Source organism: Chryseobacterium ginsenosidimutans, from assembly GCF_024807225.1.
Lineage (GTDB): Bacteria > Bacteroidota > Bacteroidia > Flavobacteriales > Weeksellaceae > Chryseobacterium > Chryseobacterium ginsenosidimutans.
Map to the genome: position 1 here is coordinate 1,672,477 of NZ_JANUCO010000001.1, position 461,373 is coordinate 2,133,849.

Below are 461,373 nucleotides of genomic sequence, written 5' to 3' on the forward strand. Positions count from 1 at the left end.
TGAGGAATTAATGCCTTTCATTAAAAGTGCAAAAATTGTTAATCATAAGTTGACGCACAAAAATTTAAGCATAGAAATTTTTAATGTTGAGGTTGATTCAGAAATCGTTTGGAAAGATTTTATTGCTAAAAATGATTTCATTGTCATAAATGTTGAAGGTTTCTCACGAAAAATCGTTCCCGAAACCTTTGGAAAATTATATTGAAAACTATCATACGGCGTATCTGATTCTGTAATTGTGAGGTAAAGAATTTTCCATATCGTTTGTCATTCCATAGGAATCTAGGCATTTTTTTTAAATTAAGATTTGAAAATTTTTGCTGAGATTCCTATGGAATGACAAACGTGGTGCTGATTGATTATGATTATTAAAGACTCTTCACTCCATTCAGAATGACAATGACACCGTTCTTTGCTGAGTGAAACGCCTTTGCGAACTTAAAAACAAGTAGTAGTCAAAAAAACTTAGCGACGTTTGCGTTTAAAACAAATATCCACATAAAGTTTAAATAAAATTTAAGTTTATCAAATTCAAACATAAACTCATTGAAATCCTGAAATTTGTCTTCCAATATCTGAAATCTAATTTGTACTTTTGCAAAATGTTTAAAAACGCCATTTTTATTTTTGTAGCCTTACTTTTGGTGTCTTGCGGTAAAGAAGCTTCTCCAAAGCCTTACGGAGAGCTGCGTTTGGAATATCCGACCCCGAAATATCAGAAATTTGAAAACAACTGTAATTATACCTTTGAGTATTCTGATTTTGCAAAAATGACTGATGCCAAAAAACCTTGCTGGTATTATCTGAATTACCCGAAAATGAAAGCGAAAATTTTTGTAACGTATTATCCGATACAGAATGATTTTGCGTCTCACATTCAGGAGGCTGAAAAAATGGTTTACGAACATACGATTAAGGCAAGTGCGATCGATACAAAATCTTTCGAATACCCTGAAAAAAAGGTATACGGAAATTTTTATGAGCTAAAAGGACAAAGTGCTTCCAATCTTCAATTTTACATTACAGACAGCACGAAACACTTTGTGACTGCCTATTTATACTTTAACACAAGACCAAAACCCGATTCTTTGGCTCCCGCAGTGGATTATATCAAGAAAGATATGATGCATTTGCTGGACACATTTGAATGGAAAAAATAATTACTTTTAAAATACTTTGAAAAAAATATGAAACTTTTAGTTGTAGGAAGTGTTGCGTTCGACGCAATCGAAACGCCATTTGGAAAAACGGATAAAATTTTAGGAGGTGCGGCGACTTATATCGGGATCACTTCATCTATTTTGGGTGTTAAATCCGGGATCGTTTCTGTAGTAGGAGGAGATTTTCCGCAAGAACACCTTGATATGTTTACAGATAGAGACATCAATATCGAAGGAATAGAAATCGTAAAAGAAGGAAAAACTTTCTTCTGGTCTGGTAAATACCACAACGATCTTAATACAAGAGACACATTGGCTACTGAAGTGAATGTTTTGGAAAACTTCGATCCGAAAATTCCGGCTTCGATGCAGGATGCGGAGATTTTATTGTTAGGAAATCTTCATCCGGGAGTACAACTTTCAGTTCTTGAAAAAATGAACAACCGTCCGAAATTGGTTATCCTTGATACCATGAATTTCTGGATGGATTCTGCTTTGGATATTTTGATGGATATGATTGCTAAAACAGACGTCATCACAATCAACGACGAAGAAGCAAGACAACTTTCCGGAGAATATTCTTTGGTAAAGGCAGCTAAGAAAATCCATACAATGGGACCTGACTATGTAATTATCAAAAAAGGAGAGCACGGAGCTTTACTTTTCCATGATAACAAAGTATTTGCGATTCCGGCGTTGCCATTGGAAGATGTTTTCGATCCGACGGGAGCTGGAGATACTTTCGCAGGTGGTTTTGCGGCTTATTTGGCTAAAAAAGGGAAATTCGATTTTGAGACCATGAAGTCTGCATTAATCGTAGGTTCGGCAATGGCTTCTTTCACGGTTGAGAAATTCGGGACAGAAAGAATTCAGGAAGTAAATGAATCTGATATGTTCGAAAGATTGAGACAATTTAAAGAATTGACGACTTTCGACGTGGAACTACAATAAATACGTCTTTTTAAGAAATATTTATAATAAAAAATTTAGTGTAATTCATTAAGAATTCTAAATTTGCAACTTGTTTAAAATAGTAAAATGATAAATAAACTTAAGATCACTTTTCTTTTTGGAATTTTCATCATGTTGTTCGCAACGAACACGATGAATGCTCAGCTAAAACAGGGAGATTTAGTGGATGGAATTGCTGCTGTAATCGGTGATGAAATTGTGTTGGAGTCTGACGTGAACGAGCAGATGAATTATGCAAAACAGCAGGGAGCTTCTAACATAGATAAGTGTGAGTTTTTGGAAAACCTTCTGAATAACAAACTTCTTGTATACGAAGCAAAAAAAGATACTTTAATTGAAAACCGTTCTGCACAGATCAAAGAAGGTGCAAATGCAAAATATCAACAGTTACTTTCTCAGTTTCCTGACGAAAAATCGATGTTGACAGCTTATAAGTTCAGAAATGGATACGAAATGAAAAATGCCATCGAGAAAATCGATGCAGATCAATATTACGGACAGGCTAAATATCAGAGAGTTACAGAGAAAGCAGATGTTACACCAAACGAAGTAACTGATTTCTATACCTTATATAAAGCTCAGTTGCCTGAGATTAAAGATGAGGTTTCATTATCTCAGATCATGATGTATCCTAAATTAACGGAAGCTCATAAAGATGATTTGGTTAAGAGGCTTAAAAAAATCAAGAAGGATATTGAAGGTGGAGAAACGTTTGACAGTCAGGCAAGAATTTATTCTGAGGATAAAGGAACGGCTTCAAATGGAGGTTTAATGAAGAATATTTCTAAAGGTCAAATGGTAAAGCCTTTCGAGGCTGCTGCTTTGAACCTTCAGGAAGGAGAAATTTCAGATCCTGTAGAATCAGAATTCGGATATCATATTATTCAACTGGTTAAAAAATCAGGAAAGATCTATGATGCAAGACATATTCTTTTGATGGCAACACCGTCTGATGAGGAAATTAAAACTGCAAAAGTAAAATTAGACAGTATCAGAGGTTTGATCAGTAGCGGAAAGATGACTTTCAAGGACGCAACTTTCAGATATTCTGATGATAAAAAGACAAAATTCAACGCAGGGGTAATTCCTGGTTCGGATGGTTTCTAATAAAATCGAAAGAGAGACTGTTCCCGGAACAATCAGCTACGAATTGGCAGGTTTGAATAAAGGAGACATCACGACAGCTTTTGATGATGTTGATGAGAGAGAAAGAAAAGTTGTAAAAATTATAAAAGTTGAAGACGTAATTCCTGCACACCAAATTACTTTGGAAACAGATTACGACAGAATCAAGCAAATGGCGCTGAACAAAAAGCGAAATGAAATGGTTGAAAAGTTTGTAAATTCGAAACTTCCGATCATATTTATTTCCATCAACGGTCGTTATGACTCGTGTAACTTCAAAGGAAGTTGGAAAAAAGATTCAGTTAAAAAATAATATCAAAACCTTCAGAATTTCTGGAGGTTTTTTTTATGCCCTACATTTCGCGAAAGTTCTTATTTTTGATGTAAACGATTAATGATGGATTTTAATTTTTATAAAAGTAAAGTCGAACAGGCACTTCAAAATGTCCCTAAAAAAGAATTCGAAGATATTGGACTTACATTATCTGTAGAGGAAGTATTGGAATCCATAGCATTGAAAATTTATAAAGCTGAATGGTCAAATGATTTTCAATCTCCATTAAACTCAAAAAGCAGAATATTTTTTTCTGTTTGGGTACATGATAAAACAATTCAAGAAAGAAAATTATACTATAATATTCATGCTTTAAAACTTCGTGAACTGAAAGGTTATAAAATTTCAAGCAGAAATTTCGCCGAAAAATTCAGAACTCAATTTGTCGAACATCAAAAAGACTGGAAAAATGTAAGCGTCAACTTCGGTCCGCTAACTTTAATGGAAGGCTGGATTGATTTAAACTTAGATACAATTCAAAACGATATATCTGATTTAGCTCATAAATTTTTAAAAATAAGTTCTCTTATTGATGATACTTTAAGTGATTTTAAATCTTAATAAACCTTTATTTTAAACGATTTTTACCCATTTTTTATTCAATGAAAACAACAGTTTTTAGTATTTTTACAGCATGAGCAATTTTATAGATTTTAATTCGGCTAAAAAACTTCACGAAATGCAGCAAGGTCAAAATAGAATTACGCAACTATTTAATATACAATATCCTATCATTCAGGCGGGAATGATTTGGCATTCCGGATGGAAGTTGGCTTCGGCGGTTTCCAACTGCGGCGGATTGGGATTAATCGGTTCTGCGAGCATGTATCCCGATATTTTACGCGAAAACATTCAGAAATGTAAAAAGGCTACCGATAAACCTTTTGGTGTAAATGTCGCCTTGCTTTACCCTAATTTAGAAGAAATTATCAATATTATTTTGGAAGAAGGCGTGAAAATTGTTTTTACATCTGCCGGAAGTCCGAAAGCCTACACAGAAACGCTTCAAAAGGAAGGAATAAAAGTGGCTCACGTTGTTTCGTCAACAAAATTTGCAATGAAGTGTGAAGATGCAGGAGTTGATGCCATTGTTGCAGAAGGTTTTGAAGCGGGAGGTCACAACGGAAGAGATGAAACGACAACGTTCTGCCTGATTCCGAATGTGAGAAAACATATCTCAAAACCATTAATCGCAGCGGGTGGAATTGCTTTAGGTTCTCAAATAAAAGCAGCCATGATTCTCGGAGCAGACGGAGTTCAGATCGGTTTCTCGTTTTGCTGCGACTACAGAAGCAAGTGCGCACAATAATTGGAAAAATAAAATTACAGAGCTTCAGGAAGGTGATACTCATTTGACATTGAAGGAATTAGCGCCTGTAAGAATGGTTAAAAATAAATTCTTTAACGAGCTTGAAGAAATCTACAATACCGGAAGAAATAAAGAGTCTCTGATTGCATCTTTAGGTCGCGCAAGAGCAAAAAAAGGAATGTTTGAAGGGGATATGGAAGATGGCGAACTGGAAATCGGACAGGTTTCAGCGTTAATTGATGATGTTTTGCCAGTGGAAACAGTTTTCCAGAATTTGTTAAAAGAATTTGAAGCCGCAAATAATCCAAATTTATAAGTAAGTTTAAGTTGATGGAAGGTAGGATTATCGATGTACAGAGTAAAAAACTTTATATAGAATCCAACAATTCGTTTGAAAATAAGCCGACAATCGTCTTTTTACATGATTCTCTCGGCTGTACTCAACTTTGGAGGGATTTTCCTGCAAAATTGGCTGAAGCGACTGGATGCAACGTTTTAGTGTACGATCGTTTAGGTTATGGAAAGTCTTTTCCAATGCTTACCCACGAAAGAGAAAATAATTATATGGAATCTGAAGCTGATCTTCTCAATGATTTGCTGAATGAATTGAATATAAAAGACGCCATTCTCTTCGGTCACAGCGACGGAGGAACAATTGCGCTAATTACAGCCTCAAAATACCCTGGAAAAGTAAAAGCAACCATTTGTGAAGCCGGACATATTTTCGTGGAAGACGTAACGGTAAAGGGTGTTAAAGATGCATTTGAAGCTTACAAGACAACCGATCTTCCCGAACGTTTGCAAAAATATCACGGTGATAAAGTCGAAATGATGGTAAAAGCATGGACGGAAATCTGGCTCAGCGACCGTTTCAGAAGCTGGAATATCGAATATGTATTAAAGAATATCACAAGTCCGTTATTGTTTATTCAGGGAGAATCCGATGATTACGGAACGTTGGATCAGCTTGAAAAAACAATTTCGCAGGTAGGCGGAATTGTAGAAAAATTCATCATTCCAAATGTTGGACATACACCACACAAAGAAGTTTCCGGTGGTTGTTTTAGAAAAATCTATTGAATTTATAAAGAGCCAACTGTAATTTATCAATATTTAAAATTCCCTTTTTTTGGAGGAGTGATGAAGGAACTTGGTCAAATAAATGACAAAACTCAAAAATATCAATAGGAGCGGACTTTAGTTCGCTTTCATTTTTACACAAAGATCGGCATTAGCCAAAACATAAATCAATCTACAAACGATCAATTTCAAACCGAATATTTTCTCTCGCCCGTACTTCATATTTTTCCCGAAAATCCTCCGTTTTAAAAATATTTTCAAGAGCTAAAAAATGTTTCAGTACATTCTTTCTTCCAGGTTTATAAAGCAAATCCGGATAAATAGAATACTCTTTTCTGATCTTTTTAGTATAATCAATATAAGTTTCTAAATCTTTTCCAAGAATAGAAAGATCAGCATCCAAAAGATAATTGGTGTCACGATCTATAGATTGTTGATGCGCTTTTGTGGCGATAATTTGCTCAGAAATTTTTTCAATACAATCCGAATTCAAATTTAATTTTTGCAGTTTTAATTTAGCAAACTCGGCGCTTTTTTCTTCATTAATCCTTGAAGACGCATCATAAATCACATCATGATAAAAAACGGAAAAAGAAATATGAGTGAAATTTGAGATTTTATCTTTTACCGAATCGATCTCAGAAAACATATTTTCAAGATGTTCCAAATCATGATAATGTCTTTTTTTTTAGAATACTTTTTCTCAATTTCAGACCATAAATTGTCAATAAGATTTTGATCCTGAGAATGTTGGAAACAAATGTGTTGAAATCTTTCTTTTAAATCCATCATGTACGTATTTAAATAAAAAAAGGAACTTAAAAAGTTCCTTGATTTGCTTCCAGATTTGCCTTCAATTCAGCCCAGCCTCCGCCGTTGTAGCCGTCTTGTAAACCCTGTGAATTAAGATATTCTAATGCCTTTCCGCTTCTGTTTCCACTTCTGCAGAATATGATCACTGGTTTTTCGATAGACAGAATTTCATCTTGTCTTTCCTCTACTTCACCAAGAGGGATATTTTTAGCACCTTCGATATTTCCGTCCATTTCAAGCTCCATTGGCTCACGAACGTCAATGAGTTCATAATTTCCTGATTTTATAACTTCTGATAAAGACATAACTATTTTGGTTTTTAATATTAAAAAGTTAAACGAAAATACGCAAAATTTTAATGATAATTTATGCTTTCAATAAGGTTTTTTTGGCGATTAAAACAAAGTATAACCTAAGATCAGAGACATGGTTTGATATTTTGAAGTCCAGTTATTATAATTCTGTAAAATATTTCTGTTTGTCGAGGCACGGAATTCAGCCGAAAATTTATCATTATATTTATATCCGATACCGAATACCAAATTGTTTCCGGAGTTGATATTTAACGTCTGATAATCATACTGTATCTTAGAATTTATTTGAAAATCAAAAACATACGCGGCATTAATGAATACCTTTGATTTGTCATTTAAGAAAAAGTAATGTCTGATTCCAAACGGAACTTCAATCGATTTATAATCTGTACTTCTTGTAGATTTTGCTTCAAAAAACTGTCCGGGATAGACGATAGATTCTGTTTCAGATTTGTAATATTGATAAGTTGGTTCCGCAAAAATAGCCCACTTATTTTTATTGAATGGTAAAATGAATTCCGCTTCCAGTCCGATTCTGAAAGAAACTTCTCTGTCAAACTTCGTGACTTCGTCTGCATAATAATACGATGAACTGATCGTTTTAAGGTTGGAAAAATTAATTCCCGGTCTTATATTTAGGTTAAAAAGATCTTTTTTCTCCGTTACCTGATTATAATTTACGGTATTAGTTCCATTAGAACACGCATTATAGCTCATAAAGACCTTTGTCAAATCATTTGGCTGATATTTTAATTTTTGAATTTGTTTGCCATCAATTCCACAGTTCAGGTTCTCTGTAAGCTGGTTTTTATAATCTTCATTGTAAGTAATCTGTGAATTTGTAAGGTAATACGATTTGTAAACAAGCTGTTTTACATTAGAATCATCCACACTAAAGAACAGTTTCTGGATGTCATTATTTTCATAAAAGAAAAGATCAGCTTTTCCTTCTACCAAGTATTTCAGAAAAACGGTTGCTTCTTTAAATTCAGGCTTTCTTTCTTGTGATATTTTATCCAGAATTTCAGAAGAATAATCGATTAATACTGTTTTTCTAATGTATTTTGATTCCTGATCGACTCCAAATTCCTGAATGTTTTTAATATTTTCTTTTTTGATATCTGAAGAGCTTTCGGTTTTATATTCAAATTCTGTAGGATTATTTTTCCAGTCAAGATTTTTAATTAAAACATCACTTCTTTGTCCGGAATTGTCGATGAAATAACCTTTTTCAAACTTGATTTGAGCATTAAAAAGACAAACGGAAACGAGTCCTGCAAACAGGCTGATTTTTTTCATGGGATAATTTAAAGTTTTATAAGAATTCAGACCTTTTTAAATGATGGTCTTAAAGGGCAGCAAAATTATAAAATAATCTTAATTTTGCAAGGGTAAATCATGAATTCAAGTGCCGAAAAATATTCTCAGTTAATAAAATCCAAAGCAAAAAGTTTCGGATTCCAAAACTGTGGCATTTCGAAAGCAGATTTTTTGGAAGAAGAGGCAAAACCTTTGGAAGCTTGGCTGAAGAATAATTTCCATGGCGAAATGAAATACATGGAAAATTATTTTGATAAAAGACTCGATCCGAGATTATTGGTTGAAGGCTCAAAATCAGTGATTTCCCTTTCTTATAATTATTTTCCGGAAGAAAAAATTTCAACGTTAGAGAATTTTAAGATTTCAAAATATGCCTATGCCGAAGATTATCATGAAGTAATAAAAGATATTCTCCGTGACATGGTTGCCGAATTACAGGAAGAAATCGGTGAATTTGGATTTCGTGTTTTTGTAGATTCTGCACCGGTTTTAGAAAGAAGCTGGGCAAGAAAATCAGGAATTGGATGGGTCGGAAAAAATGCCAATTTAATTACAAAGCAAAACGGGTCGTTCTATTTTTTAGCAGAAATTATCTGTGATTTAGAACTCATTCCGGATCATGAAACGACGGATCATTGCGGAACTTGCAGAAAATGTATCGACGCTTGTCCGACTGAGGCGATTGTTTCAGAAAAATTAATCGACGGAAGCAAATGTATTTCCTACGCAACCATTGAATTAAAAGACGAAATTCCCGATTATTTTAAAGATAAAATGGATGATTGGATGTTCGGTTGCGACGTTTGTCAGGATGTTTGTCCGTGGAACAGATTTTCTGCACCCAATCTTCAAAGTAAATTCAGACCCAATGAAGCATTGAAAAACTTCAAAAAAGGAGAGTGGAAAGAGCTTACGCAAGAATTATTCTCAGAAATTTTCAGAAAATCTCCTGTAAAACGAACCAAATTCGCAGGATTACAGCGAAATATCAAGTTTTTAGAAGATTAATAATCCGATAATTTCAACCATTCCTCAAACGGAATTAAAATATTTTGATAATGGTCTTTGATGTTTTCTAAATGATTGACAAAGAGATTTCCTTTTTTATCTGCATAAAAATTAAAACCTTCCGCATTATCATTGTCGGTCGAAAAATCTGCATCTTTCTGAAAACGATACATTTTGATAAAATAATATGGATTATCCGAATCTGGTCTTCTGATAATTTCAAAAGTAAGCGGTAAACCTTCAGAGAGATTTATTTTGTTGATTTTTGCAGTGTTTTTTTCTAATTTTTTCAGAATATTTTTCTCAAAATCGGTGTAAGAAAATTGATAAGGAACAAATTTTCCATTTTCTTCTTGGGTATCTTTTCTGTGAATTCTTTTATGATTGAGTTTGATTTCTTTGCCGTTTCGATCGAGATATCCGTAGTTTTTAATATTTACTAAAGGTGGATGTTCAGGATCTTTTTCTCTGTCGAAGTAACAACCTTGACAATAATATGTGAAACCAAAATTGAAAGCAGATAAGTAATCATATTTTGCAGGAATTAAAATTTTCCCGGACAGATCTGCAATCCCTACTTTTCCTTCTTTATCAGTAAATCGTATCGAATATTCGTTAGGATAATCAGGTCCATTATCATAAAAATAAGGAGTAAAAAGAAATTTACCTTCCCGGTTTACATAATGAGGTGGCTCATTTCTTTCACTGATATAAATGATTCCATCGGTAATTTCTTCATTATTAGTATAAGAATAATAAGATGAAAAAGGTTTTATAAGGATGTTTCCATTTTCATCGACAATACTGATAATGGTATCTTTTTCGACTTTAAAAAAGAGTTTTTTGGCTTGACCGGACAAAAAAGTGGAGACAAAAACGAAAAATAGAATGAATTTTTTCAAAATAGAGTTGAAATTTTTGGTGATAAATCCTCGTTTGGAATTTTAGGTGTTCCAAAGTAAAGCGGATAAACGACCATTCTTTAAATTTTTAATTTTAAAGAGGTGAAGATTTATTGAAGTAAAATCGTTAAAAAGCCCTTTCTAAAAGAAAAATTGACTTTAAGGAGAGAAAACTCACCAAAAAATCAACGTTTTTTTTGTACTCTTTTGGGAGCTATTTTTACTCTTACTTTAAATCTTTTGTTGGATTTAGCGTTTTTGTGCATATTTATGATTATTTCGTACTTAAATTTAGCGAAAATTCCGATTAAAACAAATACTTTTACGAAAAATTGTAAATTAAATTTTCTTAACCCTAATTAAAAACATATCTGTGAAAAAAATGCTGTTTCTCATTCTCAAAACTATAGGAATCATTGTAGGAATCGTTGTTTTATACGTGGCGATGGGTTATTTACTACCTTTTATCGAAGTTTCTGCTAAAGATGACGGACAAAAGAAGGAAATTCCAATTTATATTTACACCAACGGCGTTCATACCGATATTGTAATGCCTGTGAAAAATGATCTTCAGGATTGGGGAACCAAAATTCCTTTTAATAATACAAAATCTAAAAAGACAGATTACAATTATGTAGGAGTCGGTTGGGGCGATAAAGGTTTTTATCTGGACACGCCAACTTGGGCAGATCTGAAATTCTCAACGGCCTTTAAAGCTGCTTTCTGGCTGAGCGAATCTGCGATGCATTGTTCTTATTACAGAGAAATGAAAGAAGGAGACGACTGTAAAATGATTATGATCAGCAAAAATCAATACAAAAAATTGGTTGAATTTGTAGATCAAAAATTTGATAAAAGTGAAAACGGAAATTATATTTTTATTCCTACCAATGCGGTTTACAGCGATAATGACGCTTTTTACGATGCAAAAGGAAAATACAGCTTCCTCGATACCTGCAACACTTGGGCGAACGATGCTTTAAAATCTGCCGGACAAAAAGCGGCACTTTGGACACCTTCTGATTACGGGATTTTCCTGCATTATAAATAGTTTAAGTGAAAAGTTTAAGTTTAATTTTTACCGTTTTTCTTTTCATTTCGTGTACAACAGAATCGAAAAAGAAAAGTAATGTGAGAGAACAAACTTCTGAAACAATTGCTGAAAAGAAACCTGAAACTGATATAAATAAAACAAAACGTAAAGCCGGAGAAGCCCTGCAATTCTGCAAATCCAAAAACTTTAATACAGATTTTTGTATTCTTATTGATATGAGTCTGCATTCCGGAGTGAAAAGGTTTTTTATTTGGGATTTTAAAGCAAATTCTATTTCAAAACAATATTTGGTCGGTCACGGTTGTGGTTCAAATTCTTGGAGCGAGGACGATTCTAAAGATCAGCCAAAATTCAGCAATGAAGACGGAAGCCATCTTTCGGCTTTGGGGAAATATAAGCTGGAAGGTCGTGGTTACAGCGATTGGGGAATTCATGTGAAATATTTAATGCACGGTTTGGAAGAAAGCAACAACAATGCTTTGAAGAGATTTATCGTTTTTCATTCATGGAATCTGATGAGCGACGATGAAGTTTTTCCAGAAGGTTCGCCGGAAGGTTGGGGTTGTCCTACGATTTCAAATAATGCCATGAAAGAAATTGATCCGATGCTTCAGCAATCGAACAAACCTGTTTTAATGTGGATTTATAACTAAGAATTTGTTTAAACTTTTATTTTTACCACAAAAGAGACAAGAGATTAATAATCATTTATTTAAGTTCATCATTAAACTGTAAATAAGAACACAATAGCTTTTAAAAATCTTTGATTTTTTGTTCTTTTATTACCTTTTGTTTTCTCAATAAATAAAATGATAGCACATCAATAGTATCTTTTGCGGTTAAGTTTTTTGTTTAAACAGCTTTAATTGTAAATTTTACACCATAAATAGATTTTAGATTAAAAATTTTTAGTCTGATTTTTGCATGTAACAAATCCTTCTAATCAATTTAAGCATAATGAAACATCAACTATTCCGCGAACAGCAGTTAAATTGCGATCTAAAAACCGCATGGAAATTCTTTTCCTCTGCAAATAACCTCTCAGAAATTACCCCAAAAGACATGAAATTCATTGTGTTGACGCATTTTGAAAACGATGCGATTTTTGAAGGAATGATCATTGATTATTTCGTTTCGCCGTTATTGGGAATTAAAATGAAATGGAAAACCGAGATTATTCAGGTTGATTTTCAGAAGAGTTTTACCGATTTTCAGAAAAAAGGACCTTACAAATTGTGGCATCACCATCATGAATTTATAGAAAATGAAAACGGTGTTTTGATGAAAGATACAATTGATTATGAATTGCCTTTTGGTTTTTTAGGTGAAATTGCTCATAACCTTTTCATTAAAAGTAAATTAGAACATATTTTTAACTACAGATATAAAATATTGGAAGAACGTTTCAATAAATAATTTTCGCTGATATGCCTAAAATTAAGAATAAAATAAATATTTTCTGGTTTCGCAGAGATTTACGATTGGAAGATAATTCAGGATTAGAATATGCTTTAAAAGGAGGTTTGGAAGTCCTGCCGATTTTTATTTTTGATACAGATATTTTAAATAAACTGGAAAATAAATCCGACAAAAGGGTCGATTATATTCATCAGGCTTTAAACGGAATTCATGAAGAATTGGTAGATAACAAAAGCGGATTGACTATTTTTCAGGGAAATCCTTTGGATGTTTTTGAAAAAATAATTAAGGATTTTGATGTTCAAACTGTTTTTTGCAATGAAGATTACGAGCCTCAAGCGATAAAACGTGATAAGGAAGTTGAAAATTTCCTCAAAAAGAATCAAATTGATTTTAAAAGCTATAAAGATCAGGTGATTTTTGAAAAAGATGAAGTTGTTAAAAAAGATGGAACGCCTTACACGGTTTTCACACCTTATTCGAAAAAATGGAAAGAGGTTTTAAATTCAAATAAAATTGAAAATTTCATAACTAATTTTTCTCATTTTTTACAATATTCCGCACCGAAATTTCCAAGTTTGAAAGATATTGGTTTCGAGAAAACTGAAATTGAATATACAAAACCAACTTTAGAAAAATCAATTATCGAAGACTACGATCAATACAGGGATTTTCCGGCTTTGAATCATACAACACATTTGGGAATTGCGTTGCGTTTTGGGACGATTTCTATCCGAAAATGTGTTCAGTTTGCTTTACAACACAACGAAACCTGGTTGAATGAATTGATTTGGCGTGAATTTTTTATGCAGATTTTATATCATTTTCCGAAAGTCGTTCATTATTCTTTTAAAGAAAAATATGAAAATATACAATGGCGGAATGATGAAAAAGAGTTCAAAATTTGGTGTGAAGGAAAAACCGGCTATCCTATTGTGGATGCAGGAATGCGGGAATTAAACGAAACCGGATTTATGCACAACAGAGTGAGAATGGTGGTTGCAAGCTTTCTTACCAAGCATCTGTTGATCGATTGGCGATGGGGTGAAGCTTATTTTGCAGAAAAATTATTAGATTACGAACTTTCTTCCAACAACGGAAACTGGCAATGGGCGGCAGGTTGCGGTTGTGATGCAGCGCCTTATTTCAGGGTTTTTAATCCTTCTGAGCAGACGAAAAAATTTGATAAAGATCAAAAATATATCAAAAAATGGCTTACTCAAAAAGAGATTACTATTGAACCGATTGTCGATCATGTTTTTGCAAGAAATAGAGCTTTGGAAGTGTATGGTAAAGCTGTAAGTAACAAATAACACTTTAAAATAAGATACAATTACGATTAAAAACCACTCTTTTTGAGTGGTTTTTGTGTTTCAATGATTTTGTGTAAATTTTAATTACTATTTTTTGATGTCTTGTCCAAAAATAAAAGATCGATTGTCATTATAAAAAAGAGCAACTAATAATCAAAATTATGGCAAAGCAATTCTTGAATTCATCTATTATCAGGAAAGTGGCAATGGGACTTTCGGGGTTTTTCCTTATCAGTTTTCTGACGTTGCACGTTTCACTGAATTTCACGTCGGTGATTAGTGAGGATCTCTTTAATCAGATTTCTCATTTTATGGGGTATAATCCTTTTGTTCAGTATATTGGGCAGCCGATTTTGATTGTGGGACTTGTTTTTCATTTTGTGATGGGATTTATTCTTGAAATTCAAAATAGGAGAGCGAGACCGATTAGTTATGCTTATAATGCGAGTTCGGCAAACAGCTCGTGGAGCTCAAGAAATATGATTATTTCCGGAGCGGTGATTCTCGCTTATTTTTGCCTGCATTGGTATGACTTCTGGTTTCAGGAGCTTAATTATAAATTTATAGAGATGAATGTTCCCAATGAAACGAGATATTACGAGGAACTGGTGCACAAATTTCAGAATCCTGTTCGCGTATTTTTGTATTGTTGTGCGTTTGTATTGCTTGGTTTTCACCTGTGGCACGGCTTTTATTCATCAATGCAGTCGGTGGGATTTAACAATAAATATGCAAGAGCCTTTACAAAATTCGGGAAATATTTTGCGATCGTTGTTCCCGCTTGCTTTATTTTTATTGCCTTGTTTCATCATTTTATTAGATGAAATAAATATGATTAAATCAATATTTGAATTATTTATTAAGCCCAATTTTCTTTAAAGCAACACTATTTAAATATATTTCGTCAAAATGAGTAAGCGATTCAACGTCCTTAAATGTTTGTGACATAAAATCGTTTTTGGTAAAAGATAATTCGATCGATTCATCATATGACGCTACAATTCTCACCACAGAATATCCGTTATAAGCAATTTTGAATCCTGTAAAAAGACATTTGTTTTCTGCTTTTTGATAGGATTTGTATTCTTCAAGATATTCATTTTCAGTGATTTTATCTGTTCTCTTATGATTGTGGGGAAGAGATTTCCATGAAGAGTAATTTTTCGGTTCTTTCAAAATATTTCCCATTGAGTCTACCGGAATAAACATTCCCAACGTTAAATGCTTTTTCAACAGATTGGCATAATTGTTCATCAAACTTAATGTCTGAAGATCGGCATATCCTTCATTCGAGTAGTATTCAATAACAAAATCTGTCATCGGAATCAATTTGTGAGAAGCATTGGTCGGCATATTGGTGTTTCTTGACGTAAATTAGATATGAGGTTTTAAAAAGCAACGAAGATAAATAAATTGTTAAAAAGGATGAAACTATTTTTGGCTTCTTTATTATTTATAATGAAAATTAACAAATTCAACGGATGTTAAGATAATCGGTTTAAAGTTAAAAAGGTAGTTATAAAAGGCAAGAAAACTGAGGAAAACCTTACTCTGGATTTTTGATATCAGGAACTTATTTATATAAAATTGTAGGAAAAAATACTAACTTTACAGGGAAAATTGTTAAAAAGTAATAATGGATATTTCCCCATTTCAATACATTATAAGTAATAAAAAAATTGATTTCCCTATTAATCATGGGGAAATCTTTTTTCATCATAATCTAAATATTGTTATTCATTCCTCAAACCGCGAAAATCTTATACTTCATCATGATATCATTTTTTTTGGAGAGTGTTTTGATTACGAAAACGCTTCTTTTACAAATAAAGATATTATTGAAAAGCTTGAAGGTTTAAGTTTAGAGGAAAAAATTGAAAAGGTTAATAAATTAACAGGATTTTTCATTTTTCTTTTTTTCGAAAATAATAATATGTATGTTTTCAATGACGCATCAGGTCAATTGGAAACTTATATTTCTCATTTTGACGATCAATTATATATAAGCGCGCAACCCAATTTTATCAATGATCTTTCCGGGAACAATCAATATCACGAAGATGTACCTCAATATATTATTGATAAAAAAATAAACATTTTTCATAAAACACCTTTTAAATATATCAGTAAGCTGATTTCTAATTTTTATTATGATGTAGCTAATAAAAAGTATATCCGCTTTTATCCGGTAAGCTCTTTACCTTTAATAAATAATCATACTGTTGCAGAAAAAGCCCTTCATATTCTTGAAAACTCCATTAAAAGCATGAGTTTAAGAAGAAGGATCAGTGTTGCAGTGACTGCTGGTTGGGATTCAAGGATTCTATTTGCTGCTTCTGTTAAAAATGTAAAAAATATTGATTATTTTGTTCTAAATCATAATACTGAAGACGGCAGACAAGATGTAAAAATAGCACAACAGATTACGGATCATTTTTCAAAAGAATTGAAAGTGATAGATTACAATCTGTCATCAGTAAATGGTATCGACAATAATAAAAGCACGGTGTGGAAAGATGATGAAAAAGCGCGAAAAATGTCCGGACTTATGAATCTTCACTTTCCCGATCAGTATTTGATTAATGGAAATATCAGCGAGGTTGCCCGTAATTTTTATGATCCATTGCCGAAAAATATTTCAGTAAGTAACATTTGTTACATTTTGGGAATCAAGGATGGATCTTATGAGAAAAATGCCGTCAATGAATGGTTGAAGACAACCAATAATCACATTCATTTATTAGATTCTATTTATTGGGAGCACAAAATGCCAAATTGGGCAGGAAGCTCCAAATCGATTTCCAATATGTACAATATCGTCATTTCGCCCTTTAATAATCGATATTTGTTGAATTTATTACTTTCTACCAAAAGAAAAGATCGTGATAAATATTTTCATAAAATATATGAGAATATCCTAAAAATCGTTGATGAAAACCTGGCAAAAATCCCTCTAAATCCAACGAAAAAGCATGCGCAAATTTCAAGGATGAAAAAACTGCATATCTATCCGATTTACAGGTATTTCTTTTTTAAACTGAGAAAACTGAAGTTTTAAGGAGTTAATTCTTTGTTTAAATTTTATTCAATAATTTTTTTATGACCTTTTTCTTAATTTTCTAAAGTAAAATAAACTTTGTTTATTCTTGTTTTTAACATTAATATTTTCAGTTAATTAAGCTGAATGTAATTAAGAAATCAATAGATTGCTTTTTATTAAGTTTTTTAAGATAAATTGTCTTAATTTCTTAATGTTAAAAATAGATTTAAAATTTAAACAGACTCTTAGTATATTGCGAACAAATAATTACTTGTAAATGTCCAATTTTGAAGTTTTTTACGACTACATTCAAAAATTGTCCGGAGAAATTCTTTCTGAGGATGAAAAATTTATAATTGAAGCTCATATGAAACCCAGGAAGTTCAGGAAAAAACAATATTTTCTGCAAGAAGGCGATGTGTGTAAGTATACAGGATTTATTGTAAAAGGGTCTGCCAAAACTTTTTCTGTGGATGAAGAAGGAAATGAAAATATCCTGAAATTAAGTATCGAGAATTGGTGGCTTGCTGATTTTGAAAGTTTTTATCAGTTAACTCCCAGTCACTACAATATAGAAGCAATGGAGGATCTTGAAGTTTTGCAGGTGACAAATGCGCAGGTTGAAGAGTTTTTTAAACCTATCCCAGCTTTTTCAGTGATGATGGAAGTTATTAAGCAAAATAATGCGATTGCAAATCAAAAAAGGGTTCAAGCCGCAATCAGTTATACAGCTGAAGAACGGTATGCAGATTTTGTCAGCAATTATCCACACTTTCTAATGCGTTTTCCGCAAAACGTAATTGCTTCTTATCTGGGGTTGTCTCCTGAAACCTTGAGTAGATTGAGAAAAAAGATAAATTCAAAATAAAATTTTAATCTTAGAGCCTGTTTAAATTTTATATTACAAATTTGGAGTCCTGTTTGAAAATATGTTTTTATCTTTTTTTGAAAGTGAAAGTTTTTACATTGAAAGACTTAAGATCTTTTCAAACGGAATTCGTTATTCTTTTTAACGCAAAGATTCTATTTACATTACGCATTATTTTAGAAGGCAAAGGCAAATAAAATTTGCTTCGCGAAGCATGAAAACAGCACTTCATCAAATCAACTTGTTGATTCATCTTTGCTCACTTTATACTAAATACTGTTGAATAAATCTTTGCGTTAAAAAATCAGCAGTAAATTTTAAAATGTTTGAATCAAATTTAAATAGACTCTTAATTTCTTCTCTGTTTTTACTTTAATAAATCCCATTTATACCTTCTTTAAAATAATTCTCATTCATTTCAAAGCTTTGAATTGACTTTTGTCAAGTGTATTTAATGATACAGGTCAAGACTACATTTCTTCTGAGGAAATACCTTTGTACAACAATTCAGAACATAATATCTGAATTTTAAAATGTACAATTATGAGCAAATTAAAAAACAAAGTGGCAGTTATCACAGGCGGTAACAGCGGTATAGGTCTTGGTATTGCAGAAGCATTAAAAAATGAAGGTGCTGTAGGTGCAATTGTCGGGAGAAATCAGGAAACTTTAGACAGTGCTTTGACACTTCTTGGAGATAATTTTATTGCGATAAATGCCGATGTAACCAAGGTTGAAGACTTGGAAAGAATATTTAAGACAACATCTGAAAAATTTGGCAATATTGATATTCTTGTCGCCAATGCAGGTGCCGGAACAATAGGAACTGTGGCAAATACCACTGAAGCAGATTATGATAAATTAATGAATTTAAACCTAAAAGCTGTTTATTTCACGGTTCAAAAAGCTTTACCTTATATGAATGATGGAGGTTCTGTTATTCTTATCGGGTCAAATGCAGCACATCGCGCTTATGCTTCTTTCACGCTTTATGGTGCTGCAAAATCTGCTGTCATTTATCTGGCAAAAGGATTTTCCAGTGACCTTTTAGACAGAAAAATCAGAGCTAATGTCATCATACCGGGTACAACGGATACTCCCGCATTTGATAAGTTTATTCCTGCCGAGCAAATAGATGCAGTAAAGCAACAGTTCGCGGAAGTAGTACCAGCTGGGAGAATTGGGAGGCCATCTGATATTGGGAAAGTTGCCGTTTTTCTGGCTTCCGAAGATTCTTCATTTATGCTTGGTGCTGAACTACTTGTTGATGGAGGTATGACTTATTTGGCAAAATAATCTATAGTCATTCGCACAAGAAGATGATTGAGTCTTAATAATCCCGCAAAATAGTATTTCAGATCTCAAATAATGCTAAATAACGATAAAGTTGTTTGGCATTATTTATTGTCTAAGAAAAATCAATTTGAACTATTGAAAATTATTGAGTAATATTTATAAAAATAAAAACCTCCAAAATCATTGATTTCGGAGGTTTTAGTACCCAGTACCAGAATCGAACTGGTACATCTTTCGATACTAGAGTTTGAGTCTAGCGCGTCTACCAATTCCGCCAACTGGGCTTGATGTTTGTTTTAAATTGGTGTGCAAATATATAAACTTTTCTTAATACTCAAAAGCTTTTTGAAGAATTTTTTTTAAAAATTTATCTCCAAACCATCGTAGGCAAGGTGCATTCCGGGCGGAAGTTGTTTATCTTCAATATCATGCAATCCTAAATGATGACTGATATGAGTTAAAAATAATTTTTTAGGTTTTAGCTCTTCAAACAGTTTAATAACATCGGGAAGAATAAAATGCGCAGGATGTGGATCAAACTTCCTAATACAGTTTAAAACTAACACATCCAAATCCTTCAATTTTTCCTTTTCAGTGTCTGAAATAAAACCTGCATCGGTAATGTAAGCAAGATTTTTAAACTTATATCCAAAAACAGAAATTTTAAAATGAATCACTTCAACCGGAGTGATTTCTGTATCTAAAACCGTGAAAGGTTGGTTTTCAATTTCATGTAAATCAAAAGCGGGTGCTCCAGGATATCTTACATCGGCAAAAGCATACGGAAAACGATTTTTCACCTCATTTCCTACTCTTTGGGAACAATAAAGGGGCATATTTTTCCCACTTTTGAAAATCAAAGGTCGCATGTCATCAAGACCGATTACATGATCATTATGTTCGTGGGTAAGCAGAGCGATATCAACTGTATTTTCTTGGTTTACAAGCATTTGTTGCCTGAAATCAGGTCCGCAATCGATAAGGATTTTCCTGTTTTCATCCGTCGTTATCATCACAGAAGATCGCAATCGACTGTCTTTGGGATTTTTTGAAGTACACACTTCGCAAGTGCAGCCAATAACGGGTACACCTTGAGAAGTTCCCGTTCCTAAAAATTTCAACTTCATTTTCTTTTGAGGTTGGTTTAATTTTGGTAAATTTACGAAAAATTTAATGTCCTAATGTATCAGAAACTAACTCCTAAACAAAAAGCATTAACCATTAATCTAGATCCTTCTATTTATGGTACTTTCGCAGAAATTGGAGCAGGGCAGGAAACTGTTCGACACTTTTTTAGAGCAGGAGGGGCTTCGGGTACAATCGCTAAGGCAATGTCGGCTTACGACAAAGATTTTAGTGATGCGATCTACGGAAAAGAAGTAAAAAACAGATACGTTACCCAAAACAGACTTCGAAAAATGCTTCGTTATGAAGTTGCCCTTATCGAAGAAAGAATTTCCAGAGAAAACAACCCAAACAGAAAGTTTTTTTCTTACGCAAATACGGTAACTACAATTAATTTTGATAAAACTGTAAGAGGTCACGGTTGGGTAGGAATTCGTTTTCAGGTAAAAGAAAATGAAGATTACAACGAAATTGTAATTCACGTAAAATTCAAAGAAAATGATGCTACTTTACAGCAGGAAACTTTAGGGAATCTTGGGGTAAATCTTATTTTCGGAGCGTTCCATTATTACGATAATCCGAGAAATCTAGTTGAATCCCTTTACGATGATGTGGCAAAAGACAATCTTGAGATTGATATGATCGATTTCAGTGGTCCTGCATTTGAATATGTAGACAACAGATTGATGTCTTTACAATTAGTAAAACACGGGATGACAGATGCTGTGATTTTCAATTCTGAAGGGAACAACATGCTTCCTGCAGATATTTTGTACAAGAAAAATATTTTCGCAGTAAGAGGAAGTTTCAGACCTGTAACGAAAGTGAATATCGACATGCTGAAAAACGGGATGGATATGTTCATGAAAGATGCCATCTGTACTCAGGAAGAAACGGAAGTTTTGATCGAAATTACCATCTCCAATCTTCGTGCAGACGGAGATATTGATGAAAGGGATTTCCTTGACAGGGTGGATGTTCTTGCGAAATTGGGATATACCGTTATCGTTTCAAATTACTCAGAATATTATCGTTTGATTGATTATTTTGCGTCCTACACAACCGGAGAAATCGGTGTTGCGATGGGTGTAAATAACCTGTTGATGGTATTTGACGAGAAGTATTATAAAGATCTTTCGGGAGGAATTTTGGAAGCATTCGGAAAATTCTTCAGAAACGGAATGAGAGTGTATCTGTATCCTTACAAAGATCCTGAAACTTACGAGTTGCTGAATTCTGATACTTTAAAAGTGGAAGAAAACTTAAAAGAACTTTATAAATATTTCAAACATAACGAGCGTATTGTAGACATTACGAACTACAATCCTGAGTTTTTGGAAATTTATTCAAGAGATATTTTGAAAAAAATAGGCTGCAATATCAAAGGTTGGGAAAATCAGCTTCCGGAAGGTGTTGCCGAAATGATTAAAGAACGTGGAATGTTTGGCTACAAAGGAGAACTTTCCCTAAAACAATTCTCTTAAAACAATATATAATGTCAGAATTAAAGAAAAGACTTTCATCGATTCTTGAAAGTCCTAAACATAATACAGAGGAAAAACTTGAAAAAGTTTGTCACCTTTTGGATCAGGAAATATCTTATTTCAACTGGACGGGTTTCTATTTTAAAAATGGAGATAAAGACGAGCTGAAAGTAGGACCTTACGTTGGAGCGCCGACAGATCATGAAATTATCCCTTACGGAAAAGGAATTTGTGGTCAGGTTGCGGTTTCCAATGAAACGTATATGGTTCCGGATGTTCATCAGGAAAGCAATTATTTAAGCTGTTCAATCGATACAAAAGCCGAAATTGTAGTTCCGATCTTCAAAGAGGGGAAAAATATTGGTCAGATTGATATTGATTCTCATACGGTTGATCCTTTTACAACCGAAGACAGAGAATTACTGGAATGGCTTTGTAATGAGGTTTCAAAGATTTTATAATTAAAAATTTCTAACCACAAAAGTCGCAAGGTAAGTATCGTTTATTAAGAGTGTCATTATTGAAGAACAAAATTTCAGATTTTCTTCTTCATTATTTTTGAGGCTTTTGTGGTTTTAAAATAAGACTCCGGCTCGAAGAGCCGGAGTCTTTTTGTTTGCATTATATCTTCATTATAAATTCAATCATCTGTGGAAATCTGCCAAATCTGTGGGAGATAAAATAATACACTTTTTTGTATTTAAATAAAATCAAATTTCAATCGATTCCACCTCAGAAATCAACTCCTTAAAATAATTCTCACACTTCGCAATATGCGTTCCGTACCAGGAAAACGCTTCACCATCTACGATCATCATTTTTTTATCAGGATAAAACTCCTTTAATTCTTCGATATGTTTTTCTTTAAAAGGAAAAGGCTCAGAAGAAAGCATGATAATATCGGCTTCAGCCAGATCTTCTGTTTGAATTTCAGGATAGCGGGTTTTATCTTTAAAAATATTTTCAAAACCGATTTCTCCAAGAATTTTATGGATAAAAGTGTCGGAACCTATCGTCATATAAGGATTTTTCCAGATTAGGTAAGCGACTTTTATTGGAGATTTAATTTTAGCTTCATTTAAAATTTCATAAATTTTAAGATTGAAATGCTGCGCGCGCTCTTCTTTATGAAAGATTTGACCTAAATTTTTAAGTAAATAATAATTGTCTTCAATATTTTCAACATTCGTGACAATCACTTTAAAATCTTCCATCAAAGCTTCCACCTGTTCTTTGATGTTTTCTTCTTTATTGGCAAGAATTAGATCTGGTTGTAGTGCTTTAATTTTATCAATATTAATATTTTTTGTTCCGCCGATAATGGCAACATTTTTTACTTTTTCTTCAGGATGAATGCAGAATTTTGTGCGTCCGACAATTTCATTTTCCGTTAAACCCAAATCAAATAAAGCCTCAGTAATAGAGGGGACAAGAGAAACAACTTTCATTATAATATTTTAGATGTTGGCTAAAATTACAAAAGTTTACCCGTTAAGAAAATTCCTGCTACAGAAAAATAAATAATAAGTCCGGTTACATCGACTAAAGTGGCTACAAATGGAGCAGAAGAAGTCGCAGGGTCGAGTTTTAATTTTTTAAGAATAAATGGAACCATCGATCCCGAAAGTGTTCCCCAAAGTACGATCATTACTAAAGAAACTCCGACGCTTAGTCCTACAAAAGCCCAGTGAACGCCGTAATCGAAGAATCCTGCTTTATGCCATATCATAATTCTCAGAAAGCCAATAATTCCCAGAATTCCTCCTAGGAAAAGTCCTGTGAAAATCTCCTTTTTCATGACGTACCACCAATCTTTCAGACCGATTTCCTGAAGCGCCATCGCTCGGATAATCAATGTTGCAGCCTGTGAACCGGAATTTCCTCCACTGGAAATAATCAATGGAACAAATAAAGCCAAAACTACTGCTTTCTGAATTTCATCTTCAAAAAATCCCATTGCAGAAGCTGTTAACATTTCCGAGAAGAAAAGGATAATCAGCCACATTCCTCTTTTTTTCACCATTTCGATGAAAGAGGTTTGGGTATAAGGAAGGTCTAGAGCTTCAAGACCCCCAAATTTCTGGATGTCTTCGGTATTTTGCTGTTCAATTTGATCAAGGATATCGTCAATCGTTACAATTCCTACCAAAACTCCGGCTTCTGTAATGATCGGAAGCGCCGCTCTGTCGTATTTTTCGAAATACTGTACAGCATCTTCTTTTGAAGTGGTGGTGGTAATGGCAACGAAATGATTATCAGTGAGATCAGAGATCAAAGTGTCTTCTTCAACCAGTAATAAACTTCCTAGGGCAATATCATCAATCAGTCGGTTTCTTTCGTCTACCACGTATAGGTAATTCATGGTTTCCACCTTGCTTCCGACTTTTTTAATCTGTTGAAGACATCTTTTTACGGTCCATTCTTTACGAATCTGGATGTAATAAGGAGTCATCAATCGGGCAATAGAATCAGAATTGTAGCCCAACAATTTTAGAGCAATTCTTCTTTCCTGTGGATTAAGATGATTGATGGAATATTTAATAAGCTCATCAGGAAAGTCCTCAAACAGGGCAGTTCTGTCATCGGGAGTAATCGCATTTAGAATCTCAGAAACTTCGTCGCTTCCGATACTTCTGATGGTTTCTTCCTGAAAATCGGGATCAAGATGAGAAAAAACATCTGCTTTATATTCTTTCGGAACTTTCAAAAATGCCAAAAGCCTCTCGTCAGCGTGAAGTTCGCTAAGAGTTTCGGCAATATCGGCAGCATTGAAAATAAATTCGTCCTTAGAATTCAAAACGTCATTTTTTTGGATACGCAAAAATAGCCCAAATTTTTAAAACAGACCAACGAACTGAGAAATTTAAGGATTTATTAAAGATTATGAAGATTTTAAAATAAAAGACACTCACAAGAATCTGCGAGTGCCGAAGAATTTCAATTGAGATAGTTGAATGAATTGTTATCAACTAAATTAATAAAAATATTTTATATTATTCACTATTTAATGATTTTAAATTAATGAATTTCAATGAAATGCATAATATTTTGAAAATAAGGGTAGAAAATTGATTGCTTCAATAATGAATTTAAGGTGTATTGATGAGGGATGCCAATATTTAACAAATTCTAATTGTCAAACTTTGAACTTAAAAATAATTTGATTATTCAATTAAAATCCTGCTTCCGTTGATGGTTTAAGTTTTCTTAATTGTTTCAGAATTACTTTTATTGCGCCGTTTGTCCCTATTTTTACAGAGTTTGTGGTAGAACCCAACAGTCGCATATTTTTTCTATAAGTGTCGTAATCTGTTTCTGTCAGGAGGTTTCCTTCGGCATCAAAAAGTTTCATGCTTACAATCACCTGATTAGAAAAAACATATTTCCCGATTCCTACTTTGAAGTATTTTACTTTCGGAACGATGGCAAAATCGGCATCATTATTATCACAATAGTCTGCAATTGTTTTTTTATCAATGCTGTCGAAGGAGATTTGAGTCTCCGTTTTAAGCATTCTGTTTTTTCTTTCGCTTAAATTATCAGAAACCGCACTGAAGAAAGCGGTATTCGTAGGTTCCTTAATTTCCTCAATATCAGGATCTACTTCAGGATTGAAGTATAAGACCTTTTTTATTTTATCGCCGGTATTTTTCTGTGCTTTTAAAGAAGAAATACCTACGAAAAGCAGGGCTGTAAAGGTTGTAAATGTTATAAATTTTCTCATCACTATTTCGAATGCAAAATTACTGCCTTTTAATGGGATAGCATAATTTTTTTAAGAAATATTTAACATTTTTTTCTATCCTTTTTGATAAATGAAATCGATAATGTTTGCAGAATCAAAAATAAGTCGTAATTTTGCAGCCGTTACATAATAATCATTAAACAATATTGGAATGTACTTAACAACAGAAAAAAAGCAGGAAATTTTCTCTAAACACGGGAAATCTGCAACAGACACAGGAAGTGCTGAAGGACAAGTAGCTCTTTTCACTTTCAGAATCAATCACTTATCTCAGCATTTAAAGGCTAACCGTCACGATTTTAACACAGAGAGATCTTTGGTAAAATTGGTAGGTAAGAGAAAAAGTTTACTAGATTACCTTAAAAATAAAGATATCGCAAGATATAGAGCAATTATTGCTGAACTAGGTTTAAGAAAATAATCTACAAAGATTTAAAAGATAAAAAGCAATCTCGCAAGAGGTTGCTTTTTTTTATGATCTGAATCATATTATTTAAAAAGATTACTTTTGTCGACCGTTTGTTTATAACTAATTTTTTTGGATGAAACACTTCTATCTTTTATTCTTTTGTACCTTTTTTCTTGTTCCTGCTCAAAAAAAAGACAGTGTTACTTCTGATCTCGCATTTTCGCTTCAGGGGCAATATGGGAAACTGATTCCTACCAATATTTATATAAAAGGTTTGGAATCCAGATATTTTGCAGGATTCTCTTTTGAAGTCACGAAGCAAACCGACGGGGATAAAATGTGGCAGCAAAAATTTGGAAACCCAAGTTACGGAGCAGGAGTCTATATGCCAGATTTTTTAGAAAATAAAGAATTCGGACATCCTGTGGTAGTGTATGGAGTTTTTCGCGGGGCAATCAAAAAATGGAAAAAAGTAGAATGGCAATACGAATGGGGAGGAGGTTTTGCATTCAACTGGAAACCTTTCAGTGTTGCTGACAATTATTTGAATCCGTCTTTAGGATCATCTACCAGTATTTATATTAATGTAGGAACGCGGCTTCAGTATCAGATCGGGAAACATTTTGATCTGGCTTTGGGTGCAAACTTCAATCATTTTTCTAATGGAGCACTTAAAATGCCAAACAAAGGATTAAATGTCTTTTCTCCAAAACTTTCTTTAACCTACAATCTTGATGAAAGAAATCCTGCAAAAACAGATTCTGTACATAGCCGTTATGATAAATACGGAACTTGGGAAATTGCCGCTTTTGGAGGCGTGAAAAATGTAATGTATAAAGGATACGATGTAGATCTTGCAAAAAGATATGAAGGTTTTTATTTTCCTGCGTATGGCGTGGAAACAGTCTATCATCGACAGATCAGCTTTAAATCTGCTTTTGGTTTGGGAATCGGCATTCATTATGATGGAGAATACAATTATAGCATTCATGCCGAAAATGGTGAACTATATAAGAAGAAAAATTTTAAGAATGAGAAATTACTGCTTAATATTTTCCCTTCTTACCGTTTAATGATCGGTGATTTTTCAGTGAATGTGCAACCGGGATTCTATTTATTTAAACAAAAAAATGAAAGTGATATTCCTTGGTTTCTATCAAAGACTTGGTTTCCAGTATCAGTTGAGCAAAAAACTTTTTGTAAGTGTAGGAATAAGAGCCTATGATTTTCATGTGGCAGACTTTATCGAATGGAAATTGGGCTATGCAATTGGTCGCAAAAAAATTAATTGATTATTAATGAAAACACAAATTGACAAGCATTTCAGTGGTGATTTTGGTTCTTAAGAATGCTTTATCCAAATAATTACATTAAATTTGCAACGAAATTTTAGACGAAATATAATTATTAAAGCATTCAATACGGAGTGCAACACAAAACAATTTATGAGTATACCTCAAGCAATTACAGAGCTGATTACTCTTGCAGACGGCAGAGAAATCACAATTGAAACAGGAAAATTAGCGAAACAAGCTGACGGATCTGTGGTCGTAAAAATGGGCGGAACAATGCTTTTAGCAACTGTTGTCGCAAGTAAAGAAGCAAAAGATGGTGTAGATTTCTTACCATTAACAGTAGATTACAGAGAAAAATTCTACGCAGGAGGTAAAATTCCCGGAAACTTTTTCAGAAGAGAAGCGAGACCATCGGATCAGGAGATCTTAACGATGCGTTTGGTAGACAGAGTTTTGAGACCATTATTCCCTGAAGATTTCCATGCGGAAGTTCAGGTAATGATTGCATTAATTTCTTATGACGGAGAGTCGATTCCTGATGATTTAGCAGGTCTTGCAGCATCTGCAGCAATTGCTATTACCGATATTCCTTTCAACGGACCAATGTCTGAAGTAAGAGTAGTAAGAATCAACGGAGAACTTTCTGTAAACCCTAAATTTGAAGATCTTAAAATTGCTGACCTAGATATTATGGTAGGAGCAACTAAAGATTCTATCGTAATGGTAGAAGGGGAGATGAAGGAAATTTCTGAAGCAGAAATGTTGGAAGCTATCCAATTCGCTCACGTTGAAATTAAAAAACAAGTTGAAGCTCAGGAAAGATTAGCTGAAAAAGTAGGAAAATCATTCCCAAAAAGAGAATACAGCCACGAAAATCACGACGAAGCCATTCGTGAGAAAGTGTGGAAAGAAACTTACGATAAAGTATATGAAGTAGCGAAAACGCCTTCAGGAAAAGAAGAAAGAGGAGAAAAATTCAAAGCTGTTTTGGCAGAATTTTTAGCTCAATATGTAGAAGATGCTGAAGAATTAGAAAGAGTAACGCCTTTCGCTAAAGTATATTACCACGATGTGGAAAAAGAAGCGATGCGTCAGATGATTTTGAATGATAAAATCCGTCTTGATGGTCGTGATCCTGAAACAATTCGCCCAATCTGGAGCGAAATTGATTATTTACCGGGAGCTCACGGTTCTGCTATTTTCACAAGAGGTGAAACGCAATCTTTAACGGCTGTAACTTTAGGTTCAGTAAAAGATGCGAACATGGTAGACAGCGTAATGGTAAATTACGACGAAAGATTCTTCTTACATTATAACTTCCCTCCGTTCTCTACGGGTGAAGCAAGACCTTTAAGAGGGACTTCAAGAAGAGAAGTAGGACATGGAAACTTGGCTCAAAGAGCTTTAGCAAATATGATTCCTGAAGAAAATCCTTACACCATCCGTATCGTTTCTGATATTTTAGAATCAAACGGTTCGTCTTCTATGGCGACAGTTTGTGCAGGAACTTTGGCATTGATGGATGCAGGTATCCAGATTACAAAACCGGTTTCCGGAATTGCAATGGGATTGGTAACTGACGTAAAATCTGGGAAATTCACGGTACTTTCTGATATCTTAGGAGACGAAGATCACTTAGGTGATATGGACTTTAAAGTAACAGGAACTGCAGACGGAATTACAGCTTGTCAGATGGATATCAAAATTCAGGGATTATCTATGGATATTATGGAGAAAGCGCTTCTACAAGCTAGAAACGGAAGACTTCATATCCTTGATAAATTGAATGAAACGATTTCTGCTCCAAGAGAAGATGTGAAACCTCACGCTCCGAAAATGGTAATGATGGAGATCTCTAAAGATTTCATCGGTGCTGTAATCGGACCTGGTGGAAAAATCATTCAGCAGATGCAGAAAGATACTGATACCGTTATCGCAATCGAAGAAGTTGGAGAAATCGGAAGAATCGAAATTTCTGGTGTTAGCAGAGATAAAATCAACGATGCGATCGCAAGAATCAACGAGATTACTTTTGTACCGACTATAGGTGAAATTTACAAAGGGAAAGTAGTGAAAGTAATGGATTTTGGTGCATTCGTAGCTATTGCGAAAGGTACTGAAGGTCTTCTTCACATCTCTGAAATCGAATGGGCTCGTTTAGACAAAGTTCCTTACAACGAAGGGGATGAAGTGGAAGTGAAGTTCATGGGTTACGATGACCGTAAGAAAATGAAACTTTCAAGAAAAGTTTTGTTGCCAAGGCCAGAAAGACCAGCACAAAAACCAAGAGAAGAAGGACAAGGAAGACCAGAAGGACAAAACAGACCTGCAAGACCGGAAGGAAACAGAAGACCTGAAGGTGAAAGACCTGCAGGAGATCAAAACCCTTCATCAGAAGCTTAAGATTATTATAATCAATTATATAAAAACCACCGAATTTCGGTGGTTTTTTTGTTATAGTGAAAATCCTTCGAGAACCTCAGGATGACATCGCTACTACTAATAAGATAAATGATAAAAGAATAGAATCTACAGAAGGAAGAATATAACTTATACATGTAAGAATATCATTTTACAACGCAAAAATATAACTCAACATCGGTAAAATATAAGTTTACATCGTGCCAATATGAAATGATGTTGCAAAAAAATAAAGCTACATCGCAAGAATGTAACTTTACATTGAAAGAATATTAGATGTTCTTATTCTAATATCATTTCAGGGTGCACAAATATTATTTTCGGGTAGTAAACCCGATGGCTGAAACGGTTGTATATTCGGGAGAAGTAGCACCGTAAAGACTTTTCACATATTTTTTTGCGTTTTGAGCGATGGTGTAGAGTCCGGTTCCTTCTGTATATAATATCTTGTCCCTTTCCATGAGCTTGATGTTGAGTTCTGCTTCGGTTTGGTCTACAGTCTGGGTAGCGCTTACTAATGAATCTTTATAGGTATTGAGATTGGCTAATTTCAATTCATCTTCATCGGGCGCGTATGCCGAAACGGTTGTCAATAATTGGATAAGAATACCAAAATTATCGGTTTGCTGTGTGAAAGACTGTCGTGAAGTAGAAACGGTTTTTGGCGTTTCCTTACCTTCTTCAGGTGTTGCGGCAGGTTTCTTTTTTCCGCCCTGAATGGTACGGTTTAAAGATTTTGCCTGATCTAATGTCCCTTGCAGCAATCCCAAAATTTCTAAGCGATTGATAATACGGGTGCAGGTTGCTTTCAGGTTTTCGAAAGCGGTTTGACGCAAAGCGATGGCATTTTTGTTCGCATTTCGTTTATCTTCGACCTCAGTTAATTTGGCGGTAGCTGTATTATAAAGCGTCTGAAGATTTGCCACGGCAAGCTCCGGAACCGGCGGATTGTAAAGGGTGTAAACGGAAATCTGCTGTACGAGTTTTTGTAGGTTAGCCACATTTTTGGCGTGTCCTACTTCGGATGTTGATGACATAAGCATTTGTGTTTTTTAATTGTTTATTCAAATTTAGAAATTATTTTGAATTGAAGTGGTTTTTTGGTGAAATATTTTGAGGATGAGGGGATTATGTTGAGTTTTGGAACGAGAAAACCCTAGCGGGAGGCTAGGGTTTTGTTTGATAATTAAAATATGGAAATCTCAATACTTATTTTCATTAAATTATCTAAGAATATCTAGAAAATCATTATGTTTATTTAGATTTGTGTCGGAATTTTCAAACTCTTGACTTGATTTACGTTTATGTTTTTCTAATGTTTTATAAAAACCTATAAAATTTCTATAGTGGCTTTTATATGATTCGTTTAAATCTTCTTCATTTCTAATTATAAAAAAACCATTTTTATTTGATCCAATTTTTATAGAATCTTTTAAAGGTTTTACTATCCAATATCTAATGTTACTATCAGATAAATCTGTTTTTAAAATACCTAAATCTCTAAACTGTTTAAATATTTCATTAATCTTAATAGGCTTTCTACTATCATAGTTGTTTTCATCTAAAAGATTTAAAAATAATGTTCTTAAAGCATATATATCTTTTATATAGGATTGCGCATAATCTTTTCTATGTCCTTTTCCTAAAACACCTATAGTAGCATATCTTGACAATTCGCTCTCTTTTCTTTTATTTTTTAAAAGATGATCATATTCGTCTCTGTTATCTGTAAAAGAATACAATAAATTATTCTCAATGAAAATTTTATCGGTAAAATTCCAAGGATTTATTGATAATTTGTCTGAGTAATGTCGATTATCAATAAAATTGCTTATAGTAAAATCCATAGTTTCTAAAAGGACTTGATCATTTTTATCGAAGAAAGTATCTAATTTATTTATTACTTGCCTATATAGATTTTGTTCAATTACCCTATCGTTCTCTTTTTCTTCCTCTGTTCTGATTATAGGGTTATTTTCGTATATAATACTTATACATTCCCAATAAAGTCTTTTACTAAATTTAAAATCTTGAGCTTTCAAAATTTCTGATTCGGTATTTTCCAAAGCTATATCTAAAACTGAAATAATATGATTGTTTATATCATTTTTATATGACAATTTATTATAGCTATCCGTTAATGTAATCTCATTAAATTCTTGCAGTTTTGTCATTTTATAGTTTCTTAATAATTAATCTTTCGTTAGGTACTGTTATTTTATTTAGCCCTGTACTGTAAAAATTGTAGGTCTGGTTAATTTCGTGATCAGTGCTTAAAACTTCGTAACTCTCTAATTGAAATTGATATTTTGAAAAATAATCATCTATTTCATTTTTAATAAAATTATCAAATGCATCTTTTTTACACCAAGGATTGTTAGAATGTCCTATTACGTGTAATAAACCATTTTCACCAAGAAGATCGCCTGCTCTGTCAAAGAATTTTTTTGCATCTCCTAACTTTTTAAATCCATATTCAAAAGGATTGCATAAAATGATATTATCAAATTTTCTTTCAAAAGTACTATCATAAAAATTACATACATTATCTAAAAAATGATAATCAACAATATCATCATTATATTCTCTAAAATATGATAACATTTGAGGATATGATAAGTCTGTTAAATAACAACATGGATACTCTCTTTTTCCGAAATCATTTCTTCCAGCACCAAACTCAATATTTAATACGTTAAGATCGTGAGGGAAATTTTCGTGATGTTGAATAGGATTTCCGAATTTGTCTAGTATCGGCATAAATTAAAATATTTTAGCAAATCTAAATAATTATTTATTAAATTAGATAACAAATACTTACAAATTGGATGTAACAAAATTAAAAAATGAATTAGTTATAAAAAATAATATTTTAAAAGATTCAGAAAGTATTATGTATTACCTAAGTCATAATGTTATTTGGGATAACTCGATGATTTCTAGAAAAACAGCAAGTTTTGGAATCCCTTATAACTATTCTGGTATTAATTACGAACAAATAAAAATACCTAATTCATTTAATGAATTAATTAAAATAGTCGAATTATTGAGTGGATTCAAACCAAATAATTGCCTAGTAAATTTTTATCATAATAATGAATCAAAAATGGGGTTTCATTCAGATCAAATTGATATTTTAGAGAAAGATACAAGTATTATAATTTTCTCTTTTGGTTCTCCCCGAGTTTTAAGATTCAAAAATAAGACTAATAAGGATTTAACATACGACATCTTACTAGAAAATAATAGTTTTTTCAGTATGTCGCAAAATATACAATCAGAATGGTTACATTCTATTTTACCAGATGATTTAAAAAGTATTAATATAAGATACAGTATTACTTTTAGAAAAATTCTAGTTTAGAAACTTTTATTAGTTTGAACTTTTTATATCTGATGAAAAAGCAAAAAATCGTAATCCCCCTGTCAAACAATGTCTCTTTACTTTGAGCAAACTATAATTCATCATAATTATTGTATTTCTAAAATTCATTCTTTTTTGTTACATCAATTATGGGATTATCGGCCAATTCAACTTTTAATAATACTTTGCTATTCAAATAATTGTCTTTTGAGGAGTATATATATGTTATCCTTTTTACAAAATATTTGTTCTTATTGAGTTAAGATGTATGTAGTTTATCCCACATAAAACGTAAGCTATATATTTTTCCGCATGATCTCCATATTACAAAAACTGATAGTTTTATTTCTGCTATGGCTTTCTATTATTTTTTAATAAATCAAGCATCAATTCTTTTCTGATTTCAGGCTATGTTTGTATAGCTTCTAAAATTTTTTTACGCGTAAATTTTTTAAAATCTCTTATCAAATATGATAGTTCACCTTTTTTCGATTGCACTATTTCAAAAGCTTTTTTATTTCCTCTTCAAATCTTTTGTTGACTTCTTCAAAAGTCATTGTTTTAAATTGGGAAAAATCACCAAATTCGTTATCAAAATCTTTCATAAGTTGTATTTTAGTAATTAATTTTATATTTAAATATTCCTAAAAACAAATCTAAATCTTGACTGCGCCAAAACTTGACGTCTTATATTTATTTATAAAAGATTAAAAAAATGAAACTCAAATAAAGATTGCCTAGTTCCTCGCAATGACAAAGTACATTATCGGGTTAATTCTTATACAAACTAATCCTTCAATTTTAAAGAACTTTTTATCAAATGTAAACTCAAAAATTATTTATCTTTAAAACAAAAACTTATGAAAAAACTATTGATACTTTCTGTGATCAGTTTCGCTACTTATTCATTTGCTCAGACGGTAAATGATGTTCCTCTCAGAGATATTGATGTAGATTATGTTCAGATTATCGGAACAGGAAGATCGCTGAGTACAAAAGTAAATGTGGAGATTGATTTCGGACAGGAAACAAAATCTATTTCTTTCAAAAACGGGACAAATATTAAAGACGAAAAAGGCAGAAATATGAAGTTTAATTCGATGATGGATGCGCTGAATTTTATGTCTGCGAATGGATTTTCCTTTCAATTTGCGTATACGATGAATGATGAAAAAGATCAAGCGATTTATTATATTTTGAAGAAGAATAAATAATATCAGACAAAAATAAAAACCACCGAAAATATCGGTGGTTTTATCGTTTAGTTTTACTATAAAATTATCCGTTTCCAATTCTCTGCTTCAAATCATCTGCACCGCCTGTTTTTCTTGGCTGTCCGGATTTTCCTGAACCGAAATTATAGGTATAAGAAAGGGTAATTACTCGTGTATCTCTTTCTACGACGAAGTTTTCTACATAACTGTTGAAAGTTGTACGCGCTTTCGGGTTGCTTGTAAAAAAGATGTCATTAAAAGCCAGTTTCAAACTGCTTGTATTTTTGAATTTCTTCTGAGCACCGATGTTCAGATACCAATTGGGCTGCACATCCATATAAGCATAGATTTCTCTTGCCTGATAATTTCCTGTAAGTTCAGCCGTGAAACCGTTTCCTAGCTTGAAAGAATTAATGCTGTTCAGAGAAAATGTGAAATTTCCTTTGTTGTTAATTTGCGTTCCTGAAACATTTCCGGTGTAAGATCCGTAGTAAAAATTGGCGCTGTTGTTCATATCCCACCATTTTGTCATTTTAAAAGGAGCGATAAGATTTAGCCCGAAATAAGAAGCAGAGCTCAAATTTTCATTCGTCTGAACGGTGATATTATTTCCGCCTTCAATCACAGGTTTTATCACGTCTGTAATGTTGTTTGATGTTTTAGAATAGCTCAAAGTCGCAAAATATTTGTTGCCTAAACTATAAGTCAGCTCATAATTCATCGTGGTTTGCGGATTCAGTTCCGGGTTTCCTGCTTTGTAGGTTGTCGGATCAAGATAAAATTTGAAAGGATTCAGTTGATTATAGCTCGGTCTTGTAATTCTTCTGCTGAAATTGATTTCCAGATTGCTTTTATCCGTCACATCATAAGAAAATACGGCACTTGGAAACAATTGGGTGTAATTCTTTTTATTGATCTGATTGGTGGTCATCTGAGTTCCCGTAACGTTCGTATTTTCAACCCTCAACCCAAAATTGGTGCTGAATTTTTTCCATTTTTTAGAAACATTTCCATACGCGGCATTGATGTTTTCTTCGTATATAAAATGATTGGTTTTATCTTTATCAATTTCCGGAGTTCCAGAACTGGCGTCGAAAAATTGTAAATCATTATCTGCTTTTACGAAGCTTGTTTTCACTCCGGCTTCCAGTTTCCAATTATTTTTAAAAGCTTTCGTAAGATCAGATTTTAAGGAGTAAATATTGAGATTTCCACCAATATCGCCTTTCAGAATATCCAATTGATCGAGGTTTCCTGCAATATTGTAATTTCTTGTTTCAAAATTTTGCAAAGAAGTATTTGAATAATTGATGTAGTCAAAATCGGTGGTCAGTTCAGAACCTAAAGAGTCGATTGTATATTTATGATTTACATTAAATGAAGCGTTTTTCCAATGATCTCTGGAACGGTTTTGTGTGGTGAAAGTTCCTGTCGGAAGATAATCTGAACCCAAAATGGTACTCGAATTGTCACCTTTCGGATCAAATCTGTTGCTGATAAAACCTACGGAAAATCCCAATACATTTTTATCGTTCATGTAATAATCCATTCCGACTTTGGCGATGTGGTTGCGGAAATTCATTTTAAGGAAATTGTCTTGGATATAAGCTTTTTCGAAGGTATTATTTGCATCATAAAAATTTCTGTCGAGCATCAGATGATTGAAAAATTCTCTGTAAGCAAAGCTGTAATTCGCAAAAACATTGATGTTTTTATTTCGATGATTGATGCTGAAACTATTATTGTTTTTAACAAATCTTCCTGTTCCCAAAGCGGTGGAAATACTTCCGTTGGTGCCTTTCCGTTGGTCTTTTTTAAGTTTAATATTAATAATAGAAGTTCCTGCAGCATCATATTTTGAAGAAGGATTGGTAATAAATTCTATTTTATCCAGACTTGCAGACGGAATGCCGCGAAGATAATTCGCAAGATCGGTTTCCGCTCATCGGTGTGTTTTTTCCGTCTATCTGCACGAGAAGATTTCCTTTTCCGCGAAGACTGATATTGTCGTTATTGTCAATTTTCACTCCGGGAGCTTTTTCCAGGACTTCAAACGCCGAATTTCCGGTACTTGCAATGCTGTTTTCGACGTTCAGGATCATTTTGCCGTCCTGTCTTTCGATATACGGTTTTGCTTTTGTAATGGTTACTCCTTCAATCACTTTTTCGTTCAATGAAATCGACGGAAGGGTAGTGTTTTCGGTTAATGCAATGTTTTCAGATTTATAAGTTTCTGCTCCGTTTTTATTGATTTTTAATGAATAATTTCCGGAAGTAAGATCGCTAAAATTGAAATTTCCTTTAGAATCCGTAATCTCGGTTTTCACTAATTTGTTCTCAGCATTGAATAAATTAATTTCCATCTGATTTACTTTCTCAGCATCTACTTTCCCCGAAAGAGAAAATTGCTGTGTGTTTTGGGCTTTCAAAAGACCTAGAATTGAAATAACCAAAGCCAAAATGAATAAAAATATCCTTTCCATTGCGTTTATTTTTTAAGGTTAAGACAGTTTTTTGATATTTTAAGTAATGCGGAATTCATGATTTCCAGTTCTTCTTTTGAGACGTCTTTCAGAGCGGTTTTTCTGTTGTCTTCCACAAGAGTCTGTACTTTATGAATGGTTTCTTTTCCGGTTTCCGTGACTTCAAGATTGGTTTTTCTGCGGTCTTCGGGATTGGTATTTCTAATGATATATTCAGATTTTACCAACAAATCTATTATTCTCGTGACAGAAGCATTGTCTTTAAAAACAAGATCGCCGATTTCGTTTTGTGTAATTCCGGGATTTTCTAAAATAGCTTTAATAATGAGCCATTGATCAATCGTGATCGTAAAATCATTCGCTTTTAATTGTCTTTGCGCGTAGTTTCTGTAAGATCTTATCGCCTTATCGATGTTGTAAAATATGATTGAGTCTAACTTTTCCATAGTATTAAGTTTTTATTGATTTAAATATGACTTATCAATTATTGATATATCAATTAATTTGTTGCTGAGATTTTTATTTTGTTACATCTTGAGAAAGAAAAAAATAAAATAAATTGAAATTCAGGGATTTGAATTGTAACAAATTTGTTTTATAAGCTTATATTTCGTATCTTTGCTTACTTATTAAAAGAAATTTCTGTCTTTAACTTCTTGTGATAGTTTAGAACATTTTATTTATTTCCGTTTCAATTTTTTATTTGCCGATTCTTTAAATGAATGGCATTCACATTAATAAAAGCACTCAGAAAACCTTTAATAGTATTTATTAATTATAGCTTTAAGCTAAGAACAATTACCGAAATGGTTGTTAACTTACTGATCGTGAAGGATTAATAAAAAATAAAAAGTAGAAATTAATACAAAGAAATATATGGCGGATTCTTTCTCTAAAAAAGAAAATTTCAAGAAAAAAGTTCAAAAAGCAAAAGAAAAAGCTCTGAAACGTGAAGAACGTAAGACGAGCAATAACAAAGGAAAAGCTCTTGACGAAATGTTTATGTATGTAGACGCAAATGGTCAATTGACTACTACACCACCTGATAACAGTAATGTTGAGGAATTTGACATCAATAATATTCAGTTGGGTGCAGCTCCTATCGAAGCAGAAGAAATAAGAAAAACGGGTATCATCACATTTTTCAGTGAAAAAGGTTACGGGTTTATTACAGAAGATAAAAGCAAGGAAAATGTATTTTTCCACAGCAACAACTGTACAGAACTTGTGAAAAAAGGTAACAAAGTTTCATTCGAAAAAGAAAGATCTCCAAAAGGTTTTTCTGCAGTTGATATTAAGCTTGTAAGATAATTACACAACAATATTTAGATAAAAAGAGCTTCCATCGAAGCTCTTTTATTTTTTTATATCAAAGCTGTTTAGACAAATAAAAACTTAACCGCAAAAGAAGCAAAAGCTATTATTGATGTGATATTATTTACTTATTGAGAAAACAAAAGGTAATAAAAGAGCAAAAATCAAAGATTTTTAAAAACTATTGTGTTCTTATTTTGATGTTTAATAATAAACTTAAATAACCGATGTGTTAATCTTTTTGTCGCTTTTGCGGTAAAGTTCATTAATAAAGTTTCTCTCTTATTTCAATTAAAATTTTAGTTGTTTTCTGCAAATCCGGCTGATCGGGAAGTTGGGAAACAGAATGATAATATTCAATAGATTTTATCAGACTTTCTGCTTTATCCATCACGGCTTCATACGACCAGTTTCCGGCTTTAATATCCAATAATTCATCTCTGTTTTCTACACGGATGTTCAATGAACCGGTTTTAAAAATCTGCTCACATGATTGTAATAAACGAATCGTGTGCATCATATTTTTGCTGTCGTAGTTTTGTCCGTGGTTTTTATTGACGTTGTAACGGTCGTCATTCCGCTCGGAAACCCACTTCCAATATTCACGATAATCTTTGCAATACGTAGAATAGGCGTCGAGATTACAAAACAAATACGCAATAGATTTTTCCTCTTTCGGGACAGACGAAACAGAAACCTGATTCGCTTCTTCATTCTGGATAATCCCTTTATACTTCAAATCTCCCGATTCATCATAGAAAAGCGCAAACATTCCTTTGGTATTGTCGATACTTACCAAACCGCATTTTTTCTGAATTTTCCCGTTTTCTGAAAGCCATTTTTTCAACGGAATCGAACCATTATTTTGTAAAATATAGCAAAAATCAAGAATTGATTTTCTTTCCTTATCAATAGGATTCAGAATTTTTTTGTTGAGTCCTTTCGCTTTTTTAATTTGTGAAATAGCGTAACCCGCAAATGTATCTTTGCATAATTTGGAAAGAAAATCTTCTGGTTTCAACAAATCCATCAACGGATTTTTATACTGAATACAATCTTCAGGACTCACCAAAACTTCCAGAATATTCGGATTGTTTTTCTGTAACAATTCCACAAATCTCCCGATTTCGTAATACGTAATATCATTCGTCTCATTAGAAATCTGCGGAATATAGTTTAACCCAAAAAAATCTTCTTTCGGCAAATAATATACTCCACGAATGTCTGTGTCTGAGTTTTCCGTAGCGAGCCCGAAAGAGCGGCTTCCGGAGATGGATTCGAGGAGGAGGAGGTTTTTATTTTTTAGGGTGTGGATGGTCATTTATATTTATTTTTTCAATTTCAAATCCTTTAAAAAAATCTAATAATTGTTTTTCTTCTTCTTCTTCAGAAACTAATCTAACACAAATCAAATTCTTAATCGTTCTTGAACAAGCAACATAAAAAAGCTTTTGATTTTTTGATTTCTTCATTAAATCATTCTCACCAACATCGTAAATTGATTTGAAATTGTACTTATTCCAAAAATATTCGTCCATCACTACCATTACGTTTTCGATTCCAGAACCTTTAGTTTTGTGCATTGTTATGTAATCTGAAATAATGTTTTCATCTATATAGTTATAATAATTTAAAACTTCAGAAAATTTTAATTTTTCAGAGAATAACTCGTTGTAGAAATTCTTTTTTTTACGATTCTTATCAAACTCAATAAACTCTTCCTCTGAAACTGTCGCATCTTTTTCAAGCATTCTAACTGATGTATTTCCACCAGTAATATATAATGCTTCTAATTGCTTAAACCTCTCATTTGATTTTAAATCTTCAAGAAAAGTGTTTTTATTATGAATATACTGTTTATATGAATCTGATTTGCTTATTAGCTTATTATTGAATGCAAATTCTAGAATCCTATTTATAGATTGAACTGAATTTAGCAATGCATCGAAAAGTCTTTTAATTCTTACTTTATCCCTAACAGATTTTAATTCGAAACCACATTTCTTTAATTTTGCAACTACAAAATTATAGTTCTTATTTTTATATGCGGAACTTAATTCATATAACTCTATTAATTGAATCCTTTCTAATGTTTTTTCAATTTCTTCTTTAACTTCCGTGTATCTGTCATTAAATATTTGATAAAGTATGCTAAAATTTAATTCGGTTGAAATGGATTTATTTGTTAACATTAATTTTTTTACTCCAGGATTATCCGTCGAAATTTGAACTATTAATTTATTAAGAGCGTCGAAGTATTTGTTTTTGTCTTCAACACTACTGAAGACATTTGGCTTCTCACCATAAACCGAATAGTACAATTTTACATTTCCGTTTCTGTCGTCATCCATTTCTAAATCTTTTAGCGCTAACTCTTGTTTTAAACCATCATTTCTAATTGTATTAATAAAATCAATAACTTTATTAGAACATCTAAAATTATCTTCTTTTTCAATTTTAACTAATTTCTTTTCTTTTATTTCTTGTTCTACATCTCCAATTCCATCGTCATAAATTCCTTGCATAGAGTCGCCAAAAAAACCAATTGTTGTTTTATTATTTTTAGGTAGTGAATTTAAAAAAATGTCAACTATCTTTTCATTTGTATCTTGATATTCGTCAATTAATATAAAATCAAATTTATCGCTAACAATTTTTCCTAACAATTCATGATTTTTAAAAAGTAAAGAAGCAATATGTAATAACTCATCATGCCCAAAAGACAATTCTTTAAAATTATTATAACGTGTTTCATTATATCTCACTTTGTTATAATCAATTGATTTAATTGTTTCTAATATTTTTTGATTTAATTTATCAACCTCTGTGTTTAGATCAGTATTAAATTTTTGTGGATCTTTATCATATTCTCTCTTACCTGTAACTTTAGTAGTTTTTTCTCCAGTTGTAGTAAATAATTTCCCGGAGTATTTCCCATATAATTTCTTATACTTTTCATGCTCATTTTTCTTATAATCTTTATCATCTTCACCAGCAACTAATTCATCTCTGACAATTTTTTCAACTTTAAAGATCTCAAAAATTATTTCATGAATATTTTTTTTGTAGTCTTTAACTAAGAGCCTGTTTAAAAAATTAATAAAAAAAAAGAGTAAGGGTAAGAAGTTGAATAAAAATTGTCATTTTAGAGTTGCAAAACAAAAAACTTCAATGTATCCAACAGACTTAACCCAAACTCAGTGGCAATTTATAAAAAAAGCATTAGATTTTGATGACAGAAAACGAAAATATGATTTGATTATCATTTGGAATGCTATTAATTATTTGGTAAAAACAGGCTGCCAATGGAGACTTTTGCCTCATGATTTTCCAAAATGGCAATTGGTTTATTACTATTATTCAAAATGGTCAAATCTGGAGATTTTCGATTTATTATTATCAAAATTAAGAGAGAAAGTACGTCGGGATAGAGGCCAGAAATCGCAGGCAAGTTTAGGAATTATGGACAGCCAGAGTGTTCGTTGGGGAAATAACCGTTCACTCAATGGCTTTGACGGAGCCAAAAAAGTAAAAGGAATCAAAAGACACGTCGTGGTAGATAAAAACGGGTTTTTGTTAGCCGTAATGGTAAGTGTAGCCAATATTCATGACAGTAAAGCGGCATTATTGCTGATGAAAACATTGCGATATTTACTAATTCCGCTTCAGGTAATCTTAGCGGACGGAGGTTACAGAGGGGGTATTATTGAGGAAATAAAAACTAAATTAGGCTATATCATTCAAATCGTTATGCGGAGTGACAAAAAAGAAAAAGGATTTGAGCCACTCCATAAAAGATGGATTGTTGAACGTACTTTTTCATGGTTTGATAATGATAGAAGGCTATGCAGAAATTATGAACTCCTAATGGAAACTTCCGAAAATATGGTCAAATTATCCGCTATAAAATTATTACTTAATAAAATTTAAACAGGCTCTAAGTCATTTAAAAAAGAGTGTATAGTAGATACGACAAAATTATTTTTATCTCCAACTCTTGCTTTTATTTCGTCAATTGCTACATTTGTTAGTGTAATACACACTCCCTTTTTATCAGGATAATTTTCGGTAATGTATTCAAGAATTTGTTTTAACGATTCAGTTTTTCCACTTCCTGCTCCACCTTGCAAAACAAAATTATTAAAGTCTTTTTCATGATCTTGATTATTATCAATAATCTTTTTAATATTTTCTATCGGTTTTAATTTGCTATCCATTCTAATCCTTCTTTAATGTATAATGGTACTTTCCATTCAACTTTATCTATCAACGCTAAATATAATAGTGATGAAGCAAAATCTGATTTCCCACTTGGCTTTAAAATTTTTTGAGTTGAAGAATAAATATCTGTCATTGAATCAACAAGCACTGCTTTATTTTGAATTCCACGAATACCTCTATTTTTATAATGAACTATTTCTTTCAAATTCAATTTGATGAATGAATCTTCAAAGCTTCTAGCATGATATCCTAATTCTTCAATTTGATAAGTAATTTTAATATGGTGTGTATCATCTTGTAGTGTGTTAGATTTTAGTTTCTCGAACCAATTCTCAAATTCAGAAGAACCAATTTCAGGTCTGTTTAAAAACTCTCTGATAGAATAGTTACTTGTGTTCTCTCCTTCCGAAACAGCACAAGCTTCGTAACTTGATTTTGCTTTTTTAGTTTTTGTTGCAGGTTTAGTAATCAGTTTTGTTGAGTCTATGTCTGTAATAATTAGAGTTTTTATTTCTAAGAACTCTAAAAAATGCTTAAATGCTTTTGAATTTGCTCCTACTTCAATTATTGAAATGTTTTGAGATGAAATTTTATTTTTCGGAGGTACAATTAATTCATCATATTGACTAATAAAATATGGTAATAACATTTTTTCTGTAGTTCCTTCGATAAAAATAATTTTTTCAGCGAAGAAAAGTTCAGAAGAATATAGAGTTAAATATTGTTTTAAAAATTTAAAGTATTCTTCTTTACCCTTATATTTAATCTCTAAATCAGTGTAGAAATTTTTAATATTAATATTTCCATCCTTGAACTTAAAGTAACGTAAGTCAGAAAAATTACACTGAGAAACTATGTGTGAAGAATGTGTGGATATAAAAGTTTGTAAGTTAACCTCTTTATTAATCTTCTTTATGATTTCTTGGATTTTTTGACTAAAAACATATTGCATTTGGGGATGAGTATGCGCTTCAGGTTCTTCAATAAATAAAAGATTAATATCTTTCTTTTCATCTAAAAAATACTTTTTCTTGACTTCAATTTGAAGTAATAAATAAAGAATGTTTACATAACCCAAACCGTTTAAATGTTCAGGGAGATTATTGGAACCGTCACCATAAACAATTTTAGAATGATTGGTAAATAATTGTTTAGATTCTAAATCGGAAATTACTCTTAAATCTTTTATATCAAGAAATTTTTTTGCATTTTCTAAAAATGGTTCAAAGTGTGTCCTATACTTTTCATCTAAAGTAGAATCCATTGTAGATATTGCGTCATTAATGTCAAAGAAATCGGCAGATGATTCTTTATGTTCCTTATTAAAATATTGAGTAGTCATTTCTGATAAAGCCCTTTTACCATTTCCTGTTGTTTCAGAACTTGAAACATTCCTTTTTGCATGAATAACTTGAAAATTAATTAATTTTCTGATTGACGAAATATCTTTCTTAACTAATTTATCTCTGTTGGCAACTTCTATGTCAGTTTCATTTTCAAAGACATAAATATATTTATTAATTAAATAATCAGAAATATTCTTTTCAATAAACTTTTCTCTATTTTTTGTTACCTGCAATAAATCTTTAATTAATTTATCTCTATCAATTGAACATTCAAATAGAATTTTAACAACATTTGTAGTAGGGTCTAAATCTAAAATAAAATCAGATATGTTTTCTAAAGAATCTTTTATATCATATTTTATTTCAAGAATCATTTGAATAGATAAATCTTCAATAACTGTATTCTCATCTATTTTGAAAATTTTATCTCTTAATGATGTGGAAAAATCATAGAAATTAAATTTATAATTTTCATTTCGATAAAACTTATCAAAAAGCATTATAAACGATGTTTTTCCACTGTTATTTCTGCCAATCAATAGAGATAATTCTTGTTTTTTATCTTCGTCTAGTAAAAGAGTCGTATCTTTTAGTAATCGAAAATTTTTAATTCTGATTTTGCTTATATACATGGTTTTAGTTTTAAAAATGAAATTTAACAAATATATTCCCAATCCATAAAAAAAGATTACGGCTTCCCGTAACTTTTTAATTTACATCAATATTTCCCTAAAAACCCTCTCCATCTCAACCTTATCCGAATTCCCACCTTTCAAACTCTTCGCTCTTTCCTCATTATCCTTCACCATCTCCTCCAAAACTCCAAAAAGTACCCAATCATTTGAATGGTAATAAGATTCTCCTTTTGTAGCTTTTAAGGCAACAAGATTTTCTATTTTGTTTCTCGTAAAATCATCAACCAAAACCAGTAATTCACTGAATAAAACCGGTGGAACGGTTCCTTTTTCTATGATCCATTTTCCGGTCAATGTTGTTCGAAGGCAGTAGAAATAACTTTTCAATTTTACGTCATCACTTCTGCAGGCTTCCAGATATTTTTTGCTCATGCTCAAATAGTGATAAGAAACCGCTATCGGTGAAAAACATTCATCTGCCAAAGGTTTAAATAAGTCATAAAATCTCTCATTTTTTACATAAACGATAGGAGAGTAGAACCAACTCAACAAAGCCGCATTGGACTTTAACAGGAGATTAAAAGTCTTTCTCAGATCCCATCCGGAGCCATCAAGATCATCTTCGGTCATGAATTCTATGGTTTCATCTTTGTCCCACGGTGAAAGATACCAGTCTTTTTCGTGTCGGTATATGAAACGTATGTCGTAATCGCTGTCAGGCGACGCAAAACCCCAAGCTCGGCTTCCGGATTCTACGGCAAGAAGTATTTCTATATTTCTTTCTCCTTCTATTTCTTTTAATTTTTCTAATATTTTTGGTGTCATTGTTTATTTTTTTATTTGGTTAAACTAAAGGGCGCTAAGTTTTTAAATTCATTGTGTTTTTAAGGCGCAAGACACTTCGACTTTGCTCAGTGTGACAGAGATTTTCGACAAAATATACAGGATGAAATTTTATCAAAGATAAAATCCTTGCGCCTTAAAGCATACAGTTGTTAAATAAATTGCGCCTTTGCGTTTATCCAACAACAAACTATGCTTTTCTAAACTTCTTCTTTTTCTTCCAAGGCGCATTTTTCTGCACATCTCCCGCCATAATACATCCGTAAGGCATCACTTCATCCAACACTTCACAAAGTCCGTATTCTTCAATCTGAGCTCTTACATTTTTGGCACTTTTATAAGCGGTTGGAAGTTCAGAAATATCAATTTCATTCGAGAAAAAACGGATATCCAATCCTTGAGTTTCTTCTTCAAAAACTTCCTCAATGGTTTTATGAGCCAACGATTTTTTATGCTGCGTTCTGCTGAAATTTCTTCCGGCTCCGTGTGGTGCAAAACCTAGATTTCTCTCATTGGTTTTTCCCTGAACGATCAAAACCGGTTCCGACATATTCAACGGAATCAATCTTGGTCCCGTAATATCCGGCATAAATTTATCGTCCAAAGGCGTTGCTCCTTTTGCATGGTAAAATAAATCCCCGTCCTTGAAAACGAAATTATGTTCATTCCAATATCTATCCTGTTTTTCGATTTCCATTTTATGTAAAATCGCGTCGTGAATAGAAGTATGGTTTTCTTTTGTCCATGTTCTTATCAATTGCAACGCTTCCCAATACGATTTTCCTTCTTCGGTTTCATAAGGAATCCATGCGTTTTCTCTTAATGTTTCAGGCGAAATTTCTAGTCTGAATCTGTTTGCGATTTTCATTCCTTTATCATACAAAGCCGCTCCCGGAGCTCTCGATCCATGGTGAGTGACCAACATGGTGTTTCCTGTATTTTTAGAAATTCCGACAAATAAGAAATGGTTTCCGTCACCTTGAGTTCCCATATGAGAACGGGCGATGCTGATTAATTTTTCATCATTTAAAAAATCATTTTCTCTGAAGGCATCCATTAATTCCTGAGACATTTCCATTTGCTCACCTCTCGGTCTTCCTCCGTATCCGAAATGCGTGATTGAATGTGCGGCATCCAAAACGTCTTTCGGATCAGCTTTTCCAAAATCTGTCAACATCACTGAACAACAAATATCTGCGCTATGAAATCCCGGATGAATGGCATTTTTCGCCACAACAACTCCACCAACGGGAATCTGACCAACCGGACCTGTAGGACAAGCATCGGGCATGATTGCTCCATTAATTAAAGTTGGCGTTTTCATCAAAACTTTCATCGTGTTGATTACTTTTTCCACGTTTTCATTTTCACTTTCGTGTTCCGCTCTGATGTTGATGATAAAATCTTTGGGCGTTTCATGAAGCGGAATCAATTCCGGTTGTTTGAATTGTTCTAAATATGCTGTGATTTGATTTTCATCTAATTTATTTTCGTTGATATGTTCAATCGCTTCTTTGAACCATTTTGCCGATCTATATCCTAATTCTATTAAGTTGTTTCCGTTAAATTCCATGTTCTTTCATTTTCTTGATGCAAAGTAATGGGCTTGTTGCGCAATAATTTTGCGTAGATGAAATTATTTTGATTATTTTTGAAAAAAATTAAATAAGATGTTATTTGAACAGTTAGAAAAATCAGCGGAAGAAATTCAGTTTAAAGAAGTAATTGCATTTATTGATGAACATTATGATTTTACTCCAACAAAATTCATCAACGGAAATACTGTAAATGAAGCTGACCAAAATAACGGTTCGTGCAAAGTTTTCAGTTTTGGAAAGCTGAATGATTTGTCTAAAGATGAGGTTTTGAGTCTTTTCGGAGATTTTTACAGAGAAGATGTCTTGAAAAATCCTGCAGGAACGGATCACCAAAATATCAGAAACTTCATAGAGTTCGGTTGGGACGGGATTTCTTTTAAGGGTGAAGCTTTGAAGAGAAAATAATTTTCGTTAGAAACTAAGCTTCAAACTAATCACAATTTTGTCATTCCGTAGGAATCTAGGCGATTAAATTAGTATAAACATTGTCTGGATTCCTACGGAATGACAAAGTGGCTGTTGAAAAATGAAATGTAAATATTAAAAAAACACAACACCATGTCATCCAACAAAAACGCCCTTATCCGCTACAAAACCCTAGATAAATGTCTTAAAAATAAATATCGGCAATACACTTTGGAAGATTTAATTGATGAATGTTCCGAAGCTTTGTTTGAATTTGAAGGAAAGGAATCTTTTGTCAGCAAACGAACGGTACAGCTCGATCTGCAGAATATGCGCAGTGAAAAATTCGGGTATGAAGCGCCGATTGAAGTTTACGAAAGAAAATATTACCGATACAGCGACCCAGATTACAGTATTCATAACATTTCGGTGAATGAAAGTGACCTGAAAGCGATGAATAATGCGGTGCAGATTTTAAAACAATTCAAAGATTTTTCGATGTTTAAGGAAATGAATGGAGTGATTCAAAAACTGGAGGATTCTATTCATGCGACGAGCCAGAAATCGATTATTCATCTGGATAAAAACGAGCAGCTGAAAGGCTTGGAATATATTGATATTCTGTATGATGCGATTTTAAACAAGAAAGTATTAAAGATTGGTTATAAAAGTTTTAAAGCCAGAGAATCCGATTCTTATATTATTCATCCGCAATTGTTGAAGGAGTTTAATAACCGTTGGTTTTTGATATGTTCTAATAAACAATATGTTTACAATTTGGCGTTGGATAGAATGGAAAACATTCAGATCGAAGAAAAGGTTGATTATATTGATATGAATCTCGATGGTGACGAATATTTTAAAGATATTGTTGGCGTGAGTGTTTCTCCGACAATGGCTCCGAGAAATATTGTGTTTTTTGTAGATTCTTACAATGCTCCGTATGTGAAAACGAAGCCTTTACATAACAGTCAAGAAATTGTGAGCGAATCTAATGAAGGAACGATGTTTAAAATCTGTGTTCAGTTAAACTTCGAGCTGGAAAGACTTTTATTGGGTTTCGGCGAGTCTTTGATTGTCCATAAACCACGAAAACTAAGAATAAGGCTTGAAGAAAAATTTAAAGCAGGAATGAAAAATTATGAAAATCTGATTATTCCGGATGAAGATTAATTAATTTATTGATGATTTTTTATCTATCGGCTTAAAAATATTCACTATTATAAAATGGCTTGAAAATTGTAATAATTAATTCATAAAAATAAACATTATGAAATCTAGAATATTAAAAGCCGTAATAGCCATCGTAGCACCTTTGGTTGTTGAATATATCGTCAAGAAAATATCAGAAAAACTGGATAAAAAACAACAGGAAACTGAGCCAAAACAACTTCCTGCATCCAACTAAAGTAGTTAGTTTAAAATTATAGAAAAGAGACTGTTCATTTGTAACAGTCTCTTTTTATGTTTTTTTTGAAGCAAAGATTTATTTTTTTACTGTATATTTTTATGGAGTAAAGAATTGAATGAATAAAATATTTGCGTTAAAAAATTTTAAATATTCCAAAAATCAGACAAAATCATAAATACCATTTTTCCAACCGAGAACTTTAGAAGAATCAGCTTTCAGCCAGTTTTTAAGAACAGTTGCGTAGACTTTCCTGAAATCTTCGGTATAAATTAAATCTCCTTCATTCAGATTAGTTAAATCCGGAAGCGGGTTCAAAAGTCCTTTTTTCTTCAAACCGCCACCGATGAAAAACATTTGATTTGCCGTTCCGTGATCGGTTCCGTTGCTTGCATTTTGGGCAACTCTTCTGCCGAATTCCGAGAAAGTCATTAACAAAATATCCTCAAAAAGTCCGTTGCTTTTCATATCGGCAACGAAAGATTTTACGGCTTCATTGATGTCTCCGAACAATTTTTGCTGTCTTTCATTTTGATTGACGTGCGTATCAAAACTTCCGATAGAAAGGTAATAAACTCTTGTATTAATGTCAGATTTTATAAGAGAAGCAACGGTTTTAAAATCTTTTCCCAACTGAGAATTCGGATAAGTCTGCTCTGTTTTTTTTGATTTACTTTTTTCGAAAATATAATCAGCGTTATTAATCGTAGAACCCAAAGTCTGGTACAAATAAGAAACCGTTTCGTCATCATGATGATGGTCGTACAACGATTTGAAATATTTTTCCTGACTGGTTTGATACAGCCTTTTCGGATCTTTAAAGGCAAATGCTTTATTATTTTCACCTTTTAAAGCTAAACTCAGCATATCATCAACTTCCAAAGCCTGAGTCGGATGGTCGCATTTGTAACATTCTTCATCCAAAAATCTTCCCAACCAGCCGGTTTCCAGATATTCGTCGCTTTTACTTGCAGAATGCCAAATATCCATGCTTCGGAAGTGGGATTTGTCGGGATTGGGATAACCGACATTATTCAAAATTGAAAGTTCGCCGTTATCATGCAGTTTCTTTGAAATAGGAGAGAGCAGGATTGATGCCCGTTTCGTCATTCAGTCGCAAAGAATTTTGGATGGCTATTTTGTTTCTTTCTTTAAAATAGATGTCGTTTCGGGTAGGAATGATCGTGTTCAAACCATCATTTCCGCCTATGAATTGAAGCACAATCAATATTTTTTGATTGGGTTCTAAAGCTTCATCGAATGTCATTGCTTTCAAAAAATTCGGCATCAATAAAGATGCTGTAGCCAATGAACTTATTTTTAGAAAGTCTCTTCTTTTGATTAACATAGAGTTGGGTTTTAGGGTAAAGATTGTAGGTTGCAGGTTAGCTATCGGCTAAAATCTGCGACCTAAAAACTACATTAACTGATATTCTGGTGTTGACATTAGATTAATGACCTTCATTTTCACACTGTTGTCGGAGAAATTTTTCACCGAACTCATATCCAAAGATTTTGAATTCTGAATTAAATAATCTTCAACATTTTTTCCGCTAAATATCTTTTCCACACGAGCCCAATCGATCGTAATATTGGGGTTTTTAAAACTTTTCGTCAATGTATTGGTGTTATTTTTCATTCCCATATCCAGATCATCATCTTCTTTCGGACGATAATCGAGCGGACGTAAACCCGACCAGATCTGAGGAATTTGAAGTCTCAACATTAAAGTGGAGCTATCGATCCACGATTTTCCGTTTGGCCAACCCGCAACATTGGGTGGATACAGCAACATTTGCCCCAATAATTTCTGATAAACGATAAGATTTTCCGGATTTTGAATGTTCATAGGAAGCGTTCTCATCATTCCTGCCATTAATTCAATCGGTGATTTTATTCTGTTGCCAATATTTTTTTGATCATAAAACCATGAGCTTGAAAAAATATCCATCATGAGCTTTTTGATGTCGTAGTTTGATTGGTAAAAACTATCACTTAACTTATTTACAATGACTTCATCTATATTTTCATTAACGAAAAATTTGTAAATTTTAGTGGTAATGAATTTTGCAGTCGCTTTTTGCTCAAGAATAATATTTAAAGCATCAGTTCCTGTAAAACTGCCTGTTTTTCCGAGGAAATTTTTTGTGCCTTCATCATGAAGTTTTTTTCTTTCTACAAAATTTCCTTCTTTATCGTAACCCCACCCTGTAAAAGCTCTTGCGCCTTCTCTGATGTCTTTTTCGGTGTAATTTCCTCGTCCCATCGTGAAAAGTTCCATGACTTCACGGGCGAAATTTTCATTGGGATGGTCTTTTTTATTTTGTTGATTATTTAAAAAGTTCAACATAGCAGGAGCTTGGCTCACTTCAAATAAAAGATCTTTGAAATTTCCCAGCGCATTTTTTCGGATAACATTTAAAATCTGCCTGTTGAATCGCGGATTTACCACTCTCGACGCAAAATGTCCGTGCCAGAAAAACGCCATTTTTTCTCTTAACTGTTCTTTGCTGTTGACCATTTTGTCGAGAAAATTAAGATTCAGTTCTTCATTTTGTTCCCGGTTGATTCGCTGCATTTCCTTCTTCTTTTCAGCCGGAGCTTTGTCATTCATGTAATCAACGGTTTCTGCAATATCGGGCGTATCGTAATTAATGTAAAGAAATGTTTCTTCTTTAAACAAATCATTAATCAACGTTTTGCTATCCTTATTTTTGAGATCTTCAAGCTGGTTGATTCCTGCGCCAAAGCCTGCACGCCAGAGAAGATGCTTATTATTGATGAGTGATGAAGCTGTCATGTTACTACTTTGTTTTTGGATGTTTTTGGTGGAGGAAGGTTAAATTAATAACGGTTAAGAATTGTTAATATTGCCGTTTTCAGTCGGTTTTTGCCGATATATTAGCTTTCAGATTTAAATGGATTCTTTACAATTCTGAATTTATTTAAACATTTATTTAAATTTTAACGAAATTTAATTAATTGATATTCATTATTTTGTGATTTTAATCAATGTTAAAATTAAACAGACGACTTTCCTTGGCACGATTTTTACATCTTCCAGCTTAGTAAAATTAAAAAAATAAGAGTTATGAAAATGTTTAAACAAGCAATTTTATTTGCCGGCATTTTGACTGCAGGAGCATTGAGTGCACAGAGCGCACAGATGAACAATATGATTAAGGTGGGAGCAAATGTAGGTTTAGCAGTTCCATCTGACAACACTTCTATGGCAGTAGGTGTAGATGTGGCATATCAGAACCTTATTACTCCGGGTTTCGGTTTAGGTATTGCAACAGGATATACTCATTATTTTGGTAAAGAAAATAACGGATATGATAATAATGATGTAGGAGTAGTTCCTGTAGGTGCTTTGATTAGAATTTATCCGAAACAGATGGGATTTTATTTCGGAACTGATATCGGTTACGGTTTCCTTGTAGGTGATGATAAAGTAGCAACAAACTCTACACTCGACAGACCGGATGGTGGTTTCTACATCAAACCGGAGATCGGATATCACAACCAAAGCTGGAATTTCTTTGTGCAATATCAGAAAGTTTTTGTAGGAAGCAAAGGCGATTTGCCTAATCAGGACTATAATGTGGGAAACATTGGAGTCGGATTTTCTTACAATATTCCATTAGGGAAGTAGTTAGATTTAAATATAAGCAATTATTAGCCAAACCTTTTCTGTTTTTTGAGAAGGTTTTTTATTTCTAACGAAAATTTACGAAAACTATTATTATATTTGATAAAATTTGAGGTTATGATTTTAAATCCAAAATTTCCACTTTATTTACCGGGAGTAAAAAACGGGAACAATGATAATGTATCTATCATTGGTGCAAACCTTCGCGAAGATATGACAACTTTAGGCTATTTTGTTTCTAGTAACGGAGGTCTTGAGATTAAAATCCAACATAATTATCCTACCAAAGAATATGCTTCTTTTGCAGATATTTTAAAAAAGTTTATTCAGGATAACCAACTGGAGAATGTGAAAAGATTGGGAATGGCAGTTCCCGGACCAGTCATCAACGGGAAAAGTCACCCTGCGAGATTAGGCTGGAGTCTTGATGTAGAAGAATTTAAAAGAGATTTTCAATTTGAAAGAATAGATATGCTTAATGACCAGGAAGCTTCGGCTTACGGTATGGCAATTCTGGAAGATGCAGATCTGGATCCTATCTACACAAGCGGTCACCTTGAAAATGGAAACGTGGCGATCTTAGCACCTGGAAATGGGTTGGGTGAAGCCGGATATTTCTTTGACGGGAAATATTTAAGACCATTTGCAACAGAAGGAGGTCATTCGGAATTTTCTCCGAGAACCAATGTTGAGGTTGAATTCTATCAGTTCTTAAACAACATCTACGGAATTGTAAGTTGGGAGAATGTTTTATCTAAAGGCGGTTTATTCAATATTTACAGATTCTTGAGAGACGTAAAAAGGCATCCTGAACCAGAATGGCTATCGGAAAGACTTACAAACGGAGACTTTCTTCAGGAAATTTATAAGGCAGCCATAGAAGATGATGTACTGATCTGTAAAATTGCATTGGATACCTTCATTGAATTCTTGGCTAGAGAAGCTAATAACCTTACTTTAAAGCTAAAGGCGACAGGAGGTTTATTAATTGCAGGAGATATTCCTCAGGAAATCAGAGAATATATTAATAAAGACAAATTCTACGAAAAATATAAGATCAGCGATAAAATGGAAGAGATGTTGAGAAACATCCCAATCTACCTGATTAAGAATAAAAATACAGCATTGAACGGAGCGGCACTCTATACCGCTTATTATCAAGACTAAAACTTAAACTCCGAAGAAATTCGGAGTTTTTTATTGGATGATATTATTTATAAAAATAATTGTTTTTATTGATGTACATCAATGAAATCTATTAGACAAGTTACTTACATTTGCATCAGTAAATAACAAACAAGTAAATAACTTTTTATTCAATGAAAAAAATATTTTTATTAGCAGTTTTAGCTAGTGGTTTAGCATTCGGACAATCAAAAAAAGTAGTTAGTTCTGATGTTCAGTGGTGGGGATACAAGATTGCAAAATCTGAAGCAAGTTCTCATACAGGTACTGTAAAAGTAAAATCTGGTGATATGGTAATGAAAGGAAACCAATTGGTAGGTGGTTTCTTTCGTTTTAGATATGACCTCTATCACTTCTACAGATCTTACAGGTGAATACCAACAAAAATTAAACGGTCACCTTAAGAATGGAGATTTCTTCGAGGTTGAAAAATTCCCTACTGCAACTTTCAAAATTACTGGAGTAAAGAAAAACAACGATAAAGTGTATACTTCTTTAGTAACAGGAAACCTTACAGTAAAAGGAAAAACTAACGCAATTTCTTTCCCTGCTAAGATTTCTTATGCAAACGGAGCAGTTAGTTTAATGTCAAATAAATTTGCGATCGACAGACAAAAATTCGATGTTGCTTACAAATCTACAATGCAAGATGTTCTTGTGAAAGATGACATGGATTTGCTTGTAAAAGTGACAGCAAAATAATTTAATCAAAAAAAGATTGTTAAAAGTGTAGAAGTTCTACACTTTTTTTTATTTTTGTTGAATTGTAAATAAAAAAGAATGAAAAGATTACTATTGTTTGCTATGGTGTGTGTAAGCATGTCATTTGTTTTTGCTCAGAAAAAAGGAGATAAAGTGGTAAAGGTAACATCATCAGAAGTAAGATGGTGGGGTTACAAGGTTGTAAAAACGGTTGCTTCGTCGCATTCCGGAACAGTAAAGCTGAAAAGTGGGAAATTCACTTTCGATAAAACAGTTTTGGTAGACGGTGAATTCGTGATCGACATGAAGTCTATCATGGCGGGAGACGTTTCTGATGAAGATCAGGTAAAATTAACTGATGACCTTAAAAGCACCAACTTCTTTGAGGTTAAAAAATTCCCTCTTGCGAAATTCCACTTAACTAAAATTATTCCTTTGGCAAACAGTGAGTTCAACTCTACGGTTTACGGAGATATTACGATTAAAGGAGTGAGAAAGACGATCACTTTCCCTGCAAACGTTTATATTACTCAGTTTACAGTAGTGATCGAATCTGCTAAATTCTCTTTAAACAGAAGAGATTTCAAAGTATTCTATCAGTCTTCATTGAAAGATTATTTCATCAAAAACGAAATGGATATTCAGTTCAAGCTTTCAACAGCAGTGTTGGATAACGAAAACAGAACTCCTGCGAAAAAGAAAAAATAAGATTCTCAATCTTTTTTGATAAATTAAAAGAGCAATTTCCCAGTGAAGTTGCTCTTTTTTTGAATAAATTTTAATATCTGCATTTCGTCAAGTAAAATGATTATTAATACATAATCCTCACATTAACATTCAGGGTTTCAAAAACCTTGAAGATTTAAGAATTTTAATGATAACAAATTTACCAACCTATAGATATTTTTGTGAAAACCTAAAGAAAATTACGCAAACGGTAATTTATATTGCGACAGCTTTATAATAGAAATAACAGCAATTTATATACGCCCTCAACACTTTCTAAGTGTTGAGGGCTTTTCTATTAACTAATACGTGTAGTTATTTTACTACATGAACTTCCATTTTCTACTACAAAGAAACTTTTATCGTTGCCGTAGATTTGTATTGTTCAAAAGAGGACAACTAAATAAGAATAAAAAATACGATTAAAAAGTATTAAAAAATTAATTTTATTTGTTAGCAAATTGTTGGCCTAAAAAGATCTGCAGCTGCCAGATCCGGATTCAGGATGTTAGCAAAATTTATTTCCTGACTGAAAAGTAAATTTTTTTCATATTAATATTTTGTGATTTGGTGTTTCAAAGGCTTTCTACGGGAGGCCTTTGATTTTGTATGTATTACTACCGATATAGAGAAAATTCAGATAACAAAAAAATCTCCAAAAACGATAATTAAAAATTTACTAAATACAGTATTTGAAAAGCTACTTTTTTTTATTTTAGTAATATGAAAATTTATGTAGTAAGCGGTCTCGGTGCAGATTTTAAAGTGTTGGAAAAAATTCAGTTTCCGGAACATCATGAAATTGTTTTTATTGATTGGCTGATTCCCGATCAGAATGAAGAATTCGCGCAATATGTAAACAGAATGGCGGAAAAAATTGATGCTTCAGAGCCTTTTTACTTACTAGGGTATTCTTTTGGAGGAATAATGGTTCAGGAAATAAATAAATTAAAACCCGCCGAAAAAATCGTGATCCTCGGAAGTATAAAATCCGACAAAGAAAAATCACGCTTAATAAGAACCGGACAAATCACAAGAATCCCTAAACTATTACCGATACGGCTCTTCAACGAAAGAACTACCAACGTATATTCTGTTGTCAGAAAATTCTTTGACCCGAAAAATCCGAAGGTTTTACAATATTTCATGGTAAGAGATCCTTATTATTTAAAATGGTCTATTGAAAAAATATCCGAATGGAAATTTGATGAAAACCCCGATGTGATCCAGATTTTGGGCGACAGAGATATTGTGTTTCCTATAAAAAACTCCAAGCCGGATTTTGTTATTAAAGGAGGGACACATTTATTTCCTATCATGAAATTTAAAGAATTATCTGGTATTTTGAAGGGGTTGTTGGATTAAAAATTGATTTATTTTAAAATTTAATATAAAATAATAGGGGTTTATTTAAAATAATTATTGTTTTTAAAAATTTATTCTTACTTTTGATGGGGTAAGTTATAAATTTTATGAAAGTAGGATTAAAATGGATTGTCTCATTTTCTACCATCGCATTAGTTGCAGTTGGTGGATTATTCTGGAGTCCCATTGTCGATTTTCCGAATACCGGAGAGTTTTTAAGCGAAGATAAAATTGTAGGAGCAGATGTAGCCTGGATTCTCGCTGCAGCAGGTCTTGTTCTCCTGATGACGCCTGGTTTATCCTTTTTCTACGGCGGAATGGTCGGGAAGAAAAATGTGATTTCTACCATGCTTCAAAGCTTCATTGCTTTAGGAGTAATTTCCATTTTATGGGTTGTGATTGGTTTTTCCCTATCTTTTGGCGATTCTATTGGTTTTACCATCGATGGAGAACATTACGGAATCATCGGAAACCCTTTGAGTTATCCGTTTTTCAGCAGAGTAGGAGTATTGCCGCATAAAGCGATGGCTTCTACGATTCCGTTTATCCTTTTTGCCTTATTTCAGATGAAATTCGCGGTGATTACTCCGGCTTTAATTACGGGTTCATTTGCAGAAAGGGTACGTTTCATCTCTTACCTTTTATTCATGGTGCTTTTCAGCCTTTTCATATACACACCGCTTTGTCATATGGTTTGGCATCCGGATGGGCTTTTAAATAAATATTTCGGAGTTAAAGACTTCGCAGGCGGAACAGTTGTTCACATGAGTGCCGGTTTTGCAGCATTGGCAGGAGCTTTGGTGGTAGGAAACAGAAAAAAGCCACATCATGAACCTTCGAATATTTCTTATGTCATCCTAGGAACAGGAATGCTTTGGTTCGGTTGGTTTGGCTTTAATGCAGGGTCTGCGTTGAGCGCCAATGCAACAGCAGCAATAGCATTTGGAACAACAACGATAGCTTCAGCTTCAGCGATGATGACCTGGATATTTTTTGACAGGATAAACGGTAGAAAAGTTTCCGCTTTGGGAGCTTGTATCGGAGCGGTTGTCGGTTTGGTAGCTATTACTCCCGCATGTGGCTTTGTTTCGATTGCAGAAAGTCTTTTTATCGGTTTTATTGCTGCTATTGTTTCTAATGTAGTAATGAACTGGAAAGCTTTAAAGAAAATCGATGATACGTTGGATGTTTTTGCCTGTCACGGAGTTGGCGGAATTATGGGAATGATTCTGACAGCAATTTTTGCGCATGGCGAAAATGCAAGCCTTCTTCACGGTGGTTTAGAGGTGTTTGCTCATCATATGATCGCCTTGCTTTTGGTTTCCATATTTACTTTTTTCGGGTCATTACTTTTATATAAAATTACCAATAGAATTATCACATTACGGGTTTCGGAAGAGTCTGAGGATTTGGGACTTGACATTTCTCAGCATGAAGAAAGCCTTTGTTAAAAGCAGATATCTACAAGTGTTCATATAGTTTTAATTTAGAAAGCCGGAGTTGATTTTTCATCTCCGGCTTTTGCATTTAGATTTAAGGTGTATCTTTGTCTTTAGGGAAAAATGAAGAATATTCTATTATGGAATCAATATCTGTTTTTGAGATTATTAAGGTAGGAATAGGTCCGTCGAGTTCACATACAATGGGACCGTGGAATGCAGCCTCTGCATTTATCAGAATTATAAAAAGAGAAAGATCAATTGCTGAGGTAAAAGAGGTTTTCCTTGAGTTTTTCGGTTCGCTCGCAAAAACAGGGATCGGTCACGGAACTGATATTGCAGGAATGCTTGGTTTGAATGGTGAAGATTTTAAGACGATCAACACTTCAAAGATTGATGAGAAAATAGAAAAAATAAAAAATACGCAGATTCTTAATCTTGGTGGAGAAAAAGAAATTCCTTTTGTTTACGGACATCATTTGATTTTAAATATGAAAAAATCTCTTGATTTTCATCCCAACGGAATGATCTTTAAAGCTGTTTTTGAAGACGGAAACTGAGCTTATTCAGGATTTTTATTCTGTGGGCGGAGGTTTTATTGCAAGTCAGGAGAAAAATTCTATTGAAAAAGAATGTGTGAGAACACTTTACCCTTGTCATCACGGTTCAGATATTGTAAAATATTGCGAAAGATTCGGCTTTAAAAGGTTTTCAGATTTAATTATAATTAATGAAGAAAGCTGGAGAACGCAGGAAGAAACGAGAAAGGAAGCGCTTTATATTTGGCAGCAAATTAAAGAATGTATTTATAAAGGTGTCAACAAAGAAGGAATTCTTCCCGGTGGTCTGAACGTTACCCGAAGAGCAGCCGGAATGAACAGAAAATTGTTAGGTGATAAAATCTATAAAAATAAAGACCAATGGTTTCAGCAGGTTGTTGAAGCCGAAGAAAACTTTACCAATATCAATAAATGGATTGCCTGTTTCGCATTAGCTGTTAATGAAGAAAATGCAGCTTTTGGAAGAATTATCACAGCTCCCACCAATGGTGCAAGTGGAGTAATTCCCGCGGTTTTAATGTATTCTCAGGCTTTTACAGATTTTACGAGTGAAGATGACATCGTAAGATTTTTGTTGGTAGCAGGCGAAATCGGAACGTTATTCAAAAAAAATGCAACCATCTCTGCAGCAATGGGCGGTTGTCAGGCGGAAATCGGAGTTTCATCGGCAATGGCTGCAGCCGGTCTTACAGAAATTCTTGGCGGAAGTGTCGGTCAGGTTTTAATGGCGGCAGAAATCGCTATGGAGCATCACTTAGGCTTAACTTGTGACCCGATCAAAGGATTGGTTCAGATTCCTTGTATCGAAAGAAATACAATGGGTGCCATAAAGGCAATTACTGCAGCAAATATCGCGTTGGAAAGTGATCCTGCAAAAGCAAAAGTAAGCTTAGATCAGGTAATTCAGACGATGTGGGAAACGGCGCTTTCGATGAGCGACAGATTTAAAGAGACTTCCGAAGGCGGATTGGCGATTGCGGTGAATGTACCGGAATGTTAAAGATATTCATAAAAGAGAAATCCTCAGATCAATAACGACTGAGGATTTTTTATTGAGTATTAAATTCTTTTTTGATAGAAATAAGACTAAAAAATGATTAGAAATAAAAATGTATACTGGTTTTATATTGTAAGCTAAAGCAAACATTTTAAAAATCTCTGTTCATTTTTTAACGCAAAGCTTTAATTCAATAGAGTTAATATTAAGTGAGCAAAGATGAATCAACAAGTTGATTTGATGAAGCGCTGTTTTCATGCTTCGCGAAGCAAATTTTATTTGCCTTTGCCTTCTAAAAATAATGCGGAATGTAAATGTAATCTTTGCGTTAAAAAGAACAATGGATTCTGTTTGAAAAGGTCTTAAGTCTTTCGAGATAAAAAACTTTCACTTTCAGGACAAAAGAAAATAGAACTACTTATCCAGAATTCCCCTAATCTTATTCGCATTAGAAATCAATTCTCCCAAATATTCGTAATTCTCTTTTTCCAAAGCGGCTTTGAACTTTCTTAACTGAGAAATATGCTCATTCAAAACATCCAAAACGTTCTCTTTATTTTGTTTAAAAATCGGAACCCACATTTCAGGATGAGACTTTGCGAGACGAACCGTGCTCGAAAAACCCGAACTCGCCAATTGGAAAATCGTCTCTTCTTCACGCTCCTTTTCTAAAACAGTATTTGCTAAAGCATAAGAGGTTATGTGTGAAATATGTGAAATATAGGCCGTATGAAGATCATGATCTTCCGCATTCATATAAATCAAATGCATGTCTAAACTTTCAACGATTTTTTCTACCAATTGCAAAGCGTCTTCGGCAGATTCTTCTTTATTGCAGATTACGCCCGCTTTCCCTGAAAAACTCTCTGAAATAGCAGATTTCGGACCATTATTTTCTGTTCCCCACATCGGGTGAAAAGCAACAAATCTTGATCTTTTCGGATGATCTGTTACAGCATTTACGATTCCTGCTTTTGTTGATCCTGCATCCATTACGGTTTGGTTTTCTGAAATTAAATCCAAAACAGTCGGCAACAATTTTCTCGCAGCATCCACCGGAATCGCCAAAACTATCAAATCTGAATTTTTAATTCCGTATTCAAGATCAACTTTTGCATCGATTATTTTTAACTCTAATGCTTCATTGAGGTGCTCATTGCTGTTATCAATTCCATAAATAAAATCTGTGATGCCTTTTTGTCTTAATTTTAAAGCAATCGACCCTCCGATCAATCCGACACCTATAATGCTTATTTTCATTTTTTAAATTTTTAAAATAAAAAACCCCGCCCAAGGACGAGGTTTTTGTTCTATATATAAGAAATCCTTATCCCAAATTTGAGTTAAAAATTCCGTAATAATATGCTTTATTGTTTGTAATCACCAAACGAAGGTATGAAATTTTTTTAATTTAAAAATAAGCTCATGAAAATAATGTAAATCGAAATATGAAATTTGATTATAAAAGGTAAATAAATTCAGTGAAAATACGGTTTTCCTAATGGATTGGAATTTTTATTTTTAAGCAGAAAATTTTAAACTTGATTATTAAAATGAAAAATTTTTTTGTTGATTTTGGTTTTGATTCATTTAGCCCAGTTGATTATGAGGAAAATGTAATTGAAAGTACAAAAGATAAATCTAATGACGATTCCCATGGTACAATTAGTGATATTAAAATAAATATAATAAATAGTCAGTACCGATTTGGACCAAGGGTTGAGGTCATTTGGACTATACTTATTTATATATTTTTATCATTAGGAATATTTTGTCGAAGAACAGTCAATTTTCCAGAGCCATTGTCAGGAATTAATACATTTGTTTTTAAATGGGGAATTATTGCTGCCTCTTTTATAATTGGTTTAGCAGTTCTTGCTCCTTTGCTGAGAATAATAAGTAAATTCCATAAAGGAAAACTGTCTTGGCAACACTGCTTAACAGCTTTTTCGATCGGCTTTTTTGGAGATCTTACATTTGAACTTCTTATAAATGGTTTTGTGAATATTTTAAAATAAGTGTAGAAATTTACGTCTGAAATAAAAAGTGAAAAGTGAATTTTGCTTCGCAAATTGTTTTTTTTAATGTGAAATCAATGATCTATTTGCTCAGCAAAACTCACAAAACACTCTTCTAAAAACAAATTTCATTATGGGTTTGAGATAATCAATGTGGAAGGAATGTCCGATAACCACAGGCTTTTTGTGTCGATCAGGTTTTTCCAGCTTTTGCTGCTGATTAACATCAGATCCTGTGCGTTTAGGAATTCTTTTTCGATCTTTTTCTCGTTATATAAAGTGATATGATTGGGTGCAACTTGTTCGATACTTCTGATGAGTTCTTTTACCTCTATATTATTTCTGATCTGTCCTGCAACATCCAGAATAATAATTTGAGAATTGTTATTATTAATCAGCCTTTTCGCATATTCAAGCAGGTAAAAATCACTTAAATTAAATATCGGGACAAAAACTCTATCCGCAGAAGTGAAGCTTTTTTCAACCAAAACACCAACAGGAATGGTCGCTTTATCCAAAACCTGCAACGTCGCATCGTCGAAAGGGGAATTGTTGAAAATATTGCCTTTTCCTTTTACGGTATTTAATAATTTTTCAGGATTAATGATCTTTGTTGTGAATCCTAATAATCTTCCCAGTAAACTACCTTCGTACATCGATTTTCCAAGCATGATTAAAAGAAGGTCGTAATTTCCTTTGTTGGTAATATTGGTAAGGTCATTTTCAACGTCTGTCGAAGCTTTGAAAAGAGTAGTCACTTCAAGCTGAAGTTCATGTGAAGTTTCAATAACATTTTTAAACTGTTCTTTTTCGAAATCATCAATATCAAAGGCGTGAAGTTCGTCTACAGGAGCGATATTCATTGCGGTCACGCTTTTGTTCCCATTCATTTTTTGAGTCAGATTATTCGCAAGTTTTAATAATGTACTTCCAGATTTTGCGGTTTCAAAAGAGACAAGAACTCTGTATTTTGAATCATTATCATCGTCTTCTTCATCTTCTATCATTGATTTTTTTCCTTTAAAAAGATAGTTAATAAGATCTAGACAAGGTCCTGTCATAAAAGTGGTAAATAATGCCATGATGACCAACATTGTAAATAATTCAGGTCCTAAAACTCCTAAATCATACCCAATATTCAATACAATAAGCTCGGTCAATCCTCTTGTATTCATTAATGCACCAATGGTAAGACTGTCTTTCCAGCTTAGTTTTAAAAATTTTGCAGCAAGTGCGCTTCCAACGAATTTTCCGGTAACGGCAGTTAAAATGATGAAACCTCCTATTTTCCAAAGGTGTGGATCATTTAATAATCCGATTTGCGTTCTTAATCCAGTAAAAACAAAGAAAAGCGGAAGTAATAAAACCAAAGCAACATCTTCTATTTTTTCTATAAAAAGATTTCTGAATTTTACATTATCGGGCATGATCGCACCTGCCATAAATGCTCCGAAAAGCGCATGGATTCCGATAACTTCCGTGGCGTATGATGAGATAATCAATATTAAGAAAAATACGGCAACCAATGCTTTGCTGATGAAACCTTTTCCTTTTTGTGATTCTGCAATTCTAATCAGGAAGGGTCTTACCGCTTTGATCATGATGAAAACGTACAGAATTGCCATCAAAATAACGAATACCGATCCTGAAAAAGATCCCGCTTTTACAACCGCAATAACGGCCGCCAAAATACACCACGCTGTAATATCATCTGCAGCAGCGCAGGTTATCACGACGGTTCCTATTTTTGTTTTATGGAGATTTCTCTCCTGAACAATTCTTGCCAATACAGGAAATGCAGTAATACTCATTGCAATTGCGATAAACAGTGCGAATGAACTGAACTGAATTCCGTCCGGAGCAAATTCTTTATAAATAAAATACGAAAGCCCGACTCCCAAAGCAAATGGAATAATAATACTTGCATGACTGATTACTACTGCATCGTGCGCTTTTTTTCTTAAAACACTTAAATCCAGTTCCATTCCCACGATGTACATGAAGAGAATCAGACCTATCTGACTCAGGAATTGTAAGTTGGGAAGAGATTCTTTCGGGAAAATAAAGGCTGAAAGTTCAGGGAAATAAAGTCCGAAAAGGGAAGGTCCTAAAACAATACCTGCAATCATTTCACCGATTACAGAAGGTTGCTTTAGCTTTACACAAATCCATCCGAAAAGTTTCGCCACCATAATAATAGTAACGATCTGAGCAAGAAGAAGTGCTAAAGGATGATGAAGATTCGTCAGAAATGAATCGGCAAAATTCTCCCACATTGTAGAACCTGTAGCTTTGCTGGGAGCAATATTTTCTCCTATTTCCAATGTTTTTCCTTCAATAAAAAACCAATACATCAGACACGAAAAAAACGCGATGGTACTGAAGTAAAAAATGATATTTTTATATTTCCCCAAGTTCATAATTCCAATATTTTCCGCAAAGTTGATAAGAATATAATTACGATAAATATTTTTTTATTCGAAATGTAACAAATGTCACGAATTATGTAATGAAATGTCAGAATTCTTTAGAAGAAGGATAAATGCACGAAAAATTTACTTTCCAAACCTCTCCATGAGCGAATTTTTATAAGATTCTCCGATGTGCAGCTTTAAAAAAGTCTCGTTTTCTGTGGAGATGGTAGTAATAATTTCGTTGGTAGAAAAAACCTTGATAGAAGATAAAGCGATAATCTCCTTTTTATTGACCTGCGCAAAATCTTTTGACGGAAGCATTTCCAGAAGATTTTTAAAATTTAGATTTTTCAGAACGATGTTTGTTCCGTCATTTAGAATAATATCTTTGTCGCGGCTGTCGATTTCTGAGGTTTTGATATAAGCAATCTGATCTGTAAAAATGATGGTTTTACCTATGTTTGTGTTCCATTCGATAATGTCTTTTTTCTGTGGAGTCTGGAGCAATTCCGCAGCTTTTTCAAATGCTTGAGTAAGCCTTTCTTTTTTGATCGGTTTTCTTACGTAATCGACAACATTTAAGTCAAATGCTTCGGCGGCGTATTCTTTGTAAGCAGTTGTGAAGATGATTTTCTTTGAACCGGAAATGAGTTTCTGCAACCTGTAAACCGTTCATTCCGGGCATTTCAATATCTAAAATACAGACATTACAATCTATCTTTTCAATTTCGCTTAAAAATATTTTAGGATCGTTGAATGCTTTTACAACTTCCACATTGTCAATTTGTTCGCAAAGTAATTTTAAATAGCTGATTGCCAGTAATTCATCATCAAGAATAACGCATTTTATCATAGAATTCTGCTAAATTGATTGTTAATTCTGCCGTGAAGATACCGTTTTTTGAACTTTTCTGGAGTGAATAAAAGTTGTTGTAAATCATTTTCAATCGTTGATCGAGAGACTGACTTCCGAAACCGCTTTTCTCTTTTATCAGCATGTTTTTCAAAGAAGCTTTGTTGCTCACTTTCATTGAAAATATACCTCCTTCAAGTTCCAATTGAATAGAAATAAATGAATCTTGTGCCAGAAAATCGGTGTGTTTAAAGGCGTTTTCAATCAAATCAACAGAAATCAACGGAGCAAAAACTTTCTCTTCGTAAATTTCGTCTGACTTATTAATTTTAGATTTAATTCTGAAATCAAAAAGCGGATTAACCTTGATTTTATTAATCTCAATTAAGCTTAAAGCGAAATTTAATTCTTCTTTCGGACTGACGAATTTGTTGTTGCTTTCGTATAAAATATAGTCTAAAACGTTCGCCAATTTATCCAACGACATGTACGTTTGATACGCGTGCGACTGAACGGAATTTAAAATGTTTTTAAACAAATGTGGGTTCAGTTTTGTGCCGATATGTTCTAGCTGAACTTCATTTAATCTTTGCTGGATTATTTTGTTGGATTCGGAAAGTCTTGCATTTTTTATCTTAAATTTCTGATTTTGGCTAAATAAATAAATGCTTACCGTTAAAAAGAAGAAAATAGCAAATACTCCAATGAATATCAGATAATCTTGAATCATGTAGTAATTGCCTTCCATTGGGTTAGAATGTTTTTACTTGTTTCTTTTTAAACGTCTAGTATTAGCGATGTTATGTTGAACTTGCCGAAGCATTTCAGTAGTTTTATACTTAAGCTTAATAATTTTAACCATTAAGAACATGTAAGTTGTTAAGATTAATTAAGAAAATATCTAAGATATTTTGTAAGGCGTTTTGCTTATTATTTGACAAAGTCAAATTCTTAATTGTTCTTTTTTAAATAGATTTCTAAACTTCTTAATGTTTAAAATAATCTTTTATTTCAATTTTTTCAAAGAATTCAACGTTACATTTTCCTCACATTTTTCATAGGTGATTTCGTACGTCGGATTTTTTTCAGGATAAGTCAAAACATAATCAGGACAAGGTTTTTTCTGAGCGTGACTTTTGTCGAAATCTATTTTTCCTTTTGTAATAATGCTGTCTTTCAAGAATTTTTCGTTGATTTTCAACGTATTCATTTCTGTTTTGAAATTTTCAGAATACTTAAAATCTTTAGAAAGTGTTTCGGCAATAACACGGCTGTTTGGAAGATAACCGCTGCAGCTTGCGCCTTTTTTATTTAAGACAAAAAATACAATGGCAAGTCCCGGAACAAGCCCAATTGCAAAAAATTTGAGTTTTTTCATTAGAAAATTAAAAGATTGATATCATGATAAGTAAGTCCGAAACGATCGCAAATGATTTTCTTTGTATGTCTTCCTTTGTACATGTAAAGACTCTGTTTCATTTCATTTTTGCGAACCAGCATGTTTTCGAAACCGCCTTCTTCGTCGTAATTTAAGATGTAAGAAAGAAAGAAATTGGAGATGGCTTTTGTCGTCGTTCTCGGCATTCTTGAGGTAAGATTCGGAAGTCCGCAATGGATTACACCGTGTTTGATGATGTAAGGATCTTCCATGGTTGTCAGCTCGGAAGTTTCAATCACTTTTCCGTTGTCGATGGTAATATCGATGATGACGCTGCCTTTTTTCATTTTCATGACCATTTCTTCGGTCACGATTGGGGTCATATTTAATCTTGGAAGTGCTCCGATTACCACGTCTGCACGTCTCAAGGCTTTGCTTAATTCTTTCGGATCGATGATCGATGTAGGAAACTCTGCTGTCTACCAACGTGTGAAGTCTTCTCAATTTTGAAAGTGAATTGTCGAAAACTCTTACACTTGCTCCTAAACCGATGGCTGCTTTTGTAGCAAACTCACCCACGATTCCTGCTCCTAAAATCACAACTTCTGCAGGTCTTACTCCTGTAATTCCGCCCAACATTAAGCCGTTTGATAAGGCTAATAATTCGGAAGCGTATAAAACGGAAACTGTTCCTGCAATTTCGCCGATTAATCTTACTAAAGCCAGTTGTTTATATTGGTCAACAATGAATTCGAATGCAATGGCATTGACTTTTTTCTCTGCCAGTTTTAAAAAATAATCTTTATCTCTTAAGTTGATCTGAAGCGCCGAAACCAGATAAGTATTCGGTTTCATATAATCGATTTCTTCTTCTGTGGGAGGATTAACTTTTAAAATTAAATCCTGCGCGAAAGCTTCTTTCGGATCGTTCGTAATTTTCGCTCCTGATTCAGAATACAGCAGATCTGAAAAGAATGAGCCTTGTCCGGCTCCTGCTTCTATGATGATTTCATGACCATGCTCTACCAAAACCTGTACTGCATCGGGTGTGATACAAGCTCTTCTTTCATTCAGACAGGTTTCCTTTGGTACTCCTATGCTGAATTGTTTTCCTTTTTTGATGATCTCCAGTTTTTCTTCCTTCGGCATCAGTTCCTCTTCGGTAAAAGGAGTAAAAATATTTGTCGTACTCATCCTTTAAATTAATTAAATTCTTACAGGTCGTTATTTTACAATCGATTTCAAGAGCAAAGATACATAATATTTAGTCGAAAGTGATTTCTCTGTGGTCTCCGGTGTTGATGATGTTCATTTCGTGGAACTTAAGCCCGTAAAGCTCTTCTTCATACACTTCCGGCCATTCGATAATGCAAAGAAAAGCGTTGTCCAAATACTCTTCAATTCCTATATCGTAGACTTCTTCGAGGTTTTTTAAACGGTAAAGATCAAAGTGATATATTTTTCCTTTCGGTGTATTGTATTCATTAACAATGGAATAGGTTGGGGAATTCACTTCATCCGTACTTTCTAAATTTTTAAGCAAAAACTGGGTAAAAGTGGTTTTTCCTGCGCCAAGATTTCCCTTTAATAAAAGAATGTTGTGTTGGAGTTGCGAAATGACTGTCTCGGCTATATTTTGCCAGTCTTCAATATGATGAATTGTGAACTGCATTTTTAAGCAAAGATAATTAATTGCATTAAATTTTCATCAATAAAAAACCGACTGAAGCGCTTCAATCGGTTTTAATGTAAATAATTAATACCTATTTTTTAATCACTTTCTGAACGAAAGTCTTATCGTTATCAAGCGTTATTTTAAGTAGATAAAGCCCTGAATTGAAGCCTTCCAAAGAGATTTCCTGAACCTGACCTCCTTTGCTGATCAGTTGCCCTGAAATATTGTATAATTCAAAAGATTTTACTTTTTCTTCAGAATCAATTTTCACGACAGAAGTTGTAGGATTCGGATAAATTTTAATTTTATCTTTCGAAATTTCATGGGTAGCAAGAATTATATTGTCTTTGATCTCAAAATTATCAAACGAAAGATCATAATCTCCTGCTGTTCTGTTTGCCACAATTTTTACCTGCACAAACTGATTTTGATACGCTGCCAAAGAATAAGTTTTCTTACTATAATTTCCAGTTCCTGCTTCGTTATTCACTGTTCCTATGGTTGTCCATGATGTTCCGAAGTCCGTTGAAATCTGTACATCAAAATTCCCCCAATCTGTTAACGCGGCGTATGGACTGTTAAAATTACTTTGTTTGTAATAGAAACTCAATTCATAGTTGTTTGTTCCCAAAGGTCCTACTGCAATGGTACTGAATGATCCTGTTGAAATACTTCCGTATATATTTTTATACAAATTCGTGGCAGAATTTCCATTTCCTGTTGCTCCTCTTGCTGTTCCTAATGTGAAAGGATTTCCCCCGTTTATCCAGCCTTCTGGGAAACTTGATGTTAAAAATTCTTCTTTCCATGGAGCAGAAGCAGTAGGAATTGTAGTAAATGTTACCGATTTCCACAGGCTTTTCTCTGTTGAAGAACACAATCTTCTGATCCAGAAATAATACGTTCCGTTTGTAAGCTGAGAAAGATTTACTGAGTTTGTTCCTGAAGGTAAAGTCACAAATGCCGCGGTGTTTGCAGGCGGAGTATTTGTTGTAGTCACAATATATTCATATCCGTTTGTAGGCTGTTGATTGCTTGCATTTGTCCAAGAAATGTTCGCTCCGTTATAGCTTACAGAATTTAAAGTAAGGGAAGAAAGTTCTGTACAAGACGGAATCGGTTCCCAAATTACATCGTCGATATACATGTAAGTATAGGTACCTCCATCAACTCTTCTGATCCCTAAATAATTGGCTGAACCAGTATAATTATTTAAATAAACCGTATATTCCTGATACGTTGTTGTAAGCGGAATTGTTTCGATAATTTCTACGTTTGCAGAGGCTGTATTCCCTGTTAATGCTACAATTTGAAGCTTTGTATCGGTAGAAGTTCTTCTTGCTTTGATGCGTAATCTGTGAGTTCCTGCATTTAAATTGGTTAATTCTGGGCTTACAAGAATTACTTTTGTCGCGGCATCCGTCATTGTTGCGCCGTTTCCGTAAAAACTGATGTTGTTCGGTGTCGAAAATGTGTCAGTTGTTGTTAAACTAATTGTCGGAATTGAGCTGTTATTCGATGTTAAAATTTTTCCCCAACAGTTTGGAAGATTTGTTCCTGAAACAGCATCAAAAGTTTCGTACAATGTTGTCGCCGGAACACAAGCTGTAAAGAGACTTGCCGTGTTTGAATAAGCACTTTCACATTGTGTACTCACATTTTTTCCTCTGATAAAATATTGCGTATTCGGCTGAACTCCTGCTATATTTTGAGATACCGTTGAAGTACCAAAAGTAAATGGCGAACCCGCTATCTGATTAGAAAAATTACTGTCTGTCGCTACTTCGATGATCGTATTAATCGGGTTTGCATTTCCGTTTTCGGAAGCCGACCAGTTGATGTTGAAAGAATTAGAGGTAATGTTTGACGTTGTAATTCCGTTCACCGTAATCGGACAGTTTTTAATAGAACTTGTCAAAGGATTTTGCACATTATACAAAGGCCCGTTTGTACAGTTTGAATTTACAGAATAAATGGTATACGTATATTGATTATTTCCTTTAATCCCGTAATTATAATTGTTTTCAAAGGTCGTATTTGTTCCGTAATAGGCGACATAACTGTTTAACGATGAATTTTCACCTGTCACATAAACTGTTCCGTTTACGGGAGCATTTGGAGTCGTTCCGTTTAGATTTCTTAGAATTAAATATTTATCGGAAACGGGAGAACTCGGTGTGAAAGTTCCGTTAATAATAATTCCGGTGTTTGTTAAGTTTAAATTTGAAGGTTGCGAAGCTGGAATTGTACAGGCAGTCGGTGTTGTCCATGTAAACGTCAAGCCTTGAGAAGGAAGAAAGTTGTAATTAGAAGCAATTCCTGATGACGAATTTGTTGACTGATTAGAATTATTCCAGTTGCTGGTTGCATTTCCGGAAGCTGTTCTGCTGTTGTAATCACTGTTTGATGTTCCTCTTAATCCTACTTTTGTATTCGTTGCACTTGGATTTCCTACAGCAGTCATGTTATAAACGTATCTTACAGTTCCATTTTCATGAAGTCTTGCCTGAAAATTCCAGTCATGATAAGCAGAAGAATTCTGAGTAGAAGCATAAGGTCTGAAATGACTCCATTGTACCACAAATTCGCGGTTTGGCGCATTTCCTACAACCGAATAATCAATCGCACTTGAAACTCCGTTAATATTATAAAAAGACGAAAGATCTGCCGCCAAAGGAGAAATTACTCCTGAATAAGCATTTGTTGAACTTATCGGATCTGAAGCCGTTGTAGTCGTTGCTCCGAAACTTATAAATCCGTTGGCATGAACTTTTATTGAATTAAAATTAGTTCCGTTAAAAGGAAATGAAAAAGGAATAACATTATCTAAAGTATATACATTTTCGTCTAAAAATCCCGTTCCCGAAACAGCCGTTGCCGTTACAATATGGGTAGGATTCGAAAGTGGAGTATAAGTTCCCTGGCTTTGTGCAAAAGAGTAGTAGGAAACTATCTGTGCATTTGAAATATTCCAGCTGGACAGAACCAAAGCTCCGATCAGGCTTAACCTATTTCTGGTTAGTTTTTTAAAAAATCGATTTAAAATCATGCTTAGTGGGTATATTTTACAGCACAAACTTATTATTTTTAATTAGAATTAATAAAAACAAAAGTATGATTTAAATCAACCCCTCAAATGTATGATTTTCCGTTTAATAATGAATGTTTAATAGTGTTTGTGAATGAAAATTAAAGTGGGATTAATTTTAAGAAAAATATACTCAAGCAACATTTTTAGTGACGATAAGTTTTTATAGCTAAAACTTGTTTACCCTTTTTATTGGAAGCTTTTTGACTACGTCGAATTGTACTTTTATTATTTCTAAGGAGCTATTTCCCGCTTTCCATTGCAATCTTTTTTTGCAAAAAAGGATTTTCATTACAATCGGGGCTAAGAATTTGCGACTGTTACAAAAAAAATCAAACCTCACAGGTTTCAAAAACCTGTGAGGTTTAAATCCAAAATATTTCTCACCCCATAATTTCAAAAATAATTAAAAATAAAGTCATTTATAATCAAAATTTTATTAAAATTTAAAATTTGAAGTCTGTTTTTCAGCACTAAAATTTACATTAAATGCCTATTTTTGCAACATGATTTCCAAGCAGACCATAGATAAAATATTCTCAACAATCCGGGTAGAGGAGATTGTTGGCGAATATGTGCAGTTGAAAAGGGCAGGGTCTAATTTTAAAGGACTCAGTCCGTTTCATGATGAAAAATCACCAAGTTTTGTAGTTTCACCAAGTAAACAGATCTGGAAAGATTTCTCGACAGGCAAAGGAGGAACGGCGATTTCTTTTTTAATGGAGATCGAAAATTTCACATATCCGGAAGCACTTCGTCACGCTGCGAAAAAGTATGGAATTGAGATTGAAGAAGATCAACGCGAATATTCAGAAGAAGCAAAAAATGCACAGTCTGAAAGAGATTTATTATACAAAATCCATGAAATTGCGAATGAGTATTTCCAAAATTTTCTTTGGGAAGTTGAAGAAGGAAAATCGATTGGATTGTCTTATTTTAAAGAGCGTGAACTTCGGGACGATATTATCAGAAAATTCCAGTTGGGATATTCTCCGGAAAAGAAAAATTCTTTTACCGAATTTGCCATTGAAAAAGGATATTCAAAGGAAATATTAGAAAAATCGGGATTATCAATTTTCCCTGAAAATGCTCCCAACGGAATCGATCGTTTCCGTGAAAGAGTCATGTTCCCGATTCACAGTTTTTCGGGTCGAGTTCTTGGTTTTGGCGCGAGAATTCTTAAAAATAATGTCAAAACGGCGAAATATCTCAACTCGCCGGAAACCGAAATTTATCATAAATCCAATGTTCTTTACGGATTAAACCAAGGAAAACAGGCAATTTCAAGAAAAAATATCTGTCTTTTGGTGGAAGGATATATGGACGTGATTTCGCTTCATATGTCCGGAATTGAAAATGTGGTGGCGAGTTCCGGAACTTCTTTAACAACGGAACAGATCAAGCTAATAAAGAGATTAACGGAAAACGTGACCATACTTTTTGATGGTGACAATGCCGGAATTAAAGCGAGTTTCCGAAGCATAGATATGCTGTTGACGGAAGGAATGAACATTCGTGTTCTTCTGTTTCCGGATGGTGACGATCCCGATTCTTTTGCCAGAAAACATCCGCAGGAATATGTAGAAAAATTCATCGAAAATGAGGCGATGGATTTTATTGATTTTAAAGCTGAAATTCTTTTAAAAGAAGTCGGAAATGACCCGATAAAAAAAGCTGAAGCGATCCGAGATATCGTAAAATCGGTTGGTTTTGTTCAGAATGCTTTAAAAAGAGAGGTTTATCTTAAGCAGGTTTCCAATAAATTCGGATTGTCTGAGCAGAGTTTATTCAACGAACTGGATGTTCAGAGACAGGTAACACAAAATCAGACGCAACACGTTCAGCAGCAGAAGGAAAATGCAGCTCCCGTTAAAATGGAGATTGTGCCTTTGGATGAGGAAAAAGCCGATCCGTTTTTGTTTGAAGTTTTGTTTATGGAGAATAAATTGGTCGATCATATGTTGATGTTTGGCGATATTGTTTTAAAAAGAACGGATGATAATAACGGCGAATATCAAATTACCGTTATTGAAGAGATTTTGCATCATTTTGACGAAGAACAGTACGAGTTTTTAGTAAAAGGAAACGAAATCATCATCAATCAGGTAAAAGAAGGAATTCAGAATGATGAGCTTCGAAGCGGAAACTTTTTTGTAACTTTTATGGACGAACAAATTACCACAAAAGTCGTAGATGCATTGCTTCCTTTGGATGATCTTGAAAACTGGGCTTCCAGAAATATATTTCCGCCAAATTATGGGGATAAAATTGCCGACCAGGTAAAAGGTGATGTCTTGCTACACAAATACAGATATATTGATTATTTAATAAAAGAAACGGCAAGCGAACTGGATAAATACAGCGATTCTGATCAGGTGAAATATTATGAGCTGATCCAGAAAATTACGTTATTAAAACAAGCTTCCATACGACTAAGCGATATCATTGAATATTCTCCTATCAAAGGAATTTATGTGAACCGGAAAAGATAATTACAGACAAACTGTTTAATTATTACCGCTTGTCTGTGACAAAAAGTCCTATAAAATTTTAGGAATAAAAGTTGTAAATTAAACTTCGTAAAATGTAATAATACACAATAGAAATATGGACATTAAAAAAGAATTCAGAGATTTCTCTGTAAAGCATTTAGGAAATAACGGTTTAGTTACCGATCAGTATATGGGAATGTATGGTCCAACAAATCTTACTCCATATATCATGGAAGAAAGAAGATTAAACGTAGCTCAGATGGACGTTTTCTCTCGTTTGATGATGGACAGAATCATTTTCCTGGGAACAGGAATCGACGATCAGGTTGCTAATATTGTGACGGCACAGCTTTTATTCTTAGAAAGTGCAGATCCTTCAAAAGACATCCAGATTTATATCAATTCTCCTGGTGGAAGCGTTTACGCCGGTTTAGGAATTTATGACACGATGCAGATCATTAAGCCTGATGTTGCGACAATCTGTACAGGTATCGCTGCTTCAATGGGGGCAGTTTTATTGGTTGCAGGTGAAAAAGGTAAACGTTCTGCACTTAAGCATTCAAGAGTAATGATTCACCAACCTTCAGGAGGTGCTCAAGGAGTTGCTTCTGACATGGAAATCAACTTGAGAGAGATGTTGAAGCTTAAAAAAGAATTGTATGACATTATTTCAGATCATTCTGGTCAGACTTACGAATGGGTAGAAAAAGCGTCAGACAGAGATTATTGGATGACTTCTACCGAAGCAAAAGAATACGGAATGGTAGACGAAGTTTTACAGAGATCAAAAGAGAAAAAATAATTTTCTTGAAAGAATAATACAAAACGCATCAATTTATTTTGATGCGTTTTTTTGTGCACAAATTTGAATAAAAACTGATAAGCCAAATAGTGGATAAAAAGCCTGCATGTCATTTCGACGAAGGAAAAATATAAATTTAATATTTCTCTCATTTACCCATAGAGTTACAATGATTTCATAATTCAATTTCTACAGAATGAGCCTGAATTTCTACGAAATGATAAAGTGGGTGATCTTGTAATATCGTTGAAAGAATGACAAACGCCATAGCCCGGATTGCAGCGACATCCTTTTTTTGCGAGGGCTTGAAAAAAGCGGTGGCGAAAAAGATATAGCGGAAAGCCGGAAACAGCTCCTTATAAAAAATTAAAATACAATTATCATTGCATTCAAGATAAGTTTACAATCAATAACTACTTTCGCATCCAATAAAAGTAAACATGAAAAAAATCTTGTTGCCTCTACTTGCTTTCATTTCTTTGACGGCATGTAATAATGATGAAAATACGACCAATCAGGATATTAATTATTCTAAACTTCCACAGGAATTTCCTTTTTCAAGCTTAATGACTTTGAATGGAGTGAATATTATTAACGGAGGTTTCGGTTCGGGAGCTACAGCGCATCCAACCAGAAAAGGAGAATTTTATGTCATCACAGACCGTGGTCCGAATGTAGCGTATTCAAACGGAATTAAAATCTTGGTTCCGAATTTTACGCCGACCATTATGCATTTCAAAATCAATGCTGAAGGAAATATTGAAGTTATCAAATATATTAAGCTTAAAAACCCTTCCGGACAACCTATTACAGGTCTTCCAAACCCTGTAGGAATGGGAAGTACGGGGGAAGTTGCTTATGCTGCAGACGGAAGTGTTTTGGGAACAGATAATTACGGATTAGACAGCGAAAGTATTGTGGCTGCAGCAGACGGAACTTTCTGGGTTTCTGATGAATACGGTCCTCACATCGTTCATTACAATGCAGAAGGAGTGGAATTGGAGAGAATCAGTCCGATTGGAGTCAATACAGGGACTAGAAAACTTCCTGCCGTTTTTGCGAAAAGAAGACCCAACCGAGGAATGGAAGGAATGTGTATGACACCGGACGGAAAAATGCTGGTAGGTACAATGCAGTCGACCATGTATGTTCCGTCAAAAGCTTTGGCGACGAATACTACGTTAACGAGAATTGTAACATTTGATCTGGCAACGGGACAAACAAAACAATATTTATATAAACAAGATGGCGGAGCTTCAGATTCTGTTTGCGACATCACGCCAATCAGCAATACTGAGTTTTTAGTCATTGAAAGAGACGGAAATTTCGGTTCTGTTGGCGGACTTAAAAAAGTGTACAGAATCAATCTTGCAGGAGCTTCTGATGTTTCAGGGACAGATTTAACAGCCGTAGACGGAATGAAAATCAACGGAAAAACGCTTGAGCAATCTACTTGGGCTGAGCTAAGTACAGCAGGATTTTCACCTGTTCCTAAAACTTTAGCAGTTGATTTGGTCGCAAAAATTGGTTACGAACACGATAAATTCGAAGGAATTGTTTATTTAGGAAATAATAAACTGGCAGTTTTCAATGATGATGATTTTGGTGTTGCAGACGACGGAAACGGAAACCCGAAAACGAAAATTCTTCCTAAAACCGGGAAGCAAGACAAAGGAACTATGTATATAGTCGATATTCAATAATTAGATTTTGTAAAAAAGGGGCGGCATCAAAGATGCCGCCGCTTTTGTTTTTATATGCTTTTGTTTCCCACAGATTGCACGGATTTGCGCAGATGTTTGAGTTTTATTTTTGAATTTTAAAATTAATTTAAACGCAAAGATTTTATTTTTAAATCTATGATTTTAGTTATCAAAAGGCAAATAAATTTGCTACGCGAAGCTTGAAAATATAGCTTCATCAAATCAACTTGTTGATTATTCTTAGCTCACTTAAAATTAATTATAATTAAATTAAAACTTTGCGTTAAAGAAAATCTGCGAAAATATTTAAACACAATTAGCACAAATGTTTTCACGAATAAAACACAAAAATCTGTGTAAATCCGTGTAATCTGTGGGAAATAGATAAACAAAAAAAGACCGTCAAAATGACGATCTTCATATAAAATATTTTAATTAGGATTAATTAAAACCCTCAATAATTTTAGAAAAATCTTCAAGCTTCAAAGCAGCTCCACCAATCAAACCACCGTCGATATCCGGTTGAGAGAAAATTTCTTTAGCATTATCCGGTTTTACAGAACCTCCGTAAAGGATAGAAACTTCGTCAGCAACTTCCTGTCCGTATTTTGCAGCGATGATGCTTCTGATGTGAGCGTGGATTTCCTGAGCTTGTTCAGGAGTCGCCGTTTCACCTGTTCCGATTGCCCAAACTGGTTCGTAAGCGATAACTACTTTCTTAATTTCTTCTGCAGAAAGCGTGAAAAGAGCAACTTCAGTTTGGTTTTTAACGACTTCAAAATGTTGTCCCGCTTTTCTTTGTTCCAAAGTTTCACCATTACAGTAAACAGGAATTAAGCCTTTATCCAAAGCCAATTTTACTTTTCTGTTGCAGTGAGAATCTGTTTCACCATGGTATTGTCTTCTTTCAGAATGTCCTATCAATGAACCTGTTGCATCGATTGACTCCAACATATCTACAGAAATTTCTCCTGTATAAGCTCCGCTTTCGTGCTCACTCATGTCCTGAGAAAATACTCCGATTTCATCTTTTTCGAAGATATCTTTTGCCATCATTAAGTATAAAGATGGAGGAGCGATCCAAACCTCACAGTTTGTTGCGTTATTATTTTTATAGCTAAGTAATTGAACCATTAATTGTTGAGCGTCAATTACATTTTTGTTCATTTTCCAGTTTCCTGCAACTATTTTTCTTCTCATAGATCTTATTTTAGAAGTTAGAAGCTAGACTTTAGAAGTTAGAAATTGGCTGTTTCTCATACTAATTTCTAACTTCTACTATCTAATTTCTCAATTAATTATATATTCCAAAGGTTTTTCAAAAGCGTATAGAAAGTGTGTTCCTCATCGGTAACAATATTGTCAGCTTTGATTAATGTTTTTGCAAATTGAATGAAACTCACACGCTCTTCTTCCGTAGAATCGTCGAAGAAACAACGCGCATGAAATTCAAAATGACCTTTCCATTCTTCAGGCTGAAGCAAAGCGATCACTTCAAGTTCATTATCCAAATCCACTTTAAAAGGAAATTCATCGGCTAAATATTGCTGAACAAGCATTCCTTCTTCCGGAGCAAATTCTCCGTCTACAGAGGAAAGGATCATTAATAAGTGATAACCGGCGATCGATTTATTTGATTTTTGCATTAAAGTATGTTTAAAGTTTGGTTTAAATTAAAATTTAATTGACTGCATTTAAAAATAACAATTTATCATTACCCATTTCACAATTAACTATTTCACATAGTCTTTTGCAGGTTGTTTGTCTACAATTTTTCCGTTTTGTAAAATTAAAACAAAAGGGTTGTTTCTTGCAATGGTTTTAATGGCAGTTTCCGTCCATCATCGTATTTTTGATGGTTTTGAAAGTATTTGGCAACGTTGAAACTCCGTACACAACATTAGCGCCCTGAGTCTTGACTTTAGCTTCCACTTGCTTCAGTAATTCAGGGGAAACATCTTGCGGTTGATAAGAGAAAACCAGAATCGCTTTTGGAGCATTGATGATGGATTCAGTCACTTCCAATCCTGTAGGATCTTCGATTTTGAATTTTGCGATTTCAGATTTGTAACCTTGTTTTATCAAAACAGATTCATTTTTTCCTTCCTCAATTTTCCACGGCGAACCTTCTGCCCAATATTTTGTTTCTTTAATATAATCGTCCTGATTGATCTTTAAAACTTCTCCTGTTTTCGAATTTTTAAGAGAATAAAACGTTTTGTATTCAGAAGGATTTTTATTGATTTTTTGTTTTTCTGCCTTTAAATCTGTTCCGATTTTATAATCACGGAAGTCAATAAGCGGTTCGTGAACAATTCCATGAGCTCCAACGAAGATCATTCCGATAAAAAATATAGCTAAAAGAATATATTTAAATTTATTTCCGGTTTCTTTTTTACCACTGTAGCTGTACGCATCTTTCTTCTTAAACTCCTTTCTGTAAAGGATAAATATGAAAATTAATCCTATCAAAAGCACAACATCTTTCACGAAACTCTGCCAAGGCGTGAATTTAATAGCATCTCCAAAACATCCGCAATCCGTCACTACATTGAAATAGGCCGAATAAAACGTGAGAAAACCAAAGAAAATACAAAGCGCAATTAATGCAGAAAGAGTGAATTTAAGTTTTAATTTTATTAAAAGCATAAACCCAAGAACAAGCTCTAAAACCACTACGATAATTGAAAAAAGCAGTGCGAACTTTTCCAGAAATGGCATATTGAAAACATTGGGAGCAAAATATTCTTCCATTTTAAAGGAAAAACCAACCAGATCCACCGCTTTTACAAAACCGGAAAGGATGAAAATGATGGCGATAAGGAAACGTAATAAACCTTTTATCATAGCTAAATTGTTTTGGATTCGATGTTGTTTTCTTTTTCGGAGAATTTAATTAAACAAAAAACGGCATAGTTCAGCATATCAAAATAATTGGCATCCAACCCTTCTGAAACGATGGTAACACCTTGGTTATCTTCAATTTGTTTTGTTCTTAATACTTTCTGATAAATTAAATCTGTGATCGAAGAAATTCTCATATCTCTCCAAGCTTCACCGTAATCATGGTTTTTTCTTTCCATTAAAGCCTGTGTTTCGTTAGAATATTTATCATAAAGACTTAAAATCTCTTCTTTATTTTCGTTAAAATCGTTGGAAAAGCCTTTCTCAAGCTGAATCAGTCCGATGATAGAGTAGTTCACGATGGCAATGAATTCGTCTTCTTCACTTTCGTCCACCATTTTTTTGTCGGTCATCTGCAACGTACGGATTCTGTTGACTTTAATGTAAATCTGATCCGTAATCGAACTTGGTCTCAAAACCCTCCATGCTGCACCGTAATCCTGTAATTTTTTACTAAAAAGTTCACGGCATTCACCAATAATATTCTCGAACTGTACTGACGTTTTTGACATAAATTCTCTTAATCTTTCAAATATACGAAATTTTGTGTTTGAGAGTAGAGGGTTTTTGGGTTGGAGGGTCTGAGAGTGGGAGTGTTTGGCTAAATAGAGCTTTAGTTTTGCGTTTTTTCGAATCTTACCATTCTTTTTTGTTTTATTTTTGTAAAATAAATTTCAATTCATAATTCCAATGTCCAATAAAAGCTCATCAAACAAGGCTCATATTTCCTCAAATTTTCCGATTCCAGCACTCTCAAACACTCAAACACTCAAATCCTCAAACTCTCTCAACTGCAACGGAAGACTGGTCGATTTGTCTGTTCCGAAAATCATGGGAATTCTGAATCTTACGCCCGATTCTTTTTCTGACGGCGGAAAATTTAATAATGAAAAATCAGCGTTGAATCATGCGGGAAAATTATTAAAAGAAGGAGCGGAAATCATCGATATTGGACCTCAATCGACACGTCCGAATGCAGAATTTTTGAGTTTTGAAGAAGAGATTAAGAGAATTGGAAATATCATTTCTTTACTTAAAAAAGAGTTTCCGGAAGCTTTAATTTCTCTGGATACTTTTTATGCTGAAACCGTGAAGTTTGGATTTAATGAAGGAATTGATATTATTAATGATATTTCGGGCGGTAATTTTGATGATAAAATGTTTGGTACAGCCGCAGAAACAAAGCTTCCTTATATTTTAATGCATGTAAATCCTTCGTATGAAACGATGCATGATAAAATAAAATTCGCAGATATTACGCTTTCTGTGAATCAGTATTTTTCTGAAAAAACCAATGAATTATTAGAAAAGGGAGTTCATGATATTATTCTTGATCCCGGTTTCGGTTTCGGAAAAACAGTGGAAGATCAGATGAAAATGATCGATGAAGTAAAATATTTAGGATTTGGAAAATCCCCTTTATTGATCGGGATTTCAAGAAAATCTTTTATTTACAAACCGCTTGGGAAATCTGCTTTGGATATTAATGAAGAAACTCAGAAATTACACCTGAAAGTTTTACAACAGGGAGCAAAAATCTTGAGAGTTCATTATGTTGCGGAAGCTAAGAAAACGGTTGATATATTTAAGAGTGGGAGAGTTTTAGAGTAATAGAGTTTGAGTAGAATCGCTATCACTCTTCACGCTAAAACTCTCCAACATTAATTACCGCTCGATAATTTATCCGCAAATTCTTTTGAAAACTCTTTTCTGTCTTCTTCCATTTTCTCTTTTTCTGCAGGAAGAACATAATTGAAAAGAATCTTGTTTTCATTGTCTAAAAAGATGATTTCTTTTTCGTTTCCATCAATCATTTGGGCAAAAATTTCCCACATCGATGTGTCTTTTAATTTTAATAATTCGAAGAACTGTTCTGCTTGTATTTCTATTTTTTGCATATACTATTTTTATTTTTACAATTGCTCATTACCACTATTTAGAATTCTAATAGTTTTAATTTAAACTGAACGGCAAAGTTCTGCATAAAATTCGGAGTTGTATAATATCCGACTCTGTAAAATAATCCTAAATTAAAGTAAGAGGAAAGGAAATTATTCCATTCTAAGCCAACTTCCTGATACAGATGATTCAAAGGTCGGAATCTGAATTGATGGTATTCCGGATGTGTCATATCTCCGATTGTGCCTCTCAAAACAAAGTCGAAACTTGAAATATTCTGCCCAAAACTTTTAAAATAGAAAGGAACTTTGTGGGTAAAATAATAGGCAACAAATCGGTCGCTATAATATTTTCCGCCCTCCAAAGTGGCAAATCCGAGGAATGAGGTAAGGTTAAAATTAAAATCTCTTCTCGGGGAAGCCAATCCGTTCATTGTAAAGTTTTTCCAGATCGGGGCATCTCCGAAAACCATTCCGCCATATAATCTGAATCCTGTCGTTCCGAATCTTGTTTTAAAATTATGAACGAAAAGCGCATCAAATCGGGTATAATTAAAATCTCCACCAAAAGTTTTGTAGCTCTGTTCGTAATTAAAATACAACTCAGGATATTTCTGATCGATCAGAGATTTCCCTTGCGGCGTCATGATATTCGTTGAATTCGGAGAATATTTTAACGTAAATAACGTGTTGAAATTATCAAAAGCAGGACCTCGGTCTCTGAATGAATAATCGAACATGGCTTCCTCAACATTTCTTCTTGCGGCAAAAACCAGCGTCAAACCATTTGTCACATCATTTAAATAAGACATAGAAACACTTTTGAAATGATAATATCGGTCGTTATTTAAGTTATTTCCAAAATTTGCCATCCTCATTTTGAAATTCCAGAGTCTTCGGTAAAATTCTCCGGAGGCCGTCACATCATCAATATAATCAAGCCTGAAAAAGGAGTTTTTATCAAGTGTTGTCTTAATATCCAAACCGATTCCATACTTCAGTTTATCATCTTTAAAACCGTACGCAAAATAATAATCAGGCGAAAAATAAGGATTAAAAGTCTCATTAAGTTTAGCTTTTAAACCTAACCTGAAACCTTCATAAGAGTTGAAATTCGCGATTTCATCCACCGCAAAATCAACTGCTCCGACTCTTATTTGTCCGTTTAATAAACCAGTTAAAACTCTCGCTTTGGTATCAATATTATAAATTTTTCCAAGGCTATCGATGGTGGTGTACGTATTTTTTTCCCTTTCAGATAACGGATCGGTTCGATATTGATCTAATGTTTTTCCGCCGAGGTTTTTTACCGAAAAAGTATATCCTTTAAAGTCTTTCTGATCATTTTCAATCGGAGATTTATAGTCAAAATATTTTGAAGTGAGGAAAGCATAAGTCCCGAAACTCTGTTTATTTTTTTTCTCATGCTTTTCTTCCGGATGCTCCTTGTCGTCTTCTTCCATCGCCATATTGCTCATCTTCAGTTTTACTGTTTCATCTGCTAAAAACCATTTATTATTGAAGAAAATCCATGTACTTGTGATGATTCCGTCGTTTTTATTTTTACTGAAATTTTCGATTTTTTTGATTCCGTAGGTTTCGGTATCAACATAAATCGCTCCATTGTATTTTCTCTTTTTATCAGCTTTTTTATAATTAACTTCCCTGAAACGAATGACGAAATTTTTTCTTCCGTCCATGGTAATCGTATCCGTTAAAAAGAATCGGTAAAGTCCGCGGTTTTCCTGTTTCAGCTGGGCCGGAAGTTTATCTCTGTTGCTTTGCTGAAGGGCAATCATCTCGTAAATCGGCTGTTTCAGTCCGGAAATTCTGTTGTCGAGAATATTAATTTTTTCCCCGTATTTTTTTGAGTATAAAAACTCCTGAGCTCTTTCCCACAGGAACAATTTGCTCTTTGAAAATATTTTTCGGGCTGAAATATTGTTTAACGAATCTTTTTCTCTCTTCTTCTTGAACATTCCGGTTTCTTCGAAGAATTGGTTGAATTGAGTTATGCTGTCTTCATCAATATCCAGAGAGATTTTTTCGTACGATTTATAAGCGTAAGAATCCAGGGTTTTCGGAGAGTTTTCTCTAAATAACTGATTGACTTTTTTTAATATTTCCAGGGCTCTCGGGTCGCTTTTGTCTTCTATCACAACGCCTTCAATAGAAGCAACTTTCGATTGTGAATAACCAAAAATATACGTCCAGAAAAATATAAATAGTAAAACCCTTTTCATGTGAAAAACTGGGTAAAATTACTGATATTTATTGTCTTAGAAAAGTTTTGTTAATTGATATTAATATCATTTTTAATTGGAATTATCTTTCATAATAAAAGAAAAACTCCCGAAATTTTCAAGAGTTTGATAGATATGTTTACAATAATCAAAATTTATTAAAGAATGTTTAATCTGAACTTTATACCAAAATTATCTTTAAATTGTGATGTTTGGTAATATCCCAGTCTGTAGGAGAAGCCAACTCCGAAATTTCTGCCCAAAAACCGGTTCCATATAAATCCGACTTCCTGATAATAATGATCTAAGACTTGGAATTGGAATTGATGATCTGCACTGTTTTTAAAACCTCCAATTGCCGATTGATACTCAAGTTCGATGTTAGAATATTTTGACCCAAAAGTTTTAAACCTAAACGGTAAATATTGTGAAACTTTAAATCCGACAAATTTATCCGCAAAGAAAGTTCCTGAAGGCATCGTCGCAAATCCTAAGTTGGTGGGAGTATTGATCGCAGAAGACCAGTTATCAGAATTTTGATCTCTCTGACCCGCAATTTCAAAATTCTTCCAGATTGGAGCCGTTCCTGAAGATATTCCTCCGAAAAGCTTGATGTTGGTGAAGCCTAATTTTGATCTGAACTGGTGAATAATTAAGGCGTCCAATCGATGATAATCCAAATCTCCGCCTAAGGTTTTGAATCCTTTTTCGTAATTCATAAAAATCTGAGGATAGCCTTTTTCATAGGTGAATTTTCCGCTTGGCGTCATGATATTTTTGTCATTCGGAGCAAATTTTAATGATAATGTTGCACTGGTATTATCAAAACTGTTCCCAAAATTTTTATACTGATAATCGAAAAGTGCCTCTTGTTTTTCTTTATTCACGGCGATTTTCATGCTTAATGAATTGGAAATATCATAAAGAAATGAAGCTCCCCATTTTTGGTTTTTATAGAAAGTGGCATTGTGAAGATCAAGATTAATGTCGTTTACTTTCATCATCATATCCCACATATTATTGCTGAATCTCCCTGCTGCAAAGACATCGTCTACATAATCAACACGGAAAACAGACGTTCTTTTGGAGGATAATTTAACGTCTAAACCTAAACCGTATTTCCAACGATGATCCTTAAAACCATATCCGAAATAACCATAGGGAGAAAATGTTTTGCTGAATTTCTCGTTCAGTTTCACGCCTGCTCCCAAACGTAAACCTTGGTATTTATCATAACTGAAAAATTTAGTAAGATCAAAATCAATCATTTTATAGCGAAGGTTTCCTCGCAATAATTGCGTCAAAGTATTTAATTTTTTCTCAAAATCATGCTTTTGTACAAAACTGTCGATTTTGGTGTAAGTAGCGCTTTCTCTCGTGGTAAGACTGTCGGTTTCTGTATTGCTGAAGCAAGCTTCCGTCGGAGCTTTTCATTTCAAGAGAATAGCCTTTGAAGTCGGATGCTTTCTGCGCTTCATCGAGTTCAAAATCAAAGAAACGATTTTTTACATACAGATAATTTCCAAAGGTTTTCTTATTGTATTTAGGTTTTTCTCCAGGTTTTAAACTATCTTTTTTAGACGTATTAAAGCTTTGGTCGCCCATTTTTAATTTGATATCTTCATAATCTAAAAACCATTTTTTGTTGATGGGTTTCCAGACAGAAACAATATCACCTTCGTTTCTTTTTTTGTTGGCGCTTTCAAACTTTTTTAAGGCAAAATTTTCTGCATCAATATATATTTTCCCGTTGAATTTTCTCGGATTCTGCTTTTTCTTGTCTGTAATTTCTTTGAACTTAATGACGAACGTTTTTCTGCCGTCAAGCTGTAAAGTATCGGAAAGATAAAAGTTGAAAAACTTCCTGTTTTCCGGTCTCAACTGTCTCGGAGTTCTGTCCAGATTGGAAATATTAATCGCCAAAGCTTCATAAATCGGATTTTTAAAACCCGACATTCTGTTGTCGATGATATTGGTTTTTTCACCGAATTTCTGAGAGAATTTGTATTCCGTTGCTTTTTCCCAAAGAAACATTTGGCTTTGCTCAGTCGCACTCAAAAAATCTTCGTTCGTCAGCGAATCTTTTTTTTCACTTTCTTTTTGTTTAAAATCTTTCTGATCAACTTTTGAAAGTGAATCTTTTCTTGTCGCTAAAAAGTTTTTAAAAGTATCAATAGAATCTTTATCTACGTCGATAGAAAATTTGGTGTAAGATTTAAAATTGTAGGAATCCAGAGATTTCGGAGAGTTTTCTTTGGCTCTTTTATTCACTTCATCCAAAATTTTTAATGCTCGCGGATCACTTTTATCTGTAATGACAACCCTGTCGATATTGTCCATTTTTTCAGACAACGGCTTCATCGATACGTCCATCGATTTTTTTACATCAGCCAAAGCATCTTCAAAATTACTGGCAAGAATTTCAACCTTTTTACATTTTGTTTTAAATGACAAAACACCTTCATGATTGGTTTTTCCGAGCAGATTATCGTCACAATAAACGGCAGCATTCTGAATGGGTTGTTTATTATTTTTGTTGAATACTTTCAGTTGCGTCTGACCGAAAAATAATATCGTAAAAAATAAAAATAACGGAGATAAAAGTTTTGTCATTGAGTTTTTTGTTAATAAGACAAAACTATTGATATGAAAGTTACAAAACCTCAAGAAAAAATATAATCTTTTGTTAAAAATAAAAACCATTGTATATGAAAGTTATATAGTGGTTTTTTTGTTGTTTAATTCTCTTATTTTTGAAAAGTGGGATTTATTTAAGATTTTTAAGGCTTTTGAATTTTCTTTTAATAAATAAATTTAACCTGATTATTAATTTTGTAAACGCCCAATAATCCTTTTGAACCTTTATCTACAATCTTTCTTTTATTGGTTGTTAAATCAATTTTATTAATGTTATAATTACAATCCTGAATATATAAAGAATGATCTAGAGGAAATATTTGATTGCAACCGATATGATCTGTTGTATTGAAATTAAATATTGTCTTATTTCTCTTTTTCTCAATATCAAATTCATTTAACAGAGATTCGTTGGTTTGATAGTATATTTTATTTTGATAAAAAACAGGATCAGCGAAAATATTAAATGATGCGTTTTGTTGAAAGAGTAGTTTTCCCGTTTTGGCTTCCAGTAAAATGATTTCGCTTTTTTCATCATTTTCTTTACTTCCTATGAGAATGTATTTTCCTGCAACAGTAAAATTAGATAATGGAGTTGGATTTTCTTTCCTGCTCCAAACATTTTTGCCTGAAGAAATCTCGTAAGCAGATAAAGATGAACAATTAAAATTAGCGACATAAAAATAATTTTCATCAAAACCAACAGGTCGTGGAGCATCATCAACCAGACAATCCTTATCAGAACGAAGTAATAATTCGTACATTACTTTTCCTGTATTTGAGTTGATGGCAACTAAACCATATACATTAATACTTGCGATAATAACATCATTTTTTACGATTTGAAATTCTCTTATTCTGCCTTTAGTAGATGATTTCCAGATGATTTTTTGGGTTTTATAATCAATACAAGTAAATGTATGATTTGATTCTGGGAAATATAATTTGTCTTGATATATTCTTGGCTCAGTAAAGCAATTATCTGTAATTTTTGTTGAGAAAATTGTTTTATTGGTTTTTAAATCTTCTACTTTTATTGCATAGTTATTGTCTTCCCAATAAGAATAGACGAGTAGATTATTTTTAGCATTAATATTTGCAATGAGAGCATGACGTTTGTCGTAATCTATAGTTTTTGCTTCTTTACAAGAAAGTAGAAGTGAGAAAAATAATAAAAACCAAACCTTTGTCATTGTGTTTTTTATAATGATAAACCAATATAAATAAAATATTCCGTTAAAAATAAAAAGCAGCTGTTAAAAAACAACTGCTTTATTATGTTTGATTTAATTATAAAAATTAAATATTCAAAGCCTTCTGATAAGCATTTTCCAAGCCATCAAGATTTTTTCCTCCTGCTGTTGCGAAACCCGGGTTTCCGCCACCGCCGCCTTGGATTTCTTTTGCTAAATCTTTAATGAGTGCTCCAGCCTGATAAATTCCTGCTAAATCATCGGAAACGCCAACAGTAATCATTGGTTTTCCGTCTGCGTCGGACAGAATAACCGTAATGGAAGTCGGAATTTCTCGCTTCAACTGGAAGACAATATCTTTTACCGAACCGGCATCCAAAGAAGTTCTCTTTACTAAAAGTAATTTGTCTCCTTTTTGCTCGTAAGCTCCTTTCCAATCACCAATTTCGCCTTTTGCTTTTTCTTTTTTGAATGCTTCAACTTCCGCTTTTAAGGAAGAATTTTCTTCAATTAATTTTTCGATAGATCTTACAACATCTTTAGATTTTAACAATTGAGAAAGCTCAATGATCTGTTTTTCTAAATTTTTGAAATATTCCTCAGATTTATCTCCTGAAATCGCTTCAATCCTTCTGATTCCCGCTGCTGCAGAACTTTCTGAATTGATTTTGAAATGACCGATCTCGCTGGTGCTTTTCACGTGAGTTCCACCGCAAAGTTCTTTCGAACTTCCAAACTGGATCATTCTAACGTTGTCACCATATTTTTCACCAAATAAAGCCATTGCACCTTTGTCAATCGCTTCTTTGATCGGGATATTTCTGAATTCCTGCAATGCAATGCTTTCTTTGATTTTTGCATTCACTTTTTCTTCAATCAAAGCCAATTCTTCCTCCGTCATTTTATTGAAATGAGAGAAGTCAAAACGAAGATAATCAGGACCAACGTACGAACCTTTCTGTTCAACATGAGTTCCTAAAACATCTCTCAAAGCCTCATGTAACAAGTGAGTTACAGAGTGATTTGCCTGAGAATTTTTTCTGTCGGTTGCATCTACTTTAGCATAAAAAAGTGCTCCTGCATCTTTCGGAAGACCGTTGATTAAAGAAATAATTAATCCGTTTTCCTTTTTAGTTTCTAATACTTCGAAGCTTTCCGTAGCATTTTCAAGGACACCTTTATCACCAACTTGTCCACCACCTTCTGGATAGAAAGGAGAGTTGCTTAATACAACCTGATAAAATTCGCCGTCTTTATTTTCTACTTTTCTGTATCTTGTAATGTAGGTTTCCGCTTCGATTTGGTCGTAACCCACGAATTTTTCTTCTCTTTCTTCTAAGTTTACCCAGTCGTATACTTTTTGTTCAGAATCACCTCTAGAACGGTCTTTTTGCTTTTGCATTTCTTCAGCAAAACCTTGTTCATCAATCGTCAATCCTTTTTCTTCAGCAATGATTCGTGATAAATCTGCAGGAAATCCGTGTGTATCATATAATTCAAAAACCAAATTCCCCGGAACAATCGTTTCTCCTTTGTTTTGGGTGTCTTTGATGATGTTGTTAATTCTAATTAACCCATTTTCGATCTTATTAAGAAAAGATTCTTCCTCACTTTTGATAACTTCTGTTACCAAATTTCCTTGCTTCTCCAACTCAGGGAAGAATGCTCCCATTTGATTCTGAAGAACAGCTACCAACTGATAAAGGAAAGGCTCTTTCATATCTAAGAATCTGTAAGAATAAGAAATTCCTCTTCTTAAAATTCTTCGGATTACGTAACCAGCTCCTCCGTTTGAAGGCAATTGTCCGTCTGCAATCGCAAACGAAACCGCTCTGATGTGATCTACCACCACACGAATTGCAATATCTTTTTCGTCTTCTAAAATTCCTGTATATTTTTTACCTGAAAGTTCTTCAACTTTAGCAATTAAAGGCGTGAAAACATCGGTGTCATAATTGGAAGATTTCCCTTGAAGCGCCATACAAAGACGTTCGAAGCCCATTCCTGTGTCCACGTGTTGAGCAGGAAGTTTTTCCAACGATTTGTCAGCTTTTCTGTTGAATTCCATGAAAACCAGATTCCAGACTTCTACCACTTGAGGATGGTCGTTATTTACCAATTCAAGTCCTGAAACTTTAGCTTTTTCTTCTTCAGATCTTATGTCAATATGAATTTCAGAACACGGTCCACACGGTCCGCTTTCACCCATTTCCCAGAAATTATCTTTCTTATTTCCGTTGATAATTCTGTCTTCAGAAATGTGAGATTTCCAGAAATCATAGGCATCCTGATCTCTTTCAAGATTTTCAGAAGCGTCTCCTTCAAAAATTGTTACGTATAAATTTTCTTTCGGAATTCCGTACACTTCCGTCAATAATTCCCAGGCAAAAGCAATAGCATCTTTCTTAAAATAATCACCAAAAGACCAGTTTCCCAACATTTCAAACATGGTGTGGTGGTAAGTATCTCTACCTACATCATCCAAATCATTATGCTTCCCAGAAACTCTCAGACACTTTTGTGTATCGGCAATTCTTGGGGCGGTAGGCGTTTTGTAGCCTAAGAAAAAATCTTTGAACTGCGTCATTCCAGAGTTGGAAAACATTAAAGTAGGGTCGTCTTTCAGCACAATTGGCGCCGAAGGAACGATAAGGTGGTCTTTACTTTTAAAATAATCTAAAAATTTCTGACGTATCTCTTGTGATGTCATCATGATATATATTGCTTTGCTTTTTACAAATTTTCGATAAGATGCAAATTTAAGATTTTTAGCTGATTTTGGGATAATTAATGTTATGTTTTGAATGATGTTAAATGCAAAGATGTTAAGATAATTTAAATTGATTGATTTTTTCGTGTGCAATGGCGCTTCACTCAGCAATTGTTCGGTATTGTTCGGATCGTCAAACTTGTACGATAATTCATAATTCCTCATTGATAATTTATAGTTTTTCCAGAAGCTATTTTCCAGTTTCTGCACTCGCTATTTTTTTGTGTTTTTCCGTTTAACTTATTATCTTCGCTATAATCTGATATAAAGTCAGATTTAAATAAAAAAAACGAAAAGGATGAAGAATGATGTGATAAAAAACTGGGTAGAACAATACTCCGAACCTCTTTTAAGAAGGGCTGTTTATGTGCTTTCGGACAAGATTGAAGCGGAAGATATCGTTCAGGAAGTTTTTATTTCTGCGTTTTCGTCTTATGATTCTTTTGAAGGGAAAAGTAAACCTTTAACTTGGCTTTATACGATTCTGAATTACAAGGTTGCCGATTTTTACCGGAAAAAATATAAAACCGAACCCGAAATCAGGCTTGATCATTTTTTTGATGAAAATGGATCATGGAGGAATAATGATGTCTTGACTGATTGGGATGCCTCCAACAAAGAATCTGAACTTTTGGATGATGATGATTTTAATAAAACGTTGGAAGAATGTCTTGAAGATTTGCCTTCCAGATGGAAAATTCCTATGAAAATGTATTATCTTGAAGAAAAAAAAGCACCGGAAGTCAGTCAGGAATTAAATATTTCTACGACTAATCTTTGGAAGATTCTGCAAAGAAGTCGAATGCAGCTTAGAGAATGTCTGGATTTTAACTGGTTTGCAAAATCGTAATAAATTAAAAAATGTTGAAAAGACTTATTCATATTATATTTTTACCGTGTAGTGAAGCGACCTTGCTCATGGAAAAAAGAAATGCCGATTCCATTTCTCCAAAAGAGGACTGGAAGCTCTCTATGCACCTGAAAATCTGCAAATGGTGCAGAGCTTACAAAAAGAAACTGGAAATATTGGATGATATTTTAAAAAGAAAGCTTTTTAAAGAAGAAAATATTCAAATTAATGATTCTGAAATTCAGGGTTTTAAAGATAAAGTAATTAAAAAATTAGATATTTAGAAAAGACTTTGTCAGGATTTTGAAATTGTTCCGACTATACTTTTGAAAATAACAAAGTATTAATTCAAAATCTTAAAAAAATGAACGGAACTACAGAACTTAGCAAAAAATTATCAACGTACACATTAGGATATTATATCTCGCTTTTCGGAGCGGCTATTATCTTACTTTGGATCGGAATTTTCAAATTTACGCCCACCGAAGCCGCCGGAATAAAAAACTTGGTAGAAAACCACTTTCTCACTTTTTTCGTATATAATATGGTAAGCGTCCAAGCGGTGTCAAATGCTATCGGAGCGATAGAAATTATCATTGCATTACTTCTCATATTTAGTGTGAAATTTGCATTCTTAAGAAGATACGCAGCAATCGGAATGATCGTGACTTTCCTTACTACTTTGAGTTACTTATTTACAACTCCCGGAATCTGGAAAGTGGTGGACGGAATTCCTATAACAGACTTTTTTATTTTAAAAGATTTAATGCTTTTAGGATTCGGATTAATGATACTTCAAAATGATAAAAAATGAATACAAATAAAAAGATAAAAATGAAAAATATATTAATATTACTCGGAATGATTCTGGGAATAGGAGTATTTGCAAGAAGTTGTGGAGATTCTAAAATGAAATCCACGGAAACTAAAAAAGAAAATGAGACCATTATGGACAGTAAAAATGTAAAAGAAGTTTATTTTGCAGGCGGATGTTTTTGGGGAACAGAGCACTTTTTTCAACAGATTCGCGGTGTTGTAGGTACAGAAGTTGGGTATGCCAACGGAAACAAAAACAACCCTACTTATGAAGAAGTAGTAAGCCATGGAACAGGTTTTGCGGAAACAGTAAAAGTAAAATATGATCCTGAACAGGTGGATCTGAAACTTCTGATAGATTTATATTTTAAAACAATTGATCCTACAAGTCTGAACCAACAAGGAAATGACAGAGGAGATCAATACAGAACGGGGATTTATTCTACAGATAAAGCTACAGAAGCTATTATAAAAGAAGAAGTTCAGAAATTAGCTAAAAATTTCAGTAAGCCGGTTGTCGTAGAAACAATTCCGTTGAAGAATTTCTACAAAGCAGAAGATTATCATCAGGATTATTTGGATAAAAATCCGGGAGGGTATTGTCACATCGAGCCGGGACTTTTTGAAATGGCGAAAAACGCAAACCCGCTTCCTAAAAAAGAGACTAAAGAAATGAAATATAAAAAACAGGATAAAGCAGTTTTAAAAGAAAAACTGACTGCAGAACAATATCGAGTGACGCAGGAAAATGCAACGGAAATGCCTCATAGTAATGCATATGACAAAGAATTTCGTGAAGGAATTTATGTAGATATTACAACAGGTGAACCGTTATTTATCTCAACAGATAAATTCGAATCTGGTTGTGGATGGCCAAGTTTTTCGAAACCTATTTCTAAAAAAGTGGTTGACGAAAAATTAGATAAATCAGCAGGAATGACAAGAGTAGAGGTAAGAAGTAAAACCGGAGATGCCCATTTGGGACACGTTTTCAATGACGGACCGGCGGATAAAGGTGGACTTCGTTACTGTATCAACAGTGCTTCGCTGAAGTTTGTACCAAAAGCTGATATGCAAAAAGAAGGGTACGGAGAATATATTTCTCTGCTAGATAAAAAATAAGTATTAAGTGAGGTGATTGAAAGGACTGTCGAAAGACAGTCTTTTTTTTGTTTTTAAATTATCAATTCGCTGTCATTCAGAACAAAGCAAGAATCTATTTTAATAATGAAATCTTTGCAGTTGAAATCTTTCTTTAATGCTCAACATTGAAATATTTAAAAACAATAAAAAGCCAAAAATGATGTAATATGTTTGATTGGGAACATGATTTATATAAGTTTCAGGTTTAATTAAATTCAAAGTAGCTTCTTTAAAATCGTCCATATAAACTATGCATCCTCCAATTACATCGGAAGCTTTTTCAATCCTATTGGGATCTTTATAAAAATGAATTGCAAAAAAATGATCGGTTTTTCCAACATCAACACCATAAGATTCCTGATTTGCGAGTTTCATGGCGTCTATTAATGCAACAAAATCCGGATAATTGTTTTTATCACCAATTACAAACTCAATTCCGGTTTCTTTTTCATTTCTTGCCTGAAGTTTTTTCAATTCTGAGACATAATATTGTTGGTTTTTAACTGCCGTATTGGGTTCTACAACAATTTTTTTATAATTCCAGTTTCTTAAAGGCTCAAGAGAATATTTATAAGTATCTTTTGTTAACTTGGGAGGAATTCCCAAATCCACAACCGTATATTGAGGGTGAACTCTCTGATTTCCATAATACCAAAACAAAATCGGAATCAACAAAGCACTTATCAATCCCGGAACGTAATAAATTTTCTTCATCAATATTATTTTAACCAGTTTGAATGAAAATTTTAAGCCAAAAAAAGTGATCCGAAACCGAACCACTTAATTTTATAATAAATATGTTTAAACTTTTATTGAAAATTTATAACTCTTTTTTATTGGAAATCATTGTGACAAAAGATTTTCAGCAAGTTTTATCGTTGTGAAATTTTATCACAGATAAAATCCTTGCGTCTTAAAACATTGTTATACATATTATTTTGCGCCTTTGCGATTTCCAACAATCAAATAAAAATTTAAACAGGTTTACTATTTAAATTCTTTATAAAATCTACCAATCTCTTTTTCTCAAAATCCAATACGACCCGAAGATGAAAATCGCACACCAAACCAGACAAGCAATCATACTTTCTGTAGGGTAGTGGAATTCATATTTCATTCCCATCATTTTTGCCATATTCAGTCTCATCATTGGGTTAGGAATAAGGCTCGACATACTTTCTAACGGTAAAAGGTGAGTGACAAAAAAGTCGTTTTGCAATACCTGATTTCTTTGTTCGCCCTGCATTCCGCTTACTTTTGTGTAGACTTCTACGGCAGATAGAATACCTTCACCGATCCAGAAAACAAAAAGAGCAAGAAATACGAAAACAGATTTTCTTAATAAAATAGAAAGAAACATCAGGAAACAGAAGAATGTAAACAGTTTTACAAAGTAATTTCCGATAAAGAAAACCTCTTGAAAGGCCTTTGCAGAATCAGTTACTTTAGAATATTGATATCCCAAAAACATGGTGATCGCAAATACAACGATGGTAGAAACAATAGTGAAAATGCTTATCGTTAATAGTTTTGAAGTGATAAATTCTTTTCTGCTTAATCCGTCGATCGTATTTTGTTTAAACATTCGGTTACTGAATTCCTGCGAAATCGAGAAAACAATGATTAACCCTAAGAAAATCTTCAGTAAAGCAACAATGTATGTTGTGAAATTCCAGATTTCCGGGAAATTGTAAATACCTTCTTCTTTAAGATTGATTTTTCCTCCGAAAATATCAAAATCAATCAATCCAATGAAAAGCAATGCAATAAGAATCGCAAAATAAAGTATCGTGAAAACCTTGAATGGTGTATAATTCAGGTTTTTGTAATATTCTAGTTTTAATAATTTTATCATGATTAGTTCGTGTTTTTTACAAGTTCAAGGAATTGAGATTCTAGAGACAGTTTTTTCTTCGTTAAATGTGATAAGAAAATACCTTTCTCAGCTAGTTTCTGATTCAGAGCTGAAGCCGAAATCGATGCATCATCGCGAATTTGGGCTTTCAAAATATCACCATCCTGTTTTACTGAAGTAAACCATTGAAGTTCTTCTAATGCGCTTAGAAGTAAAGGATTATTATCTGCTTTTAATTCGAAATAGCCATTATTTGCCGTTATTTCGTCCACTCTTCCACAATATAAAGAAGTTCCTTCTTTTAAAACAATTACGTGGCTGCATATTTTCTCGATTTCATCCAAAAGGTGACTCGCGATAATGATCGTAATGCCTTGTTTTGCAATATTATTGATGATTTCACGGATCTGGATAATTCCTTCCGGATCAAGTCCGTTTGTTGGTTCATCAAGAATCATAACTTCAGGATTATTCAGCATTGCAGATGCGATCGCCAAACGTTGTTTCATCCCCAAAGAAAAGGTTTTGAAGGTGTCTTTTTTTCTTTCGAAAAGATTAACGGTTTTCAATACCTCGTCAATTCTTGCATAAGGAGCTCCTTTAATTTCGGCAACGATTTTTAAGTTCGTTTCGGCGCTCAAATAAGGATAGAAATTCGGTTGTTCGATAATTGCCCCGATTTTTTTCAATGTATCGGGATCGGTTCCTTTTTTCCCAAACCAATACCATTCTCCGCTTGTAGGGTTGATTGTTGAAAGCAACATTCCGAAAGTTGTGGATTTTCCGCTTCCGTTCGGTCCCAAAAGTCCGTATACGTTTCCTTTTTCGACGTCAAAAGAGATATTGTCTACAACAACTCTTTTAAATTTTTTCGTCAGATTCTTTACTGATAAAATCTTTTCCATGTAATTTGTTTTACATAGTAGTAGTCCATATAATTTACAAAATGTTACAAATTATATTATAAATCAACAAATTTTAATATTTAAAAATGTTAAATTTGATAGAATTAATCGGTTATTTATGAAGTTAATTGATCTGGCAAAAGAACTGAATGTTTCTGCCGAAGCTCTAAAACAATTTATCCAGGATTTTGATCTTGAATTGGTTCAATGCGTGAGTACAAATTTTGAAATCAAGAAAGATTTTGAAAAGTTTGCCCGTGAAAATATTGATTTTTTAAAGCTGTATGAAAAAGATTTAGATAAGACCAAAACACTCGAACAAATCGCAGAAACCATTAATCAGCCGAAAGAAAAAGTAGAAAAGGCAATTAAGGAAAATAACCCGAATATTTTTGACAACGGATTTTTTAAATCTTCCATTTCAAGCTATGGAATTGATAATAAATTAGGCGGAAATTACCAATTTGTCTATGATTATTTCGGGCATAAAACCAGTCTTCAGAAAAGAGATTTCATTGGCTACAGAGACTTGTTTTTCTATATTTCAAGCGTGTTGGAACCGTTTTTAAATCCGCAGCAAATTAAAGATTGGGGAATTAATAAACCTGCAGGAATTATTTTGTACGGACCTCCCGGAAGCGGAAAAATTTTCTGGGCCAATAAAATTGCGGAAATCATCGGGTATAAATTTAAAGAAGTTAAAAAACATTCTCTCGGAACTTCTTTTGTTGATGGAAATGAAACCAACTTCAATGATTTTTTGATGTCGGTAATGAAAGAAGACAAAGTTTTGATGTTTTTAGATGATTTTGATGAAATTATGATGGCGAGAAAAGCCGAAAATAATGTGGCTTCATGCAATCTCGAAACACAGGAAATTATTCTTCATTATATCTCAAAATTTGAGCAGGAAAACTTGTTGATGATCGGTTCGGCGAATTCTGTGGCAGAAATTGATGAAGAAATTCTGGCTCCCGGAAGATTCGATGTGATGATTCCTGTTTTCCCGCCAAATCATGGGGAAAGATCAGAAATTATCCTGTATTCAATGATCCGAAATCTTGAAGAAGATTCTCTTTTATATAAAATTTTAAGGAATAATAAAGCGGATAAAGTTCCTTTCTGGCACGACGTTTCTTCGCAAATGAAGGTTTTCAGCAATACGATGCTGATTGATTTTACCCAAAGCCTGAAAAAGAGAATCAAAAACCTGTATCAAAAAACGAAAAATGAAAATCTTAAAATCGATAAAACCCTTTTAAACGGAGCTTTGAGAGATGCTAAAGCAAAGCTGACAGAAGAATATCTGGATCAGATTGCAAGATTTTTGGGTGATGTTATTATCAATAATTTTGATCAGTTTCAATATCGGGTTCAAAGTTTAAAAGCCGAATTAGATTCTTACAGAGTTGTGGAAGAACCAAGACGGGAAATCGGTTTTCAGCATAATGAAGAAGAAGGAAAAAGTCAAGGATAAAGAATTATAAGTTATTAATTATAAGTTGATCGTTTCGACTGATAAAATGACAATCAACCATAAACGATCAACGATCAACAAAAAAAGATTACTCATTACTCATGAACAGCGTTTGGGAACTTGAAACATTTTACAGAAAGCGCGATATTATCATTATCGGAGCTGGTTTTACGGGACTTTGGTCGGCAATTTCGATTAAAGAAAAATATCCTGAAAAATCGGTTTTGGTTATTGAAAGAAATTCAGTTCCGTTGGGAGCTTCGACGAGAAATGCAGGTTTTGCTTGTTTTGGAAGTTTAACGGAAATTATTGCTGATTCTGAAAAAATGGGCTGGGAAAAAACGTTGGATTTGGTGAAAATGAGATTCGACGGTTTACAGAAAATTCAAATCTATTTTAAAAATTCAGAAATTGATTTTGAATTAAACGGCGGCTTTGAAATTCTTAATGACGATCAACCTTTACAAAAAATTGATGAGGTAAATGAAAAACTAAAATCAATCACCGGAATTGAAAAAACATACTTTTTAAATCAAGATAAAATCAAAGAATTCGGACTCGGAAAATCTGAATATTTAATTGAAAATCCGTGTGAAGGAAGCTTACATTCCGGGAAATTATTACAGAAGTTATTAGAAAAATGCAATGAATTAAAAGTTGAATTCCTTTTCGGAACAGAAGTGGAAAATATTGTTGAAAATGTAGATGAAATAGAAGTTCAATTATCAGAAAACCTTTCGATTAAATCATCCCAAATTATTCATTGTACAAATGCTTTTGCTTCAAAATTTTTAGAAAAGGAAGAAATAATTCCGGCTCGCGGACAGATCATTTTAACCGAACCGATTGAAGATTTAAAACTAAAAGGAACTTTCCATTATGATGAAGGATTCTATTATTTCAGAAACCTCGGCAACAGAATTTTATTAGGTGGCGGAAGAAATCAGGATTTTAAAACAGAAGAAACAACGGCTTTTGAAACCACCGAATTTCTGCAGAATCATTTGGAAAATTTTTTAAAAGACGTAATTTTGCCCGATCAGAAATTTGAAATTTCCCTTCGCTGGTCAGGAATTATGGCGATGGGTTCAGAAAAAACTCCGATTGTAAAACAACTTTCAGACAAACAATTTTGTGCAGTCAGACTTTCAGGAATGGGCGTTGCACTGGCTCCAAAAATAGGGGAGATTGTTGCGGAAATGATTTTTGTTTAAGCCTCGCAGATTTTACAGATTATACGGATCTTTTAACAGGAATTTAATTTTTTTTGCATTAAAATCTGCGTAATCTGTAAAATTTGCGGGAGATAAAAGAATCTGTGTAAATTCGTGAAATCTGTGGTTATAAAACAAATATCCGTATTTTTGCAAAAAATAAACATTCGTGATCAACAACGACCATATAAAAGACATCCAATCCAGAATTGATGACCTCCATAAATATCTTCAGATCGATAAAAAGAAGATAGAAATTGCCAATGATGATGAAAAAACTGCAGCACCGGAATTTTGGGACAACCCGAAAACAGCAGAAGTATTTTTGAAGCAGCTTCGTTCTAAGAAAAAATGGGTGGAAGCTTATGATGAAATCAACACTCAGTTTGAAGATTTACAAGTTTTGATGGAATTTGCCAAAGAAGATCCGGATTCTGAAAAAGAACTGGACGAAAGTTTCCCTCAATTGGTCGAAAAAATAGAAGATTTAGAGTTTAAAAATATGCTTTCCAATGAAGGCGACGAACTTTCTGCGGTACTTCAAATTACAGCCGGAGCAGGAGGTACTGAAAGTTGTGACTGGGCGGCAATGTTGATGAGAATGTATACGATGTGGTGTGAAAAACAAGGCTATAAAATCCGTGAACTGAATTTTCAGGAAGGTGATGTTGCAGGAGTAAAAACCGTGACGCTGGAAATCGAAGGCGAATTTGCTTTCGGTTATTTGAGGGGTGAAAACGGGGTTCACAGATTGGTAAGAATTTCGCCTTTCGATTCTAATGCAAAACGTCATACGAGTTTCGTTTCGGTGTACGTGTATCCTTTGGTGGACGATACGATTGAGATCAATATCAATCCTGCCGATATTTCATTTGAAACGATGAGGTCTTCCGGAGCGGGAGGTCAGAACGTAAACAAGGTAGAAACGGCGGTTCGTCTTCGTCACGCACCAACAGGAATTATCATTGAAAACTCAGAATCGCGTTCGCAGCTTCAGAATAAAGAAAAAGCGATGCAGTTGCTTCGTTCGAGATTATATGAAATGGAATTGGAAGAACGTCTGAAAGCGCGTACCGAAATCGAAGCCAACAAGATGAAAATCGAGTGGGGAAGCCAGATCAGAAATTACGTGATGCATCCTTATAAACTGGTAAAAGATGTACGTTCCGGGCACGAAACTTCCGATGTAGATGCCGTGATGAACGGAAATCTTACGCCATTCCTGAAAGCGTTTCTGATGGCGGATGGAACGGCAGTTTCGGATGATGATATGGAGTTATAACTCAACTTTAAAATTTCGTTAAAATCACATAATAAATTTCGGATTGACATTTATTAATCCTATTTTTGTTACTTATCAAAATGTATGGGAGATTTCAATAGCTGGAAAGATTTATTAAATCCAGAATTTTATATCGATAATGGTGGATTCTGGTTGATTTTATTCATCATTTTTGCCGAAACAGGTTTGTTTGTAGGCTTTTTTCTTCCGGGAGATTCACTGCTTTTCGTATCAGGGATTTATGCGGTGAAAATTATTTCAGAAACTTTCGGATCTACGGGAAGTGATTTCTTAGACACCACGATTCTAGCTTCTTGTGTTGCGATTGCCGCAATTATTGGTAATGAAGTGGGGTATTATTTCGGGCGCAAAACGGGTCCCGCTTTATACAAGAGAAATGATTCTATGCTTTTCAAGAAAAAGTATCTTTATCAAGCTCATGATTTCTTTGAAAAAAACGGAGCTTTAGCAATTATTATGGCAAGATTTTTACCGGTTGTAAGAACTTTTACACCCATCGTTGCCGGAATTGTGAAGATGGATAAAAAAGAATTCTTAAGAGATAACATCATCGGAGCGGTTTTATGGTCGTTTTTACTGATTTTTGCAGGACATTACCTTGATAAATTATTTATGGATCAGTTCGGTATCGACCTTAAAAAGAAACTGGAACTGATAATCATTGTTATCGTTTTAATAACGACAGTGCCGGTAATTATTAAGTTTTTATTCGGGAAAAAACAAGACTTTTCCAAGTATGAAAATCATGATTTCGACGAAGAAAATAAATAAAACAATTCAATACATTATATTGATAACCTGCTTTTTGAAGCGGGTTATTTTTTTATCTGTCATTTTAAGGAAGATCTATTGCCTGAATTTTGAAATGCTTTTTTGGGCAGCTTAATCCGCCCTCCGTTCCCGCTTTTTTGCCTCCGCTGCGCTGCGGCAAAAAGAGCTCCACTCAGGTCGGGCTGCGAGAGATTCAACGGTAAAATCCTTGTCAAGGCTTTAAGCCTTGACAAGGATCAAAAGCCATATACTAAACATTTATCTAACTTCTGAAATTAATTTTTAATCCAATCCAGAATATTAGGATAAATAATACTGTCTCTTTTCTTTTTACTGAAAAATCTGGGTGCATGACCTGTATTTTTCATGAAAATGAATTTATGGGTAATATGTTGAGCCGTTAAAGCTGAATCTAAAGCCAAACCTTGTTTTGGATTCACCAAAAAATCCTGATTTCCCTGAAACAGCAAAGTCGGAACATTAGAAATATTAGCAATCGGACTTGCCTTTTTAAATTCCTCAGACAAATTCTGACGATGAAACTTCGTGCCGACAACCTTTTGAATCGTTGATGAAGAATATTTTGAGTAAAATGAATGCAGATATTCCCGAGAATAAAAATCTGTCGGTCCGCTTAAAGAAATGATTTTTTTAATATGATCGGGATTCTGATAACCGTACAACAAAGCAAGATGTCCACCTGCGCTTTCGCCCAGAAGAATGTAATTATTGGGTTGAAGTTCCGCTTTTTCAGCCAGTTCATTGAATTTTGTGATGACAGAATTGATGTCTTCCAACTGCTCTCTGTACGTGATTTTCTTTGATGTTGAAACCAGCCTGTAATTCATATTAATACTCGGAATATGATTCTTAAAAAGCATTTTCTGAATCTGAATCATATGTTCTTTTTTCCCTAAAGTCCATGCTCCGCCGTGAACGATCAATACAACCGGAGAATTTTCAGGATAATTTGACGGAAGAAAAACATCCATCTTTTGCCTTTTGTGTTCGCCGTATTTTAAGTTATAGATTTTCTGTTCGTTATCCGTTCCCACCCAAACTTTAAATTTTCGTGTATTACATGAGTTTAAAACCAAGCCAATTAACCCTAAAACAAAGAAATGGTATTGAAGAATCAGCTTTTTCATAGAATAAAAGTAAACAAAAATAATGGTAAAAAATAGTCGCAGAATATGATTTTTATGAGTGTAAGATAAGATAACTCCGATTATTCAATGCCGAAATTCTCAATTATTAGTTACAGATTTAATTTGATATTTTCCTTTTATAATTTTACCTTCTTTTTTGGCGAGATAATACAGTGTTAATCCGATTGATAGTAAAAATATTACTGTGATAATCGAATTTTCAATACCAACGGCTCCTCCTGTAAGTATTTTAGGACCATTAAATTTAGACTGAATAATACTTCCCATATCATCTAATCCCGTAAGATTGGAACCATAAAAAGGTTGAGAAAAATTCCAGCCAAAATGGAAGAAAAAGGGTAACCAAATTCTTTTGGTGTAAACAAACAGCATAGCCATTGTAAATCCCCAAACTAAATCTACAAAACAGCTGAAAAGCGTAGAATTAGGATTGAAGACATGCCAGATTTCCAGTATCATTCCGATGATGATCGCAACATTTGTACCCAACCAATTCTCGAGTTCCCGTACTATCAATCCTCTTATAAACAGATCTTCGATTAAGGCGGCAACCATTAACAAAGTAAATAATTTCAAGGTATAATGAGCCGTTGTTATCCCTATGATCTGATAATATCCTAATAAATATAAAATGATAATAGATAAGGAAATCGTCAAAAATCCACCAATAAAACCGCCAAACATTTCTTTTGGAAAACGCTTTAGAGAAAGTTCGGTAATTTCTCTTTTATCATAAAAACGGAATAAATAATAGTAGGAAGACAGCAGAACAAAAAAAGAAATACAATTTATAATAGGATCTGCAATGCTTTTCTCTGTAATAAAACTGTAAAAAATAGGCTTTGATACAAGATTTTGAATTCCTACAAGAAGAGAAAAACAAATTCCGATTCCTAAAATGATTTTAGTAATGGGAAAATTAATAATTTTTTTTATCATTTGATTTATGTTCGAAATTAATAGATTGGACGAAAAGTATTCCATATTGTTACAAAAAACTTCAATCCGTAACTTTTATTCTTATCAATCATCGGTATAATTGCTAAATTTGAAAATCTTTGGTACAAATAAAGATATAATTAAGAAGTGACTTTTGATAAACCTATCATCTTCATAAACTCTTGAAATTAATGTTTTCTAAAACAATCTAAAAATCGAATTAAATAATTATTTTTGCTCTTTAACAATTATTAAAAAAACATTAAAAATTTATGGCATCTGGTTTTTTTGCGATTTTGGACGATATTGCGGCTTTGATGGATGATGTGGCGGTTACGAGTAAAATAGCAACTCAAAAAACGGCAGGAATTCTGGGCGACGATTTGGCTGTAAATGCTGAAAAAGCAACAGGTTTCCTTTCTTCTAGGGAAATTCCTGTATTGTGGGCGATCACAAAAGGCTCATTCATCAACAAATTGATTATTCTGCCTATTGTTTTTTTACTCAACTGGTTGTATGCTCCGGCAATTAATTATGTATTGATTCTGGGAGGATTGTATCTGGCTTTTGAAGGGGTTGAAAAAATTATAGAGTTTCTTTTTCACCGTGACAAAGAAGGTCATGAAGTGGTAGAAGAAATTGTAGAAGATGAGAAAAGTGCTGAAGACCTAGAAAAAGCAAAGGTGAAATCGGCAATTACTACAGATTTTATTTTATCGATTGAGATTGTAATTATTGCTTTGGGAACGGTATTGGAAGAAAGTCATCCTTTTATTACGCAGATTTTGGTGACTAGTTTGGTTGCATTTATTGCGACTGTAGGCGTTTACGGAATTGTTGCGCTTATTGTAAGAATGGATGATGCAGGATTTAAATTAATCAAAAAAAGCAATGATAAAGGGTTTTTCGGTAAGCTTGGTCATTTATTGGTAAAGGCTTTACCTATTGTTATTAAAGCTTTGGGAGTGATTGGTACAATTGCTTTGATTATGGTTGCCGGTGGTATTTTTGCGCATAGAGTAGAATATTTTCATCATGTGTTACCATCTTGGTCGTCGAATGAAATTCTTACTATTTTAAAAGAAATTATCCTTGGACTTGCAGGCGGATTGGTTGCAGTTGCCCTTTTCACCATGGGAAAAGGAATCATTTCTTTGGCTAAACGTAAATAGAATATTGATAAATAATAAATAAAAATCTCGGTTTCAGGAATTGAAACCGAGATTTTTTATGTTTACTATAAAGTTTTAGAATACATTAATCTTTCCCGTTCATGGCTTTAATCAAACCATTTTTATCGTAGAAAAGTTCTCTTACTTTGATGCTTCTCAGGTTATTTTGTCCACCGGAAGGTTGACTGTCGTGATAAAATAAATACCACTTATTATCGATCTCAACAATGCTGTGATGCGTTGTCCATCCAACAACCGGACTCAAAATTTCACCTTGAAAAGTAAATGGTCCGTAAGGTGTACTACCGATTGCATAAACGATTTTATGCGTATCTCCGGTGGAGTAGGAAAGATAATATTTGCTGTTGTACTTGTGAATCCAGACTCCTTCGAAAAATCTGCGGTCATGATCTCCGGCTTTCAACAGGTTTCCCTTTTCATCCAAAATCTGAATATCTTTCGGCTCTTCTGCAAATTCAAGCATATTTTTACTTAAAAGAGCAATTTTTGGAGACAATGCATTTTCTTCTTTATTTGGTTCTTTGGAGTCTGCTAAAAGCTTATTATTTCTATATTTTTCTAATTGACCGCCTTTTAAGCCACCGAAATAAATATAATATTTGTCATTATCGGCTAAAACCGCAGGATCAATGCTGTAACTTCCTTTAATCGGATTTTTTTCAGATTTGAAAGGACCTTCAGGCTGATTGGAAACTGCGACTCCGATTTTAAAGTTTCCTTCTTTGTCTTTTGCCGGAAAATAAAGATAATATTTACCATTTTTTTCGACGCAGTCAGGAGCCCAAAGTTGTTTTTCCGCCCAAGGAATATCTCCCAGCTTTAATGCAATCCCAAGATCTTTTGCTTTTTCCTGCTGCATATTATCCAATGACAAAACATGATAATCTTTCATATCGTAATGTCCGCCATTCGCAGGATCAATTACTTCTGTTTTAATATCATGAGAAGGATAGATATAGATTTTTTTATTAAAAACATGCACTGAAGGATCTGCAAAATACAAATCGTTAAATAAATATTTCGGACTTTCTTGTGCGTAACCGATTGCACTGAATAATAAAAAGATCACAGAGTATTTCATGGAACGAATTTTCGTAATTATTAGGCTTAACTTTTATTTTGATAGTTGGAAATCGCAAAGGCGCAACATACTATTTATACAATGTTTTAAGACGCAAGGATTTTATCTATGATAAAATTTCTACCGTTTTTATTGTAAAATGTTTGCTGAAAATCTTCGATTTTCTTGCGCCTTAAAAGTGGGATAAAACAAAAAACGTTGCGTCTTGTGATTTCCAACAAAAAGAATCGAAAATTTTCAACAGATTTATTATCTACGAAAATATAATTTTTTTAGTTTAATTGATAATTCATAATGACCAGTCTTACAATAAAATGAACAAAATCCTGTTCTGCCTCATTTCTGTTGATGAGTTGATTTTTGTATTCGTAAGATTCTAAAACTTTTAATAATCTTTTATAGATGTCAAGATCGCCGTCTTTAATTTTAATTTTGACATTCCCGTCTTTTCTTTGGATGATTTGGTCGTCTAAAGTTCTTACTTTAAATACAACCTCACATGATTTCGGCATAAGACCAAAATATCTTTCGACGATATTAACTTTGAAAGCATCAAAATAAATTGTATTGAAAACAAGGTTATTACTAGATTCTGGTGTACGGAGTTGAAGCTTATAGTTCATGAGAAATGTGTAATGAAGAAAATATATATATTCAAATTTAATAAAAAAAGATTATTCTTAACTTAAAAAAGAGACTTTAAAAAAGCCTCTTTTACGATTTTAGTTGAATAAATCTTTCACTTTATCGAAGAAAGTCTTTTCCTTTCCGGAGGGTTCTGCAACCATTTCTCCGCTGGACATCTGTTTTTCGAAGAAGTCTTTTTGTTCTTTCGTAAGCTTTTGTGGCGTCCAAACATTAATGTGAATGAACATGTCACCTTTGCCATAGCTATCGATACTTGGAAGACCTTTCCCTGCCAATCTTAAGATTTTTCCGGATTGAGTTCCTGTGTCAATAGTGATTTTTACTTTTCCACCTACCGTCGGAACTTCTTTTTTTGTTCCTAAAGCCGCTTCTGCGTATGAAATATATAATTCCTGGTGAAGATTATCACCTTCTCTTTTAATTACTTGATCGACTTCTTCTTCCACGATCACCAATAGATCGCCCGGAATTCCGCCAAAAGGAGCATCGTTACCTTTTCCTCGTACATTCAGCTGGATGCCGTCTCTTGCACCTGCAGGAATATTGATCGTGATTTCCTCTTCATCTTTTACCAGACCTTGAGCATTCGCTCCAGCCGGAATTTTATCGGCAACTTTCCCGATTCCCTGACAAGTTCCACAAGTTGTCTGAGTCTGCATTTGACCAAACATCGTGTTCATTACTTTCATTTGAACACCAGAAACCGCCACAAGTAGGACACGTTTTTGAAGTAGCACCTTCTGCCATCTTCATCTTTTTAACTTTGATGGTTTTCTGAGTACCGTTTACCATTTCTTCAAGGTTCAGCCTGATTCTGATTCTTAAATTAGAACCTTTCACTTGCTGACGACCGCCGCCGCCACCAAATCCTCCGAAACCGCCACCGCCGAAAATATCTCCAAACTGGCTGAAAATATCTTCCATGTTCATTCCGCCACCGAAACCGCCGCCGCCGTATCCACCGTTTCCGCTCATTCCTGCATGACCGAACTGGTCGTATCTTGCACGTTTTTGCTCGTCACTTAGAACCTCGTAAGCTTCTGCAGCTTCTTTAAAGCTTTCCTCGGCTTCCTTATCTCCCGGATTTTTATCTGGGTGAAATTTGATCGCCATTTTACGGTATGCTTTCTTTATTTCGTCGGCTGAGGCAGATTTGCTGATCTCAAGAACCTCGTAATAATCTCTTTTTGACATGTCTTTTTATAATTGATTATTGATAAATGAAGCCTGTTGCCTAAAGCTATTGCTCACAGCATTTATCATTTATTAATATTAATTACCGGTAACTACTTTTGCAAAACGGATCACTTTATCACCCAAAGTATATCCTGTTTCGATTACGTCTACGATTTTCCCTTTCAAATCTTCTGATGGAGCAGGAATTTGAGTAATCGCTTCATGGAAATCTACATTAAAACCGTCTCCGGCTCTTACTTCCATTATTTTCAATCCTTTTTCGGTTAATTTATTTTTGAATTTATTGTAAATTAATTCTACCCCTTGTAGATCGGCAGGATTTCCGTTTTTAGCAATCTCTTTAATCGCTCTTTCAAAATCATCTAAAACACCAAGCATAGAAACCATCATATCCTGATTAGCATACTGGAAGAATTCCATTTTTTCTTTTGAAGTTCTCTTTTTATAATTTTCAAACTCAGCGTACAATCTGATGTAACGGTCTTTTTCTTCTGCCAAAAGTTCCTCAGCAGTAGGTTGAGCTGTCACATTTTCTTCAATTGTTGCTTCGTTCTGGATATTTGTATCTTGTTGATTATTGATGCTTTCTTCGTTGATATCCTGATTTTCCATATTTCAATCTTTATTTTCCTTTTTATTGACAAAGATTCTGCCAAAGGAAAAAACCGTGACATTTAGGCAGAAACTAAGGTGAATGGAGAAAAGGAAACGGTCAATTTTTCGGATTTTTTAATTCTTTATTTGATGATCCGCTATTTGATAGTTTTTTTTGGAGCTATTTCCAGCTATCCACTCATACTCCTCGCACAGCCGCATTTTCCTTCGCTTGCTGTGGGGTAACCGTTTCTATCTGGGCTAGGAAATAATGCTGTTGAAATATTGTTGAAATTTAGTTCGTTGAGAGGAGCGATAGTAGGTTTATACTGAGTTTGTCGAAGTAAAGCAATCTTTTAAATTAAGAAATAAATTCACATTCTTATTATCCATCAAGTTTGTCATTCCAGAGGAATCTAGGCTCGTTTTGTAGAGATTGAATTGTGAAAATCATTGTTGAGATTCCTACGGAATGATCTGTGTTAATATGCAAGTTATTTAGCAGAAATCTGTCTGATATTTTTCTTTGCTTTTTCCAATGGCAAATATCTGTTTTATCAGTTTGTTGGCGATGGCTATTTTTATAACACGCTCGGGTTTGCCTTTTGCTTTTAGACGTTCATACATTTCCTTACATTTGGCATTCCATCTTTTTGCACTCCAACTACATAAATAAAGCAGTTTTCTGATTTGAGCATTACCCATTTTGCAGATATGGCCTCTTCCTTTTACGCTTGTTCCGCTTTGATAGATCCTGGGACTGAATCCCACAAAGGCAATCAGCTGCTTGTAATGTTCGAATTTCTCAAAATTGTCTGTAATCAGACACATCATCATCGCTGTTTGTTTTCCTACTCCCGGAATAGTCTGTAGATTTTCCATCGTTTCAGAATATTCCTCCATCGAGAGTCTGTCCATTTCCTTCTCCAGTTTTAATATCTTATTTTCCAAATATTTGATGGAATTATTGATCTCCATTCTCAAAAATTTGTCCAAAAATCCACTAGAACCAAAGGCTTCCAACTGTCTTTGATTCTGATGAACCTGTTTTATGAGCATTTCTTTCCGACTATACAATTGGCGGAGTTTATTGGCGTTTTCACTCGCCGGATTCCACTTCCTCAATTCATATTTTTCTGCATATTCCGCAATGGTCTGGGCATCTTTCTTGTCCGTTTTTGCCCGATAAAGATTGGTCTGGGAAAATCGCTTGATCACCAAAGGATTCATCACAGATATCTGCATTCCCATTTTGGATAAAAACTCTGCCAAAGGAAGATAGTAACTTCCCGAAGCTTCCATTACAACCCAGTCTTCCGGCTTTATAAGTTTTAATAATTTCTTAAATCCTGAAACATTGTTCTCAAAAACGTAATGCTTCCAGATTTTATTTTCTAAAAAACCCACATCAAATGTTTGTTTACTAATGTCAATTCCTATAAATTTACACATACAATATTTTTTACCGAGAAGAAATACTACATTAGCTTATCTATCCTGAATGCAGGCTTTATAACCTAATGATCTGTTCAAGCTTTTGTAGCAAAGGGTAAAGGAACTTACATTCCGTTCTGTCTGTGAGACTAATGACAATTTGTAGCTTTTTTCTTTACCCTAACTTCTCTTTGTTTATTCATTAAAGTTATTACTTTGCAAACATAGGATGACAAACTTTGCGGTTGTTTCGAAATGTTGAGAGAACGACAAAAATCCTAGCCCCGATTGTAGAGAAAATCCTTTTTTGAAAAAAAAGATTGCAACGGAAAGCGGGAAATAGCTCCAAAAAAATGAGTAATTTCTAATGGGTAATAATTGAGATTGCTAAAAATTATTAATTTCCAAAAAACGTCTGATACAACAAATAAAGGTTTAGAATAATGATAACAAAAGAAATAATCCAAACAGATATTTTCATGATCGGTTTGTTGACAAATTCTCCCATTTTTGCTTTATCGCTCGTAAACATCACCAACGGAACAACCGCAAAACTCAATTGCATCGATAGAATAACCTGGCTCAACACCAATAATTCTGTCGTGCCTTCTTCACCATAAAGAATAGCAACAATTAAAGCAGGAATCACGGCAATTAATCTTGTAATTAAACGTCTTAGCCAAGGTTTTAATCTGATGTTTAAGAAGCCTTCCATTACGATTTGTCCGGCAAGAGTTCCTGTTAATGTAGAATTTTGACCGGATGCCAATAAAGCAATCGCAAAAACAATACTTGCCATCGACGCGCCCAAAATTGGCGTTAACATTTTATACGCATCGTGAATGTCTGCAACGTGTTTATTTCCGGTTACATGGAAAGTAGCTGCAGCGAGAATTAAAATGGCAGCATTAATAAAAAATGCCAACATCAGAGAAACCGTACTGTCTAACGTCGCGAACTTTATGGCTTCTTTTTTACCTTCTCTGTCGCGATCGTAATCTCTCGTCTGAACGATACTGCTGTGTAAATATAAGTTATGAGGCATCACCGTTGCGCCTAAAATCCCAATCGCAATATAAAGCATCGCAGGATTCTGAATAACTTCTTTTTGTGGAACTAACCCACCTAAAAGCTCATTGATGGCAGGTTGGGAAATAATTAATTCATAAACGAAACAGGCAAGAATAATGAAAATAAGACCACCGACAATACTTTCGATCCAGCGGAAACCTTTTGACTGAAGCAAAAGAATAAATAAAACATCAACCGTAGTAATTACAATTCCCCAAGTCAACGGAATATGGAAAAGTAAGTTTAAAGCGATCGCAGAACCGATGACTTCAGCAAGATCGCAGGCTGCAATGGCAATTTCACAGAAAACCCAAAGCATAAAATTGGTTTTCGGACCAAAATGATCTCTACAAGCCTGAGCCAAATCTCTTTCTGCAACAACGCCCAATTTTACAGACAAATGCTGTAAAACCATAGCAAAAATATTCGAAATCAAAATCACGGAAAGTAGAGTATACCCGAATTGTGCACCTCCGGCAATATCCGTCGCCCAGTTTCCGGGATCCATATATCCTACGGCAACCATTAATCCGGGACCTGCAAAAGCCAGATATTTTCTCCAGAAACTACCATTTTTCGGAACTTTTACAGAAGCATAAACTTCTGATAAAGAGTGTGATGTTTTATCTTTTCGCCAAGCGGATTTTAAATTCAGATTCATAAATGTTAGAAATGACTAACAAATGTAATTAAATAAATGAAATTAAGAAAATTATAGATGAAAAAATCCCGGAAAATATTTTCCGGGATTTCATTATTGTATGTTTTAAGATTATTTTGCGAATCTTACAGACATTTTTCTGTCAATTGCTCTTTCATCATTAGATGCTTTAGCATCAACTGTTGCAAACTCGCTTCCATATCCGTCAGCTCCGGCAACTTGCGAACCTACACCTTGCTTGTCTAACCAAGTTTTGATGAAGTTTGCTCTTTCAGCAGACAATTTTAAGTTTTTAGCTTCATCACCTGTTTTATCAGTATATCCTCCGATTTTTACTTTCGCTTCAGGATAGGCTTTTAAAATAGCGACTAAATTCTGTAATTGTCCTTCAGAACCTGCTTCCAGTTCATTAGAACTATTAATTTTAAAATTTACATGGTCAAAGTTATACCAAGTAGTTTTCAAAGCGGCATCGTCTTTAGCATTTTTATAACCGTCGGATTTTAAGAAAGTGATCATTTGATCTTCCATTCCGCCTTTGTAACCTTTTAATGCAACTCCATTTAAGTCAATATTTTCATCAACTTGTGAAACTGTTGCTAGAACAGTTGGTCTAGTTACATTGGCTGTGTCTGTCACCACTTGCCCTGAATCCGTCATTGTTGTCGTAGTGGTCGTTTGCTTTTTCTCATATTGCTTCCAAAGGAAATATCCTGCAGCAATTAAAAGCAAAAGCGGAAGCAACCATTTCCAGATCGAACCTCCGCCTTCATTATTTTTTTCAGGAAAAGTTCCTGTAGATGTTGTACTTCTCGTAACCTCAATTTTGGGTTCTTCCGAAGGAGTTGTTTTTATCGTGTCGTTGTCGTTATCAAACTTGTATCCTTTAGCCCAATCTCCGATATTTAAAGTTGCTAAAGAAAGTCCTGCAGGTAATAATGTAGAAACAATTCCTTTTTGGTCACTCAATAAATTTGAAATTCCGGATTTGTCTAAATTATTATCAGTAGCATATTTTCCTATCGATCCTACCGTAGCTCCTGTCACCAAATTCAATAAAGAACTTGAAGAATTGTTGCTGATTCCTGCGTAAGAGGCGATGGTATTTACTAATCCACTCAGCTTGTCGCCAAAAATTGAAGACAATAGCGTAGAAATAATCGAATTATTAGAAGAAACCTCCTAATAAATTCCCTAAAATTCCACTCGATGAGGCATTCGTAATGGCATCCAAAACACCCGGATTATCAGAATTGTTTGCCAATCCGCCTAAAACAGCAGGTAACAAACCACTGATTGCTTTTGAAATTCCTGATTCACTTTCGCCAAGCTGTGATGAAGCTTGAGATACTAAAGCGGGACCTAATTGTCCTTTAATTAAATCAATAACGTTTAAAGACATAATATATTATTTTGAGATTAATGTGAGATAAATTTAATCAAAAATCTGTCCAAATGTATCAATTCAAAAAAAAATCTTTAAAAATCACATGGATTTTTAAAGATTCAATAATTTATTATGTTAAGTTTTAATATGCTTTTGCGAATAAAACTCGTCTCTTAGATGGTTTTCCTGAGATTAAAGAAACACCTTCTTCGATATCATCATCCGAAGGAATACATCTGATTGTTGCTTTGGTTTCTTCCTTAATCTGCTCTTCTTCTTCTTCCGTTCCGTCCCAATGTGCATAGATGAATCCACCTTTTTCTTCTAAAACTTTTTTAAACTCTTCATAAGTGTCAACTTTTGAGATGTTGTCTTTTCTGAAATTGACAGCTTTAGTATACAGATCTTGTTGAATCGTTTTTAATAATTCTTCGATGTAAGAATCTAAACCGTCAATAGAGCGAACTTCTTTTGTTAAATTATCTCTCCTTGCGATCTCCACAGATTTGTTTTCTAAATCTCTTGGTCCCATCGCGATTCTTAAAGGAACACCTTTCAGTTCGTATTCAGCAAACTTCCAGCCCGGTTTGTTATGAGTATCGTTATCAAATTTCACAGAAATTCCTTTAGCTCTCAATTTAGCCTGAATATCTAACGCGACTTCACTGATCTGCTCCAATTGCTCTTCTCCTTTGAAAATAGGAACAATCACCACCTGAATTGGCGCCAAAGTAGGAGGCAGTACCAATCCGAAATCATCTGAGTGAGTCATAATTAAAGCTCCCATCAAACGGGTTGAAGTTCCCCAAGATGTCGCCCAAGCGTGCTCGATTTTACCTTCTTTGTTCGTGAATTTTACATCAAAAGCTTTCGCGAAATTCTGTCCTAAGAAGTGAGAAGTTCCTGCCTGTAATGCTTTTCCGTCCTGCATTAATGCTTCGATACAATATGTTTCGTCAGCTCCTGCAAATCTTTCAGATGGTGTTTTTACCCCTTGAACAACTGGCATTGCCATAAAGTTTTCTGCAAAATCTGCATATACTTTGTTCATTTTTTCAGCTTCTTCTACTGCTTCATCTTTTGTAGCGTGAGCTGTGTGACCTTCCTGCCATAAGAAACTCTGCTGTTCTTAAGAATAAACGGGTTCTCATTTCCCAACGTACAACGTTTGCCCACTGGTTAATTAATATAGGTAAATCTCTGTAAGATTGAATCCAGTTTTTATACGTACTCCAGATAATTGCTTCTGATGTTGGACGAACGATTAGCTCTTCTTCCAATTTTGCATCCGGATCAACGATTAATTTTGAAGGATTATTAGGATCGGTTTTTAATCTGTAATGGGTAACAACAGCACATTCTTTTGCAAAGCCCGCAGCATTTTTTTCTTCAGCCTCAAACAAGCTTTTGGGTACAAAAAGCGGAAAATAAGCATTAACGTGACCCGTCTCTTTGAATTTTTTATCCATTTCATCACGCATTTTTTCCCAGATTGCATAGCCATATGGTTTGATAACCATGCATCCTCTTACTCCTGAGTTTTCAGCTAAATCGGCTTTTACAACCAACTCATTATACCATTTGCTGTAATCTTCGCTTCTTGAGGTTAATTTTGCCATTATTTTTTTTTATTTTTTTAACTTTTTGCTATTATTGTTATCTAAAAAATAAAATCTATTTTTGATAGATTTTATTACCCGTGTTTTGGTACATTTTTGGTACAGATTGCAAATATAATTTAAATTAAAAATCTTTACGTTATCATGAAAAGAAATATACATAAAAATTTGCTTGGTATGTTAAAGTCTAAAGGGATTTTAGCAATATCTGGCGGATTATTACTTGTGTCTTGCGGCGCTCAAATGGGCGGATACAGCGAGACAGATGGCGTTTACTACGACCCTAATAAAGATACGCTTCCTGAGGGAGTGATCATCAATGATAGAGGAAACAGGGTGGGAGAGAACTACGATTACTATCAAGACGATTCAAACGTTGTTCAAAACGCTGAAGACAATTCCAGAGAAGGCAGATATGATGCCTGGAATGATTATGCTTGGAATGCAAATTCTACAGCAACTGATTCCGACTGGGGAAATTATGCCGGAAACCAAACTAATTACTACGACAACTCTTGGGGTTGGGGCGGTTATTACGGCGGCTATAACCCATATTGGGGTTACGGTGGTGGCTACGGCGGCTACGGTTGGGGTCTTGGACTTTCATGGGGTGGCTCATGGGGTTGGGGCGGCGGCTGGAATATGGGTTGGGGATATTCACCTTACTGGGGAGGATATAATCCATATTGGGGCTACGGTGGCGGCTATTATGGCTACGGTTATCCTTATTGGGGATACGGAGGCTATTATGGCGGCGGATATTGGGGTGGTAATCATTACAATTACAGAAGAAGCGGAGCCAACGGAAGAGGATTTAATTCTTACAACGGAGGATTTGCCAACAAATATGGTTTGAATTCAGGAGGTTTCAGAAGAAACAGTACCAATTCTGGTGGATTCCGAAATGGAAATACTACGAATGGCGGTTTCAGAGGATCTAACAACGGTGGTTTCAGACAAGGAAATTCTAATGGAGGTTTCAGAAATCAAAACGGAACAAGACCTCAAGGTGGATTCCGTAACCAAGGAAGTCAGCCAAGACCAAACAATAATTATCCACAACAATCTCAGCCGAGAAATGACGGAGGTTTCAGAAACAACAGCGGAAGCTACAACAACTCCAATAGTGGAGGTGGCTTCAGATCTGGAGGCGGTGGCTTCGGTGGAGGAAACAGCGGCGGCGGTGGATTTAGATCCGGCGGCGGTGGAGGCGGCGGCTTCAGAGGTGGTAGATAATTTTCAAATTAATAACTATTCAAAAAAATAATGTTAAAAAAATCTTTAGCAATAATGAGTATTTCTGCAGCATTTTTTGCGCAGGCTCAAGATGTTTCTGTGATAAGAAATACTATAGATGTTTATTCTAATGCTCCCAATGTAGGTTCTGCCAAGTTTAATGCAATGGGAGGTTCCAACGGAGCTTTGGGAGGAGATGCCAATTCTTTATTGACTAACCCTGCAGGTTTGGGGGTAGCAATTTCAGGAGAGGTTTCAGGAACATTGTTGATTTCAAATAATAAGAATACATCTTCGTATGCAGGATCGTCTACGGGATATACGATTAACAAAGGAGATCTTGGAAATCTTAGTGGAGTAATGACTTTCCAGCTAATGACTGAAAGTGCTTGGAAATTTGTTAATATTGGGATAAATTACTCGAATCAGTCTATTGAAAATTACGTTGAAACTCCAGGAAACAGTAATCTTGTTTACGATTTTGACGCAACCAACAGTTCTTCTTTCGGGAGGCATGCATATGACAGATACGGATATTTATCTAAAACGAGTGTAGGTGTTGGAGCGAATTATAACAATAATTTATACATCGGTGCGGGATTAAATTTCCTTAATTCATCAATTGATCAGTCGGATACGGCTATCTTCAATTCTTTGTCTGGTGGAGGTTCAGAGACTTTCAGCAAGCAAAATACACCTTTTTATGAAAGAGGAAACGGTTTCTCCGCTTCATTAGGAGTTATCGGGAAATTAAGTCCTAACTTTAGAGTGGGAGGAGCATTAGAAACTCCGACTTTTTGGAACATCGACAGAAGCTACAACTTCTACAATGATCCTATTTATGGAGATGATTATGCAACTGAAAACAGAAAGCTGACTTCTCCGCTTAAAGCGACTGTGAGTGCGGCTTTCATTGCCAGCAAAAGCTTCTCTTTAAATGTTGACTATACCCTTGGATTAACAAAACCTAAGTATAAAGTCTACGGAGATGCAGAAACTGAACTGAATGATTTCTTTAAAGACAATGCTAAAAATTTATCAGAAGTAAAAGTAGGAGCAGAGTATAGAATTAAGCAATTCAGATTGAGAGGTGGTTATTCTTATGCTTCAAGTCCTTTTGATGCTTTATCAATTAGCAGATATGCCAATAACGGAGATGTAGAAGATAACCAATCTTACAACAACTTAATTTTAAGTGACAGAAATGCTTTATCATTCGGTGTTGGATATGATTTCAAGTCATTCTATATAGATGCATCTTATCAAAATATAACTTCAAAATACAGCAACCCGTTATTATATGGTGTGGTTGACGGTAATTATGAAGCAGGATATTATTCACCCACACGTCTGATCTCAAGCGATGCTTATGTAGTTTCAGATGTGAAGAATATCAGAAACAACTTCTTTCTTACAGTGGGCTGGAAATTCTAATTTTCCCCAATGTGAAATGAGTGATTAAATGAAGGCTCCGAATTAATTTTAATTCGGAGCTTTTATTTTTTATGATTTTAAAGTAAGATTTTGTTTAAATTTTCTTAATCTAAATAAACGAAGTTTATTCTATATAAATAGTAAGAATTTATACTTAAAAAGCTTAAAATCTTAGAGCCTGTTTAAATTTGATTCAAAAATTTTAAAAAAAACACTCCTAATTTTTTTTAACGCAAAGCTTTAATTCAATATTACTTAATTGAAGTGAGCAAAGATGAATCAACAAGTTGATTTGATGAAGTGTTGTTTTCACGCTTCGCGAAGCAAATTTATTTGCCTTTGCCTTCTAAAATAATGCGGAGTCTAAATATAATCTTTGCGTTAAAAAGAATAACAAATTCCTTTTGAAAGAGACCTTAAGTGTTTTGATACAACTTTCAGTTTCAAGAAAATATAAAAATCATATTTCAAACAAGAGTTACAAAAGTTTATGATATAAAATTTAAACAGGCTCTTAATGTTAAAAATTATCTTTAATACGAAAGTTTTAAAAAGACTCTACACATTAATGATGATGTCCCACAGGAGAATGGCTGTGGAAAAGATGCATAATTAATGCTAAAGAAACGCCTAAAATCACCAACCCGATTTTTACCCAGTCGATATTGTGATTCTTGTTGCTTTCAAAAATAATCACAGAAGAAATGTGTAAGAAAATTCCTCCGACAATCGCCAGAAAATAAGGCTGTAAGTCAGGATTGAAATAATTACCCAACAACATTCCCATTGGTGAAGCCAAAGCAAATAAAGCTACAATTAATAAAGAAGGATAAGAGTTTGATTTTGAGCCTTCCTTTCTGTTAAATAAAAACGCTCCCAAAATAAACGAAATCGGAAGGTTGTGAAATACAATCCCCAAAAGATACGGTGAAAGCTCATGTTCTTCATTTGCCAAAGGAATTCCTTCGATAAATGCGTGAATGAAAAGTCCCACCATTAAAGCAGCAGGAAGAATATTGTGCTCGCTGTGATGATGAAAGTGTCCGTGTTCGAAACCTTTAGTCAAAGCTTCTAAAATCATTTGAAGTAAAACTCCGCCAATGACGAAAATTCCCAGATTACTGCCGATTTCGGAAGTATAAACCTGCGGAAATACCTCATTAAGACAAATCGTAATCAGAAATCCGGCACTTAGAATCAATAAATTTTTCGCCAGCTTTTCTTTTTTACCGAAATGTTTCCCCAGAAATACTCCTGTAATGACACTTAAGATCAGTAAAAGTACTGTTATCATTATTTTTTCTTAAATAAATTAATGCAACGAAGAGCAGTTTCTCTATTAAACTCATTTAATTGATAATCTCCCCAGATTTTCACCCTTTCAAAACCACAATCTGTTGCATAAGAATTAATGGCTTCCAAGGTATGAAGTTTTACTTTTTCAAAGAAATGGTAAGCTTTTCCGTCGGCTTCGAATTGAATGTCCTTTACGATATGCCTTCCTTCGATTTTTTTGCAGATCTTAAATTCGATATCACCTCTTTTCACAAAAGATTCAGGAACGATATTTTTTCTTACATATTCTTCATTAAGATAATCCAGAACAAAAAATCCTCCCGGTTTTAAAGCATTGAAAACCGATTGAAAAACTTTTTTATCATCATTTTCATTATCGAAATATCCAAAACTTGTAAACAAATTGAAAACAGCATCCATAGGATCAGCGTCAATCGGGTTTCTCATGTCATGAACATCGAAAAGTAACGTTTGATTTTCAAACTGTTTGTCGAATTCTATACTCTGTCTTGAAAGATCAAGACCTAAAACGTCATACCCTAATTTATTAAGAAAAACAGAATGTCTTCCTTTTCCGCAAGCAAGGTCGATAATTTTAGAGTTCGGCGGAAGCTGCAAATCTGCAGTCAGTTTTGTAATGAAGTTTTCCGCTTCTGTATAGTCTCTGTTGTTATAAAGTAAATGATAATAAGGGGTATCAAACCAAGATTCAAACCATTCCATGGTGCAAAAATAGTGTTTTTTGATTGATAGTTCATCGTTGTTAGTCGATGGTTTTTATCAGTTATAGTGATTTCTATCAACTATAAACTGACAACCAACAACTAAAATTGTTATTTTTGCATTATGAACATAGAAAATATACAAATTCAGATAAAAACATTCTTCGGATTAGAACAAATTTTGGCTGAAGAGATCAAAAAATTGGGCGGAAGAAATGTTGAAGTTAAAAATAGGGCGGTAAATTGTGAAGGCGATTTGGGCTTTTTGTATAAAATCAATTATTCTGCAAGAACGGCTTTAAAAATTTTAGTTCCGATTCATGAGTTCAAAGCATTCAATCAACATCAGTTTTACGACAAACTTTTTAAGATGGAATGGGAGCAGTTCATGGATGTTGACCAGTCTTTTGCGATTGATGCAACGGTGAATTCTGAAACTTTCAAACATTCACAATTCGTGACGTTGAAAATGAAAGACGCTATTGTTGATTATTTTCAGGATAAATTTAAAAGACGTCCGAATGTAGAGACTAAATATCCGGACATCAAATTCCACCTTCATATCGACAGAGAATTGGTGACCATATCTTTGGATTCTTCGGGTGATGCTTTGTTTAAAAGAGGCTACAGAAGAGAGCAGGGTGAAGCACCGATCAACGAGGTTTTGGCAAGCGGAATGCTTCAATTGGCAGGTTGGGACGGAAAAGGGAATTTCCTTGATCCAATGTGCGGTTCGGGAACAATTTTGATCGAAGCAGCGATGATTGCTCTTGATCTTCCTGCACAGACTTTCAGAAGAGGATTTGCTTTCCAGAACTGGAAAAATTATGATGCTGATTTATTTAAAACAATTAGAGAAGTCAGAATCAATCGTGTAAGAGAATTTACCGGGAAAATTGTTGGGTACGATATCGACGGAAAAATGCTGAATGCTGCAAGAGCGAATATCGAAGCTGCAGAAATGGAAGACGTAATCGAAGTAACAAGACAAGATTTCTTTGATTCTAAAAAGGAACTTTTCCCGTTATTAATGGTTTTCAACCCACCTTACGACGAGAGAATTTCTATTAACGATGACGATTTTTATAAGAAAATAGGAGATACCTTCAAAACGCATTATCCAAATACTTTGGCTTGGCTAATTTCATCTGACTTGGAAGCGGTGAAGAAAATAGGTCTTCGTCCGTCAAGAAAAATCAAACTTTTCAACGGAAAACTGGAAACGAGATTCCTACAGTATGAAATGTACGAGGGAACGAAGAAACTTCATAAATTAGAAGAAAAATAATATTGAAACCTTCCTTTTTACGGAAGGTTTTTTATTTTTGTTAAAACTGAATTTATGTCTTGGAATGCTTTTGATTTTATAGACCTTATTCTTGATTTAATAGATTTTGTATTTACTGGATCTAAAAGAAGAAAGAAATAAAATAGACTATTCAAATGAAAGTCTCTTTTTTATTTTATCTCACCAACGACGGCGCAAAACCATACTGCTTTTTAAAAGCAAAAGAAAAATGCGAAAGATCTTCAAAACCGACTTCCATAAAAACATCTGATGGTTTTTTATTCTTTTCAATTAAATGATAATAAGCCAATTCCAAACGTTTTTGGGTAAGCCAACGTTGAGGTGTCGTCTGAAAAATTTTCCTGAAATCTCTGTTAAAAGTGGATAAACTTCTCCCCGTCAAATATCCGAATCTTTCCAGAGACATATTAAACATATAATTTTTCTCCATAAAATTAATGAGATCAATTTTTCCGGGCTCATCAAAATCAGCAAGAAGGGAATCTATATTTTTATCAATTTCCCTTAAAATACTGATGGCTTCGGTGATTTTTAAAGCGGCAATGTTTTCCGGAAAAGAATCTTTCATATCAAAATAGGGAATCAATGAAGCAAGACAGCTTTCCAATAACGGATGTTTGTCGAAACTGCGAATTTTTACTTCTTCACGAATGTGTTGGTTCTTAATTTCAATATGGGAATAAAAATCTTTCAAAAATTCTTTCGTAAGATGCATCACAACGGCTTTATGCGGAAGTCCGTCTTTTGGATAATTAATGATCGTCGCCAAATGATTTCTCGGAATCAGAAAAATATCACCGGCTTTAAAAAGATAAGATTTATCAGCCTGAATAATTTTCGTTTCTCCGGAAATAAACCAAACCAGCATATGAAATTCAAAAACCGTTTCTGTCTTGAAAAGTTTGTCATCATACGTTGAAAGTTTGATGTCGGGCGTGATATATTTAAAATGAAAATCCATTTTTAACTTATTTTCAGGAATAAATGTAGTCAAAACAAATTACTCTGCGGTAAATTTTATACCGATCATTTCTTCGCTCAATTTCCAAAGTCTTTCCGCATTTTCGTGATCGATAGAATAAGACTGAACTCCTCTGATTGTCGAAGGTTCATCATATCTGTGCTCGATTTGTCCGTTATCGATTTCTGCAATATCACAGTTTTCACAATAAACACCGCCGATATTTTCAAGAAGCGGACTTGTTGCGCACCAAACCGTTGTCGCAGTACCTTGCGGAATGGTTTTTAATTTGGCTTCCACTTCAGGTTTTATTTTTCCATTTTCGTCGTGAGTTCCCATCTGAATATACAGATCAATCGGTTCTTCTCTTCCTAAATCTGTCCCATAAACAGAACCCGGATGCAGAGAATAAGCTCTCACATTGAATTTTTTTGCCCTTTCGTCCAAAGCAACTGCAAATAAATTACTCGCTGTTTTCGATTGTCCGTAACCCAATAAAGTCTGATATTCTCTGTTTTCAAAATTCGGATCTTCAAAATCGAAAGGCGACATCTGATGTCCGTAAGAAGACACATTAATGATTCTCGCTCCGTCAGTTTTTTTCAAAGCTTCCCATAATTTTGCGGTAAGGTGAAACTGTCCCAAATAATTGGTTGCCAATTGTGATTCAATTCCGCGGCTGTCTCTTCGCAATGGAACCCACATGATTCCTGCGTTGTTGATTAATAAATCTAATTTTCTGCCGGAAGAAATGAATTTTTCAGCAAAAGCATCAATGGATTTAGGATCAATTAAATCCAGTTTTTCAATTTCGATATTTTCAATTCCGTCAAGATTTTTCTTTGCTTTTTCAAGATCTCTCGCTGGAACGATCACAGTTGCACCCGCAGAAGCAAGAATTTTTGTCGTTTCTAAGCCAATTCCGGCATAACCACCTGTTACGATTGCAATTTTCCCCGAAAGATCAATTCCGTTAATTACATCTTGAGCGGTTGATTGTGCATTAAATCCTGAATTAATCGGTTGTTGTAAATTATTAAGTCTCATTTTTAAATTGTTTTAAAATTTTGTTGAGACAAAGTTATGATGGGAATAAGTTTTAGATTTTGTTTAAAATGTCAATTTGTTTTGTTTAAAGTTTCATTTTGAATTAATCATCAATTTTACAAAGCCAAACATGTAGTATTAGCGTTGTCATCCTGAGGCTCTCGAAGGATTTTGCGATAAGGCTTCGAGAACCTCAGCCTGACAGAGCGTATAGTTTTGACCTATTGAATTTTATAAAATCAAACATGTAGTATTAGCATTGTCATCCTGAGGCTCTCGAAGGATCTATTTATTAGGAGTTCTTCTTTTAGAAAGATTAGGTAGCTTTTCCCACTCATCATTAATAATGGCTTCTTTCTTTTTTCTACTCCAGCCTTTTACTTGTTTTTCAAAAGCTATTGCCTGATTAATATCATTAAATTCTGTATGAAAAACTAATTGAACTGGTCTTCTTGTATAGGTATAAGAATCGGGATTGATACCTTGTTCGTGATATTGTAATCTTTGCTCAATATTGTTTGTAACGCCTGTGTAATAGGAATTGTCGGAACATTTAAGAATGTAAACGTAGTATTGTTTCATGTTGTGCTTTTTGTACTTTTAAAAATAGTGATTTTTTTGAAATAGGGCTTCGAGAACCTCAGCCTGACAGAACGTATAGTTTTGACCTATTGAATTTTATAAAATCAAACATGTAGTATTAGCATTGTCATCCTGAAGCTCTCGAAGGATTTCGTAATAGGGCTTCGAGAACCTCAGCCTGACAGAATGTAAATAAAAACTGACATTCAAAATATTATTTTATTATTCTTTCCGTTTAATTATAGCAAACAAGTTTGCGCATTCATCCGTGAATAAGTAATTTTGAAAAATTTTCAGATTTGAAACCTACAATTTCCATCATCGTTGCTATTTTTAATCGTAAAGACGAACTTTTCGAACTCCTTACTTCTCTCACTGCACAGACAGATAAAGAGTTTGAAATCATTATTGTGGATGATGGTTCTTTAATTGATTTAAAGCCTACAATTGCGAAATTTGAAGATTTTTTAAGTATAAAATATTTCCGAAAAGATAATTCTGGACCGGGTCTTTCGAGAAATTACGGAGCCAAAAGAGCCTCCAACGAATGGCTGGTTTTTGTAGACAGCGACGTGATTGTAGAGAAAGATTATATCGAAAATATCAAAAAAAGCATTGTGGAAATTCCATGTGATGCTTTTGGTGGTGCAGATAAAGCGCATAAAGGTTTCAATTTGATGCAGAAAGCGATTTCTTATTCCATGACCTCAGTTTTTACAACGGGCGGAATTAGAGGAAATAAAAAAGCGGTTTCAAAATTCCAGCCCAGAAGTTTTAATATGGGAGTGAAAAAAGAGGTTTTCGAAAAAGTTGGCGGATTTTCTGAAATGAGAATAGGAGAGGATCCGGATTTATCGATGACACTTTGGGAAAATGGCTTTACGACAGCTTTCTTTGATACGATTGCAGTCTATCACAAACGTAGGGTTGATTTCGGAAAGTTTTCAAAACAAGTCTATCAATTCGGTTGTGCAAGACCGATTCTTAACCAGAGACATCCGAATTATGTGAAAATCTCATTTGCCTTTCCTACCTTATTTATGTTAGGTTATATATTAGGATTTTTGGAGTATTTTATTTTAGGGCGAGGTATTATTCTGGCGTTTTACGGATTATACACTTTCATGGTATTATTTCATGCGCTAATTGTTACCAAAAATATAAGTATTGCCGGAATGGCGGTAATTTCCACATACATTCAAATGTTTTCTTATGGTTACGGTTTCTTAAAATCATGGATCTTACTAAATATTTTCAAAATGAAACCCGAAGATGCTTTCCCGAAGCATTTTCATAAAAATTAATTTGGAAAACTTTAACCACAAAAGACTTTAGAAGTAATAATTTTTATTTTTCCGGTGACAAAGGCTAATTGCGTTGTTAGCTGAGTGAAACGCCCTTGCGAACGAAAATATTTTCAACTTTAATTTAAAAAAACTTTGCGAGCATAGCGTTTAAAAGATGCATGAAATTTTTATCCCAAACTACGGTTAAAAAAAATAAAGCTGTCGAATTAACAACAGCTTTATAAACAAAATAATTAGAATATAGAGATCGCTTCATGGCTGAGAACGCCTGTTTTTAGCATGCATTCCTTCATTTTTTCGTAGGTTCGTTCGATATCATGATCCAGACCGATGGAGAATCTGATTAATCCATCGGAAATTCCCATTGCTTCTCGCTCTTCTTCAGGTATTTCAGATGAAGTTGAGCTTCCTGAGCATGAGAATAATGTTTTATAAAATCCTAAACTTACCGCCAGATAACCCAAATTTTCCTGTTGCATCATTTCCATCAATTCGTTGGCTTTATCGGTAGTTCCGGCGTCTAATGTTAATAATCCTCCGAATCCGTATTCTTCATGCATCATGCTTTTCATTAATTCGTGGTTTTTGTGGGATTTTAATCCTGGATAGCAAACTCTTAATCCGTCTTTCTCGAATCTCTCTGCCAAATACATGGCGTTGTGGCTGTGCTGTTTCATTCTGATGTGAAGTGTTCTCAGGTTTTTCAGAATACTTGCCGAACGGAAACTATCCATTGTCGGTCCCAACAACATACAAGCTCCTGAGTTTACATTTTTGGTGTCATTAATGAATTCCTGAGTTCCACAGTACACTCCTCCTACAGTATCGCTGCTTCCGTTGATGAATTTCGTTAAAGAATGAATCACAACATCTGCTCCCAATAAAGTTGGCGAAATAGAAAGTGGTGAGAAAGTATTGTCAACAATCAGTTTTAAGTTGTGCTTTTTACAGATTTCCGACAACTTTCTCAAATCCGCAACCTCCAAAAGAGGATTGCTTACACTTTCGCAATATATAATTTTTGTGTTTTCCTGTATTGAGTTTTCGATAGACTCAAAATTGTTGATATCCAGAAAAGTCGTTTCAATATTAAATGGCGGGAGAAAATTTTTCATGAAAGCATACGTTCCGCCGTAAATTGTTCTGCTGGAAATAATATGATCTCCACTTTTACAAAGCTGCATCAAAACGGAAGTGATAGCGCCCATTCCTGAAGCGGTAACGTTGGCTGTTTCAGTGTTTTCCAGTTTTGCCAATGCCTGTGAAAGGTACAGATTCATTGGTGAAGAATGTCTCGAATACAGATAACATCCGTCTGCATTGCCTTCAAAGGTATCAAACATTGTTTTTGCAGAAAGAAAAGTATAAGTAGAACTGTCTGAAATAGATGGATTTACTCCACCAAATTCACCAAAATATTGTAAATCCTGGATTTCGTTTGCAGCATTAAAGTCTTTCATATAACTTAGATTTTTGTCTGCTAAATTTGAATTAATTCCAGAATTATTACAACATAAATTTAATTTATTAGAATATAAATCTATTTAACTTTAATTTTATAGAAATAAAGTTTATTATATTTGAAAATCTTAAACTTTTAACAAAAATTTATCTATGACCTTCGACGAAATCGATAAAAAACTGCTTTTATTTTTACAGGAAGATTCAAAACAAACCACCAAAGAGCTGTCTTATAAGCTTGGATTGTCTGTTACTGCCGTTTATGAGCGCATCCGGAAAATGGAAAATACAGGGGTAATTTCTAAATATGTTGCGATTCTTGACCGACATAAAATCAACAAAGATTTTATTGTGTTGTGTCATGTGAAATTAACGCAGCATAAAAAAGAATACGTTCTTCAGTTTGAAAAAGAAGTGATGAATTTACAGGAAGTCACAGAATGTTTTCACGTAAGCGGAGATTACGATTATATCTTAAAAATCGGGGTGAAAGACATGGAAGATTATCGAAATTTTATGTTGTCGAAACTCACAACTTTACAGCATATTGCAAGTACTCACAGTTCTTTTATGATCTCTGAGGTGAAAAATACGACGGCAATTGTTTTGTAAATTTCATTTTCTTAGAGCCTGTTTAAATTTAATTCAAACATTTTAAAAACCATTACTAACTTTTTAACGCAAAGATTTAATTCAATAGTAATTTAATTGAAGTGAGCAAAGATGAATCAACAAGTTGATTTGATGAAGCGCTGTTTTCACGCCTTGCGAAGCAAATTTTATTTGTCTTTGCTTCCTAAAATAATACGAAATATAAATATAATCTTTGCGTTAAAAATAATAGTGAATTCCATTTGAAAAAAGCTTAGGTCTTTTGATACAAAACTTTTATTCTCAAGAAAACATAAAAACTATATTTCAACGGGATTACAAAAATTTGTAAGAAAATTTTAAACACGCTCTTAATGTTTAAATCGCACTAAAAATAAACAAATATTACATCAAAACTCCATTTTTAGAAGCAATCGGATCAGGAAGATCAGTTTCTCCTGTCATTTGTAAAAGATCGATTTCAATACTTCTGCAAATAGAAAGTATCGGAATATCGAACATCAATCCGGCAAACGGATTTTCGGAATAATCTCCCACCAATTCCATAATAATATAAATCCAGCCAATCGTGATGCAAAACGGAATGGAAGTCCAGATTCCCCAATCGCCCAATTTTGCAAATTCGCTCACCAAACCTAAGGGAAGCAGCATAATAAAAAGAACATTAAAAACAAATGCAGTACTTGCAAACTGTCTTGGAGACGGGAATTTTTTAATTCTTTCAGCCTGTCCCTGAAAACCGTAGAATTCATTTAAACAAGTCTGCAATTGAGTTTGATTAAAATCTGAAATAGCTTTATGATTTTTTAATTCATTCACATCTTTTGCCTGTTGTGAGATCAGGTAAGTGGCAAAGTTTTTATAGTGAGACTGGAGTTCAGCTTCTTCTTCGGATAAATATTTATTAAGAAAAATCGACGTTCTCCCATAATCCGGAAATCCAGCTTTGATAAGTCTGTGGCGTCGTTGATTGATATTATGGTGCGAATGTTCTTCTTCGGCACTAATGTGCTCCCATTCTGTGGGAACCAAAAGCTGTTCACGGAAAGCATACAACCATGCAATGTGGCGATAAACAATTTTTTTTCTTCGGTCTTCCAGATCAAAAGTTCCCACTTCTTCATTTTCTGTGTTAAAAGCATATACCATCGAAGCAAATGATCGGCTTGAATTCACAATTCCGCCCCAGATTTTTCTGGCTTCCCAAAGTCTGTCGTAAGCCTGATTGTTTTTAAAACCAACCAAAAACGCTTCTGCAGTACCAATCAACGCAACAGGAAACCCACGGAATAATCATCCATTCCCAATGAAAAAAGTGAAATAAAACGGCAATTAATGTGCACCAAATGGAGATCCAGATCAGATGAATTCCTGATAGATTAAGAACCTGTCTGTAATTGACGTATTTTGTAGTGATCATGAGTGTTCCTGAAAATTTAATCCAAGGTATTAAAAATTAACAAGCAGACACAAAAAAAACCTCTAAAATATTTTAGAGGTCTTATTATATTTTTATCTGAATTAATATTTCAGCATTTCTTCAATTTTCTTCGCAAGCTTTTCAGCATTTGGAAGCATTTCTTTTTCGAGAATTAAGTTGATCGGAACAGCCGGAGTATCTAAAGATCCCATTGTTTCAACCGGAGCGTCTAGATATTTGAAGCAATTCTTAGAAATTCTGTGTGCAAAGGCTTCTGCGAATGAATTGTTTAACTGTTCTTCCGTTAAAACGATACATTTTCCATGAGCTTTTACTCTTTCGAAAACCAATTCTTCATCCAAAGGAATTAAAGTTCTCAAATCGATTACTTCCACTCTTCCGTTAAAGCTTTTTGCTGCTTCTTTCGCCCAGTAAACGCCCATTCCGTAAGTTACCACCAATAAAGTTCTGCCTTTTTCAGTCTCCTCTTTATCAGCTTCGATAATTACTTTTCCTTTTCCGAAAGGTAAAATATAATCTTCTGCCGGTTCGATCGTTTTTGCATCTTCAGTTCCTGGAACTTTGCTCCAATAAAGACCTTTATGCTCCAACATTACCACCGGATTCGGATCGTAATAAGCTGCTTTTAATAATCCTTTAAAATCTGCTGCATTGCTTGGATAAGCGATTTTAATTCCTTTAATATTCGCTAAAATACTTTCAACACTTCCGCTGTGGTAAGGACCACCACCTCCGTAAGCTCCAATCGGAACACGGATGATATTGCTAACTGGGAATTTACCCTGAGTTAAATAACTCGATTTTGAAATTTCCGTAATCAACTGATTGATTCCCGGATAAATATAATCTGCAAACTGAACCTCAACAATCGGTTTCAGACCAACTGCACTCATTCCCGTCGTAGAACCAATAATATAGGCTTCCTGAATCGCTGTATTGAAAACTCTCTTGCTTCCGAATTTCTTTCCTAAAGTTACCGTTTCACGGAAAACTCCACCGATTCTTTCCCCAACATCTTGTCCGTACAATAAAGCTTCAGGATGTTTCCACATAATCTCCTGAATGGCGTGAATCGCAGCGTCAACCATCACGATTTTTTCACCACCTTCCGGTTCACGAGTTCCCACTTCTTCCGTAATAGGAGTCGGAGCAAAAATATGCTGCATCACTGTTTCAGGCTTCGGATCTTCTGCTTTTTGAGCTCTTTCGAAAGCTTCTTCAACTTCAAGACGCGCTTTTTTAGTAATTTGTTTTAATAATTCTTCATCAACTCCCGCATCAAGCAATTGATTTCTAAGGATTTCTCCCGGATCTTTTGCTCTGTGTTTCGTTAAATCTTCTTCGTCTCTGTAAAATTCTCTTCTTACTCCTGAAGTGTGGTGACCGATCAACACTGTTTTTGCACAGACAACCAAAGGTTTTCTTTCATTTCGTACGAAATCAACCGCTTTTTTCATCACTTCAAAACTTTCAACGAAATCTGTTCCGTCTACTCTCATTCTGCTTAAACCAGTGAAACCAGCCACAAAATCGTAAGCGTCACAAGTTCTTGCTTCTTCTTTCGTTACAGAAATTCCCCATTCATTATCCTGAACCAGGAAAATAATTGGAAGTTGATGCAGCGCGGAAAACTGAAGTGCTTCACTCACTTCACCTTCCGTTACCGAATTGTCTCCAAGACTGCAAATGACAACAGGATTGTTTTCAAACTGCTGTAAATTAAAATCCTGAATATATTTTATCCCTTGCGCAACTCCCGCGGTCGGAATGGTCTGCATTCCTGTTGCCGAGCTCTGATGAATGATTTTTGGTTTGTCTTCATCTCTGCTTGAAGGGTGAGAATAATAAGATCTACCTCCGGAAAAAGGATCGTCAGCTTTTGCCAATAACTGCAGCATCAATTGATAAGGTTCGAAACCAATGCCCAAAAGAATACTTTCGTCTCTGTAATAAGGAGAAACCCAGTCTTCTTTTTTTAACTGATAAGCCGTTGCTAATTGAATGGCTTCATGACCTCTTGATGTACTATGAACATATTTGGTAACATTTCTGTTTTCCTCGTAAATGTCTGCCATAGCTTTTGCAAGCATCATGTGGTTATAAGCCTTAAGCAAAATGTCCTGTGAAACTTTCTCGTGAAGTGTATTTTCCATAGAAAGCAAAGATAAACAAAAAAACAAAATACTAACAATTGTTAGTGTTTTTGGGGTAATTGAATGATTTTCATTGAGTTTTAATTGATATTTCTTGGTTAAAGTTAATTGATGATCGCCCAATATATATACCATGATTGGGAATGATTTATAAAACTAATTTCAAAAGACAAAAAATTGAAGTAACTTTACATTCTCTTTTAATTAAAAGCTGAAAAAAGTTACATGTATTTAGTTTTTGACACAGAAACCACGGGTTTACCAAAGAATTTCAACGCTCCGCTTTCAGACTCAGACAACTGGCCAAGAATGGTACAGATTGCGTGGCAGTTGCATAATGATGACGGAACTTTAATAGAAAATCAGGATTATATTATAAAACCTGAAGGGTACGATATTCCCTTTAATGCTGCAAGAATTCACGGGATTACAACGAAAATTGCGAATGATGAAGGTCGTGATCTTGAAGAAATTTTAAATGAATTTGCTAAAGTTTTAGACAGAGTAAGAGTTGTTTCCGGACACAATGTTGAGTTTGATTACAATATTGTAGGAGCAGAATTTTACCGAAAAAATATACAGGATAATCTCCAGGAAAAGCCAAAAGCCGACACCATGATTTTGGGTACGGATTATTGTAAGCTTGGAGGCGGTCGAGGCGGAAGATACAAATCTCCGAAACTTGAAGAATTATACGAAAAATTATACGGTCATAAGTTTGATGAAGCGCACAACGCGGCAGCCGATGTAAATGCAACGGCTCAGGTTTTCTTCGAAATGATGAGAATCGGGGTGATTCCTGCTGAGGTTTTGAAAACTTCGGAAGATCAGCTTGCCTATTTCAAAACGCTTCATCCTGATCCGATAAAACCTTTCGGAATTGTTATCAGAAGGCAGGTTGCAGATTTTAACAACAAGAAAAAACAATCTGATGTCGGAAGTATTGATGATATCGATCTTGGAAGATATTTCAATTTTGACAATCACAGTGTTTTCTCGACTTTGAGTGCGACTTCGAGCATTAATGATCTTATTAAAAAAGCTTCAGATGATAATTTCCCTGCTGTCGGAATGGTGGATTTGGGAAATATGATGGGAGCTTTTAAATTCGTTTCCGCGGTTGAAGGTGAAAATGGAGACCGTGCGAAAAAGCATAAAGAGTATGTAGCTAAAAAACAGGAAGCAGAAGAAAACGGAACGGAATTCAATGAAGAAGAACCGGTTTCAGAACCTTTGATTCCTGTTGTGGGTTGTGAATTTTATATTTCAGACCGTTACGAGCAGAAGCAGTTTACGAAAGACGATCCCGACAGAAGAACACAGGTTGTTTTGCTGGCGAAAGATTTTAACGGATATAAAAATTTAGCAAAACTTTCAAGTATCGGTTTCTTAAAAGGATTCTATTTCGGAGTTCCGAGGATCAGTCGTGAAGTGATTGCTGAATATAAAGAAGGTCTTATCGCTTTAACTTCCGGGATTCTTGGAGATATTCCGGATGCGATTTTAAATACGGGTGAACAAAAAGGGGAGGAGCTTTTCAAATGGTGGAAAGATACTTTTGAAGATGATTTTTATGTTCAGATTCAAAACCACAATCTTCCTGAAGAAGAGCATTTAAATGATGTTTTGTTACACTTTGCAGATAAATATGATGTTAAAATTTTAGCACAGAACGAGACTTTTTATTCCAATAAAGACGATTCTAATATTCAGGATATTGTAAGCTGTATCAAAGATGGTGAAAAACTGACAACACCTGTCGGAAAAGGCTTTGGAAAAAGAAGAGGTTTGGCGACAGGAGAATATTTCATGAAAAATGCTCATGAGATCAAAGAAACTTTTCTTTCTTATCCGGATGCGTTTGATGCGTATGAAGAATTTACGGCAAAATTCAAACCTTATACTTTAAAAAGAGACGTTCTCCTTCCAAAATTCGATATTCCTGAAGAATTTATTCATGCAGAAGATGAGATTGATGGCGGAAAACGTGGTGAGATGGCCTATCTAACTCACTTAACTTATGAAGGAGCAAGAAAAAGATATGCCGAAACAGGAATTACAGATGAAATTAAGGAACGTCTTGATTTTGAGCTGGAAGTAGTTGCTAATACAGGGTATCCCGGTTACTTTTTGATTGTTCAGGATTTTTGTAATGAAGCCAGAAAAATGGGAGTTTGGGTGGGTCCCGGTCGTGGTTCTGCAGCGGGTTCTGCCGTAGCATATTGTACCGGAATTACCAATGTTGACCCCATTAAATACGATCTCCTTTTTGAGAGATTCCTGAATCCTGAAAGGGTTTCCATGCCCGATATTGATATTGACTTTGATGATGAGGGTCGTGATAAAATTATCAAATGGGTGGTTGAAAAATACGGTAAAAATCAGGTAGCGCAGATTATCACGTACTCAGTTTTGGGTGGAAAATCAGCGATTAAAGATGCGGGAAGAGTATTAGATTTACCGATTCCGGATACGATTAATATTACTAAATTGATTCCTCCAAGTCCGGGAATGAATATTGCGAAAGCTTTAGCAAAATATGATAAATTAAAACCTGAAGATCAAATGCTCGTCGATGAGATGAGATATGTTCTGAATACTCCGGGAGATCAGCGCCACGACGTGCTTTCGAGTGCCAAAAAGATGGAAGGCTGTATCAGAAATACCGGAATTCACGCTTGTGGAGTTATTATTACGCCGGAAGATGTGAGTAATCTGGTTCCGGTGACAATCGCAGCGAAAGATGCAGATATTTTGGTATCGCAGTTTGACAACTCGGTGGCAGAAAGTGCGGGTCTTCTGAAGATGGACTTTTTGGGTCTTAGAACTTTGACGATCATTAAAGATGCTTTAAAATTGGTTAAAGCAAGACATAATGTTGATATCGATCCGGATACGATTCCGCTTGATGATACAAAAACCTACCAGTTATTTAAAGAAGGAAGAACGGTTGGGATTTTCCAGTATGAAAGTCCGGGAATGCAAAAGTACATGAGAGAGCTTAAGCCGACGGTTTTTGCCGATCTTATTGCCATGAACGCCCTTTACAGACCGGGTCCGATTAAATATATTCCAAACTTTATTAATAGAAAACACGGGATCGAGGAAATTGTTTACGATTTGCCGGAAACCGAAGAATATTTAAAGGAAACCTACGGAATTACCGTTTATCAGGAGCAGGTAATGCTTTTATCCCAAAAACTGGCAAACTTTACAAAAGGTGAAGCCGATACGCTGAGAAAGGCGATGGGTAAAAAGCAAATCGACGTTCTGAATAAAATGTACCCGAAATTCATTGAAGGCGGAAGAAAAAATAATCTTAACGAAGAAAGATTAGAAAAAATCTGGAACGACTGGAAAGCCTTTGCAGAATATGCCTTCAACAAATCTCACTCGACTTGTTATGCCTTAATTGCTTATCATACAGCGTATTTGAAGGCGAATTATCCCGCAGAATATATGGCGAGTGTAATGAGCAACAACATTAACAATACGGAATCTATCACCATGTTCATGGAAGATTGCAAAAGTATCGGTGTTGATGTTTTGGGTCCCGATGTAAATGAATCTCATTACAAATTTTCGGTAAACGAAAAAGGGCAGATTCGTTTTGGGTTGGGCGCGATTAAAGGAATTGGGGAAGGACCGAGTGAGGCGATTACGAAAGAACGAACGAACGGAAGATTTAAAAATATTTATGATTTCTTTGAGAGAATTATGCCTTCTCAAATGAATAAAAGGGTGTCTGAAAGTTTAGTATTGGCGGGAGCTTTCGACGAATTGGACTCTTTCCACAGAGGTCAGTATTTTGATATTGATATGGCAGGAAGAACGAATCTGGAACGACTGATAAGATACGGACAAAGCTTCCAGGAAAGTAAAAATGAGATGGAACATTCTCTTTTTGCAGATTTTGCGGAAGAAGTTCAGATCGAGCAACCCAAATTGCCGCCTTGTCCGGAATGGCCAAACATGCATAAATTAAATAAAGAAAAAGAAATCATCGGTTTCTATCTTTCTGCGCATCCGCTTGATGAATTTAAATTTCAGTATCAGTTTATGCAGGGACAGCTTTCTAAAAATGCCGTTTTGGAAAAGGATCAGGATGAAAAAATTGTGACCGATGAGGTTCCGATTTTGGAGAAAGATTCTGTGGATGAAGTGGCAGATTTGATTGAAATTGTTTCAGATGATCTTGAAGTTGGTGAAGAAGAAATCATTGAAGAAGTAAAGAAAAAAGCAGAACCGAAAGGAGTTTTCCACTTTTTGAATCTTGATGAGGTTGATGCATATAAAGAACAGGCTTTTGCGAATAAGCAGGAAGAATTGTTCGAAGAAAAGAAAAAAGACTGGAAAACGCTGCAGAAAGAAAGAGAAAATGGCGGCGGCGGAAAAGAGTACACTGTGGCAGGTTTGATTACGGAATATGTGGTGAAAGATGGTTTCAGAAGTGGTGAAAAGGTCGCTTTTGTTACATTGGAAGATTATTCCGGGTCGTATTCTTTCAGGTTGGGAGATCGGGATTATATGAAGTTGAAGGAAAAGCTTGAAGTTCAGCGATTTGTTATTTTAAAAATAAAATTTGCTCAGGTAAAAGACGGGCGTGTTTTTGTGAATGTAAATGAGGTGATTGAGCTTCAGGAAGCGTTTGAGAGGTTTGCAAAAAGTATTTCTTTGGTGATGGATGTGATGGATTTCAGACCGGAAGATTTAACTTTCTTCAGAACGGTTCTGGAAAGAAATCAGGGAAATCAAAAGCTGAAATTTTATATTAAAAATGTGGATGAAGATGCTAAAACTGAACATTTGGAAGTGCAATCTCTGAAACATTCGGTGAATTTGAATGGTGATTTGATTAAAGAAATTCAATTGCTCAATAAATATGAGTTTTATCTGAATTAAAAAAAATATTTTTTTAAAATATAGGAAGTGACTTTTTTAAGTCACTTTTTTTTGTTTGGATGGTAAATGACTGAAAATGAGGGTCTTGATTATTTAAGTTCGTTTATGTTTATTTGTGTTTGTTTTAAATCAAATGCTTGTTTAGTAATTGTTAATGATTTAAAGGTTTTTAAGACTTTTTATTTAAAGATTTAAGACATTTTTTGATTTGTAATGCAAATATTTAGTAATTTCACCCTCTAATTTTAATTTAACTAAGTATGAAAAAAGCTTATCTTTGGCTCTTATTGATTTGCAGTTTTGCAACAATGAAAGCACAAACCACGTATTATTCGAAGGCTTCGGCCACGGATTTTACAGCTGTGGGCAGTTGGGGTACTGCCACAGATGGTACAGGTACCTCCCCAACCAGCATTAGCAATGCTGATAATTTTGTTATACAAAATGCTTCAGCAATGACGCTTCCCGGTAATGCTTCAGTCAGACAGCTTACCATTACTTCTGGAAGTTTAACTGTTGCAGCAAATACCCTTACGGTGAGTAAAGTGGGAACATTTGATTCAACTTTGAGTACTGTAGGTGGAACTCTGAATGTTTCAGGGGGGAATATTGTTGTAAATGGTAACTTTAATTTAGGAACGGGAGGTAAACTGAACCAAAGCGGAGGAACAATTTCAGTAGATGGAAACAATGCTGGCTCTGCAACAGGAAGTGTTGCTTCGGGTACATTTATTGTAAGTTTTGCTCCAACAGCTAACACGGATGTTAATCTTACAGGAGGAATGTTTACTATTGTTGATCCGCATTATACAACTACTTACACTTTTCAAGTAACAGCTCCTACAGCTGGAGCAATTTCAGCTACAGGAACACATACGTTTAAATTTGGCGATGGAATCTCTACAGATAATGGAGGGACGAATGGTTTTAATTTTTATGGTTGGAATGGTACAGGTATCTTTAAATTTAAAAATGTTATTTTAGAAACAGTTACTGGAGGTACAAATAGATTTCTTTTCATGAATGGTACATATTTTAATACTGTCATTAATGGAGATTTAACTATTAACTCTGGTGCAGAATTTAGAAACTCAGGTAGTAGTGCTACAACTGGAGCTAGCTATTTCTCAGGGAATATTATAAATAATGGAACCTTTACAAGTTTAGGAACTGTATTTTTTGCAGATGCCACGTCTGCTACATCTACATCCTTAACTGTTTCTCCATCAACGAATGCTCAAACTGTTTCAGGGAGTGGTGTTTTTAGAAACTTAACTACTGGTCCAACAGCTAACTTTACAAGTATAAATGTCAACAATACTTCTTCAACAGGAGTAACATTTGGTGATGCAAATTCTTTGTTAAACGGAACAAATACAGGTACTGCATCAGGAACACTAACTTTTACAAATGGTCTTGTAAACACGGGGGCTAATACATTTGTATTGGGTGTTAGCGGTACAACTGTGGGTACACTAACGTATACTGCGGGTGGTTTTGCCTCTGGCTCTACATTTAGTCGATGGTTTGGAACAACAGGATCAGGAACGACAATAGCTGCAGCAACTATACCTACAGCAGGTGCAGGTACTTATCCTTTTGTGACAGGAAGTGCAGGTTTTTACAATGCTAATCATTTTCATAGAGCTACAGCAGCCCTAACTACGGCGGGGCAAATGGCAGTTAAGTTTAACGGTGTTACCGGTACTTCTGCAATAGCCCCTCTAACTGAAGGTTCATTAACCTATGATAGACAAACGAACGCTAATTGGGTAGTAACTACTTCTGCGGGATATACTTCCTCTGCTACTCATGCTTTTGCAGTTCAGGGTCAGGGAACTTATACGGCTGTTAGTGCAAATGTTGCAATATTAAACAATGGAGCGTTGGTAGGAACTGCTCAGGCAGGTACAAACCAGCCTATGGGACAAAGAACTGCAGTACCTGTTGCAAATATAGCAGCTACTTATACATTAGCTTCGATTGCATCAGAAGCTCCTATAGAATCGGCTCAATCTGGTCCTTGGGAAAGTACAAGTACATGGGTAGGAGGAGTAGTGCCAAGTTGTGCAAATGCATCTATTTTATCAGGTCATACGGTAACTGTAAGTGCTGCAACAACAGCAACGCCTAACAATATTATTATTAATACAGGAGGTACTTTATCTGCAACAGGAGGATCTCTTACGGTAGGTTGTACTAATAAAAATAATTATATTAATAACAACGGTACGTTATCGGTATCTGGAGGAAACTTAGTAGTAAATGGTAACATTAATAATGTATCAGGTTCTACTTTTGCTCAAACGGGTGGAAATATTAATGTTGATGGAAACGATGCAGGAGCTACAGCAACAAGTGTAGCTTCGGGTACAAACATAGTGAATATAGCTACTGGAAATGTAACACTTACTGGTGGAACTATGACTTTGGTAGATCCTCACGCAGCTAATAGTACGACTTCATACGCATTCTCCTATTCTGGTGGAACTGCCATTGATAATACGGTAGGCTGGACTTTAAAGTTTGGTGACGGATCTTCTGCCGATGCAGGAGGAACTACTGCAACTGCTTCAGCTGCGGGAGGGTTTATTTGGAACAATGCAGGAAGCAAAATATATTTTGACAATGTAATAATAGATGGAGCTTCAGGTACAAATAGATATGTATCAAATTCTTCCACAACGATTGGTATTAATACATTAACTATTAATGCAAATGGAGAATTTAGAATGCCAACATCCGGAATAAGTATTGCAGGTAATTTTACCAATAATGGTACATTTACACATACTGCTTCCACGTTGAATTTCCAAAATTTCAAAAATGCAACTGCTTCAGCTTCTACTACACCTCAGACTGTTTCAGGATCTGGTGTATTTAGAAATAATATTGTTACAGCAAGTTCTACTGCCAATTTTACTTCAGTGGCAATTAATAATAGTTCTTCAACTGGTGTTACTTTTGCCAATGCAAACTCATTATTGAGCGGGGCAAATACAGGAACGGTTTCAGGAACTTTAACGATGACAACAGGTTTTGTAAATACAGGTGCTAATACTTTTGTTTTAGGTATTTCAGCTGCTTCCAACGGAACTTTATCTTATGCTGCAGGTGGTTTTGCTACAGGTAGTACTTTTGCAAGATGGTGGCCGACAACAACAGGTGGAGCGACTATTGCTGCAAGTACAACGCCATCAGGAGCGGGAACAGGAGTTTATCCTTTTGCTACAGGAACATCAACAGCTTTTGTTGCAAGAAATCTTTACTTGAACCAAACAACAGCCGCGACTACTGGTGGTAAAATAGCCGTTCAGTATAATGATGTTGCAGGAACAAATGTTGTAAGCATTGTAGACGGAGCTTACACTGTAGATACACAAGCAAAATCTAATTGGGTTGTTTCTCAATCAGGGATTACAGGAACATCTGCTTATAGTATGGCTATAAACGGACAAAGTATTTATGGTGCTGCTAATGGAAATAGTAGAATAACTTTAGCATCAGCTCCAGCTTTAGGAACACACCAAACAGGAACAACGTATGTAAATGCACAAAGAACAGCTGTCCCATTAGCTAATTTGGGTAATACTTACTATTTAGGTATTGCAGCTTCGGATATTCCTTTTGTATCTGTAGTAAATGGCGATTGGGGTTCTGGTGCTACTTGGAACAAAGGAACAGTACCTGCTTGTACGGATATAGTTCAAATTGCAACGGGCACTACAGTAACCGTAAACTCAGCAGGAAGTGTTTCTAAAAATGTTACTATAAATACAGGAGGAACATTGGTAAATGCTTCTGGAGATCTAACAGTAGGTTGTACATTGAATAATAATTTCCTTACAAATAACGGGACATTGACTGTTTCTGGTGGTATTTTGAACATTAATGGAAACTTATTAAATAATTCAACTTCTACATTCAACCAGTCTGGTGGAGATATTAATATTGATGGTAATGCTGCTGGTGTAGCTGCAAATAGTGTGGCTACTGGAACTACTATAGCAAGATTTAATAGTAATTTAGTGAATTTAACAGGAGGTAATTTAACTATAGTTGATCCTCACGTTGGAACTTCAACTTCTGATTATTCATTAGGTTTCAACAATGCTTCTTATGCAAATGCAACTGTAGCGCATACGCTTAAAATTGGAAATGGTATATCTACAGATGTAACAACCAATACGGGAGGTTTCATTCTTGATCCTTATTTGTCTTCTGCAAGATTAAATTTTGGAAATATAATAGTGAATGGAGCATCTGCTACAGGAAATAGATTTATAACATTACCGGAAGGAATAGGTATGTTGGGTGATTTAACCATTAATGCTAATTCTGAGATTAGATTTACAGGATTGTATCTTAATACTATAGGTGGTAATCTAATTAATAATGGAATTTTGGTTTCTAATGTAGTGAATCTAGCTTTAGCTAAGCCAAATGCGACTTCTGTTGCCATAGATCCTAATCCAAATGCACAAAGCATTTCTGGAACGGGTGTATTTAGTAATGCAGTTGCTAGTCCTTCAGCTAATTTAGCAAACCTTATAGTTAATAATTCGAATGCAATAGGGGTAACTTTAAATGTGCCTATTTCGGTAAGCGGTACATTAACTTTAACCCAAGGTTTTGTAAATACCACAAATACTAATTTATTGACATTAGGAACGGCAACGGCAGCAGGTACATTATCTGGAGGTAGTGCAACTGCTTATGTAAAAGGTCCTTTTGCGAGAACAATTGCAAATGCAAATGCTGCTACTAGTTATATATTATATCCTGTAGGTAAAACGGCGTATGCTCCAATTTCATTGGCACCAGCAACTACTGCGATAGCTAATATGAAAGCAGAGGCATTTGATACTAACTCAGGAACAACATCTACTACGATCCAAAATTTATCTGCGACAAGAAGATGGGAAGCGCCTTTAGTATCTGGTACGTTCTCAACAATTAATGTAAGATTAGGAGATAATGCAATTACAAATGTTAATTTCCCGGTAATTGCACCAACTGCAAGTGGAATGTATGATAGTTTATTTGGTACTACGGGTACTTATGCCGCTGGTACACCAAATACTACACAGTCTACTACAGCATTGGCAACTGCTAATTATACAGGTTTTCTATCTTATGCAGAAATAGCTGCTGTACTTGGTACGAGCGAAACGGTATCTACTAAAGGAATAAAAGTATATCCAAACCCATTTGCTGATGTATTAAATATTTCAGATGTGAAAGATGTAAAATCAATTTCAATTGTTGATATCGCGGGAAGATTAGTAAAAACTATAGAAAAACCAAGTTCAACACTTCATTTAGGAGAATTGAACTCAGGTATGTACATAATTATTTTAAATATGAATGACGGTTCTAAGCAAACAGTCAAAGCAATTAAAAAATAATCAATTTTAACCTTTAATTAGAATAGCGGCCAATTTTGGTCGCTATTTTTTTTGTTATGTTATGAATAGTTAATTTTTTTAAGCAAGCTTTTATTAAGTATTAAAATCAGGAATAAATCCTCTAATATTGATAAATTTTTAAATTATTGATTATTAATTTCTTGCGTTTTTATATTTAATTATTATTTTTTCAATAAAAAGTGAATTTTCATGTGTTTTTTTTAAATAAAATTGATTTAAAGCCTGTTTGATTCTTTGTATTTGTGATATTTTAGGATTTTTATGAAAATTGATTTGTAAATTTATAACCCTAATTTTATTTAACTAACAATGAAAAAACTTTTACTAGCGTGTATGATGGCTCTCGGAATAGGAGCATCAGCGCAAATTTCTTACACCTACGGGTGGGATTCTTCCGGCTTAGGCTCTTGGACGACAACTGGTTCTGGGACTTTCAGCAGAAGTACTACAACACCTTGTAACGGAGCAGGAAGTGTAAGGGCAAATAATTATTATGCCGCATCTTCTTACCTTGTTTCACCAGCACTTACAGGAACCAACGGAGGCGATCTTACGGTTGGTTTTTCTTATAAAGTCACGCAGTATTCTGCTAATACAACAGGAGCGGCTTCTGCAGATTTTGGAGTGATTAATTTGCAATGGTCAACCTCTGCTTCCGGTCCTTGGACGAATGCCTATACAATCGACAGCAGCACCCATGTTGTTTCTGCATCTTGTGCTACTAAAACAGCTACTATTTCCGGTTTGCCTGCATCTGGGAATGTTTATCTTAGATTAGAAGCCAAATCTGGATTATCTACTTCAGATAACTATGTTTATTTTGATGATGTAACTGTTTCTCAGGGTGCAGCGCCTTCATGTCTGCCGCCTTCAGTTCCTACAGCATCAAATATTACTTTAGCTTCAGCTGATGTTTCTTGGATGGCACCAACTTCGGTACCGGGTTCAGGATATGAATATTACTTATCAACATCTAATACAAGCCCGACTTCAGCAACGCCCGCAACGGGAACTTCTGCTGCGACAACTAAAAGCTTAAGCGGTTTAACGGGGAATACTTTATATTATATTTGGGTAAGATCTGTTTGTTCTACAACAGATAAAAGTGCTTGGTCTCAAGCAGGAAGCTTTGTTACAGGATATTGTTTACCAACAGGAGGAACAGGTTCTACTTCTTATTATCTGAAAACCATTAGCACAACCGGAGCTCTTACCAATTTGTCGTATTCGGCAAATTCTTATTTAGCTTATGTGAATAATTCTGCAACTACTTTCTCAAGTTATCCGGGAGGTACATTTAATTATTCTCTGGCAAACTCTAACTCATCGACATGTTATTTCTATATCTGGGTAGATTGGAATAACGATTTAGATTTTGAAGATGCAGGAGAAGCTATATTGGCAACAACTACTTATTCTGCAACAAATTCGGGAACAATTACAATTCCTGCTGGTCAGGCTTTAGGTTCTTACAGAGTAAGAATTGGTGAGTCGGAATCTGGAGCGATTACAAGCTGTGGTCCTTCTGCATATGGAAATTATGTAGATTATACACTTAGTATAGTTGCAGCTCCTACCTGTATAGCTCCTTCCGCAGGTACAATTGCTAATATTACAACAAGTGGAGCAGATGTTTCATGGACGGCACCTGCAACAGCACCTGCAAATGGTTATGATCTTTATTACAGTACAAGCAGCACGGCGCCTACTTCTACAAGTACTCCTAATTATGCAAATATTAGCGGAACTACTAAAACATTGTCGGGGCTTACATCATCTACATCATATTATGTTTGGATAAGATCAAGCTGTACAGCTACTGATAAAAGTGCTTGGGCAGGTCCATACCTGTTCTCAACAAGTATTACAAATGATAATTGTGGTTCTCCGGTGCCTTTAACAATAGGAGCTTCATTTGCTTCAAATGCAATCGTCGCTACAAATATTGGTTCTACGATAGACGAAACACCGTTGTCTTGCCAGACAAATGCTAACAATAATGTTTGGTATTCGGTGGTTGTTCCGCCTTCAGGAAACCTTACTATTGAAACTAAAGCTGTTGCAGGTTCTACATATACGGATTCGGTTATTAACGCGTTTTCGGGAAGTTGTGGTGCATTAACAGGAGTAGGTTGTGACGATGATAGCGGAGATGATGCTTTTTCTAAATTAGTTTTAACAGGGCAAACTCCGGGAGCTACATTATTAGTAAGTGTTTGGAGATGGAGTAATAGCAGTGTATTTGATGGTCAATTCCAAGTTTCTGCTTATGACTCAAGTCTTTTAGCAACAAACGAAGTAAAAGATGCTAAAAATAATATCAAAGTTTATCCAAACCCATTCTCGGATGTTATTACTATTTCTGATATTAAAAATGTTAAAAATGTTTTCGTATCTGATATTTCAGGAAGATTGGTGAAAACAATAGCAAATCCTTCTTCATCTCTTCAGTTAGGAGAGCTTAAACAGGGAATGTATCTATTAACTTTAGAAATGAAAGACGGTTCTAAGCAAACGATAAAAACAATCAAAAAGTAATTTTTAATACCTATTATAGATAATTATAGCGGCTAATTTATTAGTCGCTATTTTTTTTATTAAAAAATAAATTATTAATGCTCATATTTAATTTTTATTACTAATTTAGTAACTCAATCAGCAAAATATATTAGTTTATGACAAAATTTCTACTCTCATGCTTATTATTCATAAGCATGGCTCTTTCTGCTCAAATAAATTTGGGTACAGGAAGCACAGATGTTGGAGCGGCTCCAATTAGTACGTATTACGGATATTCGTATGTGCAACAGATTTTTACAAAACAGGAAATCAATGCCAATGCCGCAGGAAACATTACCGGACTCAAATTCTACATCGATCCGGCTATGTCTATCGCAAACTCTTCACAGTGGGTCGTATATCTCGGACTTACCACAAAAACATCATTCACAACAGATTCAGACTGGGTTCCTCTTGCACAGTTAACGCAGGTTTTTTCGGGAACTGTCACCAATGCCAACGGAGTAATCGAGGTTACTTTTGCAACCCCTTTTCCTTATGACAATACGTCTAATTTAGTAGTTGCCGCAGAAGAAAACTCGGCAGGTTATGATGATAATGACTACGATGAAGCGATGTATGTGTATTCTGGGGCGCAAAATTCTAGCCTTTATTACAAAAATGACTATACAGATCCGGATCCTGCATCACCACCACCAACGGATGGGAATTTAGTGAATTACAAATCGGTAATTACTATTGAAGGTCTTGCGCCCAACCCTATTCCTGCTTGTCCGTTGATTACATATCCAAGTAATAATGCGACATTTGTTCCTTTAACTTCAACACTTAACTGGAACAATTCTTCTGGCGCTACAGGTTATAAAGTTTCCATAGGAACCACTTCCGGTGGAACGGATGTAGCCAATCAGGTAGCCGTCACTACAAATAGTTTTACCCCTTCAACACCATTTGCTCCGGGCGTAATCCTTTATCTTAAAGTAATAGCAGTCGGTCCCGGAGGTGAATCTGCAGGATGTACCGAAATAATGTTTACAACCGCACCGCCGCCGCCAACAAACGATGAATGCGCAACAGCAACGGGCTTAACAGTAAACCCCGATCTGAATTGCGGAACCGTAACTTCAGGATACACCATCGGAGCTACAGATTCAGGAACAGTTCCGGATCCTTGTTATGGAAATCCGGATGATGATGTCTGGTTTAAGTTTGTGGCAACAGCAACGACTCATAAAATTTCTCTGTTAAATATACAGGCTGTAGGAACTTATACCGGTGATACGGATACTTACTTCCAGGTTTTCAGTGGTGGATGTGGAGCGTTATCAAGTGTTCTGTGTTCAGATCCTGAATCTAGTTTAGTAACAGGTCTTACAGTAGGAGAAACTTATTGGATAAGAGTATATAGCTATAATGACATAGGAAGCCATCAGAGTTTTGATATCTGTGTAGGAACATTACCGCCGCCGCCTGCAAATGACGAATGTTTCGGTGCATTGGCTGCAACGGTTATTCCATATACTTATGTGCAAAATGACGGTGGAGGAGCTACCAATAACGCAGGAATGATTACCTCTTGCAGCGATGAAATGAACGACGGAACATGGTTCAGCTTTATAGGAGACGGTGATACATTTAATATCACGGTAACAATGCCTGCAGGAAGCGATTTTGATCCTCAGATAGGAGTTTACAGCGGACTTTGCTCTAGTTTATCATGTGAAAATACAGTTGATAACGCAGGACAAGGACAAACTGAAACCATTTCTATTCCTACACTTTCAGGAAATACGTATTATGTAAACGTTGGTAATTACAGTGGATGGTCTGATGAACTGGAAGGAACATTCACCATTAATATCAACAAAAATACGTTAGGAACTGCTGATGTTAAAGCCAATAAAAACAATATCAAGCTATATCCGAATCCTTTCACGGATGTATTGAATATTTCAGATGCAACCAATGTAAAATCGGTTTCTGTTTCTGATGTTTCCGGAAGATTGGTAAGAGTGATCGATAATCCTGGTTCTACGCTTCATTTAGGAGAATTAAAACAAGGCATGTATTTAATGAGTCTTACCATGAAAGATGGTTCTAAACAGACGATTAAGACCATTAAAAAATAATTTATATTATTAAAACATTAGAGACGATCAGTTTTTGGTCGTCTCTTTTTTTTGAAGGTAGTTTAAATGTAATTCAAACGTTTTAAAATTATATGGAATAAAAATATAATCTTTGCGTCAAAAATAATAGTGAATTCCATTTGAAAGAAGCCTAAGTCTTTCGATACAAAACTTTTATTCTCAAGAAAACAGAAAAACTATATTTCAAACGGGATTACAAAAATTTGTAATGTGAATTGTAAACAGGCTCTAAAAGCAAAAAGACGGTAAAATTTACCGTCTTTCTTATTGCAAAGTTTTAATTTTATTTGTTTGGAACAGGTTGTAGGTCTCCCGTAGTCATATGTTCAAAAACAGTCGGGAAAAACATGGCGAGGATAAAATAGATGATAATCATTAATACAACTAAAGCAAAAAGTATAATGACTAAACTGTTCGGCTTATTTTTCTTTTGTGGTTCCATGATATTGTGGTATTTGGTTAATAGATTACATTACTATTTACTACTAAGCTAATTTCTTGCCACATTGTTTACAAAACCTTGCATCGTCATCAATATCCTCATTTCCGCAGCGTTCGCAGATCTTTTCTAGGTTTTGTCTTTTGTTTCTCATTTCGGCAGTTACAATTCCCGTAGGAACAGCAATAATAGAATAACCGGCCAACATTAAAATAACAGCAAAGAATTTCCCCATCGGTGTAATCGGGGAAACATCACCATAACCCACCGTTGTCACCGTGACAACCGCCCAGTAAATTGCCTGCGGAATGGTTTCAAATCCCTTTCTTCCGCCTTCTACCATAAACATCAGCGAACCGACGATCACAGAGAAAATAATTAAAAATAAAAGGAAAATATAGATCTTTCTCGAACTGTTTTTTAAAGCTCTTACAATGACAGTACCATCATTCATAAAATCCAGAAGATTAAAAACCCTGAAAACTCTTAACATTCTCAGCATTCTGAAGATCAGGAAATATTTTGTCACCGGAAAAATAAAGCTCAGGAAAAAAGGAACAAGCGCCAAAAAATCAATAATTCCGAAAAAACTGAAAATGTAATGCTTTTTATTTTTAATAACAGCAATTCTCGACCCGTATTCTGCTGTAAAAAATAAGGAAATTACCCATTCTGAAATAATGAAAGTATAATGAAATCTTTTGTCTAGTTTAGGCACACTTTCCATCATGATGATAAAAGTGCTGATGAGAATTAAGGATAATAAAACAATATCGAACAGCTTTCCGAGCTTGGTGTCGGATCTGTAAATGATTCGGTAAAGATGTCTTTTCCAGAGCGAGTCTCCCGGAACAAGGTTGTGCTCTTTTTCCATTTTTAATGTTTTTCTAAAATTAATAAATTATCCCTACTTTCGTGACAAACATACAGAATAAAATGACAATAAGTAAAGTAATTGCAAAAATAGAAGAGCGTATTCCGTTGCAGCAGGCAGAAGATTTTGATAATGTAGGATTGTTGTGCGGAGTTCCTTCGCGAGATGTTTCGGGGATTCTTGTATGTCACGATGCTCTGGAAAACGTTGTAGATGAAGCGATTGCTAAAAATTGTAATTTGATCGTATGTTTTCATCCGATTATTTTTTCAGGGTTAAAATCTTTAACAGGAAAAAATTATGTGGAAAGAGCAGTTTTAAAAGCAATTGAAAATAAAATTGCCATTTACGCGATTCATACCGCTTTTGATAATGACTTTTTTGGAGTAAATCAGGGAATTTGTAATCAATTAGGATTAAAAAATTTAAAAATTCTTCAGCCTAAAAAAAATAATTTAAAACAGTTAACGGTTTTTGTACCGAAAGAATATTCTGAAAAGGTAAAAGAAGCACTTTTCAATGCAGGAGCAGGAAATATTGGCTTTTACGACGAATGCAGCTTTACCGTTAACGGAAACGGAACTTTCAGACCGATTGAAGGTTCAAATCCTTTTTCAGGACAACAACATATCAGAGAAAATGCCGATGAAGATATGATTTCCGTTATTTTTGAAGATTATAAACAGGGACAAATTGTAAATGCCATGAAAACCGCACATCCTTATGAAGAAGTCGCGCATCAGATTTACAGTCTGGATAATACAAATCATCATACAGGATTGGGAATGTACGGCGATTTTGAAGAACCGATGGAGGAAATAGATTTTCTGAAATTTGTGAAAGAAAAATTCAATCTGGAAATGATAAGACATTCTGATTTTAATGGTAAAAAAATTAAAAGAGTAGGCGTTTTGGGAGGCTCCGGTGCAAGCGGAATACGATCTGCAATCTCCAAAAAATGTGATGCTTACCTTACGGGAGACGTCAAATATCACGATTTTTTCTTGGCAGAATCTAAAATGCTGATTTGTGATATAGGGCATTTTGAATCAGAACAATTTGTGACTCAACAATTATTTGAAATTTTGTCACAAAAATTTAGTACATTTGCAATCTCAAAATCTATTGAGAAAACAAACCCGGTAAATTATTTCATTTAAAATATGGCAAAAACCAACGATATTTCAGTTGAAGAGAAGTTAAGAGCTTTATACGATTTGCAGATCATTGATTCTAGATTGGACGAAATCCGAAATACAAGAGGAGAGTTGCCAATCGAAGTAGAGGATCTTGAGATTGAAATCGAAGGTCTTGAAAAGAGAGCTGAAAAGTTCCATGCAGATATCAAAGATCAGGACGATCAGATTAAAACGAAGCATGAAGTAATCAACCATGCAAAAGGTTTAATTGAAAAATACAAATCTCAGCAAGATAGTGTAAGAAACAATAAAGAGTTTGAAGCATTAAGCAAAGAGATTGAATATCAGGAACTTGAAATTCAACTTTCTGATAAGAGAATCAAAGAATTCGGTGCTAAAATTGCTCACAAAAATGAGACTTTAGATGAGTTGAACACAAAAATCAGCGATCTTAAGAACCACCTGAAATTCAAAAAAGAAGAATTAGAAGATCTTGTTTCTGAAACTAAAAAAGAAGAAGAATATTTATTAGAGAAATCTAAAGAATATTCTGCTAAAATCGACGAAAGATTATTAGGTTCTTACAACAGAATCAGAACAAACTCTCCAAACGGTCTTGCAGTAGTAGGATTGGAAAGAGGAGCTCCAAAAGGATCTTTCTTCACAATTCCGCCTCAAAAGCAAATGGAAATTGCTCAGAGAAAGAAAATTATTATCGATGAGCATTCAGGGAAAATCCTTGTTGACGACGAGTTGGTAATGGAAGAAAACGAAAGAATGAATTCTGTGATTAAATTCTAATTTAATTACGATTTTAAAATATAAAAGCTGTTTCAATTTTGAAGCAGCTTTTTTTTGTGCTTTATTGAATGGTAATTTAAACACAAATAAGCACGAATATTTTCACGAATGGAAACAAATATTTTTTCACAAATTGGATGAATGTTTTTACACAGAAGACATTAATATTTTCGCACAAATAACACAAATTTTGTCACATCAATAGGAGCGGGCTTCAGCCCGTTTAATAATTATAAACAAAGAAAAAGGCTTTAGCCAAAACATAAAATAACCATCCACTTGAATCTCAGCAATGCAAAATTCCAATAGATTCTTCACTTCATTTCGTTTCATTCTGAATGACAAAAACGACGTTTTACAATTTGTGTTATTTGTGAAAAAATATTCGTGCACATTTGTGTTTAAATTAATTTTAAAAACAAAAAAACCGCTTCAACAGAAGCGGTTATATTTTATTCATGATGCTCATACATCGTATTGTAGAGATCGATAAACTTCTCTTTAATGGCTTTTCTTTTAAGCTTTAAAGTTGGGGTTAACAATCCTGCATCGATGCTCCAGACTTCCGGTGTCAATTCAATTTTCTTGATTTGTTCCCAGTTTCCAAGATGTTCGTTGATGTCATCAATTTCTTTTTTAATTCTGTCTTTTAATTCTGCGCTTTTTGCAATTTCCTGTGGAGTTGAACCGATATTTAAATTGTTTCTCATTGCCCAGCTTTTTGCAAACTCAAAATCCGGTTGTACCAATGCAGTCGGCATTTTTTCGCCGTCACCTACAACCATAATCTGCTCGATAAATTTTGAAGCTTTTGCTAAATTTTCAATCGTTTGAGGCGCAATATATTTTCCTCCGGAAGTTTTGAACATTTCTTTTTTACGATCTGTGATTTGCAAAAATCCATCCGTATCAATATGTCCGATGTCTCCGGTTTCTGAAATATCCGTCGTTGGTAAAAGCTTCTTTTGTCATTTCGTCATTTTTGAAATAACCTTTGAAAATAGAAGGTCCTTTTACCGTAATTTCGCCATCTTCCTGAATTTTCACCTGTAAATTGTCTAGCGGTAAACCAACGGTTCCGATTTTCATCTTCCCAAAAGCATTCACAGAAATTACCGGTGAAGTTTCCGTTAATCCGTAACCTTCTAAAACTGGAATTCCCGCGTTTTGGAACATTAAATTTAATCTTGTAGACAAAGCAGCAGAACCCGAAACTAAAGTGATAATTTCGCCTCCTAAGCCTTCTCTCCACTTTTTAAATACCAATTTATCGGCAATAATTTCCTTTAATCCAGAAGGTTTTGAAACGGTTTTCTTTTTAGAAATTAAATCTAATGCCCAAAAGAATATTTTTTGTTTTAAACCCCCTGCAGATGAACCTGTAGCATAAATTTTATCATACACTTTTTCAACCAGTCGAGGGACAACGCTCATGTAATGTGGCTTCACTTCTTTTACGTTTTCACCCATTTTATCAATGCTTTCCGCGAAATAGATCGAAAAACCATTATATTGGAAAAGGTAAAAAAGCATTCTTTCAAAAATATGACAGATAGGAAGGAAGCTCAGTACTCTTGTATCTTTATAATCAAGGCTTTTCTTCCTCGGAATTCTTGGAATTGAGCCCAGAATATTAGAGACAATATTATGATGCGTCAACATTACCCCTTTTGGTTTTCCGGTGGTTCCGGAGGTGTAAATAATCGTTGCTAAATCTTCAGAATTAATGGCGTTCGAAAGATCTTCCACTTCAATTTGGGTAGAATCGTCTTCTCCAAGATCAAGAATTTCTTTCCAGTTGGGAGCGCCGCTGATATTGTCGAAAGTAAAAATTCCCTGTAATGAAGGGATATTATGTTTTACTTTTACCACTTTATTCAAAAGATCTTTATCGGAGACAAAACAGTATTTAATTTCGGCATTCGTGAAGATAAATTCGTAGTCTTCGGGAGAAATATTGGGATAAACAGGTACCGAAACCACACCGATCTGGGAAAGACCAAGATCCATAATTGCCCATTCTGTACGGGAATTGGTAGTAATCAAAGCAATTTTATCACCCGGCTTTATTCCAAGTTTTAAAAGACCTCTTGAAATCTTATTGGCTTCATTGATAAACTCTTGCGTTGAAGTTTTTTTCCATTCACCATGGTATTTTGTCACAAACATATCCGATTTGGGATATGTTTCTAAAGCGTGGTGAGGTATATCAAATAATCTTTTGATTGTCATGATTTTTATAGTAATTGTTAAAGGAATTTAAATATAAGCATTTTTTTTAATTATGGAAATTAGAAGTGATTAATTAGAAATTAATAAAATGTGTGCCATAATATATTTAATAATTCAAAGTTATTTTATATATAATGAATATTTAAAAATTGGGTTAATTGCTTGATTTACTCCTAATTGATGAATCTATTTTCAGATATGCTCAAAAAGTGTAAATTAGCGACCATCTAATTATTCAATTTTTATGGACTTTAATTTATCAGAAGAACAGCTGATGATTCAGCAGGCAGCAAGGGATTTTGCACAAAACGAGCTATTACCGGAGGTTATCGAAAGAGACCGCGACCAGAAATTCCCTACTGAGCAAGTAAAGAAAATGGGAGAAATGGGACTTTTGGGAATGATGGTAGACCCGAAATACGGTGGTGCAGGAATGGATAGTATTTCTTACGTCTTGGCAATGGAAGAGATTGCAAAGGTTGATGCTTCTGCCGCTGTTGTTATGTCTGTAAATAATTCATTGGTATGTGCAGGACTTGAAAAATTCGCTTCCGAAGAGCAAAAAGTGAAATATCTTACACCTCTTGCAAGCGGACAGGTAATCGGAGCTTTTGCTTTGTCTGAGCCTGAAGCAGGTTTCTGATGCCACTTCTCAGAAAACGACAGCAGAAGATAAGGGAGACTATTATCTTTTAAACGGTATCAAAAACTGGATCACAAACGGGGGTACTGCATCTTACTACATCGTAATTGCACAAACCGATCCTGAGAAAAAGCATAAAGGAATCAACGCATTTATCGTTGAAAGAGGTTGGGAAGGTTTTGAAATCGGACCAAAAGAAGACAAATTGGGAATCAGAGGAAGTGATACGCATTCTTTGATGTTCAATAACGTAAAAGTACCGAAAGAAAACAGAATCGGTGAAGACGGTTTCGGATTCAATTTTGCGATGGCAGTATTAAACGGAGGGAGAATCGGTATCGCTTCTCAGGCATTGGGTATTGCTTCAGGAGCTTACGAATTGGCTTTGAAATATGCTAAAACAAGAAAAGCTTTCAAAACAGAAATTATTCATCACCAAGCGATCGCTTTCAAATTGGCAGATATGGCAACTCAGATCACGGCTGCAAGAATGCTTTGTTATAAAGCGGCTGTTGAAAAAGATGCCGGAAAAGATATTTCTGAAATCGGAGCTATGGCAAAATTATATTCTTCGCAAGTTGCAATGGATACTACCATTGAAGCAGTACAAATCCACGGTGGATACGGATATGTGAAAGAATATCATGTAGAAAGAATGATGAGAGATGCAAAAATCACTCAGATCTATGAAGGAACTTCTGAAATTCAGAGGATCGTAATCTCAAGAAGCATTGCAAAGTAATTGCTTAATTATAATGAAATAGTAAAAGGCTTCCAATTTGGGAGCCTTTTTACTTTCACACGAACCACAAAATATTAATAATATGTTTGTCTTACTTTTTAGATTGAATTTTTTAGTAAGAGTTAAATCTTCATTTAATAATTAAGTAAATTTATAAATAAGAATTTTTTGGAAAACAGAAATTAGATTAAAATAATATTAAAATAAAAAATCCATCACTTGGATGGATTTGAAAATTTAGTTAGAATCGTTGTTTGTTGTATTTTTACCTCTTCTTTTATAAAAGTAATACCCAACACCAAGAATTAGAAATAATGGCCACAGCGGAAGGATAAACAGTAAAATAGAGGTGATAACTTCCCAACCTGAAGAAATTGCGGCGAAAGATTTGTCACCAAAGGTTTTTGGTTCGTTATTTTCCGAATAACCGTCTGCTTTTCCGTACAATGTAATGTCGACTTCACACATGGTGTTTTGCATAATATCCTGCCCGGAAAGCTCAATACTTTTATTTTCCACTTTTCCAAGATTGTAGCTTAGATCTTCCATCAAATAATCAAATTTTTGAATCGGAACTCTTACTTTTAAATACGCTATTTTCTTTTCGTCGTTATTTAACGAAATATTTTCACTTCTGATAAAACCGTCATATTTCGAAACTTCTTGTTTTACAATTTCTTTTGCGGTTTCGGCATCATCAACGGTTAGTTCTAGAATTCCGGTTTTTACTAATTTATTTTTCGGAACATTCAGTTCGTAATTTTCTTTCTTTGGCTTGTCTTTATAAACGATTTTTGTTTCCTTAATGACTTTTGGAGCCGGAACATTCACCACTATTTTTTCTTCTCTTTTAGCCGAATCTTTTTTCGTTTCAAGCTTAACCGATGATATTTTTTCAGATAAAGAATCGACGATTTTTGAAGTATTTGCGATTTTATCTTTTACGTCATTTCCTGTCTTTTCAAATTCTTTAATTTTTACATTGGCAGAATCAAGAGCTGCACTTGCTTTATCATTTACGTCATTTATTTTTTCAGAGGCAACGGAAACTGCGCTGTCTGCTGCATTTGCAGCGTTTTCCAATTTAGATCCTGCAGCTTCTCCTTTTTTACACATGATGAACGTGCTTGATACAGCAACGAGTAAGATGAACTTTTTCATAATATTAATTTTTTTCGTTGAAGTAAAATTAGGAGTGAAATTTTTGTAACGATTGTAAATGGATAATTTATTAGATGTAAATTATTAAGATGTTGTTTTTTAATGTTTTGTAAAATGGATTTGGAGTGTTTTACAAAGAATTTTCAGAATGATAAAATATATTAAATGTTTATTTGAATCTAACTTCTTTATTATTTTAAATCTTTTTTGTTGGAAAATCGCAAAGACGTAAAGTATTCTATTAATTTAATTGCGCCTTTTGCGATTTTCCAACGATTAAATTCAAAACAAACAAAAAAAATCCGCAGAAAAACTCCCACGGATTAATATATTTAAAGCTAATTATTTCTAAATCTAATTAAGCATTCTGAAATTCACTAATAAAATGCAGTTTCACATTCGGGAATTTCTCCTGTGTCATGTGAATTGTAAATGATGAATCTGCCAAGAAAACCAATTGATTGTATTTGTCTCTTGCCAAAAATCTCTGCTTTAATCTTGCAAATTCTTTGTATTCATCAGACTTTTCATCGGCTTCAACCCAACAAGCTTTGTGCATGGAAAGTGGTTCGTATGTACATTTTGCACCATATTCATGCTCCAGACGATATTGGATAACTTCATATTGAAGCGCACCAACAGTTTCCGATGATTTTTCTGTTGTTCATTTCAAGCGTAAATAACTGAGCAACACCTTCATCCATCAACTGATCGATTCCTTTTGCCAATTGTTTTGCCTTTAACGGATCGTTATTGTTAATATATCTGAAATGTTCCGGAGAGAAGCTAGGAACGCCTTTAAAGCTTAGTTTTTCACCGCCAGTTAATGTATCACCAATTCTGAAACTTCCCGTGTCATGAAGACCTACAATATCTCCCGGAAAACTTTCGTCCACCACTTCTTTTTTATCTGCGAAAAATGCGTTTGGAGAAGAGAATTTCATTTTCTTACCTTCTCTTACCAACAGATAATTTTCGTTTCTTTTGAAAACTCCTGAAACAATTTTCACGAAAGCCAAACGGTCTCTGTGTTTCGGATCCATATTCGCGTGGATTTTGAAAACAAATCCTGTAAAAGTAGTTTCTTCAGGCTTTACCAAACGGGTATCGCTTTCTTTTGGCTGCGGCATTGGAGCAATATCGATGAAGGCATTCAGTAATTCACGAACTCCAAAATTATTTAAAGCTGAACCAAAGAAAACAGGCTGTAAATCACCTTTCATATAATCTTCACGATTAAATTCAGGATAAACCGATTGAACGAGATCAAGCTCTTCTCTTAAGTTTTTTGCAGCTTTTTCACCGATAACTTCATCGATGGAAGGATCATTAATATCATCAAACTTAATCGCTTCACCTACTTTCTGCTTTTTCTCTTCTAAAAATAACTGAATATTGTCTTCCCAGATATTGTAAATTCCCTGAAAATCTGCTCCCATACCGATTGGCAAAGAAAGCGGACAAACCGTTAATCCTAATTTCTGCTCAACTTCATCCAATAGATCGAAAGCATCTTTACCTTCACGGTCAAGCTTATTAATGAAAACCAACATCGGGATGTTTCTCATTCTACAAACCTGTACCAATTTTTCAGTCTGTTCCTCGACCCCTTTTGCAACATCGATGACAACGATTACAGAGTCAACTGCCGTTAAAGTTCTGTACGTATCTTCTGCAAAATCTTTGTGACCCGGAGTATCCAGAATATTGATTTTGTGGTCTCTGTATTCAAAAGCCAACACGGAAGTCGCCACAGAGATCCCTCTCTGACGTTCAATTTCCATGAAATCGGAGGTTGCTCCTTTTTTTATTTTATTAGATTTTACCGCACCCGCTTCCTGAATTGCCCCTCCGAAAAGTAGCAACTTCTCAGTAAGAGTGGTTTTTCCGGCATCGGGGTGAGAGATAATTCCGAAGGTTTTTCTTTTCTCTATTTCTTTGATTAAGTCTGACATATCGTATATTGAAGTTGCAAAAATCGTGAATTTTGTCGAATCCTGAAAATTTGATTTTTAAAGTTTTATTTAAACACAAATAACACTAATTATTAACACAATTAAATTTGTGGAAATTTGTGAAAACATTTGTGTGATTAGTGTTTTATTTTAAACTTGATTTTCGTTTTAGCAAAAAAGCCAATCCCAGTCCCACAAAAACCAGTGCCGCACTGAAAGGGAAAATATATTTCATTCCGCAAATATCGGCTACAGCGCCAATTAATGGTCCTGCAACACCAAGAGAAAGATCGATGAAAAGTCCATAACCTGCCAATGCAGAACCCTGACTGGAAGGGGAAACACTTTTAATGGCAACCACTCCCAATGCAGGAAAAATTAATGAAAATCCTAAACCGGTAACTCCCGCGCCAAGAAGTGCCATTTGTGAAGTGGTAGCAAAAGCAATAATTAAAAGTCCGATGGTTTCTACCAAAAGACAGGCAATCGCTACTTTTATTCCGCCATAATTATTGATGACATTACTGAAAACCAATCTTCCGGCAACAAATAATCCTCCGAAAACACTTAAACATAACGCGCCATTATTCCAGTGAAAATAATTATAATACAAAGTAATAAAGGTGGAAATACAGGCAAAACCAAGTCCTCCCAAAGCAAGACAAATTCCGAAAGGAGCAACTTTTCCCAAGACTTTCCAGAAAGACTGAGAATCTTGAGGATTGGTATTGGTTTTATTTTCTTTGGTTTTAGCATAAAGAAATCCCAAAATTCCCAAAATGATGGAAAGAATTCCAATGCCATACAAACTGAATTTTTGTTCGATGATAATTCCCAGAGAAGCTCCGATTGCTAATGCTCCGTAACAGGCTACACCATTATAAGAAATGATTTTTGCAGTATGTTTTTCACCAAGAGCCATAATCGCCCAGTTGATAGGACTTGCGCCGATCATTCCCTCTGCACAACCTGTGAGTAAACGTGTAACCACAAGAAATGAAAGACTGAGAAATGGGGAGAATTTAAAATAATAAGCGATAATTAAAAAAATACCTGTCAAAGAAAAGCTTATCATACTGAATAAAACAGCGGGTTTCGGACCTTTTCCATCAATTATTTTTCCGGAATATGCCCTCAGAAAAAATGTGGAAACATATTGTAAGCTGATTACCAATCCGGCAACCACCAACCCAAAACCTAAACTTTTATTGATAAAAATCGGAAGAACAGACAGAGACAATCCTATGATGAAATATCCTACGAAAGTAAAAGATACATAACTAATCAAGGATAAATTCACATTCTCTGACCGATTTACTAAACTATCCATGTTGAAAAAAATTAAGCTGCAAAGATACTCCAGAAAAATATCTTATCAGAATAATCCGGCTACTAAAAAGGTAATATTTATCATTCAAAATACCAATAATCATGTATCGTTCCATAAAATCAGTATCTTTGTTTTCTTAATTTTTTACATAAAAAACATGGTAAACAGCAGATATCCTCAGTTTAAATTCACATGGATCGGAGGTCTTGTTTTATTGGCGGGATTATTTGTAGGGATGATGTTTGTATCTTTTCTTATCACATTTTCCAAGATTATTTTTGAACAAAATATAGCACTGAAAGATTGGTTTCTGATGTTGTCTAATGCCATTGTATTCCTTTCTGCGATTGCGGCTTTTGATTTCATTATCGTGAGAAGGACAACGGGTAAAAAACTTAATTTTAATTTTTCCCCCACGAATTTCAATACCTATCTGTTAGTTTTTCCTTTAATGCTCGGAATGATGTTTATTTCTGAGTTTATTACTGCACAAATTCCTACAACAGGACCTGTTTTTGGTGATTTGTATGAATATTTTAATGATTTAATGGCGCAATTAACGGATGATCCTATCATCATGATTATCACAGCGGTAATTATGGCGCCTATTTTTGAGGAAACTATTTTCAGGGGAATTATCCAGAAAGGATTGATGAATAATGGAGTAGAACCTTGGAAAGCAATTGTTTTTTCATCCATTGTTTTCGGATTGGTGCATGGAAATCCTTGGCAGTTTGTCGGTGCCGTTTTGTTGGGCTGTGTTTTAGGATTGGTGTATTACAAAACAAAATCTTTACTGCTTCCGATGTTGCTGCATGGTTTTAACAATTTGTGCTCGACATTATTGGTAACGTATACTAAAAACGAAAGCTTCGCAGACGCTTTCAAAATCCCGGAATGGACTTTATTATTAATAGGAATAATAATATTTTCTTTATTCTATTACCTGTTTGTGAAGAAAAATAAAATACATTATTTAGAAATTTAATTAAACACAAAACTCACAAATATTTTCACAAATTAACACTAATCCCATTTGTGATTATTTGTGAAAAATTAGTGTTATTAGTGTTTAGATAGAATAAAATTTAAAAATGAAATTGGATATGGAATTATTGGTGGCAACCCACAACGTACATAAAAAAGAAGAAATTCAGCAGATTTTAGGAAGCGAATTTGTTGTAAAAAGTCTTACTGATTATGAGATTCATGAAGAAATTGTAGAAGATGGAGATTCTTTCAACGCAAATGCTTTAATTAAGGCTAAATATTGCTTCGAAAAAACAGGAATCCCTAGTTTGGGCGATGACAGCGGTTTGGTGGTAGAATCTTTGGACGGAAGACCCGGAATTTTTTCTGCACGTTATGCAGGAGATCACGATTTTACAAAAAATATCGAAAAAGTGTTGAGCGAAATGGAAGGTGTAGAAAACAGAAAAGCTTATTTCATCACCGTTTTATGTTATTACGACGAAAACGGAGCGCAATATTTTGACGGAAGAGTTCACGGAAATTTATTGACAGAAAATAAAGGTTTCAAAGGTTTCGGTTATGATCCGATCTTCGTTCCTGAAGGGTATGAAAAGACTTTTGCCGAAATGAATCCTGAAGATAAAAACAAAATAAGTCACAGAAAACAGGCGTTGGATTTGTTTTTAGATTTTTTAAAAGTGAAAGAATGATGTAAATTAAGACTGAAATTTAGATAAATGAAGTCTGAAAAGTGGCATCAACTTAAAATTTTTAAGAGTCACTTTCCACATAATTTTAATCTAGTCTAAACCTTAGTCTTAACCTAAATCCGTACATTTGTCTTTATAATAAACTATTGATTTGAGTACTTATTTAACGATATTAGGTTTTAACTCAGCGATTCCTACGATCAATTCTTCTCCGACTGCACAGTTTTTAGAAATAGAAGAGAGATCTTTTCTGATCGATTGTGGAGAAGGAACTCAGGTTCAGTTGAGAAAAGCAAAAGCAAAATTTTCAAGGATAAATCATATTTTTATTTCGCATCTTCATGGGGATCATTGTTTTGGTTTACCGGGGCTCATTGCGTCTTTCAGATTGTTGGGTAGAGATACTCCGCTTCATGTTTACGGCCCGAAAGGGATTAAAAATATGCTGGAAACGATCTTTAAAATTACCGAAACGCATCGTGGTTTTGAGGTGGTTTATCATGAACTGGATAAAAATTATTCCGAAAAAATTTACGAAGATAATAGAGTAGAAGTGTATACGATTCCTTTGGATCACAGGATTTACTGCAACGGTTATTTATTTAAAGAAAAACCGAAAGACAGAAACCTGAATATGAAGGAAATTGCAAAATACAGCGAGATAGAAAGTTGTGATTATCATAATATTAAGGCAGGGAAAGATTTTGTTTTAAGTGACGGATATGTTCTTAAAAATGAGATTCTTACTCTTGATCCGGTTCCTCCTATTTCGTATGCATTTTGCAGTGATACAAGATATTTGGAAAGCGTAATTCCTATTATTAAAAATGTAACAGTTTTATATCATGAATCGACATTTTTACATGATCTGAAGGAAATGGCTGATTATACAGGTCATACAACGGCTTTGGAAGCGGCGACAATTGCCCAGAAAGCTCAAGTCGGGAAGCTTATTCTGGGACATTTTTCCAATAGATATGGGGATTTAACGGTGTTTACAGACGAAGCAAGAACGATTTTTCCGAATTCATATTTACCGAAGGCTCTAGAGCCAGTGAAAATTTAAAAAAAAATGAAGTTGAAATTTGAAGAATTAAAAATCTTCTTAGATGAAAAGGCCGATCAATACAATCATCCGGAGTTTATAGAAAATGATCCGCTGCAGATTCCGCATCGTTTTTCTATGAGACAGGATATTGAAATTGTGGGTTTTTTGACTGCGACAATTTCGTGGGGAAACAGAAAGGCAATCGTAAAATCGGCAGAGAAAATGCTCGATATTATGGGGAATTCTCCTTATGATTTTGTGTTGAATTATTCTGAAAAAGATCTAAAGGAAATTCAGGATAAAAGTATTCACAGAACCTTTAACGGAGAAGATTTTACCTATTTTATTAAACAGTTTAACAGAATTTATAAAGAAAATGAAAGTCTGGAAAATTTGTTTCAAGTAAATGATTCGGAAACTAATTTTTCTCATGCGATCGAACGATTCAGAAGTCAGTTTTTAGGCACTGAAAAGCACAGAACTCACAAACATGTAAGCTCGCCTTACAAGAATTCTTCTACGAAAAGAATTATCATGTTTCTTCGCTGGATGGTACGTAAAGACAAGCGTGGCGTAGATTTTGGGATTTGGGAAAACATAGATCAGAAGCATCTTTCGATTCCGTTGGATGTGCATACAGGAAATATTTCAAGAAAACTGGGATTGATTTCAAGAACTCAAAATGACTGGAAAACGGTGGAAGAACTCGATCTTGTTATTCGGAAATTTGATGAAAAAGATCCTGCAAAATACGATTTTGCCCTGTTTGGATTGGGAGTGACGAAAGAATTATTATAAAAAAAACAAAATGAAAAAAAACGAAGAAAAAATTGAAGTTTTAGAGAAAATTGAGATTTTAGAAAAAATCGCCAATGGAATTACTTGGTGGATAGGCTCTATCCCGTCGTTGATTGCACATACTTTGTTTTTTATGATTTCATTTCTGTTGCCTTTGCTTCATATTGTGGAATTTGATAAAATGCTGTTGATTCTTACAACAGTGGTTTCTCTGGAAGCAATTTATCTGGCAATTTTCATCCAGATGTCCGTGAATAAAAGTCATGAAAAAATTGAAGATATTCAGGAAGATATTGAAGATATTCAGGAAGATATCGAAGAGATTAGCGAGGATATTGAGGAAATTAGTGAAGATATCGAGGAAATCAACGAGGATATTGAGGATATTCAGGAGGATATCGAAGAAATTAATGAAGACGAAGACGACGAAGATCATAGTGAAAGAGCAAAAAATGTAATGCTGAAAAGCAATGTAAGCTCAAATAAAAATGAAATAAAATCTTTAAAAGATAAAATCGAAGAACTGCAAAATAAAATTGAAGAGCTTAAAAAAGAATAAGCAACAAGGAATAATTTTATTTTGATAGATAAAAAGACATTTAAGAGACTGATAATTTTTATCAGTCTTTTTTCATTCTTTAGATATATTATCTTCTATTTATCAAGATAGCAAATAATTTAAATTTATGATAACAATAACGCTTTTTTTATCCATATTTAAATTAAAAAAGTAGTATTTTTGAACAAACAACAACAAAATGTTAAATTATAGACTAAAAAACTACCTTTTATCTTTACTTACATTGGCTGTTTCTACCTCAGTATTTTCTCAAAGAAAAGCACCTAAGAATGTTGTAACTTCGGTTAACAATAAAGCTGGTGTTTTTATAGATGTAAATGCTGCAGGATATGCACCTTCTACTTACAGTGCAGAGCAGCTTGTGAAAGATATTCTTATCAACGGAGGGTCGACTTGTTCGGTTCCCAATGTGACGAATGTAACGGTTACTCCTAATCAGCCGACAACTAATAATGACAGGTTTTGGGGATATTTCCATAAAGGAACTACTAATTTTCCTTTTACAGACGGTATTGTCTTAACTACAGGCTTCGCCAGACAAGCAGGAAATGTTGCATCGAGTGCAAGCACAAATGTTACAGGTGCAGGAATGAATGATCCCGATCTGGTAGCGGCAGTTCCTATCACCACTCCTGGTGATAATTACAACGATAATGTAATGTTGGAGTTCGATTTTGTACCCAACTCTAATCAGGTGAAGTTTAATTATCTTTTTGCTTCTGAAGAATATACAGGGAGTTACCCGTGTCAATATTCTGATGCATTTGCTTTGTTAATCAAACCAGTTTCAGGAGGACCTTATGTAAATGTAGCGGTTTTACCCGGAACAGCAGGACCTGTGAGTATGACTAATATTCACCCTCTTATTTCCGGAGGTGGAGGATGTCCTGCGATCAACGAAATCTATTTTGCAGGATATAATTCTGCGTCTAATATTGTAACAAATTACGAAGGAAGAACAGTTCCTTTAACAGCAACTGCTACTGTTACACCAGGAGTGGCTTATCATTTTAAAATGATCTTGTCCGATTACAGAGATACCGGTTTTGATTCTGCCGTATTCATTGAAGGAGGATCTTTCGATATAGGGATTAAAATTGTAGACGGAAACGGAGTCGTTTTACCAAGTATCCTTAATATATGTGATAATATTCCACAAACTTTGGTTGCTCAGGTTTCTGCTATACCGGGGATGACCTATCAATGGTATAAGGATGGGGCAATTATCAATGGAGCTACCACTGGTACTTACGTTGCCACTTCACCCGGAGTTTATGAAGTGAAGGTTTCTGTTCCGGGAAATAACTGTCCCGGATCTGCAACGATAACGATTGTCGGAGGAACAACACCTCCTGCACAAAATGCAACGTTGAAATTGTGTACGACACCATCTCTTGCAACATTTAATATAAATACGGCAACACCGTTGATTACCCCTTCAACCACAGCGATTGTGCATTATTATGTGAATCAGTCTGATGCGGTTGCGCAAAATACCAATTATCTTAGTGCTGCAGCTTTAAGCAATTATCCGGGAACAGACGGACAGGTTTTATACGTTGTTGTTTCAAACGGAAGTTTCTGTAGCAAAATGGTTACTTTAACATTGAATAAAGAAGCAACACCTATCGCTCAGCTTACCGCTACAAAAGTGAGAATCTGCGCAGGCGAATCTACCACTTTAACGGCTGCGAATGGAGTAACTTATCAATGGACGAATTTATCTGGTACCGGAGCTACACAAGTAGTTTCTCCTACTCAGACAACAACCTATTCGGTATATGCAATTGGTGCACAGGGATGTAAATCTTTACAGCCTGCATCTATTATAGTTGAGGTGGTTCCTGCAATTGTTTCAAACCTTTCAGGAGGAATGATTTGTCAGGGCGATGTCATTACTTTAGACGCCGGAGCAGGACCGAATTATCATTATACATGGAGTACAGGCGATACAACACAGACTATTTCTGTAGGAACACCGGGAACTTATTCTGTGACAATTAATAACGGAGTTTGTACTAAAGAATTTACAACGAAAGTTATCCAGGCGATTATTCCGGAAATTATTAATGTAAATTATAGTGAAAACGGAACAATGGTGCTTACAGCAAGCAACCCAAGCAACGGACCGCTGGAATATTCAATTGATAATGGTCTTACTTGGCAGAATTCAAATACATTTACGAATGTTCCTAGAAATATTATTGTTTCTATCAGAGTAAGAGTGAAGAAAACAAGCTGTGTAGGATTCCTGGAATATTTCACTTTTGTAATGCAGAATGTAATTACTCCAAACGGAGATAATATTAATGATATGATTGATTTCAGAGGAGTGAATAAATATAAAGACTTTAAGGCATCTATCTTCGACCGTTATGGGAAAGAAGTTTACAAAGCAAGTAGCTTACAGCCTTATTGGGACGGGTATTTCCAAGGGAAACGTCTTTCCACTTCATCTTACTGGTATCAGGTAAGCTTTGAAGATCCTGCAAGCAAAAAACCGGCACTGAAAACGGGCTGGATATTGCTGAAAAACTTTGAGTAATATTTTAAGTTATATATAAAGAAAGACCGACAATTTGTTGGTCTTTTTTTCGTTTTTAAACCAATTGAAAATAGTATTTTTAAAATTAATGTAATTGCATTGGTGATAATGTAATTGATATTGAATTGAAATTCAATCAAAAAAAATAGTATTTTTGTTTAAAATAATATAAAATGTTAAATAGGAGGACAAGAAATTTATTTTTGGCTTTATTTTTAGTTTTTGTGGGATGCTTTGTTTTTGCTCAGGACAGACAGAGCAAAGGCGTTGTCAAAAAACCTACCGCTGCCAGTATGAAAGCGGGAGTTTTTATTGATGTAAATGCTGCAGGCTATCCGGAAACAAACTACAGTATAACGCAATTAGTAAAAGATGTACTTATCAGTGGCGGATCTGCATGTTCTGCTGCCAATGTAAGTAATGTCGTTGTTTCTCCTAATTTAGCGGTGAGTGACCAAAACAGAAGTTGGGGATACTTTAATAAAGCAACCACCAATTTTCCTTTCGCTAAAGGTATCGTCCTTACAACCGGATATGCGAGAAAAACAGGAAACACTTTTCAAGGGACTTTAAGTGATGCTCTTCCTACGACGGGAGATGCAGATTTAGCAACAGCTTTAGGTGTTAGTAATGCAAACTTAAGAGATGCAACCTATATAGAATTTGATTTTGTACCTGCTTCTACAAAAGTTACGTTCAGATATTTATTCGCCTCCAAAGAATATCAAAGTAATTTTACCTGCAGTATTTCTGATGGTTTTGCATTGTTATTAAAAAAATCTACGGATCCTACTTATACCAATCTTGCTGTTCTTCCGGGAGGAGCAGGACCTGTAAGTGTTACGAATATTATCCCTGCAAGCTTACCTTGCGGACCAAAGAATGTGCAGTATTTCGCAGGGATTAATAATCCTCAGGTTGAAACAAACTTTGATGGCCGTACAACTCCTTTGACGGCAACGGCAACGGTAACTCCGGGAGTGACGTATCATTTTAAAATGGTTTTGGCAGATTATCAGGATTCAAATTTTGACTCTGCTGTTTTTCTGGAAGCCGGATCTTTTGATATCGGTGTTCAGATGTTAGATCCTGCAGGAGTGGCGCTTCCTTCATCTATTAATGTTTGTGATAATGCACCTCAGACTTTTACAGCATCAGTTCAGGGAGGTGGAGCAACATATCAGTGGTTATTGGGAGGGAATCCAATTCCGGGAGCTACCAATGCTTCTTATACAGCAACAGCACCGGGAGTTTACACTGTTCAGGTATTTTTACCGGGAAATACATGTCCGGGAACGGCTTCGATAACCATTGTCGGCGGAACTTCCCCTACAGTACAGAATACAACACTTACTTCCTGTTATACACAGGGAAATGCAACATTTAATTTAACATCAGCGCAAGCAACAATAAGTGCAACTCCGGGAGCTACATTTTCTTATTATGTTAATCAGGCAGATGCTTTGGCAGGAAACGGGAATACCATTGGTACACCTACAGCCTTTCAAAGTGCAGGGCAAACAGTTTATGTGTTGGTGAAAAACGGATTTTGTTCAAAAGTTGCCGAATTACAATTAATAAAAGCTCCTCAAATAACAGCTACTATTGCACCTCCGGGTATTTTAACCTGTACCAACTCACAGATCACATTGAATGCTTCGACTTCTGTTTTCCCTGCGGGAGCTACATTCAACTGGACAACGACAGGAGGAAACATTGTTTCAGGTGCAAATACATTAAATCCGGTTGTGAATTTAGCCGGAGTTTATACTTTAACGATTTCAAATATTTATCAGCCCGGAAATTTAACATGTACTGGTACAGCAAGCGTAACAGTTACAGGAGACAGTGCTCCGCCAACTACCGGTTTAACAGCTTCAAAAACATTGATATGTTCAGGAGAGACGGTAACGTTAACAGCTTCTGGTGGGGTAACCTATAATTGGGTTGGTTTACCGGGAACGGGAAATACTCAGACAGTTTCACCAACAGCTACGACTACTTATACCGTAACAGCGGTAGGAGCAAACGGTTGTGTTTCTGCAAATCCTGCTACAATTACGATCCAGGTATCTCAGCCGATTACTGTACAGAATGCTACTTTGTTTAAATGTTATCAGACAGGAGGTATTAATTATAATTTAACGGAAGCTCAACCTCAGATTACTTCCGCAGCAGGGGTTACTTTTGCCTATTATGTGAATGTTGCTGATGCCAATGCAGGAAATGCAAATACAATCGCAACTCCGGCATCTTTTAACAGTGCGGGAGGTCAGACAATTTTTGTTTTGGTGGTAAGTGGAGGATGTAGATATGTGGTCACATTACAATTGTTATCCACACCGCAGACCACTTTAACTATCGATCCGCCACAGCAGATTACCTGTACAACGGCTCAGATTACATTAAATGCCGCTGCATCGGTAATTCCTGCAGGTTCTACAATTGCTTGGACAACAGTAGGTGGAAATATTGTTTCTGGTGCTACTACTTTGACTCCGGTTGTAAATGCCGGTGGAGTGTATACTTTAACGGTAACTAATGTTAACCAACCAGGAAATTTAAACTGTAACTATACATTAGCAGTTACAGTGACTCAAAATACAGCACCTCCGGTAGCAACGGTAACTTCTACTTTTGCACAGATCTGTCCGGGAGAGTCTGTTACTTTAACGGCTGCAGGTGGGGCTACTTACAATTGGGTAGGTCTTCCAGGAAACGGAAATACTCAGGTGGTTTCCCCTGCAACTACAACTACATATACTGTTTTTGCGGTAGGAGCTAACGGATGTATTTCTGCGAACCCTGCTACAATTACCATCGTTGTAGGTCCTCCGGTAGCGATTTTAGCAGCTTCAAAATCTAAAATTTGTGTTGGAGAATCTGTTACATTAACAGCATCGGGCGGTATTACTTACGAATGGGTAGGATTACCGGGAAATGGAAATACTCAGCTCGTATCACCTACGACTACGACTACATATTCTGTTTTTGCTTTGGGTGGAAACGGATGTAAAGTAGCTAATCCTACTTCAATTACAATTGAAGTAGTACCCGCAATTGTATCAACATTACAGGATGTATATGCTTGTGCCGGAGATTTTGGAATTTTAGACGCTGGTTCAGGACCGAATTATACCTATGTATGGAGTACAGGTGCAACGACACAGACAATCTCAGTAAATACACCTGGACCATATTCTGTGACAATCAGTAACGGAACTTGTTCTAAGGTATTTAGTGCTCAATTAATCAATCCTACACTGCCTCAGTTTACGAATGTTACTTATGAAAATCATGTCTTAACATTATCAACGACAAACCCAGCAGGCGGAATTTTAGAATATTCTATTGATGGCGGTATTACTTGGCAGAATTCAAATATTTTCTATAATATTTTGGATAATAACAATTACAATATGATGGTGAGAGTAAAAGATGCAAAATGTAGTACCACATTATCTTTTTTCACGTTTGTTGTAATTAATGCAATTACTCCGAATTCTGACGGTAAAAATGATACGGTTGACTTTACAGGAATTAGTAAGTATAATAATTTTGCTGCTTCAATCTTTGACAGATATGGTCAGGAAATGTTTAAAGCCACTAAAAATGATACTGTTTGGAACGGTATGTTACGAGGAAGTCTCGCTATTCCAACCGCCACTTATTGGTATCGCGTACAGTGGGAAAATCCGGCAAGTAAGAAACTTGAGCTTCGTAGCGGATGGATTTTGTTAAAAAACAGGAATTAAAAGATATTTAAATTAGAACCTCTCAATTTGAGAGGTTTTTTTTGCTTTTTTTGTATAAAAAAGCCAAATATGTGTATGGTATTTATAAAAAAAAATTAAATTTGTTGAAACAAAATTATTATGAAGAGATATCTACTATTGTTTTCCTTATTCGTAGCCTCGTCCTCGAGTCTCTTTTATTCACAAAATACTCCACGAAAACTTCAAAAAGAAAAAGCATCCGCTTTAACAATGAAGGCAGGTGCGTTTATTGATGTTAATGATGCAACATATCCAGCGTCGGCTTATGATCCTTTACAATTGATTAAAGATGTTTTAATATCATCAGGTACCAATTCATGTGTGACACCAAACGTATCTAACGTTCAGGTAAGCCCGAATTTGCCGGCAACCAGTGCGAACAGATCTTGGGGATATTTTCATAGAGGAACAACTGCTTTTCCTTTTAAAGACGGGATTGTTTTAGCTACAGGTTATGTAAACAAGGCTGGAAACAGCTATATTGGTACAACCTTGGGAGATGCTTTGCAATCAGGAAGTGATCCTGATCTTGTAGCAGCTACAAACCCTTCAGGAAATCTTAATGATGCTGTTATTTTAGAATTTGACTTTGTACCCACTTCTAGTCAGGTAAAATTTAATTATTTATTTGCTTCTGAAGAATATACAGGGTCATTCCCTTGTAGTTTCTCCGATGCTTTTGCTTTATTGTTAAAACCAACTGCAGGAGGTCCTTATGTAAATATGGCAATTGTGCCGACTCCGGGAACAGGACCTGTAAGTGTTACCAATATTCACCCTCAAAATAGTTTTACCGGTACAAATATGGGATGTGGTGCACCGAACGTAGCTTTTTTCGGGGGATATAATACGGCTAATATTGAAACCAATTTTAATGGTAGAACAGTTCCTTTAACGGCTACAGCAACAGTAACTCCGGGTCAGTCTTACCACTTCAAAATGGTTTTAGGTGACGCTTTAGATACAAGTTATGACTCTGCAGTATTCTTAGAAGGTGGATCTTTCAACATCGGTGTTGAATTATTAGATCCTTCAGGAGGTACTTTACCGGAAGAAATTAATGTTTGTGACAATGTACCTCAGGTAATTACAGCTTCTGTAAGCGATCCTATCATGACGTATCAGTGGTTCTTCAACGGAGTTGCGGTTCCGGGTGCTACAACACCTACAATCACAGCGACTCAACCGGGTAACTATGAAATTCAGGTATCTTTCCCAGGAAATCCTTGTCCGGGTAAAGCGAATATAAAAATTAACGGAGGTACAACACCTTCGGCAGTTGATGCTTCATTATTGCTTTGTACAACTCCGGATATCACTTGGTTTGACTTAACCGATGCGATGCCGTCAATCAGTACAACACCGGGAGCAGTTTTCCATTTTTATGTAAATCAGGCAGACGCAATTGCTCAAAATGCTAATTATATCCAGGATGTTTTACATTATAATGGTACGGACGGTCAGATTCTTTACGTTGTAGTTTCAAATGGAGGTTTCTGTAGTAAGACAGTTAAATTAACCTTATCAAAAGAAGCTACCCCTACCGTAAGTGTTGTGGCATCAAAAATAAAAATATGTCCTGGAGATACAGTTGATCTTACAGCTACAGGAGGTGCAACGTATGAATGGGGGAACTTCCCGGGTACCGGAAACACTCAATCTGCTACAATATACAATACAACAACGTTTTCAGTATATGCAATAGGAGTAAAAGGATGTAAATCTTTACAACCTGCTAAAATTACCGTTGAAGTTGTTCCTGAGCTTACTTCTCCGTTAAGAGACGTAGAAATGTGTCAGGGAGACAGAGTGACTCTTGATGCAGGAGCAGGACCAAATTATACGTATTTATGGAGTACTGGTGCAATAACGCAAACGATCAATGTAGATCAGTGGGGAATCTATACAGTAGTTGTTAAAAACGGATTTTGTGAAAGAACGTTCACATCTCATGTAATCGCTGCAGCTTCTCCTTTTGTTTCTAATATTGATTATAGCAGCAATACATTAACGATCACCGCTGAAGTTCCAATGATTAATAATATTCCGCAAACAGCAGAGTTTTCTATTGACGGAGGTATTTCTTGGCAACAGTCGAATGTATTTACAGGTCTTCAGAATAATACTACGTATCAAATTCAGGTAAGAACTGTGGGAACTCATTGCGTTGGAGCATTAGAATTCTTTACATTGCATATTTCGAATATTATTACTCCAAACCAAGATGGTATCAATGATACTTTAGATCTTACAGCTCTTGGAAACTTTAATAACTTTACAGGGTCTATCTATGACAGATATGGTTCTGAGATGTTCAGATTCACGAAGCAGAATCCTATTTGGGACGGAACTGTAGGAGGTAAAAAATTACCGACTGCAACGTACTGGTACAAGTTCAACTTCCTGTATCCGAAATCAAAAACAAATATGAGCCAATCTGGTTGGATCATGCTTAAAAACCGAGAATAATAACATAATAGATAATGCAAAAAAAGCCTTTCAAAGAAATTTGAAAGGCTTTTTTATTTTCTTAAACTTTTCTTTTAACACAAAAGTGACAAAAGAATAACACATTAAATATTTTAAGTTTATCATTAAACTACAAATAAGAACACATTAGTTTTTAAAAATATTTGATTTTTATTCTTTTGTAAAATATTGTTTTTTAATGAATTAAATTTTAACGTCAATAATAACTTTTGCTTCTTTTGCGGTTAAATTTTTATCAGACTAAATCTTTTCTTTACTAAAAATTATTGGTTCTCTTTCCAGAGCTGTGTAAACGAAATAAAATCAGAAACACTCAATTCTTCCGCTCTTTTATCCATAAAATCATGTTCTTTCAAGGCTTCCGGAATATTTAAAATCTTCAAAGCGTTCGAAAGTTTTTTTCTTCTTTGGTTGAAACCTGCTTTCACGATTTGTTTAAACAAAACCTCATTTCCTGCCAATCCTTCTTTTGGGTTTCTGGTAAGTCTGATAACTCCAGATTTTACTTTTGGAGGAGGATTGAATACATTTTCATGCACTGTGAACATATAGGAGGTGTCATAATACGCCTGAATCAAAACAGATAGGATTCCGTAGCTTTTTGTCCTCGGAACGGCAGCAGTCCTCTCTGCAACCTCTTTTTGAAACATCCCAACCATTTCAGGAATCAGCTCATAATGATCCACGATCTGAAACAGAATCTGTGAAGAAATATTATAAGGGAAATTTCCGATAATAGCGATCTGTTCACCATTGGTAAAGTTAAAGTCCTGTTTCAAAAAATCACCGACAAAAGTTTCTTCCGTTACTTTAGAATAATTGTTTTTAAGGTACTCGATTGATTCTTTATCAATCTCTGCAAGATAAATGTTCTGGTCTTTTTCCAGAAGGTATTTGGTAAGAACGCCCATTCCCGGACCTACTTCCATAACTTTGTGATAGCCTTCAAAACTAAGACCATCAACAATGTTTTTTGCGATATTTTCATCGGTCAAAAAGTGTTGACCAAGATGCTTTTTTGCTTTTACACTCAATGTTTTTTATGATTTAATTAACAGTGATTTTCTCTTTTTCGTTCCCAAATTTCGGAAGATTTTTTCTATTTTAGCCAAAAATTTTAATATTAATGGCTAAATCTGTAGATGAGTTTAATAAGAAAAGGCTTAGGTCTAGCAATATTACAGTAGTAATTAGTATTGCCTTAGTGTTATTTTTGTTAGGATTAATGGGGCTTATTTTAATTAATGCTCAAAAATATTCCGACTATATCAAAGAACAGCTTGTGGTAAATGCTTATTTTGATGAAAACTACGACGCTAAAGATTCTGTAAAAATTGCAAAAATGGAAGCTGAAGTCTACCAAGAGATTCAGACATTGGCTCCTGTGAAAAAAGCAACTTACATTACCCGAGAAATGGCTTCACAAGAGGCTAAAAAAAGTATGGGAATCGATACTGATGCACTTTTTGAAGAAAATATTTTCCCTTCATCTATAGAAATCGCTCTGAAACCGGAATACGTAGATCCTGCAAAAATTGATGGTGCCATCAAGGTAATTAAAGCGGTTCCGGGAATTATTGATGTAAAGAACGACAGCACTTTAATGGTGGATGTTTACAATAACCTTACTCGAATTCTTAAATGGATTTTAGGTTTTTCTATACTATTTTTAATCTTAGCGATTGTATTAATCAACAATTCAATCCGTCTGAAAATATTCTCTAAGAGATTTATTATCAAAACCATGCAGTTGGTGGGAGCAAAAAGAAGATTTATCTTAAAACCTTTCATCATTGAAGCGGTTATTTTGGGAGCTATCGGTTCCGGGATCGGTCTTTTAGCCTTATTCGGAGTTTGGTATTATTTCACAAGCCAGATAGGATCTGCGTTTGTACAGGATAATAACCAGTATTTCTGGTTGGTTTTACTGATACTTGGAGTAGGTGTTTTCATTACGGTTTTAAGTACGGTGATTGCCACATGGAGATTCCTAAGATCAAACGTTGACGACTTATATTACTCTTAAAAATGAGCAAAAAAACAAATAAATTTTCCGCCGAAAATTTCGGAAAAGAAACAAGTGAAGTTCCTCAGGAAAACACTTTTTACTTCGGAAAGCAAAACTTTAAGTGGATGCTTATCGGTTTAGCATTTATCGTAGGTGGTTTCCTTCTAATGATGGGGCACGATGCGAATACAGTAGACGGAAAATTTGATCCGAACTCCTGGAACGAAGACATTTTTTCTTTCCGCAGAATCAGAATTGCGCCGTTTTTTGTCGTAATTGGCTTTGCAATTGAAATTTATGCGATTTTAAAAAGAAAATAATTAATAAATTTTTATTTAGAGATTAAAAGATTCGGAAATTTAGAACGTTGTGTCTAAGTCTCTAAATTTCTTAATCTCTAAATTTTTGTATACATACTATGGATTTAATCAAAGCAATCATCATTGCCATTATCGAAGGATTAACGGAATATCTTCCGATTTCTTCCACTGCACACATGGGTTTTACCGCAAACTTAATGGGATTGGAGGAAACCGAATTTTTAAAAATGTTTCAGGTTTCCATACAGTTTGGAGCCATTCTTTCGGTGGTCGTGGCATACTGGAAAAAATTCTTTGATTTAAAAAATTTACAATTTTATTTTAAATTAGGTTTTGCAGTAATTCCTGCGTTGGTTTTAGGATATTTATTGGATGATAAAATAGAAGCGGTTTTAGGTAATCAGATTGCTATTTCGTCGGTTTTAGTGATTGGTGGTGTGGTTTTATTGTTTGCAGATAAATGGTTTAAAAATCCGAAAATCGATGATGAAAAAGGAATTACCATAAAAAAAGCAGTAGCAATCGGGTTTTGGCAATGTCTTGCCATGATGCCCGGAACAAGTAGAAGTGCTGCTTCAATCATCGGCGGAATGGCGCAAGGTCTTACCAGAAAAGCTGCTGCAGAATTCTCATTCTTTTTGGCTGTTCCCACAATGTTGGCTGTGACGGTTTATTCTGTTTTCGTGAAAACTTGGGGAAAAGAAACGGCAACTCCACAGAAAGGGTATGAAATGATTATGGCATCGCAAGATCATATCACCATTTTTATCGTAGGAAATGTTGTGGCATTTATCGTTGCATTAATCGCAATCAAAGCATTCATCGGAGTTTTAAATAAATATGGATTCAAACCTTGGGGTTGGTACCGTATTTTTGTAGGACTGGCTTTGTTGATTTATTTCTATTGGTTTAAATAATTCATAAGCAAAGATTTCAAAATTACTCATTATCAATTACTCATCACCCATAATAAAATGACTACTGAAGACTTACAATCAGGACACATATTTTTATTAGACAAACCTTTGGATTGGACTTCTTTTCAGGCAGTCAATAAAATGAAATACAAACTCAAAAGAGAGTTTAATCTACCCAAAAAATTCAAAATAGGTCACGCAGGAACGCTTGATCCGAGAGCAACCGGACTTTTAATCGTCTGTTGTGGAAAATTCACCAAGAAAATCCCTGAAATTCAGGATGCCCCGAAAGAATACTGGACGGAAATAAAAATTGGTGTACAAACAGAATCTTACGACACCGAAAAGCCTGAAATTCTTCAAAAGGACTTTTCGCATATCACGGAAGAACAGATTAAAAATGCTTTGGAAAAATTCTTGGGTGAAATAGATCAGACTCCGCCGGTGTTTTCTGCCATTAAAATTGATGGAAAAAGAGCGTATGATTTGGCTAGAAAAGGAGAAGAGGTTGAAATGAAATCCAGAAAAACAACGATTCTCTATATTGAAGATGTCAAGATTGATCTTCCTTTAATAAGTTTTACGGTAGGCTGCTCAAAAGGAACTTACATTCGCAGTCTGGCTCACGATATTGGACAGGAATTGGTAGTAGGAGCATATTTAACACAATTAAGAAGAACAAAAATCGGTGACTATAAAATTGAAGACGCAACATCTGATTTTTTGGAAAATGATTTTAGATTTGTAACTGAAGAATGAAAAAAACAATACTAATTCTGAGTTTATTTTTTTGTTTTAAAGCTTTTTCACAGCAAAAAGAGAAAAAACAGAAAATGGATTTTTATTTTAATCCATCTTTAAATGTTGGATTGAATTTGTCTAAAGAAAAAGAAATCCCGAATAACACGCAATATATTCAGGCAAAAACACCCAATAAAATCACTTACGGAATCACTGCGGTTGGAGGTTACAATTTTCTTCCTAACTTTGCACTCGGAACCGGTCTGAAATATAGCTTTATCGAAGACAATTATCATTTACTATATTGGGTAATCCAGCCGAAATTTATTTTCGCTCCGGGAGATCAGCCTTTTTATATTGATGTTAATTATGGAAAGCAGATCAACAATTCTGTAGTCTCAGATTCTGAATTTTGGGGAGCGAGATTGGGAATACAGGTTTCATATTCGAAAAGACTAAGCCAGGAAGGCGGAATATTTTTCGAAGGATATAAACTAGGAAATTCTAATCCGTTTTTCATTGGATTGAGCTATGGAATTACGATTTTCAGTAATAAAAATTATACAGGTTACGGAGAAGATTAATGGAAAAAACACGTATCAATAAATATTTATCAGAAGTTGGATACTGCTCGAGAAGAGCGGCAGATAAGCTTTTGGAGGAAGGCAGAATAAAAATAAACGGAGTAATTCCTGAAATGGGAACGAAAGTTTCCGATGAAGATGTGATTGAAGTTGACGGTAAGGCAATTCGCGAACCTGAGGAGGAAGATAAGGTATATATCGCCTTCAACAAACCTGTCGGAATCGTTTGTACGACCGATACAAAAAGAGAGAAAAATAACATCATCGATTATATCAACCATCCGAAAAGGATTTTCCCGATCGGAAGACTCGATAAACCGAGTGAAGGATTGATTCTTTTAACCAATGATGGTGATATTGTGAATAAAATTCTAAGATCACGAAATAATCACGGGAAAGAATATATCGTAAGAGTTGACAAACCATTTACGCCAAAGTTTTTGGATAAAATGCGAAACGGAGTTCCGATTTTGGATACGGTCACTAAAAAATGTGAAGTAGAAAGAATCGACGATATGAACTTCAGAATCGTTCTAACACAAGGTTTGAACCGACAGATCCGTAGAATGTGCGAATATCTTGGGTATGAAGTAAAAAAATTGAAACGTATTCGCGTCCTGAATATTAAACTAGATCTTCCGATCGGAAAATGGAGAGATCTCACGGAAGATGAGCTTTTAAATTTGAATAAACTTCTTGAAGGATCGAGTAAAACTTTTAACTAATTATTTAGTTGAAGGAAAACTTGTGATTTTAAAACTTAATAAATGCTTCGACGGAGCTCAGCATGACATTTCTAATACTAACTGTTTTTATTAGCGATTAATTTGTAGCGATGTCATGGTGAAGTTCTCGAAGCATTCGTCATTTATAACTCATCATTATTTTAGGTAAAGTCTCATCCTCGTCTCATATTCCGGCTTCACTTTCAATAATTTCCAGATTTTCCGTTCCTCTTTTTCGCTTATTCTGTAAAAGATAATTTTATCCGCAGAATATTTAAAATAAGGATGGTTTTTAAGCCATTCTTCCGGAGCATCGACTAATGTATATTTCGGAACATTTGAAGTGTTTAATTGTGCAGTGGCGAGTAATTTTTTCACCAATTCCACATCAATATTATAAGTTGTCAGGATTTGCTCTTTATTGACGAATCCGCCCAATTTTTTCCTGAAACCAATCATCGAACCTGCCGCTTTTTCATCGAAACCAAATTCTATAAGCTGTTTAAAAGTTACCGAATTAAGATCTACTTTTGAAAAATCTGTTTCCTGTTGTTGCTTTATTTCAACTTTCTGAGCGTCATTATTTTGGGCAATAGCTGATGAATTCATTTTTATAAAAGGTCTCATTTCTTCAAACTTTTCCGCCGAAATCACAAAACATCTTTGAATATCTTCTAAACTTTTAAAGCTGCCTTTTAAATTCCGATCTCGAAAATTGACGATGGTCTGTGCTTGCTTTTCGGAAAAACCAAAAGATTTCCAACCTTCAAGATCCAATGTATTCGGATCAAAAGCATGATATTGAACTTTGGTTTTTTCAGACTTAAAATTTTTCGCATAACTATTGAAATTGGGAGGTGTTTTTTCCGGTAAAATCAAATAAGGATTAATTTTTTGGAAATTTTCGTCATTAATGATAAAACATTCCTTGAATTTTTCTTTGCTTACAAAACTGCCGCCCAAATAACTTTTATATTTTAAAATCGCTCCGGCCTGTCTTTCACTGAAACCCATTTTTATCCAGTCATTAACAGAATAATGATCAGGATTAAATTTCCCTGAAATAGTGATTGATTTCTTTTCATAGTTTTTAAAACCGACAGATTTAGCTTCCTTATTCGTTTCCGGCAATAAAATGTATGATTCCAATACACTGAATTTCTCCTCCGAAACAGCAAAACATTTTTTGAACTGTTCTTTTGAAGAAAACTTTCCGCCTACAACTTTTTTATAATTAAGTATCGTTGCCGTTTGTTTTTCGGTAAAGCCCAGATTTTCCCATTGTTTTTTATCCAAATCATTCGGATCAAACTCTGTGAGATGCAAAGGAACAGAATGTGCCGATATAAATTTCACATCAGAAAAGTCTTCTTTTTCCTTGCTGGTATATTTTTGAAATGTAAAAAGAATAATCAGCATCATTCCCATGAATGCCAATTTTTGATAGTAATTTTTTTTCATCACTGTAAACTTAATAATTTTATTAAGTATTAGCAATGAGTAAGTTGCGATTGTATTATTTTAGAATATGAATTCCAGTTTTTCGATTAAAAAAATAAATTAAAATAAAAATTATGGAGAATTATTTTAATTATTCTGTGTCTTTTTCTCCCAAAGAATCCTTCAGTTTCAGTAATTCAGCCTTTACAAATTCCAGTCGATCAATTAAGGTAACAGTTTCAGAAATTTTACTGTTTGTCGTAAGTGCAATTCGCGCTCCGTCCAACGTATAGCCCTTTTCTTTCACCAAATGATAGATCATCTGTAGATTTTTAATGTCTTCCGGAGTGAAGTATCGGTTGCCTTTTTTATTCTTTTTTGGCTTAATGATGGGGAATTCCTGTTCCCAATAACGTATTAATGAAGTGTTTACATCAAATGCTTTCGCCACTTCTCCTATCGAATAATACAGTTTATCGGGTAAATTTATTTTCATTTTTAGAATCCTAATCTTCAAAGATAAATATTTTTTAATTTGCCTCAAAAATACATCGCGTAAAAGTTGAGTTTTTGCTTTGTAAATCAAGGATAAATGTCATTTTTAATTAAGAGCCTGTTTAAATTTTATTAAGTAATAATTTTATAGCGGATAATTTGACCATATTTTCGGAAGTTTCCATTAGGAGTTCATAATTTCTGCATAGCCTTCTATCATTATCAAACCATGAAAAAGTACGTTCAACAATCCATCTTTTATGGAGTGGCTCAAATCCTTTTTCTTTTTTGTCACTCCGCATAACGATTTGAATGATATAGCCTAATTTAGTTTTTATTTCCTCAATAATACCCCCTCTGTAACCTCCGTCCGCTAAGATTACCTGAAGCGGAATTAGTAAATATCGCAATGTTTTCATCAGCAATAATGCCGCTTTACTGTCATGAATATTGGCTACACTTACCATTACGGCTAACAAAAACCCGTTTTTATCTACCACGACGTGTCTTTTGATTCCTTTTACTTTTTTGGCTCCGTCAAAGCCATTGAGTGAACGGTTATTTCCCCAACGAACACTCTGGCTGTCCATAATTCCTAAACTTGCCTGCGATTTCTGGCCTCTATCCCGACGTACTTTCTCTCTTAATTTTGATAATAATAAATCGAAAATCTCCAGATTTGACCATTTTGAATAATAGTAATAAACCAATTGCCATTTTGGAAAATCATGAGGCAAAAGTCTCCATTGGCAGCCTGTTTTTACCAAATAATTAATAGCATTCCAAATGATAATCAAATCATATTTTCGTTTTCTGTCATCAAAATCTAATGCTTTTTTTATAAATTGCCACTGAGTTTGGGTTAAGTCTGTTGGATACATTGAAGTTTTTTGTTTTGCAACTCTAAAATGACAATTTTTATTCAACTTCTTACCCTTACTCTTTTTTTTTATTAATTTTTTAAACAGGCTCTAAGAGAAAAATATTTTTGTTTTCATTACATTTGGTTTAAAATAAAAACTAACGTGGATTCTATTTCGGTACTTAATATTGATCTTTTTCAAAAGGGTAAAAATACCTCCGATTTTTATTTCAGTACGGTTCAGAATCACTTAATTGTCGGTCACAGACATCTCGAAAAAGCGCATCGCCACGACTTTTATGCCAGCATTCTTTTCACAAAAGGAAGCGGTGTTCATGAGATCGATTTTCAGAAATATGATGTTTCTGCGGGAAGCTTGTTTTTTATGTCTCCCGGACAAATTCACAGTTGGGAACTTTCGAAGGATATTGAAGGCTATCTTTTCTTCTGTCTGCAAGATTTTTATGAAATGCATTATGTGAATCAGAAATTGAGGAATTTCCCTTTTTTCGGTTCTGTTAATTTTCCTCGCAAACTTCAGCTGAATAAAGATGAATTGAAGGAAAATATCACTTTAATGCAGCAATTACAGAAAGAATATCAATCTCAGAACGTTATGAAAGATGGTTTGATGCTGTCTTTAATGTCTCAGATTTTTATCCTTTCTACAAGACAGTTTTCCAAAGATTTTGATACGCTGGCTTCATCGGCAAGTCTTTCTTATTTTAAACATTATCAGGAATTTGAAACCGTTGTAGAGCAATATTTTACAAACGAAAAATCGATTACTTTTTACGCTTCTTTATTAAATATTACGTCAAAACACTTAAACAGAATTACTCAAACGGTGGTTCATAAAACCGCTACCGATGTGATCACAGAAAGGGTAATTTTAGAAGCGAAAAGAATGTTGATGTATCTTGATGAAAGTCTTGGGGAAATCGCTTTCCGATTGGGTTACGAAGAATATTCTTATTTCGTGAGAGTCTTTCGAAAAACTTCAGGAATGACTCCCACGCAATTCATTAAAATGTATAAATCATAGTAAATTTTACAGCGGTAACTGGAAAGGTCCTTCAAAAACGGTGTCAAAAGAATCTATCAATTTTCCTTTTTCGTCAAAAACTCCGATGGTCATATTTTGTTTTGAGAACTTAATGTCTTTTTCAGGGAAAGTGATGTTGATATTTCCCTTTAAGATCTGGTCTCCTTTCAAAGTAATTTTATCCGAGCCGAAGAAATCAATTTCCGCGTGTTTAGGACTTATAACTTTGATGCTTAATTTTTTTTGCTCGTTAGATTTATTTAAAAGCGTGTAAATAAAAGTATTCGTTATTTTTTTATCTCTAATGAAAAAAGTTGATCCTGCAGGTTTAATGAATTTTGCTTCCATGGAACCTCTGTCGTACATCAAAAATCCCAGAAAACCGATTAATAAAGCCAGAAAAAGAGTAGTAACCTTCATTCTTGAAGTGAATTTGAATTTCTCCTGATTTTCAATTTCCGCTTCTGTGGCATAACGGATCAAACCTTTTGGAAGTCCGACTTTCTCCATTACTTCGTCACAGGCATCGATACAAGCAGTACAATTTACGCATTCCAGTTGTTGTCCGTTTCTGATATCAATTCCGGTAGGACAAACGACAACGCATTGATGACAATCGATACAATCGCCTTTTCCGACGTCTTTTCGGTCTTCGCCATTTCTCCATTTTGAACGGTTTTCACCTCTTTTAAAATCATAATACACATTGATGGTCTGTTTATCGATTAAAACTCCCTGAAGCCTTCCGTACGGACAAACAAGCGTACAAACCTGCTCACGAAGCCATGCGAAAGTAAAATAGAAAGCTATGGCAAACCCCACCATTCCTAAGAATTGCAAAGAATGATCGACCGGTCCTTCCATTATTATTTTAAAAACATCTTCATAACCTATGATGTACATGAACATGAAATTGGTAATAATCACCGAAATCAAAACAAAAATTGACCATTTCGTCACTTTTTTTGTGATTTTTTCGCTGTTCCATTCCTGTCGGTCGAGTTTCATTTGTCTGTTTCGGTCGCCTTCGATCCAATATTCAACTTTTCTGAAAACATTTTCCATAAAAATCGTCTGCGGACAAAGCCAGCCACAGAATATTCTTCCGAAAACTACGGTAAACAGCATGACAAAAATAACGGAAGTCACCGCTCCCAAAGCCAAAATAAAAAAATCCTGTAAGTAAAATGGTTGTCCGAAAATGAAGAACTTTCTATCAATAACATTAAACAACAAAAAGGGATTATGATTGATTTTTACGAAAGGCAATCCGAAGAATAAAAGCAGTAGAAAATTACTTGTATAATTTCTGTAATTGGTGTATTTTCCTTTTGGTTTTCGGGGATAGACCCATTTTCGGTTTCCCGTTTCATCCATTGTTCCTACCGAATTCCTGAAATCATCGTAATCTATTTCCGGAACCTGAAAATTGTCGGATTGTATGCTCATCGCCTTAGAGTTTTAATTGAAATTGTAAATAGAGAACTTTCGATTTGAAATAAATTCTCATTTAATTATTTGAGCTAAAATGTTTTTATGATTTTAAACTAAGCAAAGCTCCGAATTAAAGATTTTCATTACTAATATTATCTACTTCTGAAATGATACAATTCGGACATTTTTAAATTTCATCTTTAATTACTCAAAATGAGAAAATAATGTTTGAATTTAATACACAAATCGTAAATTGTAAGCTTTAAAAATAATGTGGTATGAAAAATATCTTGAGAATAGGCTTGATTGGTTTGGTTTTCGCATTAGTAAATTGTAAATCAGTAAATTATAGCAAAATGTTTTATGATGGAGTACAACCGGAGAGGATTTCGGATAAATTTAGTTTTACGGAAGGCCCGTCTTCGGATAGAGAAGGAAACGTCTATTTTACAGATCAACCGAATGATAAAATTTATTATTGGGACTGGAAAACGAATAAAATTGTCGAGTTTTTAAATAAAACGGGTCGCGCCAACGGAACGCATTTCGATAAAGATGATAATCTGATTACGTGTTCGGACGATAATGGTGAAATATGGAAGATCTCAAAGGACAAAAAAGTTCAGGTTTTACTGAAAGATTTTGAAGGAAAAAGATTTAACGGACCAAATGATGTCTGGAATGATGAATTTGGCGGAATGTACTTCACAGATCCTTTGTATGAAAGAGATTACTGGAAAAACTTTAAACAAGAAATTCCCAATAAAAGTTTGTATTACAGAAATAAAGAAGGGAAAATTTCAAAGCTTGAAACCTTCACGCAGCCAAATGGAATTGTAGGAAGTGAGAAGTTTAAAAAATTATACGTTTCGGATATTGACGCCGGGAAAACGTATGTTTATAATATTCTTGGCGAAGGAAAATTATCTGAAAAGAAACTTTTCTGCGAAATGGGTTCAGACGGAATGACGCTTGATAAACACGGAAATCTCTATTTAACGGGAAAAGGTGTCCATATTTTCAATCGTGACGGAAAAAAGATGTATCATATTCCGATTGAGGAAGAATGGACTTCTAATGTAACTTTCGGAGGAAAAAATAACGAAACTTTGTTTATTACCGCTTCGAAATCGGTGTATACGTTGCCGACAAAGGTGAAAGGTGTGAGATGATTTTAATTTTATTTAAACACAAATTGCACAATTTTTTTCACGAATAAGCACAAAGCTTAATATTTATTTTTAAGTTTTGGCTAAAACCAATATTGATTTTCTTTTAATGAAAAAACGGGCTAAAGCCCGTTCCTATTGATATAATCTCGTGTTTATTCATGAAAAATATTTGTGTTTAAATTAATAAGCAACTTCCATTTTCACTTTTTTACCTTTTAATTTTTCATTGCTCAATTTATTCAACAAAGCATTCACTTTCTTTCTAGAAACTGCAACGTACGAAGTCGTATCTTTTACTTCGATCAAACCAAGCTCTTCTTTTTGAAGTTCACCTTTCTTAATTAAATATCCTACAATATCCACTTTATTGACCTTATCTTTTTTTCCTGCACTGATGTAGATGGTCTGGAAATAAGGTTTTTCGGGAATTGTATTGAAACCTTCAACACTTTCTTCCGGAGTATCGTTTTTAATGAATGGGAAATTTTCTTCCGCAGTCATAATTAAATAAGCAAAACCTTTTGCATTCATTCTCGCCGTACGACCGTTTCTGTGAATAAAAGCGTCTTCTTTATAAGGCAATTGATAATGAACGATCGATTCAACTTCAGGAACGTCTAAACCTCTTGAAGCAAGATCAGTTGTAATTAAAATTCTTGCAGAATCGTTTTTGAATTTCAGTAAAGCACGTTCTCTTTCGTCCTGTTCCATACCGCCATGGAAGGTTTCTCTATCGATCCCTTTTTCACGTAAAAGCTCAGAAATACGGTCAACCGCTTCTCTGTGATTACAGAAAATAAGCGTTCTTTTGTTACCGATTTTACAGATAAGATTAAATAAAGTATCCAACTTTTCTTCAGAAATCGTCATTACTTTTTTTAACTGAATATCGGGTTTTGATTCACCTAATTTTAAAAAATCAACAATTTTTTCATTTTTCAATCCCGTAAACTCCGGAATTTCATCCATTGCTGTTGCAGAAGTAAGAATTCTTTGCGAAAGATTTTTTAAAGAATTAGAAATGAACTCCATATCTTTATGAAAACCCAGTTCCAGCGCTTTATCAAATTCATCCAATACCAACGTCTGAATCGTTTTCGGATCGAAATTATTATTTCTTAAATGGTAAACAATTCTTCCCGGCGTTCCGATTAAGACAGACGGAGCTTGAACTAAATTATTAACTTCAATCTTTTTATCGTGACCACCATAACAAACGGAAACCTTAAAATCTGTTCCCATCGATTTGAAAACCTGCTCAATCTGTAATGCCAATTCTCTTGAAGGGATTAAGATCAAAGTCTGAATTCCCGAAGCATCTTTTTTTAGATTTCTCAAAACTGGAAACAAAAAAGCAAGCGTTTTTCCTGAACCGGTAGGAGAGAGCAAAACAACGTCTTGGTTGCTTTGAGTATTTTTATATGTAGATTTCTGCATCTGATTCATATCCTGAATCTGCAGTTTTTGATATATTGATTCTAATTCCATTTTGCAAAGGTAAGGTGATTTTGTTTTCTATTGAAATTCCAATCAATATTTATTTGATTTACGGTAAACCGTAATTATCTTGGGTCTATTGATAATAGATTTGGGTTATTAAATTTTATTAATGATTTAAAAAATAATAACCAGCCATGAAATTATACCAAACCCTCGAAACCCAGCTTAAAAAAGAACCCAATTATGTATCCGACAATAATGAGCTTAAAAAATGGGTGGTACTCAATAAAGCTCAAAATTTTGATGAAGAACTGATAGAGTTGTTATTAGACGATTCCGATTTAAAAGAAAAATTTTTCATTAAGGTAAAAGATACTTTGATATTCAAACAAAATCTTTTCATCCAATTTCTTGAACAGAAAAATTATCTCAACGACAGTTACACTCAATTTAAAAATAAAGTCGGTCTGTCAATTGATGGCAAATATCTGAAACAGCGCAACGAGGTAGCTTTGGTTTGGCCTTTTAAAGACTGCGTTTTAGAAGGTGGACAAAGCCGTGAAGAAGACAAAAGAGAAGAAATTTTCTTTAATGAAACTTTGGCGCAGGACGAGATTACCGAATTGCTTGATCCAAAAGTTTTTACCAATGCCAAGTTATTTGATAAAGATGGTGAAAAAAGTTTTAATCAATTTAATAGAAATGAAAACGGAACTATTACTGATAATCTGATTATCAAAGGAAATAATCTTCTCGCATTGCATTCTCTAAGGAAAGAATTTGCCGGAAAAGTAAAGCTTATTTATATTGATCCTCCATATAATACGGGAAATGATGGTTTTAAATATAATGATAGCTTTAATCATTCTACTTGGCTGACTTTTATGAGGAATAGACTTTCCATAGCAAAGGAATTATTAAGTAAAGATGGGGTTATTTTTGTACAATGTGATGATAATGAGCAAGCTTATCTTAAAATTTTAATGGATGAAATTTTTAAGAGAGAAAATTTTATATCTTCAGTTGTATGGCAACGTTCATATTCTCCGATAAATTTGAAAAAACATTTTTCTGACAATCACGATACAATTCATTGTTACACCAAAAAGCTAAAATGTTTAAATAATTTTACTATTTCAAGAAACGAAAAAGCAACAGAAAGATATAAAAACCCAGATAATGACCCAAGAGGATCCTGGATGAGTAGTGATATTTCAGTTGGACCACCTATAGAAAAAAATATCTATCCAATTATCAATACTAAAGGTGAAAGTATTTATCCACCTAAAGGAAGGTCTTGGTCTTTTTCAAAGGAAAGGATGGAAGAACTTCTAAAAGATAATAGAATTTATTTCCCCATAAGTGGAAATAGTGTTCCTAGATTTAAAAGATTTCTAACAGATGTAAAAAATGGAATTGTTCCAATGAGTTTATGGACATATCAAGAAGTTGGTCATACTCAAGATGCAAAAAGAGAGATTAAAGATTTATTTGATGGGGAAGTTGCATTTGAAAGTCCTAAACCTGAGAAACTAATGCATAGATTTATTGAGATAGCAACAAGTGAAGGAGAGATTGTTTTAGATTTCCATTTAGGAAGCGGAACAACTGCCACAACAGCACATAAAATGAATCGTCAATATATAGGAATTGAACAGATGAATTATATAGAAACCGTATCTGTTGAACGGTTAAAAAAAGTAATCGATGGCGAACAAGGTGGCATTTCCAAATCAGTAAACTGGCAAGGCGGTGGTTCATTCATTTACTTCGAGCTCAAAAAATACAACCAAACCTTTATTGAGAAAATAGAAGAAGCTCAGGATTCTGAAAATCTCTTGAAAATTTGGGAAGAAATGAAAACCAAATCCTTTCTTAATTATAATGTTGATATCAAAAAGCAAGAGCAACATTTCGAAGATTTTAAAGCATTACATCTAAAAGAACAAAAACAGCATCTTTGCGAACTGCTCAACAAAAATCAGTTGTATGTGAATCTTTCTTCACTTAACGACAAAAATTTTGAGTGTACATCGGAAGAAAAGAAAGTAACAAAAGATTTTTACCAAATAAAAAAATAACAAATGGCATTTCTATACGATACACTTTTACAGGAATTCGGAAAAAGAGCCATCTCTCAGATTTCAATTCCCACACACATTTCAGATAATTTGAAATTTAGTCAAAGACCTTATCAGCAAGAAGCTTTTCAGCGTTTTATTCTCTGTCATTCGGAAAATTTTGCAGGGAAACCAAATAAACCGCTTCATTTACTGTACAATATGGCAACAGGAAGCGGAAAAACGTTGGTAATGGCGGGTTTGATGCTTCATTTGTATGAAAAAGGATACCGAAATTTTCTATTTTTTGTGAACAGCAATAATATCATTCAAAAAACGAAAGACAATTTTCTCAATTCTCAAACATCTAAATATCTGTTTAATGATAAAGTTGTCATCAACGGAAAAGAAGTTTTATTAAAAGAGATTGATAATTTTGACGAAGCCGATCAAGAGAATATCAATATCAAATTTACAACGATCCAACAGTTGCATATTGATTTGAATAATACCAAAGAAAACAGCGTCACGTACGAAGATTTTACAGATAAAAAAATAATAATGATTGCCGATGAAGCGCATCATTTAAGCAGTGGTACAAAAGCGGGAAATCTTTTTGGAAGTTGGGAGGAAACAGTTTTGAAGATCCTTCATCAGAATTTTGATAATATTTTGTTGGAATTTACGGCAACTTTGGATTATGAAAGTCGAGAAATTATCAATAAGTATAAAGATAAAGTAATTTATAAATATGATCTTTCACAGTTCAGGACAGATAAATTTTCCAAAGAAATCAATCTTGTACGTTCGTCGTATGACGAGAAAGAACGTATCATTCAGGCGTTGATTCTTAATTTGTACCGTCAGGAATTGGCAACGATTAACAATATTAATTTAAAACCCGTTATTCTTTTTAAAGCAAAGAAAACAATTAAGGAATCGGAACAAAATAAGGAAAATTTCCACAAACTGATTGATGATTTATCTGAAACGATGGTCGAAAAGATAAAGAAAACTTCTACCGTTTCCATTGTGCAGAAGGCTTTTCAGTTTTTTGAAGCCAAAAATATTTCGTTGAATGAGATTGCAAAACGTATTCATATCAATTTCCGGGAAGAAAATTGTCTGAGCGCCAATAATGATTCTGAGGCAGAGAAAAATCAGATTTTGCTCAACACGTTGGAAGATGAAAACAACCCGATTCGCGCTGTATTTGCGGTTCAGAAACTCAATGAAGGTTGGGATGTTCTTAATTTGTTTGATATTGTAAGATTATATGAAGACCGCGACGGAAAAGACGGAAACCCAGGTAAAACAACACTTTCTGAGGCGCAATTGATTGGTCGTGGAGCAAGATATTATCCTTTTGCGCTGGAAGAAGGTGAAGATAAATTTGTCAGAAAATACGATGATGACATTTCAAATGATTTAAAAATTCTGGAAGAACTTTATTATCATACAAAAGAAGACAGCCGTTATATTTCAGAACTGAAAAAAGCTTTGATAGAAACGGGAATTTATGAAGATGAGGCTAATTTAGAAACTAAAAAACTTACTTTAAAGTCAACATTTAAAAATTCTGAATTATATAAAAAAGGGTATGTTTTTTCTAATAAAAAGCTTCTCAAAAATTTTGATAAAGTAAAATCGTTTATCGATTTGGGAGTTACTAAAACCAATTATCGGCATCATCTTTCTTCAGGTTCTGGGAGAGTTTCCAGTGTGTTTTTTGAATTGGAAAGTCCGGTTTCTTTTGATAAAGCTATAAAGTCTAAAGACGTTGAAGTTAAAAATATCCCGAAACATGTTATCACATATGCATTAAGCCAGAATCCGTTTTATTATTTTGATAGTCTTTCACGGTACTTTCCGAATATTTCGTCGCTTTCAGATTTTATTGAGGATGAAAATTATTTGGGAAATTTAGAAATTACTTTCCTCGGTAATTATAGTCGTCTTCAGGAAATTTCACACTTTGATTATCTTCAGGCGCTAAACGGTTTATTGCAAAATATAGAAACGGATATTAAAAATAATTCTACTGAATATGAAGGCTCAGAATATTACTCACAACCTATTCGCGAAGTTTTCAGGGATAAAGAAATCAGAGTGAATAAATTAAGCGAAAGAGCAAAAAGTCAATCCGAAACGAGTGATAAATTCAGAGTTAATTTAGACAAGGAAGATTGGTTTTCTTTCAACGATAATTTTGGAACTATTGAAGAAAAGGCATTTGTTTCATTATTTTCTAGACGTTTTGAAGGTTTCAGCCACAAGTTTGAAAATATTCATCTCATTCGGAATGAAAGAGAAATTAAAATTTTTGATAAATATGGTCGGGCATTTGAACCGGATTTTTTACTGTTTTGCAGTGAACGAGCCAATAAGCAATTAACTTTTCAGGTATTTATCGAACCGAAAGGGGCTCATTTAATAGGATATGACAAATGGAAAGAAGACTTTTTGAAAGTCATAGGAAACGAAAAAAAATCTATCAAAATTTATACAGATACCTACAAAATTACAGCAGTTCCTTTCTATAATTACGGTAATGAAAACGAGTTTAAGAGGGTTTTAGAAAGTATATTTGAAATTTAAGATTATTGTATTTAATTTAAATAAATTCCGTATCTTTGCACCACTTTTTGTGGGTAAGGTTTGAAAAGGTAAATTGTTATAAATTAATTACTTCCGTATTTTTTAAATCCACATTTATTCAAACCATTAAAAAAGAAGGAATACAAATTTTATTAGAAAATGTCAAAAGAGACAAATTCAGCAGAGGTTATTTTAAACCAAAACGTAGCACCAGAACAATTTGACTGGGATTCTTTCGAATCAGGTCTTGATGCAGATGCTAGAAAAGAAAAAAGTGATTTAGAGGAAATCTACAACGGATCTCTTAGCAGTTTAAACGATAACGACGTTATCACTGGTAAAGTTGTAAGATTAACTGATAAAGAAGCTATCGTAGACATCGACTTCAAATCAGAAGGTGTTATTTCTCTTAACGAATTCCGTTACAACCCAGGCCTAAAAGTAGGTGACGATGTGGAAGTAATGGTAGACAGAAGAGAAGACAAAACAGGACAGTTACAGTTATCTCACAGAAAAGCTAGAACGCTTAAAGCTTGGGATAGAGTAAACGAACTTCACGAAACTGGAGAAATCGTTAACGGTTTTGTTAAGTCTAGAACTAAAGGAGGTATGATCGTTGACGTACACGGAATCGAAGCATTCTTACCAGGTTCTCAAATTGATGTTAAGCCAATTAAAGATTACGATCAGTTCGTAGGAAAAACTATGGAGTTCAAAGTTGTGAAAATCAACCCTGAGTTCAAAAATGTAGTTGTATCTCACAAAGCATTGATCGAAGCAGATATCGAAGGTCAGAAAAAAGAAATCATCGCTCAGCTTGAAAAAGGTCAGGTTCTTGAAGGTACTGTTAAGAATATTACTTCTTACGGTGTATTCATTGACTTAGGAGGTGTTGATGGATTGATCCACATTACAGACCTTTCTTGGTCTAGAGTGAACCACCCATCTGAAATTCTTGAGGACGGACAGACTGTAAAAGTTGTTATCCTTGATTTTGATGACGAGAAAACAAGAATCCAGTTAGGTATGAAGCAATTAGAAGCTCATCCTTGGGATGCTCTTTCTGCTGACATGAAAGTTGGTGACAGAGTAAAAGGGAAAGTAGTAGTTCTTGCTGACTATGGTGCATTCGTAGAAATCGCTCCAGGTGTAGAAGGATTAATTCACGTTTCTGAAATGTCTTGGTCTACTCACTTAAGATCTGCAGGAGATTTCGTGAAAGTAGGTGATGAAGTAGAAGCTGAAGTACTTACTTTAGATAGAGAAGACAGAAAAATCTCTCTTGGTATCAAGCAATTAAGCAAAGATCCATGGGAAAATATCGAAACTAAGTATCCGGTAGGATCTAAGCATGTAGGAACTGTAAGAAACTTTACTAACTTCGGAGTATTCGTAGAGTTAGAAGAAGGTATCGACGGTTTGATCTACATCTCTGATCTTTCTTGGACTAAGAAAATCAAGCATCCATCTGAGTTCTGTGCAGTTGGTGATAAATTAGATGTTGTAGTTCTAGAATTAGACATCCAAGCTAGAAGATTATCTCTAGGTCACAAACAATTAACAGACAATCCTTGGGATGCATTCGAAACTAAATATGCTGAAGGAACTATCCACGCTGGTAAAGCGGTAGAAGTACACGATAAAGGTGCTTCTGTACAGTTCGAAGATGCTGAAGTTGAAGCTTTCTGCCCTTCAAGATTATTAGAGAAAGAAGATGGATCTAAAATCAAAAAAGGTGAAGATGCTCAATTCAAAGTAATTGAATTCAACAAAGAATTCAAGAGAGTAGTAGTTTCTCACACAGGTATCTTCAGAGACGAAGAGAAGAAAAATGTAAGAGATAACTCTAACAACAACAGATCTAATAATAATACATCGTCTTCTTCAAACAACGAAGAAAGATCAACTCTTGGTGATATCGATGCATTAGCAGAATTGAAAAGAAAAATGGAAGAAGGTAAATAATCCTTAATTCATTTTATAATATTAAGCCACTCTTTTGGAGTGGCTTTTTTTGTTTTTAAATCTAATTTATATCTAAAAAGAGTCAAATATATTTTAAAACTCTCTTTCATTGCTTATGTATACGATAAACTTGATTTATCTTTAAATAAAATTAAATAAAACATTAATTTTTTGTTAAATATTTGTAGATTAGCGGCTTTATTAGTGTATATGAAAAAAGTAGCTTTACCCCTTTTATTTGCAGTATCTGCAATTTTTCCTTCCATTGTGTTTGGACAAGATAATGAGAAGTTAATTAAAGATTATATTTCTCAAAATAAGATTAGAGAATATAAAAAGTCTGATCTTACCAACTTTATTATTGGTAATACCGATGAATCTAAATCATTGAATGGGAATGTTGTAAAATTCCAACAGACTTATAACGGACTTCCGGTATACAACGCAGAAGGAACTGTGCTTGTAAGGGATAATAAAATTATTTATTATTCGGATAGTTTTTTAAAAGATTATAGTTCTGCAGTTTCGAATACTGCAACGGTAAGTAAAACGGCGGCACTTCAAAAAATTTCGCAGAATCTGCAAAAACAACAAGTTGAATCTTATCCTATACTTGGTTTCTCTGATGTAGAGCCTCAGAATGGGAAGGCTGCTAAACAGAGATTGGTTTATGTTGAGGATGCAGGAACTTTGAAATTAGCTTATCAGTTCTCACTTCCTGAGCCAAATTCTCCAAGTTATTGGGATATTTTGGTTGATGCTACAAATGGAAATATAATCAGCAAGCTAGATCTGAATTTATCATGTAATTTCCATAATGATGCTTTTTCTCATGATCATACGCATTTTCAAAATAATTTCGTAGGACCTTTAAATAGTGTTGCTAATCAGAGCGCAAATTTCTTAGCTCCGGATAATGCTTCATATAATATTTTTCCTTTACCATTGGAAGCACCTACTTTTGGATCAAGAGCAACTGTAAACAATCCTTGGATTCTTACTGCTTCACCGGAAGGATGGCATTATGACGGAACAACTCGTTATACAATTACAAGAGGAAATAACGTACATGCTTATGAAGATACTGCAGGATCTAATCTTGTAGGTTTTTCTCCAGATGGGGGGGCTTCAAGAAATTTTAATTTTCCATTTAGTATTAATGCAGATCCATTTACTAACCAAAATGCTGCTATTACAAATTTATTTTACATAAACAATAAAGTTCATGATATTTTCTATGTGTTTGGTTTTACACCGGCAGCAAGAAATTTCCAAGCAACAAATTTTGGACTAGGAGGTGCTGGAAATGATTATGTTCTTGCAGAAGCTCAAGATGGTGGAGGTACCAATAATGCAAATTTTGCTAGCCCTTCAGATGGTAGTAAACCAAGAATGCAAATGTACCTTTGGTCAACTGTAAACAGACAATTTTTTTATAATGCGCCAACAGCAGCTGTTCCTCGCCAACCGGCAAATGGAACCGCACTATTTGGTAATCCGTTAGATGCTACAGGAGTTACAGGAAATGTTCAGCTTTCTTCAGTTTTAGATGGATGTACAGCTTTACCTGGAGGTTCACTTACGGGGAAAATAGGTTTGGTAGAAAGAGGAACTTGTGCTTTTACTGTAAAGACTAAAAATTTACAGGATGCAGGAGCAACCGCTGCTATTATTTATAACAATACAGCCAATGGAAATACAATCGGAAACATGTCTGGTACGGATGCTACTATTACAATTCCGTCGGTATTAATTGGTAATACAGAAGGAGAATATATTAAAAGTCAACTTTCAGCAAATACAACTGTAAATGTTACTTTAAAAGATGATCCTGCTACAAGTATTACTCCTGATGGAAGTTTTGATAATGGTATTGTTATCCATGAATATGGCCATGGAATTTCAAATAGACTGACAGGTACAGGATCTGGCTGTTTAAGTTCTACAGCAGATAAAGAGCAAATGGGAGAAGGTTGGTCTGATTTTTTTGCTATTATGCTAACAAATAAAGCGGGAGATAATGCGTCTGTTGCTAGAGGAACAGGTACTTATGCTCTTGGTCAACCAATCACAGGAAGCGGAATTAGACCTGCCAAATATTCACCGGATTTTACAATTAACGACTATACCTATACAGATACAAATGGCATGGAATATAATAATGGAACGGCAATTGTTCCAGACGTGCATTCTATTGGTTTTGTATGGGCAACCATGTTATGGGATCTTCATTGGCAGTATGTTGCTAAATACGGATATGCTTCTGATGTAACTTCAAATACAACAAACGGTAGCTCACGAGTTTTACAATTGGTAACAGACGCTTTGAAACTTCAGGTTTGTAATCCAACGTTTGTAGATGGTAGAAATGCAATTTTGCAAGCAGAAACTGGCAACGACAGGAGGTGCTGACAGATGTATGATCTGGAGAACGTTTGCAAAAAGAGGGTTGGGAGTAAATGCTTCTGCTGGATCTAAAACAAATATCAATGATCAGGTTCAGGATCTTACAGTACCTGCAGATTGTGTACTGGCAACGGATGAGGTAAAAGCTGTTAAAAATAACATTTCAATTTATCCAAACCCTGCTAAGAATGAATTCTTCATTAATTTCCCAAGCAATACTTTAGGAAAAGTAAGTGTTGAGATTTATGATATGTCTGGAAAATTAGTATCTTCAGAAGATAAAATTTCTCCTGATGCTAAGAAATCAATTTCTACAGATAGATTAATCAACGGAACGTATATGGTGAAAGTAAAAGGTATCGGTATCGATGCTGCATCAAAGGTTATTGTTAAAAAATAACAAATAATTAATTTAAAATATAATGATAATGACTGTTCTTAATAGAATGGTCATTATTGTTTTAAAATATATTTTAAAAAAAGTTTTTGATTGAATAATATTTGTAAATTAGCACCTTTATTAATCAATATGAAAAAGAGAACTCTACCCCTTATGTTTGCTGCTTTAGCAGTTTTCTCATCTTCAAGTTTATTTTCTCAAAATAACGAGAAGTTAATTAAAGATTATATATCTCAAAATAAAATTAGAGAATATAAAAAAGCTGATCTTACTAATTTTAGTATTGATGTGAGTGACCATTCTGAAAGTATGAATGGAGATGTTGTGAAAATACAACAATTGTATAAAGGTATTCCTGTTTATGGATCTTTAGGTTCAGTTTTGATAAAAAACAATCAGGTAGTATTCTATAATGATACTTTTGAAAAGGATTATCAGAATGTTGATGCAAATGTTCCTTCAATTACAAAAGAAGCTGCTTTTGGATTTGCTTCGAAAGGAACAAATATTGAAGATCCTAGTAAAATTACAATCTTGAATTTTCATGATGCAGACACAAAAAATATGCTATTTGCCAAACAGCAATTGGTATATGTGAAAAAAGATCAAAATCTTGTTTTGTGTTATGAATTTACTTTTCCTGAAAAGAAAACACCAAATTATTGGAATATTTTAGTGAATGCAACTACTGGAGAAATTGTTGAGAAAAATAACCTTAACCTTAGTTGTAATTTTGTTGAGCATCCATTTGGACATTCTGATGAAAATAGTTTAGCGATATTCCCATTAGGAAAAGAAAATTATCAACAAGAAAACGTTAAAACAAGTTTATTACTTTCTCCGGATAATGCATCATATAATGTATTTCCTTTTCCGATAGAAGCTCCAACATTTGGATCAAGAGCTGTAATTACAAACCCTTGGAATCTTACCGCTTCACCTGAAGGATGGCATTCTGATGGGACGAATCATTACACAAATGCTCAAGGTAATAATGTTTTTGCTTATCAGGACTTAGATGATTTCGATTCTTTTTCAGGAGTAACTGCAGAAGGAGGTGCTTCAAGAAATTTCAATTTTCCATATACTGCAGGAGCACTTGCTTTAACTAATCAAGATGCATCAATTACAAACTTATTTTATGCAAATAATATGGTGCATGATATTTTTTACAAGTTTGGTTTCACTCCTGTAGCAAGAAACTTTCAGAAAAATAATTTTAATTTAGGAGGTGCAGGAAATGATTTTGTAAATGCTGAAGCACAAGATGGTGGAGGTACTGCTGTAACTGCTACTGTGCAAAACTATAACAATGCAAATTTTGCAACACCGCAAGATGGTGGTAGTGGGAGAATGCAAATGTATTTATGGGTAAATGATGCTCAAAAATTATTTTATAATGCACCAGCTTCAGCTACAACTAGAACTCCGGTTACTTTTACTGCTCAATTTGGTCAACAGATAACAGGTGTACCGGTTACAGGACAGGTAAAATTATCACCAGTTCTAGACGCTTGTACAGCTCTTCCTGCAGGATCTTTAACAGGTTTTATCGGTTTAGCAGAAAGAGGAACTTGTGATTTTGTTACAAAAGTTGAAAACATGCAAAATGCTGGAGCGACTGGAGCAATTATATATAATGCTGTTAGTTCTGCTGCTCCAGGAAATATGGGAGGAACTAATTTGAACATTTATATCATGTCTGAGCTGATAGATAATGCTGAAGGGGAATATATTAAGACTCAATTAGCAAATAATGTTCCTGTAAATGTTTCAATGAGCTATAGCACAAAACAAGACGGTAGTTTTGATAATGGAGTTATGATTCATGAATATGGTCATGGGATTTCTAATAGATTAACAGGAAATGGATATACTTGTTTACAATATACTCAAAGTAAAGAGCAAATGGGAGAAGGATGGTCCGATTTCTTTGCGTTAATGCTTACCAATAAAGCGGGTGATAATGCCTCTGTAGCTAGAGGTATGGGTACTTATGTATCAGGAGAAGGTATTTCTGGGGATGGTATCAGACCTGCAAAATATTCACCAGATTTTACAATTAATGACTTTACTTATGGTGATACAAACGGAATGGAATTCTTAAACGGTTCTACTATGGTTCCTGATGTTCACTCAATCGGTTTTGTGTGGGCAACCATGTTATGGGATCTTCATTGGCAGTATGTTGCTAAATATGGTTATGCTTCTGATGTAACTTCAAATACAACAAACGGTAGCTCAAGAGTATTACAATTGGTAACAGACGCATTAAAACTTCAGGCTTGTAGTCCAACGTTTGTAGATGGTAGAAATGCAATTTTACAAGCAGAATTAGCAACTACAGGAGGTGCTGACAGATGTATGATCTGGAGAACTTTTGCAAAAAGAGGGTTGGGAGTAAATGCTTCTGCTGGATCTAAAACGAATATCAATGATCAGGTTCAGGATCTTACAGTACCTGCAGATTGTGTACTGGCAACGGATGAAGTAAAAGCTGTTAAAAATAACATTTCAATTTATCCAAACCCTGCTAAGAACGAATTCTTCATTAATTTCCCAAGCAATACGTTAGGAAAAGTAAGTGTTGAGATTTACGATATGTCTGGAAAATTAGTATCTTCAGAAGATAAAATTTCTCCTGATGCTAAGAAATCAATTTCTACAGATAGATTAATCAACGGAACTTATATGGTGAAAGTAAAAGGTATCGGTATCGATGCCGCATCTAAAGTTATCGTTAAAAAATAATTTAAATAATTACTTATATTTTATAAATCGGCGTAAGCAAAGCTTGCGCCGATTTTATTTATCTATCATTTTAGGCTTCCCGATTATTTTAATTAATAAGTTGTAACTTTGCGGGCTGTTCAAAAAATGAATTATGGAGAAGAAAAATATACTAAAAGGAGTTTTATTTGTAGGAATCGGGGCAAGTATATATGGTATGTTGGCGACTTTTGTTAAACTCGCTTATCAGGAAGGTTATACAACTTCAGAAGTGACGACCTCTCAATTTATTTTGGGGTTGCTAGGTCTTTTAATTTTGAATTTTATTCAGACGATTACTTCAAAAAAGACGTTGCCTTCACCCACTGCAAAAGAAGTCAGAAATCTAATGATAGCGGGAACTTCGCTTGGCTGTACGAGTCTTTTTTATTATATTTCGGTTCAGTATATTAATGTTTCGATTGCCATTGTATTATTGATGCAGTCGGTTTGGTTTAGTGTTGTGGTAGAAAGTTTTTTGACAAAAAAATTACCCAATGCAAGAAAAATAATCTCTGTAGTTATCGTTTTAATCGGAACAGTTTTAGCAACAAATTTAATCAATACAGAAATTCAGCTAGACTTTAAAGGGATTTTCTGGGGACTATTGGCTGCGGCTTCCTATACTTTAACAATGTTTACATCCAACACTTTAGCGACACATTTACCCGTTTTCAGGAAAAGTATTATCATGCTTTGTGGCGGTTCAATTGTTATTTTTGTATTCTTATTTTTTGCTCAGATTGGTCCGCTTCACTTTGGTGGTTTAAAGTCAATTTATCTAAATTTTACTGATAATACAGAACATATTCACTCTTTCCGATATTCAATTTTGTGGAAATATGGTTTTGTTTTGGCGTTGTTTGGAACAGTGATTCCGCCGATTTTATTTAATATTGGTTTTCCGAATGCAGGTTTAGGATTAGGAAGTATCGTTTCGTCTTTGGAACTTCCGGTTTCCGTGACGATGGCTTTCGTTTTATTGGGCGAAGAAGTGATTGCCGTTCAATGGTTGGGAATTGTTTTAATTCTTTTCGCTATTGTTTTAATGAATTTACCATCGCAGAAAAACTACAAATCAGTAGAAATATCTTAAAAAAATTATAATTAATACATAGAAACCGTTTCTTTTGAAGCGGTTTTTTTATTTTTAATACTAAATAAAATTTTATGAAGAATTTTAAAAATGCTGTTACAGTTTTAATGTTTTCAATTGCGTCAAATTTTACGTTTGGTCAGGTGAAACCTTTGGATGCAGAACTTACCAATTATCAATATCCTTACGAGGTTCATTTTCTCAATTTTAAATCTCAAAATAACGATTTGAAAATGGCGTATATGGACGTAAAACCAAAAGCCTCAAACGGAAAAGTAATCATGCTTCTTCATGGTAAAAATTTTAATGGAGCATATTGGGAAAAAACGGCAAAAGATCTTTCAGATAAAGGATTCAGAGTGATTATTCCGGATCAGATTGGGTTTGGGAAATCTTCAAAGCCTCAAAGTTATCAGTTTTCATTTTCACAATTGGCGGAAAATACGAAAGCCATTTTGGATGAATTAAAAATAGATAAAACTATAGTTTTAGGTCATTCAATGGGAGGAATGGTTGCGACGAGATTTACATTATTATATCCTGAAAAAGTCGAAAAATTAATTCTGGAAAACCCGATTGGACTGGAAGATTATAAAACTTTTGCTTCTTATCAAACAATCGATCAGGCGTATCAATCGGAATTAAAAAATACCGCAGAATCTTATAAAAATTATCAACTTAAATTTTATTATGATAACAAATGGAAAGCAGAATATCAACCTTGGTTAGATTTAATTGCAGGCTGGACTTTGCATCCTGATTATCCGAAAGTAGCTTGGGATGCAGCTTTAACATCGGATATGATCTACAATCAACCGGTTTGTTATGAGTTTAAAAATATTAAAACGCCGACATTGTTAATTATCGGAACGAGAGACAGAAACTGCGATAGGAAAGGACAGAGCTCCAAAAGAACTTCAGTCAAAAATGGGGCAATATCAGGAATTAGGAAAAAAAACGCAACAGCAGATTTCAGGTTCAAAGTTAGTTGAAATTGAAAATGTAGGACATCTTCCGCATATTGAAGTGTATGATAAATTTTGGAATGCCTTGTATGATTTTATAAAGTAGGAAGGTGGAAGCTGGATGCTGGAAGTTTATAGAATTGAGAATATATATTGTTGTACACAATATTTATCAGAGATCGGATTGGGAAAATCCTTGTTTAGATTTCTTTGGAATGGCGAACTTTGTGGTTATTTCAAAATGTTGAAACACCGACAAAAATCCTAGCCCTGATTGCAGTGAAAATCCTTTTTTGAAAAAAAAGATTGCAACGGAAAGCAGGAAATAGCTCCTGAAAAAATTATTAATGATGAATTGTTAATGATAATAAGAGTAAAAACCCCGAAATAAAAAGAGACCGCTAAAATTAGCAGTCTCTTTTCGTATGTATTGTTGTCTGAATTATTTCTTCTTGTAAGAAGCATCTTTAATTCTAGCTTTCTTACCTCTAAGATCTCTGAAGTAATAGATTCTAGATCTTCTAACTTTACCTTTTCTGTCAAGCTCAATTTTTTGAAGAGCAGGCATGTTGATAGGGAAAACTCTTTCTACACCTACATCACCAGACATTTTTCTGATAGTGAAAGTTTTTGTAGAACCAGTACCTCTTAATTGGATAACTGTTCCTTTGAAGAACTGAGTTCTTGTTTTTTGACCTTCCTTAATTTCGTAATAAACAGTGATTGTATCACCCGCTTTGAATTCAGGGAATTCTTTTTTTGTAATGTACTTGTCTTGTACGTACTTTAATAAATCCATTTTTAATAAAATAAAATGTTAAGGCTAAGCAACTTACACGCACTTCGTCAGAGGTTGAATAACAGGTTGCAAATATAAGAAATAGTTTTTAAATATTCCAAATAATTAATCATTAAAAAGTATAAATATTTCGATGAAATTTTGCTTAAAAATTAACAGTTCCTTTAAGTTCCCATCAGACTGAGTTTATATAGGAACTCTACTTTTGCACGATGGTAAAAGCTTGAATCAATGCTTTTTAAATGATTGACACACAATTTAAAACATACACACACTTAAACGAACTACAATGAAACATTACGTATTTTTTTTCTTTTTCGTCGTCCAGATGGCATTTGGGCAGGCTTTATTTCCCTATTTGCAAAATCCGACACCGAGTTCGATGATTGTCAACTGGAAAACATCTTCGAATAACGAAACAACCGTTATCTACGGAACAACTCCGACCAATTTGAACGTTACTTTTACAGGAACGACCAACATTTTTTCAGATACAGGATATAATAACAACTATTATTATCACACGGCAAAAATCGCCAATTTACAGCCCAATACAAAGTATTATTATAAGATAAAAACAGGCGCGAGCGAATCTGCAGTTTATAATTTCAGGACGCTTCCTTTGCCGGGACAACCTGTTACGGCAAATGGAAAAATCCGTTTTCTGATCATGGGAGACAACCAAATTAAGGCTGAACCGAGATATGATACTTTAACGTTAAATGCCTATAAAAAATTAAAAGAAAAATTTGGAGCGACTTCAGATCCTTCCGATAACGTTGCTTTGACGTTTATGGTTGGAGATCAGGTAGATGTAGGAACTTTGGATCATTATGAAAATGTTCATTTTAAAAAGAATATTCAATTATCACCTTATCTTCCTATCCAAACCACGGTTGGAAACCACGAAACGTACGGAACATTGGGAATGAATTCTTACTACGCTCATTTCTATATTGATGAAATTAAATATAAAAACATCTCTTCAGGAAATGAAAATTATTACGCTCAACAAGCTGGAAACGTTTTGTTTATAAGCTTAAGCTCCGAACATACAGGAGCTGCTCAAATGACTTGGCTTCAGCAGATTTTAAATGAAGCAAACAATGACTCTACGGTAGATTGGATCATTTCTTTAAGTCACAGACCTTATCAGGCGGAGCAATATGTCGGAGATATTTCGACTTGGGTAAGAAATAATGCAGTTCCGCTTTTAACGACTTCCAATAAATATTTAATGCACGTTGGAGCGCATCACCACTTGTATCACAGAGGTCAGTTGAAGGAAAGCCCGAATTATCAGATTATTTCCGGTGGAACGGCTTGGGATCAATATTGGGGAATGTCTACGGAACAAGATTTTGATGATGTTCAGAAAACATTGACCGATTGGACGTATCAAATTGTTGAAGTCGACGTTAATACAGGAAAAGTTGATGTAGAATGTTACTCAATCGGAGGAGTTCATCACAGAAAATATAACGAATTGGTTGATAGTTTCCACCGTTATAAAAATCAGCCGAAACCTGCGAAACCATCTATCTCAAATACTTTTCCGGCTCCCGTTACTTTACCTTTAACATTAAATGGAAGTACATTTTCAAGTACAAACGGAGAGTTATTAAATACAACACAGTTTTTAATCAGTAAAGCTGCCGATTTTTCTGTTATTGAAAAGGAATTTTACAGAGACTTTGAAGACTGGTTCGGAAAAGAAGGAACAGGAACTCCGGATTATACCAAAAACCAGAATGCGAATGTAGATATTACAAAAGCTACTATTGCCTCAAATTCAATTACAAACGGAAATTATTACGTTAAAGTTCGTTACAGAGACAGAAATTTAGAATGGAGCGATTGGAGCGATGTTAAACAATTTACGGTAACAGGAAGTGTAGTTTCAAATCCTACTTTTACCTTAAATAAAACAGAATATACCCAAAACGAACCGATTACAGCGACTTTCACAGATGGTCCCGGAAACAATCAGGATTGGGTAGGAATTTATAAAAAAGGTCAGAATCCTGCTTCCATCGCTTCTCAAGCGTATGTGTATACCAACGGACAAACGGCAGGAACAGCCAATTTTCCTAATGGTATTGCTAATAAAGGTCAATATTTTGCAGGATTTTTCGCGAACAATGGCTACACGGAAATTACAGCAAGAAAAAATTTCTATGTAGGACCAAAAGTTGTATTATCAACCACTGCAGATACTTATCCTGTTGGCGGAACGGTGACGGTAAATTTCAGTAACGGACCTAATTTAGTAAAAGACTGGATCGGTATTTACAAAATGGGTCACACTCCCGGAAATGTAAACTCCACACAATGGAGTTATGTGACGACACCTGCAGGAACGCTTAATTTTACAGGTCTTGCGAAAGGGTATTATTATGCTCAGTATTTCTTGGAAGACGGTTATACAACGGTTGGAGAAAAGGTTTTCTTTAAAGTCGGAGACATTGTTACGGAACTTTGGACGAACAAACCGGTCTATACTTTAGGTGAAAATATTACGGCTTCTTGGACGGATTCTCCGGGAATTATTAAAGACTGGTTGGGAATTTATCCTCAAAGTGTTACCATTCCGGATGATAATTTTGTTTCTTATACGTATTTCGACGGAGTGACTCAAGGCACGAAAACAATTCAGGGAACAGCAGTTCCTGCGACTCCGGGGAATTATTATATGGTAATGTTTACAAACGATTCTTACACCGAGGTTTCAAATAGAGTTCAGTTTCAGGTTACAGGAGCCACTTTAGGAACAGGAGAAGTGAAAAGCACAGAAAAGAATGTCGTTTTATATCCAAATCCAACAAAACCGGGTGAACCGACGTTCATAAAAAGTGATTATCCGATTGAAAAAATCGAACTGCTTTCAGCCAACGGAGATCTATTGTATGAATCTAAAAACATCAATAATCAACGTTTTTCTATGGTTAACGAAAATCTTCCGAAAGGGGTGTATTTCGTGAAAGTTCACACAAGAAAATTATTTACTATAAAATTGATTATTCAGTAAAATTTAAATTCATATTAAAGAAGAGTCCTGAAAGGACGATTTAAAAGAGGATTGGATAAAGTCCAATTAAATATAATTAGGTAATAAAATCGGGGAAAATTAAAACTTTCCCCGATTTTTATATCATGTCAGTTTCAGGTTAATCATCAGTTGATTTCAACGCCCAAGCAATCAAAGGAGCTTGCATAAAAAGTCTTGCCAATCTTTGATTATCTGTATTTAATCCAAAAGAATCTCTTCTGTTTTTATATTGAGCAATATTTCCGGGAAGTACCGCTGCGAAAAACCCGGCTACAACTTGCCCCATTGTTTTTCTGTACTTTTTGGGAGTTGCGATGACAACCGTTCCCAATACTATTTCAGCAATTCCCGAATATACAACGGTATCATCTTTTTTCAAAGGAACCCATTCCGGAACCTGCGCCTGAAATTCTTTTCTCGCAAAAGTTAAATGACCAATTCCTGCTGTAATAAGAAATGCACCGAGAGCAATTCTTGAGATGTCTTTCGTTTCCATAATAATAAATTTTGTGGTGATGTTGATGATAATTAAACCAAAATCAGACCACTATAAATTGTTTTTTCCATGGAAATATACCTTATGCAAAAGGGAGAGTTAATGTGATAAAAGATTTTCAGCAGTATTTTACTAGTAAACAGTAGAAATTTTATCGTAGATAAAATCTTTGCGCCTTAAAAACATTGTTATAAATTTTATATTGCGCCTTTGCGATTTCCAATTGTCAAAATAAAAGGTTAAAAATATTTATCGATAAGGATTAACCTTTTTCTTTAAAAATCGATCAATTCCAAAAGTTTTATAGCCGTATAACGAAAACATTCCTAATAACATAATGTATAAAACCTGTGGCAAATAAAAGAAATACGTTAACCAAATATACATTTCCATTGGCTTTTTCCCGACTTTCGGATCAATAGGAATCAATTCTGCGGGAATAGAGTGGATGTCTTTAGTAATAAGCGCAATCAGCATGACAACAATCAAAGCAAAAGAACTAAGTCTTGTGAAAAGTCCTATTATTAAAAACAGTCCCCAAATCATTTCATTAGCAGCAACGAAATTGGCGGTCAGTTGCGGATTTAAAAATCCAAGGTCAGTAATGGTTTTTAACATATAACCTTGAAAAACAGGATGGAACAGTTTGTTGAATCCGGTTATAAAGAAAAATAAACCGATACTCAATCTGCAGAGCACATAAAAGATGTCTCCAATTTTGTTGAAATTTTCTTGTTTCATTTGTACAGTAATTATGAGGGATAATTATTTTTACAATATGTTATTTTTATTATGTGAAATATTTAACATAATGTATTTATTGTTCCCAAAAATATAAAAAGTTTGCGTAAGATTCAAAAAAATTCTGAACTTCGGATATATGAGAAAAATTATTAAATTTAGCCAACAGAAAAATCGAATATTTCATGATAGATAAAAGAGTAAAAAATGCAAAGGAAGCCATCGAAGGAATTAATGATGGGATGACGTTGATGTTGGGCGGATTCGGACTTTGCGGAATTCCTGAAAACTCAATTAATGCTTTGGTAGAGAGTGATGTAAAGGATTTGACTTGTATTTCAAACAACGCAGGAGTTGATGATTTCGGGTTGGGATTATTGCTTCATAAAAGACAAATCAAGAAGATGATCTCTTCTTATGTCGGAGAAAATGCCGAGTTCGAAAGACAGATGCTTTCCGGAGAATTGGAAGTTGAGCTTACTCCACAGGGAACTTTGGCAGAAAAATGCAGAGCTGCACAGGCGGGAATTCCTGCTTTTTACACGCCTGCAGGTTTCGGAACTGAAGTTGCGGAAGGTAAAGAAGTAAAAGATTTCGACGGAAAACCGCATATTCTGGAACACGCTTACAAAGCAGAATTTTCTATCGTTAAAGCTTGGAAAGGCGATCACGCAGGAAATCTTATTTTCAAAGGATCGGCAAGAAATTTCAATCATCCGATGGCGGGAGCGGCAAAAATTACCATCGCAGAAGTGGAAGAATTGGTAGCACCGGGAGAATTAGATCCAAACGAAATTCACATTCCGGGAATTATGATTCAAAGAATTTTTCAGGGTGAGAAATTTGAGAAAAGAATTGAACAAAGAACGGTTAGAACGAAAGAATAATTCTTTTTTGATCGGGAATATCAAAAGCTTTTTAACATATTAGAACACTTAAGAAAATTTAAAAACTTTGAAAATAATTAAGATCACATAAGAAGAAAATCAAAGATTTTCAAAAACTAAAGTGTTAAACCTTTTTCAATTAAAAAATAAAACAAAAGCGCTGAAATATTTTCAGCGCTTTATTTATGTTGTTATGATTCCGGTGAAATAAGCATTTTTCTTTCCCCGATTTGCTGTCTCCACATGGCGTAATACAACCCTTTTTCGGCAATCAAATTATCGTGAGATCCCATTTCAATGACTTGTCCGCGTTCCAAAACATAAATTCTGTCTGCATGCATAATCGTACTTAAACGGTGCGCAATAAGAACCGTAATCTGCTCTTTTTCTTTGGAAATATCTTTTATCGTAGATGTAATTTCTTCTTCCGTAATACTGTCCAAAGCAGAAGTGGCTTCATCAAAAATCAATAAATGAGGCTTTCTTAAAAGCGCTCTTGCAATGGCAATTCTTTGTTTTTCACCACCACTTAATTTCAGTCCGCCTTCACCGATTACGGTTTCGATGCCTTTTTCGGCTCTTTCCAACAACGCGGTACAACTTGATTTCTGCAAAGCAATTTCTAGATCAACTTCTGTCGCATCAGGATTTACAAAAAGAAGGTTTTCTTTGATGGTTCCTGCAAAAAGCTGCGTGTCTTGGGTTACAAAACCGATTTGATTTCTCAGTTCATCAAAATCAAATTCTTTTCCGTTGATAGAATTGTAAAAAATATTTCCTTCCTGCGGTCTGTACAATCCAACGAGTAATTTTACCAACGTACTTTTCCCGGAACCACTTGGTCCGACAAAAGCGATGGTTTCGCCGTTTTTAACATCAAAAGAGATATTATTTAATGCTTTATATTGAGCAGATTGATGTTTAAAAGAAACATGTTTGAATTCCAGTTCTTCAATCGCACCGATTTGTTTGGGATGAAGCGGTTTTTCTTCCACATTTTTTTTCATTAAATTATCAAAATTAAAAAGAGAAGCTTCTGCTTCACGGTAAGAAATGATGATATTCCCGATTTCCTGCATCGGTCCGAAAATAAAGAATCCATAAAACATCAGCGATAAATATTGTCCCGGAGTCACGATGTTTTTAAAAATTAACAACAGCAAAGTCATCGTGATCATCTGCTGAAGAAAATTCACCATCGTTCCCTGAATAAAACTTAAAGAACGGATACTTTTTACTTTTCTAAGTTCAAGTCCAAGAATTTTGTACGTGTTATTGTTCAAACGGATCACTTCCTGATTGGTTAATCCTAAACTTTTAACGATTTCAATATTTCTTAAACTTTCCGTGGTACTTCCAGCCAAAGCCGTAGTTTCTGAAACGATATTTTTTTGAATGCCTTTGATTCTTTTACTCAATAAATTAGTAATAAATGCAATCAGGAAAATTCCGCAAATATAAACAGGCATAATCGACCAATGCAAACGAATCGCGTACACGGAAACGAAAATAATGCTCACCAAAATTCCGAAGAAAATATTAATAAAATTGGTGATAAATTTTACGGTATCTTCTCTTACTTTCGTTAAAATAGATAAAGTTTCACCACTTCTTTGGTCTTCAAATTCCTGATAAGGCAACGCCATGGAATGTCTTAAACCGTCTGTAAATATTTTCGCACCAAACTTTTGAGTGATAACGCTTACTACATAATCCTGAAAGGCTTTCGCAATTCGGCTTATCATCGCTGTTCCGATTAATAATGCTAAAAAATAAAATACGCCATGATAAATTCCTTCTCCGTATAAATATTGGTCAATATTTCTGGGTAACAGTTTTTCTTTATCAAAAAAATTGGGATGCGTAACCAGTTTATCGAGGATATTACCGGTAATTGCCGGAGCAAATAAAGAAAAAACCTGATTAATGGTTGCCAGAAATAAAGAAAAGGCAATCAGTAATTTGTAAGGTTTAAGATATTTTAATAATACTTTCATTTCTAATAAATAATGGTGCAAAATTAACAATATTATTTTGACTAACAGTGTTAATAATTTTTATGATGATCTGTAATTCTTTAGAATTGAAGAAATCTTTGTGTTAAAAATAATATTATTATCCTTGTCAAGGTTTTAAACCTTGACAAGGATATTTTCTGAAGACTTTGCTAAAACAGCATTATAATTAAAAGCAAATATTCAAAGTAATTTTGAATAACAAAGACCTTTTGTATTCAAGTGAAAATATTTAAATTGCAGGCTAAGTTTTTAATATGCTCACAAAAGAACAAATTGCTAAAAGAATTTCAAAAGAACTGAAAGACCGTTACTACGTAAACCTTGGAATAGGTATTCCTACTTTGGTCGCTAACTACGTTCCAGAAGGGATTTCCGTAGAATTTCAGAGTGAAAACGGAGTGTTGGGAATGGGGCCTTTCCCTTTCGAAGGCGAAGAAGATGCAGACATCATCAATGCAGGAAAACAGACGATCACGATTTTAGAAGGGGGTTCATTCTTCGATTCTGCTTTCAGTTTCGGGATGATCAGAGGTCAGAAAGTAGATCTTACGATTCTTGGAGCAATGGAAGTTTCAGAAAACGGAGACATCGCCAACTGGAAAATCCCAGGAAAAATGGTAAAAGGAATGGGTGGCGCCATGGATTTGGTAGCTTCTGCAGAAAATATTATCGTGGCAATGATGCACGTAAATAAAGCGGGAGAAAGCAAAATCTTAAAAAAATGTACACTTCCTTTAACGGGTGTAAACTGTGTGAAAAGAGTAGTAACCGAATTAGCAGTTTTAGACATAACTCCGGCTGGTTTCAAGCTTGTTGAAAGAGCTCCGGGAGTTTCAGTAGAACATATTATAAAATCTACAGAAGCAGATCTGATTATTGACGGAGAGATTCCTGAAATGCAGTTTTAAATAAAACAAAAACCTTGTCATCGACAAGGTTTTTTTATGCGTAATTTAATCGGCATAGGAAATGTTTCAAGACAAAAGAAATTTACTTCCCGTCTTGTGCCCCAAAAACCTTCTGCAAAATACTCGTCGTTCTCATCGCAGGAGAATTTCGGATTCCGCTTTCTTTATCTGCAACCATTTTGAAAACCCCGTTGATGGTTTCATTCGTCACATATTCGTTAAGATCGGTTGTTACAGCTTGTCCTGTCAATGTATTATATTTTGAAATAATACTTTTCCATAATGTATCGGCGCCTACTTTTCCTAAAGAAGCCTTTACTTTTGGTTGAAAAGCAGTAAACAACTGACTCTGAGTTTTCCCCTGTAAATAACTTGTTGCCGCATTATCAGTTCCTAACAAAATATTTTTAGCATCCGTAATCGTCATGGAAGTAATCGCTTTTGTAAAGATCGGAGCAGCTTCCGTTACGGCATCTTCCGCGGCTCTGTTTAATAATTTAACTCCTTGATCGGCCAAACTTCCTAAACCAACTGAACGTAAAGTAGTGTCGATTTTCTTTAATTTTTCCGGCATTAAGATTTTTACCGCTTCATTTTTCAGGAAACCGTCGGTTACACCCAGTTTTTTCACACCTTCGGTTACACCTAGACTTAATGCTTCTTTTAAACCTGAAGAAATCTGTGTCGAAGTAAGACTTCCAAGATTGATAGGAGAAGTTGTCGTTGATGTTTTTGGAGTGGTGGTAGAAGTTGTTGTATTGGTTGTGGTTTTAGGATTATTAAGGTCGATTCCTGTTTTATCCTTTACCGTAGATTTTATGACATCTAAAATTTGTGCCTGTGTGGAAATTGAAAATAATAATCCACCAACTAATAAAATTGTTTTTCTCATCGTCTATTTTTCTACAAAATTAGATGTTTTGTTGTTGAATAAGTTAAATCATTCAATAAAATTTTCAGAAAATAAGTATATTCGCCTAAATCTTAAACTAATAAAATGAAGCGTTTCTTACTGGTATTTTCGTTATTAATTTCAGCATTTTTTTGCACACAAACCAAGCTGAATTTAATTCCTTATCCGCAAAAAGTTGAATTAAAAATAGGGAATTTTGAGATAAATAAGAATACACTTTTTGTTGGAGACAAAAAATCTAATGAATACAAATATTTTATTGACAATTTTAAGAAAATCTATCCAAATGATTTATCTAAAAACATAAATAAGATAAAACCAAATTTTATTTCTCTACTATTAAATAAAGATTTAAAAATTGATACTAAACGAGAGTTTAATTCCAATTACATTTTAAATATTAGCGATGAAATGATTGTGGTTATTGGAAAAAACTCCGAAGGTCTTTTTCAAGGCATCCAAACTCTTCTACAATTAATAAAAACTTCAAAGGACGGAAAAATTCCCGCTCTCGAAATCCAGGATTCTCCAAAATTCGCTTGGCGAGGAATGCACCTAGATGTTTGTCGTCATTTTTTCACCGTTGATGAAGTAAAACAATATATCGATTATCTTGCAATGTATAAATTGAATACTTTTCATTGGCATTTAACAGACGATCAGGGTTGGAGAATTGAAATTAAAAAATACCCGAAGCTGACAGAAGTTGGTGCAAAACGTAAAGAATCGATGATCGGAGCTTATGTTGACAATATCTTCGACGGAAAACCTTACGGACCCTATTTTTACACACAAGAACAAATAAAAGAAGTTGTAAAATACGCTCAAGATCGCCATATCACGGTAGTTCCGGAAATCGAAATGCCCGGTCACGCATTGGCTGCTTTAACAGCTTATCCAGAATTGGCTTGTACAAAAGGACCTTTCGAACCTGCTACAAAATGGGGCGTTTTCGATGATGTTTTTTGTCCGAAAGATGAAACTTTTACGTTTTTAGAAAATGTTTTAGATGAAGTGATGGCGCTTTTTCCATCGCAATATATTCACATCGGTGGTGATGAATGTCCGAAAACAAGATGGAAGGAATGCGCTCATTGTCAAGAATTAATCAAGAAAAATAATTTGAAAGATGAACATGGATTGCAAAGTTATTTCATCCACCGAATTGAAAAATATGTAAATTCTAAAGGAAGAAAAATCATCGGTTGGGACGAGATTTTAGAAGGCGGATTAGCGCCAAATGCAGCCGTAATGAGCTGGACAGGTGTAAATGGGGGAATTGAAGCCGCAAAATCAAAACATTTTGCCGTAATGACTCCCGGTTCTTATTGCTATTTCGATCATTATCAGGGAGATCCTGCAACTGAACCCAATGCTTTTGGCGGTTTTACGCCTTTGGATAAAGTGTATTCTTACAATCCGATTCCTTCCGAACTGAATGCTGAACAAGCAAAATATATTTTAGGAGTTCAGGCGAATTTATGGACAGAATATATTCTTGATTTTAAACAGGTTCAATACATGATTTTCCCAAGATTATTTGCTCTTTCCGAAGTGGGTTGGGGAACTTCTGATCCTAAAAATTATAAAGAATTTGAAGAAAGAGTCATCAATCAGTTCAAAGTGTTGGATAAAATGAATGTGAATTATGCAAAAAGCATTTACAACGTTTCCGGAAAGGTAATTCCCAATAATAACGGAGTTTCTTACGAGCTTTCAACTTCACAGAATCCAAACGGAATTCGATATACTTTAGACGAAACAGAGCCAAATGCTGATTCTCAAACCTATCAAAATCCGATTCCGGTTTCAAAATCAATGACGATAAAATCAGCTTATTTTGAAAACGGACAATTAAAAAGTGCCGTTTCTTCTCAACAATTTACAACGTCAAAAACTACTGGAAAAACTATTACATTAGAACAGCAACCGAGTGAAAATTATTCTTTTGGCGGAGCTTTCACTTTAGTTGACGGAATTGTTGGGAACGTAAAACAATTGGGCAAAACGTGGCTTGGTTTTCAGGGAAAAGATGTTATCGCAACAATTGATTTTGGAACTAAAACTCAATTTTCAGAAGTCTATTTTAACACGTTGGAAAATAAAGGAAGCTGGATTCACAGGGCAAAATCTGCACAGATTTTTGTTTCTGATGATAACACAGATTTCAAAATGATCAAAGAAATCGGAAAAGATGAAATTCAAAATTCAAATGGGAAAATTAAATTAAATGTAGGAAGTCAAAATTCAAAATATATTAAAATAAAAATAGAAAACGCAGGAATTATTCCGGCTGGAAATCCGGGAGCAGATTCAAAAGCTTGGCTTTTCGTTGATGAAATCGGAGCAAATTAAACAACCTTTATCTACACCATAATTCCTAGAACCTTATACCTAAAAAATATGAACTCAAGAAGAAAATTTCTAAAAAATACAGCATTGGCTTCTTCAGCATTATTGTTGAATCCATTGGATTTAATTGCTAAAGATCTGCCTGAAACCCCCAATAAAATTGTTAATAAACCCATCGTTCTTTCCACCTGGAATTTCGGTTTAAAAGCCAACGAAGAAGCCTGGACGATTTTAGGAAAAGGAGGAAAAGCTTTGGATGCCGTTGAAAAGGGTGTTCGTTTAGTAGAAAATGACCCGACTGAAAGAAGTGTTGGTTACGGTGGTCGTCCCGACAGAGACGGTAGAGTGACGTTGGATGCCTGTATTATGGATGAAAATTATAATATCGGTTCGGTTGCGGCTTTAGAAAATATCAAAAATCCGATTTCTGTTGCGAGAGCGGTAATGGAAAAAACGCCGCACGTTATGTTGGTGGGTGATGGAGCTTTGCAATTTGCCATTTCTCAAGGTTTTAAAAAAGAAAATATCTTAACTGCCGAATCCGAAAAAGAATGGAAAGAGTGGCTGAAAGACAGTAAATATCAACCCATCGTAAACATTGAAAATCACGACACCATCGGAATGATCGCATTGGATGCACAAGGAAATCTTTCCGGAGCTTGTACGACCAGTGGAATGGCTTTCAAAATGCACGGAAGAGTAGGAGATTCACCGATTATTGGAGCGGGTTTATTCGTTGATAATGAGGTAGGTGCAGCCACGGCAACGGGTCACGGTGAAGAAGTAATCAGAACGGTTGGAACTCATCTTGTGGTCGAATTAATGCGACAAGGTAGAAACCCTCAACAGGCTTGTAAAGAAGCAGTTGAAAGAATCGTGCAGATTACCAAGAAAAGAAATAAGAATTTAAAAGACATTCAGGTTGGCTTCATCGCGTTGAATAAAAAGGGAGAATATGGTTCGTATTGTATTCAAGACGGATTTAATTTTGCGGTTTATGATCAAAAAGGAAACCGTTTGGAAACGCCAGAGTTTGCTTTGAAACCTTAATTTCAACATCAATAGGAACGGGCATGTCATCCTGAGCTTATCGAAGGAAGCCCGTTTTCAAAATTTTAAACAATCAATTGGCTTTAGCCAAAACTAAAATTTTAGGTTAAAAATTTTAATTAAAATGTCAAAAATAGAAATAGCCTGCTTCAATCCTGAATCCGCAATCATCGCTTTTGAAAACGGAGCCGACAGAATAGAATTATGCGACGGATTAAGCGAAGGCGGAACAACTCCAGACTTCGAAACAGCAAAACAATTAAGAGAAAAAATAGACATTCCGATTTTTGTGATGATTCGTCCACGAGGTGGTGATTTTACGTATTCTGATGCCGAATTTGAGCAAATGAAATCTGAATTAATTCAATTAAAATCTTTAAATGTTGACGGTTTTGTTTTCGGAATTTTAGATGAAAATGAAGAAGTGAATATTGAACAAAATAAAGCGTTGGTTGAATTGGCAAAGCCTTATCAATGTACTTTTCACCGCGCTTTTGACAGAGCGAAAGATCTGGAAAATTCTTTAGAAAAAGTCATTGAATGTGGTTTTAAAACCATTCTTACTTCAGGTCAGAAACCCAATGTTTCAGAAGGCAAGGAAAACCTTAAAAAACTGGTTGAATTGTCCGACGGAAGAATAGAAATTCTTGTTGGAGGCGGACTTCGATCTACAAATATTCAGGAGCTCAGAGAATTTACAAAAGCTGAATATTTTCATTCTTCTGCGATTACTGATGGCGGTACTTTTGCTATTGCGGATGAGGTTGTTGCTTTGAAGAATAAATGATATTGAAAATTTTAGACGCAAAGTTTTTAATATAAAAACTGCATATTTTTAAGGAGCAAAGAATTGCGACAAAGTCGCTTATTAAGCTTGAATGGAACTTACGCTTAATCAAAATCAATTTATTGATTCCTCTTTGCTCCTTAAAGTATGAGATTAATAGAATCAAACTTTGCGTTAAAAAACAGAAATAAAACACAAACACAAATGACAGAAAACGAATTATCCTATAAAATTATAGGATCAGCCTTAGAAGTTCACAGAAATTTAGGAGTAGGTTTATTAGAAAATGCATATGAACAAGCTTTGGCATATGAGTTGAAAAAATCAGGATTTAATGTAAAACAACAGTTATATCTACCCTTAAAATATAAAGAGGTGAATATTGAAAATGCTTACAAGATTGATTTGCTTGTTGAAAATAAAGTTGTAATTGAAATAAAGTCAACATTGGATGTTCACCCAATTTTTCATTCTCAACTATTGACTTATTTAAAATTGACAAACCTAAAGCTTGGACTTCTCATTAATTTTAATACACCACTTATCAAAGACGGAATTCACAGAATTGTAAATAACTTATAGATGAACAAAATGATCCTTTTTGCTTTCCTTTTCATCCAAACTCTGATTTTTGCACAATTTTCGGAGCGAAATTTATCTTCTGAAAATTGGAAATTCAAAAACTCCAAAGATAAAAATTGGCTCACCGCCACGGTGCCGGGAACTGTTCATTTGGATTTGATGAATAACAAAATTATTCCCGATCCTTACAAAGATGAAAACGAAAAGAAAGTTCAATGGATAGAAAATGAAGATTGGGATTATCAGACTTCATTTACAATTTCAGCGAAGGAATTGGAAAATCAAAATATCGATTTGGTTTTTAATGGATTAGATACGTTTTCGGAAATTTATCTGAATGGAAAACTGTTGAGAAAAACAGATAATATGTTCAGGAAATGGGAAATTCCGGTTAAGCAAAATTTGAAAATTGGAGATAATTTGTTGCAAATTAAATTCAAATCTTCGGTAAATGTCGGAAAAGAATTAGCAAAAAAAGTTCCTTTTACAATGCCTGAATCTCCGAGAAGTTTTGTGAGAAAAGCGCAGTATCAATTCGGATGGGATTGGGGACCGAGACTGGTTACTGCCGGAATTTGGAAAGATGTAAAGCTAAATTTTTGGAATAGTGCGAAAATCCAAAATATTAAAATCGAGCAAAATAGTGTAACAAAACAAAAAGCAGAATTAAATATTCAAACTGAAATTTTTGCTCAAATTGAAGGGAAATATTCTATTTCAATCAACAACAAAAAAGAAAATATTCAATTAAAAAAAGGAAAAAATACAATTCAAATTCCTTTTATAATTAACAATCCAAAACTTTGGCAGCCGAATGGATGGGGCGATCCGAATTTATATGATATTAAAATTTCTCTGCAAAAAGAGTCAAATATTTTAGCTGATAAAATAGAAAGAATTGGTTTAAGAACAATCGAATTAATTCAGGAAAAAGACGCAAAAGGAAAGTCTTTCTACTTTAAAGTCAACGGAAATCCGATGTATGTAAAAGGAACAAACTGGATTCCTTCTGACAGTTTTACACCAAGAATTACGAAAGAAAAATATCAGAAACTCATCAAAGATTCCAAAGAAGCGAACATGAATATGATTCGTGTTTGGGGTGGCGGAATTTACGAAGACGATGAATTCTACAAAACCTGCGATGAAAACGGAATTTTGGTTTGGCAGGATTTTATGTTTGCCGGAAGTTTTTATCCGTCCGATGAGAAGTTTTTAAACAACGTAAAAGAAGAGGTGAAAAATCAGGTCAACCGACTTCAAAATCATCCGTCGATTGCTTTGTGGTGCGGAAATAACGAAATTGATGAAGCGATTGTCAATTGGGGGTATCAGAAGCAATTTAATTATTCAAAAGAAGATTCTCTGCAGGTTTGGAAAGATTATAAGAAGGTTTTTCATGAAGTTATTCCCAACGCAATCGATGAAGTTGCGGCGAAAGATAAATCGACTTACTGGCCGAGTTTCACCGTCAATCGGATGGGGTCACCAAGAAAGTTTAACGGAAGGAGATTCTCATTATTGGGGAGTTTGGTGGGGCGAATTTCCATTTGAAATTTATAACGAAAAAGTAGGAAGATTCATGTCTGAATATGGTTTTCAGGGAATGCCGAGTCTGGAAGCTGTAAAATCTATGTTTTCGGAGAAACCGGATTTAAGTTTAGAAAATCCAGCGATAAAAGCTCACGAAAAAAACGCCCGTGGTTTTCATATTATTGATGGATATATGAATCGCGATTATGCCGTTCCGACCGATTTTGTGAAATACAATTATGTTTCGCAGTTGCTTCAGGCTCGCGGAATACAGATTGCGATTGAAGCGCATCGTCGTGCAAAACCTTACAATATGGGAACGTTGTACTGGCAGTTAAATGATTGTTGGCCGGTTATTTCATGGTCTTCAATTGATTATTTAGGAAACTGGAAAGCGTTGCATTATCAGATTAAAAGAAGCTTTCAAAATCAAGTTATTTTGACAGAAGAAAAAGATGGGATTTTAAATTTTTATGCAATTAATGATGATTTGAAAAAGTTTGATGATGTTTATGTTGAAATGAAAGTTGTGAAATTTAACGGCGAAATACTGAATGAAATTTCAACTGTTCCGGACGGGAAAATTCTAAAAGGAATTGTACAATTTGATCCGATTGAAATTGAAAATTTAATTCAAGATTCAAATAAAAATAAGGTCTTTTTGAAATTAAGTTTAAAAGATAGGAATGAGAAAATCATCGCAGAAAGTATTTATTTCTTCACAAAACCAAAAGATTTAAAACTCACAAAACCCAATCTCAAAATTAAGAAAATCTCTTCTACAGAAATCGAAATTTCAACCGATGTCTTGGCAAAAGATGTTTATTTAATGGGAAATACGCATTTCAGTGATAACTTTTTTGATTTGCTTCCAAAAAATTCAAAAAGAATCACACTTTCAAAACCTTTGGAAAAGGTTGAGACGATGAGTTTGTGGGATACGATGAATTAGCACATTAAACCTTGAAGGTTTTTCTAAAAAAAGAACCTTAAATTTGCAAAATACTTTTCAAGAATTATGGTAAATTTTGTTCTGATCGCAGTGTGTATTATCGCAGGAATGGTTTTCAAGGCAACAAAATCGATCCATCCCGATGCGCACAAAGGCATCAATACCTGGATTCTTTATTTGGCACTTCCGGCGGTTTCGTTCAAATATCTACCGAAAGTTCATTGGACGACAGAAATGCTTTTCCCGATTGTCGCTACTTTTTTGACGTCGGTTTTCTGCTTTTTCTTCATGATGTTTTACAGCAAAAGCAAAGGATATTCAAGGCGTTCGAGAAGTACATTGGAGTTGGTAAGTGGTTACAGCAACACTTCATTCATCGGGTTTCCGCTGATTTTGGCTTTTTATGGTGAAAGTCTTTTAAGTATCGCCATCATTTGTGATCAAACAATGTTTTTCTCCCTTTCAACATTAGGAATTATCGCCGCTTTAAAAGGCGGAAGTAAATCAGGAAAAATAAGTGCAACATTTATTTTAAAAAGACTCATCACTTTTCCGCCGCTTGTTGGGTGTATCGCCGCTTTGGTTTTATCTCAATTTATAGACTTCACTTTAGCAGAACCATTTTTCGATAAACTCGCTGCAACAGTAAGTCCATTGGCTTTATTTTCAGTCGGATTGCAACTGAAATTCAATGGCTGGAAAAAACTCATTCCTCAAATGTCCGTTTCGATGTTGTATAAACTGATTCTCGCTCCCGCAATAACATTAGGACTTGCATTTTTATTAGGAATAAAAGGAAACATCGCCAAAATTACCATTTTCGAATCTGCAATGCCGACAGTTTCTTACTTCAAGCATCATAGCCGAACAATTTCGATTAAACACAAAACTCACGAATTTAACCATCGGATTCAGCATCATCATTGGACTTTTTACTTCCGCATTTTGGTATCAAATTATTGAATTTATATTTTAATTTAACTCAAAATCATAAAGAATAATAGAATCTATATTGTCCTGCCATTGCTCTACATGCGAAGAATTACTTGCAGATGGCAAAATGGAAGTTGGATGATATTGAGTGTCTCCTTTTAATCTTATTTTGGCTTTAAATTTCATGTTCTTTCCTGTTTTTTGAATTGTAAGTAAGGCATAAACAGAAGAAGTCATCATTTTAGCTTCAGAAAATGTAAATTCAATACTGTTATCTTTAATATCGTCTTTTTTGAAATTTTTCATCATATCAAAAAGATCTATTTTTTCTGTTATATTTTCTTCTTTGACTATTTCAAAGTTGATGATTTTATCATTTTTGAATTGTGGTTTAAGTAAGATTTTTTCACCAATAGGAATCGTAATTTCTCCCTTGTTTAAAGAGATTTTTTCCTGAGCTTGAACAATAATGATAAGAAATAAAGATAATAATGCAAAGATTTTTTTCATGGTTAGTTGTATTAAATTGAAAAATCAAGTTGACATAAGAACGATAAAAATAGAAAATATTGCAGTTCTCTAAAGAAAAATCTAATTTTACACTTTAAATATTTCCTTTGCAGTACGCTCAAATAGTTTTACCGTTAAATTTAAAAGGTTCTTTCACCTACAAAGTTCCTGACGAAATTATGTCCGAAATTCAGGTCGGAATGAGGGTTTTGGTTCCGTTTGGGGGTAAGAAAATTTATACGGGAATTGTTTTTGAACTTCATAACAATGAGCCGATAGAGTTTGTAGCGAAAGAAGTGATCAGTATGTTGGATGATAAACCGATCGTTCCGCAAGAGCAGATTAACTTTTGGAACTGGCTTTCAGATTACTATTTATGTGGTTTGGGTGAGATTTATCGTTTTGCATTTCCTTCTTCCTTGAAACTGGAAAGTGAAACGTATTTAAAATTAAAGCCAAATATCACGGTTGATTTTGAAAATCTGGATGTCAACGAAATGTATCTTATTCAGGCATTGGAAGTTCGACAGTTGATTAATCTAACTGATATCGAAGCTTTCGTTCCGAAAAAAGATATCATTAAGACCATCAACTCATTAATTGATTTGCAATACATCGAAATTGATGAGAAAATTGCAGAAAAATATAAAGCAAAAGAAGTTGCTTACGTAAAAATTAATGATGAGGTTTTAAAAACTCAGAATCTTACGGAAATCCTTTTAACATTAAAAAGAGCTCAGAAACAGAAAGACCTTTTCCTTCATATTTTAGAGAAACAGACCGAAAATCCTGATTTACACATCAAAAAATCAGAACTTTTTGAAGACGGATATTTTGGGAGTTCGCATTTTAAATCTTTGGCAGATAAAAATCTTGTTGAAGAATATTATATGCAGAAAGACAGGATCGAAAGCTATGAAGGGGAAATTGAAGAAATTGAAGAACTTTCTGAAGCTCAAAAAGCGGCGAAAACCGAAGTGGATGAAGCTTTTGAAGAAGGAAAAAATGTGTTGCTTCACGGTGTAACTTCATCAGGAAAAACGCATATTTATTTAGAAAAGATAGAAGAATGCATTCAAGAAGGGAAAAATGTTTTGTTTTTGCTTCCTGAAATTTCTTTAACGAAGCAGATTACCCAAAGATTAGAAAAAAAATACGGCAGACAAATTGGCTTTTATCACCAGAAACTCACGGATTTTGAACGTGTAGAAGTCTGGAGAAGAATCAAGCAAAATGATATTAAAATCCTTATCGGAACGCGGAATGCTTTGTTTCTGCCTTACCAGAATTTAGGATTGATTATTGTGGATGAAGAGCATGATTCTGCCTATAAACCAAGGGAGGTTTCGCCTTATTTCAATGCAAAAGATGCTGCGTTGGTTTTTGGGAATTTTTACAAAGCGAATGTTATTTTAGGTTCTGCAACACCTTCAGTGGAAAGCTATTACAATGCCCGAAAAGAAAAAATGAAATATGTTTTTCTCGAAGAACGTTTCGGAAATGTGAATCTTCCTGAATATGAACTGATTAATTTTAAAGAAGCTCAGGATTCTAAAAAAGTATCCGGGAATTTCTCTTTGCATTTAATTGATGAAATTAAGAAGACGTTAGACGAAAAAAATCAAGCTATTGTTCTTCACAACCGCCGTGGTTACGCCAATGTGGTGGAATGTGAAACGTGTGGTTATGTAAATTACTGTTCCAATTGTGACGTGGTGATGACCTATCACAAAGCCGCGAATGAAATGAAGTGCCATTATTGTGGTCAAAGAGCTTCAAAACCGAAAACCTGTCCGAAATGTTATTCTGAAAAACTGAATGAAAGAGGAGTAGGAGTAGAGCAGATTCATGAAGAAGTTGTGAAATTATTTCCTGATAATGAAGTAGATAGAATGGATGTAGATTCTATGCGAAAGAAATTTGCCTACGAAAAATTATACGAAAAAATTGAAGATCGGGAAACAGATATTGTGGTCGGAACTCAGATGATTTCCAAAGGCTTGGATTTTGATCATATCGAACTGGTGGCGATTCCAAAAGCGGATTCTATGCTGTATGTTCAGGATTTCAGGGCAGAAGAAAGAGCGTATCAATTGATTACGCAGGTTTCCGGAAGAGCAGGAAGAGTTTCGGGAAAAGGGAAAATTTTAATTCAAACTTTTAATCCGGATCATTCTGTTTTTCAGTTGATTAAAATGAATAATCCTGCAAAGGTTTACAAATATATTTTAACGGAGCGTCAGAAATTCCATTATCCGCCTTTCACAAAACTGATTATGATTGAGCTGAAACACATAAAAGAGGACAAAGTGAATCGCGCGTCTCAGTTTCTAGGTTCAATTTTAAGAAAATATCTTCCTGATGATTGTGTTTTGGGACCTGAAAAAGCTCAGATTGCGAGACTTAATAATTTATATCAATTTCAGATTATGCTGAAGCTTCCGAGAGGCAAAAAGTATGAAGAATATAAGAGGCTGGTTTTAATAAGTCTAAAAGAATTCGAAGAAATTACTGCTTACCAAAGCATTAAAAAAGAGGTTTTCGTAGATTTTTAACAATTTTTAACAAACTTTATAGAGTTTTTATAACAGTCTACCGAACTACTATACAACAATATTTTCTACATTTGGTCGTTGATTATATGTTTGGATATTTAACTTTCAATTTAACCAATTGATTTTTAAGGCATCCAAATTGTAACAAAAACAAAAATAGATGGTAAATTTCAGAAGATATATTTCAAGCGTTGCGGTACTGGCTTCAGGTTTTTTCCTTGCACAGTCTCCCGTTTCTACCGTTCTATATTCTCCGGCTTATGACAATCAAAAAAATAGTTTAAACCTGCCTTCTCCTATCACGTCGATGGTAGAGAAAGCTATTTTGTCGCCTAAAGAGCTTGTAGACATTAATGTAAACACGATGATGACCGACCCGGTTCTGAAAAATGCAACCTGGGGATTTGTAGTGTACGACCCGAAAACGAAGAAGGTAATCTCTTCGTATAATGAAAATACTCCATTGGTTCCGGCTTCTACCACGAAGTTATTAACCACAGAAACAGCAATGAATCTGTTAGGTGAAAACTATCGTTGGAACACCCAGCTGGAATACTCCGGAAGTGTTGATGAAAATGGAATTTTAAACGGAAATCTTTATATTGTAGGAAGCGGTGACCCGTCTTTGGGCACAAACAAAGCAGGAGCTTGGTCTTACAGAGATATCGTTTCAGATTTCAAAGAAGGACTTTCTCGTGAGGGAATCAAAAAAGTAAATGGTGATATTATTATTCAGACAGCGCTTTTCAAAGGTAACATTTCGAAGCTTCCGGAAAATGTTGTTTGGTTAGAGAACAATAACTACTACTTGCCGGCTGGATCTACGTATGAGATTAATCCTGCAAATGAAAAACTTATTGTAAAGAAAGGAAACGGTTTATCCGTAGACAAAAAATTCTTTTATGTTTCTCCGTATAACAAACAAATGGTTTATGCCGACAAATATGAAGGTGATGGCGTTTTAACAACAAAATTACCCGATGCTCCGGCTTACCTTGCCAATTCTTTCAGAACGACTTTGGTAAAAAGCGGAATTGCCGTAACCGGAAAAGTAATCCCTAAAATGACGGATGCAACTCCTGAAAGCAGAAAATTGGTTTCAGCGTACAAATCTCCTACGTTGGGTGATATTATTTTTTATACCAATCAACACAGTGACAACGGTTTGGCAGAAGCTTTATTGAAAACGGTTGGTTTCCAGAATTTGGGTGATCAGACAACGGAATCAGGAAGGAAAGTGGTTACGGAACATTTGAAAAACGAAGGTTTCGATATGATTGGTTTAAATTATATGGACGGAAGCGGGCTTTCAAGAAGCAATAACGTAACTCCGATTGCTCAGGCTAAGTTTTTAACTTCTTTAATGGACGAAAAATATTACAAAACTTATTTGACTTCATTACCGGTTGGCGGACAATCCGGAACATTGAAAAGAATGTTTAACGGTCTTGGAAACGGACAGGTTTTTGCGAAAACAGGAACTTTAAATAAAGTGAAAACATTGGCAGGATATATGAAAACCAACTCAGGAAAGACTTTAGTTTTTTCTTTAATGGTTAACAATTATTCGGGATCTGTAGATATGGTGAAGAAAAGAATGGAGAAAATCCTGGAGCCTGCATTAGATTTATAGAATTATTAAAATTTAATTAAGATAAAAGCCTTTTAATCAATGATTAGAAGGTTTTTTTATATCTTTGATATAATTTAAATTAAGTATGAAAAAAATTTACTTTTTACTTTTGAGCGTTTTTGTTTTTCAGCAAATGTATGCTCAGAATGATAATATTGAAAGAAAAGGTTTGATTGATAAGGAAATGAAATCTTTTGCCAATAAAATGGCAGTAGGAAACAACAATCCGAATACGTTGAACTACGATCTTCAGTATCAGAGAATGAATGCGACGATAGATCCTGCGGTGAGAAGTATTTCTGGGTCTGTTACATCTCATTTCAAGCCTAATCAAAGTATGAGCAGTATTTATTTTGATCTGGATAATCAGATGACGGTTTCACAGGTTCAGTATCATGGGAATACACTCGTTTTTCAACAGCTTGCGGCGACGAAAGAACTTAAAATTAATTTTCAGTCTGCACTTCCTGCCAATGTTTTGGATTCTTTGACGGTGACGTATTCTGGAGTTCCACCAACGGCAAACAATTCTTTTTTTAATGGAACACAAGGCGGAACAGCTGTTTTATCTACTTTAAATGAACCTTACGGAGCACAAGACTGGTTTCCGACAAAGCAAAGTTTAAATGATAAAATTGAAAGGTTTGATATGAAAATTACCACGCCTTCTCAATACAGCGTTGCTTCAAACGGGAAATTTATGTCTGAAACCACTCTTCCGGGCAGCCAAAAGCTGACTTTCTGGAGAACTCAATATCCTACTGCAGCTTATCTTATTGCACTTTCTGTTACTAACTATGTTAAGCTTACCGATACAATGGGGAATCCTCCTTTTCCTTTTATCAATTATGTTTTCCCTGCAACGTCTACCAATACAACAAGTATGAGTAATATCGACTGGACAAAAACAGTCATGAATACTTTTGAAACCTATTTCGGATCTTATCCTTTCAGAAATGAAAAATACGGACATATGGAGTTTCAGGCAGGTGGCGGAATGGAGCATCAGACGATGTCTTCATTGGGATCTTGGGGTAGAGGATTGATTGCGCATGAGCTTGCTCACCAATGGTTTGGTGATAAAGTAACTTGTGGAGCTTGGAATGATATCTGGTTGAATGAAGGTTTTGCAACTTTCGGGGAACATCTGGCTAATGAAAAATTGCTGATGACCAATACCGAGTTTTTAAATTATCTTTTGACTCAAAAAAATTATGTTACAGGCGCTCCGGAGGGAAGTGTTTATGTTGCAGACGCTAATTTAACGAATGTTGGAACTATTTTTAGTGGAAGATTAACGTATTCTAAAGGTGGATATGTTTTAAGAATGCTGAAATGGATTTTAGGAGATACCGTTTTTTATCAAGCACTTAAGGATTATCATGCAAGACCGGCTCTGGCTTATAATTATGTAAGAACTCAGGATTTTAATGCGTCTTTATTAACGTCCACAGGAACAGATTTTACTGGTTTTTTCAATGACTGGATTTATGGAGAAGGATATCCTATTTACGACATCAGATGGAAGCAAGTCGGGAATACAGTTACTTTTAAAGCGGCGCAAACACAAAGTCATCCATCTGTAAGCTTTTACGAAATGCCTTTGCCGATTAAAGTAAACGGAACAGCAGGGCAGGTTGCTTATTTTGCTTTGAATAATACCACGAACAATCAGTATTTTGTACAAACGGTAGCTTTTCCGGTGGCAAGTGTAGAATTTAATTATGAGTATCAGATTTTAGAAAGAAATTCAACCGTTGCTCAGGATAATACATTGAGCACTTCAGAATTTAATAAGGATGAATTTGCTCTGTATCCTAATCCTGCAAAGAGCGAGATCAATATTAAAGGAATCGATAAATCGACAGATTTTACCATTTATTTCACAGATGGAAAATTGGTAAGAAAAGGAATTTATCAGCCTGAAAAATCAATTAATATTTCAGAGCTCGTTCCGGGAACTTATATATTTAAGATAAAAGATAAAAATGTAAAGTTTTTAAAGAAATAAAATGAAACCTTCAGAAATGAAGGTTTTTTCTTTTTTATGCCCCGAAAATCGTTATTATGTTAAATAGCTATAGAAATAATTCTATTTTTCATTATTTTTTGTTAATAAAAGTTAAATCGTATTATTTTTTTTGTAACTTGTTGATTGATTAATGATTAAAAAATAGTACCATGAAAAAACTTTTATTTTCTTTAGCGACTTTTATGTCTATTGGTGTACTTTCAGTGAGTGCACAAACTACAAAAATTTCTTTTGAAACTTCAGAAGGTTACACATTAGGAAGTTTGGGAGGTCAGCAAGGCTGGACAGCTTGGGGAGGAATTCCTTCTACAAATCCCACGGTTGCAAATGCCAATGCGACAGATGGTGTAAATTCATTTACAATGTTAAGTGAAGGAGATGTTTTCGATTTTTGTGGAGTCGAAAAAAACATTTCAAGTCTGGTTACCAGTAATGATGTGGAAATTTCGTTTGATTATAGATTTGATGATGTCGACGGTTCAGATTATGAAATTGCGGTTTATAATGATGGAGTAGATTATTATTATACAGCAGCTCTAAGAGTAGATTATGCGACGGGAACATTGGAGTACAGAACGGGAACAGCATTTGCTAATGGTCCTGTTTTAAATCCGAACCAATGGTATAATATAAAAATTGGTATCAAAAAATCCACAAATACATTACAATATTTCTTAAATGGAACTCAAATTTACACAGGAAATTTAGGGACGTATAAAAATGCACAAATTATTGACTTTTTATACGATGATTACGGAACCGGTTTTAAGGTTGATAATGTTCAGGTGACAAATCTTACTGTGTTGGCAACAGATGAGGTTTCCAAAAATGAAACGGTCACTATCTCTCCAAATCCTACAACCGACAAATTGAATATTGCAACAGAAGGAAAGATAAGTTCAATTTCTATTTTTGATGTCAAAGGAAGTTTGATAAGAACTCTTTCAAATCCGGATAAAACAATTAATGTTTCAGATTTGAATACAGGAAATTATTTGATAAAAGTAAAAACAGATAGATCTGAGTTTACAAAGAAATTCATTAAAAAATAATTTCTTCCGATAAATTTTTAAAACCTTCAGAATTTCTGAAGGTTTTTCGTTTAAATAAAGGTTAATTAAAGATAGGATAATAAAAATACATAGATCGTTCTGCTGAAATGATTAAATAAACTAATTCCATAATAAGTCAATTTTAAGATTAATATTTATATTTAAATCTGAAAGTTTTTTTGTCTTTTAATGGCTCTGTTGGCTTTTCGTTTTGCCTTCCTCACTTTGAAATTGAACCATTTTTCTTTGAATACATTTCGCATCAGATTATCAAAATGTCTTATCAATACAAGATTTTTAAAGCCTCGCCATTTTTCTAATGCACTTGAAGGCAAAGCTCTTATGGATACAGAATAGCCTTCCGTTTCATATTGAATATAATGCCACCATCCGGAAGGAATATAAAGCGTTTCACCCGGTTTTATAACAGCTTCATAACCGTTTAAATATTTCAAGCCGGGAAATTCCTCATAATCCGGTTTCTTTGATGTTGGTAATGCTGTGAAAATTGTAAGGAAGCTTATACATTAAATCAGATTGTTCCCAGGGAAAAAGCCAAATTCTCTTAATCCCTTGAAATTGATTGATAAAAACGTGAGACATATCGATATCAACATGATTTCTTGTAATTGAACCTTCACCACCGAAAAACATAAAAGGAAGCCACTTTATAATTTTCCCTTTCGTAACGTCGTTGTAATGAATATCGTTTTTAAGTTCGGGCTTGATGCTTAATAAATTAAATAAGAAAAGACGATGCTCGGTAGGAGAGGAAATGATGAGGTCAAGATATTTCGAGAAAGTGCTTTGTCCGATCGGTTTGCTGGCAACTCTGTCCAGAGATTCGATCTCGCTTCCGTAGATATTCACTTTATGTTCTCCGGCGATTTCTTTAAAATAATCATAACTCCATTTTTTGAAAGCAGGACTTTCAGGATCTACAAAATCTTTTAAAATAACGGGTTTTGCGGGTTTCAGATAAGTATTGAGAAAGTCTTCTGACGATATATTTTTAATTTTTTGTACTGGCGATAATCTCATTTTTCTGATTTTAAAGGAACAAATATAATAATTAGTCTACTTAATTTATAGACTATTGATGAAAAATATTAAAATTTTATTTAAAGATTTAGAATAAAAGTGATAAAAGAGCATACTTTACCGTGATTTTACTAAATTAGCGCATCAAAAATTTTATCTAAAATGATCTCTAAAAAGTATCTTGAAAATTTACAGAACGAACTACAAAATATTGATAACGACGGGCTTTACAAAAGAGAAAGGATTATCACTTCTCAGCAAAGTGCGGAAATCGAAGCCAACGGAAAAAAGCTGTTGAACTTCTGTGCCAACAATTATTTGGGATTATCGAACAATCCGGAGGTGATGAAAGCGTCTCAGGACATGATTGAATCTCACGGCTACGGAATGTCTTCTGTACGTTTTATCTGCGGAACTCAGGATATTCACAAAGAATTGGAACAAAAAATCGCTGACTTTTTAGGTCTTGAAGACACCATTCTTTACGCAGCTTGTTTTGATGCAAACGGAGGTGTTTTTGAACCTTTGTTTACGGAAGAAGATGCTATTATTTCTGATGAATTGAATCACGCTTCAATTATCGACGGAGTTCGTCTTTGTAAGGCGGCAAGATACCGTTACAAAAACAATAATATGGCAGATTTGGAAGCTCAGTTAATCGCTGCTTCTGAAAAAAATCACCGTTTCAAAATTATCGTTACAGATGGAGTTTTCTCAATGGACGGAATCGTTGCAGACTTAAAAGGAGTTTGTGATTTAGCCGATAAATATGATGCTTTGGTAATGGTTGACGATTCTCACGCAACTGGTTTCATCGGAAAAACAGGTCGTGGAACTCACGAAGCAAATGAAGTGATGGGTAGAGTAGACATCATTACTTCTACGCTAGGAAAGGCTCTTGGTGGTGCTTTGGGAGGATTTACTTCTGGTAAAAAAGAGATCATCGATATGTTGAGACAGCGTTCTCGTCCTTATTTATTCTCAAACTCATTGGCTCCCGGAATCGTAGGTGCAGCTTTGAAAGTGTTGGATATGATTTCAGACGATACTTCTCTTCGTGATAAAGTAATGGAAAATGCAGAATATTTCAGAGCAGAAATGAAATCTAAAGGTTTCGATATTCCTGATGGAGACGCTGCAATCGTTCCTGTAATGCTTTACGACGCACCTTTAGCTCAAAAAATGGCTGAAAAGCTGATGGATGAAGGAATTTACGTTATCGGATTCTTCTATCCTGTTGTACCAAAAGGAAAAGCGAGAATCAGAGTTCAGCTTTCTGCGGCGCATACAAGAGCACATTTGGACAAGGCAATTGCCGGTTTCGAAAAAGTAGGAAAAGAATTAGGAGTAATTTCTTAATTATAAAAATTTAAAAATCAGGTTTATGAAAAAAATATTGCTGATCATTGGTTTTGTTTGTTTTCAAAGTTTTTTTGCACAAAATATTATGGATTTCGATCTTAAAAATGTTGAGCTGCAAGGAATGCAACCTGTAAAAGTAAATCAGGAAATGAAATCAGTCGGGATTTCCAAGATACCTTTTGTAACGGATAATCCCGATGTTATTTCCAAAATTGCAGATCCGGATATCGCTCCTAAGATTAAGAAAATCTATGGTTTTACTTATGATAATCCCAAAGATGAATTGCATGACGGAGGTGTTTTTGTTTATCAATTTACTACTAAAAAAGATTTGGATAATTATGTTGCTAAGAATTTCGAGCAGTCTAATTATAGGGTCTTGGTGAAAGATCTATTCTATATCCGCATTTGGAGTGATTACGGCTATCAAATAAAAGGTAAAGAAACAAGCGAAGATCATTTAAATAAACTGGAGAAATATTATACCAAATTAGGAGCAAAGAGAATTCAATTAAAACCTGATGAATCTATTATTAGCACTGTCCAGTAATTTATAATGAAAAATAAATTCACGTTTTTGATCTGTACTCTTCTTTTGGTTTCATGTAAAACTAAAATGAATCAGTACGTAAAAAATCAGGATGACGTGAGTAAAAGAGATGGTAAATGGAAAGAAGAGTATTCTTCGGATGAAGGAACTCTGATTGCTGTCGGGAGATATAAAAAGGGAGAGAAAATAAGGGTTTGGAAAACTTTTTTGAAGGATAAAATGTATCAGAAAGATAAAATTCGAAAAAATATTACTAAAACCAAAAAATATTTTCCCAACGGAAAGATCATGGAAAAAGGTCAAAGTAAACTTGAAATTTCAAAGAATGAACGTCATTGGTTTTATTTCGGAGACTGGAAATTTTACAATAATAAAGGAGAAATTCTATATACTAAGAAATATCTTAACGGAACCAAAATCGACAGTATCTCTTTTAATAATTAATTAATACATGCTTTACACCATAATAAAAGCTTTACATATTATCTTCATGGTAAGCTATTTTGCGGGGATTTTTTATCTCGTGAGAATTTTTGTTTACTATAAAGATACCGACGAATTTCCGGAAGAGAAAAAGAAAATCCTTAGAGAACAATACACTTTCATGGCTCGCCGACTTTGGAATATCATCACGGTTCCGGCGGGAATTATCATGACCGTTTGCGGATTGACAATGATTTTTCTGAATTTCGGATTAATGAAAACACCTTGGTTTCATTTGAAACTCACGTTCCTTATAGGTCTCGCGATCTACCATTACTGGTGCTGGAAAAAAGTCTTACAACTAAAAGAACTCAACGGAAATACCCTCGAAACTGCCAATATAAAACTAAGACAGGCGAATGAAATTGCAACCTTCATTTTGTTTCTGGTTGTCTTTACAGTGATCTTAAAATCTCAGGTTATTGACTATTGGTGGCAATTAATTACAGGATTTTTCGTTTTGGTATTTTTAATTATGATGACCGTTAAACTGGTTAATAAAAACAAGAAAAAGTAATGATTTGGTTGATGGTTTTTGGTTTATAGTTGATGGATATGAAAGTTTTTTCAGATCTAACAACAATTAACGATCAACTGACAACTACTAACAATCAACATTTGACAATAAAAACTATGATTGCAATTTTAAAAAAAGAACTTTGGAGTTACTTTGGGAACTGGAGCGCATGGGTTATCATTGCGGCTTTCAGTCTGATTATGACTCTGTTTCTATTTTTTTTCGAAAATGATTCTAATATTTTCGACATCGGGATAGCTTCTTTGCAAAGTTATTTCGTTCTGGTTCCTTGGTTATTAATGTTCATTATTCCTGCGCTTTCGATGAAAACGTTTGCGGAAGAACAACAAACGGGAACATTAAACTGGCTGTTCTCTCAACCTTTAAAAGTTTCAGACCTTATATTCGGGAAGTTCCTTTCTGTTTGGGTTGTTGGGATTTTATGTTTAATTCCTTCATTGATTTACCTTTATACAGTCTATGTTTTGGGTGTTCCTGCAGGAAATATTGACTTGGGAATGACTTTCGGAAGTTATATTGGTTTAGTTATTTTGATTGCCGCTTTTTCAGGAGTCGGAATTTTAGCTTCTTCGCTTTCTCAAAATCAGATTATGGCTTATTTGTTAGGCGTTTTCATGTGTTTCATCATGTATTTCGGGATTGAGCAATTGGCAAGTTATAAATTGTTGGGAGGTGCAGATTTCATTTTGCAGAATATTGGTTTTTATCAGCATTTTATGGGCTTCACGAGAGGTCTTATTGATTTTAAGGATGTTGCTTATTTTGCTTTAGTTATAGGTGTCACACTCGTTTTGTCTAATCATTTTATCAATAAAAAGAAGTAGAATTATGAAGAAGATACAATTTAAATCTCCGGTAGGAATTTTACTTTTCGTAGTGTTGCCATTGGCAATTATTCTGGCAGTTTCCGGAATCAGATTAGACTTAACCAAAGAAAAAAGATACACGCTTTCCGACAGTACAATTAAAGTACTGGAATCGGTTAAAAAGCCGATCAATATTGATGTTTATCTGGAAGGAGATTTTCCTGCCGATTTCAAACAGCTTCAAAGTGAAACAAAATTCATGCTGGAGAATTTCAGAAAGGTGAATCCAAATGTTGATTTTAAGTTCATTGATCCTATTAAAACGAAAATTCCGAAAGACAGCTTATTGGCAAGAGGAATTTATCCTTCTGTGTTAGATGACCAAAAAAGCGGAAAAACTTCACAGATTGAAATTTATCCTTACGCTCTTATTAAAAACGGCAGAAACAAAGTGACAGTGCCGCTTATCGTGGAACAGAACTATGTTGATAATGCTGAATTGCTTAATAAATCCATTGAAAATTTAGAATATAATTTAATTTCTAAACTTAAAATTGCAACCAACGAACATTTCAAAAAAGTTGGAGTTTTGGTGAATCAGGATGAATTGAGTCCGGGAGAATTTCAGGGATTCATGAATCTTGCACTGGAAAATTACGATGCAGGACCGATTATTCCTAAAAATCAAAAGGAATTAAGTTTAGCCGATATTCCGATGCTGAAACAAATGAGCGCTTTGGTGATTGCAAAACCACGAAAAGCGTTTACAGATCAGGAAAAAGTAGTGTTGGATCAATACATCATGAACGGCGGAAAAACGCTTTGGATGATCGACGCGGTAAATGCCGAAATGGATACGTTGATGAGATCTGAAAAACTGATGCCTTTCCCGATAGACCTTAATTTGACGGACTTCTTTTTTAACTATGGCTTAAGAATCAATCCGGCTTTGGTAAAAGATGTGAAGAAATATGCCAAGTTGAAATTCGTTGCAGGTGAAGTTGCCGGAAATGCACAATATTCTACGCAGCCATGGCCTTATTTTCCTTTGGGAATTGCTGAAAATGATAATCCGATCACGAAAAATATTAACCCTGTTAAATTTGAATTCCCGACTTCTATTGATACCCTGGGAAGAAAAAATATTAGAACATCGGTACTTTTTGAATCCAGTGAAAGAACTTTGCTGAAACAGGTTCCAAATTATGTAAGCTTAGAGGAAATCAACAGTGTTGACAGTCTTGGACAAATGGAAAAACCAAGTACGCCAAAGATTTTTGCAGTGGCGTTGCAAGGGAAATTCACTTCGGCGTATGCTTCAAGAATTGAAAGAAAATCGTATCCCGGTTTTAAAGCCTCAAGTCCTGAAAATAAAATGATCGTCATTGCAGACGGTGACATTGCAAGAAATAAAGTAGTAAAAGGAAAACCGCTTCCTTTAGGAATGGACGTTCTTACACAGGAACGTTTCGGAAACGAACAGTTCTTAAAAAATGCGCTGGATTATCTGTTGGACGACAGCAATCTGATGGAATTAAGAAACCGTAATATCGAAGAAAGACTTCTAGACCGATATCTGATTGGTGAAGAAAGAAATTACTGGCAATGGTTTAATTTGTTGCTTCCTTTAGTGATTATTGGTATTTTGGGAGGCTTGTTCTTCTGGTTGAGGAAGAAGAAGTTTGGATAATATAAAATAAAAAAGAGAAGTTTTTGGCTTCTCTTTTTTGTTATTTAAAGTTATTGTCTTTCTGAGATTTTAATAGGATTTTGTCTTGTATCAAAAATATCACTGATTTCAACTCGGTTCTTTTCTTCATTAAACCAATAAATGATTTTATAATTTTTATAAATCAGATATCTGAAATTTTCTTTTCTTGATAAAAGAAGTTCTTCTTTTTGTCCAATTTCTTTTTGAAGATCCAGTGTATTTGTCTTTTCAACAATTCCTGTAACGAGGTTTTTTGCAATTTTAGGATTGGCTTTTAATTTATAATAATCAAAAATATTCCTTAATTGTAGCTTAGCAAAATCTGTCCAGAATATTTTTATTGCCATTGTTTGATTTCTGAAAGTAAATCATTTGAGTTTGTAACTCTATCGTTTTTTGAATCTTCTAATGACTGATCAATTCTTAAATTTAATTCTTCAATTGAAAAAGGTTTAGTGTGGTCTTCTTTTTCTAATTTTGAAAAAATATATTCTTCAATTTTTTCAAAGAAACTCTCATCCTGAAGTTGAGCAAGATAAGTGATTAAATTTAATTTTCTGGTTTGAATATCCATGACTGATATATTTGAATCAAAATTACAAATTAAATTTTAAAGATGAATTTCTCACTTAATAGTATTTCAGAATTTTTGAAATATGGTTTCTAATCTCTATCTTCATCTTTAATTCGATCATATTCGCCATAAGTATCAACTTCTTGTGCATGAATTCTTATTGTATTTATATTTGAGACTATTCCTTTTTCTAGATAAAAATTTTCTAAATCATCAATTGAAATCCATCTACTTCCAGCAATATTATTAATAAATAATTCTTCAAAGATGCTCCCTTTAATACTTTTATCTTTAATTAATTGTTTAGTTATTTTACCTTCTTTATTTAAGAGGATTAAAGCTTGGCATAGTGGAACATGGTAGCCGGAAGTAATTAATTTACTGTCATTTGCTTGAAGTTTAGAAGTTGGTCTTAAAAAAGCAGAACAATATGGGAATCGATACTCACTTCGTGAGTCTTCAGAGCCCTTGCAATAATTAGAATCACAAATATTAGTTTTCATTTTTAATAATTGAGCTTTCATATTACTAGATGAAGATGCATAAAGTACATTATTATCCCATGTCTTGTATTGCATGTGGGCAAATCTGACAATTTCCAAACGCATGTCAAAATGTTCATAAATTAAATCAACCCCTAAAATAGCCTCATCTTTATCGGGATGTAGTAATCGTAATCGAAGAACTTTGTCTTTAGTTATTTGGTAGTCTTTAAAATTGTCTGTTTCATAAATTGGTTTTCCAAAAAAATCATCTCTAGATCTTAAGTAAAAATCATGATTTAAACTTTTATGTTCCGATTGTTTTCTAGGGTTAAAGTATTCTTTTGCGGCTATTAGTCCAAATTTCCTTTTTCTTAAGTAAGTATTATTTTCTTTCTTGGTCTTTAAAATTAATTCTAGTTCGTCAAGTTCTTTTTGTATTAAATCTGTTGGATTAATGATATTTTCTTCTGAACTTAAGCCTTCTGCTTTTTCCTTATAGTATTTTACAATTTCATTTTCATTTTTTGAAATAAGTAGATTTATAATTGAGTCGTATAAGTTTTTATCCAAATCATGAATAATACCAAATGCAAATTCATAAGTTATTGATAAAGATGAATTTTTAGCAAGAGTAATAGATTCTCTAATTGCATTTACAGCTTGAAATGCATTATTTCTTCTTTCCTCCTCTGGAATTTCTTCATTGGAAAAATAGTCATGTTTTCTTATATCCATTTTGTGGTATAGTTTTTTTCAAATATATTTAAAATTAATCAAAAAACTATTTAACATGAAAAAGGGAAACCGTAAAGTTCCCCATACTCAATTAAACAACCTCCTAAATTCCCCCGGCGACTGCTTAGTCTTCTGCTTAAACAACTTACTAAAAGACTGCGGATGCTCAAATCCCAATTCATAAGCAATTTCACTCACAGAAAGATGAGTTGTACTCAGACGTTCTTTCGCAGAATCAATCAATCTATTCTGGATATGCTGTTGCGTGTTTTGTTGGGTATGAAGACGTAGTAAAGTTCCCAGATAATTGGGAGAAATATTCATTTCTTCGGCGATGGTTTTCACGGAAGGAATTCCATTTTCTACCAGATTTCCGTTTTCAAAATATTGGGAGAGAACCTGCTCAAACCTTTCCAGCAATTCATGACTCGATTTTTTTCGCGTAAAAAACTGTCGCTCATAAAACCTTTCGGAATAAATAAGCAGCCTTTCAATCTGCGCAACAATCAATTCTTGTGTGAATTTATCAATATTAGACTGATATTCAGATTCAACATTTTGAAGAATGTCGAGAATGATTTTTTCTTCTTTATCGGAAAGGAAAAGTGCCTCGGTAACAGTATATTTAAAAAAGTCGTAAGATTTTATCTTTTTTGCCAGTGGAGTATTCCAAAAGAAATCGGGGTGAATGACCAATAACCAGCCGGTCGGTTTCTGCTTTAATTTCCGGTTTTATTTCAAGTTTCAAAAACTGAAGCGGAGAAACAAAACACAAAACCCCTGAATCAAAATCATATTCCTGCTGCCCGTAATTGAACTTAGCATTGACATTCCGTTTCAAGCCGATCGAATAAAAATTCTGTATCCATTTCAGTTCGCTGTCGTCCGTAGGATAATTGACCTTACTGTAATCTATCAGGCTGATCAACGGATGTTCCGGATTCGGAAGATTACAAAAAGCATGAAATTCAGAAATAGAATTAAAACGAAATGTCTGTTTCATAATAGCTAAGTTATTTAATTAATTTGAAATTTGAATTAGACAGTTTAGTATTAGCACTGTCATCCTGAGGCTCTCGAAGGATCTTCACAATTCGTTTTGAAAAAGACTTTGAGAACCTCATAACAAAGTAGGAATTAGAACTAAATAGCAGTTGAAACCGTCAAACTTTCCCACTTCTGAGCATCTCCTTTAATGATATCAATCTTATGATCCAAAAACTCATGCGTCCCACTTCCCAATAACAAATGTACCGGCGGATTTTCCTCTTTGCTAATCCGGATCAAGACTTCTGCACCTTTTTCAGGATCATTGGGTTGATTTCCATTCATTTCGTCAAGATGAGCTTGTTGAGAATTTCTTGCTGCTTCGTAATCCGGAATAGCATTTTCAGGTGTTTTTACAGAATCTTTACTTAAAAAATCGGTGCGGAAATATCCTGGATAAACAACCGTTGCTTTCACTCCGAAATCTTTAATTTCTTCTGCCAGAGATTCTGTAAGTCCGGCAACTGCAAATTTTGTAGCGCAGTAAATTCCCCAACCCGGAAAATTTGCATTGTAACCTCCAACCGAAGAAATATTGAAAATATGTCCTGATTTTTGTTGACGAAGATAAGGCATTGCGTTTCTGATGACGTTCAATGTTCCAAAAACATTAATGTCGAAATTCGCTCTGGCTTCTTTGTCGGAAAGTTCTTCCAATGTTCCGATTTGTCCGTAACCTGCATTGTTGACGATCACATCAAGCTGTCCGAAATGATCAATACTTTTTGAAATTGCTGATTTTACATCCTCATTATCCGTTAAATTAACTTCAAGCGGTAAAAATGTTTCAGATGTTTCTCCGATTTCAGAGATTAATGATTGAGAATTTCTCGTTGTAGCAACGACACGATAATTGTTTTCTAATAATTTTTTAACTAAAGCTAATCCCAATCCTTTTGAAGCTCCTGTCACGAACCATACTTTTTTTGTTTCCATTTTTTAACTATTTTTTTGTTTTAAATGATGGTACAAAGATGGAAAGTTGTGAAACGGAAAAAGTAGCTCAATCAACAAATGATGTATTCAAATCGTGAATGAATTTTTAATTATTAACAATGGTTTTCAAATATCAAAGCAAAAAGAGAAACCCGAAAGCCTCTCTTTTGTATCTTTAATGAATCAATATCAAGGTTTTATCTTTACAATCTTATTTTCTCGTATGACAACAACTTCACTGTTATTCCTTCTTTTAAAATCGAGCATTTTTTCATAAGCTTTCTCAAGCCCTTGTAAAATTTTAATTTTTCTTTCGTTTTTATCTTCTTGTGTCATAATAATTTTTTAATTCATTAAATTTTTCGTGATGATGAACAATTATATCTTCATTAATATTCTTTTCTGCAATTTCTTATCCCGAACTGAGACCAAAATAGATTTTTAGTTCAATTAAAAATCTTCCATCAGTATAAATTTAAGATTTATTTTGATTAAATATAATCTTTATTAAAACTCAAAAAGAGAAACCCGAAAGCCTCTCTTTATTAATTTTAAATATCATTTTTACCAAGGACTAATCCCAGTTTCATCCTCAATATCATTACTAAAATATAGTCCGGTTGGTCCGTTTTCGTCTGTTAAAGTATGTTTGATAATAAACGATGCTGCACTTTCTACAGAAACCAGGTCCGCTGTGATGATTGAAATCTGTTGCGGTATAACCCGGATCGATCACATTTACTTTGAAGGGCAATTCTCTTAGTTCATAAGCCAAAACGATTGTATAAGCGTTCAAAGCTGACTTTGATGGTCCGTAAGCTGCGGCTTTTACATGGTAATATTTCCAGGTCGGATCGCTGTGCAAGGTTAAAGATCCAAGTCCTGAAGTTATATTGCTGATTCTCGGACTGTCCGATTTTTTAAGCAAATCTAAAAAAGCCTGTGTAACACTGATCACTCCGAAGAAATTAGTAGCGAAAACCTCCTGAATATCTTTAACAGAAGTTTCAACTGCTGTTTGAGGATTTACACCGAGAATTCCTGCATTATTAATCAGAATATCGAGTTTTCCCTGTTCGTTTTCAACGATGTTTTTTGCTTTTTCAATAGATTCAGGATTGGTAACGTCAATTTCAATAGCTTTGATATTTTGGAATCCTTTTTCCGTTGATTCTTTTACGACAGTTTCACCGTTTTCAAGATTACGGCTTCCTAAATAAACGAACAATCCCTGTTCGGAAAGTTGTTTTGCTGTTTCAAGACCAATACTTCTGTTGGCTCCTGTAATTAATACTGTTTTCATTTTTTTGTTTAATTGATGATGTAAAATTCCGTCAATTAAATAGGATAACATTTGCCATTTGGTAAAAAGAGAATTTTTTTTGTAGTTGGAAGTTGGAAGTTGGAAGTTGGAAGTTGGAAGTTGGGAGATGGAAGCTCGAAGCTGTTGAGAATAAAGGATGTTTGGTTTTCATTGTCTTCCAGCCTCCATCTTCTAACTTCCAGCCTACTTAACATTCTTCCTGATTCTGCTTAATGAAGGTTGCGTAACTCCCAAATAAGAAGCAACATACGAAAGCGGAATGCGGTTAACAGCAGTAGGATATATTTCCAGAAATTTCAGATAGCGTGTTGTCGCATCTTCCGAAACCAGCGGACTTCTTCTTTCTACTTTCTGCATTAAAGCTCTTGAGATTATTTTATGAACAATCGCATCGAATCCGACGATCGTTTGTAAAAGTTCCAGCCAGTCTTTTCTTTGAAAAACAATGAGCTTACAATCTGTCACCGCCTGAACATAAGCGCTTGAGCAAATTTGATTATCAAAACTTTCCAAATCTACAACCAGATTATTTTCTTCAATGAAATATTTTGTGATTTCCTCGCTTTTATTGTTGTAGTAACAAACCCGAAGAATTCCGTCGACAACAAACCCGACCTGTTTCGCAATTTTTCCTGCCTCAGAAAAATACTCCTCTTTTGGAATATCCATTTCTGTTGCCTTACTTGCAATGAAATCCATCTGTTGCTGGTTGAGGTTTCCGAATCTTAATATAAAATCGAATAGTTCTTTCATAAATGCAAGTTAGCTAAAGTATTTTTTTTGGCATTTGTCATTTGGTAAAAAAGCTGAAAGGTTTATTATTTTAAAATTACCTTATTCTTTTTGATTTTATCTTTCTTTCTGAAAAGCAGTTTAACTTTCCTATAAATAAAAACAGGAAGTTTGAAAAAGATTAATTCAAATAAAATTTCTGCTATAATTTCAAGAATCATAATTATTAAACGTCTTTTATAAAATCCTCATATTCATAATAAAACCTTTCAAAACTATCCATTTTCTCTATAAAAAATTCGAAAATTTCCTGCCATGTATTTTTATTGAAAATAGAAACTCCGTGTTTTTCAGTCCAGATTTTTGCGATCACTTTTCCGTTTTCTAGGGTAAAAAATTCTTCTTTTTGAAAATCTCCTATAAAATCTTTCAGAATATCTTCCAACGACCAGATCTTTTCATAATAAGCATTTCGGAAAATTTCATCTTTCATTTCTATATCCAAAGAAACTTCCGCTTTTTTATTGTCTGCATTGAATTTAAATGAAAAATCTTTCACTTTTGTGTCATACAAAATCCATTTTCTGGGAAAAGACTTTCCAAAAGCCGTCCAAAATTCCTTTTTTAATTGCTGTGCTTCCTGTTTACTGAACATGGAACAAAAATAGGGATTTTGGCTGGAAAATGGAAGTGAGAAAATGGAAGCCAATAATGTGGTTTAAAGGCTTCCAGCGCCCATCTTCCAACTTCCATACTCAACATTATACATATCAAACTATTTTCTTACTTTTGTTGTAATGCTGTCTAAAAAATCTCAATATGCTTTTAAGGCGCTGTCATATCTTGTAGAAAGAAGGAATGACGGACCAATTCTTATTTCTGAAATCGCGGAACGCAAGAAAATTCCTTTAAAATTTTTAGAAAATATCTTGCTTGAATTAAAAAAAGCAGACATTCTTGATAGTAAAAAAGGAAAAGGCGGAGGATATTTTTTCAAAGAAAATCCTGAAAATGTAAAACTTGCCAAAATTATCCGTTTAGTGAATGGACCGATTGCGCTTCTTCCTTGTGTAAGCTTGAATTTTTACGAAAAATGTGACGATTGCAACGAGGATCACTGCAGTTTACATGATGTATTGATAGAAGTTCGTGATGCTTCCCTTAAGATATTAGAAGAAAAAACGTTACTGGATTTGATCGATTGATCTGATCCTTTTTTTTGAATAAGTAGTCTACTTGTTTGGTAGGATAATTATTTTATCTGATATTTGCAGTACTTCAAATGAACAAATTATGATTTCAAAAGAAGATGCAGATACACTGAAGCAACTTTCAGCAGAGGAGGGACTGAAATTTATCTCATCAAAATTCTCGGATGGAGTTGTTTTCTCCACGTCGCTTGGTCAGGAAGATCAGGTGATTACCGATATCATTTTCAAAAATCAATTGCCGATAAAAGTTTTCACGTTAGACACAGGAAGACTTTTCTATGAGCATTACGACTTACTTTCACAAAATAATTCAAGATATAAAATTAAAACGGAAGTCTATTTTCCGGAAGCTTCTGATGTAGAAAAATATGTGAATGAAAAAGGCATTAATGCTTTCTATCATTCAGTGGAGAACAGGAAGGAATGTTGTTTTATCCGAAAAGTTAAACCTTTAAACAGAGCATTGGAAAATGCAAAAATCTGGATTACAGGTTTACGTTCCGAACAATCCGAAAACCGAGAAAATATGCCGATCATCGAGTGGGATGAAGACCGAAAATTATACAAATACAATCCGTTAATTCACTGGACTTACCAAGATGTTTTAGATTATTTAGAACAAAATAAAGTTCAGGAATTGTCTTTACACAAAAAAGGTTTCATCAGTGTCGGTTGTCAACCTTGTACAAGAGCAATCGAAGAAGGAGAAAATCCTCGCGCCGGACGTTGGTCGTGGGAAAGTTCACAAAAAGAATGCGGTCTGCATACGCATTAATTCAAAAAATTTAAACTAAAAATGAGTACATATAAACTAGACTATCTGGAACAGTTGGAGGCCGAAAGTATCTATATTATGAGGGAAATTGCGGCTCAGTTTGAAAAACCTGCGTTGCTTTTCAGTGGCGGAAAAGATTCTATAACATTGGTTCATTTAGCGAAGAAAGCTTTTGCTCCGATGAAGATTCCGTTTCCGTTGGTGCATATTGATACGGGACATAATTTTCCGGAAGCATTGCAGTTCAGAGATTATTTAGCAGAAAATATAGGTGCAGAATTGATTGTAAGAAAGGTTGAAGATACAATTAAGGCTAAAAATTTAACGGAACCCAAAGGAAAATTTGCTTCGAGAAACTGGTTGCAAACCCATACTTTATTAGATACGATCGAAGAATTTCAGTTTGATGCCTGTATTGGCGGAGCGAGAAGAGATGAGGAAAAAGCCAGAGCGAAAGAACGTTTTTTCTCTGTTCGTGATGAGTTCGGGCAATGGGATCCGAAATTACAACGTCCCGAATTGTGGAATATCTACAACGGAAGAATCAACAAAGGTGAAAATGTAAGAGTTTTCCCGATCTCCAACTGGACGGAACTCGATGTCTGGAATTATATCAAAAAAGAAAATATACAACTTCCTCCGATTTATTTTGCTCATGATCGTGATGTGATTGAGTTTGACGGACAATTAATTGCCGTTTCTGATTTTATTCAAATTGATGAAAATGATGAGATTGTGAATAAAAGAGTTCGCTACAGAAACCGTCGGAGACATGACTTGCACTGCAGCCGTTGAAAGTTCTGCGGAAACATTGGATGAGGTTGTGAGTGAAATTACTGCTTCCCGAATTTCCGAACGTGGCGAAACAAGAATTGATGATAAAGTGACGGAAGCCGCAATGGAAGACAGGAAGAAAGGAGGATATTTTTAGGCTGGAAGTTGGATGAAGGAAGCTTGAAGTTTATAGAATTCAGTTTCAACCTTTACCTTAATCTCAACCTTAATTAAATTATTCATTACCAATTACTCATTACTAATAAATATGGACATATTAAGATTTATAACGGCGGGAAGTGTAGACGATGGGAAAAGTACCCTGATCGGAAGGCTTTTGTACGACAGTAAAAATATATTGATCGACCAGCTTGAAGCGTTGGAAAAGCAATCGAAAAATAAAAACGAAAATGGAGTAGACCTTGCGATTTTAACGGATGGTTTACGAGCAGAAAGAGAGCAGGGAATTACGATTGACGTGGCTTACCGATATTTTTCGACGCCGAAAAGAAAATTCATTATTGCAGATGCGCCGGGACATATTCAGTATACTCGAAATATGATTACAGGTGCTTCCAATTCGCAATTGATTGTTATTCTGATCGATGCGAGACAAGGCGTGATCGAACAAACCAGAAGGCATTCGATTATTGCTTCTTTATTGAAGATGAAAAATGTGGTGGTTGCGATCAATAAAATGGATTTGGTGGAGTATTCTGAGGAGGTTTATAACGATATTAAGGCTCAATATCAATTGGTTGCGAAGAAATTAGGATTAGAAAATATTCATTATTTCCCGATTTCTGCTTTTCATGGTGATAATATTGTCGATCGATCTGAAAATATGGCTTGGTACGAAGGTTCTACTTTGTTGGATTTCCTTGAGAATATTGAAATTAATTCATCCAAAAACTTTGAAAGTCCAAGATTTCAGGTGCAATATGTAATTCGTCCGCAAACCGATGAACTGCATGATTACAGAGGTTACGCGGGAGAAGTGATTTCGGGAGTTTATAAAAAAGGCGATGAAATTACCGTTCTTCCACAAAATATTCAGACTAAAATTTCAAAGATAGAAACGGGCGGAAAAGAAGTGGATTCTGTTTTCGCGAATCAGCCCGCTGTCATTCATATTGAAGATGATATTGATATCAGTCGAGGTGATTTTTTAGTTAAAACCGATCATCTTCCGAAGGTTGAAAATGAAATTGAAGCGGTCGTTTGCTGGCTTGATAAAAAGGAATTAAATGAAGGGAATAAATATTTTATTCAACATAAAAGCAAGGTTTTAAAAGCTATTGTAAAGGAAATCGATTATAAAATTGATGTCAATACATTAGAAAAAACGCCAATTTCTGAAAGTGTAAAATTAAATGAAGTTGTAAAAGTTCGTTTAAAAATAGCTTCACCACTGGTTTTTGACAGTTTTGAAGAGAGCAATGCAACGGGAAATGCTGTTTTGATCGACGAGACAAGCAACTCAACTGTTGGAGCTGTAATGATTTTATAATTTAATAAATATTTTTTTGAACCATCAAGATTTAAGAAATTAAGCTTATTTAAGAATATCAAATTTTTAACTATTTAATTGCTCTTTATTGTTCAAATGACACTTCAGGAAAACTTAATAACATGGTAATTACAAGAAAAGTTCAGATAAGATTAAATGTGTTTTTGGTCACCATCGCTATACTTTTTATCGCGGTCTTTTCGATGTACGAAATTGGCTATCTCGATGAGCTTTTAAACGTTTTAGCGAAAGATAATTACATTTTTTATTGGATGATGTTGGTCGGAGTTTTCGCTGAAATCGTCGCGGGATCAATGGGAATGGGATATGGTGTGATTTGCACAACGACACTTTTATTCCTGGGAATTCCTCCGCATGCGGTAAGTGCAAGTATTCATTCTGCGGAAAGTTTTACGACGGCAGCCGGAAGTATCAGTCATATCAAATTGAAAAATGTAAGTAAAAGCTTGGTGAAAAAACTGGCAATTCCTGCCATTTTCGGAGCGATTATCGGAGCGGTTTCACTGACTTATCTGGGCGAATATTATTCTAAAATTACGAAAACCATTATTTCTTTTTATACGTTATACCTTGGAATTCAGATTTTGTCGGATGCTTTTAAGGAAAGACAGAGTAAAAAATTAAAGAGGAAAACGAATTTAACGAGATTGGGTGCCATTGGCGGTTTCATCGATGCGTTTGCAGGCGGCGGATGGGGACCGTTGGTAACAGGAACTTTAATTAAAAATTCCTTCACTCCAAGATTTGCAGTCGGAAGTTCTACAGTTGCGAAATTTATTTTAACCTTAACGGCAGCAATTACTTTCTTTTTTACATTAGGAATCCAACATTGGAGTATCATTTTAGGGCTTTTGATCGGCGGAATTATTACCGCACCATTTTCTGCAATGCTTACGGCAAAACTTCCTGTGAAAAGTATGTTTATAGTAATCGGAACTTTGGTGATCATTATGAGTTCAATAACAATCTATAAATCTGTTTTTTAATGATAATTTCTCTTAAATGTGGAAAAATAAGATGAGTAAAAACACTTTCGGTTTTGAAAATATTCTACTTTTACATCATTAAAAAAATAACAATGAATTTACATGTAGTTGCGCTTTTCAAGTTTAATGAAAATTACTTGATGGAAGCGGTGGAACTTTTTCAGGCTTTGGTAAGAGAAACCAGAAAGGAAGAAGGCTGTCTGCAATATGATCTTATCGAAGATAAAGACAATAAAGGAACTTTTTTCATGGTAGAATTGTGGGAAAGCGAGGAACATCTGAACCGTCACAACGGACAAGATCATTTGTTGGATTTCAGAAGAGATGTTTCAAAAATGCTTGAAAGCTCGACTCAGGTTTTTAAAGGATTTAAAACGTTGTAGGTTTTTAGGCTGGATGTTGGAAGCTGGGAGAGGGAAGTTCTTGCGAACGTTTAATCTATCATCTAAATTTTACATAAAAAATATAAAAGGCTGTTCAAGATTATGAGCAGCCTTTTATTAGAAAAAATAGAAAGTATTAAAATTTATTTTTGTGAATCATGAATTGGTTTGTTGATTTATTCACTATTCATTTGTACCTATTTTACAATCAGTTTCTTAGTTTCTGTGCTTCCTCCGAAAGTAATTTTTACTAAATAATTTCCTGAAGAAAGGTGAGAAAGATTGAGATCCTGCTTATAGAAACCTGTCTGATTCGTTAATTCTGTAGTGTATACTTTTTTACCTGAGAGATCGTAAACTTCTACATTACCTTTGCTGTTTACTTTTTCTTTAACATCAAATAAAACGGTTACCTGTTTGTCAGCCGTTGTCGGATTTGGATAAATTCCGAAAGAAGCTTTCTTGTTGGCGATATCTGTAGTTCCTAAAAATGACGTGATATTTTTGTATTTGAAGTACATATTTCCTGTCGAAGCACCACCATTTTGAGTGAAATACATTCTATAATACTCAGATCCTTGTTTAATATAATAAACTACATCGCTGTAAATTCCCGTTGTAGGTTTCCAGGAATGACCGATTGTGGTAAGATTATTAGAAAATGCTGCCGTAGCGGGAAGAATTGCTGTTGTCGTCTCCTGAGTTTCAGGTTGTACTTTTGCCACAGAAACGTTCGGACTTTGGATGGCTCCGGATAATCTGTACATCATAATATTCATATAAAAAGTCCAGTATCTTGTGAACATCAGATCCCAGTTTGCTTTTGGTGGTTCTAAGTTGGCAACTTTATCTCCTGTTGTGAAAGAGAAGTAATTGAAAAACGCATCATCAGTACCGTTTGCAAGAGTTTTTGTCTGCGTAGCATCCCAAGTTGTACCGTTCCATTTTGCATATTTGAATGTGTAACCACCAAAATAATCAGTGATCATAAATTTATAATACGTGTTTGTATTTAAATATTTTAAAACAAAGATCACTTTTCCTTCAACGTGGTGGTTTCCTACATTATATTCTCCCCATCCGTAGGTTGCAGTACCTTGTTCGAAAGCTCCATCCTGTAGAGAAGTTGTCTGATCCGGGTTATACAAAGGGCTTCCCCAAGATGCGATATTTGCAATATTGATATTATCCCATTCTGTAGGAACAGTTGAAGCCTGATAAACTTCAATATTCTGACCGTCATTTACCCTTGATCCAAAATTCATGCTCGAATTTCTGTAGAATGCTATATCCCATGAATCTGCAGGTTGTGAAACGACGTTATTCGCACTAAAATCAAAGAACACACGATTTTGATAGTTTGCCCCTGTTGTAAGGTTTACTGTAGTATATCCGTTGGCATCTACCTGAGATAAAACAGTTTGCTGTACACCAAAAGCAAGCATTGTAGCAAAAAGTAATTTTGTTTTCATAATATCTTAATGTTATATTTCTTTATTTAGAATGATTCCACAAAACTATGTATTTATTTTTAACTATTCTAAATAAAAACATGACATTTGTCGTGTTTTACTTTTATTTTTACTTGAAAAGTGTGTCGTGATGCTGTTTAAGAGTAATTATTAAATTTTATTCATAAAAAAAGCTGATCTATGAAAATCATAAATCAGCCTTTTAAATGGTAAGTTAGGTCTAATAAATCTTACTTTTTAATGAATTTTGATTTCACTACCGAACCTTCAGCAGTTTCAATAATGATATAATAAACGCCAGTTTGAAGAGCGCTGATGTCGAATGTTCGTCCAGATAATTTTCCTCCGGCAACTTTTTGAGCTCCTGCAGAATAAATCTGGATGTTTTTAGGATCTTTTTTAGCTACGAATTGTAGCGTTGTATTGTCGGAATTAACAGCAAACTGAACTTCTTCTTTAGATCTTACGTTATCTGAAACAGCAAGAACAGCTGTAGTACTATATACAACATCATCAATATCAACAGCAGTATGCGGAGCAGGAACAGCATTTACTGTTCTGAATACTAAATAACTTGAAGATGAACTAGGTACTGTAACTGTAATTGTCTGGAAAGTATCTGTTGTAAGCATTGTCGCAGTTCCCAATCCTACGAAAGTAGTCATATCTGTAGGGCTTGACGCCAAACCAACCTGAATACTCACCGGTGCAGATGCCGAGTTTTTACGAGCTTTGAAAGAAATGCTTGTATTTCCTGTTGGAGCTACGATTTGAGGGGATACCAAATATTGAGGCGTATTCATATTAGCACCGGAATAAGATTGGATGTACTTATTACCTGCTGTAACAGCATCATCAAATACAATCATCATTGGACCAGGATTTCCCGTTGCAGTAGGAAGTACTACCGACCATTGGCTTTGTGGAAATGTTGTATTTCCAGATGTGAAGCTATTAAAATTTTCGTTGATTGCAGCTACTTGTGCATTAGCTGTAATAGCCGTAAGCATTAGAGTTCCAAGAAGTAGTCTTAATTTCATAACGTTATTTTTATTTAGAATTATTCCACAAAAATAAGTAATTATTTTTAATTGTTCTAAATAAAGCGCTATATTTGTCGAAAATTTTTGCGTCTATGAAGAAGAAAGTGCTTTCCATTCTATCTTTATCCACTATTCTATGGGTGAATGCACAGGAAAATGATTCTCTTAAACAGAAGAAAATAGAGGAGGTTGTCATCACAGGGCAATATATGCAGCAATCTATCAATAAATCTATTTATAAAGTTGAAGTAATTGATGCTGAACAAATTAAAAACATGGCAGTAACTACTGTAGCCGAAGTTCTTAATCAAAATCTTAATATTTTAATTGAGCCCAATTCCGGAACAGGTGATTCTGATGCCAGTATTATGGGACTAAGTGGGGCTTATACGAAAATTCTTATCGATAATATTCCTGTAGTAAACGATAGAGGAGCTGGAAACCAAGTAGATCTTAGCAAAATCAATGTAAATAATATTGAGCGTATTGAGATTGTAAAAGGTGCGATGGGTGTTGAATATGGTAATAATGCTGTTGCTGGTGTTATAAATATTATCACTAAGAAAAGTTATTCCAAAAAGATCAATGCTTCGGTTTCATTACAGGAGGAAACTATAGGAAAAGATTATGATTGGTTTAAAAAAGGAAACGGGCGCCACGTTCAGTCTTTGAATTTAGGATATAAGATCAATGATAACTGGTCTGTGACTGCAGATATTAATCATAATGATTTTCAGGGTTACAAAGGCAAATATAATGGTTATAAATATTTCACGGAAGGAAATGACGGAAATAGAGGCTACGAATGGTTACCAAAAGATCAGCTATCTACCAACGCAGCAGTTCGTTATTCTAAAAATAATACATCTTTCTTCTATAAAATCAATTATTTGAGTGAAGAAGTTAATTTCTATAATCCAATCATAGAAGATTTGCCTTTAGGAGGAGGAAACAGAACTTACATTTCTAAGGACAAAGATTATTTTACGAATAGATGGATTCACCAGTTTAATATTCAGACAAAATTGGGAAGAATAAATTACAATGGTGATTTTTCTTATCAGACACAGAAAAGAGAGCTTCAGGATTATGTCTATGATGTTCCAAACAGACAGGAGATTTCAAGAGCAGACAAATCGACATATTACGATTCTAAAATACTTTATTCACGAGGAATGTTCAGTAATTTTCTTGATAATGAAAAGATTAATTTCCAAGTTGGATATGAATTAGACAGAACCAGTGGTTTTGCCAATGCTTCTACATTTCAAAGTGTATCAGAACGTCCCGATGTGAATAAAGCAATTTTTAATTATTCAAATTTCGTTTCTGCAGAATGGAAAGTGACAGATATATTTTCATTACGTCCGGGAGTAAGATTGGCATTAAGCGATAAATTTGATAGCCAGTATAATTATTCATTAACGACAAGAGTAAGCACTTCTGAAAATTCAGATCTTCGTGCAGTTTTCGGATCTTCAAACAGATTCCCGACTTACGAAGAACTTTACACCTATGTTGTTGATAACAACCACGATATCAGAGGTAATGAGAACCTAAAACCTGAAACAGGATATTCATTAGGTTTATTTTGGGATTATAAAACAACAACCGCGAATTCTTGGAAATTCAATTTCAGTGCATCAGGAATGTATCTTGATGTGAAAGACAGAATTCAGGATGTTATTATCAGTAGCAGTCCATTAAAATATACATATTTAAATATCGATAAATACAAATCGCTTTTATTTGGTGCAGGAGTTACCGCAAGAAAAGACAATTTCTCTTTAAATGCAGGAGTCTCAGTAATGGGAATTTCTCAGGTTCTTAATGCTGCCGGAATTGTTTCTCCGGATGATTATAATTTCTATACTGAAGCCAATTTTTCAGCGAATTATACCTTACCGAAAGTAAAAACATTATTTGCCCTTTATTATAAATATACCGGGGTAAGAAAGCAATATACTCAGGAAGTTACCGCAAATGTTGCTGCAGAGCCAAAATTCTTTTTAGGAGAAGTAGGAGACTTTAACATGATGAACTTTACCGTGACACAGCCATTCTTTAACAATCATGTAGAATTAAGCTTAGGTATTAAAAATATTTTCGATGTATCAAGTGTGAGAAACTCAATAGCTTCGGGAAATGCACATAATGCAGCTCCGGATAATCAGAATCTTTTCTATGGAAGAAGTTATTTCGCACGATTAAATTATAATTTTTAAAATTTTAAAAATGAAAAAAATACTATTTGGTCTTTTAGTAGGAGCATCTTTTATTTCTCAGTCATGTATTAATGATAATGAAGATCCTGTTGCAGTGTTTCCTGTGGAAGGTGCAATCGTAAGTCCCTTTGTTGGTGGTGCTACAGAGCCAAACCAGGTTTGGTTTGATCTGAGTGAAGGAAAGGAAATTCTTACGAAAAGAACAGATTGGGATCTTGCATTATATTCTGGAAGTGCTTTTAAGGTAGTTTTAAATTCATCGATTATGATGGCTGCAGGAAAAATTCCTAGTGCTACAGATATAGATCTGGTTACAGATGCAAGTGTCGCAACTTTGAAAAATCAGGTTCAGGTGGCTAATTTTAACCCTTCTAACGAAGTTTATATTGATGATGTTAATGGAAATTTCCCTTCTGGATATACTGCCATTGAAGAAATAAAAGCAAACGATTCTGAAAACGCAGTCTATCTGGTAAACATGGGTAAAGAAATTTATACAGGTACAGTTCCGGTAGGTTCTGTTTCCACAGGTGGCGACAGCAGAGGTTGGATGAAAGTACAGATTATAAGATCAAGCGATGGATATAAAGTGAAATATGCAGAGCTTACTTCAAACACTCATAAAGAAATAAATATTACTAAAAATACAGCTTACAACTATAACTTTGTTAGCTTAAAAAACAATAAAGAAGTATTTATTCAGCCGGAAAAAAAGAAATGGGATCTTTGTTTTACCGTTTTCACTAATATTATTACAGGAGCGGGAAGCTACATCTATGCAGATTTTGTTACCCATAATAATGTAGGTGGAGTTGGAGCATACGAAGTGGTTGTTACTTCAGGATCTGGTGTTGAAGCATATAATAATTTTAAATCTTCAGATATCGATCAGTCTAAATTTATTTACAATGATCACAGAATAATCGGTGCAAACTGGAGAAATCCTGTAGGAACAAACGGATTGGAAGTCTACGGAGATCGTTTCTATGTGATTAAAGATTCCGATGGATATTACTTTAAGGTAAGATTCACAAGACTTACAAAAAGTGATACGGGAGAAAGAGGAAACCCTCAGTTCGAATACAAACCTTTGTAAAAAATCAGTAATTATTAGTACTATTTGAAATTTGAGTTAAAAATCAAATATTACTTTAATTAAAAAAATAAATCAAATAATAGTATATCATGAAAAAATTCATTCTTGCGGCTTCTGTGCTTATGGCGGTGTATTCTTGTAAAAAAGAAGAAGGTGCTAAAACAGAAAATAAAACGGAAGTTAGCTCAGAAACACCAAAATCTAATAATAAAATCGTTACTCTTAATGGCGGAATTACAGAAATCGTAGCTGCTTTAGGTCACGAAAAAGAAATCGTAGGAACAGACGTTACAAGTACATATCCTGCCTCTTTGAAAGCTACGGCTAAAGATTTGGGTCACATGAGATCAATGACGATTGAGCCGATCATGGCGGTTTCTCCGACTTTGATTTTAGCTTCTGATAAAGATATCAACCCAGAATTAATGGGGAAAATCAAGGCTTCAGGAATCAAAACTGAAACTTTCAAGCAAGAATTTACCGTTGACGGAACTAAAAAATTAATTGCAGACGTAGCAAAAGCGATCGGAAATACAGATTATCAGAAATTGAACGATAAAATCGATGCAGATTTAAAACAAATCCAGCCTATCGCGAAAAAGCCAAAAGTATTGTTCATCTACGCCAGAGGAAATATGTTGATGGTTTCAGGTACAAAAACTCCGATGGATGCATTAATCGGTCTTGCAGGAGGAGAAAATGCGGTAAAAGATTTTGAAGATTTCAAACCATTAACTCCGGAAGCGGTGGTAAAAGCAAATCCTGATGTATTATTCTTCTTCACAAGCGGATTAGAAGGTGCAGGTGGAAACGAAGGAGCACTTAAAATGCCGGGTGTTTCTCAGACAAACGCCGGTAAAAATAAGAAGATCATCGCGATGGACGGAGGTTTAATTTCCGGTTTCGGACCAAGATTAGGAGAGGCTGCAGTAGGATTAAACAAACTTTTAGTTGAAAGCACAAAGTAAATTATACTTTTACATTACAATGAGCGCCATACTGCTTGTCATTATAGCAGTATGGTCTCTTAATACAGGGGTTTACGACTTTGGAGGTAAATCTGCGTTTGAAGTGTTGGGAAAAGTAATCAGAGGAGATTCAGGTTTATCATTAAGTGATAAATATGTAGTTTGGGACGTAAGAGCAGCCAGAATTATCATGGCGATTCTTATCGGAAGCATGCTTGCCGTTTCAGGAACAGGTTTGCAGGGATTGTTTAAAAACCCTTTAGCCACGGGAGATTTAATAGGATTAACATCGGGAGCGACTTTACTTGCCGCCATTGCGATCGTTTTAGGAGGGCATTTCAAGCAATATCTTCCTGAAGCCGTACAATTTTCGTTGGTAGGTATTTCTGCTTTTATCGGTTCTTTGTTATCCATGCTTTTGGTGTATAGAATTTCTACGAGCGGAGGAAAAACGAATGTTGTCATGATGTTGTTGAGCGGAGTGGCAATTACTGCAATCGGTTTCTCTATCACAGGTTTTTTAATTTATATTTCTAAAGACGATCAGTTGAGAGATTTAACTTTCTGGAATTTAGGAAGTCTAGCTGCTGCAACTTGGACGAAGAATATTATTTTAGGAATCGTTTTACTCATTTCTTATATCATTTTGTTACCAAAAGGTAAGGCATTGAATGCGATGATGTTAGGTGAAAAAGATGCACAGCATTTAGGAATTAATGTGGAAAGGTTGAAGAAACAAATCATCATTCTTACCGCTTTAATGGTAGGAACAACGGTGGCTTTTTCAGGAACGATTGGTTTTGTAGGTCTTATTGTCCCTTATATTTTAAGACTTTTATTTAAATCAAATTATACCTTTATTTTACCACTATCAGCGGTTTTTGGGAGCATTTTGCTGTTAACGGCAGATACATTCAGCAGAAGTATTGTAGAACCTTCAGAATTGCCGATCGGTATTTTAACGGCGTTAATGGGAGGTCCTATTTTCATCGCTATTTTAGTTAAATTCAAAAAAAGTTTGTAATGATAAAGGCACACCAGATCAGTTATAAACATAAAGAATTTCATATTCTTGACGCCGTGGATGTTTCTTTGGAATACGGCGAGTTTCTAGCAATCGTTGGTCCGAATGGAGCAGGAAAATCTAGTCTTCTGAGCGTTTTGGCGAATGAAGTAAAATCTAGACAGAAAGTTTTATTTAAAGATAAAAACATCGGAGATTGGGAAGTAAGAGAATTGTCGAAACACAAGGCGAAATTTTCCCAGCACAACAGCAATGATATTCCTCTTGAGGTGAAAGATGTCGTGATGATGGGGCGTTACCCGTATTTTGACGCTCAGCCGAGACAGGAAGACCATGAAGCGATGAATAATATGATGTATGAAACGGATGTTTATCATTTAAAAGACAGAGAATACAATACGTTGTCGGGCGGTGAAAAACAACGGGTACATCTTTCCAGAGTGATGGCGCAATTACAGAACGAAATTTCCCATAAACTCGTTTTTCTCGATGAACCTTTGAATAATTTGGATGTAAAACATCAATATAAAGCGTTAGAAATCATTAAAAATTTCACTAAAAAAGCTAATTCGGCGATTGTTGTTCTCCATGATTTGAATTTGGCAGCGCAGTTTGCAGACAAAATTTTATTAATGAAATCAGGAAGGGTTTCTTCTTATGGAACGCCGGAAGAAGTTTTTACCTCAGAAAATATAACCGAAGCGTACAACTTTCCGTGTACGATTTGCGACCATCCAATTACTAATAACCCAATGATTATTTTCGGATAATATGGAAAACGAAAACTTAAAAATATTAGCGCAGAATCTTGCCAATCCTCAAGGTGAAAAAGGGATTGAAATCGGCGAAATGATGAATGCCACCAACATCGGAATGACGCTGGAAAGCATTAAAACTCTTTTAATAGAAGACGATGAAACCGTTCTTGAAATAGGACATGGAAACGCAGGTCACGTTAAAAGTATTTTAAATAAAGCTCAAAATATACAATATACAGGAATTGATATTTCTGAAACAATGCATAATGAAGCCAAAAGATTAAATGAAGAATTTAAAAATCAGGCTGAATTTGTTTTGTATGAAGGATTAAAACTTCCTTTTGAAGATAAAAAATTCGATAAAATATTTACCGTGAACACCGTTTATTTTTGGAAAGAACCCATTGATTATTTAAATGAAATTTACAGGGTTTTAAAAGACAACGGAACTTTTGTTCTCACTTTCGGGCAAAGAGATTTCATGGAAAAACTGCCTTTCACAAAATTCGATTTTACCTTATATAATACGGATGAAATGGAAGAAACAGTTTCCAAAAGTCATTTTACAAGAATGAAAATCTCCGAAAAAGAAGAGCAGGTAAAAAGTAAAACAGGAGACGAAACAATAACAAGAAATTATACAGTTTTAACCATAAAAAAATAAAATAATGAGCACATTAGTAAACGATTTGAAGGAAAAATGGGAAGCTCTGAAAGCTGAAAACCCACATTTAAGAATCAGAAATGCAGCTGTAGAGCTTGGTGTAAGCGAAGCTGAATTATTAGCAACAAACGTAGGCAACGGCGTAACGGTTTTAAAGCCCGAATTTAAAGATATTTTAACTGAAGCAGAACAATTAGGAAAAGTAATGGCTCTTACGCGCAACGACGAGTGTGTTCACGAGAGAAAAGGGACTTATCTGAACGGGGATTTCAGCAGTCCTCACGCACAGCTTTTCGTAGGGGAAGATATCGATTTGAGGATTTTCCTTAACCATTGGAAATTCGCTTTCGGAGTAGTGGAAGGTGACAAAAAGAGTCTTCAGTTCTTCGGAAAAGACGGTTTGGCGCTTCACAAAATTTATTTAACAAAAGACAGTACCGAAGCTGCTTTCGATGCTATTGTTGAGAAATTTAAAGCAGAAGAACAAAATCACACGTTAGAATTAGAAACGGTAGCTCCAAAAGCTGAAGAAAAAGCTGATTCTGAAATCGATGTTGAAGGTTTCCAAAAAGCTTGGACAGAATTGAAAGATACGCACGATTTCTTTATGATGACAAGAAAATTCGGGGTAAGCAGAACACAGGCTTTAAGATTGGCTCCCGAAGGATTCACCAAAAAAATCGATACTGCAAAAGTGGTAAACGTTTTGGAAGATGCTTCTGAAAAAGGACTTCCTATCATGGTTTTTGTTGGAAACAGAGGGATTATCCAGATTCACACAGGTGAAGTGAAGAAAACGCTTTGGCATCAACAATGGTTCAATGTGATGGATCCTGATTTCAATTTACACCTTGATGTAACGAAAATCGCTGAAGCTTGGATCGTGAAAAAACCTACTGAAGACGGCGAAGTTACGGCTATCGAAGTATTCAATAATGAAGGAGATTTTATCGTTCAGTTCTTCGGAAAAAGAAAACCCGGAATTCCTGAGTTACAAGAATGGAAAAACCTTGTAGCTGAGTTAGAAAAATAAATAGTTAGATGATTTTATGAGGCCGTTTTGTTTTTTGCAGGGCGGCTTTTTTCTTAAGGTAAAATTGTAAATTTGGTTACCACAAAAGTCATAAGCATTTCCATTTATTCGCTTAGTTTGTCATCCCGTAGGGATCTAAGCAAAATTATTAGAGAGTAAACTGGAAAGATTCGTGTCTAGATCCTTACGGGATGACAAAAATGCTGGTTGCTAAAACGATAAAAAAATAAAAATGAAAAATATTTTCATAGCCCTATTATTGATAAGTTTCGGTGCTATCAATGCTCAAGACTTCAAAGCCTATCAATTTTATGATAAAAAAGGAAAGGAAATAAAGACTGAAAAATTAGTCAAAGAACTGGCGGATTATGATGTTGTTTTCTTTGGCGAAAATCATAACAGTTCGATTAATCATTGGCTTCAGCTGAAGATTACGGAAGCTTTGTTTGAAAAGAAAAACGGACAGCTTATTTTGGGTGCTGAAATGTTTGAAAGAGATAATCAGTCTCAGTTGAATCAATATGTAAGCGGAAAATTCGATGCTAAAACGTTGAAAGATTCAGCACGTTTATGGAATAATTATGCGACAGATTACAAACCGTTGGTTGATTTTGCTAAAGACAAAAAACTGAATTTCATCGCCACCAATATTCCAAGAAAATATGCTTCCCAAACGGCAAAAGAAGGCTTAGAATCTTTGAATAACTTAAGTGAAAAAGAAAAAGCTTATATCGCTCAATTACCAATCAAAGTTACTTTAGATACGCCCGGTTATCCTGAAATGAAAGCGATGATGGGTGAACATGCGGAAGGAACAAAAGTGATGAATTTTATTTCGGCTCAGGCGACAAAAGACGCAACAATGGCGGAATCTATTTTGAAAAATATGCAAGCCGGAAAGACATTCATTCATTACAATGGCAATTACCACAGCAAAGAATTCGGCGGAATCTATTGGTACATTAAACAGAAAAATCCAAACCTGAAAATGGCAGTAATCTCTGTTTTTGAATCCGAAAACCCGGAATTGAAAGTTCCTGAAAAAGACTATATTCCAACAGATTTTAACTTGATTATTCCGGCAGATATGACGAAGACGTATTAGTTAATTTAAAATAGAACTTAAATTTAATCAATAGGAACGGGTTTTAGCCCGTTTTTTAGTGTGAAAAATCTAATGGGTTTTAACCAAAACTTAAACACAATCTTTATCTTTGTTTAACACTCAACAAAAATGAAAAATTTATCCTTCTTATTCCTACTTTTCATCGGTTTAATTAATGCTCAGAAATTAACTCCAACAGAAATATCCATCATCAACCAAGGTGATAAAAATTCTGCGTTACCGATTTATCAGACAACCGATGACAATCAACATAAAACATTATTAAGTCTTTCCACAGAAATTGATCCGCTTGATAAAAACACGGCAATTTTGGTCAACAGAATGAAAGAATCTCTCACGGCAACCGACGGTGGAGTTGGAATTGCGGCGCCACAAGTGGGAATCAACAGAAAAATTGTTTGGGTTCAGCGTTTTGATAAAGCCGGAGAACCGTTGGAATATTTTATCAATCCTGTCATTGTCTGGAGATCGGAGTTACAGAATCTTGGTCCGGAAGGTGATTTGTCGATCCCTGATTTCAGAGATCAATTTTACAGAAGTAAGGTTATTCAACTGGAATATGTTGATTTGAAAGGGCAGAAATTTTCAGAAATAGTGGAAGGTTTCACAGCCGTTATTTTCCAACACGAAATCGATCATCTTTTCGGGATTTTAATTTCAGATAAAAAAGAAAAAGAGAAGAATGATGCGTATCAACCTGTTGATGCATTTAAGAAAAGTGATTCTGTGACGAGATAATGAATGATATTTCTAAATTTGAATTTCGATTTATATGTTTTGAGGCGTCCACATTTTCAGGAATTTAAATTTTTTCGGGTATTCCTCTCGCGGACAAAATGCTAAAACAACTTCTTTATTATCGAGTGAAGATTCTGTCAATACAACAAAATCAGTCTCATTTTTAAAGTTATTAAATTCAGTTTCGTCGACTATACAAACGACTTTTTTAAATATTCCATTCATCCATTGTATCATATTCTCGTTACGTTCGTAGGTTTTGTAACAAGCTAAGGAAGCATGTGCAGTTATTACCGGAAACCAGTTTATCCGGAATGTCATTCTTTACAATAATATACATTTTCATGTGGAATGTTTTTTTAATGTTGCTTACAAAAGTGATTTTGTGATGAGGTAACAGGTTTATTAATCGGATTTTATTCAGCAGTTTTCTTTAATATTGCAGATGTTTTGGCTTCAATGTCTCCATTATATTTTAAATTAGAAGCTTTCTTATCGGTTAATATTTGATAAAAAATACAGGCGTTTAAAAAAGATCCGTATTTATTGGGGTGAATTTCATCTTCATAAAGTTCAATTTCAGGGTGTTTTGTAAGAACTTCAAAAACTTTGCTTCCATTATCAGATTTTATTAAATTATTTTCTTTAGCAATTAACTGATAAGCTTCATTAATTATTTCAACCTCATTTTCTAAACTTTTAATAACAGGTGAACAACATTGATCTTTTTGGATAGACTCATCAATAAAATAATTTGGATAGCAATATTGTTGAGGATAGGTGTTTTTAGATGCCCAAGTATTGAAAAGTATAAACTTACATTCTGGGTTTGAAACCAGTTTTTTAATATCTGCAATAGCTTTATTTACTTTCAATTCACGATTTTCCGGAATTAAAACATCCACTGTTCCTGTCTGCAGAATAATGAAATCCCACTTTTTTTCTAAGATTTTTTTTTCTGTCTCTGTAATTTCGCCGGCTTCTTTTTGTCTTGTATTAATTCCGTCTTCTGTTCTTGATGTGATGATTTCCGATAAATGACCGGACAAAGATTGACCCGGAAATGTACTTTGTTCGATTTTTATATTAGGATTTGTTTCATCAACCATTTTCTGAACAGTTTGTGGCATATCATGAAAATAAGTTAAACTGTTCCCAATAAATAAGACATTAATTTCATCTGCTTTTTTTTGAGATTTGCAGTATATCGTATTTAATATTACTACGATTAAAAGAATATTTTTCATAAAAAAGATAATATTAGTTTACAAAATACATTGTAAATGTGTGGTAACCAAAAATATGAAATTATTCATTATATAGGGAAATTAATACTTCCTGATTTGCACACAAGAAGCATTTTTAATTTTAATTTTTTTACCTGCTTTTTTCAATAAACCCGTCTCAGAATTTCGTTTAAAAACAACCACATCACCACTTACAGCATTTGTTGCAATCAAGAATTTTCCGGTAGGATCGAGAGCAAAAACTCTCGGATGTTTTCCTTTTGTGGATTGATAACCGATTATTTTTAATTTTCCATCATTTTGAATTGAAAATATAGCAATATTATTTTCTTTTCCGCGATTGGACGCGTACAAAAACTTTCCGTCGGGCGAAATATGAACATCCGAACTTTCAAAATCGTCTTTATATTTTTCGGAATGCGTGTTGATCCTTTGTAGATTATTTAATTTTCCGTTTTCATAAGAATAAATGCTTACCGCTCCTCCCATTTCTTCAATACAATAGGCAAATTTTCCGTTGGGATGAAAAGTAAAATGTCGCGGTCCGCTTCCTAAAGTTGTCGGAGTAAAAGGAATTTCTGCAGTTTTTAAAGGCTCTTTACTTTCACTATTAAATTGATAACTCCGAATTTTATCCGCTCCCAAATCAGGCATAAAAATATACTTAAAATCAGGCGAAAAAACCGTAGAATGAATATGAGAACGATCCTGTCTGTCTGGGTTTACGCTTCCTTCCGAAAATTGAAAATTCTGAACATAAGGGTCAATTTTTCCGTTTTCTAAAATCGGATAAACGGAAACACTTCCTTCCGTATAATTTCCATTAACCAACCATTTTCCACTTTGATGAACGGTGAGGTAAACCGGATTTTCACCACCACTTTTTTGACTGTTAATGAAAGTCAACGATTTATTTTCAGGGTTAAATTCAAAACTGCTTACTTTTCCGCCGTTCTGGGTTTTACTTTCCGTGCAGGCAAAAACATATCTTCCGTTTGGAGATAAAGTGAGAAATGAAGGATTTAAAATACCTGTGAAAGTCGTAATTTTAGATAAATTTCCGCTAATGGTATCTAATTCATAAACATAAATCCCTTCCGTATTTTTATCTCGATTAAATGAACCGAAAAAAGCGTACGTATTTTGTGAATAGAAATTGATGCAGGTACAGATTGTAATGAATAAGGTTAAAAGATTTTTCAATTTGTTTTGATGAAATTAGAATATTAAACTTTTTATTTGAAGCTATTTCCCGCTTTCCGCACTCGCTATTTTGTAGGGTTTCGGCGGCAAAGCCGCCGAAACCCTACAAAATGAGCTCAAACAATTGCTCCAATCGCGGCTAGGAATTTGCGACTGTTACAAAAAAATTAAACCTCATAGGTTTTTAAAACCTATGAGGTTTATATCCCTAATATTTGTCATCCTGAAAGGATCTAGGCGCGAATCTTACCGAACTATTTTCTAATACTATCCTTAGATCCTTCCAGGATGACAAACTTATTTATAAAATTAATTGCTCTGCTATTTTATTTGCTTTTTCATAAGTAATCCAGTCAACTATTCGTACAGGTAAATCATTGCAGATAAATACAACTGAAAAAGTAGAATCAGACCAGGAATAATGATAGCGAAGATTATATTTTGTTCTTTCTATTTTAAAATCCTCAACATCTATTTTCTGAATTTCAGTTCTGTAATACGTTTTTGGTTTATTGAATAGTTTATATTTTTTAGTAACAATAATTTTCTCAGCATCATATTCCAAAACTGTTTTTCCGAACGTGTTCCACAGCCAGAAATAAAGGATAAGAATAAAAAAAGCTAAAAAAGGAACTACACTAAAAGCATAATGAAATAATGAAAACCAAAATGAATTTTCCTGTAAAGCCAAAAGCGGAAGAAGAAAAAATATAATAAAACTGGCAAGTAATAATCCGAATCCGAAAACGATTGTTACAAACCAGCTTGATTTATATTTGACTTTAATAATTTCCATTATTTAATCACCAATTCCGCTTCAAAAACATCAGCAAAATGCTTTCTGATCTTCGCTTTAATATCCTCCATTTCTTCGGGAGTCAGGTCTCTTTCCAGCTCTCTTTTGATAGAAGTTACTTGCTTATCTTTAATTCCACATGGAATAATGTATTCAAAATAACGCATATCAGTATTCACATTTAATGCAAAACCGTGTAAAGTTACCCAACGAGAAGCTTTTACGCCCATCGCACAGATTTTTCTCGCGTAAGGTTTTCCCACATCCAGCCAAACTCCGGTTTCTCCGGGAGAACGTTCGCCCTTCAAGCCGTAATCTGCAATGGTTCTGATGATTACTTCTTCCAGATTTCTCATGTATTTATGAATATCTGTAAAGAAATTTTCAAGGTCCAACACAGGATAACCAACAATTTGTCCGTATCCATGATAGGTAATATCTCCGCCGCGGTTTACTTTTACGAAAGTGGCGTCGATTTCTTTTAACTTGTCGATTCCGGCAAGCATATTTTCTTCGTGTCCGCTTTTTCCCAACGTATAAACGTGAGGATGTTCCACTAAAATAAAATGATTGGGCGTTGTAATATGTTGTTCGTCAGAGAGATCGCGGTTTTTCACTTTGATGTCGATAATATCTTTCATCAGCTTTTCCTGATAATCCCAAGCGGGTTGATATTCTTTTATACCTAGATCTTCAAATTCTACTACTTTATTTTGATGTGTGTTCATACCATTTTTTGATAGACAAATTTAGTGATTTTTACGCTTTTATGGAATGTATAAAATCTATGGCTTCTTTCTTCCAATCTCTATTTTGTAGTAGAATATTCACAAAGGCAGTTCCGATGATTCCGCCGTCTGCTTTTTCTGTGACATTCTCGAAATCTTCTTTTGATTTAATTCCAAAACCGATCATCACAGGATTTTGGAGTGGAAGAGAAGCCAATTTTGAAAGATAGCTTTCATTTTTCAACACGGTATTTTCATTTCCTGTTGTGGATGAGGAACTTACAGCGTATAAAAACCCTGAACTTAAAGAATCTAAATATAAAATTCTTTCATCTGAGGTTTCGGGTGTTACCAAAAAGGTGAAATTAAGATTGTATTTTTCTAAAATTTTCCGGTAATTTTTTTCGAATTCAATAGGAGGTAAATCGGGAATAATTAATCCGGAAACTCCGCTTTCAGAACACGCGGTACAGAAATTTTCAAATCCAAAGCTTAAAACAGGATTAATATATCCCATCAAAATCACCGGAATTTTGAGTTCGTTTTTAATGGTTTTTAGTTGAGAAAATAACTTTTCAATGGTCATTCCGTTTTTCAGAGCCAATTCATGGGCTTTTTGAATAACGGGACCGTCCGCAACAGGATCAGAATACGGCATTCCGATTTCCAGCATATCTGCTCCGGAATCCTGAATTAATTTTATAATATCGGCTGTATCTTCCAACTGGGGAATTCCTGCCGTGAAGTATATGTTGAGTTTTTTTTGAAGTGGGGAGCTCGAAGCTTGAAGTTTGAAGTTTTCTGAATTCATAATTTAATAAGTTTAAGTTGACCAATTTTATCTTTAACGGAATTAAACTTCCATCTTCTGCCTTCCATCCTCCAGTACTTTCAAATACGTTTCCATATCCTTATCACCGCGACCGCTTAAACAAATAACGACAATATCATTTTCATTAAATTTCTTTTTATCTAAAACCGCCAAAGCATGAGAACTTTCCAACGCGGGGATAATTCCTTCCAATTTTGTTAATTCAAAAGCCGACTTCAATGCTTCATCATCATTAATACTGAAAAATTCAGCACGGTTTTCTTTAAATAAATTGGCATGAAAAGGCCCGATTCCCGGATAATCTAATCCTGCAGAAATCGAGTGTGGTTCGATAACCTGACCGTCTTTTGTCTGCATAACCAAGCTTTTGCTTCCGTGTAAAACGCCCAAGGTTCCCAAGAAAGTTGTCGCTGCCGATTTCCCTGAATCAATCCCATAACCTCCGGCTTCAGCGGCGATGATCTTTACGTTTTCTTCATTCACAAAATGATAGAAAGTTCCTGCTGCATTGCTTCCGCCACCAACGCAAGCGATCACATAATCAGGGTTTTGTCTTCCGATTTGTTCGAAAAGTTGTTCTTTAATTTCTTTTGAAATAATGCTCTGAAATCTCGCCACCAAATCGGGAAAAGGATGCGGACCGACCACACTTCCAATTACATAATGTGTGGTGACAGGATTGTTGATCCAGTCTCTTAATGCTTCATTTACAGCATCTTTCAATGTTTTTGAACCTGAAATTGCAGGAACAACTGTCGCACCCAACATTTTCATTCTCGCTACATTCGGAGCCTGTCTCTGAATATCGATTTCGCCCATGTAAACGATACATTCCAACCCTAATAAAGCGCAGGCTGTAGCGGTTGCAACGCCATGTTGTCCAGCTCCGGTTTCTGCAATAATTCTTGTTTTTCCGAGACGTTTTGCCAATAAAACCTGCCCCAAAGCATTGTTGATTTTATGAGCTCCGGTGTGATTGAGATCTTCTCTTTTTAAATAAATCTGAGTATTGTATTTTTGACTTAAGTTTTTAGCAAAATATAAAGGTGTAGCGCGTCCAACGTAATTTTTCAGTAAATCCTGATATTCCTGTTGAAAATCTTCAGATTCAATGATTTCAAGATAGTTTTTTTGCAGTTCTTCTACATTCGGATATAGCATTTCGGGGATAAATGCACCGCCGAATTCTCCGTAATATCCGTTTTCATCGGGATTTTTATAATTCATTTTGTAATTTATTTATAAATGAAAGGTTATAATCAAATTGTTGTTTACTGATTTGTTTGTATTCAAATAATAACTGAACTTTCGTTGTAAGATCGAGCAAAATATTTACATCTAATTTGGAATAATACATTGTAACAGCAATTTCCAGATTATCAATTAAAAAATAGGAATCAAATTTCTCATACAAACAAAAAATCTTGCAATAGACGATCCCGAAATCATATTTTACATTTGCTTTTACGTTGTTTTCAAGCAATTTATCTGCAATTACCACCAAATGATAGCTGTTCCACAAATGGATGGTTTTGAAAAAATATTCAACATCTTTCTCGTTAAAATTTTTAATGATATTGATGAAATCACTTAATAAACCTCCAAGATACCAATATTCGATATTGCTGTCATTTTGAGAGACAAGCTGCTGTAATTCCTCTACTTTTTTGTTTTTAAACCTCGATGGAAAGAAAGCCTTGCGAACAGATTTTCTTATCGATCCCAGGTTCAGTCTTTTGAGTTTTAAAAGTTTAAGTTTTCTCGAATAATATTTTTTCAATGTTTTGTTTTTTTATGTTTTTGCAAATCTTCAAAGAATTCCTTTCGGATTTTTCACTTTATATAATTCTTTAAATCCTTCAATTTGCTTTAAATTTTTAACTCCCGGTTCGGTTTCAAATTTTGAATTAATATCTATTGCAAAAGGTTTTTGGTTTAAAATATTCATATTTTCGATATTTTCTTCTGAAATTCCGCCACTTAAAAAATAGGGAAGAGGAATTTTTATTTCGTTTAAGAGATTCCAGTCAAATTGTTTTCCTGTTCCTCCGAAAGCTGTTGAATCGGTATCGAATAGTAAATAGTTGATCGTTGTTGGTTGCTGGTTGATTGTTTTTTGAATCTGTTCCGATTTTTCGGTTCCAATTCTTATCACCTTAATAATTCGAATTTCAGGATGTATTTTTTTTCTTAATTCAATAATGAAATTTTCATCTTCATCACCATGAAGCTGGATGAAATTCAGATTGGCTTTTTGGCTTATTTCAATAATTTTATCTAAACTTTCATTCACGAAAACTCCAACTTTTCCATGATGTTCAACTTTTGAAATATCTTCCAATGTCAAATGATTCAAAACATATCTTGGCGACTTTTCATAGAAAATAAAACCAAGAAAGTCCGTATTCATAGAAATTAATTGATGAATTTGGTCTAATCTTGTTAAACCACAGACTTTGAGATTTAGTTGTTGTATTTTCATTGTTACATTGATAAACTTTTATATTGCTACTGTGGAAACAAATTCTTCAAATTTTTTTCCGGGATTTTCATTTTTCATAAAATATTCTCCCATTAAAAATCCGTCAAAACCTTTTTCCTTCAGAAAATTAAAATCTTCCACATGATAAATTCCGCTTTCTGCAACGGATAAAACATCTTTTGGGAGCTGATTTTTCAAATTCACGGAATGTTGCAAATCAACTTTAAAATCTTTTAAATTTCTATTATTAATTCCCACCAGATCAATTTCTGAATTGAAATGTTCAAGCTCTTTTTCGGTATGAATTTCGAGTAAAACTTCCATTCCCAAATGATGTGAAAGTTCTGTAAACTCCTGAACCTGATTGGGCGAAAGACACGCTGCAATTAACAAAACAACATCAGCTCCGATGCTTTTTGCTTCATAAAACTGATATTCATCAATCATAAAATCCTTTCGAAGAATCGGAATATTGATGTGATTTCTTACATTTAAAATATCTTCAAAATTTCCTCCGAAAAAATCTTTATCCGTTAAAATTGAAATTCCACTTGCTCCAAAATTTTCGTAAACTGAAACAACTTCTAAAGGCGAAATTTTATCATTAATAATTCCTTTGGATGGAGATTGTCTTTTAAATTCAGCGATAATTCCGCTTTTATTTTTTATATTTTCTTTTAACGAAACTGTTTTTCTTTCAAAGAATTCAGAACCTTTCAATTCCTGAACAGAAACTGTTGATTTTGAGATTGAAACTTCTTCTTTTTTTCTTTGTATGATTGTATCTAAAATATTCATGACTATTATTCTAAAAGCAATTCCAGACTTCTCAACGCTTTTCCTCCATGCAAACTTTCCTGAGCCAGCAAAAGACAATCGTCATAACTGCCGAATTTATCAGTGTGATATAGCGCAACGGAAGCATTTGCCAAGACCACAGAATTTTGCTGTTCCGTGCCTTTTCCATGAAGAATATTTCTGAAAATTTTTGCCGTTTCATGGGGTGTTTCGCCAGCTTTTATGCTTTCATGAGTAATAGAATCAAAACCGAGATCTTCCGTTGAATAAACTTCTTCACCCTTTTTTGTGATGATTTTACTGTCGTGCGTCAAACTTATCTCGTCATAACCATCCATTCCGTGAACGAGAATAAAATGGCGGTCATCTTTTTGCAATAAATACTGATAAATCCTTGCAATTTCAAGATTGTAAACTCCTATCATCGAGAATTTTGGTTTTGCCGGATTCACGAGTGGTCCAAGCAAATTGAAAAAAGTTCTGAGACCCAAAGATTTCCTCAACGTACCGACAGACTGCAAAGCCGGATGGAAGTAAGGCGCATGCAAAAAACAAATATTGGCTTTTTCCAGATCATCTTCCAGCCTCTCTGAATTAATTTTAAATTCATACCCCAATTCCTCCAGAACATTTGACGATCCTGTAATGGTTGAAGCCCCATAATTTCCGTGTTTTGTTACTTTTTGTCCGGCTCCGGCAACGACAAAACTTGCCAATGTTGAAATATTGATCGTGTTTTTTCCATCACCGCCGGTTCCTACAATATCGATAGCGTCACTTGCGTCTAAACTCATCGGAACTGCCATTTGCAGAAGTGCTTCGCGGAAACCTTCCAGTTCTTTTAAGGTGATATTTCGCATCAGAAAAACGGTCATAAAAGCCGTAACTTCTGTAGAATTAAATTTATTTTGAGCAATCTCAATCATAATCGCTTTTGCTTCCGATTTTGATAACGTATGATGATTGAAAAGATATTCTAAGATTTCTTTCATTTGTGAAAATTTTAAAGATTTAATTAATTCAGAAAGAAGTTTTTAATAATAGTTTCTCCTTGTGGAGTTAAAATACTTTCAGGATGAAACTGAACACCATGAACATCATAAATTTTATGCTGCAACGCCATGATCATTCCGTCTTTATCTACTGCTGTGATTTCCAGTTCTTCAGGGAAATCTTCGCGATTCACAACCCAACTGTGATATCTTCCGACTTCCATTCCGCTTGATAGGTTTTTGAAAATTTTAGTATCATTTTTTACAAAATCAGCGGAAGTTGCAACCCCATGAAAAATCTCCGAAAGATTGATTAAACTTCCACCAAAAGCTTCCGCAATGGCTTGCTGACCGAGACAAACGCCCAAAATACTTTTCGTAGGAGCATATTTTTTAATTAATTCTAACAGAATCCCGGCTTCTTCAGGAATTCCGGGACCCGGTGAAAGGACAATTTTATCGTATTTATCGACTTCTTCTAAAGTGATTTCGTCATTTTTCACGACATCAACTTTTATATCCAAAACTCTTTCAATAATCTGGACTAAGTTGTAAGTGAAACTATCGTAATTATCGAAAACCAGTACCTTGGTTGATGGTTGATTGTTTTTAGTTGATTGATTTATAGTGCTTTTCATTTTATTTTTGTCTGTAATAATTAATAAATCCGCTTAGTAACTTTTTACAAAGTATTATTTGATTTAGGGTGGTGGTAAATTTTTCTTCGGTTAAATAATTTTGGTCTGATGATAAATAAATTTGAGTTTCTAATTCATAAAGAGAAACCTCTTGCAATAAATAAAAAATGTATTGTTTCTTTTGAAGTATTTCTTCCACAGCCTTCTGCTATATTTGAAGGGACGGAAACAGCACATCTTCTGATCTGGTTTGTAAGTCCAAATATTTCGTCTTTAGGATAATTTTTGGTTGAATCATAAACAAGATTAGTAAGCTTTCTCGATTCCCGCCAAACATCCAGATTTATATATTCCATATTTTGTGTTTTTATTATTTCTATCAACTATAAACCAATCACCATCAACTAATAGCTATCAACCAACTTCTCCGCCTTTTCTACCGCCTTTTTCAATGCATTCAGCTTATTATTCACTTCTTCCAATTCGCTTTCCGGATTGGATTTTGCAACTAATCCGGCTCCGGCTTGATAGTATAAAGTGTTGTTTTTACTTAAAAAAGTTCGGATCATAATTGCCTGATTGCAGTCTCCATTTAATCCGATAATTCCGATACAGCCGCCATAATATCCACGGGAATCTTTTTCGTATTTATTAATTAATTGTAATGCTTTATGTTTCGGTGCACCGCTTAAAGTTCCTTGCGGGAATGTCGCGGCAACCATTTCGTAAGGATTTGTTTTTTCAGGTAAATCGGCGGTAACTTCGCTCACCATGTGAATAACGTGAGAAAAAAGTTGGATTTCCTTTAATTTTGTAACCGTTACATTTTTACCCAGTTTTCCTAAGTCATTTCTGGCTAAATCGACCAACATGGTGTGTTCAGCATTTTCTTTTGCATCATTTTTTAATTCTTCAATAGACTGTAAATCAGTTTCAAAATGTCCTGTTCTTTTGAAAGTTCCTGCAATAGGATGCATGGTTGCTTTGTTTCCTTTAATAATTAATTGACTTTCAGGACTTGAGCCAAATAATTTGTAATTTCCGTAGTCGAAGTAAAAAAGATAAGGAGAAGGATTAATATTTCTCAAAGCACGATAAACATTGAATTCGTCACCTTTAAATTTCTGTTCGAATCTTCTGCTTAAGACCATCTGAAATACATCTCCTCTCATGCAGTGTTTTTGTGCTGTTTTTACCAGCTCTATATATTCTTCATCGGTAATATTGGAGGTTTCTTTTCCGTTTTTCTGGAAAGGATAAATGACGGAATTTTGGTTTTTAATCAAACTTTCCAATAAATAAAGTTCAGATTTTACACCTTCGAGCTGGTTTTCAATAATGTGCATTTCATCGTTATAATGATTTATGGCGATAACATATTGATATAATCTGTAACGAAGAATCGGGATTTCAACTTCCGGACTTTGAGCTTTAAAAACAATGTTTTCAAAAAACTGTACGGCTTCAAAACTTGTATATCCGAAAAGACTTTGGGCAGTTTGTTCTACAGGATCGGTTGTCTTTTCACATTCAAAAATGTTAGAAAAATCTTGGAAAACATCAGCTATTTTATGTTCAATAATAAACTGTTTGATAGGTTCTTTTCGGGGCAGTTTTATTTCAAACTCATTTAAATTTTTAATTTCGATTCCGGCAACAGCGTTGATGGCGATAAAAGAAAAATTATTGTCGATATTTTTTGAATCCGAACTTTCCAGAAGGATAGTATCCCGGAACTTGTCCCGAATCTGCAGATAAATATTCATCGGAGTCTGAAGATCTCCCAATGTTTTTTTGGAAACGGTTTTTATTTTTATTTTTTTACTGAACATTTGCAGTGTATTTTAATTTGATTTAAACAAAAAAGACTTCAACGGCATCCGTCAAAGTCTTTATATATTTTTATTATTCTTGTTGTAGATAAATTAGCAACACGACAATAACCTCAGACCCGACGAAGAGTTTGAAAGCCACCACCAATTATTGTTACTGTTATTAAACATATGGCAAATGTAAATATTTTTTTTAATACAAAATGCAAAAATTACGAAAATAAAAAAACTTAAAATTCAGATTCTGAATTCATTCTTTAGTCATGCTTATTATATGATTATTTGCTTCTTCTAAATTTCCTTCCTTAATAATAACGATTAAAAGCATTTCCTATCTTTTAAAAGCAATATTTTTTATATTTTTGTCAGCAAATTAGAAAACAATGAAAAAAGTATTTGCAATAGCATTTATCGGAGGTTTATTAGTAGTTAACTGCACAAAAAAGCCTAATCATGATTTACAGGACAGCAACACGATGTTACCTGAACCGGATGCTCCAACTGTAGTAGATTCTACGGCTAAAAAAACGGATACACCTGCTGCAACTCCTGCACCAGCAACTGAAGCTCCTAAAACAGATTCTGCAGCGGCTAAAAAATAATGAAAAAACTATTTTTAACAGGATGTTTAGGTCTACTAATTTTTTCCTGTTCTAAAAAAGAAAATACGCCGATTGACGCCAATTCTTCTGAAACTACAACAATTTCAGAGTCTGCAAAAAATAATCTTTCCGGAGATCAGATTATGGAAACCATGGATTGTTCTGCCTGTCACTCGGCAAATGAGAAAATGATAGGACCTTCTTATCAGGAAATCGCAGAAAAATATTCTGATAAAGATATTGAATTGCTGGCTTCCAAAATCATAGAAGGCGGAAGTGGAGTTTGGGGAAATGTTCCGATGGCTGCTCATCCTCAAGTATCAAAAGAAGATGCTAAAAAAATGGTGGAATATATTTTGACACTAAAGAAAAAATAAAATATGTCCACCGAAAAATCCAGTCTGCACACAAGAAATTTACATCGTAATCCGTATGATTTTGATCTGCTTATTTCTTGTGTGCCAGAACTGAAAGAATATGTTTTTACCAATGCTTATCAAACGGTAACGATTAATTTCAGTATTCCAAAAGCTGTAAAATTACTTAATAAAGCTTTATTGTTACATTTTTATAAGGTTCAGAATTGGGATATTCCTGATGCAAATCTTTGTCCTCCAATTCCCGGAAGAGCAGATTATGTGCATTATATTGCAGATTTATTGGCTGAACAACAGAAAGAAATTCCAAAAGGATTGTCTGTGAATGGCTTGGATATTGGAACAGGAGCCAATCTTGTGTATCCTTTAATTGCCCACCAATCGTATGGCTGGAAAATGTCGGGAACAGATATTAATAAGGATTCTCTGGAAAATGCCCAACAGATTTTAGATAATAATCCTGATCTGTCATCTGCAATTCAATTAAAGCAACAGGCAAATCCTGATCATATATTTAAGAATATGATTGATCCGAAAGATCGATTTGCATTCTCGATGTGCAATCCTCCTTTTCACGATTCTGAGGAATCTGCTGTAAAAGGAAATCTTAGAAAAACAAAAAACCTTAACAAATCAAAAGTTCAAAAACCGCTGCTCAACTTTGGCGGACAACAATCTGAACTGTGGTGTGAAGGCGGTGAATTGGCTTTTATCACAAAAATGATGAACGAAAGTGTTTTGTATTCATCACAGGTTCTTTGGTTTACATGTTTGGTTTCAAAAAAAGATAATTTGTTTAAACTTACCACACTTTTAAAGAAACTCAACGCAGTAGAAGTCAAAACGATCGATATGGCTCAAGGTCAGAAAATAAGCAGAATCTTAGCCTGGACTTTTATTCCTCAACGAAATCGTAAAGATTGGTTCTCATAATTTTGGCTTTAATTATCCTCTTGAATTGAATTTTATATGAAATAATTTATATTTCTGAGAAAAGCCATTGACCATCAATTCAAAAATCACTAATTTTGCACGTTATTTTAAATAAATACAATGCAATTATCAGAACAAGAAATCATTAGACGAGAAAAGCTGAACAAGCTTGTTGAAATGGGAATCAACGCATTCCCTGCAGATGAATACGTAATTACAGATACTACAGAATCTATAAAACAGGATTTCGCTGATAATAAACAGGTAAAGATTGCAGGTAGATTAATGTCTAGAAGAATTCAGGGGAAAGCTTCTTTTGCTGAATTACAGGACTCTACAGGCAGAATTCAGGTATATTTTAATAGAGATGAAATCTGTACAGGTGAAGACAAAACTTTGTATAATGAAGTTTATAAACACCTTTTAGATATAGGAGATATTATTGGTATTGAAGGAGAATTATTCACAACTCAGGTTGGTGAAAAAACAGTTTTGGTGAAAAATTTTACGATTCTGACAAAATCTTTAAGACCACTTCCTCAACCTAGAACGGATGAAAATGGAGTAGTACACGACGGTTTCACAGATCCGGAACTAAGATACAGACAACGTTATGTAGATTTATTGGTGAATCCTCACGTAAAAGAAGTTTTTGTAAAAAGAACAAAATTGTTCAATGCCATGAGAACTTTCTTCAATGATGCAGGATATTTTGAAGTTGAAACGCCTGTTTTGCAATCGATTCCGGGAGGAGCTGCTGCAAGACCGTTTATTACGCATCACAATGCTTTAGATATTCCGTTATATTTAAGAATTGCTAACGAATTATATCTGAAAAGATTGATCGTTGGTGGATTCGACGGTGTTTATGAGTTCTCGAAAAACTTCAGAAATGAAGGAATGGACAGAACACATAATCCTGAATTTACCGTAATGGAGATCTATGTAGCTTACAAAGACTACAACTGGATGATGGATTTCACTGAGAAATTGTTGGAATTCTGTGCCATTCAGGTAAATGGAACGTCAAATGCCAAATTTGGTGATCAGGAAATCAGTTTCAAAGCACCTTTCGCGAGAGTTTCTATGACAGAAGCTATTTTGAAGTATACAGGTTTCGATATTACAGGAAAAACTGAACAGGAATTGTTCGATTTTGCTAAATCTATCGGTATCGACGTAAACGAAACGATGGGTAAAGGAAAATTAATCGATGAGATTTTCGGTGAAAAATGTGAAGGAAACTTCATTCAGCCGACTTTCATTACAGATTATCCTGTTGAAATGTCTCCTCTTACCAAGAAACACAGAAGCAAAGAAGGTCTTACTGAACGTTTTGAATTAATGGTTTGTGGTAAAGAAATTGCCAATGCTTATTCTGAGCTTAATGACCCGATCGATCAGAGAGAACGTTTTGAAGATCAGCTGAAATTATCTGAAAAAGGTGATGATGAAGCGGGGCAATTTATTGATGAAGATTTCTTAAGAGCTCTTGAATACGGAATGCCACCAACTTCAGGAATGGGAATCGGAATGGACAGATTAATTATGTTCTTAACGGATAATGCATCGATTCAGGAAGTGTTATTCTTCCCTCAAATGAAGCCTGAGAAAATTGTTCCTCAAATAGAATTAGGAGAAGATGAAAATATAATTCTGGATATTCTTAATTCTCAGGAAGAAGCGTTTTCTTTAGCTGAAGTGAAAGAAAAAAGTAAATTATCCGGTAAAAAATGGGATAAAGCTTCTAAAACTTTAACGAAGAATAATCTAGTGAAAGTAGAGAAAATTGATGAGAATGTTTGGATGAAGTTAGCTTAATCAAGATAATATATAAAATAAGAATCCTCCGTTAGTGGAGGATTTTTTATTGCATCACTTTTACATATCTCCGTTTATATTCCTCATCATAACAATAATAAGAAAATATTCCTGCGATTTTTTCTAATCCGGAATCTCCTTCTTGTTGAAATAATGAAATTTCTTCTTCATTGAGTTTTATCCAGACTTGCCAAATTCCGTGCATTCCGCAGGTTACTTCTAATAAAAATGTATCGTGATTATCTTTGAAAAGTTGATAGATGTAAGGTTTAAATATAATTAATTCAAAGTCTTTTAAGTCGTATTCTTTATTTGAATCCATTGTAAGAGCCTGTTTGAAATATTATTTTTTTGAGAGTAAAAGTTTTGTATCGTTGATTTCGAATGGAATCTGTAATTCTTTTTAACGCAAAGATTAAATTTACATTCCGCATTATTTTTAGAAGGCAAAAGGCAAAAATTGGCTTCATGAAGCATGAAAACAGCGCTTCATCAAATCAACTTGTTGATTCCTCTTTGTTCACTTCATATTAAGTAACATTGAATTAAATCTTTGCGTTAAAAAATCAGCTTTAAAAAAAATGAATCAAATTTAAACAGATTTTAAAAATTAATTAAAATTACCTTCTCTGCTTGCTAAACGAAGCCATTAAATAAAACAAAAACGGGAGAATAAACAAAGATCCCAACATTAAAGCCCATCCCAAAGCAGAAATGGTTTTCGGAGCAGCGACATGTTCTAATAACGATAAATGTTGTCCGTTTGCAAATAAAATAATATTCGGATTATGTTGATACGTTGCAGCTATTAAGATCATAATCACCTGGAAACCTGCCAACGCTCTTACTGGAAGCAGTTTTCTGGTATGCATGGCACGTAAAATAAGCAATAGAGCAATCGTTGCGAAAAATGTAGCCATAATTCCCAAAGGTTTTGAGAAAACCCACTTTAAAAGCGGAATATCAGACAAGTAAGCCGTTGAAAAAACCAATAAACCTGTGATGACCACGAAAATCATGGTCTGTTTTGATTTTTTAATCATTAAACCTAATTGCAATCGGTCGGTGGTTTCTCTTAAAGCAAATACTGAAGCCACATAAGCACAAATGGAAACCGTGAATAATCCAACGGTAACGCCAAACCAATTCAGCCAGCTGAAAATATATAAGTCTAAAAAGCTGGTCGCATCCGGATTGATAGAGTGTGAAACGGTTGCAGCAGCGATTAGTCCTAAGAAAAAAGGAGTCAATAAACTCGAAAAATAAAATATCTGCGTATACACTTTTTGCCAATCATCTTTCACCGCATCATAATGTCTGAAAGTAAAAGCAGTTCCTCTTGCAATAATCCCAACAAGCATTAAAACCAATGGAATATGAAGATACGTTGAAAGTGTCGTATAAATTTCGGGAAAACCGACGAAAAGAATTACAATCGCGATAATCAGCCACATATGATTGGCTTCCCAAACAGGCGCGATCGATTCGTACATGATTTCCTGTGTTTTGTGTCTTGCTCTTTTTTTGGTGAAAAGTTCTACAATTCCTGCTCCGAAATCGGCACCTCCCAAAATCACGTAAAGACAAATCGACAGCCAAAGAAAGCCTATAACTACGTAAATCATGATTTTTTGTTTTTAGAATTAAACTCAATATCGGTAGGATCATAAAGTTTAGGAACCATCTGTATCTGCCTTTTCAAAAGAAAAATAATAATTAATGATAACGAAACGAAAATCGCAGTAAAAAAGTAAAACGAATACTGAATTCCCGGCATCGGAGTTACGGCATCGGCAGTTCTCATAATTCCGTAGATAATCCACGGTTGTCGACCAACTTCAGTGACTGTCCAACCCGCTTCCAAAGCAATATATCCGAAAGGTGTTGCGATTAAAAAAGTCTTTAAAAGCCAGTTTTTTTTCAGCCATTCTTTCTTGAAAAATGTTGCATATAAATAAATCATTCCGATAATAATCATCACCACGCCAAAGAAAATCATGGTTTGAAAAGCGTAATGTACAACCGAAACAGGTGGCCATTCATCTTTCGGAAAATCCTTTAAACCTTTTACTTCAGCATTAAAATCATTGGCAACCAAAAAACTTAGAACTTTCGGAATTTTTACAGCATATTTTATTTCTTCTTTTTTCTCATCAGGAATTCCGCCAATGACGAAAGATGCTCCTTTTTCTGTTTCAAAATGAGCTTCCATTGCAGCTAATTTTATAGGTTGTCTTTTGGCAACAGATTTTGCAGCGACATCACCACTCAAAGGAGCTCCAAAAGCTCCGATCAGGGCAAATCCGGCTGCTATTTTGAATGCTTTTGTATGAAATTCCACATTCTTTTTTTTCATAATTAAAAAAGCGTGAACTCCCGCAACAGCAAATCCCGTCGCACAAAAAGCCGCAACCGTCATATGTAAAGCCTGCGGAAACCAAGCTTCATTCAACATGGCTTTAATAGGATCTATATTTACATATTGTCCGTTTATATAATCAAATCCGGCAGGAGAATTCATCCATGCATTGGCTGCAACAACGAGAATTCCGGAGGCTAAACCACTTAAACCTACCAAAAATCCACAAAACCAGTGAAACCATTTGTTGAATTTTTCCCAACCATACAGGAAAAATCCGATGGCGATGGCTTCTATAAAAAATGCTGTTCCTTCCAATGAAAAAGGCATCCCGAAAATAGGACCTGCATGTTTCATAAAGTTGGGCCAGAGAAGTCCGAGTTCGAAGGAAAGCATCGTTCCGGAAACGGCTCCGACAGCAAAAAGTATCGCTACACCTTTGCTCCAGGCTTTGGTAAGACCTTTGTAAACTTCGTTATTTGTTTTTAAGTATTTCCAGTGGGCAAAAGCCATTAAGAAAGGCATTACCATACCGACACACGAGAAAATGATGTGAAAACCGAGGGACATTGCCATTTGGGCACGAGCTGCAAGGAAATCGTCCATAAAATATCAATTTTTGTGTAATAAAGGTAAGCATAAATTAAGAAGATCGAACATGACTTAAAACAGTTATGGTTAAAAAAATACACTTTAACTTTGATCTTTTTTAAAATAATCCACTTCTTGCAAATGTTGAAAAATCCGTCGTTTTTTGACATCCTATAACTTTCATATCTCGAAAAAAATCACGATATTTGTAGGTATTTGCATTAGGCAAATTATTAATTTTTATATGAGTCAAAAACAATATACAGCTAGTAGTATCCAAGCCTTAGAAGGGATGGAGCACGTACGATTAAGACCATCTATGTACATTGGTGATGTAGGAGTGAGAGGTCTCCATCATTTGGTTTATGAAGTAGTAGACAATTCTATTGATGAAGCTTTAGCAGGATACTGTGATACAATTAAAGTGACAATTCATAAGGGTGAAAGTATTTCGGTAAAAGATAACGGAAGAGGTATTCCTGTAGATTTTCACGAGAAAGAGCAAAAATCTGCTTTAGAGGTTGTAATGACCAAAATTGGTGCCGGTGGAAAATTTGATAAAGATTCTTACAAAGTTTCAGGAGGTCTTCACGGAGTTGGAGTTTCTTGTGTGAATGCACTTTCAACTTTATTGGTTGCTACCGTAAGTCTTAATGGTAAATTATATCAACAAAAATATTCAGAAGGAAAAGCATTGGCAGATGTTGCTGAGATAGGGACTACCGATGAAAGAGGAACAGACGTTTTCTTCCAGCCGGATGGTACGATTTTCCAGGAGCTTGTTTATAATTATGACACTCTTGCTACAAGATTGCGTGAGCTTGCCTTTCTTAATAAAGGAATTACGATTACTCTTATCGATGAGAGAGAAACCCAACGAAGACGGATCTTTCCCGGCAGAAATTTTTCATTCTGAAGGTGGATTAAAAGAATTCGTAGAATATATAGATGGAAACCGTGAATCTATTATGGAGCACGTGATTTTCATGGAAGCAGAAAGAGATGATATTCCGGTTGAGGTGGCGATGCGTTATAACACGTCATTCAGCGAAAATCTTCACTCTTATGTTAATAATATTAATACGCATGAAGGAGGAACTCACTTAGCAGGTTTCAGACGTGCTTTGACGAGAACTTTGAAAAAATATGCCGATGATTTGGGGATTCCTGCTAAAGAAAAAGTAGAAATTACCGGGGATGACTTCCGTGAAGGATTAACGGCCGTGATTTCTGTAAAAGTAATGGAACCTCAGTTTGAAGGACAAACCAAAACGAAATTAGGAAACTCTGAAGTTTCGGGTGCTGTAGATAAAATTGTAGGGGAAATGTTGACCAATTTCTTGGAAGAAAATCCTAACGAAGCAAAAATTATCGTTCAGAAAGTAGTTTTGGCAGCAAAAGCTAGACAGGCAGCGAAAAAAGCTCGTGAAATGGTACAGAGAAAATCTCCGATGGGAGGTTCTGGACTTCCGGGAAAATTGTCTGACTGTTCATCAAAAAATCCGGCAGAATCTGAACTGTTCTTAGTAGAGGGAGATTCCGCAGGTGGAACGGCAAAACAAGGTCGTGACAGATTTTTCCAGGCTATTCTTCCGTTAAGAGGTAAAATTTTGAACGTAGAGAAATCGATGCTTCACAAAGTTTACGATAACGAAGAAATTAAAAATATTTATACGGCTCTTGGTGTTTCTGTAGGCACAGAAGAAGACAGCAAAGCATTGAATATGGCTAAGTTAAGATACCACAAAGTAGTAATCATGACCGATGCTGATATTGATGGTTTCTCACATTTCTACGTTGATTCTTACATTCTTCTTTAGATTTATGAAAGAATTGATCGAGAATGGATACATTTATATCGCTCAACCGCCTTTGTATTTATTGAAGAAAGGAAACAAAAAAGTATATGCCTACAACGAGAAAGAGCGTGAAGAATTTACTTTAGAAATGTCTCCGGACGGAAAGGGAGTTGAGGTTCAGCGTTATAAAGGTCTTGGAGAGATGAATCCTGAACAGCTTTGGGAAACAACGCTAAATCCTGAACATAGAATTTTAAAGCAGGTAACGATTGATAATGCTGTAGAAGCAGACAGTGTTTTCTCAATGTTGATGGGAGATGAGGTTCCGCCAAGAAGAGAATTTATCGAAAAGAATGCAAAATATGCTAAGATCGATGCCTAATTGATTTTAGTTTAAATAAATATAAAGACTTCAGAAATGGAGTCTTTTTTCTTTTTATTAATGTGAAGTCTTTTTAATACAATAAAAAATACTTTCACCAGTTATTAGATTTCATTATTTTTGCTAAATTATTATAACCATGATGAAAATACTTTGTATTGGAGCGCTTTCGATGGCCTCACTATATTTTGCACAGAGCTTCCCGGCTTCTGCGATTCCCGAAAATTTAAAGAAAAATGCGGATGCAGTTATCAGAAAAGATTTTACGACCATTCAGATCAATAAAATTGATGATATAAAATACCAGTTTTACACCGTAACGACGGTCCTTACAAAAGATGGAGATTCGGATGCGCTGGTTTATATTCCTTATGAAAAAGGAAACAGCATTTCTGATGTGAAAGTGAATATTTATGATGAAGCAGGGAAAAAGATAAAATCATATTCAAAGTCTGATTTTGGAGATTTTGCTAATAATAATCAAGGAACTTTTTATTCGGATAACAGAGTGATGGCTTTGTCGTATACACCGACGCAATATCCTTATACCGTTGAGTTTTCTTATCAGATTGGTGATGAGAATACGGTTTTCCTGCCAGATTTTGTGCCGTTTAAAGGAACGAATGTCTCTTTGGAAGAAGCTCAGATGAAAATCATCAACAAATCAGGAATTGAACTTAAAACCAAAACATATCCTTCAAAATACAATTACACTTCTGTCATAGAAAGTGATAATGCGGGTGAAAAAAATTATACTTACAAAAATGTTCCAGCGATTGATGATGCATTTTTGTTGCCGCAACCTGTAAAAATTTTACCAAAAGTAAGTTTTGCCTTAACAAAATTTAATCTGGAAGGAAAACAGGGAAATATGACCAACTGGAGTGACTTCGGAACTTGGTATTACAACAGCATTTTACAGCCTGTTTCATTGTCGACACCCGCGATTAAAGCGGAAGTTGCAGGTCTTAATTTACAGGGAACAACGGAAGAAAAGGTTAAAAAACTGTATCAGTACATGCAGGCAAAAACGAGATATATTTTTGTGGCGTTGGGAATTGGCGGTTGGCAACCGATGCTTCCGGATGAGGTTCAGAAGAAGGGGTATGGAGATTGTAAAGGTCTTTCGAATTATATGAAAACTTTGTTGGATGAAGCCGGAATTCCTTCGTATTATTCGGTGATAAACTCCAGTTCGTCGCCGGTTTCTTTTGATAAAGATTTTCCGAAAATGGGTGGAAATCATGTGATTTTAATGGTTCCGACAGAAAAAGGAAATATTTGGTTGGAAAATACGTCGCAGCAGATTGCTTTTAATCATTTAAGCTACAGCACGACAGAAAGAAACGTACTTTCCATCAGAAAAAATGGAATTGAATTAATTGATACTCCAATTTACACAGCAGACCAAAGTAAGGAAAAACAATCTCTTAAAATTAAGCTTAACGAAGATAACAGTATTTCAGGAGAAGGTAATTTTTCTTATACCGGAATTCAGTATGACAACAATATGGTTTTGACCACGATGTCGCCGAAAGAAAGAAATGAAGCTATAAAAAACCTTTTGGATGTTTTACATTTTGAGAAAATCGAGATGAAAAATTTCCTGAATGATAAAGATAATGCGGTTGCAAAATTCGATCTTGATTTTAAAGCAAACAATTATTCTAAAAACGCAGGAAGTAGCATGATTTTCAGAGCGGTTCCGATTTATTCTAATACGATTTATAAAACTGATGAAAACAGGGAATTACCTTTTGAACTGAGACAGTCTTTTGAAGACGAATACGAAATCAGTTTTGCGATTCCTAAAAATTATAAAATAGAAGAACTTCCTGAGAATGTGAATATGACTTCAGAATTTGGAACTTATAAATTAAATTTTGTAAAAAATGGCGAAGAATTAAAGGTAAGCAGAGTCATCAAAATCAATAAAGGGCTTTATCCAAAAGAAAAATATAACGATTACGTTAATTTCAGAAAAAAAACTATAAACATCGACAATTCAAAAATTTTAATTTCTAAAATTTAACATGAAAAAACTAATACTAATCGCTTTTTGTTCAATGAATTTTATTTTTATTGAAGGACAAAAACATGAATTCCTTGAACCTCCAAAATTTAATGACGCAGATTTATCAAAACAAAAATCGGCTTTAGATGAAAATGCACCGGCGGAAATTTTATATAAATCTTTACATTTCAATATCGAATACAGCACCGGAAATCTTATTAAAACAGCTTTTTACAGAGTCAAAATTTATGATAAAGACAAGGCTGAAGACTGGTTGAATCTTGAAATTCCTCTTTATCAGAATGGAAGCGATCATGAGACGGTTTCCCGTATGAAAGCTTTTACCTATAATCTGGAAAATGGAGTTTCTGTTGCTACCAAAGTTGATAAAAGCTCGAAATATAAAAGTAAGGAAAGTAAGAACTATTCCATTACAAAATTTGCTTTCCCTAATGTGAAAAATGGTTCCATAATCGAATATCAGTACGAAGTAACTTCACCGTTTTTATTCATCATTCCTGAAATTATGATTGAATCGGATACGCCTTCTTTATACACGGAATATGTTTTAGACAGTCCTTCAAATATCGCTTACAACGTAAATTATACAGGTTTTCTGAATCCGAAATACAGAGAAGTAGACGAAAGAACAATGTTTGGGATGAATTACAGAACCTACAGATTTGCCTATGAAAATTTAAAAGGTTTTAAGACTGAAAGATTTATTAATAATGATAAAAATTACAGGACAAAAATAAGTGCAGAGCTGCATTCTACGAATTTCAGAGAGGTTAAACTATATTCTTCGTCTTGGGAACAGGTTAAACAAAGGCTTTATGAAAATGAAGATTTTGGAGGAGAATTGAAGAAAACAAAACTGGCAAAAGAAAATATGCCTGCAAATATTTCCGGAATTACCGACGAACTAGAAAAGGCAAATGCTGTTTTTAATTATGTTAAAAATACCTTCACGTGGAACAAAGATCGAGGGATTTACGTAGAAGACGGTATCAAAAAAATGCTTGAAACGAAAACCGGAAATGCGGCAGAAATCAATCTTTTTCTTGTGATGATGCTTCGTGAAGCGGGGATAAAGGCAGATCCGCTTGCGATTTCTACGGTAAGCAACGGACTGATTAATATCGCATCCCCCAATGTTTCGAATATGAATTTTGTGATTGCGGCGATTCAGACAAAAGATGGTTTCCACTTGTATGATGCGACTTCTAAGCAATCTTCGATGGATCAGTTGCCTCCGAGAGACTGGAATCAGTTTGGAATTTTAATTAATAAAGAGAAAGTTCAGCAATTGACGATGAACAATGGGAAAACGAGTTTTACGTATCTTACGGCAGAAGCAAAAATTAATGCTGACGGAAGTATTTCGGGAGATTATTCCGACAGAGATACAGGAACTTATGCCATGTTCGCAAAAGAAAGCTACGATGATAATGCTGATAAATATAAGAAGCAGTACAAAGAGAATTTTTCTATAGATTTTACAAATATTGATTCTAAAGTGCTTGAAACCGGTGATTTTGAAAGCAAAATGAAGTTTTCTTCAGATAACCTGATCGATAAAATAGGGAAGAAAATGATTATTAATCCGATGTTGTTTTTAAATAAAAATTCCAATGAATTTGATCAGACGGAAGCAAGAAAATATATGATTGATTTTACTTCGCCATTCACAAGAATTAAAAAAATTGTCCTTGAAATTCCTGAAGGCTATACGATTGAAGAAATGCCTAAAAACAAGAAAATCGTAACGGATGATAAAGAAATTGCGTATAGTTATATTGCTGAGCAAAAAGGTAATAAACTTGAAGTAATCTCTACAACTACGGTGAAGAGCCCAACTTATGTGAAAGAATATTATCCTGCATTTAAACAAATTTGGGGCGTTGCTTCGAAGCAGGAAAATCAGGTAATAAGCTTGGTGAAAAAGTAAGAATTACGGCATTTTTTCAAAATAATTTTAAAACCATTCATCTTTTGAATGGTTTTTGCATATAAGAAGGAAAACAAATTTATGAAAAATACAGTTGCTGTTTTGGCACTTTCTTCTTTCTTTATTTTTTCGGCTTGTAAAAAATCTGATAACAAGATGATTACTGATAAAAAAGAAATCACCAAACCGGAAAAATTTATCATTGATTCGGTGAAAGTAAATGATTCTCTTAAAATTAATAATTTTTTACAGGTTAAATATTCATCAAAAATATTGGTTTTTCCTACCATTAAAGACAAGAAATTGTTAGACAGTATTTATTTCGGAGATAAAAATATTCAGGATTTTTCTCAAAACGGAATTCAGGCATTGCTTGAAAAAAACAAAAATGAATATTTCAATACGATTAAAAAAGATTCAAAAGACTGGATCGCAGATCTTACCCATCCCGAAAATTGGTATTCTGATGCAGGAATGAATGTAAAATCAAACATAAATGATTATCTGCATATAGAATACATTTGGGGTTTCTTATGAAGGTGGAGCACATGATAATTACGGTTTTTCAGAAAGAGTTTTTGATATTAAAAACAATAAAAAAATAGAACTAAAAGATATCACTTCAATGCCGAAAAGTAAATTGGAAGCTTTGTTAATGAAAAATATTGATAAAATAAACAGCGGAACAACAGACGATAAAGGAAAAGTAAACAATGCCGAAATGCTTTTGGTAGAGGTAATTCCGGCAACGAAAAATTTCTATTTTGATGATAAAAACCTTTATTTCCATTACAGTCCTTACGAAATTACTGCTTTTGCAGCGGGAGATATTACCATTCCGATTTCTTGGGAAGAACTAAAAACAACTCTTAATCCTGAGTTTAAAAAAAGAATGAGTATTAATTATTAAATAGAAAGCTTCCATATTGGAGGCTTTTTTCAGTAGTTGGAACGTTTTTTGAGATTTATAAGCAACACCTAATAACACAGAATTGATGAAAAGGCTTCATTTCATATGGATAATCACACTGCTTGCAATAATTTTTGCATGTAAAGAGATAGGATCCAAAAAAGAAAATTCTACACCCGATGCATATACAAAACTTATTATAGATTCTGTAATAAAGGAGGATTCTACAAAATTGTCAGATTCTGTCATGGTAAAATATTCTTCAAAACTTCTTTTATTTCCTAATTTTGAAAATAAAAAACTTCTTAAACAGATCTATGCAGACAAAAATATTACAAATTTTTCTAAAGAAGGATTACAGAAATTTTTAACGGACGAAAAGAAGAATTTATACAACCAACTTAGAAAATCGCAAAAATATTCTGATACAAAACGTAAGCAACAATGGGAATATACTTCTCAAATGAATCTTAAGATGAATAAAAATGATTATCTGTATATTCAATATTATTATAATCAGTTTGAAGGCGAAAGTAAAGATCAATATCGATATCAGGAAAAGGTTTTTGATCTTATAAATAACAAAAAACTGCAGCTTTCTGACATTTTATCGATCTCAAAAGAGGATCTTTCTGAGCTTTTAAAAGCAAATTTAGAAAAAACAACGATGATGCAGCAGATGAAAAAATATGATGAGAAAGGGTATGCAGCTTTATCAAAAGTATCAATTCCGATGACGGGAAACTTTTATTTTGACGATAATAACCTCTATTTTCATTACAATATGAACGAAATCGGTAAAAATTTTGACATTGGAGATATTGTCATTCCGATTTCCTGGGAAGATCTAAAAGCGAATCTAAAAACAGATTTTAAAGAAAGAATGAAAATTAACTAATAATAATGCTTCCAAATCAGGAAGCATTTTTTATTTTTGTAGCAATGGAAAAAGTAGCCTTTATCATCAATCCTTTTTCGGCAAAAAAAAATTATCAGCCGTTTCTTAATGAACTGAAAGCTAAGGTGAAAGATCCTCTGTATTACATTTCAGAATCTATTGCAGGAACAGACGAGTTTATTTTGAAGCATTTCAATGAGATAGATATTTTTGTGGCAATTGGAGGCGACGGAACAATTTCAACCATTGCTAAAAATTTGATTAATACAGAAAAAATTCTCGCTATTTTTCCGGCAGGTTCAGGGAATGGTTTTTCCAACGAGACCCAATTCGGGAAAAATCTGGATGAATTACTGGAAAAAATCAAGGTCAAAAATTCCAGAAAGATCGATACTTTCACCGTGAATGACCGACTTTCTATCAACGTTTCCGGAACCGGATTTGATGGAAAAGTGGTGAAAGAATTCGAAAAAACCGACCGCGGATTCAAAAATTATATCAAAGTTTCCCTGAAAACGTTTTTCAATTACAAACCCATTAAGGTTAAATTTTTTGACGAACAATATCAACAATACAACGGAAAATACCTAATGTTGAATATTGCGAACACCCGCCAATTCGGGAACAACGCATACATCGCTCCCAATGCGAGTAAAAGCGATGGTCTTGTTGATATGGTTTTGGTGAAAAAATTTCCGTTGACGTATTCTGCGCTTTTTGCATTCAGAATGTTCACGAAAAAACTGAAGGATGACGATTACGTGACGTATCTTCCCGTTTCAGAAATCGAATTTAAAGTCAACACCAAAAATTGGCATCTCGACGGCGAATTCAATAAAATAAAATCTCCGATTCACGTCAAAGTACAACCTGCAAGCTTGAATATTTTGATATGAGTCATTGATAATATTGAAGTTAGCCTGTGAGTGTGTCGAAGTAAAGCCATCTCAAAAAATAATTTACAGTTTGTCATTTCGACAAAGGAGAAATCCACAACCATTAATAATTCATCATTAATAATTAATAATTAATAATTTTTTCAGGAGCTATTTCCCGCTTTCCATTGCAATCTTTTTTTTCAAAAAAGGATTTTCACTCAATCGGGGCTAGGATTTCAGGGATAGTTTTAACAATCTGTTTTTTACGACCATTTTGTCATCCCGTAGGGATCTAGGCATCGCATCTTGAAAAATTATTTTGTATTATTTGCTTAGATCCCTACGGGATGACAATCTTTATGGGAAAGATCAAATTTCCAATTTCTTCTCAACCTCATTCGGATGATCCAGACAATATTGCAATTGGTTTTTATCCAATTGTTTTTCCCAGTTTGCTACTACAACAGTTGCCACAGAATTTCCGATAACATTGGTTAAAGCACGGCATTCACTCATAAATTTATCAATTCCTAAGATCAAAGTCATTCCCGCAATCGGAATTTCGGGAACAACAGCTAAAGTTGCAGCCAACGTTACGAAGCCAGCTCCGGTAACTCCGGCTGCACCTTTCGAGCTCAACATTGCCACTAAAAGCAGCATCAATTGCTTCTCAATCGGAAGATGAATATTCAACGCCTGAGCAATAAATAAGGAAGCCAAAGTCATATAAATATTGGTTCCGTCAAGATTAAAAGAATATCCTGTAGGAACAACCAAACCGACAATTGTTCTTGAACAACCTGCTTTTTCAAGCTTTTCCATAATTCCCGGAAGTGCAGATTCTGAAGAGCTTGTTCCTAAAACCAAAAGAAGCTCTTCTTTCAGATAATACATTAATTTAAAAATATTGAAACCGTTGTACCAAGCAACCGCTCCTAAAACTACAACCACAAAAAGGGCAGAAGTAATATAAAAGGTTCCCACCAAAAATATCAGATTTAAAATAGAATGAAGTCCGTATTTTCCGATAGTAAAAGCCATTGCGCCAAAAGCACCGATCGGAGCGAGTTTCATCAGCATATGCACAATTTTGAAAATCGGAGTAGAAAGATCCTGTAGAAATTCGGTTACTTTATGGCTTTTTTCTTTTGTCAGAACCAAGGCAACTCCCATCAGAATAGCAACTAAAAGCACCTGCAGAATATTTTCCCCAACCAGCGGACTAAACAAAGTTTCGGGAATAACATTCATCATAAAACCCGTCAATGTTGTTTCGTGAGCCTTTTGCTGATATTGCGAAACGTCCCCGGAAAGTGTTGCAGGATCAATGTTTAACCCATGTCCGGGTTGTAAAATATTTCCGACGATCAATCCGATAATTAAAGCCAATGTTGAAAAAGTAATGAAATAAATCATCGCTTTTACGGCAATTCTTCCCACTTTTTTCAGATCGGTCATGTGTGCAATTCCCAAAGTCAGTGTTATGAAAATTACCGGAGCAATGATCATTTTTACCAATTTGATGAATCCGTCACCGAGAGGTTTCATTTTTTCGCCCAGTTCAGGATAGAAATTTCCTAAGAAAATTCCTGCAATAATTGCTATAATAACCTGAAAATAAAGTTGCTGATAGAATTTTTTCGCTTTCAATAGAATATCGGATTTTAAAGGCGAAAATTAATAAAATTTGCTCTAAAATATGATAAAAGTCATAAGAAGTTTCGGCTGAAACCTTCAAGGTCTTTAAAACCTTGAAGGTTTAGATATAGAAATTATTCCACCGCAACAGAATCGTCACCGCGACCATCCGCAACCGCGTGAATATTTCCGTTTTCACCAATTAAAATCATTTCTGTTCTTCCGATCTGATTCCATTTTTCTGTTTTATAACCTAATTTTTCTAAATCTTTTATAGTAGTTTCAGGAAAATTCTTCTCAAAAGCGACACTTTCTGGAAGCCATTGATGGTGGAATTTTGGGGAATTGACGGAAATATTTGTATTTAATTTAAAATCAACAACATCTACAATCGATTGATAAACAGAGGTCGGAATCGTAGTTCCTCCCGGAGTTCCGACAATCATATAAGGTTTTCCGTTTTTCAGAACAATCGTCGGAGTCATCGATGAAAGCATTCTTTTATTAGGCTGAATGGCGTTTGCTTCTCCGCCGACAGCTCCAAACATATTGGGAACACCCGGTTTTATGGAGAAATCATCCATTTCATTATTTAGAAAAAATCCGGCTCCTGACACGACGACTTTACTGCCGTATAAACCATTTAAAGTAGTGGTAACGGCTGCTGCATTTCCCTCTTTATCGATTACGGAAATATGAGTAGTTTCCGTAGATTCTTTAGGTTGTTTAATGATTTTTCCAACTTCTGAACTTGGAGTTGCTTTATTAAAACTGAAACTTTTCCATCTGTTTTTCAAATATTCATCAGAAATTAAATACGATGTTTTGTCTTTAATAAAATCCGGATCGCCCATATATTCGGCTCTGTCGGCAAAAGCTCTTCTTTCGGCTTCCACCATAATTTGAACTGCTTTTGTAGAATTCTGCTGATATTTTTCAAGATTTTCATAACCCGCCATTTTCAACATCTGAGCCAGAAGAATTCCGCCGCTTGAAGGTAAAGGCATAGAAACAACATTATTTCCTTTATAATCAAATTCAAGGGCTTTTCTTTCGGCAACTTTATAGTTTTTAAGATCTTCTAGCGTGATAATTCCGTTTCCTTTCTTCATTTCTGAAACTAAATATTCGGCGGTTTTTCCTTCATAAAATCCTTTTAAACCTTGTTTTTGAATTAATTTCAAGGTTTCTGCCAATTCTTTCTGAACCAAAATATCTCCCATTTTCCAAGGAGTTTCTTTTACGAAAACGATGGATGATTTATTATGTTGCTGAAAATATTCTTTGTTTGCATTTAATAAACTCGCTTCCTGTTCGGTAATAGAAAAACCTTTTTCGGCTAAATCAATCGCAGGTTGAATTAATTGATTCATAGGAAGTTTGCAATATTTCAACGTTGCAAAAAATCCGGCAACACTTCCCGGAATTCCGACAGCTAATCTTCCGTTTTGAGATAAATCGGTGTTTGCTTTTCCGTTTTTATCAATGTACATGTCGTGAGTTGCCTTGTTTGGCGCAGTTTCACGATAATCTAATGTGAATTTTTCACCGTTATTTTTTACCCCAACCAAAAATCCGCCACCGCCAATATTTCCGGCTTGAGGATAGACAACTGCTAAAGCATATTGTGTTGCTACAATAGCATCGTAGGCATTTCCACCCATTTTCAGGACTTTTGCACCGGCTTCACTGGCAAGAGGATGCGCAGAAACGACAACGCCTTTGTTTTTTACCTTAACTTCTTTTACAATATTAAAATCAGTGTATTGTGCTGAAAATGTGTGAGAAAATAAAATAAGTGAAATAATAATCTTTTTCATTTGTAAATTTTATAACCTAATTTACAATTTTGTTTTAAGATAGGGTTTAAAATATTTATTTTTGCTTCCGATCAACTAATAAAAAAGAAAAATGGAATCCCACACGGAAAGAATACTTATTACAGGTGCTTTAGGACAGATCGGTACCGAACTTACAAACAGACTTGTTGAGATCCACGGAGCAGATAATGTTGTTGCTTCAGGGCTTGACAGATGGCAAAAGGGAATCACTGCAGCCGGACATTACGAGAGAATGGACGTTACGAATACGCAATTGGTAAGACAGGTGATCAAAGATTATGAGATCACAACGGTGTATCATTTGGCTTCATTATTGTCGGGAACTTCAGAAAAGCAGCCAATTTTTGCATGGAAATTGAATCTTGAACCTCTTCTTCATTTTTGCGAATTGGCGAAAGAAGGTCTTCTTCAAAAGATTTTCTGGCCGAGTTCAATCGCAGTTTTCGGGAAAGGAATTCCAAAGGAAAATGTGGAACAGGATGTCGTTTTGAATCCGACAACGGTGTACGGAATTTCGAAAATGGCTGGTGAAAAATGGTGCGAATATTATTTCGACAAGTATGGAGTAGATGTAAGAAGTATAAGATATCCGGGATTGATTTCATGGAAAACTCCAGCAGGTGGCGGAACTACAGATTACGCTGTTGAGATTTTTTACGAAGCCATTGAAGAAGGAAAATATACAAGTTTTATTTCTGAAAATACAGGAATGCCGATGTTGTATATGGACGACGCAATCAATGCAACTTTGAAATTAATGGAAGCTCCGAAGGAAAGTTTGACAGTGCGTTCGTCTTATAATTTGGGTGGAATGTCTTTCACTCCGAAAGAATTGGCAGAAGAAATTAAGAAAGAAATTCCAGGATTTGAGATCGATTACAAACCGGATTTCAGACAGCAGATTGCAGATTCTTGGCCGGCTTCCATCAACGATTCTGTGGCGAAAAAAGACTGGGGGTTAACGTATGATTTCGGAATTTCTGAAATGTCAAAAGACATGATCAAGAATCTTAAAGTAAAATTGGGTAAAAATTAATTTATCTAAAGTTTAACTTTAATTAAAATATATTTTAACATCTGATTTTTAATTTATTATAAATTTTATCTAAAACTTAATTTAAATGGTATTATTCACTTTTAACATCGTAAATATTGAAGCTGACACGAAAAATGGCGTTCAGATTTCCGATGAAGAAAGATTGAAAATTTCACATGATAATACAAAAGCTATTCTTAGGATTTTAGATATTCATGATGTTAAAGCAAGCTTTTTTGTGGAGATTTCGCTCGCTCAAAAGCTTCAAAATTTAATAAAAGCAATTTCATCCAAAGGGCATGAAATTGCTTTTTACAATAAGAATTCCAGTCTTCAGGAAATTGAAGAAGCGAAGAAATTTACAGAGGAATTTTTAGAAAAACAAATCAGAGGAATTCGCCAGAAAGATTTAAAACTGCCGCAGGAAGATTTAAAATTATTGGAATTTAATTATGTTTCCAACATCGATAATGCGGATATTTTTTTTCCTTTTAAGCGCTTAAAAAGAGATACGCAAATCACCGAAGAAAACGGATTGAGTATTGTCCCGGAAAGTATTTCTCCTTACAGCCAATTGCCTTATAATGATTTTGTGTTTCAGGTTTTGCCGATGAGATATTATAAGAGTATGATTTTTGAAACGTTAAAGAAAGATGATTTTGTTTTGATTTATCTGAACTCCTGGCAATTTACAGATTTCAATAAATATCCATTTGAAATGCCTTTTTACCGAAGATTAAATTTAGGCAGAAAAATGGAGGACAAATTAGATGCCCTCCTTACTTGGATCAACGAGAAGGAGATGGCTACTTCCCGTATGAAAGATTATATTTTTTGAGTCTTTTTCTTTGACTGAATTTTTTCTCCCACAGATTTCACGGATTTACAGAGATGTTTGTGCTTAATTTGTGAAAACATTAACGTATTTATGCTTGAAAAATTAATTTAAACGCAAAGATTTAATTATTTAAGCCGTTGATTTCAGATAGCAAAGGCAAATAAATTTGCTTCGCGAAGCTGAAACAGGAGCTTAATCAAATCAACATGTTGATTCATCTTTGCTCCCCTAAATATATATTTTCAAAATAAAATCTTTGCGTTTAAAAATTCTCCAAAATTTTTTAGATTAAACATATACTTGTGTTATTCGTGCAAAAAATTAGTGTTATTTGTGTTTAAAGCTAAGCCAATTCAAAAAGCGTAATTTCCGGTAAAACACCGACTCTTCCCGGATATCCCAAAACACCGAAACCTCTGTTTACATACAGCATTTTTCCTTCGCTTTCATATAAATCTGCCCATTTTGGATATTTGTATTGTACGGGCGACCATTTTATATTTTTAAGATCCAAACCGAACTGCATTCCGTGTGTGTGTCCCGAAAGTGTTAAATGAATGTCTGTCGGATGCTTTTTTACCACGTAATCAAAATGAGTAGGGTCGTGGCTCATTAAAATTTTTGTAGCATCTTTTGGAACGTCTTTCAAAGCATCATCCAGTCTTCCGAATTGTGGGAAAGGCTTCAATCCCCAGTTTTCTACACCGAGAATGTATAGTTTTTCACCGTTTTTCTCGATGATTCTATGTTCGTTTCGAAGCATATCAAAACCTGCCTGTCTTTCGTATTCGATTAATGTATCAAGATTTTTCTTTTTTTCATCCAATGAAGTCCAGCTTACGTAATCTCCGTAATCGTGGTTTCCAAGAACTGCTAATTTCCCGTCTTTTGCTTTAATTTTTGAAAATAAAGAAATAAAAGGCTTGAATTCATCTGCCACATTATTCACCATATCTCCTGTAAATAAAACAAGATCAGGATTTTGTTCATTAATTAAGTTGATCGCGTGTTCCAATTTACCCGGGTCGCTGAAACTTCCACTGTGAACGTCTGAAATCTGTACGATTTTGTATCCTTTGAAGCTTTTGGGAAGATTAGCAAAGTTTATTCTTACTCTTCTCACTTTGTGGCGGTATTTTCCAAACGTAATTCCGTCGATGAAAAGGGCGGAAAGAAACTCCTCCTAAACCTAATCCTATTAAGCTTAAAAATTTCCTTCTTTCCGGGAAAAAGTTTTCTGTAGGGCGTGTTAATCCGATTAAATAGCTTCCTGTTCTGAAAATATCATCAATCAATAAAAATAAAACGATGAAAACTTTAGGCAAAACAAATACAACAAACAATGAGATCATTATTTGCGCTCTCATGGTACTTCTGTCTGACTTTTGAAAATGAGAGACTTCGTAGGCGAAAATCCCATAAACAGTTAAAGACACGATCCAATAACCGAGTCTTATCCAGAAATTATCTGTTAACGTTCTTACTGCCTGATAAATGTAAACTTCTAAAAACAAGAAGATTGCAGCAATAATTAAAAAATTTCTTTGCATAATCGAGTGTAAAAAAAGCACAAAGAATAGTTTCCCTGTGCTTTTTTATATTTTAAATTAAATATTATATTAAGGAAATCTATAAACGATCGCATTGATGTTCATTCCGGCACCTACCGAAGTCATCACAATGTTACCTTTTTCTTTAAACGTTTGACCGTTCATTTTTCCTTTAATTATTAAATCAAACATGGTAGGAATTGTTGCAACCGACGAATTTCCAAACATTTGGATCGTCATCGGAGAGATGGCATGGTCGTAATCTTTCACGTCATATAGCCTGTGAAGTCTGTCGATCATAGCATAATCCATCTTGGCATTTGCCTGGTGAATTAATATTTTGTCGATGTCATCAATAGAAAGTCCGGCATCATCAATCGTTTCTTTAATAGCAACAGGAACATTTTTAAGAGCGTACTCATAAATTTTTCTTCCCAGCATTCTGATAAATGGCTTGTCTCTGTCAACTTCCTTGTTTAAAGAAGGGCCACTTACAAGATATTCCAATTCAGGACCGTTGTCACAGATTGTATTGTGAGCGATGATTCCTACATTTTCTTCGTCGGTAGCTTTTACCACAACTGCACCGGCTCCGTCTGCAAAAATCATTTTGTTTCTGTCGAAAGGGTCTGTCACTCTGCTTAAAGTTTCGCTACCTACCACAAGAATTGTTTTAGCAACTTGAGCTTTAATTAAATGATCTGCCAAAATCATTGCTTCTACCCATCCCGGACATCCAAAAATCATATCGTATGTGATACATTTCCTGTTTTTTATACCCAAATGGTTCTTCACTCTCGCTGCCATATTCGGCATAAAGTTCACAAGTCCACCTTTATTTACCTCTCCAAAATTACTTGCATAGATAATATAATCTATTTCTTCAGCTTCAATTTTTGCATCTTCGATAGCCACTTTTGCAGCTTCATAACCTATTTTGGAGTTCGAAAGATCGTCTTCAATATATCTGCGTTCCTCAATTTCTGTAATTTCTACAAATTTTGATATGATTTCTTCAGTAGGTTTTTCAATTTTTTCACCTTCATCCGTATAGAATTCAGAATCTAAAAAATAATCTCTACCAATAATTCTATTAGGAATATAAGATCCAGAACCAATAATGATCGTATTCGGCATTCGTTTAAATGATTTTTTTAAAGACGCAAAGTTAATAATTAATATTAATAACAAAGAATTAAAAATATTATTAAATTTGCAAAAATTGTACTTTACAATCCTATGAAAAACAATCCATCCTTAAAAGGCTTACTTATTGCAGTTGTGGCGTTTATCGTTGCCTTTGGGATCTACTTCCTTTTTTTAGCGAAAAAGAACTCTTATGTTGTAGATAATCCTACTCCCAATACGTTTTACTATAAAATTAATAACGGTTCGGAAGGAACAATTGCGGGAGGGCAAACCGTTCCGATAGACCTGAATAAGGGGAAAAACTCGATTAAAGTTTTCGATCAAAATAAAAAATTACTGTTCGATTCTGCGTTTGAAGTAAACAAAATCCGTGGTTTAATTAATATTGCCCATCAAGATTATTACGTTAATGATCAATATTATGGGTACAATCTTAAAAAAGATTCATTACTTTTGGCACTTGATAAGACTGTGATCGACGGAAAAGCATATTATGGAGGTGCAAGACGCTTCAATAAATTATTTACTGATGATTTTTATTACAATGTGGATGAAGATTACGATAAAGTGATCAAAAACATTCAGCAGATAGAATCGAGATCAAAAATCTTCAGAAAGCAGGATTACCTTAATTATTATAAAGAATATTACAAGTTTTAAGTTTTGACAAAAGATATCAACCAAGTGACTCCCTACAATTCGGAGGCTACAAAGAAGAGCCAGGTAGAGGATATGTTCGACAATATTGCACCAAAATACGATCTTTTGAATCGTGTTTTATCCCTAAAAATTGATGTTTTATGGAGGAATACTTTGGTGAAATGGATGAAAAATGATAATCCGCAGGAAGTGCTGGATGTGGCTACTGGAACGGGAGATCTGGCAATTACGATTGAAAAAGGAACAGGTTCAAAAGTAATTGGTTTAGATTTATCGCAACAAATGTTAAATGTTGGCGTTATTAAAATAAAAAAACTTAAATTAGACGGCAAAATTTCCATGCAAAAAGGGGATGCAGAAAATTTACCTTTCGAGGACAATAGATTCGATGCTGTTTCCGTTGCATTTGGAGTAAGGAATTTTGAAAACCTTACCAAAGGTTTGGCAGAATTAAGAAGAGTAGTGAAAGATAACAAGAGTGTTTACATACTGGAGTTTTCAAAAGTTGAGGGGTTTCTAGGACCATTTTATATGTTTTATTTCAGAAATATATTACCTGCCATCGGCAGATTGGTTTCCAAAGATAACAGGGCGTATACATACCTTCCGGATTCTGTAAATGCTTTCCCTTTCGGGGAAAAAATGAGACAAATTCTTTTAGATACAGGATTTAAAAAAGTTGAATATAAAAAACTTAGTTTAGGGATAGCCACAATTTATAAAGCAACAAAGTAACCTATGAATAAATTTTTATTAAGAGCACTGGTTTTAGCCTCAGTAAATGTTGCAGTTTTAGCAAACGCGCAATTCAGAACCCGTAACAGAATGGATAAGTTGGAAGACTTTGACGAGCAAAAATTCAGTTGGGGTTTTTATCTGAATGGTAATAAACTAGACTACCGTATCGTTTTGAATCCTAGATATGGTATGAATAATAATCAAAATCTTGTTACTTCTAAAGAAAGTTACAGTTTCGGTGCCGGTTTAATCGCCAAATGGAGACTGAATGACTTTTTAGATCTAAGATTAGAAACCAGGGTTACAATTTGGTCAGAGACAATTGACCTTTAATACACAATCAAACGACCAGTACGCTGCCGGAAGTTTGACGAATGATCCTTTTATTCCGATCCCGTTAACGGAAAAAGACAGAGTAAGAGAGATTAAAACAACGTTGGTGGATGTTCCCGTATTGTTGGAATTCCATGGAAACAGATGGTACAACTCAAGACCTTACATTGCAGCGGGGGTAAACTACATCGTAAACCTTCAGTCGAATTCAGATTCTACGGATGACAATATGCAGCAGGTTTTCAGATCTACAACGCATAATTTTGCTTGGTCTGCTGAAATGGGTGTTCAGTTTTACTTTAGTAAATTTAAATTGACTCCGGCAATCAGAGGTACGTTTATCATGAACAACGAAATCGTTGCCGATAATGCAACTACACCACCTTACTGGACGTCTGCAATGTCTACTTTACAGACAAGAGCAGTATTCTTCGTATTGAAATTCGAATAAGAAAAGATCTTAAAAATATAGAAAGGAGGTGCAAAAGCATCTCCTTTTTTGTTGCACTATCAAAATATAGAGCTTTTTATTTTTGTTAGTATTAATATTTTGTTATTTTTGCTAATAGTTAGAATATATAAAACCTGAAATGCTTCAAGATTTAGAAAACAATTTTTCAGAATTAGAGAAAAAGATTTTACTATTACAAAAGAATTATAAAAATCTTACTGAAAAGTTCTCAGAATTAAATATTGAACATGAAGACCTGAAGAAGAGATACGACGAGGAAAGGAAAAAAGGTCAGGTATTAGCAGAAGAACAAAAAAATATAAAACTTTATTCAGCAATATCAGGAAATCCTGAACACAACAGATTGATGAAAAATCATATCAACAGATTGGTAAAGGAAATAGATTTCTGTATTGCACAGCTTCAAAACAGTGGATTATAATGGAGGTAAGAAGAATAACCATCAACATTGCAGGAAGGGTGTATCCGCTGAATGTACCGGCAGCAGAGGAAGAAACTCTGCGTAAGGTAGGGAAGCAGATTGAAAGTATGATTAAAGATTTTGAACAAAACTTCGATGTGAGAGACAAGCAAGATGCTTTGGCAATGTGTGCCCTGAAATTGGGAACGAATGCCGAAGTGGTGTCTATGAACTACGATAAAACAATAAATTCAACCAACGAAAGATTAATGCAAATCAATCAATCGTTGAACGAAACAGGGAAATAGATTTTTTCCCACAAGACTGCCTACAATAATTCTAACACATTAAGGTAAACTCAACACTAAACAATTAATGTTCGAAAGTCTTTTCAATGGCGTGCTGCATTGCGCAGATTACAGAGAGAAGAAATCAGATCAAATCGTGGAGATCAGGAGTTTACTCTAAATCACTGGATTATTGTAGGTTTTTTTATTTTAAATATATGAAGACAATTAAAACTCAATATAGATTATGACAATAACAGCCATTATAGTCGGCGTGATCTGCCTTGTAATTGGTGCGGTGATAGGAATTCTTTTTTCTAAAAGCTCACTTAATACCAAGGGTACATTTATTATAGATGATGCAAAAAAGAATGCCGAAAACCTTATAGAAAAAGCTAACGTACAAGCCGAATCCATAAAGAAAGAAAAAAACCTTCAGGCTAAAGAAAAGTTCTTGGAACTGAAATCTCAGCATGATGCAGATATCCAGTCTCGTGAAAGGAAAATGCAGGAGATTGAAAAAAGAACGAAAGACAAAGAACACAAGTTGAATGACGAGCTTAGCAAGACAGGAAAACTTGAAAAAGATTTAGATAAGCAGATTGCTGATTATTCTAAAAAAACCGAAATTTTAGAAAGAAAACAACAGGAATTAGATGTTGCAACCGCAAAAAAAGTTGAGATTCTTGAGAAAATTTCTAATTATTCTGCAGAAGAAGCAAAAGCTGAATTGGTAGAATCTTTAAAGGCAGAAGCAAAAACCAGAGCTCAGGCGCATGTTCAGAGTATCATGGAAGAAGCTCAGTTGAATGCTAAAGGTGAAGCGAGAAAAATCGTTATTCAAACCATTCAAAGAATCGGAACTGAACAGGCGATTGAAAACTCAGTATCAGTATTTAATATTGAATCTGATGAAGTAAAAGGTAGAATTATCGGTAGAGAAGGTAGAAACATCCGTGCTTTGGAAGCGATAACTGGTGTAGAAATCATTGTTGATGATACTCCGGAAGCTATTCTTCTTTCATGTTTCGATCCTGTAAGAAGAGAGATCGCAAGATTATCACTTCACAGATTGGTTACAGACGGTAGAATTCACCCTGCAAGAATCGAAGAAGTTGTAGAAAAAACAAGAAAACAAATCGAGGAGGAGATCATTGAAGTGGGTAAAAGAACGATCATTGATTTAGGAATCCACGGTTTACACCCAGAATTGATTAAAATCGTAGGTAGAATGAAATACCGTTCTTCTTACGGACAAAACTTACTACAGCACTCAAGAGAAGTGGCGAATATCGCTGCAACAATGGCTGCTGAATTAGGTTTAAACGTAAAATTAGCGAAAAGAGCAGGTCTATTACACGATATCGGTAAAGTTCCTGAGCAGGAATCTGAACTTCCTCACGCTTTATTAGGAATGCAATGGGCAGAAAAATATGGTGAAAACGCAGAGGTTGTGAATGCAATCGGAGCTCACCACGACGAAGTTGAAATGACTTCATTATTGTCTCCGATCATTCAGGTTGCCGATGCAATTTCGGGAGCAAGACCGGGAGCAAGAAGACAGGTGTTAGAATCTTACATCCAAAGATTGAAAGATCTTGAATCTGCAGCATTAAGCTTTGAAGGAGTTTCTTCAGCGTATGCAATCCAAGCGGGTAGAGAATTGAGAGTAATGGTAGAAAGCGGAAAAGTAAATGACGAAGTAGCTTCTCAGCTATCTTATGATATTTCTGAAAAAATCCAGAACGAATTAACGTATCCTGGACAAGTAAAAGTAACAGTAATCAGAGAAACGAGAGCTGTGAATATTGCGAGATAATAATCGAAAAAAGATATTTAATAAAAACCTTTCAAGAAATTGGAAGGTTTTTTATTTTTAGCAAAATTTAAAAATCCAAAATGCAAGAACTTTCTTTGTCCTCAAAAATGAGACTTATCTTTTCTATTCCCGTTGTCATTGCTGCTTTAGGCTACTTTGTAGATATCTACGACCTGCTTTTGTTCGGTATTGTAAGAATTCCCAGTCTGAAGGCTTTAGGCTTAAATCCTGATGTCGACGGAACTTTTATTCTTAACTGTCAAATGGTCGGTTTGCTGATTGGCGGGATTTTCTGGGGTGTTTTCGGAGATAAAAAAGGACGGTTATCTGTTTTATTCGGTTCGATCCTTGTTTATTCTTTGGCAAATATCGCTTGCGGATTTTTACCCTATTTTCCAAAAGAGCATTTGGTGTATCAATATGCGGGGTTAAGGTTCATTGCAGGAATTGGTCTTGCCGGAGAACTCGGAGCAGGAATTACCCTTGTTTCTGAGAGTTTACCGAAGAATCTAAGAGCCATCGGAACTTCTGTTGTAGCCGGATTTGGATTAATGGGCGCTGTTGTCGCTCAATTAACCGTACAATTAGCGGGAGGTTGGAATATTTCCTATATTATCGGTGGCATTTTAGGGATTTTACTTTTATTTTTAAGAATCAGTGTGGCAGAATCCGGGATTTATAAAAATATTGAACATCAATCGGTTTCAAAAGGAAATTTCCTCTCATTTTTTACCAATAAAGATCGTTTAATAAGATATTTAAAATGTATTGCCGTCGGATTACCGACTTGGTACTGCATCGGGATTTTGGCGGTTTTAGCCAATCAGTTTGCTCCCGAAATGGGAATCGAAAGTCTTAATCCCGGAAAAGCAATTATGTGGGCGTATGTCGGTATTTCTGTCGGAGATTTTACCAGCGGATTTATTTCTCATCTCTTAAAATCCCGTAAAATGGCGATTTTCTATATGTTGGCTTTCACGATTATTGGCGTTGCGATCATGCTTTTCGGAAATACGAATACGGAAACAAAATATTATATTTTCTGCGTCTGGCTTGGTTTGGGAACAGGATATTGGGCGATGTTCGTGACGTTGGCTGCAGAACAGTTCGGGACAAATATCAGAAATACAGCAACGACAACTGTCCCGAATATGGTTCGTGGATTGGTTCCGGTAATGATTTTTGGTTTTGATTTTTTTAAGACTAATTTTTCAGTGATTATCAGTGCTGCAATTGTCGGAATTATCGTGTTTGGTTTAGCATTTTATTCATCTCTTACCATTTCCGAGACCCATGATAAAGATCTTGAATTTATAGAATAATTATAAGTGTTTAAGAAATATTTAAGTAAGACTTTGCGTTATAGTAGTAACTAAGTTCAGTATAGTAAACAAATTATGAAATTTAATATTAAATTATGCGTTGAATAATTAATATTTGTTTAACTTTGAAATGTAACAAAAACTAAATTATAATCTCAAAACCAAATCACATGCAGAATTTTTTGAAAAATGCTACAAAATTAAAAAAAGCCGATCTTAAAAACATTACGGGAGGTGTAAGCGGAACTCCGGATCTTTCACTTTGCGGATGCGATTGCGCGGGAGCTGTTACAGGTCCTAAATATTGCGGTCAGTACATGGCTTGTCCACAAGTTTACACTTGCGATCAGTCGGCGGTATAAAAAATTATTTCAACTTGAAATAAACATTTCCACATTTAATACGCAAAAACCTTTTGATTTATCAGAAGGTTTTTGTTATTACTATAAAGCATGAAAATCTCTTGATTTGTAAAAAAAGCAAATGAACTTTATTTAAGCTTATATATTTTGTCATAAATGCTTTTTGTGAAAACGATATCAAAAAGAAGAAAATATGACGTTATAAAAATCATTAAAAACAGGATTTTTATCTCTCACCGAAAATCCTTATTTTTGCATATCTAAAAGTAAAAGAAAGAATGAATTCCTACAAAAATCCATTGGAAGAGCGCTATTCGAGCGAAGAAATGTTATTTAACTTTTCACATAATAACAAATTTCAAAATTGGAGAAAACTTTGGATTGCCCTTGCTGAAATTGAAAAAGATTTAGGTCTTGACATCACAGATGAGCAAATCGCTGAGTTGAAAGCCAATGCTGAAAATATTGATTATGATAAAGCTGCAGAATATGAGAAAAAATTTCGTCATGATGTAATGGCTCACGTTCACGCATATGGTGATGTGGCGCCTTCTGCAAAAGGAATTATTCACTTGGGAGCAACTTCGGCATTTGTAGGAGATAATACAGATTTAATTCAAATCCGTGACGGACTTTTAATTATTAAGAAAAAGTTGGTTAACGTAATGAAAAATCTTTCTGATTTTGCTATTCAATACAAAGATTTACCAACTCTAGGATTTACACATTTCCAACCGGCTCAGTTAACCACAGTTGGAAAAAGAGCGACACTTTGGTTACAAAGTTTAGTTTTAGACATCGAAGAGCTTGATTTCTTCTTAGAAACATTGAGATTCCGTGGTGTAAAAGGAACTACAGGAACTGCAGCAAGTTTCTTAGAGCTTTTCAACGGCGATTATTCTAAAGTAAAACATTTAGATAAAGAGCTTTCAAAAAGATTCGGTTTTGAGAAAGTTTTCGGAGTTTCCGGACAAACTTACGATAGAAAAATCGATGCAAAAGTTGTGGCTTTATTAGGAAATATTGCTCAATCTGCACATAAATTTACCAACGATTTACGTCTTCTTCAAAATTTGAAAGAAGTTGAAGAACCGTTCGAAAAAAACCAAATCGGTTCATCTGCAATGGCTTACAAGCGTAATCCAATGAGAAGCGAAAGAATCGGAGCACTAGCAAAATTTGTCATGTCTTTAACGACAAGTTCTGCAATGGTGGCTTCAACGCAATGGTTTGAAAGGACATTGGACGATTCTGCAAACAAGAGATTAACAATTCCACAGGCGTTTTTAGCAATTGATGCGATTCTATTAATCTGGAACAACATCATGAACGGAATCGTGGTGTATCCAAACAGAATCAACAAACATATTATGGAAGAACTTCCATTTATGGCGACAGAATACATCATCATGGAAGAAGTGAAAGCTGGTGGCGACCGTCAGGAAATTCACGAAATTATCAGAGTTCATTCTATGGAAGCTTCTAAACAGGTAAAAGAAGAAGGAAAAGAAAACGATTTGATCGAAAGAATTCTAAATGACCATTCTCTGAAATTAGACAAATCAAAATTAAAAGAAGTTCTTGATCCTAAAAACTTTATCGGTTTTGCACCAATTCAGACGGAAGAATTCATCGCAAATGAAGTTCAGCCCATTATTGATGCCAACAAAGATCTGATAGGTTTGGAGGCTGATCTTAAAGTATAAATCAGATGCAGTCTTTTCGGCTGCATTTTTTACTTTGTTAAAATTGAAATCTTTGACAAAGTTTTGTGGTGATTGATTTTTTTATGGCAGCTTTATCCGCCTTCCGCTCCCGCTTTTTGCCTACACTTCGTTTCGGCAAAAGAGCTCCGCTCAAGTCGGGCTGCGAAGGTTTGTCGTTAAAATAAATTTCAATTAAAAATTAAAAATAAATCTAATAAATATCTGACATCTAATGTCTAATAACAAAAGAATTTTCGTAGAAAAAAGAGGTATTTTCGATGTAGAAAGTCCAAAAATTTTTGATGAAGTAAAAGCGGTTGTTCCATCAATCCAAAGCGTAAAGGTGTATAACGTTTACGATATTTTTGGGTTAAATGATGGTGAATTCGAAAAGGTTGTGAACAGCACTTTCGTAGATCCTGTTACTGATATTTTGCACGAGGAAGATCCTGCAAAAGGAATCTGTTTTGCAATGGAGTTTTTGCCGGGACAATACGATCAGCGTGCAGATTCTGCGCAACAATGTATCGCTTTGCTCACTGGAAATGAGAAGTCTAAAGTAAGAAGCGGTAAATTGATTGAATTTGAAGGTGTTTCCGAAGCTGATTTAGCAAAAATAAAAGACCTTTTAATCAATAAAGTAGAATCTCAACAAAAAGATTTATCAGTTTTTGATTTTCCTGCGGATGAAATTCCTTCCAAGGTTTTAATTCACGAAAATTTCATCAATTTTGATGATGCTCAGCTTGAAGATTTCTTTAACAATCACGGGTTTGCTTTAGGCTTGGATGATTTAAAGTTCATTCAGGAATATTTTAAAACTGAAAAAAGAAATCCTACAGAAACTGAACTTAAGGTTTTAGACACGTATTGGAGTGACCATTGTCGTCACACAACGTTTGAAACAGAGTTGTCAAATATTGAGTTTGAAGGACAGTTTAAACATACATTGGAAACCATTTTCAATGATTATATTGAAAAAAGAAAATTCTTAGGACGCGAATTAAAACCAATTTCTTTAATGGATTTGGCGACAGTTTGCGGAAGATATTTCCATAAAACAGGTAATTTGGATAACTTGGTGGTTTCTGACGAGATCAACGCTTGTACTATCCAAATCGAAGCTGAATATGACGGTAAAAAAGAGCCGTGGTATTTATTATTCAAAAATGAAACCCACAATCACCCGACAGAGATTGAACCTTTTGGTGGTGCTTCAACGTGTTTAGGTGGTGCGATCAGAGATCCTTTGTCCGGACGTTCTTACGTTTTTCAGGCGATGAGATTAACGGGTGCTGCTGATGTTTTAGAACCTGTTGATAAAACGTTACCGGGTAAATTACCTCAAAAAACAATCACAAAACAGGCGGCAAACGGATATTCTTCTTACGGTAACCAAATCGGTTTGGCGACTACAATGGTTTCTGAAATCTACGACGAAGGCTACAAAGCAAAAAGAATGGAAGTTGGTTTCGTTACCGGAGCTGTTCCTGTGGATTGGGTAAGACGTGAGAAGCCTGAAGCTGGTGATTCTATTATCATTTTAGGTGGTGCAACGGGTCGTGACGGTGTTGGTGGAGCAAGCGGAAGTTCAAAAGAACAGGACGAAACTTCGATTCATACAATGAGTTCTGAAGTACAGAAAGGAAATGCCGTTGAAGAACGTAAAATCCAGAGATTATTCAGAAATCCTGAAGTGACGAGATTGATTAAAAAATCTAATGACTTCGGAGCTGGAGGTGTTTCTGTAGCAATCGGTGAAATCGCTGATTCTTTGGAAGTTAATTTAGATGTTTTACCTTTAAAATATGAAGGTTTGAACGGAACCGAGCTTGCTATTTCTGAATCTCAGGAAAGAATGGCGGTTGTGGTTGAACCAAAAGATAAAGAGCAGTTCATCAAGTTCTGTGAAGCTGAAAATATTGTAGCTGTTGAGGTGGCGAAAGTGACAGATTCAGGAAGAATGCAGATGTTCTGGAAAGGTGATAAAATTGTAGATCTTTCAAGAGAATTTTTAGATACAAACGGTTGTTCTAAAAGTCAGGAAGTTAAAATTACTCACCTTAATGAAGTTAAAGAAGAAACTCAATCATTTAATGAAGAGAATTTCTTAAAAATATTAGGTGATAAAAACGTTGCTTCTCAAAAAGGTTTGTTGGAAATGTTTGATTCTTCTATCGGTGCTACTACGGTTGCGATGCCTTTAGGTGGAAAATATCAGCAGACTTTGATGGAAGGAAGCGTTCAGACGTTACCGATCATCGGAGCAAAAAATATTGAAACAGTTTCTTTGGCAAGTTGGGGATTTGATGCAGAGATTTCTAAGCAGAATTCTTTACTGGGAGCTTCTTATGCAGTCGTTGAAAGTGTTGCTAAAATCGTTGCGATGGGTGGCGATTATAAAAATATCAGATTCAGTTTCCAGGAATATTTTGAGAAATTAGGTCAGAATCCGGAAAAATGGGGCAAACCTTTGGCTTCTCTTTTGGGAGCTTATGATGCACAAGTTAATTTCGGTTTGGCTGCAATTGGAGGAAAAGACTCAATGAGTGGAACGTATCAGGATTTGAATGTTCCGCCAACCTTGATTTCTTTCGCTTGTGCGAATGGACAAAAGTCAACGATTATCTCTCCTGAATTTAAAAACGAAGGAAATAAAGTTTATTTCTTCAATCATATCGCTCAGGAAAACGGACTTCCAAATTATGATGCTTTAAAAGCAGTTTTTGAATTAATTTTTGAAAATATTAAGACTGGAAAAATCGTTTCTGTAAAAACGATTAAAGAAGGTGGAGTTGCAGTTGCTTTAGCAAAAATGAGCTTTGGAAACAGATTAGGTGCTGAAATTACAGTTGATGAAAACGTTTTATTAACTAAAAATATCGGTAGCTTAATTATTGAATCTAAAGAAGAATTAAGTTCTACTAATCTTCAATTGATCGGAGAAGTAAAAGATTCTGGTATGCTGAAAATAAACAATCTCGAATCTCGAATCTCGAAACTCGAATCTGCAAACACCTCTACGTTTGAAAATCTTTTCCCGACAGTTGAAAAAGAAAAAATAACGGTTGAAATCGATGAGAAATTAAACTCGATCAATCCAAGAAATATCATCATTAAAAAACACGGAATCGCTCAGCCAAAAGTATTCGCTCCGGTTTTCCCGGGAACAAACTGCGAGTATGATACGCTGAATGCTTTCGCAAAAGAAGGTGCAATTGTAAGCAGTTTGCCTTTAATCAATATCAATCACCAATTGCTGGATGAAAGTATTGATGCGTGGGTGGAAGAAATTAAAACTTCTCAGATTTTGGCATTTTCAGGAGGTTTCTCTGCGGGTGATGAACCGGATGGTTCTGCAAAATTCATCGTAAATGTGTTGAAAAACGAGAAGATGAAAAATGCCGTTCACGAATTGTTGGACAGAGACGGAATGATTATCGGAATCTGTAACGGTTTCCAGGCTTTGGTAAAATCTGGATTGTTGCCTTACGGAAGAATCAAAGATTTAGATGAAAATTCTCCTACTTTGGCTCACAATGCGATCAGAAGACACATTTCTCAGATGGTCAACGTGAAAGTATTAAACGATGAATCGCCTTGGTTAAAAGGAATGAAAGGACAAGTGTTCACGATTCCGATTTCTCATGGTGAAGGTCGTTTTATGGCTTCAGAAGAGGAAATTCAGAAGTTGTACGAAAACGGACAGATTGCAACGCAATACTTAGATTTAGATGGAAACATCGCTCACGGAATGCCGTTCAATCCAAATAATTCATTGTTCGGAATTGAAGGAATTACAAGTCCGTGTGGTAAAATCTACGGTAGAATGGGACACCCGGAACGTTTTGCAGAAGGGTTGATGAAAAACATTCCAACTGCGAATTATCACAATATATTTAAAAATGGAGTGGAATACTTCAAATAAAAATAAAAAGAAAATGACTGTCATTAATGGCAGTCATTTTTCAAATCTGGAAGGTTTCTATGAAGAAATTTCCCAACTTTTCATGAAAGATGAAGATTGGAAAGTCGGGACTTTGGATGGCTTCGATGATATTTTGTACGGTGGTTTTGGGGTGTTTGAAGACAATGAAGAAATTGAAATTATTTGGAAAGATTCTCAGAAATCAAAAGAAGATTTAGGCTTTAATTTAACCAAAGAATTTTACGAAAATAAAATCAGACAAGGAAAACCTTTCAACGTAGAATTAATTCAACAAAAACTGGATGAATTAATTGACGGAAACGGACAAACCTTATTTGAAATTTTAATTGAAATTATAGAATCGCATAAAAATATTACATTAACTTTGGAGTGATTTTTAAACACAAATAGCCCTAATTTTTTCACAAATAACACAAATATCTGTGCAAATCCGTGAAATCTGTGGGATAAAAAACAGGTTTAAATCAATTAGGAAACTGACATGTCATGTTAAGCTTGTCGAAGCATCTTGTAATTCTTAAAATCTTAATTATTCAATTAATTTTATATAAAAACCAATCTATCAATGCCCAATTTATTTTCCTACGGAACTTTACAAAAAGAGCAGGTTCAGATCGAAACCTTCGGAAGACTTTTACAAGGAGAAAAAAATGTTCTTACAGGTTATAAACTTGAAATGTTAGAAATCACCGATCCTGAAGTGTTGAGAAAAAGCAATCAAAAATATCATCCGATTTTAGTATTTTCAGGAAATATTGAGGATGAAGTAGAAGGCATTTTATTTAATGTGTCTGACGAAGAAATTCTTCAGGCTGATGAATATGAAGTGGATGATTATAAAAGAATTGAAACAACTTTTAAGTCTGGAAAATCCGGATTTATATATGTAAGAAAATAGTTTTAATCTCATATAAAAAAAAGAGTCTGTCAACAATTGTCGACAGACTCTTTTTTTAGACACAATTTTTAGTTTTATTGTACAAAAATCCATAAATCGCCACCAATCATATAAGCCTTTGCGGCAAAATCGTAAGGTGTACCTCCCGCTGTAGTACCACTTCCTGTCAACACATCGGGAATACCTGTACAAGGCTGATGAATTCCTATAGATCCACCCATTCCGGGTATAGATTGACTAGGATTATTGGGTTCTCTAAGTTGAAATTTCATATAAGTCCAACGTTGATTATCTGCTATACTTTGAGGGATTTGGTTAGGTAAAAGATAGCTTCCATTATACCACGAATCAATGGGATAAGGATGTCCTGATGAAGTATCGGACGATGTATATGTTGCATATTTTGTCTCTCCTCCAGGAGGTAAAGGTATCGAAGGACCTAAAGCCTGGAAATCAGGATAACAGGTATTTGGATCCATCGTGAAAAGTGTATAATGGAGATCTAAGCTGTGATTATAATCAAAGTTTATAATGTGTACATTTTCCTCACCCGTGACTGGATTGTTTTGAGCAAAAGAAAATGTTCCTAAACTTAAGCCAATAATGATGGTTAATATTTTTTTCATGATTATTTAAATTTTGAATTTTGATTAATTTGGTCAAGTTTTGCGTTGTAGATTTTTACCGCCCATGTTAGGATTTTATCGCGATCTCCTTCAGTTGTTTTTGAGATTTCTTTTTCTTTTACTCCCGTTGATTTTATTAATTCTATTGCTGAAGGAATAAGGATATCCTTACGTCTGTCACTTAATTCAAGAGATTTTCGGTTTTTCATCTCTTCCGGAGTCTCGCGGTTTTCAGGACTTTCTAAGCTTTTGATAGATTTTTCAAAATTCAGAACTTCTTCACTTTTTGTGGTGCTCATCGGATTGATTGTCGATGATTCGGTAGTGCACGAAATGAATCCTGCCAGTAAAATGGCATAGAGTAATTTGATTTTCATATTATTAATTTGTTGATTGTAAAACAAATATATAGAAAATTATTATATCATAATGTAGTGATAAATATTTTTTAAATATAAATGTTGAATTTGTGGTATTTTTTACTTAAAAAAAACTCTATTTAATGTAATTTTTGAATGGAAATTTTAGAATAATGATATTTCGGAAACATATTTCCAATACACCAAAATCCCTACGACAACCGACAAAATCGCCATCAAAATAACAGCTCCTGCAGCAATATCTTTAATAAAACCAATCCTTTTATCAAATTCAGGTTGAATGATGTCACAGATCTTTTCAATCGCGGTATTGAAAATTTCGGCACTTAAAACCCCAAAAGAAACCATTAAAACTAAAATGGTATCAATCGTTGAAAGTTTTAAATAAAAAATAAGAAAGAGATTAACAAAAAACGCCAAAAGCTCAAGCTGAAAATTTCTTTCACTTTTAATCATCAGGAAAACACCTCGGAAAGCATTAAAAAAACTCTTATGAATGGGTGGTTTTCGCATTGTGAAAAGATTATTTACAAATATAATTATTTGCTTGAAGAAAATCCCTATCTTTAGTCCATTATGATATTTTCGGATGTCAGAAAAAATGGAGTGGAAGTGGTTACAAAATTCTTTTGATCGTTTTGTTAATAACTCTCAGGATTATTCTTTTCCATCTATTTACTATTTATTATATTTGTAAAAATTTATTTTTAAATCTATGAAATTTATTATTTCAAGTGGTGAACTGCAGAAGGCTTTGCAAACTGTAAGTGGCGTAATATCAAGCTCTCAATCGAGACCGATTTTAGAAAACTATCTTTTTGAATTAGACGGAAACATTGTTACCATTACAGCATCCGATGGGGAGACGACTCTTGTGACGACTCTTGATGTGAAGTCTGATGATTCAGGGAAATTTGCTGTTCCGGCTAAGATTTTTCAGGATTTTATCAAGACTTACGGAGAACAGCCTTTAACATTGGCGGTGAAAGATAATGCGGAAGGAACGGGAAGTCAGCTTGAGATTTTAGATGAAAAAGATAACTTTGCGGTGGCATTAGACAACGCAGATGATTATCCGGATTTGCCGGAATTTGACGCTTCTCAAAGTGTTACAATGCCTGCAGGAGTTTTATCTGAAGCTCTTACCAATACGCTTTTTGCAACAAGTAACGATTCTCTTCGTCCGGTAATGACAGGAGTTTTGTTCCAGTTTGGAGAAAATGAAACCAACTTTGTTTCTACAGATTCTCACAGATTGGTGGTGTACAAAAGAATGGATTTGATGAACGCCGAACCGATGGAATTCATCATGCCTAAAAAACCTTTGAATATTTTCAAAAATATTTTAGCAAGTTCAAATGAAGACGTTAAGATCGACTTCAACGAGAATATGGCTAAATTTACTTTTGGTAAACATATCTGGATCTGTAGATTGATCGACGGAAAATATCCAAACTATACAGCGGTAATCCCTAAGGAAAACCCGAATGTATTGACAATCAACAGGAATCTTTTATTAGGAGCAATTAAAAGAGCTTCTATCATGTCTAATAAATCTACTAATCAAGTACGATTTAAGCTGTCTGCAAATATTCTTCACCTTCATGCGGAAGATACGGAATATGCAAACAAAGCAGACATGCAGATTCCTTGTGACTATAACGGAGAAGACATCAACATCGGGTTTAGCTCTAAATTCTTAACGGAAATGTTGACAATTCTTGGGTCAGACGATATCACAATGAAAATGTCTCAGCCAAACAGACCGGGAATTATTGAACCTCTTGATGGTCTTGAAGAAAACGAAAATATCTTAATGTTATCAATGCCTGTAATAGGATTGTAATATTAATTTAGATAAATATAGTAAAGAGGTTTTGATTTTTCAAAATCTCTTTTGCTTTTCATTAAAAATTCTTTTGCAGCTTCATCTGTGAAATCGGAGGGGAGAAAAATCCACTCAATCCAAGAAAAAGATTTTAATAAAACTATTTGTTTTAAGAGAGTTAAAAATTTCTGTATTTCTCAAAAAAACACGACATTTGTAGCGCGAAAAATTCAAGTAAAATTTTCAAAATAGATTAAATGAAAATATCAAACAACTGGCTTAAAGACTATATCAAAACAGAATTAAAAACTGAAAGAATCGGTGAGTTTCTTACAGATATAGGTCTTGAGGTTGAAGGGATAGAAAAATTTGAAAGCATAAAGGGCAGCCTGGAAGGAATTGTTGTAGGTAAGGTTTTGACTTGCGAAAAACATCCGAATGCAGACAAATTGAAAAAAACAACGGTAGATGTAGGAAACGGAAAGGTATTGAACATCGTTTGTGGAGCTCCCAATGTAGAAGCCGGACAAACTGTTCCTGTAGCTGTTGTTGGAACTAAAATCTATGATAAAACCGGAAACTTTTTTGAAATCAAAGAAGCAAAAATCAGAAGTGAGATTTCTCAGGGGATGATTTGCGCTGAAGATGAGCTTGGTCTAAGTGATGATCACGGCGGAATCATGGTTTTGGATGAAGAAAAGTATGAGGTTGGAAAAAATTTCGCTGATTATTTTGAGCTGACTAACGATGAGGTTTTGGAAATCGGATTAACGCCAAACAGAACCGACGCAATGTCTCATTACGGTGTTGCAAGAGATTTGTACGCTTATCTTTTAACAAACAAGCAAAAATCTGAGTTTGAAAAAGTGTCTTCTGTTGTTTTGAATAACGAAGGTTCTCATGATTTCAAATTAGAGGTTGAAGACGCAGAGCTTTGCCCAAGATACATCGGAGCGGTGATTGAAGATGTGAAAGTGGCAGATTCTCCGGCTTGGCTGAAAGACAGATTGAAAGCAATCGGATTAAGTCCGATTAATAATGTTGTAGATATTACCAACTATATTCTTCATGGTTTCGGACAGCCGCTTCACGCTTTTGATGCAGATAAAATTGCAGACAAAACTGTGAAAGTAGGAACCGTAAAAGAAGGAACAAAATTCACGACTTTGGATGGTGTTGAAAGAACTTTGAACGGTTCTGAGATCATGATTAAAGACGGAAAAGATAACCCGATGTGTATTGCCGGAGTTTTCGGTGGTGCAAATTCTGGAGTTTCTGCAGAAACAAAAACTATTTTCCTGGAAAGTGCTTATTTCAATCCGGTTGCGGTAAGAAAAGGAGCGAAATTCCATGGATTGAATACGGATGCTTCTTTCAGATTCGAAAGAGGTGTTGACCCGAATATTACAAGAACAGCAATTACTCACGCCATTAAAATGATTCAGGAATTGGCTGAAGGGAAGTTGGTAGGAGAGCTGTTGGAAGAATATCCGAAGAAAATCGAAGACAATTATGTGATCATCAGATTCTCAAAAATCGAACAGATTTTAGGAACAAAAATTCACAGAGAGAAAGTAAAGGAAATTTTAAAGGCGTTGGAAATTCAGGTTTTAAATGAAATTCAAAACGGTTTGGAAATCTCTGTTCCGGCTTACAGAGCGGATGTAACGAGAGAAATTGACGTTATTGAAGAGATCTTAAGAATCTACGGATACAATAAAATTGATGCTCCACAAAAGATTTCGTTTACGCCAGTAAAATTGAGCGCTCAAGATCAGGATGAATTAGAAAACAACTGGGCAAGAACTTTACAAAGCCTTGGTTTCAACGAAGTGATGAACAATTCATTAACTTCTGTAAAAGATGAAACGGATGCTGTAAAATTATTAAATCCTTTAAGCAACGATTTAGCATTCATGAGAAAGTCTTTATTAGAAGGGCTTTTACAAAATGCAATCTATAATATCAACAGAAAAAATCAGGATATTAAATTCTTCGAATTCGGAAAAATTTATCATAAAAAAGAAAAATACGAGGAAAGAAAGCAATTGGCGATCCTTGTTTCCGGAAGAGAAGTTGCAGAAAACTGGTTACAGCCAAAATCTGCTACAAGTTTCTATAATTTAAAGGCTTACGTTAAAGTTATATTAGAGAAATTAGCAATCGATTATAAAGAAATGGCTTTATCTGACGAGAGATTCTCTGATGCTCTGGCTTATGAAGCAGACGGAAAAGTCTTGGTAAGAATCGGAAAAGTGGCTCCTCAGATGTTGAAAGATTTTGACATCGATCAGGATTGTTTCTACGCAGAAATCGAGTTGGAATACGCTCAGGAATTGCGTTCTAAAAACGAACTGAAATTCAAGGATATTCCTAAATTCAACAAAATCAGAAGAGATTTGGCATTGTTGATCGATAAGAGTGTGAATTACGAAGATCTTTATCAGACAGCTAAAAAGAATAAATCTCCTTACATTAAGAATATCAATTTATTTGATGTTTATGAAGGGAAAAATCTTCCTGAAGGTAAGAAGTCTTATGCCATGAGTTTTGAGCTTTTAAATGAAGAAAAAACATTGGAAGAGAAAGAAATTACAGCAGTAATGGATTCTTTGGTTAAATCTTTCCAGAAAGAATTCAACGCTGAATTGAGAGGATAAAAATTTAATTTTTTTGAACATACAATATAAACGGGCACTTGCCCGTTTTTTTGTTATAAAAACGATAACCCTCTCAATATGAAACTATTTGCATCGCTTGCTTTTCTGTTAGTAAGCATTTCCCTGTATTCACAATCCGATCAATTATCCGATAAAAAGCTTGTTCAATATTTTAGTGATATCAATAAAGCTGAAAATAAGATCACAGAAAATGATTTTCAGGCGGCTGAAACCTTTTATAGAAAGGCTTTTGCGGGCTATAAAGAACCTCAAGCCAAAGATATCTATAACAGTATGCAAGTCAGTTTAAAATTGAAAAACCATGATGAAGCTTTCCTGCGTTATCAGGCTTTGAAATGTCTTGAATATCAATTTGAACCTCAGTTTTATGATGAAAATTTTTCGTTTTATAAAGCGGAAACGCCCATAAAATGTAATGTAAAATTAGATTCCGGTTATAAAAATACATTAGATTCATTATTTACGATCGATCAGTATTACCGGAAATTGTCGGGAGGTGATAATGTAAAATATCAGAAAGAGATTACGAAAAGCGACAGTCTTATTTCAACAAAACTTTTAAAGCTAATCAGACAAAAAGGTTTCCCCAATGAATACAACATCGGATTGGCTTCAAATGATAAAAGTTTTTTCCATCAATTTTATTTGATTATATCGCATCAGTTGGCAAAAAATACGATCGGTCCGCAAAGAATTAATTTTTCCAAAGAAATCATCAAAGGATTGAATAAAGGTAAAATTGCTCCCGATTATGCTGCTTTTTTATTGGATGTAAACAATGGAACAAATAGTTATTCCTCTTCTTATTTTGAGATCAATCAATTTATTACAGAAAAAACTGAAGATAAAAGCTTTAATCAGATAGAAAAATCTTTGCAACATGCAGACTGCTGCTATGTACATGAATGGTTTTCGCCCGAAAAAAGAGATAAGAAAGCTAAAAAAATGGTTGACGAAATCAACGGAAGAAGGACAAAAATAGGAATGAGTATTTTGGATGATAATCTTAAAAAGAAAATATACAGCTTAAGCAATAAAGACTTTGAACTTGCCGAAGCAGGAGTAACAGAACACTATCTTAAAGACCCTTCAGAGGTGGAAATGCTGAAGAAAAATTTAATTAAAATTAAATAATATCGATGAAATATAGGCATAAAAATGACGATTAAATAATAATAAAATCTCCTGAAAACCGTTCAGATAATATAATTTCCGTAAATTTGATTTTAACTAAAAAGAAAAAAATGAAAAATCTTTTTTTAAGTGTATGTACAGCAGTAGTTTTGGTTTCTTGTGGAGCGATGGGTTCTTCTGCTTCAAAAGTAGGTAAAGCACAGCCTTCTCTTGCAGGTACAAAATGGGCATTGGCCGATAATGTGAAAGGGAAAATTCCTACATTGAATATTGAAGGTGAAAAAATAAGCGGAAATGCAGGATGCAACAATTACTTCGGGACAGCTTCAGTAGATACTTCTACGGGTAATTTTGCTGCCGGACAAATGGGTTCTACGAGAATGGCTTGCGATAATATGAGTGTGGAAAAAAACTTTATGGATATGGTAGGGAAAGCTAATAAATATGTAGTGAACGGAAATGTTCTGGAATTGTACAAAGACAATCTTTTATTATTGAAATTCAATAAAGCTGAATAAAACAAAAGGAACTCAATTGAGTTCCTTTTTTATGTTTAGAGTGTTATTAATCTTCCTCTTCTTCGTCGTACTTAGCCAACTCTTCATCACACCATTTAAACGCAGCTTCTACCACTTTTGTAGCCTCGTCTGCCATAGTTTCTTCATCATCACCTTCCAAATCATCTAACCACTCAACTTCTTCTTCCTCAACGTTTAAGATAAATCTTGGGTATTCTGTATGAACTACGAATAGATCTTCTGGAAATTCCGAATTATCTGCTAATAAAAACTTTGGTAATTTCATTTTTCTAATGTTTTAACTTTGAATCAAAGATAATAAAATTATTGATATTTGTTCTTGTCGATCTTAATTTTTTGTAAAACTTTATGCCTTGTTAATGTAGTTTTTTGTAAAGTATCTTTCGGCTTGAAAGTCAGGTGAATATCAGGATTTATGGTACTTGTCAACTCAGCGACTTGTACCTTGTCAAGATCTTCTGTGGTTTCCAGATAAAACTGTAACGGAACTTTGTCGAGCTTCTCAGATTGTAGAAATTGTTTCATCTCTTTTCTGTTTTCAAGATAGTTTCCTTTGGAAAGCCAAGTGAAAAGCATTCCCGACAGAATACTTAAAAATCCTATTGAATAAACTTTAAGACCAAATAGTTGGAATAGTTTCCTGAAATAAATCAACCAAATAGGAAGGCTGAAAGGCGCCATCAATCTGTAATCTATCGCATTGACAGGATAAACATATTGTACAAAATAAGAGCAAATAATACCTGAAATACTTAAAAAAACAAAGAAAAACTCTGTTTCTGATAGTTTATATTTCACAAAAAGATAAATAATTAAAAGAATATTTAAAAAGCCGATTCCGTAAATCGCGTAATTAATCATTCCTCCACCCGGATTTGCAATATGAATGAATGGATTAAACGTTGTACATAATCCCTGAAACAACTCAACCAATAATTTCGAAGTCGGATATAAACCTATTGTTAAAGCATCTTTTACATAATTTTCATTAAAATAATCGATGAATAATAATTTATATAAAACCACAAAAATACCACCAATAATTCCGGAAATGATAAAGGTTTTAGAATATTTTCTCTTCCAGAAAACCAATCCGAAAAGTCCGGTTCCGCCAATAATAAAAAGCGAACTGTATCTGATGTTATACAATGCTATTAAGCTTAATGAAAGATAAAAAATAGCTTTTCCTTTTTCTAATTTTCCGGTAATAATTAATGATGAAACATATAAAAATAATATGACAAAAGGCAAGATTAAAGCCTCACTCATGGTATAAGAAAAGATCGAAAGAAAACTAAATAAGGCACATAAAAGGATAGATTCTTTAAAGAAAAACTTCTTTTTCCATGTAAAGAAAATAATGAAAAGAAACGCTGAAATTCCCACAACTTTGCTGCCCCAAAATTCATCAAAACCGAAAAAAGTAAAAAACTTAATGCTTAAAGGATATCCTAAAGGCGTAGTCGTATTATCGATCGTCGGAAAAACGTGCGCAAACCTCATGTATCGGATAGAATCCGGATTGGTGCGTCCTTTTTCATTGAGTAAAAAACGCAAAATGGTCATCACTAAAGTAATGATGACCAATGATATCTGAATATATTTTTCTTTAAATTTTATCAAGGTTGAAGTTATTAGATTACAGATTGTAGGTTTAGAGCCTAAATTTATAACTTCTAACTCAACTTAAAAATTATTTTGAAAACATTTTAGCAACTTTTTCTGCTTTTTTGCCATCAGAGTAGTCGTAGAAACCTTCTCCGGATTTTACGCCTAATTTTCCTGCCATTACCATGTTTACCAACAATGGATTCGGCGCATATTTAGGATTTTTGAAACCTTCGTACATTACATTTAAGATCGCTAAACAAACATCCAGACCGATAAAATCTGCCAATTGAAGCGGTCCCATCGGATGAGCCATTCCCAATTTCATTACCGTATCGATTTCCTCAACACCTGCAACACCGTTGTAAAGCGTCTCGATCGATTCGTTAATCATCGGCATTAAGATTCTGTTGGCCACAAAACCAGGGTAATCATTCACTTCTACAGGCACTTTTCCTAATGTTTTGCTCATTTCGTAAATGGAGTCAAAAGTTTCTTTAGAAGTAGAGTAGCCTTTGATGATTTCAACCAGTTTCATGATCGGAACCGGATTCATAAAGTGCATTCCGATTACTTTATCAGCTCTTTTTGTAGAGGCTGCAATTTTAGTAATAGAAATTGATGAAGTATTCGTTGCCAAAATACAGTTTTCAGGAGCAAACTGATCCATCTGACCGAAGATTTTCAACTTCAGTTCCTGATTTTCTGTAGCTGCTTCCACGATAAGATCAGCGTTTCCAACAGCATCCTGAAGCGCCGTAAAAGTCGTGATATTTCCTAAAGTTTCAGCTTTTTGTTCTTCCGAAAGGTTTCCCTTTGCAATTATTCTGTCAAGATTGGTAGTAATGGTTTTCAGACCTCTGTCTAAAGCTTCCTGTGATACATCTACCAAATTCACTTTAAACCCGCTTTGTGCGAAAGTATGTGCAATACCATTTCCCATGGTTTCCTGCTCCGATAACTACAATGTTTTGAATCATTTTTCCTTATTTAATTTTAATTATTTATTATTGATAAGCGTTAAATTTCTTGCGTTAGAAAGATCGGCTTTTTTTACCATTTGGGTTTCATCAAAAGTTATATTTCCGTCTCTGTTGGGCTTTCTCATTTTGTTTTGACTATTCACGGCAGCTCTTAAACCTTTCATAAATTTAACTTTCTGTTTTTTTGAAAATCCGTCGGTTCCGATGTAGATATTAAACTCGCCTTCTCTTCCCAAACCGCTTTGTCTGTAGGTTTCGAAGCTTTTTATTTTATTCTTTTTCTGAAATTGGGTTATATAATCCATCACCGGCTTATCCGATGGAGTTCCGCAGCAAATGCTGTGATAGCCAACTTGCAGATAGTTTTCACTTTTTTGAGCAAAGAATAATACTGAGCTGAATAATGCTATTGTTACTATTATTTTTTTCATTTTTAATGGTTTTAAAATTAAGCTTTAAATTTTACTTATTAAAATAATCCCAGACCGTCTTTGAAATGTCCGAAATCATCTTGCAGTTCACAACATCCGTTTCCGTTGAGTTACTGACAAATACAGCTATTGCATAATGCTTGCCATTTGGTAACGTGACGATGGCAATTTCGTTTTCTGCGCCCGTTAAACCTGCATCATTTTTCCCAGAAGATCCCGTTTTTCTTGCAACAGGCGTATCTTTTGGAAGTTGTTCAACCAATTTATTTTTTCCTGTAGAAGTTGACAACATCACTTTCATTAAATAATCCGTCGATTTTTTTGACAATAATTTTTTGTCATAAAACTTTTTCAGAACATCAACGGCTGCAGTCATTGTACTGTAATTTTCATATTGAGCTTTCCAGTCTTTGTGCATTGCCGCTTCATTGTATTTAATCTGAAAACCTTTAACACCTTTAGAATCCATGAATTTCTGAACGGTTTTTGTTCCGCCCAATAATTTCAGCATGATGTCGCAACCGTTGTTATCGCTTTTTGCCACGGTAAGTTCGAGAATTTCACTTAACGGAACTTCAACACCTCCGTTTGGATATTTATCTCGAAGAGGAGACCACGTGTTTTCCAGCAAATTCGATTGATCCAGCAAAATTTTCTGGTCTAACGAAAGTTTTCCTTTATCCACATAATCCAAAATCGCTGCTGCAATATGAAACTTGAAAACACTTTGCATCGGCAATTTTTTATCTGCATTTTTATTGTATTTAAAGCCATTTTCAAAGCCCAAAACAGAAACTCCGACTGTTGCTTTTTTATCTTTAATAATGGAATTGATTTTTTGTTCTAAAGCTGATTGTTGCGCGAAAGTAAACGCCGAAATCAAAAGAAATAATAGTCCGATTTTTTTCATAATATTTTGTTGAATGATCTGGTTAAAATAAAAGTCAAAAAAATAAATCCCTCTTAGAAACTAAAAGGGATTTGCAATTTAAGATTTTTTCTTATTTCACTTCAAAATAATTCAGGTTAACGCCGTCATTTTCGAAATAGATTCTGATTTTGTTTTCTCCTTTTTTAAGGTTAATTCCTTTTGCAGAAGCGGTTTTCCAAGTTTCATTTCCGGCTGTTGAACTTAATGAAACGATTGCCAATTGCTTTCCTGAAGCATCTTCAATCCTGATTTTTGCATCGTTGCTGCTTGCATATTTGATGTCAAAAGTATAGGCTTTATCGGCTTTTGAATTGATGGTATATTGAATCCATTCTCCGCTTTCCGTTTTTCCGACGTAATATTGGTTGTCTTTTGATTTATAAATATCAACACCATCATTTCTCAGTTGATTTCCTGAGTTCCATTCAGATCTTTTTGCCGCGTCGCTTACCCAAAGATTGATGAAATCTTTGTCTAAATAAGCCGAACCCATTCTTCCCAAATCATAATCTGTCGCGGAGATTTTTCCCGGAGCCAGAAGATTTTTGAAAGGTTTTGTAGAAACCGTCTGTCGTTTGTCTGAACATCGCATCAATAATGTCATTTTTTATTTCAGTATTGCTGAATTTATAATTGTCTGCGATTTGCATTAATGCTTTTTTTGCAAACTCTTTTGAAGGTTTTTCACCGCCGTTTTTCCAGTAATCTAATAATTTTTGATATTCAGGAGTGATTTTTACGTTGGTAATTCCTGCAATATTGTCGATTTTTTTCATGGGCCAGAAAGCGTAGCCGATATTATGTTTATCCAAAAGCTGAATCAGCTCTGTAAACCAAACGTTAGAATTTTCCCCAGTTTCTCCCAACCAAATCGGGATATTATTTTTTTCTCTTAAATCTAAAGCAAATTTCAGCGTTTCATCATTATTATAGTTCCAGTATTTATGGAAACTAAAAACCATATTGTTATCCCAAAGTGGCGTTAAACCGTTGTAATTATTTCCCCATCCGTTTCCTTCGATAATAATAATGTGTTTTTTATCAACCGTACGAATCGCTTCTGTAATGTCTTTCTGCAATTTCCAAAGTGGAGCATTCGACATTTCATCTGTTCCGTTCGGATTTTTTCCTGTGAAATTAATGTTCGGCTCGTTAATCAAATCATAACCTCCAATCCAAGGTTCATCTTTATATCTTTCAGCTAATTTTTTCCAGAGAGCGATTGTTTTTTTCTGATTTTCTTCGCTTTCCCAAAGTGATTTTTTAGTTTTATCGTTATCGGAAATATTCACGTCATTGCCTTGTCCACCCGGAGCTGCGTGAAGATCTAAAATCAGATACATTTTATTGTCAGCGCACCATTTCAAAAGATCATCGGTCATTTTAAAACCTTCTTCCAGCCAAGTATTTTGTCCTTTTTTAGATTCTTTTTCAATCGGTAACGTGTACAAATTATAATGCATCGGAAGCCTGATCGAATTGAATCCTGCCTTTTTCAAAAAGTCAATATCCTGTTTTGTGATACCGTTTTTTAAGTAAGCTTTGTAGAATTCATTCATTCCGTCTTCACTGACCAACTCTGCAATTTTTTCTTTGATTTTGTATTGCGGACCGGCAAAATCAGCGGTTTTCAGCATATATCCTTCCTGCAACATCCATCCTCCTAAACCGAGACCTCTTAATTGGATATTTTCACCTTTATCGTTTACAATTTTCTGACCGTTTGTTTTTAAAAGTTGTGATGTCCCAAATTGAGACAATAAAAAAGCGGATAATAGGATGACTCTTTTCATAGTAGTTTAATTATTTAAATATTATGGGGTTGTTTTAAGAATTATCGTTTAAAGTATTCACAAATATATTTAAAAATTATTGAATAGAAATTAAAAATATGAATTGTAATTAAAAACTGAATGAGGAGTTCATTTCGTAGAAATATGTATTGTTAAAAGATAAAAAATATTGTTGAGAAAGCGGTTTAAATTTTGGTTAAAGCCAATTGAGGATATTAAACGAAAAAACGGGCAAAAGCCCGTTCCTATTGATATAACTGTTGTGTTATTTGTGAAATATTCGTGTTTAAAAAAACAAAAATTAAGAAATCAATTTCATAATCTCCAAAGCCACTTTTAAAGCTTCCGTTCCGTCTTCAAGAGAAACTTCAACATGTTTATCTTCGATAATAGAATCTGCAAAAGCATTTAATTCATCCAAAATCGCATTATTAGGCTGAATATTTGGATATTCAAATAAAATCTGATTTTTTTCTCCATCGGCATTTTCAATGATCATATCAAATGGAGTAGGGTTTTCAGGGGCATCTTTCATGCGGATAACTTCTGCCTTTTTCTCAAGGAAATCAACGGAAATATAAGCGTCTTTCTGGAAAAAACGGCTTTTTCTCATTCCTTTCATCGAAATTCTGGAAGTTGTAAGATTGGCAACACATCCGTTTTCAAACTCGATTCTGGCATTGGTGATATCCGGAGTTTTACTTACCACACAAACACCGCTTGCATGAATGTTTTTAACTTTAGACTTTACAACGCTCAGTAAAATATCCAAATCGTGAATCATTAAATCCAACACAACAGAAACGTCTGTTCCGCGAGGATTAAATTCCGCCAATCTGTGAATCTCAATAAACATCGGATTTTTAATGAAATCTTTTGTCGCCATAAAAGCTGGATTATATCTTTCAACATGTCCAACTTGCGCTTTAATGCCTTTTTCCTGACATTTTTGTAGAATTTCTTCTGCCTGTTCAAGAGTTTGGGTTACCGGTTTTTCGATGAAAAAATGAAGCCCTTTTTCAATAGCTTTTAACGCATAATCGTAATGATAAAGGGTAGGAGTCACAATATCCAACATCTCGATCTGATCAAGCAGTTCATCAAAATTCTCAAAATATTTATAGCCTAATTCGGCTTCCAATTTTCTCCCGTTTTCTACATCTTTATCGTGGAAACCTACAAATTCATATTTATCCGACTGGTTCAAAAGTCGCAAATGTATCTTTCCCAAATGTCCGGCACCTACCAAACCTGCTTTTAACATGCTGTATTTAATTTTTGTAAATATAATAATTTTAAAGATTCGGAAACAGATGATAGTTTTTAGGTTGATAAATAATAATTGTTTTTTTACTTTTGTAAATTACACCTAATAACTATTAATGATGCAGGACTCGTTTGTACATAAAGGAAAAAGAAAAAACTTGGTTGATTATCTTCGAAACAAAATCGGGATTTCGGATGAACATGTACTTTCGGCAATGAATGAAGTTCCGAGACATCTTTTCATAGAAAGTATTTTTGAGGATTTCGCTTATGAAGACCGTGCTTTTCCGATTTTGGCGCATCAGACGATTTCGCATCCTTCAACCGTTGCCGAACAATCTGAATTGTTGCAGGTAAAGCAAGGCGAAAAAATTCTTGAAATAGGAACGGGTTGCGGTTATCAGACTGCAGTTTTATTAGCCATGAAAGCTTTGGTGTATACCGTTGAAAGACAAAAAGATCTGTTTGATTTCTCAAAGAAAAAACTTCGTGAAATGCATCTTTATCCTAAGTTTCAGAGTTTTGGAGACGGTTTTGCAGGACTTCCGACTTTTGCTCCTTTCGACAAAATTATCGTGACTTGCGGTGCATCGGTCTTACCTACAGAATTATTAAAACAATTAAAAGTTGGGGGGAAAATGGTGATTCCTTTAGGTCCTACTGATGAGCAGGTTTTGTTCAGATTCACAAAAATTTCTCCTACAGAATTTGAAAAAGAGGAATTCGGAGCTTATAAATTCGTACCAATGTTGGGAAATACAAATCAATAAGAGCTGTCAAGATAATAAAGATTAGCAAAAGACATACTTTTTAAAGCACAAAAACAATCAGATATTTATGTTTGATTGTTTTTTTTTAATCTATTCATTTAGTTTTCAAGATAGGAAATGGGTATTTTAAGCAGTTGCAATAAGTAGGGCAGGATAGTAATTGATATTTTATCACATAAATGTGAACTAATAAATTTTATGAGCTGCTTAAAAAAATTAATTGAATTTATAATTTAATAGTTCATATTATGGTGAATTATATATTTGATTGTAAATTTATAATTAATTTTAGAAAATTTATTAAATATTTATTATTTATAACTGTTTTATATTGTTAAATGTATAATGGAAAGGTTTGATTATTGTATTATTTATTTCGTAATCCAAAAATAAGATTCCATTATGAAAACAAAAATTTTTATCGTATTTCTTTCTTGCATGATTAACCCGTTATTTTGCCAGATAGGAATAAACACTCCAACTCCAACAGCAATGCTTGATGTAAATGGTAACTTAAAAGTCAGGGATGTTTCAGTCGTTACCAGCTTGCCCGGTCATATGTTAATGGCTGTTGATTTGGCGAGTTCTGAAGTCGTTAAAATAGATCCTGAAGCAGCGTTAGCAAATGCATTTGCTTATTCAGCAAAAAAAGCAGGAAGTATTTCCTTACTTGATTTAGCTTTAGCTCCAGCTCCAACTTGGAAGCTAGTTAATTTTCTTGCAGCAGACAAAACTACAGGGGATTCATCATTGTTTACAGAAAGCGATTATTCGTATATAGTACCATCAACCGGTGTCTACTCAGTGGGGTTTTACTTTCGGTATGGTAGCGGTTTGCAGCAATCTGTGTTGACGGGCGGTCCCGGTATCGGGGTTCTTAAAAAGACAGGTAGTACTGTTACTGCTTTGGATACCCGACTATTTAGTGGTCTCAATTTAGGTGTTGTGGCGATTACAATATCAGAATCTTCTATCAATTCTCTTTATAGATTGGAAGCCGGTGATAAGCTTTATTTTGGGCTTACAAATGGGGGAGTGTTAACTACTTCTCTATTGAGTTCAAGCAATGCCTCTTTTTTTGTGCATAAAGTCTCTAATTAGGGAATTATTTATTGCTATTTATAAGTAGAAATTAATCCATTGCACTAAATTTGTGTGATGGATTAATTTTGTAAAACAAGTAATAGAGGCAGTCGACGAAAGGGAAAGCGAAATCATTAAAGGCTAAGTTCCACTTTTGTAAATTTTTTAGTCGGAAAAATAAAGGAAAAAATAAAAAGCTCTCCAAATAAAGGAGAACTTTGATTTCGATTTCAAAAAATTTAAATAGTGTCTTTTTGATAGCCAATATTAAGAATTTAACAAATTATCCCATAATATGAAAACCTCCGTCAACATGGCGAATTTCTCCGGTAATTCTCGTTTCTTTTCTGAAAAGATGAACTATTTCATGCGCTAAATCTTCCGGCTGAGCATTTCCAAGCGGACTTATCTGATTGGCTTTTTCCACATCTTCAGCGTTTAAAGTTGCATTTCCGGCTTTGCTTCCCATATAAGGCGAGAAACGGATTGCATTGGCGCGAATACCGTATTTTCTTCCCAATTCATGGGCGATTTCCAGTGTTAATCTTTCCAAAGCAGCTTTTGCAATACTGATATTAATATAGGGAAAAGAAGATACTTTTTCCGATGCAATGTAACTCAGGGAAACAATGGAAGCGCCATTTTGAAGAACATTATTCGAAAGTAAAGCCCTTGACAAGGAAATCAGCGAAAATGCAGAAACATTCATGGTTTCATTAAATTCTTCTACCGTCACTTCCAACATTGGTTTTACAGACTTTTGTCTGATCGTTTTGTCCATGGCAATCGCATGAAGAAAACCATTAAGCTTAATATCTTTTTGATGAAGATCTTTTGCAAGAAAATCCAGACTTTCCGACAATGTCACATCTAAAGGAGCGGTATAAACATCGTTTCCCAACACTTTTTGACAGGCAGTCTGAAAGTCATTATAGTTTTTATTAAGAAAATCCTGAGCTTTTTCAGAAATATTTTTGTGAAAAGGAGTGACTCCTAATCCAGCACAAACTACATTTCCGTTATTTTCAAGGATTTTTTCGGCAGTCTTCATGGCAAGGGAATTTTCATCCGCAATACCTGTTATAAGAAATGTCTGATCTTTCAGCATATTTTTCTGTATTATTTTGAAATAAGTATTAATTTTTAAGCTTTATAAAGCGCTGTTCCCCAAGTCCATCCGGAACCTACGGCTGCAAATAAAAGGATGTTTCCGGGTTGTATTTTTCCACTTTTATAGGTTTCGTCCAGAACGATAGGGATGGTTCCACCGGAAGTATTGGCATATTTATCCATATTGGTCATTACTTTTTCGAATGGGATATTCACTTTTCTGGCAGTTTCCTGTAGAATTCTTATACTCGGCTGATGCGGAATAACCCAATCAACATCTTCAGCAGAAAGCTTATTGGCTTCCAGAATTTCTGTTATTGTTTCAGGCAAAACTTTGGTTGCCGTATTGAAAACTTCCTTCCCGTTCATTTGAAAATAATGCAGCTTTTGTTTCAGTGTTTCTTCGGAAGCAGGCATTTCTGAACCTCCTGCAGGAATATTGAAATGGTATTTTCCACGGCCGTCTGCATGGAGTTTAAAATCAAAAAAACCTTTATCTTCGGTAGTTGCAGAAAGCAAAATCGCTCCCGCTCCATCTCCGAAGAATACAGAATCTTTTCGTTCCCAATCTGTAATCGTAGAAAAAGTATCCGCACCGATAATCAAGACATTTTGATACATTCCGGTTTCTATGAACTGGCAACCGATGGCAATGCCATACAAACCTCCTGAGCAAACTGCAGAAATATCAAATGCAACAGCTTGGTAAGCTTCCATTTTTTCCTGAACAAAACATGCGGTAGATGGCGCTTGTCTGTCCGGAGTGGATGTTGCAACGATAATCAAATCAATATCTTTTGGGCTTACATTAGCTTCTTTTAAGGCTTCCAAACCTGCTTTATAAGCCAGATCACTGGTAACTTCACCTTCTGCAATTCTACGTTCTTTAATTCCTAAATTTTTATAAATCCATTCATCGGAAGAGCCAATCGCTTCAAAAAAGTCGTTTTTTAAAATTTTTGGCGGTACATAAGAACCCGTACCTTTTATAAAGGCATTTTTTTTAAGTGTCATGTTTTGTGATATTTTTATCAATTTGGTGAAACGTTTAATTTTTATATAAAAACAGAACAAATCTAATGATAATTATATTACATAAATGACCGTGTTTTAAATATTTTTAATTTATTTTATAGTTATCTAGTAAAGAATAGATATCTTTTGATGACATTTTTAAAGGATTTCGGAATGAAAATTGTATCGATTTTTACATTCTCATTTGTCTTTGTTTATCAGAGCTTATGAGATATGTTTAAACTTTTATTTTTACCACAAAAGTTACAAAAGAATAACACATTAGATATTTTAAGATTATTCTTTTATCAACTTTTGTTTTCTCAAGAAGTAAAATTTAAACATCAATAATAGCTTTTGATACTTTTATGGTTAAGTTTTTATTAACTTAAACAGATTCATGGAAAAAATAATTTCTAAATAATAAAGCGCAGAACCTCTCTTTTAAAAGTAGTGAGGTTTTTTATTTCAAATAACTAATAAAAAGATAACAATGAGAGTATTCGTAAATAAAAGAATTCCTGAGATCGGAATTCACATGCTGGAAGATGCAGGATTGGAAGTTTTTATTCCCGAACATGAAAGCCTGTCACATGATGAATGGCTGAGTTACTGTAAGAGTAATGACGTGATTTTAAGCGTTGGAGGTGAGTTTAAATATGATACAGATTTTTTCAACGAATGCCCAAATATCAAAGCGATTGCTTTGTATTCTGTCGGTTTCGATCATGTTGATATCAAAGAAGCTAATCAAAGAAATATCCCGATCGGAAATACGCCGGATGTTTTAAGTAAGGCAACTTCCGACGTTGCCTTTTTATTAATGCAATCGGTTGCAAGAAGAGCAAGCTATAATTTTGAGAAAGTAAAAGCGGGAAATTGGGGCGATTTTGATCCGTTGCACGCTTTAGGACAGGGATTGTATGGGAAGACATTGGGAATTTTCGGATTGGGAAGAATCGGTTTTGAAATGGCGAAAAAATCCAAGGCTGCTTTTGATATGAATATTATTTATCATAATCGTCATCAAAATGAAGAAGCCGAAAAAGAACTGGATGCGAAATATGTTTCTTTCGAGGAATTGATTGCGCAGTCTGATGTGTTGAGTATTCATGCTAATTTTAAACCGGAACAGAAAGAACTTTTCAACAGGTCGGTTTTTGAAAAGATGAAAGAAAATGCAATTTTCATTAATACGGCAAGAGGTGGTTTTCAGAATCAGAAAGACTTGTACGATGCGCTTGCCGAAAGAAAAATATGGGGAGCCGGACTGGATGTTACGAATCCTGAACCGATGTATAAAGATGATCCTATTTTGGAACTTTCGAGTGTTTGTGTACTTCCGCACATCGGTTCTGCAACGATTGAAGCGAGAAATGGGATGGCAAAACTGGCTGCCGAAAACTTAATTGCTTTTTCGAAAGGTGAAAAAATGCCGACTTGCGCCAATCCTGAAATTTATTCTTAAAAATATAAGACACTTGGAATTATTTTTGTTTACATTTATTCAACACTAAATAATAATATTATGGTACCTGAAAATAATCCTCAAGAGCAAGACCGAAAATTGGAACAGATGGATTACAATCCGAATGAAGATATTTTTACAAGAGAAAAGCATATTCCGCTGGATGGTGACGGAAATCCGATTGAGGATGAAGATTTTGATGATGATAAAATCGACAAAGGTCTCGATATTCCGGGAGTTGACGATGATGATGAAATGGAGGAAGTTGGAAGTGAAGATGAGGAAAACAATTACTGGAGTCTCAGTGATAATAATGATGACCATGAAGAGGAAAACGACGATGTTTTAACATAGAATTTATTCGACCCTATATACAAACCTTACTTTAACCGGTAAGGTTTTTTTGTTGCTACTTACAATTTAAATTGAGATATAACAATTCCATAGAAATTTTAAATATTAATTTAACATACATAAATGTTTATCACTGAAAATTATATAATTAAAAGTGGTAAATTTATCATTAGTTAGTGATTAATTCCGAAACTTATGGTAAAATGTATACAAATTATAGTTATTTTCATCAGTGTTTTCGGGCTTTCACAAGTTCCCGGAAACGTGAAAGTGAAAGACGCTGCAGGAAACGAAAACTTCAATGTTACCTGTACGAATGATCTTAATGCGAATGGCTGTATAGCTCTTCACGTAGAATATCCGGTGCTGAAACAGACGACAGGATATGAAGTTACTTCTGAAACGTACAGCCCTCCGATTGCGATGAATCAGGGAACTGCACTCAATGCCAATTACGACGATCTTTTTGCGGTGAAACTGGATTTACCTTTTAATTTTTGCTTTTATAATCAGTATTTTGATGCGCTTGTTGTAGGTTCAAACGGAATGGTGACTTTTGATCTGAGCCAGTTGGGAAATATCAATTATCCTAATGTTCAATGGCAAAACCCGAGTACAAATCTTCCTAAAAATGCCATTTTTGGCGTGTATCATGACATCGTTTTTTCGGCGGGTGATTCTTCGGAAATCTATTATTCAACAATTGGAACGACTCCCAATAGAAAATTTATAATTAATTTTTTTGATGGAAGAGTTGCAGGTTGTACAGACCGTTCTTCCTCTCAAATTGTTTTACACGAAACTACCAATGTGATTGAAGTTTTTGTAGATAAAAAATTAACGCCTTGTCCGACAAGAAAGTTTGAAAATGCCTTGATCGGAGTCATCAACAACGACGGAACACAGGGCGTTTCTCCCGCAAACCGAAACACTGGAGTTTGGCAGGCTTTGCAGGAAGGGTGGAGATTTAATCCGCTTGGAAATGTGATTCAGCCGGAAGTTACCTGGACGAATTCTGCGGGGCAAACCGTGGCAACAGGAATTCAGGCAACAATTTGTCCGACACAAAATGATGTTTTTACAGCCAATGTTAAGTTTAATATCTGCGGAAACAGTAATCTTATTTTAACGGATGATTTCCCGCTGACTTTCGATCCAACTTATCCTGCAGCAAAAAATTACACCCAGGATTTCTGTGGAAATTCTCCCGTAAATTTGACTTTGAATAGTTTTCAGGGAAATGTAACCTCCCAAAATCCGGCAAATTTCAATTTTAGTTTTCATACAAGTTTACAGAATGCACAAAATAATATCAATACTTTACCTAATAATTTTACATTAAATGCAAACACGGTTTTATATGTAAGAATCCAGAATCCGAATGTTCCGGCGTGTTATAGAGTTGCTGTTTTAACATTAAATTTTCTTACAAAAAGCTTACTTAAAAACACCATTGAACTTTGCGATACCAATAACGATGGAGTAGAAGCGAATTATAATGTAAGTCTTTTAAGCCCAGAACTTTTCGCGGCAGGAACTACCGGAATTTCTTATTTCAACTCTCAATCTGATGCTCAGAATAATGTAAATGCAATGACGACGGCAAATATTACGACGAGTACCAATATTTGGGTAAGGCTTGTAGAAGGCAGCTGTACCTATATTTTAGGACCGGTTCATTTCCAGTTCAGACCGGGCGTGAATCTTAATTCGCCGATTAATTTTCCGTTTTCAATTTGTGATATTAATGCAGATAATCAGGAAGCATTTGATTTTCCGTTAATGATAGGTCCGTTAATTACAACGCAAACAGGCGCTGTTTTTACGGCTTATGAAACTTATAATGAAGCTTTTACAGGTTCGGGAGCGGTTTTAAGCTCAATTAAAGAAGGAACGTATACGATTTATATACGAGTGCAGATTCCGAATGGCTGTTTTGCAATTGCAACAGTAAATATGAATGTCACTTTCACAAAAATTACGGTGACTGAAAAGAACGAATATATCTGTTTTAATGGAACGGATGATATTAGTATTAATTTAAATACGCTCTCAAACGGAATGTTGGTTTCTCCGGCAACCGTTCCTGTCATTGGGTTTTATTCAAGCTATGCAGATGCTACTTTTGAAACAAACCCGATAAGCCCGAATCAGATGATCACGACGAACGGAAATCTTGTAGCGCAGACTTATTTTGTGCGATTTGAAATTTCAAATGACTGTTATACGATAAGAGCTATCAATGTAAATTTGGTTCATCCTGTAGCAGTTCAGTCTAGTTTTACGATTTGTGATTTTAATAATGATAATCTGGAAAATGTACAATTGTCTCAATTTTCATCAGCCATTATCGGAAACCAAAATGCAACGACAACTTTCTATCTGAACGTCGCCGATGCAGCAAGTGGAAATAACCCGATCAATACGATTGCGCTTACCGGAACGCAGCAGGTTTTTGTTAAAATTACATCATATAATTGTCAGCAGATTTATCCGGTAACTATTAGTTTAACATCAACTCCGGCGGTGAATTCTCCGGTAACGATTACGCTAAATAATATTTGTGATAATAATAATGACGGAACTGAAATTTATAATCTTACTCAGGCTCAGTCACAGATTTATACAGGCTCAAATGTGAGTTTTACTTATTATTTAAACTATGATTCTGCAACACATACTTTTTCCAACCCAATAACAAATCCGACTGTTTTTGTGGTTACAGGAGGAAGTGCAACGGTTTTTGTTAAGGTTAAATTTAATAACGGTGAATGTTTTTCAGCGGTTCAATTAAATATTCAAATGACATTTTTACCGCCTGTTGTTTTGCACAGCGCAACATTGAATAAATGTGATGAAGATTTTAATTTAAGTGAAACTTTTCAGCTGAATGATGCGGTTTCGCAGTTGTTTATTCCTTCACAAAATACATATCCGTTGTCGAATATGACGATCTCCTATTACAATACGGCAGCGGAAGCGAATGCGGGAAATCCGGCGAATCAGCTTGGAAACACGATTACGACAAGCATTTCTTCGATTCAGGTTTGGGCGAGATTTCAGTCGCAGACAACGGGTTGTTATTCTGTGGCGCAGATTCAGTTGAATACGTATTTTCCTCCAAAAGCAATCAATTCTAGCATTACGGTTTGTGACGATAATTTAGATGGAAGTTATGAGGTTAATTTATTGAACTATACCAATTTAATGGTTGATATTCCGAATCCTGCCAATGTATTTACATTTTATCTGACGCAGCAAGATGCTCAAAACGGAGTCAATCCAATTGCCAATCCGGCTAATTTTATAGCGAGTCCTTTTCCTGCGCAAATTTGGTTTAAAGTTCAAAATTCTCCGGGTTGTACCGATATTGCCATGATCAGTTTTGTGTTGGGAAATAAGCTGACTTTACAAAACCCGGGACCTTTCCAGCTCGAAGCTTGTGATATCGGAAATAATGGAACGGAGAATATAAATTTAACACAGTTTGAAGCGCAGATCTACACCGGAGCGAATGTTACTTTTACTTATTATCCGTCTTTGGCAGATCTTAATGCAGGTACAAATTCAATTACAACGCCTTCAAATTTTGTTTATAATCAAAGTTCAGTTTCTAATATTGTTTATGTAAAAGTAAGTGTTCCCGGTTTCTGTCCGAATGTTGCGGAAATTCATTTATCATTGAAGAAAACACCGATTTTTGATATTCCGACACTTTATTTCTGCCCGGAAGGTTCACTGGATTACACGGTTCATATCGAAGGGTATACAATTGTAAGTTATGTCTGGACAAATCCTGCAGGACAGGTAATTTCTACCACAGATACGATCACAGGAATTACAACCGTCGGAACTTATACCTTAACGGTCACAGAGAGCAACGGATGTTCTTACACTGAAACTTTTGAAATAAAACATTATGAAGTTCCTGTAATCCAAAACCTTGAATTTAACGGAAATAATGTCACTGTTCATGCGACAGGTTCAAAACCGATGCTCTATTCAATCGACGGAATTGCTTGGCAGGCTATCAATACTTTCTACAATCTGCCAACAGGAATCGTCACTTTCTACGTGAAATTTGCAGACAGTGATTGTATTGTAAAACAGCAAAGTGTAGTGCTTGATATTAAAAACGCCATCACGCCAAACGGAGACGGAATGAATGACCATTGGACGGTAAAAAATCTTCAGGTTTTTGGAGGGAAAATGTCTAATGTTAAAATTTTCGACCGTTATCAGGCTTTGATTTTTGAACAAAGCTCAAGTACAGAATTTTTCTGGGACGGAACATTGAAAGGAAGAGCCATTCCGACCTCCAGTTATTGGTATGTAATCACCCTTCCGGACGGAAGATCTTTCACAGGCTGGATTCTTGTGAAGAATAATAATTAAAATAACTCAATTTAATTTTTAACAAAGCCTCATTGAATTTTCAGTGAGGGTTTTTATGGTAAGAAATTTTATATTTAAACAATATTTATCAAAACAAAAAACAAGATCTGGAATAATACAGAGATTTTTTAATAGGATCTTTCAAAAGAAAATAGTAAATATTCCGTTTAATTCTTAAATTTGGCTAATGCGAAAGAATCTTTATCTCATCATTATATCATTTTCTCTTATTAGTTGCTATACTTATCAGGTTAAAAAACCAAAGGATACAGCGACCGACAATAAGCAGGAATTTAAAAATAATGCAGCTATTGTTAATAATACTTCTATGCAAATGAAAAGTATAACAGCTGAATCCCCACAACCCAACTCACAACAAACGCCTATCCCGATCAATATTCAGGAGAAACTTACGCCTAACAAAAATGTAAAAATTGACGTTGATGGTAAGACCTATAAAGTAATAGTTGACAAGTGGGAAAGCGACAGTCTGGTTGCACACTCAATACATAATCCTAAAAAAATTCTGAAATTCCATAAGAACCAGATCAATGGCGAGAAAATTGCGGAAAAACGCTTTTCACAACCGATAGCCGATATTATTACTGTTGTTGCTTATGCCGGAATTGGGGTTTTAATCTACTCTCTTATCCGCTAATTTTGTTAAAACTTTTCCCATAATCGCTGTTTCATTTTATGAAAAAAATATGTACAAAATACCTGTTTTTTGTATTTATCCTTCCTGTTTTGGCAATAATTATATTGTATTTCTTTTCTACAGAAAGTGAAATGGGATCGTATGGAGTTAATGAAACGATAAATTTTGGTGGAGTTGATATTGAAGGAGTTTTTGGAAACCCTATCTACAACTTTTCTATTTTTATTTTGACTTATCCAATCTATTTCCTGAGCTATTTCATTATTTTTTTGCTCCGGCGAATTACGGATTTCCATTATTCTGTCATACATTTTATCATGTTTATGATCAATTTTATTTTGCTTTGTGTGAATGCTGAAAATAGATTTCTAATTCCTTTATCAGTAATTTGCTTCATATTTTTTATTTTGAATATCTTTAAAACCACAAAAATCTATCAACTATAAATAACGATCAATAATAAATGACTTTTCAGGAACAGATACAACAGGGCATTCCAAGCCAGTTACCGCAGCCGAAACCGTACGAAACCAATATCAATCACGCTCCGAAACGTAAAGATATTTTAGGAGAGGAAGAGAAAAAATTAGCGTTAAAGAATGCTTTACGTTATTTTGAACCTCAGTTTCATGCAGAATTATTGCCGGAATTTAGAGAAGAATTAGAAAAATACGGCAGAATTTATATGTATCGTTTTCGTCCCGATTATGAGATGAAAGCCAGAGATATTGCTGAATATCCCGGGAAATCTGAGCAGGCAAAAGCAATTATGTTGATGATTCAAAATAATCTGGATTATGCTGTTGCGCAACATCCTCACGAATTGATTACTTATGGTGGAAATGGTGCTGTTTTTTCCAACTGGGCTCAATATCTTCTGACGATGAAATATCTGTCTGAAATGACGGATGAACAGACGTTGACAATGTATTCCGGTCATCCGATGGGATTATTTCCTTCTCATAAAGACGCGCCAAGAGTTGTTGTAACGAACGGTATGGTAATTCCGAACTATTCTAAACCTGATGATTGGGAAAAATTCAATGCGTTGGGTGTTTCTCAGTACGGACAAATGACGGCGGGAAGTTATATGTACATCGGTCCGCAAGGAATTGTTCATGGAACGACGATTACGGTTTTAAATGCTTTTAGAAAAATTAATAAAGATCCAAAAGGTGGACTTTTCGTGACTTCAGGTCTTGGTGGAATGTCGGGAGCTCAACCAAAAGCAGGAAATATTGCGGGTTGTGTTACCGTTATTGCAGAAGTAAATCCGAAAATTACTAAAATCCGTCATGATCAAGGTTGGGTGAATGAAATCCATGAAAACCTTGATGAATTGGTAGAAAGAGTAAGAAAAGCTCAGGAAAACAAAGAAACTGTTTCGTTGGCTTATCTTGGAAATATCGTTGAGGTTTGGGAGAAATTTGATCAGGAAAATTTAAGAATCGATATCGGTTCAGATCAGACTTCGCTTCACAATCCTTGGGCAGGAGGATATTATCCTGTCGGACAAAGTTTTGAGGAATCTAATACAATGATGGCAGAAAACCCTGAATTATTCAAAGAAAAAGTTCAGGAAACATTGAGAAAACACGCTGCAGCCATCAATAAACATACAGAAAAAGGAACCTATTTCTTCGATTACGGAAACGCATTTCTATTGGAAGCGTCAAGAGCCGGAGCCGATGTAATGTCTGATAATCCGACGTTGGGAAGAGAATTTAAATTCCCGAGTTATGTTCAGGATATTATGGGACCGATGTGTTTCGATTATGGTTTCGGACCGTTCCGTTGGGTTTGTACAAGCGGAAAACCTGAAGATTTACAAAAAACAGATGAAATTGCGTGCAGAGTTTTAGAAGAAATTCAGCAAAATTCTCCTGAAGAAATCCAACAGCAAATGAAGGATAATATTCAGTGGATCAAAGGAGCACAGGAAAATAAATTGGTGGTCGGTTCACAGGCAAGAATTTTGTACGCCGATGCAGAAGGAAGAATGAAAATTGCAGAAGCTTTCAACAAAGCTATTAAAAACGGTGAAATAGGAGCAGTCGTTTTGGGTAGAGATCACCACGATGTTTCGGGGACTGATTCACCGTACAGAGAGACTTCCAACATTTATGACGGTTCGAGATTTACGGCAGATATGGCGATTCACAATGTGATTGGTGACAGTTTCCGTGGTGCAACCTGGGTTTCCATTCACAATGGTGGCGGCGTTGGTTGGGGCGAAGTGATCAACGGTGGTTTCGGAATGTTACTTGACGGAAGCGATGATGCCGACAGAAGATTAAAATCGATGCTTTTCTGGGATGTGAATAACGGAATTTCAAGACGAAGCTGGGCAAGAAATGAAGGTGCTGTTTTTGCTATTAAAAGAGCAATGGAAGCCGAACCTAATCTGAAAGTGACGCTTCCGAATTTTGTGGATGAGAGTTTGTTTTAAAACTTTTTAGATATTGAAAAACCTGCTGTAAGGCAGGTTTTTTCTTTTTATGATAGCGCGGATTTATAATCCGTGCTTTATTTTGTTTGCTCACGGATTACAAATCCGCGAGATCGGTTTTTTTTTATTGTTATTATAGTGAGGAAAATATCGTCTTTTTACGCTGGTGCGAGCATCTTGCTCGTATCTTATCTCTTAGAGCACAAGCTTGGAAGCTTGCGCTAGCGGGGGAATGAAAATTAAACTCCAAAACAGGATAATTATTTTTCATGTAAATAAATTCAAATATTTTATTAAATTTTACTTATAGTTTTTATTTTTCAGAACTTTCGATAATATCTTACTATATTCTTTTTCAAAATCAACAATATTTCCGTCATCATCCATACCATTGTAAATTACATATCCAAAATCATAAATCGTATCTTTTTTAATCTGATAAAACGAAGTCCAGTTTCTTCCAGACATTACTTCATTATCGATTAAATTGTATTGTGACAAGTAACGTGGATTTTTAATCTGATTAAAATTTTTAACCTTCGTCAGTTTGTCATTTTTAAGATCTACCAAATATAAATAATATGTCCAGTTGCTTCTAACGTCAGAAATATTCTGGATGAGAATGTCTTTGATTTTATCACCGTTAAAATCCCGAAATTCATAAGCTCCGACATGAGATTCAATAGAATCGCGCAAAAGTTCCTTATACTTTCCGTTTATTTTTTTACTAAAGATAAAGACCGTGTTTCTATCACTCTCTTCATAGTTTGCTTCCCATGAAAAATGTTTTAAAACAATTTTATAATTTTTATTTTGATATATAGAATCGCAAATTATTTCCTGTTCAAAAATTGAATCTTGTACAATAATATCTTTCTTTACAATTGCGGGAGTATCTATTTTTAGGGATGTAATCTTTCTTATTTCCTGATGTTTGTGACAGGAAATCATTAAAGCTAAACTTAAAAAAGCAATTGTTTTTTTCATTTAATATAGTTCTGATAAATTTACAAAGTAATGATGAGTGAGTGAAGATTTGTTTTAAAACTTTTTAGATATTGAAAACCTGCTGTGAGGCAGGTTTTTTGTTTTTATGATAGCGCGGATTTATAATCCGTGCTTTATTTTGTTTGCTCACGGATTACAAATCCGCGAGATCGGTTTTTTTTATTGTTATTATAGTGAGAAAATATCGTCTTTTTACGCTGGTGCGATTATCTTGCTCGTACCTTATCTTTTAGAGCACAAGCTTGGAAGCTTGCGCTAGCGGAGGAATCTTCCATACTTTTTTCTAGCGATGACAAACGTTATGGAAATAATTCTTGTTGATGAATATTACCATTAAAAGTGATATTTTTGAAATTATAAATAAATCAAATGAAAAAACTAGGAATCATCGGTTGCGGCTGGTTGGGAACTCATATTGCAGAAAGAGTATCCGATCGATATGAAATTTTTGCAACCACCACCTCCGAATCTAAAATAGAAGCACTAACCTCAAAAGGCTATCACACAATATTGGTCGATTTTCCGGATGAGGTATCAGAAGAAATGACGGAGTGGGACGTTGCTTCACAGTTGGATTCCATCATTATTACCGTTCCGTTTTCAGGGATCAGAGGAGCGCAGATTTCAATGAAAGACAGACAGGAAACTCTATTGAAATTTCTAGGAGATTATAAAGGTCAGTTGTTTCTGATGAGTTCAACCGGAGTTTATCCTGAAGTTGAAAAAGACTTTACAGAAGATGATCAATCTGCTGAAAATGTTGACAGCGAAAACTTTATATTAAATGTATTTCCTCAAACCAATATTTTGAGATTGGCAGGATTAATGGGCGATCAGCGATTGTTGAAGAATTATAATATTTCCAATCTGGATCTCTTGGTGAATCATATTCATTACGCGGATATTTGCTCGGTGGTTGAAAAAATGCTGGACAATCAGTCTCAATCCAAAGTGTATAATGTGGTCGCTCCGGTTCATCCGAATAAAGAAGAGGTGATTAATGCTCAGAAAGATCTGCCATATTCGGGAGATCGAAAGACAACAGGAAGAACAATATCGCCGTCAAAATTAATGTCAGAGTTGGATTTTGAATTTCAATATCCTGATCCGAGATATTTTCATCTTGAGAATGTTCCGAGATAAAATATTTCAGATATCATAAAACCTGCTGTATGGCAGGTTTTTATATTTTATCTGTTCATTAATATATTTTCAATCGACTGAAGGATTTCCCTTTCTATATTTTCTTCATCGAGAGTTTCAAGGGTGTAAGTTTGTTCCTTCATAGCGGCAGTTTCCTATTCCGTTTTGGAAAATAGTATCCTGATGAATTCCGATTCTTTTTAAATTCTTGTCGGCAACAAACATGATATGGGGAAACTTATCGTTTGCGTAAAAATTAGAATCAATATTTCTTGAAATCTGAAGTTTTATATTGGTTTGAGAATTGAAGCCCAATCCGTTTTTATTTTCTTCGTTAAATGCTACTTTACAGCCAAATCCATTTTCTCGCAGCATTCTTCTGAATTCCTGCATTTTTGGTTCGATGAGGTTTTTGCATACCGTTTTAAAACCTTCAATAAACAAATCTTCTTCGCTTTTCTTCTTTTCCAGGCTTTCTTTCAATTTTTGTTCTTCCGTTTTTAAATTTGAAAACAGAGAATTCAATTTATTGATATTTTCTTCCTTCACTTTGTCAAAATTTTTTCAAATATAGATAAATTATAAAAAATATTGGTGTGAAGTCTAACGGTAGATTTATAATTTATTTCTGATTTAAAATTAAATTTACAATGCTTTCCAACCTTTTTCAAAAATAAAGCATCTTTACTATAAAGAGATTACTATGAAAATCACTATTCCAAAACCATGTCATGAAAACTGGGGAACGATGACGCCAGAAGAAAAAGGGAGATTTTGTTCTGTCTGTGCTAAAACAGTCAGAGATTTTACTATTGCTTCCGATGAAGAAATTATAGATGTTTTTTCGAATACTTCAGAGAATATTTGTGGTAATTTTAATCAATCACAACTCAATCGAGATTTAAGATATTCTTATATCAATTCACTTTTTTCGAAATTTGCCGTCGGTTTTATGCTGACAACAGGAGGAATTGTTTCTGTGAATGCACAACAAAATATAACAAATGATACTTTAAAAGCAGAAGAAGTAAAAGAAGTTGTGATCATGGGATTTAGTAAACGAACTACTCAAACAATGATGGTTGGATCAACTACTGTTGTATCGGAAAAAGAGTTAATTAAAGCTCAGGAAAATAAAATACAAGAAATTCAGGGGAAATTTCCGGGATTGAATATCAATCAAATTCCAAAAGACGGATCCGGGAGTCGGCAAATGACGATTGGTGGAGCCAATTCAAGCGCAAGTACTCATTCGAATCCGTTGATCGTAGTTAATAAAAAAATTATGAGCTTAAAAGAGTTACAGGAATTAGATCCCAAATCTATAAAAACAATGAATCTTTTGAAAGGTACTTCTGCAACGGCAATTTATGGAGAAGATGGCAAAAATGGAGTAATTTTGGTGACCACGAAAAAGGGTAAAAAAGTAAAAAAACTCCGATAATAATCAGAGGTTTTAAATTTATTCTAAAAGATAGCAACTTAATTTTTCACTGCTTTAATCGCTGCTTCATAATTAGGCTCATGCGAAATATCGGCAACCTGTTCTTCATAAACAATTTTTCCTGAAGGATCGATCACGACAACCGCTCTGCTCAAAAGACCTTTCATCACAGAATCTGTAATTTCTACGCCATACGTTTTTCCAAAATCAGAACGGAAATCCGAAAGCATTACTACATTTTTTATCCCTTCTGCGCCACAAAATCTCTTCTGAGCAAAAGGCAAATCTTTAGAAATACAAAGAACAACCGTGTTCGCAATATTGGCAGCATCTTCGTTGAAATGGCGTACAGAAGCCGAACAAACACCCGTATCTACACTTGGGAAGATGTTTAGAATCAAGAATTTTCCTTTATAAGATTCAAGAGTCTGGTCTTTCATCGTTACGTCTGTAAGCGTGAACTTTGGTGCTGCTTTGTTTACTGATGGCAGTTTGGCGTAAGTATGTACCGCTTTTCCGCCCATCAAAACAGTGTTGGCTGTTTTAGAATTTTGAGCGAAACTCAAGGCTGAGAAAAATAACAACGTGCTTAAAATTAATTTTGAATACATGAATTTTTATTTTAAACAAAATTATTCTTTTTTCTAGTCTCTAAGATTAATTTTAATTCAAAAACCTATTAAATAGAACAAATCTATTAATGTGCTCTTTTTAAAACCAATTTTTACGGCTACCTTTATTCTATTCAAATTTTACACTAACACTATTAAAAAAATAAAAGATTTATGGATTCAGCAAACACAGCATCATTTCATGAAATATTTAAATCTGAAAATGAAATTCCCGAAGAATATAAAGTTCCCGAAATTCACCAGAAAGTTTATCTCTTAAACGGAGAATTGGTAGAGTGGAGTGGTGATGTACAAAATATCTATTCACCGGTTTGCATTCCTACAGAAAACGGATTGCAGAGAAAACTGTTGGGAAGCATCCCGAATATCGGTCCGAAAGAAGCGATGGATGTGTTGGAAGCTTGTGTAAAAGCCTATGACAACGGATTGGGAGAATGGCCGACAATGTCTGTGGAAGGTCGTATAAAATGTATGGAGAAATTTGTTTTTCTAATGATTCAGCAGCGTGATTTGGTGATTAGATTATTGATGTGGGAAATCGGAAAAACATTGGCAGATTCTACGAAAGAATTCGACAGAACGGTAGATTATATCAATCAGACCATCGACGCATTGAAGGATTTAGACAGAGAATCTTCACGTTTCCAACAGGCGGAAGGTACAATTGCACAAATCAGAAGAGCTCCGCTTGGTGTTGTTTTGAGTATGGGACCTTTCAATTATCCTTTAAACGAAATTTTCACAACGTTGATTCCTGCTTTGATTATGGGAAATACCATTTTGTTTAAACTTCCTAAACATGGCGTTTTAGCGCATTATCCTTTATTAAATGCTTTCAAAGAAGCCTTCCCGAAAGGAACGGTAAATACATTATACGGAAAAGGTTCTGAAATCATCACACCGATCATGGAAAGCGGAAAAGTGAATGTTTTGGCGTTCATCGGTTCAAGTAAAGTGGCGAATGGATTGAAAAAACTTCACCCTAAAGTTAATCGTTTAAGGGCTATTTTAAGTTTAGATGCAAAAAATGCTGCTATTGTTACGAAAAATGCAAACTTAGATGTTGCAGTAAGCGAATGTATTTTAGGATCACTTTCTTTTAACGGACAACGTTGTACAGCATTAAAATTGATATTCGTACAAAAAGATGTTGCAGAAGAATTTACTCAAAAATTAACGGCTGCAGTTTCTGCAATGAAAGGTGGACTTCCTTGGGAGAAAGACGTGAAAATCACCCCACTTCCGGAAGTAAATAAACCTCCGTATTTGAAAGAATGTATTGATGATGCTTTGGCAAAAGGAGCAAAAGTTCTTAATGGGAATGGCGGATTTACAGAAGAATCTTTCGTTTTTCCTGCGGTTGTTTATCCTGTAAACAGCGATATGAAATTGTATCATGAAGAGCAGTTTGGTCCCATAATTCCTGTTGTTCCGTTTGATGATATTGAAGAGCCGATCGATTATCAAGTGAATGCAGATCATGGAATGCAGGTAAGTATTTTCAGTGAAGATCCGCTGGAAGTTTCAAAATTGATTGATCCGTTTGTGAATCTGGTAAGCCGTGTAAACATCAATTGTCAGTCTCAGAGAGGTCCTGATGTTTTCCCTTTTACAGGAAGAAAAGACAGTGCAGAAGGTACACTTTCTGTCTTTGATGCGCTTCGTTCGTTCTCAATTCGTTCTTTGGTGGCTGCAAAATTAACGGAATCCAACAAGAATTTATTAAATGCAATTGTAAGAGATCACGACTCAAATTTCCTGAGCACAGATTATCTTTTCTAGTTTAAATTTTTTATTTAAATATATAAATCCTCAGCGAATTTCGATTTGTTGGGGATTTTTTGTTTAGTTATATTTAGAGTTTGTTTAAATTTAATTCAAACAATTAGAAAGGCAATACTGATTTTTTAACGCAAAGCTTTAATTCAATATTAATTTAATGTAAGTGAGCAAATTTTATTTGCCTTTGCTTTCTAAAATAAAGCGGGATGTAAAAATATCTTTGCGTTAAAAATAATAACGGATTCCATTTGAAAGAAGCTTTAAGTCTTTCGATACAAAAATTTGTAATGTAAAATTTAAACAGGCTCTAAATTTTTAAGAAAAAACTGTAACATATTCTTTAAGCAGATACTAACTTCATAGAGAGTAAGAAACCATGGCCTCATTAGAACAAGAATTTTTAGAAAAAATTGAAAAACATAAAGGAATCATTTTCAAGATTTCTAAAATGTATATGGATGAAAAAGACGATCGCGACGATCTTTTTCAGGAGATCACGTATCAGGTCTGGAAAGCTTATCCGAAGTTTAAAGGAGAAAGCGAATTTTCAACCTGGCTGTACAGAATTGCGCTGAACACGGCCATTATTTTCCTTAAAAACGAAAAAAGAAGAAGCTTTATCGCTAATGAAGATTTTTCTAACTATAAAATTATTCAGGAAGAATTTGACAGCGAAAAAGAAGAAAAACTAAGTGCGATGTATAAGGCTATTCATCAGCTAAACCCAATTGATAAAGCTTTTATTTTCTATTATCTGGAAGATTTTTCCGGAAAAGAAATTGCCGACCAAATGGGGATTTCCGAAGGGAATGTAAGAGTGAAAATGAATCGCGCCAAAAACAAACTGAAAGATATTTTAAATTCTAAATAATCGGGTTGCGAGATTCAGGATTCGAGCTTATCCTGTATTGCGTAACTCTCATTAAATAATCCGTAAAAAATAACCCATATGAATATAGATGAACTAAAAAATGCATGGAACGAAGACGATTTTTTTGAAGAAACGCCTGAAATCAGCATTGAACAGAGTAATAAAATCAATCTTCCGTTGGAAAAAATGCGTAAAAATATGCGCATGGAATTTTGGTCAACCGTCGGTATTTTTGTATTTGCTTTCGCTGTGATTGCTTTATCTCCGGGACCTTTTAAGTTTAAATTTTATCTTACCATTCTTATTGCTTCGATGGTTTTTGTAACTTTTTTCTTTTTCAGTCAGTTCTTTAAATTATATAAAAATATGACAGACCCGATGATGAAAACATATGATGGTTTGAAGGATTTACTGGAGCAGTTTAATCTGAATAAACAATATTATCTTTCATTTTACCTTGCTTTTGTACCGTTTTTGGTCTGCGAATTAATAATCGTTCTGGAATTTATTCCACGTCCGATTCCTTTATCAGATGTAAAGGTTGCAAGTATTCTTATAGGAACAATGATAGTAGTAATGCCTGGTTTGTTTTTATTTGGAAAGTGGTGGTTTAAAAGTTTTTATGGTAAATACATCACACAGATCGAAAATCTTTTAATAGAATTGAAAAAATAAGGAGGTTTCGGCGGGCTGAAAGCCCGCCGAAACCCTTTAATTATAAAAATTTACACCTTTTTCAAATTCAGAATACTTTTCGCGGAATCTGACGCGATAACCAATCCTGCTCCCATCATAATAATATCTTTGATAACCAATCTTCCCGCTCCTGAAAGTAAAGGGAATCCATGTTCGGAACCTCCCAGATCAGGAACCCAGACTTCGGGTGTGGTAATAAGAAATGAAAGAGTAACAAAAGACATTATTGCCGTTAAAATTCCACTGACGACACCAATTTTCGGATAGAAAATGCCTAATAAAACTGAAATTCCGATCAGGACAATTGCAGTTCCCAATCCGAGGGAAAAACTATAGGTTTCCGTTCGCTTCATGCCATTTTACATTTTCCGGAATTACTTCACCTTCTTTGTTTTTGTGAAGTTTGTAATTATCTGCATCCGAAACGTTTTTATTCAACATGAAACTCATAAAAGGGGAGTTTGCGACAAAAGGAATAATTCCTTCCGCTTCGTAATGAAAGGCTTTCAGACCGCCGATCCAAGCCATGACAATAAAAATACTTATTCTTAAAAAATGAATGAAATTTTTCTGTGAGTTTGCTAAGAGTTCTAACATGATTTATTTTTTGACAAAGTTATGCCGAACCGAAAGCCAATGAAATGGACATTTATGGATGTTATTTGTACAAATCTGCCACGATCGAAATTCCTGCTTCTTTTCTGAATTGCGTTGGCGAAATTCCTACATATTTTTTGAAATATTTACTGAAGTGGAATTCATCATTAAAATTGAGTTCTACCGCTATTTCTTTAATCGATTTTCTTGTGAGGTGAATCTGCTTTTTCGCTTCCAGAATTACTCTTTCCTGAATAATCTGAGAAGGCGTTTTATTGAATTTTGATTTAATTTTTTTGCTTAAAGTATTGGACGTTACATGAAGCAAATCAGCATAAAAAGACAGGTTTTTCTCTGAAAGAAAATGCTCTTCTACCAAATTTTGAAAAGATTTGAGTTCGGTAAAATCATCTTTAATTAATTCTTTATCAGGAAGTATTTTATTCTTTTCACGACTTGAAATCGCTAAAATTAATTGAAGATATGACTGTAAAACAGAACCCGAAAAATCTTCATTATGATTTACTTCCTGAATTTTTGAAAAGTAATTTAAAATCTCCAGATAAACTTCTTCACTCAACGAAAAATGAGGAAAAAGATAAATATTGTTGAAAAGCAAACCGTTGCATGCAACTTCTTTTTTATGAAATTCTATACAATAAAAATCGCTGTGGAAATTTAAAACATCAACTTCAATTTGAGTTTCGCTTACAATCTGAATATTCTGAAAAGGGGAAGAGAAAAATACAGTTTTTCCGGTAAAGTCATATTCTACAAAATCAACGATGATTTTCCCGTTTCCGTTAAACAGAAAAATATGATACATCGAATCACTGAATATATTTTTGAAATACGCAGAACTCTCTTTCTGGACGGAAAAAAATGTACTTTTCATAGGATAAAAATACCTAATTTTCTTTTATGATTTTCTTAAAATTGATGATGAGGTTTCAATCTATTGAATATAATAAGCGGGAAATTCTCTCAAAATTGAATACAAATCTCTCCATTCAAAATAATTCGGACTTACACTGCTGACATTTTCACAACCTCGATCTTCAAATAACTTCTTCGTCCGCGTTACATGAAAATATTGTGAAACAACAATAATGCTGTTGAATTTTAGTTTAGATCTTAATTTTAATGTATTTTCTACTGTTAATCTTGTGTTATTTCCAAAATTATCAACGATAATCAAAGAATCAGGAATACCTTTTGATGCCAAAAATTCTTTCATTTTATCACCTTCATAGAAACCTTCTTTTCCCAATCCGCCGCTTACCAGAAGCTTTTTTACGCGATGGTTTTTGTAGAGATCTAGTCCGCTTTCAAGACGTTTTTCCAGTCTTTTTGATAAAGTTCCGTCTTCGTTTACTTTACTTCCTAGAATGACTGCGAGATCAGCATTTTTACCTTGATCAGAAATGCCGTCAATGGTGATATATAAAGAATGAATAATAAACCATGAAATGAATATAAAAGCAACAATTTTAAACAGTTTTTTTGCCATAAACAATGATACAATTTATTTCTTACTGTTCTTCTTTTCTTTCTCAATTTCCTTTATAATCCAATCCATCTCAGGATCTTTTTTATCGATAACATCCTGCATCGTTTCTGGCACTGTAACATCCGGAAGTACCCCTTTTTTCGTGTTTGTAAAAGTAATATTTGGCTGTACCAAAAGCAATCCGATGGGTAGATCTATTTTAGAATTCGGGAGCGTCTGATAAGAATAAAATCCGGCAACAGTTCCGTCATTCGCACCGCCGGTTTCTTCACCGACAAGAATGGCTCTTTTATCGTTTTTAAGTTTGGCAGTGATAATTGAAGACGCAGAAAAGCTTGAACCATTAATCAAAACAAAAATTTTTCCGTTGAAAGCATCTTTATTGGGTTTCGATTTTTTATCAGGTTTTACTTTATAATAAAATTTTCTGTCTTTTTCGTAGGTGCTGAAAGTTTGGGCAAAGAAAAAAGTAGGATACGTCAGTGTTTTAAAAACATATTGAAAAGGGTTGCTTTTTCTGAAATAATTGGTTTTCAATGGAGTTGTTTTCGAATTTACCTGCGAAGGTTTTATCAAAACATAAGGATCTGCACTCAAATAAGAATACAGATTATTGATTTCATCCAGAGAAACCTCCGTAATTATTTCTGATATCGATGATTAAATAAGACGATTTTCCTTCTTTAATCTTTTTAAAAGTTTCTCTGTAAAATTTTTCAGAATAGTCGCTCGAAAAACTTTTCACTTTTATATAGGCAATCGTACTGTCTTTATCCAGAAATTTGAAATTCCTGTTGTAAGAATCACTGAAAGCAATATAATCGTTTATTTTTTTCTCCTGCGTTCGTTTTTTATTTTCTTTATCTTGCTTAAGGTCATTTTCAGATTTTGATTCTCTGGTTAATTGGTAGGTCTTTTTTTCTCCATTATATATAGTTTCGAGAGTGGCTCGATCTTCATACCCTTTTTCGGCAACATAATAATTAAAGAAGAGATCTTTCAGAAAATAAGGTTGAAAAGTCGTGTTAAAACCATCACTGCTAATCAATTTTTTATATCTTTTTATATAATCGGAAACCGGAATTTTATCAATGGTTAAAATTTCAGTTCCAGGCTTAATATTTTCGATGGAATCTTTGTTTTGAATAATAAAAAGTTGATCGTTTTTAACATAATATTCAAAACGGCTGAACATTCCTTTTTTATTTTCTAATGTTTTAATCTCTTTTTTTGTAATTCTTTTGGATGGAATTCTCAACGAAAGATGTCCCTCCCGAATCTCTGAAATCACAGGCTGCAGCTTAAAATAAAACTGAAGCGGCGTAAGCGATTCATTGATCGTGCTTTTAATGCTGTCGAATTTACGATCCAGATCTTGCTTTGAGATATACCAATACAGCTGCGGATGCATTTCTTTCAGCTTTGCGTAAGCGAAATCCACATCTTCCTTCAGTTTTTCCGGCGGAATACAGGCTGTCTGTTGCTCATTATGTCTTCTCACTGATCCACAAGAAGTTATGATGATAAGCAAAAACAAGATAAAAGAACTCTTCTGCACTTTTTGTTTTTTGAATTTCAAAATTAAAAAGTTTATTAATTAAATTAAAAGAAATTATTAAAATTCATCATAATTTTTAATTAAAAATAAAGGTTTATCATTTTTAAATCGTCTTATCATTTAATATCATACATTTGATATTTACTTTTAAGAAATGATATATACAATTATTACAATCGTAGTTTTAATAATTTTATTATACTTCATCATTACCGGTCAGGAAGTTTTCGGAGCAGAAGCGAAGGGAAAAAGACTGGAAAGAATGCTGCAATCGAAGCATTATAAAGATAAACAATTCCAGAATTTAAGCTATACACCGTCATTGGCGGAAGGTTACAGCATGCCGAAAGTGATGTATGATTTCTTTTTCAAAAAGAAAGATCCGCTTTTAAAACCATTAAAAAATATCCCTTCAGTTCATACAGATTTAAAAAACATTCCGAAAGATCAGAACGTTTTCGTTTGGTTAGGGCATTCATCATATTATATTCAGACGGATGGAATTTCTTTTTTGATTGATCCGGTTTTGAGTTTATATGGTTCTCCGTTTAAATTTTTCAATAAAGCTTTCACCGGAGCAGATATTTTTAAACCTGAAGATATTCCGAATCTCGATTATCTGATAATTACTCACGATCATTATGATCACTTAGATTATCCAACGGTAAAAGCTATTAAAGACAGAGTAAAAAAGGTCATTTTACCTTTAGGAGTCGGCGCACATTTGGAAAGATGGGGCTATAAACCCGAACAATTAATTGAAGAAGAGTGGGGAACTGAAGTTGTTTTAAAGAATAATATTAAAATTATTTTTACTCCTGCAAGACATTTTTCGGGCAGAAAAGTGAAAAGAAACGTCACACTTTGGACGTCTTACGTACTGGAAACTCCTACCAAAAAGTTATTTTTAGGAGGTGATAGCGGTTATGACACTCATTTTAAAATGATTGGTGAAAAATACGGTCCATTTGATTATGCAATCATCGAAAACGGACAATACAACAAAGCCTGGAAATACATTCATGCGCTGCCGGAAGATGTTGTTCAGGCGAGTATTGATGTGAATGCGAAGAATATTATTCCTGTTCATTCCTCAAAATTCGCATTGGCTCTTCATGCCTGGAATGAACCGTTGGAGAAAGTAACAAAGCTCGGAAAAGATAAAAATCTACATATTTTAACCCCGTTAATCGGCGAACCCGTTGACCTGAATAAATCAGACAACCAGTTCAAAATCTGGTGGGAAGATTAAACTAAGCGTGCCAAATATCTTTATATCTCGAAGGATGATTTTCAAATTGCTGTCTCACAAAATCACATTCAGGATCTACCAATAAGTCTTTTTCTTCGGCATAACGCACCAATTCATCAAGAAGCATTTTGGCATAACCTTTCCCTTCACGATCTTCGTCAAGCTTGGTATAATAGACAATCAACAGTCTGCCATCAATTTTTATGGACATATAACCCGTCTTTTTTTCATCAATTAATATCTGCAATTCGTCTTGATAGGGAGATACTTCAAATTTTATATTTTCCATAATTATTGAGATTTTGGTGAGTAAAAAATATTTTCTGAGAATCTTTCTCCTTTTAAAATTACAAATTAAAAATGATAATGAATAAAATTTTAAAGACTTTTAAAACGAATTCGCAAAAATTAAGAATCTTATAACTTTTTAATCTGCATACAGGATTTTACAAATCAGAAAAACTTTTATCATTAAGATTTTCAAACCTTCTATTTTTTGCTTCCCCAATTTTTTGTTTTGTATAAATACTGTTATTTCCTGAAAATAAATAAGATACAACACAGGCAATAGCTATATAAATTCCGGATTCTACGCCAAATAGCTCGATTCCCATCAACATGCAGGCAAGTGGAGTATTCGTCGCTCCGGCAAAAACCGCCACAAATCCCATTCCCGCTAATAAACCAAACGGCAGCGGAATAAATAATGATAAAGCACTTCCCAAAGTCGCGCCAATAAAAAACAAAGGCGTCACTTCACCACCTTTGAATCCTGCGGCAAGTGTGACAAGTGTAAAGATCATTTTTAAAGCAAAATCGTACAGAGGAAGCTGTTTTTCAAAAGACTCCAGAATTGTTGGAATTCCCAGACCGATATATCTTGTTGTTCCCATCGCAAAAACGGAAGCTGCAACAATGATTCCGCCAATTACAGGACGAAACGGAGGATATTTTATTTTAGATTTAAAAACAGAACTCACCCAATGAATCAGTTTACTGAAAGCTGCGGCACAGATTCCAAAAGTAATTCCTGCCAAAATACTGTATAAAATGGGCAAAAATTCAAGTTTAGGAATAAAATCGATATGATAATGAGTATGTTTTACATTCCAGAGATTCGTTGCCCAATCCGCTAAAATTGCAGCGGTAAAAGCCGGAAAAATGGCATTATAACGAATTCTTCCGATAAGAAAAACTTCCAATCCGAAAACAGCTCCGGCTAAAGGTGTTCCGAAAACAGAACCAAAACCTGCGGCAATCGCAGAAATGAGTACTATTTTTCTGTCGTTTTTATCTAATTTAAAAGGCTTTGTCAGTTGATCCGCAATCGCTCCCGCCATTTGAAGCGCCGTTCCTTCACGACCTGCAGAACCTCCGAAAAAGTGAGTGATAATGGTTCCTACATAAACAAAAGGTGCCATTTTAAACGGAATAATTTCCTTTGGATCATGAATGTTTTCAAGCAACAAATTATTTCCTGCTTCAACATCTTTTCCGAAATAATAATATAAAAGTCCCACCAAAAAGCCTGCAACGGGAAGAAAAGCGATCAGCCAAAGATGATTTTCCCTGAAATTAGTTGCCCATTCCAACGATTGTAAAAATCCTGCAGAAGCCGTTCCTACTAAAGTTCCAATGATTAAACTTATGCAAAGCCACTTAAAAATATAAGGTAAAGCCGGATATTTTCTAAAGAAAAATCTTGTGTGAAATTTTATTTTTCTGCTTAAATCTTGTTGAAATTTAGACATAACTTACCTGATTAATTACTGTTAATAATCTCCTAATCAGGCGTCATCAGCTTTTGAAAAGCGGTTGGGTAAGGAAGAACACCATTTCCTTTTGTGTTGCAAAGATAAATATTATTTTAAAAAGAAACTATTTTCCGAAATATACTTTTTGCTGATTTTTATACTTTCAAAAATATCCTTATCGCTGGAATCCTGTTCCAGAAACCAATGTTCAAGACCTGCTTTTTCTTTGGCTTCAAAAATTCTTTTAAAATCAATCGTTCCGTTTCCGATTTCGGCAAAATCTTTTGTTTCGGATTTCATGTCTTTTACATGCCACAACGGAAATCTTTTGGGATATTTTTCAAAATAAAGTATTGGATCTAAACCTGCTTTTGAAATCCAGTATAAATCCAATTCCATTTTAACTAAATCTTGTGAAGAATTTTCTAAGATAAAATCATAAATATTCTTTGTTTCATCGAATTTTTCAAATTCAAAATCATGGTTGTGATACGCAAACTGAATTCCAGATTTTTTTGTTATTTCTCCTGATTTATTAAGTAATTCAGGGAGTTTCTTGTAATTTTCAATAGTTCGTTCTTCAGGAAAAAGATAAGAGCAAACCATATATTTTGAACCGATAAAGTGTAAATCTTCAACGGATTTTTCCCAATCGTTTAATAAAGTTCCTTTTTCGTTGTGAAGAATTCCGGTGGTGTGATGCGAACTGATGACTTTTAAACCGACATTTTTTAGAATAGTTTGAAATTCATTTCGTGTCTTTCCAAAGAAATTTCCGTTGTAACCGTAGATTTCAAGTTGTGTAAAACCCAAATTCGCCAGATTTTCCAGAGCTTTTTCCAGGTTTTCTGAAACCGCATCGCGAATGGTATATAATTGAATAGCCAATGTTTTTTTATTGCTTTTAAAATTAGAAATCCCGCAAGAATACAAGCCTAAAAATCTCAATGAAGAAAGCTTGATAAAGTCTTTTCTCTGCATTTTATAAAAACGGTTTCATCTCATTTTCAATCTGCGTTCGCAGTTCCATCAGGCGTTTTGCGTATTGTTCCTGCTGCTTTTCTTCTTCGGTAGTGGGAATCCATTTGGGAACGGGAAGTTTTTTGCCATTTTCATCCACTGCCACGAAAACGATGATACAATGGGTTTTCTTATCAAAAGTTGGCTGCTTCAGGTTTCTTGAAAAAACATTGATCGAAATATGCATACTCGACGAACCTGTAAAAATCACCTGAGCTTCTACTTTTACAATTTCCCCGATCTTTATCGGCTCATAAAAACGGATTCCGCCAACGTAAACAGTTACGGAATAATTCCCGCTCCAGGTCGTCGCACAAGCATAACCAGCCTGATCGATCCATTTCATTACGCTTCCACCATGCACATTTCCTCCATAATTAACATCCGAAGGTTCTGAAATAAACTGAAAAGTAATAGGTTTGTTCTCCATTTATAAAAAAATTTGATTGAATAAAGGTATTTAATAATTTTTAATATCCCCGATTAAATCTTACTTTTACCGATTGAACTTTTTCTTAAGTTTAATTTTAACAAAATAAACAGATTAAAAAATATATGAAGAAAGTATTTTATCTTAATACATGCGACACTTGCAGAAAAATTTTAGGGCAATTCAGTCTTAAAGGTTGGGAACTTCGCGAAATTAAAAAAGAACCCATCACCAAAGAGGAATTGGAAGAAATGCATAAACATGCAGGATCTTACGAAGCTTTGTTCAGTAAAAAATCTACTCAGATCAAATTAAGAGAATTGGATATAAAAACGTTGGGAGAAAGCGATTTTAAAGAATTATTGCTGGATCATTACACCTTCTTAAAACGTCCGGTTTTCCTTACTGACAAAGAAATTTTTATAGGAAATGATAAAGCGACTCTTCAGAGCCTGAGAGATTTTTTCAGGGCAGATTAATTTTCTTTAAAGTTTCAAAATTGATTTAATATTATTTTAATGTGCTTTGAAATTTAAATTTTTACTATTCATATGCGTAGTTTTGGGTGTTAATTTTAATGCACAAAATAAAATGAGTCTGAAAAAGGCTCAAGATGTAAATGTTTTAGATACATTAAATTATCTCAAAACTTTTGAAGCTCATAAAAAAGAATATGTAGGTAAACAGTTTTCTTATTTATTGGGGAAAATGACTAAAATTCAACCTCAAACGGTTTGGATAATCCCAAATTCTCTGGACAGTACGATTGTACAAAAATCTCTGTTCAGATTTTATGATATGAATTATCCGATTATGAATGAAACTAAAATGATGATTACCTGGGAAATAGCACTGCCTTATAAAACAGCGAGTTTCAATAACAGAAGAAATAAATTTTACTTTTCTGAATCTGAAAAACGGTTTTATGGAAACAGGATTGTAAAAAATATTTTAGTTTATCGTTAAAAACAAAAAACCGCAGAACAATCTGCGGTTTTCTTATGAATATCTTTTTCCGATTATACAAAAGGAGCTTTCACCACTTTTGCAGGAATATTTTTATTTCTTACCTGAATAAAGATTTCAGAACCTAATTTGAAAAGAGGTTTGTCAACATAAGCAAGACCTAAACCTACCTTTTTCATTGGAGACTGAGTTCCTGAAGTTACTTTTCCGATTACGTTTCCTTCTGCGTCTACAACAGGATAATCGTGTCTTGGTACTCCTTTATCCGTCAATTCAAAAGCAACCAGTTTTCTTGTAACACCTTCTTCTTTTTGTTTTGCGAAAGTATCTTTAGAAAGGAAATCTTTGTCAAATTTCGTGATCCATCCCAATCCTGCTTCAATTGGTGAAGTAGTGTCATCAATGTCCATTCCGTACAGACAGAATCCTTTTTCTAGTCTTAAAGTATCTCTTGCAGCCAATCCGCAAGGAATAATTCCTTCTTCTTTACCTGCTTCGATAATAGCATCCCAAAGTTTTTCTGCAGATTCGTTGTTGAAATAAATTTCAAAACCGCCGCTTCCTGTATAACCTGTGTTTGAGATAATAATATCGCTAACTCCTGCAACAGAACCCACTGTGAAGTGGTAATAAGGAATTTCAGAAAGGTTAGTTTCCGTTAATTTCTGAAGAATTTCAGTAGCTTTCGGACCTTGAACAGCCAATAACGACATTTCGTCTGAAGCATTTGTCATTTTAGCACCGAAAGTATTGTATTTTGAAATATGATTCCAGTCTTTCTCGATGTTTGAAGCATTTACAACCACGAAATACTTATCGTCTTCCATTTTGTAAACAATAAGGTCATCCACGATTCCTCCATCTTCGTTTGGAAGACAAGAATACTGTGCTTTTCCGTTTTCAAGCGCGTCTACATTGTTTGTGGTAACGAATTGTAAAAGTTCTTTAGAACCTGCACCTTCAATGAAAAACTGTCCCATGTGAGAAACGTCGAACAAACCTGCTTTTTCTCTTACTGCAAAATGTTCTTCCGTTACTCCGGAATATTGTACAGGCATTTCAAAACCTGCGAAAGGTACGATTTTAGCTCCCAAAGAAACGTGCTTGTCGTACAATGCTGTTTTCTTCATATTTAAATTTTATTTCTATTTCTTTATTTTAAAACTTTCAAAAGCTTCGTTGAAAAGCTTCATATAATTTCCATTCCAGTATTTTTGTGAACAATTGATTGAAATAAGGAACATATCTTTATCTTTCTGCAAAACTTTTGTAATCCAGACCAGTTTTTCTTTTTCATCAAAATATTCGTAAAAATATTCTGTATATCCTTTTTTGCCGCTTTTACTTTTTATTTTCTTTTCGTCGTCAGAAGATTTGTAAAGAGCAAGGATGAATTTTTTGGTTTCTGCTTTTGGAAGATTAAGGTCGTGATATTCCGAGATCGTAATCGCTCCGATTTCGTTGCCCGGGAAAATATTCACGATATCGCTGTCGTTGGTTACTTTCCAGCCTTCCGGAAGCGAGATAGAGTAGTTGTTGCTCTCATAAACCTTTGTCGGAACCGATTGAGCAATTACAACAGATGCTGCAAAAAAAGAGAATGCTACAATTATTTTCTTCATCAACTTAAAAATGGTGTTTGTATTCTTCTAAAATGATTTTGAACCATTCTGTAAAATGTTCCGGCTGCTCGATCATTTCTCTGTCAAGATCTTCCATGGAAATATATCGTACATCTTCCACTTCTTCTTTATTTAAATGGAATTCATCTTCAAAATTTCCTACAAAAACATGGTCGAGTTCATGCTCCCAAAGTCCGTTTCCAACATCTGCTTTATAAATAAAATCGAATTTTTCTGAAAGCTCAGCTTCAATTCCCAATTCCTCTTTTACTCTGCGTTTTGCACCTTCAAGATACGTTTCTTCAATTCTTGGATGAGAACAGACGGCGTTTGTCCATTTCAGAGGAGAATGATATTTTTCAGAAGCTCTTTTCTGCAACAGCATTTCGCCTTTGCTATTAAATAAAAATACAGAAAAAGCACGATGCAATAAGCCGTTAACGTGGGCTTGCTGCTTCTCCATTAAACCTAAAACTTCGTCTTGAGAATTTACTAAAACTACGAATTCTTCCATTTCTACAAATGTAAGTTTAATAAATGTATTTTGGAAATTTTTGGTAAAACATCATATTTATTGAGATAAAAATTACTTTTTTTACTCCCACAGATTGCACAGATTTACATAGATAATTATGATAACTTTTAGTAACATCACTTAAAAAAACGCAGACATCTGTGTAAATCTGTGTGATCTGTGGGAAAAACTATTTAGCTAAAATCTTCCCGATTTTAATATAAAGCAGCGACAAACCAGTAAAGAAAGCCGTAATCCAGAGAGAATTAATTAAAACTTTCGTTAAACCAAAACTTCCCACATCTACAAACGGATAAGGATAAAACCCCGAAAAGCTTCCCCGAATCAATATAAGAACGAGATAAAGGATAGGAAATATTGTCCATTTCAGAATCTGACTGTATTTCAAGCCTGCTTTATTTTCGAACAAATACCAAAAAATAATCGTGAGAACGGGCATTACGCTATGAAGCAATTCATCAATGAGTCTTTGAAAACCTGTTGGCTGCCATGTTCCACGAAGAATAATCTGATAAATAAAGCCTACAACGGTAATATAAACTGTTATCGCCGTCAAAACTCCTGATTTTTGATTTGGATTCTTTTTAAAAGCTAAAATGGAGAAATAAACAGTGACAATTATATTAGTAAGAATAGTGAAATAGGTGAAAAACCTAAGATTAGCTTCCAAAACAGAAGTTGTTCTATTTTCTATGGTTAAATAATATTGACCAATCAAAGCAAACCATCCGATCAGACAAAAAATGAAGGCTATTGTTTTTTTCATGGCTTAATAATCTTGTGATAATCAAATATAAAATAAAAAAGTGATTTTACATTTTGTAGATAATTTTGATGAACTTAGGGTTTATTAAATTTTATAGTACAAATTTTTGTAATCTTGTTTGAAATATGGTTTTATATTTTCTTGAAAGTGAAAGTTTTTGTATAGAAAGACTTTGGATCTCTACTAAAACAGAATCCGCTATTCTTTTAAACGCAAAGATTATAATTACATTCCGAATTATTTTAGAATGCAAAGGCAAATAAATTTGCTTCGCGAAGCGTGAAAACAACGCTTCATCAAATCAACTTGTTGATTTATCTTTGCTCACTTCATATTAAGCACTATTGAATTAAATCTTTGCGTTAAAAATTAGTAGTGATTTTAAAATTTCAAGCATAATTACAGAAACACAAGCTATTAACTGATTTTATTCATTAAACAATAGCTTATCCAACGGAAATTTAATATAAACTAAGTTTCACGGGTTGGTTTGGGGTAAAAACCGTAACTTTGCAATTCAAATTTTTAGGATGCAATTAGAGTACATAGAACACATTAGTCCGATTCTAAAGGACGGCGTAAAAAACTATCTTATTGATATTGATGGAACGATCACGGAAGACGTTCCCAACGAAGAACCTGAAAGAATGGTAACTTGTGAGCCTTTTCCGGATGCCTTGGAAACAATCAACAAATGGTATGACGAAGGACACCAAATCTGTTTCTTTACTTCAAGAACAGAAAATCTGAAGCAGATCACGATGGATTGGCTAGATAAACACGGTTTCAAATATCACAGTGTTTTGTGTGGAAAGCCAAGAGGTGGAAATTACCACTGGATCGACAATCATTTGGTGAGAGCGACAAGATACAAAGGTAAATTTACAGATCTTGTTGAAAAACAGGTAACTATTGAGGTTTTCAAAGAAGAGGAATAAAAATTTATTGTAAAGATTAAACGATTAAATTATCAATAGTGATTCTTGAAACGTTTAGTATTATAATTATTAAATCTATAAAAAGTTTTATGAAAGTTTTAGCAAACGATGGCTTGGATCAGTCTGGTATTGACGCATTGATTGAGAAAGGTTTTGAGGTGATTACTACAAAAGTTCCGCAGGAATCTTTAGTAGATTATATTAATGAGCACAAGATCCGTGCAATATTGGTGCGCAGTGCGACACAGGTAAGAAAGGATATTATTGATAATTGTCCGTCTATCGAGATCATCGGAAGAGGTGGAGTAGGAATGGATAATATCGATGTAGAGTATGCAAGAGAAAAGGGTCTTCATGTGATCAATACGCCTTCTGCTTCTTCGGAATCGGTTGCTGAATTGGTTTTTGCACACTTATTCTCCGGAGCAAGATTTTTGCAGGATTCAAACAGGAAAATGCCTTTAGTAGGCGATACAGAATTTGCAGGCTTGAAAAAAGCATACACTGCAGGTATCGAACTGAAAGGAAAAACCATCGGTATTGTTGGGATGGGAAGAATCGGTCAGGAAGTAGCAAAAATCGCTTTAGGACTTGGTATGAGAGTGATTGCAGCAGATAACAATATCGGGAAAGCAACCATCAAAGTTACTTTTTACAACAAGCAGTTTATTAATGTAGACATTGAAACAGAGCCGCTTCAGGATGTTTTACAGCATTCGGATTTCATTACGCTTCACGTTCCGGCTCAGAAAGACGGGTACATGATTGGTAAAAATGAATTTGAAATGATGAAAGACGGTGTAGCGATTGTAAACTGTTCGAGAGGTGGAGTAATCGATGAAACCGCTTTAATTGAAGCATTGGATTCAGGGAAAGTGAAGTTTGCAGGTCTTGATGTTTTCATCAATGAACCAACACCTTCAAAAGAAATTCTTACCCATTCAAAAATCTCTTTAACGCCTCACACAGGAGCATCAACTCTGGAAGCTCAAGACAGAATTGGTCTTTCTTTGGCAGAGCAGATTTCTAGTATTTTACAGATTCAATAATTAATTTTATTGTTAAAATATAAAAAGCACTTCAATTTGAAGTGCTTTTGTTTTTTATAAACTGTTTTTACTTTTAAGTAAATCTCGGATTTCCATTAATAATTTTTGGTCTTCCGTTGGTCCTGCAGGAGCAGCTTCTTCCGGTTTTTTATTAAGACTGTTGATCCCTTTAATTAATAAAAATAAAACAAAAGCCACAATAAGAAAGCTAATGACCGATGATAAAAAATTACCATATTTTACACCATTCCAGGAAAGTTCTGCAATGTTTTTTACATTCGCTTTTTCCAACGCTGGGTTTAGAAGAAGCGGAGTGATGATATCGTCCACAAATGACTTTACAATGGCACTGAAGGCAGCTCCAATGATGACACCGACTGCAAGATCAATGACATTACCTTTGAAAGCAAAATCTTTAAATTCTTTTACAAATCCCATAGTTTATATTTTTTTAAGTATTATATCACAAAAGTAGGGTTTAAGATACAAAAAAAATTATATTTTCCCCATTTTCTGGATTAAAAATAAGTGAATTATTGTAAAATGTAAATATTTAATCTTTTTATAAAGTTTGGTTGATTTTATTTCAATACCGTTTGAAATTTCTTTTGTAAATTGCTGTTAGTACAATAAAAAGCCACTTCAAGTATGAAAATTTTCACAGCAGAACAGATTCGCAATTGTGATGAGTATACTATAAAAAATGAACCTATTTCATCTATACAATTAATGGAAAGAGCCGCAGAGTCTAGCGTTGACTGGATTTTTGAGAACTGTAAAAATCATAGAAATTTTGTGATTTTCTGCGGAAGCGGAAATAACGGAGGCGATGGTTTTGCAATTGCCAGAATGTTATATTTAAAAGGTTTTGATGTAGATGTCTTCACCAATTTAAAAGCAAAATTTTCACCTGATGCCAATAATAATTTTAAAGATTTAAAAGAAATTTCAGGAATATCGGTTAAAGAATTTAAAGATGCCAAAGAGTATCGTTTTGATAACAGAACAGTAGTTATTGATGCACTTTTTGGAACAGGATTATCAAAAAATTTGGAAGGAGAATTGAAAGATTTAGTTGAATTTTTAAACCTGAAAAATAATATTAAAATTTCCATAGACCTTCCTACAGGTCTTTTTGCCGATAAAATTTCTTCGCCGGATTCTACGATTTTTAAAGCCGATTATACGTTGAGTTTCCAATTCTGGAAAAGAACGTTCCTTCACCCGGAATCGGGAAAATATACTGGGAAAGTTCGGATTTTAGATATAAATTTAAGTTCAGATTATATTTCGGAAACAGCAACGAATGATTTTGTTATTGATGATGATATTATTAAAAATATTTTCAAAATCAGAGATGAATTTTCACATAAAGGAACGTATGGAAAAGTGACAATCGTCGGAGGAAGTTATGGTAAAATCGGTGCGGCTGTTCTTGCCACAAAATCAGCATTGAAAACCGGTGCGGGTCTTACTTTTACGCTTGCTCCAAAATGTGGCTATGAAACCTTGCAGACTTCCAATCCTGAAGCCATGTTTATTGAAGGCGGAACAGATTTTGTGAATGATTTTGAAGTGAATGAAAACTCGGTTTATGGCATTGGTCCAGGTTTAGGAACCAACGAAGAAACAGCAAAAAATTTCCTGAAATTTTTAAAAGATTATTCAAAACCGTTGATTTTAGATGCAGATGCACTCAACATTATTTCGCAGGATAAAAAGAATTTAAAATTAATTCCCGCAAAATCAATTATCACCCCACATCCGAAAGAATTTGAAAGACTATTCGGAGCAACAGAAAACTCTTTCGAAAGAGTAGAATTAGCAAAAAATAATGCAAAAGAACTTGGTATTTATATTGTTTTAAAAGATCATCATACACAAGTTGTAACTCCGCAAGGACAGGTTTTTTATAATATTACAGGCAATTCCGGATTAGCGAAAGGCGGAAGCGGAGATGTTTTGACGGGAGTTTTAACCTCATTTTTAGCTCAAAATTATTCTGAAGAAGAAAGTGCCATTTTAGGAGTTTGGTTTCATGGAAAAGCCGCAGAATTTGCATCAGAAAAACACTCTAAAGAATCAATGCTTCCGAGAGATGTTATTGATGAATTCGGAAATGTTTTTCTGGAATTAAATGCAAAGCTGGAAAGAGCTTTATGATATAGAATAAAAAGAAAATAAGGTAAATAAAAAGGAAGTCTGCAATTATACAGACTTCCTTTTTTATATTTTACGGTTAAAATTCCGTTTTAAATTTCAACTTTTGTTAAAAATTATTCGGGTTTTTCGTTTTCAGCCTGAGTAATTTTGAACTTTTTAGAAATAATCATGATAACAACTCCGGCAAGCATGAAAGGAATTGATAAAACCTGTCCTGTATTTAATCCTCCGATATGGATAAATTCATCTCCTTGTGGTTCTTTCAAGAATTCTACAAAGAATCTGATTGCCCAAAGAATGATGAAAAATAATCCGAATAACCATCCTTGCTGATATTTTTTGTTGGTTTTTTTGTATAAAATCCATAATAAAACAAATAGACAAACGTATCCGAAAGCTTCAAATAATTGTGCAGGATAACGAGGAATCGTTACACCATATTCGCTGCTTTGCTGTGGGAAAAGTAAGGCAAAAGGTGAATTTGGATCAACAGGCTTACCGATAATTTCAGAATTAAAAAAGTTACCCATTCTTACAAAAGCACCGCCTAAAGAAACTACAATTCCTAATCTGTCATATACCCAAAACGGATTTTTCTTGATGATTTTAAATGAATAATATAAGGTTGTAAAAATCAAAGCGATTGTTGCTCCGTGACTTGCCAATCCTGAAAATCCTGTGAATTTAAAGCCGTTTTTAGTACTTATCGGTAAAAATACACTCCAGAAATCTTCTTTAAAAAGTTCGGGTTGATAGAAAATGACGTGTCCCATTCTTGCTCCAAGAATCGTCCCGACCAACGTCCATGTAAAAAGAGGCTCTAAATATTTCTGATTAACATTATCGATTTTGAAAATTCTGTTCATTAAAACATATCCGAAACCGAACGCGAAAATGAACATTAAGCTATAAAAATGCAAGGTAACAGGTCCTAATTGAATTCCTTTTGAAGGATCCCAGATTTTGAAAGACGTTTCCAGACTTACATTATCTGTATCTGCAAGAGGTTTGTTCGATTTTACTGCATATTTAAAATGTTCAATATTATCTTTGGTTGCAGCCGTTTCAATCAGTTTGAAATTTTTGTCTAAAAACTGATATTTTGCATCTTTAAGTTTAGTTAAAGTCAATGCACTGAAATTAAAATAGGCAGGTTCGAAATTTGATTCGTTCAGAATGATTAGCACGTTTCCGTCTACTTTTCTGTCAGGAAATACATTCAGATCTCCCAATTCTGTTGTGGCGTAGATTTTTACAGGAATATCTGTGGAGTTTACTTTTAAAGTTCCGTCAGACATTCCGTTCGGATAATTTTGCGCAAAAAGACATTGGGTAATGAACGCGAAGATTACGAGATAGATTCTGAAAAAAATATTACTCATTTCTATTTTTTTAGTAGTTTGATTATTTAAAATTTACTTTTTCGGGGGAACGGGATCATAGCCGCTTCCTCCCCAAGGATGACATTTTGAAATTCTTTTTATACCCAGCCAAAACCCTTTAAAAACACCGTGTACCTGCAATGCTTTTACCATATAATGCGAACAGGTTGGTTCATACCGACAGTTTTTGGGAAGTAAAGGCGAAATAAACCATTGGTAAAATCTGATGAGTATTACCAAAGGAAAAGTGACTATTTTGTTGAGTGTAAGTTTCAAAACAATGCAAAAATAGGGTAAAAAATTGAAAATTAGTTTAAATTTGTTAGAAGTTTCCGGACAGCAAACAGGCGTTCGTCGGAGAAATTCCGGTGTTGGTCGATTTGTGGATTTTATAGGTTTGCAATCGTGAAAATTATAGCTGTTCTGAAAACTTTTTTCATACAAATACTTTAAATCAAATCTAAAAATCTTGAACCAAAATATTCCATTAGCTGAAAAATTAAGACCGAAAACTTTAGATGAAGTTCTGGGGCAGGAACATCTGACCGGAGAAAAGGGGACGATCAGGAAAATGTTGGAGAATAATTCGTTGAATTCTCTGATTTTCTGGGGACCACCGGGAACGGGGAAAACAACATTAGCGGAAATTATTTCTGAAAAATCGGGAAGAAAATTTTATAAGCTTTCTGCTGTTTCTTCGGGAGTGAAAGACGTTCGTGATGTGATAGAAGATGCTAAAAAGCAGAACCTTTTTTCAGGAAAATCGCCGATTCTTTTTATTGATGAAATTCACCGTTTTAATAAATCGCAACAGGATTCTCTACTTCATGCGGTAGAAAAAGGCTGGATTGTTTTAATTGGAGCGACAACGGAAAATCCGAGTTTTGAGGTGGTTTCGGCTTTGCTTTCCAGAAGTCAGGTGTATGTTTTGAAGGCTTTAAGCTATGAAAAACTGGAAGAATTGGTTGATATCTCTTCAGAAAGTTTTAATAAAGATGAAAATACAGATTTTAAAATTCTTGAAAAAGAAGCGTTCATTCAATATTCCGGAGGTGATGCAAGAAAGCTGATCAATTCTGTGGAGTTGGTTTTAAATCAATATAAAAACTCTGCAAAAACAGAAATCAAAAATGAAGATGTTCTGGAGGTTTTACAGGAAACAATGGCGCTTTATGATAAAAACGGCGAACAGCATTACGATATTATTTCGGCTTTCATCAAATCTATGCGTGGAAGCGATCCGAATGGTGCGGTATATTGGTTGGCGAGAATGATTGCCGGTGGTGAAGATATTAAATTCATTGCGAGAAGAATGTTGATTTTGGCGGCGGAAGATATTGGGTTGGCCAATCCGAATGCTTTGGTGGTTGCGAATAATTGTTTTCAAGCGGTGAATGTGATCGGAAATCCTGAAGCGAGGATTATTTTGAGTGAAGCGGCTGTTTATCTTGCGGTTTCTCCGAAAAGTAATTCTGCGTATATGGCGATAAATGATGCGCTGGCTTTGGTGAAAAAAACAGGAAATCTGCCGGTTCCTCTGCATTTAAGAAACGCTCCGACAAAGCTGATGAAAGATCTGGATTATGGGAAAGAATATAAATATGCACATTCCTACGAAGGAAATTTTGTAAACCAAAGTTTTCTTCCGGAAGAAATTGAGGATGTAAAATTGTATGAACCCGGAAATAACTCTACAGAAAAGAAAATCTACGAAGAACTAAAGAAAAAATGGAACAATAAATACTAAAAAAAGGATACTCAAACGAGTATCCTTTTCATTTAAATATGATCTGAGAAATTACTTTTTTGTAATAATTGATACGGCTTTGCTGCCTTTGTTATCAATAACTTCCGTGTTTCCTAAGATATCTCCGAATACTAAAGTATCAGTATTTGTAAATTCATATCCGTCGATGAAAACAGGAGTGTTTTTTGCAAGTCCATATTGTGCATTAAGCTCAGACAAAGGAAGTCTGTCTAAAACACCTTGACCGCTTTTCAATTTGTATTCTACCAAACCGTTTTCAGCAATATAACCGAATTTTTTCAGGTTTTGAGGAAGAGTGGCAGCTTTATAAGTTTGTGTACTCTGAATTCTGCTTTTGTAAGCATTAAACATATCTACCGTTCCAACAATATCATTGGCAACTGCAAATTTTGTAGCTGTGTTCTTCTGTGCAAACAAAGTCGCAGAAGACAATAGTAAAAAAGAGTAGAGTAATTTTTTCATAATGTTTAGGAATAAGTAACTGTTAAAAACTTGATAAATATAGTTATTTTTTATAAAATGTGAATAAAATTTTACATTAAATTACATAATAATTACAAATAAAGTCTTTTATTAGGATTCTGAATTATGTATTTGTTGGTTTTCATCTTTATTTTCAACAAGATTTTTAATAATTTTCTTTACTCTCTGGAACAAAAATGAACTTAGTAATAAGATGATTCCCAATATAATGAAGGCAATAATTCTTGATACATTGTCCATTTTCCAGACATCATAAAGGTATAATTTTAAGATCATGATAAATATTAATGCAAAACCAATTTTGTTGTATTCTGAAACATCGCTTTTTAATCCTTTATAAATGAAAATGCTCGCAAGAATTGTCCAAATAATTGGCAGATATAACAAAGTAAAATGTTGTCCAAGTTTTCCTATTTCTGAAATTTGACTGGCATTAATCAATAAATATAAATGATACAATTCGTTGCTTACAGCTGTAACAAAAGCGATTGCGATGAACCAGAATGAAAATTTTATGTTGAAGAAATCAGATTTAGGTAAAATATTCAACATGATATAAATGAAAGGAATCCAATATAGAAGGTATAATCCATAAAAGCTAAACTGAACTTTTTTCAATAAAATTTGAGAAATAATTCCGGAACCTGAAATTAAAGTATCAATAATGATTAAAGATAAAAACAAGTATAAAAGGGCGGTTTCCAGTATTTTATTAATCTCCAGTTTCTTTCTGAACAATAATATCATAAAAATATAATACAGACTGAAAATTGTGGCAACACTGAAAATCACAATCCAAGGTTTTTCGGAAATGTGATATAGGATTTCGAGTAAAAGGGCAATATAAATTACGGCATAACTTACCACCGTAAAGACATTTTCAAAGAAATCGGTATTTCTATTTTCTGTGTCGGAAAGTTTTCTTAATAGAATTAAATTAACGAAAGTTGTAATTACCGTTACCAGACTCGTCAAAAATACCGGATTAAAAACTATAGTGAGATTTTTTGCATCAAGATATTCCGTCCAAGTCATGAGCTGCGCCAAAATTACCAAAGGAAACAAGACATAGAAAGCTATTTTAAAAATATTGAGATTATTGGTTTTTTTCCAGATAAATAGAAGCAACGTCGCTTCAATCGCCCAAACACTGGTAATTAAATGGGTTTTAAACTGTAAAGCAACGGCAACCGTGATTAAACTGATCGTAATCCCAGTAAAAACAGAATAATTGATACCAAAACTCTTTTTTGAATATTCTCTGTAAAGCAATCCTAAATTAACCAAAGCAAAGCCAATCGGGAAAATAATAACCGGTTCGTATTGTAATGTATTAAAAATATAAACCAAACCGATGATACTGGTGAAATTTATTAAGACAAGCATTAAAATATCAAAAGAAGGTAAAATGCCTTTTTTAAAATAATGTTGTAAAGCAAACGAATAGAAAATAATATAACTGGCAATATAAAAATAGACATTCAGGATTTCTGTTTTTTCGGCCGTCCAGAAAAAAAGATAAATCGTAGTAAAAATAAAAGAAACCCAGCCGACGCTTTTCCAATTTTTTAAGAATACTACAGCCAACATTCCAATGTTTAAAACGGTAAGATAAGTGAAGAGGAAAGGGTAATTGCTTTGTCCTGTACTGATAATTAACGGAGCTAAAAATCCACCAAATAAAGAGAAAATAATTAATATTTCACTTTTATAATAATAGGAAAGCGCGATAGAAAGTAAAGTAATTAGACAGGTAATTGAAAAGGCAATATTCTGCGAAAACAAATGATATTCCCGAAAGGCAATGGTAATCGTAAAGTACAAAACAGCAATTCCGCCGCCCGTAATAATGGATGCAAAAACCGAATAGTTTTTCCTTAAAAAATTACCGGTTACAATAATTGCGGCTCCCACCAGAAATCCGATTCCTACTCTTGGTGTTTCCCCGATCCAGTTTTTGTCGAGTGCGTATTTTACAAAATATCCGATTCCTAAAACAAGGGTAAAAATCCCGATGATCGCTAAAGCATTTTGCTTAAAAAAATCAAAAACAGGGAGAAGCCAATCTTTTTCTTCTTTGGCTGGAGTATCATTATCTAATTCAGGATCATTTATATTGAAATGCTCATCTTGGATTATTGGTGAAACAGTTGAAGTTGGTATCGTTTGTTCTTCTTTTATTTCTGAAACCTTTTCTTGATTAGCAAATTTCTTATTAAGCTCAGAAATCTCTTTTTCTAACTTCTTAACTTTACTATTTAGATTGTTAAACAAAATAGCGAATATTACTACTAAAAAGATCAGTGGGTAAATCATTTTTTACTTTTTGATAAATCAAATATAATCAAATGTTTCCCTATAAACGAATTAATCCATCATACAACGTACGATGGATTAATTCTGTAGAGTGATTAAACTACTATATAAAAATTTCTTAATTCGATACTTTATAAATGTAGAAAGAACTTGTACTTGATCCTATTAGACCAACATTAAGAAGAGAAGATCCTGTAAGTCCAAAAGAGATTTTATCTCCAGCTTGTAATGGATAAAGTGAATCAACTGTTGCTTCAGAGATTGTTAAGCTTAATAAAATAAGATTCGCACCGCTGAATGGTCTGTTGTCAATAATCGTTGCTACACCCGCTCTCGTTCTTACGATTCCTACTCCCGGTGAGTTTGATAAGATTGCAGCCTGAAGTCCTGTTCCATAACGGAAAGTAAATCCAATAGCGTAAGTTCCGTTTGAAGGAATTGTATAGGTGTTATCAGTATCAGAAAACAGGGCAGCGCTACCTACAGTTCTTTCTGCAGCCAAAAAGTTTACCCCTTGGAATCCTGCAGGAAAAATCCCTAGATTTAATAAGCTTATACCTGCTGTTTTTTTTGCGCTGTAAACAGTTGTATTTACTCCGTTGTTAATAACATAACTAGCAAGAAGTTGCGGGTCTACCTGAGAAACTTGGTTATCTCCTCCTGTATTTTGGTTCAATGCCAAAATTTGGTATCCAGGTAAAGTAGCTACGGTAGGAGTTTGTCTGATTTTAGCAGTTCCGTTAATGTCTAAAGTCGCTGAAGGGGTAGTAGTATTAATACCCACTTGAGCGGAGATCGAGATAGACATAATGGCCAAAAATGCGCTACAAATTTTAGTTTTCATGTTTAAAAATTTAAATTAGTTAATGGTTTATCCTCAGTTAGTTTCGTGTCAAAGATACATCAAATATCAAGCATAATAAAATTTTATCTTTAAATAATTTTTAATATTAGATAATTATATATGCTAATAATGTAATTATAAAATTATTTTATTTAAGTAAAATTTTTAAACCCCCTTGTGTTATAGGTTTTTAAGATAATGCTAATATGATATATCTTTATATTGATTAACTAATTGATGGATTATAGTTTGTAATAAAATTAAAACTTTTTTCCCATAAAAAGCAAATTTCATCCTCATTAATTTTAAAAAAAATATAAAAAAGAGAGGGAATATGAACAGAATCTTAACTTTTTAAAAGGAATTCTTTGTAATTTCCGAGAAAATCAACTTGTGCATGCAGCGTTTTTAATTCCTCCAAGGCATTTTGATGTAAAACAGAATCCCATTTTCCGACAACGTTGATGAAGAAGAAGTAATTCCCCAATCCGGTTTTCAATGTTCTGGATTCTATTTTGCTAAGGTTCATTTTTCGCCATGCAAAAACCGACAACACCTGATGAAGTCCTCCCGCATGATCTTCAGGAAGAGTAATTAACATTCCCGATTTTTCCCCTAAAATTATTAAATCACTATTTTCATAAATATTCTGATGCTTCGAAATAATAATAAAGCGCGTATGATTTTGTTCAAAATCCTGAATATTTCTATGAATAATTTTCAACCCATACAAATTAGCCGCAAACTGATTCGCAACTGCTGCCAGATTTCTGTCCGGATTTTCAGAGACGTGTTTTGCCGCCGCTGCTGTAGAAGAATAATCCTGCTTCTGAATTTCCTTAAATTGTTGATCCAAAAAATGAAAACTTTGTGCTAAAGCTTGTGGATGCGAGTAAATTTTCTCAATATTTTCAATATCACAATCTGCATGTACCATCAAATGGTGAGCGATGGGCATCACAGCTTCAGCTTCAATCTTGATCTGAGACGTTTTATACAAATAATCCAGCGTCATAGAAACCGTTCCTTCAATAGAATTTTCTAATGGAACAACAGCTTTTTCTACTTCTCCGTTTTCTACCGCCCTAAAGCAATCTAAAATATTAGCTTGTGGCAACAATTCTTCATTCGTGAAAAGCTGAGTCGCAGCAAGTTGTGTAAAACTCGCTTGCGGACCCAAATAAGCAATCTTCATTATATTTTATTTTTTTAATTTGATTAAAGAGTTGTTGAAGTTTTTATAGGAACATAAATGCGCTTGAACTTATAAAAATATAGCCACAAAAGTAACAAAATCTATTTTTAACCTTTTTAAGTTCGCTTATTGTAAAAAAAAGTAAAAATTTAAAGAAGATGAAAAAATCAAATATTTTTTAAAAATTGTATACTTTTTTTGAGTAAACGGATCAACTTAAAATAATTTATATACTAATTTTTTGTATCTTTATCTGGTTAGGATAATAGTTTAAAAGTAGAACACAGATTAGTAACTTAAGAGACTGAGCGCTATAACTTAGACTCTGATTTTTGAAGCCTTATTTGCTCCAGTTTTCTTCAATTAACTTCATCAGATAATCCGGACATTTTACCACTTTTTTTGTTTTTGCATCCAAAAAGAAAAGGGTAGTGGAAGCTTCCGTAATTTTAATATTTTCTTCATTAAAAATTTCATATTCGAATTCAATTCTTACTCCTGGAATTTTTTTTACGAAAGTATGAATTTCTAATTTTTCATCATAAAAAGCTGGTCGCAAATACTTAATTTTATAGTCCGAAACGGGGAGCCAAATTCCTTGATTTTCAATCTCATTATATGATATTCCGATGCTTCTAAAAAGCTCAACTCTGGCAATTTCAAAGTACTGTGCGTAGTTGCCGTAGTAGACGTATTTCATGGGATCTGTTTCTGCGTAACGTACTCGTAATGAGTGTTTTGTGTGTATCATTTTTATTACTCTATTATACATACAAATATATTTTTTAATAATCAATAACTGTAGAATTTTTTTTTAAAATAAAAAATGAGACCTTTGTCCTCCTTCTGAAAAACGGTAAAAACTAAAGAATCAATCAGGGCTTAATTATGGATGGAAATTTAATGTTGATATGGCAGAAATGCCTTCAGTTCATGCGCGATAATTTGAATGCTGCTGAAGACAATTCTGATCTGAAAAAACTTGAAAAATCTTTCGATTTACTATTCGACAAGGTGCAACCAATTTCGTTGGTTGACAACAACCTTACGTTGATGGTACCGAGTGATTTTTACAAGGAATATATAGAGGACAATTACCTGTCCTTACTTTCTGCTGCCCTGAAGAAAAATATAGGTAAAGGAGTGAAATTATGGTATTCTGTAATGGAAAATAAACCTACCGGTTTAGAAAAACCCGTTACCATGAATATGAAAGGGAAAAGTGTTCCCACTCCGAGAGTGCAGGAAACGATGCCGCAAGGTTTTTCGTCTAATATTGTGAACCCGTTTGTGGTTCCGGGAATCAAAAAGGTAAATATTGATTCTAATTTGAAATCAGATTTCTCTTTTGACAATTATGTGGAAGGAGAAAGCAATAAATTTGCTGCAACAGTAGCAAGATCGATTGCTAAAAGACCGGGTGCGACGGCTTTCAACCCATTATTTTTATATGGAGGTTATGGTGTTGGAAAAACTCACTTAGGACAAGCCGTAGGTTTGGAAGTGAAAAGCCAGTTTCCGGATAAAGTAGTTCTTTATTTGTCTTCCGAAAAATTCATTCAGCAATTTATTTCGGCAGCAAAAGCTCATAAACAAACGGAATTTGCAAATTTCTATCAGATGGTTGATGTTTTAATCATTGATGATATCCAGTTCTTGTCTGGAAAATCTGCAACTCAGGACAGTTTCTTCCATATTTTTGATCATTTGCATCAAAACGGAAAGCAGATTATCCTTACTTCTGATAAGGCTCCTGCAGATATCATGGATATTCAGGACAGGATTGTTTCGCGTTTCAAATGGGGACTTTCTGCAGAAATTAAATCTCCGGATGTACAGACTCGTAAGAAAATCATCATCGATAAATTAAGCAGAGACGGAATCGTTTTGACGGATGATATGCTTGATTTCCTTGCTATTGAAACAAAAACAAACGTAAGAGAGCTTATCGGAGTTATTAATTCTGTGATTGCATATTCTACGGTTTATAAGACAGATCTAAGTCTGGAATTGTTGAAAGATACGATCAGTAAGATCGCTGCAAACCAGAAAAAAATCATCAATATTCCTTATATTCAGGATGTTGTGTGTGATTATTTCGGTATCAAAAAAGAGCAGCTTTTATCTAAAACAAGAAAAAGAGAAATCGCTCTTCCAAGACAATTGGCAATGTATTTTTCAAAAGAACTTACAAATGCTACTTTCACTAAAATTGGTGAAGAAATGGGAGGGAAAGACCACTCAACGGTAATGTACGCTTGCGACACCATCAAGGATGTTTCTAAGATCGACAAAGAAGTGAAGAAGTACGTGAAGGAATTGGGTGAGAGAATTAAACAATAAGAAATAATTTAATTTAAATATAGAAAATGGAGAATAATTTTATTCTTCATTTTTTGTTTAGTTTTGTTGATTAAAGAAGATTATTCATTCAATTTTAAATCAGAAACAATGAAAATATTAATGGTTTGTTTGGGAAATATTTGCAGAAGTCCTTTAGCAGAAGGAATTATGAAAACAAAAGTCCCTGAAAACTTTTTTGTAGATTCAGCCGGAACCATTTCTATGCACGAAGGAAAACATCCGGATAAAAGATCGATAAAAACAGCCGCAAATCACAATATTGATATTTCAAAACAAAGATCAAGACCTATTACAACAGCAGATTTTGAGATTTTTGATAAAATTTATTGTATGGATATCGATGTGATGGCAGATGTGGTTTCAAAAACCAACAACGAAGAACAGAGACAGAAAGTTTCTTTATTCATGGAGGTTTTGGGCGATCATAAAAATGCAGAAGTTCCGGATCCTTATTGGGGCGGAATGGAAGAATTTGAAAATGTTTTTCAGCTTTTGGAAAAAGGCTGCAGCAAAATTGCCGAACAGATCTTACCATAATCTTCATTTGTTTTTAACTAAATTTCAAACTTCATAAATATAATAAAAATGCTTTTTTTACTTCCAGCTTATTTATCCGAAAATACTTCTATCACGCATTTTTCGCCTGTTATCAAAGAGTACATCATGCAAACGGATTACTTTTTTGTGGAAAATGAAAAGACCGCAAGAAAGGTCGTTAAATTTTTCGCTCCCGAGAAGAAACAGTCAGATTTGAAGCTTTTCCTTTTGGATAAATACACAGAAAATGCAGATATAAAAGAAGCTCAGGACAGAATGCTTAATGGGCAAGATTTCGGATTGCTTTCTGAAGCCGGACTTCCGTGCATCGCCGATCCCGGAAACCTGATTGTAAAATGGTGTCACGAAAAAAACATCAGAGTTATCCCTATTTCAGGACCTTCATCGATTATTTTAGCATTAATTTCAAGTGGTTTCAACGGGCAGGAATTTACTTTCAACGGATATTTGCCAATTGAAAAAGGGGAAAAGAAAAAACAGATTTTACGCTTAGAAAGTATGGTTCAGAATACCGGATATTCCCAGATTTTCATGGAAACGCCTTACAGAAACAATGCGCTTTTTGAAGATTTAACGAAGTCTTTATCTCCAAATACAAAGTTGTGTATTGCCGCAAATATCAACGATCCGGAGCATGAATTCATCAAAACAAAAACCATCAAAGAGTGGCAAAAACAAAAACCGGAACTTCATAAAATCCCGGCTGTATTTGTTTTGGGTAAATAGTTTCTCATTAGGTTTTTTAGCAAAGCAATCTTTAACAAAAAATAACCAATAAGTTTGTCATTCCGCAGGAATCTATGCTGCTTAAATAAAAAATTGTTGCTTAGATTCCTACGGAATGACAAATATTGTGAATAGATTTATTTTTAACAGAATCAGTAATTCTAAAAACTACTTTTTCTTCCTATTTCTCCATTTTTTCCAAAGCAAAACAACAACGGGAATCAATAAAAAGAACGGCCAAAGCGAAATAACACCAAGGAAAAAAGCAACAAAACTATTCCAGCCTTCCGTTACAGAATCTCCGAAACGGCTTCCAAAACCTATTGTTGAAGTGGCTGAACTTCTCACTTTTTCTTTATATAAACTTAAATTCAAAGTGCTGTAATTCACTCTGTCATCAATAAAACGAAGTCTGCCTTCTGAAACATCAATTTCATCTTCCAGTTCACGGATATTTTCCTGAATTTCCAGAATGTCTTTTGTCGTTTTCGCACTTTTAAGCATATCGCGATATTTTTCAAGATAGATTTTCTTGTTTCCTAATTTGATAGAAACGTCGGTATATTCTTCTGTCACGTCATCTGAAGAAATATTTTTCGACAAAACTGATCCCATTCCATCAGAAAAAGAATTCACCAAAACATCAAAATTTTTATGCGGAACTCTGATGGTAATATCCAGATTTTCATTTCTGTCTGTATTCTGAAACTCTTCTTTCTGAACGTAAGCTTTGTTGTTTTTTATAATTTCATCGACTTGATTATGAGCTTTTTTAATATCTCCAACCTGAATTCTCATGTCCCCGTTTTTGATAATTTTTTTGGAGATTGTATTCGTATTTGCCAAAGTTACTTCTGAAAGAGAATTTGGAGAAGGGAATACGATAGCTGCATCAACCTTGTCTTCCTGCGGAGCCATCATTGCCATTTCTTTAGGAGATTCATTGGCAATTGTTTTATTTTTTTTGCAATTTATAAGAAATAAACAAAGTAATGGTATAAATAGTTTTCTCATGAATAAGTTTTGCTGAATCTTATCAAAAACTATGCTTAAAGTTGATATTTAATTATAAATTTTTAATAAATGATGATATTTTTTGTAAATACTTTATTTAATGCTATCTTAAGCCACAAAAATCAAATTAATTTATATTTTTATTGAATGAAAAAAAGTCTTTTAGCAATTATATTTTTTCCATTTTTGATGTACGCTCAGGAAATTCCGAAACTGACGAACGAAATGGCGATTAAATTATCCGAAAAACCGCTTCACTGCATCAATCAGGAATATCCGAACAAAACCGCGCATATCATCAATACAGCAAACGAAGTTCCGTTAACTCCAAAAGACCTGCATCCAAGTTTTTATGGTTGTTTTGATTGGCACAGCTCTGTTCATGGGCATTGGATGCTGGTTCGATTGCTAAAGACAAAACCCGATTTGTCAATTGCAAAAAACATTGAAAAAATTCTTGAGAATTCGTTTCAAAAGGAAAAGCTTCAGACCGAGGCAGATTATTTTACAAAATATCAGTTAACCACAACGTTTGAAAGGACTTATGGTTGGGCTTGGTTGCTAAAACTGGATGAAGAATTACTAACTTGGGACAATCCGAAAGCGAAAATATGGCATGAAAATTTAAAACCTTTAACGGATAAAATTTTAGCTTCATGGAAAACGTACCTTCCAAAACAAACGTACCCAAACAGAACTGGAGTTCATCCGAATACGGCTTTTGCAATGGTTTTTGCACTCGATTGGGCAAGAGCAAATCATGATAAAGAGTTTGAAAATCAATTGGTAGAAAGGGCAAAATATTTTTATCTAAATAATACTAAAACACCCGCTTATCTTGAACCCGATGGTTCCGATTTCTTTTCGCCGAGTTTAGAAATTGCAGATTTGATGCGAAGAGTTCTTCCTCAAAAAGAATTTGTAAAGTGGTTCAATAATTTCTATGAAAAGCGAAGTTTAGAGAATATTGAAAAGATTCCTGTTGTAAGTGATTTGAGCGATTATCAAACAGTTCATTTGGTCGGATTATCGTTTACGAAAGCTTGGTGTATGAAAGGAATTGCAAAGTCACTTCCTGATAATCATCCCTTAAAAAAGGATTTTCAGAAAACCGCAACTGTATTTTTAAATAACGGACTTCCCTTACTTTTCCAGGGAAATTACGGTGGCGATCATTGGTTAGCAAGTTTTGCAGTCTATGCTTTGGAAGATTAAAAAGGCTTGAAGATGGAAGATAGAGGCATGAAGTTTTCTCACTCTGCATAAACTTCCCTCTTCCCGCATCCATACTTCCATACCCAAACTATCTAATACTTGATTCCCAGTTTTTTAAGAATAAAGCTTAAAAGCCAGATGGGTCCTATTAAAAGAAATTGTAAATCTTTTAAGAAAGAGGGTTTTTTACCTTCAATTTTGTGCCCTACAAACTGTAAAATCCATGTAATTACAAAAACTGCTAAGAAAAAGATCCATGATTTTCTTGTGAATGTTACATTAACTAATGATACAAAATGTTCCATTAATAGCATAACGAAAAACATAATTAACGCGATTCTCCATGATAATCGGAAATAAAAAATGGTGACTAAAGTGATGGCGATAAAACTTGCAATGCTCAGAAAACCATAGTATTTCAGATACATATTTGGGGTCGGAATATATGAGATAAAACCTAAAATTGTCCAGAAAATCAAAGGTACACAGATCCAGTGAATGAATTTGTTGGTTGCGTTTCTGTGACTTTCGCTGTATTCTGCAAATAATAAATCGATCTTTCTCATAATGACAAATTGTAAAATACTAAAATAATAAATTTTTGCAATCGCTGGATATATTGGTTAAATTTGTGTTATGTCTGTCTTAGAAAAATTCGGGGTTGAGATTTTTACACATTATAATCTTTTCGAGAGAGTAGCTGTCGGAAAGCCTTTTCGTCTTGATAATCCGGCGTTTATCTTTGTTAAAAGCGGGAAATTAATCCTTCGCCAACATTTCAGTGATCTTGAAATTTCTGAGAATATGTTTATGGTAACAGATCCGCAAACGGTGTATGAAATTGTTTCCGTAAGCGATGATTTTCAGTCGAGAATGGTGGCTTATAAAAGAGAATTTATTACTGCTTTATCATTGAGGTTCAATAAATTAATAAGCTATCGTTACTTTAGACAGCAGATGAATCGCGGTGTTCCTTTTGAACCGGAAGAAATGGAAGTGGTTTGGAAAAGCGTGAATTTTCTTAAATATATTTTAGACCGGGAAACAGAAGTTTTGTACAAAAAAGAAGTGGTAGAACATCTTTTTTCTGTTTTTTGTTATCAAATGGTTGGGATTATTTCGAAGGAAGACAATAGCTCAGTGAATCAGATGTCGAGACAAGAAGAAATTGTTTTTCTTTTTTTGACAGATCTTGCGCAACTTTACCATATCAATCGCACCGTTGAGTTCTACGCCGAGCGACAACGGATTACAACCAGACATCTTTCTTCGGTGATCAAGACGGTTACGGGAAAGTCGGCGAGTCAGATCATTGCTTCCATTGTTGTTAATGAAGCGAAAATGCTTTTAAACTCCTCCAATAAGCCTGTTTCAGAGGTTTCGAATGCGCTTGGTTTCAGCGATCAATACTCATTTTCTCACTTTTTTAAGAAACATTTAGGAATCAGTCCAACTCAATACAGGAATTGATCTGAAAATCGAGATCCTACATTTGAACATCTTTTTCCAATTCTGAATCATTTGATTGAGTTTTGTGCTATCATAACTTTGCATCTGTAAAACAAGGTAAAATGGTACACAATATAAAAGCAGCAATATCACTCGTGATCGCTTTATTTCCGGCGCTGTTTTTTTCACAACAAATAAGAGAGATGACAGCGAAGGAGATCGCCGAACTGGCGGTTCAGAATCATCGACAATTAAAAGTTTCAGCACAAAATATTGATATTGCTAAACAGAATATTAATGTTACAAAGCTTCAAAAACTGCCTACAATTACAGCTTCTATGAGCCAATTTTATTTGGGAGATGTCCTTGCGATCGACAAAGATTTTTCAAATTCTACCAATATTCCGATGCCTCATTACGGAAGTTCTTACGCTGTACAGGCGACTCAATTGATTTTCAAAGGAGGTTTGGTGAATAAATCGATCGAAATGGCCGGACTCCGTGAACAGCTATCAAAATTAGATTTTGAAAAAAATGTACAAGACGTGAAATTCTTGGTGATTTCAAGTTATCTGGATGTTTATAAAATTTTAAATCAGGAATCTGTCTTTCAAAACAACAAAAAACTGGCTCTGGAAAGATTAAAAAATATTCAAAAATTTTATCAGCAGGGAATGGTGACGCGAAATGAAGTAATTCGTGGTGAATTGGCAATCAAAAACTTAGATCAGGGAATTTTGACGTTGATGAATAATAAGAAAATTCTTAATTATAATTTAAGTACAGCTTTGAGTTTACCTCTTGATACTGAGATTATTCCGATTGAAGAGTTAACCAACAAAGAATCCGGAATCGGCATGGATTATTATATTGATCTTGCTCACAGCAGCAATCCACAAATGAAATCAGCCAAAACAAATATCGATGTTGCCGATAAAAATATTGAGATCATTAAAACCGATAAAGCACCTACTGTAGCCGGATTTGGAGGTTACAGCTTACAAAGACCGATTACCAATAGAAATCCTGTTGTGGATATGTACGCAGGAGGTTGGCAAACGGGTGTTTCTTTAAGCTATAATATTGATAATCTGTTTAAAACAAAGCAAAGAGTAAAGCTTGGTGAGTTACAAAAAACACAGGCAAACGACGCAATGATTCTTGTTGAAGATAATATCAATATGGGAGTAAATGCGGCTTATGTAAAGTATCAGGAATCTATTCAACAAGCTGATATTCTGAATGATGCTAAAAGATTAGCCGAAGAAAACTACAAGATTACAGAAGCTAAGTACTTGAACCAATTAGCGGTACAGGCGGAAATGATCGACGCACAGAATCAAAAATTACAGTCGGAATTAGATTATGCCAATGCCGAAATCAATGTCTTGTATCAATATTATAATCTTCTGAAATCTACAGGAACTCTTTAATTTTTAAAAACTAAAAAACAATGGAAAACAAGGAACAAACTCCTCAAAATATACAGTCAACTCCCGCAACATCAAGCGCTGAAACAAAGAAAAAGGAAACCAAAAAGAATAAATTAAAAGCCATTATATCAAATATTGTTGTTTTTCTGATCATCGGTTTTGGGTTGTATTGGTTGGTTCGTCAATATTTTCATATCGGAGATAAAACGTATACGGAAGCCGCTCAGGTTGAGGAATTTATCAATCCGATCAACACGCGAGTTTCGGCTTATATCAAAGAAATTAAATTCATTGAACATCAAAACGTTAAAAAAGGAGATACGTTGGTAATTTTAGATGATCGTGAAATTTTAACACAAATCGGTCAGGCTGAGGCGGCTTATCAAAATGCTTTGGCTCAACGTGTGGCAACCGGTTCTTCCGTAAACACCGTTTCTAATAACGTCAATGTAATGGAATCTAATATTGCAGGAGCAAGAGCAAGATTGTGGAATGCCGAACAGAATTTAAACCGATATAAAAATCTTCTGGCTTCGGAAGCCGTGACAAGACAGCAATACGATCAGATAAAAACTGAATATGATGCGCAAAAAGCGGCTTACGAAATGTTGGTTAATCAAAAACAATCCGCCAATCTTTCTACGACAGAAGTAAAAAGTAAATTCGGAATTATCGATGCTGAAATAAAAAGAACAAAATCTGCGTTGGATATGGCAAAAATCAATCTTTCGTATACTGTAATTACGGCGCCTTATGACGGTGTGATGGGAAGAAGAGCTATTTCTGAAGGGCAGTTAATTCAACCCGGACAACAAGTGGCAACCATTGTTCTGAACGGACAAAAATGGGTAACTGCCAACTTTTTGGAAAGCCAAATGCCAAATATAAAAATCAGTGAAAAAATGATGATGACAGCAGATGCATTGGGTGGACAAAAATTTGAGGGTGTTGTAACGGCAGTTTCTGCGGCAACAGGTTCAAGATATTCTAATGTTCCGACGGATAATTCTACGGGTAACTTTATCAAAGTTCAGCAAAGAATCCCTGTGAGAATCGAGTTTACAGCTTCCAACAAAAAAGAAGATATTGCTAAACTGAGCGCAGGTATGAATATGAACATTCAGATTAATAAGTAGATTTTTGGAGGGAAGCTGGATGCAGGAAGAAGGAAGTTTATGCGGTGCAAAAGGACTTCCAGCTTCCATCTCCAAACTTCCAACCCTCAACATCTAAATTCTAAATCATGTACAACAAAGGATTATTTCACGATTGGGTACCAAAACCTATACAACTTTTATTAATTACTTTATTAATGGCTGTTGTGATGCCTCTTGGCGGGGTTTATACAGGAAACATCAGTTATATGGTTGGTGGAACGGGCGCACTTTCGGAATACTATGTTTTTGCAAATTATGCGACTACGATTGGGATGGGAGCATGTATGCCGATTGTTCTCAGACTGAAAATGAGATTCAAAATACGAAATAAAATTACCACGGTATTAGTTCTTTTAGGAATCTTAAATTACATAAGCGCAACAACGTTGGAACCGACCGTAATCATTGCATCAGCTTTGTTAATGGGGTTTTTAAAGATGATGGTCGCGATAGAATTATTTTTACCGGTGATGGCAATGATCGGAAACCGAGGAATGTTTTATGGCATTTTTTATACCTTTATCTTAATGATGAATCAGATTGCGGGATATTATGCGGTGGAAGTTTCAATTCTGTATAATTGGCAACAATTTTTTATTATCATTTCTATTTTGTGCTTTATTTTAGCCTTAATTCAATGGATTTTTATGCATAATAAATACTTTGCGCTGAAAGTTCCATTGTATTATATCGATTGGTTAAGTATTATATTTTTCGTTTCGACTTTTATGTTTTCGGCGTATATTTTTTCTTTCGGAAAACAACAGGATTGGTTGAATTCAAGCAAAATTATCAATGCAAGTATTGCGGCTTTTGTGAGTTTTGCATTGTTGGTTGTTCGTCAGATTCATTTGAAAAGACCCTATTTATCCTTTAAAATACTTTCAAAAAGCAATGTTTTAAACGGTGTGTTTATGCTGCTTTGTCTGGGAATGTTTGTGGGAACGATTTCGATTCAGAATATTTATGCAGTCGGAGTGTTGGGATACGATCAGTTGACAAATGCGAAATTAAGTGTACTCATGATTCCCGGAATTATTTTGGCGGGTTTCGTCGCTGTCATTTGGTTTAAAAAAGATATTCCGTTAAAAATTTACATCTTCTTGGGATTTTCCGCGATGTTGGGATATTCAATCATCATGTATTTTTCGATGGTGCTGGAATTCAATTATGAAAACTGGTATTTACCCCTATTTTTAAAAGGTTACGGAATGGCTGCTTTATTCATCGGAGTTTGGTATTACACCTTAGACAAGCTTGAATTAAATGATATGTTGGCTGCAATCGGATTGTTTTTGGTATGGCGAACTTTCTGGACCGTCGGTTTCTTTTCAGCCCTGTTTTCATGGTTTCAATACCAGTTTCAGATCGAAAGTTTAGGAGATTTGGCGGTTTATATGGATGGTTTGACGGTGAGTCCGCAAAATGTAGCTTCCAATCTGAAAACCATTCAGCTTAATGCCATTATCGCTTCCAATAAAAAGATTTTCGGATATATTATTTGGGCAGGTTTTGCGATTTTGGTATATGTTATGACGCATCATTTTGGAGCAGAACGTTTCAAATATGGCAGATTTATAAGAGTTTTGCGCGGAAAATCAGCCATTGCAAAAAGAAGAGTAAAAGAAAACAAACAGTTCGCAGAAGAACTAAAGGATGCTGCAGGTTCTGTGATGTAAAGATACCTTGTTTTTCATGATGAAGCCCTGTTCTTTTCGGCTGAGACAGGGCTTTGTCTTTTTAGAATTTTATTCAAATTGTAGTTTTTTAAGAGCTATTTGATTGCATCGAAAAGGTATTTATTTTTTTTATTTGAAGCTTTTTCCCGCTCTCCGCACTCGCTATTTTTTGTAAGTTTCGGCGGCGCGGCAAAGCCGCGCCGCCGAAACTTACAAAAAATGAGCTCAAACAAATGCTGCGATCGGGGCTAGAATATTTGGTATTTTATCAAACGATCACAATCATCACAGTATTTGTCATTGCGAGGAACGAAGCAATCTCATCAAAATTACACGCACTTTGCCCTTCCTCAGGAATCTCAACGATGTCATTTAAACTTAGTTTGGATAACTGAATGAATATTTTCTAAGCTTTTTAACTTAAGATTAAATAACTACAAACATTTCATAGTGCTATTCGTGAAAAAATTTGTGTCATTTGTGTTTTAAAAAACAATCCAAAAACCTTTATCTTTACAGTTCTTAAAAACGACTATGAAAGATTTAATGGGTAAGGCGATCTGGGATTATTTTCAAAACGAAAATCCTGAAGATTTGCAGACTGAAACTTCAATTTCCGAATTGGATGAGCTTCCTGTAGAATACCTTTTCCGAGATTTCGAAGAAATGAATGAGATCGAACAAAAAGCCCTAGAATTATCTCAAGGAAAAGTTTTGGACATTGGATCCGGAGCGGGTTCGCATTCTTTGTATCTTCAAAATGACATGAATTTGGATGTTTTAGCGTTGGATATTTCACCAAAATCTGTTGAAGTTGCGAAATTAAGAGGCGTTCAAAAAACAATCTGCAAAAATATCCTTGATTTTTCAGGAGATACTTTTGACACGATCTTACTTTTAATGAACGGAACAGGAATTTTCGAAAGCCTTACAAAAATTGATATTTACCTTAAAAAATTACATTCATTACTACACGAAAACGGACAGGTTTTAATTGATAGTACCGATATTTTATATATGTTCGATCGTGATGAAGACGGTGGAGTTTATATTCCTGCAAACGGATATTACGGTGAACTGGATTATACCGTTCATTATAAAGGCGAGTCGGAAGATCCGATAAAATGGCTCTATCTTGATTTTGATACGTTAAAAAATGCTGCTGAAAATAACGGTTTTGGGATCGAAAAAATAATGCAAGATGAAGATTGTTATTTAGCAAAACTGACTAAAAAATAAATGGATTTTGTCATTGCGAGGAGCGAAGCCATTTTGTTAAAATATTAAAACATGAAGTCAACCACAAAGTTTGTCATTCCGCAGGAATCTAAGCAAATTTATTAGAATTGAGTTTGGAAGATTCGTGCTTAGATCCCTCCGGGATGACAAACTAAATGAATAATAGTAATTCAGGAAAAATAGAAGTAAGCAAACGAGGTTGCTTCGTCCCTTTGCTCCTCGTAATGACAAGAAAACAAAAAAGACGTACCATTTGTACGTCTTTTCTTTATCTAAAATATTGAAAATTATCCAATCTCAATACCGTTTTCTACCGTTTCATCAGGAGTTACAAAACATAACTTTCCATCTGCTTTTGTAGTTAATAGCAACATTCCCTGAGATTCAATTCCTCTGATTTTTCTTGGAGCAAGATTTAATAAAATCATCACTTGTTTTCCGATAACTTCTTCCGGAGTGAAACTTTCTGCGATTCCTGAAACGACAGTTCTTATGTCTACACCTGTGTCAACTTTAAGTTTCAACAGTTTATCAGCTTTTTCTACTTTTTCAGCTTCTAAAATGGTAGCCGTTCTAAGATCGATTTTCGTAAAATCATCAAAAGAGATTTCGTCCTTCATAGGATTTGCGTTAGGATTTGTCTTTTTATTGTTTTGTTTTGTATTTTCTAATTTTTGAATTTGAGCTTCTATTACGCTATCCTCAATTTTATTGAATAATAAAGGTGCGTTTTCAATTTCGTGTCCAGCTTCAATTTGGATTTTGGAATTTTGGATGTCACTCCAATTCTTTTTCTCAATATTAAAATAACCAAATAATTTTTCAGCAGTAAATGGCATAAATGGTTCACATAATTGAGCGACAACTGCTGCAATTTGTGCTCCAACAAACATTGTTTGACCTGCTGTATCGCGGTTTTCACTTATTGTTTTCCAAGGAGCTGCATTTTGAAGATATAAGTTACCATAATCTACTAAAGCCATAAATGCATTTAAAGCATTTCTAAACTCATATTTCTCTAAATAATTTTGAACATCATTTAAAGCTGTATTTATCGCATTTTTACTTTCTTCATCCAAAATCCCATTTGGTACTTTTCCTTCAAAGTTTTTATTAGTGAAAGAAATTACTCTATTAATAAAGTTTCCAAATTTATTTACTAACTCGGAATTGTTTTTCGTCTGAAAATCCTTCCAAGTAAAATTATTATCTTTTGTTTCCGGAGCAGAAGACAATAAAGAATATCTCAAGACATCTTGCTGTCCTGGGAAATCTTCAACATATTCATGTGCCCAAACCGCCCAGTTTCTTGAGGTAGAAATTTTATCGTTTTCAAGATTCAGGAATTCGAAAGCAGGAACGTTTGTAGGCATAATGTAATCTCCGTGAGCCTTCATCATTGCAGGGAAAATGATACAGTGGAAGACAATATTATCTTTTCCTATAAAATGAACTAAGTCACTTTCTTCGCTTTGCCAGTAATCTTTCCAGTCTTTTCCGTTTTTCTCAGCCCATTCTTTGGTGAAAGAAATATATCCGATCGGTGCATCAAACCATACGTAAAGCACTTTCCCTTCTGCATTCGGAAGCGGAACAGGAACTCCCCAGTTCAGATCTCTGGTCATTGCACGAGGTTTTAAACCATCATTCAACCAAGATTTAACCTGTCCGTAAACGTTCGGTTTCCAGTCGTCTTTATGACCTTCAATGATCCATTCGTTAAGGAAATCTTCGTATTCATTTAATGGTAAATACCAGTTTTTTGTTTCTTTTAAAATAGGAACATTTCCGCTCAACATCGATTTCGGATTGATCAATTCTGACGGAGAAAGGGTAGAAACCGCATCTTTCGCACTGATCTCCGTAAGCGTTTTCGTTACCGCAATTCGGGCAAGTTCCTACGATGTATCTGTCGGCTAAAAATTCATTAGCCTGCTCATCAAAATACTGCTCAGAAACCTCTTCCGTGAATTTTCCTTTATCATGAAGGGTTCTGAAGAAATCCTGACTCGTTTGATAATGTTTTTTAGAAGTAGTTCTTGAATATTCATCAAAAGAAATTCCCAAATCTGAAAAAGACTTTTTGATAACCTCATGATATTGATCTACAATATGTTGTGGAGTAACTCCTTCTTTTTTGGCTCTTATGGTAATAGGAATTCCGTGCTCATCCGAACCACAGATAAAAGCTACCTCTTTTCCTGATCTTCTCTGAAATCTTGCGTAAACATCCGCAGGAATATAGACACCCGCCAAATGCCCTATATGAACCGGTCCGTTTGCATAAGGCAAAGCTGCCGTAATCATCTTTCTGTTTGACATTTATAGTAAAGTTTTAACTGCAAAGATAAGGAATATCTCTCGAAAACCTGTATTTCTCCTGTTTTTAAAAATCCTTAAATGTTAATGAAGTTAATGGAATGTTACATTTAGTTAAACTAATGTTTAACTTTTTGTTAATTGTAGTAGGTTGTTATGTTTCGCATAATTTAACATAAATTATTGATAAACAATTTATTAGTTTAAAATACTCGTTTAATGTACATAAATTTATCCGAATTTATAATAATATTATGATAATTATAATTTTTTTATAAATTGCAAAGCTGGCTTATTGCTAAATTCTTTATTAAAAAACTATAAAAAGACGATATTTTGAAAAATTTTACAACGGTACTAAAAATTGCACCCGCATTTTTATTGGCTGGTACAATGATACACGCGCAAACGAAAGACTCTGCAACAAAGGAGAAAAAGATAGAAGAAGTTGTGCTGATTGGGTATGGGAAGCAGAAGAAATCGGATGTGACAGGATCGATAACTTCGGTAAGTGCAAAAGATTTCAATGGTGGTGCAACTTCTGCAGGACAATTAATTCAGGGAAAAACTCCGGGTGTACAGATTACTAATAATAGCGGTGCTCCAGGATCGGGAACTGCCATAAGAATCAGGGGTACAGCATCTTTGAATGGTAATAACTCACCATTGATCGTAATTGACGGGGTGCCACAAGATTTTGTGGGGGTAAACGGAGCTTCGGATCCCTTATCATTAATTAATCCAAACGATATTGAGACATTTGATATCTTAAAGGATGCTTCTGCCACAGCGATCTATGGTAACCGTGCTACAAACGGGGTTATTTTGATTACAACAAAAAAAGGGAGCTCAGGTAGGTTCAGAGTGAATTTTTCAAGTGTGGCTTCTGTTTCCAGTAAAATGGGGAATGTAGATGTTCTTAGTGCCGATGAATTCAGGGATTTTGTTAATACGTATGCTTCTGCTGCTTACAAAGCAAAATTAGGAACAGCAAATACCAATTGGCAAGATCTAATTTATCAGGATGCTTGGGGAACAGATAATAATGTTGCTTTTTCCGGAGGAATTAAAGGTTTACCTTACAGATTATCAGTTGGATATAATGAGCAGAATGGTATTGTAAGAACAAACTCTTTTAAAAGAACTTCTGTTGGTTTAAATCTAAATCCCAAGTTTTTTGATAATCATTTATCTGTGAATGTAAGTGCAAAAGGAACGTTTACAGATAATAGATTTGCAGATGCGGGAGTTATTAAATCTGCCACTTATTTTGACCCGACTCAATCGGTATATTCTGGCAATTCAAATTACGGAGGATATTATGAATGGTTACTAAATGGAGGATTAAATGTAAATTCTAATGCCAATCCGTTAGCTTCTTTAATGGCTATTCATGATGTATCATCGGTAACAAGAGGTTTGGGTAATGTGCAATTAGATTATAAATTTCATTTTCTTCCCGATTTGCATTTTAACGTAAATGCGGGATATGATTATACGAAAAGTGATGGACTCAAGACAATTGATGCAAGATATAAAGCCGGATTTAATGATCAAGGGAGTGCTAACAGTTATAGTATGGAGAAGAAAAATAAATTGTTAGAGACTTATTTTAATTATGTTAAAAATATTTCTGCAATTAATACAGGAGTAGATATTACTGCGGGTTATTCTTATCAGGATTTTAAAACTGTTATTCCTGGTTCTGTTAGTTACAAAGGAAATGCTCCGACACAAGTAGGAAATGATTTTGAATCTCAAAATACATTAATATCATTCTATGGAAGAGCAATTTTTACAATTGCTGATAAATATATCATTTCTGGATCGTTAAGAAGAGACGGTTCTTCAAGATTTTTCAACGGAACAAAGGATAACGTATGGGGTAATTTCCCGGGAGTGTCAGTTGCATGGAAACTAAGTGAAGAAAGCTTTATTAAAAGTATTTCTTCGATAAGTACATTGAAACTAAGGGCAGGTTGGGGTAGAACTGGTCAACAGGAACTTCCGGGCTTAGACGGAAACAGACCGAATAATTATCCTGCATATGCCGCTTACAACCCAAGTGGTCCGGGAGCAGGTTATCAGTTTGGTAATGCGTATTATTTCATGTACCGTCCTAATATTTATAATCCTTATCTTACTTGGGAAACTACGACAACGAAAAATATTGGGCTAGATTATGGATTTATGAAAAACAGAATATTAGGCTCTATTGATGTATTTCAAAAAGATACTAAAAACCTGTTAGTCGTTGCTCCTATTGCAGCAGGAGATTTGAGTAATCAAAATCTCTTGAATGTAGGAAACATGAAAAACAAAGGAATTGAAGGCAGTATCACTGTAATCCCTGTAAAAAATGACAAAACAACTTGGGAGCTGAATTTTAATGCAACACACTACAAACCGGAAGTGACAAAACTTTTGGATAGAGCTGATGCAGCATTTAACATCCCTGTTGGAGGTATTGAAGGAGGTTCCGGAAACACGATTCAGGCTCATGCTGTAGGATATTCTCCTAATGCTTTTTGGGTGTATCAGCAAGTGTATGATACAAACGGAAAGCCTGTAGACGGAGTGTATGTCGACAGAAACGGAGACGGTAAAATAGATACTTCTGATAAATACTATTATAAATCTACAACACCGGATGCCATTTTAGGATTTTCTACAAAATTATCTGTGAAAGATTGGGATTTTGGATTAAGTGCAAGAGCAATTCTGGGTAATTATGTTTACAATAATGCTGCTGCTAATAGTTCATTACAATCTGCGTCTACCAACGAATATTTACAAAATGTTCACGCAACAGCACCTGTTTATCAGTTTCAGGTTCCGCAGTATTTTTCTGATTTATATGTTGAAAATGCATCTTTCCTGAGATTGGATAATGTAAATATAGGCTACAATTTTGGAGAAATTTTCACTAAAGGAAGTAACTTAAAAGTGTATGCAATGGCTCAGAATGTTTTTGTGATTACAAAATATTCAGGGATTGATCCTGAAGTTTTTGGAGGAATTGATAATGGATATTATCAAATGCCAAGAATTTATTCATTAGGTTTTAATTTTCAATTTTAATTAGTAGTAAGATGATATCAAATAAATTAACAAGAAATATAATTTTAACAGCCAGTATTGTAGGGTTGTTATCTGTGACATCGTGTATAAATGATCTTGAAAAAGAGCCTATTACAGATGTGACTTCTACAAGTATTTTTACAGATTTTAAAAACTATCCCAATGCTTTGGCAAAGCTCTATGGCGGTTTGGCAATGGGAGGTCAGGTAAGTGGTGACGGAGGAAATTATCCCGATAGTGATATTAACGGAATCAATGGTGGGTTTTCTCAATATACGAGACTAATGTACACCATGCAGGTAATTTCTACAGACGAAGCTGTTATCGGCTGGAACGACGGAAACCTGCATACAATCCACAAAATGACTTGGGATTCTTCCAACGAATTTATTGCAGCTTTATACTACAGAATTTACACAGAAATTGCTTTTTGTAATGAATTTCTTAGAAATGTAACCGATGAAAAACTAGCATCTAATGGTATTTCAGGAGATAATTTAACCGAAGCTAAATATATGCGTGCAGAAGCAAGATTTCTAAGGGCTCAATCTTATTCTCATGCTTTAGACCTTTTCGGAAATGTACCTTTTGTGGATGAAAATTATCTTCCGGGATCTGTGAATCCGCCTCAAAGAATTGAAAGAGCAGCGTTGTTCAACTATGTTGAGCAAGAACTTTTAGCTTGTTCAAATGATTTAAGAGATCCAAAAGCGAGCGCCTATGGTAGAGCAGATAAAGCGGCTGCATGGTCATTATTGGCAAGATTATATTTAAATGCAAGTGTATATTCAGGGACACAAAGAAATAATGACGTTATTACTTATTGTAATAAGATTATTGGTGCAGGATATTCATTAAAACCAACTTATGGCTCTTTATTCTTAGCAGATAATAACGTGAATAACCCTGAAGCGATTTTCACAATTAACTTTGATGGACTTAATACGCAGACAAACGGCGGAACAACCTATTTAGTCCATGCTTCAATTGGAGGAACGATGCCTGCTGCGGATTTCGGAGTTAATGGCGGATGGAGTGGTATTAGAACTACAAAAGCTTTTGTAAATAAATTTCCGACAACCGGAACGGATAAAAGAGGAAATTTCTATACAAGCGGACAAAATCTTGAGATCAATGATTTAGGTTCATTTAATGACGGATATGCTTTTATTAAATTTAAAAATGTTAAAAGTGATGGAACTCCCGGTTCAAACAATAACTGGGTAGAAGCAGATATTCCTTTATACCGTTTGGCAGATATTTATTTAATGTACGCAGAAGCAACTCTTAGAGGCGGAAACGGAAATCTGGCAACAGCCATTACCTATGTAAATAATTTAAGAGAAAGAGCTTACGGAAATACAAGCGGAAATGTGAGTACAATAAATTTAGATTTTATCTTAGACGAAAGGTCAAGAGAATTGTCTTGGGAAATGACGAGAAGAACAGATTTAATCAGATTTGGGAAATACACTACAGGAGACTATTTATGGCCTTGGAAAGGAAATGTAAAAGATGGTAAAGCGGTAGAAAGTTATAGAAATCTCTATCCGATTCCTGCAAAAGATATTGTGGCAAATTCTAATCTGGTACAAAATACCGGATATTAATATCTAAAAACACTATTATAATGAAACAATTATTTAAAATACTTACAATAGCGATTATTGCTTTTTTAGTAGTTTCTTGTGATAAAAACGAAGATTTGGCTATTTTAGGAGACGGTACAACTCCTACTTTAAAAACAGGTACAATATCGATTGTATTACTAAAAGATAATGCTGCCGCTGAAGCGATTATATTTGATTGGACGAATCCTCAATTTCAATCTCAGGTAGCCTTGAAAAACACACTTCAGTTTGCAAAAGCGGGAACAAATTTTCAGGGAGCAAGCGAATCAATTATTACGGCAAACGATCTTAAATCTACATATTTAGTTGCAGATTTTAATAAATTGATGATAGATGCAGGAATCATACCTGGAATCGCAACTGATATTGATATCAGAATGAAATCCGAAGTTGGGAATGTGGTATTGTATTCCAATACGATTAAGGTTACTGTTACTCCATATTTAACGGCGTTCCCGTCATTTTACATTGTTGGTGAAGCTTCAGCCGTAGGCTGGAATGCAGGTGTTGCACAAATGTTGTATAAAAAAGACAATCTTTCTACAATTTATACTTATTTGGAAAACGGAAAACCTTTCAGGTTTTTAGGTCAGCAAGATTGGGGACCTACTAATTACAGTTTGGATGCTACAGGAATGAACGCCGGAAACAAATATTTTAAAACGTGGTCTACCAATTTAGCAGCTGCAACTCCTGAAAATATTCAGTTTAATGGCACTTCAGGAATGTATAAAATAGTTATAGATGCAGATGCGACAATGAAGTCAATTACGGTTTCGGCTTCTCCCATCAATAACTGGAATCCTGCAAATTTGTACATCGTAGGAACGGTTAATGGATGGAATGTTGCAACGGCAATTCCGATGACTAATTTAGGAGGTGGGAAATTTGAATACACAACAGCTCTTCCCGCTGCTTCTGAATTTAAATTTTTAGGTCAGCAAAGTTGGGGAGATCTCGACTGGGGAAATATTACAGCTGACGGAAACACCGGATTTGTCGGACCGAAAGGAAGTAACGGAAATATAAAATTTGATGGAACTGGAGGAAGTTATAAAATTTCAATAGACCTTAAATTAGGAGTCTATAAAATTCAGCCATTATAATAAAATAAATTGAATTTACTTAGCAAAGTGTTGCTTTTCGGCAGCACTTTCTTTATTTTTAAAGTTTATAAATTGTCTATATGAAGAAAATTACAGTTGGAGCGCTTTTGTTCTCGATGATGTTTGTTGGTGTAAATGCGCAATCTTTAAAATCGCCGGACGGGAAGTTTGAAATGAACTTTCAGCTGAAGCAGGGAGTTCCTTATTATAATTTAAAATATAATGGAGGAACAGTGGTGGAAGATTCCAAATTAGGATTGAGATTATTCAAAGATACTTCTATAAAATTCGCTTCAGAAATTGCGAAACCTGAAGATGCAAAATTTGATCTTAACAACGGTTTTACAAAAACTGATGAAAAAAGAGATTCCAAAAACGAAACTTGGCAACCGGTTCTTGGTGAAAAGAAAAATTACATAAATAATTACAACGAATTGGCGGTTACGCTTAATCAGGCGTCGGCTGACAGAAGTATTGTCATAAAATTCAGATTGTTTAATGATGGATTGGGATTCAGATATGAATTTCCACAGCAGAAAAATCTGAACTATTTCACGATTCGTGAAGAGGATTCTGAAATCGATTTCCCGACAGATATGAAAGCTTGGTGGATGGTTGCAGATTACGATTCTCAGGAATACCAATATCAGGAAACAAAAATCTCTGAAATTCCTGCAAGATGGGATAAAGCTTTTGATGCAAATGCGTCTCAGTCTTTGGTTAAAAATGCGGTTCAATCTCCATTAATGCTGAAAAAAGAAGGAAAAGATCCTTTATATGTTAATGTTGCGGAAGCGGCGGTTTTAGATTATCCGGCTTCACATTTGGAAGTTGATGCTCAGAATTTTAAATTTAAAACTCACCTTACTGCCGACAGACAGGGTGCAAAAGGATATATTCAAACACCTTCTGTTACACCGTGGAGAACGATTATTGTTTCGCCAAAAGCGGAAGAAGTGATGGCTTCAAAAATGATTTTTAATCTTAATGAACCTACAAAATATACCGATACTTCTTACATTCACCCTACAAAATATATGGGAGTTTGGTGGGAAATGATTATTGGAAAATCTCAATGGGCATACGCGCAACCTGAATCAAATGTTCATATTGGAATAACAGATTTTTCAAAATTAACTCCCACAGGAAAGCACGCTGCAAACAATACGAAAGTTAAAGAATATATCGATTTCGCCGCAGAAAACGGCTTCAAAGGCTTATTAATTGAAGGCTGGAATATCGGTTGGGAAGACTGGTTCGGTCATTCAAAAGAATTTGTTTTCGATTTCATCACGCCTTATCCGGATTTTGATATTAAAATGTTGAATGAATATGCTCATTCTAAAGGAATTAAGTTAATCATGCACCACGAAACTTCCGGTTCTGCAACGAACTATGAAAGATGGGCAGATAAAGCATTCCAGTTGATGAATAAATACGGTTATGATGCGGTAAAAACAGGCTATGTTGGAGATATTATTCCAAGAGGAGAGCACCATTATTCTCAATGGACGATCAATCATTTCTACAGAATTGCAGAGAAAGCAAACGAGTACAAAATCATGGTCAATTCTCACGAATCGGTTCGTCCGACAGGAGAAAGTCGTACCTATCCAAACTACATTTCCGCAGAAGCAGCTCGTGGAACGGAATATGAAGCTTTCGGAGGAAATAATCCCGATCATCAGACAATTTTACCATTTACAAGATGGATGGGCGGTTCGATGGATTATACACCGGGAATTTTCCAGACAAAATTAGACTACTATTTCCCTGGAGATAAGCGTTTTGTGAAAACTACGTTGGTGAAACAATTGGCGTTGTATGTAACGATGTATATGCCTCTTCAAATGGCGGCAGATTTACCTGAAAATTACAAAAAACATATGGATGCTTTCCAGTTTATCAAAGATGTAGCGGCAGATTGGGATGATACGAAAATCTTATCGGCAGAAACCGGGAGATTATGTAGTCACAGCGAGAAAGGCAAAAGGTACAGAAAACTGGTTTGTTGGGGGAATTACAGATGAAAACAAACGCGATTATACGGTAGATTTTTCATTCTTAAACAAAGGTCAGAAATATGAAGCAACAATCTATGAAGACGGAAAAGATGCCGATTATATCAACAATCCTCAAAGCTATAACATCTACAAAAAACAGATTACAAGCAAATCAAAAATTGATTTTAAAATGGTAAGAAGTGGCGGATTTGCCGTTTCAATTAAACCGATAAATTAATTTTGCATTATCAATACGAGTGGGCATGTCATCCTGAGCTGGTTGAAGGAAGCCCACTTTTATGATAAAAATAAAATACGGCTCTAGCCAAAACCTATAAACCTTACAGATAAATACCTCTGTAAGGTTTTTAAATCACAAAAAAATTACAAATGAAAAAAATATACACCATTATTGCCCTTTCAACGGCAGTGATCGCTTTTTCACAGATTCAAAAAGTAGAGCCTGCTTTTTGGTGGAAAGGAATGAAAAATCCCGAGCTTCAGATTTTAGTGTATGGAAAAGATATTGCTAAAAATGAAATCGAACTTTCAGACGGAATCAAGGTAAAAGACATTCAGAAAGTTGAAAACCCGAACTACGTTTTTCTTACGGTAAACACAAACGAAATCAACGTTCCGAAGTTTAAAATTACTATTAAAAACGGCAAAAAAAATATTGATTCTTATACCTATGAATTAAAACAAAGAAATCCAAATTCTGCAAACAGAGAATCTTTTACTTCAAAAGATGTGATGTATTTAATCATGCCGGATCGTTTTGCCAACGGTGATGAAAAGAACGATTCAATGCCGAATTTGACTGAAAAAGCAAACCGAAATTTACCAAACGGTCGTCACGGCGGAGATTTACGAGGAATCATTAATAATTTAGATTATATTCAAAATTTAGGAGCAACTTCAGTTTGGTTAACGCCCGTGAATGAAGACAACGAAAAAGTGTATTCTTATCACGGTTACGCGCAAACAGATTTATATAAAATCGACGGTCGCTACGGAACTAATGAAGAATACCGCGAGCTTTCACAAAAATTAAACAAAAGAAACATGAAACTGGTGATGGATTACGTCACCAATCACTGGGGAATTTCGCATTGGATGATCAAAGATTTGCCGACAAAAGACTGGATTCACTGGTTTAATGATGGTGAAAACGGTTTTAAACGTTCCAATTATAAAACGACAACTCAGTTCGATACCAACGCGTCCGAAATAGATAAGAAAGTAGCTTTAGATGGGTGGTTTGATACAACAATGCCCGATATTAATCAAAAAAATCCTTTGGTTTTAAAATATGTAACGCAAAATGCAATTTGGTGGATAGAATACGCCGAATTAGGCGGTTTTCGTGTAGATACGTATCCTTACAACGATAAAGAAGCGATGGCAAAATGGGCAAAAGCAATCACCGATGAGTATCCGAGATTCAATATTGTAGGAGAAACTTGGTTGAGTACTGCAGGACAAATTTCAGCTTGGCAAAAGGATTCAAAGACGGGTGAAGCTGCGAATTACAACTCGAATCTTCCTTCCGTAATGGATTTTATGCTGTACGGAGATTTGCCTAAAGCATTAAAAGAAAATGAAAGTTGGGACACCGGAATGAACAGAATTTACAACAGTTTCAGTAGTGATTTTCTTTATCCCGACATCAATAATATCTTGGTTTTCTTTGAAAATCACGACACAGAAAGATGGAACGAAATTTTTAATGATGATCCGAAAGCGTACAAATTAGGATTAACATTAATCTCAACCGTTCGTGGAATTCCACAAATTTATTACGGTTCAGAAGTCGGAATGAGAGGTGATAAAAATAAAGGCGGCGATGCAGATATTCGAAGAGATTTTCCGGGTGGCTGGAAATCGGATCAACAAAACGCTTTACATCCTTCAACTCAAACTCCTGAGCAAAAGGAATTTTATCAATTCACTCAAAAATTATTAAACTGGAGGAAAGGAAAAGAAGTCATTCACACCGGGAAAACTAAAAATTTCGTTCCTCAGAATAATGTTTTTGTGTATTTTAGATACAACGAAAAAGAAAGCGTGATGGTTGTTTTAAATAATAATGAAAAAGAGCAAACGGTAGATGTAAAACATTTTGCAGAATCTCTAAACGGATTTTCAAAAGGCAAAGAAATAATTTCAGGAAAAGAAATTTCTCTACAAAACAATTTTACAATACCTGCAAAAACCTCAATGATTATTGAATTAAAATAAACTTAAACATATCTCATATTCTCTTCTCTTTGAACTTTGCTGAGTGAAACGCCTTTGCGAACGAAAAATATTCAGTAAGAGTTTAAAAAAAACTTAGCGAACTTAGCGTTAAAATAGAATTGAAATTAAAAAACATTCAAAATTTAAACATGAAAAAAACAACAATATTCTTCACATTCATACTATGTTTCCTGAGTTTCACAACCATTTTATCTCAGTCAAAATTTGAAAAAGAAAAAATAGAAATTGGCAAAATGCTCGACGGTTTCAACATCGCTGCGGCAAAAGCTGATTTCAATGCCTATTTTAATTATTACGCTGACGAATCTACTTTTATCGGAACAGATGCTACTGAAGTTTGGGATAAAAAAGAGTTCATGATTTGGGGAAAACCTCACTTCGATAAAAAGAAAACATGGAATTTCACTTCATTAAAAAGAAATATCTATTTCAGCAAAGACGGGAAATTAGCTTGGTTCGACGAATTATTAGACACTCAAATGAAAATCTGCCGCGGTTCAGGAGTTGTTGAAAAAATCAACGGAGCTTGGAAAGTGAAGCAGTATGTTCTTTCAATGACAATTCCGAACGATGTGTCGGATAAAGTGGTGGCTGAAAAAACAACAATCGAAGATATTTTAATCGAAAAATTAAAAACCAAATAATGAAACCTAAGCACCACAGTTCACTTTCAATAAGAAAAAAGCCCAATCTTTCTATGGCTCAAATCATCAATATGAGCATGGGATTTTTGGGAATTCAGATGGCTTTTGGGTTGCAAAACGGAAATGCGAGCAGAATCTTGGCAAATTTCGGGGCAGATGTTCACGAATTGTCATGGTTTTGGTTGGTAGCGCCGATTACAGGGTTAATTGTTCAGCCGATTATCGGTCATATGGGCGACAATACTTGGAGTCCGCTTGGTCGAAGAAAACCTTACTTTTTAATTGGTGCGGTTTTATGTGCGATCGGTTTGGTTATGCTTCCGAATGCAGCTTCTGCAACGCAAATGATGGCGGCAAATGTTCTATTATTGGCGGTGATTTTCCTTGCCATGATGGACGCTTCAATTAATGTGGCGATGGAGCCTTTTCGTGCTTTGGTGGGAGATATGCTTCCAAAACATCAGGCAACGATAGGATTTTCTGTTCAGACTATTTTAATCGGAATTGGTGCAGTTATTGGTTCAGAATTACCGAATTGGCTGACAAAAATGGGGATTTCCAATGAAGCCCCCAATGGTTTTGTGGCAGATAATGTTATTTATGCTTTTTACATCGGTGCGGCAGTTTTAATTGTGTCGATTTTATATACAATTATTACAACTAAAGAATATTCACCGGAAGAATTTGCCTCATTTGAAGGCGGAAAACCAATCGTAGAAGAGGTATCGAAATTCTCAGATATTTTTAAAGATTTTAAAAATGCGCCTATTCAAATGAAAAAATTGGGAATCGTACAGTTTTTCTCTTGGTTTGCTTTGTTTACGATGTGGGTTTTTACGACGAGTGCTTTGGCGACTCACCATTTCGGACTTTCACCTGATGATACGCATTCTGCGGAGTTTAATAAAGCAGGCGATTTAACGGGACATTTATTTGGAAGATACAATTTATACGCCATTTTCTTTGCGTTTGCGCTGACTCCGATTGCGAAATTTATTGGTAAAAAACAAACTCATGCATTAGCTTTAACTTGTGGCGGATTGGGCTTAATTTCGATGTATTTTATTAAAGATACCGACAATCTCTGGATTTCCATGGTCGGATTAGGTTTTGCATGGGCAAGTATTTTGGCGATGCCTTATGCGATGTTAATTGACTCGATTCCGCAAAAGAAAATGGGAGTTTATATGGGGATTTTCAATTTTTTTATTGTAATTCCTCAAATCATTAACGGACTTTTCGGAGGTCCGATTGTAAGCAATGTTTTTGGAAATTATGCTATTGATTATGTCGTTGTAGGTGGTGTTTGTATGTTGTTGGGCGCCATTCTTACGATGATTTTCATTAAATCAGAAGACGAAACGCCCAAAGAGATTGAAGAAGAAATTCAACAGGTACATTTTTAGTTAATTATGAATTAAGAATTAAGAATTAAGAATTATGAATTATGAATTATGAATTATGAATTATGAATTATGAATTATGAATTATGAATTATGAATTATGAATTATGAATTATGAATTATGAATTATATTTTTGATAATCTCAAAATTCTACAATAATTATATCAAGAGGAGCGGGCTTTAGTCCGCTTTGTCATGTAATTCAAACAAAGGCTTTAGCCAAAATTTAAAATAATAATCTGAATTGTACATTCAGAAGATAAATCTAATTTCTAGCATCTAAAATCTAATATCTATTTATACAATCTATTGAAATTTAATTTTTTATTAAGCTCGTCGTAACTTTTAATCTCTAATTTAGATTGATTAAATTTTTAAAATGTACGACATCATCATTATAGGAAGCGGAGCAGGAGGTGCCACAATGGCTTATCGATTAGCAGATAGCGGGAAAAAAATTCTCATTGTGGAAAGAGGAGATTATGTTCCTGTAGAAAAAGAAAATTGGGATTCTGTGGAAGTTTTCGAGAAAAACAGATATACAACGACCGATTTGTGGCTTGACAAACATGATAAACCGTTTCGCCCCGGAATGCATTACAATGTCGGCGGGAACACCAAATTTTACGGTGCAGCTTTATTTCGTTTAAGAGAAGAAGATTTTAAGGAAATCAAGCATTATGGAGGAGTTTCTCCAGCTTGGCCCATCCAATATCAGGATTTAAAGGAGTATTATCTAGAAGCAGAAAAACTGTTTCATGTTCATGGTAAAAGAAGTTCAGATCCTACAGAACCTTTTGATTCCGAGCCTTATCCAAACCCGCCGTTGCCGCACGAAGCAAGAATTCAGGAAGTTGTGGATGAATTATTTAATTATGGATGGCATCCATTTAATTTACCGATTGGCGTTAATTTTAAACCTCACGAAACCGCAAATGCACCTTATACTTTAGATCGTTTCGATGGTTTTCCCGATGCCGCCGAAAGAAAAGGTGATGCGCATCTTTGTTCACTGACAAAAGCGTTGGAATATTCGAATGTTGAATTGATGGTCAATACAAAGGTATTAAGATTAAATACAAACGAAGACGGAAGTAAAATCACCGAAATTGTTGTCGAACAAAACGGAGAAACGAAAACATTAACTTCTGATTTAGTTATACTTTCTGCAGGAGCAATCAATTCTGCAGCTCTTCTTTTGGAAAGTAAAAGTGAAAAATTCCCCAACGGACTTGCCAATTCTTCAGATCAGGTCGGTCGAAATTATATGTTTCATCAAAATACCGCATTGGTCGCGCTATACACAGAAACCCAATCATACGAAATTTGGAAAAACATTCGGAATTAATGATTTTTACCACGCCAATAAAGGTTATGAATTTCCCTTGGGACACATTCAAATGCTGGGAAAATCAGATGAACATCAGATTAAAGCCGACAGTCCGATTCCTGCTCCCGGTTTTACGTTTGAATTAATGGCAAAACACGCCGTAGATTTTTGGCTGACTTCAGAAGATTTGCCCGATCCCGAAAATAGAGTGACTGTTGAAAACGGACAAATTAAAATCACTTACAGTTCAAACAATGAAAAAGGGCATGAATTGTTGAAAGCAGAATTAATCAAAGCCCTGAAAGCTTCCGGTAAGTTTGAAAGCTTTTTATTTAAAGGAATTTATTTCAGTAAAGGAATGGATATCGCTTCACCCGCTCATCAAAACGGAACGACAAAGATGGGATTGGATCCTGAAACTTCAGTTGTCGATACCAATTGCAAAGCTCATGATTTAGAAAACCTTTACATTGTTGATGGCGGATTTTTCGTGTCAAGTGGAGCTGTAAATCCAGCTTTGACAATCATTGCAATGGCGTTGAGAGTAGGAGATCATCTTAAAAATACTGTTCTGAAATCATGAATTCCAGAATAGTCCAGATCGTTATCATCTTTTTATTGGCTTTCTTTACGGGAGTTAATTTTGTCGTGTTTCCCGCTTTGGGAACGGCTTTTACGGATGCTTCACTTTTTGGACTTTCATCATCACAGTTTGGGAATTTATTCATTCCGCAGGTGATTTGTATTATCATTTCATGTTTGGGAGCGCCTTTTTTGGTGAATAAAGTAGGTCCGAAAATCGTTTTGATAAGCGGATTATTATTAATGATTACTTCAACAGGAATGTTGTGGATGCTTCAGTTTTTTATGAATGATACATCTTTACTTTTTCCGATATTAATGATTTTGGTCGCGTTCACAGGCTCAGGTTTTGGACTTTCCATTACCACTTTAAATCCTTTAGCAGCAAGTTTATTTGAAAATAATAAATCGTCCGCAATTTTAATATTACAATTTTTGGTGGGTTTGGGAACTTCAACTTCTCCAATGATGATGAACGTCATTGGAAATGTAAAAAACTGGATGTACGTTCCTGTAAGTATCTTTATTTTAGTTTCAATAATTTTTATCCTGTTTTTATTTTTAAAATTGGAGAAAGGAACATTTTTCAAACTTCCCAACCATTTTAAAATTCCTTCTAAATTATGGATTTTCTTTATCGCCATCGTGTTGTATGGCTTTATTGAAGGAACTTTCGGAAGTTTTGGAGCGATAATTCTCAAAAATCAAGGATTGGATAATAACAAAGCAAGTCTGGGATTATCATTATTCTGGGGCGGAATTGCTTTAAACCGTCTGCTTTTCGGGATTTTCTCAAAAAATAACGATCTCTCTTACCTATTTCTTTTCTCTCCTTTAATTGTGGCAGGATTACTTTTATCATTAATACTATTTCCAAACGTAAGTCTCATTGTATTAATGATGTTCCTGATCGGATTTTTCATGGGAAGCATATTTCCGGGATCTATCGGTTGGGGAACAGTAGAATTTCCCACATTATCTGTTTTGGTGTCCGGATTTTTAATGGCAGCCAACCAAATTGGGACAGGAATAATTACCAATGTTTTAGGGAATTTCTCCAATGAAACAACAATTATTTTTCAATTTTTAATCATTTGTATGATTCTCATTTGTGTTCTGCTTTTCTATTTAAAACGAAATTCTAAAATTAAAGAAGCCTTTTAAAATAACAAAAGCGGATCAATTCAAATCCGCTTTTTAATTTACTATAATCAGATTGGCATTAGCCAAAAACTTAATAATCTTAACAACTTAATGTAGTCTTAATGGTTAAATTTCATTATTAATTTCAATTAAACCAATTCTTCAATTTGCGCCACCGTTTTCGCTAAATTTTCGTCTTTCAATTGAGGAATCATCAATCCTTGAGCTTGGAAAACTTCCACATCAGTAATCCCGATGAAAGCGAATAACGTTTTTAGATAATGCTCCATATTTTCGATCAGTCCGTTTTCATAAACGCCACCTACTGCAAAATTTAAATATAATTTTTTGCCCTGTATAAGACCTTTTGGAGTTCCGTCAGCATAAGAAAATGTTTTTCCGCCAACGGCAATACTGTCGATCCAAGATTTTAATGTTGATGGAAAAGTGAAGTTGTAAAAAGGAACACCAATTACAATAATATCAGCTTCCTCAATCTGTTTCAATGATTCTTCCGAATATTTTCCAGCTTCTTTTTCTTGCTCATTTTTGTCTTTGTCCGGAACTCTTGAAGCACTGAAATGGTGAATTTCTAAATGCGGAATCGGGTTCGCTGCCAAATCACGGGTAACCACTTTGCTGTCAGGATTTTTTTCTAATAATTGATTGATAACGGCTTGAGACAGCTTGTTGCTCACAGAATTTTCTCCGCTGATACTGGTTTGAATATTTAAAATGTTTGCCATTTTGTTTTAAATTTTTTGTTTTTATTACTTACAAAATTATTGTAAATTTACTTTCCAAAGTATAGTAGTTACCTAAAGGAAAGTGAAAAAATGGAAAAACAACATAGTCATAAAGATTGTATGCAGGCTTTAAAACCTGTTCGTGATACCTTAGATGTCATCAATGGGAAATGGAAACTGCAGATTATCATCTCTTTAAATGCAGGAAATAAACGTTTTACAGAGATTGAGAGAAGCATCCCGAAATTGACTTCAAAGGTGCTCGCTAAAGAATTAAAAGAACTCGAGCAAAACAATCTGGTCGAAAGAGTAGTCAAAGATACCTATCCCGTTTCCATTGAATATTTACCGACGGAACACACAAAAACACTTTTCCCTGTTGTGGAATCCTTAAAAGATTGGGGTGAAAACCACCGCAAACATATTTTCGGAAATCCTGCAGAAATCGAAAAAATTAATGAAATTAAATAAATAAACGGTTTTAATTGATGTTAGTATTAGCGATGTCATCCTGAGCGCGAAGCAGTCGAAGGATCTAAGACATTAATAATTCATCATTAAAAATTTATAATTTTTTTCGGAGCTTTTCCCGCTTTCCGCTGTATCTTTTTTGTTACGGCTTCCGCTTCGCTCCAGCCGCAACAAAAAAGGATGTCGCTTCAATCAGGGCTAGGTTTTTGTCGTTATCATTACTATTTGTCATTACGAGAAACGAAACGATCTTAAAAAAATAACACATTCATTACCATCCACTTTGTCATCCCGTAGGGATCTCAACAAAATTTCTAGAGAATAGTATGGAAAGATTCGTGCCTAGATCCCTACGAGATAACAGACTGAATGTAAAAACTTATAAATATAGATTCTTCACTCCACTCTGAATGACAAACACATCGTCTTTTGCTGAGTGAAACGCCTTTGCGAACGAAAAATATTCTCAATATTAATAAAAAACATTTGCGCCCTTCGCGTTTAAAAAAAGCATCCAAAAAACTCCTTACGTTTCTTACCTTACATCAACATTTCCCCAACCTGCAAGCTGTACATTTGTACCATAAATAATCAGAATATGAAAACAGTATATCATAAAGCAGATACAAGAGGTCACGCCAATCACGGTTGGTTGAATTCTTACCATACATTCAGTTTTGCCAATTATCAAAATCAGGAAAGAACACATTTCGGAGTATTGAGAGTATTGAATGACGACACCGTTTCACAAGGAATGGGTTTCGGAACGCACCCTCACAAAAACATGGAGATCATTTCAATCCCATTAGAAGGTGATTTGGAACATAAAGATTCGATGGGAACGACTGCTGTTATCAAAAAAGGAGAAATTCAGGTGATGAGCGCTGGAACAGGCGTAATGCACAGCGAATACAACAAAAATAAAGATGAATCGGTAAAATTTTTACAAATCTGGGTTTTCCCAAAAGAAGAAAATGTAGAACCGAGATACGACCAGAAAAGTATTAAAGAAGGCGAAAAGATCAACGGATTCCAACAGATTTTATCTCCGAACAAAAACGATGATGGCGTTTGGATTCATCAGGATGCATGGTTTAATATCGCTAATTTCACTCAGGGAAACGGTAAAAATTACACGCTCAACAAAAAAGGAAACGGGGTTTACGCTTTTGTATTAAAAGGAAGCGCAAAAGTTGGCGACAGAGTTTTAAGCGACAGAGACGGATTAGGAATTTGGGATACTCAAAGCTTTAATATCGAAGCGGTTGAAGATACAGAAATCCTTTTAATGGAAGTCCCAATGGAATTACCATCCTATTTAAGATAAGCAATAAATATTTCGCTTAGTTATGTAAAACGCCTTTGAGAACTAAAAAAAGCGATTGTCAATAAAAAAATCTTTGCGATCTTTGCATCAAGAATTTAAAATAAAAATACTTTAAAACAGATAATATAAAATGAAAATTTTAGCAATAGCAGGAACAAATTCCGAAAACTCAATGAATAAGCATTTGGTAACTTATGCATCATCAATCTTCGAAAATGCAGAAGTAGAAGTAGTAGATTTAAATCCTTTCGAAATGCCGATTTATAAGCACGAAAGAGAAGTTACAGGCGGAATTCCTCAGGAAGCAAAAGATTTTGCTGCAAAAATAGACGGTGCCAATTTACTATTGGTTTCTTTACCGGAACACAACGGAACGTATTCAACGGCATTCAAAAATGTGTTCGATTGGGTATCAAGAATTAAAGACAGAGCAGTTTGGAACGAAGTTCCGATGTTGTTGATGGCTGCATCTCCCGGAGGTAGAGGTGGAGCAGGAGTTTTGGAAGCTGCAACGAAGCGTTTTCCTCTTCACGGTGGAAATATTGTAGAAACTTTTTCACTGCCTTTCTTTAATGATAATTTTGACAAAGCGGCTCAAAAGATCTCTAACGAAGAAAAAGACAGCGAGTTAAGAGAAAAAATTCAGAAGATTTCGGCTATTGAATCGATCCTTGAAAAATAGGTTTGAATATTAATATAAAATTAATATCTTTGCAAAAAGAAAAAAGATGAAAATTCAGACCACTTTTAAAGAATGTTTCTCAAAGAAAGGGAATATTGTGGACTCTGAAATTCTGAGATAAAATACTGGCCGATAATCTACCTAGATTGTCGGCTTTTTTGTTTTCTAAAATTGATATAAAAAGTATATAAATAAAAGACAAAAAGACATCGGACGTCAGATACCAGACTAATGGTCTGAAATCTGAAATCTAACATCTAATATCTAAATAAAACATGAGCAACACGTACAAATCAGCAGGAGTAGACAAAGAAGAAGGATACAAAACCGTTGACAAGATCAAGAAAGCGGTTGGGGAAACTCACAACTCCAATGTATTGAATCATTTGGGAAGTTTTGGAGCTTTCTATGAAATCGGAGGATACAAAAATCCTGTTTTGGTTTCAGGAACAGACGGAGTGGGAACGAAGCTGAAAGTAGCTTTAGACTCAAAAAAATACGACTCTATCGGAGTAGACTGTTTCGCAATGTGTGCCAATGATATCCTTTGTCACGGCGCAAAACCATTGTTCTTTTTAGATTATTTGGCTTGTGGAAAATTAGATTCTGAGATCGCTGCAGAAATCGTTTTAGGAATGGTGGAAGCTTGTAAAGACAACAACTGCGCATTAATCGGTGGTGAAACTGCTGAAATGCCGGGAATGTACAAGCCGGGAGATTATGATGTTGCAGGATTCTGTGTAGGAATTGTTGAAAAAGATCAGATTATCGACGGTTCCAAAATCAAGCCGGGTGATAAAATTATCGCGCTGCCAAGTTCAGGATTCCACTCAAACGGGTTCTCTTTGGTAAGAAAAGTATTCCCTGATTTCAACGAAGAGTTCGAAGGAAAACCTTTGTACGAGACACTTTTAGTTCCTACAAGATTATATTATAAAGATATTCACAGAGTAATCGAAGAAGTTCAGGTTGCCGGTATTGCTCACATTACAGGAGGCGGTCTTTACGAAAATATCCCAAGAATTATTGGTGACGGATTATGTGCTTTAATCGATGCTTCAAAAATCAAAATTCCAAGTATCATGTCGGAATTGGAAAAAAGAGGTGGGGTAGCTCATGAAGAAATGTTCGGAACATTCAATATGGGTGTCGGAATGATCGTTGTTGTAGATGCAGGACACGCAGAAAAAGTATTACACCTTCTTGATGATGCTTATGAGATCGGAGAAATCACGGAAGGAAGCGAAAAAATAGATTTAAAATTCTAAAAAGACACCAGATTTAAGATATCAGACACCAGACTTTAGTCTAAAATCTAGTATCTAATATCTAACATCTTAAATTAATGAAAAACTTAGTAATACTCGTTTCAGGTTCAGGAACCAATCTTCAGAGAATTATCGATACCATTGAAAGCGGAGAAATCCAGAATGCAAAAGTATCCTTGGTTGTCGCAGACAGAGAATGTTTCGGATTGGAGAGAGCAAAAAATCATAACATAGAAAGTGTTCTGATTCCGAGAGGAAAAAACTTCAGCAGCGAATTGAGTAAAATCATCCCAGAAAATACAGATTTAATCATATTGGCAGGATTTTTATCAATCTTAAAACCTGAGTTTTGTGAAAACTGGAATGGTAAAATTATCAATATCCATCCAGCTTTGCTTCCAAAATACGGAGGAAAAGGAATGTGGGGACATCATGTTCACAATGCTGTGATTGAAGCTAAAGAAAAAGAAAGTGGAGCAACCGTACATTTTGTAACTTCAGGAATTGATGAAGGAGAAGCCATTCTTCAAAAATCATTCGAAGTGACAGAAAACGACACTCCAGAAACGGTAGCAGAAAAAGTTCATGTAATTGAATATGAAATTTTCCCGATCGCTATCAACAAAGTTTTAGGAAACTAAAAAAGATATTCACTCAAAAAAATAATAGTATGCGATTTCTTACCTTGATTTTAATGGCTTTTATGATATTCTCCTGTAAGCCAAATACAGAAAAAGATGTTGTTTCTACTAAAGATTTTTTTAATTACGGTGATTCAATTGAAGCAGGAGGAGTGAAAATGATTCCGATTACAACGCCGGTTGGAAATTTTAAGGTTTGGACGAAACGTTTTGGAAACAATCCAAAAATAAAAATCTTATTATTACACGGCGGCCCTGCAATGACTCACGAATACATGGAATGTTTTGAAACATTTTTTGGAAGAGAAGGTTTCGAATTTTATGAATACGATCAATTGGGTTCTTATTACAGCGATCAGCCAAAAGACGAAAGTCTTTGGACAACCGCTCGTTTTGTGGAAGAAGTGGAGCAGGTTCGTAAAGCAATTGGTGCAGACCAGTCTAATTTTTATGTTTTAGGAAATTCTTGGGGCGGAATCTTAGCAATGGAATATGCCTTAAAATACCAAAAAAACTTAAAAGGTCTGTTGGTTTCCAATATGGTGGCAAGTGCACCGGAATACGGAAAATATGCAGAAGAAGTTCTCGGAAAACAAATGAAGCCGGAAGTATTGGCGGAAATCAAAGCTTTGGAAGCAAAAAAAGATTTCGGAAACCCACGTTATATGGAACTGCTTATTCCTAATTTTTATCACGAACATATTTGCCGTTTGCAGGAATGGCCGGATGCGCTTAACCGCTCGCTAAAACATTCAAATGGAGAAGTTTATACTTTGATGCAGGGACCGAGCGAGTTTGGAATAAGCGGACGTCTTGCCAATTGGGATATAAAAAATCGTTTAAAGGAAATCACTGTTCCTACATTAATGATTGGAGCAAAATATGATACAATGGATCCAAAAGCAATGGAAGAACAAAGCAAATTGGTGAAAAACGGAAGCTATCTTTATTGTCCAAACGGAAGCCATTTAGCAATGTGGGACGATCAAAAAGTTTATATGAACGGAGTGATCAAATTTATTAATGAGGTAAATTCCGGAAAATAATTAAATAAAAAAAAGGTTTCGACTCTACTCAACTGAGAACGAAACTTAATAGCAAATTTTGTCATTCCGTAGGAATCTAAGCATAGTTAAAGTGCTTTCAGACAAAAGAGCATAAAGATAAAATAGTTAGTATTAGAAATGTCATGCTAAACTCGTCGAAGCATTCATTTAATTAAAATTAAAAAACACATTTAGATTTTAAAATATTTCGAAAAAAAGGAAAAATCTAAGTAAAATAAAGTAAAATCGGAGGTGAAAGACCCGATTTACAGTTTGAAATAGCTGTAAAAAGTAAAAAATCGAAAGTAAAATGAGTAAAAAGAGAGTTTTAATCAGTGTTTCTGACAAAAGCGGATTAATCGAATTCGCACAGTTTTTGGAAGCCCAAAACTATGAATTAATTTCTACAGGAGGGACGTTCAAACACTTGAAAGACGCTGGTTTAAATCCAATTCAGATTGATGAGGTGACCAATTTCCCTGAAATGTTAGACGGAAGAGTGAAGACATTGCACCCGAAAGTTCACGGTGGTTTGTTGGCGGTTTCGTTCAAACGAAGAGCACATGAAAACAGTTCAGGAACACGGAATTGGTCTGATTGACATGGTGATCGTGAATCTTTACCCTTTCTTTGAAAATGTAAACAAAAACATTTCTCTTCACGAAAAGGTAGAATTTATCGACATCGGAGGTCCTTCAATGCTTCGTTCTGCAGCTAAAAACTTTGATTCTGTGACGGTAATTACTGATGTTGAAGACTACACAACAGTGAAAATCGAAATGGAACAAAACGGTGACACGTACATCGAAACCCGTAAAAAACTGGCAGGAAAAGTATTCAACCTTACTTCTGCGTATGACGGTGCTATTTCAAGAATGCTTTTGGAAGAGGATTATCCTACTTATCTTAATGCATCTTACAAAAAAGTTTCTGATCTGAGATATGGTGAAAACCCTCATCAGACAGCAGCTTATTATGTTTCTACTTTCGAAAACGGAGCAATGAAAGATTTCGAACAATTGGGAGGTAAAGAATTGTCTTTCAATAATCTTCGTGATATGGATCTTTGTTGGAAAGTAGTGACTGAATTTAAAGAAGAAATGGCTTGTTGTGCTGTGAAGCATTCTACACCTTGTGGAGTGGCGATCGGAACTTCAGCGTTGGAAACATATCAGAAGACTTTCGAGTGTGATCCTGTTTCTATCTTTGGTGGAATTGTTGCCATGAACTACAAAATCGATGCAGCAACAGCTGAAGAATTAAACAAAACTTTCCTTGAAATCGTAATGGCTCCTGAATTTGATGAAGAAGCGTTGGAGGTTTTAAGAAAAAAGAAAAATTTAAGAATCATAAAAATCGTAAACCCAGTTTCAGACAAACAGACTTGGGTAAAGGTTGATGGCGGAATTTTAGTTCAGGACAACGACAGTATTTTCTCTGATGATATTAAAGTAGTAACTGAAACGCAGCCGACAGAAGAGCAGAAAAAAGCTTTACTTTTCTCTCAAAGAGTAGTAAAATATGTGAAATCTAACGCTATCGTTGTTTCAAACGGGATTCAGGCTTTCGGAATCGGAGGTGGACAAGTAAACAGAATCTGGGCAACTCAACAGGCAATTGAAAGAGCAAAAGAAAAATTCACAGGAGATTTAGTATTGGCTTCTGATGCGTTTTTTCCTTTCCGTGATGTGGTAGATTTCTGCGCTCAGGAGGGTATTACAGCGATTATTCAGCCTGGAGGAAGTGTAAAAGACCAAGACAGCATCGAAGCAGCAAATGAGCACAAGATTCCGATGATGTTTACTGGGATTAGACATTTTTTCCATTAATTAAAATAGAATTAAAAAATAATTTGAGATTGTATTTTTAGCATTCAAAATTATATATTTGTAAAATAGACTTGTTAATTAAATAAAATATGAGAATATTAATCATAGGTGAAGGTGGAAGAGAGTCAGCTTTGGCTGCAAAGCTTCAGAATGACTCCAGAGTTTCTAAAATGTTTTTTGCAAACGGAAACGCAACTACCGATGTAATAGGGAAAAATGTTCATTTATCGGAGATTAAAGAACTTAGAGATTTTGCTATTAAAGAAAAGGTAGACTTAACTATCGTAGGTCCTGAAGCACCGCTTGTTGCTGGTTTGAAGGATGAATTTAAGAAGCACGACCTTAAGGTTTTTGGCCCTAATCAAAAAGTAGCCAGCTTGGAAGGAAGTAAGGCTTTCTCTAAGAAATTCATGCAGACCTATGATATCAAAACGGCAAAAGCCATGGTTTTTGATTCCTATAATGATGCTAAAGAGTATGTTCAGACTCAGGAGTTTCCTTTGGTAGTCAAAGCAAGTGGTTTGGCAGGCGGAAAAGGTGTTGTTATTTGCGATACTTTGGAAGAAGCTGAAGCTACGATCCATGATTTTATGATCAGAAGAATCTATGGTGATGCCGGAATTCGTTTAGTTATCGAAGAATTTTTAGAAGGTTTTGAAGCTTCAATTATCGCTTTCTCAAACGGTGAAAAGATTTTCCCTTGTGTTGCTGCTAAAGATTATAAAAAAGCAGGAAATGGTGATACAGGACCAAATACAGGAGGTATGGGTTCAGTAGCGCCAAGTCCGGAATTTACAGCAGAACATCAGGCAGATTTCGAAAAAAATATCTTAGAACCTACTATTGCAGGTCTTAAAGGCGAAGGTTTCAGCTTTAAAGGAATCATTTTCTTCGGATTAATGGTGACGAAAAACGGAACTTATCTTTTAGAATACAATATGAGATTCGGAGATCCTGAAACTCAGGTGTTGATGGCTTTAATGGAAAACAATCTTCTTGATGTAATCAACGATTGTATGGACGGAAAAGAAATCGAGCTTAAGTTTAAAGACGAAAAAGCAGTTTGTCTGGTGATGTGTTCAGGAGGGTATCCAAGAAACATCGAGACTGGTTTTGAGATCGTAGGCGAAGATAAAGTAAAGCACAGCAAACTTTTGTATGCAGGAGCAGTGAAAAAAGGTGACAAAGTAGTTTCAAACGGTGGTAGAGTTCTAAACATCGTCGCTACGGGAGCAACTTACGAAGATGCCCGCAAGAAAGTTTACGAAGATGCAAGTCACGTACATTTCGATTACGGCTTCTACAGAGAAGACATCGGAAAGTTTTAAAATAAAATCACGAAAAAAGATTTGGATCAGTTTCCAAGTCTTTTTTTGTAAAGAAGTTGAAATTTAGACGTTAGATATAAGATTCCAGATTTCAGACTAAAAGTCTGATGTCTGATATCTAAAATCTGATGTCATTTAAAAACAAATTAATTCAAAAATGAACAACGGTATTATCATATTAGATTTCGGATCACAGTACAATCAGCTTATCGGAAGAAGAATCCGTGAGATGGGTGTATATTCTGAAATTTTACCTTTCAATACACCATTAGAAACGATTTTAGAAAAACAGCCGAGAGGAATTATCCTTTCTGGTGGACCAAGTTCTGTAAATGCAGAAAATGCTCATTTAGTTAAAAAAGAATTATACGAGCAGGGAATTCCTGTGTTGGGAATTTGCTACGGAATGCAGTTGACAGCACACCTTTTGGGCGGAAAAGTTCATAAAGGCGTAAAAGGAGAGTATGGAAAAGCTCATTTAGATATCATTAAAGAAAGTTCTTTATTAAAAGGGGTTACAAACAATTCTATTGTTTGGATGAGCCACTTTGACGAAGTTGGAGAATTGCCTGCCGGTTTTGAATTAAATGCAAAATCTGGTGTAATTGCTTCAATTTCAAATGAAGATAAAAAAATATATTGTGTACAGTTTCACCCTGAAGTTTCTCACACAGAAGAAGGAGGAAAAATGTTGGAGAATTTCGTTTTCGGAATTTGTGACGCCGAGAAAAATTGGAAACTGACCAATTATATCGAAAAAACAGTTGCAGAAATCAAAGAAAGAGTAGGAGACAATAAAGTAATTCTAGGTCTTTCAGGTGGTGTAGATTCTTCTGTAGCAGCAGTTTTAATTCACAAAGCAATCGGCGATCAGTTGCAGTGTATCTTTGTTGATACCGGTTTATTGAGAAAAGATGAAGACGTAAAAGTAATGGAAAATTACGGCGAGCATTTTAATATGAACATTAAATTGGTTGATGCTTCTGAAAGATTTTTATCAAAACTAGCAGGAGTTGATGATCCGGAAGCCAAAAGAAAAATCATCGGAAACGAATTTATCCACGTTTTCGACGAAGAATCTCATAAAATTGAAGGGGCAAAATTCTTAGCGCAAGGAACAATTTATCCTGATGTTATTGAAAGTCAGTCTGTAAACGGACCTTCTGCAGTTATCAAATCTCACCACAATGTTGGCGGACTTCCGGAAGAAATGGAGTTTGAATTGCTTGAGCCTTTAAGAGAATTATTCAAAGACGAAGTAAGAAAAGTGGGTGAAGAATTGGGTATTCCTCACCATTTGGTACACAGACATCCTTTCCCTGGTCCTGGTTTGGGTATCAGAATTTTAGGAGCTGTAGACGCTGAAAAAGTGAAAATCCTTCAGGAAGCGGACGATATTTTCATCGAAGAATTGTATAAAAACGATTTGTACGAGAAAGTTTCTCAGGCTTTCGTAGTCTTACTTCCTGTAAAATCTGTAGGAGTGATGGGTGACGAAAGAACGTACGAATATACAGCGGTAGTTCGTTCTGCAAACACCATCGACTTCATGACGGCAACGTGGAGCAGACTTCCTTATGAGTTTTTAGATACTGTTTCAAGTAGAATTATCAACGAAGTGAGAGGAATCAACAGAGTAGCTTACGATATTTCAAGCAAACCACCTGCAACCATCGAGTGGGAATAATCTTGACTTGAATTTTAAATATAAATCCTGCCTTTTGGTGGGATTTTTCGTTCATAAACTTGTTCGAGTTTTATTTGAAGCTTTTTGACTACGTCGAATTGTATTTTTATTGTTTTTTATGAGCTATTTCCTGCTTTCCGCTGTATCTTTTTGGTTACGGTTTCCGCTTCGCTCCAACTGCAACCAAAAAGGATGTCGCTACAATCAGGGCTAGGATCGCAGTTGGTGATTTAAATATTTGAAAATATCCACAATATTTGTCATCCCGTAGGGATCTAAGCATAGTATTAGAAAATAGGATGGAAAGATTCGAGTCTAGATCCCTGCGGGATGACAAACGTTGTGGGAATAAATTGAGAATAAAAATGAAAAGTTTAAACTGCTTCGTTATTCATTTTTCCATATAATTAAACTTCTTGAAAACTTTTATCAATTATTTTTCCCTAAATTTAAGTAAAATTAAGTCAAATGCAAATAGAAACGAGAACCCTGACTGTTCAGGATTATGATGGTTTGGTAGAAACGATGAGGCGGGCTTATCCACAAATGTCGGAATACGTCTGGTCGAAAAAAAGCATCGAAAAACTAACCAAAATGTTTCCCAAAGGTCAAATCTGTATAACGGTAGACGGAAAACTGGCGGCTGTTGCGCTTTCCATTATTGTGAATTATGATGAATTTGGAGACGAACATACCTACAGCGATATCACGGGAAATTATACTTTTAACACCCATTTATCAACCGGAAATGTATTATACGGAATTGAAGTTTTTGTCGATCCCGAATTTCGTGAACTGAGATTGGGAAGAAGATTATATGACGCACGAAAAGAGCTTTGTGAATTATTAAATCTGAGATCCATCATTTTGGGAGGAAGAATCCCGAATTACCATAAACACAGCGAATTATCACCAAGAGAATACATCCGAAGAGTAAGAGATAAAGAGCTTTACGATCCGGTTTTATCTTTTCAGTTGTCTAATAACTTTTTGCCCATCAGGGTTTTAAAGAAATATTTACCTGAAGATGAATCTTCCAAAGAAAATGCCGTTTTGCTTCAATGGAATAACATCTATTACAGTAAAAAACCAAATACGATGCAGGACAGTATCGTCCGTTTGGGCTTGGTTCAGTGGCAGATGAGACATTTCAAAGATATCGACGCTTTCTACGAACAGGTGGAGTTTTTTGTAGATGTAATGGGGGATTACAAAGCAGATTTTGTACTTTTCCCTGAATTATTCAATACCCCTTTATTGGCGCCATTTAACAAGCTTTCGGAGCGAGACAGCATGATTGAGCTGGCGAAATTAACGGAAGAAATTAAGATGAAAATTTCAGATTTGGCGATCAGTTACAACGTTAATATCATTTCCGGAAGCATGCCGGTTTTTGAAAATAATGATTTGTATAATGTAAGCTATCTTCTTCATAGAGACGGAAGAGTGGATGAATACAGAAAAATACACATCACGCCGAACGAAAAAAGATACTACGGAATGAAAGGCGGAAACGAGATCAAGGTTTTCGATACCGATTGCGGAAAAATAGGTCTTGTCATTTGCTATGATGTCGAGTTTCCGGAACTTCCGAGAATTTTGGCAGATCAGGGAATGAAAATTCTTTTTGTACCTTATCTTACGGATACTCAGAATGCTTACATGAGAGTTCGCCATTGCGCAGCAGCAAGAGCGATTGAAAACGAATGTTATGTTGCTATTGCAGGTTGTGTAGGAAATCTTCCGGGAGTTAATAATATGGATATTCAGTTTGGTCAGGCTGCGGTTTTCACGCCTTCAGATTTTGCGTTTCCATCGAATGCCGTGAAAGGTGAAGCTACTCCAAACACGGAAATGACCTTGATTGTCGATGTAGATCTAAATTTATTGAAAGATCTTCATCATCATGGTTCAGTTCAGGTGATGAAAGACAGAAGAACAGACTTGTACGAAACTTATTTAAAATAGAAAAACGGAATGCAGCTTTGCATTCCGTTTTATTTTGCTCTTTTTTAACTTAAATATTAAGCTAATTGCGGACAAAGTACGGCAGGACAGATTAATCCCGGACATCTTGGTCTTCCGTCGTCCGGACAGCATTTGTTTGAACAGTTTTTAATAAGTCCTGCTCCTGAAATACTTTTCATTTGCGCTCTTGAGATTTTCTTTAAATTTTTCATTTTAATAATTTTTGTAGTTTAGTTTTAATGCTTGATGACTATAAAGTTAAAAATATTTTATAAAACAACTGATTTTAAGAAATAAACTTTTTTTAACCACTACTTTTAATGGAAAACAACCCTTGTCAAGGTTTAAACCTTGACAAGGCTCTTTTACGGCGTATTCGAACGATAAAAGAATAATCTTACATCATTACGTTAACACCAAATAATATTGTTTTTCTCCTTTTAGCTTTCGTTTTATAAAATCGATCTGAAATTATAAAATATCATCTTGTTGAGATTTGAGATTAACAATTTCATTAACCAATAAAGGAATTATATTTCTTGCCATCGCAATAAAGTCCTGATCTTCTGGCTTAATTTTTAAAAACTCAATGTCATAATCTCTATTTTCACCTTCACCTGTCATAATAAAATGAGAGCCAGATATAAAATCTCTTCCTTCAATATAGGATTTCCAAGGAGCTTTTGTAGCTTTGTTACATATTTCTAATATATTTTTTAATTCTGAATCGGTCATATTTATTTTAACAAAATTAGCTATGAAATTATATGTTTTAATTTAAAATAACGATTTAATAGGAATAATTTTTGAATTAAATTGCACTTACATTTCAAGATATGTTTGACAAACAACACAGAAAGCTCAAAAGATCCGCAAGGCTGATTTCCGTATTAAGTAAATATGGTTTTAAAGACATGTTGGCGAGAATGAACAGCGGAAATAAACAGGTAGAAATTCCCAATAACTCGGATGAAATTGTTTCAAAAGGAACGGTTTATGAAAGAATCCGGTTGGTTTTGGAAGAATTGGGACCTACTTTTGTCAAGCTTGGCCAGACTTTCAGCAACAGGGAAGATCTTCTTCCGCCGGAAACTGATTCAGGAACTGCAGAAATTACAGGATAAAGTGGACATGGTAGAAATGAATGTTGAGGAAATCATGGAAAATGAATTTGATATTTCCATTAAAGAGCATTTTATTGATATTCAGAAAGATCCGTTGGCGACAGCTTCGATTGCGCAGGTTTACAAAGCTACTTTACTTAATGGAAATGAGGTGATTTTAAAGATTAAAAAACCTGATGTTCAGACGGTGATTGAAGATGATTTATTATTAATTAAAGATCTTGAAAAACTGGTTTCATCATACTCAGAAATAGGAGAGAAGCTGAATCTGAAACAGGCGATTTCCACTTTTGAAAAGTCTTTGCTGGAAGAGGTTTCCTTGATTAATGAAAAGGAAAATATCCTGCAATTCAGAAGAAATTTTAAGAATAACAAAGAAACATACGTTCCGAATGTTTATCCAGAATTTTGCAACAATAACGTTCTCTGTATGGAATTTATTGATGGAATTAAAGTCATTGATAAACCTTCATTGTTAGAAAATAACATCGATCCTGTAAACGTTTCTGAGGTTGGTTTAAGGCTTTTCGTGTCGCAGATTTTAGATTATGGTTTCTTTCATGCAGATCCTCACGCGGGAAATATTTTAGTTCAAAAAGACGGGAAAGTAGTTTTTATTGATTTTGGAGCGGTAGGAAAAATTCCACCAAATGATAAAGAAGTCCTTGAAAATTTAATTATAAGTTTCGTTGCCAAAAATCCCCACAAAATTGTACGATATCTTAAAAAGATGGCAATCAGCTACCAGATTCCTGATGAAAGAAGATTTGAAAACGATGTAGAAGATATTCTAAATTTCGTTCACAGCACTTCATTAAAGGAGATTGATCCTCATTTGATTATCAATAAAATGAAAGATGTTTTAAAAGATAACCGACTCAATATGCCGGATTATTTTTATCTTTTATTTAAAGGAATTGGCTTGATAGAAGGAGTCGGACGAACCATAAATCCGGATTTGGATATCGTGAAAAGTCTCAGTCCTTACACGAAAAAAATTCTGACCAGAAAGATCAATCCAAAGAATCTTTTAAAAACCGGGATGGACAGAATGCTGACTTTCACAGATAACGTCGATGAAATTCCGAAAGAATTGCGTTCTGTTTTGCAAAAATTGGACGAAAATAAATTCACCGTTTCCAGTGAAATTAAGAATATTGAAAAGACGAATCAAATTATAAAATCCAGTATTGTTAATTTGATTTTAGCAATGATTTTAGGGGCAAATATTATTGCAACCGCCATCGTTTTTGTTTCTGAAGCTGGACCGAGAATTGGCGAAATGTCTTTGGTTGCAGTGTTGGGATTTATTTTTTCGGTATTATTGGTGATTATACTTTTATTGAGAATTACGAGAAAATGATTTATTTGTAGAGATTTCACAAAGAAAAAATAAACACAGAGTTTGTCGTTCCGTAGGAATATCTGCAACGTTATTAAGACTTCGCCGAGATTCCTACGGAATGATAAAAGCAATAAAAAATATAAAAATAACCGTGAAAATATTAATTTTATTAACTGTTACATGTTGCAGTTCTTTATTATTTGCTCAGGAAAAAGAAGGGATTTTAGGAGATTTCAATGGCGACGGAAAGAAAGAATACGCTTATGTAAAAGTGAATGATTGCAATGATGACTGTTATGGAAAGTGTGAATCCATCATTTATTTTAGTGATAAAAGCATCAAATCATTTACAATTTCTCCCGCAAACAACGGAACATTATACAATGTAAAAGATTTAAATAACGACGGAAAAGACGATATCGGTTTTTATCCCAATTGGTGTACGAGTTGTTGGCACCCGCTTTACGTTTATACTTTTAAAAATAATAATTGGAAACCATTGGTATCACCGATTTCTACGCATTGCTCGCAATGGGAAGATGAAAAATTCCCGATTAAAAAAGATCCGAAAAAGAAAGGGTACGTCATTATTACAACGAGCGTTTGGAAAGATGATGATATTAAAGTCATTAGTAAAAGCGTGAAAATTAATTGATTATCAATTCGATATCATTGAAAAATCTTTGTGTGCTTTGCGTTTAAAAAAAAGCAGACATCCCAAATTTTAGAGTCTGTTTAAATTTAATTCAGACATTTCAAAAAGCAGTGCTAATTTTTAACGCAAAGATTTAATTGAATAGTACTTATTATGAAGTGAGCAAAGATGAATCAACAAGTTGATTTGATGAAGCGCTGTTTTCACGCTTTGCGAAGCAAATTTTATTTGCCTTTGCTTTCTAAAATAATGCAGAATGTAAATATAATCTTTGCGTTAAAAATAATAGGGTATTCTATTTGAAAGAAGCTTAAGTCTTTCGATACAAAACTTTTATTCTCAAAAAAAATATAAAAACTATATTTAAAACAGGGTTACAAAAATTTGTAATATAAAATTTAAGCAGGCTATTTTTACGATTTATAGAATTTTAATGCTTCGACAGGCTAAGCATGACATCGCTACAAATAAGCCGTTCAAGAAAAATAAGTATTAGAATTGTCATTTTGAGTCTATCGAAACATCTTATTTTTAAACTCAAAATTCCAAATAGTAAGCCTGAAAACGGGCTATTCCAAAGTATCTTTAACTTAGATTTCACAAATAAATTAATTGCCTATCTTTGCAAAATGGAAAAACTCACTTTTGCAGATTTTGACCTTCCGGTTAAAGTTCTTGATGTTTTAGCGGATTTGGAATTGTTCGAACCTACACCGATTCAGGAAAAGAGTATCGGACCGATTCTTTCTGGAAGAGATGTCATGGGAATCGCACAAACTGGAACCGGGAAAACATTGGCTTATCTTCTGCCTGTTCTTAAAACTTGGAAATACAATAAAACAGGAAATCCTACTGTTTTGATTTTGGTTCCTACAAGAGAATTGGTGGTTCAGGTATCGGAAATTGTTGAGAAATTAACGGAAAATATTACTGCAAGAGTTATCGGAATTTACGGAGGAAAAAACATCAATACGCAGAAACTGTTGTTTAATAACGGTTGCGATATTTTGGTGGGAACTCCCGGAAGAGTAATGGATTTGGCTATTGATAATGCTATTTCCCTGAAAGAAGTTCAGAAACTGATCATTGATGAGTTTGATGAAATGCTTAATTTAGGTTTCAGACCACAGTTGACGCACATTTTTGAAATGATGAAGGATAAAAGACAGAATATTCTTTTCTCTGCAACCATGACAGATGCGGTAGACGAAATGCTGGATCAGTATTTTGCGGGTCCTATTGAAATTTCATTGGCAAAATCTGGAACTCCACTTGAAAAAATCGAACAGACGGCTTATAAAGTAGAGAATTTTAATACGAAAATTAATTTACTTGAGAACTTGTTGAAAAACAACGAAGACATGTCTAAAGTGTTGATTTTTAATAATAATAAGAAACATGCAGATTTATTATTAACAAAAATTGAAGAGCTTTTTCCTGGGCAGTTTGACGTAATTCACTCTAATAAATCTCAAAACTACAGATTGAGAGCGATGAAAAGCTTTGAAAATGAAGAGATTAGAGGTTTGATAACGACGGACGTTATGGCGAGAGGTCTTGATATTTCGAATATTACCCACGTTATCAACTTTGAAACACCTGAAGTTCCTGAGCAATATATTCACAGGATCGGTAGAACGGGTAGAGCGGATAAAGACGGTAAAGCAGTTACTTTTGTTACGAAAAAAGAAGAAACTTTGATTCTCGACATCGAGTTGTTGATGGATAAAGATCTAAAATATATCGATTTCCCTGAAGAAGTGAAAATTAATCCTAAAAAGATTGCTTCCGAAGAAGATCTGATCGTCATGAAAAACCCTGCACAGGTAAAACTGAATGACGGTGGAGGAGCTTTCCATGAGAAAAAAGATAAAAATAAGAAGGAAAACTGGGGTGGACCTTCAAAAAGAAAAGCACCGAAAAAATTCGGAGCCAACAGAGCTCAGCAAAAAGCAATTTCTAAGTCTAAAAGAAAGAAATAAAATAAAAAAACTCCCGATTTGGGAGTTTTTTGTTTATTCAAAACGAATTTTATTTTTTTGTAAAATTTCTTTGAATTTGTCGGTTTTGCCCGCTTCTTTCATTTTTGTATGAATATACTGAATGATAGTTTCTGCATCGGTTTCTGTAAGGTGATTTCTGATCAACATAAATATTATAAGCTTTTGCCATATAATCTAAAGCTTTTTCATTGTCTTTCAGATATTCGTAATACACCTGCCCAATTCCATAATATACTTCTGCATCACCAGAATGTACTTTGTCAAGATTCAAATATGCATCGATTGCCTTCTGATATTCTTTCTTATAAATATATGCCATAGCAATATTTTGAAGAGACATTTTACCTTTAGGATCTATTTCAAGAGATTTTTTATAAGCATTTATTGCATTGTCATATTCTCCGATTCGTCTGTAGCATACTCCCATATTGTCCCATGCGTAAGTGAATTTCGGATCTTTTTCTACTGCAGATTTATAGTTTTTAATTGCCTCCTTCCAATCTTCTTTTTTAGAAGCATCAATGGCTTTATTATAAAAATCAATAGCTTCTGGATTTTTAGACATCAAATCGCTCTTACTTTCTGCTGCATTTACAAGATCTTTAAGCCTTGAACAATTTTGCATTAAATGAGTTTCAATTTCATAATAAGCTCGTTTATAATCGTCAGATTCTGGATTGGAGTTAATAGTGATATTAACTTTTTTATCCTTAATCGTTCCGTTTTCAATGTCTGCATTTGTTTTGGCTAAACTTTTACTCATTTCGTAAACAAGTACTTTTTTATCAATACAAGCACTGATTTCTTTATTTATAGAATCCTTAATTTTATTGTATCCGTTGATGGAATCAATACATTTACATGTGCTTTCAGACAATTCTTGAAGAACCTTTTCAGCTGTTGGTAATTTGTCTTTTGCTTTCTGACTAAAGAATAATGAACAAATGAAAATAGGAATTAAAATGGTTATTCGTTTTTTTATCATGGTTAAAAATTTATTTCATGTAACGATTCATCACAGAAGTCCAGAGTTGATAACCTTCCGGAGTCATATGAAGCATGTCTTCCACGAAAAGATCTTTTCTTACATTTCCGTTAGAATCCTGCATCACTTTTGTAATATCGATGAATTCTGAGTTTTTCTCTTTTTTCATGAAAGCTGCAATTTGTTTGTTGGCTTCTTTCATTTGTGGCCAAAGCGTTTCGCGACTCGGAGAATATTTGATAGAGATATAATCGACTTCAATTTTTGGAAACTTCTGGCGGATTTTTTTATAAAAAGTTTTAAACCTGTCAACCACAACCTCCGCTTTTAATTGATGGTTATCTGCAAAATCATTCTCACCACAATAAACGATGATTTGCTTTGGCTGATAAGGATTTAAAAGATCATTAGCGTAATAATTAAGATCCGTAAGTCTTGAACCTCCAAAACCTCTGTTGATAATTTTTTTATCAGGGAAATAACTGGCAACATCAGTCCATTTTGTAAAAGACGAACTTCCGACCAACAGAATAGCATCCTTTGGTGGCGCAGTTTCCTGATCTAATTTTTTGAAATTCTGAATGTCCTGCCAAAACATCGGCTCTTTTTCCTGTGAAAAGAAAAGGGCAAAAGTCAGCAATAAAAATGCCGATAACATCTTCTTCATTGTTTTAATAATTTTTTTAGTGAATATTAAAATTTTTCTTTTTCATAAAAAACTCCCGAATTTCTCGGGAGTTTATTTTTTATCTTTTATAAGAAACGTATTCTGCGTCTACAACCGTATCACCATTTTGATCGATATTGTCATACATTTGCTTTATCCTCATTTCCGAGCTCGTAAGAATTACGATTCTGTACTTTCTTGGGCTGTCGTTTACATACTTAATCGTTAAATCCTTTGTCTCAGTATCGTAATCGTATGTACCTTCGATTTTAGAATTTACTTGACAGTCTGCTCCAACTCCTCCATAAGTTGTATATGAAGTATAATAGTCAGTTCTGAATTCTAGATTGTTTTTAACAGAACATCCTGTAGGTGTATCTGTAGAAATTACCGTTTTATCGTCTTTTCCGGAAATAACTTCTCTTTTACTGATCTTCCAATCCCCTTTCATCATATCCACTTCATAACCCTGAATGTCATCATCTGAACAAGAAGTAAGCGCTAACGCTGAAAAGGCAAATAAAAGTAATTGTTTTTTCATTTTCACAAATTTAAGAATATGCTAAAATATAAATAAATTTGAAATATTTATAATGAAATTCAACTTTTTTAAACGAATGTTTGTAGAAAAAGTAATTTGGGATGGAAGTTAGAAGAAAGATGTGGGAAGTTTACTGTCTGTAAATATTATTTTTAGCACTACAAAAATAAACTTCCATCATCTAACCTCAAGCTTCCAGCTTTATTAATAACTCATTTCCACAATTTTATAAGCATCTTGCGGAGTCAGTTTTTTGTATTCTCCAAGACCCAGCCAGTTTCTTTCTGTAAAGGCTTTTTCCACTCTTTCTGCAGTTCCGTTGAAGTCTTCTGTATATTCTGAAAGTTTGGTCTGAATATGTAAGCTATGGAAAAATTCTTCTAACTTTTTGATTCCCAGTTCTGCTTTTTCTTCCACTGAACCCTCCGTAATTCCCCAAACTCTTTCTGCGTATTGAGCTAATTTTCCTTTTTTAGCCTCAAAATTATAACGGTAATGAGACGGCGCAATAATAGCCAATGTTCTTGCATGGTCGATTCCAAAATAAGCCGTCAGTTCGTGTCCCATTGCGTGAACAGCCCAATCGGTAATAACTCCTTTCTGGATTAAACCATTTAAAGCCATCGTACAACACCACATAAAGTTTCCGGCTGCATCATAATTAAAATCATCCGCCAAAACCTTCGGAGCCGTTTCCTGTAAGCTGATTAAAATACTTTCAGCAATTCTTTCCTGCAAATCTGCAGAAGAAGGCGCTGTCATATATTGCTCCAAAACGTGGGTATAAGCATCTGTCAAGCCATTGATAATCTGTCTTTGCGGAATTGATCTTACCACTTCAGGATCCAAAACCGAAAATTGTGGGAAAAGTCCGGGGCCGCCTGAAGCCAGTTTTTCGTTGGTTTCTCTTCTTGAAATTACATATCCCGAATTCATCTCAGAACCCGTCGCAGGCAATGTTAAAACACTTCCGAAAGGCATTCCTTCGCCTTCAAAAGTTCTTACCGGTTTTGTAAGGATTTCCCAAGGTTGACCATCATAATTTGCTGCTGCAGAAAGGAATTTTGTCCCGTCGATAACAGAACCACCACCAACTGCCAAAAGGAAAGTGATATTTTTTTCTTTAATAAAGCTTAAAGCATTGATCAATACTTCATATTCAGGATTCGCAGGAACGCCACCAAATTCGAATAATTCATGATCTTTCAAGGCTTCCTTTACCTGATCGTAAACGCCGTTGTTTTTGATGCTTCCGCCACCGTAGATCATTAAAACTTTAGCATCTTGTGGGATTTCTTTAGAAATTTTTGCGATTTCACCTTTCCCGAAAAGTATTTTTGTTGGATTTTTAAACTCGAAATTAAGCATTGTTCTTAAATTTTTTGTAGACCAAATTTACGCAATGCAAAGTGAAAATTGAGTTAAGAAAGTTTTAAAATTATAATGATTGCATTTAATTAAAACTATTGAAATTTAATATATTTATAGTTAACCGATACATTGTCATACAGAACCAAAGAAAGTGTAGGGAAGAATCTCAATTTAATTTTCTTAACTACTTAATTAAAGCTTAATGGTTTAAATTAAAAATATTAGATTCTTCATCATAAAGACAGAGGTAAAATTAGTAAGTTCCATTATTTTTAGCTTCCAGTTTCCCAGTTTTTCTATTGATTTTAATTAAAAAAGACTCTTTAATTTCAGAATTTATTTTAAGTTTTAAAAGATAGAGCGAAACATATTTGTCCTCAATTTTATAAGAACTTCCCTGTTTATTTGCCGAATCAACGGTGTAACCAAAAGTATTTGCAATTAAAATAGCTTCCGGAAGATTATCAACAAATCCGATAAAATCTCTCAGTTGTTGTTCTGTAGAAAAATATTTTGACTTGCTGTTTTCACAAGCAATCAGGTATGAAAAACAGTTTTCGTCCAAACATTTTTGAAAAAAGCCTTTCTCCGGAGCCGGATCATTGATCGTCATAGATTTCGGCATCTGACTTTCGTAGATAATGGCTTTGTCGGGATCGGAATTATTACGAAGGACAGACCAATAATCATATTTTTTGTCGGGAACGATGAAAGGATAAAGGAGTTCGGTATTGTCTAATATTTCCGGGATTTTTTTGAAATCGGAGGAAATAGTTTTCTGACTGAAAACTAAGCCTGATAATAACAATAAAGCCGGAAATAATAATTTCATTCTGTTGTTTTTGCAAATGTAGCAAAGTAAAATTTATTGGAATATGATTTTATACGATCCATTTTCCTCTTTTACGTCTATACCAACACCCGTAAAAGTTAATTTATTGATCTGAAAACCATCACAACCTCCTTTAAATTCGGATGACTGTATTGAAAACTTAAAAATTTTAAGATTGGAATAGAAAGTATAATTTTTTGTTCCATTATAAGCACCTACATTTTCTAAAATAACCATATTGTCGCTTGTTTTAGTCAGTTGCACTCCAACATTATTTTCGTCTTGGATGGAATAGGTCGTAATCGTTCCATTCGCGATAAGGTTTTCATCATTGACATCAACAAATTTAAAAGAAATAGGTTGAGGAGCATTATAGCAGTCGTCACCACAGCCTGTGAAAACAAAAGCCATTAAAAGGAATAGAAATATATTTTTCATAGAATACAGATTTGATTGGCGTGAAATGTAAAATTAATGATTAAAGTGCAGGATTCAAAATTATTATAAGCCTGAATTGTTGTAACGAGTTCTGAATATTTTCAAAACCTGTGCAAGTTGATAGTCTGTAATATCAAAATCATCAATTTGTATTTCTGTTTTTTCGTCGTTATGAAAAAAGTATAAATAATTACTTTCAATTACAGGTTGTTGCCTTGAGTCGGGATTATTAGTATGTTTAACAGTGATTTTTTCAAGTTGTATTTCACTCCACAAATATCTCGGATTACTCTTTATCTTAATTCCTTTTTCATTGATGGATATAATAATTTTAGACATATTTTTTATCTCTAAAATTATTTTCAGTACAAGGAAAATGAGTAATCCGGATATTAAAATTATTGTTCCAATAAATATTGCAGTAGAATCAAAATGATCAATGGCAAGTTTAAGTATGAAACTTCCTACAATGATGAAAACACAATAACTGCAAATCATAAAAAGCCTTGTAGATATTGAATATTTAATGGAAACTTCTTCGGGAATAGTATTTTCGTCATATAGGATCTTATGTCTTTTGTAGATATTGTATTCTTCGCAAATAGAAATTATACTTACCAATGTTCCTATGAAAAAAATAATTGAAAGAGGAAAAGCAATTTAAAAAAATAAATTCCAATGAATAAAGCTATAATTCCAAAAATGACGGAGAAAATAATTCCAATCTTCATTTGTATTTTAATTTTTGTGAAGATACATTTTAAACTTAATTTACAGAAGATTTTATAGAAAACATTTCGATTCCACGGATATTCTGAACCTCTCCAAACAGTAGCTTTTAGGCAAATGATAAGAGTTTGAATTAAAAATATTAAGCTAAAAACAGAGTGAATAGAATTGCCTTTTTTTCTAAAAATTATCGTAAACTTTTCATTAGGTAAAAATAATAACAAAATCGTTTTAGTACTCTCTATCTTTTTATTTCTGTATTATTATTGTTATCAAAATCAGCACTTATAAGTTCTCTTGCATAAGAATTGACGCTTTTATATTTTTCGAAAAGTATATGCTTTATGGCTTCGGGAATTTCCTTTGATTTAATAAAATTATATACAAGTTCGGCTCTTATTGATCTTAATTCAAATAAAACAAGCTTGTAGGTATTTTTTTTGTTGTCAACTTGAAATAAAGTGTCAATTGCAGTTACCGCAGTTGTTAAAGCTCCAAGAATTAAAATATTTGTTGTTAAATCTAAGTCTTTAATTTTCATTATCCCGGAAAAAACGGTAATAGTTCCGGCAAAAGCAATTTGAATTATCCGGATAAAATAAAACATCCAAGTATAACTTCTGGCTTTTCTTTCAATTCTGTTAATTTCCTTTTGTATCTGCAGATAAAAAGGGTCGGTTATAGAGTCTTCTTTCATGGTAAAATTAGTTTTACATAAAATTATATAATTAATTTCAAGAAAATATATTAAATGTTTAATTAATTTTTAAACTAAATTCCATTTGAATTCCACCCAAAATCCCCTACATTTGTTATATGATACACGACCAACGCGCAGAAAAATTCAGGCAAATCGTGGAAAATAAGTTCCAGATTTACAATTCATTATTTATGAGCCTGCCTTATGATAAAATGACGAATATCGGGATGTTGCTTCCTTTTCTTTGTGAAGAAAGCAAGATCGGTTACGAAGCCGGAAAAACACCTGAAGAAATCGTTGAAGAATTCTTTAAAAATCATACCGATTTACAGACTGAAGAGCAGAAAACCGAACTGCTTTTTAAAATTATACAATATATTGAAAGACAGGTGGTTTTGTTTGATAGTATCGAAGATGCTGCCTTTCCGAAAATTCATTCCGAAAGCGATAACGGAACGGTAACCAATATGTACGAACGCTCATTACAGGATCATAAATTGGAAAAAATTCGTGAAAAATTAAAGGATTTTGCAGTAAAAATTGTTTTTACGGCTCACCCGACTCAGTTTTATCCGAATTCGGTGCAGAGAATCCTTCATGATCTTAGAAACGCGATTACGACAGATTCTATCACCAATATCGATATGTTGTTACAGCAATTAGGGAAAACACCGTTTGTGAACAAGGAAAAGCCAACTCCGATCGATGAAGCTTTGAGCATCATTTATTATCTGAGATATGTCTATTATGACACGATCGGCGAACTTTTTACAAAGATAAAAACGACTTTTGGGAACGAGCATTTTCATCTGCATGAAGACTTGATACAACTTGGTTTTTGGCCGGGAGGAGACCGCGACGGAAATCCTTTTGTAACCGCGGATGTTACGAAAAGAGTGGCAGAAGAACTTCATTCTGCGATTTTAAAGGCTTATTATAACAATCTTAAATCCGTAAGAAGAAGACTAAGTTTCCGCGGAGTTTCTGATGTGTTGACAAAATTAAGCAATGAATTATATGCTGCTATTTTCAGAAATGAAAAAATCACGGCAGATGATATTATTAAAAGACTTAATGAAGCTGAGGAAATTGTGGTTACTCAGCACAATTCTTTGTTTTTAAACTTACTGACAGATTTCAGAGACCGTGTGAAAATTTTCGGAACACACTTTGCGACGTTGGATGTTCGACAAGACAGTAGAATTCATCAACAGGTTATTGATGAGGTTTTTGCTAAAGTTTTTGGAAATATTGAAGCAACCCAAGAAGATAAATTTAATCAATTAATTCAAATTTCAGAAAAAGTAAATCCTGATGATTTTGAAGATATTGTAAAAGATACTTTACTCACGGTTTCTCAAGTCTCAGAAATTCAGGAACTGAATGGGTTGAGAGGAATGAACCGTTATATTATTTCTAATTCCGATGCGGTAAAAGATGTGATGAATGTGTATGCATTTTTCAAGGTTTGTGGTTATCAGCATGAGGAAATTAATATGGATATTGTTCCGCTTTTCGAGACAATGGAAGGTCTTTCCAACGCTGAAAATGTGATGAATGAATTGTATCAAAACCCAATCTACAAAAAGCATTTAGCGAAAAGGGGAAATCAGCAAACGATCATGCTTGGTTTCTCAGATGGAACGAAAGATGGAGGTTATCTGAAGGCGAACTGGGAAATTTACAAAGCAAAAGAAGTTTTAACGAAGCTTTCTGAGGAAAATGAAATTAAAGTTGTCTTTTTCGACGGACGAGGTGGCCCACCTGCAAGAGGTGGTGGAAAAACCCACGATTTCTACGCTTCACAAGGAAAAACAATTGCCAATAATAAAATCGAATTAACGATTCAAGGACAAACAATTACAAGTATTTTCGGGAATAAAGAACAGGCAAAATATAATTTCGAACAACTTTTAACAGCCGGAGTTGAGAATGATGTTTTCAAAAATGCTAAAAAAGATTTAACGGAAAAAGAAAGAGCTTTAATTATCGAATTGGCGGATATAAGTTATCAGAAATATTCAGATTTAAAGGCGCATCCGATGTTTGTTCCGTACTTGCAGGAAATGAGTACGCTGGAATATTACGGAAAAACCAATATCGGAAGCCGTCCGTCAAAAAGAGGGGGCGGAAGTGAGCTTAAATTCGAGGATTTAAGAGCCATTCCGTTTGTGGGTTCTTGGGCGCAGCTGAAGCAGAATGTTCCCGGATTTTTCGGTTTCGGTTTTGCCATGGAAGAAATGAAAAAACAGGGGAGATTTGATGAAGTAAGAGAGCTATACAAAGGTTCAGACTTCTTTAAAACATTGGTTTTGAACTCAATGATGAGTATGAATAAATCTTATTTCCCATTAACTTATTATATTAAAAACAATCCGAAATTCGGTGAATTCTGGAATGTACTTTTCGACGAATTTAATCTTTCAAAAAATATTATGCTTGAATTAACAGGCTTTAAAATGTTGCAGGAAGAAGATCCGCTTTCGAGAAAGTCGGTTAAAATTCGTGAGAGAATTGTATTGCCGTTGTTGAGCATTCAGCAATATGCGTTAATGAAAATCCAGAAAGGAGAAGGAAATAAAGAAGCGTACGGAAAGTTGGTGACGCGTTCTCTGTTTGGAAATATTAATGCGAGCAGGAATTCGGCTTAAATTAAACTTTGAACCATTAGATTTATTTAAGGAGTTAAGATTATTAAACTTTAAATTTAAGAAATGCTGAGCTTGTTGAAGCATCTATAAACATAAAAAAACCTCTCAACTCGAGAGGTTTTTATTTATTCTTTTATAAATTTTTCATAATAAATCTTATCCTTCGTCTGGATTTTCAGGTAATAAACTCCTTTCGCAAAGTCCTCAACTTTCACAGATTTTTGATTATTCACTTTCGTAATTAATCTTCCTAAATTATCGTAAACTTCCAATGAAAGAACGTCGCTTTCAGAAGCGATATTCAGAATATTTTTAACGGGATTCGGGAAAATGGCGATATTATTTTTCTTGACTAATTCTGAAGTATTCAAAACATTATTGTAAAAATTTCCGAAATTAAGAATTCCAAATCCCATTTGATCGGTGTGATTAGGATAAAGTGATGCTGTTTCTCTTAATCGGTTTCTCATCAAATCCCGGTTCATGGTAGAGAAAGCCTGAATCAGACAGGCAACTCCTCCCGCTGCAATTGGCGTTGCAATCGATGTTCCGCTTACAGAAATCGTTGAATTATTATTGGAAACGCTTGTTGCAGCTGTTCCTCTTGCACTTGCATCCGGTTTTGTCGCTCCCACGGAATTCGGTCCGTATGAAGAAAAATTAGATGAAACTCCCGCAGAATCTACAGATCCGATCGTGAAAACTTTCGTATTATCACCCGGCGTCAATAAATAATGCCACGGTTGCACTCCTGAATTTCCGGCAGCAAATAAGGTGAAAATTCCTTTATTAACGGCGATTTCTGCTCCTCTTGCGATGAAAGATGTTGTTCCGTTAAGATTAGCGTACGTATAACTATATTTCGGATCGTCGAAAGTAGCGTAACCTAAAGAGGTTGTAATCATGTCAACGCCTTTTCTGTCGGCTTCTTCCGCAGCTTCGATCCAGTATAATTCTTCTTCCGGAATTTCGACGGTAGCATTTTCACTTCGGTAAAGATAAAAATCGGCATCCGGCGCAGATCCTACAAAAGTATCCTGAACATATCCTCCGATTGCTCCCAAAATTGCAGAGCCGTGGTTGTTGAGAGTCGTATTGTAAATATCGGTGCTTTTTGTTACAAAATCATAACCACCTTTGATATGTCCGTTTGTCCATAATCTTGAATAGGCAGAACCTGTATTTACAAAAGGAAATCCTGTGTCAATCACAGCAATGGTAACTCCTGTTCCTGTATAACCCGCCAAATGAAGCGGACGAAGATTGATCTGATCAATCTGTTCAGAACCTGCTCCGTAATCGAATGTTGTTAAAGTTTTATTGGTAGAATTTGTTGGATTTTCCCACTTGTTCTGATGGCTTATTTTCGTTCCTCCCGAAGAATTTTTAGCAAAACTTTCAACAGACTGCACATAAGTCTGCGTCTGGAGCGTTGCAATCTGAGCCGGAGTTGCATTTACAGCGGCACCGTTTAGCCATTTAGAATAATCTGTAACGGTGAATCCTAAGCTTTGAAGATTCGTAATATAAGATTGTTCGATGGGAGCGTCCTGATCATTCAGAGCAATTCCTAATGAAGTTCTGCGGTTAAGGGACTTTTGAGACAGCTCAGACAAAGGGTTTGCGTAAAATGCAGCCTTGTTTGGTTTGTCTTTAAAAAATACAAAAACAAGCGATGTCTGTGCAAAACTCACAGAGTAACCTGCTAAGAAACAAAAGAGTAAAGTTTTTTTCATGTATTTATTTTCTATAAAGATAAAACAAAATCAATAAAATTTTTGATAGGATGTTAAATTCCTTATTTTTACAAAAATATTTATTTATGAAAAAGATTCAAATGGTTGACTTACAAAGTCAGTATTACAAAATAAAGAATGAAGTAGATAATGCAGTTTTAAATGTAATGGATTCAGCGGCTTTTATCAACGGCCCGGAAGTAAAGTCATTCCAGAATGAATTAGAGTCTTATTTAGACGTAAAACATGTTATTCCTTGTGCCAATGGTACCGATGCACTTCAGATTGCTTTAATGGCACTTGATCTGAAGGAAGGAGACGAAATCATCACCGCAGATTTTACCTTTGCAGCAACAGTGGAAGTTATTCATTTATTGAAGCTTACATCTGTTTTGGTAGATGTAGATTATGATACGTTTACGATTTCGACAGAAGCAATTAAAAAAGCGATCACTCCAAAAACAAAAGCGATTATTCCGGTACATATTTTCGGACAGTGTGCGAATATGGAAGAAATTTTAAAGATTGCAGAAGAGCATAATTTATTTGTAATTGAAGATAATGCACAGGCAATCGGTGCAGAATATACATTCTCAGACGGAACTGTAAAACAGGCAGGAACAATGTCTACGGTAGGTACAACGTCTTTCTTTCCATCGAAAAATTTAGGTTGCTACGGAGACGGAGGAGCGATTTTTACCAATAATGATGAATTGGCGCACCGTTTAAGAGGAATCGTAAACCACGGAATGTACGAAAGATATTATCATGATGAGGTGGGTGTCAACTCAAGATTGGACAGTATTCAGGCTGCGGTGTTGAGAAAAAAATTACCTCAGTTGGATAATTATAATGAAGCAAGAAAAAAGGCTGCTGATTATTATGATGAAGCTTTTGCAGGAAATGAGAATATTTTAACACCAAAAAGAGCAGAAAATTCTACGCATGTTTTCCACCAATATACGTTGAGAATCTTGAACGGAAAACGTAATGAATTACAGAAATTTTTAACGGAAAAAGAAATTCCTGCCATGATTTATTATCCTGTAGCTTTGAGAAAGCAAAAAGCATATTATCAGGAAAGTAATGATGCAGATTTTGTATACACAGATAAGCTTCTGGATCAGGTGATTTCTCTTCCTATGCACACGGAATTGGATGATGAGCAGTTGAAGTATATTACGGATGCTGTGTTGGAATTTATGGGGTAAATTTAAATGAAGAAAAGAATTTTTGAATACAAGGCAGTTTATTACTTAGCTCTTATAGCTAGTTTTTTATTATTGTTTTTTTCATTTAAGGCTGTAATGTCATTGTTTAATGATTATAACATATTAAAATTATTATTCGTTCCTTCGGCACTAATTCTTAATTTATTTACATTTATCAACTTAATAGGAAAATATAAAAGAGCTATTTTATTTCTTAATATTACCTTGTGTTTATTTATTTTTTTAACCGGAAGAGCTACAATAACTGATATTTTAACTCAGGGTTTATCTCTGGAATATGATTCTTATAAATATTTATTATCATTCTTAGTAGTTTTAATAATTACTAATAAATATAAAGTAAGAAGAGTTGAACCCGATAATGAAATAGATGACATAGGAAAACACAATGATTAAAAAAACAATTACTAAAAAATGGCAATACTCGTAACGGGAGGTTTAGGATATATTGGTTCGCACACGGTTGTAGAACTTTTAAATAACGATTTTGAAGTTGTTATTGTAGACGATTTATCTCATTCAGAAAGATTTATTTTAAATAATATAGTAGAAATTACAGGGAAAAAGCCTGTTTTTTATCCATTTGATTTAAAGAGAAAAGAACTTCTGACGCAGGTTTTCGATGCACATCAGATTGATGGATGTATCAATTTTGCTGCGTTTAAAGCAGTGGGTGAAAGTCAGGTAAAACCGGTTGATTATTATGAGAATAATTTATTTTCATTAATTAATATTTTGCAGGAATTTAAAGAAAGAGAGATTTCAAATTTCATTTTCAGTTCATCTTGCACAGTTTACGGACAGGCAGATACAATGCCGATTGATGAAAATACGCCTCTAAAAATGCCCGAAAGTGTTTACGGAAAGACAAAACAGATGGGTGAGGAGATCTTAATTGATTTTGCAAAAGCTTATCACCGAAAGATTTCGTTATTAAGATATTTTAATCCGATTGGAGCGCATCCATCAGCAAAAATTGGGGAATTGCCGATTGGGGTTCCGAATAATTTAGTACCTTACGTCATGCAAACTGCGGCAGGAATCCGTGAAAAGCTAAGTATTTGGGGTGATGATTATCCTACAGAAGACGGAACGGCTGTTCGTGATTATATTTACGTTGTAGATCTTGCGAAAGCCCATGTTGCAGCTTTGAAAAAATTAATGGAAAGTAATTCCGATGAAACTGAGGTTAATATTTATAATCTTGGAACAGGAAAAGGTTCTTCGGTTTTAGAAGTGGTAAAAGCTTTTGAAACGGCAAATAATGTAGAAGTTCCTTACCAGATCTGCGATAGGAGAGAAGGTGATATTACCATTGCTTATGCCAATGTCGACAAAGCTGAAAAAGAGCTTAACTGGAAGTCGGAAACTTCACTGGAAGACGCTCTGAGAACGGTTTGGCAATGGCAAAAATATTTAGAAACAAGAGACATTTAAAAAAATTAAGTCCAAAAAAGAATTTATTAATATGAAAACACAAAGAATAGGCATTACGTTTTCGTCATTCGATTTATTACATGCCGGTCACATCAAAATGCTGGAGGAAGCTAAAACGATTTGTGATTACCTTATTGTGGGTCTGCAGATCGATCCTTCTCATGATCGACCTAACAAAAATAAACCTACTCAAACTATTGTAGAAAGATATATTCAGTTGAAAGCCGTGAATGCTGTAGACGAGATTATTCCTTATTATACGGAAGAAGATCTGGAAGATATTTTGAAATCTTTTGTAATTGATGTAAGAATTATCGGAGACGATTATCTGGACAGAGATTTCACAGGAAAAACATACTGCGAAGAGAAAGGCATCGAGATCTACTACAACAAAAGAGATCACAGGTTTTCCTCGAGTGATTTGAGAAAAAGGATTTACGAAGCAGAAAAAGGTAAAATTTCAAGAACTGAAACTGAAACAGTAAAATAAAAAAATCCCGAAAGTAATTTTCGGGATTTTTGTTTGTATATAAGAAGGATTACATTGGTCCTCCTTGTTGATCATCTCCTGTTGCATTGGAGTTGATATCTTTTTTCTTCTTAACCTGTTCTACTTTTTCTCCTTGCTTGAATCTGTATGTTAAAGAAACTGAGAATTGTCTTGGTTGCCATTGGTTGTAAGATTCTCTAATACCTGTAGCAAGATAATTAACACTTCTCATAGAACGTGTATTAAATATATCCTGCATGTTGAAAGAAATTGTTCCATCTCCGTTCCAGATTGTTTTGGATGCCCCAAGATTTAAAGCATACATTGCTTTCCTGTCTTGACTTGCTGTATTTTGCGCTCCTCTGTAAAAACCTTGTAATTGGAAACTGAATGTTTTATCTACTTTCAAAGTAGCATTTAATCTTGCTCTGGTAGATAAACCATCACCTGCATAAGATTGAGTTCTGATAATGTCATTTCCTTTTACGTCAATTGTTTTATAAGAATATTCTCCAGTTGTTTTATATCCGAATAAACTAAAGCTACCCATTAATTTTAACCAAGGAAATACATCAGCAGTTCCATTGAAATCCAAACCATATTGCTCATTAGTTCCTAAATTAATAGGAGTTGTATAATAAATATTTGTTCTTTCATCCTCCTGATATGCAACTATTTTGCTATCATCTGTGGTTTTTCTATAAAAAAGAGTAGGGTTTAATGTAAATTTCTTTTTAGAAATACTATATCCAAACTCAAATGAATCTACGTAAGATGGATTAAGATCCACATTTCCTAAGAATAAGTTTTGATTATCTGTAATAGAGAAATAAGGGATCAGGAACCAAGAACGAGGTCTGTCAATTCTTCTTGAATAATTCAATAAGAACTGATTGTCTTTTCCTAAATCATAACTTAAATACACACTTGGGAATAAGTTGTTATAATTTTTATTATTGTCAATAGTTGTTCCTTCAAGGTTTCTGTAATCTACTTTCACATTAGAAAGCTCGTCTCTAACTCCTAATTGATAACCCAATTTTCCTATTTTACTACGGAACTGTGCGTAGAAAGCATTAAATAATTCATCATAGTTTGTAACGTTAGTGAATTTATTTAAAGGAGCAAACGGAATGTTTAAACCATCTGCTTCATTAGCGGTGTTATCATAGAAATTAGTATTTCTATCAATTCTGTATCCCGCTTCCAATTTAGAATTTTCACCAAGAGGAAGTTCATAATCTACTTTTCCGATTACAGATTTAGTAAGTGAATATTGAGCATTATTACTCAATGTATAGGTCATTTGTGGAAGAATATTTACGATGTTTCCGGTAGGATCTCTTTGAAGTAAATAGTCAGATTCCTGATAAATGTCTGTCGCATTATCACTTTTATTACTTTGAAGACTTAATGAAACAGATAAATTCTGTCCTTTATCATCAAATTTATGATCCCATCCAAAATCTCCCTGAAAAGCTAAGTTAGTGTTATTACCATTACTTGTTCTTAAAGTGTAAGGATTAGGAAAAGGAGGGAAATTATAAAGATAATTGTAATTAATCTTTCCATCTGTTTCGTTATCAAACGTTCTGATGGTTCCAGATAAATTTATAGAGTTTTTGTCGTCAATATCATATACAAAACCTGCTGTGGCATTATAGTTTTTAGAATAATTTTTATTCTTGGTTTCCTGGTCAGATCTTAATAATTGAAAAATTTCATTTCTGTCATAGTTCATATTACTGTTTCTGTTGGTCGTTGTAGATTCATTGTATCCACCGCCGCCATTCACGAACCAAGTCCATTTATCTTTTCTCCAGCTTAGATTAGCATTCAACATTGTTTTAGGTTGATAACCTAAAGTTCCGACAACACTACCATTGAATCCAACTTTCTTGCTTTTCTTTAAAATGATATTTAAAATACCAGAAGTTCCGCTTGCTTCGAATTTTGAAGATGGGTTTGTAATTACTTCAATTCTTTCAATCTGATCAGCCGGAATACTCTGAAGAGCGTTACTTCCTTCCGAAATACCAAGAAGGGCAGAAGGTTTACCGTTAATTAAAAACTTAACATTCGAGCTCCCTCTCATAGAAACCGTACCATCTGTATCAACTTCTACGGAAGGAACATTTTGAAGAACATCTTGTAAATTACCACCTTTACTGATAATATCCTGAGAAGGATCATACGTTCTTTTATCCAGTTCTACTTTATACGGTTTTGTAGAAGGTGCAGTGATGACAACTCCCTGAATGTCTCCCGTTTTTATATTGGTAGCACTTTTTTCAGGTTCGATAGATAAAGCACCGATATTTCCGGCAGCTGTAATCTGTTTGTTGATCACACTTTTCTGGTAATCGATTGCTTCTACAGTAATATCATAAGCTCCGGGAGCAAGATCTAATTTGTATTGACCTTTTTCGTCGGTAAGTGTAGCATCGCTGAATAATTTATTTGCCTTGTTACTGAACGTAACCGAAGCATAAGGTACAGGCTGATTGTTCTTATTAACAACCGACCCGGAAATACCTACTTTGTCCTGCGCAAAAGCAAATGCCGCGGCTGAAAGTACAAAAGTAAGCCCTAAGGTTTTTTTTGTAAAAATGTTAATGATTTCCGTCTGATTCATAAGGAATTTTTTTATGTAAAATCGTGAAAGATTCTTCTTAATATTGCGAAATTGTTAATTGGGTTAATTCCGAAATACCAAGGGTAATTTATTATTTATAATGTATATGTCGCTTTAAAAAGCTAAATGTTAATTGTTGAATTGTTAAAATAAAGTTAAATATATTTTCTATTTTATATTTTTAGAATTCAGCCAGTCCTGATAGGCTTTTGCATTGATGGCGTGCTGTTCTGCACTTGCCGTAAACTTGTGATACCCGAATCTTGCAGGATCTGCGCACATAAAGATATAATCGTTCTTTTCGGCATCTAAAACGGCATCTACAGAGTTTTTGTCAACCACACAGATCGGTCCGGGAGGAATACCTTTGTTCGCATACGTATTGTAAGGCGATGGAGTAGGTAAATACTTGTAAAGAACTCTTTTGATTTGTTGTTTAAAATTGGTCTGCTTATTAATGGCATAAATTACCGTCGGGTCAGATTGAAGTTTCATATCTTTTCTGTAACGGTTCAGGTATAATCCTGCAATGGTTTTCATTTCATCTTTTTTTCCGCCGGATTCTTTATAAACAATAGAAGCCAAAGCGTAGATCTGATCTCTCGTTAAGCCAGATTGCTGCTCTTTCGCTTTTCTTTCGCTGTTCCAGAATTCATTGTACTGGTCATCAAATTTTTTGAAAAACTCTTTGGGAGTTACCGTCCAGAAAAAATTATAAGTATCGATGAAGAAATATTTTTTAAGATCTTCAGCATTATTGTAGCCTTTCTCAATCGCAATGGTATTAAGATCGTTCACAAATTGTAAAGAATCAAGTTCTGTTTTTTTAGAAACCTTACCGATCATCTGATACATATCTCCAAAATCACCAATTCTAAAGCTGTTTTCGCTTTGATTTCCGGCTTTTATCATATTCACCAATTTGGAGTTTCCCGATCCTTTCTGGAAATGATAACGCCCCGCTTTGAAGTTTTTTTCAAGATCTTTTTCTTTGGCAACCGCTTCGAAAGATTCTTTATTGTCAACATATTTTGCTGCAGAATCAAGGATTTGTTTAAAATTCGCATTATGAGGAATCAAAACATATCCATCTTTTCCGATGTTGTTTCCGTAATATTTTTTATAAAATCTAAAACCAAAAAATCCGCCTACTACAAATACAAGTAAGATGATAATGAGAATAGCTTTTTTCATTTAAATGTCGATTAAAAGTTTTTTTTGTTTTTTAAATAAGATCTACTTTACCTCTAAAAACCTGTTTCGCAGGACCTTCAAGCCAAATATTCTGGAATGAGTTTCCGCTTTTTTCAGCATAAACTTTAAGATTTCCCCCTAAAGTTTTTACTTTGACAGAGATTAGATTGTTATTTTGTAAAAAAGTTAAAGCCGAAGCCGTAACTCCTGTTCCACAACTGAAAGTTTCGTCCTCAACGCCTCGTTCATAGGTTCTTACGAAGATTTCATCCTCCGTAATTTTTTCCACAAAGTTCACATTGATTCCTTTTTCTGCATAATTTTCAGAATTTCTGATGCCGTTTCCTTCTGCAAAAACATTATAATTCACCAAATCTTCAACATATTTTACATAATGCGGCGAACCTGTATTCATCACAGAATCTTTTCCATCATTAGAAATGGTCTCTACATCGATCATTTTTAACTTCACGATTCCGTTGTGGATTTCTGCATCATGTTCACCGTCAATCGCGATGAACTTACATTTATTCTCAAAAATATCGAGGAAAAAAGCAAAGGCAACCAGACATCTTCCTCCATTTCCGCACATTGTACTTTCTCCGCCGTCAGAATTGTAATACACCATTTTAAAATCGTACTTATCGTCATTTTCCAATAAAATAAGACCATCCGCGCCGATTCCGAAACGTCTGTCGCACAATTTTTCGATGATATCTTTTTCTTTAGGAAACTGAAGATCGCGATTATCAATCATTACAAAATCGTTTCCTGTCCCTTGATATTTATAAAATTCCATATTTTTTGATGTAATATTTTGTCTAAAATTGAACATGCAAAATTACTACAATTAAAACAAAAAACGAACAGTGTGAGCTGTTCGTTTCCTTATTTATAATCGTTTTATCTAAATCCGCCTCCGTTGGTTCTCGTTGGTTGAGGAGCTGTTTGCTGAGGTTGCGGTGAACTCTGCTGAGGTTGCGGAGAGCTGTTTCTAAAACCACCGCTGTTCGAGTTACTATTGTTGGTTGAAGAATTATTCCTAAACCCACCGTTTGAATTATTATTGTTAGAATTATTATTGCTTGATGAATTATTTCTAAAACCTCCGTTATTATTCTGAGGTCTTGGTGTATTTTGTGGTTGGTTGTTGAAACCGTTATTGGGTCTCTGTCCACTGTTTTGACCATTGTTTGGTCTGAATCCACCATTCGAAGTTCCGTCATTTACACTACCTCTGAAACCGTTGTTGGGTCTTTGTGAAGTTGTTTGCCCGTTTCCGCCAGATCTTCTCTCAACATACACTTTTCTTCTGGTGTTGTTGTAGTTCTGATAATAATAAGGAGAACCGTTATCATAGTAATAACTCATGTTATTTCTGTAATAATATCCGTCATTTCCCCAATATCCTCCATTTCCGTAATATCCTTGAGGTGCATAATAATATCCGTTGTCATAAGAAGGATTTCCATATGAATCTGCATAAGGATCGGAATACACAGTACAAGCAGTCAAACTACTGATTGCTATAATACCAAATGCTATTTTTAATAAATTTTTCATGACTTTTATAAACTTTTTTTCTTAAAACTTTTTTTCCAACTGACGTATCCTTGTATCGCCATTATAGTAAATACCAAATATTGAACCGAAGTGATTCCTAGGCCTTTATAAATCATCATGGGCATGCAAATAAAATCTCCAATGATCCAGAAAATCCAGTTCTCAATGCGTCTTTTCGCCATAAACCACATGCCGACTAAAAATATCGAAGTGGTTATCACATCCAGCCAATTTCCCCAATCCAGATGATACAGACCGAGATTGGTACCGTCCATAGAAAACTGATTATCAATATAAGGTTTGTAATAATAAATGACAGTTACCAGAATCAGACTTAATAAAAAAAGCAGGATTCCATAAATCCATTCTTTCTTTGAAGCCCACGTTACATCCACATGAATATGATCTTCAGAGCTTTTTGCCCACAAAATCCATCCGTACACACTCATTACGGTATAATAAACGTTAATCATGCAATCTCCAAGCAATCCGAAGTTGAAAAGAATGTAAACGTATATTAAGGTAGAAACAATTCCGGTAGGATAGAGCCAGATATTTTTTTTAATGGAAAAATAAACACTCAGAATTCCGACGATCGCAGCGAACGATTCTAAGAAAATCTGGAACGTTGTGTAGCTTTCGTAGGGCTTTACGAAAAGATCGTATAAATTCATGACCTCAAAAATAAACAAAAAAAGAGAGATTTGAAAATGATGTAATAAATATGGAAATCAGATTTTTATATTTTTAAATTTAAAATTTTTAATTAAAGTTTATTAATAAAGGTTAATGTTTCTAATTTTTTTATATTTTCGTAAATCTTTAATAAATAATAAAATATGTCTAAAATTTGGACCAAAAAACCAATGAGTGCTTTTGAGAATGATATGAAAAGCAGTCAGCTCAAACGAGTACTTGGTAAATGGAGTCTTACAGCTATCGGAATCGGAGCTATTATCGGTGGAGGAATTTTTGTACTTACAGGTACCGGAGCGTATTATCACGCAGGACCTGCATTAGCTCTTTCTTTCATCATCGCTGGAATTGCCTGTGTATTTGCAGCATTATGTTATTCAGAATTTGCATCAATTTTACCGGTAGAGGGTTCTGCTTATGCGTATGCATACGGAACAGTGGGCGAAATTTTCGCTTGGATTATCGGATGGGGATTGATCCTCGAATATGCAATGGGATCTATGACTGTGGCTGTATCCTGGTCCGGATATTTTAATAAGCTACTAAAAATGTTTGGTCTGCATTTGCCGGATTATCTTACTTCAGATCCTGCAAGTTACACAGGAGAAGGTTTTTCAATGAATTTACCTGCTTTTTTAATCGTTTTATTTGTAATTTCTATTTTGATCAAAGGAACGAAAGAAGCTGCTAAAGCGAACAACATTATTGTAATTATGAAGGTTTCGGCGGTGTTATTTGTAATTATTGCCGGTGTATTCTTTATTAATACAGCCAACTGGGATCCGTTTATTCCTGCAGCTACAATGGTTAAGGAAGGTGAAAATCTGAAAGAAGCGTACGGAATTCAGGGAGTTGTTTCCGGAGCCGCGGCGATATTCTTTGCTTACGTAGGATTTGATGCAGTTTCTACCCAAGCCGGTGAAGCAATTAATCCTAAAAAAGACGTACCGTTTGCGATCATTGTATCACTTTTGGTATGTACAGGATTGTATATTTTAGTATCATTAGTTCTTACAGGAATGATGAATTATCAGGATTTTAATCCTCAAGGAAAATATCCGGATGCAATTAAAGCTCCTGTAGCGTATGCATTTGAAATTGCTGGTCAAGGTTGGGCTGGTTACATTATTACAATTGCTGCAACGGTAGGTTTAATCTCTGTATTAATGGTAATGATTATGGGACAGTCTAGAATTTTCTTGGGTATGTCTAAAGACGGATTAATTCCTAAAATGTTCAGTGATGTACATCCGGTAAGAAAAACTCCTGCCAAAAGTTTAATGCTTTTAGGTATTGTTATTGCAACGATCGCTTCTCTTACTCCAATCAGCAAATTAGCGGATATGACGAGTTTCGGAACTTTGTTTGCCTTTACAATGGTTTGTGTAGCGGTTTGGATTTTAAGAAAAAAAGAACCGAATATGCCAAGAACATTTAAAGTTCCTGCGTTGCCAGTTATTGCAACATTGGGAATTTGTATCAATGTTTATTTGATCTGGAACCTAAGTCATGAGGCGAAATATCTTTCATTAGCTTGGCTTGCTCTGGGCGTGATTATTTATTTCTCATACAGTCTTAGAAACAGTAAACTTCACAAAGTGGGTTACGGAGAAACTTTCAAGGCAGAACAAGAGCCTTTAGATAAAACAGATTTAGATTTATAATTTAAATATAAATTCAAAAAAATCCACAGAGAGGTCTGTGGATTTTTTATTTTTGTCAGTATGAAAAAGATGTTACCACTTTTATTTTCCTTCTTAGGGATATTTTCCTTTTCTCAGAAGATCGAAAGCCTTGAAACCATATTTAATGATAAGATAAGTATAAGAGCTCTCGAAATCTACGATAATAAAGTCTGGTACAGCGGAACAGACTCTAAGTTTGGTTTTGTTGATTTAAAAAATTCTAAAAATCAGAAACAGATTAAATTATCTGATGAAAAACTTCAGTTTCGGACATTAGCACAAGATGAAAATTCTTTTTATGCTGTGAATATTGAAAGTCCTGCTCATTTTTTTACAATTGATAAAAAAAGTTTAAAGTACCAAAATGGTTTTTCTGACGTGAGTAAAGCTGCATTTTATGACGCCTTTCATTTTGTTAATAATAAATTGGCTTTTGCATTTAGTGATACCGATGATAATAGACTAAAATTAACAATGTACAAAAATGGGGAATGGAGCTTTTTTTCAAATAATATAAAATTAAATGAAGGTGAAGCCGCATTTGCAGCAAGCAATACAAATATTGCTTCATCAAAAAAATATTTGTGGGTTGCAACCGGAGGGAAATCTTCAAGAATTTTAAGGTTAAATTTTAAGACTAATAAATTTGAGATTTTCAATACACCTTTTATCCAAGGAGAATCTTCGCAAGGAATGTATTCTATTGATTTTTTAGATGATAAATTCGGGGTTGCTGTTGGAGGAGATTATACCAAACAGGATGCAAACATCAACAATATCGCAACCACGAATGACGGGGGTGAAACTTGGCAGATTCAGGCTTCCGGACAAAACGCGGGATATACAACTTGCGTAAAAATTAAGCCGAATTCTAAGGGAAAAGAAATGATTTCTGTAGGAGATCAACACATCAGTTATTCCTCAGATTTTGGGAAAACTTGGACAAAGATTTCCGAGGAGAGAGGATTTTTTGTTTGTGAATGGGTTAATGAAAATACTGTTGTTTTTGCAGGAAAAGATAGGATTTCTCTAATGAAGTTGAAATTTTAAATCCTCATCATAGAACTTATCATTCCGAATAAGATCAATTAAAATTTTCTTCAAGTTAATTTTGTCTAAATTTTCCATATGAAAAACCTGAAAATATTTTTTCTTTTCTTAATTCCGGCTTTATTTTATACTCAGAAGATTCGTGTTTTCATTCTTGCGGGGCAATCCAATATGAATGGTTTCGGGTATAATAAAGACCTTCCGGATGATTTGAAAAGTATGAAAGATGTTTATATTTTTCAGGGAAATTCTGTTCCGGACGGAGATTTGAACGGCGGAACAGGAAAATGGGACGTTCTGAAACCCGGAAACGGAACAGGTTTTAAAACCGACGGAAAAACAAATACGCTTTCAGACAGATTCGGTTTGGAAATGTCTTTTGCTAAAAAAATGAAAGAACTTTTCCCCAACGATAAAATTGCGCTGATAAAATATGCGAGAGAAGGAACTTCCATCGACAGTGTGGCGAGAGGAAATTTCGGTTGTTGGGATTCTGATTTCAACGGAGCAAACGGATTGAATCAGTATGACAATTTTTTAAAAACCGTAAAAAATGCGTTATCAGAAACAGATATCGACAAAGACGGAAAAAAAGATACCCTCGTTCCTTCCGGAATTCTTTGGATGCAGGGAGAAGGCGATGCAAGCTATACCGAAGAAATTGCCAATACCTATTACGATCATTTGAAAACTTTAATGAATCAGATGAGAGCGACTTTATTATCGGATGATCTTCCTGTTGTGATCGGAAAAATTTCAGATTCAGGAAAAGATCCGTCGGGTCGGGTTTGGAAAATGGGTGAGTTGGTACAGTATGCACAGGAGAAATTTGTGAAGAATGATAAAAGTGCAGCGATTGTCCGTTCAACTAAAAATTACGGTTATGGCAATGATCCGTGGCATTATAACAGTGCGGGTTACATCGATTTGGGGCAAAAATTTGCGGAAGAGGTATTTAGACTCATTATAAATTTCGAAAAAAGACCCTAATATATTTCATGATTCAAAATCCATAAGATATATTTAATTTTGCATTATGAATTTTAATTGAGAAGTTCATACTTAAAATTTAAAACGAAAATGAATTCTTTAATAGATAAATATAATATTCCAGGACCTCGTTACACTTCTTATCCTACAGTTCCTTATTGGGACGAAAGTTCTTTTTCTCCAGAATTGTGGAAGCAGAGTGTGATCAGGACTTTTAAGGAGACGAATGGAGAGGAAGGAATTTCTATCTATATTCACCTGCCTTTTTGCGAAGCGTTGTGTACGTTTTGCGCGTGTCATAAGCGTATTACGAAACAACACAGCGTAGAAATTCCGTATCTGGAAAGTGTGTTGAAAGAATGGCAGTTGTATCTTCAGTTATTTGATGAAAAGCCGAAATTGAAAGAACTTCACTTAGGGGGAGGAACTCCGACGTTCTTTTCTCCGAAAAATTTAAAAACTTTATTGGAAGGAATTTTTGAAACAGTTGAAATTGCAGATCATCAGGAATTTTCTTTTGAAGGGCATCCAAATAATACATCCAGAGAACATCTTCAGACTTTGTATGATTTAGGGTTCAGAAGAGTGAGTTTTGGAGTTCAGGATTACGATCCGAAAGTTCAGAAAGCGATCAATAGAATTCAGCCTTTTGAAAAGGTAAAAGAAGTGACGGAATGGGCAAAAGAGATTGGTTACAGAGGAATCAGTCATGATTTGGTTTTCGGACTTCCGCACCAAAGTTGGGAAGCGATGGAAAATACCATCCGCAAAACAATGGAATTAAAACCTGATCGTTTGGCGTTTTATTCTTACGCTCACGTTCCGTGGGTAAAAGGGGTAGGACAAAGAGGTTTTGATGAAAATGACCTTCCAAGTGGTGAAGAAAAGCGCCGTTTGTATGAAGATGGTAAAAAATTATTGGAAGATTTAGGATATATCGAAGTTGGAATGGATCATTTTTCTCTGGAGCATGATGATTTGTACCAATCTTTAATTCAAAAAAAATTACACAGAAATTTCATGGGCTACACTTCAAGCAAAACCCAATTGATGGTTGGTTTGGGGATGTCTGCAATTTCAGATTCTTGGTATGCTTTTGCACAAAATATAAAAACAGTGGAAGAGTACCAGAAAATGGTTGAAGAAGGCGAAATTCCTGTGGTAAAAGGTCATATTTTAAATGATGAAGATCTTACGGTAAGAAGACATATTCTGAATTTAATGTGTCAGTTGGAAACTACTTTTGACGTTAATAATTCTTTCCCTGAACTGGAAAACGCATTCGAAATGCTGAAAGAAATGGAAAAAGACGAATTGGTAGAAATCCACGATCACCAAATAAAAATTACAGAAAAAGGAAGAGCATTTACAAGAAATGTAGCGATGGTTTTCGATCTTCGAATGATGAGAAATAAACCGGAAACGAGAATTTTCTCAATGACGATCTAATCTATGAGCAGGAAAGTTCTTTTGATTGTACTTTATCTGTATGCGCTGATTTTTAGTGTTTTAAAAACGATAAGGTTTCCCAATGATTGGTCGGAAGCACATTGGATGCTCGATTACAGATTTGGATTTATCAAAAGAGGACTTGCCGGAGAAATTTTTGGCTGGCTTTTTCAGAAAAATGAATTTTCTATTTTAATTCTTTCTGCAGGAATATTGTCTCTGTTATATATTCTGATTTTCAAAATTGCGATCAAGGAAATTTTTAAACAAGAAAACAGTTTTTATAGGATATTATTTTTTCTGATCTTTTTCTTGTCACAATACATTATATTTTCTGCACACTTGATTGGATATATGGATCATGTTGTCTTTTTAATGACGATTTTGGTTATTTATTTAATTAAAAAAAAGAAGATATTTTTATCGTCAATTATTGTTACGATCAGCATTTTCATTCATGAAATTTCTTTTTTTCTGATGATGCCTATAAGTTGTTTTGCTTTGATTATTACCGAAATTCCAAGCGAAAAATTTTCATTTAAAAGTGTTTTTTCGGTGAATTTTTTAAAGAGCCTGAGTTCGTTTTTAGTATTACCTTTTCTGGCAACGATTTCAGTTTCTGCGTATCAGGAAATCAATGGTGAAAATTATTTTTCTACGATTTTTAATTATTTAAAGCAAATTCCTTTTATTTCCGAAAAAGTAGCAGATTCCGTATCTTCTGCTTATACAAAAAGTTTCAGTTATTATTTTAAAGAAGAAAGCGGAAGTTTTATCCAAAGATTGTTCATTTCCAAAGGAACGATATTATATGGAATTCCAATTCTTTTTTCGTTATGGATGATTTTTAAAGAATTTAAATTAAAACAAAATTTTCAGTTGTTTCTTTTATTGGCGATCGTTTCATTTGTGCCATTATTGCTTCATGCAGTCGCTTATGATACCTACAGAATCTGGTCTTTCCCTTTTATGATTTTATTTTTAGGTTTTTGGATATTGAGTTCGAAATTTACTATAAAAAAAGAAGAAGAGAGAAAATTATCAACTTTAGAAATTATATTTTTTATTATTTCGTTTTTATTGATTGCTTTAATTCCAAATAATCTGTTTGATAATGAGGTTGAAAGATTTTCTTTCATTGCGAGATTAATAATAATTGTACCGCTATTCTTAATTTTATACTTTTTGAAAAAGCCCCAATCAAAAATGACTGAGGCTTAAAAAACTGTTTGAAAATATATTTTATTTAATAATTAATTTTTTGCTGTACGCTTTAAGATCACCTGAATTTAGGGTGATAAAATAAGCTCCTGCAGGAATTCCCGAAATATCAACGCTGTTATCGTTTCCGATTTTTGCTTGTGTTAAAACCTTTCTACCTTCAAAATTGATGATGTCAACAGTAACGTTTTTGTCTTTTAAACCTTCAATAAAAACTTTTTTTGAAGCCGGATTTGGATATACTTTTATTTGAACGGAAAGATCATTTTCCTGAGTTCCCAACGTCGTTGTTGTCACTTTGAAAATTTTGCCGTTATTGACTGCTGCAACAAATAATTCGTTTAGATTATTCACTCCGAATGTTGAAAAATTATTCCCCGAAAACGCTGAAGTCCAAGTGATTGAATCATCGGGATTCAAACTTCCGATTTGGGTAGAACAATAATCTGCGAAAATATATCTTCCCTGTAAAACAGGAAATTGGGTGCCTCTGTAAATATAACCTCCTGTAATCGAGCATTTTCCTCCTGAATGATTATAGGCTGCAATCGGGAAAGTCATGGTAGCTTGTGCGGCACAACCTGACGTGTTGTAAGTATTGTTTCCTTCATAACATCGCCATCCGTAGTTGATTCCCGCCTGTGTTAAAGGCATTCTGTTGATTTCTTCAATCTGTCCTTGTCCAACATCTGCGATCATCACATTTCCGGAAGTGGTATCAAAATTAAATTTCCAGGCGTTTCTCAATCCGTAAGCCCAGACTTCATCGGCTCCGTCGACTCCCACAAAAGGATTTCCCGGAGGAATATTGTAAGGTCCGGTAGAATTGATGTCAAGTCTTAATAATTTCCCCAAAAGGGAATTTTTGTTTTGGGCATTATTGTTCGGATCGCCGCTGCTTCCACCGTCACCTGTAACAACCCACAAATAACCATCCGGAGCAAAGTGAATGCTTCCACCATTGTGATTATCAAACGGTTTTGCCTGATTTAAAATAATTTTTTCAGTGGTCGCATCAGCAACATCGGGATTTGAGCTTACAGTGTATCTTGCCACAGTGATGTCACCGTCTAAGTCGTTGTAATACACAAAAAAATACCCGTTTGTAGAGTATTGTGGGTGAAAAGCAAGACCTAAAAGTCCTCTTTCGCCACCGTAAGTGATTTTTGAGCCGATGTTTAAAAAATTAGTAGAGTTTACTGTTCCATTGGGTTGTACGATTTTAATGATTCCGTTTTGTTGAACGACGAACATTCTGCTGTCATTCACATTTACAATTTCGACAGGGGCGGTAAATCCTGTAGCAAATTCTTCCAGATTAATGCTTTGGGCATTCATAATGAAGGAAGAAAAAATACTTGCGCAAAAAAGTAGTTTTTTCATAATATTTTGATATTTAGTGTCTTAAACTGAATGAAAATTTCATACCAATCAAGATTTGAAATATTCATTACGATATCATCAAAAAATTATTAAATCTTAAATAAAAATAAGATGACCGATATATCTGAAAATAAACGATTTCTGTTGTTAATAATTCATAAAATTCAATAAAATGATTATATTTGCCGACTTAATTTAACGTAGTTATAACAAAATGCAAGGAAAAGGACTTATTACAATTGTTGCTATTGTACTAGGGTTGATTTGCTTAAACGAGCTATTACCAACATGGTACGCCAGCAAAATTGAAAAGCAGGCAACTGCTATTGCAGGAGACAATCCGGAGAAGTATCAGAAAGAAATTGCAAAACTTTCTAAGGATACACTGAATCTAGGATTCACAAAACTTTATTACACTAAAGCCAAAGACAAGGAAATGAAACTTGGTCTTGACTTGAAAGGAGGGATCAACGTTCTTTTGGAGATCAACCAGAGAGACTTGGTGAATGATTTAACAAATTATTCTACAAACCCGATTCTTATCGAGGCTTTAAACAAAACCGATGAAGTTCAGAAGAATTCTACAAAATCTTACATCGACAATTTCTTCGTGCAATTCGAAGCGATTAACAGTGCTAAAGGTACAAACCTTAAGTTGGCAGATCCGGAACTTTTCGGAAACACTACACTTACAGAGGTGAAATACAACACTCCTGATGATCAGGTGAAAAGTATTGTTAAAAGAAAAATCGATGCATCTGTAGGAACAGCTTTTGAGGTGATCAGAACCAGAATCGATAAAATGGGTGCTGTGCAGCCAAACGTTCAGAGAGTACCGGGTACTGCAAGAATTTCTGTGGAAATGCCGGGTATGAAGGACATCGATAAGGTGAAGAAAATGCTTCAGACTTCTGCAAAACTTCAATTCTGGGAAGTACAACAAGTTCCTGAAATGGCACCCTATTTCCAGACTTTAACGTCTATGGTTGCTGTAAAAGGTGATTCTATGGGAGTTGCGAAGAACGTAAACTTCATGAATCTTTTACACATTGACAAATTAAGAACAAACGGTGTTGCGAATGTAAAACTTTCTGATACTGCTGCTGTAAACAAGATCTTGAACAGCAAAGTAGGTCAGTCTTTACGCCCGTCTAACATTAAATATACCCAATTCATGTGGGGTTACAAGCCTGAAGCTACCGATGCTGAAAGTTTAGTATTGTATGCAATCAGAGGTAACATCAACCAAAAAGCTCCTGTAGACGGTGCTGTTGAAACTGCTAATATCAGCTATGATGAGTTGAGCAGAGTAGTAGTAGACATGCAGATGGATTCTAAAGGTGCTAAAGAATGGAAAACTTTAACTGAGAAAAACGTTGGTAAGCCCGTTGCGGTAACATTGGACGGAAGAGTGTATACTGCTCCGAACGTTGTAAATGCAATTCCTAACGGTAGAACTCAAATCTCTGGTAACTTCTCTCAGGAAGAAGCTAAAGAATTGGTAGACGTTTTAGGTGCTGGTAAATTACCTGCAGGTGCAAAAGTGGTTCAGGCTACTGTTGTAGGACCTTCATTAGGACAAGAGTCTATTGATGCAGGGGTAATGTCATTCGGTATCGCATTCTTACTAATTATCGTTTATATCATTTTCTATTACGGTGGTGCAGGTGTGTACGCTGTAATCGCGATGATTATCAACTTATTCTACATCTTCGGAATTATGGATTCTGTTGATGCCACTCTTACCCTTCCTGGTATCGCGGGTATCGTTCTTACAATGGCGATGGCGGTAGATACAAACGTAATTATTTACGAAAGAAACCAAGGAAGAATTATTTGCAGGAAAAAGTATTTTAGAAGCTTATAAAGATGGTTTCAAACATGCCTTAAGTGCGATTGTGGATGGTCACTTAACGACGTTATTAACGGCGGGAGTACTTTTCCTTTTCGGAACAGGACCAATTAAAGGTTTCGCATTAACGTTGGGAATAGGTATCTTGATGACGTTCTTTACTTCGGTATTGATTTCAAGAGCGATGATTTTCTCTAGATTAAACAAAGGAAAACACCTTTCTGTTTGGACGGCTGCTACGAAAAATCTTTTCAGAAATACTTGGATCGATTTTATCGGAAAAAGAAAATATGCTTACATCATTTCTGCTGTTCTTACGGTAATTTCTATTGCATCTATTGCAATCAACGGATTCAAATACGGTATCGATTTTACAGGAGGTAGAAATTATGTAGTAAGATTTGATAAAGCAGTTAATGCTGAAGATATCGAAGGTAAATTGGTGACAATTTTCAAAACTGAAGACGGTAAAAACTCTTCTGTTGAAGCTAAAACTTTCGGAAACGACAGCCAATTGAAAATCTCAACAGATTACCTTATCGATGACGAATCTCTGCAAGCTGACCAGACTGTTGAGCAGAAATTATACGAAGGTTTAAAAACAAGTCTTCCTGCAAACACCACAGTAAGAGATTTCAAAGCTCCTGAAAAAGGTCACGTAGGAATCATTTCTTCTGAAAAAGTAGGACCTACTGTTGCAGACGATATCAAAACTCACGGTATTCTTGCTGTAGTTGCAGCTTTAGGAGGTATCTTTATCTATATCTTAATCAGATTTAGAAAATGGCAGTTCTCTCTTGGTGCTGTTGCAGCGTTGTTCCACGATGCGGTTATTATTTTGGGAGCGTATTCATTGCTTCACAAATTCATGCCGTTCAACATGGAAATCAACCAGGATTTCGTTGCTGCGATCTTGACGGTATTAGGTTACTCGATCAATGACACGGTAATTATCTTCGACAGAATTAGAGAGTATTTAAGAGAGAAGAAATCATTAACATTAGCAGGATTATTTGATGACTCTATTTCCAGTACATTGGGTAGAACGTTCAACACGTCATTTACTACAATTATGGTAATTTTAGCGATCTTCATTTTCGGTGGAGATAACTTAAGAGGATTCATGTTTGCGATGTTAATAGGTATCGGATTCGGTACGTATTCATCAATCTTCGTCGCATCGGCTATTGCCTATGACTTCCTGAAAACAGGGAAAGAAGATGAAGTACATGGTAAAACAACTTCCAACAAAGAAGTTCTTGCTTCAAAATAATTTATACTACAATAAATAAGAAAAAGAGCCTTTCAATTTTGAAAGGCTCTTTTTATGTTTAAAAATTTAAAAACTTTACAGCCATAAGCTAACAACCAACAACCAACAACCATCAACTATCAACCATCAACTAATTACCACTATTTAGAATGATTATTTTTCCCGATTTGATTATTTTTGCATCACTATGGAAAACTCGAGGAAAAAAGCGGCTATTGGTTTTATATTTATCACTCTTTTAATAGACGTGATAGGATTGGGAATTATTATTCCTGTAATCCCGAAGCTTATTGAAGAACTCATTCATGGCAGCGTTAATGAAGCCGCTAAATATGGAGGCTGGCTTGGTTTTGCCTATGCTTTTACGCAGTTTGTATTTTCTCCAGTAATAGGAAATTTAAGCGACAAATATGGTCGTCGACCAATTATTTTGATTTCTCTTTTCGGTTTTGCCGTAGATTATATTTTTCTTGCTTTAGCACCAACTATCTGGCTTTTATTTGTAGGAAGAGTGATTGCAGGAATTACAGGAGCCAGTTTTACCACTGCAAGTGCTTATATTGCTGATATTTCTACAGACAGCGATCGCTCGAAGAATTTTGGGATGATCGGAGCTGCTTTTGGATTAGGATTTATCATTGGTCCTTTGTTGGGAGGAGTTTTGGGGCATTTTGGTCCAAGAGTACCGTTTTATGCGGCTGCAGTTTTATGTCTTTTAAATTTTATGTACGGATATTTTATCCTTCCGGAAAGTCTTGATAAAGATAAAAGAAGAGAGTTTGATTGGAAAAGAGCCAATCCCATCGGTTCATTTAAATTTTTGTTTAAACATCCCGAGCTTTCAGGATTGGTAGTAACATTGTTTTTGGTATATATTGCAGGTCACGCCGTTCAGTCAAACTGGAGCTATTTTACAATGGCAGAATTTAAATGGACGTCCGTTACGGTAGGAATATCATTGGGAGTCGTAGGATTGCTGGTTGCATTGGTTCAGGGAGTTCTGATTAGATGGACAGCGCCAAAGTTGGGTGAACATAAAAGTATCTATATCGGTCTTGCGATGTATGCAATCGGGATGTTGTTGTTTTCGTTTGCCACAGAAGGTTGGATGATGTTTGCGATTCTTGTTCCGTATTGTCTGGGCGGAATTTGCGGACCCTCACTTCAATCGGTGATTACAAAAGGAGTTGCGGCAAATGAACAGGGCGAATTGCAGGGTGCATTAACAGGTTTAATGAGTATCACAGCGACAATAGGACCTCCTTTGATGGCAAATTTATTTTATCATTTCAGTGAGAAGAATACGAGTTTCAGATTTCCCGGGGCGCCATTCTTTTTAGCGTTTATTTTAATGTCTGTAAGTGTGGTGATTACCTATTTGAATTTTCAAAAAAAGGAATTAAAAAAGAAAAAATTTAGAATAATAAAATGACAGATCATATTTTTGGTTTGTTCTTTTTGTTTAAAATAAGAGCTGTTTACATTTGATTCAAACTTTTAAAAATCACTGCTCATTTTTTGACGCAAAGTTTTAATTCAATAGTATTTAATAGTAGGTAAGCAAAGATGAATCAACAAGTTGATTTGATGAAGCGTTGTTTTCAAGCTTCGCGAAGCAAATTTCATTTGCCTTTGCCTTCTAAAAATAATGTGGGATGTAAATATAATCTTTGCGTTAAAAAGAATAATAGATTCTGTTTGAAAAGATCTTAAGTCTTTCAATGTAAAAACTTTCACTTTCAAAAAAATAGATTTTCAAACAGGTTACAAAATTTATAATATAAAATTTAAAAAGTCTCTAAATTTCTAAAAGTATTTTAATAAGTGTCATATTGAGCTTATGATTCTTTTTAATCCTTAAGAAACACCCAATTAATTTAAAACTTAATATTTTATTAAAAATCAATATTTCATATACAGTTTCATATATCTTTCGTAATTTTACAAAATGGAATTAAGCATTGGAGAAATGGCATTGATCGCAGTGGCGATCGTTGTATTATTCGGACCGGATAAACTTCCTCAGATTGCACGTGACTTAGGCGCAGGTGTAAGAAAAATGCGTGGAGCGGTGGAAGACATCAAAACGGAAATCATGAAAGAAACAGATAACCCTATTTCTGAGATCAAACGTGAGATTGAAAAAGTAAAAGATGCCGCAAAAGATTTTAATCCTATGAAAGATATCGAGAAAGATATGTTGATAGAATCTAAACCGGCAGATGAGCCTTCCGCACCAAAACCTTCTGAAGACGAAACGTATCAGGGACCTGTAAGCAGATAAGATGGAGGAGATTATTCAGGAAGACAGGAAGCTGTTTTTGTTTCTCAATAACTTGGGAGATACGCCTTTCGATCAGTTTTGGATATTGATTTCCAGTACCTGGATCTGGGTTCCGCTTTATATTATTTTCTGTTATTTTCTATATAAAAATTATAAACTAAGATCTTTAGTTTTTATTTTGATATTTGTTGCGATCGGTGTTACGGTTTCAGATCAGGTGGCAAGTATTTTCAAGCATGGTGTTGAAAGACTAAGACCTTGTCACGACCCTTTATTAGAGCATCACATGAGAGTTGTGAAGTGTGGCGGTCAATTCGGTTTTTATTCTGCACATGCCTCTAATACCTTCTTTTTAGCAACTTATTTAACTATTTTATTAAAAGGTAAGCTTAAATGGTTTCCTTATGTTATATTTGTATGGGCTGCAGTGGTAGCATACAGCCGCATATATTTAGGTGTGCATTTCCCGGTAGATATTTTGGTGGGGGCGTTTGTTGGAACTTTATTGGGAGTGATTTTTGGTGCACTCGCAAAAAAAGTAATCAATAAACAAAATATAACTTCATGAAACACTCTTTATTATCTCTGGCATTCGCCTTTTCTTCATTAAATTTTTATGCTCAAGACAAAAAAATTGCTGAAGACTGTTTTCAAAAAGCAGACTATAAATGCGCAGAAGAGCAATATTCAAAATTAGCTCAAACTGAAAAAATTCAAAAATTACAGTCCGAATACTATAATAATTTGGGAACCTCCCAAAGGAGATTAGGAAAAACAACTATGGCTTTCAAATCTTATGAATCGGCGTTGAAAGCGAATCCGATGTCGGCGGCGGTTTATGCCAATTTAGGTTCTATTCACGGGCAAAAAGGGAATAAACAGGCAGCTATAACGTATCTTAATCAAGGTCTTCAATTAGAACCTGAAAATGCAGATATGTATCTTACGCGCGCTAAAGTTTATGAAAATTTGGGCAAAAAAGATTTAGCTGCGAAAGATTTAAATCAGATTTTAACTTTTGCTCCGGATAATATTTACGCAAGAACGGGTTTAGCCAATCTTAAAAAGAATAACGGCGATCTGGAAGGCGCTTTAAAAGATTATAATCAATTGATTTCCGAAAAGCCGGAATCTCTTTTGTACAGCGGAAGAGGAGATGTTTATTTTAAATTAAAGAAAAATAAAGAAGCACTTGCCGATGTAAACAAAGCGATCACTATCGATCCGAAATTCGCTCAGGCTCACGTAAACAAAGCATTAATCTTATTTGAAACCGCAAAACTCAAAGAAGCATGTGCAAGTCTGGATAAAGCAGTGAGTTTGGGATACGAAAAACCTTTGTTGTTTGAGTATTACAAAAAATGTGAAATTAAATAACTTTTTTAGAAAATTAAGATAAAACATTAATCATCATCATAAGATTTTCAGAGAAAATCATTTAAAAACAATATAAATTATTCATGTTAAACGTTGTTCTTGTAGAACCCGAAATACCAAATAACACAGGAAATATCGGAAGATTATGTGTAGGAACAGAAAGTAAATTACACTTAATTCATCCCTTTGGATTTGTCATTGATGATAAAAACCTTAAACGTTCAGGATTGGATTATTGGGTGCATCTCGATGTTACCGAATATGAAAATGTGGATGAATGGATAAAAATAATTCCGGATATGTCGCGTGTTTTCCTGATGAGTTCGCATGCTCAGAAATCTTATCTGGAAACAGATTTTCAGGACGGTGATTGGTTGGTTTTCGGAAAAGAAAGTGTTGGCTTGAGCAAAGACGTTTTAGACCGTTTTGAAAATCATTTAACCATTCCGATGTCTAAGCTGATCCGAAGTTTTAATATTGCCAATTCCGTTGCTTTTGTGGTGGGGGAAGCAAAAAGACAGATTAATGTAAAAAGTAAAGAATAATGTTAATCGTTATGATAAGGTTTTCCCTGTAAAATCTGGTCAGCGCGATACAATTGTTCAACGATAAATAACCGGATCATCTGGTGCGTAAATGTCATTTTAGATAATGACATTTTTTCGTTGGCTCTGGTGTAGATTTCCTCAGAAAATCCGTACGCTCCACCGATCAGAAGATGAATTTTTTTCACTGAAGAATTCATCCAGCTGTCTATTTTTTGTGCAAATTCTCTGCTGGTAAACTGCTTTCCTTTTTCGTCCAGAATCATGACAAGATCAGTTCTGTCGATGTGATTCATAAATAGTTTTGTCTCTTCTTTTTTCAGAAGATCAGGAGACAGATTTTTTGCATTTTTTACGTCAGGAATCTCGATAATTTCAAAATTCCAGTGTTTGGGAAGGCGTTTCAGGTAGTAATTAATTAAAGAAGTGATTTCTTTATCGTCCGTTTTACCAATACAAAGCAAATTAATCTGCATTTTCTGTCTTTACATATTTTAAGCGTCAAAGATATTCATAAATTAGAGAAAGTCATAATCTGTGGAGATTTTAGAATGATTATAGAGGCTGTTTAAATTTTCATTATTTTTTTTAACACCAAGATTATATTTACATTCCGCATTATCTTGAAATCAAAGGCAATAAAATTTGCTTCGCGAAGCTTGAAAACAGTACTTCATCAAATCAATTTGTTGATTCATCTTTGCTCTCTTCATAATAAATAGTATTAAATTAAAGCTTTGCGTCAAAAAACAAGCAGTGTGTTTGAATCAATTTAAACAAACGCTAAGTTTAAAAAAATCATTACTTTTGTGATAACATCGATCATATGAATGCAAAAATCCCTTCTTGTATTTTTTTATGTTTATCATTGATTTCTTATAGCCAGGAAATTAATGACGATCAGATGAAAAAATATATCGAAGAGGATAAAAATAAAATTTCAGTCGTTACCGGATTGAGCTACCTTCACAATACTTTTGGCTTATTATATCAGGATAAAATTTTTCGGTTAAGACCGAATGATGCTTTTTATACCGAATTTTTCCTGCGATACCGTTGGTTGGATATCAGTTTTTCTTTTGCTCCGAAACTGACGAGAATCAACAATGATGATCCGGAAAAAGGCAAATCAAAATATTTTAATTTCGGATTTAATTTTTTTCTAAGTCCAAAACTCAGACAGTATATTTATTTTAGTGAAGTGAAAGGTTTGTATTTTCAGGATACCAAAGAATTCATGCGTTTGTTGTATGGAAATGACTATAATCAGGAAGGTTATCTGCAGTTTCCGGATGCAAAATACCGTTCTTTTAAAGGAGAAACGAGCTATTTGTGGTTGGGAAATAAAACGGATTACAGAAGCTTCAACAATATGAGTTATCAACCGCTGAAAGATGTTTTTGTATTGAGTACAGGTTTATTTTACCAGTATAATATTCTCAGTGACCTTAATAAAACAATTTATCAGGGCGAAATTTTTAATGAAACTCAGGATGATTCGCCTTCAAAAGATATCAGAATTGCTTTAAGATAGGGTGGAGGAGTGCAGAAAAAGATTAAAAATAATTGGTATGCGATCGTGGAAGTTTATCCCGAATTTTATTATTCAAAATTGATAGATGAAGATTTTCATGAGTTTAATGTCGGTGTATATTCCAACGCAAGAATAGGATATGATAACGGAAAATGGTTTTTTGGAGGCGGTACTCAACTGAACTGGATCAACAGCTCCAATGAGAATTTTTATTCAACAACGCAATGGCTGTTCAGAGTAGGAGTTGGTTTCCGATTTAATTCTCCTACATTTGCAAACAGAAACTTTGATAAAATAGATAATATCTTAAAGTAAAAATGGATATAAAGCTTCCTAAATTTATCTTGAAAGTTCAAGAATTCTTTGATGATATACATATTCCTGTATTGGGAATTTCGCTTTGGCAGATGTTTCAGATCTACATCAGAGGGATTTTTAAAGGAAAATTAGGTCGTAAAGCCGCTGCCATTTCGTGGAGTTTTACCATTAGTCTCTTTCCTTTTCTTCTTTTCCTTTTGTCGGTTTTGCCTTATATGCCACACTACGACAAGCTGCAGTTCTATATTTTTGAAGTGTTGATTCATAATGTTTTCCCTGCAAAAATGGAAAATGACGTAAGAGGCTATATTGAAAACAATATTATTCCTAATATGAAGGGAATCAGTAACTTAACAATCGTTTTAGCACTCGTTTTTGCCACCAACGGAACATTTTCTTTAATCAATGGATTTAATGAAAATACGGATGAAAAAATGACCGATGTCAAAGAATTTATCCTTTCGTTTTTTATTACCATCGGGTTTATTACCATTGTATTTTTAGCACTTTTTGGAGTCTATTATTCTGAAGTTGTTTTGAAATTATTTACTCCGGTTTATGATATTTCCTGGCTCGTGAACAACCTTTCGAAAATCATTGGATTCGTCTCTTTTCCGGTGTTTTATTTTATATTGTTAACTCTTTTTTATTGGTTGGGAACAGTGCGAATTGCAAGATTCCGTCAGGCGATTCCGGGTGCGATTTTAACGACGGTCTTATTTGTGGTGACGACTTACGGTTTTGCGATTTATGTCAAAAATATTGCCCGATACAACGTTCTTTACGGATCGATCGGAAGTATGATTCTTCTGATGGTTTGGGTAAATGTAAACGTTTATCTCCTTCTTTTCGGCAACGAACTGAATATGGCACTCCGAAAACTGAGGATTGAAAAACTTTTATCTGACGAACTTAAAAAAGAAGCAAAAGGCTATCAATCAAAAAGTTCCGAACCCAATCTGGAAAGCGATGATGATCACAAATGGAAATTTAATAATGAAGATAAAAAACATTAATCTTCCTCCTTCATCATTTGATTTTTAGAAGTGATACTCAAAATTACAAAACCTAAAACGGCTGCCAAAAATGAAGCAATTAAAATGGCAAATTTGGCTTCATCCTGAATTTTAATTTCGTCTTTAAAAGAAAGCAATGCGATAAAAATCGACATCGTAAAACCAATTCCTGCCAAACATCCTACTCCGAACATTTGTGTCCACGAACTATTTTGTGGTAATGAGCTTATTTTTAATTTAATAGCGAGTAAAGAGAATACATTAATTCCAATTAGTTTTCCTAAGACCAAACCTCCGATAATTCCCAATCCCAGCGTACTTGTCAACCCTGAAATCATCCCATTGGTAAAAGTAATATTGGTATTGGTTAACGCAAAAATCGGCATGATTAAAAAGTTGACCGGAAAATGGAGTTTATGTTCCAGTTTTTCCAATGGTGAAATTTCAACATGCAAAACGTTGGTAGGAATTGAAAATGCCAGTAAAACTCCCGCAATTGTAGCATGAATCCCCGAGTGATGAAGGAAATACCATAAAAATAATCCAGGAATGATATAGAAAATAATTTTCGTTACTTTTAAGAAATTTAATAAAAATAATAAACCGGTAACCGCAAAAGATAGTAATAAATACACCCAATGAATCTGATCTGTGTAAAATATAGCGATCACTAAAATAGCTCCCAAATCATCAACAATTGCCAATGCGGCAAGGAAAAGTTTAATAGAATTAGGGATTTTTTTCCCTAGCATGGAAATGATGGCTAAAGAAAACGCAATATCCGTCGCCATCGGAATTCCCCAACCGTTTCCATATTTCGTTCCAAAATTGAAAATAGTGAAAATAATTGCCGGAACCACCATTCCGCCAATCGCCGCAAAAATAGGAAGCGACGCATTTTTGAAAGATGAAAGTTCACCTTCCACCATTTCTCTTTTAATCTCTAATCCTACCAAAAGGAAGAAAACAGCCATAAAACCATCATTAATCCAGATGCTTATGGGATATTTCAGATGGAATATCTCGGTTCCGATCTCATTATCTAAAAATTGCTGAAAATTTTCCGATAGAGAAGAATTAGCAATTAATAAAGATAATAAAACACAGAAAATCAGAAGGATTCCTGAAGATTGATTGCTGTGTAAAAATTTTTTAAAATAAAGTGTTAAATTCATGTTTTAAGATTGTATTCTCACCACTCTTGAAACGCCGCTGATGTCTTTAAGTTTTTTAAATGTCTGTTCCAACTGGCTTTTATTTTTTACCTCAAGAATAATATTTCCTGTAAAAATTCCGTCGTTTGATTCAATCGACATACTTTTCATATCCATTCCCATCGATCCGCTGATGACGGTGGTAATATCATTAATCATTCCCATTCTGTCAAGCCCTTCAATCTCGATTTTTACTCTGTTTTTGAAGCTTTCCGCATTCACCCATTTTGCAGGGATTACTCTGTAATCGTATTGCGCACGAAGGTTGATCGCGTTCGGACAATTGTCGCTGTGAACTTTAATTCCGTCTGAAATAGTGATGAAACCGAAAATTTTATCTCCCGGAATTACCGTACAACACTTCGCATAGCTGTAATTCAGTTTTTCCTCATCTTTTCCGAAGACGATCATATCGAGATTCTGCTCTTTCGGTTCTATATAAGCCGTATTTTTCGTCGGAGATTTTCTGAATCTCGAAAGTAAATTATTAAATACGTTTTTGCTTTCAAGATATTTTCTTAAACTACTCGCATCCAGTTCATTACTTTGGAATTTTAAGAATAATTCTTGTGAGCTTTTAAGGTTAAAGAATTTTTGAAGTTTATTGATTTCTTCATCATTAAAATTAATTTTTGCATGACGAAGTTTTCTCTGAAGAATCTCTTTTCCGTCTTCTACCAGTTGATTTTTCTGGGAATTTAAATAACTTTTAATCTTCGATTTGGCTTTTGAAGTAACGACAAATTCCAGCCAGTCAGATTTTGGTTTTTGATTTTGAGAAGAAAGGATATCGATCTGATCCCCATTTTGAAGAACATAAGAAATCGGAACCAATTTACCATTGATTTTGGCACCTAAACACTTCATTCCCAAATCGGAGTGAACAGAAAAGGCGAAATCGAGAGCCGTTGCATTGGTCGGTAAAATTTTAATTTCCCCTTTTGGTGTAAATACGAAAACTTCTTTTGAGTATAAATTAAGTTTAATATTATCCAACAATTCAGACGTAGAAAGGTCTTGCTGTTGTTCCAGAACATCACGAATTTCTGTTACCCAGTTTTCAAAATTTTTATCGTCAGAACTCTGTTTGTAGCCTTCTTTGTATTTGTAGTGCGCTGCAACCCCTTTTTCTGCAATTTCGTCCATTCTTTCGGAACGGATTTGTACTTCGATCCATTTTCGATCCGGACCAAGAACGGTTAAATGTAGACTTTCATAGCCTGTAGAACGCGGTTGAGTGATCCAGTCACGCATTCTGGATGGGTTACTGTGGTAAACATCCGTTACGATCGAATAAATTTTCCAGGCAAGGAATTTTTCATTCTTCGCATCAGATTTATAGATGATTCTGATCGCGTAATTGTCGAAAACTTCTTCGAAAGAAACGCCTTGTTTCAGCATTTTTCTGTAAATCGAAGAAATGGCTTTCGCGCGACCTTTAATTTTAAAGTTTAATCCTTCCTCGTCTAATTTCTCGGAAACTTCTTTTTTAAACTCTTCAATATATCTTTCACGGTTTTCTTTAGCGAGTTCTAGTTTTTCCGTGATTTCGTTGTAAATATCCGGATTATTGTATTTTAAAGATAAATCTTCAAGCTCAGATTTGATATTGTACAAACCCAAACGGTGCGCCATTGGAGAATAAATGTAAACCGTTTCCGAAGCAATTTTTTTCTGCTTATCAGGAGCCATACTTTCCAGCGTACGCATATTGTGAAGACGGTCTGCAATTTTAATTAAAATAACCCTAAAGTCCTCAGAAAGAGTAAGTAACAGCTTTCTGTAGTTTTCAGACTGTACAGAAATATTCTGGTGGTTCATGATGGAAATTTTCGTTAATCCATTCACGATGTTGGCTATTTTTTCACCAAAAATCTTCTTTAGATCTTCATAAGTATAATCTGAATCTTCAATAACATCATGCAAAAGCGCACACGCAATAGAATTTGCACCCAAACCAATCTCCGTTGCTACAATTTTGGCAACAGCAATGGGATGGTAAATGTATGGTTCACCAGATTTTCTTCTTTGATCTTTGTGGGCGTCTAATGCAATATCAAAAGCCTTTCGGATAAGTTTATTATTTTCCTCATCCAAAGTCCGGTATGTATTAGAGATCAGATCTTTATATCTTGCAAGGATCTCCTTGTTTTCCTGTTCTAAGTCGTAACTCATTTGTGTAAAAGCCTATATTTAGACGAAAATACGAAATTTTTAGGACTTTTCAAATAGTAAAAAATCCGTAGAGGGTTCTACGGATTTCGGTTATTAATTTTTATTCTCAAATTTGTTTTAAAATTTCACTTCAGAATCCATTCCCGCTGTAGAGGCTTTTATCCTTACATCAGGACTGTTGTGGATTTCTGCTTTGCATCTTGCATCAATATAACTTTTTAGATTATCATAATGGGCTTGTTCAATGCTCATATTCTCAAACATAAATGTTTTTAAAACAGAATTTTGGTTAAAAACATTTTGTGCATTATCCGTTTGGTTATTATCTTTTACAGAAACACTTGCCAAATATTGAGCGTTGTGTTTTCCGTTATCAAGATATACAATGTAATCTGAATTTTCGAAACCTGAACTTTCAAGATCGGCTTCTAATTTTTTATAATCGCTGTTTAGTTCAAATAATCCAGCTAATATATTTGACATAAGCAATAGTTTTAATTTGTATCTAAAGATAATAAATAAATTCCGAATATGTTGATATTATTTTAAAAAATATGTTAATTTAATATTTTATCTATAAAATTTAGTTAAAATTGTTGAGGATGTCTATTAAGTGTATGTTTGATTTTTTTTATAAAATGTAAGTTTTGGCTAAGCCAATTATTGGTATTAAATGAAAAAAACGGGCTTCCTTCCACAAGTTCAGGATGACATGCCCGTTCCTATTGATCTTGATATTTAGAATATCTTTAATCTAATCGCTCATTTTTAATTTCCTCAACAATTTCAGGATTCAAAAGAGTAGAGATATCTCCGAAATTACTGAAATCTCCTTCCGCAATTTTTCTCAGAATTCTACGCATAATTTTTCCTGAACGTGTTTTAGGAAGTCCGGAAACAAACTGAATCTTATCCAATTTTGCAATCGGTCCGATTTGATCTGAAATCAATTGATTGATCTCTTTTACCAAATTTTCCTGCTTTCTGTCTGCTCCGGAATCTTTTAAAATAACAAATCCATACAAAGCATTTCCTTTGATATCGTGAGGATAACCAACAATCGCAGATTCGGCTACAGCAGGATGTTCGTTGATGCTGTCTTCAATAGGAGCCGTTCCCAAATTGTGTCCTGAAACGATAATCACATCATCCACACGACCCGTAATTCTGTAATATCCGACTTCATCTCTCAAAGCGCCGTCACCAGTGAAATATTTCCCTGGAAAAGCTGAGAAATAGGTCTCTTTATATCTTTGGTGATCGCCCCAGATTGTTCTTGCGATTCCCGGCCACGGAAAACGGATACAAAGATTTCCTGTCACTTGATTTCCTGAGATTTCATTGCGTTTATCATCCATCAAAACAGGCTGAATTCCCGGTAAAGGAAGCGTAGCGTAAGTCGGTTTTGTAGGAGTCACAAAAGGAAGTGGCGAAATCATAATTCCTCCCGTTTCAGTCTGCCACCAAGTATCTACAATCGGGCATTTTTTCTTTCCGACATGATCGTTAAACCAATGCCAAGCTTCATCATTAATAGGTTCACCAACCGAACCAATCACTTTTAATGTGCTTAAATCATGCTTATCAACCCATTCTGCACTTTCTTTCGCTAATGAACGAATGGCAGTTGGAGCAGTATAGAATTGAGTAACTTTATGTTTTTCAATAACTTCCCAGAATCTGTCTGGTTCAGGATACGTCGGGACGCCTTCAAAAATTACGGTTGTTGCACCGTTTAAAAGTGGTCCATAAAGAATGTACGAATGCCCTGTAATCCAGCCAATATCGGCAGTACACCAATAAACATCGTTTTCTTTATAATTAAATACATTTTTAAAAGTATAAGCCGTATACACCATATAACCGGCAGAAGTGTGAAGCATTCCTTTCGGTTTTCCTGTAGATCCGGAAGTGTACAGAATAAAAAGCGGATCTTCTGCATCCATAATAATGGTCACGAAATCCTGAGAAGCTTTTTCATACAAATCAGCCATCCAATGATCTCTTCCTTCCTTCATTTTGATTTCGTTGTGCGTTCTTTTTACTACTAAAACATTATCAACAGTCGGAGTTTTTTCCAGTGCTTCATCAACGATACTTTTTAGATCTAAAACCTTGCTTCCTCTGTAACTTCCGTCTGAAGTAATTACCATTTTAGCTTCACAATCATTCACTCTTGAAGCAACGGCAGAAGCGGAAAATCCAGCGAAAATAACAGAATGAACAGCACCTAATTTTGCACAAGCCAACATCGTAATCGCCAATTCTGGAATCATCGGAAGGTAGATGCAGACTCTGTCGCCTTTTTCGATGCCCATGTCTTTTAAAACATTGGCGGTTTTGTTGACTCTTGTGTATAATTCGTTGTAAGAAATATGTTGTGCTTCCTCTTTTGGATCATTCGGTTCCCAGATGATAGCGGTTTTTTCGCCTCTTACGGAAAGATGCCTGTCTAAGCAGTTTTTGGTGATATTTAATTTTGCATTTTTAAACCAAACGATTTTGGCTTCGGTCATATCATATTTTACGACCTTGCTCCATCTTTGGTACCACACAAAGTTTTGATCGGCAATCTTGTCCCAGAATTTTTTGGGATTTTTGATCGATTTTTTATATTCTTCAAAATAATGCGGTAAATCTTCTATCTGATAATTTCTCATATCCCTTTCGTTTTTGAAGTTTGAATTTTTGTTATTTAAATTTATGTTTAATTTCTTGTTTAAGCCCTATATTCCTCGATTTTTTGCTGAATTTCTTCAATGATTTTTTCATCATCAATCGTCGACGGAATCTGAAATTCTTTTCCGTCTAACAAGGTTCTGATCAGTTTTCTTAAAATTTTTCCGGAACGTGTTTTAGGTAAACGTTTTACGGTCATTACGTTTTTAAGACAGGCAACTGCACCTATTTTTTCACGAACCATTTTTACAATATCTTTTTCTAAATTTTTCTCGGAAATAGTCGAGCCATTCTTTAAAACCACCGAGGCAAAAGGAATTTGTCCTTTTAATTCATCATCAATTCCTACAACTGCACATTCTGCAACATCGGGATGTGAGGAAACGATTTCTTCCATTTCAGAAGTCGAAAGTCGGTGTCCTGCAACATTAATCACGTCATCAACTCTTCCTGTAATGAAAATGTAGCCGTCCTCATCTTTTATCGCGCCATCTCCGGAGAAATAATAGCCTTTGTATTGTGATAAATAACTGTCTTGAAATCTGTTATTATCATTCCAAATTCCGAGCAAAGCTCCCGGTGGAAGCGGAAGTTTTATAATTAAATATCCTTCCTGGTGCGCATCGAGTTCGTAGCCATTTTCATCAAAAATTTTAATATCATATCCCGGAATCGGTTTTCCGGCAGAAGCTCTTTTTATCTTATAATTTTCATCAAAAGTCATTAAACCCAACATCGGCCAACCCGATTCTGTCTGCCACCAATGGTCGATCGCAGGAACTCCAATATGTTCTGCAAACCAATCCAACGTCGAAACATCGCATCTTTCGCCCGCTAAAAACTGCTTTTTGAAGTGGCTTAAATCATATTTTTTGACCAATTCTCCGTTCGGATCTTCTTTTTTAATGGCACGAATCGCTGTCGGAGCGGTAAACATCGCAGAAACTTTATACTCAGAAATAATCCTCCAAAACGTTCCTGCATCTGGTGTCATAATGGGTTTTCCTTCAAAAATAATCGTCGTATTTCTATTAATTAACGGTCCGTACACCGAAAAACTATGACCGACTGCCCAGCCAAAATCAGACGCTGCCCAAAACGTTTCTCCCTGTTCAATCCCATAAATATATTTCATAGAAAATTTCAAAGCAGTGGCATAACCTCCTGTATCACGGGTAATTCCTTTCGGTTTTCCTGTAGTTCCGGATGTGTACAATAAATAGAGTGGGTGAGTCGACTCCACCGAAATGCAATCAACGGGTTCTGATTTTTGAACAAGATCTTCGTAATCAATCAATCCATCGAACATTTCATGTTGATTATCAATTAATTTTCTGTTGAAAACGATAATGTTTTCGACTTTATCCTGAGCCAGTTCAATTGCTTTTTCAACTAATGGTAAATACGGAATTCTCTTCGCGATTTCCACTCCGGCTGTTGCTGTAATTAACGCTTTTGGTTTGCAATCGTCGATTCTCACGACCAATTCATTGGGAGCAAAACCTCCGAAAACCACATTGTGAATCACGCCAATTCTCGCACAAGCCAACATTGCAAAAAGTGTCTGCGGAATCATCGGCATATAAATAACGGCTGTATCTCCTTTTTTTAAGCCTAAAGACACCAGACCTCCCGCTAATTTTGAAATTTCTTCTTTCGCTTGATTGAAAGTGTAGGTTTTCTTCTGATTGGTTACCGGAGAATCGTAAACAATCGCAATTTGCTCTCCGAAACCGTCTTCAATGTGTTTGTCGATACACAAATAGCACATATTCAGCTTCCCGTCGGAAAACCATTGGGTATACTCATTTTCGTCTTTCGAAATAATCTGTGTGGGAAATTCAAACCAGTCGATTTCCTGAGTCTGTTCTTTCCAGAAATTCTCTTTATCTTCTATGCTTCTTTTAAAAAGTGTATCTATATCCATACTAATTTTTGTGTCTTGCATTTGGTTTTTGTGCATTTTGTCATTTCGACGAAGGAGAAATCTATTTAATCGTAATAGATTCTTCACTCCGCTTTGCCTCGTTCTGAATGACAAACTAAATGCTATATTTTGGATCTTTTATCAAAACATTTCCTCAATCTGCTGCATCAGTTTTTTTATCGAATAAGGTTTTGTAACATACGCATCAGCTCCCATTTCCAACCCTTTTTCAATGTCTTTCGGATTGTTTTTGGCACTCAGGAAAATGACTTTTGTGTCTTTTAGTTTTTTGTCTTGTTTAATGATTTCCAGTGTGCTGAAACCGTCAAGATTCGGCATCATAATATCGAGTAAAATGACATCCGGAACCATGGTTTTTAGAAATTCCAAGACTTCGGTTCCGTCTCTTGCGATGAATACGTCGTAGCCGTTTTTCTTGAAACTGTATTCCAGTGACATTAATATTTTGTGCTCATCATCTGCAATAACTATCTTTTTCATAAGGTGTCTTAAATATGTTCAACTTCATTTTTATTCTCTTTTATTTTTTCGGGAAGGGTAATGGTGAAAGTTACGCCTAATCCGCTGTTTTCCGCTTTTATCGTTCCGCCTTGCGCTTCTACAATTTTCTTTGAAATTGCCAATCCTAGTCCGCTTCCTGTCGGTTTTAGAATGTTTTGATTTTTAGACTGGTAAAATTTATCAAAAATCATTTCCAGATCTTCTTCGGGAATATGTTTTCCGGTGTTGAAAATTTTAATGATTAATTGGTTCTCTTTTTCAGATAATTTAGCCTGAATCGTTCCCTGTTCATCAGTGAATTTTAAAGCATTTCCTAAAATATTCTGAAACAACTGAATCATCCTCGCTTCGTCATATTCAAACAAAAATTGATTCAGAAGATTGACCTCACTTAAATGAATATTCTTTTGTTGAATCAAATGCAGCAATGGATTTAATGCTTTTTTATACGTTTCAATAATATTATTTTCCTGAATATTTAAAGCAATTTCACCATGTTGAAGTTTATCCAAGTACAAAATGTCGTTGATGATTTCGCTTAATCTGTCCGATTCTGTGATGATGTTATTTAAAAATTCTCTTTTGATATCTAAAGGAATATCGTCGTCATCTGCCAGAATTTCTCCCGCCGAACGAATTGCGGTGATCGGAGTTCTCAATTCATGGGCGACGGAATCCAGAAAATCATCTTTTTGATGGTCTTTAATGATTAGACTCTCGTTGGCTTTTCTCAGATCATTCGACAGTTTTTGCAGTTCTACTGATTGTTCCGTCAGCTTTTTATTAAGCGTAATATTTTCTTTGGATTCTTCTAAAATATTTAAAACTTCCTTTAAAGATATTTTATCTTCTTTCGTGACGCCTTCAATTAAAATTTTTGCAGAAGCCGTCCCGATTCTTCCTGCCAAAAGGTTTTCGGAGAATTTGATAAATCTTGAATCGGCTGTTTCTGTTTGAGAATCAATATTATATTTGAGATTAAAAATACGTAATGCCTGTTCGGTTTTTGTTTTGCCTAAAAAACGTTCCAAAATGTTCTTAATGTCTGAGACATAAGCTGTTCCGCGCCAGATAAAAGCGTTTTCGTGATTTTGAATGTATTTATCGATATCTACATATAATTCGGCGAAGTTTCTTTCACGATAATTTCCTTTTACACTGACAGAAATTATGGCAAATAAACCTGTATTCACCAACATCGACCAGAAGAAAATCTGCGGAATTCTTCCCAAAAAAGAAATTTTAAAGAAATCAAAAGAGTTATATGTTTCTCGTAAAATCCCCTTAAGTTCTTGATTGTAAGAAAAATAATATTGCGGAATGATTAACCCGAAATAACAGATGACCAATCCTGCCAATAATCCAATGACGGCGCCTTTATAAGTTCCTCTTCTCCAGAATATGGCTCCGAAAAAAGCAGGTGCTAATTGTCCGATCACGACAAAGGAAATCAATCCAACTGAATCCAGCGAGGTTTTAAGAATGAAATATTTATAAAAGGTAAATGCCATGATAATCAATGCGAAAATGCTGAATTTCCTGATATTAGTGATATTTCTGGTGTTCTGAACTTCATTTTCAGATTTAAATTTTCCTAATAAACCGTACGGAATAATCAAATTGTTGGAAAGCATGATGGATAAAGTAATTGCAGAAATGATAATCATTGAAATACACGAGCTTAAACCTCCCAGAAAAACGAAAACGGTAATCCATGTATTCCCAAAATGTTGCGGAATTAAAATAGAGTAGAACTCAGGATTTACATTTTGTCCATTAAAAATAAGTCTTCCTCCCCACGCAATCGGAAAGATAAATATAGTGAAAATCAATAAGTAAAGCGGAAAAAACCAGATCGCAGTTTTGATGTGTTTTTCCTGTCTGTTTTCAACAATTGCCGTGTGAAACTGTCTTGGAAGAATACAAATTGCTGTTCCCGAAATCAGACAAAGAACCATCCAGTTCATTGCACCTTCAGTCCCGTTGAATGTATTTTTTTGTTTAAAATCTTCAAATTTGCTTGCCTTTTCATAAATATCTGAAAATCCATCAAAAACGAAATAAATAACGAAGATTCCTAAAATGATGATGAAAAAAAGTTTTAGAAAACTTTCCAAAGCGATTGCTGAAATAATTCCCAAACGTTTTTCTGAAGCATCGACATATTTTGTGCCGTAATACGAAGCAAATAACGCAATTAATACAACTACAAACGTTGCATTATCCGTCAATATATCTTTTGACATTGGCGTTTCTGTCACCAAGTGAAAAGTCTCTGAAATGGCCTTAATCTGTAAGCCGATGTAAGGAACAATCGCCAGAAGACAGACAATCGTAATGATCGCGCTGAAGCTTCGGCTGTTACCATATCTCAACGAAATAAAATCTGCAACACTGCTTATTTTATTCACTCTTGCGATTCTTACAATTCGGGTATTAATGTAGATCCATGCAGGAATTACCATAATGGGACCGATGTAGATTGGGAGATAATTGAGTCCGCTTGTCGCTGCAACTCCGATGCTTCCGTAGTACGTCCAAGCTGTGCAGTACACCGCGAGAGACAGGGCATAAATGTAGGGATTGTTGATCCAAAGCTTGCTCTTTTTCTTCTCCGCCAAATGAGCGACTAAGAACAAAAGTGCCAGATAAAACAAAACCACAAAAAATAATGCGAAACTACTCATCATATTTTTTTACGATTACAAAAGAGATAATGATGGAAGCCATCCAGACAGCGAAAATATAAATCAGAATCATCGGGTAGCCAAAAACTTCTTTTTCACTGTTAAACAACAATGAAACAGGAATGCTGAATGCAATCAGAAGTCCGATGCTCAGGATGATTAGCTTTTGTTCGTGCCTTTTTTTCATAATGATATAAAAGATAATTGACGGACAGATGCATCCGCCAATTATCACTAACATATTTTATTTAAACTTTGTCGTCAGAATATTCTCCCGTTAAAGAATAGTAGCCGAAAATTGCCATTCCGCCTGAGATAATCGGCATCAATACAAACAGAATGATGATCCCGAAAACAAGGTCTTCCTGCTTTCCTGAGGTGATTTTCGGAATTCCTAAAACGGTTGTCCCGAAATAGCCTACAACCAAAGCAACTGCAATCCAAAGAATGCCTAATATTTTTTTTAGTCCGTTCATTTTAGTAGTTTTAAAATTAATAAAAATTTAAGTGATTGAATGCTTAATCGTGAATATTATTGTTCTTATTTTTAAGATAAAATAATCCGATCAATAAACACACTGCGGCAACTCCAATCGGATACCAAAGTCCCTCGAGATACCATGTTGCATGTCCTGCTTCTTTTCCTGTGGTTACCAAATAGGTTGCAACTGCCGGAAGTAATCCTCCAAAGACTCCGTTTCCGATGTGATAAGGCAGAGACATCGATGTATAACGGATTCTCACCGGGAACATTTCGACAAGGAAAGCGGCAATCGGACCATAAACCATCGTTACAAATATCACCTGAATGAACACTAAAAATACCAGATACCATTTTGTATGGTCTTCTAATTTTATGGTTTGAGAAACTTTCGGTTCTTCTGCTTTTCCGTCTTTCATTACCGGACCGGTTGGAGACCAGTGAACCACGCTGTCTTTTTTAATTAAAGTTCCGTCTGTGTACAATGTTTCTTTGTGGAAAGTCACCAAACTGTCAGTCGCAATATCTTTATGAATTTTTGCGGTTCTTTTTTCTGTAATTCCGTTGGCTGCGACAGTTTTATTCTCAAGACTAACACTTTTAAACATAGAGTCATAAATCGGTCTGTATGCTAAAATGGCGACGAGCATTCCCGTCATCATTACTGCTTTTCGTCCGATTTTATCAGAAAGCCAGCCGAAAAATACAAAGAACGGGGTTCCCATTAATAGAGCAGTTGCCATTAATTTATCGACCTGTGCAGATTCTACATTCATTACTTTTTGAAGGAAACTCATGGCGTAGAATTGTCCTGTGTACCAAATTACTCCTTGTCCCATCGCGGCTCCGAATAATGCTAATAAAACAAATTTGAAGTTGAATTTATTCCCGAAACTTTCTTTTAAAGGATTTTTTGAAGTTTTCCCTTCACTTTTAGCCTTTGCAAAAAGCGGAGATTCTTTCATGTTTTTTCTGATGATATAAGAAACGCCCACCATTAAAATAGAGATCCAGAAAGGAACTCTCCATCCCCAATTATCAAATTCGTCTGCTGAAAGTGTACTTTTTGTAATTAAAATGACGATTAATGAAATGAAAAGTCCTGCTGTAGCCGTCGTTTGAATCCACGAAGTCCAATAACCTCTTCTGTGGGGTTGTGCATATTCTGCAACATAAGTCGCTGCTCCGCCATATTCGCCGCCTAAAGCTAATCCTTGTAATAATCTTAATATTAAAACTAAAACCGGCGCCATAAACCCGATGGTTTCATAACTTGGAATACAACCGATGAGAAATGTTGAGAATCCCATAATTAATAAAGTCACCAAAAACGTATATTTTCTTCCGATAATATCTCCCAATCTTCCAAAGAATAGGGCTCCGAAAGGTCTTACCACAAATCCGGCGGCAAAAGTTGCTAATGTAGATAAAAATGCTGCGGTAGGATTATCTGATGGGAAAAATTTGGTTGCTAAAACGATGGCTAAACTTCCAAAAATATAGAAGTCGTACCATTCTATTAATGTGCCGAGTGATGAAGCAGTGATGACGCTCCAGATGGTGCGGTTTTTCTGCTTTTCGGTCATATTTTCGTAGGCATCGTGATGATTTTCGCTCATATTGTTTGATTTAATGTTAGTTTAAATTGATATTGAGTTTTCTAGTTTGTTTTGAATTATTTAAAATCGCAAAGACGCAAGGAAGTTTTTAGATGTTTTATATTGTAAGGCGCAAAGATTTTATCGGAGATAAAATTTATAAAGTATATTTCTCTGAAAATCTTTGATTTTCTTGCGCCTTAAAAACATTAAGTTTTAAAAAGCTTTGCGTCTTTGCGATTTTAAACAAAATCTAATCGATTTTTAATTTTCTTAAAGTTTACATTTTATAAATAAATCTGGAATTGCACAATGAATTCCCCTTTTGATGAAGGGCTTTCCGTCGGACTTGTATACACCGGTCTTGTTGAATATTGTGTAGTTATTTTTGCGTGATGACCGTCTATAAACCAGTTCGCTCCGACATCAAATTGCGATGAAGATTTCTCAAATGCTTCAAAACTTTTGTGCGTATACGCTGCAAATGGCTGAATTCTGATTTTCGGTTTTTCTGACTGACTCGGTAATAATAAACCGGCTTGAGCGTAGATAATATTCCCTGTTCCGATGGTTGGCTGTAGATTTCCTGCTCCTGCGATGGCTTTGTTGCCGATGAAATTAGGGTCAGATGAAGCGATGTTCATGATGCCTAAATTTCTGATATAATTCGGACCGAATTGATAGTTGTAATATCCTGCATACGCCGAAACAGCCATTTTATTTTTAGCATTTCCCAGCGGAATATCTGCAAAAGCATCGACTGCAACGAGTGTAATATCATGTTTTTCTACAGTTGAATTAACGGAAGTTCTCGTTCCGTCTTTTTGGTGATAAAATCCGGCTCCCAAGTTGAAAACTTTCTTCGTTCCCAAATAAGAACCCACTTTGAAAGGAAGCGTATTCGATTCTTCATCTAAAAATTGATATTCAACGTAACCTGCTTTTGAAAAGTTCGGATTTCCGTTGTTATCGACTGCGACGGCTTTTGCGGGATCTGTGACATTTACCGGAACGAGATCTGTTGCAAAAGGTTTGTTTAAACTAAAACGATATTCTAGTTTCCCGTACTTCCCTTTGGCGAACATTCCCAATTGTCTTGCGAACTGGTCGGAATTATCAATCAAAGGCCAAGTGAAAATAGGAGAATCAACCGTTAAAAAATTCAATGTAGAACCCATGGTCATACGCGAAAGTCCCATATAATAATGCAATCCGGCTCCTAAAGATAAACTGAATTTTCCTGCTTCTCCGGGTAAAATAACGGCATATTCATTCCATGCATCATGAAAAAACATCTGTGGTTTTTTGCCGTTTCCGTAACCTCCCGTTCCTGTAGTTCCCGAACCGCCTCCGTTGATAAATGTCTGATTATTAATTCCAAAATGCGCAAGAATCATATATCTTTTGGAGATCTGAGCATAGGCCAAAACCCGCAATCTACGGTTTCCTAAGCTCCAAGAATTGTCGGTTGGTTCTCCGCCGACCATACTTCCGGGATTCATTTGCGTGTTTCGTAACCAAAACTGATCCCATAAAATAAATCTGACGTATTTATCGCCTTGTTGATTAATGTTAATTTTTAGCCCATTTCCATAGTCGGGAGAGCCTTGTGAATATAAAGAATTACTGATTAAAGCTAATCCAATAAATGTGAGTATTTTCTTCATAAATTATCAATTTGTGGCTTGGTTTTTTGTGAAAGCCAAATTGTAATTAATAATTTAGTTATAAAAATTTAATATATATTAATGGTAATACTATAGTTATGAATTTTAAATGATGAATTATGAGTTCTAAAAATATTGATTTTTAATTATTTTTAAAATTTAAATATTTGATTTATAGGAATTTGTTTAAAATTACTAATAACTGATAATTAGAAGCTTATTTTTTGAAGCGCTCCCATTTTATCAGCATATACTTATCAGCAAACTGAGTAATAATTAACCCTGAATTTTTAATGTTTTCTTCTTTGGCGATGTATTCGATCAGTTCGTTTTGCTTTAATATTTTATAAACAGGATGGAATTCGGAATGAGGAGGTCTTATGATATTGTATTTCTTAATCCACGAACTTATCGTAACATGAGAAACGCCGATAATTCTTTCTATTTCTCGGTAACTAAGACCTTCAAGATAGAGTTGCAGTGCTTTTGTTACGTAGTAATCGTCAATTTGCTTTCCAAGTTTTTTAACGGTAAAATAATAGTTACAATCCTTACAATGGAAACGTTGTTTTTCATTAATAATTCCGCTTTTTACAATTGTATTGCTGTGGCATTTCGGACAGTGAGTTTCCATAACTATATCTTTTTAGCAAATATATAATAATTTAGCAAAATATTAATTTAATGTAAAGATAATTTTACCTGTATATTTATTTTAAACAAAAATAATATCTTTTTTATTTGGTTTTTTAAGATGTTATGCTTTAAATTTGCCAAAAAATTCAGATAAATAAATGGAAATAGAAGTTTCCTCATCCATACATTTAAAGTATGTGAGTGAAATACAGCAGGAAATGTATGATTCTGCACAGCGAAGAGGGACGGGCATTGCAAAACGGTCTATCGAATATCTAAGTAAAAAGATTTCGGATGGTAATGCTGTGGTTGCCACTGAAAACGGAGAATGGGTAGGTTTCTGCTATATAGAGACTTGGTCACATGGTCAGTTTGTGGCAAACTCAGGGTTAATCGTTTCTCCAAAATTCAGGGAAAGAGGAGCTGCAACTTTAATTAAGGATAAAGTTTTCCAATTATCCAGAGATAAATATCCGACTGCAAAAGTTTTTGGATTAACGACAGGTCTTGCGGTAATGAAAATCAACAGTGATTTGGGTTACAAACCTGTAATTTATTCTGAATTAACGCAGGATGAAGAATTCTGGAACGGTTGCAAAAGCTGTGTGAATTATGAAATTTTAATAAAAAAAGAACGCAAAAACTGCCTTTGCACGGCAATGCTTTTCGTTCCCGACAATAATAAAGTAAATGGTGTTGAGAATTATCAACCCGAAAATCAATATCAAAATGAGCAAGAAAGTAATCTTAGCGTTTAGCGGAGGTCTCGATACCTCTTACTGTGCCAAATATTTGAGTGAAACACTTGGATATGAAGTATATGCAGTGACTGTAAATACCGGAGGTTTTTCTAAAGAAGAGGAAAAAGAGCTGGAGAAAAAAGCCTTTAATCTTGGGGTGAAAGAATACAGGTGCGTTGATGCTCAGGAAGATTATTACAATTCTTGTGTAAAGTATTTGATCTTTGGTAATGTCTTGAAAAATAATACGTATCCTCTTTCTGTAAGCGCTGAACGTACAATTCAGGCACAGGAAATTGCAAAATATGCCATTGAAATTGATGCTGATGCGATTGCTCACGGAAGTACGGGAGCAGGAAACGATCAGGTTCGTTTCGACTTGATTTTTCAGGTAATGTGCCCAAATGTAGAAATTATTACGCCAATTCGTGATATGTCTTTATCTCGTGAAGAAGAAATCGAGTTTTTGAAAAGCCACGGCTACGAAATGGAATTTGAAAAAGCACAATATTCTGTAAATAAAGGACTTTGGGGAACTTCAGTTGGCGGAAAAGAGACTTTGACTTCAAGAAATTATCTTCCCGAAGATGCTTTTCCTTCTCAAATTAAAGAAACTCA

At 34.5% G+C, this 461,373-nt stretch carries 396 protein-coding genes, 1 tRNA gene, 21 pseudogenes and 1 riboswitch (2 of these 419 cut by a window edge); of the genes and pseudogenes, 225 read left to right on the plus strand and 193 right to left on the minus strand.

Translation table 11 applies throughout. From position 1 onward, the window contains the following. The 7 genes and pseudogenes from mutY to J3D55_RS08095 all read left to right on the plus strand — a co-directional run. A pseudogene (gene mutY, locus J3D55_RS08065) lies at positions 1-236 on the plus strand (A/G-specific adenine glycosylase) (it extends 809 nt beyond the left edge of the window). A 366-nt stretch (positions 237-602) separates the two neighbouring features. After that, positions 603-1,160 (plus strand): gliding motility lipoprotein GldD, encoded by a 558-nt coding sequence (gene gldD / locus J3D55_RS08070; protein ID WP_259130222.1) that lies wholly within the window; start codon positions 603-605, stop codon positions 1,158-1,160. Positions 1,161-1,187: 27 nt separating this feature from the next. After that, positions 1,188-2,111: a PfkB family carbohydrate kinase gene (locus J3D55_RS08075; RefSeq protein WP_259130224.1), complete on the plus strand. Its 924-nt coding sequence runs from the start codon at positions 1,188-1,190 to the stop codon at positions 2,109-2,111. Positions 2,112-2,198: 87 nt separating this feature from the next. After that, positions 2,199-3,570: pseudogene (locus tag J3D55_RS08080) on the plus strand (peptidylprolyl isomerase). Positions 3,571-3,654: 84 nt separating this feature from the next. Beyond that, positions 3,655-4,152, plus strand: a complete 498-nt coding sequence (locus tag J3D55_RS08085; protein WP_259130225.1) for a hypothetical protein — start codon at positions 3,655-3,657, stop codon at positions 4,150-4,152. A gap of 118 nt (positions 4,153-4,270) precedes the next feature. Beyond that, positions 4,271-5,216: pseudogene (locus tag J3D55_RS08090) on the plus strand (NAD(P)H-dependent flavin oxidoreductase). A gap of 14 nt (positions 5,217-5,230) precedes the next feature. After that, entirely contained in the window at positions 5,231-5,980 is a 750-nt protein-coding gene (locus J3D55_RS08095) for an alpha/beta fold hydrolase (RefSeq protein ID WP_259130227.1), read from the plus strand. Between the two features lie 172 nt (positions 5,981-6,152). Here the strand turns inward: J3D55_RS08095 and J3D55_RS08100 are convergent, their stop codons facing one another. From J3D55_RS08100 to J3D55_RS08110, 3 genes are all read right to left on the minus strand, one after another. Then, positions 6,153-6,647, minus strand: a complete 495-nt coding sequence (locus J3D55_RS08100; RefSeq protein WP_259130230.1) for an HD domain-containing protein — start codon at positions 6,645-6,647, stop codon at positions 6,153-6,155. A gap of 151 nt (positions 6,648-6,798) precedes the next feature. Then, positions 6,799-7,098 carry a rhodanese-like domain-containing protein gene (locus tag J3D55_RS08105; protein WP_259130232.1) on the minus strand — a complete coding sequence of 100 codons (300 nt, stop codon included), beginning with the start codon at positions 7,096-7,098 and terminating at the stop codon, positions 6,799-6,801. Between the two features lie 90 nt (positions 7,099-7,188). Continuing rightward, positions 7,189-8,406, minus strand: a complete 1,218-nt coding sequence (locus J3D55_RS08110) for a porin family protein (RefSeq protein WP_259130234.1) — start codon at positions 8,404-8,406, stop codon at positions 7,189-7,191. A gap of 99 nt (positions 8,407-8,505) precedes the next feature. Between J3D55_RS08110 and queG the strand changes: the two genes are divergently transcribed. Continuing rightward, on the plus strand, positions 8,506-9,435 hold the full coding sequence (gene queG, locus J3D55_RS08115) for a tRNA epoxyqueuosine(34) reductase QueG (RefSeq protein ID WP_259130236.1): 930 nt from the start codon (positions 8,506-8,508) through the stop codon (positions 9,433-9,435). On the opposite strand, the gene J3D55_RS08120 is transcribed toward queG, so the two are convergent. Next, complete coding sequence (locus tag J3D55_RS08120; RefSeq protein WP_259130238.1) at positions 9,432-10,337, minus strand: WG repeat-containing protein; 906 nt, start codon at positions 10,335-10,337, stop codon at positions 9,432-9,434. The two genes, queG and J3D55_RS08120, sit on opposite strands and share 4 nt — an antisense overlap. 373 nt (positions 10,338-10,710) lie before the next feature. Between J3D55_RS08120 and J3D55_RS08125 the strand changes: the two genes are divergently transcribed. The 5 genes from J3D55_RS08125 (at position 10,711) to J3D55_RS08145 (ending at position 14,947) form a co-directional block, all read left to right on the plus strand. After that, positions 10,711-11,388, plus strand: coding sequence for a TIGR02117 family protein (locus tag J3D55_RS08125; protein ID WP_259130239.1), 678 nt, complete (start codon positions 10,711-10,713; stop codon positions 11,386-11,388). A 5-nt stretch (positions 11,389-11,393) separates the two neighbouring features. After that, complete coding sequence (locus tag J3D55_RS08130; protein WP_259130240.1) at positions 11,394-12,044, plus strand: murein L,D-transpeptidase catalytic domain-containing protein; 651 nt, start codon at positions 11,394-11,396, stop codon at positions 12,042-12,044. A gap of 304 nt (positions 12,045-12,348) precedes the next feature. After that, on the plus strand, positions 12,349-12,807 hold the full coding sequence (locus J3D55_RS08135; RefSeq protein WP_259130242.1) for an SRPBCC family protein: 459 nt from the start codon (positions 12,349-12,351) through the stop codon (positions 12,805-12,807). Positions 12,808-12,827: 20 nt separating this feature from the next. Continuing rightward, positions 12,828-14,123, plus strand: a complete 1,296-nt coding sequence (locus J3D55_RS08140) for a cryptochrome/photolyase family protein (RefSeq protein ID WP_259135052.1) — start codon at positions 12,828-12,830, stop codon at positions 14,121-14,123. 161 nt (positions 14,124-14,284) lie between these two features. Beyond that, entirely contained in the window at positions 14,285-14,947 is a 663-nt protein-coding gene (locus tag J3D55_RS08145; protein WP_259130244.1) for a succinate dehydrogenase cytochrome b subunit, read from the plus strand. 28 nt (positions 14,948-14,975) lie between these two features. Here J3D55_RS08145 and J3D55_RS08150 read toward each other — a convergent pair whose 3' ends face one another. After that, positions 14,976-15,476: a hypothetical protein gene (locus J3D55_RS08150; RefSeq protein ID WP_259130245.1), complete on the minus strand. Its 501-nt coding sequence runs from the start codon at positions 15,474-15,476 to the stop codon at positions 14,976-14,978. A gap of 283 nt (positions 15,477-15,759) precedes the next feature. On the opposite strand from J3D55_RS08150, the gene J3D55_RS08155 reads away from it, so the two are divergent. The 3 genes from J3D55_RS08155 to J3D55_RS08165 all read left to right on the plus strand — a co-directional run bounded on the left by J3D55_RS08155 (position 15,760) and on the right by J3D55_RS08165 (position 19,327). Continuing rightward, a complete protein-coding gene (locus J3D55_RS08155) occupies positions 15,760-17,181 on the plus strand; it encodes a hypothetical protein (RefSeq protein WP_259130246.1) in 1,422 nt (473 codons plus the stop codon). A gap of 259 nt (positions 17,182-17,440) precedes the next feature. After that, positions 17,441-18,031: a Crp/Fnr family transcriptional regulator gene (locus tag J3D55_RS08160; protein WP_259130248.1), complete on the plus strand. Its 591-nt coding sequence runs from the start codon at positions 17,441-17,443 to the stop codon at positions 18,029-18,031. A 543-nt stretch (positions 18,032-18,574) separates the two neighbouring features. Then, positions 18,575-19,327, plus strand: coding sequence for an SDR family NAD(P)-dependent oxidoreductase (locus J3D55_RS08165; RefSeq protein WP_259130250.1), 753 nt, complete (start codon positions 18,575-18,577; stop codon positions 19,325-19,327). 202 nt (positions 19,328-19,529) lie between these two features. Here the strand turns inward: J3D55_RS08165 and J3D55_RS08170 are convergent. Further along, positions 19,530-19,611: transfer RNA gene (locus tag J3D55_RS08170), tRNA-Leu, on the minus strand. Between the two features lie 75 nt (positions 19,612-19,686). Then, entirely contained in the window at positions 19,687-20,454 is a 768-nt protein-coding gene (locus J3D55_RS08175; RefSeq protein WP_259130252.1) for an MBL fold metallo-hydrolase, read from the minus strand. A gap of 54 nt (positions 20,455-20,508) precedes the next feature. Between J3D55_RS08175 and J3D55_RS08180 the strand changes: the two genes are divergently transcribed. Both J3D55_RS08180 and J3D55_RS08185 read left to right on the plus strand, forming a co-directional pair. Further along, positions 20,509-21,936, plus strand: coding sequence for a TonB-dependent receptor (locus tag J3D55_RS08180; protein ID WP_259130253.1), 1,428 nt, complete (start codon positions 20,509-20,511; stop codon positions 21,934-21,936). A gap of 11 nt (positions 21,937-21,947) precedes the next feature. Beyond that, positions 21,948-22,397: an XrtF-associated fRMsr-like GAF protein gene (locus J3D55_RS08185; RefSeq protein WP_259130254.1), complete on the plus strand. Its 450-nt coding sequence runs from the start codon at positions 21,948-21,950 to the stop codon at positions 22,395-22,397. Between the two features lie 249 nt (positions 22,398-22,646). Here the strand turns inward: J3D55_RS08185 and J3D55_RS08190 are convergent, their stop codons facing one another. From J3D55_RS08190 to J3D55_RS08200, 3 genes are all read right to left on the minus strand, one after another. Then, positions 22,647-23,384: an ABC transporter substrate-binding protein gene (locus J3D55_RS08190; protein ID WP_259130257.1), complete on the minus strand. Its 738-nt coding sequence runs from the start codon at positions 23,382-23,384 to the stop codon at positions 22,647-22,649. A gap of 26 nt (positions 23,385-23,410) precedes the next feature. Next, complete coding sequence (gene mgtE / locus J3D55_RS08195; RefSeq protein ID WP_259130258.1) at positions 23,411-24,733, minus strand: magnesium transporter; 1,323 nt, start codon at positions 24,731-24,733, stop codon at positions 23,411-23,413. 375 nt (positions 24,734-25,108) lie between these two features. Beyond that, positions 25,109-25,660 carry a pyruvate decarboxylase gene (locus J3D55_RS08200; protein ID WP_259130260.1) on the minus strand — a complete coding sequence of 184 codons (552 nt, stop codon included), beginning with the start codon at positions 25,658-25,660 and terminating at the stop codon, positions 25,109-25,111. 172 nt (positions 25,661-25,832) lie between these two features. On the opposite strand from J3D55_RS08200, the gene rpsO reads away from it, so the two are divergent. From rpsO to J3D55_RS08215, 4 genes and pseudogenes are all read left to right on the plus strand, one after another. Next, a complete protein-coding gene (gene rpsO / locus J3D55_RS08205; protein WP_073334059.1) occupies positions 25,833-26,102 on the plus strand; it encodes a 30S ribosomal protein S15 in 270 nt (89 codons plus the stop codon). Between the two features lie 121 nt (positions 26,103-26,223). Beyond that, a pseudogene (locus tag J3D55_RS08210) lies at positions 26,224-27,189 on the plus strand (acyloxyacyl hydrolase); the annotation flags it as partial. A 31-nt stretch (positions 27,190-27,220) separates the two neighbouring features. Continuing rightward, positions 27,221-27,382 (plus strand): hypothetical protein, encoded by a 162-nt coding sequence (locus J3D55_RS22700; RefSeq protein ID WP_510185681.1) that lies wholly within the window; start codon positions 27,221-27,223, stop codon positions 27,380-27,382. 153 nt (positions 27,383-27,535) lie between these two features. Next, complete coding sequence (locus J3D55_RS08215; protein ID WP_259130268.1) at positions 27,536-29,788, plus strand: polyribonucleotide nucleotidyltransferase; 2,253 nt, start codon at positions 27,536-27,538, stop codon at positions 29,786-29,788. A 332-nt stretch (positions 29,789-30,120) separates the two neighbouring features. Here the strand turns inward: J3D55_RS08215 and J3D55_RS08220 are convergent, their stop codons facing one another. The 3 genes from J3D55_RS08220 to J3D55_RS08230 form a co-directional block, all read right to left on the minus strand. Next, positions 30,121-30,843, minus strand: coding sequence for a hypothetical protein (locus J3D55_RS08220; protein ID WP_259130269.1), 723 nt, complete (start codon positions 30,841-30,843; stop codon positions 30,121-30,123). 186 nt (positions 30,844-31,029) lie between these two features. Next, a complete protein-coding gene (locus J3D55_RS08225; protein ID WP_259130270.1) occupies positions 31,030-31,980 on the minus strand; it encodes a hypothetical protein in 951 nt (316 codons plus the stop codon). 1 nt (position 31,981) lies between these two features. Next, positions 31,982-32,566, minus strand: coding sequence for a class I SAM-dependent methyltransferase (locus J3D55_RS08230; RefSeq protein WP_259130272.1), 585 nt, complete (start codon positions 32,564-32,566; stop codon positions 31,982-31,984). Positions 32,567-32,630: 64 nt separating this feature from the next. Between J3D55_RS08230 and J3D55_RS08235 the strand changes: the two genes are divergently transcribed. Together J3D55_RS08235 and J3D55_RS08240 are read left to right on the plus strand one after the other, a co-directional pair. Then, the gene (locus J3D55_RS08235) at positions 32,631-33,170 is read left to right on the plus strand and encodes an alpha-ketoglutarate-dependent dioxygenase AlkB (protein ID WP_259130274.1); all 540 of its coding nucleotides are present in this window, start codon (positions 32,631-32,633) and stop codon (positions 33,168-33,170) included. Positions 33,171-34,030: 860 nt separating this feature from the next. Continuing rightward, positions 34,031-34,384 (plus strand): hypothetical protein, encoded by a 354-nt coding sequence (locus tag J3D55_RS08240; RefSeq protein WP_259130275.1) that lies wholly within the window; start codon positions 34,031-34,033, stop codon positions 34,382-34,384. A 64-nt stretch (positions 34,385-34,448) separates the two neighbouring features. Here the strand turns inward: J3D55_RS08240 and J3D55_RS08245 are convergent, their stop codons facing one another. The 3 genes from J3D55_RS08245 to J3D55_RS08255 all read right to left on the minus strand — a co-directional run bounded on the left by J3D55_RS08245 (position 34,449) and on the right by J3D55_RS08255 (position 37,313). Continuing rightward, positions 34,449-36,155, minus strand: a complete 1,707-nt coding sequence (locus J3D55_RS08245; protein WP_259130277.1) for an outer membrane beta-barrel family protein — start codon at positions 36,153-36,155, stop codon at positions 34,449-34,451. A 115-nt stretch (positions 36,156-36,270) separates the two neighbouring features. Next, positions 36,271-36,867 carry a carboxypeptidase-like regulatory domain-containing protein gene (locus J3D55_RS08250; RefSeq protein ID WP_259130279.1) on the minus strand — a complete coding sequence of 199 codons (597 nt, stop codon included), beginning with the start codon at positions 36,865-36,867 and terminating at the stop codon, positions 36,271-36,273. 5 nt (positions 36,868-36,872) lie between these two features. Next, positions 36,873-37,313 (minus strand): MarR family winged helix-turn-helix transcriptional regulator, encoded by a 441-nt coding sequence (locus J3D55_RS08255; protein WP_259130282.1) that lies wholly within the window; start codon positions 37,311-37,313, stop codon positions 36,873-36,875. Positions 37,314-37,743: 430 nt separating this feature from the next. On the opposite strand from J3D55_RS08255, the gene J3D55_RS08260 reads away from it, so the two are divergent. After that, positions 37,744-38,178 carry a cold shock domain-containing protein gene (locus J3D55_RS08260; RefSeq protein ID WP_259130284.1) on the plus strand — a complete coding sequence of 145 codons (435 nt, stop codon included), beginning with the start codon at positions 37,744-37,746 and terminating at the stop codon, positions 38,176-38,178. Between the two features lie 268 nt (positions 38,179-38,446). On the opposite strand, the gene J3D55_RS08265 is transcribed toward J3D55_RS08260, so the two are convergent. Both J3D55_RS08265 and J3D55_RS08270 read right to left on the minus strand, forming a co-directional pair. Beyond that, positions 38,447-39,502: a nucleotidyltransferase domain-containing protein gene (locus tag J3D55_RS08265; RefSeq protein WP_259130285.1), complete on the minus strand. Its 1,056-nt coding sequence runs from the start codon at positions 39,500-39,502 to the stop codon at positions 38,447-38,449. Next, positions 39,477-41,282: a UvrD-helicase domain-containing protein gene (locus J3D55_RS08270; protein ID WP_310467496.1), complete on the minus strand. Its 1,806-nt coding sequence runs from the start codon at positions 41,280-41,282 to the stop codon at positions 39,477-39,479. Before J3D55_RS08270 ends, J3D55_RS08265 begins: the two co-directional genes overlap by 26 nt. 70 nt (positions 41,283-41,352) lie before the next feature. Between J3D55_RS08270 and J3D55_RS08275 the strand changes: the two genes are divergently transcribed. Continuing rightward, positions 41,353-42,111, plus strand: a complete 759-nt coding sequence (locus J3D55_RS08275) for an IS5 family transposase (protein ID WP_259127825.1) — start codon at positions 41,353-41,355, stop codon at positions 42,109-42,111. On the opposite strand, the gene J3D55_RS08280 is transcribed toward J3D55_RS08275, so the two are convergent. From J3D55_RS08280 to J3D55_RS08295, 4 genes are all read right to left on the minus strand, one after another. Beyond that, the gene (locus J3D55_RS08280; protein WP_259130287.1) at positions 42,108-42,398 is read right to left on the minus strand and encodes an AAA family ATPase; all 291 of its coding nucleotides are present in this window, start codon (positions 42,396-42,398) and stop codon (positions 42,108-42,110) included. The genes J3D55_RS08275 and J3D55_RS08280 overlap by 4 nt on opposite strands. Then, positions 42,383-44,380 carry an ATP-dependent nuclease gene (locus J3D55_RS08285; protein ID WP_259130289.1) on the minus strand — a complete coding sequence of 666 codons (1,998 nt, stop codon included), beginning with the start codon at positions 44,378-44,380 and terminating at the stop codon, positions 42,383-42,385. Before J3D55_RS08285 ends, J3D55_RS08280 begins: the two co-directional genes overlap by 16 nt. An 81-nt stretch (positions 44,381-44,461) precedes the next feature. Then, positions 44,462-45,208: a nucleotidyltransferase domain-containing protein gene (locus J3D55_RS08290; RefSeq protein WP_259130291.1), complete on the minus strand. Its 747-nt coding sequence runs from the start codon at positions 45,206-45,208 to the stop codon at positions 44,462-44,464. A 208-nt stretch (positions 45,209-45,416) separates the two neighbouring features. Beyond that, positions 45,417-46,799: an RtcB family protein gene (locus J3D55_RS08295; protein ID WP_259130294.1), complete on the minus strand. Its 1,383-nt coding sequence runs from the start codon at positions 46,797-46,799 to the stop codon at positions 45,417-45,419. 97 nt (positions 46,800-46,896) lie between these two features. Between J3D55_RS08295 and J3D55_RS08300 the strand changes: the two genes are divergently transcribed. The 3 genes from J3D55_RS08300 to J3D55_RS08310 all read left to right on the plus strand — a co-directional run bounded on the left by J3D55_RS08300 (position 46,897) and on the right by J3D55_RS08310 (position 48,637). Beyond that, positions 46,897-47,229, plus strand: a complete 333-nt coding sequence (locus tag J3D55_RS08300; RefSeq protein ID WP_259130295.1) for a HopJ type III effector protein — start codon at positions 46,897-46,899, stop codon at positions 47,227-47,229. 153 nt (positions 47,230-47,382) lie between these two features. Then, positions 47,383-48,402, plus strand: a complete 1,020-nt coding sequence (locus tag J3D55_RS08305; protein ID WP_259130297.1) for a helix-turn-helix transcriptional regulator — start codon at positions 47,383-47,385, stop codon at positions 48,400-48,402. A 97-nt stretch (positions 48,403-48,499) separates the two neighbouring features. Then, complete coding sequence (locus tag J3D55_RS08310) at positions 48,500-48,637, plus strand: hypothetical protein (RefSeq protein ID WP_259130298.1); 138 nt, start codon at positions 48,500-48,502, stop codon at positions 48,635-48,637. A 162-nt stretch (positions 48,638-48,799) separates the two neighbouring features. Here the strand turns inward: J3D55_RS08310 and J3D55_RS08315 are convergent, their stop codons facing one another. The 3 genes from J3D55_RS08315 to J3D55_RS08325 all read right to left on the minus strand — a co-directional run bounded on the left by J3D55_RS08315 (position 48,800) and on the right by J3D55_RS08325 (position 51,437). Continuing rightward, positions 48,800-49,747: a DUF1501 domain-containing protein gene (locus J3D55_RS08315; protein WP_259130300.1), complete on the minus strand. Its 948-nt coding sequence runs from the start codon at positions 49,745-49,747 to the stop codon at positions 48,800-48,802. Further along, positions 49,695-49,985 carry a DUF1501 domain-containing protein gene (locus J3D55_RS08320; protein WP_259130302.1) on the minus strand — a complete coding sequence of 97 codons (291 nt, stop codon included), beginning with the start codon at positions 49,983-49,985 and terminating at the stop codon, positions 49,695-49,697. The genes J3D55_RS08315 and J3D55_RS08320 overlap by 53 nt, the downstream gene beginning before the upstream one ends. Positions 49,986-50,054: 69 nt before the next feature. Further along, positions 50,055-51,437 carry a DUF1800 domain-containing protein gene (locus J3D55_RS08325; RefSeq protein WP_259130304.1) on the minus strand — a complete coding sequence of 461 codons (1,383 nt, stop codon included), beginning with the start codon at positions 51,435-51,437 and terminating at the stop codon, positions 50,055-50,057. A gap of 291 nt (positions 51,438-51,728) precedes the next feature. On the opposite strand from J3D55_RS08325, the gene J3D55_RS08330 reads away from it, so the two are divergent. The 8 genes and pseudogenes from J3D55_RS08330 to J3D55_RS08365 all read left to right on the plus strand — a co-directional run bounded on the left by J3D55_RS08330 (position 51,729) and on the right by J3D55_RS08365 (position 59,266). Continuing rightward, the gene (locus J3D55_RS08330) at positions 51,729-52,292 is read left to right on the plus strand and encodes a hypothetical protein (protein WP_259130306.1); all 564 of its coding nucleotides are present in this window, start codon (positions 51,729-51,731) and stop codon (positions 52,290-52,292) included. Positions 52,293-52,406: 114 nt separating this feature from the next. Then, complete coding sequence (locus J3D55_RS08335; RefSeq protein ID WP_259130307.1) at positions 52,407-53,456, plus strand: glucokinase; 1,050 nt, start codon at positions 52,407-52,409, stop codon at positions 53,454-53,456. A gap of 152 nt (positions 53,457-53,608) precedes the next feature. After that, positions 53,609-53,848, plus strand: coding sequence for a hypothetical protein (locus tag J3D55_RS08340; protein WP_259130308.1), 240 nt, complete (start codon positions 53,609-53,611; stop codon positions 53,846-53,848). Further along, complete coding sequence (locus J3D55_RS08345) at positions 53,814-54,176, plus strand: YceI family protein (protein ID WP_259130309.1); 363 nt, start codon at positions 53,814-53,816, stop codon at positions 54,174-54,176. The genes J3D55_RS08340 and J3D55_RS08345 overlap by 35 nt, the downstream gene beginning before the upstream one ends. A 78-nt stretch (positions 54,177-54,254) precedes the next feature. Then, entirely contained in the window at positions 54,255-54,884 is a 630-nt protein-coding gene (locus J3D55_RS08350) for a YceI family protein (protein WP_259130310.1), read from the plus strand. 741 nt (positions 54,885-55,625) lie between these two features. Further along, a complete protein-coding gene (locus tag J3D55_RS08355) occupies positions 55,626-56,267 on the plus strand; it encodes an alpha/beta hydrolase (RefSeq protein WP_259130311.1) in 642 nt (213 codons plus the stop codon). A gap of 107 nt (positions 56,268-56,374) precedes the next feature. Beyond that, complete coding sequence (locus J3D55_RS08360) at positions 56,375-57,718, plus strand: ammonium transporter (protein ID WP_259130312.1); 1,344 nt, start codon at positions 56,375-56,377, stop codon at positions 57,716-57,718. Between the two features lie 128 nt (positions 57,719-57,846). Continuing rightward, positions 57,847-59,266 (plus strand): annotated as a pseudogene (locus J3D55_RS08365) (L-serine ammonia-lyase). Positions 59,267-59,677: 411 nt separating this feature from the next. Here J3D55_RS08365 and J3D55_RS08370 read toward each other — a convergent pair. Continuing rightward, entirely contained in the window at positions 59,678-60,523 is an 846-nt protein-coding gene (locus tag J3D55_RS08370; RefSeq protein ID WP_259130314.1) for a prephenate dehydrogenase, read from the minus strand. 293 nt (positions 60,524-60,816) lie between these two features. On the opposite strand from J3D55_RS08370, the gene J3D55_RS08375 reads away from it, so the two are divergent. Further along, complete coding sequence (locus tag J3D55_RS08375; protein ID WP_259130316.1) at positions 60,817-61,281, plus strand: hypothetical protein; 465 nt, start codon at positions 60,817-60,819, stop codon at positions 61,279-61,281. A gap of 131 nt (positions 61,282-61,412) precedes the next feature. Here J3D55_RS08375 and J3D55_RS08380 read toward each other — a convergent pair whose 3' ends face one another. The 8 genes and pseudogenes from J3D55_RS08380 to J3D55_RS08415 all read right to left on the minus strand — a co-directional run bounded on the left by J3D55_RS08380 (position 61,413) and on the right by J3D55_RS08415 (position 70,650). Continuing rightward, a complete protein-coding gene (locus J3D55_RS08380; RefSeq protein ID WP_374759470.1) occupies positions 61,413-63,701 on the minus strand; it encodes a cation:proton antiporter in 2,289 nt (762 codons plus the stop codon). Positions 63,702-63,836: 135 nt separating this feature from the next. Further along, entirely contained in the window at positions 63,837-64,355 is a 519-nt protein-coding gene (locus J3D55_RS08385) for a LytR/AlgR family response regulator transcription factor (RefSeq protein WP_259130318.1), read from the minus strand. Continuing rightward, positions 64,279-64,548: a LytR/AlgR family response regulator transcription factor gene (locus tag J3D55_RS08390; RefSeq protein ID WP_259130319.1), complete on the minus strand. Its 270-nt coding sequence runs from the start codon at positions 64,546-64,548 to the stop codon at positions 64,279-64,281. Before J3D55_RS08390 ends, J3D55_RS08385 begins: the two co-directional genes overlap by 77 nt. Next, positions 64,526-65,296 (minus strand): histidine kinase, encoded by a 771-nt coding sequence (locus tag J3D55_RS08395; protein WP_259130321.1) that lies wholly within the window; start codon positions 65,294-65,296, stop codon positions 64,526-64,528. The genes J3D55_RS08390 and J3D55_RS08395 overlap by 23 nt, the downstream gene beginning before the upstream one ends. Before the next feature lie 258 nt (positions 65,297-65,554). Further along, complete coding sequence (locus tag J3D55_RS08400) at positions 65,555-65,926, minus strand: hypothetical protein (RefSeq protein ID WP_259130323.1); 372 nt, start codon at positions 65,924-65,926, stop codon at positions 65,555-65,557. Further along, positions 65,926-67,120, minus strand: a pseudogene (locus tag J3D55_RS08405) (alanine dehydrogenase). The gene J3D55_RS08400 and the pseudogene J3D55_RS08405 overlap by 1 nt, the downstream one beginning before the upstream one ends. A 70-nt stretch (positions 67,121-67,190) precedes the next feature. Continuing rightward, positions 67,191-67,598, minus strand: coding sequence for a tRNA (adenosine(37)-N6)-threonylcarbamoyltransferase complex ATPase subunit type 1 TsaE (gene tsaE, locus J3D55_RS08410; RefSeq protein WP_259130325.1), 408 nt, complete (start codon positions 67,596-67,598; stop codon positions 67,191-67,193). Positions 67,599-67,689: 91 nt separating this feature from the next. Beyond that, positions 67,690-70,650 carry an NIDO-like domain-containing protein gene (locus J3D55_RS08415; protein ID WP_259130327.1) on the minus strand — a complete coding sequence of 987 codons (2,961 nt, stop codon included), beginning with the start codon at positions 70,648-70,650 and terminating at the stop codon, positions 67,690-67,692. 545 nt (positions 70,651-71,195) lie between these two features. Between J3D55_RS08415 and dnaG the strand changes: the two genes are divergently transcribed. The 3 genes from dnaG to J3D55_RS08430 all read left to right on the plus strand — a co-directional run bounded on the left by dnaG (position 71,196) and on the right by J3D55_RS08430 (position 75,686). After that, positions 71,196-73,181, plus strand: a complete 1,986-nt coding sequence (gene dnaG / locus J3D55_RS08420; protein WP_259130328.1) for a DNA primase — start codon at positions 71,196-71,198, stop codon at positions 73,179-73,181. 115 nt (positions 73,182-73,296) lie between these two features. Next, a complete protein-coding gene (gene clpP / locus J3D55_RS08425; protein WP_259130331.1) occupies positions 73,297-73,983 on the plus strand; it encodes an ATP-dependent Clp endopeptidase proteolytic subunit ClpP in 687 nt (228 codons plus the stop codon). Between the two features lie 440 nt (positions 73,984-74,423). Beyond that, complete coding sequence (locus J3D55_RS08430; protein ID WP_259130332.1) at positions 74,424-75,686, plus strand: esterase-like activity of phytase family protein; 1,263 nt, start codon at positions 74,424-74,426, stop codon at positions 75,684-75,686. 441 nt (positions 75,687-76,127) lie between these two features. Here J3D55_RS08430 and tpiA read toward each other — a convergent pair whose 3' ends face one another. The 4 genes and pseudogenes from tpiA to J3D55_RS08450 form a co-directional block, all read right to left on the minus strand. Further along, positions 76,128-76,886: a triose-phosphate isomerase gene (gene tpiA / locus J3D55_RS08435; protein WP_259130335.1), complete on the minus strand. Its 759-nt coding sequence runs from the start codon at positions 76,884-76,886 to the stop codon at positions 76,128-76,130. A gap of 98 nt (positions 76,887-76,984) precedes the next feature. Then, positions 76,985-77,332 carry a tellurite resistance TerB family protein gene (locus tag J3D55_RS08440; RefSeq protein WP_259130337.1) on the minus strand — a complete coding sequence of 116 codons (348 nt, stop codon included), beginning with the start codon at positions 77,330-77,332 and terminating at the stop codon, positions 76,985-76,987. Between the two features lie 87 nt (positions 77,333-77,419). Next, positions 77,420-78,533, minus strand: a pseudogene (locus J3D55_RS08445) (BT_3928 family protein). Positions 78,534-78,535: 2 nt separating this feature from the next. Then, positions 78,536-79,102 carry a DUF1599 domain-containing protein gene (locus J3D55_RS08450; protein WP_259130338.1) on the minus strand — a complete coding sequence of 189 codons (567 nt, stop codon included), beginning with the start codon at positions 79,100-79,102 and terminating at the stop codon, positions 78,536-78,538. Between the two features lie 319 nt (positions 79,103-79,421). Between J3D55_RS08450 and folP the strand changes: the two genes are divergently transcribed. Continuing rightward, the gene (gene folP, locus J3D55_RS08455) at positions 79,422-80,201 is read left to right on the plus strand and encodes a dihydropteroate synthase (protein ID WP_259135059.1); all 780 of its coding nucleotides are present in this window, start codon (positions 79,422-79,424) and stop codon (positions 80,199-80,201) included. 50 nt (positions 80,202-80,251) lie between these two features. Here folP and J3D55_RS08460 read toward each other — a convergent pair whose 3' ends face one another. The 6 genes from J3D55_RS08460 to alaS form a co-directional block, all read right to left on the minus strand. Beyond that, positions 80,252-80,488, minus strand: coding sequence for a hypothetical protein (locus J3D55_RS08460; protein WP_259130341.1), 237 nt, complete (start codon positions 80,486-80,488; stop codon positions 80,252-80,254). A gap of 38 nt (positions 80,489-80,526) precedes the next feature. Further along, the gene (locus J3D55_RS08465; RefSeq protein ID WP_259130342.1) at positions 80,527-82,731 is read right to left on the minus strand and encodes a hypothetical protein; all 2,205 of its coding nucleotides are present in this window, start codon (positions 82,729-82,731) and stop codon (positions 80,527-80,529) included. Positions 82,732-82,889: 158 nt separating this feature from the next. Continuing rightward, positions 82,890-84,035 carry a hypothetical protein gene (locus tag J3D55_RS08470; protein ID WP_510185682.1) on the minus strand — a complete coding sequence of 382 codons (1,146 nt, stop codon included), beginning with the start codon at positions 84,033-84,035 and terminating at the stop codon, positions 82,890-82,892. A gap of 22 nt (positions 84,036-84,057) precedes the next feature. Then, the gene (locus tag J3D55_RS08475) at positions 84,058-85,344 is read right to left on the minus strand and encodes a hypothetical protein (RefSeq protein WP_259130345.1); all 1,287 of its coding nucleotides are present in this window, start codon (positions 85,342-85,344) and stop codon (positions 84,058-84,060) included. Positions 85,345-85,532: 188 nt separating this feature from the next. After that, complete coding sequence (locus J3D55_RS08480; protein ID WP_259130346.1) at positions 85,533-86,561, minus strand: outer membrane protein assembly factor BamB family protein; 1,029 nt, start codon at positions 86,559-86,561, stop codon at positions 85,533-85,535. Positions 86,562-86,667: 106 nt separating this feature from the next. Then, positions 86,668-89,271 (minus strand): alanine--tRNA ligase, encoded by a 2,604-nt coding sequence (alaS, locus tag J3D55_RS08485; RefSeq protein ID WP_259135063.1) that lies wholly within the window; start codon positions 89,269-89,271, stop codon positions 86,668-86,670. A 358-nt stretch (positions 89,272-89,629) separates the two neighbouring features. On the opposite strand from alaS, the gene J3D55_RS08490 reads away from it, so the two are divergent. The 4 genes from J3D55_RS08490 to msrB all read left to right on the plus strand — a co-directional run bounded on the left by J3D55_RS08490 (position 89,630) and on the right by msrB (position 92,119). Beyond that, complete coding sequence (locus J3D55_RS08490; protein WP_259130348.1) at positions 89,630-90,181, plus strand: sigma-70 family RNA polymerase sigma factor; 552 nt, start codon at positions 89,630-89,632, stop codon at positions 90,179-90,181. A gap of 11 nt (positions 90,182-90,192) precedes the next feature. Beyond that, positions 90,193-90,465, plus strand: coding sequence for a hypothetical protein (locus J3D55_RS08495; RefSeq protein WP_259130350.1), 273 nt, complete (start codon positions 90,193-90,195; stop codon positions 90,463-90,465). Between the two features lie 80 nt (positions 90,466-90,545). Then, positions 90,546-90,995 carry a DUF417 family protein gene (locus tag J3D55_RS08500; protein WP_259130353.1) on the plus strand — a complete coding sequence of 150 codons (450 nt, stop codon included), beginning with the start codon at positions 90,546-90,548 and terminating at the stop codon, positions 90,993-90,995. Positions 90,996-91,015: 20 nt separating this feature from the next. Continuing rightward, entirely contained in the window at positions 91,016-92,119 is a 1,104-nt protein-coding gene (gene msrB / locus J3D55_RS08505; protein WP_259130356.1) for a peptide-methionine (R)-S-oxide reductase MsrB, read from the plus strand. 99 nt (positions 92,120-92,218) lie between these two features. On the opposite strand, the gene J3D55_RS08510 is transcribed toward msrB, so the two are convergent. The 3 genes from J3D55_RS08510 to J3D55_RS08520 all read right to left on the minus strand — a co-directional run bounded on the left by J3D55_RS08510 (position 92,219) and on the right by J3D55_RS08520 (position 94,900). After that, positions 92,219-92,854, minus strand: coding sequence for a hypothetical protein (locus tag J3D55_RS08510; RefSeq protein ID WP_259130358.1), 636 nt, complete (start codon positions 92,852-92,854; stop codon positions 92,219-92,221). Positions 92,855-93,149: 295 nt separating this feature from the next. Further along, on the minus strand, positions 93,150-93,995 hold the full coding sequence (locus J3D55_RS08515; RefSeq protein ID WP_259130360.1) for an ABC transporter permease: 846 nt from the start codon (positions 93,993-93,995) through the stop codon (positions 93,150-93,152). A gap of 2 nt (positions 93,996-93,997) precedes the next feature. Next, positions 93,998-94,900 (minus strand): ABC transporter ATP-binding protein, encoded by a 903-nt coding sequence (locus J3D55_RS08520; RefSeq protein ID WP_259130361.1) that lies wholly within the window; start codon positions 94,898-94,900, stop codon positions 93,998-94,000. A 118-nt stretch (positions 94,901-95,018) separates the two neighbouring features. On the opposite strand from J3D55_RS08520, the gene J3D55_RS08525 reads away from it, so the two are divergent. From J3D55_RS08525 to J3D55_RS08540, 4 genes are all read left to right on the plus strand, one after another. Beyond that, positions 95,019-96,377 carry an ATP-binding protein gene (locus tag J3D55_RS08525; RefSeq protein WP_259130363.1) on the plus strand — a complete coding sequence of 453 codons (1,359 nt, stop codon included), beginning with the start codon at positions 95,019-95,021 and terminating at the stop codon, positions 96,375-96,377. 101 nt (positions 96,378-96,478) lie between these two features. Beyond that, positions 96,479-97,591 carry an NAD(P)/FAD-dependent oxidoreductase gene (locus J3D55_RS08530; RefSeq protein WP_259130365.1) on the plus strand — a complete coding sequence of 371 codons (1,113 nt, stop codon included), beginning with the start codon at positions 96,479-96,481 and terminating at the stop codon, positions 97,589-97,591. Positions 97,592-97,760: 169 nt separating this feature from the next. Further along, positions 97,761-98,873, plus strand: coding sequence for a peptide chain release factor 2 (prfB, locus tag J3D55_RS08535; RefSeq protein ID WP_259130367.1), 1,113 nt, complete (start codon positions 97,761-97,763; stop codon positions 98,871-98,873). 84 nt (positions 98,874-98,957) lie between these two features. After that, the gene (locus J3D55_RS08540; protein ID WP_259130368.1) at positions 98,958-99,665 is read left to right on the plus strand and encodes a DedA family protein; all 708 of its coding nucleotides are present in this window, start codon (positions 98,958-98,960) and stop codon (positions 99,663-99,665) included. Between the two features lie 275 nt (positions 99,666-99,940). Here the strand turns inward: J3D55_RS08540 and J3D55_RS08545 are convergent, their stop codons facing one another. Together J3D55_RS08545 and J3D55_RS08550 are read right to left on the minus strand one after the other, a co-directional pair. Beyond that, positions 99,941-100,813, minus strand: a complete 873-nt coding sequence (locus J3D55_RS08545; RefSeq protein ID WP_259130370.1) for an alpha/beta hydrolase — start codon at positions 100,811-100,813, stop codon at positions 99,941-99,943. A gap of 99 nt (positions 100,814-100,912) precedes the next feature. After that, positions 100,913-101,773, minus strand: coding sequence for a CPBP family intramembrane glutamic endopeptidase (locus tag J3D55_RS08550; RefSeq protein ID WP_259130372.1), 861 nt, complete (start codon positions 101,771-101,773; stop codon positions 100,913-100,915). A 272-nt stretch (positions 101,774-102,045) separates the two neighbouring features. Between J3D55_RS08550 and J3D55_RS08555 the strand changes: the two genes are divergently transcribed. Further along, positions 102,046-102,945, plus strand: coding sequence for a DUF808 family protein (locus J3D55_RS08555; protein WP_259130375.1), 900 nt, complete (start codon positions 102,046-102,048; stop codon positions 102,943-102,945). Positions 102,946-103,030: 85 nt separating this feature from the next. On the opposite strand, the gene J3D55_RS08560 is transcribed toward J3D55_RS08555, so the two are convergent. From J3D55_RS08560 to proS, 9 genes and pseudogenes are all read right to left on the minus strand, one after another. Further along, the gene (locus J3D55_RS08560) at positions 103,031-104,047 is read right to left on the minus strand and encodes a glycoside hydrolase family 43 protein (protein ID WP_259130378.1); all 1,017 of its coding nucleotides are present in this window, start codon (positions 104,045-104,047) and stop codon (positions 103,031-103,033) included. A gap of 272 nt (positions 104,048-104,319) precedes the next feature. Beyond that, positions 104,320-104,670, minus strand: a complete 351-nt coding sequence (locus J3D55_RS08565) for a prevent-host-death protein (protein ID WP_259130382.1) — start codon at positions 104,668-104,670, stop codon at positions 104,320-104,322. 99 nt (positions 104,671-104,769) lie between these two features. Next, positions 104,770-105,889: pseudogene (gene dnaJ / locus J3D55_RS08570) on the minus strand (molecular chaperone DnaJ). A gap of 78 nt (positions 105,890-105,967) precedes the next feature. Continuing rightward, positions 105,968-106,504 carry a nucleotide exchange factor GrpE gene (locus J3D55_RS08575; RefSeq protein WP_259130385.1) on the minus strand — a complete coding sequence of 179 codons (537 nt, stop codon included), beginning with the start codon at positions 106,502-106,504 and terminating at the stop codon, positions 105,968-105,970. A 480-nt stretch (positions 106,505-106,984) separates the two neighbouring features. Then, on the minus strand, positions 106,985-107,938 hold the full coding sequence (locus J3D55_RS08580; protein ID WP_259130207.1) for an IS110 family RNA-guided transposase: 954 nt from the start codon (positions 107,936-107,938) through the stop codon (positions 106,985-106,987). A 379-nt stretch (positions 107,939-108,317) separates the two neighbouring features. Continuing rightward, positions 108,318-109,652 carry an Nramp family divalent metal transporter gene (locus J3D55_RS08585; RefSeq protein ID WP_259130386.1) on the minus strand — a complete coding sequence of 445 codons (1,335 nt, stop codon included), beginning with the start codon at positions 109,650-109,652 and terminating at the stop codon, positions 108,318-108,320. Between the two features lie 111 nt (positions 109,653-109,763). Beyond that, entirely contained in the window at positions 109,764-110,798 is a 1,035-nt protein-coding gene (locus J3D55_RS08590) for an OmpA family protein (RefSeq protein WP_259130388.1), read from the minus strand. A 22-nt stretch (positions 110,799-110,820) separates the two neighbouring features. Further along, positions 110,821-111,054, minus strand: a complete 234-nt coding sequence (locus tag J3D55_RS08595) for a DUF937 domain-containing protein (protein WP_259130390.1) — start codon at positions 111,052-111,054, stop codon at positions 110,821-110,823. 127 nt (positions 111,055-111,181) lie between these two features. After that, positions 111,182-112,658, minus strand: a pseudogene (gene proS, locus J3D55_RS08600) (proline--tRNA ligase). A 177-nt stretch (positions 112,659-112,835) separates the two neighbouring features. Here proS and J3D55_RS08605 point away from each other — a divergent pair. Together J3D55_RS08605 and J3D55_RS08610 are read left to right on the plus strand one after the other, a co-directional pair. After that, the gene (locus tag J3D55_RS08605; protein WP_259130391.1) at positions 112,836-113,894 is read left to right on the plus strand and encodes a prolyl-tRNA synthetase; all 1,059 of its coding nucleotides are present in this window, start codon (positions 112,836-112,838) and stop codon (positions 113,892-113,894) included. Between the two features lie 54 nt (positions 113,895-113,948). After that, complete coding sequence (locus J3D55_RS08610; protein WP_259130394.1) at positions 113,949-115,328, plus strand: OmpP1/FadL family transporter; 1,380 nt, start codon at positions 113,949-113,951, stop codon at positions 115,326-115,328. Positions 115,329-115,893: 565 nt separating this feature from the next. Here the strand turns inward: J3D55_RS08610 and J3D55_RS08615 are convergent. Continuing rightward, positions 115,894-116,619 (minus strand): ZIP family metal transporter, encoded by a 726-nt coding sequence (locus J3D55_RS08615; protein WP_259135065.1) that lies wholly within the window; start codon positions 116,617-116,619, stop codon positions 115,894-115,896. A 2-nt stretch (positions 116,620-116,621) separates the two neighbouring features. Next, positions 116,622-117,347 (minus strand): SAM-dependent methyltransferase, encoded by a 726-nt coding sequence (locus J3D55_RS08620; RefSeq protein ID WP_310466875.1) that lies wholly within the window; start codon positions 117,345-117,347, stop codon positions 116,622-116,624. 123 nt (positions 117,348-117,470) lie between these two features. Between J3D55_RS08620 and J3D55_RS08625 the strand changes: the two genes are divergently transcribed. After that, positions 117,471-118,634, plus strand: coding sequence for a THUMP domain-containing class I SAM-dependent RNA methyltransferase (locus J3D55_RS08625; RefSeq protein ID WP_259130395.1), 1,164 nt, complete (start codon positions 117,471-117,473; stop codon positions 118,632-118,634). Between the two features lie 175 nt (positions 118,635-118,809). Here J3D55_RS08625 and J3D55_RS08630 read toward each other — a convergent pair whose 3' ends face one another. The 3 genes from J3D55_RS08630 to J3D55_RS08640 all read right to left on the minus strand — a co-directional run bounded on the left by J3D55_RS08630 (position 118,810) and on the right by J3D55_RS08640 (position 121,245). Continuing rightward, entirely contained in the window at positions 118,810-119,616 is an 807-nt protein-coding gene (locus J3D55_RS08630; protein ID WP_259130397.1) for a helix-turn-helix domain-containing protein, read from the minus strand. 39 nt (positions 119,617-119,655) lie between these two features. Beyond that, positions 119,656-120,663: an SDR family NAD(P)-dependent oxidoreductase gene (locus J3D55_RS08635; protein ID WP_259130398.1), complete on the minus strand. Its 1,008-nt coding sequence runs from the start codon at positions 120,661-120,663 to the stop codon at positions 119,656-119,658. 285 nt (positions 120,664-120,948) lie between these two features. Continuing rightward, complete coding sequence (locus tag J3D55_RS08640; RefSeq protein ID WP_259130399.1) at positions 120,949-121,245, minus strand: GIY-YIG nuclease family protein; 297 nt, start codon at positions 121,243-121,245, stop codon at positions 120,949-120,951. 299 nt (positions 121,246-121,544) lie between these two features. Here J3D55_RS08640 and J3D55_RS08645 point away from each other — a divergent pair, with 299 nt between their 5' ends. After that, positions 121,545-122,549, plus strand: a complete 1,005-nt coding sequence (locus tag J3D55_RS08645; protein WP_259130400.1) for a glycosyltransferase family 2 protein — start codon at positions 121,545-121,547, stop codon at positions 122,547-122,549. Between the two features lie 236 nt (positions 122,550-122,785). On the opposite strand, the gene J3D55_RS08650 is transcribed toward J3D55_RS08645, so the two are convergent. After that, entirely contained in the window at positions 122,786-124,012 is a 1,227-nt protein-coding gene (locus J3D55_RS08650) for an aminotransferase class I/II-fold pyridoxal phosphate-dependent enzyme (protein ID WP_259130401.1), read from the minus strand. A 154-nt stretch (positions 124,013-124,166) separates the two neighbouring features. On the opposite strand from J3D55_RS08650, the gene J3D55_RS08655 reads away from it, so the two are divergent. Beyond that, positions 124,167-124,625, plus strand: coding sequence for an Lrp/AsnC family transcriptional regulator (locus J3D55_RS08655; RefSeq protein ID WP_259130402.1), 459 nt, complete (start codon positions 124,167-124,169; stop codon positions 124,623-124,625). Positions 124,626-125,009: 384 nt separating this feature from the next. Here J3D55_RS08655 and J3D55_RS08660 read toward each other — a convergent pair whose 3' ends face one another. From J3D55_RS08660 to J3D55_RS08670, 3 genes are all read right to left on the minus strand, one after another. Continuing rightward, complete coding sequence (locus J3D55_RS08660; protein ID WP_259130403.1) at positions 125,010-125,894, minus strand: bestrophin family protein; 885 nt, start codon at positions 125,892-125,894, stop codon at positions 125,010-125,012. Then, on the minus strand, positions 125,857-126,045 hold the full coding sequence (locus J3D55_RS08665; RefSeq protein WP_259130405.1) for a hypothetical protein: 189 nt from the start codon (positions 126,043-126,045) through the stop codon (positions 125,857-125,859). The genes J3D55_RS08660 and J3D55_RS08665 overlap by 38 nt, the downstream gene beginning before the upstream one ends. A gap of 101 nt (positions 126,046-126,146) precedes the next feature. After that, positions 126,147-128,219, minus strand: coding sequence for an alpha-ketoacid dehydrogenase subunit alpha/beta (locus J3D55_RS08670; protein ID WP_259130406.1), 2,073 nt, complete (start codon positions 128,217-128,219; stop codon positions 126,147-126,149). Positions 128,220-128,444: 225 nt separating this feature from the next. Between J3D55_RS08670 and dnaE the strand changes: the two genes are divergently transcribed. From dnaE to J3D55_RS08690, 4 genes are all read left to right on the plus strand, one after another. Then, on the plus strand, positions 128,445-133,121 hold the full coding sequence (gene dnaE, locus J3D55_RS08675; protein WP_259130407.1) for a DNA polymerase III subunit alpha: 4,677 nt from the start codon (positions 128,445-128,447) through the stop codon (positions 133,119-133,121). Between the two features lie 260 nt (positions 133,122-133,381). Then, positions 133,382-138,529, plus strand: coding sequence for a T9SS type A sorting domain-containing protein (locus tag J3D55_RS08680; RefSeq protein WP_259130408.1), 5,148 nt, complete (start codon positions 133,382-133,384; stop codon positions 138,527-138,529). Between the two features lie 330 nt (positions 138,530-138,859). After that, positions 138,860-141,088, plus strand: coding sequence for a GEVED domain-containing protein (locus tag J3D55_RS08685; protein WP_259130409.1), 2,229 nt, complete (start codon positions 138,860-138,862; stop codon positions 141,086-141,088). Positions 141,089-141,225: 137 nt separating this feature from the next. Further along, positions 141,226-143,199: a T9SS type A sorting domain-containing protein gene (locus tag J3D55_RS08690; RefSeq protein ID WP_259130411.1), complete on the plus strand. Its 1,974-nt coding sequence runs from the start codon at positions 141,226-141,228 to the stop codon at positions 143,197-143,199. Positions 143,200-143,503: 304 nt separating this feature from the next. Here J3D55_RS08690 and J3D55_RS08695 read toward each other — a convergent pair whose 3' ends face one another. Together J3D55_RS08695 and J3D55_RS08700 are read right to left on the minus strand one after the other, a co-directional pair. Further along, on the minus strand, positions 143,504-143,662 hold the full coding sequence (locus J3D55_RS08695; RefSeq protein ID WP_259130413.1) for a hypothetical protein: 159 nt from the start codon (positions 143,660-143,662) through the stop codon (positions 143,504-143,506). Between the two features lie 43 nt (positions 143,663-143,705). Next, positions 143,706-144,533 (minus strand): ion transporter, encoded by an 828-nt coding sequence (locus tag J3D55_RS08700; protein WP_259130414.1) that lies wholly within the window; start codon positions 144,531-144,533, stop codon positions 143,706-143,708. A gap of 62 nt (positions 144,534-144,595) precedes the next feature. On the opposite strand from J3D55_RS08700, the gene J3D55_RS08705 reads away from it, so the two are divergent. Both J3D55_RS08705 and J3D55_RS08710 read left to right on the plus strand, forming a co-directional pair. Further along, positions 144,596-145,693 (plus strand): Nif3-like dinuclear metal center hexameric protein, encoded by a 1,098-nt coding sequence (locus J3D55_RS08705; protein WP_259130415.1) that lies wholly within the window; start codon positions 144,596-144,598, stop codon positions 145,691-145,693. Positions 145,694-145,696: 3 nt separating this feature from the next. Continuing rightward, a complete protein-coding gene (locus tag J3D55_RS08710) occupies positions 145,697-146,473 on the plus strand; it encodes a zinc ribbon domain-containing protein (protein WP_259130418.1) in 777 nt (258 codons plus the stop codon). A gap of 452 nt (positions 146,474-146,925) precedes the next feature. On the opposite strand, the pseudogene J3D55_RS08720 reads toward J3D55_RS08710, so the two are convergent. Next, positions 146,926-148,705: pseudogene (locus J3D55_RS08720) on the minus strand (AMP-dependent synthetase/ligase). A 244-nt stretch (positions 148,706-148,949) separates the two neighbouring features. Here J3D55_RS08720 and J3D55_RS08725 point away from each other — a divergent pair. Further along, a pseudogene (locus tag J3D55_RS08725) lies at positions 148,950-150,090 on the plus strand (acyl-CoA dehydrogenase). Between the two features lie 237 nt (positions 150,091-150,327). On the opposite strand, the gene J3D55_RS08730 reads toward J3D55_RS08725, so the two are convergent. The 3 genes and pseudogenes from J3D55_RS08730 to J3D55_RS08740 form a co-directional block, all read right to left on the minus strand. Then, a complete protein-coding gene (locus tag J3D55_RS08730) occupies positions 150,328-151,251 on the minus strand; it encodes a DUF4349 domain-containing protein (RefSeq protein WP_259130422.1) in 924 nt (307 codons plus the stop codon). A gap of 358 nt (positions 151,252-151,609) precedes the next feature. After that, a pseudogene (locus J3D55_RS08735) lies at positions 151,610-153,206 on the minus strand (peptide chain release factor 3). A gap of 145 nt (positions 153,207-153,351) precedes the next feature. Continuing rightward, a complete protein-coding gene (locus J3D55_RS08740) occupies positions 153,352-154,536 on the minus strand; it encodes an MFS transporter (protein WP_259130424.1) in 1,185 nt (394 codons plus the stop codon). A gap of 157 nt (positions 154,537-154,693) precedes the next feature. On the opposite strand from J3D55_RS08740, the gene J3D55_RS08745 reads away from it, so the two are divergent. The 8 genes from J3D55_RS08745 (at position 154,694) to J3D55_RS08780 (ending at position 167,434) form a co-directional block, all read left to right on the plus strand. Further along, complete coding sequence (locus J3D55_RS08745; protein WP_259130425.1) at positions 154,694-155,524, plus strand: CPBP family intramembrane glutamic endopeptidase; 831 nt, start codon at positions 154,694-154,696, stop codon at positions 155,522-155,524. 106 nt (positions 155,525-155,630) lie between these two features. Then, entirely contained in the window at positions 155,631-156,218 is a 588-nt protein-coding gene (rdgB, locus tag J3D55_RS08750; RefSeq protein ID WP_374759472.1) for an RdgB/HAM1 family non-canonical purine NTP pyrophosphatase, read from the plus strand. 151 nt (positions 156,219-156,369) lie between these two features. Further along, positions 156,370-157,284, plus strand: a complete 915-nt coding sequence (locus tag J3D55_RS08755; RefSeq protein WP_259130427.1) for a ribonuclease Z — start codon at positions 156,370-156,372, stop codon at positions 157,282-157,284. Positions 157,285-157,290: 6 nt separating this feature from the next. Next, a complete protein-coding gene (locus tag J3D55_RS08760; protein ID WP_374759473.1) occupies positions 157,291-158,064 on the plus strand; it encodes a TIGR02757 family protein in 774 nt (257 codons plus the stop codon). Positions 158,065-158,074: 10 nt separating this feature from the next. Further along, positions 158,075-158,623 (plus strand): DUF1003 domain-containing protein, encoded by a 549-nt coding sequence (locus J3D55_RS08765; protein WP_259130428.1) that lies wholly within the window; start codon positions 158,075-158,077, stop codon positions 158,621-158,623. Between the two features lie 199 nt (positions 158,624-158,822). Further along, positions 158,823-161,189 carry a choice-of-anchor L domain-containing protein gene (locus J3D55_RS08770; protein ID WP_259130429.1) on the plus strand — a complete coding sequence of 789 codons (2,367 nt, stop codon included), beginning with the start codon at positions 158,823-158,825 and terminating at the stop codon, positions 161,187-161,189. 173 nt (positions 161,190-161,362) lie between these two features. Next, on the plus strand, positions 161,363-164,944 hold the full coding sequence (locus J3D55_RS08775; protein WP_259130430.1) for a choice-of-anchor L domain-containing protein: 3,582 nt from the start codon (positions 161,363-161,365) through the stop codon (positions 164,942-164,944). A 120-nt stretch (positions 164,945-165,064) separates the two neighbouring features. Next, on the plus strand, positions 165,065-167,434 hold the full coding sequence (locus J3D55_RS08780; protein ID WP_259130431.1) for a choice-of-anchor L domain-containing protein: 2,370 nt from the start codon (positions 165,065-165,067) through the stop codon (positions 167,432-167,434). Between the two features lie 284 nt (positions 167,435-167,718). Here the strand turns inward: J3D55_RS08780 and rsmA are convergent, their stop codons facing one another. Continuing rightward, entirely contained in the window at positions 167,719-168,489 is a 771-nt protein-coding gene (rsmA, locus tag J3D55_RS08785; protein ID WP_259130432.1) for a 16S rRNA (adenine(1518)-N(6)/adenine(1519)-N(6))-dimethyltransferase RsmA, read from the minus strand. A gap of 92 nt (positions 168,490-168,581) precedes the next feature. On the opposite strand from rsmA, the gene J3D55_RS08790 reads away from it, so the two are divergent. From J3D55_RS08790 to rluF, 6 genes are all read left to right on the plus strand, one after another. Next, a complete protein-coding gene (locus J3D55_RS08790; protein ID WP_259130433.1) occupies positions 168,582-169,481 on the plus strand; it encodes a cell division protein FtsX in 900 nt (299 codons plus the stop codon). 2 nt (positions 169,482-169,483) lie between these two features. Beyond that, positions 169,484-169,783, plus strand: coding sequence for a DUF3098 domain-containing protein (locus J3D55_RS08795; protein WP_259130435.1), 300 nt, complete (start codon positions 169,484-169,486; stop codon positions 169,781-169,783). A gap of 98 nt (positions 169,784-169,881) precedes the next feature. Continuing rightward, positions 169,882-170,700, plus strand: coding sequence for an undecaprenyl-diphosphate phosphatase (locus J3D55_RS08800; protein WP_259130436.1), 819 nt, complete (start codon positions 169,882-169,884; stop codon positions 170,698-170,700). A 57-nt stretch (positions 170,701-170,757) separates the two neighbouring features. Next, entirely contained in the window at positions 170,758-171,459 is a 702-nt protein-coding gene (truB, locus tag J3D55_RS08805; RefSeq protein WP_259130438.1) for a tRNA pseudouridine(55) synthase TruB, read from the plus strand. Between the two features lie 74 nt (positions 171,460-171,533). Continuing rightward, positions 171,534-172,025: a hypothetical protein gene (locus J3D55_RS08810; protein ID WP_259130439.1), complete on the plus strand. Its 492-nt coding sequence runs from the start codon at positions 171,534-171,536 to the stop codon at positions 172,023-172,025. After that, positions 172,025-172,750: a 23S rRNA pseudouridine(2604) synthase RluF gene (gene rluF / locus J3D55_RS08815; RefSeq protein WP_259130440.1), complete on the plus strand. Its 726-nt coding sequence runs from the start codon at positions 172,025-172,027 to the stop codon at positions 172,748-172,750. Before J3D55_RS08810 ends, rluF begins: the two co-directional genes overlap by 1 nt. 156 nt (positions 172,751-172,906) lie before the next feature. Here rluF and J3D55_RS08820 read toward each other — a convergent pair whose 3' ends face one another. From J3D55_RS08820 to J3D55_RS08830, 3 genes are all read right to left on the minus strand, one after another. After that, entirely contained in the window at positions 172,907-174,211 is a 1,305-nt protein-coding gene (locus J3D55_RS08820; protein ID WP_259130441.1) for a ComEA family DNA-binding protein, read from the minus strand. 130 nt (positions 174,212-174,341) lie between these two features. Next, a complete protein-coding gene (locus J3D55_RS08825) occupies positions 174,342-174,686 on the minus strand; it encodes a MerR family transcriptional regulator (protein ID WP_047398092.1) in 345 nt (114 codons plus the stop codon). Positions 174,687-174,807: 121 nt separating this feature from the next. Continuing rightward, positions 174,808-175,566, minus strand: a complete 759-nt coding sequence (locus J3D55_RS08830) for an IS5 family transposase (protein WP_259127825.1) — start codon at positions 175,564-175,566, stop codon at positions 174,808-174,810. Positions 175,567-175,710: 144 nt separating this feature from the next. Here J3D55_RS08830 and J3D55_RS08835 point away from each other — a divergent pair, with 144 nt between their 5' ends. Beyond that, positions 175,711-176,592, plus strand: coding sequence for an AraC family transcriptional regulator (locus J3D55_RS08835; protein ID WP_259130445.1), 882 nt, complete (start codon positions 175,711-175,713; stop codon positions 176,590-176,592). 6 nt (positions 176,593-176,598) lie between these two features. On the opposite strand, the gene ccoG is transcribed toward J3D55_RS08835, so the two are convergent. Beyond that, positions 176,599-178,041, minus strand: a complete 1,443-nt coding sequence (gene ccoG, locus J3D55_RS08840) for a cytochrome c oxidase accessory protein CcoG (protein ID WP_259130447.1) — start codon at positions 178,039-178,041, stop codon at positions 176,599-176,601. Between the two features lie 263 nt (positions 178,042-178,304). Here ccoG and J3D55_RS08845 point away from each other — a divergent pair, with 263 nt between their 5' ends. Beyond that, positions 178,305-179,198, plus strand: coding sequence for an SMP-30/gluconolactonase/LRE family protein (locus J3D55_RS08845; RefSeq protein ID WP_259130449.1), 894 nt, complete (start codon positions 178,305-178,307; stop codon positions 179,196-179,198). A 180-nt stretch (positions 179,199-179,378) separates the two neighbouring features. On the opposite strand, the gene J3D55_RS08850 is transcribed toward J3D55_RS08845, so the two are convergent. Beyond that, positions 179,379-180,686 (minus strand): DEAD/DEAH box helicase, encoded by a 1,308-nt coding sequence (locus tag J3D55_RS08850; protein ID WP_259130451.1) that lies wholly within the window; start codon positions 180,684-180,686, stop codon positions 179,379-179,381. 146 nt (positions 180,687-180,832) lie between these two features. Between J3D55_RS08850 and J3D55_RS08855 the strand changes: the two genes are divergently transcribed. From J3D55_RS08855 to J3D55_RS08890, 8 genes and pseudogenes are all read left to right on the plus strand, one after another. After that, entirely contained in the window at positions 180,833-182,719 is a 1,887-nt protein-coding gene (locus J3D55_RS08855; protein WP_259130453.1) for a DNA methyltransferase, read from the plus strand. 3 nt (positions 182,720-182,722) lie between these two features. Then, complete coding sequence (locus J3D55_RS08860; RefSeq protein ID WP_259130456.1) at positions 182,723-185,296, plus strand: DEAD/DEAH box helicase family protein; 2,574 nt, start codon at positions 182,723-182,725, stop codon at positions 185,294-185,296. Positions 185,297-185,455: 159 nt separating this feature from the next. Then, the gene (gene rpsA, locus J3D55_RS08865) at positions 185,456-187,261 is read left to right on the plus strand and encodes a 30S ribosomal protein S1 (protein ID WP_259130458.1); all 1,806 of its coding nucleotides are present in this window, start codon (positions 185,456-185,458) and stop codon (positions 187,259-187,261) included. Between the two features lie 171 nt (positions 187,262-187,432). After that, the gene (locus J3D55_RS08870; RefSeq protein WP_259130460.1) at positions 187,433-189,673 is read left to right on the plus strand and encodes a T9SS-dependent M36 family metallopeptidase; all 2,241 of its coding nucleotides are present in this window, start codon (positions 187,433-187,435) and stop codon (positions 189,671-189,673) included. Then, positions 189,630-190,067 carry a T9SS type A sorting domain-containing protein gene (locus J3D55_RS08875; protein WP_259130463.1) on the plus strand — a complete coding sequence of 146 codons (438 nt, stop codon included), beginning with the start codon at positions 189,630-189,632 and terminating at the stop codon, positions 190,065-190,067. The genes J3D55_RS08870 and J3D55_RS08875 overlap by 44 nt, the downstream gene beginning before the upstream one ends. A 129-nt stretch (positions 190,068-190,196) precedes the next feature. Further along, the gene (locus tag J3D55_RS08880; protein ID WP_259130465.1) at positions 190,197-192,818 is read left to right on the plus strand and encodes a T9SS-dependent M36 family metallopeptidase; all 2,622 of its coding nucleotides are present in this window, start codon (positions 190,197-190,199) and stop codon (positions 192,816-192,818) included. 133 nt (positions 192,819-192,951) lie between these two features. Next, positions 192,952-193,932, plus strand: coding sequence for an EamA family transporter (locus J3D55_RS08885; protein WP_259130467.1), 981 nt, complete (start codon positions 192,952-192,954; stop codon positions 193,930-193,932). A 74-nt stretch (positions 193,933-194,006) separates the two neighbouring features. After that, positions 194,007-195,003 (plus strand): annotated as a pseudogene (locus J3D55_RS08890) (alpha/beta fold hydrolase). Positions 195,004-195,339: 336 nt separating this feature from the next. On the opposite strand, the gene rplS reads toward J3D55_RS08890, so the two are convergent. Then, positions 195,340-195,696, minus strand: coding sequence for a 50S ribosomal protein L19 (gene rplS, locus J3D55_RS08895; RefSeq protein WP_047398112.1), 357 nt, complete (start codon positions 195,694-195,696; stop codon positions 195,340-195,342). Between the two features lie 289 nt (positions 195,697-195,985). Between rplS and J3D55_RS08900 the strand changes: the two genes are divergently transcribed. Next, entirely contained in the window at positions 195,986-198,724 is a 2,739-nt protein-coding gene (locus J3D55_RS08900; protein WP_259130470.1) for a fibronectin type III domain-containing protein, read from the plus strand. A 139-nt stretch (positions 198,725-198,863) separates the two neighbouring features. On the opposite strand, the gene J3D55_RS08905 is transcribed toward J3D55_RS08900, so the two are convergent. Both J3D55_RS08905 and J3D55_RS08910 read right to left on the minus strand, forming a co-directional pair. Then, a complete protein-coding gene (locus J3D55_RS08905; protein WP_259130471.1) occupies positions 198,864-199,241 on the minus strand; it encodes a DoxX family protein in 378 nt (125 codons plus the stop codon). A 249-nt stretch (positions 199,242-199,490) separates the two neighbouring features. Then, on the minus strand, positions 199,491-199,982 hold the full coding sequence (locus tag J3D55_RS08910) for a DoxX family protein (RefSeq protein ID WP_259130472.1): 492 nt from the start codon (positions 199,980-199,982) through the stop codon (positions 199,491-199,493). A gap of 185 nt (positions 199,983-200,167) precedes the next feature. Here J3D55_RS08910 and J3D55_RS08915 point away from each other — a divergent pair, with 185 nt between their 5' ends. Next, a complete protein-coding gene (locus J3D55_RS08915; protein WP_259130473.1) occupies positions 200,168-200,869 on the plus strand; it encodes a CoA transferase subunit A in 702 nt (233 codons plus the stop codon). 191 nt (positions 200,870-201,060) lie between these two features. On the opposite strand, the gene J3D55_RS08920 is transcribed toward J3D55_RS08915, so the two are convergent. Then, entirely contained in the window at positions 201,061-202,866 is a 1,806-nt protein-coding gene (locus J3D55_RS08920) for an ABC transporter ATP-binding protein (RefSeq protein ID WP_259130474.1), read from the minus strand. Positions 202,867-203,141: 275 nt separating this feature from the next. Between J3D55_RS08920 and J3D55_RS08925 the strand changes: the two genes are divergently transcribed. Next, positions 203,142-203,795, plus strand: a complete 654-nt coding sequence (locus J3D55_RS08925) for a CoA transferase subunit B (RefSeq protein ID WP_259130475.1) — start codon at positions 203,142-203,144, stop codon at positions 203,793-203,795. Between the two features lie 82 nt (positions 203,796-203,877). On the opposite strand, the gene J3D55_RS08930 is transcribed toward J3D55_RS08925, so the two are convergent. Continuing rightward, on the minus strand, positions 203,878-204,687 hold the full coding sequence (locus J3D55_RS08930; protein ID WP_259130476.1) for a DUF4197 domain-containing protein: 810 nt from the start codon (positions 204,685-204,687) through the stop codon (positions 203,878-203,880). 105 nt (positions 204,688-204,792) lie between these two features. Here J3D55_RS08930 and J3D55_RS08935 point away from each other — a divergent pair, with 105 nt between their 5' ends. The 7 genes from J3D55_RS08935 to J3D55_RS08960 all read left to right on the plus strand — a co-directional run bounded on the left by J3D55_RS08935 (position 204,793) and on the right by J3D55_RS08960 (position 212,927). Continuing rightward, a complete protein-coding gene (locus J3D55_RS08935; RefSeq protein ID WP_259130478.1) occupies positions 204,793-207,063 on the plus strand; it encodes a glycoside hydrolase family 20 protein in 2,271 nt (756 codons plus the stop codon). Positions 207,064-207,111: 48 nt separating this feature from the next. Beyond that, a complete protein-coding gene (locus tag J3D55_RS08940; protein WP_259130479.1) occupies positions 207,112-208,110 on the plus strand; it encodes an isoaspartyl peptidase/L-asparaginase family protein in 999 nt (332 codons plus the stop codon). 124 nt (positions 208,111-208,234) lie between these two features. Then, entirely contained in the window at positions 208,235-208,897 is a 663-nt protein-coding gene (locus J3D55_RS08945; RefSeq protein ID WP_259130480.1) for a copper homeostasis protein CutC, read from the plus strand. 204 nt (positions 208,898-209,101) lie between these two features. Next, the gene (locus tag J3D55_RS08950) at positions 209,102-209,479 is read left to right on the plus strand and encodes a GxxExxY protein (protein ID WP_259130481.1); all 378 of its coding nucleotides are present in this window, start codon (positions 209,102-209,104) and stop codon (positions 209,477-209,479) included. Then, entirely contained in the window at positions 209,480-211,033 is a 1,554-nt protein-coding gene (locus J3D55_RS22305) for a glycoside hydrolase family 2 protein (RefSeq protein WP_310466876.1), read from the plus strand. It begins immediately after the preceding gene. Between the two features lie 28 nt (positions 211,034-211,061). Then, positions 211,062-211,964, plus strand: coding sequence for a glycoside hydrolase family 2 protein (locus J3D55_RS22310; protein ID WP_310466877.1), 903 nt, complete (start codon positions 211,062-211,064; stop codon positions 211,962-211,964). A gap of 66 nt (positions 211,965-212,030) precedes the next feature. After that, complete coding sequence (locus J3D55_RS08960; RefSeq protein WP_259130482.1) at positions 212,031-212,927, plus strand: AEC family transporter; 897 nt, start codon at positions 212,031-212,033, stop codon at positions 212,925-212,927. A 9-nt stretch (positions 212,928-212,936) separates the two neighbouring features. Here J3D55_RS08960 and J3D55_RS08965 read toward each other — a convergent pair whose 3' ends face one another. After that, entirely contained in the window at positions 212,937-213,407 is a 471-nt protein-coding gene (locus J3D55_RS08965; RefSeq protein WP_259130483.1) for a hypothetical protein, read from the minus strand. Between the two features lie 107 nt (positions 213,408-213,514). On the opposite strand from J3D55_RS08965, the gene priA reads away from it, so the two are divergent. The 4 genes from priA (at position 213,515) to J3D55_RS08985 (ending at position 220,679) form a co-directional block, all read left to right on the plus strand. Further along, positions 213,515-215,962 carry a replication restart helicase PriA gene (priA, locus tag J3D55_RS08970; RefSeq protein ID WP_259130484.1) on the plus strand — a complete coding sequence of 816 codons (2,448 nt, stop codon included), beginning with the start codon at positions 213,515-213,517 and terminating at the stop codon, positions 215,960-215,962. Between the two features lie 160 nt (positions 215,963-216,122). Then, a complete protein-coding gene (dacB, locus tag J3D55_RS08975; protein WP_259130485.1) occupies positions 216,123-217,595 on the plus strand; it encodes a D-alanyl-D-alanine carboxypeptidase/D-alanyl-D-alanine endopeptidase in 1,473 nt (490 codons plus the stop codon). A gap of 85 nt (positions 217,596-217,680) precedes the next feature. Continuing rightward, entirely contained in the window at positions 217,681-219,606 is a 1,926-nt protein-coding gene (locus J3D55_RS08980; RefSeq protein ID WP_259130486.1) for a M1 family metallopeptidase, read from the plus strand. A 170-nt stretch (positions 219,607-219,776) separates the two neighbouring features. Next, positions 219,777-220,679 (plus strand): T9SS type A sorting domain-containing protein, encoded by a 903-nt coding sequence (locus J3D55_RS08985; protein ID WP_259130487.1) that lies wholly within the window; start codon positions 219,777-219,779, stop codon positions 220,677-220,679. A gap of 161 nt (positions 220,680-220,840) precedes the next feature. On the opposite strand, the gene J3D55_RS08990 is transcribed toward J3D55_RS08985, so the two are convergent. Together J3D55_RS08990 and J3D55_RS08995 are read right to left on the minus strand one after the other, a co-directional pair. Then, on the minus strand, positions 220,841-221,134 hold the full coding sequence (locus J3D55_RS08990) for a cupin-like domain-containing protein (RefSeq protein ID WP_259130489.1): 294 nt from the start codon (positions 221,132-221,134) through the stop codon (positions 220,841-220,843). Positions 221,135-221,147: 13 nt separating this feature from the next. Then, a complete protein-coding gene (locus tag J3D55_RS08995; protein ID WP_259130490.1) occupies positions 221,148-221,720 on the minus strand; it encodes a cupin-like domain-containing protein in 573 nt (190 codons plus the stop codon). A gap of 162 nt (positions 221,721-221,882) precedes the next feature. Between J3D55_RS08995 and kbl the strand changes: the two genes are divergently transcribed. The 6 genes from kbl (at position 221,883) to gldG (ending at position 227,149) form a co-directional block, all read left to right on the plus strand. Further along, complete coding sequence (gene kbl / locus J3D55_RS09000) at positions 221,883-223,079, plus strand: glycine C-acetyltransferase (RefSeq protein WP_259130492.1); 1,197 nt, start codon at positions 221,883-221,885, stop codon at positions 223,077-223,079. 25 nt (positions 223,080-223,104) lie between these two features. Continuing rightward, positions 223,105-223,632, plus strand: coding sequence for a hypothetical protein (locus J3D55_RS09005; protein WP_259130493.1), 528 nt, complete (start codon positions 223,105-223,107; stop codon positions 223,630-223,632). Between the two features lie 66 nt (positions 223,633-223,698). Beyond that, positions 223,699-224,076: a hypothetical protein gene (locus J3D55_RS09010; RefSeq protein ID WP_259130494.1), complete on the plus strand. Its 378-nt coding sequence runs from the start codon at positions 223,699-223,701 to the stop codon at positions 224,074-224,076. A 7-nt stretch (positions 224,077-224,083) separates the two neighbouring features. Further along, positions 224,084-224,632, plus strand: coding sequence for a CopD family protein (locus J3D55_RS09015; RefSeq protein WP_259130495.1), 549 nt, complete (start codon positions 224,084-224,086; stop codon positions 224,630-224,632). A 116-nt stretch (positions 224,633-224,748) separates the two neighbouring features. After that, the gene (locus J3D55_RS09020; protein ID WP_259130496.1) at positions 224,749-225,477 is read left to right on the plus strand and encodes an ABC transporter permease; all 729 of its coding nucleotides are present in this window, start codon (positions 224,749-224,751) and stop codon (positions 225,475-225,477) included. A gap of 4 nt (positions 225,478-225,481) precedes the next feature. Then, positions 225,482-227,149, plus strand: a complete 1,668-nt coding sequence (gene gldG, locus J3D55_RS09025) for a gliding motility-associated ABC transporter substrate-binding protein GldG (protein ID WP_259130497.1) — start codon at positions 225,482-225,484, stop codon at positions 227,147-227,149. Positions 227,150-227,199: 50 nt separating this feature from the next. On the opposite strand, the gene J3D55_RS09030 is transcribed toward gldG, so the two are convergent. The 10 genes from J3D55_RS09030 to J3D55_RS09070 all read right to left on the minus strand — a co-directional run bounded on the left by J3D55_RS09030 (position 227,200) and on the right by J3D55_RS09070 (position 233,658). Then, positions 227,200-227,517 (minus strand): type II toxin-antitoxin system RelE/ParE family toxin, encoded by a 318-nt coding sequence (locus tag J3D55_RS09030; protein WP_259130498.1) that lies wholly within the window; start codon positions 227,515-227,517, stop codon positions 227,200-227,202. Beyond that, the gene (locus tag J3D55_RS09035) at positions 227,508-227,744 is read right to left on the minus strand and encodes a hypothetical protein (RefSeq protein ID WP_259130499.1); all 237 of its coding nucleotides are present in this window, start codon (positions 227,742-227,744) and stop codon (positions 227,508-227,510) included. The genes J3D55_RS09030 and J3D55_RS09035 overlap by 10 nt, the downstream gene beginning before the upstream one ends. Positions 227,745-227,833: 89 nt before the next feature. After that, a complete protein-coding gene (locus J3D55_RS09040) occupies positions 227,834-228,964 on the minus strand; it encodes a hypothetical protein (RefSeq protein WP_259130500.1) in 1,131 nt (376 codons plus the stop codon). An 87-nt stretch (positions 228,965-229,051) separates the two neighbouring features. Further along, a complete protein-coding gene (locus J3D55_RS09045) occupies positions 229,052-229,660 on the minus strand; it encodes a helix-turn-helix domain-containing protein (RefSeq protein WP_310466878.1) in 609 nt (202 codons plus the stop codon). Beyond that, positions 229,590-229,967: a hypothetical protein gene (locus J3D55_RS22315; protein ID WP_310466879.1), complete on the minus strand. Its 378-nt coding sequence runs from the start codon at positions 229,965-229,967 to the stop codon at positions 229,590-229,592. The genes J3D55_RS09045 and J3D55_RS22315 overlap by 71 nt, the downstream gene beginning before the upstream one ends. 140 nt (positions 229,968-230,107) lie before the next feature. Next, a complete protein-coding gene (locus J3D55_RS09050) occupies positions 230,108-230,947 on the minus strand; it encodes an SDR family NAD(P)-dependent oxidoreductase (protein WP_259130501.1) in 840 nt (279 codons plus the stop codon). A gap of 189 nt (positions 230,948-231,136) precedes the next feature. After that, positions 231,137-231,283 (minus strand): hypothetical protein, encoded by a 147-nt coding sequence (locus tag J3D55_RS09055; RefSeq protein ID WP_259130502.1) that lies wholly within the window; start codon positions 231,281-231,283, stop codon positions 231,137-231,139. Positions 231,284-231,551: 268 nt separating this feature from the next. Next, positions 231,552-232,250 (minus strand): SDR family NAD(P)-dependent oxidoreductase, encoded by a 699-nt coding sequence (locus tag J3D55_RS09060; RefSeq protein WP_310466880.1) that lies wholly within the window; start codon positions 232,248-232,250, stop codon positions 231,552-231,554. A 204-nt stretch (positions 232,251-232,454) separates the two neighbouring features. Beyond that, complete coding sequence (locus tag J3D55_RS09065) at positions 232,455-233,024, minus strand: Crp/Fnr family transcriptional regulator (protein ID WP_259130503.1); 570 nt, start codon at positions 233,022-233,024, stop codon at positions 232,455-232,457. Positions 233,025-233,229: 205 nt separating this feature from the next. Next, entirely contained in the window at positions 233,230-233,658 is a 429-nt protein-coding gene (locus tag J3D55_RS09070) for a DUF4268 domain-containing protein (protein ID WP_259130504.1), read from the minus strand. A gap of 142 nt (positions 233,659-233,800) precedes the next feature. On the opposite strand from J3D55_RS09070, the gene J3D55_RS09075 reads away from it, so the two are divergent. From J3D55_RS09075 to J3D55_RS09100, 6 genes and pseudogenes are all read left to right on the plus strand, one after another. Continuing rightward, positions 233,801-234,208: an RrF2 family transcriptional regulator gene (locus J3D55_RS09075; RefSeq protein WP_047398206.1), complete on the plus strand. Its 408-nt coding sequence runs from the start codon at positions 233,801-233,803 to the stop codon at positions 234,206-234,208. A gap of 88 nt (positions 234,209-234,296) precedes the next feature. Beyond that, positions 234,297-234,989 (plus strand): phosphoadenylyl-sulfate reductase, encoded by a 693-nt coding sequence (locus tag J3D55_RS09080; protein WP_259130505.1) that lies wholly within the window; start codon positions 234,297-234,299, stop codon positions 234,987-234,989. A gap of 21 nt (positions 234,990-235,010) precedes the next feature. Further along, a pseudogene (gene cysD, locus J3D55_RS09085) lies at positions 235,011-235,920 on the plus strand (sulfate adenylyltransferase subunit CysD). Positions 235,921-236,031: 111 nt separating this feature from the next. Beyond that, positions 236,032-237,273, plus strand: a complete 1,242-nt coding sequence (locus J3D55_RS09090; RefSeq protein ID WP_259130506.1) for a sulfate adenylyltransferase subunit 1 — start codon at positions 236,032-236,034, stop codon at positions 237,271-237,273. Between the two features lie 122 nt (positions 237,274-237,395). Continuing rightward, positions 237,396-238,280, plus strand: a complete 885-nt coding sequence (locus tag J3D55_RS09095) for a sulfite exporter TauE/SafE family protein (protein WP_259130507.1) — start codon at positions 237,396-237,398, stop codon at positions 238,278-238,280. Between the two features lie 92 nt (positions 238,281-238,372). Next, positions 238,373-238,663, plus strand: a complete 291-nt coding sequence (locus J3D55_RS09100; protein ID WP_259130508.1) for a putative quinol monooxygenase — start codon at positions 238,373-238,375, stop codon at positions 238,661-238,663. 197 nt (positions 238,664-238,860) lie between these two features. Here J3D55_RS09100 and J3D55_RS09105 read toward each other — a convergent pair whose 3' ends face one another. Continuing rightward, positions 238,861-240,135, minus strand: coding sequence for a T9SS type A sorting domain-containing protein (locus J3D55_RS09105; protein ID WP_259130509.1), 1,275 nt, complete (start codon positions 240,133-240,135; stop codon positions 238,861-238,863). Positions 240,136-240,365: 230 nt separating this feature from the next. Beyond that, positions 240,366-241,175, minus strand: a complete 810-nt coding sequence (locus tag J3D55_RS09110) for a T9SS type A sorting domain-containing protein (protein WP_259130510.1) — start codon at positions 241,173-241,175, stop codon at positions 240,366-240,368. Between the two features lie 95 nt (positions 241,176-241,270). Here J3D55_RS09110 and J3D55_RS09115 point away from each other — a divergent pair, with 95 nt between their 5' ends. The 9 genes from J3D55_RS09115 (at position 241,271) to J3D55_RS09155 (ending at position 250,810) form a co-directional block, all read left to right on the plus strand. Continuing rightward, the gene (locus J3D55_RS09115) at positions 241,271-243,403 is read left to right on the plus strand and encodes a TonB-dependent receptor plug domain-containing protein (protein WP_259130511.1); all 2,133 of its coding nucleotides are present in this window, start codon (positions 241,271-241,273) and stop codon (positions 243,401-243,403) included. A gap of 10 nt (positions 243,404-243,413) precedes the next feature. Beyond that, the gene (locus J3D55_RS09120) at positions 243,414-244,499 is read left to right on the plus strand and encodes an HmuY family protein (protein ID WP_259130512.1); all 1,086 of its coding nucleotides are present in this window, start codon (positions 243,414-243,416) and stop codon (positions 244,497-244,499) included. Between the two features lie 89 nt (positions 244,500-244,588). Further along, the gene (locus J3D55_RS09125) at positions 244,589-245,467 is read left to right on the plus strand and encodes a heme/hemin ABC transporter substrate-binding protein (RefSeq protein WP_259130513.1); all 879 of its coding nucleotides are present in this window, start codon (positions 244,589-244,591) and stop codon (positions 245,465-245,467) included. After that, entirely contained in the window at positions 245,451-246,491 is a 1,041-nt protein-coding gene (locus J3D55_RS09130; protein ID WP_259130514.1) for a FecCD family ABC transporter permease, read from the plus strand. The genes J3D55_RS09125 and J3D55_RS09130 overlap by 17 nt, the downstream gene beginning before the upstream one ends. Further along, positions 246,491-247,261 carry a heme ABC transporter ATP-binding protein gene (locus J3D55_RS09135; protein WP_259130515.1) on the plus strand — a complete coding sequence of 257 codons (771 nt, stop codon included), beginning with the start codon at positions 246,491-246,493 and terminating at the stop codon, positions 247,259-247,261. Before J3D55_RS09130 ends, J3D55_RS09135 begins: the two co-directional genes overlap by 1 nt. Position 247,262: 1 nt before the next feature. Further along, positions 247,263-247,913, plus strand: a complete 651-nt coding sequence (locus J3D55_RS09140) for a class I SAM-dependent methyltransferase (protein WP_259130516.1) — start codon at positions 247,263-247,265, stop codon at positions 247,911-247,913. A 4-nt stretch (positions 247,914-247,917) separates the two neighbouring features. Further along, on the plus strand, positions 247,918-248,946 hold the full coding sequence (locus J3D55_RS09145) for a hemin-degrading factor (protein ID WP_259130517.1): 1,029 nt from the start codon (positions 247,918-247,920) through the stop codon (positions 248,944-248,946). Between the two features lie 232 nt (positions 248,947-249,178). Next, positions 249,179-250,051 (plus strand): ChaN family lipoprotein, encoded by an 873-nt coding sequence (locus tag J3D55_RS09150; protein ID WP_259130518.1) that lies wholly within the window; start codon positions 249,179-249,181, stop codon positions 250,049-250,051. Positions 250,052-250,180: 129 nt separating this feature from the next. After that, positions 250,181-250,810, plus strand: coding sequence for a peptide deformylase (locus tag J3D55_RS09155; RefSeq protein WP_259130519.1), 630 nt, complete (start codon positions 250,181-250,183; stop codon positions 250,808-250,810). A 30-nt stretch (positions 250,811-250,840) separates the two neighbouring features. Here J3D55_RS09155 and J3D55_RS09160 read toward each other — a convergent pair whose 3' ends face one another. The 15 genes from J3D55_RS09160 to J3D55_RS09230 form a co-directional block, all read right to left on the minus strand. Then, on the minus strand, positions 250,841-251,131 hold the full coding sequence (locus tag J3D55_RS09160) for an aminoacyl-tRNA hydrolase (protein ID WP_259130520.1): 291 nt from the start codon (positions 251,129-251,131) through the stop codon (positions 250,841-250,843). Between the two features lie 95 nt (positions 251,132-251,226). Next, complete coding sequence (locus J3D55_RS09165) at positions 251,227-252,057, minus strand: SGNH/GDSL hydrolase family protein (protein ID WP_259130521.1); 831 nt, start codon at positions 252,055-252,057, stop codon at positions 251,227-251,229. A gap of 81 nt (positions 252,058-252,138) precedes the next feature. Beyond that, the gene (locus J3D55_RS09170; RefSeq protein WP_259130522.1) at positions 252,139-253,260 is read right to left on the minus strand and encodes a lactonase family protein; all 1,122 of its coding nucleotides are present in this window, start codon (positions 253,258-253,260) and stop codon (positions 252,139-252,141) included. A 301-nt stretch (positions 253,261-253,561) separates the two neighbouring features. Then, entirely contained in the window at positions 253,562-254,056 is a 495-nt protein-coding gene (locus tag J3D55_RS09175; RefSeq protein ID WP_259130523.1) for a hypothetical protein, read from the minus strand. Then, entirely contained in the window at positions 254,056-254,784 is a 729-nt protein-coding gene (gene lipB, locus J3D55_RS09180; protein ID WP_259130524.1) for a lipoyl(octanoyl) transferase LipB, read from the minus strand. The genes J3D55_RS09175 and lipB overlap by 1 nt, the downstream gene beginning before the upstream one ends. A 31-nt stretch (positions 254,785-254,815) precedes the next feature. After that, positions 254,816-255,595, minus strand: a complete 780-nt coding sequence (trpA, locus tag J3D55_RS09185) for a tryptophan synthase subunit alpha (protein ID WP_259130525.1) — start codon at positions 255,593-255,595, stop codon at positions 254,816-254,818. 42 nt (positions 255,596-255,637) lie between these two features. After that, a complete protein-coding gene (trpB, locus tag J3D55_RS09190) occupies positions 255,638-256,843 on the minus strand; it encodes a tryptophan synthase subunit beta (protein WP_259130526.1) in 1,206 nt (401 codons plus the stop codon). Continuing rightward, entirely contained in the window at positions 256,833-257,396 is a 564-nt protein-coding gene (locus J3D55_RS09195) for a hypothetical protein (RefSeq protein WP_259130527.1), read from the minus strand. The genes trpB and J3D55_RS09195 overlap by 11 nt, the downstream gene beginning before the upstream one ends. Positions 257,397-257,426: 30 nt before the next feature. Beyond that, positions 257,427-258,026 (minus strand): phosphoribosylanthranilate isomerase, encoded by a 600-nt coding sequence (locus tag J3D55_RS09200; RefSeq protein ID WP_374759474.1) that lies wholly within the window; start codon positions 258,024-258,026, stop codon positions 257,427-257,429. Between the two features lie 90 nt (positions 258,027-258,116). Continuing rightward, on the minus strand, positions 258,117-258,896 hold the full coding sequence (gene trpC, locus J3D55_RS09205) for an indole-3-glycerol phosphate synthase TrpC (protein ID WP_259130530.1): 780 nt from the start codon (positions 258,894-258,896) through the stop codon (positions 258,117-258,119). Between the two features lie 5 nt (positions 258,897-258,901). Further along, positions 258,902-259,888: an anthranilate phosphoribosyltransferase gene (trpD, locus tag J3D55_RS09210; RefSeq protein ID WP_259130532.1), complete on the minus strand. Its 987-nt coding sequence runs from the start codon at positions 259,886-259,888 to the stop codon at positions 258,902-258,904. 23 nt (positions 259,889-259,911) lie between these two features. After that, on the minus strand, positions 259,912-260,526 hold the full coding sequence (locus J3D55_RS09215) for an anthranilate synthase component II (protein WP_259130533.1): 615 nt from the start codon (positions 260,524-260,526) through the stop codon (positions 259,912-259,914). 1 nt (position 260,527) lies between these two features. Beyond that, complete coding sequence (locus tag J3D55_RS09220; protein WP_259130534.1) at positions 260,528-260,725, minus strand: four helix bundle protein; 198 nt, start codon at positions 260,723-260,725, stop codon at positions 260,528-260,530. Then, the gene (locus J3D55_RS09225) at positions 260,661-260,882 is read right to left on the minus strand and encodes a four helix bundle protein (RefSeq protein WP_259130535.1); all 222 of its coding nucleotides are present in this window, start codon (positions 260,880-260,882) and stop codon (positions 260,661-260,663) included. Before J3D55_RS09225 ends, J3D55_RS09220 begins: the two co-directional genes overlap by 65 nt. Before the next feature lie 48 nt (positions 260,883-260,930). Continuing rightward, positions 260,931-262,358, minus strand: coding sequence for an anthranilate synthase component I family protein (locus J3D55_RS09230; protein ID WP_259130536.1), 1,428 nt, complete (start codon positions 262,356-262,358; stop codon positions 260,931-260,933). Positions 262,359-262,741: 383 nt separating this feature from the next. Here J3D55_RS09230 and J3D55_RS09235 point away from each other — a divergent pair, with 383 nt between their 5' ends. The 4 genes from J3D55_RS09235 (at position 262,742) to lysS (ending at position 266,091) form a co-directional block, all read left to right on the plus strand. Further along, positions 262,742-262,960, plus strand: coding sequence for a hypothetical protein (locus J3D55_RS09235; RefSeq protein ID WP_259130537.1), 219 nt, complete (start codon positions 262,742-262,744; stop codon positions 262,958-262,960). Beyond that, positions 262,960-263,337 carry a c-type cytochrome gene (locus tag J3D55_RS09240; RefSeq protein ID WP_259130538.1) on the plus strand — a complete coding sequence of 126 codons (378 nt, stop codon included), beginning with the start codon at positions 262,960-262,962 and terminating at the stop codon, positions 263,335-263,337. Before J3D55_RS09235 ends, J3D55_RS09240 begins: the two co-directional genes overlap by 1 nt. A gap of 3 nt (positions 263,338-263,340) precedes the next feature. After that, positions 263,341-264,270 carry a 23S rRNA (adenine(1618)-N(6))-methyltransferase RlmF gene (rlmF, locus tag J3D55_RS09245; protein WP_259130539.1) on the plus strand — a complete coding sequence of 310 codons (930 nt, stop codon included), beginning with the start codon at positions 263,341-263,343 and terminating at the stop codon, positions 264,268-264,270. 120 nt (positions 264,271-264,390) lie between these two features. Next, on the plus strand, positions 264,391-266,091 hold the full coding sequence (lysS, locus tag J3D55_RS09250) for a lysine--tRNA ligase (protein ID WP_259130541.1): 1,701 nt from the start codon (positions 264,391-264,393) through the stop codon (positions 266,089-266,091). Between the two features lie 46 nt (positions 266,092-266,137). On the opposite strand, the gene J3D55_RS09255 is transcribed toward lysS, so the two are convergent. The 3 genes from J3D55_RS09255 to J3D55_RS09265 all read right to left on the minus strand — a co-directional run bounded on the left by J3D55_RS09255 (position 266,138) and on the right by J3D55_RS09265 (position 269,056). Next, positions 266,138-266,413, minus strand: a complete 276-nt coding sequence (locus J3D55_RS09255) for a hypothetical protein (RefSeq protein WP_259130543.1) — start codon at positions 266,411-266,413, stop codon at positions 266,138-266,140. A 298-nt stretch (positions 266,414-266,711) separates the two neighbouring features. Beyond that, positions 266,712-267,716 carry a cytochrome d ubiquinol oxidase subunit II gene (locus tag J3D55_RS09260; RefSeq protein ID WP_259130544.1) on the minus strand — a complete coding sequence of 335 codons (1,005 nt, stop codon included), beginning with the start codon at positions 267,714-267,716 and terminating at the stop codon, positions 266,712-266,714. Further along, positions 267,713-269,056, minus strand: coding sequence for a cytochrome ubiquinol oxidase subunit I (locus tag J3D55_RS09265; protein ID WP_259130546.1), 1,344 nt, complete (start codon positions 269,054-269,056; stop codon positions 267,713-267,715). Before J3D55_RS09265 ends, J3D55_RS09260 begins: the two co-directional genes overlap by 4 nt. 229 nt (positions 269,057-269,285) lie before the next feature. Between J3D55_RS09265 and gyrB the strand changes: the two are divergent. The 7 genes and pseudogenes from gyrB (at position 269,286) to J3D55_RS09300 (ending at position 277,891) form a co-directional block, all read left to right on the plus strand. Next, positions 269,286-271,222 (plus strand): annotated as a pseudogene (gene gyrB / locus J3D55_RS09270) (DNA topoisomerase (ATP-hydrolyzing) subunit B). 139 nt (positions 271,223-271,361) lie between these two features. Further along, entirely contained in the window at positions 271,362-273,254 is a 1,893-nt protein-coding gene (locus J3D55_RS09275) for a DUF3858 domain-containing protein (protein ID WP_259130548.1), read from the plus strand. A 1-nt stretch (position 273,255) separates the two neighbouring features. Continuing rightward, positions 273,256-275,187: a transglutaminase-like domain-containing protein gene (locus J3D55_RS09280; protein WP_259130550.1), complete on the plus strand. Its 1,932-nt coding sequence runs from the start codon at positions 273,256-273,258 to the stop codon at positions 275,185-275,187. An 81-nt stretch (positions 275,188-275,268) separates the two neighbouring features. Next, complete coding sequence (locus J3D55_RS09285; protein ID WP_259130551.1) at positions 275,269-275,724, plus strand: hypothetical protein; 456 nt, start codon at positions 275,269-275,271, stop codon at positions 275,722-275,724. A gap of 88 nt (positions 275,725-275,812) precedes the next feature. Then, a complete protein-coding gene (locus tag J3D55_RS09290) occupies positions 275,813-276,097 on the plus strand; it encodes an RsiV family protein (RefSeq protein ID WP_259130552.1) in 285 nt (94 codons plus the stop codon). Between the two features lie 85 nt (positions 276,098-276,182). Next, positions 276,183-276,995, plus strand: coding sequence for a DUF3298 domain-containing protein (locus J3D55_RS09295; RefSeq protein ID WP_259130555.1), 813 nt, complete (start codon positions 276,183-276,185; stop codon positions 276,993-276,995). A 5-nt stretch (positions 276,996-277,000) separates the two neighbouring features. Next, entirely contained in the window at positions 277,001-277,891 is an 891-nt protein-coding gene (locus J3D55_RS09300; RefSeq protein WP_374759475.1) for a diacylglycerol/lipid kinase family protein, read from the plus strand. Between the two features lie 351 nt (positions 277,892-278,242). On the opposite strand, the gene J3D55_RS09305 is transcribed toward J3D55_RS09300, so the two are convergent. Further along, positions 278,243-279,523, minus strand: coding sequence for a dicarboxylate/amino acid:cation symporter (locus tag J3D55_RS09305; RefSeq protein ID WP_259130556.1), 1,281 nt, complete (start codon positions 279,521-279,523; stop codon positions 278,243-278,245). Positions 279,524-279,645: 122 nt separating this feature from the next. Further along, positions 279,646-281,331, minus strand: a complete 1,686-nt coding sequence (gene ggt, locus J3D55_RS09310; protein ID WP_259130558.1) for a gamma-glutamyltransferase — start codon at positions 281,329-281,331, stop codon at positions 279,646-279,648. Between the two features lie 91 nt (positions 281,332-281,422). Here ggt and J3D55_RS09315 point away from each other — a divergent pair, with 91 nt between their 5' ends. Continuing rightward, entirely contained in the window at positions 281,423-282,388 is a 966-nt protein-coding gene (locus J3D55_RS09315) for an NAD-dependent epimerase/dehydratase family protein (RefSeq protein ID WP_259130559.1), read from the plus strand. A gap of 85 nt (positions 282,389-282,473) precedes the next feature. Next, positions 282,474-283,226: a polysaccharide deacetylase family protein gene (locus J3D55_RS09320; RefSeq protein ID WP_259130560.1), complete on the plus strand. Its 753-nt coding sequence runs from the start codon at positions 282,474-282,476 to the stop codon at positions 283,224-283,226. A 343-nt stretch (positions 283,227-283,569) separates the two neighbouring features. Here the strand turns inward: J3D55_RS09320 and J3D55_RS09325 are convergent. Together J3D55_RS09325 and J3D55_RS09330 are read right to left on the minus strand one after the other, a co-directional pair. Beyond that, positions 283,570-284,776: pseudogene (locus J3D55_RS09325) on the minus strand (metallophosphoesterase). 69 nt (positions 284,777-284,845) lie between these two features. Then, positions 284,846-285,913, minus strand: a complete 1,068-nt coding sequence (locus J3D55_RS09330; protein ID WP_259130562.1) for a 3-oxoacyl-ACP synthase III family protein — start codon at positions 285,911-285,913, stop codon at positions 284,846-284,848. A 102-nt stretch (positions 285,914-286,015) separates the two neighbouring features. Between J3D55_RS09330 and J3D55_RS09335 the strand changes: the two genes are divergently transcribed. The 13 genes from J3D55_RS09335 (at position 286,016) to J3D55_RS09390 (ending at position 298,871) form a co-directional block, all read left to right on the plus strand. Next, the gene (locus J3D55_RS09335; protein ID WP_259130563.1) at positions 286,016-286,585 is read left to right on the plus strand and encodes a FixH family protein; all 570 of its coding nucleotides are present in this window, start codon (positions 286,016-286,018) and stop codon (positions 286,583-286,585) included. A 3-nt stretch (positions 286,586-286,588) separates the two neighbouring features. Continuing rightward, positions 286,589-287,320 (plus strand): bifunctional demethylmenaquinone methyltransferase/2-methoxy-6-polyprenyl-1,4-benzoquinol methylase UbiE, encoded by a 732-nt coding sequence (gene ubiE, locus J3D55_RS09340; protein WP_259130564.1) that lies wholly within the window; start codon positions 286,589-286,591, stop codon positions 287,318-287,320. A gap of 3 nt (positions 287,321-287,323) precedes the next feature. Continuing rightward, a complete protein-coding gene (locus tag J3D55_RS22320; protein WP_310466881.1) occupies positions 287,324-287,656 on the plus strand; it encodes a hypothetical protein in 333 nt (110 codons plus the stop codon). Then, positions 287,646-288,107, plus strand: a complete 462-nt coding sequence (porT, locus tag J3D55_RS22325; RefSeq protein WP_310466882.1) for a type IX secretion/gliding motility protein PorT/SprT — start codon at positions 287,646-287,648, stop codon at positions 288,105-288,107. The genes J3D55_RS22320 and porT overlap by 11 nt, the downstream gene beginning before the upstream one ends. Positions 288,108-288,246: 139 nt before the next feature. Next, complete coding sequence (locus tag J3D55_RS09350) at positions 288,247-288,549, plus strand: hypothetical protein (RefSeq protein WP_259130566.1); 303 nt, start codon at positions 288,247-288,249, stop codon at positions 288,547-288,549. Continuing rightward, on the plus strand, positions 288,549-288,836 hold the full coding sequence (locus tag J3D55_RS09355) for a cell division protein ZapA (RefSeq protein WP_259130568.1): 288 nt from the start codon (positions 288,549-288,551) through the stop codon (positions 288,834-288,836). Before J3D55_RS09350 ends, J3D55_RS09355 begins: the two co-directional genes overlap by 1 nt. Before the next feature lie 226 nt (positions 288,837-289,062). After that, positions 289,063-290,634 carry a ribonuclease Y gene (rny, locus tag J3D55_RS09360; RefSeq protein WP_259130569.1) on the plus strand — a complete coding sequence of 524 codons (1,572 nt, stop codon included), beginning with the start codon at positions 289,063-289,065 and terminating at the stop codon, positions 290,632-290,634. Positions 290,635-290,714: 80 nt separating this feature from the next. Further along, entirely contained in the window at positions 290,715-291,956 is a 1,242-nt protein-coding gene (locus J3D55_RS09365) for an MFS transporter (RefSeq protein ID WP_310466883.1), read from the plus strand. A gap of 170 nt (positions 291,957-292,126) precedes the next feature. Continuing rightward, the gene (locus tag J3D55_RS09370) at positions 292,127-292,318 is read left to right on the plus strand and encodes a hypothetical protein (protein ID WP_259130573.1); all 192 of its coding nucleotides are present in this window, start codon (positions 292,127-292,129) and stop codon (positions 292,316-292,318) included. 278 nt (positions 292,319-292,596) lie between these two features. Continuing rightward, positions 292,597-294,024 (plus strand): adenylosuccinate lyase, encoded by a 1,428-nt coding sequence (purB, locus tag J3D55_RS09375; protein WP_259130575.1) that lies wholly within the window; start codon positions 292,597-292,599, stop codon positions 294,022-294,024. A 232-nt stretch (positions 294,025-294,256) separates the two neighbouring features. Next, positions 294,257-297,952 (plus strand): phosphoribosylformylglycinamidine synthase, encoded by a 3,696-nt coding sequence (locus J3D55_RS09380; RefSeq protein ID WP_259130577.1) that lies wholly within the window; start codon positions 294,257-294,259, stop codon positions 297,950-297,952. Then, entirely contained in the window at positions 297,930-298,346 is a 417-nt protein-coding gene (locus J3D55_RS09385; protein ID WP_259130578.1) for a barstar family protein, read from the plus strand. Before J3D55_RS09380 ends, J3D55_RS09385 begins: the two co-directional genes overlap by 23 nt. A gap of 192 nt (positions 298,347-298,538) precedes the next feature. Continuing rightward, positions 298,539-298,871, plus strand: a complete 333-nt coding sequence (locus J3D55_RS09390; RefSeq protein ID WP_259130579.1) for a gamma-glutamylcyclotransferase family protein — start codon at positions 298,539-298,541, stop codon at positions 298,869-298,871. A gap of 74 nt (positions 298,872-298,945) precedes the next feature. On the opposite strand, the gene J3D55_RS09395 is transcribed toward J3D55_RS09390, so the two are convergent. From J3D55_RS09395 to J3D55_RS09405, 3 genes are all read right to left on the minus strand, one after another. Continuing rightward, a complete protein-coding gene (locus J3D55_RS09395) occupies positions 298,946-299,497 on the minus strand; it encodes a hypothetical protein (protein WP_259130581.1) in 552 nt (183 codons plus the stop codon). 2 nt (positions 299,498-299,499) lie between these two features. Further along, the gene (locus J3D55_RS09400) at positions 299,500-299,874 is read right to left on the minus strand and encodes a hypothetical protein (RefSeq protein WP_259130582.1); all 375 of its coding nucleotides are present in this window, start codon (positions 299,872-299,874) and stop codon (positions 299,500-299,502) included. Positions 299,875-300,021: 147 nt separating this feature from the next. Beyond that, positions 300,022-300,390, minus strand: a complete 369-nt coding sequence (locus tag J3D55_RS09405; protein WP_259130583.1) for a diacylglycerol kinase family protein — start codon at positions 300,388-300,390, stop codon at positions 300,022-300,024. 202 nt (positions 300,391-300,592) lie between these two features. Here J3D55_RS09405 and dnaN point away from each other — a divergent pair, with 202 nt between their 5' ends. From dnaN to J3D55_RS09425, 4 genes are all read left to right on the plus strand, one after another. Further along, positions 300,593-301,723 carry a DNA polymerase III subunit beta gene (gene dnaN, locus J3D55_RS09410; protein WP_259130585.1) on the plus strand — a complete coding sequence of 377 codons (1,131 nt, stop codon included), beginning with the start codon at positions 300,593-300,595 and terminating at the stop codon, positions 301,721-301,723. A 239-nt stretch (positions 301,724-301,962) separates the two neighbouring features. Next, a complete protein-coding gene (gene pheT / locus J3D55_RS09415) occupies positions 301,963-304,365 on the plus strand; it encodes a phenylalanine--tRNA ligase subunit beta (RefSeq protein ID WP_259130586.1) in 2,403 nt (800 codons plus the stop codon). A 78-nt stretch (positions 304,366-304,443) separates the two neighbouring features. After that, positions 304,444-305,520, plus strand: coding sequence for a hypothetical protein (locus tag J3D55_RS09420; RefSeq protein ID WP_259130588.1), 1,077 nt, complete (start codon positions 304,444-304,446; stop codon positions 305,518-305,520). A gap of 110 nt (positions 305,521-305,630) precedes the next feature. Next, positions 305,631-306,038 (plus strand): META domain-containing protein, encoded by a 408-nt coding sequence (locus tag J3D55_RS09425; RefSeq protein ID WP_259130590.1) that lies wholly within the window; start codon positions 305,631-305,633, stop codon positions 306,036-306,038. A 46-nt stretch (positions 306,039-306,084) separates the two neighbouring features. On the opposite strand, the gene J3D55_RS09430 is transcribed toward J3D55_RS09425, so the two are convergent. The 8 genes and pseudogenes from J3D55_RS09430 to J3D55_RS09465 all read right to left on the minus strand — a co-directional run bounded on the left by J3D55_RS09430 (position 306,085) and on the right by J3D55_RS09465 (position 313,069). Further along, the gene (locus J3D55_RS09430) at positions 306,085-306,324 is read right to left on the minus strand and encodes a DUF8828 family protein (protein ID WP_002977986.1); all 240 of its coding nucleotides are present in this window, start codon (positions 306,322-306,324) and stop codon (positions 306,085-306,087) included. Positions 306,325-306,362: 38 nt separating this feature from the next. After that, positions 306,363-307,682 carry a hypothetical protein gene (locus J3D55_RS09435; RefSeq protein ID WP_259130592.1) on the minus strand — a complete coding sequence of 440 codons (1,320 nt, stop codon included), beginning with the start codon at positions 307,680-307,682 and terminating at the stop codon, positions 306,363-306,365. Positions 307,683-307,752: 70 nt separating this feature from the next. Further along, positions 307,753-308,644, minus strand: a pseudogene (locus J3D55_RS09440) (3-hydroxybutyryl-CoA dehydrogenase). 23 nt (positions 308,645-308,667) lie between these two features. After that, the gene (locus J3D55_RS09445) at positions 308,668-309,081 is read right to left on the minus strand and encodes a hypothetical protein (protein WP_259130593.1); all 414 of its coding nucleotides are present in this window, start codon (positions 309,079-309,081) and stop codon (positions 308,668-308,670) included. Positions 309,082-309,112: 31 nt separating this feature from the next. Further along, complete coding sequence (gene bla-A, locus J3D55_RS09450; protein ID WP_259130594.1) at positions 309,113-309,991, minus strand: CGA/CIA family class A beta-lactamase; 879 nt, start codon at positions 309,989-309,991, stop codon at positions 309,113-309,115. A gap of 91 nt (positions 309,992-310,082) precedes the next feature. Beyond that, positions 310,083-310,604 carry a carbohydrate-binding protein gene (locus tag J3D55_RS09455; protein ID WP_259130595.1) on the minus strand — a complete coding sequence of 174 codons (522 nt, stop codon included), beginning with the start codon at positions 310,602-310,604 and terminating at the stop codon, positions 310,083-310,085. Further along, positions 310,516-311,805 (minus strand): glycoside hydrolase family 5 protein, encoded by a 1,290-nt coding sequence (locus J3D55_RS09460; protein ID WP_259130597.1) that lies wholly within the window; start codon positions 311,803-311,805, stop codon positions 310,516-310,518. The genes J3D55_RS09455 and J3D55_RS09460 overlap by 89 nt, the downstream gene beginning before the upstream one ends. A 301-nt stretch (positions 311,806-312,106) precedes the next feature. Next, positions 312,107-313,069: a Gfo/Idh/MocA family protein gene (locus tag J3D55_RS09465; protein WP_259130598.1), complete on the minus strand. Its 963-nt coding sequence runs from the start codon at positions 313,067-313,069 to the stop codon at positions 312,107-312,109. Positions 313,070-313,190: 121 nt separating this feature from the next. Between J3D55_RS09465 and J3D55_RS09470 the strand changes: the two genes are divergently transcribed. Together J3D55_RS09470 and J3D55_RS09475 are read left to right on the plus strand one after the other, a co-directional pair. Further along, the gene (locus J3D55_RS09470; protein ID WP_259135075.1) at positions 313,191-313,841 is read left to right on the plus strand and encodes a protein-L-isoaspartate(D-aspartate) O-methyltransferase; all 651 of its coding nucleotides are present in this window, start codon (positions 313,191-313,193) and stop codon (positions 313,839-313,841) included. A gap of 402 nt (positions 313,842-314,243) precedes the next feature. Continuing rightward, positions 314,244-314,942: a hypothetical protein gene (locus tag J3D55_RS09475; RefSeq protein ID WP_259130600.1), complete on the plus strand. Its 699-nt coding sequence runs from the start codon at positions 314,244-314,246 to the stop codon at positions 314,940-314,942. A gap of 265 nt (positions 314,943-315,207) precedes the next feature. Here J3D55_RS09475 and J3D55_RS09480 read toward each other — a convergent pair whose 3' ends face one another. Continuing rightward, the gene (locus J3D55_RS09480) at positions 315,208-316,032 is read right to left on the minus strand and encodes an SDR family oxidoreductase (protein WP_259130601.1); all 825 of its coding nucleotides are present in this window, start codon (positions 316,030-316,032) and stop codon (positions 315,208-315,210) included. 35 nt (positions 316,033-316,067) lie between these two features. Beyond that, positions 316,068-317,048: a 3-oxoacyl-ACP synthase III family protein gene (locus J3D55_RS09485; protein WP_259130602.1), complete on the minus strand. Its 981-nt coding sequence runs from the start codon at positions 317,046-317,048 to the stop codon at positions 316,068-316,070. Between the two features lie 493 nt (positions 317,049-317,541). Here J3D55_RS09485 and J3D55_RS09490 point away from each other — a divergent pair, with 493 nt between their 5' ends. The 5 genes from J3D55_RS09490 (at position 317,542) to hutU (ending at position 326,372) form a co-directional block, all read left to right on the plus strand. Beyond that, positions 317,542-318,516: a 2-hydroxyacid dehydrogenase gene (locus J3D55_RS09490; RefSeq protein ID WP_259130604.1), complete on the plus strand. Its 975-nt coding sequence runs from the start codon at positions 317,542-317,544 to the stop codon at positions 318,514-318,516. Between the two features lie 60 nt (positions 318,517-318,576). After that, positions 318,577-318,870 (plus strand): hypothetical protein, encoded by a 294-nt coding sequence (locus J3D55_RS09495; protein WP_259130605.1) that lies wholly within the window; start codon positions 318,577-318,579, stop codon positions 318,868-318,870. A gap of 195 nt (positions 318,871-319,065) precedes the next feature. Next, the gene (locus J3D55_RS09500; RefSeq protein WP_259130607.1) at positions 319,066-323,265 is read left to right on the plus strand and encodes an FIDD domain-containing protein; all 4,200 of its coding nucleotides are present in this window, start codon (positions 319,066-319,068) and stop codon (positions 323,263-323,265) included. 187 nt (positions 323,266-323,452) lie between these two features. Then, positions 323,453-323,923, plus strand: coding sequence for a hypothetical protein (locus J3D55_RS09505; protein ID WP_259130608.1), 471 nt, complete (start codon positions 323,453-323,455; stop codon positions 323,921-323,923). Positions 323,924-324,386: 463 nt separating this feature from the next. Then, entirely contained in the window at positions 324,387-326,372 is a 1,986-nt protein-coding gene (gene hutU, locus J3D55_RS09510) for a urocanate hydratase (protein ID WP_259130609.1), read from the plus strand. Between the two features lie 300 nt (positions 326,373-326,672). Here hutU and J3D55_RS09515 read toward each other — a convergent pair whose 3' ends face one another. Next, positions 326,673-327,359 carry an XAC2610-related protein gene (locus J3D55_RS09515; RefSeq protein ID WP_259130610.1) on the minus strand — a complete coding sequence of 229 codons (687 nt, stop codon included), beginning with the start codon at positions 327,357-327,359 and terminating at the stop codon, positions 326,673-326,675. A 390-nt stretch (positions 327,360-327,749) separates the two neighbouring features. Between J3D55_RS09515 and J3D55_RS09520 the strand changes: the two genes are divergently transcribed. After that, positions 327,750-328,523, plus strand: a complete 774-nt coding sequence (locus tag J3D55_RS09520; RefSeq protein WP_259130612.1) for a Rossmann-fold NAD(P)-binding domain-containing protein — start codon at positions 327,750-327,752, stop codon at positions 328,521-328,523. Between the two features lie 117 nt (positions 328,524-328,640). Here the strand turns inward: J3D55_RS09520 and J3D55_RS09525 are convergent, their stop codons facing one another. Beyond that, a complete protein-coding gene (locus J3D55_RS09525; protein WP_259130613.1) occupies positions 328,641-329,072 on the minus strand; it encodes a hypothetical protein in 432 nt (143 codons plus the stop codon). A gap of 154 nt (positions 329,073-329,226) precedes the next feature. On the opposite strand from J3D55_RS09525, the gene J3D55_RS09530 reads away from it, so the two are divergent. Next, complete coding sequence (locus J3D55_RS09530; protein WP_259130615.1) at positions 329,227-329,967, plus strand: TonB-dependent receptor plug domain-containing protein; 741 nt, start codon at positions 329,227-329,229, stop codon at positions 329,965-329,967. Positions 329,968-330,005: 38 nt separating this feature from the next. On the opposite strand, the gene tpx is transcribed toward J3D55_RS09530, so the two are convergent. After that, the gene (gene tpx / locus J3D55_RS09535; protein ID WP_259130617.1) at positions 330,006-330,578 is read right to left on the minus strand and encodes a thiol peroxidase; all 573 of its coding nucleotides are present in this window, start codon (positions 330,576-330,578) and stop codon (positions 330,006-330,008) included. Between the two features lie 174 nt (positions 330,579-330,752). On the opposite strand from tpx, the gene J3D55_RS09540 reads away from it, so the two are divergent. The 3 genes from J3D55_RS09540 (at position 330,753) to J3D55_RS09550 (ending at position 333,927) form a co-directional block, all read left to right on the plus strand. Next, positions 330,753-332,381, plus strand: coding sequence for an NADP-dependent glyceraldehyde-3-phosphate dehydrogenase (locus J3D55_RS09540; protein ID WP_259130619.1), 1,629 nt, complete (start codon positions 330,753-330,755; stop codon positions 332,379-332,381). A 376-nt stretch (positions 332,382-332,757) separates the two neighbouring features. Next, the gene (locus J3D55_RS09545) at positions 332,758-333,252 is read left to right on the plus strand and encodes an RNA polymerase sigma factor (protein ID WP_259130620.1); all 495 of its coding nucleotides are present in this window, start codon (positions 332,758-332,760) and stop codon (positions 333,250-333,252) included. Between the two features lie 78 nt (positions 333,253-333,330). After that, complete coding sequence (locus J3D55_RS09550) at positions 333,331-333,927, plus strand: hypothetical protein (protein ID WP_259130622.1); 597 nt, start codon at positions 333,331-333,333, stop codon at positions 333,925-333,927. Between the two features lie 50 nt (positions 333,928-333,977). Here the strand turns inward: J3D55_RS09550 and J3D55_RS09555 are convergent. From J3D55_RS09555 to J3D55_RS09575, 5 genes and pseudogenes are all read right to left on the minus strand, one after another. After that, positions 333,978-334,545: pseudogene (locus J3D55_RS09555) on the minus strand (DUF417 family protein). Positions 334,546-334,606: 61 nt separating this feature from the next. Then, entirely contained in the window at positions 334,607-335,440 is an 834-nt protein-coding gene (locus J3D55_RS09560; RefSeq protein WP_259130624.1) for a helix-turn-helix domain-containing protein, read from the minus strand. Positions 335,441-335,500: 60 nt separating this feature from the next. Beyond that, complete coding sequence (locus J3D55_RS09565) at positions 335,501-336,055, minus strand: YdcF family protein (RefSeq protein ID WP_259130625.1); 555 nt, start codon at positions 336,053-336,055, stop codon at positions 335,501-335,503. 15 nt (positions 336,056-336,070) lie between these two features. Beyond that, on the minus strand, positions 336,071-336,652 hold the full coding sequence (locus J3D55_RS09570) for a S41 family peptidase (protein WP_259130627.1): 582 nt from the start codon (positions 336,650-336,652) through the stop codon (positions 336,071-336,073). Positions 336,653-336,674: 22 nt separating this feature from the next. Next, entirely contained in the window at positions 336,675-337,613 is a 939-nt protein-coding gene (locus J3D55_RS09575; protein ID WP_259130629.1) for a S41 family peptidase, read from the minus strand. Positions 337,614-337,767: 154 nt separating this feature from the next. Between J3D55_RS09575 and J3D55_RS09580 the strand changes: the two genes are divergently transcribed. Next, positions 337,768-338,865: an MBL fold metallo-hydrolase gene (locus tag J3D55_RS09580; protein ID WP_259130630.1), complete on the plus strand. Its 1,098-nt coding sequence runs from the start codon at positions 337,768-337,770 to the stop codon at positions 338,863-338,865. Between the two features lies 1 nt (position 338,866). Here the strand turns inward: J3D55_RS09580 and J3D55_RS09585 are convergent, their stop codons facing one another. The 4 genes from J3D55_RS09585 to J3D55_RS09600 form a co-directional block, all read right to left on the minus strand. Beyond that, a complete protein-coding gene (locus J3D55_RS09585) occupies positions 338,867-339,154 on the minus strand; it encodes a GNAT family N-acetyltransferase (RefSeq protein ID WP_259130632.1) in 288 nt (95 codons plus the stop codon). 157 nt (positions 339,155-339,311) lie between these two features. Then, entirely contained in the window at positions 339,312-340,616 is a 1,305-nt protein-coding gene (locus J3D55_RS09590; RefSeq protein WP_259130633.1) for a voltage-gated chloride channel family protein, read from the minus strand. Positions 340,617-340,646: 30 nt separating this feature from the next. Next, positions 340,647-340,714: riboswitch (Fluoride riboswitch) on the minus strand. Positions 340,715-340,727: 13 nt separating this feature from the next. Next, a complete protein-coding gene (locus tag J3D55_RS09595) occupies positions 340,728-341,600 on the minus strand; it encodes a sugar phosphate isomerase/epimerase family protein (protein WP_259130635.1) in 873 nt (290 codons plus the stop codon). Between the two features lies 1 nt (position 341,601). After that, positions 341,602-342,069: an acyl-CoA thioesterase gene (locus J3D55_RS09600; RefSeq protein ID WP_259130636.1), complete on the minus strand. Its 468-nt coding sequence runs from the start codon at positions 342,067-342,069 to the stop codon at positions 341,602-341,604. A gap of 125 nt (positions 342,070-342,194) precedes the next feature. On the opposite strand from J3D55_RS09600, the gene J3D55_RS09605 reads away from it, so the two are divergent. Beyond that, a complete protein-coding gene (locus J3D55_RS09605) occupies positions 342,195-342,548 on the plus strand; it encodes an arsenate reductase family protein (protein ID WP_259130638.1) in 354 nt (117 codons plus the stop codon). A 112-nt stretch (positions 342,549-342,660) separates the two neighbouring features. Further along, positions 342,661-343,035, plus strand: coding sequence for a hypothetical protein (locus tag J3D55_RS09610; RefSeq protein ID WP_259130640.1), 375 nt, complete (start codon positions 342,661-342,663; stop codon positions 343,033-343,035). A gap of 53 nt (positions 343,036-343,088) precedes the next feature. Here J3D55_RS09610 and gcvT read toward each other — a convergent pair whose 3' ends face one another. The 4 genes from gcvT to J3D55_RS09630 all read right to left on the minus strand — a co-directional run bounded on the left by gcvT (position 343,089) and on the right by J3D55_RS09630 (position 345,958). Further along, complete coding sequence (gene gcvT, locus J3D55_RS09615) at positions 343,089-344,165, minus strand: glycine cleavage system aminomethyltransferase GcvT (protein WP_259130642.1); 1,077 nt, start codon at positions 344,163-344,165, stop codon at positions 343,089-343,091. A 15-nt stretch (positions 344,166-344,180) separates the two neighbouring features. Continuing rightward, positions 344,181-344,657, minus strand: coding sequence for a hypothetical protein (locus tag J3D55_RS09620; RefSeq protein ID WP_259130644.1), 477 nt, complete (start codon positions 344,655-344,657; stop codon positions 344,181-344,183). 4 nt (positions 344,658-344,661) lie between these two features. Then, the gene (idi, locus tag J3D55_RS09625) at positions 344,662-345,171 is read right to left on the minus strand and encodes an isopentenyl-diphosphate Delta-isomerase (RefSeq protein ID WP_259130646.1); all 510 of its coding nucleotides are present in this window, start codon (positions 345,169-345,171) and stop codon (positions 344,662-344,664) included. A gap of 190 nt (positions 345,172-345,361) precedes the next feature. Then, positions 345,362-345,958, minus strand: a complete 597-nt coding sequence (locus tag J3D55_RS09630; protein WP_259130648.1) for a Pr6Pr family membrane protein — start codon at positions 345,956-345,958, stop codon at positions 345,362-345,364. Positions 345,959-346,488: 530 nt separating this feature from the next. On the opposite strand from J3D55_RS09630, the gene J3D55_RS09635 reads away from it, so the two are divergent. Further along, positions 346,489-346,896: an LNS2 domain-containing protein gene (locus J3D55_RS09635; RefSeq protein WP_259130649.1), complete on the plus strand. Its 408-nt coding sequence runs from the start codon at positions 346,489-346,491 to the stop codon at positions 346,894-346,896. Between the two features lie 89 nt (positions 346,897-346,985). Further along, positions 346,986-347,945 (plus strand): D-2-hydroxyacid dehydrogenase, encoded by a 960-nt coding sequence (locus J3D55_RS09640; RefSeq protein ID WP_259130651.1) that lies wholly within the window; start codon positions 346,986-346,988, stop codon positions 347,943-347,945. 54 nt (positions 347,946-347,999) lie between these two features. Here J3D55_RS09640 and mscL read toward each other — a convergent pair whose 3' ends face one another. Continuing rightward, positions 348,000-348,383, minus strand: a complete 384-nt coding sequence (mscL, locus tag J3D55_RS09645) for a large conductance mechanosensitive channel protein MscL (protein ID WP_259130653.1) — start codon at positions 348,381-348,383, stop codon at positions 348,000-348,002. A gap of 210 nt (positions 348,384-348,593) precedes the next feature. On the opposite strand from mscL, the gene J3D55_RS09650 reads away from it, so the two are divergent. Then, a complete protein-coding gene (locus J3D55_RS09650; RefSeq protein WP_259130654.1) occupies positions 348,594-350,108 on the plus strand; it encodes an NAD(P)H-hydrate dehydratase in 1,515 nt (504 codons plus the stop codon). A 113-nt stretch (positions 350,109-350,221) separates the two neighbouring features. On the opposite strand, the gene lgt is transcribed toward J3D55_RS09650, so the two are convergent. Next, a complete protein-coding gene (gene lgt, locus J3D55_RS09655) occupies positions 350,222-351,088 on the minus strand; it encodes a prolipoprotein diacylglyceryl transferase (RefSeq protein ID WP_374759519.1) in 867 nt (288 codons plus the stop codon). 435 nt (positions 351,089-351,523) lie between these two features. Continuing rightward, positions 351,524-351,730, minus strand: coding sequence for a membrane protein insertion efficiency factor YidD (gene yidD / locus J3D55_RS09660; RefSeq protein WP_374759478.1), 207 nt, complete (start codon positions 351,728-351,730; stop codon positions 351,524-351,526). Positions 351,731-351,959: 229 nt separating this feature from the next. Here yidD and J3D55_RS09665 point away from each other — a divergent pair, with 229 nt between their 5' ends. After that, a complete protein-coding gene (locus J3D55_RS09665; protein ID WP_259130657.1) occupies positions 351,960-353,237 on the plus strand; it encodes a replication-associated recombination protein A in 1,278 nt (425 codons plus the stop codon). Between the two features lie 51 nt (positions 353,238-353,288). Here J3D55_RS09665 and J3D55_RS09670 read toward each other — a convergent pair whose 3' ends face one another. The 5 genes from J3D55_RS09670 to J3D55_RS09690 form a co-directional block, all read right to left on the minus strand. Further along, on the minus strand, positions 353,289-353,720 hold the full coding sequence (locus J3D55_RS09670) for a hypothetical protein (RefSeq protein ID WP_259130658.1): 432 nt from the start codon (positions 353,718-353,720) through the stop codon (positions 353,289-353,291). Positions 353,721-353,831: 111 nt separating this feature from the next. Then, positions 353,832-356,057: a DUF2339 domain-containing protein gene (locus J3D55_RS09675; protein ID WP_259130659.1), complete on the minus strand. Its 2,226-nt coding sequence runs from the start codon at positions 356,055-356,057 to the stop codon at positions 353,832-353,834. Positions 356,058-356,175: 118 nt separating this feature from the next. Beyond that, the gene (locus tag J3D55_RS09680; protein ID WP_259130661.1) at positions 356,176-356,901 is read right to left on the minus strand and encodes a hypothetical protein; all 726 of its coding nucleotides are present in this window, start codon (positions 356,899-356,901) and stop codon (positions 356,176-356,178) included. Between the two features lie 346 nt (positions 356,902-357,247). Further along, the gene (gene pheA / locus J3D55_RS09685; RefSeq protein WP_259130662.1) at positions 357,248-358,096 is read right to left on the minus strand and encodes a prephenate dehydratase; all 849 of its coding nucleotides are present in this window, start codon (positions 358,094-358,096) and stop codon (positions 357,248-357,250) included. Between the two features lie 340 nt (positions 358,097-358,436). Continuing rightward, the gene (locus tag J3D55_RS09690) at positions 358,437-358,847 is read right to left on the minus strand and encodes an acyl-CoA thioesterase (protein WP_259130663.1); all 411 of its coding nucleotides are present in this window, start codon (positions 358,845-358,847) and stop codon (positions 358,437-358,439) included. Positions 358,848-358,984: 137 nt separating this feature from the next. Here J3D55_RS09690 and dnaA point away from each other — a divergent pair, with 137 nt between their 5' ends. The 3 genes from dnaA to J3D55_RS09705 all read left to right on the plus strand — a co-directional run bounded on the left by dnaA (position 358,985) and on the right by J3D55_RS09705 (position 361,744). Next, the gene (dnaA, locus tag J3D55_RS09695) at positions 358,985-360,439 is read left to right on the plus strand and encodes a chromosomal replication initiator protein DnaA (protein ID WP_259130665.1); all 1,455 of its coding nucleotides are present in this window, start codon (positions 358,985-358,987) and stop codon (positions 360,437-360,439) included. Between the two features lie 108 nt (positions 360,440-360,547). Then, the gene (locus J3D55_RS09700; RefSeq protein WP_259130667.1) at positions 360,548-360,997 is read left to right on the plus strand and encodes a low molecular weight protein-tyrosine-phosphatase; all 450 of its coding nucleotides are present in this window, start codon (positions 360,548-360,550) and stop codon (positions 360,995-360,997) included. 48 nt (positions 360,998-361,045) lie between these two features. Continuing rightward, entirely contained in the window at positions 361,046-361,744 is a 699-nt protein-coding gene (locus tag J3D55_RS09705) for an SAM-dependent methyltransferase (protein ID WP_259130668.1), read from the plus strand. Between the two features lie 168 nt (positions 361,745-361,912). Here J3D55_RS09705 and J3D55_RS09710 read toward each other — a convergent pair whose 3' ends face one another. After that, on the minus strand, positions 361,913-362,758 hold the full coding sequence (locus J3D55_RS09710) for a DUF4349 domain-containing protein (protein WP_259130669.1): 846 nt from the start codon (positions 362,756-362,758) through the stop codon (positions 361,913-361,915). Positions 362,759-362,905: 147 nt separating this feature from the next. Between J3D55_RS09710 and J3D55_RS09715 the strand changes: the two genes are divergently transcribed. Next, positions 362,906-363,973, plus strand: coding sequence for a DUF2891 domain-containing protein (locus J3D55_RS09715; protein WP_259130670.1), 1,068 nt, complete (start codon positions 362,906-362,908; stop codon positions 363,971-363,973). A gap of 92 nt (positions 363,974-364,065) precedes the next feature. Here the strand turns inward: J3D55_RS09715 and J3D55_RS09720 are convergent, their stop codons facing one another. Continuing rightward, positions 364,066-364,539 carry an Mpo1 family 2-hydroxy fatty acid dioxygenase gene (locus tag J3D55_RS09720; protein WP_259130672.1) on the minus strand — a complete coding sequence of 158 codons (474 nt, stop codon included), beginning with the start codon at positions 364,537-364,539 and terminating at the stop codon, positions 364,066-364,068. 70 nt (positions 364,540-364,609) lie between these two features. Between J3D55_RS09720 and J3D55_RS09725 the strand changes: the two genes are divergently transcribed. From J3D55_RS09725 to J3D55_RS09745, 5 genes are all read left to right on the plus strand, one after another. Then, positions 364,610-365,443 carry a helix-turn-helix domain-containing protein gene (locus J3D55_RS09725; protein WP_259130674.1) on the plus strand — a complete coding sequence of 278 codons (834 nt, stop codon included), beginning with the start codon at positions 364,610-364,612 and terminating at the stop codon, positions 365,441-365,443. A gap of 101 nt (positions 365,444-365,544) precedes the next feature. Continuing rightward, positions 365,545-366,855 (plus strand): TolC family protein, encoded by a 1,311-nt coding sequence (locus J3D55_RS09730; protein ID WP_259130675.1) that lies wholly within the window; start codon positions 365,545-365,547, stop codon positions 366,853-366,855. A gap of 20 nt (positions 366,856-366,875) precedes the next feature. Continuing rightward, positions 366,876-367,991: an HlyD family secretion protein gene (locus tag J3D55_RS09735; RefSeq protein ID WP_259130676.1), complete on the plus strand. Its 1,116-nt coding sequence runs from the start codon at positions 366,876-366,878 to the stop codon at positions 367,989-367,991. Positions 367,992-368,098: 107 nt separating this feature from the next. Further along, complete coding sequence (locus tag J3D55_RS09740; RefSeq protein WP_259130677.1) at positions 368,099-369,691, plus strand: MFS transporter; 1,593 nt, start codon at positions 368,099-368,101, stop codon at positions 369,689-369,691. Between the two features lie 534 nt (positions 369,692-370,225). Beyond that, the gene (locus J3D55_RS09745; RefSeq protein ID WP_259130678.1) at positions 370,226-370,930 is read left to right on the plus strand and encodes a class I SAM-dependent methyltransferase; all 705 of its coding nucleotides are present in this window, start codon (positions 370,226-370,228) and stop codon (positions 370,928-370,930) included. A 287-nt stretch (positions 370,931-371,217) separates the two neighbouring features. Here J3D55_RS09745 and metG read toward each other — a convergent pair whose 3' ends face one another. Together metG and J3D55_RS09755 are read right to left on the minus strand one after the other, a co-directional pair. Beyond that, positions 371,218-372,747, minus strand: coding sequence for a methionine--tRNA ligase (metG, locus tag J3D55_RS09750; RefSeq protein ID WP_259130679.1), 1,530 nt, complete (start codon positions 372,745-372,747; stop codon positions 371,218-371,220). Beyond that, entirely contained in the window at positions 372,668-373,252 is a 585-nt protein-coding gene (locus J3D55_RS09755; RefSeq protein WP_259130680.1) for a class I tRNA ligase family protein, read from the minus strand. The genes metG and J3D55_RS09755 overlap by 80 nt, the downstream gene beginning before the upstream one ends. Positions 373,253-373,585: 333 nt before the next feature. Here J3D55_RS09755 and J3D55_RS09760 point away from each other — a divergent pair, with 333 nt between their 5' ends. The 10 genes and pseudogenes from J3D55_RS09760 (at position 373,586) to J3D55_RS09805 (ending at position 388,456) form a co-directional block, all read left to right on the plus strand. Then, entirely contained in the window at positions 373,586-376,330 is a 2,745-nt protein-coding gene (locus tag J3D55_RS09760) for a SusC/RagA family TonB-linked outer membrane protein (RefSeq protein WP_259130681.1), read from the plus strand. A gap of 11 nt (positions 376,331-376,341) precedes the next feature. Further along, complete coding sequence (locus J3D55_RS09765; protein ID WP_259130682.1) at positions 376,342-377,940, plus strand: RagB/SusD family nutrient uptake outer membrane protein; 1,599 nt, start codon at positions 376,342-376,344, stop codon at positions 377,938-377,940. Between the two features lie 20 nt (positions 377,941-377,960). Further along, positions 377,961-379,067, plus strand: a complete 1,107-nt coding sequence (locus J3D55_RS09770) for a SusE domain-containing protein (protein WP_259130683.1) — start codon at positions 377,961-377,963, stop codon at positions 379,065-379,067. An 80-nt stretch (positions 379,068-379,147) separates the two neighbouring features. Then, positions 379,148-381,308: pseudogene (locus tag J3D55_RS09775) on the plus strand (glycoside hydrolase family 97 protein). 152 nt (positions 381,309-381,460) lie between these two features. Further along, positions 381,461-383,311, plus strand: coding sequence for a glycoside hydrolase family 13 protein (locus tag J3D55_RS09780; protein ID WP_259130685.1), 1,851 nt, complete (start codon positions 381,461-381,463; stop codon positions 383,309-383,311). 149 nt (positions 383,312-383,460) lie between these two features. Beyond that, positions 383,461-383,976: a nuclear transport factor 2 family protein gene (locus J3D55_RS09785; RefSeq protein WP_259130687.1), complete on the plus strand. Its 516-nt coding sequence runs from the start codon at positions 383,461-383,463 to the stop codon at positions 383,974-383,976. Beyond that, positions 383,976-385,382, plus strand: coding sequence for an MFS transporter (locus J3D55_RS09790; protein ID WP_259130688.1), 1,407 nt, complete (start codon positions 383,976-383,978; stop codon positions 385,380-385,382). The genes J3D55_RS09785 and J3D55_RS09790 overlap by 1 nt, the downstream gene beginning before the upstream one ends. Positions 385,383-385,759: 377 nt before the next feature. Then, positions 385,760-386,728: an FAD-binding protein gene (locus J3D55_RS09795; RefSeq protein ID WP_259130689.1), complete on the plus strand. Its 969-nt coding sequence runs from the start codon at positions 385,760-385,762 to the stop codon at positions 386,726-386,728. A 52-nt stretch (positions 386,729-386,780) separates the two neighbouring features. After that, a complete protein-coding gene (locus tag J3D55_RS09800; protein ID WP_259130690.1) occupies positions 386,781-387,293 on the plus strand; it encodes a GMC family oxidoreductase in 513 nt (170 codons plus the stop codon). Beyond that, on the plus strand, positions 387,290-388,456 hold the full coding sequence (locus tag J3D55_RS09805; RefSeq protein ID WP_259130693.1) for an MFS transporter: 1,167 nt from the start codon (positions 387,290-387,292) through the stop codon (positions 388,454-388,456). The genes J3D55_RS09800 and J3D55_RS09805 overlap by 4 nt, the downstream gene beginning before the upstream one ends. A 128-nt stretch (positions 388,457-388,584) precedes the next feature. Here J3D55_RS09805 and J3D55_RS09810 read toward each other — a convergent pair whose 3' ends face one another. After that, on the minus strand, positions 388,585-389,181 hold the full coding sequence (locus J3D55_RS09810; protein ID WP_259130694.1) for an FMN-dependent NADH-azoreductase: 597 nt from the start codon (positions 389,179-389,181) through the stop codon (positions 388,585-388,587). 90 nt (positions 389,182-389,271) lie between these two features. Between J3D55_RS09810 and J3D55_RS09815 the strand changes: the two genes are divergently transcribed. The 10 genes and pseudogenes from J3D55_RS09815 to J3D55_RS09860 all read left to right on the plus strand — a co-directional run bounded on the left by J3D55_RS09815 (position 389,272) and on the right by J3D55_RS09860 (position 401,428). Beyond that, positions 389,272-389,652, plus strand: coding sequence for a winged helix-turn-helix transcriptional regulator (locus tag J3D55_RS09815; RefSeq protein WP_259130697.1), 381 nt, complete (start codon positions 389,272-389,274; stop codon positions 389,650-389,652). A 598-nt stretch (positions 389,653-390,250) separates the two neighbouring features. Next, the gene (locus tag J3D55_RS09820; RefSeq protein WP_259130699.1) at positions 390,251-390,979 is read left to right on the plus strand and encodes a pirin family protein; all 729 of its coding nucleotides are present in this window, start codon (positions 390,251-390,253) and stop codon (positions 390,977-390,979) included. A 130-nt stretch (positions 390,980-391,109) separates the two neighbouring features. Further along, positions 391,110-391,661: an NADPH-dependent FMN reductase gene (locus tag J3D55_RS09825; RefSeq protein ID WP_259130700.1), complete on the plus strand. Its 552-nt coding sequence runs from the start codon at positions 391,110-391,112 to the stop codon at positions 391,659-391,661. A 275-nt stretch (positions 391,662-391,936) separates the two neighbouring features. After that, a complete protein-coding gene (purM, locus tag J3D55_RS09830; RefSeq protein WP_259130702.1) occupies positions 391,937-392,929 on the plus strand; it encodes a phosphoribosylformylglycinamidine cyclo-ligase in 993 nt (330 codons plus the stop codon). Positions 392,930-393,006: 77 nt separating this feature from the next. Then, positions 393,007-393,570 carry a phosphoribosylglycinamide formyltransferase gene (purN, locus tag J3D55_RS09835; RefSeq protein WP_259130703.1) on the plus strand — a complete coding sequence of 188 codons (564 nt, stop codon included), beginning with the start codon at positions 393,007-393,009 and terminating at the stop codon, positions 393,568-393,570. A gap of 29 nt (positions 393,571-393,599) precedes the next feature. After that, on the plus strand, positions 393,600-394,616 hold the full coding sequence (locus J3D55_RS09840; RefSeq protein ID WP_259130705.1) for a proline-specific peptidase family protein: 1,017 nt from the start codon (positions 393,600-393,602) through the stop codon (positions 394,614-394,616). Positions 394,617-394,926: 310 nt separating this feature from the next. Next, a pseudogene (gene purH, locus J3D55_RS09845) lies at positions 394,927-396,445 on the plus strand (bifunctional phosphoribosylaminoimidazolecarboxamide formyltransferase/IMP cyclohydrolase). 89 nt (positions 396,446-396,534) lie between these two features. Then, a complete protein-coding gene (gene purD / locus J3D55_RS09850; protein WP_259130706.1) occupies positions 396,535-397,773 on the plus strand; it encodes a phosphoribosylamine--glycine ligase in 1,239 nt (412 codons plus the stop codon). A 157-nt stretch (positions 397,774-397,930) separates the two neighbouring features. Beyond that, positions 397,931-399,460 (plus strand): glutamine-hydrolyzing GMP synthase, encoded by a 1,530-nt coding sequence (guaA, locus tag J3D55_RS09855; protein ID WP_259130709.1) that lies wholly within the window; start codon positions 397,931-397,933, stop codon positions 399,458-399,460. A gap of 468 nt (positions 399,461-399,928) precedes the next feature. Next, positions 399,929-401,428 carry a carbon-nitrogen hydrolase family protein gene (locus tag J3D55_RS09860; RefSeq protein WP_259130710.1) on the plus strand — a complete coding sequence of 500 codons (1,500 nt, stop codon included), beginning with the start codon at positions 399,929-399,931 and terminating at the stop codon, positions 401,426-401,428. A gap of 56 nt (positions 401,429-401,484) precedes the next feature. Here the strand turns inward: J3D55_RS09860 and J3D55_RS09865 are convergent, their stop codons facing one another. Both J3D55_RS09865 and J3D55_RS09870 read right to left on the minus strand, forming a co-directional pair. Beyond that, positions 401,485-401,640, minus strand: coding sequence for a bacteriocin-like protein (locus tag J3D55_RS09865; RefSeq protein WP_259130711.1), 156 nt, complete (start codon positions 401,638-401,640; stop codon positions 401,485-401,487). A 259-nt stretch (positions 401,641-401,899) separates the two neighbouring features. After that, complete coding sequence (locus J3D55_RS09870) at positions 401,900-402,163, minus strand: hypothetical protein (RefSeq protein WP_259130712.1); 264 nt, start codon at positions 402,161-402,163, stop codon at positions 401,900-401,902. Between the two features lie 101 nt (positions 402,164-402,264). Between J3D55_RS09870 and J3D55_RS09875 the strand changes: the two genes are divergently transcribed. The 4 genes from J3D55_RS09875 (at position 402,265) to J3D55_RS09890 (ending at position 406,534) form a co-directional block, all read left to right on the plus strand. After that, complete coding sequence (locus J3D55_RS09875; RefSeq protein WP_259130714.1) at positions 402,265-402,552, plus strand: hypothetical protein; 288 nt, start codon at positions 402,265-402,267, stop codon at positions 402,550-402,552. Then, positions 402,476-403,915, plus strand: a complete 1,440-nt coding sequence (locus J3D55_RS09880; protein WP_259130715.1) for an ABC1 kinase family protein — start codon at positions 402,476-402,478, stop codon at positions 403,913-403,915. Before J3D55_RS09875 ends, J3D55_RS09880 begins: the two co-directional genes overlap by 77 nt. A 133-nt stretch (positions 403,916-404,048) precedes the next feature. Continuing rightward, positions 404,049-404,552: a hypothetical protein gene (locus tag J3D55_RS09885; RefSeq protein ID WP_259130717.1), complete on the plus strand. Its 504-nt coding sequence runs from the start codon at positions 404,049-404,051 to the stop codon at positions 404,550-404,552. Positions 404,553-405,181: 629 nt separating this feature from the next. Then, positions 405,182-406,534 carry a DEAD/DEAH box helicase gene (locus tag J3D55_RS09890; RefSeq protein ID WP_259130719.1) on the plus strand — a complete coding sequence of 451 codons (1,353 nt, stop codon included), beginning with the start codon at positions 405,182-405,184 and terminating at the stop codon, positions 406,532-406,534. A gap of 49 nt (positions 406,535-406,583) precedes the next feature. Here the strand turns inward: J3D55_RS09890 and J3D55_RS09895 are convergent, their stop codons facing one another. The 8 genes from J3D55_RS09895 to J3D55_RS09930 all read right to left on the minus strand — a co-directional run bounded on the left by J3D55_RS09895 (position 406,584) and on the right by J3D55_RS09930 (position 412,815). Next, positions 406,584-407,540, minus strand: a complete 957-nt coding sequence (locus J3D55_RS09895; RefSeq protein WP_259130720.1) for a tetratricopeptide repeat protein — start codon at positions 407,538-407,540, stop codon at positions 406,584-406,586. A gap of 10 nt (positions 407,541-407,550) precedes the next feature. Next, positions 407,551-408,207 carry a GDSL-type esterase/lipase family protein gene (locus tag J3D55_RS09900; protein ID WP_259130722.1) on the minus strand — a complete coding sequence of 219 codons (657 nt, stop codon included), beginning with the start codon at positions 408,205-408,207 and terminating at the stop codon, positions 407,551-407,553. A gap of 79 nt (positions 408,208-408,286) precedes the next feature. After that, positions 408,287-408,748: a lipocalin-like domain-containing protein gene (locus tag J3D55_RS09905; RefSeq protein WP_259130724.1), complete on the minus strand. Its 462-nt coding sequence runs from the start codon at positions 408,746-408,748 to the stop codon at positions 408,287-408,289. 204 nt (positions 408,749-408,952) lie between these two features. Further along, positions 408,953-410,116 (minus strand): iron-containing alcohol dehydrogenase, encoded by a 1,164-nt coding sequence (locus J3D55_RS09910; protein ID WP_259130726.1) that lies wholly within the window; start codon positions 410,114-410,116, stop codon positions 408,953-408,955. A 256-nt stretch (positions 410,117-410,372) separates the two neighbouring features. Then, a complete protein-coding gene (locus J3D55_RS09915) occupies positions 410,373-410,951 on the minus strand; it encodes a hypothetical protein (RefSeq protein WP_259130728.1) in 579 nt (192 codons plus the stop codon). A 33-nt stretch (positions 410,952-410,984) separates the two neighbouring features. Continuing rightward, complete coding sequence (locus tag J3D55_RS09920; protein WP_259130729.1) at positions 410,985-411,389, minus strand: putative periplasmic lipoprotein; 405 nt, start codon at positions 411,387-411,389, stop codon at positions 410,985-410,987. Positions 411,390-411,452: 63 nt separating this feature from the next. Then, the gene (locus J3D55_RS09925) at positions 411,453-411,728 is read right to left on the minus strand and encodes a hypothetical protein (protein WP_259130731.1); all 276 of its coding nucleotides are present in this window, start codon (positions 411,726-411,728) and stop codon (positions 411,453-411,455) included. A 631-nt stretch (positions 411,729-412,359) separates the two neighbouring features. Further along, positions 412,360-412,815: an SLATT domain-containing protein gene (locus J3D55_RS09930; RefSeq protein ID WP_259130733.1), complete on the minus strand. Its 456-nt coding sequence runs from the start codon at positions 412,813-412,815 to the stop codon at positions 412,360-412,362. Between the two features lie 119 nt (positions 412,816-412,934). On the opposite strand from J3D55_RS09930, the gene J3D55_RS09935 reads away from it, so the two are divergent. Next, positions 412,935-415,469, plus strand: coding sequence for a phosphoenolpyruvate carboxylase (locus J3D55_RS09935; RefSeq protein WP_259130735.1), 2,535 nt, complete (start codon positions 412,935-412,937; stop codon positions 415,467-415,469). 125 nt (positions 415,470-415,594) lie between these two features. Here the strand turns inward: J3D55_RS09935 and J3D55_RS09940 are convergent, their stop codons facing one another. Then, a complete protein-coding gene (locus J3D55_RS09940) occupies positions 415,595-417,205 on the minus strand; it encodes a S8/S53 family peptidase (RefSeq protein WP_259130736.1) in 1,611 nt (536 codons plus the stop codon). 86 nt (positions 417,206-417,291) lie between these two features. Between J3D55_RS09940 and J3D55_RS09945 the strand changes: the two genes are divergently transcribed. The 4 genes from J3D55_RS09945 to J3D55_RS09960 are packed head-to-tail and all read left to right on the plus strand — an operon-like array spanning position 417,292 to position 420,364. Continuing rightward, a complete protein-coding gene (locus J3D55_RS09945; RefSeq protein ID WP_259130737.1) occupies positions 417,292-418,416 on the plus strand; it encodes a DegT/DnrJ/EryC1/StrS family aminotransferase in 1,125 nt (374 codons plus the stop codon). 6 nt (positions 418,417-418,422) lie between these two features. Next, entirely contained in the window at positions 418,423-418,833 is a 411-nt protein-coding gene (locus J3D55_RS09950) for a hypothetical protein (protein WP_259130739.1), read from the plus strand. 18 nt (positions 418,834-418,851) lie between these two features. Beyond that, a complete protein-coding gene (gene galE, locus J3D55_RS09955) occupies positions 418,852-419,874 on the plus strand; it encodes a UDP-glucose 4-epimerase GalE (protein ID WP_259130740.1) in 1,023 nt (340 codons plus the stop codon). Positions 419,875-419,905: 31 nt separating this feature from the next. Then, positions 419,906-420,364 carry an adenylyltransferase/cytidyltransferase family protein gene (locus tag J3D55_RS09960; RefSeq protein WP_259130743.1) on the plus strand — a complete coding sequence of 153 codons (459 nt, stop codon included), beginning with the start codon at positions 419,906-419,908 and terminating at the stop codon, positions 420,362-420,364. A 49-nt stretch (positions 420,365-420,413) separates the two neighbouring features. Here J3D55_RS09960 and J3D55_RS09965 read toward each other — a convergent pair whose 3' ends face one another. The 5 genes from J3D55_RS09965 to pnuC form a co-directional block, all read right to left on the minus strand. Next, a complete protein-coding gene (locus J3D55_RS09965) occupies positions 420,414-422,999 on the minus strand; it encodes a TonB-dependent receptor (protein ID WP_259130744.1) in 2,586 nt (861 codons plus the stop codon). Between the two features lie 168 nt (positions 423,000-423,167). Continuing rightward, positions 423,168-424,193, minus strand: coding sequence for an endolytic transglycosylase MltG (gene mltG, locus J3D55_RS09970; protein ID WP_259130745.1), 1,026 nt, complete (start codon positions 424,191-424,193; stop codon positions 423,168-423,170). Between the two features lie 31 nt (positions 424,194-424,224). Continuing rightward, positions 424,225-424,992 carry a diaminopimelate epimerase gene (dapF, locus tag J3D55_RS09975; RefSeq protein WP_259130747.1) on the minus strand — a complete coding sequence of 256 codons (768 nt, stop codon included), beginning with the start codon at positions 424,990-424,992 and terminating at the stop codon, positions 424,225-424,227. Positions 424,993-425,096: 104 nt separating this feature from the next. Beyond that, a complete protein-coding gene (locus J3D55_RS09980; protein ID WP_259130748.1) occupies positions 425,097-425,756 on the minus strand; it encodes a hypothetical protein in 660 nt (219 codons plus the stop codon). 5 nt (positions 425,757-425,761) lie between these two features. Continuing rightward, the gene (gene pnuC / locus J3D55_RS09985) at positions 425,762-426,430 is read right to left on the minus strand and encodes a nicotinamide riboside transporter PnuC (RefSeq protein ID WP_259130749.1); all 669 of its coding nucleotides are present in this window, start codon (positions 426,428-426,430) and stop codon (positions 425,762-425,764) included. Between the two features lie 165 nt (positions 426,431-426,595). Here pnuC and J3D55_RS09990 point away from each other — a divergent pair, with 165 nt between their 5' ends. From J3D55_RS09990 to J3D55_RS10010, 5 genes are all read left to right on the plus strand, one after another. Further along, the gene (locus tag J3D55_RS09990) at positions 426,596-428,116 is read left to right on the plus strand and encodes an APC family permease (RefSeq protein ID WP_259130751.1); all 1,521 of its coding nucleotides are present in this window, start codon (positions 426,596-426,598) and stop codon (positions 428,114-428,116) included. 69 nt (positions 428,117-428,185) lie between these two features. Further along, a complete protein-coding gene (locus J3D55_RS09995; RefSeq protein ID WP_259130753.1) occupies positions 428,186-429,187 on the plus strand; it encodes a WD40/YVTN/BNR-like repeat-containing protein in 1,002 nt (333 codons plus the stop codon). 78 nt (positions 429,188-429,265) lie between these two features. Further along, on the plus strand, positions 429,266-430,177 hold the full coding sequence (locus tag J3D55_RS10000) for a sialate O-acetylesterase (protein ID WP_259130754.1): 912 nt from the start codon (positions 429,266-429,268) through the stop codon (positions 430,175-430,177). A 90-nt stretch (positions 430,178-430,267) separates the two neighbouring features. Further along, positions 430,268-431,626: an oxygen-independent coproporphyrinogen III oxidase gene (gene hemN / locus J3D55_RS10005; RefSeq protein WP_259130756.1), complete on the plus strand. Its 1,359-nt coding sequence runs from the start codon at positions 430,268-430,270 to the stop codon at positions 431,624-431,626. Between the two features lie 3 nt (positions 431,627-431,629). Continuing rightward, positions 431,630-432,847, plus strand: a complete 1,218-nt coding sequence (locus J3D55_RS10010; protein WP_259130757.1) for a hypothetical protein — start codon at positions 431,630-431,632, stop codon at positions 432,845-432,847. Positions 432,848-432,868: 21 nt separating this feature from the next. Here the strand turns inward: J3D55_RS10010 and J3D55_RS10015 are convergent, their stop codons facing one another. Further along, on the minus strand, positions 432,869-434,230 hold the full coding sequence (locus J3D55_RS10015; RefSeq protein WP_259130758.1) for a PQQ-dependent sugar dehydrogenase: 1,362 nt from the start codon (positions 434,228-434,230) through the stop codon (positions 432,869-432,871). A 214-nt stretch (positions 434,231-434,444) separates the two neighbouring features. Here J3D55_RS10015 and secD point away from each other — a divergent pair. The 6 genes and pseudogenes from secD to J3D55_RS10045 all read left to right on the plus strand — a co-directional run bounded on the left by secD (position 434,445) and on the right by J3D55_RS10045 (position 441,561). Beyond that, positions 434,445-437,355 (plus strand): annotated as a pseudogene (secD, locus tag J3D55_RS10020) (protein translocase subunit SecD). A gap of 187 nt (positions 437,356-437,542) precedes the next feature. Then, positions 437,543-438,787, plus strand: coding sequence for a TCR/Tet family MFS transporter (locus tag J3D55_RS10025; protein ID WP_259130759.1), 1,245 nt, complete (start codon positions 437,543-437,545; stop codon positions 438,785-438,787). A gap of 516 nt (positions 438,788-439,303) precedes the next feature. Continuing rightward, the gene (locus J3D55_RS10030; protein WP_259130761.1) at positions 439,304-439,639 is read left to right on the plus strand and encodes a Sec-independent protein translocase subunit TatA/TatB; all 336 of its coding nucleotides are present in this window, start codon (positions 439,304-439,306) and stop codon (positions 439,637-439,639) included. A 1-nt stretch (position 439,640) separates the two neighbouring features. Further along, positions 439,641-440,207: a phosphatase PAP2 family protein gene (locus J3D55_RS10035; RefSeq protein WP_259130762.1), complete on the plus strand. Its 567-nt coding sequence runs from the start codon at positions 439,641-439,643 to the stop codon at positions 440,205-440,207. After that, positions 440,204-441,016: a tetratricopeptide repeat protein gene (locus J3D55_RS10040; protein ID WP_259130763.1), complete on the plus strand. Its 813-nt coding sequence runs from the start codon at positions 440,204-440,206 to the stop codon at positions 441,014-441,016. The genes J3D55_RS10035 and J3D55_RS10040 overlap by 4 nt, the downstream gene beginning before the upstream one ends. Before the next feature lie 83 nt (positions 441,017-441,099). Then, the gene (locus J3D55_RS10045) at positions 441,100-441,561 is read left to right on the plus strand and encodes a tRNA (cytidine(34)-2'-O)-methyltransferase (RefSeq protein ID WP_259130764.1); all 462 of its coding nucleotides are present in this window, start codon (positions 441,100-441,102) and stop codon (positions 441,559-441,561) included. Between the two features lie 2 nt (positions 441,562-441,563). On the opposite strand, the gene J3D55_RS10050 is transcribed toward J3D55_RS10045, so the two are convergent. Then, entirely contained in the window at positions 441,564-442,037 is a 474-nt protein-coding gene (locus J3D55_RS10050) for a 23S rRNA (pseudouridine(1915)-N(3))-methyltransferase RlmH (protein WP_259130765.1), read from the minus strand. A gap of 350 nt (positions 442,038-442,387) precedes the next feature. On the opposite strand from J3D55_RS10050, the gene J3D55_RS10055 reads away from it, so the two are divergent. The 3 genes from J3D55_RS10055 to J3D55_RS10065 are packed head-to-tail and all read left to right on the plus strand — an operon-like array spanning position 442,388 to position 444,429. Further along, positions 442,388-443,095, plus strand: coding sequence for a DUF4421 family protein (locus J3D55_RS10055; protein WP_259130766.1), 708 nt, complete (start codon positions 442,388-442,390; stop codon positions 443,093-443,095). 9 nt (positions 443,096-443,104) lie between these two features. Then, positions 443,105-443,410 (plus strand): hypothetical protein, encoded by a 306-nt coding sequence (locus J3D55_RS10060; protein WP_259130767.1) that lies wholly within the window; start codon positions 443,105-443,107, stop codon positions 443,408-443,410. Between the two features lie 2 nt (positions 443,411-443,412). Then, positions 443,413-444,429: a YihY/virulence factor BrkB family protein gene (locus J3D55_RS10065; RefSeq protein ID WP_259130769.1), complete on the plus strand. Its 1,017-nt coding sequence runs from the start codon at positions 443,413-443,415 to the stop codon at positions 444,427-444,429. On the opposite strand, the gene nhaA is transcribed toward J3D55_RS10065, so the two are convergent. From nhaA to J3D55_RS10125, 12 genes are all read right to left on the minus strand, one after another. Then, positions 444,426-445,604 carry a Na+/H+ antiporter NhaA gene (gene nhaA / locus J3D55_RS10070; protein ID WP_259130771.1) on the minus strand — a complete coding sequence of 393 codons (1,179 nt, stop codon included), beginning with the start codon at positions 445,602-445,604 and terminating at the stop codon, positions 444,426-444,428. The genes J3D55_RS10065 and nhaA overlap by 4 nt on opposite strands. Before the next feature lie 3 nt (positions 445,605-445,607). Then, positions 445,608-447,818 carry a RelA/SpoT family protein gene (locus J3D55_RS10075; RefSeq protein ID WP_259130773.1) on the minus strand — a complete coding sequence of 737 codons (2,211 nt, stop codon included), beginning with the start codon at positions 447,816-447,818 and terminating at the stop codon, positions 445,608-445,610. 117 nt (positions 447,819-447,935) lie between these two features. Further along, positions 447,936-448,301 carry a hypothetical protein gene (locus J3D55_RS10080; protein ID WP_259130775.1) on the minus strand — a complete coding sequence of 122 codons (366 nt, stop codon included), beginning with the start codon at positions 448,299-448,301 and terminating at the stop codon, positions 447,936-447,938. A gap of 266 nt (positions 448,302-448,567) precedes the next feature. After that, the gene (gene acs, locus J3D55_RS10085) at positions 448,568-450,478 is read right to left on the minus strand and encodes an acetate--CoA ligase (protein ID WP_259130777.1); all 1,911 of its coding nucleotides are present in this window, start codon (positions 450,476-450,478) and stop codon (positions 448,568-448,570) included. Positions 450,479-450,537: 59 nt separating this feature from the next. Further along, positions 450,538-452,424, minus strand: coding sequence for an AMP-binding protein (locus tag J3D55_RS10090; RefSeq protein WP_259130779.1), 1,887 nt, complete (start codon positions 452,422-452,424; stop codon positions 450,538-450,540). A gap of 141 nt (positions 452,425-452,565) precedes the next feature. Beyond that, the gene (locus tag J3D55_RS10095; RefSeq protein WP_259130781.1) at positions 452,566-452,925 is read right to left on the minus strand and encodes a response regulator transcription factor; all 360 of its coding nucleotides are present in this window, start codon (positions 452,923-452,925) and stop codon (positions 452,566-452,568) included. An 8-nt stretch (positions 452,926-452,933) separates the two neighbouring features. After that, positions 452,934-455,633, minus strand: a complete 2,700-nt coding sequence (locus J3D55_RS10100) for an ATP-binding protein (RefSeq protein ID WP_259135080.1) — start codon at positions 455,631-455,633, stop codon at positions 452,934-452,936. Beyond that, the gene (locus J3D55_RS10105; protein ID WP_310466884.1) at positions 455,626-455,874 is read right to left on the minus strand and encodes a hypothetical protein; all 249 of its coding nucleotides are present in this window, start codon (positions 455,872-455,874) and stop codon (positions 455,626-455,628) included. Before J3D55_RS10105 ends, J3D55_RS10100 begins: the two co-directional genes overlap by 8 nt. Positions 455,875-455,881: 7 nt before the next feature. Continuing rightward, complete coding sequence (locus tag J3D55_RS10110; protein ID WP_259130782.1) at positions 455,882-456,109, minus strand: DUF6814 family protein; 228 nt, start codon at positions 456,107-456,109, stop codon at positions 455,882-455,884. A 43-nt stretch (positions 456,110-456,152) separates the two neighbouring features. After that, a complete protein-coding gene (locus J3D55_RS10115) occupies positions 456,153-457,733 on the minus strand; it encodes an MFS transporter (protein WP_259130784.1) in 1,581 nt (526 codons plus the stop codon). Positions 457,734-457,999: 266 nt separating this feature from the next. Beyond that, a complete protein-coding gene (locus J3D55_RS10120) occupies positions 458,000-459,379 on the minus strand; it encodes a porin (protein WP_259130786.1) in 1,380 nt (459 codons plus the stop codon). A 217-nt stretch (positions 459,380-459,596) separates the two neighbouring features. Further along, entirely contained in the window at positions 459,597-460,013 is a 417-nt protein-coding gene (locus tag J3D55_RS10125) for an IS1/IS1595 family N-terminal zinc-binding domain-containing protein (RefSeq protein WP_259130788.1), read from the minus strand. A gap of 160 nt (positions 460,014-460,173) precedes the next feature. On the opposite strand from J3D55_RS10125, the gene J3D55_RS10130 reads away from it, so the two are divergent. Together J3D55_RS10130 and argG are read left to right on the plus strand one after the other, a co-directional pair. Beyond that, positions 460,174-460,773, plus strand: a complete 600-nt coding sequence (locus J3D55_RS10130; RefSeq protein ID WP_259130790.1) for a GNAT family N-acetyltransferase — start codon at positions 460,174-460,176, stop codon at positions 460,771-460,773. After that, positions 460,745-461,373, plus strand: partial view of an argininosuccinate synthase gene (argG, locus tag J3D55_RS10135; RefSeq protein ID WP_259130792.1) — the 5' portion only. Its footprint extends 559 nt past the window's final position; the window shows 629 of its 1,188 coding nt (coding positions 1-629); it begins with the start codon at positions 460,745-460,747; its stop codon lies beyond the right edge, outside the window. The genes J3D55_RS10130 and argG overlap by 29 nt, the downstream gene beginning before the upstream one ends.

Coding starts and splice junctions, on each gene's coding strand:
- gldD (WP_259130222.1), top strand. CDS start 603: ATGTTTAAAAACGCCATTTTTATTTTTGTAGCCTTACTTTTGGTGTCT.
- J3D55_RS08075 (WP_259130224.1), top strand. CDS start 1,188: ATGAAACTTTTAGTTGTAGGAAGTGTTGCGTTCGACGCAATCGAAACG.
- J3D55_RS08085 (WP_259130225.1), top strand. CDS start 3,655: ATGGATTTTAATTTTTATAAAAGTAAAGTCGAACAGGCACTTCAAAAT.
- J3D55_RS08095 (WP_259130227.1), top strand. CDS start 5,231: ATGGAAGGTAGGATTATCGATGTACAGAGTAAAAAACTTTATATAGAA.
- J3D55_RS08105 (WP_259130232.1), bottom strand. CDS start 7,098: ATGTCTTTATCAGAAGTTATAAAATCAGGAAATTATGAACTCATTGAC.
- J3D55_RS08110 (WP_259130234.1), bottom strand. CDS start 8,406: ATGAAAAAAATCAGCCTGTTTGCAGGACTCGTTTCCGTTTGTCTTTTT.
- queG (WP_259130236.1), top strand. CDS start 8,506: ATGAATTCAAGTGCCGAAAAATATTCTCAGTTAATAAAATCCAAAGCA.
- J3D55_RS08135 (WP_259130242.1), top strand. CDS start 12,349: ATGAAACATCAACTATTCCGCGAACAGCAGTTAAATTGCGATCTAAAA.
- J3D55_RS08145 (WP_259130244.1), top strand. CDS start 14,285: ATGGCAAAGCAATTCTTGAATTCATCTATTATCAGGAAAGTGGCAATG.
- J3D55_RS08150 (WP_259130245.1), bottom strand. CDS start 15,476: ATGCCGACCAATGCTTCTCACAAATTGATTCCGATGACAGATTTTGTT.
- J3D55_RS08155 (WP_259130246.1), top strand. CDS start 15,760: ATGGATATTTCCCCATTTCAATACATTATAAGTAATAAAAAAATTGAT.
- J3D55_RS08160 (WP_259130248.1), top strand. CDS start 17,441: ATGTCCAATTTTGAAGTTTTTTACGACTACATTCAAAAATTGTCCGGA.
- J3D55_RS08165 (WP_259130250.1), top strand. CDS start 18,575: ATGAGCAAATTAAAAAACAAAGTGGCAGTTATCACAGGCGGTAACAGC.
- J3D55_RS08175 (WP_259130252.1), bottom strand. CDS start 20,454: ATGAAGTTGAAATTTTTAGGAACGGGAACTTCTCAAGGTGTACCCGTT.
- J3D55_RS08180 (WP_259130253.1), top strand. CDS start 20,509: ATGTATCAGAAACTAACTCCTAAACAAAAAGCATTAACCATTAATCTA.
- J3D55_RS08185 (WP_259130254.1), top strand. CDS start 21,948: ATGTCAGAATTAAAGAAAAGACTTTCATCGATTCTTGAAAGTCCTAAA.
- J3D55_RS08190 (WP_259130257.1), bottom strand. CDS start 23,384: ATGAAAGTTGTTTCTCTTGTCCCCTCTATTACTGAGGCTTTATTTGAT.
- J3D55_RS08200 (WP_259130260.1), bottom strand. CDS start 25,660: ATGAGAAAATTTATAACATTTACAACCTTTACAGCCCTGCTTTTCGTA.
- rpsO (WP_073334059.1), top strand. CDS start 25,833: ATGTACTTAACAACAGAAAAAAAGCAGGAAATTTTCTCTAAACACGGG.
- J3D55_RS22700 (WP_510185681.1), top strand. CDS start 27,221: ATGAAAGTGATATTCCTTGGTTTCTATCAAAGACTTGGTTTCCAGTAT.
- J3D55_RS08215 (WP_259130268.1), top strand. CDS start 27,536: ATGAGTATACCTCAAGCAATTACAGAGCTGATTACTCTTGCAGACGGC.
- J3D55_RS08220 (WP_259130269.1), bottom strand. CDS start 30,843: ATGTCATCAACATCCGAAGTAGGACACGCCAAAAATGTGGCTAACCTA.
- J3D55_RS08225 (WP_259130270.1), bottom strand. CDS start 31,980: ATGACAAAACTGCAAGAATTTAATGAGATTACATTAACGGATAGCTAT.
- J3D55_RS08230 (WP_259130272.1), bottom strand. CDS start 32,566: ATGCCGATACTAGACAAATTCGGAAATCCTATTCAACATCACGAAAAT.
- J3D55_RS08240 (WP_259130275.1), top strand. CDS start 34,031: ATGAAAAAACTATTGATACTTTCTGTGATCAGTTTCGCTACTTATTCA.
- J3D55_RS08250 (WP_259130279.1), bottom strand. CDS start 36,867: ATGGAAAGGATATTTTTATTCATTTTGGCTTTGGTTATTTCAATTCTA.
- J3D55_RS08255 (WP_259130282.1), bottom strand. CDS start 37,313: ATGGAAAAGTTAGACTCAATCATATTTTACAACATCGATAAGGCGATA.
- J3D55_RS08260 (WP_259130284.1), top strand. CDS start 37,744: ATGGCGGATTCTTTCTCTAAAAAAGAAAATTTCAAGAAAAAAGTTCAA.
- J3D55_RS08265 (WP_259130285.1), bottom strand. CDS start 39,502: ATGACCATCCACACCCTAAAAAATAAAAACCTCCTCCTCCTCGAATCC.
- J3D55_RS08275 (WP_259127825.1), top strand. CDS start 41,353: ATGTATCCAACAGACTTAACCCAAACTCAGTGGCAATTTATAAAAAAA.
- J3D55_RS08280 (WP_259130287.1), bottom strand. CDS start 42,398: ATGGATAGCAAATTAAAACCGATAGAAAATATTAAAAAGATTATTGAT.
- J3D55_RS08285 (WP_259130289.1), bottom strand. CDS start 44,380: ATGTATATAAGCAAAATCAGAATTAAAAATTTTCGATTACTAAAAGAT.
- J3D55_RS08290 (WP_259130291.1), bottom strand. CDS start 45,208: ATGACACCAAAAATATTAGAAAAATTAAAAGAAATAGAAGGAGAAAGA.
- J3D55_RS08295 (WP_259130294.1), bottom strand. CDS start 46,799: ATGGAATTTAACGGAAACAACTTAATAGAATTAGGATATAGATCGGCA.
- J3D55_RS08300 (WP_259130295.1), top strand. CDS start 46,897: ATGTTATTTGAACAGTTAGAAAAATCAGCGGAAGAAATTCAGTTTAAA.
- J3D55_RS08305 (WP_259130297.1), top strand. CDS start 47,383: ATGTCATCCAACAAAAACGCCCTTATCCGCTACAAAACCCTAGATAAA.
- J3D55_RS08310 (WP_259130298.1), top strand. CDS start 48,500: ATGAAATCTAGAATATTAAAAGCCGTAATAGCCATCGTAGCACCTTTG.
- J3D55_RS08315 (WP_259130300.1), bottom strand. CDS start 49,747: ATGACGAAACGGGCATCAATCCTGCTCTCTCCTATTTCAAAGAAACTG.
- J3D55_RS08320 (WP_259130302.1), bottom strand. CDS start 49,985: ATGTTAATCAAAAGAAGAGACTTTCTAAAAATAAGTTCATTGGCTACA.
- J3D55_RS08325 (WP_259130304.1), bottom strand. CDS start 51,437: ATGACAGCTTCATCACTCATCAATAATAAGCATCTTCTCTGGCGTGCA.
- J3D55_RS08330 (WP_259130306.1), top strand. CDS start 51,729: ATGAAAATGTTTAAACAAGCAATTTTATTTGCCGGCATTTTGACTGCA.
- J3D55_RS08335 (WP_259130307.1), top strand. CDS start 52,407: ATGATTTTAAATCCAAAATTTCCACTTTATTTACCGGGAGTAAAAAAC.
- J3D55_RS08340 (WP_259130308.1), top strand. CDS start 53,609: ATGAAAAAAATATTTTTATTAGCAGTTTTAGCTAGTGGTTTAGCATTC.
- J3D55_RS08345 (WP_259130309.1), top strand. CDS start 53,814: ATGACCTCTATCACTTCTACAGATCTTACAGGTGAATACCAACAAAAA.
- J3D55_RS08350 (WP_259130310.1), top strand. CDS start 54,255: ATGAAAAGATTACTATTGTTTGCTATGGTGTGTGTAAGCATGTCATTT.
- J3D55_RS08355 (WP_259130311.1), top strand. CDS start 55,626: ATGAAAATTTATGTAGTAAGCGGTCTCGGTGCAGATTTTAAAGTGTTG.
- J3D55_RS08360 (WP_259130312.1), top strand. CDS start 56,375: ATGAAAGTAGGATTAAAATGGATTGTCTCATTTTCTACCATCGCATTA.
- J3D55_RS08370 (WP_259130314.1), bottom strand. CDS start 60,523: ATGAAAATAAGCATTATAGGTGTCGGATTGATCGGAGGGTCGATTGCT.
- J3D55_RS08375 (WP_259130316.1), top strand. CDS start 60,817: ATGAAAAATTTTTTTGTTGATTTTGGTTTTGATTCATTTAGCCCAGTT.
- J3D55_RS08380 (WP_374759470.1), bottom strand. CDS start 63,701: ATGAACTTGGGGAAATATAAAAATATCATTTTTTACTTCAGTACCATC.
- J3D55_RS08390 (WP_259130319.1), bottom strand. CDS start 64,548: ATGATAAAATGCGTTATTCTTGATGATGAATTACTGGCAATCAGCTAT.
- J3D55_RS08395 (WP_259130321.1), bottom strand. CDS start 65,296: ATGGAAGGCAATTACTACATGATTCAAGATTATCTGATATTCATTGGA.
- J3D55_RS08400 (WP_259130323.1), bottom strand. CDS start 65,926: ATGAAAAAACTCAAATTTTTTGCAATTGGGCTTGTTCCGGGACTTGCC.
- tsaE (WP_259130325.1), bottom strand. CDS start 67,598: ATGCAGTTCACAATTCATCATATTGAAGACTGGCAAAATATAGCCGAG.
- J3D55_RS08415 (WP_259130327.1), bottom strand. CDS start 70,650: ATGATTTTAAATCGATTTTTTAAAAAACTAACCAGAAATAGGTTAAGC.
- dnaG (WP_259130328.1), top strand. CDS start 71,196: ATGATTTCCAAGCAGACCATAGATAAAATATTCTCAACAATCCGGGTA.
- clpP (WP_259130331.1), top strand. CDS start 73,297: ATGGACATTAAAAAAGAATTCAGAGATTTCTCTGTAAAGCATTTAGGA.
- J3D55_RS08430 (WP_259130332.1), top strand. CDS start 74,424: ATGAAAAAAATCTTGTTGCCTCTACTTGCTTTCATTTCTTTGACGGCA.
- tpiA (WP_259130335.1), bottom strand. CDS start 76,886: ATGAGAAGAAAAATAGTTGCAGGAAACTGGAAAATGAACAAAAATGTA.
- J3D55_RS08440 (WP_259130337.1), bottom strand. CDS start 77,332: ATGCAAAAATCAAATAAATCGATCGCCGGTTATCACTTATTAATGATC.
- J3D55_RS08450 (WP_259130338.1), bottom strand. CDS start 79,102: ATGTCAAAAACGTCAGTACAGTTCGAGAATATTATTGGTGAATGCCGT.
- folP (WP_259135059.1), top strand. CDS start 79,422: ATGGGAATTCTGAATCTTACGCCCGATTCTTTTTCTGACGGCGGAAAA.
- J3D55_RS08460 (WP_259130341.1), bottom strand. CDS start 80,488: ATGCAAAAAATAGAAATACAAGCAGAACAGTTCTTCGAATTATTAAAA.
- J3D55_RS08465 (WP_259130342.1), bottom strand. CDS start 82,731: ATGAAAAGGGTTTTACTATTTATATTTTTCTGGACGTATATTTTTGGT.
- J3D55_RS08475 (WP_259130345.1), bottom strand. CDS start 85,344: ATGACAAAACTTTTATCTCCGTTATTTTTATTTTTTACGATATTATTT.
- J3D55_RS08480 (WP_259130346.1), bottom strand. CDS start 86,561: ATGACAAAGGTTTGGTTTTTATTATTTTTCTCACTTCTACTTTCTTGT.
- alaS (WP_259135063.1), bottom strand. CDS start 89,271: ATGACATCACAAGAGATACGTCAGAAATTTTTAGATTATTTTAAAAGT.
- J3D55_RS08490 (WP_259130348.1), top strand. CDS start 89,630: ATGAAGAATGATGTGATAAAAAACTGGGTAGAACAATACTCCGAACCT.
- J3D55_RS08495 (WP_259130350.1), top strand. CDS start 90,193: ATGTTGAAAAGACTTATTCATATTATATTTTTACCGTGTAGTGAAGCG.
- J3D55_RS08500 (WP_259130353.1), top strand. CDS start 90,546: ATGAACGGAACTACAGAACTTAGCAAAAAATTATCAACGTACACATTA.
- msrB (WP_259130356.1), top strand. CDS start 91,016: ATGAAAAATATATTAATATTACTCGGAATGATTCTGGGAATAGGAGTA.
- J3D55_RS08510 (WP_259130358.1), bottom strand. CDS start 92,854: ATGAAGAAAATTTATTACGTTCCGGGATTGATAAGTGCTTTGTTGATT.
- J3D55_RS08515 (WP_259130360.1), bottom strand. CDS start 93,995: ATGATAAAATTATTAAAACTAGAATATTACAAAAACCTGAATTATACA.
- J3D55_RS08520 (WP_259130361.1), bottom strand. CDS start 94,900: ATGGAAAAGATTTTATCAGTAAAGAATCTGACGAAAAAATTTAAAAGA.
- J3D55_RS08525 (WP_259130363.1), top strand. CDS start 95,019: ATGAAGTTAATTGATCTGGCAAAAGAACTGAATGTTTCTGCCGAAGCT.
- J3D55_RS08530 (WP_259130365.1), top strand. CDS start 96,479: ATGAACAGCGTTTGGGAACTTGAAACATTTTACAGAAAGCGCGATATT.
- J3D55_RS08540 (WP_259130368.1), top strand. CDS start 98,958: ATGGGAGATTTCAATAGCTGGAAAGATTTATTAAATCCAGAATTTTAT.
- J3D55_RS08545 (WP_259130370.1), bottom strand. CDS start 100,813: ATGAAAAAGCTGATTCTTCAATACCATTTCTTTGTTTTAGGGTTAATT.
- J3D55_RS08550 (WP_259130372.1), bottom strand. CDS start 101,773: ATGATAAAAAAAATTATTAATTTTCCCATTACTAAAATCATTTTAGGA.
- J3D55_RS08555 (WP_259130375.1), top strand. CDS start 102,046: ATGGCATCTGGTTTTTTTGCGATTTTGGACGATATTGCGGCTTTGATG.
- J3D55_RS08560 (WP_259130378.1), bottom strand. CDS start 104,047: ATGAAATACTCTGTGATCTTTTTATTATTCAGTGCAATCGGTTACGCA.
- J3D55_RS08565 (WP_259130382.1), bottom strand. CDS start 104,670: ATGAACTATAAGCTTCAACTCCGTACACCAGAATCTAGTAATAACCTT.
- J3D55_RS08575 (WP_259130385.1), bottom strand. CDS start 106,504: ATGGAAAATCAGGATATCAACGAAGAAAGCATCAATAATCAACAAGAT.
- J3D55_RS08580 (WP_259130207.1), bottom strand. CDS start 107,938: ATGTGTAAATTTATAGGAATTGACATTAGTAAACAAACATTTGATGTG.
- J3D55_RS08585 (WP_259130386.1), bottom strand. CDS start 109,652: ATGAATCTGAATTTAAAATCCGCTTGGCGAAAAGATAAAACATCACAC.
- J3D55_RS08595 (WP_259130390.1), bottom strand. CDS start 111,054: ATGTCTTTAAACGTTATTGATTTAATTAAAGGACAATTAGGTCCCGCT.
- J3D55_RS08605 (WP_259130391.1), top strand. CDS start 112,836: ATGTTAAAGTCTAAAGGGATTTTAGCAATATCTGGCGGATTATTACTT.
- J3D55_RS08610 (WP_259130394.1), top strand. CDS start 113,949: ATGAGTATTTCTGCAGCATTTTTTGCGCAGGCTCAAGATGTTTCTGTG.
- J3D55_RS08620 (WP_310466875.1), bottom strand. CDS start 117,347: ATGGAATGGTTTGAATCTTGGTTTGATACCCCTTATTATCATTTACTT.
- J3D55_RS08625 (WP_259130395.1), top strand. CDS start 117,471: ATGAACATAGAAAATATACAAATTCAGATAAAAACATTCTTCGGATTA.
- J3D55_RS08630 (WP_259130397.1), bottom strand. CDS start 119,616: ATGGATTTTCATTTTAAATATATCACGCCCGACATCAAACTTTCAACG.
- J3D55_RS08635 (WP_259130398.1), bottom strand. CDS start 120,663: ATGAGACTTAATAATTTACAACAACCGATTAATTCAGGATTTAATGCA.
- J3D55_RS08640 (WP_259130399.1), bottom strand. CDS start 121,245: ATGAAACAATACTACGTTTACATTCTTAAATGTTCCGACAATTCCTAT.
- J3D55_RS08650 (WP_259130401.1), bottom strand. CDS start 124,012: ATGAAAGACTTTAATGCTGCAAACGAAATCCAGGATTTACAATATTTT.
- J3D55_RS08655 (WP_259130402.1), top strand. CDS start 124,167: ATGACCTTCGACGAAATCGATAAAAAACTGCTTTTATTTTTACAGGAA.
- J3D55_RS08665 (WP_259130405.1), bottom strand. CDS start 126,045: ATGATCACTACAAAATACGTCAATTACAGACAGGTTCTTAATCTATCA.
- J3D55_RS08670 (WP_259130406.1), bottom strand. CDS start 128,219: ATGGAAAATACACTTCACGAGAAAGTTTCACAGGACATTTTGCTTAAG.
- dnaE (WP_259130407.1), top strand. CDS start 128,445: ATGTATTTAGTTTTTGACACAGAAACCACGGGTTTACCAAAGAATTTC.
- J3D55_RS08680 (WP_259130408.1), top strand. CDS start 133,382: ATGAAAAAAGCTTATCTTTGGCTCTTATTGATTTGCAGTTTTGCAACA.
- J3D55_RS08685 (WP_259130409.1), top strand. CDS start 138,860: ATGAAAAAACTTTTACTAGCGTGTATGATGGCTCTCGGAATAGGAGCA.
- J3D55_RS08690 (WP_259130411.1), top strand. CDS start 141,226: ATGACAAAATTTCTACTCTCATGCTTATTATTCATAAGCATGGCTCTT.
- J3D55_RS08695 (WP_259130413.1), bottom strand. CDS start 143,662: ATGGAACCACAAAAGAAAAATAAGCCGAACAGTTTAGTCATTATACTT.
- J3D55_RS08700 (WP_259130414.1), bottom strand. CDS start 144,533: ATGGAAAAAGAGCACAACCTTGTTCCGGGAGACTCGCTCTGGAAAAGA.
- J3D55_RS08705 (WP_259130415.1), top strand. CDS start 144,596: ATGACAATAAGTAAAGTAATTGCAAAAATAGAAGAGCGTATTCCGTTG.
- J3D55_RS08710 (WP_259130418.1), top strand. CDS start 145,697: ATGGCAAAAACCAACGATATTTCAGTTGAAGAGAAGTTAAGAGCTTTA.
- J3D55_RS08730 (WP_259130422.1), bottom strand. CDS start 151,251: ATGAAAAAGTTCATCTTACTCGTTGCTGTATCAAGCACGTTCATCATG.
- J3D55_RS08740 (WP_259130424.1), bottom strand. CDS start 154,536: ATGGATAGTTTAGTAAATCGGTCAGAGAATGTGAATTTATCCTTGATT.
- J3D55_RS08745 (WP_259130425.1), top strand. CDS start 154,694: ATGGTAAACAGCAGATATCCTCAGTTTAAATTCACATGGATCGGAGGT.
- rdgB (WP_374759472.1), top strand. CDS start 155,631: ATGAAATTGGATATGGAATTATTGGTGGCAACCCACAACGTACATAAA.
- J3D55_RS08760 (WP_374759473.1), top strand. CDS start 157,291: ATGAAGTTGAAATTTGAAGAATTAAAAATCTTCTTAGATGAAAAGGCC.
- J3D55_RS08765 (WP_259130428.1), top strand. CDS start 158,075: ATGAAAAAAAACGAAGAAAAAATTGAAGTTTTAGAGAAAATTGAGATT.
- J3D55_RS08770 (WP_259130429.1), top strand. CDS start 158,823: ATGTTAAATTATAGACTAAAAAACTACCTTTTATCTTTACTTACATTG.
- J3D55_RS08775 (WP_259130430.1), top strand. CDS start 161,363: ATGTTAAATAGGAGGACAAGAAATTTATTTTTGGCTTTATTTTTAGTT.
- J3D55_RS08780 (WP_259130431.1), top strand. CDS start 165,065: ATGAAGAGATATCTACTATTGTTTTCCTTATTCGTAGCCTCGTCCTCG.
- J3D55_RS08790 (WP_259130433.1), top strand. CDS start 168,582: ATGGCTAAATCTGTAGATGAGTTTAATAAGAAAAGGCTTAGGTCTAGC.
- J3D55_RS08795 (WP_259130435.1), top strand. CDS start 169,484: ATGAGCAAAAAAACAAATAAATTTTCCGCCGAAAATTTCGGAAAAGAA.
- J3D55_RS08800 (WP_259130436.1), top strand. CDS start 169,882: ATGGATTTAATCAAAGCAATCATCATTGCCATTATCGAAGGATTAACG.
- truB (WP_259130438.1), top strand. CDS start 170,758: ATGACTACTGAAGACTTACAATCAGGACACATATTTTTATTAGACAAA.
- J3D55_RS08810 (WP_259130439.1), top strand. CDS start 171,534: ATGGATTTTTATTTTAATCCATCTTTAAATGTTGGATTGAATTTGTCT.
- rluF (WP_259130440.1), top strand. CDS start 172,025: ATGGAAAAAACACGTATCAATAAATATTTATCAGAAGTTGGATACTGC.
- J3D55_RS08820 (WP_259130441.1), bottom strand. CDS start 174,211: ATGAAAAAAAATTACTATCAAAAATTGGCATTCATGGGAATGATGCTG.
- J3D55_RS08825 (WP_047398092.1), bottom strand. CDS start 174,686: ATGAAAATAAATTTACCCGATAAACTGTATTATTCGATAGGAGAAGTG.
- J3D55_RS08830 (WP_259127825.1), bottom strand. CDS start 175,566: ATGTATCCAACAGACTTAACCCAAACTCAGTGGCAATTTATAAAAAAA.
- ccoG (WP_259130447.1), bottom strand. CDS start 178,041: ATGAGCATACAATCCGACAATTTTCAGGTTCCGGAAATAGATTACGAT.
- J3D55_RS08845 (WP_259130449.1), top strand. CDS start 178,305: ATGAAAAATATCTTGAGAATAGGCTTGATTGGTTTGGTTTTCGCATTA.
- J3D55_RS08850 (WP_259130451.1), bottom strand. CDS start 180,686: ATGGAATTAGAATCAATATATCAAAAACTGCAGATTCAGGATATGAAT.
- J3D55_RS08855 (WP_259130453.1), top strand. CDS start 180,833: ATGAAATTATACCAAACCCTCGAAACCCAGCTTAAAAAAGAACCCAAT.
- J3D55_RS08860 (WP_259130456.1), top strand. CDS start 182,723: ATGGCATTTCTATACGATACACTTTTACAGGAATTCGGAAAAAGAGCC.
- rpsA (WP_259130458.1), top strand. CDS start 185,456: ATGTCAAAAGAGACAAATTCAGCAGAGGTTATTTTAAACCAAAACGTA.
- J3D55_RS08875 (WP_259130463.1), top strand. CDS start 189,630: ATGCAATTTTGCAAGCAGAAACTGGCAACGACAGGAGGTGCTGACAGA.
- J3D55_RS08880 (WP_259130465.1), top strand. CDS start 190,197: ATGAAAAAGAGAACTCTACCCCTTATGTTTGCTGCTTTAGCAGTTTTC.
- J3D55_RS08885 (WP_259130467.1), top strand. CDS start 192,952: ATGGAGAAGAAAAATATACTAAAAGGAGTTTTATTTGTAGGAATCGGG.
- rplS (WP_047398112.1), bottom strand. CDS start 195,696: ATGGATTTATTAAAGTACGTACAAGACAAGTACATTACAAAAAAAGAA.
- J3D55_RS08900 (WP_259130470.1), top strand. CDS start 195,986: ATGAAACATTACGTATTTTTTTTCTTTTTCGTCGTCCAGATGGCATTT.
- J3D55_RS08905 (WP_259130471.1), bottom strand. CDS start 199,241: ATGGAAACGAAAGACATCTCAAGAATTGCTCTCGGTGCATTTCTTATT.
- J3D55_RS08910 (WP_259130472.1), bottom strand. CDS start 199,982: ATGAAACAAGAAAATTTCAACAAAATTGGAGACATCTTTTATGTGCTC.
- J3D55_RS08915 (WP_259130473.1), top strand. CDS start 200,168: ATGATAGATAAAAGAGTAAAAAATGCAAAGGAAGCCATCGAAGGAATT.
- J3D55_RS08920 (WP_259130474.1), bottom strand. CDS start 202,866: ATGAAAGTATTATTAAAATATCTTAAACCTTACAAATTACTGATTGCC.
- J3D55_RS08925 (WP_259130475.1), top strand. CDS start 203,142: ATGCTCACAAAAGAACAAATTGCTAAAAGAATTTCAAAAGAACTGAAA.
- J3D55_RS08930 (WP_259130476.1), bottom strand. CDS start 204,687: ATGAGAAAAACAATTTTATTAGTTGGTGGATTATTATTTTCAATTTCC.
- J3D55_RS08935 (WP_259130478.1), top strand. CDS start 204,793: ATGAAGCGTTTCTTACTGGTATTTTCGTTATTAATTTCAGCATTTTTT.
- J3D55_RS08940 (WP_259130479.1), top strand. CDS start 207,112: ATGAACTCAAGAAGAAAATTTCTAAAAAATACAGCATTGGCTTCTTCA.
- J3D55_RS08945 (WP_259130480.1), top strand. CDS start 208,235: ATGTCAAAAATAGAAATAGCCTGCTTCAATCCTGAATCCGCAATCATC.
- J3D55_RS08950 (WP_259130481.1), top strand. CDS start 209,102: ATGACAGAAAACGAATTATCCTATAAAATTATAGGATCAGCCTTAGAA.
- J3D55_RS22305 (WP_310466876.1), top strand. CDS start 209,480: ATGAACAAAATGATCCTTTTTGCTTTCCTTTTCATCCAAACTCTGATT.
- J3D55_RS22310 (WP_310466877.1), top strand. CDS start 211,062: ATGTCTGAATATGGTTTTCAGGGAATGCCGAGTCTGGAAGCTGTAAAA.
- J3D55_RS08960 (WP_259130482.1), top strand. CDS start 212,031: ATGGTAAATTTTGTTCTGATCGCAGTGTGTATTATCGCAGGAATGGTT.
- J3D55_RS08965 (WP_259130483.1), bottom strand. CDS start 213,407: ATGAAAAAAATCTTTGCATTATTATCTTTATTTCTTATCATTATTGTT.
- dacB (WP_259130485.1), top strand. CDS start 216,123: ATGGTAAATTTCAGAAGATATATTTCAAGCGTTGCGGTACTGGCTTCA.
- J3D55_RS08980 (WP_259130486.1), top strand. CDS start 217,681: ATGAAAAAAATTTACTTTTTACTTTTGAGCGTTTTTGTTTTTCAGCAA.
- J3D55_RS08985 (WP_259130487.1), top strand. CDS start 219,777: ATGAAAAAACTTTTATTTTCTTTAGCGACTTTTATGTCTATTGGTGTA.
- J3D55_RS08995 (WP_259130490.1), bottom strand. CDS start 221,720: ATGAGATTATCGCCAGTACAAAAAATTAAAAATATATCGTCAGAAGAC.
- kbl (WP_259130492.1), top strand. CDS start 221,883: ATGATCTCTAAAAAGTATCTTGAAAATTTACAGAACGAACTACAAAAT.
- J3D55_RS09005 (WP_259130493.1), top strand. CDS start 223,105: ATGAAAAAAATATTGCTGATCATTGGTTTTGTTTGTTTTCAAAGTTTT.
- J3D55_RS09010 (WP_259130494.1), top strand. CDS start 223,699: ATGAATCAGTACGTAAAAAATCAGGATGACGTGAGTAAAAGAGATGGT.
- J3D55_RS09015 (WP_259130495.1), top strand. CDS start 224,084: ATGCTTTACACCATAATAAAAGCTTTACATATTATCTTCATGGTAAGC.
- J3D55_RS09020 (WP_259130496.1), top strand. CDS start 224,749: ATGATTGCAATTTTAAAAAAAGAACTTTGGAGTTACTTTGGGAACTGG.
- gldG (WP_259130497.1), top strand. CDS start 225,482: ATGAAGAAGATACAATTTAAATCTCCGGTAGGAATTTTACTTTTCGTA.
- J3D55_RS09030 (WP_259130498.1), bottom strand. CDS start 227,517: ATGGCAATAAAAATATTCTGGACAGATTTTGCTAAGCTACAATTAAGG.
- J3D55_RS09035 (WP_259130499.1), bottom strand. CDS start 227,744: ATGGATATTCAAACCAGAAAATTAAATTTAATCACTTATCTTGCTCAA.
- J3D55_RS09040 (WP_259130500.1), bottom strand. CDS start 228,964: ATGGATATAAGAAAACATGACTATTTTTCCAATGAAGAAATTCCAGAG.
- J3D55_RS22315 (WP_310466879.1), bottom strand. CDS start 229,967: ATGAAACAGACATTTCGTTTTAATTCTATTTCTGAATTTCATGCTTTT.
- J3D55_RS09050 (WP_259130501.1), bottom strand. CDS start 230,947: ATGGAAACAAAAAAAGTATGGTTCGTGACAGGAGCTTCAAAAGGATTG.
- J3D55_RS09055 (WP_259130502.1), bottom strand. CDS start 231,283: ATGACACAAGAAGATAAAAACGAAAGAAAAATTAAAATTTTACAAGGG.
- J3D55_RS09060 (WP_310466880.1), bottom strand. CDS start 232,250: ATGAAAACAGTATTAATTACAGGAGCCAACAGAAGTATTGGTCTTGAA.
- J3D55_RS09065 (WP_259130503.1), bottom strand. CDS start 233,024: ATGAAAGAACTATTCGATTTTATATTAAGATTCGGAAACCTCAACCAG.
- J3D55_RS09070 (WP_259130504.1), bottom strand. CDS start 233,658: ATGTTCAGTAAACAGGAAGCACAGCAATTAAAAAAGGAATTTTGGACG.
- J3D55_RS09075 (WP_047398206.1), top strand. CDS start 233,801: ATGCTGTCTAAAAAATCTCAATATGCTTTTAAGGCGCTGTCATATCTT.
- J3D55_RS09080 (WP_259130505.1), top strand. CDS start 234,297: ATGATTTCAAAAGAAGATGCAGATACACTGAAGCAACTTTCAGCAGAG.
- J3D55_RS09090 (WP_259130506.1), top strand. CDS start 236,032: ATGGACATATTAAGATTTATAACGGCGGGAAGTGTAGACGATGGGAAA.
- J3D55_RS09095 (WP_259130507.1), top strand. CDS start 237,396: ATGGTAATTACAAGAAAAGTTCAGATAAGATTAAATGTGTTTTTGGTC.
- J3D55_RS09100 (WP_259130508.1), top strand. CDS start 238,373: ATGAATTTACATGTAGTTGCGCTTTTCAAGTTTAATGAAAATTACTTG.
- J3D55_RS09105 (WP_259130509.1), bottom strand. CDS start 240,135: ATGAAAACAAAATTACTTTTTGCTACAATGCTTGCTTTTGGTGTACAG.
- J3D55_RS09110 (WP_259130510.1), bottom strand. CDS start 241,175: ATGAAATTAAGACTACTTCTTGGAACTCTAATGCTTACGGCTATTACA.
- J3D55_RS09115 (WP_259130511.1), top strand. CDS start 241,271: ATGAAGAAGAAAGTGCTTTCCATTCTATCTTTATCCACTATTCTATGG.
- J3D55_RS09120 (WP_259130512.1), top strand. CDS start 243,414: ATGAAAAAAATACTATTTGGTCTTTTAGTAGGAGCATCTTTTATTTCT.
- J3D55_RS09125 (WP_259130513.1), top strand. CDS start 244,589: ATGAAAAAATTCATTCTTGCGGCTTCTGTGCTTATGGCGGTGTATTCT.
- J3D55_RS09135 (WP_259130515.1), top strand. CDS start 246,491: ATGATAAAGGCACACCAGATCAGTTATAAACATAAAGAATTTCATATT.
- J3D55_RS09140 (WP_259130516.1), top strand. CDS start 247,263: ATGGAAAACGAAAACTTAAAAATATTAGCGCAGAATCTTGCCAATCCT.
- J3D55_RS09145 (WP_259130517.1), top strand. CDS start 247,918: ATGAGCACATTAGTAAACGATTTGAAGGAAAAATGGGAAGCTCTGAAA.
- J3D55_RS09150 (WP_259130518.1), top strand. CDS start 249,179: ATGAAAAATATTTTCATAGCCCTATTATTGATAAGTTTCGGTGCTATC.
- J3D55_RS09155 (WP_259130519.1), top strand. CDS start 250,181: ATGAAAAATTTATCCTTCTTATTCCTACTTTTCATCGGTTTAATTAAT.
- J3D55_RS09160 (WP_259130520.1), bottom strand. CDS start 251,131: ATGACATTCCGGATAAACTGGTTTCCGGTAATAACTGCACATGCTTCC.
- J3D55_RS09165 (WP_259130521.1), bottom strand. CDS start 252,057: ATGAAAAATATTCTTTTAATCGTAGTAATATTAAATACGATATACTGC.
- J3D55_RS09175 (WP_259130523.1), bottom strand. CDS start 254,056: ATGGAAATTATTAAAGTCAAATATAAATCAAGCTGGTTTGTAACAATC.
- lipB (WP_259130524.1), bottom strand. CDS start 254,784: ATGAACACACATCAAAATAAAGTAGTAGAATTTGAAGATCTAGGTATA.
- trpA (WP_259130525.1), bottom strand. CDS start 255,595: ATGAATTCAGAAAACTTCAAACTTCAAGCTTCGAGCTCCCCACTTCAA.
- trpB (WP_259130526.1), bottom strand. CDS start 256,843: ATGAATTATAAAAATCCCGATGAAAACGGATATTACGGAGAATTCGGC.
- J3D55_RS09200 (WP_374759474.1), bottom strand. CDS start 258,026: ATGAATACGGACTTTCTTGGTTTTATTTTCTATGAAAAGTCGCCAAGA.
- trpC (WP_259130530.1), bottom strand. CDS start 258,896: ATGAATATTTTAGATACAATCATACAAAGAAAAAAAGAAGAAGTTTCA.
- trpD (WP_259130532.1), bottom strand. CDS start 259,888: ATGAAAGAAATCTTAGAATATCTTTTCAATCATCATACGTTATCAAAA.
- J3D55_RS09215 (WP_259130533.1), bottom strand. CDS start 260,526: ATGAAAAGCACTATAAATCAATCAACTAAAAACAATCAACCATCAACC.
- J3D55_RS09225 (WP_259130535.1), bottom strand. CDS start 260,882: ATGGAATATATAAATCTGGATGTTTGGCGGGAATCGAGAAAGCTTACT.
- J3D55_RS09230 (WP_259130536.1), bottom strand. CDS start 262,358: ATGTTCAGTAAAAAAATAAAAATAAAAACCGTTTCCAAAAAAACATTG.
- J3D55_RS09235 (WP_259130537.1), top strand. CDS start 262,742: ATGAAAAAAGTATTTGCAATAGCATTTATCGGAGGTTTATTAGTAGTT.
- J3D55_RS09240 (WP_259130538.1), top strand. CDS start 262,960: ATGAAAAAACTATTTTTAACAGGATGTTTAGGTCTACTAATTTTTTCC.
- rlmF (WP_259130539.1), top strand. CDS start 263,341: ATGTCCACCGAAAAATCCAGTCTGCACACAAGAAATTTACATCGTAAT.
- lysS (WP_259130541.1), top strand. CDS start 264,391: ATGCAATTATCAGAACAAGAAATCATTAGACGAGAAAAGCTGAACAAG.
- J3D55_RS09255 (WP_259130543.1), bottom strand. CDS start 266,413: ATGGATTCAAATAAAGAATACGACTTAAAAGACTTTGAATTAATTATA.
- J3D55_RS09260 (WP_259130544.1), bottom strand. CDS start 267,716: ATGATTTACGTAGTTATAGGCTTTCTTTGGCTGTCGATTTGTCTTTAC.
- J3D55_RS09265 (WP_259130546.1), bottom strand. CDS start 269,056: ATGGACGATTTCCTTGCAGCTCGTGCCCAAATGGCAATGTCCCTCGGT.
- J3D55_RS09275 (WP_259130548.1), top strand. CDS start 271,362: ATGATGAAAATACTTTGTATTGGAGCGCTTTCGATGGCCTCACTATAT.
- J3D55_RS09280 (WP_259130550.1), top strand. CDS start 273,256: ATGAAAAAACTAATACTAATCGCTTTTTGTTCAATGAATTTTATTTTT.
- J3D55_RS09285 (WP_259130551.1), top strand. CDS start 275,269: ATGAAAAATACAGTTGCTGTTTTGGCACTTTCTTCTTTCTTTATTTTT.
- J3D55_RS09290 (WP_259130552.1), top strand. CDS start 275,813: ATGCCGAAAAGTAAATTGGAAGCTTTGTTAATGAAAAATATTGATAAA.
- J3D55_RS09295 (WP_259130555.1), top strand. CDS start 276,183: ATGAAAAGGCTTCATTTCATATGGATAATCACACTGCTTGCAATAATT.
- J3D55_RS09300 (WP_374759475.1), top strand. CDS start 277,001: ATGCTTCCAAATCAGGAAGCATTTTTTATTTTTGTAGCAATGGAAAAA.
- ggt (WP_259130558.1), bottom strand. CDS start 281,331: ATGAAAAAGATTATTATTTCACTTATTTTATTTTCTCACACATTTTCA.
- J3D55_RS09315 (WP_259130559.1), top strand. CDS start 281,423: ATGGAATCCCACACGGAAAGAATACTTATTACAGGTGCTTTAGGACAG.
- J3D55_RS09320 (WP_259130560.1), top strand. CDS start 282,474: ATGGTATTATTCACTTTTAACATCGTAAATATTGAAGCTGACACGAAA.
- J3D55_RS09330 (WP_259130562.1), bottom strand. CDS start 285,913: ATGCCGAATACGATCATTATTGGTTCTGGATCTTATATTCCTAATAGA.
- J3D55_RS09335 (WP_259130563.1), top strand. CDS start 286,016: ATGAAAAACAATCCATCCTTAAAAGGCTTACTTATTGCAGTTGTGGCG.
- J3D55_RS22320 (WP_310466881.1), top strand. CDS start 287,324: ATGAATAAATTTTTATTAAGAGCACTGGTTTTAGCCTCAGTAAATGTT.
- J3D55_RS09350 (WP_259130566.1), top strand. CDS start 288,247: ATGCTTCAAGATTTAGAAAACAATTTTTCAGAATTAGAGAAAAAGATT.
- J3D55_RS09355 (WP_259130568.1), top strand. CDS start 288,549: ATGGAGGTAAGAAGAATAACCATCAACATTGCAGGAAGGGTGTATCCG.
- rny (WP_259130569.1), top strand. CDS start 289,063: ATGACAATAACAGCCATTATAGTCGGCGTGATCTGCCTTGTAATTGGT.
- J3D55_RS09365 (WP_310466883.1), top strand. CDS start 290,715: ATGCAAGAACTTTCTTTGTCCTCAAAAATGAGACTTATCTTTTCTATT.
- J3D55_RS09370 (WP_259130573.1), top strand. CDS start 292,127: ATGCAGAATTTTTTGAAAAATGCTACAAAATTAAAAAAAGCCGATCTT.
- purB (WP_259130575.1), top strand. CDS start 292,597: ATGAATTCCTACAAAAATCCATTGGAAGAGCGCTATTCGAGCGAAGAA.
- J3D55_RS09380 (WP_259130577.1), top strand. CDS start 294,257: ATGTCTAATAACAAAAGAATTTTCGTAGAAAAAAGAGGTATTTTCGAT.
- J3D55_RS09385 (WP_259130578.1), top strand. CDS start 297,930: ATGGAGTGGAATACTTCAAATAAAAATAAAAAGAAAATGACTGTCATT.
- J3D55_RS09390 (WP_259130579.1), top strand. CDS start 298,539: ATGCCCAATTTATTTTCCTACGGAACTTTACAAAAAGAGCAGGTTCAG.
- J3D55_RS09395 (WP_259130581.1), bottom strand. CDS start 299,497: ATGAAAAAAATATTAACCATCATTATTGGCTTAAGTTTAGGAACATTT.
- J3D55_RS09400 (WP_259130582.1), bottom strand. CDS start 299,874: ATGAAAATCAAATTACTCTATGCCATTTTACTGGCAGGATTCATTTCG.
- J3D55_RS09405 (WP_259130583.1), bottom strand. CDS start 300,390: ATGCGAAAACCACCCATTCATAAGAGTTTTTTTAATGCTTTCCGAGGT.
- dnaN (WP_259130585.1), top strand. CDS start 300,593: ATGAAATTTATTATTTCAAGTGGTGAACTGCAGAAGGCTTTGCAAACT.
- pheT (WP_259130586.1), top strand. CDS start 301,963: ATGAAAATATCAAACAACTGGCTTAAAGACTATATCAAAACAGAATTA.
- J3D55_RS09420 (WP_259130588.1), top strand. CDS start 304,444: ATGAAACTATTTGCATCGCTTGCTTTTCTGTTAGTAAGCATTTCCCTG.
- J3D55_RS09425 (WP_259130590.1), top strand. CDS start 305,631: ATGAAAAATCTTTTTTTAAGTGTATGTACAGCAGTAGTTTTGGTTTCT.
- J3D55_RS09430 (WP_002977986.1), bottom strand. CDS start 306,324: ATGAAATTACCAAAGTTTTTATTAGCAGATAATTCGGAATTTCCAGAA.
- J3D55_RS09445 (WP_259130593.1), bottom strand. CDS start 309,081: ATGAAAAAAATAATAGTAACAATAGCATTATTCAGCTCAGTATTATTC.
- bla-A (WP_259130594.1), bottom strand. CDS start 309,991: ATGAAAAAAATCGGACTATTATTTCTTTTGATTTCGGCGTTTACTTTC.
- J3D55_RS09455 (WP_259130595.1), bottom strand. CDS start 310,604: ATGCGATGTTCAGACAAACGACAGACGGTTTCTACAAAACCTTTCAAA.
- J3D55_RS09460 (WP_259130597.1), bottom strand. CDS start 311,805: ATGAAAAGAGTCATCCTATTATCCGCTTTTTTATTGTCTCAATTTGGG.
- J3D55_RS09465 (WP_259130598.1), bottom strand. CDS start 313,069: ATGTTAAAAGCAGGTTTGGTAGGTGCCGGACATTTGGGAAAGATACAT.
- J3D55_RS09470 (WP_259135075.1), top strand. CDS start 313,191: ATGCAGGACTCGTTTGTACATAAAGGAAAAAGAAAAAACTTGGTTGAT.
- J3D55_RS09475 (WP_259130600.1), top strand. CDS start 314,244: ATGAAAACAAAAATTTTTATCGTATTTCTTTCTTGCATGATTAACCCG.
- J3D55_RS09480 (WP_259130601.1), bottom strand. CDS start 316,032: ATGCTGAAAGATCAGACATTTCTTATAACAGGTATTGCGGATGAAAAT.
- J3D55_RS09485 (WP_259130602.1), bottom strand. CDS start 317,048: ATGACACTTAAAAAAAATGCCTTTATAAAAGGTACGGGTTCTTATGTA.
- J3D55_RS09490 (WP_259130604.1), top strand. CDS start 317,542: ATGAGAGTATTCGTAAATAAAAGAATTCCTGAGATCGGAATTCACATG.
- J3D55_RS09495 (WP_259130605.1), top strand. CDS start 318,577: ATGGTACCTGAAAATAATCCTCAAGAGCAAGACCGAAAATTGGAACAG.
- J3D55_RS09500 (WP_259130607.1), top strand. CDS start 319,066: ATGGTAAAATGTATACAAATTATAGTTATTTTCATCAGTGTTTTCGGG.
- J3D55_RS09505 (WP_259130608.1), top strand. CDS start 323,453: ATGCGAAAGAATCTTTATCTCATCATTATATCATTTTCTCTTATTAGT.
- hutU (WP_259130609.1), top strand. CDS start 324,387: ATGACTTTTCAGGAACAGATACAACAGGGCATTCCAAGCCAGTTACCG.
- J3D55_RS09515 (WP_259130610.1), bottom strand. CDS start 327,359: ATGAAAAAAACAATTGCTTTTTTAAGTTTAGCTTTAATGATTTCCTGT.
- J3D55_RS09520 (WP_259130612.1), top strand. CDS start 327,750: ATGAAAAAACTAGGAATCATCGGTTGCGGCTGGTTGGGAACTCATATT.
- J3D55_RS09530 (WP_259130615.1), top strand. CDS start 329,227: ATGAAAATCACTATTCCAAAACCATGTCATGAAAACTGGGGAACGATG.
- tpx (WP_259130617.1), bottom strand. CDS start 330,578: ATGTATTCAAAATTAATTTTAAGCACGTTGTTATTTTTCTCAGCCTTG.
- J3D55_RS09540 (WP_259130619.1), top strand. CDS start 330,753: ATGGATTCAGCAAACACAGCATCATTTCATGAAATATTTAAATCTGAA.
- J3D55_RS09545 (WP_259130620.1), top strand. CDS start 332,758: ATGGCCTCATTAGAACAAGAATTTTTAGAAAAAATTGAAAAACATAAA.
- J3D55_RS09550 (WP_259130622.1), top strand. CDS start 333,331: ATGAATATAGATGAACTAAAAAATGCATGGAACGAAGACGATTTTTTT.
- J3D55_RS09560 (WP_259130624.1), bottom strand. CDS start 335,440: ATGAAAAGTACATTTTTTTCCGTCCAGAAAGAGAGTTCTGCGTATTTC.
- J3D55_RS09565 (WP_259130625.1), bottom strand. CDS start 336,055: ATGGCAAAAAAACTGTTTAAAATTGTTGCTTTTATATTCATTTCATGG.
- J3D55_RS09580 (WP_259130630.1), top strand. CDS start 337,768: ATGATATATACAATTATTACAATCGTAGTTTTAATAATTTTATTATAC.
- J3D55_RS09585 (WP_259130632.1), bottom strand. CDS start 339,154: ATGGAAAATATAAAATTTGAAGTATCTCCCTATCAAGACGAATTGCAG.
- J3D55_RS09590 (WP_259130633.1), bottom strand. CDS start 340,616: ATGTCTAAATTTCAACAAGATTTAAGCAGAAAAATAAAATTTCACACA.
- J3D55_RS09595 (WP_259130635.1), bottom strand. CDS start 341,600: ATGCAGAGAAAAGACTTTATCAAGCTTTCTTCATTGAGATTTTTAGGC.
- J3D55_RS09600 (WP_259130636.1), bottom strand. CDS start 342,069: ATGGAGAACAAACCTATTACTTTTCAGTTTATTTCAGAACCTTCGGAT.
- J3D55_RS09605 (WP_259130638.1), top strand. CDS start 342,195: ATGAAGAAAGTATTTTATCTTAATACATGCGACACTTGCAGAAAAATT.
- J3D55_RS09610 (WP_259130640.1), top strand. CDS start 342,661: ATGAGTCTGAAAAAGGCTCAAGATGTAAATGTTTTAGATACATTAAAT.
- gcvT (WP_259130642.1), bottom strand. CDS start 344,165: ATGAAGAAAACAGCATTGTACGACAAGCACGTTTCTTTGGGAGCTAAA.
- J3D55_RS09620 (WP_259130644.1), bottom strand. CDS start 344,657: ATGAAGAAAATAATTGTAGCATTCTCTTTTTTTGCAGCATCTGTTGTA.
- idi (WP_259130646.1), bottom strand. CDS start 345,171: ATGGAAGAATTCGTAGTTTTAGTAAATTCTCAAGACGAAGTTTTAGGT.
- J3D55_RS09630 (WP_259130648.1), bottom strand. CDS start 345,958: ATGAAAAAAACAATAGCCTTCATTTTTTGTCTGATCGGATGGTTTGCT.
- J3D55_RS09635 (WP_259130649.1), top strand. CDS start 346,489: ATGCAATTAGAGTACATAGAACACATTAGTCCGATTCTAAAGGACGGC.
- J3D55_RS09640 (WP_259130651.1), top strand. CDS start 346,986: ATGAAAGTTTTAGCAAACGATGGCTTGGATCAGTCTGGTATTGACGCA.
- mscL (WP_259130653.1), bottom strand. CDS start 348,383: ATGGGATTTGTAAAAGAATTTAAAGATTTTGCTTTCAAAGGTAATGTC.
- J3D55_RS09650 (WP_259130654.1), top strand. CDS start 348,594: ATGAAAATTTTCACAGCAGAACAGATTCGCAATTGTGATGAGTATACT.
- J3D55_RS09670 (WP_259130658.1), bottom strand. CDS start 353,720: ATGAAAAAATTACTCTACTCTTTTTTACTATTGTCTTCTGCGACTTTG.
- J3D55_RS09675 (WP_259130659.1), bottom strand. CDS start 356,057: ATGATTTACCCACTGATCTTTTTAGTAGTAATATTCGCTATTTTGTTT.
- J3D55_RS09680 (WP_259130661.1), bottom strand. CDS start 356,901: ATGAAAACTAAAATTTGTAGCGCATTTTTGGCCATTATGTCTATCTCG.
- pheA (WP_259130662.1), bottom strand. CDS start 358,096: ATGAAGATTGCTTATTTGGGTCCGCAAGCGAGTTTTACACAACTTGCT.
- J3D55_RS09690 (WP_259130663.1), bottom strand. CDS start 358,847: ATGATACACACAAAACACTCATTACGAGTACGTTACGCAGAAACAGAT.
- dnaA (WP_259130665.1), top strand. CDS start 358,985: ATGGATGGAAATTTAATGTTGATATGGCAGAAATGCCTTCAGTTCATG.
- J3D55_RS09700 (WP_259130667.1), top strand. CDS start 360,548: ATGAAAATATTAATGGTTTGTTTGGGAAATATTTGCAGAAGTCCTTTA.
- J3D55_RS09705 (WP_259130668.1), top strand. CDS start 361,046: ATGCTTTTTTTACTTCCAGCTTATTTATCCGAAAATACTTCTATCACG.
- J3D55_RS09710 (WP_259130669.1), bottom strand. CDS start 362,758: ATGAGAAAACTATTTATACCATTACTTTGTTTATTTCTTATAAATTGC.
- J3D55_RS09715 (WP_259130670.1), top strand. CDS start 362,906: ATGAAAAAAAGTCTTTTAGCAATTATATTTTTTCCATTTTTGATGTAC.
- J3D55_RS09720 (WP_259130672.1), bottom strand. CDS start 364,539: ATGAGAAAGATCGATTTATTATTTGCAGAATACAGCGAAAGTCACAGA.
- J3D55_RS09725 (WP_259130674.1), top strand. CDS start 364,610: ATGTCTGTCTTAGAAAAATTCGGGGTTGAGATTTTTACACATTATAAT.
- J3D55_RS09730 (WP_259130675.1), top strand. CDS start 365,545: ATGGTACACAATATAAAAGCAGCAATATCACTCGTGATCGCTTTATTT.
- J3D55_RS09735 (WP_259130676.1), top strand. CDS start 366,876: ATGGAAAACAAGGAACAAACTCCTCAAAATATACAGTCAACTCCCGCA.
- J3D55_RS09740 (WP_259130677.1), top strand. CDS start 368,099: ATGTACAACAAAGGATTATTTCACGATTGGGTACCAAAACCTATACAA.
- J3D55_RS09745 (WP_259130678.1), top strand. CDS start 370,226: ATGAAAGATTTAATGGGTAAGGCGATCTGGGATTATTTTCAAAACGAA.
- J3D55_RS09755 (WP_259130680.1), bottom strand. CDS start 373,252: ATGTCAAACAGAAAGATGATTACGGCAGCTTTGCCTTATGCAAACGGA.
- J3D55_RS09765 (WP_259130682.1), top strand. CDS start 376,342: ATGATATCAAATAAATTAACAAGAAATATAATTTTAACAGCCAGTATT.
- J3D55_RS09770 (WP_259130683.1), top strand. CDS start 377,961: ATGAAACAATTATTTAAAATACTTACAATAGCGATTATTGCTTTTTTA.
- J3D55_RS09780 (WP_259130685.1), top strand. CDS start 381,461: ATGAAAAAAATATACACCATTATTGCCCTTTCAACGGCAGTGATCGCT.
- J3D55_RS09785 (WP_259130687.1), top strand. CDS start 383,461: ATGAAAAAAACAACAATATTCTTCACATTCATACTATGTTTCCTGAGT.
- J3D55_RS09790 (WP_259130688.1), top strand. CDS start 383,976: ATGAAACCTAAGCACCACAGTTCACTTTCAATAAGAAAAAAGCCCAAT.
- J3D55_RS09795 (WP_259130689.1), top strand. CDS start 385,760: ATGTACGACATCATCATTATAGGAAGCGGAGCAGGAGGTGCCACAATG.
- J3D55_RS09800 (WP_259130690.1), top strand. CDS start 386,781: ATGCTGGGAAAATCAGATGAACATCAGATTAAAGCCGACAGTCCGATT.
- J3D55_RS09805 (WP_259130693.1), top strand. CDS start 387,290: ATGAATTCCAGAATAGTCCAGATCGTTATCATCTTTTTATTGGCTTTC.
- J3D55_RS09810 (WP_259130694.1), bottom strand. CDS start 389,181: ATGGCAAACATTTTAAATATTCAAACCAGTATCAGCGGAGAAAATTCT.
- J3D55_RS09815 (WP_259130697.1), top strand. CDS start 389,272: ATGGAAAAACAACATAGTCATAAAGATTGTATGCAGGCTTTAAAACCT.
- J3D55_RS09820 (WP_259130699.1), top strand. CDS start 390,251: ATGAAAACAGTATATCATAAAGCAGATACAAGAGGTCACGCCAATCAC.
- J3D55_RS09825 (WP_259130700.1), top strand. CDS start 391,110: ATGAAAATTTTAGCAATAGCAGGAACAAATTCCGAAAACTCAATGAAT.
- purM (WP_259130702.1), top strand. CDS start 391,937: ATGAGCAACACGTACAAATCAGCAGGAGTAGACAAAGAAGAAGGATAC.
- purN (WP_259130703.1), top strand. CDS start 393,007: ATGAAAAACTTAGTAATACTCGTTTCAGGTTCAGGAACCAATCTTCAG.
- J3D55_RS09840 (WP_259130705.1), top strand. CDS start 393,600: ATGCGATTTCTTACCTTGATTTTAATGGCTTTTATGATATTCTCCTGT.
- purD (WP_259130706.1), top strand. CDS start 396,535: ATGAGAATATTAATCATAGGTGAAGGTGGAAGAGAGTCAGCTTTGGCT.
- guaA (WP_259130709.1), top strand. CDS start 397,931: ATGAACAACGGTATTATCATATTAGATTTCGGATCACAGTACAATCAG.
- J3D55_RS09860 (WP_259130710.1), top strand. CDS start 399,929: ATGCAAATAGAAACGAGAACCCTGACTGTTCAGGATTATGATGGTTTG.
- J3D55_RS09865 (WP_259130711.1), bottom strand. CDS start 401,640: ATGAAAAATTTAAAGAAAATCTCAAGAGCGCAAATGAAAAGTATTTCA.
- J3D55_RS09870 (WP_259130712.1), bottom strand. CDS start 402,163: ATGACCGATTCAGAATTAAAAAATATATTAGAAATATGTAACAAAGCT.
- J3D55_RS09875 (WP_259130714.1), top strand. CDS start 402,265: ATGTTTGACAAACAACACAGAAAGCTCAAAAGATCCGCAAGGCTGATT.
- J3D55_RS09890 (WP_259130719.1), top strand. CDS start 405,182: ATGGAAAAACTCACTTTTGCAGATTTTGACCTTCCGGTTAAAGTTCTT.
- J3D55_RS09895 (WP_259130720.1), bottom strand. CDS start 407,540: ATGATAAAAAAACGAATAACCATTTTAATTCCTATTTTCATTTGTTCA.
- J3D55_RS09900 (WP_259130722.1), bottom strand. CDS start 408,207: ATGAAGAAGATGTTATCGGCATTTTTATTGCTGACTTTTGCCCTTTTC.
- J3D55_RS09905 (WP_259130724.1), bottom strand. CDS start 408,748: ATGAAAAAACAATTACTTTTATTTGCCTTTTCAGCGTTAGCGCTTACT.
- J3D55_RS09910 (WP_259130726.1), bottom strand. CDS start 410,116: ATGCTTAATTTCGAGTTTAAAAATCCAACAAAAATACTTTTCGGGAAA.
- J3D55_RS09915 (WP_259130728.1), bottom strand. CDS start 410,951: ATGAAATTATTATTTCCGGCTTTATTGTTATTATCAGGCTTAGTTTTC.
- J3D55_RS09920 (WP_259130729.1), bottom strand. CDS start 411,389: ATGAAAAATATATTTCTATTCCTTTTAATGGCTTTTGTTTTCACAGGC.
- J3D55_RS09925 (WP_259130731.1), bottom strand. CDS start 411,728: ATGTCTAAAATTATTATATCCATCAATGAAAAAGGAATTAAGATAAAG.
- J3D55_RS09930 (WP_259130733.1), bottom strand. CDS start 412,815: ATGAAAGAAGACTCTATAACCGACCCTTTTTATCTGCAGATACAAAAG.
- J3D55_RS09935 (WP_259130735.1), top strand. CDS start 412,935: ATGATACACGACCAACGCGCAGAAAAATTCAGGCAAATCGTGGAAAAT.
- J3D55_RS09940 (WP_259130736.1), bottom strand. CDS start 417,205: ATGAAAAAAACTTTACTCTTTTGTTTCTTAGCAGGTTACTCTGTGAGT.
- J3D55_RS09945 (WP_259130737.1), top strand. CDS start 417,292: ATGAAAAAGATTCAAATGGTTGACTTACAAAGTCAGTATTACAAAATA.
- J3D55_RS09950 (WP_259130739.1), top strand. CDS start 418,423: ATGAAGAAAAGAATTTTTGAATACAAGGCAGTTTATTACTTAGCTCTT.
- galE (WP_259130740.1), top strand. CDS start 418,852: ATGGCAATACTCGTAACGGGAGGTTTAGGATATATTGGTTCGCACACG.
- J3D55_RS09960 (WP_259130743.1), top strand. CDS start 419,906: ATGAAAACACAAAGAATAGGCATTACGTTTTCGTCATTCGATTTATTA.
- J3D55_RS09965 (WP_259130744.1), bottom strand. CDS start 422,999: ATGAATCAGACGGAAATCATTAACATTTTTACAAAAAAAACCTTAGGG.
- mltG (WP_259130745.1), bottom strand. CDS start 424,193: ATGAAAAAAGCTATTCTCATTATCATCTTACTTGTATTTGTAGTAGGC.
- dapF (WP_259130747.1), bottom strand. CDS start 424,992: ATGGAATTTTATAAATATCAAGGGACAGGAAACGATTTTGTAATGATT.
- J3D55_RS09980 (WP_259130748.1), bottom strand. CDS start 425,756: ATGAAAAATTTATTAAAAATAGCATTTGGTATTATAGCAATCAGTAGT.
- pnuC (WP_259130749.1), bottom strand. CDS start 426,430: ATGAATTTATACGATCTTTTCGTAAAGCCCTACGAAAGCTACACAACG.
- J3D55_RS09990 (WP_259130751.1), top strand. CDS start 426,596: ATGTCTAAAATTTGGACCAAAAAACCAATGAGTGCTTTTGAGAATGAT.
- J3D55_RS09995 (WP_259130753.1), top strand. CDS start 428,186: ATGTTACCACTTTTATTTTCCTTCTTAGGGATATTTTCCTTTTCTCAG.
- J3D55_RS10000 (WP_259130754.1), top strand. CDS start 429,266: ATGAAAAACCTGAAAATATTTTTTCTTTTCTTAATTCCGGCTTTATTT.
- hemN (WP_259130756.1), top strand. CDS start 430,268: ATGAATTCTTTAATAGATAAATATAATATTCCAGGACCTCGTTACACT.
- J3D55_RS10010 (WP_259130757.1), top strand. CDS start 431,630: ATGAGCAGGAAAGTTCTTTTGATTGTACTTTATCTGTATGCGCTGATT.
- J3D55_RS10015 (WP_259130758.1), bottom strand. CDS start 434,230: ATGAAAAAACTACTTTTTTGCGCAAGTATTTTTTCTTCCTTCATTATG.
- J3D55_RS10025 (WP_259130759.1), top strand. CDS start 437,543: ATGGAAAACTCGAGGAAAAAAGCGGCTATTGGTTTTATATTTATCACT.
- J3D55_RS10030 (WP_259130761.1), top strand. CDS start 439,304: ATGGAATTAAGCATTGGAGAAATGGCATTGATCGCAGTGGCGATCGTT.
- J3D55_RS10035 (WP_259130762.1), top strand. CDS start 439,641: ATGGAGGAGATTATTCAGGAAGACAGGAAGCTGTTTTTGTTTCTCAAT.
- J3D55_RS10040 (WP_259130763.1), top strand. CDS start 440,204: ATGAAACACTCTTTATTATCTCTGGCATTCGCCTTTTCTTCATTAAAT.
- J3D55_RS10045 (WP_259130764.1), top strand. CDS start 441,100: ATGTTAAACGTTGTTCTTGTAGAACCCGAAATACCAAATAACACAGGA.
- J3D55_RS10050 (WP_259130765.1), bottom strand. CDS start 442,037: ATGCAGATTAATTTGCTTTGTATTGGTAAAACGGACGATAAAGAAATC.
- J3D55_RS10055 (WP_259130766.1), top strand. CDS start 442,388: ATGAATGCAAAAATCCCTTCTTGTATTTTTTTATGTTTATCATTGATT.
- J3D55_RS10065 (WP_259130769.1), top strand. CDS start 443,413: ATGGATATAAAGCTTCCTAAATTTATCTTGAAAGTTCAAGAATTCTTT.
- nhaA (WP_259130771.1), bottom strand. CDS start 445,604: ATGAATTTAACACTTTATTTTAAAAAATTTTTACACAGCAATCAATCT.
- J3D55_RS10075 (WP_259130773.1), bottom strand. CDS start 447,818: ATGAGTTACGACTTAGAACAGGAAAACAAGGAGATCCTTGCAAGATAT.
- J3D55_RS10080 (WP_259130775.1), bottom strand. CDS start 448,301: ATGTCAAATATATTAGCTGGATTATTTGAACTAAACAGCGATTATAAA.
- acs (WP_259130777.1), bottom strand. CDS start 450,478: ATGAGAAATTATCAGATAGAAGATTTACCGCATTATTTTGAAGAATAT.
- J3D55_RS10090 (WP_259130779.1), bottom strand. CDS start 452,424: ATGGATATAGATACACTTTTTAAAAGAAGCATAGAAGATAAAGAGAAT.
- J3D55_RS10095 (WP_259130781.1), bottom strand. CDS start 452,925: ATGAAAAAGATAGTTATTGCAGATGATGAGCACAAAATATTAATGTCA.
- J3D55_RS10100 (WP_259135080.1), bottom strand. CDS start 455,633: ATGAGTAGTTTCGCATTATTTTTTGTGGTTTTGTTTTATCTGGCACTT.
- J3D55_RS10105 (WP_310466884.1), bottom strand. CDS start 455,874: ATGTTAGTGATAATTGGCGGATGCATCTGTCCGTCAATTATCTTTTAT.
- J3D55_RS10110 (WP_259130782.1), bottom strand. CDS start 456,109: ATGAACGGACTAAAAAAAATATTAGGCATTCTTTGGATTGCAGTTGCT.
- J3D55_RS10115 (WP_259130784.1), bottom strand. CDS start 457,733: ATGAGCGAAAATCATCACGATGCCTACGAAAATATGACCGAAAAGCAG.
- J3D55_RS10120 (WP_259130786.1), bottom strand. CDS start 459,379: ATGAAGAAAATACTCACATTTATTGGATTAGCTTTAATCAGTAATTCT.
- J3D55_RS10125 (WP_259130788.1), bottom strand. CDS start 460,013: ATGGAAACTCACTGTCCGAAATGCCACAGCAATACAATTGTAAAAAGC.
- J3D55_RS10130 (WP_259130790.1), top strand. CDS start 460,174: ATGGAAATAGAAGTTTCCTCATCCATACATTTAAAGTATGTGAGTGAA.